Raw genomic sequence first — 461,373 nt, 5'->3', positions numbered from 1 at the left:
ACGAGCAGGCTCGATCGCATCAGGTCCTAGTCGAGGTGAAGGATGCGCTCGGAGCTGTCTATCGGACGTGGCTTACGATCAAAGTCAGCGATGTCGCGTCCGAGAACGTGAGTGGCGGCATGCTCAAAGGCGACTTCGGAAAAGATGCGTTCAAAGGCGGTTCCGGTGACGACAAGCTCTGGGGCGGTTGGGGTAACGACATTCTCGCCGGCGATGCTGGCCGTGACATCTTCGTGTTCGATACAAAGCCGAACACAAAGGCGAACCGGGACAAGATCGTCGACTTCAAGGTCAAGGACGACTCGATCTGGCTCGACAACGCGGTGTTCACCAAGCTCGGGAAGAAGGGCACGGAAGACAAGCCGGCGCAACTCAGCAAGTCGTTCTTCACCATCGGCTCGAAGGCCAAGGACAAGAACGACTACCTCGTCTACGACAACAAGAAGGGCGTGCTCTCTTACGACGCTGACGGCTCCGGCAAAGGCAAGGCCGTGGAGATCGCGTCTCTCTCTAAGAATCTGAAGATGACCGACAAGGACTTCTTCGTGATTTGACCTGGAGCATTCTTGGCGAAGGGATCCCGTTTGAGAGTCAAGGATTCAGCAGCAAAGGACGAGATGATTCTCCGCATGAGGAAGCAGCTCTCGTTCTTGAACCTGAGCAGGAAGACGCCCTGCTTCTTATGCTCAAGCTTGGCCGCAGCCGACGACGCGGGAGATCCGCATCTGCGCCATAGGGAGAGGATCCAGGATAATATTCTTCGGGTAGACTCTCAGATGTCCGCGAATCCGAAAACTTACCTTGCGTCATGGCATGGAAGCTGCTCATCTAGCGGCAGATTCCGGGTCATGGCGAGACCCGACGATTGAGTGAAGATTTCCGAGGTTGCCCCAGCGTGCACTGTTACTTTCATCTTGTGCACACGCACGAACGGATCGTCGACGAGGTTGGGATTGAAGTCTCGGACCTGGAAGCAGCCCATTATCAGGCCGTTAAAGCCATTCAGGAACTGAGGCAGGAAGGCGAGGACGAGGACGTCGAGTGGCGCGGCTGGCAACTGGAAGTCGCCGACGAGGCCGGAAACGTCCTCCTGTCGATCCCGCTGGATATGGCGCAGCATTGAAGGCTTGTCCTGAGACGCACACCCTCGATCCATAGGCCAGGGGGGAGAGCGACCATCCGCATGAATGTGATGTTTGGCTCGATGGCCGAACCGAAGAAACTCAAGGCGAACGCGTTCGCCGAGGGCAAGAAGGCGAGAGATGCCGAGGACTTGATCAAAAGCGCAGATCAAGAGCATCACGATCTCCAACAAGACCACGACGGCCTACAGCGACTTCTTCGTTGTTTAGGGTAGAAGGTGGGCCTGCGAAGGCGGGGGCGATAAGGCCCTTGCCCTCAAACCTGTTGATATGATTGGAGAATCTTTCCCCACAACCTAAGGTCAATCCATTCTTGATATGATATATCGATAACTATAAGCTGCGGTCGGTTGCTATATCGGCCCTGCAAATCCGCCTTGAGCTGCATGAGGACCTGATCGTGACCAAAGCATCAGGGGGATCAGCCATGGCTTTTACAGTATTGCGCGGCAGCGACGAGCAGCAGGTCAACTTCATTACTGCCGGCAATCAATCTCATCCGACGATTGCAGCGGTCCAAGGGGGCTGGGTGGTAACCTGGACCGGACAGGATGCCAATGGCACGGGCATCTATATGCAGCGTTATGACAATGACGGTAACCCGTTGCTCGAGACCGACGGGATAATCAACGACCGACTTGTTAATACCAAAACGGACAACCATCAGATGTTCTCCTCCGTTGTCGGTCTCGACAATGGCGGCTGGGTCGTAAGCTGGATCGAACAGCGGGACGGGGAGACGAGTGCAACCGTTTATCAGCAACGATACGACGCCAATGGGCAGGCTCAGGGCTCACAAAACGCCATCAATGGATCCCAGCCGGTGGAAGGCGCAAAGCATCTCGCGATGACGGCCCTTCCCAATGGCGAATGGCTCGTTACTTGGCAGGCTGGGGACGGTAGCAATTTCGGTGTCTACCAGCAGCGTTTCAATGCGAATGGTATCCCCCAGCTTGGGCCAGACGGTCAGCGCGTCAACGCCCAGTCGGCGGGCTACCAGCGTTATGCCGATGTCGCGGCACTCAAGGACGATCCGGCCAATCCGAATGATGGCGGCTGGGTTGTCGTTTGGGTCGACGGAAGCACATTCGATTCATCGGCGAATATTCATATGCGACGCTACAACGCGATGGGAGTCGCGGTGGGTACCGTGGATGTCCCGGTCGCTGTGATGGCTGGGAAGCAGACCTTGCCGAAGGTCGCCGCTCTTCCCGATGGCGGTTGGGTTGTGGTGTGGTACGGCGTCGGCGCGGATGGGACCGACGACATTTTCCTTCAGCGATACAGTGCTGCAGGAATCGCCCGCCAACCCGTCGTCGTCAATACGGAGGCCGCAAGAACGGAAAGCTCTCCAGATATAGCCGTCCATACGGACGGCAGCTTCGTTGTTACTTGGGAATCGAACTACGATGTTCACCAGCGCTACTTCGGCATAGATGGGAATCCGTTAGGCTCCGAAATCGTGGTGCCAGCCTGGCTCGGAAGTGTGTTCAATGAGAACCCGGAGACGACCTTCCTTCCCGATGGGCGGTGGGTAGTCACCTGGCAGACGCAGAACCAGGATGCTGCCCCAGGAGCCGGCATTGCGCAGCGCATCTTCACGCCGACGTCGGTCCAGATGGCGACCGCTGGCCAAGAGATCGCAACAGGCAGCGGCTTAGGCGAAACCCTTCAGGTTGAAGTGGACGGTCTTTCCGAAGGTGACATCCTAGACGGAGCCGGTGATGTCGACACGCTGGAAATGATCGCAGCGGGGACGATTGACCTCACCCTTCCGACCAAGCTCCTCAATTTCGAGCGACTCATCGGGTCCGATGAGAACGATACCATACTGACTGACCAAGACCGGCTTGCCCAGTTCACCACCCTCGATGGCAGAGATGGCGACGATAAGCTCGTGCTGTTCAATGCCGGGGAATACGACCTGAGCAGCAAGACGATCACCGACATCGAGAAGATCGTGCTCACGGATTTCGTCGAATATTCAATCACCGTCCGTGATGTAGAAACCGCGCGCCTCATCCAAGGTGGTCAAGGCTTTGATACAGTGAGCTTGGTCAATGGGACTTTCTCCCTTGAGGATCGGATCCAGCTGTTCAGCCAAGGCATCGAAAGACTTCACGACGAAAACGGCGACGACACGAACGATCGTCCGGAGATCGCCAACTTCAACGGCGACTATGCCAGGACTCTCATTGGCGGATCCGTCCGGCTCGACGCAGGCGGGGATGCTGTCGTCTCGGAGGATCTAGGGCAATTTGCATCCCTTAAAGTGGTCATCTCGAACCGAGTTGCAGGTGAGGATCGGCTGACGATCGTCACCGGCAACGGGGTGACCCTTTCCGACGGCATGGAGGTTGAAAGCCGAGTCTCTGTGGTGGATTCAGGAGGCACATCGGTCGAGATCGGTACGATCAAGAAGAATGGCCTGACTAAAGATGGCTTGCGGATCGATTTCGATGCAGACGCGACGCCGGCCCTAGTCCAGACGCTCATCCGATCGCTCAGTTATGTCAACACAGCAGGCGATATCGCCGTCCTCAAGCAGCGCGATGTCGTAGTGACCCTCACCGACGCCGCCGGGGCTTCCGATACGTTCAGCGTCGGTGTCGACCTTGCGGTCAATACAGGGGGCGCCGGGAACAAGCCCCCGGTCCTGGGAGGGCTGAGCGCTATACCGATCCGGGTCAACGATACCGGGATTCTTTCTCCCTTCGCCCAGGCCTGGGTCGCTGATACGGACGATGTTGTGGTCTCGGTTACGATCACGCATGATCCGGCAAAAGGCACTCTCGTCCTGCCAGCGAACAACATCGGTCATTACGATCCGAAGACCGGCATTTACACGATCGAAGGCGCTCGACCCGACGATATCACGGCAGCCATTCGCACGCTCCAGTTCAATCCAACGGATCGAACCAGCCCCATAGGATCCGTCGATCCGACCGTGTTCACGATTACGGTAATCGACGGCGCCAATGCCTCTGCCGAGGAAGAACTCACTGTCGAAGTCGTCACAACGGATCGTCCCCCTTCTGTGCCGGTCCTTGACGGCACTGCAAGCATCGCCGAATTGGCGGGGGATGGCACATCCATCGGGCGGATCAGTTCGACGGACCCCAATGGACAGGGTGTGACCTACTCACTGCTCGGTGCCGAGAAAGCTCCCTTCGAAATCGTCGGCAACGAGCTTAAGGTGAAGAGTGGCATCGCGCTCGATTATGAGCAGACGCAAAGCTACACATTTACCATCCGCGCGACGGCGAACGGACTTTCGAATGACCGCCTCGTCACGATCCAGGTGACAGACGTCAGTCCGGAAAGAACTTCGGGCAGCACCGCAAATGACAAGATCGTTGGTGGCGTGGGCAAGGATACGATTTACGGGGGTTCCGGGAACGACACGCTCGCGGGTGGACTTGGCAATGACACGTTGCGGGGGGACGGGGGCAAGGACGTCTTCGTGTTCGATACGAGGTTGAACAAGAGCACGAATGTCGACAAGATCCTGAACTTCTCCACGAAAGATGACAGTGTCTGGCTGGACAATGTGGTCTTCACCAAGCTGGGGAAAGGCACGCCTACTAAACCAGTGAAGTTCAAGTCGGACATGTTCGTCACCGGCACCAAGGCGCAGGATCGGGAGGACCGGATCATTTACGACAAGAAGACTGGCTCACTCTATTATGATGCGGATGGTACCGGCTCTTCGGCACAGGTGAAGATCGCCACGCTATCCAAGAGCCTCCAGATGACTTACGCCGACTTCTTCGTCATCTGAGGCGCACTCCAATCCGCTGGCTTATCTCCGGCGGATTGGCGTTCTTTGATCGAAGATTTCCATTATTTCAGACAAAAGGCCCGGAGTGCATCCGGGCCTTTTCACTTAGAGAATGAAATCTGCCGCCGAAAGCTGTACCTTCAGCACGTTTTCGAGCTTGATGTAATGGCTCGTCCCAGACAGAGTGACGAGGGAATAGCCTGTTCTGTCGGCGATGCTGAGGTTGTCGAAGGAGCCGAAACGCCAGGCGCGCAGATCGATCTGGTCCTCGCCCGGGCGGAAATACTGGATCGTGTCCCTGCCTGACGACAGATCGAAGGCGAAGAGATCGCGCCCGCCGCCACCATCCATCGTGTCGTTTCCGCTGCCGCCGTTCAGATAGTCGGCACCCGTGCCGCCATAAGACGAGTCGCCGATCAGGCGGTCATTGCCTGAGCCGCCGAGCAAAGTGTCGTTGCCGTAGCCTGCATTGGCGCCGGTGATGTGGGCATCACCATAGAGCACGTCGTTGCCAGAGCTTCCATTCAGATAGTCGTGCCCACCGCGACTCTGGTCGTTCAGGGATACGGCATCGCCATAGAGCGTGTCGCTCCCGGTGCTGCCGTAGAGGCTGTCGTTACCGCCGACGGAGGAGGCGATCATAGTGTAGGCATCGCCGTAGAGGGTGTTGTTGCCGCTTTCTCCCGACAAGTAATCCGCTCCGCCGATCGCATTGTCGTAGAGCGTATAGGCGTCGCCGTAGAGCCGGTCGTTGCTCGAGCCGCCGTAAAGTCTGTCGGCTCCGCCCACGGCATAGTAGCGCATCTCGTGGCCATCGCCGTAGAGAATGTCCTCGGAGCCGCCACCTCTGAGAGTGTCGTGTCCCCCGATTGCGGAATGGATCAGGGAGCTTGCATCGCCGTAAAGCGTATCCCGTCCACTGTCGCCATTGAGCGCGTCGGATCCGCCTCGCGCGGCACTCCTCAACGTAAAAGCGTCCCCATAAAGTCGGTCGTCGTCGTTGCCGCCATAGAGGAGATCGGCGCCGCCCACGGCAGAACCTGTCATCGAATGCGCATCTCCGTAGAGAGAGTCGCTGTCGTTGTCGCCATAGAGCCTGTCGGCACCGCCACTCGTCGTTGCCGACATGGTATAGGCATCGCCGAAAAGACTGTCGTTGTCATAGCCGCCATAGATCTTGTCGGATCCACCTCTCGCGGAGCCGGACATGGTGCGGGTATCACCATAGAGTTTGTCGTATCCGGCCTCGCCCCAGATCCTGTCCGAACCGCCAGCCGATGAGGAGCTCATCGTGTAGGAATCGCCATAGACCGTATCGCCGTCGAAACCGGCCCAGATCGTGTCGGATCCGCCACGCGCCGAGAGCCGTAAGTATCTCGCATCGCCATAAAGATAGTCCGCGCCATTGTAGCCGTGGAGCGTGTCGCCCCCGGTCGTGCCTGAACTGCGAGTGGCGCTGCTGTCGCCATAGAGACTGTCGGAGACAGTGGTGCCTTCGAGAAAATTCCTGCCCAGAGAGCCAACTTTGCGTGCCATTCTTCGTGGATCCAATCGAATCTGTAACTTTGGAGCGTGTAGCTTATTTTCCTGTTACAGGATATCCATACGGAACCGCTGCGTCATATGGCCGTAGCTTTGTATTGTGCTGGTCCCGGTCCTCATCATCTCAGGCTTGATGTTTCGGGCGAGGAGTGGTTAGCCAACAGGCACCATCATTCAGAACGAAGACATCATGAGCCGCTCCTCGCCATCCCTCGACACGCTCTTCACCTGGATCCGCACCGAGAGCCCGACCCATGACCGGGCCGGGGTCAACCTGATGATGGATCTCGTCGTCGCGCAGATGCAGGACGCGCCGGTCGCGGTCGAGCGCATTGCGGGCGAACAGGGCCTGGGCGATGTTCTCGTCCTGCGGGCCGGCCCGCAGACGTCCGAGCCTGGCATCCTGGTTATGTCGCATCTCGATACGGTGCATCCCGTCGGCACCATCGAGAAGGACCTGCCATTGCGAATCGAGGGCGATCGTCTCTACGGACCCGGCGTCTACGACATGAAGGGGGGCGCCTATCTGGCGTTGGAGGCATTCAAGGATGTCGCCCGCAGGGGTGCGGCCGCGCGGCCCATCATTTTTCTCGTGACGCCGGACGAGGAGATCGGCTCGCCGATCACGCGGCCGATGATCGAGGATCACACTCGTCGTTCGGCCTACGCGCTCGTGACGGAACCGGCCCGCGATGGTGGCCAGATCGTCACCGCTCGCAAAGGGGTGGGGCGTTTCGACGTGCATGTCGAAGGCCGTCCCGCCCATGCGGGCTCGCGCCACAAGGACGGACGCAACGCCGTCTATGAGGCTGCGCGCCAGATCCTCGCCATCGAGGCTCTCACCGATTATGCGCGTGGCGTCACCACGACGGTCGGCATGGTCTCCGGCGGCACGGCGGTGAACACCATTCCCCAGCACTGCCATTTTCCCGTCGATCTGCGCGTCGAGACGGTGGCGGATGGCGAGGCACTGACGGCCGCCATTCTCGGCCTGAAGCCCTCGAATCCGGATTTCAAGGTCACCGTCACGGGCGGCATGAACCGGCCGCCCTATGAGCGGACTGAAGGCACGTCGAAGCTCTTCGATCATGCCAAGTCGCTTGCGGCCGAAATCGGCTTCGATCTCGTGTCGTCGCCCCGCGTCGGCGGCGGATCGGACGGGAATTTCACGGCGGCTCTCGGCACGCCCACCCTCGACGGTCTCGGCATCGACGGCGACGGAGCGCATACGTTGCAGGAATACGGCCTGATCTCCTCGATCGCGCCGCGTCAGCAACTCATGACGCGCCTGCTGGAGACCTTGCGCTGAGCACAATCGCTATCTCCGATCTGCGCGACCGTCCCGGCTTCGCCGATGCGGTTGCGGATCGGATCTGGCGCGCCTTCTGGAAGAAGGATGGGCATCCGCTGAGCCTTCTCACTGGGCTCGTGCAGGAGAGTTTCGGCGAAGGGCCGATCCCTTCGGCCTTCGTGGCTCACGAGGGCGAACGATTTGTCGGCACCGTATCCGTCATCGCCTGCGATGAAGATTCCAGGCCGCAATACACGCCCTGGGTCGCAGCGCTCTGGGTCGAGCCCGAGCATCGCCGGAAGGGGATAGGAGCCGCGCTGGTCGGCAGGGCTTCCGCATTCGCGTTCAAGGCAGGTGCGGAGCGGATCTATCTGCTCTCAAGGGCGCAGAGGCGACCCTTCTATGAAAATCTTGGATGGGCGGTTCTCGAGGCGAATGCGCCGGAGGAGGGCATGTTCATTCTCGTCCGGGACAGGTCTGCCTGACCGAGATCGTCAGGCTGCCGGCGCCCGAAGCAGCGCCAACACCCCGTCGATGATGAACTGCACGGCAAGACCGGCGAGGATCACGCCGAGGAGGCGGGTCAGCACCACGTTGCCGGTCACGCCGAGCCAGCGGGAGACCCGCTCGGCGGCGGAGAACACAACGAAGCAGCTCACGATACCGAGCGCGATCAGGATCAGCAGCGAGGTGAGATGGACGATGTTGCCGTACGCCCGTCCGGCGAGCAGGATCACTGCCGTGATCGCGCCGGGGCCTGCCATCAGCGGAATGGCGAGCGGGAAGGCGGCCACATTGCGAATGTGATCCTCGGTGATGGCGATATCGGCCGTGTGCTGCTTGCGCTCGTTGCGGCGCTCGAACACCATCTCGAAAGCGATCCAGAACAGCAGCATGCCGCCGGAGATGCGGAAGGCCGGGAGGCCGACGCCGAGCAGCCGCAGAAGCACCTCGCCGCCGAGGCCGAAGAAGGCCAGGATGCCGAAGGCGATCAGACAGGCCCGCATGGACACCCTGCGGCGCTCCGCGGCGTTCATGCCGCGGGTCAGCGAGACGAAGATCGGCGCCAGCGCCACCGGATCGAGTGTCACCAGAAGCGTGACGAGGGCGGCGGAGATAAAGTCGAAGAGCATCGGCTGGACCTTCCCTTAAGCTTTGCGTTATGGCGTCCCCAGGCGGATTTGGCGAGGGGTGGAGTGACAATGTTCACGGTTTTGGATCGGATCAGCTGGCCGGGGCACCCGGACAAGCCCAACGAGGACATCTGCGGCGTTTCCGGCGACTGGGCCTGGGTCATCGATACGTCGATCTTTCCCGGCACCGCGCCCGTCGTCCACGAGACAAGCGACGCCACCTGGCTCGCGAGGTTCGCCGATGGGCGGCTCTCGAACCTCGCTCCTCAGGCCGAAGACGGCGTGACCCTCCTGCGGCGCGTCATGGAGGAGGCCCGCATTGCTTATCGGGCCGTCGCGCCGGCAGAGAGGCATGAGGATTTCATCACTTGGCCGCTTGGAGCCATGACGCTGGTGCGCCGGAGGGGGAATGTGCTCGATGCCTGGACCTTCGGCGATACCACGGCTTACGTCCGGCAGCCGGATGGATCGGTGCAGGTCCTGGGCGATGCGCCCGGCCTGCGTGATTTCGAGTCGGCCAAGGCGGCGGAACTGATGCAGCAGGCAGGCTCCAGGCCCACGGCCATCCTCGGTGAACCCGTCTTTCTCGCGTGGCTCGGCGAGCGCCGCGAACGGCAGCGTAAAAGCGGCATCCCGGCCGCCGTCTTGAGCTTCAATCCGGACGCCGTCGACCGGTTGCGGCACGAGACAGTGCCTTGCAGCGAGGGTACGGCGATCCTCCTCGCCTCGGACGGCTTCTCGGCGCTCGTCGATCTCTACCAGGCGCTGGACGCTCGAGCCCTCATGGAGGCCGCGCTCACTACCGGCCTCGAACCCCTGGTGAAGCTGGCGCGGGAGATCGAGACCGAACGCGACCCGGATGGCAGGCTCTATCCAAGGTTCAAGATCAGCGACGACACGACGGCGCTTTTGCTGCGGGTGTAGCCTGCTCACCATTCGCGAGGGCCGGAGCACATTCTGCCATGCAGACCGGATGTCATCCCCGGCGAGTACAGCGAGGAAAGGGGATTCAGAGCACCGCGTGTGAGCGGTTTCCCTTCCCCTCCACTGACGCTCCGGCCGGGAATGACACCGGATTCCACCCCGCCGTCATCCCCGTCCCCGGACTTGATCCGGGGATCAGGCCCGGGGATCCACGCCTTTGCAGCGCTGCGGTTCCGAAGACGGGATGGCCGGCACGAGGCCGGCCATGACGCGGTGAGGCGAGTGTAATGTTCTATTTTTGTTCTTGACAAGGTTCCTAGCCTTAGCTATATCGTTGCCTCAGATCTGCTCCTGAGAGGGGCGCGCTCGCGAGGCGTCGCAGTGTGGGAGCAGGCACGGTCCCGTGAGGCTGACTCGCAATCGGCTTCGACGGGAGGCCCAGGATGTGGGCGGGTGGTCGGGATCGGTCGCAGGCCGCCGTCGCGCAGACGGTCACCGCCGGCGGCGGTTGACTGAGCCGGCCTCGCCTGTCCGCCTAAAGAAGCCGTGCGCGAAGAGGCAGTTCGGCTCTTCCATCTCCCATCAGACATCGAGCCGGGCTGCCTGTCGCGCCACCCTCGATCACCACTCAGGCTCGCAGCGCAAGCTGCGGGCCCCACGGTGCTGGCTCTCTGACACAGACGCATCGACACCCACGCCCGTCATGGCCGGACGTGATCCGGCCATCCACGCCTTTTGCAGCGTTGTGGCTCCAAAGACGTGGATCCCCGGGCCTGATCCCCGGATCAAGTCCGGGGACGGGGATGACGCCAGGAGAACCCTCATCGAGAAACGTCATCCCGGACGGCATCAGCCGATCCGGGATCGCAAGACCATTCTGGGGCTGTCATCCCGAGGCCGCGCAGGGGAGCCCGGGATCCATAACCACGACGTTCAATCAGTCCGGCATCGCCAGTGGTACTGGATCCCCGCCTGCGCGGAGATGACAGTGGAGGTGCAGGAGCCACATCCTGCCAACGATCCCGGATCGGCTGCGTCGTCCGGGATGACGGGCGTAACAAGTGCGAATTTCCGGGATTGATCGAGAATGGCGCTGAGTGAAGTGCCAAAGTTGAGGTAAATCAGTTATTTAGGTTCGGTTGCTGCATCTGTGTGTTAGCTTCTGCGCTGCGCTGCGAAAGTGCCACAGGAGCGAGCCTGCCCACCGTCCAGCCCAACCCTACAATAAGTTGCTGAAACGTAAACGGATTTCGGCTCTCGCCTTGCCTCTGGAAAACCCGTCAAAAAGCTTGAAAATTCCGGCGTTCTCGCCCATCTAAGAGGCTGATTTCAATTGGATTCGCGGGCCTGCCGGACGGCTTGACGAAGCGGCATCGACAAGCCGCCTCTCGCGAAAGGGCAGACCGTTTTAAGAAAGACCAACCTTGACCGATCCGAACGATAACCGCCCCGGCGGCCCCGGTGGGGACCAGCCGGCGAGCGACATCAAGCTGATTTCCATCGTCGACGAGATGAAGCGCTCCTATCTCGATTACGCCATGAGCGTGATCGTGAGCCGCGCTCTGCCCGATGCGCGCGACGGTCTCAAGCCCGTGCACCGGCGCATCCTCTATTCGATGCACGAGAACGGTTACACGCCGGACAAGAAATACGTGAAGTCCGCCCGCATCGTCGGCGACGTGATGGGTCAGTACCACCCGCACGGCGACAGCGCGATCTACGACGCCTTGGTGCGCATGGCGCAGGATTTCTCGCTGCGTCTCATGCTCGTGGACGGCCAGGGCAATTTCGGCTCCGTGGACGGCGATCCGCCGGCGGCGATGCGCTACACCGAGTCTCGCCTCGCCAAGGCGGCGATGCCGCTTCTCGACGATATCGACAAGGACACGGTCGACTTCACGCCCAACTACGACGAGTCGAAGGACGAGCCGTCGGTTCTCCCGGCACGCTTCCCGAACCTGCTCGTCAACGGCGCCGGCGGCATCGCGGTCGGCATGGCCACCAACATGCCTCCCCACAATCTGGGCGAGGTCATCGACGGCTGCCTGGCGCTCATCGACAATCCCGGCATTTCCGCCGAAGAGCTCATCGAGATCATCCCCGGTCCGGATTTTCCGACCGGCGCGCTGATCCTCGGCCGCGCGGGCGCCAAGTCCGCCTACACGACGGGCCGCGGCTCCATCATCATGCGGGCGAAGTCCGAGGTCGAGGAGGTCCGCAAGGATCGCGAGGCACTGATCTTCACCGAGATTCCGTATCAGGTGAACAAGGCCTCGCTGATCGAGAAGATCGCCGAACTCGTGCGCGAGAAGAAGATCGAGGGCATCGCCGATCTGCGCGATGAATCCGACCGCGACGGCATGCGCATCGTGGTCGAGATCAAGCGCGACGCCATGGCGGACGTGGTGCTCAACCAGCTCTATCGCTACACGCCGCTGCAGACGAGCTTCGGCGCCAACATGGTGGCGCTCAACGGCGGCCGTCCCGAGCTGATGACGCTCAAGGACCTGATCCAGGCCTTCGTCGATTTCCGCGAGGAAGTCGTGTCGCGCCGGACCAAGTTCCTGCTCAACAAGGCCCGCGAACGCGCCCACGTGCTGTGCGGCCTTGCGATCGCCGTCGCCAATATCGACGAAGTGATCCGCCTCATCCGCACCTCGCCCGATCCGAACACGGCCCGAGAGGCGCTCATGGGTCGCGACTGGCCGGCGCACGACATCGCGCCGCTGATCGCGCTCGTGGACGATCCGCGCCACAAGATCAACGACGACGGCACCTATCGTCTCTCCGAGACGCAGGCCCGCGCCATCCTCGACCTGCGCCTGCAGCGCCTCACGGCTCTCGGCCGGGACGAAATCGGCGACGAACTCGCCAAGCTCGCGGCGGAGATCTCCGACTACCTCGAGATCCTGCGCTCGCGCGCTCGCATCATGGGCATCATCAAGGGCGAGCTGACGGAGGTTCGCGAAACCTTCGCCACGCCGCGCCGGACGCAGATCGTCGATTGGGACTCGGACCTGGACGACGAGGATCTGATCGCCCGCGAGGACATGGTCGTCACCGTGTCCCATGCCGGCTACATCAAGCGCGTTCCGCTCTCGACCTACCGGGCGCAGCGCCGCGGCGGCAAGGGCCGCTCCGCCATGGCGACGCGGGACGAGGATTTCGTCACCCGGCTGTTCGTGGCGAACACGCACACGCCCGTCATCTTCTTCTCCTCCGAAGGTCAGGCCTACAAGGAGAAGGTGTGGCGCCTGCCGCTGGCGGCTCCGAATGCCAAGGGCAAGGCTCTGGTGAACATGCTGCCGATCAAGCAGGGCGAGCGCATCACCACCATCATGCCGCTGCCCGAGGACGAGGCGTCCTGGGACAAGCTCGACGTGATGTTCGCGACTTCGCGCGGCACGGTTCGCCGCAACAAGCTGTCCGATTTCGTCCAGGTCAATCGTGGCGGCAAGATCGCCATGAAGCTCGATGAGGGCGATCACATCGTCGACGTGCAGATCTGCTCCGAGCACGACGACGTGCTGCTCACCACGGCGAAGGGCCAGTGCATCCGGTTCCCGGTCACGGATGTGCGCGTATTCAAGGGCCGCGACTCCATGGGCGTGCGCGGCATCAACTTGGCCTCGGGCGACGACATCATCTCGATGGCGATCCTGCGCCACGTGGAAGCGACGGGTGAGGAGCGTGCGGCCTATCTCAAGATGCGCCGCGCCGTCACCGGCGAGCAGATGGGTTCGGATGCCGATGCATCGGAGGATGCCGAGGAGACGGAAGGCGCAAACTTCTCGCTCTCGCAGGAACGCTATGCGGAGATGAGCGCGCAGGAACAGTGCATCCTGACGATCTCCGAGAAGGGCTACGGCAAGCGCACCGTGTCCTACGAGTACCGGATCACCGGACGCGGCGGCAAAGGCATCACGGCCATGGCGGTCAACAGCCGCAACGGCAAGCTGGTGGCCTCCTTCCCGGTCGAGAACTCGGACCAGATCATGCTCGTCACCGATGGCGGCCAGCTGATCCGCGTGCCGGTCGACGGCATCCGCGTCGTCGGCCGCAACTCGCAAGGCGTCACCGTCTTCTCGACCAAGGACAAGGAAAAGGTCGTCTCGGTCGAGCATGTCGAAGGTGAGGAAGACGAGAACGGCGAGAGCGTCGATGACGCTGCGACCGAGGGCGGCGAGGCTGCGGAAGAGTAAGGTTCCTCAACCGTTTGGAATTATGGAACCCGCCGGCTTAGGTCGGCGGGTTTTCTCATAGGCTCTGTCTTCCCACCGTCATTCCGGGGCCGCGGAGCGGAGCCCGGAATCCATAGCCACTAAGCTTTGTCGATAAATACGGTTCGGATTGCGCATCGTCCTATCTTGCATCCTCAGCGGCTATGGATTCCGGGCTCGGCCCTATAGGCCACCGCGGAATGACGGCGGGTGCATCGGCGCGATCTTCGAAACTCAACCCAAACTCGCCAGCGCGGCCGGGCTCAAAACCGCGACGGCGGTGACAAAGACGATGCAAAGACGAAAGATCATATCTCTCTCCTGACCTAAGGTGAGCTATATCTCTCATGACCCTGTCCAGCTTGCCGTGTGCCAGCGCACGGCTTGCTTGGCAGCCCCAATCCGGCTACGCCTTGGCCCCATGACACGCACCGCGCTCTATACCGGCAGCTTCGATCCCGTCACCAACGGGCACCTGGACGTCCTGCGCCAAGCCTGCAATGTGGCGGACAGGATCGTCGTTGCCATCGGTGTCCATTCCTCGAAGGCTCCGATCTTTTCCGCCGAAGAGCGGGCCGAGATGCTGCGCGAGGTCTGCGGGCCGATGCTCAAGGCCAGGGATGTCGAGCTGGAGGTCGTAACCTTCAGCGATCTGGCGGTCGAGGCGGCCCGGCGCCATGGCGCCAGCCTGATCGTGCGTGGCCTTAGGGACGGCTCGGATTTCGACTACGAGATCCAGATGGCCTCCATGAACGCCACCATGGCGCCGGAGGTCCAGACGCTCTTCTTTGCGGCTTCGCCCCCGGTTCGCCCCATCACGGCCACGCTTGTGCGCCAGATCGCCGGGATGGGTGGCGATATCTCGGCCTTCGTGCCCGGTCTTGTCGCCGAGCGTCTGAAGGCCAGATTCAAGCAGCCTTAAAGTTTCATTTCCTCGAAGGGAGACTTCTCACCATGAAGCGTTTGCTCGCAGCCGGAGCGTTCGTGCTCGCTGGCCTCGTTCCTGCCATGGCCCAGCCCGCCAATGACCCGCAGAACACGATCTTCCTCGACACCAAGGACGGTCGCATCACCATCCGCCTGCGTCCGGATCTGGCGCCGAAGCATGTCGAGCAGATCAAGGCTTTGACGAAGCAGGGTTTTTATAACGGCGTCGTCTTCCATCGGGTGATCGACGGCTTCATGGCTCAGACGGGCGATCCGACCGGCACCGGCACTGGCAAATCCAGCCTGCCCAATATCCCGGCCGAGTTCACCAAGACCCAGTACAAGCGTGGCTCGGTCGGCATGGCCCGCTCCCAGAGCCCCGATTCCGCCAACAGCCAGTTCTTCATCTGCTACGACGGCTGCGGCCCGCTCACAGGCCAATACACGCTCTTCGGCGAGGTCGTGTCCGGCATGGACGTGGTCGACAAGATCAAGAAGGGTAACCAAGCCGCCAACGGCATGGTGTCGAGCCCGGACAAGATCGTGAAGATGCAGCTCGCCGCCGACGCGAAGTGATGCGCTCTCTGCGACCATACAGGGCATGGATCGCCGTGGTTCTCCTGAGCCTGGGCCTTGCTGTGCCGGCGCTCGCTCAGGGGAGCCTGTTCGACGACTCGGACGAGCGGCGCGAGCCGGCTCCATCCCTGCCGCAGAGCTTCAACGGCATCATCCGTCCGCCGAGCGGGGAGGAGTTGCCGAAGCAGGTCGATACCCTCAACGACATCGTGCGCGCGATGCAGGCCTGCTGGCGGCCAACGGGCGTGCGCTATTCCGGCCAGTCGGTAACGATCCGGATCAGCTTCAAGCGGAACGGCGAGGTACTCGGCAAGCCGATGATCACGCATTACCGCGAGGGCGAGCCCGACGCGGCGAACCGGGGGGCCTTCACCCAGGCCGTGCGGGAGGCCCTGGTACGTTGCTCGCCCATGCCGTTCACCGAGAAGCTCGGCGCGGCGGTGGCCGGTCGTCCGTTCACCTTCCGCTTCGTCGATTCACCGGCGACGGAAAAATTGCAGTCCCTCTAGCGTCGCATACGCCCACTAAAGCAGGGCATCGGATCGGCCCCCGAAGTGCAAATCACTTTTGGGCCCGCTGCTCTAGTGACTGGCCGCCGAATCCCCTAAATACACGCCATTCCAAGGAGATTTCCCATGGCAGATCCCGAAAACACCATCATCATGGAAACCACGAAGGGCCGCGTCGTCATCGAACTGCGCCCCGATCTCGCTCCCGGTCATGTGGAGCGCATCAAGACGCTGTCCCGCCAGGGTTTCTATGACAACGTGCCGTTCCACCGGGTGATCGACGGCTTCATGGCCCAGACCGGCGATCCGACCGGCACCGGTACCGGCGGTTCCGATCTGCCGGACCTGAAGGCCGAGTTCAACGCCGAACCGCATGTGCGCGGCATCTGCTCCATGGCCCGCACCAACCAGCCGCATTCGGCGAATTCGCAGTTCTTCATCGTCTTTGACGACGCTCGCTTCCTCGACAAGCAATACACCGTCTGGGGCAAGGTGACCGAGGGCATGGAGAACGTGGACAAGATCAAGCGCGGCGAGCCCGTGCGCGATCCCGACCGCATCGTCTCGATGAAGGTCGCGGCAGACGCGGCTTAACACGACTGATGGGCCGTCATCCCGGGGCCGCTCTGCGGAACCCGGGATCGCTCGCAAGAAGTGGCGCTATCTCGTCACGCGATCCCGGATCGCCTAACGGCATCCGGGATGACTGCTAGAAATTCTTATGCGCGTTGATCTCTTCGACTTCGATCTTCCCGAGAGCAGCATCGCACTCCGTCCCATGGAGCCGCGCGATGCTGCGCGTATGCTCGTGGTCCGGCCCGATGCCGCATTCGAGGCCCGCATCGTTCGCGACCTGCCGGAGCTGCTGCAGCCCGGCGACGTGCTGGTGCTCAACGACACCAAGGTCATTCCATCCCGTCTTTATGGCCTGCGCGTTCGCGAGGATACCGCGGCGCATGTCGAGATCATGCTGCACAAGCGCGAAAGTGCGGACCGCTGGCGAGCCTTCGCGCGGCCGGTGAAAAAGCTCAATGTCGGCGATCGCATCCGCTTCGGCGACGATTCCGAGGGCACGGCCTGCGAGCTCGTGCGTCTCGACGCAGAGGTTGAAGAGAAAGGCGAGGGCGGTGATGTAGGCTTACGCTTCTCCTTCTCGGGCGCCTTCCTGGACGAAGCCATCGCCCGTCTCGGCGAGCTACCGTTGCCACCGTATATCGCCGGCAAGCGCCCGACCGACGACAAGGACCGGAGCGATTATCAGACCGTCTATGCCAGGGACGAGGGGGCCGTCGCAGCTCCCACTGCCGGTCTGCATTTCACCGATGACCTTTTCCGCCGCCTCGACGAGCGCGGCATCGCCCGTCATTTCGTGACGCTCCATGTAGGAGCGGGCACGTTCCTGCCAGTGAAGGCCGACGACACCGCCGAGCACCGGATGCATGCGGAATGGGGTTCGGTCTCCGCGGAGACCGCGCAGGCCCTCAATGAGGCGCGGGCCAGGGGAGGGCGGATCGTGGCAGTCGGCACCACTTCCTTGCGGCTTCTGGAGAGTGCAGCGCGCGAGGACGGCTCCATCGCGCCCTTCTCCGGTGACACCGCCATCTTCATCACCCCCGGCTATCGCTTCAAGGCTGTGGATGTGCTCATGACCAATTTCCACCTGCCGCGCTCGACTCTCTTCATGCTGGTTTCCGCTTTCGCCGGGCTGGACTGCATGAAGGCGGCCTATGCCCACGCCATCGAAACCGGCTATCGCTTCTACTCCTATGGCGATGCGAGTCTGCTGTTTCGGCGTTGATGCCCCGTGTCATCCCCGGCGCGCGGAACGCGCGGAAAGGGGATCCATTTACATGTGTTGCGGATCCATGGATCCCCTTCCTCTCCGCTTTGCTCCGGCCGGGGATGACAAGACGAGGTTTGAATGACCACCGAGACCTTCACCTTCACCATCAACAAGACCGACGGAATGGCACGTACCGGCGAGATCCGAATGCCGCGCGGTGTCATCCGCACGCCGGCCTTCATGCCCGTCGGCACGGCGGCCACTGTGAAGGCCATGTATCCCGACCAGGTCAAGGCGCTTGGCGCCGATGTGGTGCTTGGCAACACCTATCATCTCATGCTTCGTCCCGGCGCGGAGCGGGTCGCCAAGCTCGGCGGGCTGCACCAGTTCATGAACTGGCCCTATCCGATCCTCACCGATTCCGGCGGCTTCCAGGTCATGTCGCTCTCGGCTCTGCGCAAGATCGACGAGACCGGCGTCACCTTCCAGTCCCATATCGACGGCTCGACACATGTCCTGACCCCGGAGCGCTCCATCGAAATCCAAGGCCTGCTCGGCTCCGACATCCAGATGCAGCTGGATGAGTGCGTGAAGCTGCCGTGCTCCGACGAGGTGGCCGAGAAGGCCATGCGCCTGTCGCTCCGCTGGGCCGAACGCTGCCGGGTCGCCTTCGGCGAACAGCAGGGCAAAGCCATGTTCGGCATCGTCCAGGGCGGGGCAGTGGAGCGGTTGCGCATCGAGAGTGCGAAGGAGCTCGCTGCCCTCGATCTCAAGGGCTACGCCATCGGCGGCCTGGCCGTGGGTGAGCCGCAGGAAATCATGCTGCGCATGATCGAGACGGTCGAGCCGCATATGCCCAAGGAAAAACCCCGCTATCTCATGGGCGTCGGCACGCCTGACGACATCGTCGAGGCGGTGCGCCGGGGTGTCGACATGTTCGACTGTGTCATGCCCACTCGCGCCGGACGCCACGGCCAGGTCTTCACCCGCCATGGCCGGATGAACCTGCGCAACGCCCGCTTCGCCGAAGATATCAACCCGCTCGACCCGGAATCGAAGTGCACGGCCTCGAACACCTATTCTCGCGCCTATCTCCATCATCTCGTCCGCTCGAACGAGATTCTGGGCATGATGCTGCTCACCTGGAACAATCTGGCCTATTACCAGGAACTCATGGCCGGCCTGCGTAAGGCCATCGCCGAGGGGCGGCTCGAGGACCATATCGGCGAGGTCAAGGAGGGCTGGGCCAAGGGCGAGCGGGACAGCAAGGTGGAAATCGGCCAGCACGCCGACAACATTGCCATGGTGGCGGAAGGATAACTCCGACGCCTAGGGCGGGCTTCTCCTGGCAAATCATAGAGAAATCAGCTTCTTTGCACCCGAAGCTGAGGATTTACCCACCCAGGCGGGGCTTTTCGATTGACCCGGGACCTAAGAGCCCCTATCTCCGGGCTCACCTCTGGGAGCGCGTAGCTCAGCCGGTAGAGCATCTGACTTTTAATCAGAGGGTCCTGGGTTCGAGTCCCAGCGCGCTCACCAAACCTTATCAAGCACTTAGCTGCTGGAGGTTTGGTCCTGCTTCCCAGGAAACCGGAATGGGAAGCAAGCTCAACTGAGTGAGCTATTTCCCCCGCTATGGCAGCAGTTCACCCGCAGATCGACCCTTACTGCCAGAATCAACGAACGTCAGAAATCAGCCAGAGAGCGGACCTTGTTACGGTCACGCTGAATGACTCAGATTGACTGATGCCGTTGAAAAACTCTTCTGGCTGAGTCGCTGGTTGCTTGGCTTTCGCTCTCTTAACGGCTGGGGTGGAGGTGACCGGACCTGGGGGTGCCAGCTCACCCCATTACCCCGCTCAGGCGGCCGCTACCGCCGTCAGTCGAACCACGCGTCGGAGGTTCTGGACCATGGCGGCGAGGTGGAACTCGTCCCTGGCGCCGTCAGTTCTCGCAGGCGCATGCGTTTGAACCGCAAAGTGGTCTTGAGATGAGCAAACGGCATCTCAACCTTCTTCCGCTCGTTGCGCGAGGTCGCGAACCGCGGCGTCCCGGCAAGCTGACGAGCCTGATCGCGAGCCCCTTCGGCTTGAGGCCAAATCGCGCCCGGGTGCGCTCCAGCATGGTTGCGGTGGCTCGACATCGACAATGATAGCATGCTCGTTGTCGATACTGGACACGCTTGTTGGCCTTGGCCGTCCAGGCGGAAGCCGGATCGGAGGGCGAGATGCCCTTTGGAGCCTTGCGTCCGGCCTCTGGCTACTCGGCGCCGTCGAGTGCTTCAAATTACTCGCGCACGGCCCGGCCCGGCCGCTCGACGGCATTCCAGTCGATCTTCTCCGACTGGATGCCATGAGAGTGGCTGGCGTCGGCTTCGATGACGCTTGCATCGACCGCAAAGCCTTCGCCCTTGGTCAATCCGGCGAGCAGGCAGATGCCCACCACGCGCTCGAACATCAGGCGCAGCAGATCGCCGTTGCGGAACCGCCCGCGCCTGTTCTTCGAGAAAGTCGAATGGTCCGGCACCGCATAGTCCAGATCGAGCCGGCAGAACCATCGGTACGCCAGATTGAGCGAGACCTCTTCGCACAGCTTGCGCTCCGATCGGATGCCGTAGCAGTAGCCGACGATCAGCATGCGCGTCATCAGTTCGGAATCAACCGAAGGTCGGCCCGTGTGGCTGTAGAAGGCTGCGATCTCACGATGGATGCCAGCCAGCACCGGGGGTGACAAAGACGTCGATTTTGCGGAGGAGATGGCCGGCGGGAATGCGCTCTTCCAGATGAAAGAATAAAAGAGCAGCGCTTGGTCGTTCCGCTGACGCCCTATCATCAATGCGTCTCCCCGCAAATCCTGAGGAGAGCGGAATCATGCCCATCGTTTCGACACAACCGAGTTCCTCAACAGCATCGACCCGGACCGGTCCTTCGGAATGATTTGGCTTCCGACGGTTCGAATACGCGATCGATTTGGAGCTGCGGGCGACAGAACCGAGTGCAGACTTCGCACTACTCAACCAATCAGTCATGGCAATCCGCTGCTGTCAGAATGACGTCCTACAAAGGGTGTCGACTAAGACCCGTTTGGGCCGCTGACCAGACGCGAGGCTCGGCAGGCGTCCAACTCGTCTAAGTATCTCACAAGGCGGTAAGCCTGCCGATTGTAAACGCTATAACGGAAAATTTCATGGAAGGGTAAGTAGCTGCCGCCGCTATAAATAAACGCTATAGCGGCAGAATGGAGTTGTGTTGGCGGGCCTGCCTTCCTGAACCTACTCTCGTAGATTAACAGGCCAAGAGGAAGATGGCCTGGCTCAAGAAGCGAACCGCATCAACGCGGCAAATAAAACAGCGTGCGATGGCATAGGGCCAAGCTCGTGCGTTCCAGTAAAATGGAGTGGGAACATGACCAAACTGATCAGCCGTAGAGCATTCTGCATCTCGACCGCAGTTCTAACACTTGCCGCCGCAATTCCGAACTTTGCTGGGACAGCCTATGCGGCGGGAGAGACGATCAAACTCGGTCTCGTGGCGCCGATGAGCGGGCCCAATGCGCGTTACGGCTCATTTTCGATGCGTGGCGCACAGCTCGCTGTGAAGGAGATCAACGATGCGGGTGGCGTCGATGGCCGAAAGATCGAGCTTGTCTCGGGAGACAGCCAAGGTACGCCTGTCGAGGGTGTTTCAGCAACCCGCCGCCTGATCGATAGCGACAAGGTCGATTACATTATCGGTGACGTCTCCAGTTCCGTCACCCTCGCCATGCAGCCCGTTGCAGAGGACGCCGGTATCCTTCTCCTCAATGCTGCTTCGTCAAATCCCAAGATCACCTATGGGGCCGGTGTGGGCGGCTACAAGTGGACCTTTCGTAACTACCCGACTGACGAAAACCGTGCCTTGATCGTCGCAAAGTATGCCGCCGAGCAGCGCGGCTTCACTAAGTTCTCCGTTCTTTCAGTTGATAGTGACTATGGTCGTTCCGCCATCGAGTTCACGAAAAAGTATCTGCCCCAATTCAAGGGCCAAATCCTGACAGAGGATTACTACAAAGAGGGTGAAGTCGATTTCCGCAGCGTTCTGGCAAAAATCCGCGATTCCGGTGCCCAAGCCATTATCCTGTACGGCTTGGCTGACACGACCCCAATCATCGCGCGGCAGATGACCGAAGTCGGACTTGCCGGCAAAGTGCCGCTGATTGGAAACGGCGAATTCAACGCTCCGTCGAACATCAAAGCTGCACCGCGTGCTATGGAAGGGGCCGTCGAAGCCGCGGCATGGCTTCCCGCATGGGACTCGCCCAAGAGCAAGACTTTCGTCGACAAGTTCACGGCAGCCAACAAGGAAGGGCCTAACAACCACGCCTACGTCCATTGGGAAACCGTTCATCTCCTGGCGCAGGCTATCAAGGAAGCCGGAAGCCCGGACCGCGAGAAGGTTCGTGAGGCCCTGTCGAAGATCAAGTATGACAGCGCTGTCGGCGAAGTCACGTTCGACAATCACAATCAGGCCCGGCTGCCGATGATCCTGCTTCAGATCGAAGGCGGGAAGCCCAGCATCAAGGGCGCCTACACGGCTGACATTCAGTACCCTGCACCGTAAAAGCGTCGAGAGACGAGGCCATGTTCTCCACTTTTGCAGAACAGATCATCAACGGCATCGTAACAGGCTCTGTCTATGCGATCGTTGCCGTCGGCATGACGATGATCTTCGGTGTTCTACGGGCCATTAACTTCGCTCACGGCGAATATTATATGCTTGGAACGTTTGGGGCATGGTTCGCCATCGACTATTTCGAGCTGTCCTACGAGGCGTCGATCATCGTCGGAGTTCTGGCCACGATCGTCATAGCCTATGTCATTGGTAGGCTCGTGATGCAGCGCATGGTTGGCGCCCCGGCGGAGGCCGGCGTGCTCGCCACTCTCGGCATTGCCCTCATCCTCCAGAACACCGTGATCCTCATTTTTGGTGGCGGTTACAAGTTCTTTTCCGGCGGATACATCGAGCCGGTTTCGGTTCTGGGCTTCACCCTCGCTCAGCAACGCATCCTGATCCTCGTCGTCTGTGCGCTCGTTTTCATCGGACTTGAACTGATGGTGACGTACAGCCGTATGGGAAAGTCTATGCGGGCTGTCTCGCAGAACATCGAATGCTGCGAGGTTGTCGGAATCGATGTGTCCCAGGTCGTTCTGCGAACTTTTGTTCTCGGCGCGGCCCTCGCGGCTCTATCCGGAGTGTTGACTGCGCCGGTCAACGTCAACGTCTATGGCGGAATGGGTGAACTCATCACGTTCAAGACCCTCCCGATCATCATCATGGGCGGGCTCGGGAATGTCCGAGGCACATTCTTTGCAGCCATGCTCCTGGGTATCGCTGAAAGTCTGGTTGCGACCTATATCGGCTTGCAATTTCGCGACACGGTCGGGTTCGCGACCCTGATTCTGACGCTGATGTGGCGCCCCTACGGCCTGTTCTCCACAGAAGCACGATTTTGACGGCATAGCCGAACTTCTCTCGAACCTGAGGACTCACTATGTCTCTCACCCAAACATCGCGCGAGACGTCACTCGCTGAACCGTCCCTCGAGGTCCGACGCCGCGATTTGCGGCTGCCGCTGGGGATCATCGTCGCCAGCACGGCGCTGGCGGCTCCTTTCCTCATCGGCTCGTATGCGCTTCACGCCATTATCATCGCGTTGATCTTCCTGCTTCCGGCCCATGGGCTCAACCTCCTGGTCGGATATACCGGCCTCCTGTCGCTGGCTCAGGCCGCATTCTTCGGCATCGGAGCCTATACCGCCGGTCTTCTGGCTGTTCACTACGGGACGCCTTTCTACGTCAACCTAGTCGCTGCCGGCCTTACGGCAGGCTTGATCGCCCTCCCACTCGGGGTTCCGGCGCTGAGGCTTCGAGCAACTTCCTTCGTCATGTGTACGCTGGGCTTTGTCATCATCGGTCAGGCGATCGCCAAGAACTGGATTAGCGTGACGCGCGGTGACATGGGTCTCTCCAGCATCCCGAAACCCTATTTTGCGCTGGGGCCGGCGTCGTTTACGGTGTCCGGCACTACCGGGTTCTACTATCTCACTCTGGCTGTGGCCGTTCTTGCAACCCTTGCTGTCTGGGCGATCGTCCGCTCCCCGGCGGGGCGCAACATGATCGCCATCCGGGAGAACGAGACGCTGGCGGAGTCCGTCGGTGTGCCGACCTGGCGCTACAAGCTGATCGTTTTCATGATCAGCGCAGTCTTTGCCGGCATCGGTGGCAGCATTTACGCCCATTATCTCACGGTCGTCAGTCCGCTCACCTTCCAGATGTACTATTCGACCACGATGCTGATCATCGTTCTCGGTGGTGGAGCTGGAACGATCTCAGGGGTGGTGTTTGGCAGCCTTCTCTTCGTAGGCTTGTCGGAGGCGCTCCGCGTCGCCCCGGAACTGCGGATGATCGCCTACGGGTTCTGCCTTCTCATCCTGGTCTTCTGGTTCAAGAAGGGCTTCGCCCCTCTTATAAACCGCTTCTGGTCCTTTGTCGGAGGTGTGAAATGAGCACTCTGCCGATCCTCGAAATCTCGAACCTCACGAAGTCGTACGGTGCCGTGAAAGCCGTCAACGATGTGAGCGTTCACATTCATCGCGGTGAGATCTGCGGGCTCATCGGACCGAACGGCTCCGGAAAATCGACCTTCTTTGATTGCAGCACCGGGCTCGGCAAGCCCGACTCGGGCAAGATCGTTCTGGACGGGCAGGATATTACCGGCTGGTCCCTCAACCGCATCGCCCGCGAGGGCAGGATGCTGCGATCGTTTCAGAAGACGGTTGTGTTCAAGGCGCTCGACGTGGAGGAGAATCTGATCATCGCCGGTCAGATGTTCACGTTTCCTAGCCTGTTCTCGACCTTCAGCCTGGGACGAATGTCGCGTCAGCGCATCGCAGCACTGCGAGATAGGGCTCGCGAGCTCATCAGGATGGCTGGGCTGTGGGACGTCCGCCATATGCCGGCGGGCAACCTCTCCGGCGGGCAGCAGAAGCTGATCCAGTTCGCTTCCATGCTGATGCCGGAGCCTAAGATCATCCTGCTTGACGAACCCATGGCTGGCATCAATCCGAAGATCATCGAACGGGTCGTAGATACCATCAAGTATGCCAACAAATCACTCGGCGTGAGCTTCCTTGTGATCGAGCACAACATCGACGTCGTCACCAGTATCTGCGAGCGGGTCGTCGTCCTCGATCAGGGCCGCAAGCTCGCCGAAGGCACGCCTCAGAACATCGTTCAAAACCAGCAGGTGAGGGAGGCCTACCTCGGTGGCTAATTCCAACCTTTCCATCAAGAACCTGCGGGCCGGCTATGGCTCCCTCGATATCCTGAACGGCGTTGATCTCGACATCCCGCAGGGTCAGTTCGTGGCTCTCATGGGTCCGAACGGCGCCGGCAAATCCACCCTCCTCAAGACGCTGTATGGCATGACCACGATCAAAGAGGGTAGCATCGACTGGCAGGGCAAGAATATTGCCGGATACAAGTCGCGGGCGATCCTCGGCGAGGGCATTTCCTTTGTGCCGCAAGGCCGGTGCAATTTTCCGGTCATGACGGTAGAGGAAAATCTGCAGATGGCGGCCTACACCCTGCGCGACAGCCAGGTCAAAGCCGACCGCGATTATGTCTACGACCTCTTCCCGATCCTGAAGACGCGGCGCACGACACTCGCCGGCAACATGTCCGGTGGTGAGCAGCAACTCCTGGAAGTGGCGATGGCCGTCCTCCAAAGGCCGAAGGTCCTGCTGGTCGACGAACCGTCTGTCGGTCTGTCGCCCGCCGCGATCGGCGTCGTCTTCAATGAACTCCTGCGGTTGCACGCGTCGGGACTGACGATCCTGCTCGTTGAGCAGAATACCAAGAAGGCCATGGAAGTGGCCGAGCGGGCCGTCATCCTCCGTCTTGGCAAGGTGATCTGGGACGGTCAGCCGAAGGACATTACCCACGACGAACTCGGTGAGCTGTTCCTGACCGGTAAAATGCGCGGCGAAACGGAAGCCGTCCACTAGATCCTGTTGCACCGCCTCGGTGCTGCGAACCGTAGCGAGATAGAGAATACTTCCATGAGCAACTTCGTGCCCGCTTCCCGCGTGTCGCGCATCAAAGTTTCACCCAGTACGGCGGCGTCGGCGCGTGCAAGAGAGCTGAAGGCTGCCGGACGTGACATCGTCGATCTCACAGTAGGCGAGCCGGATTTTGATACACCAGAGAACATCAAGGCGGCGGCTCATGCTGCAATTGATCGTGGTGAAACAAAGTATACGCCGGTCAACGGAACTCCGGCACTGCGTAAAGCCATCATCAGCGACTACCGCCGCAGGCTGGATCTTTCCTACAAGGACAGCGAAATCTGTGTCGGCGGTGGCGCCAAACAGATCCTCTTCCTGGCACTTATGGCAAGCGTCGAGAATGACGCCGAAGTCATCATTCCGGCTCCCTACTGGGTGTCCTACCCCGACATGGTGATCGCCAACGAAGGCAAGCCGATTATTGTAGAGTGCGCACAAGACAAGGGATTCAAGCTTACGCCGGAGGCCCTTGAGACCGCCATCACGCCGAAGACCCTGTGGCTTATCCTGAACACACCCTCGAACCCGACCGGCGCGGCCTACACCCGGGCTGAGCTCGAGGCCTTGGGCGAGGTATTGCTACGTCATCCTCACGTTTTCGTGCTGTCGGACGACATTTACGACCAAGTCTGGTTCGAGGATGAGCCGACGACGACCTTGGTTGCGGCGGTTCCCGCGTTGAAGGATCGCGTCGTGCTTACGAACGGTGTGTCGAAGTCCTACGCCATGACGGGGTGGCGGATCGGCTACGCCACCGGCCCTGAACCGCTCATTGCGGCGATCAACAAGCTGCAATCCCAGATGTCGTCCTGTCCATCCTCGGTGAGCTAGGCGGCCGCCGCATACGCACTCACCTCGGATCAGACATTTGTGACCGACAGCGTGAAGGTCTACAAGGATCGTCGCGATTATGCCTGCGCTCGTCTCAACGCGATTCCAGGCCTCTCCTGTTTGACGCCAGCCGGTGCCTTCTACCTGTTCCCGAACTGCGCTGGCGTGATTGGGCGAAAGACACCTGAGGGCAAGGTCATCGAGAATGATCTCGACTTCGTGCTCTACCTGCTGGACGGAGTTGGCGTTGCCGCACTGCAGGGCGCCGCTTACGGCCTTTCCCCCTATTTCCGGCTGTCGATTGCAACGTCGATGGAAATGATCAAGGCTGGCTGCGACCGTATCGAGGCCGCCGTCGCGGCGCTCCAATAGCACTCCCGGCCGTGCGGAGAGGGGATTGCGCCCTTCCCGCCCGATGCCCTAGTTTCGGCAAGAAAGAGGCCGGAATGATGAGCGTCGACTTCAGAAAACTGAAAAGCTTCGTCAAGATCGTTGACACGGGCAGCATGTCACGCGCGGCCAGCATCCTGCGTACGGCACAACCTGCGCTCTCGCAGCAGATCGCGTCGCTCGAAGCCCATTTCAACCACAAGCTTTTGATCCGCAGCAACGTCGGCATTGCTCCGACCGAGGCCGGCCTCATTCTTTACCGTCACGCCCAACTGATGCTCAAGCAAATTGAGCAGGCTCAGGTCGATATCAATCAGTCGGCAACATCAATTGCGGGACGCGTTTCCATCGGGCTTGCGACCTACTCGAGTTCCAGTGCCCTGTCCCTGCCGCTGCTGAAGGAGATGAAGGCTCAGCATCCGCGGATCGTCGTGCACATCAACGACAGCTTCGGGCACATCCTGAGCGAGTTGATCATGACCGGCAAGATGGACATGGCGCTCATCTATACGGCGGACCCGATGAAGGGCGTAACCCTTCAGCCGCTCTTTCGTGAGGAGATGTTTCTTGTCTCGCCTCCCGCTCTGGAGCTTCCCGGCGAGGCTGGCGAGCCTCTGCCCCTCTCGGACCTGAGCGGTGTTCCCCTTCTGCTGCCGAGTAAGACCCATCTTCTCCGCCGCCTGATCGACGAGGCCCTGTCGCGGGCACGGGTCACGCCAGAGGTTACCTCGGAGATCGAATCCGTTCCGGCGCTCAGCGCCGCAGTATTGGAAGGCCTGGGATCCACGATTTTGCCGGCTTCGGTGGCGACCGAAACCGCAAGCTTCGCCGGAGCCCAAATCAGACCGCTCGTGCGGCCGGTCATCGAGGCCACCGTGTCCCTGTGTACGTCCGACCACCTTCCACTCTCCGAGCCTGCTCTGGCAGCACGATCCGTCCTACTTACTACGGTCGAAAGGCTAATGCGTGATCACCATCAAGGCATACGTCCGGCCTAAGCGTCAGTTTACATGGACGCTATAAAGAAAGGCTATAGCGGCAGACCGTAGTTGTGTTGGCGGCCGCAAAATCCTTCGCCTAACCTCATCAGCGACATGGAAATTTGGCTTGGCCAAATTCGCTGGAACGACGCCAAGCGTCGCCTGCTCGCTCGAGGGAAACATGGCAAAACTGGCTTTCGACACCGGAGGAACCTTCACGGATTTCGCCCTCCTGGACGACAACGGCGATCTTCATCTTCACAAGGTCTTGAGCACACCGAAGAACCCGGCTGAGGCTGTGGTGCAAGGCGTCACGGAACTACTCGAGCAATTCGGGCAATCGATCTCCCTCGAAAACCTCCAGGTTCTGGGTGCGACTACGGTCGTCACAAACGCGGTTCTGGAACGCAAGGGCGTCGAGACCGGCTTCATCACGACGGACGGCTTCCGCGACATGCTGCGGATCCGGAACGAGGGCCGTTACGATCTCTACGATCTGAATATCAAGTATCCCGATCCGCTCGTCAGCCGGGCAAACAGCTTCGGCGTCGGCGAACGTATTGCCGCCAGTGGCGATGTCATCACGGAACTGAAGGAGGAAACGGTCCGCGAGATCGCCGGCAAGCTCAAGGAGAAGGGAATCCGTTCAGTCGCCGTCTGCCTGCTGCACGCCTACAAGTATCCGCAACACGAGCAGCGCGTTGCAGCTCTCCTGCGTGATGAGGATCCGGACATCTTCGTGTCGCTATCCTCGGAAGTCTGCCCGGAGGTCCGCGAGTTCGACCGCGCCTCGACCACGGTCGTCAATGCCTATACCCGTCCGCAGATGTCCGGCCATGTGGCCCATCTCCAGCGCGAGTTCGCCAAGAGGGGCATCGACCGGCAAGTTCTCTGGATGACGTCCTCAGGCGGACTGGTTCCAAGCCGCCGCGCCGCCGAGCTGCCGGTGCGTCTGATCGAGTCCGGTCCAGCTGCAGGGGCGGTCGCCGCTGCCGAATTCGGCCGGATCGCCGGCGAGGGAAGCGTGCTGTCCTTCGATATGGGCGGCACCACCGCAAAACTTTGCCTGATCCCGCATGGCGAGCCTACGGTCGGCACTGAGCTGGAGGTGGCTCATTACCAGCGCTTCCGCAAGGGATCGGGCTTCCCGTTGAAGATCCAGTCCATCCAGATGATTGAGATCGGTGCCGGCGGCGGTTCCATCGCGGCCAAGAACCCGCTGGGTCTGCTCGATGTCGGCCCACGGTCGGCCGGTGCCCTGCCGGGCCCAGCCGCCTATCAACGCGGTGGCACGGAGCCGACCGTGACCGATGCCGACATCCTGCTCGGCTATATGGGTGTGGAATCGTTCGTTGGTGGCTCATTCAAAGTCTCGAAAGACGCAGCTCGAACCGCAATAGAACGGCTTGCCAACGACCTCGGCGTCAGCGTCGAACGCTGTGCCTGGGGAATCCACGACCTCGTCAACGAATCCATGAGCAAGGCTGCGGCCATGCACGCGACGGATCTCGGCGTCGACCCGCGTTCGCTGCCCATGGTAGCGTTCGGCGGCGCCGGACCGGTCCATGCTTATGGCATCGCCCGCAAGCTTGGCATCAAGCGGATCATCTGCCCGACGGGCGCCGGGGTGACATCGGCCATCGGCCTCCTTATTGCGCCGGTCGCAGTCGATCTGTCGGCCAGCCATCCGATGACGGTCGATGACTGGGACATGGATGTCATGAACCAAGTTCTCGACGATCTTGCGGCTCAAGGTTCCGAGGTGGTCAGCGCTGGAGGCGTCTCTAAGGACACGATCACAAATCGCTATACGGTCGACATGCGTCATATCGGCCAGGGTTATGAGATCACCGTCCAACTCCCAGACCGCAACCTGCCGAAGGATGAGTTCCTAAAACAGTTACTCGATAACTTCTACAAACTCTATCGCGAGCTGTTCGGACGCACCGTCGCCGCTCCGGTCGAAGTGATTACCTGGCGTTTGCGGGCAAGTGGTGAGAAGGATCAGGTCACCCGCCCGCACCTCACCGATATCGCCGATGCCCTCAAGGGACATCGTGAGGTCTATTTCCATGAGCTCGGCTCTTCTGTGGCAACGCCGGTCTATGATCATTACCGCCTGCCGGTGGACAAGCCCATCCAAGGGCCGGCGGTCGTCGAGCAGCGCGAGTCGACCGCTGTGGTTGGGCCGAGCGGCACGGCACATGTCGACGCCAAAGGCAATCTGATCATCAACATCCTGTAAAGGGGGTAGAACCATGTCGAAATCCACGCCCGATTTCAACGACCCGATCAACCTTCAGGTCATGTGGAACCGCCTGATCTTCATCGCCGACCAGGCCGACAAGGCGCTCGGCAGGACTGCCTTCTCGCCGATCGTGCGTGAGAACCACGACTACGTGACAGTGCTGATGGACAGCCGCGGGCGGGCGCTCGCGCAATGCACCTGGTCGATCCCAGTCTTCATCAGCTCGCTTCCGGCCGCGGCACAGCAGTACTTCCTACCGAAATTTCCGGCCGACAAGCTCGAAGAAGGTGACGTTCTCGCCACCAACGATCCCGAGATCGGTACCGGCCATCTTCCCGACGTGACGATGATCACGCCGATCTTCAAGAACGGCAAGGTGGTGGCCTATGCGGGATCAATCGCGCATCTTCCCGATATCGGCGGCCGCCCGCTCCATTCGGAGGCGAGCGACATCTTCGAGGAAGGCATTCGCTTTCCGATCGTCAAGCTCCACAAGGCCGGAGTTCCGAACCAGGACGTCCTCGATATCATTGCCGCCTCCGTGCGGATGCCGACGGAAGTGCTCGGCGACCTCGAGTCGATGGTCGCCGCGAACGGGGTCATGGCGCGCGAACTCCTGAAGTTTCTTGAAGAATATAATTTGGATGATGTGGATGGTCTCGCCGATGCCATCCAGTCCCTCTCTGAGGCACAGACCCGCAAGGCCATCCGCGCCTGGCCGAATGGCACTTACAGCGCGGAGGTCCTGCTCGACGGCTATGGTACCGACGTGAAGCTGAAGGTCTCGGTGATTGTCAAGGACGACTCCATTCATGTCGACTATGCTGGCACGTCGGACCAGATTGCGGACTCATCCATCAACTGCCGCACGAACTATCGCTACGCGCATTCCGTCTATGCGTTGAAATGTCTTCTGGATCCCGACACCCCCAACAATGAAGGCTGCATCACACCCATCACCGACGAGGCACCAAAAGGGTCCATCCTCAACCCGGAATCATGGGCGGCCGGCAACTCGCGCAACGTGATCGGCCATGTCATCCCATCGCTCATCTTCAGAGCACTTGAGGGCGTGGTGCCCGATAAGGTGATCGGCGACAGTGGTGGCGCGCCAATCTGGGCCACGAACTGCGTGGGTCAACACGATGATGGTACCCAGTACTCAGCCGTGCAGAATTATCACGGCGGCCAGGGAGGCCGGGCGGAATTCGACGGCCTTGATACGCTGAGCTTCCCCTCGAACTGCAAGGTCACAGCCATCGAGATGTTCGAGATGGCCGTGCCGGTCCTGACCGAGTGCAAGGAACTCGTGGCGGACTCGGGCGGCGTCGGAAAGTATCGCGGCGGCCTTGGACAACGGGCCATCCTGCGCAACCTCGGCAAGTCACCGATGCGCATCTATCTCGCGTCCGAACGCGTTCGCCACCCATGCTTCGGCGTCGTTGGCGGTGAGTCCGGCATGCCCGGCAAGGTCCTGAAGAACGGCGAGGTTCACTCCCCGAAGGGCAAGGCCGTTCTCGCGACGGGCGACCGCCTTCAGGTCGAAACGCCTGGCGGCGGCGGTTGGGGCAGGGCGGCTAATCGCCCCGTCGAGCTGATTGAACAGGATCTTGCCGAAGGCCTTATCACTCCCGAGGCAGCCAAGAAGCGTTATGGCTATGGTGGGTCAGCCGCCTTGGCTGCGGAGTAGGAGATTTCGATGGGACTTCTTGACGGCAAGGTTGCTCTCGTTACCGGGGCAGGGACCGGGATTGGTCGTGAAGCTGCAATCCTATTGGCGAGGGACGGCGCTCGCGTGATCCTAGCAGGTCGCCGACTCCAGCCCCTTCAGGAGGTGGCCGCGCTCATCGAGGCAGAAGGCGGAACGGCGGTTGCCCGTTCCCTCGATATCGAGTCCCGTGACGATATTTTCGAGACGGTCGCGTGGGTCCGCAACACCGTCGGTCCGATCGACATTCTCGTGAACAATGCCGGAAGCGCGAGTAAAGTCCTGAACGCCCGCTTTCTGAGCGAAGAGGAGTGGAATTCGACCGTCACTGTCAACCTGACGGCCGTTTTCAATCTGACTCAGGCCGTCCTACCCGACATGATTGCGAAACAGGATGGCACCATCATAACGGTATCGTCCCTCGCGGCCCTAAACCCGAACCTGTTGGGTGGTGCAGCCTACGGCGCCGCCAAGGCAGGCGTGAAGAACTTCATGACATTCCTGCACAACACCTATCGCAATCAGGGTATCCGGGCGACGACGATCCTGCCGGGCGAGACTGATACGCCGATCATGAACAACCGCGCACGACCGCCGCTCGAAAGTGAACGCGCGAAGATGCTCGACCCACACGATGTCGCACGCACCATAGCGCTGTGCGCAAGCCTACAGAAGGGGGCCGTGATCCCCGAGCTTCATATCTGCCCAACCTACATGCGTGATACGTCTGCGGATATCGAGACCGCCCGCTGGGTAGGCGCTCCCGCGGAGACACCTGATATGCCGAAAAAAGAAAAGACGGGAGAAGCCTTATGAATGGTGCGAAACTGCGCGCGCGACTGCAGGCCGGCGACAGCATTACCATGTTCAATCCACATCATGTCTCACCAGGCCTCTCCGTTCGACTGGTGGAGCTTGGCGCCGACAGCATCTTCATCGACTGTGAGCACGGAACGTGGAGCTTCGAGGATGTGCGGATCACCGGCCAGGTTGTCCGTGGTGCGGGCGGTGCCGCCATCGTGCGGCCGCACTCCCACGAGCGTCCCATTCTGATCCGCTACCTCAATGCCGGCGCCGACGGTCTCATGGTGCCTATGGTAGACACGGCGGATCAGGCACGAGCGATTGTGGATGCAGTACGCTACGGTTTGCCGTCTGATCATGAGAAAAGGCTTGTGGTCAGCATGGTCGAAACCCCGAAAGCTATCGAGAACCTCGACGAGATGCTCACAATCGATGGCATCGACGTGTTCTTCATCGGCCCTGGCGATTTGTCACAAAACATGGGGTACCCACCTGCACCCCCATTCGGCGAGCCACGTCCGAAGGAGGTTATGGAGAGGGTCGCTTATGCGGTTCACAAGATCCGTGATGCGGGGAAGGTTGCTGGGACATTGGTGACCGCCGACGAGATGCCCTACTGGCTGAAGAGGGGTGTGCAGTACTTCTACGTTCATTCCGATCCCTTCCTGCGCATCGGTATGAACGGCATCAAATCGATACTCAGGCGCTGATCGAAGGCAGAGTAGACATTATGAGCTTTCCACTTTTCTCTCTTGAAGGCCGACGAGCCCTTATCACGGGCTCGTCGCAGGGCATTGGCTTTGCGTTGGCCAGGGGCTTGGCGGAGCACGGCGCGGCGGTGGTTCTCAACGGCCGCGACCCGGGCAAGATCGAGGCCGCGGCCGCCGACCTGGCGGCGGCGGGCCACACGGTCTCGACGGCGATCTTCGACGTGACCTCGGCAGAAGCGGTCCGGGACGGGATCGCGGCCATCGAAGACGAGGGCCCGATCGACATCCTGATCAACAACGCCGGCATGCAGTTCCGCACCCCGCTCGAGGACTTTCCCGTCGAGCGCTGGGAGCAGCTGCTCGCCACCAACATCTCCAGCGTGTTCTATGTCGGCCAGGCGGTCGCCCGGCCCATGATCGCCCGCGGGCGCGGCAAGATCATCAACATCGCCTCGGTGCAGAGCGAGCTCGCCCGGCCCGGGATCGCGCCGTATACGGCGACCAAGGGGGCGGTGAAGAACCTGACCCGCGGCATGTGCGCGGACTGGGCCAGGCACGGCCTGCAGGTCAACGCCATCGCGCCGGGCTACTTCAAGACGCCGCTCAACCGGGCCCTCGTCGACAACCCGGAGTTCTCGCGCTGGCTCGAGCAGCGCACGCCGGCGGCCCGCTGGGGCAACGTGGACGAACTGATCGGTGCAGCGGTGTTCCTCGCCAGCGATGCCGCCTCGTTCGTCAACGGGCACACGCTCTACGTCGATGGCGGCATCACCACCTGCCTGTGACGCGACGACCCGCTCCATGCTTACCGTCATGACGGGCCCAGATCCCCGTCCGATCAACGATCGCGGCTGCGCCTGAAGCACGCCGCAGCCCGCCAAAAAGCCGACCTGGGAGAACGCTCACCATGACCAAGCCCGAGATCCTGCTGATGGGGCCGTATCCGGCCTGGGACCTGGACGGCCTCGAGAACACCTACACGGTGCACAGGCTCTGGGAGGCGGCCGACCGGGCGGCCTTTCTCAAGGATGTCGGCGCCAACGTCAGGGCCATCGCCACCCGCGGCGAGATCGGCGCCTCGGCCGAACTCATGACGGCACTGCCGCGGCTCGAGATCGTCGCCTGCTATGGCGTCGGCACCGATGCCATCGACCTGTCGCACGCCAGGGCGAACGGCATCCGCGTCACCAACACGCCCAACGTCCTGACCGCCGACGTGGCCGATATCGGCGTCGGGCTGCTGCTGGCGGTGGCCCGCCAGATCCCGCAGGCCGACGCTTATGTCCGGGACGGACGCTGGCGCAACGCCAACATGCATCTCGTCACCCGCGTCCACGGCAAGAATGTGGGCATCGTCGGCATGGGCCGCATCGGCGTCGAGGTCGCCAAGCGCCTGACCGCGTTCGATTGTCCGATCGCCTATTGCGACGTCGCCCAGCGATCCGACCTGCCGTATACCTTCGTGCCTGATTTGGTTGTCCTGGCCGAGCAGTCCGAGTTCCTGATCGTCACCCTGGCGGGCGGTGCCAGCACGCAAAAGATCATCACCGCCGATATCCTGCAGGCGTTGGGGCGCGATGGCATCCTGATCAACGTCTCACGCGGCTCGACCGTCGATGAGGCCGCCCTGCTCGATGCGCTCGAGCGCAACGTCATCAAGGGCGCCGGCCTCGATGTGTTCTGGAACGAGCCGGCCATCGACGAGCGCTTCCTGACGCTGGAGAACGTCGTCCTGCAGCCGCATCACGCCTCGGGCACCGTGGAAACACGCCAGGCCATGGGCCAGCTCGTGCGCGACAACCTCGCGGCGCATTTTGCCCGTCAGCCGCTGCTCACGCCCGTCATCTGAAGGATTGCCCCATGAAAGCCGTCGTCATTCATGCCGCCAAGGACCTGCGCATCGAGGAGCGCGCGCCGGAGGCGCCCGGGCCGGGGCAGGTCGAGATCGCCATCGAGGCCGGCGGCATCTGCGGCTCCGACCTGCACTACTACAACCATGGCGGCTTCGGCACGGTGCGCGTGCGCGAGCCGATGATCCTGGGACACGAGGTGGCCGGCACGATCCGCTCCCTCGGTGAGGGCGTCTCGGGTCTTGCCATCGGAGACCGGGTCGCGGTCTCGCCGAGCCGGCCCTGCCAGCACTGCGAGTATTGCCTCAAGGGCCAGCAGAACCAGTGCCTGAACATGCGCTTCTATGGCAGCGCCATGCCGATGCCGCACATCCAGGGCGCCTTCCGGCAGCGTCTGGTGGCCGAGCACTGGCAATGCCACAAGGTGGCCGAGGGGGTCTCGATCAACGAGGCGGCGTTGGCCGAACCGCTGGCGGTGACGCTGCATGCGGTCAACCGGGCCGGCTCGCTCCTGGGCAAGCGGGTTCTGGTCACCGGCTGCGGCCCGATCGGAGCGCTCGCCATCATCGTCGCGCGGGCGCATGGGGCGCGGGAGATCGTCGCCACCGATGTCATGGATGCGGTGCTCGAGAAGGCGCGGGCTGTCGGCGCCGACCGGACGATCAATGTGGCGACCGATCCGGAAGCACTGTCGGCCTATGCCGCCAACAAGGGCACCTTCGACGTCCAGTTCGAGGCCTCGGGCAATGGGAGCGCCGTGCGCTCCGGCCTGGAGGTGCTGAAGCCGCGCGCGGTGCTGGTGCAGCTCGGGCTCGGCGGCGACGTGTCGATCCCGCAGAACCTGGTGGTGGCGAAAGAGATCGAGATGAAGGGGACGTTCCGCTTCCACGACGAGTTCGCGCTCGCGGTCGACCTCATCAACGCGCGGCGCGTCGATTTGAAGCCGTTGATGAGCGGGATCTTTCCGATCGCCGATGCGGTGGCGGCCTTCGAGGCGGCCGGCGATCGCAGCCGGTCGATGAAGATCCAGTTGAGCTTCACCTGATACAGCGCCAGAGCAGGACAGTGACCATGAGGATCGGAACTCTGAGGGAAGTCTTCCCGGGCGAGGCGCGGGTGGCAATGACGCCCGAGTCTGCTCTCCAGCTGCAGAAACTCGGGCATGCGTGCTTTGTCGAGGCCGGGGCAGGGGAGAAGGCGGGCTTCGCGGATGCCGCCTACACGGCTGCCGGGGTGAGCGTCGTGCCGGATGCGGCAGCCCTCTCTGCCGCGACCGACGTGATCACGAAGGTGCGCCCGCCGACGGAGGCCGAGGTGGGCCGCCTGCGCCAGGGCCAGACGCTGATCGCGTTCGTCTGGCCGGCGCAGAACGCCAGCCTTCTGGAGCAGGCCAGAGCCCAGGGTGCCACGGTCATCGCCATGGACATGGTGCCGCGCATCTCGCGGGCCCAGAAGATGGACGCGCTCTCGTCCATGGCCAACATCGCCGGCTACCGTGCCGTGATCGCGGCCGGCAACGCCTTCGGCCGCTTCTTCACCGGCCAGGTCACCGCCGCCGGCAAGGTGCCGCCCGCCAAGGTGCTGGTGGTGGGCGCCGGCGTGGCGGGGCTCGCGGCCATCGGCACGGCGACCGCGCTCGGCGCCGTCACCTATGCCTTCGACGTGCGGCCCGAGGTGGCCGAGCAGATCGAGTCGATGGGGGCCGAGTTCGTCTTCCTCGACTTCGAGCAGACGCAGGACGGCGCCGCCACCGGCGGCTATGCCGCGCCGTCGAGCCCCGAGTTCCGCGACAAGCAGCTGGAAAAATTCCGCGCGCTCGCGCCCGAGATCGACATCGTCATCACCACGGCCCTGATCCCGGGACGGCCGGCGCCGAAGCTGTGGACGGCCGACATGGTGGCCGTGATGAAGCCGGGCTCGGTCATCGTCGATCTCGCGGCCGAGCGCGGCGGCAACTGCGACCTGACCGTGCCGGACGAGACGATCGTCACCGAGAATGGCGTTACGATCATCGGCACCACCGACTTCCCGAGCCGCATGGCCGCCCAGGCCTCGACGCTGTACGCCAACAACATCCGCCACTTCCTCACCGACCTGACCCCGAACAAGGACGGCGTCATCGTCCACAACATGGACGATGACGTGATCCGCGGCGCCACGGTCACGCACCAGGGCGCCATCACCTACCCGCCGCCGCCGCCCAAGGTGCCGGCGATCGCGGCCGCCAAACTGAGCGAGAAGGTGAGGGAGCTGACCCCGGAGGAGAAGCGGGCTAAAGAAGCGGCCGCCTTCCGGAGCCAGACAAAAAACCAGGTCGGGCTCCTCATCCTGGGTGGCCTGCTGATCGCGCTGGTGGGCGCCTATGCGCCGGCCAGCTTCATGGCCCACTTCATCGTCTTTGCGCTGGCGTGCTTCGTCGGCTTCCAGGTGATCTGGAGCGTCAGCCACGCGCTGCACACGCCGCTGATGGCGGTGACCAATGCCATCTCGGGCATCGTGGTGCTCGGCGCCCTGCTGCAGGTCGGCTCGAGCCACTGGCTGGTGGTGGCCCTCGCCGCGCTCTCCTTCCTGATCGCCACCATCAACATCGTCGGCGGCTTCCTGGTCACGCGCCGGATGCTGGCCATGTTCCAGAAGTCTTAGAGGATCCTCCGATGAGCTTTGGACTTGTCTCCGCCGCCTCTGTGGCGGCCGCCATCCTGTTCATCCTGGCGCTCGGCGGCCTGTCGGGCCAGGAGAGCGCCAAGCGCGCCGTCTGGTACGGCATCGCCGGCATGGCGCTCGCCGTCGGCGCGACCGTGTTCGGCCCCGGCGTCGGCAACTATGCCGTCATTGCCGCCATGCTGGTGATCGGCTCGGCCCTCGGCTGGGTTGTGGCCAAGAAGGTCGCGATGACCGCGATGCCGCAGCTGGTGGCGGCGCTACACTCCTTCGTCGGTCTCGCCGCTGTGTTCATCGGCGTCAACGCCGATCTCGAGCTCACCCGCGTGCTGGCGCTCGACGAGGCCGCGCGCCAGGCGCTGACTGGCTTTGCCGGGGTGCTGGCGCACAAGAGCGGCGTGGAGATCGCGATCCTGAAGGTCGAGGTCTTTCTCGGCGTGTTCATCGGCGCGGTGACGTTCACCGGCTCGGTGATCGCGTTCGGCAAGCTCGCCGGCAAGGTCGACGGCAAGGCCAAAAAGCTGCCGGGCGGCCATGGGCTCAATGCCGCGGCTGCCCTGGCTTCGCTCGTCCTGCTGGTGCTGTACGTCAATGGTGCCGGCATCTGGGCGCTGGTGGCGATGACCCTGCTGGCGTTCTTCATCGGCTACCACCTGATCTTAGGCATTGGCGGCGCCGACATGCCGGTGGTGGTGTCGATGCTCAACTCCTACTCGGGCTGGGCCGCCGCGGCGATCGGCTTCACGCTCGGCAACGACCTCTTGATCGTCACCGGGGCGCTCGTCGGCTCGTCCGGTGCGATCCTGAGCTACATCATGTGCACGGCGATGAACCGCTCCTTCATCAGCGTGATCCTCGGCGGCTTCGGGGCTACGACGGGACCCGTCATGGCGATTGCCGGCGAGCAGATCGCCATCGCTGCCGATGGGGTGGCGACCGCCCTGGAGGAGGCCGACAGCGTCGTGATCGTGCCGGGCTACGGCATGGCGGTGGCCCAGGCGCAGCAATCGGTGTCGGAGCTGACCCGCCGCCTGCGCGCCAAGGGCAAGGACGTGCGCTTTGCCATCCACCCCGTCGCCGGGCGCCTGCCGGGGCACATGAACGTGCTCCTGGCCGAGGCCAAGGTGCCCTACGACATCGTGCTCGAGATGGACGAGATCAACGCGGACTTCTCAGAGACGGATGTGGTGATCGTCATTGGCTCGAACGACATCGTCAACCCGGCCGCGCAGGAGGATCCGAACAGCCCGATCGCCGGCATGCCGGTGCTGGAGGTGTGGAAGGCCAAGCAGGTGTTCGTGTCGAAGCGCGGCCAGGGCACCGGCTATTCCGGCATCGAGAACCCGCTGTTCTACAAGCACAACACCCGCATGTTCTACGGCGATGCCAAAGCCAGCATCGATCTGCTGGTGCAGGCCATATAAAAACTCTTGGGAATGGGCGGCGCCAACAGTGAGCCGTAAAGGTCTCCTCCTGGCAGATTGCGTTGACAAAGTCGGTGCTTAGGTCGGCTGAGACGGCAACGATGCTTGCTTTGCTTAAGTTGGGTCTGAGGTGGGGTGTGTCTTTCGGACCTTCTCAGGCCTCTTGGGTCATCTGAGGCCCTGATAACGTGACCAGTTTGGCGAGCTTTCTCAGGTTCTGAGCCGTTGCGGCCAGCAGGAACTCATCCTGGGCCCCGCACGGACCTCTCAGACGCAGACGTCCCATCTTCAGGATCCGCTTGAGATGGGCAAACAACATCTCGATGCGCTTGCGACCCTGACGCGACCTCTCATAGGCCGGCGTGCTGGCCAGCGCTCGGGCGACCTCTCTTGCGTACTCATAGATGCTGCGCGGGATCTTGCGCGCCGGCGTCTTGGGACAGCACTTCTCCTTGAGATGACAAGGACCACAATCGAACGTGCTGCCCAGGTAAATGCGCGTCGTGCCCTCGTTCACAATCCGGCCGCTGGTCGTCAGCGTCTTGCCCTCAGGACAGGTGTAGGTGTCCGTTTCCGGATCATACGTGAAGTCAGATCGTGAGAAGGTGCCGTCCTCACGGGTCGACTTGTCGATGACGGGTACATGCGGCTCGATCTTCTGTTCGTCCACGAGCCAGTGCAGCATCTCGGCCGAGCCATAGGCACTGTCACCCGCCAGCCGCTCGGGCTTGAGGCCAAAGCGCTCAGCCGTGCGCTCCAGCATGGTGCGGGCAGCTCCCACCTCGGCTTGCCGTACAGCACGGCTGGCTTCGACATCCACGATCACGGCTGACTTGAGGTCGATGAGGTAGTTGTCGGCATAGGCAAAGAACGCCGGGCCGCGCAGTGCTCCGGTCCACTGAGCCGCTGGATCAGAAGGCGAGACGAACTTCGGCTCAACCTCTGTCGCCGCACCCCAGGCGGCCTCATCGAGGGTGGCAAGATACTCGCGCACGGCCCGCGGAGCATCCTGCAGGTGGTCCAGCGCGACCCATTCGGCACCGGGCAGAGAGCGCTGTTTGTTGGCATCAGCCTGGATCAGGCTGGCATCGACCGCAAAGCCCTCGCCACTCACCAGCCCCTCGTCCAGGCAGCGCTGCACCACCGCCTCGAACAGGTGACGGAACAGATCGCTCTCGCGAAAGCGCCCGTGCCGGTTCTTGGAGAAGGTGGAGTGATCCGGCACCTTGCCCTCCAGCCCAAGACGGCAGAACCAGCGGTAGGCAAGGTTGAGGTGGACTTCCTCGCACAGGCGTCGCTCGGAGCGGATGCCGAGGCAGTAGCCGATCAGCAGCATGCGGATCATCAGCTCGGGATCAACCGAGGGCCGGCCGGTGGTGCTGTAGAAGCTCGCCAGACGCTGGCGCAGCCCAGAGCAGTCGACAAAGCGGTCGACGCGCCTCAGCAGGTGATCGGACGGGATGTGATCCTCGAGCCGAAACTCATAGAACAGGCTCTCCTGCATCACGAGACGCTCGCCCATCATGGCTCGATCCCCTGCTGAGAATGCTCCAACAGGGAATCATGATCCGCCGCCGATCACGAGGACTTTTTCAACGAAATCGGCACAAGGGGGAAGTAGGGCTTTGGTCTGCTCACGCGGGCGGCAAGCAGACATTCATTTCAAGCAGACTTTCATTCCATGTGCGGTTCGTTACTCTTTGACCCTAGGGAGACCTTGTCAGCGAACTCAGTGATGTTGCTGCTTCAGCAGCGGCCCGGAATAGGCGATGCATTCCGGACCGTGACTTCTAACTAGCGGCGGTAGACATCGGGATCGGAAACTCGTGCGCGATCGCGCGACTCAGGGTGACGAAATCACTTCATTTCAGGTGTCGCTCGAGCAAAACCAGGAGGTCCGCTAAAGCATGAGATATGTTGGTATCTGAACACTTGAGAACGGTTTGACGGTCGCCGTCCTCCACCGTGATCGTGTAGCTCATAGCATCGCGGGCACGCCCAGGGCCATCCTCTTCGGCCGGCGATGCGGCTGTTGCAGCCTCGATCAGTCTGGAAATTTCCTCTGCGGCTGTTGGCGGCAGTGTGCTGGTATCCAGGACCCGAGGAGGACGGCCAAGAAGTATCCCGGCCGCCTGCCCACCATGTTTTGCCAAACTGACCTTCATCTCAAGTCTCGCGCCTATCAGGGGTCTCCGAAGCAGCAGTCAGGAGTTTGCTGAACGAGGGGATCTGGAGTTGCCTGGGCGCGATGACGACAACCCTGGCTCTGTTGGCATCCGCTTCCCCTTCAGAGTGCTGACCTCCTTGGCCAGTGCAGTCACCTGACTGGACACCGCCTCGATCTGTCGGGCGAGGGCGGTCAGCGTGTCTCCTTCATGGCCTGCACCTGCGCTCGCGATGATCGCACGGCCCCGGCCCCGACGGGGTCTCACCGGCAGACCGCTGATCCGGATCCCCACTTCTCGCCATCCAGCCAGCACGGCCTGCTGCTCCATGCTGTCTGTCCCGTATAACTCACCAGCCATGAGATACGTTTTGTCGGCAAATTCCTGGAACTCGGTTGTCGGGCCGGAGGCTTTCAGTGCCTCGTACCAGATCAGAGCAGGCGCCTCCCAGGCATATCCCCCGATCGCCGTGGCCGTAAGGTAGAATGCCTTGTTGGGGATGCCGGAGTTGATATGGACGCCGCCATAATCGCCTTCCTCAGTATCGGGCAAATGGACGAACTTGCTCATGTGGTCCGGCTGCGGATCCTTGCCGAAGGTCTCGTTATCATAGGCGGTGCCCGGCGCCTTCATGGATCGCAGGGCGTCTGCTTCAATGCCGGGAGTGAACACTTCCGCTCCGATGAGCCAGTCGGCCTGTTCCGCCGTTTGCCCGAGCGACCACTGTTTCACCAATGACCCGAATACGTCCGACATCGACTCGTTAAGTGCCCCGGATTGCTTATGGTATTCCAGTCCAGCTACGTGTTCGGTCACCCCATGAGTGAGCTCATGGCCGATCACATCAAGGGAGCTGGTGAAGTCTGTGAACATGACTCCGTCCCCATCTCCGAACACCATCTGCTGCCCGTCCCAGAACGCGTTGTTATAGCCCGCGCCGTAGTGGACATATCCGTCGAGACGCATTCCCTGGTCGTCAATGGAATTGCGGTCGAGCACCTCGCGATAAAATTCCCGGGTGGCTCCCAAACCATCGAATGCGCGATTGACGGAGATGTCGGCAGACTCCTCACCTTGCTCTGTGCGGACCAGGACAGCGCCAGGAAGCCAATTGCTGTTCTGACAATCGAAGATGCTCCGACGGCCATCTGTGGGAGCAGCCGAAAGGCCAATCCCGAAGGTAGCCCGCAGTGACCGTTGGCCTCGTAATCTGGCTGTACCCAGGAGAGTGTTGAGAGCGGCTTGGCGGACCTCTTTGTTGTCGCTCTCGAGAAGTTTACGAAGCAGGTGTGGAGGAATAATGCAGTTGAGGCAGCGGCAGGTCTGGATCATATAAAACCTCCAGCTCGAACCCGATATACAGACTTTTCGTCCGCGACACGCAAATCCTCTTGTTCGCTCAGCAACGACGGCGGGCACGCGGTGTATTTTTGAAGTATATCATTCTTGGCGGGTAAGGATACTCGGACTTCACGACGCCTTAGCCAACCCAGCTTCAGAGCTTTCGCCAGGTCGCAACCCGAAGGTTGATGGGCAGTTTCATTGCTTGACTTGTAAAGCTGCTTCGGAGTGGAAGAGAGATTGGTCGCTGATATGGGTGTACGCTGTTTCAGGATCTTAGAGGCCTCCGCAAAGGATGATTGTCTCGCCGCAAGCGACAAGAGTGACAGGGAATTGGCGCTGGTGCAGTCCTTTGTCCGCCGTAGCCATTTGGCCACGCGGCGACAATCGTCAGGCTAAAGGCCACAAGCATGAGTGAAAGTCCGGTTGTGGCACTCCTGAGACGTAAAAGCTTGGTCCGCTTCGGAGCTTGAGAGCCGACATGGGTCACCTCCGGTTCGGAGGCGCAAATGCGGCCCGCATCCGCGACGCGCGGTAAACGCCACGAGTTTGCGACAGGCCCCTACGACCCGGTCGGAATGCATCCGAGCTGCTGGAAGAGGCCGAGCCGGTCCAGCTCGACCCAGTCCTCTTTCAGCTTGCCGCCGGCGAAGCGGCCGATGATGATGACGGTCCACGTCACGTTGCGGCCGGACGCGGCGATCCCTTGCCATTCGCCCTGCTGGGTCGCCTGCCAGTGGCCACGCCAGACGCCCCGGTCGCCGCCGAAGAATATGTCGTCCAGGGTGTAGACGGCGTCCGGAAAAGCGGCGAAGAAGCTTTCCATCGCTGCGCGCCAGGCAGGCAGACCATGGATCGTCTCCATGCCCAGCCAGTGCGATGTCAGATCGTCATCCCAGTACTTTTCCAGAGCGTCCACACGGTGCCCGTTGAAGACCTCGTCGATGTAGGCGCGGATCAACGCCTCGTGCTGGTCTCCCGCCATGGTCCTTGCTCCTCCGGGTGCTGAAGATCGACTGGCCCGTGCAGTCGTCCAACACGCGCTGGGATGGCCGGCGAGTGCTGTCCGGACGGGAGGTGAGTGGCGCGATGCTCATGGCGCATCTCCTCGAGCAAGTGACGAGTGCCACGTTTTCCGCAGGTCGACTATGCCCGCATGATAGCGCGGAATTTCCCCAAATGCATGGGTCATCACTGGGGCGGAAGGGCCGCAACTGGCATGTTCCGGAAGTACGCTGAATTTCCGCATTGGCGGTAGCGTCGCTTTTCCGCTCGCATTGGTTGAAGTTCCTGACGGGTCCGGTCCCGGTCCTGATGGTGAATCGGGAGGTGGAGCAGCCCTACCGGACGGCCCTGGCCGCCGTCGACATGTCCGACCCGTCCGCGAATGCCATCAGGGTTGGCATGTCCCTGGGATTGCCCGGCGCGACCCGGCTTGCGCTCGTCCATGCCTTCGAGCCGCTGGCGAAAGGAAAGCTGGTCTATGCCGGGCTCAGCCAGGACAGCATTGACGGGTATGTGGCCGACGAGCGTGACCGGGCCAGCAAGGAGCTGACCGCGTTCCTGGACGCGAACGGGCTCGATGCACCCGGGCGGTCGATGCGCATCGAGGAGGGGGCGCCGTTCGCGGTGATCGCCAGGGTTGTGGCGCAACTGAAGTCCGATGTCCTGATCATGGGGACGCACGGCCGCTCGGGCATCGCCAAGGCGCTCCTGGGGAGCGTGGCCGAGGAGGTCCTGGGCCGCCGCCCAGCGAAACGGCCAAACCATACCACTCCGACAGAGGAGCAGAAGTCAAAGCACGCGTTAAGGCGAGCTGGCGTCGACGGCATCGGAGATCGTTGATGAACTTGACTCAACCCAGTTCCGCGGAAGGAAGAACAGCCACGTCACAAGCACGAAAGGCGCGGTGAGAGCCGGGATGGCGAAAGGCATCAAAGCGACGTTCAGGGCAGACTGTGCGATGACTGTAAATACAGTACCCACCGCCGTGTACACAGCGACGCGCCCGCTCGGCCGATAGAAGACGGTTCCGAGTGTAATGGCCGTCAGGACTGGGCTGAAACCCAGGAGGCCGCCGGTAATCAAATCGCTCTCGGCGCCAAAAAGATGGGCTGTGGCAACCGCGATTATTGCACCCGCTAGAGCGAACGCAGCCGCGGCAAGCGAATTCACCGCGAGCCCAATGAGCAAGATCAGCGCAGCCACGCCGCTGGCCTTCAAGAAGACCTGTGAAATGCTCTGGAGAACTCCCCCTGTGAGGTCTATCAGGTGAAGAGGGCTTGCTTGATAGGGCTGGAATGGAGCGACAACGCTGCCAGTCGGAAGCGATGTGGCCGTGAGCCCGGAGAAGCCATAGGTGGCCAATAGGAGGAGCCACGTCACGACAACGAACGGAAAAGTCAGTGCCGAGACGCCCCAGGGCTTCAGAGCAGTGGCGATCCCGCACATTGCAACGACCGAGACAGCTGCCCCCAGCACCACGTATGCCCAGAGAAGTGGTCCAGGTGCAAGAAACGTTGCTAACGCGAGCCCGACAAGGACACCATTGTATCCGTATAGACCAGCGTTGAGAGACGCTTGGTCGAGGTGCAGCCAGTATGCCGTCAAGGTTGCAACAACAACTGCCAACAAACCCGCAAGTGCCACATGGGGAACACCGGCCGTGTACGAGCCCCAGCCGATCGCAACGAGGAAGAGCAAGCCGGTCAGTGGATTGTCCTGCAGCATCACCTGACCGATGCCACGCAAATTGATGTCAGCAAATCGCAAGAGGCCGGAGGACATGCACAGGCTCTCCCAGCTTGCCAGAAGCTTCTGCATTGCTACCTCCACGAAACCGCTGATCCCCAAAGGGGAGATCAGCTGCAAGGCCAATCGCCTCATCGCCACAGGAACGGAGGCGGAAGGTCGGCGCCGGTGACCTCCTTGCGCACGATTCCCCAAAACTCCCGCACCTTTGCCTTTACCTGCGCCGTGTCACGTCCGAGTACCTTGTAGATCAGACCAGCGTCATTCGGCAGCCGGCACGCTCCAAAGGCCATGGCATCTGCCAGTTGAACGTCGGCCTCTGCCCGCTCCAGGATGCGCTCTGCCTTGTCCGCGGGCGTACATAGGATCACATTGCCGAACACGTCGAAAGAACCCATTACACCTGTCTGCCGCATCGCAAATCGCTGAGGCTCGATCATGAGCTTTTCCGTAAACAGAGTGCGGCCCTCAGGACGCACCGCGGCAGTGGAGAATGAGACCACGGTTGCGCCGAAGCATTCGTCGGGATGATGATACTTCCGACCGGGCTGCAGGATCTCCGCCAGAAGCAAAGTGGCCGATGGGGCCACACAGATCTGAGTGTGGCTGATGAAGCGCGCATGGCGATGCGGGATAATCGGATCGGGGAGGAACTCGAGGTATGCTTGCTCGGCAAGAGTGATGGTCTGGATCTGAGCCGCATAATTGGCGTCCATCCCATGGATCTTGGTTGCCGATTGCGATGTAACGTGCGCCTGCGCACCGGGGCCGAGGTCTATGTCAAGCGCAAGCCGGTCTCCCTGAAGAAGACAGCCCGTCGTGGTGATCAGGAAAACGTAGGGTAGGAATGGCATTTCCTGATCACAATACAGAGCGCGCTGCGCCATGTATGGAGCACGGCGCTCGAGGTTCGCCAGAATGGTACGGCTCCCGCGGGTCTCAAAGCCGAGTCGCAGGAATCCGGTCTTGCCGACTGTCCCGCTCCTCATCTGGGGCGGTTCATCCTGATACGCCGCCAGTTCCGGAATGGATGCGCCAAGTGCTTCAGCCACGGCCCACGGAGGCGAGCCCGCCGGCTTCATGCGGATTTCCTCTCTTCTAGCTTGATGTCAAACAGGAACTCCCGCTCGATCAGTTCGACCAGTTCCGGAATGCCTTCGCCGGTCTTGCAGTTGGTGAACAGAAATGGCTTGCTGCCCCGCATCAGCTGCGAATCCTCACGCATGACCTCAAGACTCGCGCCGACATAGGGCGCGAGGTCGATCTTGTTGATGATAAGGATATCGGAGTGTGTGATCCCTGGTCCGTTCTTCCGTGGAATCTTATCACCCGCGGCAACGTCGATGACATAAATGAAATAATCGACGAGCGCCGGCGAAAAGGTGAGCGTCAGATTATCACCGCCACTTTCGATCAACATCACATCGCTGTCCGGGAACCGCTCCTCCATGTCCTCGACGGCCGCGAGATTCATACTTGGATCCTCGCGTACGGCCGTATGGGGGCAGGCGCCGGTCTCTACCCCGAGGATACGTTCCTGCAATAGAACGCCCTTCAGAGAGCGCTGCACGTGCTTGGCATCCTCGGTCGTCACCACATCGTTGGTAATAATTAGAATGCTGATGCCACGATCGAGCAACCGCGGGGTAATCGCTTCCACGATTGCAGTCTTCCCGGATCCGACGGGACCACCGATGCCAATTCGGGTGATTTTCTTTGTCATTCACCACTCCACTCAATTCATGAAAAGACGCACATGCGCCTTGGTGTGAACTGCAGCCAGGATTTCCGTAAGTGGCGCATAGCCGGACATGTCGGACAGGCGTGCTGTGGCGGCTCGCTCGTAGGACGCTTCTATCTGCCCGCTCAGGTCATAAAGAATTTTCTGCGTATCGACGTGGCTGACCTTCATCAGCCGCAATGCAGCGCCGAGAATTGGCGCCGCGGCACCATACTGATGTGCGGCGAAAGCATGTCGCTCAGGCAGATTCTGGACAGCAAAGTTGATTGCCAATGCAACGGGGTAGCATCCCGGGCTGAGGGTCTTTCGGATGCAATCCTGCCATGTGCGAAGCAGCGGAGCTCCGAGGACATGCACACCCATTTCCGTGAACTTCTTGCCCATGCGAACCGACATGGCACGGGTCTCTTCCGAGAGCTTGCGGACGTATACCATCTCATCGATTCGCATGAGCTCGCCGACATCGCTGGCAGTTGCTGCACGGTGGGCGGCAATCAAAGCGATTCCGTCACCACGCGCGGCCTGCTCGACCGCGGTGCGCGTGAATTCATGTAGCGTCGTCGCGTTTGTGACAACCCCCTTCTGGACAGCCGACTCCAAACCCGACGAGAATGAAAAGCCCCCAATGGGAAACATCGAGTCGCCAAACTGCAATAACCGCACGAGGGACTCTGCCCGGCTCTCTGCCTCGACAGCGCTAGTGCCCGTGACGGTGCATTTGGCTGGTATGTGCGGATTGTAGGTGTTCATGGGCGTGGCTGTGAACTGGACCCTCTGCGCCGCCGAAAAGCCGGCGCGACTCGTGCGGTGTAAGATACGTGATGACTTCTGTTCCTGGCGTAAATTCGTAGTTGATATGCTCAAAGGCGTGCGTCTTCATAACGGAGGCCATTACCTTGCGGTCGACGGTCAGCGGCACATAGACGACACTGCCCTTGACGAGGGCCGGCCAATGCTGGTTTCCCATGGCGTGACCGAGTTCGATGCAAGTCCGCATTGCCTCCTCGGGAGAAACACGCATCAGTTCGTCCAAATGCACGATCATGACCTCACGCAACTCAATCCGCGCGATGACCGCCGCAGGCGCTTTGGGATCCCAGAGCAGCACATCCCCGTCGCGGATATTGGTGCCGCGGTTCAGCGAAACCGCCAGCTCGACACCCATCTTGGTGTTCTTCCGGAAACGGCTCTTCTGCGCCTCCCATTGATCGAGATGCAGAACATCAACCTCGACCTCCGCCAGCCGCGCAGCCCAGTCCGGGTCGCTGATGTTGCCTAGAACGGCTTCAATGATGACCATGTGACAATCCCATCAACTGAAGAAGTATTTTTGGTTCAGAGAGATCGTTTTTAGGGGCGGCACCGTCGCATGCTTGCCGTCGACAGTGACGGCGAATGTCTCCGGGTTCACTTCGATGTTCGGGGTGCCGGTATTGCGAAGCATGTCGCGTTTGCCGATCTTGCGCACATTCTTGATCGGATGAACCTGCCGCCGCAGTCCAAGCCGCTCCTTGATCCCGGCGGCATGGGCCGCGCCGGACACGAAGGTGATGCAGGTCTCAGCCAGAGCATTGCCGTAGGCGCCGAACATCGGCCGATAATAGACGGGCTGCGGCGTCGGCAGGGACGCGTTCGGATCGCCCATGACCGACCAGCTGATAAACCCGCCCTTGATGATCATCTTCGGCTTCGCCCCGAAGAATGCAGGCTCCCATAGGACGAGATCCGCGACCTTGCCGACCTCAACGGAGCCGAGCATGTCGGCGATGCCATGGGTAATGGCTGGATTGATCGTGACCTTCGCGACATAGCGCAGGACCCGAAAGTTGTCGTTGCCTGGAGCATCCTCTGGCAGTTTGCCGCGCTGGGTTTTCATCCCATCCGCCGCCTGAATGCACCGCAGCCAGACCTCGCCGATCCGGCCCATTGCCTGGGAATCGCTCGAAAACATCGAGATCACGCCCATGTCCTGCAGCACGTTCTCCGCCGCGATGGTCTCGGCACGGATTCGGCTCTCGGTGAACGCCACGTCGGACGGGATGTCAGGGCTGAGGTGGTGGCACACCATGATCATGTCGTAGAGCTCTGCCTGGGAGTTGATCCCGTAGGGAAGCGTCGGGTTCGTCGAGGACGGCAGAACGTTGGGAAGGCCAGCGATCTTGATGATGTCCGGGGCATGGCCGCCGCCCGATCCTTCGGTATGGAAGGAATGTACGGCGCGGCCCTCGAATGCCGCAATCGAGTCATCGACGAACCCGGATTCATTGAGCGTGTCGGTGTGGATGCAGACCTGGATGTCCATGTCGTCAGCGACGGTGAGGGCGGAACGCAGCACTGCTGGGGTCGTGCCCCAGTCCTCGTGGCACTTGAAGCCGACGGCACCGGCCTCGATCTGTTCGACCAGCGCGGCCTTGCCATGCCCGTGGCCCTTGCCGAGAATGCCGACGTTGATCGGCCAGTTCTCGAAGGCGCGCAGCATCATCGTTATATTCCCCGGTCCAGACGTGACCGTCGTGGCATTTGAGCCGTCCGAGGGGCCCGTGCCGCCACCTATCAATGTTGTGGTTCCGTTCGAGAGCGCCGCGTGCGCCTGCTGTGGGGAAATGAAATGAATGTGCGAGTCGATGCCACCCGCCGTCAGGATCAGATGCGACCCGGAGATTGCGTCGGTAGCGAGACCAATCTCGAGGCCAGGAGTAATCCGGTCCATCGTCTGGGGATTGCCGGACTTGCCGATGGCGCAGATGCGGCCGTCCTTCACGCCCACATCGGCCTTCACCACGCCGAGGACTGCATCAATGATGGTCACGTTAGTGATCACCAGATCGGGAGCCCCGCCGGGCCGCGTCACCTGGTTGTCTATCCCCATGCCTTCACGCATGCTCTTGCCGCCGCCGAAAACGATCTCGTCGCCGTAGCCGCCACGGAGGTCCCGTTCGATTTCGACGAACAGGCCCGTATCGCCCAAGCGGATGCGATCACCGGTTGTGGGGCCGAAAAGGCCGACATACTCTTGTCGCGAGATGGTTGGCATGGGTGCCTCCAGGCAAGCGGATCGACGCGAGATCTTGACCGATAAACTGCTTCAGGACTGTCGCGATGACGAACGGAAGCCCCGTTTCTCCGCAAGTGCCACAGCCTTTGACTTGCGTTTGGCAGAGTCCTTACCGTCCGTCGGTCCGTCGACAAGGTTATTGAACCCATAGACGGCCTGCTTGCCGCCATAAGGGACGAGTTGCACTTCGCGTTCATCACCGGGTTCAAAGCGTGTCGCCGTGGATGATGGAATATTGAGGTGCAAACCGAAGGCCGCAGTTCGGTCGAACTCCAGGGCAGGATTGACCTCGAAAAAGTGGAAATGCGACCCGACCTGGATGGGACGGTCGCCGGTATTGCGTACCTTGAGCGTCGTTACCGACCTGTCGTCATCAAAGGTGATTGGTGCCGGGCCGCAAACGTAGCCGCCGACTGGTACATCGAATGAAGCCGGGTCTACATCGGCGGCGACTGCCGGTCCTATCTTCGGGCCACCCATCCTGCCACCTCCTCGTTGGACGAACTTCCTGTCTTACTGAATTGGCCTGTGCACGGTTACGAGCCGGCTCCCGTCGGTAAAGATGGCTTCGATCTGCACCATCGGGATGAGATCGGCGACGCCGTCCATGACGTCGTCTACGGTCAGCGCCACACTGGCGTCCTTGGTCACATCCTCGATCGTCTTACCGGCTCGGGCACCGTCGAGGGCGACCGCGGATATGACAGCGACGGCTTCGGGATAATTGAGCTTCAGGCCCTTGGCTTTCCGTTTCAACGCTACATCGGCCATCATATAGATGAGTAGCTTGTCGAACTCGCGCGGAGTAAGTTGCATCGCTGCCTCCAGTTCCTGGACTCAAGACAACAATCGAATCGCGGCGACTGCGTCCTGCTGGCCGATGGAGCCTGTCATCGACCCCTAAATCGGGTCAGTTGCGTCAATGCACGGTCGGACTCGGTTGGGTAGCGGAACTCAATGGGCATCAATTGAGCCATAAGAGATCCTCCTCGCGGCGAAAAGCGGGGCATTGCTGCTCATGAGAATATCAAGTGCGAGGCACACGTCTATCGGGACTAACCTTGGATTTATCCCGAGAAAACCCTGAGGCGAGTTGAAAAATCTGCCCTATTGTCGGGAGCTCCAGTGGCCCTGCCCAAGCGAAACGACATGTCGGCAGATCACGGTTCAATGCAGAGCGCCGTTTGCGCTCGCCCGCGTCCGTAGTCCTGCCGTAGAATTTGAGGGTTTACCCCGATAGTCAGAGGCATCGTGAGAGGGGACAATCGCACCGCCAAGGCTTTGCCCATTCACTGTCTTTTGGCCAAGCAGCATTATTGTTGCTCCTGTTCGGTGAAGCAGACGTCTCGGCTTGTTTCATAGTCCCGTGTGGGCTTTGGGCATCTTCTTCGGTTGAATAAGGAGAGGGTCATGAAACGTGCAACCATAGCAATACTAGCCTCGGCAGTCATGTTGGCTCCTACCGCTACGCTTGCGCATACCGGGCACGGTGATGTGGCCGGGTTCACGCATGGCATGGCTCACCCCATCGGTGGGATCGATCATGTCCTGGCCATGGTTGCGGTCGGCATATTGGCCGCGCGGATTGGCGGGAGAGCCCTATGGCTGCTGCCATCGACATTCATTTCCGTCATGGCAGGCGCAGCCGTTCTCGGAATGGTCGGGTTCGACCTCCCGTCCTTCGATGTTTGGATCGCCGGCTCCTTGGTCGCGTTTGGGCTGGCCGTCGCCTATCCTTCCCATCTGTCATCCCTAACGGGTGCGGGCCTCATTGCCGTGTTTGCCATCTTCCACGGTTATGCTCATGGAACCGAAATGCCTGCCGGTGTGTCCGGCCTCGCGTATGCCGCGGGCTTCCTCATGGCGACGACCCTTCTGATCGGCCTCGGTGCCGGCAGTGCACTCCTGGTTGGTATCATGGGAGGTCGGATCGGACATCGCGCCGTCCAAATCGGCGGAGGCGCAGTCGGACTCTATGGCCTGGCGGTTCTGTCGACAATCCTCTGAATCGCAACGGAATGATCACTGTGAGATGCGCCGACAACCCCACGCGATGAGGCGCTTATATGGCGGAAACAGGGGCTATCGGCTCTATGATACCAAACGATGCACATCGTGGTGACAGAATGGCAGGCTCTATTCCGCCCTCTCGTGGGCCCAGCCATCTAGCCCGAGCAATAGCGTGGGCGCCGGCGGTGCAGTGACCGGCCCGCCGGCCTGAGACGGCAGACATGGCGGGGCGCCACAATCCGCCTTCAGGGGGACAGATAGACCATGGGACTCTTCGGCATACTGGTCGCACTCGCGCTGCTCATGTGGTTGGCTTATCGGGGATGGAGCGTCCTTCTGGTAGCCCCGGCAGCGGCGCTTCTGGCTGCCCTTATCTCTGGTGAGCCGCTGCTTGCCCACTGGACGCAGACTTTCATGGCCGGGGCTGCGCGTTTTGTCGCGCAATGGTTTCCAATGTTCCTGCTCGGTGGGTTGTTCGGCAAGCTCATGGACGACAGCGGTTCGATCACTGCGATTGCGCGCTTCCTGACCAAACAGCTGGGAGTAGGTCGAACGATGCTTGCGGTCGTGCTCGCCTCGGCCGTCGTCACCTATGGAGGGGTCAGTGTCTTTGTAGCCTTCTTCGTTCTCGTACCGATGGCGCGCGAGATGTTTAAAGCCGCGAACCTCCCGGCCCGGTTGATGCCGGCGACCATCGGTCTCGGTGCCTTCACGTTCACCATGTCGGTGATGCCGGGAACGCCCTCGGTCAACAACGCCATTCCGATGCCTTACTTCGGCACGACGACCTTCGCAGCGCCAGGGCTGAGTATCATCGCGTCGGCGATCATCTTCGCATTCGGCATGTGGTGGCTCGGCCGCGCTGAGGCGGCCGCGCGCAAGGCTGGCGAAGGTTATGGTGTCGATGCGGAAACCGCTCCCGCCCTTGATGAAATGATTCGCGAACAGGCGGCGCCGGCCGGCGACTTCGACCCGGCCGAGTTGCCGCATGGCAAGCGGGCCGAGAGTGGGCCTCCCTTCTTCCTAGCCGTGCTCCCCCTCGTCGTCGTTATCGTCACGAATTTCTTGATGTCGCTTATCGTTTTCCCGCGCCTCGACTTTTCGTTCCTGTCCGAGCCCCAGTGGGGCGGTACGACGATCGGAGCCGTGAGTGGCGTCTGGTCAGTTATCGTGGCTCTCGCGGCGGCAAACCTGACGGTCATTGTCATCAATTTTCGACGCTTGCCATCTCCTCGCGAAAGTCTGGACGCCGGTGCGAATTCTGCAGCCCTGCCGATGCTGATGATCGCCAGTCTTGTCGGCTTCGGCGCGGTCGTTGCCGCATTGCCGGCGTTTGCGACGGTTCGCGATGCGGTATTCTCGATTCAGGGAGGACCGCTGGTCTCGCTGTCCGTCGCCATGAATGTGTTGGCGGGACTGACCGGTACCGCGTCCGGCGGGATGGCAATCGTCCTCAATGCTTTCGGCGGCGACTTCCTGCGCCTTGCCAGTGAGCACAACATCGATCCCGAATTGATGCACCGGATCACGACGATGAGCGCCGGGACGCTGGACGCTCTTCCCCATAATGGCACCGTGTTATTATTGCTGCAAATTAGTGGTCTGACCCACGGTGAAAGCTATTTGGACATGGTGATGACCGTGATCGTCAGTTGCGTTATCGCACTTGTTGCCGTCCTGATACTCGGTTCAGTTTTCGGGTCGTTTTGACGGCCGAGTTTCGGTAGCACCAGTGCCGAGACTGTCAGCATCAGCAAAGCTGCTATCATTCGTGGCATCCGGCTTTGGAATTTCAGCAAGTCGTGGCGTGCGCTGCTAGGCACCAACGCAACGCCAAGGACCGGATCGGCGGCGACTGAATATAGGAGCCCGGCAACGGCTACAGCCCCGGAATAACCCAAAAGAGCTCATCTCTCGGCGGGCGTGACCGCATGGTACATGCGTGGTTCGTATTCTTCCGCCGCAGATAACCATATTAACGAGACTATAAGCGCAACCCCTTGATAGATGACCGATCACTGAGCGGCATGAGCGACCATAGCATGAGCTTGTTTCCGGGAAACGGAGAGCCACTCACCTCGCTTGCAGGAGGCCGGATGAGACAAGGTCCGACATCTTCGGGCGCGGCTCTAGGGTTTATCCCGTACGCCCTCGGGGATTTGCCCGATTGCCACGCAGCCTAGCGCCGATATCTACAAAGCTTACTGGAAAAGGGCCTCGTTGCTTCCAGTGGAGTATGGTCCATGGCGGAATTGGTGATCGTCGGCTTCTCTGTCCCGAGCCCATCCGCCGAGCCCGAGCGATGGCATCGAGGCCGCGGGCACGATGACCAAACGGCCGACATGATGACCCGTGCCGTTCGGCAAAGGAGATCGATATGCTCACACGACGGATCCTCCTGAATTGGTTGGTCGGAGCGGCGGTGTCTATCCCGCTCGGCACGGTCGTATCGACCGACGCGGACGCTCAGCCCCGTCCCGAACGTCGCCCGCCGCCGCCCCGGCGTCCGGGAGGGCCTCCCCCGCCGCGGCGGCGGGAGCGGCGGCCACGACCCCGTCCCGGCTTCGTCTGGGTGCCGGGCCGCTGGGTCTGGAGCGCCCGCCGCGGCCGCTGGGTCTGGGTGTCCGGCCATTGGGTCCGCCGCAGAGGCAGGTGGTAGGCCGTCCGATGCAGCCGACACCGTCCTACGATTTGGACTGCATCCGCAAAGAGATGCTTTTTGACTGCCTGAACGAAGGTCGCTTTTGGCACTGGTCTGACGTAGGCCAAACTTCTGCAATAGGAGAGTGAAGCGGATTATGGCTCGCCCGGGCTTATGGACTGTGTTTGACCCGCAACGGACCCTGGCGTCTTTGCCCTGGAGGGACATCGCTTCCGGCATGTGCACTCCCGCGGGGACGTCGCCATCGGATCGTCTCGGTGGTATCCTTGACGCGCAGGGTTGCGATGTTGGATAGCCTGACGGTTCCAGGCCGTGCAGATTTCCCACAGCCGTAAACCAGCAGATCTCCTCAGGGAGAGACAGCCATGGCGACAGCTTGGGTGGAGCGGCGGCTGGCCGCGATCCTGGCCGCGGATGTCGTGGGCTACTCCCGCCTCGTCGAGCAGGACGAGGCCGGAACGCTGTCGGCCCTGAAGGCTCTTCGCCACGAGGTGATCGATCCACTGCTGGCCGAGCACCACGGCCGCCTCGTCAAGCTGATGGGTGATGGCGCGATCGCGGAGTTTGGCTCGGTGGTCGATGCCACGACCTGCGCGGTCGCCGTGCAGAAGGGCGTTGCCGAGCACCAGGCTGATGTGCGGCCCGAGCGCCGGATCGTGTTCCGCATCGGCGTCAACCTCGGCGACGTGGTGGTCGATGGCGAGGACTTGCTCGGTGACGGGGTCAACATCGCGGCGCGTCTGGAGCAGATCTGCGACCCGGGCGGGGTGATGATCTCCGGCACCACCTACGACCATCTCCGGGGCAAGCTCGACCTGCCGCTTGAGTTTGCCGGTGAGCAGCACGTCAAGAACATCGACAGACCGATCCGAACCTACCGGGTGCGGCTCGACGGGGCACAAGCGATGCTGCCCTCACGCGGCCGCCACCGGTGGCTTATGCGCGCCGCCGCCGCCCTGCTGATCCTTGGCCTCGGCACGGGCGCCTGGTTATGGCGGGGCGCGGACGTTCCGACTCCAGCCTCGCTGCGGCCCGGCATCGCGGTCCTGCCGTTTACGACGACAGCAGCGGACGAGGCCACGAACCGTCTCGCGAGCGGCCTGACCGACGACATCATCACCGATCTCGCCCGCCAGAACAGCTACGATGTGATCGCCCGGGCCTCGACCGAAGCCTACAGAGGCCGACCCATTGACGTGCGCCAGATCGGGCGTGATCTCGCCGTGCGCTTCGTCCTTGACGGCTCGATCCAGCGCGAAGGGGACCAACTCCGCGCCAGTGCCCGGCTGAGCGACACCACGACCGGGGCTCAGGTCTGGTCCAACCGCTGGGATCGCCCAGCCACGGATCTGTTCGCCATCCAGACGGACATCACCGAGCAGGTCATCAGTCAGTTCGAGATCCTCACCGGCCCGGTCAAGAGCCAGGTTCTGGCCGCCGCCAAGCGCAAGCATCCGAACAGCCTGACCGCCTATGAGCTCACCCTCCTCGCCGTCGAGAAGACCTTGAGCCCGACCCGGGAGGGCAATGCCGAGGCCATGGAGATCCTGAAGAAGGCGCTCGAGGTCGATCCCGACTACGCGAAAGCATGGGTGAATCTTGCCTGGGCGCATACGGAGGCGAGCAGTTTTGGCGCCGATGCCATGACATCGCGCGAGGCTGCCCTGAGCGCCGCACGGCGTGCGGTCCAGTTGGACGCCAGCGATGCCGAGGCGCATTCCGTGCTCGGCCACGTCCTCGGGACGAAAGGGGAATTCGACCAGGCCAAGGCGGCGTTTGAGACCGCCCTGCGGCTCAACCCGAGCTCGTTCTCGATCCTGGTCTACTACGTCGGCTGGGCCAGCACCTTCGGCGAACCCGAGCGCGGGGCTCTGCTGGCGGACCGGGCAATCCGGCTCAATCCCAGCTACAGGCCCTGGGCCAGCGGGTTCCTGCGTTACGCCTACTTCATGGCGGGCCGCTACAAGGATGCCCTTCAGGTGATGGAGCGGCAGATGCCCGACAACTATAGCAGGCTCGCCTGGGTGCAGAGGGCAGCGAGCTTCGCCATGCTGGGGCGGTCGGAGGAAGCACAGGCGACGCTTGGCGAGGCCTTGAAACGTCATCCCGACCTGACGATCGAGGGATTTGTCAGCGACCCGAGTTTCAACGGCACCGAACGCGAGCACATGATCAGGACGATGCGATCCACCGGCTTCCCGGCCTGCGCCACGCCCGAGGCACTTGCGCGCTTGGCGCAGCCGGTGCGCCTACCGGAGTGCGTCAAGTCATAGGGGATGTCGAGGATGGCCGGCGAGTGACGTGCCGCGAGGCTTGTGAATGGCAGGTTCTGGCACGAATCAGACCTTGTCCGAATTTCCGCATTGGCGGTGTGAACTGACCTACACAGGCATGAGGTCAATGGCTCGGGTTGACTCCGAGCGGACCTCGCCCTGGTTGGATCTCTTTCCTGATAACTGACCAATGCCGTTCGGCCGTGCGTTCGATGATTCCCGTCTTTCCCGAATTACGCACTCCAAGGCTGCGCAGGCTGATCCTCGACCTGGGCTCGTTCGAACCAAAGCGAGACGGTCACGGTGATCAGGCGCTCTTTGCTTTCGTTGCAGACCTCAACAATGACAACATGGTTCGAGGGTTCCAGCGGCATGGCCTTGGCGATCTCTCCGGCAAGGCCCACGGCGTGGGCTTTGGCAGAGCCCAGATCCTCGAACTCCTCGCCGGCACGATCAGGACGGAATCCCAGCCCCTCGCGGATGTCGAAAAAGTAGCGCGGCATGGCTGTGCATCCCTGGCGGATGGTAGCCATAACGCTCAGGTGAGCATTGTGTTCGCCGATCCAGATCGGCGCCTACCGGAAAATCATGCCCCTGATCGAGGCTCCGGCTGGGCGCCGTCGGCCTGAGCACGCCGTTCCTCTTCCTCCGCGAGCCCTTCAAGGCGCGCGGCGGTCTCAAGGAGTTGCTCGCGGGCCTCATCGACCGAGAGCTTCTGGACAATGGCCCGGATCTCCTGCGCCTGATGGCGATATTCAGCCGCCTTGTCATGACAGGGATGTTGCACGGCCTACAGCCTCCACCACAGCCCGAGATTATCCCTACAGCCAAGGGGGCGACGCCGGCGCGATAGGGGTTGGAGAGCCTCCCGATCGGCCGGCGTCGGGGCCTCGCGATCAAGGCCGTCCAGCGGACCAGGCCATGAGAGGCCACTGACCTCAGCCTACTCCCGCAAGCCGCCGCTTCGAAGCTCTCCTTTGGTTTAGGCCGCGTGCCCAATCCTCCGCAGATTGGACGGTATGGAGCGAGACCCCTTATCAGCGTGAGCGCCCTCTGTGAACCGATAAGGGTCCGGCGGGAGGCATGGCTTGGAGGCTGGATGGCCTTCTCATGGCACTTCTCGGAAGTAAGCCGACTGTCTGCATTTCTGCGGTGAGCAGACCTTAATTCGGTCCGCTCTATTTACTGGTTTGACCCACTCCGGACATTCCGGGACAGCAGCATAGATAAATCAGGTGGGCGTAGACTGGTTTCACGCCCACTCCACATGTCGCGCGGGATGCCCCAACCAACTCTTGCTCGGCCCCTCATCGATCAAGGGACTTCAGGATACCTCTACACCAATGGGCGCGGCGGCTGGCTGGCGAAGCCCTGATCGGACGGTGCAAGATCAGAATTTCTCCGGACCTGCCTCTCGGGGCTTCACGACTGACCTCGCGCCACTCACTCATCGCGCCGGCCCGGGCGACGGTCGCGTCTGAGGCCAGCAAGGGCACGGCAAACCGCTTGGTCGCCTGTTCGATCCGAGCCGCAACGTTGACCACGTCGCCCAACACCGTGAACTCCAATCGCCCCGATGCTCCCAGCACGCCGCAGAAAGCTATCCCCGTATGTAGGCCGATGCCCACCCGGATAGGCAGGCGGAAGCGCCGCTTCGCGTTCCAGCGCGCAATGAGCCGGACAATCTCCTTGGCACATCCGATGGCACGTTTGGCGTCATCCGGCCCTGGCTCGGGAACCCCGAAGATCAGGAGCGCACCATCTCCGATGAACTTGTCGACGATTCCGCCATATGCCTGCGCGGCTTGCATCACCCGGCGCCGGAAAGCCGAGACAAAGATCGATAACCGTTCCGGATCCATGTGCTCGGCCAGGGCGGTCGAGTCCCGAAGGTCGACGAACAACACGGTGATCTCCTGCCGTCGGCCACTCCGCCAGGCATCGAGAGTGCGCCCCACCATGAGAGGAGCGATCTCGGCCGGCAGAAACCGCGCCAGGCTCGCCCGCTCATCGGCCTCCCTCACCGCACGATGCAGCAGGCGGCGGGCCCGCAGCGTGACCAGCGCAGTGATCGCGCCGGTCAGGGCCAGGATAAGGGTTCGGGTCAGGTTGGCCGGAAGGGAGAGTAGATCGGCGGCGCCGGAGGCCGCGAGCATTGCTTCCTCCGCAGGTCGCAGGAAGGTGCTCGTCTCGAAATCTGCGGCGACCAGCCCGAGTCCGATCACCAGCAGTCCCGTGGCCCACAGTTGAACGCCTGGACGATAGCGGAAGGCCCCAGTGGCGAGGATGAGAGGCGCGGCCCAGATGGCCGGAACGGCGGCGATCCAATTGCCCACGAGGTGGGCGTCACGGAGCGTGACTCCGACCAGCAGGAGGATGATGGCGGCGTCCCCGGACGTGGACGCGAATGCCATCCATGGCGCGTACCAACCGGTGCGCACGAGCACGAGGGATGCCACACCAAGTGCCAGTAACGCGCCCACGGCCAGCCCGGCCAGTCCGAGCCGCCGCAGAATGTCGAGGTCGCCGGCGACCACCGCGATCCGGCTCGAGATCAACAGGCTTCCCACCAACGCCAGGGCGAGCGCGATGCGAACCCAGGCCGTGGTGAGTTCCGCCTCATTCTCCGCATCCCTCAGAAGGGGAGTGATGGCGTCTGCGTGGATGTCGTCCATGTGCATCACCATTCGCGAGGCCGATGAAGGTCTTGCATTGTGTCCGTCAGGGCTCAGCGCGTAAATCGGCTTCTGGCGGGGACTGCTGCTTGAGGCAGTGCGCAAGATCAACGCTCTCCCGGGCACCACGCCATGCGCAATGCTCAACGACAATCCTGGTGACCTGTGGCCCAGGTGCTGTCCTACGGCTTCTCAGGGGTTTACCTGATGGCGTCTCCTCGCGGCCCTGATCGTCTCACGTCGACAACGCGAGGACAGAGCCTCCCTCAAGCCCCATCTGCGGGTGTGAGATTTGAGGTGCGGGAAGCACATCACGCCACTGGGTGGGGCAAGGGTTTTCCATCGGATTGCTGGAGGCTTTCACGTCGGCGGTTGAAGTCACCCGATCTACTCGACGCAAGAACGCGCAGGGAGAGCGGCGACCGCGGCACAAAGATGTTGCGTCGTCAGTTCAACCACGCGCGAGATGGCGATCCCAACCGCATCGCTTCCTGCTCGGACGCCAGGGCTTCTTGCAAGGCGAACCATCGGGCGTCAAGCTCGCGCAGGCGCGCTGCGGCGCGATCATAGGTCGCCGTCGCCACCTGCTCCTCTCGGAGAATGTCGTCCGTCAGGCTGGATCCCAGCTTGTCCCAGACGCGGCTCAAACCAAGAAGCGCTCGACCATATTCAAGCTCCGCGTGACAGAGTTCCTCATCTGCCCTGTCAAGGGCCGGCTGCGACACGAACGGGGTGGAGGAACGGGTGATAATCGGTTGCGGGGCAGGGGCCGGCACTCGGGCCCTTCGGGGATGGGTGCCGACCGAGCCAACTAAAAGCGCGCGGGACTGCTCGATGACACGATGTGAATCCGCGATGACTTTCTCGGCCCTTTTGAGTGACGTTCGTGTTTGCTCAAGACGCAGACGTGCGGCGCGGATCGTGCCGTTTGCGTTGTCCGGCCGGGTGCGGTGATCAATGTCTGCCGTGCTCATTCATGCCGCGCTTTCCCGAAAGGCCTCCCGTCGCCCTTTGTGGGACCAAGAGGTCCGGGGGATCAACCTATAATCGCGCGCGGCCGACAAAAGGAAACAGCCTGGCTGCGCCGCGTGCGGGAAAAAGGGATAGATCATCCCCACACATTGGCCCGGATTGTCTATTCACCTCAAGGGCGTTCAAGGGGCTGAGTTCTCGGACGACATCCGGCGGCCGCTTGCGGCCAGCCCGGTGGAGACGTGCAGAGGCGCAAGCCTCGACCCACCGCCATGCCAGCGGACTATCGCTGAGGCCCCATGAGGGTGAATGCGTGCTCGGCACAGAACATGTGGCTGTGAAGGTTCGCGATCCACTGGCGGCCCGCCGCCGTCACGTTCAGGTAGGCAATCGCTTCACTTAAGTGAGGCGAGACTTGGGTCCAGTAGAAGTCGGGAAATCGCTCGACCAAGTCGGCCGGGGAGGCGTAGCCGAGCTGCCGGTTGAGGCCGATCTCCTCGAATTCATAGAACAGGGCATTGGCCTTTTTCAGGTAAAGAGGGTCGCCGAGCTGCCCGATCAGGTCAGCCGCCTGGACCAGCCGCCCCTCCCGGTCCTCCGGCGCATCGGCGGAGGGCTGGCTCGTGGGGAAGCGGGTGAATTCGACCGCACGCGCCACCCGCTCGGCATCGAGCAACGGCGAGCCTGCCAGCCGCTCCATGACGAAGAGCTTGGAGCGGTCGACGTGATAGGGGGCGAGCGCCGCATCCGATGCCCCGCGCGGCAGCGTCACGGTTGCCCCATTCGCGTCCACCACGCAGCGGTCCTGCCCGTCGCCCTTCAGGATGCCGCGGACATAGCCGATGTCATGCAGCAGGCAGGCGACGATCAGGTGCGAGTAGTCGTCCGGCTCCAGGCGCTCGGTCAGGATCCGGCCGTGGAGGAGGTCCCGCCCGACCAGCGTGACCAGGAAGGTATGCTCGATGTTGTGGTAGAGGGCATCGCTCCGGCCGAGGCATTCCAGGGCCATGCGTGCGGCGCCGTCGAGGCGCTCGGCCTTGTCCTGTTGCGCCGAGCCGAACAGGCGGCGAAAGTCGCTTGCGATATGCCTCCCGAGCTCGTCAGCCATGATTGCCGGCATGGTCATCATGCAAGCCTCCCGGATGTAGGTCGTCCTCGGAAGGAGACTATAACCGAGTTTGCGCGGAAATCCCGCGACGCTTGATCCAAGGACGTCGATTCCTCCGATCACCCTACCGCAAGCCGACAATGTCGATCCCGTCGCTCGCACCGACCTCAGTTCCGACGGCCGCCTTGACATCGTCAAAGTCCCTGAAGAACCGCATCGTGCATCATGGTCATCGAGGCTACCGCCGCAGTCGCGACTTCTGCACCGAGCTCTCGTCGCGCGATGAACGCGACAATGCCCCTTCACCCTCGGGTTAAGCTGACGGTACGATCAGGCTCATGGGTCTGGGCTCAAGCGAGGAGGTCAGCGATGCCCCAGGAAGAGACCGCCATGTACTCGCATCTGAGAACACCACGGGCGGCTGCCGTTGCCGGCATCGTCTTTTCCGTCCTGTTGATCGTCATCTTTTGGATCTTCCGGAGCGCGGTTCCCGCCGATCCATTGGATCCTGGCACCTGGCTGGCCGATGGCTCCGGGCACGTGGCGTTGGCACTGAATCTCATTCCCTTTGCGGGCATCGCCTTCCTGTGGTTCATCGGCGTGCTGCGCGACCGCCTCGGTCCGAAGGAGGATCGCTTTTTCGCGACGGTGTTTCTGGGGAGCGGCCTGTTGTTCCTGGCGACCCTGTTCGTTGCGGCGACAATTGTCGGCGCCTTGCTGCTCATTGCTCCCTCTACCGAGATGACCGGAACGAGTCCCACTCCGACGTTCCGTCTCGGACGCGCGGTCGCCTACGTCCTGTTCAACGTCTATGCGATCAAGATGGCCGGCGTCTTCATGATCTCGACGTCCACGGTCGTGATCTACACCGCGATCGCCCCCCGATGGATGGCGGCGACCGGCTATGCGCTGGCTGCGCTGGTGCTTCTCGGTAGCTTCTATCTCAACTGGAGCATCATGGTCCTGCCCATCTGGGTACTGCTGATCAGCGTGCATATCCTGATCGATAACTTGCGCGGGCGAGACAGCAATCCCCATCCGCCATAGAGCAAGACCCTGGCGCATCATGAGGCGCGAAGAGCCGGGGTGCGTTTCCACGCAGAGCGCGAGGGAGTGCTCAAGCACCCGAGCCCCGAAGAGCGTTTCCCGCGCGGGCTCGATCCTGCTGCGGCAACCGACCGGGCATTGCCACGTTAGCAAGAGACCCCTTCGCGGGCGATCACAGCCCGCGCAGAGGCCGAAGACCAGCATCCAGAAGAGGAGCGGCAGATGTACAAGCTCGCTTTAGCTCTGTGTACCTGCGTAGCGATGGCAGCCTGTTCACCGACGACGACCGGAACCGCGGCGGGGGCCGCCACCGGGGCGGTGGTCGCCGGTCCCGTCGGCGCGGTGGTCGGCGGCGTCGGCGGCGCAGCCGTGGGTACCGCCGCAGGTGCCCGGACCGCCCAAGCTTCTCCGGGTTACTGCTACATGTACGACCCGAACGGCCGCATGATGATGGATGCGTCCGGGCAGCCGCGGCTCCGTCGCTGCTAGCGGATCGTGCGGAACCCGGCCCCTTGCTCTCAGGGCCGGACGTCGATCACTTGGTGGGCCGAAGGCCGTCCTGCTTAACGCTCTTCGGCCCGAATACTAGGATGCCAATGCCGCCACCCGCTTGGCTCGTGACCTGACCTTCGGTCGGCACGGCCCGATCAGGTCGGCGCGCACCGTGAAGGCGTCCGGTTCCGTCCGCTCCGGGGCCGGGGCGTCGTAGATGACAATCAGGCCCCCGGGACCTGCCTCCGGCCAGTGATCGATGCCCTCGGGGTGATCGGCGTGCAACCGATACGGCAGTTCGGCGACCGTCTCGATACGGTCTGGGGCGATGACGCCGGAGACGTCGTCGCGAACCGCATTCCGCCAGCGCAGCACGAAGGCCGGTCCTTCCAGGGACATCGTGGGCCCGACCAGCAGAAGGAGGTCGTCGCCGTCGAACCGCATGTCGCGGATGCCGAGACCGCGCGTGTCGAGCAGGTGCTTGCGGTAGCGCCGCTCACTCTCGATGCGGCGTGCCTTGAGCCGACCCGGTGCCTTCTCGGCGATCTCCAGATCGAGCACCACCGCGTGGCCCCGCAGTACCGGGCCACGCAGGCCGAGCCAGATCCGGTCGCCGCGCACCGCCAGCCCCTCGACGTCGAACCCGTTCTCCTTGGCGGAGATCGAGAGGAAGGGGCCGAGATGCGGATCCTCGGCGAGCCAACGGGTGAGGGCGCTGCTCCTCTTGTCGAACTTGATCCAGGCGGCTTGGCGCTTGCCGTTCGAGCGCGTCGGCATGAACAAGCCTGGCGCCTCCTCGACGAGTGGGATCCGGCCCAGGAAGTGCCGGTTCGGCTCGCGGTTCACCTGTTCCATCCGACGCAGGGCGTCATCGGCGTCGCTCTCGTCGCGCTTCGGCTTGCTGCGCTTGAGCGCATGCGAGCCAACGATCCAGAGAAAGCCGTCAACAACGCACAGACCTTCGATGTCCATTTCACCTTCGGCGCCGGCCGGCAGGTCAATGAGTCCGTCGAGAGCGAAATGCCGATGCTCGCCGAACCGGCCGTCCTTGATGCGCCGCAACCGCTCGACGCTCGCGGTCTCGTCGCAGGCGAGAAAGAGGCTGTTGCCGACACGCGCGACGGCGGACAGATCCTTGTGAAGCGGGTCCTTCAGGTGTTGCAGAGGCCGCCAGTCCGAAAAGGCGAGATCGACCTGTCCGAGAGGTTCGAAATGGCTGGCGTTGGGCATGGTCGTTCCCTCAAGTGGCGCTGACGAGCCTGACGAAAGGCAACCAACAACGGCTCGGCCGCGAGGGGACCGAACCGTCAAATAACCTAGGCCAAAACTGCTTGTGACAAGGGTGCGGTCGAGCCCGCACGGTTCTCCCCGCCGCCGTCGACCAGCCTTGTCGTCAGGTCGCCTCCGAAACATCCCATGCTGCCATCCTCTTGCCTGAGTCACTTCCGAGCAGCTTGCTAACAGCGATCGACGGGCGCAGTGTAGGCGTGAGCTTGATGGGAGAATTTCAGCCCCAGGGCTCGCCTTTGGTGTGCTCTAGGACCAAGCCTATCACTCAACCGGCAAGAGGTTGAGTGCTCATCGGGAGGCGCGAATGGAACAGATTCTAATCAATCTGATCGCAGGCGCAGTGGGAGGTGGAGCGGCGGGGAAAGCATCCCCTAACTTTGACCTGGGCACTGCCGGAAACCTTATCGCAGGCGCTGTCGGTGGCGGAGTTCTTGGACAGATCGTGGCCCTTGCAATGCCGGCCATCGGTGCATCCCTTGCAAGCGGCAATTTCAGTGTCGGGGGAGTCCTCGCCAACCTCGTCAGCGGCGGTGCTGGCGGGGCTATTTTGACCGTCCTTATCGGTGCACTCAAGAACAGGGCCGCTTGAGGAGCGCCCTGCTCAAGCGAGTTAGACTTATGCATTCGCCCGTGCCCTCCGCAAACGGGCTCCTGCACTTGTGCTCCTGCCGATCGGATCACCCGCGGCAGGCAAGGGTGGCGACCAGGTCTTCACGACCTATCCCGATATCTCGGTGGCCTTTGCTACCGAATTCCGAAGCATCCGGTCCACGAAACTCGCTGACCGGAAGGGGCATTCCACGGAAGGCAATCGGAGGTTTTCGATGACCAGTGCCGACGATGTGGGAAAGACGATCCTGCGCAACAAACTCCTCGGCAGGTGGGCCGCCGAGAAACTGGGAATGACGGGCCGCGATGCGGAGGTCTATTCGGATGCCCTCGCCAGGGGCACGGTCGATCCGGAGCGCAGCGACGTGTTCGGCAAAATCCGCAAGGACTTTGACGCCGCGGGCGTGGTCGAGTCAGACGAACGGATCCTGCACGTCATGACCGAGTTCATGCTCAAGGCCGGGAACCTGATGCCGACAGCGCAGGGGGATTCCCTCGATGCCGCGGCGGTGACGCTCGCGCGCAAACTCATGTTGCCATGAAGGTGGCGGTCCGTTTCCCGTAGAGCGATGCCCAGTTCGCGGCTCCCGAAGGTGTCGTTGCAGATCCCGCGTGATTGATTTGCCGAGGAGGAGGCGTCAGTCGGTGGACGCGAGTCCGAACCGGAGCTCGAGACGCAACCTGTCAGTAGAGCACTTGCCATAAGCGCGGTGATAATCGTCTGTGTGGAAACGCGTTGATCGATCGTTGGATACCCGAGCGGCTCACCAGGCAAGGACCATCGTCTATGCGCTAGCGGACATTCCGAAGGTCGCAGGACGGTCGAAAGCGATCAGGACCTTCGGGCCAGAAGACGCACCGTCCCTGTTTTCGGGGCTCGTGCCGTGCAGAGATGCACTATGGATCAGGCCGGGAAGCGGTGAGCTGAAACACCGCTTAGCCGACGCCGAGAACAGGAACGTCCTTCTCCAGACCCTGCCGACTCTACAGCACCCTCTTCAACAATCTGGATGCTGGCGTCGCCAACCTGGAGTCTTGCGTGACGATAAAGGTCGCCTCGTCGACCTTCCAGGGATCGCCACCCGCACCATCGCTCAGACTCCAAGAACGGGCCTGTTGTTTGCGCTGCCCGCACCGGCAGCGCCAAGACGACCAGGGCTGCCGGGGCTGGCGCCGTTGCTAGGCCGGCAGGACGACCACCTTCGTCTTGACCGAGGTTCGGTCGTAAAGGTGCATCATGTCCTGCGTGAGGAGGCCGACGCAGCCGCTGGTGATGCCGTTGCCGATCGATTCGGCGTCGAGGCTGGCATAGATCGTGTAGAGCGTGTAGGCGCCGTTCTGATAGAGATAGAGCGTGCGGGCGCCGAGCGGATTGTCGAGGCCGCCCGGCATGCCGCGGGCCCATTTGGCCGCCTCGGGCTGGCGCTTGATCATCTCCTTGGGCGGGGTCCAGGTCGCCCATTCGCCCTTGCGCCCGACATACGCGTCACCGCTCCACCGGAATCCGTCGCGGCCGACATTGGCGCCATAGCGGGTGGCGTTTCCGTCCTCCTCGATGCGGTAGACGTAGTAATTGCCGGGATCGACGATGATCGTACCGGGCGCCTCTTTGGTGTCGTAGCGAACGGTCCGGCGATAATATTTCGGATCGACCTTGCTGACATCGATCGCCGGGATCGGGAATTTCTCATCGGGCACCGGCCCGTAGACCTTCGCCGCCTCAGCGAGGCTCATGCCGTCGGATGTCACGCAGCCGGCCAGCCCCAGCGCGCCGACACTGGCGGCCGAGCCGGCCAGAAACGACCGGCGGCTGAGAAGCCCCGTCCGAGGCCCGGGCAAGGCTGCCTTGTCCATCTCTCCAGCATCGGCATTCCTACCGTCCATGATCATGATGGCAGTTTCCCTTGTCCTGTTGCCCGACGAGACAATGCTCCGGCATACACCCGCTGAACGTCTTGTTGAGCTTAAGATTGCCGTCACACGGCTCGATTGGCAAGCCCGGGCCTCCGCTGCGCGGGGCTTGCCATACACCAAAGTCGGTAACGTCCACGCGGTCTCACGTCGCGTGGCGCTCGGCGTGGCCCCATCTGATCGCCCCCTAAAGCCGGGCCGATCGCCACCATCCCGATGCACTCAAGGCGCTCGCGTTGAATATCTGACCCGCGGGCCGTCATCGGCCCAATCTATCGATTCCGCGGGACGTGCTGGGTCGGCTCGATTCCGACCAATGCTATGGTCTGCAAATGGCACTTTCCGGACCTGAGTTTTATGGTCAGGGGAGGGGCTTAAGGTGGACGTCTTGGAAGGGCGGGGAATTTCCCTCGCCCTCGACTCCATCAGGATCCTGCAATGTTGTCGATCCACCGGCCAAATAGGTGTGGCCCAAGGACGATCCGTGATGTGAATCCGGTTTGCCGTCAAAAAATGCGGCAAACCAAGGAGAAGAGACGATTCCACGTCAGCGGAAATAGCTCTAGCACGGACGTAATCATCATCAGCCAGTAGAGCAAACTTCTCCTGTCCGCAGGTCTCGGAGAAGATTTTGCTCGCCCGATGCGTTCTAAAAAAAGAACATTTCAGTTGCTTTAACGGACATTTCGGCACGATAATCCATCAGTCATTCAGCTCGAAGCCCAATCGTGCAGGGGATTTATCGTGACACTCGAAACTCGCTTCAGACGCAAAATCGGCCCTGCGGCCTTGGTGGGGGCCACATTCCTCGCAGGCTTCTCGATATGGAGTACCGGCGCAGTGGCCGCCGGATCCGAGGGCGCGCCCGTGAAGGGGGGCACGCTTGTCTACCTTGAGCAGCAGGCCCATACCAATCTCTATCCGCCGGCGGGCGGATTTTATCCCAATGGTGGCATCCTCAACCAGATCACCGACAAGCTGACCTATCAGAATCCGAAGACGCTCGAGATCGAGCCCTGGATCGCTGAGTCATGGACGGTGAATGCGGATGCGACGGAATACACCTTCAAGATCCGAAAGGGCGTGACATTCTCCGACGGCACGCCGCTCGATGCTGCCGCTGTCGCCAAGAACTACGACACGTTCGGGCGCGGCAACAAGGACCTGAAGCTGCCGATTTCGGAGGTGATCAACAACTACGACCGCAGCGAGGTCATCGACCCGCAGACGGTCAAGTTCACCTTCAAGAAGCCGTCCCCCGGCTTCCTGCAGGGCACCTCCGTGATCGGCTCCGGTCTCGTCTCCCTGAAGACGCTTGCGCTGCCCTATGAGACGCTGGGCGATGCCACGAAGATCATCGGCTCGGGTCCCTTCGTCGTTGCCAGCGAGACGCTTGGGCGTGAACTCACGCTGAAAGCGCGTCCCGACTACAATTGGGGACCGGCCAAACTCGAGCACCAGGGCCGCGCCTATCTCGACGAGATCAAATATCTCGTCACCCCCGAAGACAGCGTGCGCATCGGCGCGTTTGTGGCAGGGCAGGCCGATGTCATTCGCCAGATCCAGGCTTATGACGAAAAGCAGGTCGAGGATGAAGGATATCTCATCTACGCGCCCTCGACCCGCGGTGTGAACAACAGCGTCGTCTTCCGTCCCGACAATCCGCTCGTCGCCGATGTCCGCGTTCGCCGCGCGCTGCTGCAGGCCACCAATACGGATGAGATCGTTGCGACACTGTTCTCGACCAATTACCCGAAGGCGACATCGATCATCGCCAAGACGGCGCTCGGCTATATCGACCTCTCGCCGAAGCTTTCCTACGACCTTGCGAAGGCCAAGCAACTGCTTGACGAGGCGGGCTGGAAGGTCGGCGCGAACGGCCGGAGGCAGAAGGATGGCCAGACGCTGGAACTGTCGGCCTACGAATCCCTGCCGCAGCCGCAGAACAAGGAGACGTTGCAGCTGGTCGCGCAGCAATGGGAAAAGGTCGGCGTGAAGCTCAATGTTCTCACCGCCGACTCAGGCAGCGCAACGGTGAACAATCTCGATCCCGCCAAAGCGCCAGTTTCGCCGGCCATGGTCGGTCGCGCCGATCCCGACGTGATCAAGAGCCAGTATTACCCGACGAACCGCAACGTCCTCCTGCAGAAGGGCGGGAACAGCGACAAGGTGCAGTCCTTCGCCGACGAGCGGCTGAATGCACTCCTGGATCAGCTTGCCTCCGAGCCGGACCGCACCAAGCGTCTCGCGGTTGCGGGCGAAGTCCAGAACTACGTGGTCGACCAGGCCTATGCCATCCCGATCTTCGAGGAACCCCAGGCCTTCGCAGCCGCTCCTTACGTGAAGGGCGTGTCCTTCGAAGCCGTCGGTCGTCCCAGCTTCTACAGCACCTGGCTGGCGCCCCGCCGTTAAGGGCCGCGTAGAGCCGGCCGGGCATCGCAGAAACGATATCCGGCCGGCCCTCGTCGAACCTCTCGATGATCAGACAGGGATCTCCCATGCCGCGCTACATGATTGGAAGGATCGGGCAGGCGGCCCTCGTGCTCTGGGCCGCGTTCACCGTGTCATTCATCCTGCTGCAGGCCCTGCCGGGCGATGCCATTCTCATCAAGTTCCTCAATCCCGAACTCGGCTTGGGACCTGAACAGATCGCGGATATCCGCGCGTCCTATGCGGCGGACAGCCCGCTCTGGGTGCAGTATTTTCATACCGTCGCGAATTTCCTCACCGGACATTTCGGCTATTCCATTCATGCGGGCGTCCCCGTCGGCGATCTGATACTGGCCAACCTGCCGCCGACTCTGTGGCTTGCAACACTGGGCTTTCTGCTGTCGGTTATCGTCGCGGTCAGCCTTGCCGCTCTCTCGGCATTGTCGCCCTTCTCGTGGCTGCGCTCGTTCATTCAATCGATTCCGTCACTCTTCATCTCCACACCCGTGTTCTGGCTGGGGATCCTTCTGATCCAGATCTTCTCGTTTCAGCTGAAACTCATTCCAGTGATCAATCCTGGCCCCTGGCAGGCCCTGATCCTTCCCGTTCTGACACTGGCTGTTCCGATCTCGGCGCCGCTCGCCCAGATCCTGATGCGCAACATCGATCATGTGCTGACGGAACCGTTTGTCGCGGTCGCCCGCGCCAAGGGCGCTTCTCGTCGCTGGGTGCTGTGGAAGCATGTGGCGAAGAATGCCGTTCTGCCGACCCTCACCATTGCCGGCATCCTCTTCGGCGAGCTTCTGGCTGGCGCGGTGGTCACGGAAGCGGTGTTCGGTCTCAACGGCCTCGGCGGGCTGACCCAGCGCTCCGTCAACGATCAGGATATCGCGGTGCTTCAGGCGATCGTCGTGTTCTCGGCGGCGGCCTTCGTGCTCATCAATCTCACGGTGGACCTCCTCTACCCCGTCTTCGATCCTCGCCTCAGAGTGAGACAAGGAGCTCTCGCATGACCGGCCTGAACACGATCGGACGCAGCCTGCTGCGCGACGATGCGGATATTCTCAAGAGCTCATCTCCCGGATCGAGGCGCGTTTCCTCGGGTGTGGATTGGCTGAAGGCTATCAGAGGCATTCAGCCTGGCCTGATGTTGTCCTGGTTCGTCATGGCTGTCGTCGTGCTCTGGGCCCTGTTCCCGCAATGGTTCACCAGCTACAGCGCCACCGTCGGGGTTGCGCGCCAGCAGCTTCGTGCGCCGAGTGCCGAGCATTGGCTCGGCACGGATGCGCTCGGACGTGACCTTCTGGCTCGCATCATCTATGGCGCAGGCAATTCGCTCTCGGGAGCCTTCGTTGCGGTCGGCGTCGGCCTCGTGGTCGGCACCACGCTCGGCATCGTTGCGGGGTCGGCGCGCGGCAGGATCGATGGGGCCATCATGCGCGGTGTCGATGTGCTGCTGTCGATCCCTCAGCTTCTCCTGTCGCTCAGCATCGTCATCCTCCTTGGGTTTGGAATCCTCAATGCCGCTATCGCGGTCGGCGTGACCTCGATCGCCAGTTTCGCGCGGCTTGCCCGCTCTGAGGTGGTGAGGGTGCGCGCCAGCGATTATGTGGAAGCGGCCTTCGGCAGCGGTGGGACGTTCGGCCGGGTCCTGCTGCGCCACATTCTGCCGAACTCTCTCACGTCCGTTATCGCGTTCGCAGCCCTGCAGCTCGGTTGGGCCATTCTGACCATCTCCACGCTGGGCTTTCTCGGCTACGGCGCGCCCCCGCCGACGCCGGAATGGGGCCTGCTGATCGCCGAGGGGCGGAATTACATCGCACGGGCGTGGTGGCTGACGACCGTTCCCGGCGTCGTGGTGATCCTCGTCGTCCTGTCGGCGAACCGCATCAGCCAGTCCTTCGGAAGGGCCACAGCATGACCATGGCGATCAACATCAGGCCTGCGCCTGCGGACGTCTCGAATTTGCCCGTTCTCGAGATCAGCAATCTCGCCGTGGGCTATCGCGGCAGCGACGGGTTTCAGCGGGTCGTCCACGAGGTTTCTCTCCTGGTGCGGCCGGGCGAAGTCGTGGCCCTCGTCGGCGAGTCGGGCTCCGGAAAGACCACGACCGCGCAGGCGGTGATCGGCCTTCTGGCAGAGAATGGCCGCTTGGAGACTGGCGCTGTCCGGCTCAACGGTACTGACGTTGCGGGCTGGTCGCAGAGGCAGCTCGACACCATCCGCGGCAGCAAGATCAGCCTGATCCCGCAGGATCCGACGAGTTCGCTCAACCCGGTCAAGACCATCGGCGCCCAGGTCGCCGAAGTGCTCCAGATCCACCGGCAGGGCAGCAGGGCGGAAATCGAAGCCCGCGTGATCGAACTTCTGGCGCGCGTCGGCCTCCCCCAGCCGGAGCTGCGCGCCAAACAATTTCCGCACGAATTGTCGGGCGGCATGCGACAGCGCGTCTTGATCGCTATCGCGATTGCCCTGCGTCCGGCGCTGATCATCGCCGACGAGCCCACCAGCGCGCTCGACGTGACGGTGCAGAAGCGCATCCTCGATCTGATCGACGAGCTGCGCCGCGAATACGGCACGGCCGTTCTGCTGGTGACGCACGACCTGGGTGTCGCGGCCGACCGGGCCAATCACATCGTGGTGCTGAAAGGCGGGCGCATTCAGGAGCAGGGGCCGACCGCCGAGGTTCTGGCCTCCCCACGCAGCGAGTATACGCGCAAGCTCCTGGCTGATGCTCCCTCTCTCGGCAAGGCTCGTGTCGTTCCCGGGAACAGATCCCCGCGCGTCGGCGGGAGCGACGATGCCATTGTTGTCGAGAACCTCGTGCAGGATTTCTCCGTCGGAGGCCGCCGGGAGGCGTTCCGTGCGGTGGATGGCGTTTCCTTCACTGTGCAGAGGGGAACGACACACGCCATCGTCGGCGAATCCGGCTCGGGCAAGACGACGACCGCGCGTAGCATCGTCGGCTTTCAGAAGCCCACATCGGGGCGAATCCTCGTCGACGGCATCGATGTCACCACGCTGCGCGGGGAAAAACTGCGCCAGTTCCGCAAGACGATTCAGCTCGTCTATCAGAACCCCTTCGTCTCGCTCGATCCGCGGCAAACCATTTTCCAGATCGTCGAGGAGCCGCTTCTGAACTTCGATCCTCTGCCGCGAGAGGATCGGGCGAAGAAGGTCTATGCGATTCTGGAGCGCGTCGGTCTCCCTCAATCGGTTCTGGGTCGCAAGCCACGCGCCCTTTCCGGAGGTCAGCGGCAGCGTGTCGCCATCGCCCGCGCGCTGGTGCTCGATCCGCAGGTGCTGGTGCTGGACGAGGCCGTCTCGGCTCTCGACGTCACGGTGCAGGCGCAGATCCTGGCGCTTCTCGACGAACTCCAGCAGGCCTTTGGGCTGACCTATCTCTTCATCTCCCACGACCTCGCGGTGGTTCGCCAGATCTCGGATACGGTCTCGGTCCTCCACAATGGCCGGCAGGTCGACGGCGGTCCTGTCGAGGATGTGTTCCTGCGCCCGGGCAGCCCCTACACGCGCGAACTCATCAGTGCGATCCCCGGACAACGCGGCACCAGCCCGCACTAATTGCAAAGATCAAGCGGAGCAAACCGATGGCAATTTCCTCGCAACCCAAAAGGCTCGGCTTCTTCACCCGTCTGCTGGATGAGGCGAGTGCAGGCGAGCGTTATCGCCTCGCGGCAGAACAGATCATCCACGCGGAGCGACATGGATTCGACTCAGCCTGGGTGGCGCAGCATCACTTCCATGAGGCGGAAGGCGGGCTGCCTTCGCCTCTTGTCTTCCTGTCCCATGTGGCGGCGCGGACCTCGAACATACGCCTCGGCACGGGCATCATCACCCTGCCGCTCGAAAACCCCGTTCGAGTGGCGGAAGATGCGGTCGTGCTGGATCTTTTGTCCGCCGGCCGCCTCGAGGTCGGCGTCGGGACCGGCGGTACACCCTCGTCCTTCACGGCCTTCGGCCTGGACAGCGCCAGCCGCTCCGAAATCTATGAGCGGCATCTCGCTATTCTGCGGAACGCCTGGAGCGGCGGGCGCTTCGAGGGCGGGGATTCTCTTTATCCGGCCGCGCCGGACCTCAATGAACGCGTCTGGCAGGCGACCTTCTCCGTCGGGGGCGGGATCCGCGCCGGCAAGGCCGGCGACGGCCTCATGCTCTCCCGCACGCAGCCGCGACCGAAGGATACGCCGCACGCGTCGCTTCCCGACATTCAGCACCCCATCATCGATGCCTATCTCGAGGCGCTGCCGGAAGGCCGGGAGCCTCGCATCGTCGCGTCGCGTTCGCTGTTCGTCGCCGACAGCAGGGAGGAGGCCCTGCGCCTCGCAGAGAAGGGCTTGCGTCGCGTCGTGGCCGATTTCGCGGCCAAGGGGCACGTGATCCCTGGCGACACCCTGATGGACATCATTGCCGCTCTCGACACGCATGTGGGCACATCCCAGGACGTGATCGAAAGTCTCAACCGGGACACCACACTGCCAAGGGTGACGGATCTCGTGTTCCAGGTCCATTCGGTCGACCCGCCGCACGAATACATCCTGCGGTCGATCGAACTGATCGCGAGTGAGGTCGCTCCGGCTCTCGGCTTGCAGAAGCCTGCAGTCAGAACTGAAAAGCGCGTTGCCCTCGTGCGTTGACCCAACCACACCAACAACCGGAATGTGAGAAGACCATGAGCACAATCATATCGGATGTGATCGATCATCTTGCCGGAATCCAGCCGGGTTCCAGCCTCGACACGTTGCGCGATCAGCGGCCGCAGGCCCGGGAGAACGCGCAGAAGAGCTTTCTGGCGCTGTTCGAGCCGGAGTTCCCCGGCAATGTCACGACTATCGAGCGTTATGCCATCGCCACGTTCGTGGCAGGTCTGCATCGGCAATCCCATGTGACCGAGTTCTATGCGGCGTCCTTGCAAAAGCTCGGACATCCCAGGCTTACCGATGCCATCCGGGCGGAGACTGCCCGAGGTTCCGTGGCAGGCCCTTACGGTCGCTATCCGCAAGGCCCTCTCACGGTCGAGGATGAGGAGGGACCGGATTACCAAGTCTCTGCGGACAACAAGGAGCGTCTCGGATCCCGGCTCGTTGCCGGCCTGCAGCATGCCCATCTGCTCGTCTTCCATCCCCGTGACGCAAGCCCGGCCGCTCTGCAGAGGCTGCTCGATGCCGGCTGGTCGACAACGGATGTGGTGACCCTGTCGCAACTCGTCGCCTTCCTGTCCTTCCAGATTCGCGTCGTCGCAGGGCTGCGCGCCCTGGCGGATGCGTCTGCGGTCGAGAGTGCCGACATCGATCACACGCAGATCTTTACGGGCGTCCTCGCATCTGGCGCCGTTTGAGAGGGAACAATTCCATGACCGAGACAACGCTGTCGTATCCGGAAAACCGGGAACCCGCTGTATTTACGCAGGAGGAATTGGGCTGGCTGCCCTGGCTGGAGCCATTTTCCGCGGAACAGCTGACCGAAAGGCACTGGGCTGGCCTCGTCGACGCGTCGCGCGCCAAGTCGCCATACTTCCTTCTGCTCGCCCGCGATCCGGATGTTCTGCAGGCCAGAACGAAGACCGATAAGGATATCTTCTATAACACGAGCAACGGCCTTCCCCGAGCCGAGCGCGAGCTCGCAGCGACGGCCACCTCGCGCTCCAATGGTTGTATCTTCTGCGCTTCCGTCCATTCCCGGTTCGCCACGCAATATTCGAAGCGGGGTGCCGATGTCCAGCGCCTGCTCGACGAGGGCACTGATGTGGATATCGACCGTCGTTGGAATGCCATCATTGCAGCGTCGGTGGCATTGACCGATACGCCAATCGCGTTTGGTGACAGGCAGATCAATGAGTTGCGCGCGGCTGGACTCAGCAATTTAGAGATTGTCGACGTCATCAATGGCGCAGCATTTTTCAATTGGGCCAACAGACTGATGCTATCTCTCGGCGAACCAACACCGCAGGCCAAGCCGTAGGTGAAGTTGGATCCATAGTGTGACTAGTCTGGTGCCGCGAAGGAATGGCAGCTTTTGGCACGTCCCTGAAACACGTTGAATGTTCATTCACGCAGGGGGCACCAGACATTATTGATCGGCCGCATTTCATATCACGGCTCGTGCAGCCCCGCCTGCCGCCGTCCGAGCCAGTCGGGCCGCAACAAGTCCAAGTTGACGAAGACCGCACCAACCGCAGCCATCAGCGCCAGAGCGCCCCAGGTGAGGGCGTAAACCAGGTGATTGTTGGAGAAAGAAATCACTGTCAGTCCAGCTACGGGCAGGCCGCGTTCCTCAGACTCACGCTCTGCGTCGATGAAGTAGGGCGCGACGTTCTCCAGGCCACGTGACGCGGTGATCGCGGCTATGTCGCGGGAGAACCAGCGGTCGGACGTAGGGTCGTTCGTGCGCAGAAAGGCGCCGCCCGGCTCGGACATGCGCAGCAGGCCCGTCACGGTGACTGGTCCCGTACTCCGAGGCCGCCAGGAGACAGGGTCGCGCTGGGTCGCGGGAACGAAGCCGCGGTTGACGAGGATTGTCGTTCCGTCATCCCGGGCCAGGGGGGTCATGACCCAATATCCGCCGCCCAATTCCGTTACGGCCTGGACGAGCGCCGAGCGATCCTCGAGCCACTTGCCCGTCACAAACACGCGCCGGTACTCCTCCGCAGCGGCCGACACTTGCGCCCAGCTTTCCGGTCTTGGCGCAGGCGTTGCGACCGCGTGGACCCGCGCCTCCACGCGCGCGATCAGGTCGAGCTTATGGGCGCGGCGATGGACCTGCCAGACGGTGAGCGCAGCGAGACAGGCTACAAGCAGAACCGCCACGATGTCGAAGGCGACCAGCGTCGCGATGCCTTTACCCGTCAGGGCCTTTGCAACGCCTCCTGTGGCGACGTCGGCATCATGTTCTGATCCATGTGATACATGACCCATATGGAGCCAACCAGCGTGATGACAACGAGAGTAAGCGTGAACAGCAGCGCGAGGAAGGTCCAGCCGCCTTCAGATTTCGTGTTCATATGCAGAAAGTAGATCATGTGAACCACGATCTGCACCGCCGCCAGCGCCATGATGACAATGCTGGTCAAGAGAGTGTCGTTCAGGACGTTGGCCATCACGAGCCAGAACGGAATCGCCGTGAGGATGACCGACAGGACGAAGCCGATCATGTAGCTTCTGAACGTGCCCTGTGCGTCATGAGAATGATCCCCGTGCGCCTCGCCGTGACCGTGCGGCTTCCCGGCGAACCCGGGCTCGGTGACCTGACTCATCGCATGGCCCCCATCAGGTAAACGAAGGTGAAGACGCCGATCCAGACGACGTCAAGGAAGTGCCAGAACATGGAGAGACACATGAGACGGCGCTGGTTCGCCACGATCAGTCCGCGTTGGCGCACCTGTACCATCAGCGTCACGAGCCAGATGATGCCGAACGTGACATGCAGCCCGTGCGTCCCTACCAGCGCGAAGAAGGAGGACAGGAATGCGCTGCGCTGGGGGGTAGCGCCTTCACGGATCAGATGGGAGAATTCGTAGAGCTCGATCGCGATAAAGGCCGCTCCGAACAAGCCGGTGACCGCCAGCCAGGAAAGGGTCGGCCTGATCCGATCCTTCTGCATCTCCAGCATGGCAAAGCCATAGGTAATCGAGGACAGGAGTAGGAATCCCGTATTGACGGCAACGAGCCGCAGGTCGAACAGATCCGCTCCCGACGGGCCCGCCGCATAGTTGCGGCCGAGCACGCCGAACGTGGCGAACAGGGCCGCGAAGATGAGGCAGTCGCTCATCAGATAGAGCCAGAAGCCGAACAGCGTCCCCCCATCGCCGTGGGTGTTCCCTTCCTCATCGTAGAAGACAGGCGCGGTGGCGCCGGGCGGAGGAGTCTTTTCGTGCATCGTCTCAAGCTCCTCCTGCGAGTTCCACCGTTCTTTGGCTTTCAATCCGGACGACATCCTCGGCCGGGATGTAATAGTCTCGGTCGTAGTTGAACGTATGGATGATGGCGACCGCGAGGAGGCCGACGAACGACAGGGCGGCCAGCCACCAGATGTACCAGACCAGGGCGAAGCCGAGCACGGTGCTGAGCACGGCCAAGATGACGCCCGTGCCTGTGTTCCTGGGCATGTGGATCGGCCTGAAGCCTTCCATCGGACGATCGTGACCGCGCTTCTTCATGTCCCACCACGCGTCGAGATCGTGTACCACCGGCATGAAGGCGAAATTATAGGGTGGAGGCGGCGAAGTGGTCGACCATTCAAGAGTCCGACCGCCCCAGGGATCGCCGGTGAGGTCGCGCAACTGCTCGCGTTTGAAGAAGCTGACGACGAGCTGGATCACGAAGGCCAGGATGCCGGCCATGATGATGAAGGCGCCGATCACAGCGATCATCAGGTAGGGCTGGACAGCCGGGTCCGCGAAATGCTGCGTCCGGCGCGTCACGCCCATGAGGCCGAGAATGTAGATCGGCGTGAACGTGACCCAGAAGCCGACCAGCCAGCACCAGAACGACGCCTTACCCCAGAAAGGATCGAGCTTGTAGCCGAAAGCCTTTGGGAACCAGTACTGAACGCCCGCGAGCAGCCCGAACACAACGCCGCCGATGATGACGTTGTGGAAATGCGCGACCAGGAACAAGCTGTTGTGCAGCACGAAGTCAGCGGGCGGAACCGCGAGCAAAACGCCGGTCAACCCGCCGAGCACGAAGGTGGGGATGAAGCCCATCACCCAGATCATCGGCGTCTCGAACCGGATCTTCCCGCGGTACATGGTGAACAGCCAGTTGAATACCTTCGCGCCCGTCGGGATCGAGATGATCATCGTCGTGATGCCGAAAAAGGCGTTGACGTTGGCGCCAGATCCCATCGTGAAGAAATGGTGAAGCCAAGTCAGCCACGACACGAGGGCGATGACCGCCGTCGCGTAAACCATAGACGTGTAGCCGAACAGCCGTTTGCTACAGAAGGTCGACACGACCTCCGAATAGATGCCGAAGGCGGGCAGGACGAGCACATAAACCTCCGGATGGCCCCAGATCCAGATGAGGTTCATGTACAGCATCGAGTTGCCGCCGAAATCGTTCGTGAAGAATCGCGTTCCCACGTAACGGTCGAGCGCGAGGAGCGCCAAGGTGGCGGTCAGGACCGGGAAGATCGTGACGATGATGGCGTTGCTGGCAAGGGTCGTCCAGGTAAAGACCGGCAGCTTCATCATCGTCATGCCGGGGGCGCGCATCTTCACGATGGTCGCGATCAGGTTGATGCCGGACAAAGTCGTGCCGACGCCCGCGACCTGGAGCCCCCAGATGTAGTAGTCGACCCCGACGCCGGGACTGTAGGCCGCCCCCGACAGCGGAGGATAGGCGAGCCAAGTGGCCCGCGAATACTCCCCCACGAACAGGGACATCATCGTGAGGACGGCGCCTCCCACCGTCATCCAGAAGCTGAAATTGTTCAGGAAGGGGAAGGCCACGTCGCGCGCGCCGATCTGCAACGGCATGATGTAGTTCATGACCCCGGTCACGAAAGGCATGGCCATGAAGAAGATCATGATCGAGCCATGGGCGGTGAAGATCTGGTCGTAGTGGTGCGGCGGCAGGTAGCCCTCCGATGCGCCGACCGCCAGAGCCTTCTGCGTGATCATCATGATCGCGTCGGCGAAGCCGCGCAGCAGCATCACGATGGCGAGGATGATGTACATGATCCCGATCTTCTTGTGATCGACGCTCGTGAACCATTCCCGCCACAGATATCCCCATTGGCCGTACCAGGTGACGGCTGCGAGCAGGGCCAAGCCGACCACGGCCACGACAAGGAATGTCACGACCAGGATGGGCTCATGATAGGGAATGGCTTCGAGCGATAGGCGCCCGAAGAGGATTTGGCTGAGATCTGAGTTCGAGAACATCGGCGCTCGTCCGGATCAGTGTTGGTGGGTGCCGGTGGGCGGATTGTTCAGTTGGGCAGGCGCCGGGCCATCGCCGGTGGCAGGCGGGACGTTGCCCTGCCCTTGGCCGCCCTGCTCCCCGTCGCGCGGGATCAGACCTTCCGGCTCTTCGGGGCTCCTGGGCGGACGACCCGAGGCAGGGAAGGTGGCGCCGGACGGTTCGTCGCCCTCCTGGACCCGGCGGCTGTCGTATTCAAGCCGTTGACGGTTCACCTCGCTGTCCTCGGCTGCGCCGCCCATCCTGTCGATGTGGTGCATTTCGTGCACGCACATCCGGCCCGGTATGACACACAAGCCGAGAATCGCGTCGTAGAGGCCGCTCTCCACAGACCCAAAGAAGCGAACCGGCTCCGCCTCGCTCGGCTTTTCGAGCTGGAGATAGGCTTCGCGGTCGAGGGGCGTTCCGGCAGCCTTCGCTCTCGCCACCCACCCGTCGAAGCCCTGCGGCGTGAGGCTTCGGAAGCCGAAGTTCATGCGGGAGAAGCCCGATCCGCTGTAGTGTCCCGAGATGCCGGTAAAGTCACCCTCTTCGTTCATGACGGCATGGAGCCTGGTCTCCATGCCCGGCATGGCGTAGATCATGCCCGCGAGGGCGGGAACGTAGAACGTATTCCACACGGAGGAGGACGTGATCTGGAAGGTGATCGGAACGTTCTCAGGCGCGGCCATCTCGTTCACGCTCGCGACGCCAAACTCAGGGTAGATAAACAGCCATTTCCAGTCGAGCGCGACGACCTGGACGGTCAGGGGCTTGATGTCGGCAGACACCGGCTTGTTGGGGGCAAGCCGAGAGAGCGGCCTGAAGGGATCGAGCGTGTGCGTGCTGATCCAGGTCATGGCGCCCAGGGCGATGATGATGAGTAGGGGCACGGTCCAGATGACCACTTCGAGCTGGGTCGAATGGTGAAAGTCGGGGTCATAGGTCGCGTCTGTGTTCGACGCGCGGTAGCGCCACGCGAATAGGAACGTGAGCGCGATCACCGGAACGATCACAAGCAGCATGAGCGCGGTGGATGCGATGATGAGGTTGCGCTGCTGGACCGCGACGTCGCCGGAGGGGCTCATGACGACCATGTCGCATCCGGCAAGCAGCACCGAGGCAGCGATCAGCACCAAGCCGCGAAGGGTTTTGCGCTTCAAGGACCCGCCCGGGCGGCGATACGCATTCTGACGGATTGGATGCATCGACTTTCGCATGGATCAAACCTGCCGGATTTCCGAGCGGGACAGGCTGAGCGCCACCAGGGTGGTGACTGCCCCCGACAGCAGATACAGACCTACGCAGGCGAGGCCGTAACGAGCTGACAGGAACAGAACAATCAGTGGAGCGAAGCCAGCGCCGAGCAGCCAGGCGAGGTCGTTGGTGAGGGCTGCACCGGTATAGCGGTAACGTTGATTGAGCTGCGACGTGACCGCGCCGGATGACTGCCCGTAGGACAGACCAAGCAACAAGAAGCCGGCATTGACGTAGATTGTCTGACCGATCGCATTTTCCTCGACGATCAACGGAGCGATGGTACTGCAGATCGCGAAAACAGCGATCAAGCCTGCCGAGATTATGAGAAGCATGCGGCGGCCGATCTGGTCGGCAATCAGGCCCGAGGCCACGACCGCTCCCGCGCAGATGACGGCGCCGGAGCATTGCACCATGAGGAACTCACCCGCCGACCGCTGAGTGAACAAGGTAATCCAGCTGATGGGAAAGACGGTTACGAGATGGAACAACGCGAAACTTGCCAGCGGAATCAGGGCCCCAATCAGGAGAACGCCAGCGTAACTCCGGATCAGCGGGATGATGGGCGAGGGTTCGAGCCGCCGCCGTTCGAGAAGGCGCGAAAACTCCTCGGTGGCGACGAGACGCAACCGCGAGAACAAGGCTACGACGTTAACGGCAAAGGCGCAGAAGAAGGGATATCGCCAGCCCCAGTCCAGAAAATCGGCCTCTGATAAATTGAGCAGGAAGAACGAGAACAGCACGCCGGCCACCATGAAGCCGAGCGGCGCGCCGAGTTGCGGGATGGCGGCGTAGAAACCGCGGCGCTCAATGGGCGCGTTGAGGGCGAGAAGTGAGGCGAGCCCATCCCATGCCCCACCCAGAGCGAGGCCCTGTCCGATCCGCAGGATGCCGAGGAGGTACAGGGACCAGGCGCCGATCTGCGCGTAGCCGGGCAGGAAGGAGATCGCCATGGTGGAGAAGCCAAGCAGGAAAAGCGCGATGGTCAGCTTGACGCCACGGCCGTGCCGACGGTCGATCGCCATGAAGATAATCGATCCGATCGGCCGGGCGATAAAGGCAAGCGAGAACATGGCGAACGAGTAAAGCGTTGCCGTCACGGGTTCCGCAAAGGGAAAGAACACCTTGGGGAAGACCACCACTGACGCGATGGCGAAAACGAAGAAGTCGAAATACTCAGCCGCTCGGCCGATGATGACCCCAATGGCGATCTCACTTGGCGCAACCTTATGATCAGTGGACACCAGACGGGCGTCGCGCTCGAGCGGTGTGGAGGAGGGCTGCGGTCCTTCAACCTGATCCATCGTCATCTGGGCGATCGCCTCCAGTGAGAATAGTTCAGCTCAGTCGGCAGATCGGGTTCAGGCCCATGACGGCCTGTCCTCAGCTACCCGGTCTGAGGTTTTGCTGCCGTAATTCAGGTTCAACTTGACCGCAGGTTTTAGGGTCGATGGTCGGTTCAGCAAGCCGGTGTCCGAGCATTTTGGTGTGCGACAGGTATTTCGGATGTCGGAGCAGGAGCTGATGTGATGGCCGGCGCAGTCGCGGCAGAGCGGCACCACCCTCACGGATTGTGTTTCAAAGATACAGAGCCCGGCTCGAGAACATTTTGGGAGCCACAGACCGGCCACTGTCACCGCCGCTTCAATGATGCCGTGCCATGCCGGATGTCCTCCGGCCCGGTCGTTTCCTGTGCTCGCGTCATTAGACGAGCCTCGTCTGGTACCTTATCAGGCCAAGCCCATAGATGGTGCGGCTGGATATGCAACTATATCCGTGCCGTCGTCCATGCGCCCGGGCTTTCCTTCATAGGCCTACCTTGAGCCGACGGACCGGCCAATCGTCCAATGCTTGCGAACGTCCGGATTTGGCACGCCTGAGACCTATGCTTGAGGATGGCAATTCTGCCTGACCCGGTGCAGGCATTCCAGCTTGGTGACTTGGCCAGAGAAGGCCTCTCTCATCTCGACCAAGGCACGTTGTACAGCAAGAAGGATCTCACCCAAGACTACCGAGTGCCGCGAGTTTGATCGAGTCTGCAACGAACTCATAGCGGTCCGTGAGAATTCCGGTTGCGACCCTGATGTGGTTGGTTGGCCGTACTGAGCATTTCATGCCGGGAAGCACCGCGATCCCGCGGGCCGCCAAGGTGACGAGGGCGTATTGCTCGGATTCCACGGGGACCCAGATGCACAGCCCTTCTCCCGGCGGGATGTCGATGCTGCGCTCGCGCAGCCGATCGGTGAGCGCCATCTGGCGCCCCGCGTAAATGCCGCGCGCGTGAGCGACCATGTGCATGCTCCCGGCGTCTTTCAGGAGCCATGCTGTCGTGGCTTGCAGCAGCCGGCTCGTCCAGCCGGAGCTGAAGCTGCGATAGGACTGGATCTGCTTGGCGACGGTGACTGAACTCGACAGGACTGCGAGGCGAAGGTCCGGGCCGAGCGATTTCGAGAACGACAGGATGTGGACGACCCGCTTCGGAAAACGGTCGCCCATGCTGACCGGGAGCAGCGGAGACACATCGCCCACGCCGTCGTCCTCGATGATGTAGCAGTCGCTTCCCTCCAGGGCTTCGGCGAGTTCCGCCAGCCTCTCCCGTGTTACCGCGCGGCCGGTGACGGAATGGGTGCGCGGCTGATAGATGAAGGCCGTCGGATTCTTCTGCAGCGCTTTCGCGAGCGAGGAGGGAATCGGTCCCTCCGCATCGCATTCGACCGGGATGATCTCGGCCCCGAGATCCTCGATGATGTCGAGGATGCGCATGGCGGTCGGATCCTCGATGGCGATGGATGCGCCTGGCATCACAAGGGCGTGCAGCGTCGAATAGACGGCGTTGTAGCCGCCGTTGGTGGCGAGGAAGGTTTCCGGCCGGTAGGGCCAGCGCGGCTCCACGGCCGCTCGCAGTTCGGGAAGGATCGGCGTGCGCTCGTAGCTGTTGAGGTTCTCCGCCTGCGCGGCATGCATCAGCGCCTGCGTGAGGGGCGGCAGTAGGTCGTGATCGGGTACCGCCATGGTCAGATCGAGCACCCCTTCGCCGAAATGCCCGACGCTTCCCATGCGGGCTGGACGCGGCGTGACCGTGTTGCCGAAGACATAGGTACCGGTGCGGCCGCGCCCGGTGATCATCTTCTGGCGGCGCAGCTCGCTCCAGGCCTCGGAGACGGTCGCGGGACTGACGCCGAGCTTGTAGGCGAGGTCGCGCACCGTCGGCAGGCGCATGCCGATTGGCAGCGCCCCCGAGCGGATGAGGGCGCTCGTCTCCACTGCGATGCCGCGCGCCGTGCGCTCCTTCAGCCGTTCGGCAAGCCAGTCGGTATCGGGCACGTGATCCATGTGGTTCGTCTTTTTATGTTCAGTAACATAATAATTATTGATCAGGCGAATTGAACATTTAATTTTCTTTCCAGGCAAACATTTGTCCGGCGGCGACGTTCTGCTGGCGAACGGCTGGAGAATGCTGTGAAGATCACTGTCTGTCTGGCTCTGCGCGATTGGGACTACATGACGCCGCTGGTGCTGGGCGATGTCCGGTCCGAGCGCCTCGATGTGCGAGTGGATCGGGTCGCTACCCTGCCGGAGGATTTCGCCAACGATCCACGATATGATGCGAGCGAGATCTCCTTCAGTCGCTACACGACCGGGCGTGCTCGCGGCGACACGGCTGTCTTCGGCGTGCCGAACTTCCTCATGCGTGGGTTCCGCCATCGCTGCATCATCACTGCCCGCACCAGCCCGCTGACGCGGTTGGAGGAGCTCAAAGGTGGGCGCATCGGCGTCACCGGTTGGCAGGACTCGGGTAATACCTGGACGCGGGCGGCCCTTGCATATGCTGGCGTCGGAATCGAGGACGTGCGCTGGTATGCGGGCCGCCTCTCGGAGGCGCATCCCATCGTCGACCGGCTCGGCCCCTACGCGCGGCCCGGCAGGATCGAGGCGGTGCCGGGCGAACGGCCCATGCTCGACCTCCTGGAGAGCGGCGAACTCGACGCGGTCTTTACGCCGTTCATGCCGCCTGGTTTCTTCAACCGTGGCTCGAAATTCCGCCACCTTCTGGCGGACCTGCACGGAGCGGAACTCGCATACTTCAATGCCGTTGGTTACATTCCCGGCATCCACATTCTCGGTATCAAGGCTGCGCTCGCGGCAGAGCATCCCTGGCTGCCGCAGGAACTGAGCGACCTCCTCGACGAGTCTCAGCGCGTGTGGCTGGAAAAGCGCCGCAAATACGCAGACACGACACCATGGATCATCGAAGAATTCGGCCGCTGTGGACGTGATCTGCCGACCGACTGGAACGTCAGCGGCCTGGAGGCCAACCGCAAGATGATTGCCGATTTTCTCGCCGAGGTTCGCAGCCAGGGCCTCGCTGATACCGATCTGACGCCGGACGATTTATTTCCGGCCGTTCCTCATCTCGTAGGAGAGCCCGCATGAAAGTCGCCCTTGGTCAGTTCGCCGTCAGCCGCGAATGGCAGGACAATGCCGAGACCTGCCTCCGGCTCATGAAACAGGCGGAGGCCGGCGGGGCCGATCTTCTCGTCCTGCCCGAGGGCATTCTGGCGCGTGACATCGCCGATCCCGACATCGTGCTGAAGACCGCACAACCGCTTGACGGTCCGTTCATGACGCAGGTGCTGGAAGCCAGTCGCGGCTCGAACCTCACGATGATGACCTGCATCCACGTGCCGTCTGGCGCAGGGCGCGTCTTCAATGTGCTCGTCACCGTGCGCAACAGGGAAATCGTTTCTCAGTACCGCAAGCTGCATCTCTACGATGCCTTCTCGGCCAAGGAATCGACCAATGTTCAGCCAGGCGAGGAGATTCCGGAAATCATCGAGATCGCCGGTCTCAAGGTCGGCATGATGACCTGCTACGACCTGCGCTTCCCCGAGTTGTCGCGCCGCCTCGCCGTGGACGGTGCCGACGTGATCGTGCTGCCGGCGGCCTGGGTGCGTGGGCTCGGCAAGGAAGCGCACTGGGAGGTGATGGTGACGGCGCGCGCGCTCGAGAATACCTGTTACGTCGTGGCCGTCGGCGAATGCGGTGAGCGCAACATCGGCGCGAGCATGGTGGTAGATCCGCTCGGCGTGGCAACCGTCCGCGCCGGGGAGACGCCCACGCTTCTCTTCGCTGAGATAGATCCCACACGCATCGCTCATGCGCGCGCCGTGCTGCCGGTTCTTGCCAACCGACGTTTCGCGCGGCCGGAACTCGCCCGCGCCGAGCAGTCTCAAACACAAGCTGCCTGAATCAATAAACTAGAAAGGGAACGAAGACATGAATATTCACAACGTCCTGTGCGCCGCGGCGGTCGCCGTGATGATCTCCGCCCCGGCCTTCGCCCAGAGTGCGCCGACCGGCGCGATTCCCGAGCAGAAGGTCAACGAGGCACTGCGCGCCAAGCTGCCGGAAGAGATCAAGACCGCAAACAAGCTGACCTCGGTCAATAGCGGTTCATTTCCTCCCTACGAGATCGTCACCGACACCCGCTCCATGACGGGCGCCAGCGCTGAAATGACCGATGCCATTGGTCAGCTGCTTGGTGTCAAGATCGAGCATGCTACTGTCAGCGGCCTCTCGGCCCTGCTCAGCGGCATCAAGTCCGGTCGCTATCAATTCGCGATGGGCCCGGTCGGCGATTTCAAGTCCCGCCAAGAGGCGAACGACTTCGTCGATTGGGTGCAGGAATACGTCGTATTCGCCGTTCACAAGGGAAATCCGAAGAAAATCAACTCCCTCGACGACGCCTGCGGCTCCCGCATCGCCGTGCAGGCGGGCGGCTCGGCTGAAAAGGTGATCAAGGCGCAGGCCGAGAAGTGCACGGCGGAAGGCAAGCCAACGCTTGAGGTCCAATCCTACACCGACCAGCCGACCTCGATCCTGGCGGTCCGTTCGAAGCGCGCCGACGCCTTCTTCTCCTCACAAGCGCCGCTGACCTATTTCGTTCAGCAGTCCAACGGCGAGCTCGAACTCGCGGGCGTTGGCAAGTCCAATGGTTTCGATGACCTGTTCCAGGGTGCCGTCGCGCCGAAGGATTCGCCGCTCAGCGAAGTGCTCCTCGGTGCCATCAAGGAACTGATGAAGAACGGCACCTATGCCCAGATCATGAAGAAGTGGGGCCTCGAGAACAACATGATCGCTGAGCCCGGCATCAATCTGGCGAAGAAGTGATGGACATGACCGAGCGCACCATCAATCCTCCTATCGAACTCCGGGATGTCGCCAATGCGCATCGGCCGATTGAATGGGGCCGCTGGCTCCTCTGGCTCGTTGTGCTGATCGTAGCGGCGAACTTCGCCTGGATTGTCGCCCGGAACGAGAACTTCGGCTGGCCCATCGTGGCGGAGTGGTTCACGGCGGATTCGATCCTGAAAGGACTGTCGGTGACGCTCGGTCTCACGGTGGTGGCGATGATCATCGGCACCGCCATCGGCCTGATCCTCGCCATCGCCCGCATGTCCAACGACACGCTGTTCAGCTCGCTGGCGGGTCTGTCGCTCAACGAGGCGGCCTATATGGCCGAGATCATCCGCGGCGGCCTGCTCTCCGTCGACAAGGGACAAGTGGAGGCGACGGATGCCTTCGGCATGACTCGCAGTCGCGCCCTGCGGCGCATCATCATCCCACAGGCGATGCGCTCCATCATTCCGCCGACCGGCAACCAACTCATCAGCATGATCAAGGCGACGTCGCTCGTCAGCGTCATCGCCATGTCGGATCTGCTCTACTCAGTGCAGGCGGTCTACAACCGGACCTTCGAGGTCATCCCGATGCTGATGGTTGCGGTGATCTGGTATTTAGTCATCACGTCCCTCCTCAATGTCGGACAGGGCTTCATAGAGCGCTACTACGCCCGTGGCGAGCGGGGTGCCTCCGACGCCAATGTCCGTACCGCCATCCGAGTGGAGGAGCCGGCATGACCGCCGTTGCCAAGATGATCGTGCCCGCAGCCGGTGAGCCTCTGGTCCGGGCCCGCAATGTCCACAAGTCGTTCGGCGAGAACGAGGTTTTGAAGGGCATCGATCTCGATGTGATGCCGGGGGAGGTCGTGGTGATCCTCGGCCCCTCTGGGTCGGGCAAGTCCACCTTCCTGCGCTGCATCAACCATCTTGAAGCCATCAACCGCGGTTCGATCGAAGTTGATGACGAACAGATCGGCTATGAACTCCGGAAGGAACGGCTGCACAAGCTCTCCGACCGAGCGATTGCGATGCAGCGCCGCAAGATCGGCATGGTGTTCCAGCAGTTCAACCTTTATCCCCACATGACGGCGCTGGAGAACATCATCGAAGCTCCGGTCGGTGTGCACAAGCAGAGCCGCCGGGAGGCTGAGGCCTATGCCATGGAGTTGCTCAGGAGGATTGGTCTCACCGATAAGGCGAACGCTTATCCGCGCCAACTCTCGGGTGGCCAGCAGCAGCGCGTCGCCATCGCCCGCGCCTTGGCGATCCGCCCGAAGCTGATGCTGTTCGACGAGCCGACCTCGGCGCTCGATCCCGAGCTCGTCGGCGAAGTCCTGGCGACGATGCGGGATCTAGCCGAGCAGGGCCTTACCATGATCGTGGTGACGCATGAGATCGGCTTCGCCCGGGAGGCTGCGGACCGCGTCGTGTTCATGGATGGGGGCGTAGTGGTCGAGCAGGGCCCACCGGAGGTGGTGCTGTCGAACCCGTCTCATCCGCGCACGCGCCTCTTCCTCAGCCGTTTTATCCAGAGTCACTGACGTCTGCCCCCTCATCTAAGAGAGAGGCATGACCCCTCGAGGGCTTTGGTGATCGAACCGATATTCCTCGCCGGAATGGTCGCAAGGAGTGCCGGTTTTTGGCACGGCTAAGACGTAAGCGCTCGGTTCGCTTCGGTACTTAAGAGCGAACATTCGTCGAGCAGCTGGAACGTGAAAGTTTGATCCGGTACAGATCTTGTGGTCGAGGTGCCAGAAGAGCCTCAAGAATGACGCGCTGCACATCGTCCGCGTCGATGTTATCGCGCCTCATCACGAGTTATGTGATGGGGGCGGCCAGCATCGGCTGGAAGCTCGTGGACCTCATGATCTGTTCCTCTAACGCCTTAGACATGCGGTAATCCTGGATCGTGGCCGAAGCATTCGAGGAACAGTCGCGGAAGCCAATCCGCGTCCGCCCCCTGGGTGTTTGGCACTTTGACATTATCTCGAGGCGGCGGACTTGGTGCTCGAAGGCACCTGCATCCTGTGACTGGCCAGAAGCTGCATGGTGGCGATCGTCACGATGCAAAGCCCAATCAGGACGTGCGTCCACATCGGCGTCTGCACCGATCCGAAACCAAGAAGGAATGGAGCGATCACCGCCCAGCAGCCCAGGATGAGGTTGGACCATTCGGCCCAATCCCCATAGCGGTAGAGCGCGGCAGCGGAGCAGCACCCGATCAGCGTGCCGACGATCCCGGCATTCCAAGCGGCGGCAGGTAGCTCGGCGAGCACGAATCCTGCGCAGGCCAAACCTATGCCGAGAAGCAGGTTAGTCCACTCCAACCCCTTACTTGGTCCTTCATTTCTCATCTTGATCTCCTTATCCGGTCCGATACCGGACCACCTCTCCCCATCTGGGCCGGGGTGGCGGGTGTGAGAAGAATGGGGCAGTGCGGCGCACCCGCCTATTCTACACAGGCACCTGTTGGGCTATGCGAAGGCCTAGGGTGGCTAGATGCAGTGGTGGAGATGGGTATCCAAGCGCTAGGGGCATACCGTGCTTTGGCATAGGAGAAACCACCTTTTCGGTAGATAGCCGATCGCTGTCCGATATGGATAGATGATTACCGGAACGACGAACCGCATGAGCGGCAGTCACTCCGACGCAATCGGACACTGTGCAAGGAGTTCCAAATGCCCCACAATATTAATGGTGCACCCTAGCTGGCATCGAACAAGGAACGTGCCTGCTTCTAGATATCACGCACTAGCGAACTCAACTCGCTCTTTACCCTCAGCAACACGTTCTACGCCGAGTTGAAGTTCGACAATCGATGACCACGCGATTGGCTTGGGGCATTCCATACGAAATGCCATTGGGAGGACCGGTAGTTGGTTTCCTATGGAGCACGGACGAGGCATGTGACTGGAGCCTGGCCAGCCTCCGCAGTTTGCTGGGTCCTGGTCGTCACGCTCGTCGTTGCGCTCGGCGCGTGTGTCGGACGGCCTGGATCCGAACTCCTGCAGCCGGCAAGAGCGGAGCGTGGGAACAGGAACGTCACCATCTTTGTCGCGACGCTGCGAACGCCAGAGCCCGGATCGGGAACTGCATTCACTAGCGGTCACTCGCAGACACTTCGCTTCGCCCGGTACGTGATCTCGATCCCACCGACACATCGAACCGATGTGATCGAGTGGCCAAGTGACCCGCCTGATCCGGCCACTGATTTCGTCACCGTCGAAGCGGCGCGTCTGTCGGAGGCCGAGTTCCGAGCCGGCATGGCCAGCGCAGAGGGCGACGGACGGTCCATTCGGCTTTTCGTTCACGGATACAATAATAGCTTTCAGGAAACAGTTTATCGGCTCGCCCAGATCACCGCGGATGCCCACGATAACCGGGTCGCAGTGCTGTTCGCTTGGCCGTCCAAGGGAAGGACACTTAGCTATAGTGCGGACAGAGCGGCGGCCGCAGCATCGACCGACGGCCTTGCGAGGACCATCGACATTCTGGCTGCGCGGTCGCGCGCACGGGTCGTGGTGCTTGCTCACAGCATGGGAGGATGGCTCACGATGGAGACGCTGGCCAAAATGAGCCGGGAGCGTCGTCGAGCGGTGTTTGAGAAGTTTTCAAACGTCGTGTTGGCTGCTCCTGATATCGACGTCGTCGACATGGTTCGCCAGCTCGAGATCATCGGTCGACTTCCTCGTCCGCTCACGCTGCTGGTATCGAGCGATGACAGCGCTCTAAACCTGTCTCGCATCATCACCGGAGGCCGGCGTGTCGGCGCCGACGATGTCCACGATCCGTGGGTTCAGGCTGCGGCTAAGCGATACGGCGCCCGCGTTGTCGACATCTCGGAACTGACGACGTCCGACAGCTTCAGGCATGCTCGCTTCACCGCGATGGTAGCGCTCTACTCAAAATTTCAGGCGCAAATCGAAGACCCGTTGGGGAAGCGCTACGCTGGACCCGGCGTATTCGTGTTCAAGGCCGCGACCTCGACGTTAGAGCCGGTCGACCGGTAAGCAGCCAATCCGATCAGCACTCTTAAAGTTGGGTCAGGACAAGATGACGTCGTTGCAAGGAACAGAGAATGCCTGCACTCCGCCCCAGCACCAAGGGTGGACAGGCCGGCTGGCGTGCGCACCGTGCTCTATGTCGCTCTTGCCCTGTGTCTGATCGCGCTGACAGTTGCCGTCCTACTCGCCATGGGCCAAACGGCGATCTGCACCTGCGGCACGGTCGAGCTCTGGCACGGGACGGTCAAGGATTCTGGCAGTTCCCAGCACCTGACTGATTGGTACACCCCGTCCCATATTATCCACGGCTTCCTGTTCTATTGCGGCACATGGCTCGTCGGATTCGTGCGAGGGCGGCCGCTGGCGCTGGGTGTGGCGTTCCTGCTGGCTCTCGGCGTCGAATGCGCGTGGGAGGTCGCTGAGAACACGAACATGGTCATTGACCGCTACCGTGCAACGAATATCGCTCTCAACTATTATGGCGACAGCGTTATCAACTCGGTCATGGATGTCAGCGCCATGATCGCCGGATTCTGGCTTGCCCGGATCTGGCCTGTCTCGCTGACGGTAGTGATCGCTCTGCTCATGGAGCTGATCGTCGGATACTGGATCCGAGACAACCTCATCCTCAACATCATCATGCTGATCTATCCCATTGAGGCCATCAACCGGTGGCAAGCGGGGAGTTAGCGTGACGGGCCCAGTGAGGATTTCTCGCAGCTTTGTTTCGTCTAGCTGGAGATCTTGTGCAGCCAACCGGTTATCAAACTGACCCACACTTCTTCATGCTCTCAAGCGGACAGCCGAGCAGGCCTAATCGCGTTTTCTCAGCTCGGCCAAAGCAGCAATCAAGCCGGATCGGCACTTCTCGCGCATGAGCGCCATAACATTGCTGGCGCTCTTCCCTCCAATTCTGTCGGTCAGGAAGCGGTTTAGACTGCCCTCTCTGGCACGGCATCGATCAAGCGCTTGCTCCGCTAGCCGCTCTTCCGTCTGACGCGTTTGGAGCCGTCCCCTGATAAAGGACGCGGCGCAAGCCTGCCATTGATCGTTCAGAACGCTCGCCTCTTCATAGACGACGAGAGGGTCGAACTCATCAGCCTCGACAGAGGGACCAGCAATCAACAAGATGACCAGGCATCCGGCAGCCAATGCGTTACGCCAGCCATTCATGCGAAAGATCTGACACTTCTTAAGGATGCTCCGAAGATCAGAGGTTCGCCCATCGCCCGCAATAGGGATGTTCCCGAGCATGCTAAATCCCTAACACCTGTCACGTGATTGATGTTGGGCCCCGGCAGCGGCGCCAGGGCCCGGCGGGATGCTCAGGGAGCCTGCGTGGAGGGGGCACAGGGCTGCAAGTTGAGCTTCCCGCAATGGGGCGATCGTTGTTGGTGTCGGCCTATGCCGATTTAGCCGAACGCCTGAATCGGCATCTTCTCCGCCTCTTGTTTGACCGGCAGCCGGGGCTGTAACACAACCGTTTCCGGTGATTGCGCAGCGTGCGATTTCGCGTACCGGTGTAGGCCGATCTTGATGGTCACCAGCACGGGCGCGGCGATGACAAAGAGCAGGGCGACGGCATTGAATGCCGTGTCGAAGGCAATCACGGTGGACTGACCTATGACCGACCTGCCCAGCAGGCTCATGGCTGCACGGCCTGCCGCCGCGGCGTCCATGCCTTTTGCTGCCAGCATGGCCGTCGTCGTCGTCAACCGGTCGCTGATTGCAGGAGCGCCTGCCGTGACGTGGGCGCCGAGCACCGCGAGATTGGCGGCAACGTTATGCTCGATCAGGGTCTGAAGGCCGGCGACCCCCATAAGACCGCCAAGCTGGCGGCCGGTATTGAAGAGGCCGATGCCGGATGCGAGATTGCGGCTGTTGAGATTGCTGAAAGCGATCAGGGTGATCGATAGAAACAGAAAGCCGAGGCCCAAACCGCGCAACAGAATAGCCGCCATCATGTCGTCCGCGCCGCTTTCGCTGGTCGAGCCGGACAGCATCCACATCGCCACCATGATCATCAGAATCCCGAAGGGCACGGTTGCGAACGGAGGAACGCGACGGACCTGGATGAGGAAGGCGGCGATAAGGAGCGCGCCGATGAACAATGCGCCACTTGGCAACAAGAGCTGGCCGGCGTCGGTCGGTGTGAACGCGAGGACAGATACGGCAAACGAGGGAATCAGGAACGCGCTTCCGAACAAGGCGGCGCCGGCAACAAAGCTGACGATAAAGGCGAAAGAAAAGTCGTCCGACCGGAACAAGGTAAAATCAAGCAGTCCCTGTCCTTTGGCCATCACTTGTTGGCCAAGAAATGCCAGCAGAGTCGCTGCGCCGATCATTGTCAGCCACAGAATGCGTGGTTCCTCGAACCAGTCCCATCGGCTGCCCTGGCTGAGCACATAGGTGAAGCAGAAAAGCGTGACGGAGATCAGTGAGAGGCCGATCCAATCAAACGGACGGCGTGCGGTCGTAAGGGGCATCGGGCCGTCGGCGATCAGCAGGAGTCCGGCTGCCGCCAGGGCCACGGGAACAACGCCAAAGAAGATCCATGCCCAGGAGTGGGTGTCAATCAGCCAGCCCTGGAGGGCAGGGGCGATTGTCGCGGGAGCCACGACCGAGCCCATCGCAAACAAGGCCTGCAGGATCGGTTGGTGGGATCGCGGATAGGCGAGAAAGATGATCGCCTGGCCGCCAACAAGGAGGATCCCGCCGGAAAAGCCCTGTATGGTGCGAAGCGCGACCAGCAGGTCCAACTGAGCCGTGATGGCGGCAATACCGCAGGCTGCGCCCATGACGAGGGTTGAGCCGATGATCAGGCTGCGTGGGTTGATCCGGGTCATCAGCCAAGGGGCTGCCATGAACCCGATCAGCTTGAGAGCGGTGTAGCCGACATCCAGCCAGGCGAACTCATCCGGCGTGGCATAGGTGTCGCCGATGATATCGCCGCGCCCGAGGGACAGGACGGTGCTGGCGATCGCCTCCATCAGCGTGGCAAGCACGACGCCTGCGACAAGAAGGGCTCCTGTCGCAGGCTTGGTGCGGCTCGGCAGGGAGACGACAGCCGTGGTCATGAGCCGCTTCCTTCGGTGATCTCGACCCGCGCGGACAGGCCAGGCACGAGGCGGCCTGGCAACGGATTGTTGGCAAACCGGATCTTGACCGGAACGCGTTGGACAACACGAACGAAGTTCCCAGTCGCATTGTCTGTGGGGAGCAAGCTGAAGGCGGACCCGCTCCCGGGCGCGAAGCTATCCACCACGCCTTCAAGCGCCTCATTCGGGTAGCCGTCGATGGTGATCCGGGTGTGCTGACCCGGCCGGATATGTTCGAGCTGGGTTTCCTTGAAGTTTGCCACGACCCACACGTCGGCGACCGGGACGATGTCGAGCAAGCCGGCGCCCGGCGCGACCAGCCGGCCGATCCGGACCTGGCGGTTGCCGATCACGCCGTCGACTGGCGCACGGACCACGGTGTTGTCGAGATCGATCTCTGCGAGATCGCGTGCGGCCTGTGCCTGCGCGACGGCCGCCACAGCCGCTTCGCGCTGCGTGGCAAGGACGGCGAGGCGGCGCTGCTGCGCCTCGACTGTTGCCGATGCCGCCGACACGCCGGCCTCGGCTCGCGATCGCGCTGCATCGCTTTCATCGATCTGGGCCTGGCTGACGGCGTGGCTGCGGATCAGTTCGCGATGGCGGTCGGAGGCCTTGGTCGCGCGGTTCAACTCGGCCACAGCCGATTGCTTTTGGGCTTCCGCCTGCCGGATGAGAGCGTGCTGCAGCTCAGTCTCGGCATCGACATTGGTCAGGCGGGCTTGGGCCGCTTCGATGTTGGCCACCGCTTGTGCAAGCCGAGCACGGTAGTCCCGATCGTCGATCCGGAACAAGACGTCTCCTACTCGTACGGGTTGATTGTCCTCAACCTCAACGGCCGTGACGTAGCCGGCCACCTTCGGGGCGAGGGCAGTCACGTCTCCGCGGATGTACGCGTTGTCAGTCGATGTCTCGCCGCTTGAGCGAGCCCAGGCCCATCCGGCAGCTGGGACCGCCACGGCGCCGAGGCATAGCAGCAGGCCAATCCGCTTCTTCTTGCTGAGATGCGCCATGGCGCCCTCCTGGTAATAGGTGTTACCAATGATACATACGGTAACGCTCGTTACCAGTCAAGAAGACGCTGCGACATATTGCGACCGCAGTCGCGCTCACCGCGGATCTCATGCTCGATCTCCTTGATGCACTCTGTCAGTGCCTTGCCCTCGAAGCATGCCCTTCCAAGGGAGATCGCGCTATTGAGCCGGCGGCTTGGGCGCCCACGCGATAAGTCTACGATGACTAAACTGAGGTCTAGGGCGGACAGGAGACAGCGCTGATCGCTACAGCAGAGGTGTGCCGTGAAGCAAGCTGTTCCACTCTAACCCTTACGTGGTCCCTTCCTCGGCTGTTCGGATTTTGATGTAGAGCCGGGGTGGCTGGAGCGGCGCAAGATGCCCTGCAGAGCTGCGCCACGTGATCTCCGGCAATCAGCGCTATCGTTGACAGGCCCGGTAACGGGCATTACCAGTCTAGAGGACGCATTGAGATACGAGGTTCGAAGCCTGTGGTTACAGCAAAGTCAGGGCGGCTAAGCGGCCGCCGGGAAGCCCTTCTACAAGCGGCCGCCGAGGTTTTCTTCGAACAGGGGTATGTGGCGACAAGCATCGACGCGATTATCGAACGCGCCGGTGGATCGAAGCGCAACATCTACAGTGAATTCGGGAGCAAGGAAGGCCTGTTCTCCGCCATCGTCACAAATAGCGCAGACATGGCGTTGTCGACCTTGGCGACTGAGGAGATCAAAAGACACAGTTTGCGGGAGACGCTGACCGCATTCGGTCAGCAGCTCATGGACATTTACATGTCACCCACTGTGATTGGCGTTTATCGAATTGCCGTAACTGAGGCCAATCGCTTCCCTGCTCTTGTGAAGTCGTTCTATGAGCAAGGACCGGGACGAGCCGCGTCCCAGCTCGCCGACGTGCTTGAATTCGCCAAGGAACGAGGGGAAATTCGGACGGATGATTGCCAGCGCGCAGCCGGGCATTTTGTAGGCATGATCCGCGACAACCTACATCTGCAGGTCCTTCTTGGACTCCGCCCGCCGCCGTCGGACGAAGAAGTGCAGGAGGCGGTTGCTTCCGCCGTAGAGATTTTTTTGAACGGTGTCCGTCCTAGTCCGGACAAGTAGGATCTCCTCATACGCATGATAGTACTATCGCTCAAGGGTTCGGCCGTGTCGCTTATGTTCACAATTCAAGCTGGCATGAGTTGAACCGAGCCATCATGCGAAGGGAGCATTTCGCCGCTCAGGCAGCGTCGGAAACGTTATCACAAAAATTGGACCGATGCCTTCAACTCGCTACCTCAAAGATTTCCACGAGGTACGCCTGACCATGGGACCAGAATTGGGTGTGGGTTCGCCGACTCAAATATTGGGAGCGAGTGTTATACTAATCGCCGACAGTCCCCAGGCCTTCTTTGTCCGGCAGGAGAAGCCGACCATGTCCGTCTGGTATAGTCGCCCTCGATTGTTGCACCTGGGGTTGTTTTTTACTGCCTACGTCTTGGGATGCGGATTCGCTCAGGCGCTCGCAATCGTCCCAGGTATAACCGTTTCCATTTGGCCTCCGGGAGGGGTTTTCGTCGCGACGCTCATCCTTACCTCTCCGTACAGTTGGCCGTGGTGGATGCTGGCCGGCTGTTTAGCTGAGATGTTCGCGCAACTCGTATGGTTCCACAGTCCCCTGGCTGCGGGCTTTCTAATTTATGTCGGCAACGTGCTCTGCGCGGCGACTGGCGCAACGCTCGTGAACTGGACCTGTGGCCGGCCCGTTCGACTGGAAACCTTGCGGGAAGTTCTCGCATTTGTGGTGCTGGGCGCTGGAGTTGCACCCCTCGTAAGCGCGACGGTGGGAAGTGCGGCGCTTTCGTGGTTCGGCGTAGAATCCCAAACCTTCACGGAAGTATGGCCGCTATTTTGGATTGGAGACGCCACCGGAATCTTGCTCGTAGCGCCACTGGTACTGGTCGTGATCCAGTACTGGAGCAGCAAGACCCAGCTCTCTGCCGCGCAGTGGATGGAAGCCGGCGCCTTAGGTGTGATCTTTCTCGGTGTTGCCGCGCTTTCCTTGAGCACCGACTATCTTGCCTCCGCCTATATCATCATGCCACCGCTTCTTTGGGCCGCCGTGCGTTTTGAGTTTAAGGGCGTGGCCGTCGCCTTGACCCTCCTCGCCCTCATCACGATGGCACTCACGATATCCGGTGGCAGCCATTTTGTCGGCGATCCCGAGACCCAGAGGCAAAAGCAGGTCATGCTGCAGCTTTTTCTGGCGATCTCGGCATTTTCGGCACTCATCGTGGCCGCCATTTCCCGACAGAACCAGCAAGCGCTCCTCACATTGCGCGAACGGGAGCGAGAGCTGTCGCAGCTCGTGGATATGGTCCCAGTCCATATCAGGCGTATGACGCCCGAAGGCGAGCCGACCTTCTTCAACAAGCGGTTGTTGGATTTCTTCGGTCTGGGGGACTTGGCCCATTTGGACAAACCGGGCGTGAGCCGGCTGGCGGCGGCCATCCAATCCCTTGTCCACCCTGATGATGCAGACAGTCTGCTGACGACGGCCCGTCATTCCTTCGCCACCGGCGAACCCTTCTCCATGAAATACCGTATGCGTCGTGCGGACGGCGCGTATCGCTGGGTCGATGGCCGCGGGGAGCCACTACGGGATCAGAGCGGAGCGATTGTGCAATGGTACGTGATATCCATCGACATCGACGACGAGATGCGCGCAGAGGAGGCGCTGCGGCGGAGCGAGCGCCAGCTTCAGCAGATGATCGACACTGTGCCAACTCTCATCTGGTGTATGACCCCGGAGGGAATACCGTGCTACCTTAATAAGCAAGTCACGGAAGTCACCGGTATCACTCTGGACGATATGACCGCCCCTGACGGGTCGCGATCGCTGTCGGTTATTCATCCCGATGATCGGCACGCGGTGGATCAGGTGTTCGCACGCGCAATCGCGACGGGTGTGCCCCTCGTCGTCAGATATCGTCAGCGCCGGGCCAACGGCCCTCATCGGTGGGTTGAGAGCCGCGCGGAGCCGTTGCGCGACGACTCTGGCAAGATCATCCAGTGGTATGGAGTGAGTTCCGACATTGACGACCTGTTAACCGCGCAGGAGGCATTGCGCAATCGGGAGCGGGAGCTCTCACAACTCGTTGATATGGTTCCGAGCCTGCTCTGGCGACTGTCTCCTAAAGGCGAACCGACCTTCTTCAGCAAGCGCTTGATCGAGTTCTGCGGCCTGGATGTGGGAGCCCTTCAAAAGGCGGGCACCAACCGACTGGCGGCCGCCATCACGACTCTCTTCCATCCCGACGACATCGCCAGGCTGGAGGAGGCGCTCAACCGATCTCTGGCTACCGGCGAGAGCTTTTCTCTCAACTACCGCATGCGCCGGGTGGACGGGAACTATCGTTGGATGTCGGGCCGCGCCGAGCCGCTGCGGAATGAGAGCGGACGCATCGTCCAGTGGTTTGGCCTCTCACACGACATCGACGGTGAAGTTCGAGCACAGGAAGAGCTGCATCTTGCGCGGGAGAGTCTGGCGCGGGCAAGCCAAGCAGCGAGTCTTGCTGAGCTTTCAGCCGCCATCGCACATGAGGTGAACCAACCATTGGCCGCAATCATCGCCAACTCCAATGCATGCCAACGCTGGCTCTTGGCGACCCCTCCGAATCTCGAGCGCGCGCAGAAAACGGTGGAACGCATTATCCATAACGCAAATTCCGCCGCCGACGTGGTGAGCCACATCCGCGCCTTGTTCAAGCACTCCGTGGAGACGAGGACAAGCACGACACTCGACAGCGTTATCGCCGAGGCGCATAACCTCATGGCCGAAGAGGCGGCACGGCGCCGCATTCGTATAAATGTTCAGGTCGAAGGCGACCTTCCGCCTGTCGCGCTCGACCGCGTCCAGGTTCAGCAGGTTCTCGTCAATCTCATCCGCAACGGCATGGATGCAATGGACTCTACTGCGAGCGACAGAGTTCTCGGAGTGCGCGTGCGCCAAGTGAAGGATGAGGTCCAGATCGAAGTCAGTGACCGCGGCCGGGGCGTCGAGTTTCCGGAGAGGATGTTCGAACCGTTCTTTACGACAAAGGAACACGGCATGGGCATGGGACTGGCGATCTGCCGATCGATTGTCGAGTCTCACGGCGGACGATTGTGGGCTGAGAACAACGAGCCACAGGGGGCGACATTGATCTTCACGCTGCCATTTGAAGCGAAAACGGCACCATGATGCCCGGACAGCGGATCGACCCTCTTTCGCGCCTTGCTGCCCAAACCTCGGAGGCATTCCTGTGATCACACCTGATGCCAAAGAAGACCGCTCACTGGTTCTCATCGTTGACGATGACGAAGAAGTCCGGACCGCGCTTCAGGAGCTCATGCTATCCATAGGCCTCGATGCGATTTGTTTCGCTTCACCTCGCGAATTACTTGAATCCGAGCTTCCCGACCGCCCCGGCTGCTTGGTGCTCGACGTTCGCATGCCCGGCGCAAGCGGCCTCGATCTTCAGCACCAATTGGCAGCAAAGGGCAACCTGAAGCCAATCATCTTCCTCACCGGCCATGGCGACATTCCCATGTCGGTCCAAGCCATGAAGGCTGGAGCCGTCGATTTCCTCACAAAGCCATTCCGCGACCAGACTCTGCTCGACGCAGTAACGATTGCAATCGAGAAGGATGTTGCGCAAATGGCGGTTGCCCGTCGCGCCAGACAGCACTTCGCCCGGTTTTCAACTCTGACGTTGCGCGAGCGGCAGGTCATGCGCGAAGTGGCGCGTGGTCGGCTCAACAAGCAGATCGCCTTCGACCTCGGCATCAAGGAAATCACGGTCAAGCTTCATCGCGGCAATGTCATGCGTAAGATGCAGGCGGCGTCAGTTGGCGAGCTTATCCGTGCGTGGGAGACGCTGCCCGCCGACCTTCGTGATAAGTCGTGAATCCTAAACCTCGGTATGGTTTCCATGTGGCGTGATTGAGCGCAGCCTTGGGAAGTCGGCCTGACGGGCCGCAGCAGCAAAGGCTACCCGCTTGTTCAATCCGCCTGTCATCGCGGTCGTGGATGACGAGGAGGCCATCCGTGATGCCCTCTCCGATCTCCTTCTGGTCATGGGTTACACCTGTCACGTCTTCGACCGGGCCGAAACCTTCTTGGCGGCCGACCCACCCGATCGGTTCGACTGCCTCATCACTGATATTCGGATGCCTGGCATCAGCGGCCTGGAACTGCTGCAGCGGCTCAAGGCCCAGGGCTCGACCATGCCGGTGATCGTTGTGACCTCCGTGACCGATCCTTTGACCCGAGGCCGGGCGCTCGCGGGAGGGGCTCATGCGTATCTGACGAAGCCGGTTACCGACGATGTCCTCCTCCAAAGTATCAAGACCGCGCTGCCGGACAAAGACAACCCGTCCAACAATGATGAAGAGCCAACTGATAACTAGGATCGCCGGGAACCGGCTCGACCCCAAGTAAAACCTAAACTTCGGTATAGTCGTCGTAGACTTACACAGGGGGCATCCAGGCCACGGGAGTAATAGAAAGGCCTCCGTCAAGCATGCATCCTTGAAGGGCACACAACGACAGCGCCCATCAAGGAGAACGAGTGTGGACATCGCAACTTCAGAACAGGCCAAGACGCTTCACGCAACGACTTCCATCCAGCGTCTGAACTATGCGACGCAGTCGCCGGAACTCTTCAAAAAGCTCGCCGACTTCTCGACGGGCATCAGGAAGAGCAGCATTGAGGAGTCGATCATCAATCTGATCGAGATCCGCGCGTCTCAGCTCAATGGCTGCAGCTTTTGCCTCGACATGCATGTGAAGCAGGCAAAGCTCCACGGTGAGCGTGAACTGCGGCTGTACCACGTCGCAACGTGGCACGAGTCCCCTCTGTTCGAGCCGCGGGAGCGCGCAGCTCTCGCCTGGACCGAAGCGCTCACAAGGCTGCCCGAGGGCGGTGTGCCGGACGATCTCTATGAGCGCGTCCGCAGCCAGTTCTCCGAGAAGGAATTATCCGACCTGACCTTTGCGGTGATGGCGATCAACGCCTGGAACCGGGCAGGGGTGGCCTTCAGGTCCGTGCCGGGATCGGCCGACAAGCTCTACGGCCTTGACAGGGCGGGGCTGAACTGAGTCGGGTCGCCTCGGCACACGAGCATCGGCGCCCCAATCCCGCAGAAATGACTCTGCTACAGGAGATCGGTTATGAAGATCGTCATCAACGGTGGAACTGGCCTCATCGGTTCGAAGACAGTCGCACGATTACGCAGCGCTGGGCATGAGGTGGTTGCCGCGTCACCGCAAAGCGGCTTTAACTCGGTAACCGGCGAAGGAGTCGCTGAAACGGTGAAGGGCGCGCAGGTCATCGTCGACCTGTCGAACTCGCCCTCCTGGGAAGATGCCGCCGTTCTCGAGTTCTTTCAAAAGTCGACAGGCAATCTCATCGCCGCAGCGACGGCGAACGATGTCAAGCATTACGTGGCCTTGTCAGTCGTCGGAACGGAGCGTCTGCAGGCGAGCGGCTATTTCGTAGCCAAGCTGGCACAGGAGACACTGATCAAGAGTTCCGGGGTCCCCTATACCATCGTCCATTCGACGCAGTTCTTCGAGTTGCTGGGCTTCTTGGTCAACTCTTGGGGGCTCGGCGATAAAGTGGTTGTGCCCGCCGCGCTGATCCAGCCGATCGCCTCCGATGATGTCGCAGATGCCATGGCGGAAGTGGCGCTCGCCTCGCCCCGCAACGGCACAATCGAAATCGCCGGCCCTGAGCGGTTCCGCATACGCGACCTGATTGCAAAATACTTGGCTGCGACGGGGGATGCCCGGGCGGTCGAAGCCTCGACGGGGGTCCCTTATTCCGGAGCCAAACTCGAAGAGGCCACGCTGGTTTCGGACAACAATCCACGCCTTGGCAAGATCGATTTCGACCAGTGGTTCGCGTCCGGAGCCAAAGCCGCCTGAACGCGCCGGCAGCCACAGCCGATTTAGCGAAGACTATCCCGTTCTGACAGGGGACAACACCATGAGCACAGTCACCACCAACGATGGCGTCGAGATCTTCCACAAGGATTGGGGCCCGAAGGGCGCCCAGCCCATCGTCTTCCACCATGGATGGCCATTGTCGGCTGACGATTGGGACAACCAGATGCTGTTCTTCCTGAACCAGGGATATCGCGTCGTCGCGCACGACCGCCGAGGCCATGGACGGTCCGCGCAGGTGTCGGACGGCCACGACATGGACCACTACGCCGCCGACGCAGCGGCGGTGGTCGAGCATCTCGACCTGCGCAACGCCATCCATATCGGCCATTCGACCGGCGGTGGCGAGGCGACCCGCTATGTCGCCCGCCATGGCCAGCCGCAGGGCCGCGTGGCCAAGCTGATCGTCATCGGCGCCGTGCCGCCGCTCATGGTGAAGACACCGGCCAATCCGGGAGGTCTGCCGATCGACGTGCTCGAGGGCTTACGTGCGCAGCTCGCAGCGAACCGCGCGCAGTTCTATCTCGATTTCGCGAGCGGTCCGTTCTACGGCTACAATCGCCCTGGCGCTACGCCATCGCAGGGGATCATCCAGAACTGGTGGCGCCAAGGCATGGCAGGCAGCACCAAGGCTCACTACGACGGCATCAAGGCCTTCTCCGAAACCGACTTCACCGAGGATCTGAAGATCATCGACGTGCCGACGCTAGTGATGCACGGCGACGACGATCAGATTGTACCAATCGCCGATTCCGCGTTGCTTTCGATAAAGCTGCTGAAGAATGGCACGCTCAAGGTCTATGAGAAGTTTCCGCACGGCATGTGCACCACCCACGCTGAAGCGGTGAACTCGGACCTTCTGGCCTTCATCAGATCCTGAGGGTCGCTCAACGCATATGCACCTCTGGCATCGAGCAATCTGTAACTCAAGCCGAAGGGCGCCTGATGAATATCGACTTGGCAGAGTGGCTTGTACGCGAGCACTGCCCGAAGGGAACAGCGTCGGCCTAAAATGGAGGACATCCAATGAGAATGACGATGAGTGCCGCGGTTGCAGCTTTTTTGCTGACCACGGCTAACGCCGGCGCTCAGGCGCCAGGCTCTTCGGATAGAGGCATAACTCTTCCCGGCTCCAAGAACGCGAAAGTCACACAGGTCTACCAGCACGCTTTGCCGGGAATTCCCGGCAAGAGTCTCAAGGGAGTCGTGGTCGAATACGGACCGGGCGGATACTCGCCGTCCCATAAGCATGCGAAATCAGCGATCATCTACGCGACAGTCATCGAAGGCGCTGTCCGCAGCCAGGTCAACGACGGATCTGAAGTGACTTATCAGACCGGGCAGAACTGGACGGAGATGCCTGGCGATCATCATTGTGTCAGCGCCAACGCGAGCCAGACGCAACCAGCGAAGATCCTCGCCGTATTTGTCGTCGATGACGTCGATGCCGAACTCACGATCCCGGATAAGAGGTGATGGGTCGCACTGGACTTCGGTCTGTGTAGTCGACCGAACTACACCAGACTGAAATTACGACAGCGGATCGTCGGCTTATGCCGGTCCGCGGCGTTCTCTTTCGAACCAGATTGATCTCGCACGGGAAGTGAGCGATGAGAATCGTTGTTGTAGGTGGCACCGGACATATCGGATCCCGGCTGGTCACAGCGCTACAGGACTGCAACCAGGATGTTGTGGTGGCCTCACCGTCCTCGGGCGTCAACACACTTACCGGCAAGGGGTTGGCTAAGGCCTTGGATGGCGCTCAGATCGTGGTGGATGTGTCGAATGCGCCAACGATCCAGGACGACATTGCCCTGGACTTCTTCAGGACGTCGGGACGGAATCTTCTGGCAGCGGAGCACGCGGCCGGCATTCAGCATCACGTCGCCTTGTCCGTCGTCGGCACCGACCGTCTGCCCGAGAGCGGCTACTTCAGGGCGAAGATGGCACAAGAAAATCTGATTCGTGCATCGCGCATACCGTATACGATCCTCAGATCGACGCCGTTCTTCGAGTACCTGACCGGGATCGTCGAAAGCGCCGCCGACGGCAACGTGCTTCGCCTTTCGCCGGCTCCGATCCAACCCATTGCGGCCGATGACGTTGTGGTCGCGTTACGCGACGTGGCGATGGGTCGTCCCCAGAACCGCGAGGTTGAGATCGTCGGTCCGGATAGGTTCTACCTCAACGAGCTCGCTGAACAGATCCTGGCCGCCAACGAGGATACCCGAAGCGTCGTTGCCGATGCTCACGCTTTGTACTTCGGAGCGGTTCTGCGCGACGATACCCTGGTTCCGGGCGATCATCCACGATTTGCGCCAACCCGGTTCGAGGACTGGCTCAGGCGCTATGTCGCCGATGCGTTACCTGTGGCCTTTTAAGAGACGATTGAACAGGATCGGGTAACGAAATGTTCAAGCATAGCAATTACGAGCCGAAAAGCCGGCTCGAGCGGTGGCTTGAGGCGAGACTGCCCATCATCGGCTTTTCCTATGATACGGCCGTGTCGTACCCGGTGCCGCGGAACTTGAACTACCTCTGGACCTTCGGCGGTATCCTGACCCTCATGCTCGCGTCGCAGATCGTGACCGGCATTTTCCTCGCGATGCACTACGTGCCGAATGCCGATCTGGCGTTTCAGTCGATCGAGCGGATCTTGCGTGATGTCAACTATGGGTGGCTCATCCGCTACCTGCACGCGACGGGCGCGTCGATGTTCTTCATCGTGGTCTACATCCACATCTTTCGTGGCCTGTACTATGGATCGTACAAAGCGCCGCGCGAGATCCTCTGGCTCCTGGGTGTCATCAACTTCCTGATCATGATGGCGACCGCGTTCCTGGGCTATGTCCTGCCCTGGGGCCAGATGTCGTTCTGGGGCGCGACCGTCATCACCAATCTGTTCTCCGCCATTCCGCTCGTTGGTGAAACGATTGTCGAGTATTTGTGGGGTGGCTACTCAGTCAGCAATGCAACCCTGAACCGGTTCTTCTCGCTGCACTACCTTTTGCCCTTCATGCTCGTTGGCACCGTCACGCTTCACGTCTGGGCGCTTCACCATGTGGGACAGAACAACCCGACCGGTGTCGAGATCACGGACTTCAAGAAAGATACGGTGCCATTTACCCCAGAAGCCACGGTGAAGGACATCTTCTCGATCGTCACTTTCATGGTCTTCTTCACCTTCTGGGTGTTCTACATGCCGAACTATCTCGGCCACGCAGACAACTACATCCCGGCGAACCCAGCCGTGACACCTGCGCACATCGTTCCGGAATGGTACTTCCTGCCGTTCTACGCGATCCTGCGTGCCATTCCCGACAAGCTCGGCGGTGTTGTTGCGATGGCCTCCTCAGTCCTTGTGCTGGCCTTTCTGCCTTGGCTCGACACCTCCAAGGTACGCTCCATGTCCTACCGCCCGATCGGCCGGTGGATGCTCTGGGCTTTTGTTGCGGCGTTCATAGGCCTTGGGTATCTCGGCAGCAGGCCGGCGGAGGGCGGCTACGTGATTGCCGCTCAAATTCTCACGGCTGTTTACTTTGGCTATTTCGCCGCCCTGCCGGTCGTTGACCTGTTTGAAACGCCGCTACCGCTGCCCGTTTCGATCAACGAGTCCGTGCTCTCCCGTCACAAGGCGCCTGATCCGGTGTCCGACAGGTCCATCATACGCATCCGACAACTTAAGGGTGGTTAGGCCATGCACTTAGGTCGACAGTACAAGACCACCGACTTTCTCGCCTGGACGAGATGGGAGACCGGCTGGATTGTTGCCTGGTCATTGTTTGCCACCTTGTTCCTCCAGCTCTCGGGCTGGAGCTTTTTGACGGTACCGGGGCCGATCCTAACAATTGTAGGATCGGCGCTCGCGATCAGTCTCGCATTCAAGAATCAGCAATGCTATGCGCGCTTCAACGACGGTCTTACATTGTCTGGGCAAGTCAGCACCGCCAGTTTGGTCTTGGCCAACAGGTTGATGGTGACGATAGGCAGTCGAGATGCCGCGTCGGACCAAGGACTGAAAAAGATATTTTACCGCCATTTTGCCTGGCTGACCGCACTGCGCTTTTACTTGCGCGAAAGGAGATCCTGGGAAAATACGTTTGACCCGGGGAACGTTAGTTTCCTTGCCAGGCTCCCGAGTCCTGAAAGTCAATCTGTCCTTGAGGATGAGCTGGCAACCTATTTGTCGGATGCCGAGTTGCAAAAATTCAAGGCGCATCGCGGCGACAAGGAAGCTCTCATTCTTCATTGGCAATATGAAGCTATCAAGGATCTCCATAGCAGAAGCCGCATCAGCGAATTAATCTTTACCGTGTTGGCGACCGCGCTCGATGAACTTCTTCGATTGCAAGGAGGCTTGAAGCGGGTCAAGAACTATCCCTATTCGCGCAACTACTATTCCATCGCCGTTATCGTGGTGAAGATCTTCGTCGCGATCATGCCCTTCGGTCTCTTTCCGTACGCCCGGGAGTTGGGCGAGGCGGCTGGGATCGCGGCTTGGACGGCCTGGTTGAATGTCCCGCTCAGTGCGGTCGTCGGCTGGATATTCGTCTCGATGGAGAAGGTCGGAGATAATTCCTCGAATCCGTTTGAAGGGAATTCCAACGATGTCCCGATCTCATCGATCACGCGGCGAATTGAGATCGAGATGCGGGTTATGCTCGGTGAGCAGACAGAGCTCAAACCGATCGAGACAAGGGACAGTATTCTGTTCTAAGGTAGAGCGCATGGTGCCACTCCGTCAGACCGCTGCCTTGGACGACTGGACACGCAAGGGGAAGCAACTCGCGGCGTGGTTGATCGGGCCGGGGCGCTTGTCTGGCGATGCAGTTGCGTTGACATCCGGGTTTGCAGAGCAGTTGATCGCGACGGGGGTTCCGTTGCACCGGCTGCGCATCGCGATGCGTGTCGATAATCCGCTGCTGACCGCTTGGGGCATCATCTGGGCACCGGAGACGGCGGCCGAGCTCTTCACCATCAGCCAGGCTCTGCGCGAGTCCCCCACCTATTTCGGCAGCCCTTCCCAGCACGTCATGGAGATTGGGACTTCGGTCCGGTGGCGGCTCGACCAGCTCGTGCCCGAGGATCACACTGTTCTCCATGAGTTGGCGAGTGCCGGCTTTACGGACTATGTTGCGGTGCCGGTGACCTTCGGCAACGGGATCATCCAACCGGCAATGTTCGCCACGCGGCACGGCAGCGGGTTTGATGAAAGCCACATCGCTCTGATCAAGAGCCTTTCTGTGCCGCTCTCGGCTGCGCTGGAAGCCATTGCCATGCGCCGTTCGACAGCAAGCCTCCTGGCCACATTCCTGGGCGAGGGGCCGGCTGCACGCGTGCAAGCCGGCGCGATCCATCGCGGTGACATCGTCGAGACCGAAGCGGCCATTCTGCTCACAGATATGCGCGGGTTCACACCGCTTTCTCTCGCGTCATCCCCATCACAACTCCTGGCCACGCTGGGACGCTATTTCGAGGCCGTGGCCGATGCCGTGCGGGCGGAGGAAGGCGACGTTCTCAAGTTTCTGGGGGACGGGGTCTTGTCCATCTTCCGGGTGGGTGAGGGTGGTCGCACGGCGGCGTGTGCAGCGGCCGTGCGTGCCGTATCGGGAGCGATCGCAGTGGCCCGGGCCGAGGGTCTGCCCCCGTTCGTAGCGGCTTTGCACGTGGGATCTGTGATGTATGGCAATATCGGCAGCCTAGACCGGCTGGACTTTACCGTAGTCGGGCCGGCGGTGAACATGGTCAGCCGCCTGGAGGGGATCGCCAAGGCGAGCGGCGAGACGGTAGTCTGCTCCGAGACCTTCGCCTCCGCCTTGCCGATGACGCTCACCCGTCGCATAGGCCGCTTCGAGCTCAAGGGGTTGGACGGAGAGCATGACGTTTTTGCCATCGCAGCCGAACAGGGCCATCGAGCGTGAACACCAGGGCCCTTATGCAAGAAACTACACAGGAGAGGTCTCATGAGCTGGAACCCCGCCGAAGATCCGGAACCTGGTGACAGGTTCGCCTGCGATGCCATCGAAACCGTGATCGTACCTCGCTCCCGTGACCTCGGTAGCTTCGAGGTCCGCCGCGCGCTCCCATCGGCGCAGCGGCAGATGGTCGGCCCGTTCATCTTCTTCGACCAGATGGGCCCATCGGAGTTCCTGCTCGGATCAGGGATGGATGTCAGACCTCATCCTCATATCGGACTCTCGACCGTCACCTACCTCTTCGACGGCGAGATCATGCACCGCGACTCGCTTGGAACCGAACTGCCCATCCGGCCGGGGGAACTCAACTGGATGACCGCCGGGCGCGGCATTGTCCATTCTGAGCGAACCGCACCGGAACTGCGTACAACGGGCTCAAAGCTCTTCGGCATCCAGAGCTGGGTGGCCCTGTCGGCGCAGGACGAGGAGGCAAATCCCGGCTTCGTCCACTACGATGCGGGCGAGATGCCGGTACTCACCGGCGACGGCAAGACTGTACGGCTCATCGCAGGTTCCATTCTCGGCGCGAGCTCGCCCGTGCAGACGTCTAGCCCGATGTTCTATGCCGACGTGGCGTTGCAGGCCGGAGCCTCCGTGCCGCTCGACCCAACCTACGACGAGCGGGCGATCTACACCGTCTCTGGCCAGGTCGAGATCGCCGGCGACGTGTTTCCGCCCGGCGAGCTCCTGGTCTTCCGGCCGGGCGACCGTATTACGATCCGGGCGCGGAACGACGCCAGATTCATGATGCTGGGCGGTGAGCCGATGGACGGTCCACGCTTCATCTGGTGGAACTTCGTCTCGTCGCGGCAAGACCGCATTGAGCAGGCCAAGGCCGATTGGAAGGCGGCCCGGTTCGATACGGTACCCGGCGACGAGGCCGAGTTCATCCCTTTGCCCGAGCTGCCACCGCCGCCCGTGCGCTATCCATAGCCGCAATCCGTCTGTGATAAGGACTGTTTGGAGCAGAGCAGAACCAACCCGAAAGGAACCTTTTGCATCTGTAACCAAGCCTGACCGCGGAGGCGGTTATGGCGATGCTCATCCAACGACGAGATCGTTGACCTCAGGGTGGCGGCTAACCCAGCTCGCCATGAACGAACATCGGACGACCACCTGACGCCCACTCTCACGGATCAGCCGGAACACTCCCTCTGCCAGTTTGGAGCCGATTCCCTGACCCGATAGCTCTTGGGGCACTTCGGTATGAATGAGGACGACCTTGCTATCCTCCAGCCGGTAGTAGGCTGCTGCAATAGCATCCCCGATGGCCATCTCGAAGCGATGAGCGACTGGATTCTCAATGACGCTGTAATCCATAAGTTTGTTCCTGTTAATAGGCGGTGAGCAGACGAAATCCTTGGCGACTCTGCTCAACCACCCTGGCAATCACCAACGCGTCTCAGGGACGCACTGCAGCCATCGGCCGATGCCGTCTTGGACAAACTCGCAAGATAAACTCACGAAAAATCCAAGGTTCCTGCAAGGACTTTCCGCCGGCCCATCGCCATCCTGCGATCACAACAAACGCTGCCAAGTCTGACAATGGACCGTGCGGCATGAAGAGCATCATCGGAGGCTGGGGCTGCCATGGGAATTTATAGTGCAATGCGGACAAGCGTTTCAGGCATGAACGCTCAATCTTCCAAGCTTTCAACGATCTCGGACAATATCGCCAATCAAAACACCACGGGTTACAAGCGGGCATCGACTGAGTTCGCCTCCTTTGTCACCGCAAGCGGCTATGGCTCCTATGACTCTGGATCTGTCACAACAAGCGTCAGATATAGTGTCAGCCAACAGGGCACCAAGCAGTACACGACCTCAGCGTTCGATTTTATGATCGACGGAAACGGTTTCTTCCCTGTGGCTGACGCTGGCGGATCCCTGGCCTACACTCGCGCAGGCTCGTTTGCCCCAATTATTCGGCTGGTTGAGACAGATGCCGGAACGAAGCAAGCGGTTACTCGCCTTGTCAATACAGCTGGCTTTGAATTGCTGGGTCGGAAGCTAAATGCCGATGGAACACCCAGTGGGGCAGGATCCCTCGTGCCGATCGAATTGCCATCGGGTGAGTTGAAGCCAAATGCCTCAAAAAGCGGGGTGTTTAAGGCAAACCTACCGGTCAGCACAAACGTTCGCTCGCCATGGACGCCCCCAGCCGGCACGCTCCCTGCAGAGGGGACCTACGATCTCAAAACAAGTATAGTGACATATGATCCCCTAGGAACAAAAGTGACGCTCGACGTCTATCTCGCGAAGACAGGTGACAACGAGTGGCAAGCTGCCGTCTACGATAGTGGCGGCGCGTCTCGCCCGGCCAGCCTCCGCGGAACAAGTACTATCGCCTTTGATCCGATGACCGGGAAGGGTTCCGGCGGAACCCTTTCGTTCAATATTCCGCATGCGACAGAAACGGGAGCGACCTTCCCATTCACTCTCGACCTGACTGGCATGACGCAGGTATCTGCGCCATACACTGTTTACAAGGCAGAGGCAGATGGAAACGCCGCGAATTCGCTCGATGGCTTTGAAGTGTCAGCTGATGGAATATTATACGAGATCTATTCGGATGGAACACGCAACCCATCGTACCAGATCCAGCTCGCGAGTTTCGAGAGTCCTGACCGCTTAAGCACCGAGCCAGGAAACGTCTATCGAGAAACGCAGGGCTCAGGCGAAGTCAAGTACGGCATAGCTGCAAGTGCCGGCTATGGTACCGTGAATTCGGGAACTCTCGAGGCATCGAACGTCGATTTAGGCACTGAGCTCGCGGAGATGATTCAGTCCCAGAGTGCCTATACGGCCAACTCGAAAGTCTTCCAGACCGGATCAGAGCTCCTGGATATCTTAATCAACCTTAAGCGTTGAAGCTTCTACGAGGTCAGAGGGCACATGATGCAGACTCGTGCAGCTTCACTCATCCTGGCTGGCTTCATTGAAGCAGAAGGAGGCACAGCCACCTTGGTGACAGACAACTCCTCTCTTGTTTCACTCCGCGGTGTTGCAGGCGGCAGGCCGTTCAACATTCACGTGGCGGGCGCCAAGCCGGGTGAGGGAGTATACCGATGGAAGATATCAATTCCAGCCGAAATCCTGGCGGATGATCGAGGTATCACCATCATCGGGGCGATCAAAACCACTCCTATGGTGTGCACGTACATCTTCATGCCAAGAGCATTCCTTCCGTTTTAGGCACAAGGCACGGTAATGATGTCTCGGTGGGGCTGACGGTGAACCCCTTCAAGGGAGGCTTTGTGACTGATAATCGCCCCTGGCCGATCATAGAAGGGACTTCGGCGGGGTTTCCGCTAGAATCTACGCTCCATCCTCACGATAAGGAAACATGCGTTGTTCCGGCCCTCCAATCTTAGTTCAGCGTTGATCTCAATGGAGGTCTGCTGCGGGCAGGCAGGCCTCCGGATGCGAGTGCGAGACGGTCATGTGCCTCCCCCACGGAGCGGACAACAACCTCCTTCCTGTCAGAACGAGATTGCTGCACTCCACTCTGGACACGCCCTATGTTGACAGCGAGAAAGCCGCCTTGCATAGCGAGGCAATCGAATGGGCCACTCCCGCGCGGCAAACCTGGGTTGAAGTATCCACGTCTGGCCGACGCCTGATCAAAGAATATCGTTTCCTCCAAAACTCATATAAGCAGCACATGCCATGAAGTGACAGGAGCGTCATAACTCTTGGTCTTAATGCAAAAAGCCACGATGACAGAGTTCTTCGGAGTGCGTCGGCAACATCCTGGAATTTTGATCGGTCGGATTTAGGAGCGATCCAGCGCAGTTCGTTTTTGGCAGCTACACGCTCGATCCTGACCGGCGCGAGCTCATCAGAGGGTCCGACACGATCGCGCTTGGTCCCCGGGTGTTCGACCTGCTGCTCTATCTGGTACAGCATAGCGAAAGAGTCGTCAGTAAGCAGGAATTGCTGCACGCGATCTGGGGCGGGCGGATCGTCTCTGAATCAACGATGACGAGCCATGTCAACGCGGTGCGCAACGCCATTGGCGATAGCGGGTCCGAGCAGCGCCTGGTGCGTACCGTCGCCCGTAAGGGATTCCGGTTCGTTGCCGAGGTTCGGATCTCAGATCAATTGGATCGAATTGCTACTCCCGGTCAGGGTCTCTCCGGCTCGAATACACAACCTGCACCTGTACTGATCATTCCTGAACGACCGTCCATTGCTGTCCTGCCGTTCCTAAACCTAAGTGCAGATCCGGAGCAGGAGTACTTCGCTGACGGTGTGGTAGAGGACATCACCGCCGCATTATCGCGTATTGGCTGGCTCTTCGTTATCGCTCGCAACTCGAGCTTCACCTACAAGGGCCGTGCGGTTGACGTGAAGCAGGTGGGGCGGGAACTGGGCGTCCGGTATGTGCGGGAGGGCAGTGTACGGAAGGCGGTGGACCGCGTGCGCATCACAGGTCAGCTTGTTGACGCGACCACCGGTCTAAATGTTTGGGCGGAACGCTTTGAAGGCTCGCTCAACGACGTCTTTCAAGTGCAGGACGAGATTGTGGCCAGCGTTGTCGGCGCAATCATTCCTCAACTGGAGCGGGCCGAGATCGAGCGAGCCCAACGCAAACCGACTGAGAGCCTCGACGCCTATGACTATTATCTGCGTGGCATGACGAAGTTCCACCAGGGAACCAGGGAAGCGATCGACCAAGCCCTGCCGCTGTTTCACAAGGCGATCGAGCTCGATCCGGACTATGCGGTCGGTTATGGAATGGTGGCTTGGTGCCATGTCTGGCGCAAGATCAATGGTTGGATGACTGATCGGGCACAGGAGACAGCTCAGGGTGCCAGATTGGCCCGCCGAGCAATCGAACTTGGGAGGAACGACGCGGTAGCTCTCACCCGCGGCGGTCACGCCCTTGGCCATTTTGGAGGCGATCTCGATGGCTGCATTGCAATGCTTGACCGGGCGCTGGTGCTTAATCCCAATCTCCTGGCAGCGTGGTACCTTAGTGGATTCCAAAGAATTGCCCGTGGGGAACCAAACGATGCAATCGAGCGCTTTGCGAAGGGCACGCGACTGAGCCCTTTGGATCCAGAATTGCCTCGTATGCAGACCGGGATGGCACTGGCTCATATGCTGGCCGGAAGCTATGATCTCGCTTCATTATGGGCTGGCAGGGCATTGAGAGAATTACCGAGCTTCGTGCTTGCCGCCGGCATTGTTGCCGCAAGCGAGGCACTTGCTGGCCGAATGAACGAAGCAGAGCGCGCAATTCGTGATTTACGCAAACTCGATCCTTCTCGGCGCATCTCCAATCTCAGTGACTGGGTGCAACTCCGGCGGCCGGAAGATTTGGACCTGTTCGCGGATGGTTTACGGAGATCAGGCCTGCCGGAGTAACGCTGGATATCCCGAGTTATCGGTCGGCTAATAGCGGTCTTCCCCAGGGCGCGACGAGTGTATCCGGACCTCCTTTGCCAACCCATGCATCTACGCTTGACCAGGATTTTGGAGATGCCAATCGCGCTGGATCGGAACGCTCTCTGCCGTATCACTCAGCACTGTAGTCGCTCTTGGTGGAACGATCACTTCCGCATCAGGATCGCGCTTGGCGATGGTGTCGTAGATGCCGGCCCGTGCAGTCCACCAGCAGGGGAACCGGCCCTCTGGAGATTCGACATGGTATTGGCACCTCCGATGTCTCGGCTCAGGGTCGAATGATCCAGGATAGCGAGATCATTGCCCAGGAGCCTCAGGATTGAGCCGAGCAGCCCTCGGTTTGTCGCAGCGCCAGCCTGAACACAGCCCGCAGCGTCAGGGGCGATTTGATGGCCGGAACCGAATAGCGAGATTAACCGCCCAGGGCCGTGCGGGGCTCCGCATCCCAAGCTGGGATTGCCTCTTCGGTAAACTACACCGTAAGGCTCCCGCGCTGGCGCCGGGCAGCATTGTGCTCTGCCAGGTCCGGAACTGGCACATGCCGGAAGTAAGGCTGAATGTCGGCTTAGGACGGGAACAGCAGACGTTCCTGGCGGATAGGGAATTTCTTAGTTTGACTCGATTCGGGCTTCCTACAGAACTGATCGGATCTGGGAGAAGGTAACCAGTCATGTAGAACTTTGAGAGAACTTTCGTGACAGGATCTTGCATCATCGGCCGGCACGGGTCGATCGAGGTCGCCATGCCTGACGCTTTCCGGGCTCGTTGGAGTTGGCCTGCTGGGTTAATGGGCAGGCCGTCTCACAGTCCGCCGTGCAGGCATGTTTTTGAGCAAGGGTCTGATCCATGATGGAACGGATAGTGGTGGCGCATCGGCCACATTGGGGTCCGCAACCAAGGCAGCGATAAACCTGGGCAGGAGTGCGTGGGCAATCCGGCCCGGGGTTCAGGCAGGTGCGCACTTCGCCGTCCGAGAAGACATTACAAGAGCAGACGATCACGAAAGTCTCCAGTTCGTATTGGCGTCGACAAGCGCTAGTTCCCGTCAAGTTCGCCCTTTACTCGTGTTCCGGCTATTCCGGAATTCCCCGGAGGCGCCGTGGCGCGATAGTGTGGCCGAATGACGTAGCTCTCGACGCTCTTTATCAGAGCCGAGTGAGCGTGAGCTTGTGCTCGGTCAAATCCGGATCGCCGCATCGGTGCTACCGAAGCGAGTGATTGCAAGCCCGGAGACATGGAGCATGACTCGCAAGCAACGACGCCTGACCTTCATCGGGAGCGGGCTGGCCATGATTGCCGCCGCGCTCGGACTCGTCTCCTTCGCCATGCGCGATACCATTGTGTTCTTTCATACGCCGAGCGAGGTTCAGGCGAGCCGCGTTGCTCCCGGCATGCGCTTTCGCCTCGGCGGACTCGTGCAGAAGGCATCCGTCCGAAGGAGCGATAACCAGATCATCGCCTTCGGGATCGAGGATGCGAACGGGGCCGTGGATGTTGAGTACCGGGGCCTTCTGCCGGACCTGTTCCGCGAAGGGCACGGCGTCGTAGCCGAAGGCATGCTTGACCTCGCCGGCGTCTTCAAGGCTGACACCGTGCTCGCCAAGCACGATAAAAACTACATGCCGCGTGAAGTGGCTGATACCTTGAAGAGTCAGGGCTACTGGCAGGGAGGTGACTTCACACCGGGCTCACAATAGAGCGGGCCGCATAACCCTCATTCGCCGGTGATACCCAGCCTGAGCTGATGGCCACCAAGGTGAAGCAGGACGTAGATTTGAATAGCCGCACTTGTTGAATTAGTCACGAGACCTCAGCCCATGCACGCCCACCCCCGCCGCCGCCCGGCCTTGTCCTTCGTGGTGATCAGCGTCGCTCTCGACCTTTTGGCTTTCGGGATCATCATTCCTGTCCTGCCGCGATTGGTGCAGGAACTCCTGGGCGGCGAGACTATCAGCGCGGCCCAGGTCTATGGTCTCTTCGGCCTGACCTGGGCCGTCACTCAGTTCTTCGGAGCGCCGGTGCTCGGAGCACTTTCCGATGCTTACGGACGCCGCCCTGTCATCCTGTTATCCAATCTGGCACTGGGTCTCGATTATCTCTTCATGGCCATCGCTCCCGGGGTGGGATGGCTGCTGGTCGGTCGTGCCGTGGGTGGCTTGGCCTCATCAAGCTTCACCACGGCCTTCGCCTACGTGGCTGACGTTACGGATGCAGACCGCCGCGCCGCGGGGTTCGGGGTCATCGGCGCCGCATTCGCCTTTGGTTTCATCGCTGGCCCGGCCCTTGGGGGCGTGCTCGGAGCCTTTGACCTGCGCCTACCGTTCTGGATCGCGGCAGGGCTCTGTCTCGCCAATGCGCTGTATGGGGTCTTCGTCCTTCCGGAGTCCCTGCCACGAGACAAGCGGGCATCGTTCGTTTGGCGGAAGGCGAACCCTTTGGCGGCTCTGCGGCTGATTCGAGTTCATCCTGAAGTGTTTCGGGTTTCTGCGGTCCTGTTTTTCTCAAATCTCGCCCACGAGGTGTTTCCGGCCGTGTTTGTCCTCTATGCCGGCCATCGCTACGGGTGGGACCAGATCACGATTGGTTTGGCTCTGGCCGCCGTCGGTATTGCCTCAGCGGCGGTGCAGGGCGGGCTCGTGCGTCGCGTGGTGCCGCGTATGGGCGAAAGGTCAACGATGATCGCTGGCCTCGCCTTCGGTTGTCTCGGCACCTTGCTGTTCGGCCTTGCCCCGAGCGGGGCATGGATCTGGCTGGCAATTCCCGTGGCAGCCCTGTGGGGCCTGTTCGGTCCCGCCGCCCAGAGCCTGATGACCCAACGGATCGCGGCCTCGGAGCAGGGACGGTTGCAGGGAGCGCTCAACAGTTTGCGGGGCGTGAGTGGACTTATAGGTCCTATCCTGTTCACCGCGAGTTTTGCCGCAGGCGTGTCGCAGCCGGGCCCGTCGATTGCCTGGGGTATGCCATTCTTCGTGGCGGCCGTCCTCCTCCTGATGGCCCTTGTGCCCGTAGCGCGTATCGTCAATGCAGAAGGAAGTCGCGGGCGGAAGGATGCTCCGCGTCGGATATCCGGCTTGGGGCCACGGCCACGATTGGCCCAGAACCGGGCATAAGTTCTACTCATTTGTTATGCCGCAGGCCTTCGTCGGTGTGCCAGGGACAAATTGCGTGTCCAGAGCTCGCTGATGCGATTGACGAGGCTATAGTCCGCTCCAGGACCCGGCAAGTGCAGGAATGTCGAGATCGAGCAGATCGATAACCCTGCGTGCCGTGTGGTCGACGATCTCGGAGACGGATCGAGGCTTGCGATAATAGGCAGGAACGGGAGGAGCGATGATGGCTCCGAGTTCGGTCGCGGCCGCCATCAGGCGGATATGCCCCAGATGGAGCGGCGTTTCTCTGGTGAGCAACACCAGTCGACGCCTCTCTTTCAAGTGGACATCGGCTGCCCGGACAAGAAGATTGTCGGCGGAGCTGTTGGCGATGGCAGACAAGGTTCGCATGGAGCATGGAGCCACGATCATCCCTGCCGTCCGGTAGGAACCGCTTGCGATCGTCGCTCCGATATCGTCGATGGAATGGTGGCAGGCGACTATCGCCTGAATCCGATGGAGCGCATCGTCACCCGCTTCGTGCGCGATCGTCCGCTCCGCGCTACGGGAGACCACGAGATGGGTCTCGCACCCAGCCGCAGCGAGAAGCTCCACCGCTCGAATTCCAAGCAGAGCGCCCGAAGCGCCACTGATCCCGATTATGACGCGGGACGATTGCATCAGGCTGTCCCCTTGAGATGATTCACGTCGAGCCCGAGCCGGCCCCAGATTTCGTCGACGCGAGCCGCAACGGCAGGATCCATGGCGAGGACTTGTCCCCATTCGCGATCCACTTCCGGAGCGATCTTGGTGGTGGCATCGATTCCGAGCTTGCCGCCCAAACCCGACTTCGGAGATGCGAAATCAAGATAATCGATAGGCGTGTCGTTGATGGCGACGAGATCCCGTGAGGGGTCTGAGCGGGTCGCTACGGCCCACATGACGTCGTCCCAGGAGCGCACGTTGATATCCTCATCGACCACGATGAGGAGCTTCGTGTAGGTGAACTGAGGGAGTAGGGACCACAGCCCGAGCATCACCCGGCGGGCTTGCCCTGCATAGCGCTTGGCGATGGAGAGGACCGCGATCCGATAGGAACAGGCCTCCGGCGGCAGCCATACGTCCCTGACCTCTGGAAACTGGCGCCTTAGATGCCGTAATGGGCCTGCCGCTCACGCAGTAGCGGAGCGGGGTGGCTGTCCCTCAGAGTGATGTGTGTTGGAACGGGGTCCGAGCGGATCGGCCCCAAGCATCATGAGGGACAGCCATGGACTACTATGCCGGAATCGACGTGTCTTTGGAACTGAGCAGCGTCTGCATCCTCGATGGCTCCGGACAGATTGTCCGCGAGGCGAAGGTCGCCAGCGAGCCGGAGGCGCTTGCGGCCTTTCTCGCCAGCCTGAGCCTACCGCTCACCCGCGTCGGCCTGGAGGCCGGGCCACTTTCGCAGTGGCTGCATGCCGGCCTTGTGCAGGCTGGGTTCGAAGTCGTGCTGCTGGAGACGCGGCATGTCAAGGCGGCGCTCTCGGCCATGATCGTCAAGACCGACCGGCGCGATGCGCGCGGCATCGCCCAACTGCTGCGCATGGGCTGGTTCCGCCCCGTCCACTGCAAGTCGCCGCCGGCGCAAGAAGTGCGGGCGCTGCTCATGGCCCGCAAGCAGCTGCAGGCCAAGATGCGTGATGTCGAGCTCAGCCTGCGTGGGCTGTTGCGCGGCTTCGGCCTGAAGGTCGGCGAGATCAGCAAGGGCCAGTTTGCCGCCCGGGTGCGCACCCTCACGGCCGGTCATGAAATGCTGGAGAAGATTGCCGAAGCCATGCTGCGCGCCCGGGACGCGCTGCAAATGGAGTTTGCCCGATTGCATCGGGCCATGCTGGCGATCGCCCGGAAGAACGAGGTCTGCCGGCGGCTGATGAGCGTGCCAGGCGTTGGCGCGCTGATCGCGGTCACCTTCACGTCCGCAGTCGATCATCCTGAGCGGTTCTCGCGCTCGCGGGCGGTGGGCGCGCATTTTGGCCTGACCCCGAAGAAGTATCAGTCGGGCGAGACGGATATCACGGGAGCCGTGAGCCGGGTGGGCGATCCGATGGTGCGCACGGCGCTCTATGAAGGAGCCCATATCCTGCTCACCCGCGCGGTGCGCTTCTCTGCGCTCAAGCGCTGGGCGCTGGAGGTGGCCAAGCGGCGCGGCATGCGGCGGGCCAAGGTGGCGCTGGCCCGGAAGCTTGCGGTCATTTTGCATCGCATCTGGATCGACGGCACCACCTTCCGCTGGAACCGGGAGGGCGTTGCCGCATAGGAGAAACAAGCGTTCGGAACGGGGCGGCGATCGTCCCGTTCTCCTGAGGTCCCGTCGCCGGGACGATGGAGGCGGTCAAGCCGTAAGTAGTGCCGTGAGCATCTCATCGAGGTGGAACACGCGCCTTAGATGGGCTGACCGCATCCTCTCTGATGGCATGGTGGGGCGGCCTCGCGTCGACCCCGAACAGAAGCAAGACTTCGGCGACAGGACAGTCACTCAGGGGCTTGACACCCAACGGCCCATTACAGAAGCACTACAGTTGCACCTTGCGTTTGCGATGTGAGGTTTGCGCCATCGCCTGATGCGCGCGTCGCCACGCGGACCAGGCGATCACGAAGGCAGGCTCGATCCGACGCTGCTGGAGGCGGGTGGCCACACGGCGGATTTCCTGGACAGACCATCGCACCAGCGCTGGAGCCGGGCTTCGTCGTTTCTTTTTTGGGGTGACGTGAGAGTGTTGGCGCGCTCGCGCACCACCGCCATCATGGCAAAGGCCAGCATCACCAGCGAGACATGCCGGTGCCAGCCATGCCACGAGCGGGTTTCGTTGTGCGTCAGCCCCAGCTCCGTTTTGGCGGTCTCGAACGCATCTTCGATCGCCCAGCGCTGGCCCTCGACCCGCACCAACTCTTCGATCGACGTGCCGGCCGGGCACCAGGTCGAGAAGAACGCCAGATCCCCATCAGCGATGCTGCGTCGGATCAGCAGGCCGCGCGTCCACAGGCCGGTGAGGTCTTCGTTGTACTCATCCGCCTCGAGATCCGCCAACTCTAGATAAGCCCATTCGTACAGGCGCGCTCCCTTGGTGCCGTCTCCCGCCGACAGGCGTCGCCAAGTCCCGGGAGCAAGAGCCTTTGCGATCTGCTCGGCCATGCCGGCCACCTCAGGTTTGTCGCCCCAGGAGTTGAACTGATCGGTCGCATGAGCGCCGAGCACATAGCCCTTGCCGGCCCGGCGCAACAGCATCTCGATGGAGCCCACGCCGTAGATGGAGTCCGTCGCCGCCCAGTCGAACGGCACGTCAGCCGCGATCGCGCGCTCGATCATCTCGGCGGCGATCTCGGGTTTGGTGACAAAGCGAATGGCATCCGGCACCTGAGCCGCCGTGCGGCGCTCGGGCGTGTTGGTCCAGTCCTTGGGCAGATAGAGCTGGCGATCGATGAAGGCGCAGCCCTTCTCCGACACGTAGGTGGCAAACACGCCGATCTGGCAACTGGTGATCTTGCCCGCCGATCCGGTGTATTGTCGGCCTACCCCGCACGAGCGCTGGCCTTGCTTGAGAAAGCCGGTCTCGTCGATCACCAGCACCGCCCCGGGTGAGGCGAGCGTCTCGAGCGCATAGTCGCGCACCATATCCCGCAGCGCATCGGCGTCCCAGTGGCTGCGGCCGAGCACCGCCTGCTGGCGCCAAGGGCCCGAATCGCCGGCGGCTTCCGCGCGCATCCAGCCGGTCTTGCGCCGCTCCGGCCCCAGCAGCCCGTCGAGGAAGGCGGCGGCCGAGGCGGCGATGCTGGGATGGGCAAACAGCGATTTGAGGTGAGCTTTGACCTGACGCAACTCCACGCACCAGAGTTCGAGCATCTGCTCGACGGCCACACCGGTCATGGCAGCCTCCTGTGTCAGATCAGGAGGTAATTAGCGCAAAACCGACGGGTGCAACTGTAGTGTTAGGTGTCTGGATGCGAGACCTCCTTGGCGTGAGCGACGACCTGGAGGGCTTGAGGCAAAGCGTGTGGATCGGGTGGCTTCGCGCGCCGATTGGCCAGCTTCGGCTCAGCGACCAAGCGGCTTCGCACGACCTCGTCCGGTGATCGCCCCTTGAGCACGCGCTGGCGTCTTCTGTTGTAGGCTTGGTTGAAGCCCTTGAGCAGCGTCTCCAGATCCCCATGGCTGTAGATCGTGATGCCGAGCACTTCACGCTGCACCCGTCCATTGAAGCGCTCGGCGAGACCATTCGTCTGCGGCGTATACGGCTTGGTCCTGCGATGCTCCACCTTCAACTGGTGGCAGGCGTCCTCGAAGCCATCAGCGGTAAAGCACGAGCCACGGTCGGTGAGCACGTGGGTGACCTTGAAGGGAAACGCGCGGATCGCTTCTTTGAGGAAGGCAATCGCGCTTATGGCCAGCTCGTCGTCTTTGACGGCCAGGTGCACCCAGCGCGAGCAGCGGTCGATGGCGACATAGAGGAAGCGTTTGCGGCTCTCGCCATTGGCGGTTCTCAGCTTGGGCAGGTGTTTGATGTCCATGTGCACGAAGCCGAGATCGTAGTCCTTGAAGGTGCCGCTCCGGCGCTGGCGCTGCTGCGCCGGTGGCAGGCGGCCTAAGCCTTCAGCCTTGAGGATGCGGTAGACCGCATCACGGTTGAGATGCGGCAGGAAATGCGTGACCACGAAGGTCAGATCGTCGAGCGGAAAGCCGGTGGCCTGCCTCAGGGCGCAGACGATGGCGCGTTCCTCCTCGGTGGCCCTCCAGGGCAGCTTGTGCGGCCGGCTGCTGTGGTCCTGACAGTCTTTGGGGCCGCGCTTGCGCCATTTGCGGACCGTCTCGGTGCTCACACTGAAGCGCTGGGCCAGCACGCCCGTCGGCTCGGATGAGCGGGCAATCTCCTGGCGGACGGCTGGAGTGGTGCGGGCTTGCGGATGAAGGGAGTGCATCATGTCCTCCTGCGATGAGGAGCTCGGCGCCGCAGGCCGTCAAAGCGCCAAGCATACTCCTCAATCGCGCAACGCACTTGGTCCCAACAACGTTCCGCCACCAGACAGTTAGGATGGGAACGAACAGCTCGTTGAGGGCCTCGCCAATGCGGGAAGGCTCGTCCGGCGCGCGTCCGGTGAAGGTGGACAGGTAGATCGGATCCCGGCGCATCGTGATGGCGATTACCTGCATGACGGGAAATCGTTCGACGGCATTGTAGTAGCCCGTGTGATCCCCGAAGGGTCCCTCGGGTGCGGTCTCGCTGGCGGATACCAACCCCTCGATGACGATCTCCGCGTCTGCCGGCACTTGAAGAGGAATGCTGACGCAGGGCGTGAGCCTGGAGCGCCGCCCTCTCAGAAGACCCGAGAAACGCAACTCCGACAGGTTCTCCGGGAGGGGCAGAACTGCAGCCAGCGTCGTGGCTGGATCCGTCCCGATCACGACAGCGGTCGGCATCGGCTCGCTGGACGCTTGCCACTGTCGATGATGACGGGCTCCACCACGATGCGCGAGCCAGCGCATGATGGTCCGATCTCGACCGAGCACCTGCATCCGGTACACGCCGACATTGTAGTCGTTCACGTGAATGCTGTCCGGCGGGCGCGTGATGACGAGCGGCCAGGTGATGAGCGGCGCGGGCTCGCCGGGCCAGCAGATCTGAACCGGAAGTTGTCCGAGATCGACGGCATCGCCGGTCAGCACGGTTCGGGACAGTCCCGTCACCTCCATGGCGCGCATGGCGAGGGCCGCTCGTGCCAACGGGAGTTTTCGCCAGACATCCGCGATGTCCTGGGGCGGGCGCGGCTCGCGCAGCTCGGCGAGCATCTCGCCAAGGCTGGGGAGTTCGCCCGGGTCGACCCCGAGCCCCCAGGCGATGCGCTCGGTCGTCCCGAAGAGATTGGCGAGGACAGGCATGTCCGCAGGCCGGCCATCCGGCTGGACGGCACGCTCGAATAGGAGGGCAGGTCCGTGCTCCCGGAGCACCCGCCGATGGATCTCGGTGATCTCATGCACCACGGATACCGGCTCCCGGATCCGGACGAGACGACCGCATGCTTCCAGAAACGTCATGAAGTCGCGAAGGTTCTGAAAAACGGGCAGGTCATGATTTCGCATCGCTATCCTCGGCTCAGTGTCTCGTTCGATGGGCCAGTGAGGTGTCTCTGTCCTTGCTCCAGCGCAAATACAAGCTTGGCCGCAGCATGTAGATCGACCTCAAGGATGCTCTCATGACGCCACTGCACACGCCCGTTTCAACTCTTCCTCCTCTCGTCTCGGCTGTATTGCGGCCTCTACCCCTCCCGCCGCTCGAACTGTTTTTGAAGGCAGTGCTGAGAAGGATTGTGCGACAGCATCCGCGCATATTCGGACGTCTCGGGTTGCATGCCGGAAAGCGATATGGTCTCGCTCCTTGCGACGTGCCTTTCGCGTTCATCCTCGACACGACCCCACAGACCCCACAGATTCGAGCAGTACGCCGGCTGACCGCTTCACTCGACGCCAAGATCTCCGGCCCGCTGGCCGCATTGCTCGGCATGGCCGACGGATCATACGACGGCGACGCTCTGTTCTTTTCCCGCACGATCGTGGTGGAGGGCGACATCGAAGCGGTCCTTGCTCTCCGGAACGCGGTCGATGACGCAGGTGTCGACGTCCTCAGGGAAGCGGCTGCCTTGTTCGGACCTCTGGGACAAATCGGGGAGGTTTTATTCCGACACCGACGGGCGGTGGAGGAAAAACGCGAGACCGCAGTGCATCGTCAGGAGCCAAAAGGACAAACGCCATGGAACTGATCTGTCCGGCCGGAACACCGGCCTCTCTGCGCGCGGCCGTGGATGCCGGAGCGGACGCAGTATATTGCGGCTTCCGAAACGAGACGAATGCCCGGAACTTTCCGGGCTTGAACTTCAGCCTCGAAGAGCTCTCGGATGGCGTCGCGTATGCTCACCGGTATGGCGCGAGAGTGCTCGTGGCCATCAACACATTTCCCCGTGCGGGAGCCCAGGGTTTGTGGCGAAAAGCGGTGGATGATGCGGTGACGGCCGGGGCCGATGCGCTCATCCTTTGCGACGTCAGGCTTATGGCTTATGCTACGGAAGCTCATCCCCGAGCGCGCTTGCACGTCTCGGTACAGGCTGCTGCCGCGAATCCTGATGCGATCGATTTCTATGTCGAGCGGTTTAATGCGAAGCGCGTGGTCTTGCCGCGCGTGCTGAGTGTGCCCGAGATCGCAGCCATCACGCGTGCGACGGCCTGTGAGGTCGAGGTGTTCGTCTTTGGGGGGCTTTGTGTGATGGCGGAAGGGCGTTGTTCCCTGTCATCCTACGCAACCGGACTGTCACCCAACATGAACGGTGTGTGCTCGCCTGCGAGCCATGTGACCTATGACGAAGAGTGCGGCGCGGTCATCTCACGGCTGGGCGGCTTCACCATCAATAGGTTCGAGAAAGGCGAAGCGGCGGCTTATCCCACTTTGTGCAAGGGGCGGTTTAAAACCAAGCACTCGACTGGATACATTTTCGAGGATCCTGTCAGCCTCGATGCTGCCACGCTCCTGCCCGGCCTGCGGGATGCGGGCGTCACGGCGCTGAAGATCGAGGGAAGGCAGCGCAGCCGCGCCTATATCGAGAACGTGGTGCGCTCGTTTCGCGAGGCCCTTGCGGCCTTGGATCACGGGCGATCCATTCCCGTCGGCATGCTCCAGCAGATGAGCGAGGGGCAGAGCAACACGCTGGGCGCCTATCGCAAGACATGGCGCTGAGACAGGGAGATACCACCATGAAGCTGACGCTCGGCCCGGTTCTGTATAACTGGGAACCTTCCGTCTGGCGGGACTATCATTTTCGGATTGCGGACGAGGCACCCGTCGATACGGTCTGCATTGGCGAAGTCGTCTGCTCGAAGCGCCTTCCTTTTCTCCAGGACATGATCCCGGAGGTCGTTGAGCGTCTGGCGCAAGCCGGAAAGGAGGTTCTCCTGAGCTCGCTTGCGCTTGTCACTCTGGAAAGGGAGAGAAAGCAGATGGCCTCTCTGACGCGGGAGGCGGATCATCTGGTCGAGGTCAACGACATGTCGGCGCTCGTGCATCTTGCCAGACGCCCCCATGCGATTGGTCCCTACGTGAACGTCTACAATGAAGCGACGTTGAACTGGCTGTCCGACAACGGCGCGCGTCGGGTCTGCCTGCCGCCGGAGCTGCCCACTGCATCCATCCGCATCCTAGCTGAAGCCTGTCCGGACCTGGAGCTTGAGGTCTGGGCCTTCGGGCGGGCTCCGTTGGCGATCTCGGCCCGCTGCTACCATGCCCGGCTTCACAAGCTCACGAAGGACAATTGCCAGTTCGTGTGCGGAAAAGATCCCGACGGCTTGGCGACAGATACCTTGGACGGGCAGCAATTCCTGACGGTGAACGGCGTGCAGACACTGTCATCAACCTACGTCAACCTGATCGAGAGCATTCCCGATTTCAAAGCAATGGGTGTCGCATCTTGCAGGCTCTCGCCGCAGACTTGCGATATGGTGGCAGTCGCGAAAATCTTTCGTGACGTCTCAGACGGTCTCATCGATCCCGAGCAGGGTAGGGTAACTCTCGCCTCGCTATGTGACGGCATCTCCTTTTCCAATGGATTCCTTCATGGTCGCGCCGGCATTCAGTATCAAACTGGCCATGGTGCCGAGGCGTGACGGTGTTCGTGTCGTCAAGCAGCCTGAGCCGGACAGGTTTCAGGATCGGCATCCGAAAAGGAAGCCGCTCGAGTGAGTGTCTCCATCGCAACGCCAAGAGATGAACTTTGGAGCGTGAGAGCAGCAAGGCGGGACTCGAGCTTTGTCGCGGGCAAACGTTTCGGGCCGCATTCGCACTAGCGTGTCTGTCAGCGATCAACGCCATGGCTGTCCTGGGCCACGACGGCTCGCACCCGCGCGACCTTTTGGTGAGCTTCGTACCAATACTTTTGATTGGCTTCCTGTCCGTGGCGCTTCCGCGCTGGACCAGGCACGCCATCGCGCCTCCTGGAGTCCTCGAGGTTCTGCTTGTCTGCCATGCACTGGCATTACTACTGACATGGTGTGCGCCGAGAGCGAGCCTCTTTTTGCAGGTCATTGCCACCATTGCGGCAAGTGCTGTTTTCGTGCGCCACGCGATCGTCGCGAGAGTCCGCGGCACAGCGTACGTGGTTGCTCTTGTCGGTATCCAGGCTATTACAGGATCCCTAGTTCCGTACGCATCCCACTTGGGTCCGGTCTTCACCCGAATCTGTCTCTCCGCGATCATCTTGCTTTGCCTTGAGCTTGGCGGTCGTATTGCATTCGCCCTTGTGAGTGCTGCATTTGAACGCGAGGGCTTGGTGCCACCTGCCCCTGTAAGATCAGGTCTTGTGCTTGCTCATCGCGTTTTTGCTGCCGGGGCACTTGCGTTATGGTCGCTTGACATTCCGTTCTGTATTCTGGCGTTTGTCGCGGGCTTTGTGGGATTTAAGCGGCTGATTCTCCTGCGACCGTGGGGAATCCGCCCAATTGCTGGCATCCTTGCCGGACTTGCGGGTGTTGCCTGGATGAATCTCGGTTTCGTGGGACTGGGCATCGTCCAGGCAGAGATTTATCCCATTCCAGACTTAGCCATCATTCACGTATGGTCGGTCGGAGGCCTCGGAACGATCGCGATAGCCGTCATGACCAGCGTCACGCGCAAACGTGACCAAATGTCGTTCCAGCCCTCATCTCTCACCAACACGTCCTATGCCTTGATTGCCATGACCGCAATTGTAAGGATTTCCGCTGCCATGATCATGGCCAGTCCTGTTTTCCTGTTCGCAGCAAGACTCGGCTGGATAGCCGCCTTCTCCTGTTGCTTGACCTTCATCGTATCCGGCCTGTGGGGCAACAACAGGACAAGAATTTCATGGAGCTGACTGCGACCTCTCTTTTCAGCTGCACCTTTCACGCAAGCGTCGATCCCCACTGGCCGATTGGGTCCCGGTAGAGTTATGCCGCGGGCAGGGTACGGTCGCCGCGAGCACGGCTGTCATTAGCCTGCTGGCTTCCAGGGCGAGGGGGTGAACACAGCAGGCTACTACCCACACATGCCGCGCGACAGTCGTTGCGCTAGCGCAATGAATCGCGGAACCTAGTGTGTCTTCTTATTCCAGGCAAACCAGCAGGAGGCCGGAATGGAAGAACAGTCAACCGACCAAACTCCGTCACATCTCTTAGATCGCGTCCGTGCAGTTCTGGGAACGCTTGAGTTAGACTGCAGATGCCGCGAGAAGCTTGATGACGCCCTGGAGCGCTTTGAGGCGCTCGAAAGCCGACGGCAGCTTCGCGCCCTCATCCTAGATGCGAGGCATCAAGCTGAACGTATTGCAGCGCTCCTGGAGCTTGTCAGCGAGCTCGATACGGTCACGTTCGATGAGGCGGATCTCAGCGTCTTCGATGAAATCGCGCTCCTCTTCGCGGATATCGGTCTCGCAGCTGCATGCGGTGCCGAGGACATGACAAGAGCCAGGGGGCTTGCGTCCTGTCGGGAAGGTCTGACATCCGCGTCGGGAGATTGCGATGGACGATGAAGCACTGTCCATCGGACTGCTCAGCGGGCTCGAGAAAGACGTCGCGAGAGATCTGTTGCGCCAGGCAAAGCGGCGGCTTCTCGCGGCGGACACTGTGTTATTCGCGGCTGGACAACCCGCCCGGGCTGTCCATGTCCTTGTCTCCGGGGTCGCTCAGCTCGTGCAATCCACGCCGCGAGGTTCGCGCGTGGTCGTCAAGTACGTTGGACCGGGTGAAGTTTTCGGCAGTCCGGCGCTGCTCGACAGGTTCTACCCAGTTGATGCTGTCGCGATCACGGAGTGTGAGGAGCTGCAGTGGCCGGCACCCGCGCTCAGGGCAATCGTTGACCGTTATCCTCAGGTGGCCCTCAACGTTATCCGCGATCTTGAGACGCGTCTGCGAGAGATGGAGGACCGGGTGCGGGATCTCTCCGGCGAATCCGTTGAACATCGATTGGTTCGCGCCATCCTCAAGCTCGTCGAGAGGTTTGGCCGACAGGGACCGGAAGGGATCGAGATTCCATTCCCCGTCAGTCGCCAAGATCTCGCCGATCTGATCGGAAGTACCCTGCCAACAGTGAGCCGGACACTCCGCAATTGGGAGGCGCAGCGCCAGATCAGGCGGTATCGGCGTCGATTGGTGATCGCCGACGTGGAATCCGTGGCCGGGATTCTGTACAAAAGCACCTCGCCCCAACCGCAGGTGAGAAGAAGCCATCGACGTGGCGGGCGGGGTTAGAGCATCTTTCGGCGACGTAGATCCGGTTCTCCGTCGAAATGCGGTAACTCAATGACGGGAGATGATTCCATGCACATGGAAACAGCTCTACATCACAAGGTATTGCCTGTGGTCGAGAGGTGCCCCATCAGCCCGTCAGGACACGTAGCTCCCCCTGTGCGGTAACCAGCCTGACCTCTCCGCCCTCCGTTTTTAGGATGCTCCCGATGCTGTCTTCAGACACGAGACTGAACGCCGTCGACAACGCATCGGCCGCCGTCGCCGTCGGCATCAAGACGGAGACGCTCCGATACAGGTGGGCCGAGGTGCCCGTTCGCGGATCGAGCAGATGGTTGAAGCGGCCCTCCGGATCGAAGCGGAAGCCGTACCCTCCGGAAGTGGCAACGGCCTGATCGACAGCCTCCAGCGTGTCGTTGATCCGCTCGGGGCGGCCGGGGTCGGCGATGCCGATACGCCAGGGTTCGCCCGAGGGGCGGGACCCGATGGCTCGGGGCTCTCCCATGTCGACGAGCGTATTGCGGATGCCGCCCGCGCGCAGAATATCCACAACCCGATCAGTCACGTAACCCTGGGCAATGCCGTTCAGGGTCAGTCCCATTCCACGCTGGGCAAGGACGATCCGGTTAGCGTCGAACCTCACTTGGCCGAACCCGACCCGTTCCATGGTTTCACGGAGGGCAAGAGTGGACGGCCCCGAGGGATTCGCATCGGTCTTGGAAAAATGGTCCCGGTATAGAACCCACAATGCCTGCACCGTCGGGTCGAAGGCACCTCCGGTCAACTCCCAGTAACGGCGACATTCGGCCAGGACCGCGATCAGCTCCGCGGGTGGGGCGACCAGGACGCCGTGACGGTTCAGCGCCACCAGGGCAGAATCCCCCCGGTAGAGGCTGAACACCGCCTCCAGGCGGCGGACCTCGGCGAGCGAGCGCTCGACCAGCTGCCCTGCGACGATTCTGTCATGGTGGTGCACCTGCAGCGTCGCCACCGCGCCCATGACTTGGCCGTGCCATGTGACCAGGTGGGCCTCGGCCTTTGCCGGGCGTTCGAACGGCGCGAGGCCAAGTCCTGCCGCGGCGGCGGTGATCCCGATGAAGCGTCGGCGGGAGAGAGGGGGGGGCATGGCTGGTTTCCTAATGGATGTGGCCATCCTTTGGGGCAGGGGCAGTATGGTCCTGATGTTGCCCGCTTGCGTCATGGTCTTGTCCCACCGCGCTGGTAGTCTCACTCGTGCTGCCCAGGACATAATCCTTCGGCACTTCCGCGAAGGCCACAACGCGGCCGCCGTTCTCGGCCGCGAACTTCTCGGCCGCGCCCTTGTCGGAGAACGGCACTGCCTCGTCACCGCCCATGCCGCCTTTCATGCGGCTGCCGATCACGAACGAGGCCTGCTTGGCATCAACCCAATTCGTCGTCCCGGGGGTCTCCCAGTTCGGGGCCTTGGCCATGTCGGAGACGTAGATCGCTCGGATGTCCTTCGGCTCCTCCGGCAGCAGCGTGAACGAGATCGCGTCCCGTGCCGACGAGAACCAGACCGGATCCTTGCGGCTCGCCAGGATGATCTGCCCCTTCGGTCCAGTATGCTCCAGCACGTTCATGCCGCAATAGTGGCCGATGGCCGAGGCTGTCATTTCGTACGGGGGCGGTGGGGCCTCGGCGGTCTTCTGGTCGTTGCAGCCCGCCAGCGCAAGCGCACCGGTGAATATCGCGAGGAAAGCGATCTGTCTCATAGTTCTCTCCTGGAGAAGGCGAACGCCGCGAGCCCGAGCGGCAGAAGTGCCCAGGCGGCAAGCGCGGCGAGGAGGACGGACGGGCTCAGCGTCGTGGTCTGGGCGACCCCGGCCATGCCGGAGAACGCGCTCACATTGCCAGACCCGGTCAGGTTGAACAGGCGGTAGGCATCGGTCGGATTCAGCAGGAGCAGGGCATTCAGCAGCCCGCCCGAGAGAACCTGTCCCTGGTCGACCACGAGCAGCCCGAGCAGGGCCATGTCATAGATCAGCACGAACACGAGCCAGATGCCGATGGCGATGCCGGCGGCGGTGCCGCGCTCGCGCACCAGCGCGCTGACGAGATAGCCGACCGCGATGAACGCAGCCCCGAGCAGGATCGAAGAGCCGATCATCGAGGCGAACGCCGTCCAGCTCTCCCAGTCGATGGCTTCACTGGTTGCGGCCAGTGCGCCCGCGGCGGCCCCATAGCCGAGCAGCGTCGCGAAGGCGAGGATCGACAGGTGGCCCACGAACTTGCCGAGCAGCACCTGCCAGCGCGCCACCGGGTAGCTCAGGAGCAACAGCATCGTGCCCCGTTCCATCTCGCCGACGATGGCGTCGTGCGAGATCAGCAGGGCGATCAGCGGCAGCAGGAAGATGGTGAGGCTGGACAGGCTGACGATCACCACGTCAAGCGCCCGCACCCCGACGGTGCCGGTCGGGGCGCTGCCGAGGAAGGTGAGCGAGAGAGCAAGCGCTGCCAATAACAGCGTCGTCGCCAGGACCCAGCGATTGCGCAGGCCCTCCTGGATCTCCTTGCGCGCGACGATCAGGATGTTTCTCATCGCGCGGCCTCCTGCGAGAGTAGGAAATGGGCGTAGAGTTCGTCGAGAGTCGGCGGGACCACATCGAGATCCTCGACGGGAGCGCCTTCATCGGTCGCACGCCGCAATACTTCGATCTTGCTGTCAGGGCCCGCATCGATCTCGACCATGTGGCCGTTGATCCGGCGCCAGGCATCGACAGGACCGAGCCATTTCGGCACGGTAGCCAAACCCGCATCGGTGACTTTCAGCCGGATGCGGGTCGGCAGGCGCGCGATGCGGCGCAGCTCGTCGAGGGTCCCGTCCGCGACCTTGATCCCGCGGTTCATGATGATTACCCGTCCGGCGCGTTCCTCCAGCTCGGTCAGGGCATGCGAGGACAGCAGGAGCGTTGCGCCGCGCCCGCGCAGCTCCTCGACGATCTCGTAGAAACTGTGGCGCAGGGCCGGGTCGAGGCCCGTGGTCGGCTCGTCGAGCAGGAGGACGCGCGGTTCGCCCAGAAGCGCCTGCGCGAGCCCGAGACGCTGGCGCATGCCCTTCGAGTACGTGCCGACCCGCCGGTTGGCAGCATGGGTGAGTCCGACCCGCTCGAGGAGCGATGTGACCGACTTCGCCGGTTCCCGCTTGAGGCGCGCGTAGAACGCCAGCGTCTCCTGGCCGGTCAGGGCGGCGTTGAACGAGACGTTCTCCGGCAGATAGCCGAGCTTGCGGCGCGCTGCGAACTCTCCCGCGGCCGGATCGTCGCCGAGAACGGTGATGCCGCCTTCGGTTGGCCGAATCAGGCCCAGCATGAGCTTCATCAGGGTGGTCTTGCCGGCGCCGTTGTGGCCGACGAGAGCCACCGTCTCGCCTTCCTTCAGCTCGAAGGAGACATCATGGACAGCTTCGACTTGGCCGAAGCGCTTGACAACATGACGGATGGCAACCGTTGCGCTCATGGTTTGCCTCCTTCGGCGAGCTTCGGGCGCTCGGGCGGCGCCATGAGAGGATGACTGTCGACCAGGCCTCCCGGTAGCAGCGCTGGGAACTGCGCCTGCGCCCAGCGGATCACCTGCACGGCAGGACTGTTCATCAGCACCTTGGCCTGCGGCGCGGTCCAGAGCACCTTGTCGACAAGATCATTCGGACGATAGGCGTTGTCGCCCAGGCCGTCGCCGTTCAGGTCGAAGGCCGGGTTGTCGCTCCAATAGTTGCCGCGTCCGCCTTTCGACCAGTCGAGGTAGCGGGTGCCGACATACTTCACCTGGTTGCGGTTTTTGATGAAGGCGTTGCCGGCGATCTCGTTGCCCTCGGAACCGGCAGTGAAATGGATGCCGATCTCGCAGCCCTCAAACCAGTTGTCGCGGAACCGGTTCTGGTTGGCGTTGTAGATGAATACACATTTCTCGGGGCCGATACGGTCGCCAGCTGCAAGGGCCGGCTCGGCCTCACGCTCTTTTGGCAGTCCGTGTTCGCGCGCTTCGGCGTCATGCAGGCCGGCGGACGTCCAGCGCGAAGCCGGCTGGAGGCGGCCACGCACAGTGTTGCCCGTGATCTGCGAGCCGTTTGCGAAATTGAACAGGAAGCCGCGGTCGCGGTCGCCATCCGAAACATTGCCGCTGACCTTCAGCCGATGCGAGTACATGATCGCATACCCGACCGTATTATTGACGGACACGTTGTTCGTCACCTGTCCGTCGTTGGTATACATGTAGTGGATGGCAAAGCGCAGGTCGCGGAAGCGGTTGCCGCTGAACACATTTTGCCGGCTGGCGACGGAGAAGATGCCATCGCGCCCGAAGCGGAAGCTGTTGTCGAGAACCTTCGCGCCCGGCGCATCCCAGACCGAGACGCCATTGCCGGCGTCGTTCATGCGGCCCGCCTGGATGCCGATGATCTCATTCTCGCGTACGACGGCATCGCGCGCGCCATGGATGTAGATCCCGTAGAGATTGCCCTTGACGTGATTCTTCTCGACGAGGGCGCCGACCGCCGACTTCTCGATGAAGACGCCGGAATCCATCTTCTCAAGGTCTCGGCCAGAGCCTTGGATAGTCAGGCCGCGCACGACAGCTTCCGGGGCGGAGAGGGTGACGACGCTGCCCTTGCCCGGCCCGATGAGGGCCGCGCCCGGTTCGCCCTCGAGCGTCACCTTGCGCGTGAGGCGAACGGGGCCGCGGTGCTCACCCGCCTTGAGGACGATCACGTCTCCCTCTGCGGCGAGGTCGAGGATTTCCTGAGGATTGTCGGCCGAGCCGACCGTGATCCGCTCCGCCCGGGCGGGCAGGACGAGACTGGCGGCGAAGATCGCCGCCAATCCCCAGCGTACCATGGTACGAAGGCTTGCCATAATGTCAGGTCGCCTGTGGCTCGACGAGCATGCGGCCCTGCATCTCCATGTGCATCGCATGGCAGAACCAAGTGCAGTAGTACCAGTACACGCCGGGCTTCGAGGCCGTGAACGTGACAGATGCCGTCGCCTGTGGCGCCACCTCCATGTTGATGCCATAGTTGACGATACAGAACCCGTGGGTCAGGTCCTCGACGTCATCGACGTTGGTGACGTAGACAGTGACTTCGTCGTTCTGTTTCACCTGGAAGCTCTCGAGACCGAACGCCGGTGCGGCCGAGGTCATGTAGACCCGCACCTTGCTGCCATCGCGGATCACCTTGGAATCCACCATGAGATCCACGCCATCCGCCTTGGCCTCCTGCACGGCGTCGGCGAAGAATGGGTCGTCGCGTTTCCACACATGCAGTGGGTTGATCTTCGAGCGATGTACGATGGTGGCATCGTGCGGTTCGGCGAAACTTGGGCCGTCATGCACGATCACCATCTGGTCGCCTGAGATGTCGATGAGCTGATCGTTCTCGGGCTTGAGCGGGCCGACGTTCAGGAACCTGTCTTTCGAGAACTTGTTCAGCGAGATCAGCCATTTGCCGTCCGCCTCCTTGGTCTGCCCCATGGAGGTGTGGTTGTGGCCCGGCTGATAGTGGACGTCGAGCTTCTGAAGAACCGGATTGACCTTCTCTCCCTTGTAGGCGCGCTTCGCCAGGTCGATGTTCCATTTGCACACCTGACTGTCGAGGAACAGCGTCGTGTAGGCATTGCCCTTGCCGTCATAAGCGGTGTGCAACGGTCCGAGGCCGAGCTCCGGCTCGGCGACGACCACGTCGCGCGGCTGAATCTTGTCGTCGAACAGGTCGTCGAGCTTGCGTGCGTCGAAGACTGTGACGGTGGGAGACAGCTTGCCGTTGGCGACGAAGTGGATGCCGTCCGGAGCGGTGTTGATGCCGTGCGGGCTGTTGGCCACCGGGATGTAGCGGGTGTACGGAGAACCCTTTTTGCCGTCGAGGACGGGTACGCCATTGATCATTTCGGCCTTGCCGGCCTTCACCGCCTCTTCGATGCGCTTGAGGTTGAAGATGACGACCCAGTCCTGCTCCTTGGCCATCATCTCGGCCAGCGTGACGCCTTCCTCGGAGTTGTAGCAGGTCGACCAGGCGTACTTGCCCTGGTAGTCGGCATCGACGTTGTCGAGGTTGCCGTCGACCTTGATCTGCCAAGCGATCTTCATGGTCTCGCCGTCGACGGCGGTGAACATCGAGGTGTACTGCTTCGGGTCGTCGAGGATCTTGCCGTCGTTCGGGATCGGCACCCGATCCTCGCCGTTGCAGAACACGTAACCTGTCTTCGGGTACTTCTGCACGCGCAGACCGTGCACGGTGGACTGGTTCGGCAACTGAACGATCTTGTCGCACTTCATCACATCGAGGCGGATGCGGCAGACGCGGGTGTTGGACTTGTCATTGGCGAAGAGGTAGCGCCCGTCGTAGGTGCCCTCGGTGAAGGACGGATGCGGATGGTGGAGATCGCCGTTCATGTAGATGCCGCCGCGGTCCTTCAGGAACTCGCGGTTCTGCGGCGTCAATCCTTCGGTAAGGATCTTGAGGCTTTCATTCGTCTGGCCCCAGCCGGTGGCACTGTCGCGATTGAACACCGGAATGCGCATCAGTTCGCGCATCGATGGGAGACCGACGATGCGGACCTCGCCGGTCTGGCCGCTGGAGAAGAACACGTAGTACTCGTCGAGTTCGCCAGGCTTGACCTCATATTTGGCCGCGGTGGCGGGCCGTGCGGCCGGCGTGGCCGGGCGCGTCTGCGCTTCGGCCGGCGTGATTACGCCTGCATCCTTCAGGGAAACGCCCCCCGCCACACCGGCGGCTCCCGCCGCGGCCGCGGCGGCGGTCGTTCCGAGCATCTGACGGCGACTGAAACCATTCTTCTTTTCTTCCTGTGACACGTGAGCCTCCTTCTTGCTCATGAAGCGGTGGTCGGGACATCGGCCGTGGTCGGCGCATCCGTGGGCGTTCCGACTACCTTGCCCTTATGGGTAATGATGGGTTTAGCGGGGCCTGTGCCGCCATCTTTGCTTTGGCGCATGGACGGGGACGAAAGCGCTTCGCGCTTCTCACGCTTGAGACGCACCTGGATCATGTGCGGGCAGCGATGGTCGTCGTGGTACAGCTCCTGGCAATGCATGCAGTAGATGCACTCGTTGACGTTGATGAAGCCCTCCGGGTGGATCGATTGCACCGGACATTCCTTGGCGCAGCGCTGGCATGGCGAGCCGCATTCAGGCCAGCGCTTGAGCCATTCGAACATCCGGATCTTGCCGGGGATCGCCAGCGCCGCGCCGAGGGGGCAGAGGTAGCGGCAGAAGAAGCGCTCGATGAACAGGCCGATCGAAAGCAGCGTCAGGGCATAGATGACGAAGGGCCAGTCGCGGACGAACTTCAGGATGATGGAAGTCTTGAACGGCTCGACCTCCGCGAAGACCTCGGCGAGCGCGATGTTGTAGAGCGAGAGGCCGAATAGGCCGAGGAAGATGACGTATTTGATCGGCCACAGACGCTCATGCAGCCCCCATGGCACCGTGATCTGAGGCACCTTGAGCCATTGGGCGATGTTGTTGGTCAATTCCTGGAGCGCACCGAACGGGCAGAGCCAGCCGCAGAAAGGGCCCCGTCCCCAGAACAGCAGCGCTGCCGCAACCGCCGCCCACAGGACGAAGATCAGCGGAGCGGCGAGGAAGAATTCCCAGTTGAAGCCCGTGATGAGCGAATTGGTGAAGGTCAGGACGTTCACCACCGAGAGCTGGGCATTGGCGTACCAGCCGAGCCAGATGAGCGTGAAGGTGAGATAGGCGCGGCGCACCCAGACATAGACCTTGGGACGCCGCACCAGGGCGTCCTGGAAGAAGAAGATGCCCGTGAGGACCAGAAGCGCCACGGCAGTGATGCCGATGGAGACGGTGTTGGTCTTCCAGATCTTGAGCCAGAGCGGCTCCTCTACCTCTCCCGCGGCCAGCGCGTTGGCGTCGTTCAGCGATGGTTCGGTCGATGGGGCAGCAGGGGCGGGTGCGCTTGGTTGCCCTTGCACCTGGGCCTGAGCCGGAACTTGAGCAGGAGCCTGCGCGACGGGCGGCAGGGGTTGCTCTATCCGGAGATACTGATCCGGCAGTGTGTATTCGAGGTTGTAGGTCAGGAAGGCCTTGTCGCGCGCGCCGACATTGCGCTGCACGAGCAGTTGCAGTTGCCACGGCTCGGTGAGATCGAGCTTGAAGTCCTCGGGCACGATGAACAACGCGATTTCGCGCAGAGGCGGAGCCCCCTCCGCAGCAAGGTCGCCGAGGCGGGTGTGGTTGCGGTCGCGGAAGCGGGTGCTCTGGCCCTCTTGAAGCAATTCGATGCGGTCGAAGATGCCGCCGCGGACATAGCCTGAGCCCTTGAACGAGTAAGCTCCTTCGCCCGCCACGACGATGGCCTGCTGGTCCGGCTTGAGCCTTGCCTTGAGCTGCTCATAGCCCGTCTCCCCGAGCAGGCTGCGCCCGATGGTGGGAACGCTCACGGGTGCGACATAGAGGTCGATGAAGATGTCGGCCGGATCGGCCGTCTCCGCGTTGGCTGCAGCCTCCTGGTTGCCGGCCTTGGCATAGGCATCGTTGACCTCGCCAACGGTCAGCGACAGGCGGCGGACCGAACCGTCGCCCAGGAGAGTCTGCCAGTCGCGGATTTCGCTCTGCGACAGATCGAGCGTTCTCACGGCCGTCGAGGCAGGGGCGGCCGTTCCTGCGGCAGCACCTCCCGCACCGAGGCGGCCGCTGCGGATGAGGCGCACGGCCGAGCGCACGACACTGTCGCCCATGACAAGGACAGTCACGGTGGCGCCGCTGACAATGTCGACCTGAGGCGGCCGCTCGGCTCCGGTCGCGACGGGCTTCATGTCCTTGCCGACGAGCGTGTTCACCGCGGCGACGATCCGGCGCTCGGGAATGCCGACGAGAACGATGGGCTCCTTATGGTCGACCAGCTTGATTCCGGTGATGACGCCGTTTGGATTGATCCCAACCAGAAGGTTGATCGGCTTGCCGGAATAGCCGGTGGAGCCGGTGAAATCGGTGTTCAGGTAGACATAGCCGAGCAGGCGGTCTCCCTGATGGACAGGAACGAGCGGCGGATCCCCTTGGGGCGCTCCGAAGCGGTCGGCACCGGGGAAGAACTCGGCAGGCTGAGCCTTGGGTAGGAATTCTTCCATTCGCCCTGCAGCGAGAACCGGGCCTGCGCCTGCTAGCAGCAGGAAAAGCATTCCGAGGATCAGCGCACCGCAGATCGAGTGTACGGAGCTCAGGCAAGTGCGCCGTCTAGGTTGCGGGATGCGTTCTCTTTCCAACAGGGGACCGTCCACGGTGGAGCATGTGATTCAACTCGGGAAGATGTCGGTCGCGCCTGAGTTGGAATGTCCAGGCAGTCGCAGCTTGATCTTCCCGGGGTTCTTGAAACGTGGCCAATGAACCCAAGGCACTTTATGGGCCATGCGAGCGGGAAGGTCTTTGATCTGGCGCAAGTCACCCCTATGCGGATGCGTCTAACCTGTCTCGTATGCGCCACAATTTACGTCGGAGATCGCGATGTCGCTGTTGAAAGCTGAACCGTCAGGTGCCGTGAAGTCCTTGGAGGAGCTTTTCGCCATCGCCTCCGCCATGGAGCATGAGGCTGCGACGCGTTATGCGGAGATTGCTGTGCGAATGCGCCTGGAAGGCAATCCATCACTGGCAGAAGTGTTTGAGCGACTGTCGGCAGATGAACAGGGGCATCTCGATAGCGTTGCCGCTTGGTCGCAGAGCGCCAAGGGGCAAAATCCCGATCCGACCGCAATTCGTTGGAAGCTTCCGGAAGCTTTCGACGATGAAGGCGTCGCGACGACCGATCCCAAGCTGCTGAGCGCCTATCGGGCGCTCTCGATGGCGGTGCGCAACGAGGAGCGCGCCTTTGCCTTTTGGAGCTATGTCGCCGCCCATGCGGAGGCACCCGAGATCCAGGATGCGGCGGAGGCCATGGCCCATGAGGAGCTGGGGCATGTGTCGATCCTGCGGCGGGAGCGCCGGAACGCCTTCCATGCCGAGCGCAGGAAATTGAGAGCCGGTCCCGCAGACGGGACAACTGGGAAAGACCTCGCCGCTCTGGAGCGGCACCTCGCCGATCTGCTCGCCCCTCTCGCGACCAGAGTAGCCCCTCAGGACAGCGCGCGCGTTAAGGGCTTCGCCGACGAGGCAAGGCGTCATGCGCAGGAGCTTGATCAATTTCCCATTGCTCTGCCAGGGAACCTGGGCCGAGGGACTCCTCCGGACGATCCTGTGTCCTTGGCCGAGCTTCTCACCGACCTCTACCTCGAAGCCGGCGACGCCCTGCGGAACGAGGAAGCGCTGGCGCGGGTGCAGGCACTGGCTGGACGCGCCATCATTCGCTTAGCTTGGTTGCGGGCCGATCTCCCGGAACTGCGGCGGGGTGAGGGTTGAGTGCTACCGCTTACTACGGCCTAACCACGATCTTTCCCTCGAGGCTTGCCTTTTCGAAGTCGTCTATGAGGATCTCCACCTTGGTTTGCCAAACGCCCGCTGGGGCCAGAACCAAGGCATCGATCTCCCATCCATCGTGCTCTGCCTTGCGGGCCCGACGTTTGATCGGTTCGATCCCGTCATCCGGTTTCATCAAGATCAGGGACACTTCCTTGGGCGCGATTTTTTCGGCGTTTCCGGAAGCAATGACGATCCTCGCCTGCACGGCTCCTGCCCGTCCAGGAGAGAGCGTCACCTGTGCCATGAGGCGCGGTGAATGGAGATGAGTGCTGGCTGATGCGGTTGTCTCTGAGGCGACCGCCACCGCCCGCGGCGGTGGCGTGAACCGCCAAAGGCCGACCAGCGCCAGCACAGCAAATACCAGGACGATTTCGGTCGCGATAGAACGAACGAGCCATGCGCCGCCGGAGTTGCTTGGGACAACCAATGTGGGCGTGAGCCGAAGGCGGTTCAGAGCAGCCAGACCGATGAGCGCTGCAACGATCAGCGTCTTGGCGATCAGAACGCGCCCGTAGGCGGAACTCGTCAGGTTCGCGGGATCGGCCACCTGGATTGCGGCCAGCAGGAGACCGGCCAGCGTCAGGATTGCGACCGCAACGACGGCGCCGATCGAGAACCGACGGACAGCGGCAAGGGCCTGCGCATTCGCCTGTCGGACTGTCCAGAGCAAAGGGATCAAGGCGCCGACCCAATAGGCCACGCCGACCGAATGGAGAAAGACGGCGGAACGTGTCAGCCATTGCGGGGCCGCCGTGCTAGCGTGACCGCTCAATGTCAGGGACAGACCGACTCCGATCATGGCCGCAAGACTGCATGCCCGCCGCCATCTTGTGGATCCGTGCAGGCCAATCCATGCGATGAAGAGGGCTGTCATTCCGGCCGCCACTGTTGACCCGAAAGATGTCTGCCATCCGGCAGCCCACCCGGCATATGCTCTCAGGCCTGCTAGAGGCAGCCCCAATACATCGAGCCCGTGAAGGCCCAACGACGTGATGGCAGCAAGGAGGCCCATGACAAGGAGGCCAGCAAGCACACGCTTCCTTCCGCTTGTCGAGATCGGAGCCAGCCAAGCCTGGAAGAACACACCTCCCGCGCCGACGAACAGTCCCAAATACAAAGCCATCCGCGTCAGCCAAAGGGTGCGGTGCACTCCCACACTGCCTTCCATCTCGGGAGTGAGACCCGATTTGGTTGAGACGCCGATCGAGAACACGATCAATCCGCCGATGGGGTGACCATCGCCTGAAGTCACACGGTAGCTTAGGATTTGACTGCCCTGAGGCAGGTCGGAAGGCATCGCGACCTCAAGCACTTCGTTGTGCGCAGAGGACGCCAGACCGCGGTGCACGTTCCCTTTAGCGTCGGTCAGACTGATGGCCAAAGGCGACACGGGTTCATTGAAGCGCAGCCGAACGCTCGATGGCGCGAGTTCGACAATGGCACCGTCATAGGGATGGGACTCGATCAGGGCTGCATGCGCGAGGGCGGAATTGCAGCCGCAGAATCCCACGAACACCAGGGATATCAAGCTGACGACGACACGAATCATGACTTCAGGGGGGCCGCATCGCGGCCCCCTTTCTCCTTATCTGTCAGTGCGCGCTTGTCTTTGCCGGCAGAAGTTTTAGTCCCGGAGCGGGATACTCGTAGTCATCGGCGCTCTTACCCTCAGTCGGCACTTCAATCCAACGATCGGCCTTGCCGCCTTCGCATTCCTGAACGGTGGGGATGTAGAGCATGGTGTTCGGCTGGAGGCTGTCCGTCAGGTAGGCGCGGAAGACGAACTCGTCGTAGTATTCATCGAGCAGCTTTCCTGTCCAAACGATCTCCCGCACGCCTTCGGACACTGCCGTGCCGTGGTAATCGAAAGTCTTGCCATAGTGCGTCTGAACAGTCTCTATCGTCCAGTCAGCCTTGGGCATCGGCTTGACGTTGATCACGCCATCCGGAATGCGGATGCGCAGTTTCAATGTCGGCGAACCTTCGCAGCCGTGGCCGACGCGCAGCACCGCCTTGTAGGTGGATGCGACAGGGGCTTGCTGGCTTTCAAGGGTCGTATGGGCTTGGGCTCCATAGGCGAGCGAGATCAGTGCGGAAGCGGCGAGCACCCCGCGGGAAAGGATCGTCATCATAGTTTTGTCCTGTCTGCTGGAGATTGATCATGAGTTGAGATCAGGCCAGTATCGGTGGCGCCCGGGCACCGACAGGATAGGGAAGGGAGAACTGGATCAGCGCAGGCGCGGAGCTCTCCTTGAAAGTCAGGATGGCCGAGATCGGATGCGGCAGGAACCAGCCCCCGTCTGGCGGAGGCAATCCCTGAAGGTAGCTCAGGATGCAGCAGACCTGGGGGTGTTTCTCAGTCTTCTTCGGATCGCTTGAATGGGACAGTTTCGCATCATCGGCATGATGCAGATTCTGCGCCGCGGCATTGCGGATGATAGTCGGTCTCGGCGCTGTCCCGAAGGCCATCAGGCCGATGTGGAGGATCAAGGAGAGGGCAGTCACCAACGAGGCCGCGTGGCGAGCCCGAATTGGTACCCGTAAGGACTTCCTCATGGCACGCGACCTACATTCGCATGCGATGGGACCGAAGGCGGTGGTAGAGGCTCGGAGCCGATCGGGGCAAAGGAGCCTTTGTTGCGCCAGCGGGCGAACGCCAAGCTGCCGACAAACGCCATGAGGGCCACGAGCGTGAGGATGGCGCTCCCCATTCTTCCGGCCTCCCAGCCGATGAGACCTCCTCCGACCCGCAGGATCACGGACGCGTGCAGAAGGAGCAGCGGGACGTAAAGGGCAGAGGCATACCTGAGCCGGATACGGACGATTGCAGGCAGGATGATCAGCGCATGCCCGAACACCATCGACAAGACGAAGCCAATCAGGACCGCGTGCAGTACGACGTCGTATGCGAAGCCGTTGGTCGGTGGAATGACGATCAGGACAAGCCCGGCCACGGCCAGCCAGGGATAGCCTGCAAGCATGCAGATGGCCATGAAGCGGACCTGCCCCGTCCTGCGCACGTTCAGGCGCGCGATGTCGTGCCGCAGCAGCCACAACGCAGTCGCAAGAAGGGCAACGCCAAAGAGCACTGCTCCATTTGGGCTCGGCAGTCCGTTGTGTGAGCCGACGGCAAGGAGGCCGATCGAAAACAGGAACAATGCCTCGGATCCGCGTCGCTGCGGCATCAGGCGGCTGAGCTCAAGGCGTTCACCGGCGATGGTCAGGATCAGGAATGCCAGCCACCACCCCGTCACGTCAGGCACCGATTGCCCCATGAGACAGAGGCTGTTGCCTGCGAGCCATGCGAGCGCACCGAACAGCAGAGTACCAGTGAAAAGCGCCGGCTGGTGCACGGTGATCAGCAGCGATGATCCTGCCAATGCGACCGACGCGGCGGTGTATAGACCTGCTCCGAATTCCACCGGAGCGCCGAAGAACAGGGCAAGGGTTCCGCTGCCTGAAAGGATGGGAGCAGCATAGGTCCAGGGGCGACGGAGAGCGACAGCACGCTCTAGGCTGATCAGCGCCCCGAACAATCCGGAAATCATCAGCGGCCCGTGGATCTCGGCCAGTGAGGAGCCATACGGAAGACTCAGCCCGAGCCGCCACCATGCTCCACAAAGACCGGCCCCGAGTGCGATCAGGCCGAGGATCAGAAGGATACCATGGAGCCATGCCTTGGCGCTTGTTCGGCCGGGCCGAAATGAAGGGAAGGAGGACGGCATGGACATCGAGAATCCATCGAGGCGGCGGAGCAGGAGCTGTTCCAAACTGCGTTGAATGTTGCACCACACGGCAAACTATCTCTTTGACGTCGCTCAAACATGACCGCGAAATTCCGAAGCATTGCGCCGCGCCTCACTCCTCCATCAGGACCAGACGATGTCGGTACGAGGGAGGAGACCTGACAACGCGCTCAACGAGGATCTGCAGATTCATTCCCGCATTCTGTGCGACGCTCAGCCGCTCTTTGGACTTGGCTAGGAGTGTCAAGAAACGAATGCGGGGATGATCATCTCTAACGCCTGCAGTGACCGAGCAGGTAATCTTTCGGCGGTCAACGATCAGGCAAGCTTCATGGGCAACGAATCGGTCGGAGCAGTGCCCGAAAGTGAAGATTGTAGGAATAAATCGCTTTATCTGATCTAGCGCATCGTACGGAAAAGTGGCCCCGGTTTTCCGCGCTACCGATGCGCTCACCAGGAATGGGAGCATCGGATGGATCCCAAAAGTGCAAATCCACTTTTGGGTCCGATGCTCTAGCGCGAAGTCGAACGCTTCAGAGCGTATTGCCATTCCATCGGGCCAAATGAGCGGCCCCGGATTTGTGCCCGGGGCCGCTCACATTCAGCATCTTATCATCGGATTAGTGGCCGCCGGTCGACTGGGCCGATTTCTGCGGGTTGTAGTCCTTGAAGATCGCTTCATCCGGCGGACCATCGACCTGGAGGATGCCGGCCAGTCCGCGCTCGACGCGGCTCAAGGCATGGTCGACGAGGATGTAGTTGCCGGGCACCTCGACCTTGAAGTCGACCACGCTCGCGCCGCCGGGAGGAGTGGTGATCGTCTGCACGTCCTTCAACGGCGAGCTCAGCGAGGCCATCGGATAGGCCTTGTCGAAGATCTCGCCGATCACGTGGAAGGACGAGGTGTAGTTCGGGCCACCGACGCCGAAGTAGATCCGCACCGTCTCGCCGACCTTCGCCTTGAGCGGGTTTTTCTTCAGGGCATCGGTGCTGCCGTTGAAGATGAAGTACTCGGGACGCTCACTGAGGAGCTTGTCGATGCTCTCTTCCGCATGGCCCTTCGTGCCGAAGGCCTGCTCGGTGTAGATCTCGCCCTGCATGACGTAGAACTCGTGATCGACCTTCGGAAGCCCTTCCTCCGGCTCGACCAGGATCAGGCCGTACATGCCGTTGGCGATGTGCTGAGCCACCGTCGGGGTGGCGCAGTGATAGACGTAGAGGCCGGGGTTCAGGGCCTTGAACTCGAAGCCACGGGTCTCGCCCGGAGCCGCTTCCGTGGCCTTGGCGCCGCCACCGGGGCCGGTGACCGCATGGAAGTCGACGTTGTGCATCATGACGCTGCCATCGTCATTCTTCAGCTTGACCTCGACCGTGTCGCCTACGCGGACGCGGACGAAAGGACCGGGGACTTTATTGTTGAAGGTCCAGTAGAGATAGGTCGTGCCATCCGCCAACTGGCCGGTCACCTCGGTGGTGTTCAGATCGACCTTGACCCGCTGCGGGCCACGTTTCCCGATGGGGCCGGGCAAGTCGGTGGACAGGCGAACGATGTTCATGGGGGTCGCAACGGTTCCGCTCGCGCCGGAATGGCTGTGCATCTGAGGTGTGGCTGCGGCGAGCTTGTCGCCAGCATTGGCTGCGAGCGGAGAACCGAGCCACGCCGCGGTGGCAAGGGCTAAAACGGCAGCGGTCGCAAGCAGCGGCCGGCGTCCCGAGATCTTCAGAGCATTCATTGTTGCCTCCTTTATGGGACCGCCTGGCGGATCGGAATTGGTCCGTCATCGGATAGCCAAGGTGTACTCCTCAGTCGCGGGGGCTATTTGTTGCAGCGCAAATAGGAGGGCGAAAGCGCGGCCTTTCGCCAAAATCATTCCAAACCGCTCCGACGGATCCAGCGCTTGCTACGGCCGAGAAACGGATTCCGGTCCAATTGAGGAAGGTCAATGAACGCGCTGGCTATTTCCCGTAGACGTCATCGCATGACATCGACGCGAGACACCTAAGGTGGCAGGCGTCCCAACGAGAGCTTTCGCGATGAGAGAGACCCTGAGAGCGCAATACGGGGAGGAGCGGCTTCCTCGTTACACGAGTTATCCCACGTCACCGCAATTCTCAGACGCAATACAGCATGAGACCTATGCGGAGTGGCTCGCCGCCCTGCCGGGTGAAACAACAGCCTCTCTCTACCTCCATGTGCCGTTCTGCCGCTCCATGTGCTGGTATTGCGGCTGTCACACCACGATCACCCAGCGGGACGCCCCGATCGTCGACTACCTGGAGATCTTGCGCCGGGAAATCGGGCTCGTCGCGGACCGCCTGAGCAGTCCTCTGCCGGTGCGCCACGTGCATTTCGGTGGCGGAACGCCGACTATCATGAATCCCGCCGAGTTCCTCGGCCTGATCGGCCTGATGCGGCAAAAGTTTTCATTGGGCGGTGATGCCGAGATTGCGGTCGAGATCGATCCGCGCACGCTCACCCGCGCCATGACGGCGGCGCTCGGAGAGACCGGCGTCTCCCGGGCCAGCCTCGGCGTGCAGAGCTTCGATCCGGTGGTGCAGCGCGCGATCAACCGTATCCAGGTTTCGAGCAGACGGCGAGGGCGACAGAGGGGCTGCGGGTCGCGGGCGTGCGCGGCATCAACTTCGACCTGATCTATGGCCTGCCGCATCAGACGGTGGAATCCTGCGTCGACACGGTGCGCAAAAGCGTCGAGCTGCAGCCCGAGCGCTTCTCGGTCTTCGGCTATGCGCATGTGCCCACATTCAAGAAGCACCAGCGCAAGATCGACGAGACTGCGCTGCCCGACGGCGAGGCGCGCTATGCGCAGGCCGAGGCCATCGCGGAGGCGCTCATCGCGGCCGGCTACCGCCGGATCGGGCTTGATCACTACGCCTTGCCAGATGACTTCATGGTTCAGGCTCAGGTCGACGGCGTTCTGCACCGCAATTTCCAGGGTTACACCACGGATCCAAGCGATGTCCTGATCGGTTTCGGCGCCTCGGCTATCGGACGGCTCGCGCAGGGCTATGTTCAAAACGAGGTCGTGCTGGGCCACTACGCCGAGCGCATCTCAGAGGGAGAATTGGCGACGGCGAAAGGCTATGCCCTGACAGCAGATGACCGTCTCAGGGCCGACCTGATCGAGCGAGTGATGTGTGACTTCCAGGTCGACGTCGCGCAGGTCTGCCGCAGGCACGCAACCGAGCCGGAGTCCCTCCTGGGGTCGATACCGCGGCTCAAAGTGCTCGAGCAGGACGGCGTCATCCGCCTGAACGGGAATGTCCTCTCGGTGAACGATGATACCCGTTTCCTCGTCCGCACCGTGGCATCCGCCTTCGATGCCTATCTCGGGCAAGCGGGCAGAACCCACAGCCGCGCTGTTTAAAGAATATCTTGCAAACCAAATAGGGTCGGCCATCAATGAATGACGGCCGACCCTTTTGCCTATCCCGGATTGTCCTACCTCGCGAGTTGGCGGTAGATCGCCGGTAGTGCCGAGGGAAGTTTCGCCACTTGGCCGACGATGGCATAGCCGCCGCGGCCGAAGAGGTGCGGGAAATATGATTGCGCCTCACGGTCCACCGTCACGCCGAACACGGTGATGCCTGCACGACGAGCTTCGATGACGGCGCGGCGGGTGTCCTCGATGCCGAAGCGGCCTTCGTAATGGTCGATGTCGTTCGGCTTGCCGTCGGTCAGGACCAGCAGAAGCCGCTGCCGGTTCGGACGCTTTGCCAGTCCGGCCGTCGCATGGCGAATCCCTGCACCTATGCGGGTATAGTAGCCAGGCTTCAGGGCCGAGATGCGTCGTTCCACGGTTTGACTCATGGGTTCGTCGAAATCCTTCACGGTTTCCACGCGCACCCAGGAGCGCCGGCGCGAGGTGAAGGTCAGGATGGAATGGGAATCGCCGCAGGCTGCCAATCCGTGCACCAGGACCATCAGAGCCTCCTTCTCGACGTCCAGCACACGCTTGTTGTCGATCCACGCATCCGTCGAGAGCGAGACGTCGACCAGCAGTGTCACGGCCAGATCGTGCGCTTGGCGCTTGCTGGCGAGGTGAACGCGGTCCGTGCCGGATCCACCTGCCACCAAGTCACTGCGGGCGCGGACCAGCGCATCGATGTCGAGTTCCTCACCATCGGGCTGCGCCCGCAGCATTTCATGCTTAGGCCGCAGCGCCTCGAATTGGCGACGCACGCGCCGGATGCGGCGTTGAGCCTCCTCGTCGGCCTCCCAAGTCTCGCCTTTGTCCGAAGCACGCGCGGCTAACACACGGCAGTGGTTCGGCAGGTAGGCTCTGCGGGTATAGTCCCACTCCGGATAGGTCAGGTCCGCCGTCAGGCTCGTCGTATCGACGGCCTCCGGAGGGAGATCGAGGTCGAACTTGAGCTTGGTCGCCGGCTTGCCCATGTGCTTGGCAAGCGGAATCTCCTCCATTTCGTCAAGGGCCTTTTCCGCATTCTCGTCTTCATCATCCGAGGGGCGGTTGACGTTGACCATTTCAGCCATTGCCAGGATCTTCTCGAAGCGATTGAGCACGAATGGATCGCTGCGCCGTGTTTGGTCGGCCTCGCGTCGCGCCGTGAAACGCTTCCGCGTGTCGGAGGCAGCAAGAGCGCTCTGTCCCGCCGGTTCGTCGCTGTTGCGGCCCGATGCTTCTGCCTCGCGCGCCCAGCTTTCACCCCAAAGCGGAACGGGTAGGAAGGGTTGGTATCCCGCCGGCGCTTCAAGCGGCAGACCTGCATCACCGATCATCATGTCCCAAAGGGGAGGTGGTCGGGCGCTCTCATCTCCGAGAAGGGAGAGCACGACTTGTTCGATTCTGTTCTCCATAGCGGGAAGGGGACGCTGCGGTCGCGCCTCGCGCATCGCTGCGCAAAGTTCCTCGTACATTTCGGTCAGGCCGGGGCATGCCTTCAAAACCGTGGCGGTCGTCCGCCGAACCCGCTGAAGAGTAAGGAGATCCCGGCGGAGCGGATCGGCCTCGACAATCGGGGTCGTCGGCACATAGGCAAAGTAGGCTCCAAGCCACAGGTACAATGAGCGATTGAGCATGCTTGATGGAAATAGCTCAATCCTTGGTGGCAGGAAGAGGGTTGCCGTGTCGCGTCCCGGCTGCTCCATCCGCTCCTCGGCGATCCCGATGCGCTGGCGGAAGTTCAGACGGTGGGCCGAGGCACGGGCGGAGATGCCCGCAAGCTGCACACCTGCCTCGCCGCCGAGGCCGCGGAAGAACACCGCCAGTTGTGTGCGAACCTCGTCAAGGGACACGCCGAGCCCGGGATACCTTGGATAGGTGGCCGTACGGCCGACCAGCTTATGCCAAAACTGGCCGACGGTTTCTTCGAGTTCCAGGAAGTCGAGCATGACGGATCTCCAAGTCAGCCGAGCGTCGCGCGAGCGACCTCGATCAGAGCCTTCTTGACGTCAAGGTCGTCGGTGAGGGGCTCGATCATGGAGGCCGTCACGGCTTCTTCCGGCGCGACGCCCGCGGCGATCAGCGAAGCGCAGTAGACCAGCAGCCTCGTCGAGACGCCTTCCTCCAGATCCTGGCCCTTCAGTGCCCGCAGGCGGCGGGCCAGCAGCAGGAGCGGACGGACGCGATCTGCGGGCAGGCCACTCTCGGCAGCGACGACAGCGATCTCGTGCTCGATTGGGAGGAAGTCGAACTCGATGGCAACGAAGCGCTGTCGCGTCGAAGGCTTCAAGGACTTGAGCAGGGTCTGGTAACCCGGGTTATAGGACACGACCAACATGAACGAGTCCGGCGCCTGCAGTTCCTCGCCCGTGCGGTCGAGTGGCAGGATACGCCGGTCGTCGGTGAGCGGGTGCAGCACGACAGTCACGTCCTTGCGCGCTTCCACGATCTCGTCGAGATAGCAGATGCCGCCTTCGCGCACGGCGCGGGTGAGGGGGCCGTCGGCCCACACGGTGTCGCCGCCTTTGAGGAGGTAGCGGCCGGTGAGATCGGCGGCGGTGAGGTCGTCATGACATGAGACGGTATGCAGCGGCAGTCCGAGCCGGGCTGCCATGTGCGCCACAAAGCGGGTCTTGCCACATCCTGTGGGGCCTTTCAGCAGCAGCGGCAGGCGCTTGCGCCAGGCGAGCTCGAATAATGCGCATTCGTTGCCGGCTGGAACATAATAGGGCAGCTCGACCGCAGGTTCGGGAATCGCTTGCAGGAGAGGCTTCATCGGTCAAGTCCTTCGGGATGAAATTGGAAGGGCGGGGTGGCCGCAAACGGTCACCCCGTTGCACTCATTCGGCAGGCTGCAGGCCTTGTGCCAGTTGCGGAGCCTTCTCACGCCCGGGAACGAACACCGCGTAGATGAACATCAGCGCTGAGATCAGCACGAACACGCCGGAGCCAAGACGGATCCAGTAGAACAGCGCAAGCTGGTCCTGGACGTCCATGTACGATTGTCCAAGGACACGCTGCAGATGCACCTGGATGACGCCGGCGAAGGTGAGCGCGAAAGTCATCACCGACATCGCAGTGCACATGATCCAGAAGCTGATGATGCTGAGCATCTGGTTGTACGGAGCTCGGCCGAGGATCTGCGGCATCGCATAGGCCATGACGGCGAGGTTGAGCATCACGTAGGCGCCGAAGAAGGCAAGGTGGCCATGGGCGGCGGTGACCTGTGTGCCATGGGTGTAGTAGTTTACCGATGAGAGGGTATGCAGGAAGCCCCACACGCCCGCACCGAAGAAGGCCATCACCGAGCAGCCGATCGACCACAGGAGCGCCGCACGGTTGGGGTGACGGCGGCCTGCTTTCCAGGTCATCTGGACCGTGAAGATGATCATGGTGAAGAAGGGCGCGACCTCAAGCGTCGAGAACAGCGAGCCGATCCACTGCCAGTAGCCGGGAGCGCCGATCCAGTAGAAGTGGTGACCCGTGCCGAGGATGCCCGAGAACAGCGCCATGCCAACGATGACATAGAGCCACTTTTCCACCACTTCGCGGTCGATGCCGTTGAGCTTGATCATCAGGAAGGCGAGCACGGAGGCCATGATCAGCTCCCACACGCCCTCGACCCATAGGTGCACGACATACCACCAGTACATCTTGTCCACGGCCAGGTTCGACGGGTTGTAGAAGGAGAAAAGGAAGAAAATCGCCACGCCCCACAGGCCGAAGAGCAGAATATTGGTGACGACGGTCTTGCGTCCTCTCAGCGCCGTCGTGGTGATGTTGAACAGGAACATCAGGCACACGACGACGATGCCGACCTTGATGATGAAGGGTTGCTCGAGAAATTCGCGGCCCTCGTGGATCTTGAACATGTACCCGACCACCGCGATGCCGGCGGCGATGAAGAACATCCAGAACTGGAGTTTGGCGAGGAACGGGCTGAAGAGCTCGTTCTCTGTCTCCTCGGGGATCAGGTAGTAGGTCGCACCCATGAAACCGATCAGCAGCCATACGATCAGCGCGTTGGTGTGGATCATCCTGACGACGTTGAACGGCAGCAACTCGGACAGCGTGTTGGGAAGAACATAGATCGTGCCGGCAAGAACGCCGAACAGGACCTGGGCGATGAACAGGCCGAGCGCTCCATAGAAGTAGAGCAGGGCCACCTTTTGCGTCTGGTATTTCATGATGATGTTTCCCCTCTCAGCCGGCCTTGTTCGGCGGCCAGCTTTGGGTCTTGATGCGACTGGTCCATTCCAGGAAGTCGGCAAGATCGTTGAGTTCCTGGTCCGTCAGATTGAACTGGGGCATCTGGCGGCGGCCCTCGATGCCGGTCGGTTGCGCGGCCATCCAGGCCTTTAGCGTCTCGCGGGCTCCGGCTGGGTCCTCCTTCCCGCTATAGCGATCCCAGACATTGCCGAGCTCCGGCGCGAAGTAGGCGCCTTCGCCCAAGATCGAGTGGCAGTTGATGCAGGAGTTCTTCTCCCACACATGCTTGCCGCGGACGACGGAGGATGACAGCGTCGACGTGTCTGTCGATGTGGTGTTCATGTAGTAGTGGCTGTGGGCCGTCAGGCCCACGAAGATGGCGAAGAAGAAGAACGAGCCCCCGTAGAACACGTTTCTCGCCGCCGATTTGGTGAGGACTTCAGCCATCACGCGATCCTTTCTGAGTTGGCAGGCGGGCGCGGCTCATGCCGCGATACAGGTGCTGCCCTGGAGGACTGCGGGATTGGGACGTGCCGACGATGGAGCGGAACATGGATGGTGTCTCGTAGGGAAGTTGCTGGCCGCGAGCAGCGGATGGTCAGCAACCTATAGAAGCGGGTGGAACGCTCTTTGTTCTGGCACAAGCTTCAAGGGGAAGTGGTCAGGTCAGCCATGCAGCAGGGGAATAGCCGCGGCAATCCAGGCCGATACCGCAATCAGGACCAGCCATGAAGACAACAGAGTCCGCCAGCCGGACGGCACATGACGGAGCTTGAGGAAATCCATCAGCATCCACCGCCCCTTGGCGACGGCAGCTGTGAGTACGAGGCCACTTCCGGCGATACTTCCTGCAGCCGAATGCGAGGCAATCATGCTGAGGAGAGTGAGTACGACGAGGACGATCCAGGCGCGCGTGACATGGCGTACTGTAATCCGCATCGTTGCCTCATCCGATCAAGTAGATGAGCGGGTACATCACGACCCAGAGCAAATCGACCGTGTGCCAGAACGAAGTGCCGGTCTTCAGGTTGTCCAGGCTGTCATGCAGCGTAACCGCCGCGATGATGACGATTCCGAGCACGACATGAAGGAGATGGAAGCCAGTCAGGAGAAAGTAGAGAGTGAAGAAGGTATCCGTCTCGAGGCCGATCCCGGCCTTGGCCTTGGCTGCGTATTCTACGATTTTGATGACTGTGAAGACGCATCCTAGGGTTGCTGATCCAATGAGCAGCATGCGCGCTGTTTTCCGGTGTCCGATAGACCGGTGCTCCACGGCCAGCGCGGCCAGCCATCCGCTGGTGATCAGCACGAGTGTGTTCACTCCCCCAAGGATAGGATCGAGCTGTGCCCGGCCTGCCGTGAAGACATCGGGATGAACGGCTCCCGTGACGGCGAAGGTCACGAAGAGCAGGCCGAAAGTCACGACCTCGGTCAGGATGAGCACCCACATCATGGGGTGCCCCGGCAGGTCGGACAGCACGCCCCAGGATCTATCCTCTTGCGCAGCGTTCATTATTCCAGTCATTCCGTCATTGCCGCATCAACCCTTATGTCCGGCATCGGGCGTTCTCCTTGCGCTGTCGCAAACAAGTCCCAGACATTTCGGTTCATAGGTGGACGAAACCTCAGAGCAGGAGAAAGACGTATTATGAGCGATGCACAGGTCGGACTGGTGATGGCGACGCCCCTCATCGTCATATTCGCCGTGATGCTTCACAGGATGGGGGTGCTGCGCCTAAGCGGCACGATCGCTGCCGTGATAATGTCCGTCGCCATCGCAATCGCACTCTTCGTGACGCAATAGTGTCCTTCTGCTTCTGTCGCCTAGCTCATTGAGAGAAGACCCGAGAGCGGGTCGGGGCCGATGAGGAGCGCGTGACCCTGGAGTACGAACCAAGCATAGGCAGCGATCGCGGCCAAGGCGGGCAGGATCAGGGGACGCAACGATCTCGGTCCGGAACGGCCCCGCGCCATTGCCAAGAATGGGATGATTGACGTTCCGGCGCTGCGTGCATTCCACTGCGCGAGGCCCATACGCTTGCGAGCCTTGAAGTCGAGAAGCAGGAACCCGACATTCGAGAACGCGACCATCCCGCCGAAGAGTAGGATCGCCACGAGGGTGCCGTTCGCCGGGATGTGCGACGCGGCCCAGATTAGGAAGCCCCCAGAGCACAGGATGGCGCGTGACGGCGACGATAGAGCCCGGCTTCTCACCGCTCCGCAGCGAGATGGAGAGCGGGTTCGGCCACATCAGGCCCGCGATGACGAGAAATGCGGCGAACGGCATGGCAAGGAAGGGATATGCCACTGCCAGGGGGCAGGATCCCAGAGGAGGATTGTCTCTGCCCGCCGAGCGGCCACGATGAGCCAGCCGAGCAAGCCGAGAGACAGGACCGAATAGACCATAAGGTACATTGTCCTGCCCATCCTTCCGATCAGATGCGACCGAAGGCCGGGACTTGCCGGTATCAGGTGAGCCACGAGGAAGGCGAATAGAGCAAGATAAAACTCGGTCATGGCTGATGTTTCAGACGGTCCATGCAGTTACAAAAAGCTGACTAGGTCATCGAGTTTCACGGATCTGGCAGACTTCAACGGAGAATGACGGGATCGGAAGGCCAGGATCCCGCCAGTTTGATATGGGATTGCTGCACAGGACGCGGACGGACGATGTAACAGCTTGAGCGACGCCCCGAAGGAGTCACTCCCGGAAGGCATCCGTCAGGCAGCTTCGCGGCTGATGCGCACCTGCCAGAGCTCAGGTCCATTGACAATGTAATCCCAGTCGAACTTGCCCGGGTAATGAACACCGAATTGGTACAGGAGTGGCCTCGGGTCGTGGTCATTCACAAGTAGGAAGCTCTCGCCCGGTTGGAGTTGGTCGAATGTGCTGAAGATCAGAGGGTGACGCATCCGCGGCGTGATCTGGCGGACATCGATGACAGTCTCGGAAATGTTGCAGGTGCACATCAGAAATCACTCCTTGGCGAACGGCCGAGCAAACGCCGACCACGATCCGTAATGAGGTCCGGGCTCCAGGGTGGGTCCCAGACGAGGCTGACATCGATGGAGGAAACATCCCTAAACCGGCGCTGGAGGCGCTCCCGCGCGTCCTCGGCGATCATTCCGCCCAACGGGCAGGCGCGTGTCGTCAAGGTCATGGCAACCTGGATCGCGTCGCTGGTGCGGGAGGCGCCGTATACGAGGCCCAGATCCACAACACTGAGGCCGAGTTCGGGATCCAGAACATCCAGAAGACACTCCAGAACATCCGGATCCACGGCAAGAGCCGTCGTGTGAGCGGCCTTCATGGGGGCGTCCCTCCTTCGATGGCTGGAACCATCATCCACCAATGCGGGAGCTTCTTTGCCCCACGTCAAACAGAATGCACCTAGCGCATCGTGCGGAACCGAATGTCCACATCAGCGAAAAGTGGATCCGGTTTTCCGCTTCCTATGATGCTCTACGTGCCGGCATCCTTCGCCTCGTTGATGCCGCGCAAAGAAGGACAGCAGGAAGGTGAGAATATGGGTTCATGTCCAATCGAACCATCAACGCGGAGGCCACGATGCCCGTTGAAGCCACCCAACTCGTCGATGATGTCATGCGGCGCTGGCCCACGACGATCCGAGTGTTCCTGAACCACCGGATGCACTGTGTCGGGTGTCCGATCACCTGTTTCCACACGGTGGCCGATGCCTGCCGTGAACATGGCGTGGATCAGGTGAAATTCCTTTCGGAACTGAGTGCCGTCATCAAGGGACAGGCTGTCACCTCACCTGAGTCTGGACCCAAGGCAATCGTGGCCCGCTGGCCTGCATGAAGAGAACAGGCTCAGTTTGATGGAGCCTCGGCAAGAAGAAACAGCTTGTGGGGGTTCCGGATCGAGATCCTTTGGCGTCCGCTGTCGACGAGCCCCTGATCCTCCCACGCGCTGAGGAGGCGGCTGACCGTGTGAAGCGTAGTCCCGGTCATTTCCGCGACGTCCTGCCGCGAGATTGGAAAGTCGATCTGAATTCCGTCCTCGCCTTTCCGTCCGGCCTGCTGGACGAGGCGCAGGAGTGCATGCGCAACACGTCTCTCGACCTGCTCGGTTGACATCTCGATGACACGGGTATGTGCGTCCTGAAGACGGCTTCCGACCGTCTTCATCGTATTCACAGCAAGAGACGGATGCTTCGTGACCAGACGGGGCCATGCCGCAGCTGGCCAAATGAGAGCGACACTGTCGACCACGGCAAGCGCCGTTGCCGGGTATGTCGTCCGCCCCATGGCCACGGCGATGCCAAAGATCTCACCCGGCGTTACGAAGCGGACAACGACCTGCTGCCCGTCGGGCGTGACTTTCATGACCCGCAGGTGACCGTGAAGCAGGATGAAGAAGGAGTTGGCCTCCTCGTCCTGTTGGAAGACGCTCGAACCCTTCGGATAACGGATCGACTGCGCTTCCCGAAGGATCTCGCTGAGCGCATCCGTCTCTACTCCCGCGAAGATCGAGAGATTGGCCACGAGTGACTTATCCAGGTTCGGCATTCTGCGAGTCCCATCTCCCACACAGGTGTCACGCTGATCACTATCCTCGGCGACGAAGAACGTCGTGCCCTTCCGCTGCGCAAGGTTGCCAGGGATCGACCCCGGGCCATCGTCAGACTTCCTCTCCGGAATCCCCTACACGGACAGCCGGTCGGGCGAATTGATGTATCTCAAATGGCATAAACCTTCTCAGGGCACTGATCCGGGGTGTTCAGTCCTTCCGACAAAGAATGTCTGCGAGTTTGCGGCAGATCAAACAGGGCACAAGCGACGAGGACTATGAGTCCTCCTCAAGAGCCGGTCCGGCTCGCAGGTATCACATCAGGAGAACAATCATGCGGAAGGTTATCGTGCTCGGCGCCCTCGTGGCAGCTCTCGGCTTCGCCGGCGCCGTCAATGCTGCCGAGGTCGAGGTGAAGATGCTCAACAAGGGCACCGAGGGTGTCATGGTGTTCGAGCCGGCCTTCGTGAAGATTAACCCAGGCGACACGGTGAAGTTCGTTGCGGCCGACAAGGGTCACAACGTCGAAAGCATTGAGACGATGCTGCCGGAGGGCGGCAAGGCCTTCGTCGGTAAGATAAACGAGGAACTCGCGATCACCTTCGACAAGGCCGGTGTGTATGGCTACAAGTGCAAGCCGCACTATGGCATGGGCATGGTCGGCATGGTCGTCGTCGGCGAGCCGGCGAATGCAGATCAGGCGAAGGCCGCCACCCACCCCGGTAAGGCCAAGCAGGCCTTCAGCAACCTCTTCGATAAGCTCGCTGCAACGAAGACCGCCGCGAATTAACGGCGTGTCTGGAGAGGCCCTTGCGCTGCCGCGGAATGGTTACTGCGGCGGCGCCAAAATTTTCATTTTCATCGTGCCCGATGGCCACTCTCGATACTAGCTTCAAGCCCGAGCGGGCCCACCTGCATACTCCGAAGCGCGGCACCATCACGGAGCGGGTCGTTCCACAATCCGTCTCCGGCCGCTACCGACGCCTGAAGTGGATCGCGCTGATCGTCTGCTTGGCCGTCTACTATGCCTTGCCGTTCATTCGATGGGCCCATGGCCCCGGTCAGTCTGACCAAGCAGTGCTTCTCGATCTGGAGCGTGGACGCCTCTACATTTTCTTCATCGAGATCTGGCCTCAGGAGGTCTACTACCTCACGGGCCTGCTGGTGTTGGCGACGCTGGCTCTCATCTGGCTCAATGCCGTCGCGGGGCGGATCTGGTGCGGCTACTTCTGCCCACAGACTGTCTGGACCGATCTCTTTCTGCTCGTCGAGCGTTGGGTCGAAGGCGACCGCAGGGAGCGGCTGAAGAAGAAAGGGGCACCGCTCACGTTAAGGCGCACTCTTGAGATAACGCTCAAGCATGCGGTCTGGCTTCTGATTGCCATGCTGACCGGAGGAGCCTTCGTCCTCTATTTCATCGATGCGCCGACGCTCCTGGTCGACCTTGCAACAGGCCGCGCCTCCGCCATCGCCTATGCCTGGGTCGGCATACTGACCTGCACCACCTACACCTTGGCCGGCTTCGCGCGCGAACAAGTCTGCACCTGGATGTGCCCCTGGCCCCGGCTTCAAGGCGCGATCTGGGACCCCGAGGCGCTGACGGTCAACTATCGCGATCACCGGGGCGAGCCCCGGGCCTCCGCTAAGAAGGCTCTCGAGCTGAGGGCGAAGGGTGAGCCGGCCGGAGATTGTGTGGACTGCATGCAGTGCGTGAATGTCTGCCCGATCGGCATCGACATTCGAGAGGGCCCTAACTTCGCCTGCATCAACTGCGGCCTGTGCGTCGATGCCTGCGACGGGGTGATGGTGAAGCTCGATCGCCTGCGCGGTCTTATCGACTACGAGGCCTGGACCAACATCGAGCGGGAGCGCAGGAACGAGCCTATCCGACAGCGTGTGATCCGACTGAAGTCCGTGAGCGTTGGGTTGTCCATCGTGGCACTCGCCGGCGTCATGGGGGTGAGTTTGTCGATGCGGAGCGACGCCAAGATCACTGTAGTCCATGACCGCAACCCGATTGCCGTAAAGCTGTCGGACGGTCGTATCCGGAACGGCTATGCGGTGAGGCTTTACAACAAGGCGGATGTGGAACGCTCGTTTGAGCTGACGGTATCCGGGCTGCGCGATGCATCCGTGGAGGTGGTCGGCGAGGACGGACCGGTGAGTGCGGCCTCCGATGCGACCCGTGAGTTGCGGGTGCCCGTCACGACCGCCGAGGTCGACAGGCAATCCATAATCTTCACGGCAATAGATGTCGAGACAAGACGCGCCGTGACGGCCCAGGACGTATTCATTCCAGCTGAAGGAGGCCGATGATGGCCCCGATCCCACGTCTGCGCGACTATACCGGACCCGCGCTCCTCTCCTACGGCTTTCGGCCGTTTTTTCTCCTCGGCTCCCTCTATGCTGGCATCGCGATCTTGGCATGGCTGCCGATGTTCTATGGAGAGCTGGAGCTGTCGACCACCTTCGCACCACGCGACTGGCACATCCACGAGATGCTCTATGGCTATCTTCCGGCCGTAATCACGGGTTTCCTGCTGACAGCGGTTCCGAATTGGACCGGGCGCATGCCGCTTCAGGGACGGTCACTGCTCATTCTCGTGCTCGTTTGGGTGGCCGGGCGTGTCGCTGTCACCACCTCGGTCTGGATTGGCTGGGAGGCAGCGGCCGTTATCGACAATGCATTCCTGCTGCTTGTCGCGGCCGCAATGGCCCGCGAGATCATCAAGGGAAAAAACTGGCGCAACCTCAAAGTTCTGATCGCATTCAGCATTCTCACGGTCGGCAACATCGCCTTCCACGCCGAGGCTCATCTGCTAGGGGCCGTGGATTACGGTCCCCGTCTCGGAATCGCAGCCACCATGATGCTCATCATGCTGGTCGGGGGGCGCATCATCCCGAGCTTCACGCGCAACTGGCTCTCGCGGGAAAATCCTGGCCGTCTACCAGCGCCATTCGGACGGTTTGATTCGATCTCCATGATTGCAGCCGGCGTAGCTCTCCTAGCGTGGATCATCGTGCCGGAGGGGAGCGTGACCGGAGCGGCGCTGATCGCCGCAGGGCTGCTCCAGGCAGTGCGGATGGCGCGCTGGGCCGGAGAACGGACATGGCGAGACCGGCTCGTTCTCATCCTCCATGTCGCTTACTTATTCGTGCCGCTCGGTTTCCTTCTGACGGGACTGGCTTCCTTAAGGCTTCTCCCGATTGCGGCCGGGATCCATGCCTGGACCGGGGGAGCCATGGGGGTAATGACGTTGGCCGTGATGTCCCGGGCAAGCCTGGGGCACACGGGCCGAGTGCTTGTCGCGTCCGCGCCTATGCAGGTGCTCTATCTCTTGCTCGTCACCAGCGCGCTCGCACGGATCTGCGCTGCCATCCACCCTGGCTGGAGCGATGCGCTGCTGCATGTCGCCGGAGGCGCATGGGCAGCCGCTTTCGTCGGCTTCGGGGTGGTCTACTGGAACATCTTCACCCGCCCGCGCGCGACGTCGTGAAGCGGGTAATGGGCTGGTCCGCGTCGCGCCGGTTTCAGTTGGACTGAGGCTTGTCCTGCTTTGGACGTTGTTTATGTCGGAAGGGATAGAGCATGCAGTATCGTCGTTGTCTTCCACGACATCGGATTTGGATGCGCTGCTACTTCCATCTCGTGAGCGGCCACAATGTGATCGCCGACGACACCGGGATTGATGTGGCCAACCTTCAAACTGCAGAAGCTGAAGCCCGCAAGGCCATCCAAGAGCTTCGCCGGGAGGGCGAAGAAGCTGACGAGATATGGGACGATTGGCAGCTTAACGTCGCCGATGCCGCGGGTCGCGTGTTGTTGTCTCTCCCGCTGAAGGCAGTGCTCTAATCACTCTGGATCGTTACACCCCGTACCCACCACTTCGCTCTTGCCACTCATCTGCACCGCCTCAATGCCGTGTCGGAATGGAGAAACGCGGCAGGGATCATCGTTTGAGCCAGTCGAGCGGTCGAGTTGCCCTCGATGTACCTGATGTCAGTTAATGTGACATCGCCTATGAATCTTCATCAACAACGCTCGCCGGTCATCATTGAACCATGTCAGGTACAGTATCGCATAAGCAAGTCAGCAGTTCAGTAGTTGAGTACTATCCGCCGACTGTACCGCTGCTATTCCTTGGAGCGACTGTTCCCGCGGTGAATGCGATACCGTGAGTGGTTCCGCGGCTCCACACCAAGTGCGCCGAAACTTGTACATCTCGGGTTGAGATTAATAGTTCGAACTCTTGCGGAAGATTGAAAACACCATCAAAAGAAACAGCCGCTCCTGCATCTGAGAGGTCTTTCACAATACAGTCAAGGACCGAAGAGTTGTTGTTGAAGACAAGCTGTCCCTTCAGAAAGGTACGCCGGCGCCTGCTTGAACGACGCTCATGTTCGTCACTCATCAATCCCTCCAAATGTTGATCACAGTTTTGCGGAGGGATTGAATCAATGACAAGTCACGGTTGTGGAGTGTCAACAACTTCCCCGAATACATTCTTCTCAGCATTAATTTAGAAGAAGCTGTGAGCCTGCGGCCGCGACCGCGGCCCGTGATCGAGCCCCGAAGGCGCGGAACAGTGCCGCTATATGGATCTTGATCGTGCCTTCACTAAGCTTCAGAGCCCGTGCGATTTCCTTATTCGATTTGCCATGCATCAAAAGCCCAAGAACCTCTCTCTGGCGTGTCGGGAGACGGATGACCTGGTGCTTTCCCGCCGAGGTCTCGTTTAGCGCTTCCTGCTCATCCGAAGGAGACGGGATCGCCGTGACCGACGATGGGATGTAGATTATCTCGTCCATGATCAGTTTCAGCGCCGCCGTCAGATCCGCGGGGCTGATGGTCTTCAGTACAAAACCGTGAACGCCAGCCTCAAGTGCTGCCAGAATGTCCTGTCTCTTGTCCGACGTCGATATGATTGCCAGCCGGAGAGCTGGGAAACGCTGACGCAATGCGGTTAAACAAGCAGGACTCTTGAGGCCGGGGATGGTGCGTTCAAGTACCGCCATGGATATATTCGGTTCTTCTGAGAGATGTTTGACTGCCTCATCGAGAGAGGTTGCTTGTACGACTTTAGAGAATCCTAGTTGATCTCTGAGAATGCTGTGCATGGCTAGTCGGAAATACTCATCCCCATCAGCAATTATTGCTGCTCTGCTAACCTTACTCATTCGCCACCCCTTGTCAGACCCGCAAAAGGCTGAGCTGTCGGGTAATGAGCCCTTACAAGGCGCATAGAGGATCAATGCTGATGCCGGATGGCTCCTCAAATAAAGCTTCTTGTTAATCTTGGAACCGGCGTAATCAGACCATCCATCGTCCTACCCTTCGGGGTAAATCATAAGATTCAGCGACTAAAATTTGCAACGAAATCTTACACTCTCTTAAGGAGTAGTCCCAGACCGGAGGCCGATGTCGGTTCTTGTTGCAGCACTGAGGATTTTTCGATGGCTTGGATGATTGTATCTCCGTGTGAAGGAGTCGATCAATTGTTCCCACGACCTGAACCCATGTCCGGTCACCGGAATGCGTCCAAGCCAGAGCGAGCGCGGGTCGGGTAGTGTCGACGGTGCCTGAGCAAGTTGCGGTCGCTCATGAAGGCAGACCCCAATCTGGAAAAGCCACTAGGGTTTCTTTGGTAATGCTAAGCAAATGATGCGGTCGCAGGAATACTAACCTAAGGGTACTGCAGATAAGCAGGGCAGCTTAACCATGTAAAAACTAAGTAGATTTACATATAGGCGACAATTTGGTGCTATAGTATAGGAATAAGCGGTTGGGCTGTTTGCCGGGTTTTGCTGTGTTCGATCGGGATCGGTGTGGTATTTTCATATTGAGGTCGATGGGGCACGATCGAGCCAGAATAATGCCAAGAATGGAGTGCAGTTCTTCGGTTAACGGTCGGACGATTTCTTTGTGGGGGCAGAGTTATGAGTTCGTCGGGGCGCGTCGGTCTGGTGGCGGATGATGATGCGTATTTCCGCATGGCAGTTGGGACAATTCTTAACCGCCAGTTCGGATTTGCAGATGTTGTCGAGGCGGCGTCGCTCGATGAGGCGTTGGACTGCTTGAGCGAAAATGCCAGCATTTCGACTGCTCTGTTTGACCTCTCCATGCCAGGAATGCGAACCCCTGCAAATCTGCGGGCGGTTCGAGAGTGTTTTCCTGATACCCGAATCGCCGTAATCTCGGGCTCAAGTTCGCGTAGGGACATCCTTTTGGCTCTCGAAGCGGGCGTCCATGGCTATATGCCCAAGAGTTTGAGCATCAAAGACCTAGCAGGGGCCCTTAAGACCGTTTTTGATGGCGGAATATATGTTCCCGCATCGCTGGCCGATATTTCGTCCATGCCAGTGCAGCCAATGGTCCAAGAGCCCTCCGAGGCTGCGCTCCCTGATGGCTCGAAAACTGCTCCACCGCTGACACCACGTCAGCAGGACGTGCTCGATCTTTTGATCCGAGGCAAGAGCAACAAGGAGATTGCGCTGGCCCTCGGCCTTGGAGAGGGCACTGTCAAGATCCACATGGCAGCCATCTTCCGCTACTTCGGTGTGAATAACCGCGCCGCAGCCGCTGTTGCAGGTGCGCGCCCTTATCCGAACCGCAAGCGCAATTTGCTCGGTGGCTGATAGTCGCAAGCGTTCCTGCCCCCAGAGGATCACCATGCGAGCACGGTTGCGGCTTCGGTGGCTCGATCGGAACAGTCTCCTGTGGCGCTTTCTTCTGATCGGTATCGCCGCCCTCGCGCCTTTGAGCGCGGCCCTGGTCCAATTTGCCAGCAATGAGCGCAGGGTGGCTGTTACCGCGACCCGAGAGCGGACCGAACTTCTGGCGTCATACGCACTGGATCGACAAAATCAGGTCGTTGACGAGGCTCGGGCCGCCTTGCGATTTCTGAGCCATTCACCCGAGGTGCGCTCCTTGGGGGCAGAATGTGAGCAATTCCTGCAGCGCTACATCTCACTGCATCACTGGATGCACTCGTTACGTCTGTCAAATCCGGACGGAAGTGAAGCTTGCAGTGCTCGGAGTACGGCGAGCACCTTCAATCCGGCTGGGCGGGAGTTCTTCGTCAAAGCCCTGCGCGAGCAGCGATTCGTCCTCAGTGACTTGGCTGCTGATCAAGAGACAGGTGCTCTCCAGATGATAGCTGCAGCACCCGCGTTGGACGGCAATCAGACTGTCGGAATCCTGTCTGTTGGAATGACAGTAGACATTCTTGGGAACCACCATCCGGTTCCGCTCGGCTCGGTCCCTGAAACCACGGTGCTTGTTGTAGATCGCAAAGGATATCTGATTGCGCATCAGCCTCCGAACCTGGATCTCGTAGGGACTTATATCGGCGATAAGCCAATGATTCAGAAGGCTCTTGAGTCCTCCCAAGAGGCTGCAGAGGTTCCGGATCTGTCGGGCATTTCGCGATACTTCGTCTTTCGCCCCCTGCCTGAGACCGATGCTGTCTTGGCTGTTGGCCTGAACGAGGCCTCCGTCGTCGGGGCTATTAATGAAACGCTGCGTTACCGAGTTGTCCTGATCACTCTCATCATCGGTGGATCCCTCCTGCTTGCGATGCTCGGGGTTGAATGGCTCATCCTTAAACCATTGCGGATGCTCGTGCGAACGGCCGAGGCTCTTGAGTATGGCGATATTGGCAGCCGCTCCCCCCACAGGGGGGTTGGCGAAGTCCGGCTTCTTGAGCGCGCGCTCAACCGCATGGCAAAAGCTGTCACGGATCGCGAGCGCGACCTGATGGCGGCCAGGGATATCGCAGAAAAAGCTTTGAGCCAAGCCAACAGCGCCAGCATGGCCAAAACGAACTTTCTCGCCTCCATGAGCCATGAGATCCGAACGCCTCTGAATGGCATCATCGGCTATACTGAGCAACTGCTCGGCGAACCGCTGAACCCGAAGCAACGGCGATATACCGACCTCATTCAAGTCTCTGCTTCGGCCCTGCTCACAGTGGCAAATGACATTTTGGATTTCTCGAGCATAGAGGCCGACCAGATCAAGCTGCAGCTTGAGCCGTTCCCACTGGTTGCGCTGGTGGACAATACGGTGTCCATCGTGAGCAGCGGCGCTGGTAAAGAGGGAGTTCCAATCAAAGTTGACCTGGATCCGCGAATTCCCAGGTTGCTCATAGGTGATGAGGCGAGACTTCGGCAGGTCCTGCTCAACTTGCTGAACAACGCCGTCAAGTTCACGCGCGAGGGGCATATTACAGCAGTTGCACGACATCTAGGCAGTACTGATCGCGGAGAGCGAATCCGCATTGCTGTCGTTGATACTGGGATCGGGATTGCACCAGAGCAGCACGAACGCCTTTTCAAGCGGTTTTCTCAAGTGGATCCATCCGTCCGGCGAGAATTTGGAGGAACGGGGCTGGGCTTGGCCATCAGCAAGCGTTTGGTGGAACTAATGGAGGGCGAGATCGGGGTTGAAAGCCAGCTCGGGAAAGGTTCAACCTTCTGGATTGAACTCGTACTGCCAAGCACCACGTCGATACCGTTGGAGCGGTATGAAGGCGAGATGCCTGTCGCTGTGGCTCCCGCTCGCGTACTCGTCGCGGAGGATATCGAGATCAATCAGGATCTCATGAAGATCCTTCTAGAGGGCGCAGGTCACCGGGTGGATCTCGTTTCAAACGGCGATGAGGCAATCGCCGCCGTTCAAGCGAGAGCCTACGATTTGATCCTTATGGACATTCAGATGCCCGGCATGGATGGCATTACGGCAACCAAGATCATCCGCGACCTCGATCACCCCTATAGCCGGACCTTTATCGCCGCTATGACGGCCAATGTCCTGCCGCAGCAGATCAGGAGTTTCCTGGAGGCCGGTTTCGATGATCATATCGGTAAGCCCATCAGGCGGGATCAACTCCTTCGCAAGCTGAGCGAGTGGCTGCCGCAGATAAGGGAAACTGGCTCAACAGCTGCGATGCAGCCCCAGACGGATGCCTTTGACGAAAGGAACTTCAAGGATTTCGTCGATATGATGGGTCAGGACCGCGTCGGGCTTTGGCTCACACGTCTGGAGGAACAGCTGATGAGCAGCTTCCTCAACGACATGGATTGTGAGCCGAATTTTCGACAGATCGCCAACAACGCCCATGCAATCACGTCGCAAGCAGCCCTCCTGGGTTTCTCTCAGCTAGCGGAGCTCTGTACGAAGCTTGAGCAAGCCTGTCTCGCCGGCGAGGACGTGATGCTGCTGCTTGAGGCTGTCCGCTGCGAGGCGAGGCGGGCCTGCGAAAAGATTGAATGGCTCAGCAAGGTCGTAGCCTGATGGCTGGCCTAGGCCATTCAGTTGAATGGAGTGGCGCGGCCAAATCAGACACCATATGGAGAAACCTCGGCAACCCTCCTGACAACCCCTTGCACCGATGATGCTCGAAAAGAAACTTATGAACCGTCTGTGCTCCTGGGCTGGCGACGTGAAGTCGGGCCTCGGTAGGCTGAAAGCCGACGACCGCGGGGCCGCCGCGGTGGTTATGGGACTTGTCTCGCCCATTCTGATCGGCGGGATGGCACTTGGTGCGGAGACAGGCTACTGGTACTATACGCAACGCAAGTTGCAGCACGCAGCCGATGTGGCGGCCCACGCTGCGGGCATACGCAAGCGCGTTGGCGACAGTCAGATGCGTCTTGAGACGGCAGCGCTGCAGGTTGCCACCATATCTGGCTTCGTTCCCGTCAAAGTCGCTGAAGGACAAACGCAAACCGTCACCAATTTCGCAGTCCACAATCCGCCGCAGAGCGGGGCCTATACGAAGCAGTCCACGGCAGTTGAGGTCAATCTCTACGAAACACATCCGCGGATGCTCTCGTCGATTTTCTCTGACGACCCGATCCGCATTGCGGCCCGTGCCGTCGCCAAGCTGGAAGGCGGATCTCCAGCCTGCGTCCTGGCGTTATCCGAGACCAAACAGAAGGCGATTGAAGTCTCCGGCAGTTCCTCGGCAACTCTGAAGGACTGTAGTGTTGCAGCGAACTCTGTCCAGCCCGATGCCTACTACATGCCCAACTCAACGGCTTATCTGTCCGCCGATTGTATCAGCACGGTTGGAGAGGCTGCCATCAAGAACCCCAGTCCGGATCTTCTCGATTTGAAGGTCTGCACCAGCGTCCAGGAGAATGCACCGAAAACGCTGGATCCCTACGCTGACGTCTTGGAGCCGAACTTGAGCACAGCTCCGGCGTGCGAAGCGAAGAACAAGTTCGATGGTCCGGTGACAATTGCTCCGGCGACTGGAAACATCATGCGATTCTGTAACGGTTTGACGCTCAAGGGGGCAATCACATTCAAAGAAGATGTGCTCTACATTATCGATGGAGGGGAACTCAAGATCACCGGGGGGGAGCTCCACGGAGACAGAGTCACGTTCTTCTTTGCCAATGACGCGACAGCCGATCTCGCGGGACGACCTCTCCTTGATCTCTCTGCACCTTCGACAGGTCCCTATGCTGGTCTCCTGTTCTTCAGCTCCCGGTGCGATCTGTCCCCAACCACCTGCGGCGAGGTGTTCAAGATCACAGGGAATGTTGGCTCGACAGTTCAAGGGGCTCTTTATCTGCCGGGCTCGGCGGTCGAGTTTCTTGGAAACTCCGAGTCGACGAACGATTGTCTGCAAGTGATAGCCGACAAGGTGACCTTTACTGGTAACTCGACCATCAAAATGGGTTCAGCATGCAGTGCGGCAGGAACGCGAGATATTGTGATGGGACAAGTTGTCAAGCTGGTCGAGTAACTGCTTGATGCCCTTTTTCTTGGCTTGCGCTTCATTTGGGTGCGGACAAACCACGATCCAATCGCCCCGACCGTGGACCTTCGTTCGTTTCGAACTAGGCGCGAGCAGACAGCGGTAGTTGGGCTTTATTTTACGCCCATGATCTGGATGACGGCAGGCGTGATGATGATAGCGAAGAGGACCGGCAGGAAAAACATGATCATTGGCACGGTCAACTTGGGAGGCAAAGCGGCCGCTTTCTTCTCTGCGTCGCTCATGCGCATATCTCTATTCTCTTGAGCCAGCACACGGAGGGAATGGCTCAAGGGGGTGCCGTACTTCTCAGCCTGGATCAAGCTTGTAACGACACCTTTTACTCCATCTAGGCCGGTCCTCTCCGCCAAATTTTCATAAGCCTTGCGACGGTCCTGCAGATAGGACAGTTCTGCGGTCGTCAGGCTCAGTTCCTCGGCCAGTTCTGGGCATTGTGTGCCAATTTCCTCGGCGACCTTGCGCAGGGCGCTCTCAATGCTCATGCCGCATTCGACGCAGATCAACAGAAGATCGAGCGCATTCGGCCAAGAACGGCGAATAGCTTCCTGGCGTTTGACAATTCTGTTCTTCAGATAAAACCATGGAGCATAATAGCCGATCCATGCGACAGCCACGGTGATACCGAGCTTAATGAAGAGCGGCTGCTGAAGGCGCAGAATCATGAATACGTAGACGGTCGCGAGAAGAAACATCCCCAAAGGCATCAGAGCTCGTGTGGCCAGAAATGTGACGACCGGCCCTTGTCCGCGGTAGCCAGCGAGGCGAAGCTTCCGAACCAATTCTCCATCTTCGAGCTGCTCTTTGAGATTGAATCGGTCGACAATTTCCTTGAAGAACTTCCTTGGCTCTTGTCTCAAGGACAATTGCCGTTTGGCATGGTTGAGTCTTGCCCGCTCGCGCAAGCGGATGCGCTCCCGTTCACTCGCAACCTGCGCCATACGAGCGCTGAGCTGATCTCGGGAGAAATAGGGCCAGGATACTACGAGCACCGAAGCGGCGACGGAGATTCCGGCAGAGACCATCAAGAGCAGGTCATGGTTCATTGAGAGGAGACCAAGATCCATTTCGCGTCTCAGAAGTCGAAGTTGATCATTTTGCGCATGACAAGGATGCCGATCATCATCCAGAAGGCGGATATACCCAGAACGATATTGCCGATGAGGGTTGAGAACAGCAGGCCGATATAGGCGGGCGCGGTAAGATAGATGGCGCCGGCGACGACAAAGGGCAGGGCACCGATGATCCCAGCCGATGTCTTGGCTTCCGAACTAACGGCCTTAATCTTTGCCTTCATCTTCTTCCGCTCTCGCAGAACTTTAGAGAGGTTGCCAAGTGCCTCCGAGAGACTTCCACCGGTGCGGCTTTGGAGGGAAATGACAATGGAAAAGAAGCTGGCCTCCGGCAGCGGCACACGCTGCGGCAGGCGCTGCACAGCCTGTTCCATGGGCAGTCCCATAGTCTGGTCTTCCAGAATGAGCTTGAATTCGCCTCGCACTGGCTCTTGAGCCTCCTGTGAAATGATTCTCAGGCAGTCAGCGAGCGGTAAACCGGCCTTGACGCCACGCACGATAACATCGACTGCATTCGGGAATTCTGACGAGAAGGTCGCGAACCGGCGACTGCGTCGAAAGCTCACGTAGAGGTGGGGCAGTAGGAGGCCGCCGGCGAGCGCAAAGCCCAGGGCAGGTAGGATCCCCAGCCCCGACAGGGCAAGGGTAAGCAAGAGACACAAAGCTCCGGCTCCGACACTCAGGGCACAGTAAGTTCTGCTACTCCAGCTGAGACCGGCTTGGCGTATGCGTCCAAGAAGCGTTGGCTTTGCCGCCTTCTGGGCTTTTTGTGCGTCTTCGATCTCGCGCAGGGTGCTCTCAATGCTCTTCTTGCGTGAGTTGAACGATTGGCCGGAGACCTCTCGTGGGTTCCCGAGGGCTGCAATCGTCGCGAGGCGTTTATGGCTCTCCGAGCGCCGCTCGATGTAAGAGTAGAAGAGGGCAATGACGATCCCGCCGGCGCAGAAGGTCGCCAGCAAAGCGATCACGAGGGGAGTAAATTCCGGGGCCAGCATCCTTCACCACACTTCAGGAGAGAGCCTATTTGTTGGATGCCTCAGCCGCGTCGAGTGCTGTGGCGAGACGCTTCTCTTCTCCATAGTACCGCGCCCGGTCCCAGAACCGGGGCCGCCCGATGCCTGTGGAGCGATGCCGGCCCAGGATGTTGCCCTGTGCATCCTCGCCAAGAATATCGTAGAGAAAGAGATCCTGCGTGATGATCACATCTCCTTCGAGCCCGAGAACCTCGGTGATATGCGTGATGCGCCGTGAGCCGTCACGCAAACGTGCCGCTTGAATAATCACATCGACAGACGACACGATCATTTCCCGAATTGTCCTTGACGGAAGACTGAAGCCGCCCATCGTGATCATCGACTCCACGCGGGAGATGGCTTCCCTCGGTGAGTTTGCGTGCAGGGTTCCCATGGAGCCGTCATGGCCGGTGTTCATGGCCTGCAGCAGGTCAAAGGCCTCAGGGCCACGCACTTCTCCGACGATGATACGCTCGGGACGCATGCGCAGACAGTTCTTGACCAGATCACGCATGGTAATCTGTCCTTCTCCCTCGATGTTCGGTGGGCGTGTCTCCAGCCGCACGACGTGCGGCTGCTGCAACTGAAGTTCGGCAGCGTCCTCGCAGGTCACTACACGTTCCCCAGGTTCGATATAGCGGGTCAGGCAATTCAGAAGCGTCGTTTTTCCGGAGCCCGTACCGCCCGACACAATGACGTTGCAGCGGACGCGGCCAATGATCTCGAGCACCGTAGCGCCCTCAGGCGAGATGGTGCCGAAATTCACGAGTTGGTTGAGCGTAAGTTTGTCCTTCTTGAACTTGCGGATCGTGAGCGTCGGACCATCAATGGCCAGGGGAGGGGCGATGACATTGACACGGGATCCGTCCGAGAGGCGAGCGTCGCAGATCGGACTTGATTCATCCACCCGCCGGCCGACTTGGCTGACGATCCGCTGACAGATGTGCAGGAGTTGAGCATTGTCGCGAAACTGAATGTCCGTCTTCTGAACCTTGCCCGCCACTTCAATATAGACGGTATCCGCTCCGTTAACCATAATGTCGGCAATATCATCTCGGGCCAGCAGAGGTTCGAGCGGGCCATAACCGAGAACATCATTGCAGATGTCCTGGAGGAGGTCATCTTGCTCAACGATGGACAATACGAACTTCTTGGCAGTTACGATGTCCCGGACAACGTCCCCGATCGCCTCCCTGGCTTGGTCGACATCCAATTTGCCGAGCTGAGCAACATCGATAGCCTCGATGAGAGCGGCGAACACTTGAGCCTTGAGGGAGTAGTACTCTTCGGTTTTGCGCGATGCCGATGGGCGAACGCCATATCCTGTTTCTGCGTTGGGAGGGACAATGTTGGATGGAGCCTGCAGGATTCTAGTGTTGGTCTTGTGAGAGGATATCTCAGCCTGGGGAACGACCAGAGGTACAGGTGCCCGTGTCACGTGCTCGTCCTGCAGAACTCTCTTGCCAAACATCACTGAAGTCCTCGCTTGCCCTGTCCTCCGCTCTGCCGGAAGGCGCGGCCGCCCGACACCGCAAGATGCTCATTAAAGCCCGTTGTAACCACCGGTCCATTCGGCCGCATGGCCTAGATGACGGGTGGGTTCTATCGGCTAAATGGTCTAATTGCCTGCTCGCTGGCAGACATGGTTTGAATAGGCTGGTGACTGAACGGGAGTTTCAGATGTTGAGTGCGTCTTGGAGGGCCGTTATCGCGACCGTTCTGGTGGTTGCTGGAGCCGCCTCCACACAGGCGCGCGCCGACGAGCTGGCCGACCGTATCTCGGCTCCACGAAAAGGATCAAGCTCGCTGGTCAGTCCAGATGCCTCTAGCCTGCGTGTCGTGATCGATTTTGCCAAACTGCTGTCGTTTGATCAGCCCGCCCGCACGATCATTCTCGGAAACCCGGCCGTTGTCGACGGGACACTGAACGACGAATATACCCTGATCCTGACGGGAAAATCCGTTGGAACGACGAACATGATCGTCCTCGACGGAGAGGGGCGGGAGATCCTCAACACGACCGTGAGCGTCGTCGGGAACGCGCGTCAGCTGACGACAGTTCATCAGGGAGCTGTGCAGCAGGTTTATTTCTGCGACGGTTCATGCAGGCCGCTTTCGGCACCAGCGGCCCCGACAACCAGCAAATGAACATCTAGCTTGTACCTGACCGAGGCAGATTCCTCAGGTGATCTTCGGAATACGTCGTGTGACGCCGAGGGTGAATTGTTTATCAAGCAGGTCCGGGATCAATGGCTTGAACAACATCCGTGCCGAGAGCACCTTGAAGTCGAGGCCACTCGGAACATCGACAAAGGTAATCTCGACGGTTGGGCGCACGTCACTCAAGGTCCCTGAACCTGACGCTGCTCCGGATGTCACGAACTCAGCGAGAACCTCGTCGGTCAATTGCTGGTCGGTGGCCTCGGGATGAGTTATGCCGATGCGGACTGCGCGATCCACTGCAAAAGACATCCTGTTGTAGAGATAAAGCCCTCTGCCGAATTCGATGATGCCGAGGATGAGGAGGAGCATAGGCAGCGCAATAAGCGCGAACTCGGCAGCGGTCGATCCGCTCTCGCAGTTGGACAAGCGCAGGAATGGACCTGATGTCCTGGTCAACGGACCTCCACCTCGAGAGTTGGACTGAACCTGAGATTCGGAATGAGCATGCCTGTATAGGTGCTGGAGCCGGAAAGAGAGTAGAAGGCCAAGGTGGCCGGAGCCGTTCCCGTGCAAATGGTCGAACAGAGCACCTTGGCGCCCTGGTTGCTCGGACAGACGCAGTAGCGCTCAATCGTGAACGTCAAAGGCGGTTTGCCTCCGCTTGGTGTGGAGCTGCCGATCGCGAACGTATCCCCTGCAACGGTCTCGAGAACCGTCTGAACTGTGCTGGCTCCCGGATCCATCATGGCGCTCTGGGCCCCGGCACGCAGGACGTGGTCGATCGTCATACGCTGGTGGGCGGCAAGGCCGATGTCAGCTGTCATTACGAAGCCGATCACAAAGAGCGGAACGATCAATGCAAACTCAATCGCCGACAGTCCACGCTCGTTCTCCATCAGAGCCGCAAGTCTGGCCCTGGATCGATCGAGTCTGCTGCTTTTCTGCGCGCTCATCATGTGGTCCAAAAGCCTCCGCTGCTTATCGCGCTACATCGTCTTTACCTTGCCGATCAAAGAACCTAGTCCGAGCAATCGCTTCCTTGAGCGATTCAATCCGTGCCGACCGGAGAGAGCGTCAGCAATGTTCGCAAACGCCTTGGCGGCAGCGCTCTTTCCGGAGGTTTCTGCAACCACTTTCCCCTTGTTCGCGGCATTGCCGAACAGGCTCGCGTCGAATGCAATGCAAGCAAGCGGCTCGATCTGCAGGGACTTGGCGAACTCCTTTGGTGAAATTTCCGGCCGCTTCGGCATTCCCACCTGGTTGAGGACGAGCTTCGGCGGTGGGTCGTGAGGGCGCGCTTGTTTTAGAACATGGACCAGGTTCTTGGCATTGCGCAAATTGGCGAGGTCCGGGGACGCTGTGATAACAATGTCATCGGCTGCGACAAGTACGTTCCTGGTCCATGAGGTCCACTGGTGAGGCACATCCAAGACCATGAACGGCACGTTCGCCTGCGCGACCTCGAGCAGAGGCTCCATGACATTCGAAGGCAGATCATAGGGTCTCTCCAGATGAGCGGGAGCGGCCAGCAAGCTCAAGTGATTATCATGCTTCAGCAGCAGACGGTCGAGAAGGACCTCGTCGAGCCGGCCTGTATCTTGAATGGCGTCGGCAATACCCTGATCAACGTCAAGATTGAAGTTGAGAGCCGCCGTCCCGAAGGGCAGATCCATATCCGCCAGAACAACATCGCAGCTGAGTTGATGCGCGATTGTCCAAGCAACGTTATGGGCTATCGTGGATGAGCCGACCCCGCCCTTCGCGCCGATGAAGGCATAGCTTCTTCCGAGCTTGCTCGAACTCTGCTCTTCGAAAATTCTTGAAATCGAGGCAATGAGATCAACAGGGGAAACCGGAGCCAATAGGTAGTCGCTGACCCCTCGCTTGAGGAGTTCGCGGTAAAAGGTGATGTCGTTCGTATAGCCGATCGCCAGAACGCGCGTGCCGGCATCGCAGACCTGCGCGAGTTGATCCAAGTGCGTCAGAAAGGCGTCACCCGCGGAGCCGCTCTCGATGATCACGAGGTTGGGTGTCGGCGTCTGCTGATACTGCCTGATGGCAGCGGTGATACCCCCCATATGGCAGCTGACACGGGCACGATGCATCAGCCGGTCTTTCGCGGCGCTTTCCAGGGCCGCGGCAATATCCGGGGTGTCGCAGAAGGCTTGAACGGCGATTCTCGGAATCCTGAGCGCCGGGCGAGGAGTGCTGGACACATGAGCGCCGTTCTCCGCACGGAACGTATGCTCATCCCGGCTATCGGCGTCCGCAATCTGCCGTGAAGAACCGTTGGCCACGTCGAACGTCAAGTCCGTCATCGACAAGTCTCCGCTCACCAGTCCTTCAGAATTTCACGATTTCGCTCTGTCCGGCGCGTAGGAAGCGCACGGACACATTGCTCGGACGCTGAAGCGTCGGCTCTTCCGAATTGTCGGAGGACGAGCGTAGCGCCAAAGAGAGAATACCCGCAGCCTGCCCCGCTGCGATCGCCTCGGCCTGATCCGGGCTGAGCTCCAGGGTTGCCGTCTTGCCGACCACCGCTTGGCCTTTGGTTTCATCAACCTTCTGGTCGACGGCAAGGACTCGAATGTTGGTGAGAAGGGTGCGGCTCAGGTTCTCGGTTTGCCCCTGACCAGGGCGTGCAACAGTCTGGATCACGTCAACCCTGTCATTGGGAAGGATGAAGCCGCCGGCCGTGCTTTCCACGGAAATCCTGATCGCAACCGCGCGCCTGCCTGGCGACAGCATGGCCGCGAGCAGATTTGATCCACGGGACAGTTTGTCCTCCCGGATCGGTTCGCCGGAGATGAAGTGGCTTCGCACCATCATGCCCGCCATTTTTTTGACTGCCTCGGGCTGCGCGGTTCGAGTTACAAATCCAGAGCTGACGGCGCTGAGGGGCCAGGATTGCCAGCGAACACCCTTTTCGTCCAGGAGCCTCCCTTGCTCCAAGTCGGCGGCTGCGACCAGGACCTCCGTCATCTGTTGAGGAGGAGAGGGTGTCTCGATTGTGGTAACGGCGACGCCGGGCTGCATCGACAGAGCGAGCCAGCCCGCAAGACTACCTGCACCGATGGCAACGATCAGAATGAAGACACGCAGCATGGTTCAAAGCCTCGTCTGTGGTCGGATGCCGATGGCCCGCCATGATCTGCTGAGAGCCGGTCTATGACAGAGCCTTCAGCCAGGGCGTCCCTGGAAAAATCAGCAGCGCCGCTACCGCAATCGCGACGCCGTAGGGCACGCCCGAATTGCGGGCGTGAAGCTGCGTCACCCATGGGATGCGGCGAAACCCTGCCGGCAGCGCTATCGCACGGAACTGAAGCAGCAGAAGCGTCAGCACGCTCCCGGCGACGGCCATGTACAAGGCAAAGGGCAAGGCCCGATCCGCCCCGAGCCACAGCACGACGACAGCGGCCAGCTTGGCATCGCCGCCACCGATCCAGCCGAGGCCGAAGAAGATGAACATCCCGGCCAGGACGGCCAGAGCGGCGGCGGCATTGAGGCCGATCTCAACCGCTCCGAAACCCGCAAGGGGAGCGAAAGCGGCATAGGCGCCGAGAAGAAACAGAACAAGTTCATTCCGGATCTTCATCGTCGTCAGATCCATGGCACCGGCCCAGAGCGTCGCGGACACGAAGCACAGGCTGGCTGCCAGCGAAAACAGGGCGGAAATCGTCATGACGTTATTGCGCGTGGATGGATAATCAGCGCCTGACTTTGGCCAGAGCAGAGGGGGTGCGCCCCTCTGCATCTACCTCGGCCACGATTAGCTAAGGTGTGCCAGTTCCGCCCGTTCCACCAGTTCCACCGGTTCCGGTGCTGTTCTTCACCTCCGTCGCTGTGGAGGAAAGTTTGCCTCCAAGCTCAGTGAACGTCTCCTTGAGCCCATTGCCGAACGTTGATATTGCAGTAATAACCAAGACTGCCATCAGGCCTGCGATGAGGCCATACTCGATGGCAGTGGCGCCGGATTCATTCTTGATGAAGCGGGTCGCAAGGGACTTCATGGTATTCTCTCCTCGACTAGTCCATTGAACAGCTGCATCTCCGATACAGCCCCCCACAAGCCCATACGGGTGTGTCGTCTTGATAAGAGAATGGGACGCAGGAACAGTCCATTCAGCCTGATGGCCTAGAGCCTTGAGCGGCCGTGCTTCAGCCAAATGGTCTATGAGCTTGGAGCAGGCCGGGCGGATGCCAACGTGCTGCCGAGGGGATGCTCCGAGGGGACTACTTTCGAACCTGCAACTCGCAGTTCTACCGGGACTTTCTCAAGCCGTCACGCAGGAGTTCGAGATTATTGTTGACGGTGACGCTTGTCGGATCGATCTCGTGAGCTTTTAGAAAGTTTGCACGGGCTTTGACCGGGTCGCCCCGGAGCAAGAACGAATAGCCGACATTATTGTAATACTCCGCTCGATCGCCAATCAATCGACCAGCCTCCCGATAGGCGCGGTCTGAGAGATCGAACCGACGAACACGATCGTAGGAGGCGGCAAGACCGAGCCAGGCCTCCGGATCATTGGGCGAAATTTCGACAGCGCGCTCGTAGTAGCGGGCCGCGTGGCCATAATTGCCCTCGGAAAACTGCAGCTGAGCGACTTGGAGAACTTCTCCATCAGGGTAGGGATCGACCGAGTCCGGCAGAGCCAATTCGGCTGCACCGTTGCCGAAGGCCGAGAGAGTGCCACCGGTGCTATTGCAGGCTCCAAGCAAGGGAACAGCACAGACAAGCAGACCAATCGCGGCGGTCCGTCCAATCAATCTCATCGCCATCTGCCCCCACGTCATTTTGTTCCGGGTGATCCGGAATCTCGTTGATTCTCCACGAGGCCCATGCTTGCTCGGCCATTTGCAGGCCTTGTATGCCGCTTTCGGCGCCAGCCAGGGCCACGAAGTGCACCAGAACTTGCCTCCAGATGTCCCGCCGCGCATCGTCATCGCGAGGAGATTGGAAAACCTGTTCTACGTAACTTAGTCGAACAGTCCTTTACGTGACGTTAACCATGATGGTCTTTCATATATTGACGTCTAGGTCAGCTGATCGAGGAAGTATTTCCTGGGAGGTGACCTAGAGAACACGAATACCGGCAGGGGCGGGCTTTCCAAGATGCGAGTGAACTATGGCCTTGCGCGCCTTCGTGCTGCGCTGAGCGGGATCGTGTTCACGATGGTTGCTGGATTGCTCGTCCTGCCGACCTTCTCTGCACAGGCGCAAGAAAAGCTGCTGCGATTCAACAAGGGGCGGGCCACCGGCGAGATCAACGTTGCCCAGGGACAGTTCCTGACCGCCACGACTGTGTCCGATGTCGGGCGCGTCGTTGTCGGAAATTCTGATATTGCGACTGCCGTTCCGCTCACCGGACGCTCCTTCTACGTTTTGGGAAAGACGGAAGGGCGTACCAATGTCGCCGTCTATGACGGAAGCGACCAACTGTTGGGCATCGTCAATGTGGAAGTCGGCGCAGATACGCCCGATCTTGCTATGGCGATCCAAGAGGCCATCCCCAAGGCGAATATCAAGGTCGAAACGGTCAATGGCCGACTTCGGCTGAGCGGCACGGTTCCTGACGCCATCATGTTACGCAAGGCGCTTGAGATTGCGGAACAGTATGGATCTGATGGAGTCATCAATGCTTTACGCGTCACAGGCGGCCAGCAGGTCTTGCTAGAGGTACGCTTCATCGAGGCGAACCGGAATGCGGGCCGCGAACTCGGCGTCAGCTGGTCGGCCCGCCGTGCCAATGACAAGAGCGGACGCGGGGTCACGACAGGCGGCTTCCTCCCCACCTCGAACAGCGGAGTCATCAGCTTCAATCCGCTTCTTCCTAGTGGAAGCGTCCCATTTGGGACCGTTCTGGCGCAGGTTCTCGGAGGAGGCATCAGCGCGGATATTCTAGTCCAGGCACTTGAGGACAAGGGTCTCGCCCGCCGCCTGGCGGAGCCCAATCTCATTGCGCTGTCCGGCGAGAAGGCAAGCTTCCTGGCCGGCGGCGAGGTTCCGATCCCGGTTGCCTCTGACGACAACAACATCACTGTGACTTACAAGGAATACGGCGTCCGCCTGAACTTCACCCCGGTGGTGCTCGATAACGGCTTGATCAATCTCAAGCTTGAGCCCGAAGTCAGTCAGGTCGACGAGTCGATCAGGGTGAGCACGGGAGCGATTTCGATTCCTGGCTTCATCACCCGGCGTGCCAGCACATCGATCGAGGTGCGAGACGGACAGAGCTTCGCCATGGCCGGGCTCCTGCAGAGCGTCCACACCAAGAATCGCGAGCAGATCCCCTGGCTCGGTCAGTTGCCAATTATCGGCACGCTTTTCAGTTCCTCCTCCTTTCAGGAGGAAGAGACCGACCTGGTGATCATCGTGACCCCACATCTGGTGAGGCCTGCGAAGCCAGGCCAGCCGATACGCACGCGACTTGATGGCGCCAAGCCTAGCAATGACCCGGAGTTCTTCCTTCTCGGTGCCATGGAGATCGACAGTGACACGCAGAAGCGATTCGCTGACGGTGCCGGAGTGATCGGTCCCTATGGTCACATCGTCGAGCTCAAATCTGGAAAGCGAAATGTCAGCAGAAAAGTCGTCAAACACTAGGCGTTGGATTCAGGCGTCAGCTGGCTTTCTGATGCTGTCGGTGCTTGGAGGATGTGTCGATTATCTGGAGCATCGCGATACGATCACCCTCCGGGCAGGCGATGCGCAGGCGTGGAACAAGACGGTTCATACGGCCGATCCCTGGCCGCCCTACGTCATGAACAATCATATCCCAGGTGATGGGCAGCGCACAGCTGCCGTTATCCAACGCTACAGCACAGGCGATGCCGGTTCTGTCGATGGATATGCAGCCGCCGGCGCGGCAGCGGCGCGCCCTACGAAGTGAGGGCTCAAGAGGGTGCCTGATTCCATACTTGTCAGTGCACCCCAGCGCTATTGTTAGGGAATGCCCAAAAGGCGGTCATCCTGGTCAACGCCGCGGAAGGACAAGGACGAAGCGGCGCCGCTGATATCGACGAGATCGCTTTCGATCTCTCGTTGAAGGTCTCAGCCCACCCAGAGGTCGACAAGTGTGCCGAGGACACTCTAGCCCTGAGAGCCATTGCTCCTGAGATTTTTGAAATGGCGGATTGTGACCACCCTGGAAACTGGCAAGACTTGGGGGCGACGAGCTAAGCCCCGGCAAACTCGCTCGACACCGCAGGTGGCCTCGTCATGAATCCTCGGACCAGAGAGTTGCTGAAACGCATAGTGGAACTATTCGACTCAGGGCGCCCCCGGGTTGTCCGGCTTGCCAGCGGTTCGCCTCCCACTGCACGCTATGCGTTGGTCCTGAAGTGATCTTGCTTGCCGGCTTGCGAGTGAAATCTGCCTCGCAGGCGTCAGGCGGTAGGACACGATCAGGGAGTGTTGGTTCGATGTGAGACCAACCTTGCTCGTCGGCGACCCGCTCATCCCTCTGACGCGTGAACGAAGCGGGGTGGGACGATCCGGCGTGTTCCTGCCAGCGGGCGAAAGTGACGAGTTGCCAGGGGGTCGCCGAATTGCGCAACGGTGTCGAGATGAGGAGCGAAAAGTCCGGGATGCGCCGGCGACGATTCGTGGCTTCGATCAGCTCGCATCGTAATCGCTTCACAGAACTGCTGGCACCACTCGAGAAGTTTTGTTGCCAGAGGCGGGGACGACGGTTGCGCCGGGGCATCGTCTCGGCCGATATCGACCCTGCCTCTGAGGGCCCACGTCGACGGATCGCTCGTCGGCTGCTCCTGAGGCCTCTGTGCGGCCGCCCACCGGGTTTGTGCTTCCTGGTATCGGGTCGGCGAGCGGGTGTCCCGGCGTTCCAGGACCGTGCGAGCGCTGAATTGGATTGCCGGATGGCTGCCGCCGAGAACCGGAACCACTGTCCGATCCTTTGAATTCACGGTCACCTGTATCCCCTTCATCGCTGGGCTAAAGCGAAGAGCGGTGGGGTCGGAAGGTGTGGCAAAACTTATGGTGCAGCGGGGAAAATGGCGCTCGCATGCGGACTGCTCATCAAAGACCGGGACACTGTCCTCGAATTCGGCCTCCGCATTGGCAAAAGCATTACGGCACTCGGCGGGAGAGAGGAGGCCAGCGGCAAGGCACGCGCGGCTTGTGATATAGAAATCAGTTTGTGGTTGGGCCCGAACGGGTGCACCGAGGATAAGCCCTATGAGAGCGAGCACGATACGAGGTGAAAATATCGGGCAGAGGCGCATATGATCGATCTCGCGCGGCGGATTGCGGGCGGCTGAGCACTCACATCGAAGGTGGAAGAGGTCCAAACACCTCGTCGCAGGTTCCTACGTGATTCCTCCCCGCTTGTCCGACAATAGCCCACCGATCCTGCGCGAAGCTGTCGTCCAATGAGGTCATGATCCTTCGTTTGCCAGCGTGGGTAATGACACAAGCCGTTTGCGGCGCATCTGATCAGGCGAACACATCCCAGCTTTCTGGGCGCCAAACGGTTGGGACGACGGCTATGATCCACCAGGCGCTTTTCCATCGGCCTCAAAGCGGCGCCATCACTTGCGCAACCATGGCTCGTGTGATCCTAGGCAACATCGAGATGATCCACACGATGTGGAAACGATAGGAGAAGCATACCTGTAAGCGGCCGCTATCCCTCGCCGAGCACTTTGCTCTGTTAGTCGCACGAGTTCTCTGCAAACACGTTATCCCTTCTCGTCTCCATTCCCGATTTGCGACGGAGTTCAACCGGCGTTTGTTCCATGTCCTGAGAGACCACACGTCTCTCAGGACTTTGGACGAGCACACCCGCAACAGGTCGATTCCCACTTTACAGGATTACCAGGAAGTCTCTTGCGGCGACATTGTTGGGGCTTCCGGCAATCGTTGCAAAATGGGTCTGGCCTGCCCCTCCAACACCATCGGGGTCAAAATACAAGGCACCCGAGACCGTGTCGTAGATAATCCGGTCGCTGCCGTCGGCAGCGGCCGTGCCCACACGGAACGCGCTGCCCCGCAGCACCCCGGCGGCCAAGCCCGTGAACACATCGTTGTCCAGTACAATCGTATCAGAGCCCCGGAGGTCGTTGATCGTGTCGACATTCTCTGGGCTCAGGGCTGTGCTGAAGGTAAACCGGTCGAAGCCTGACCCACCTGTCAGAACGTCCGCACCCAGTCCGCCATCGAGGCGATCATTTCCGCTGTCTCCTCGCAGCCGGTCATCGCCCTCACCACCATTCAGGCGATCATGGCCTGAGCCCCCAAAGAGCCGATCATCGCCTGCGTCACCATCGGCTCGGTCATTGCCTGTCCCGCACCGGATCTCGTCATCGTCTCCCCCGCCGTTGATCCGGTCGTTACCATCGCCGCCGAACAGGCGGTCGTTGGCAAAGCCGCCTGACAGTCGATCATGACCCTCCTGCCCAAAGAGAATATCGGCGAACCTGCCGCCTGTGAGACTGTCGTTGCCGCCCTCACCAAAGAAAATTGCCGGCGCGTCCGCGGCTGTGAAGTTGTTTCGGGCGTCAGTGCCAAAGCGGATGTCATGCAAGGGCAGGGCGTCCCGAAGTAAGTCAACCTGGGCGCTGCCCAGGTTGAATTGCATCTGATCCAGCGAGAAACTGGACACGCCCACCGGAAGAGCGGCTGTGAGGGTAAACGTGAACCCGCTGAACGTAGCTTCCTGGTTCCCGTCGACAAGGTCGGGCAGCATCACGTACTCAAAGGCGTTCGGGTCTGATGAAACAATATTAGGTGCGGCAAAATCAGTGATGGGGTTTGCCGTCATAGTCGGGGGAGGAAGGGCTGCACCCAGCACCCCTGTGAGTGTCATACCTACAGTAAGCTCCGCACCGGCAGGAAGGTTCGGGCCGCCGAAGCTCAATCCGGGCGCGAACTTATGATTGTTTGGGAATACGGCCGGGGGCGGCTCCCCGAGTGTGGTGCCCACAAATGATGAGGGATTGTAGGGCGAACCGACACCCAGGTCCTTCAGCCGCAGGGATTGCTTGACGCCGCTTTCCCGATCAACGAATTCGACATTGATAGTTAGCTGAGTGTCCCCTGCCGCGAAGGTCGCATCCGACAACGCAATCAGGCTTCCGAGGAAATTGTCCTGCTCGGCCGCCCCCGATGCACCGGAGCTTTGACTCCCCCGCTGAACGAGCGTTCCTGAGTCAAGGTCGTACCTGATTGTGATTGGAGCCGGCATTTCAACCTCCCGAGAGACCGTGGGCCCACGGTTGCCCACATAACGCCCCTGATGGAGACATCAGCCACAAGGCCGCCGTTCTTGATCGAGGTGCGGCTCGACGCTACTCACAAGGCTGATACCAACGAGAGGATCACAGGTTCGTGTCTCGAGTGCGGCAGGTGAACGGTTCTGGGGGAGTACCATCAGGCTCATCGGAGGGTGCCGGGTAGGGGCAATGTAGAGGGTGACGTCGCCCCGTCTCCCTCGCAATACCCGCCGGTGCTTCCCGGCTGAAGTGATCTCGCATGCCGTGTGGTTTTACTTCCGCTTCCCCTCGGGGGCACATAAGGATCTACGGACGAGACTCGTCCTGCGCCACTGTCCGCGGAACTCTTCCGCATCATGCCGCAGTACGGAACTGCCAGTATGTAGTGGTGCGCGATGAGATCGCGATCGTCGAGCCAAGGATGAAGAAGATCGTAGAGGTGATCCACAAGTCGGGTGAAGCGCGCAAGTCGGCATCGACCAGCCTAAGCAGCGAGCAGCGCGAGAGGTTCAAGACCTCGATGGAGACCACTGGATCTAAGCGCCAGGCCTCATCCACCAAGATCGAGATCCGCGAAGGCGTGACGCCGCCAGAGGACGTCGAGATCATGGTCGTTCCGCAGACCATCATCACGGAGGCGCCGGAGCTTCGCAGCTATCGGTATGTGGTGATCGGAGATGAAGTTGTGCTGGTTGAGCCTGAAACCCGCTGTGTGATTGAAGTCATCGAACAGGCAACGAACGGCGAAGGGAGACGATCTCCCTCCGCCACGTCTGCTCAAGATGTCTCGTCGGCTTGCCGGACGAAATCTGTCGCCCTTTTTATGCCTTCCGCAGGCAGGACAGGGACCGGTCATGGAAATCCCGTCTAGGATGCCGAATGAAACAGGTAGAAGCCGTTGGCTTCCGCAGAAACATGGGCGGCCTCGGCGTCGAACCCGGACAGGGTGCCGATGTCGAGCGAGCGGGCATATTCCCATAGCTCCTCCGTCACGAAGACCGGGACGGGGACGTTCTCGGGGACAGCACAGTACAGATCCGCTTCATCCTTGCGCCGGAATAGGTTGTAGGTGCGCATCGGTCAACCTCCTTGCGCTCTTCTGATGGGCCGGAGGTCCTAGAGGCTCCATGCGGCAGGAGTGTGGAGCTGTTAAGAGCACGACGCCGCACGGCGGAACGGCACCGCCCGCCATACGTTTCCAGATCGAGTTTTTGCAGGAGAGACAACATGGATCAAGATCGTATCGAAGGAAGCGCCAAGACCTTGAGTGGACGCGTGAAGGAGTTCTTCGGACGGATGTTTGGCGACAGCAAGCTGCGCGCCGAGGGCAAGATGGATCAGGCCGAGGGCCGGATCCAGAATGCGGTCGGCGGGCTGAAGGACAGCCTGCGTGACGAGGACAGGCGCGGGCCGTGATCGCGCGTTCCGGCGTGATCCTTGTCGCCGCCATGCTCATGGCGCAGGTGGCACTGGCGCAGACAGGCGGCACGCCGGTTGAAACCGCACCGGTGCTGCTGCCGCCGGACAAGCAGGCGACCATCAGGCAGCACTTGCAGCGGGAGAAGATGCCGGAGGCACAGGCCGGCGCGCCCATCGCGGTCGGATCCGTCGTTCCGGACGAAGTGGAATTGTGGAGCCTGCCCCAGGATACGGTAACGGAAGTGCCGAGCGTAACGCGGTACAAGTTCTTTCGGGCAGGCAATGCGATCGCGGTCGTCGATCCCGAGAACCGCAAGATTATCCAGGTCATCACGGATTAGGTTTAGAGGCCGTCGGCCTCTATTGGGGGCATAGCGACCGCTGCATAGTCGCGCAAAATAGGAGCAAGCGGCGCGCATAAGGAAGAGCGGTGGCGCTCCTGCGGTCGCCGTGCGAGCTATCGGTACTAACCAACCTTCGCAGTTCGCCGACGGCTTCTTCCGGTTTATCAATCAACGTTGTGCAAGGGGATCAGTCGCGCGTTGATGAGGAAGAACCAAGATGAGACCCGCGTCAGTGGATCGGTGGAGTACTGCCATAGTGGTCGTTCTCGGAGGCGTGCTGGGCATGATGATGGCCACGGCGTACCATCTTCTGCATGATCACACGGGGCTTCCCTCCCGAGACTTGCTCGCGCACTTCATCCCGCAATTGATCTCAGGTTGTGTGGGTGGTGCACTGGTGCTCGGATCGGCCGCCGTGGTCCATAATCGCAAGAGGCAGGCAAGACGGTCGGATCCGCGGCCCTGGAAGCCCGTTTGAGCGGTAAGAGTGAGCCGGAGGGTCTCAGCACAGGACCTGCATCAGGATCGCATAGCTCACGCCGGACAGCGTGAGCGCAAGGACCAGGATAGCGGCAGCGTGATTCTCGAAGCGGTCGATCTCAGCGTTGCTGTCACCGATCCGGGCACGACGTCCAGGGGCAGGAGCGCTTTTTGGTCGCCAACGCGTGAAATCCATAGGTGATACAAACGCCGCAGTAGTCCGTAAGATCCGGCGCGCCATGGTGAGAACGAATCTGGAGAGGGCTGGTCCCTGATGAGCGCTGCGCCGCGTGACGGCACGCCCGTCATCCTCTGGTTGATCGAGGACGAGACACCACCCGAGCGCCCAGAGCCTGTGGGGTTTTGGACCGCCAACTTTAAGGCAGGTGTCGGCCATTGGCGCCTCTTCGAAGATCCGCCACGCTTTTGCTCTGACGCACAGATCCGCGGGTGGCGACCGCTTCTCTGCCCACCCCGCATCGACGCTGAGCTCGATCGAACGGCTCCGCACCCAAAAGTATAGTTGGGCGAGAATGCCTAAGCTTGGCCTTTATTCTGCCTTCGGGGAGACACGATCAGAACTTGCGATACAGGCTCTCTTGAGCTGGGAACAGAACACATGTCGCTGGATGAACCTTTTCCCCTAAGCCAGTTTTCGCCAAGGCTGCAATGTGCAATCCGCAACGAGTTTGAAGGGCGCTGTCCCAACCTGCAAGAGGTGGCTAAGATCACTGATGCTCAATGGCTCTCAACGCCGTCCATCGGCCCAGCCATCCTGAAGAAAATCCGGGCTCTAGGGCAATGTGACGAGTGCTCAATCGGGCAAATGACGGATGCCGAATTGCTTCAGCGCCTCATCGATTTGCAGGAGGAGATCAGGCTGATCCAGCGCATGGTCGGGATGACGATTCCTCGATCCTCTCGAGAAGGTCGACCGCGTTATCGGTCGCTAGCGGCTTCATCGGATCGCATTGCAAGATCGGAGCAATATGTCCGGACCGGGAGATCTGTTGTAGGTCAGGGCATTTTCACGAGTGGCCCCTTGTAGGGCACGACAGATAGCTGTTTCGGAGCGGGCGCGATCGCGGGAGACGCCGCTGGTTGCTCACATAGGCCTGCCATCTGGATGAGGCCAAAGCCAACGTGGGATTCCATCCGGGCAGGCTGACCGGATTGCTCGGCGCGGCGGTGTCTATCCCGCTCGGCACGATCGTATCGACCGACGCGGACGCCCAGCCCCGTCCCGAACGTCGTCCGCCGCGCCCCACCCGTCCGGGAGGGCCTCCCCCGCCGCGGCCGCTGGGTCTGGGTGTCCGGCCATTGGGTCCGCCGCAGAGGCCGGTGGTAGGCCGTCGGACCCGGCACGACCGCGAGAATAGTCCGATCCCTGCCGAGCCGGGCCGTCATGACGTCAGCGATCGCCGTGACCGAGCCGCTGTCGTTCATGAACTTGCTGAAGGAAGCGCGCGGCACTGCCCATGAAGATCTGCGTCCAGCTTGCGAGCAGCAGCACGCTCCAGCCGCGGAACGCGAGCCAGATGAGGAGGCCCACGGGTCACACGCTCTCGGGCAGCCAGTCGATGGCGAGGGGGAAGCGCGTCCAGATGGTCCGTGCGTCCGTAGCCAGGAAATCCTTTGCGGCCTGGCGTGCCTTGTCCCGCAGCATGGTGAGGAACTCCCATTCGGCATTGAGCTTCGAGGAATAACCGAATCCGATCCTCTGGTCGCGGCTCACGCGGTGGATGCGCATGCCCGCCCACAGGACGCTCTTGCCGCCTAGAAGTTGACGCCCGTTGGTGATCGGAGCGTGAGAATTTGCCTCCTGGCTGACATTATGGTGCCTGTATTCGCTCCCTGGTCCGATAAAAGGTCGTCGTGAAGGTGGCACTGAGCTATTGTTCTTCAGGCCCCGAGATTGATGCGCCACACCCATAACCGGCGGTGATATGATGACACCGTCCCAAATAGAACGACGATTGATGGTGATCGTGGCAATCGACGTGGTCGGTTCCTCGCGCCTTGTCGAGGCTGTGAGGCTTCAACCTTGGCCGCCGTGAGGCCACGCTTGGCGCCCCTGCAATGGACATGAACGAAAGGTCGGGCCATCCGACTCACGGGAGATGAACCCATGCATATTCTCGCGGCAACGGACTTCTCGACCCGGTCGCAACGGGCCTTGCGGCGCGCCGGCCTGCTGGCACAGGACAGCGGCGCCGAGCTCACCCTCGTGCACGTCGTGGACGATGACCAGCCGCCGGATCTGGTCGCGCTCGAACGCCGCGAGGCCGAGCGGATTCTGGGCGAGCAGATCGGTGCGATCGCTGAGCTGCGCGGCCTCCCGTCGCGCGCCCTCATCGTGGAGGGTGACCCGTTCGACGGCATCCTGCGCGCCGCCGCATCAGCGCGGGCGGACCTCGTCGTTATGGGAACCCACCGCAAGCAGCTCCTGCGCGATATCTTTGTCGGAACGACCATCGAGCGCGTGATCCGCACGGGTCCGGTCCCGGTCCTGATGGTGAATCGGGAGGTGGAGCAGCCCTACCGGACGGCCCTGGCCGCCGTCGACATGTCCGACCCGTCCGCGAATGCCATCAGGGTTGGCATGTCCCTGGGATTGCCCGGCGCGACCCGGCTTGCGCTCGTCCATGCCTTCGAGCCGCTGGCGAAAGGAAAGCTGGTCTATGCCGGGCTCAGCCAGGACAGCATTGACGGGTATGTGGCCGACGAGCGTGACCGGGCCAGCAAGGAGCTGACCGCGTTCCTGGACGCGAACGGGCTCGATGCACCCGGGCGGTCGATGCGCATCGAGGAGGGGGCGCCGTTCGCGGTGATCGCCAGGGTTGTGGCGCAACTGAAGTCCGATGTCCTGATCATGGGGACGCACGGCCGCTCGGGCATCGCCAAGGCGCTCCTGGGGAGCGTGGCCGAGGAGGTCCTGCGCTCCCTCGACATCGACATCCTCGCCGTCCCGCCCCTCCAGTAACGTTCAAGGATGACGACGCGATGAGCGGGCGTCTTGGTCATCTCCTAAGGCAGTTGCGACGATGGCCAAGCCCGTCAGCGTTCCCGAATGCCCGCAGTCATCGGCCGATTGGAAACCCACTTGCCAACCTCCACGTCCAGCTCCCCGGATGTGTGACGCGACGTGTGGGTATCGCGTAGCCGCTTCAACTATTTCAGTTGGAGAATGACTGGACCTTCCGACACTTTCGGTGCACTCACGCCAATGTCCGACGCATTCTTGCCGATCCATTCCTTGGCTCTTTGCATACTCTCATCCGTGCCCGCCTTGTCCTGACAGACCGTGACGGAGACGCCGCCCTCGCCAGTGCGGATCAGGGAGTAACCGACAAATCCCTTGACCGTCCGTATCAGGCTCTCGACATCGGACTTGCGCGTCTCCAGCAGATCGAAGAGTTCCTTGGCCCCTTCACCCGAATAGGTTCTGATCACGGCGTGCATGGCTCTGTCCTCCGTTAGGCGTCTCCTGTTGAATGATGCAGACGATTGCCCCGGATCGCGCAGCCAAATGTGCGCTTCCGAACAGCCCACGTCCACAACTATCACTCATGAAAGGGGGCGATGATGGCAGCGCGGCATCTGGGGCTGGTCCTAGAATGGCGCTTATGGGCATGGGGCGGAAGCCGACCGAATGTCCGTATAATGCGGGCACACCGGACATTTATGAGAGGTCAGCAATTTCCTTGCACGACCCGGAGCTGACTCGAGCTGTTCCAACATAGGTTGCGTCTACCGGGGTCCTGAATTCCCGTTTCGCGAATTGCAGGACTGCCTTCATGCTCACACGAGCGCCGTCATCGAAGCCTGAACTCGATCCGGTTGGGCCGGGGCCCAGGGCGCCCCGTGGCGTAGAAGCCGGTCTTGGTCAGCAGCCGGATGGAGGCGGCATTGTCGGGTCGACATTCGGCAAAGATTGGACGAGGTGCCAGCGTAGGATTAGCGGCGATCTGCGCCAGCGTCCCCCGAAGCGCTTCAGACGCGTAGCCCTTGCCCTGGTAGTCGATGCCGAACCAGTAGCCGACCTCGATCGTCCCGTCCGCATGATCGATGACTCCCATGGCTCCAATCAACGTTCCGTCAGTAAGCCGAACAGAGAAGAAATACTCCCTCGTCCGATCCTGATCGGCAATCAGGGCTTCGGCCTTTTCCAGCGGGAAGCCGCCTTCCATGAACGCCATCCACTGGCTGACGGCCGGAGTGTCAGTGATGCAGGTGAGTTCCGGAGCATCCTGAATCTGCAACTGATGGATAATTAGCCGCTCAGTTGTGAAAGGCCTCAACATGGGAATAGCCTCGACGTAATCGGCTTTCTACCGCCTCGAACCAGGAAACGTCAGCGCCGGAAGATAAGGCTCAGATTGTTGGCGGGCATCGGAACCCGCTCAACAAGGCCGAGCCCGTGGGCTCTGGCGAGGTCCGCTACCTCACCCACGTCGCGTACACCCCACTCTGGATTTCGGAGTCTGAGGTCCTGGTCAAAGGCTTCATTGCTCGGAGCAGTATGCGCGCCATTCTCCTTGTACGCCCCGTAGAGGTAGAGGACGCCTCCAGAGGGAAGTAACCGACCTGCCCCTGCCATCAGTCCCTGGGTCACACGCCAGGGAGAAACATGGACCATGTTGATGGCCACGAGGGCATCGGCCCGCTCGACAGACCATTCCGGAGCCGCGGCATCGAGCAGGAGGGGAGGAAGAAGATTGGACAAACCCGAGGCGGCATGATGGGCAGCGATACTGCTGAGAGCCTGCTGGTCATAATCGGTCGGCTGCCATTGCAGGTGCGGGAATGCGGCGGCGAAGTGGACGGCATGCTCACCTGTCCCGCTGGCAATCTCGAGAACGGTTCCGATCTTGGGAAGGAACCGACGCAGGAGGGTCAGGATCGGATCGCGGTTCCGCGCTACCGAAGGTGATGTCAGGGTTCCCCTTGCGACCGACCAATCGTAACGGCTTTGAGGCTCGGGATTTGTCGCAGCCGGGCTTTGGTCATCCGGACCTCCAGCTTGTCGTGACATGACGAGCTCCTCCTCATGAGACGGACCAGTTTTCAAACGTCCTCGCGGTCATCCGCAAAGTGGGTCATTTTACTCCTCTAGGGCAAAGCGTGAAGAGACTGGTTCCTAGCGAGCCTTCGGCATAAGCCCTCCGCACGGATGTTACATTGACGACGATCTGACCTGGGGCACGCCGTTGGCCGGGAATGTCGTCAAATGGCACTTCTCGGACATAGCATCTAGGTCAGCTTAGACTGTCTAAGCTGACCTTCCTGATTGTAGCAATTGCGCGGTTTTGACCCGAGATTCCGCTCCTTGCTCCGGAATTAAATGCCAAGCTTGGAACTAACGAATGATCACCACTTCAAGGTATTTGCTGGGAACAACCATAGTGTCGTCGCCTGAGCGATTGAACTCCGCGGTTAAGTGCAGCAGGTCTTTCTCGAGAGCTCCTCGGGCATCAGGTGCAAGCGCCGCAAAGATCTTGAGAACCGGTCCATAATAGTTCCGGAATACATCCAACCAGTGCTCAGGCGACCGGTAGCGGAATACAAAGTGCCTCTCATTGGCTTGGATCGACGCGGCTTGCCGGCCGAACAGCTCATCAAGGCGTTCACGGTTGCCCCAGAGAGAGGGCGGTCGCACTCCCGCCGGAGGGGGCATGTACTTGCCAACCGTCTTGAACAGCTGACCGATGAAGCCGTCCGGTGTCCAGTTCGCGAGCCCGATCCTGCCTCCGCGTTTGCACACTCGGAGCAGTTCCGATGCGGCCTGATCCTGGTCTGGAGTGAACATGACACCGAAGGTGGAAACCACCACATCAAAGCTCTCATCCGCAAACGGAAGAGCTTCTGCATCCGCCTCCTGGAAGGCGATGGGTAGACCCTCGGCTTGAGCCCTCTCCCGTGCCCGATCGAGGAGAGAAGGCACGTAATCCGTAGCAACGACATCACACCACCTGCGCGCGGCCGCAAGCGAGACGTTTCCGTTGCCTGCAGCCACATCGAGCACCTGTTGACCTGCGCGAAGGTCGAGCGCCTCGCAAAGCTCCTCGCCCACGATCTGGAGAGTGGTTCCAACGACAGCATAGTCTCCGGACGACCAGGCACTCTGCTGGCGGGCTTTGAGAGCATTCAGGTCTGGTTGGACGGATTGTGGGTCCTGGTTTATCGTGACAGCGGCATCAGCCATGACCGGCCTCCCTGGGTGTTGACGAGCCGGCCTTTGGTTCTGGCGAGCCGGAAGGCTTAAGGCCCCATGGAAGAGACCGTAGCAGCCGCCCGTGGAGGTGAACGTGGTAGGCAGCGTGGAAACGGCCGTGGAATCGTCCATCTCGGGGGATCTCCGAGGTTCCGCGTCCTACGTGGTGCGGATGCTTGGGCCTTTGACCATATCGCGCAACGATGTCTCAATAGCGCTGCCGGCATCACGTAAGGTGCGGGCCTTGTTCGCCTATTTGGCACTTTCCGCAAATGCCGTGACGCGAAGCCACCTTTGCGAGTTGCTATGGGACGTCCCGAACGATCCCAGAGGGGAACTGCGCTGGTGCCTCAGCAAGATCCGCCGCCTCGTCAATGAGCCCGGAAAGTGCAGGGTGAGGACTGAAGCGGATGCTGTAGCGCTTGATCTGGATGGATGCCAGGTCGACGCCTTGCAGATGCTCCGAGCCGCAGATTTGGGTATCGCCGCCCATTCCTTGGAGCAATTGCGCGGAATCGCTGACGGTTTCGGAGACGAGTTTCTTGAGGGCTTGGAACTGGATCGCAGCCCGAACTTCAACACCTGGCTCGTGGCACAACGTCGTCGCATCCGAAGCTTCCAGATACATGTTCTGGAACATCTTGTTGAGCGCCTCGCTGATGATGAGGCTCTCGATTACTTGAACCGCTGGGCCTTGCTCTCCCCACTGGACGAGCGGGTTCATGTGCGTCTTCTCCAGGTCCTTGCCCGGCAGCAGCGTTTTCAGGAAGGGAAGGATCACCTTGAGGCAATCGTCCGGCTGTTTGAAGCCGAGAGTCTGGATAACGCTCCTCTCCGCCACGCTTGGCAATCTACAAGGACCCAGCCAGCACGCCCGCTCTCAGCTCACGCGACCATCATCTCGGAGCCGGCGGCTAAAGCAGTCGTGCAGATCTCGCCCGCCGCACCCCACCGCGGCTCCATTGCAGTTATGCCATTCACTGACCAATCCAGCGCACCATGTTTTCGGGGCGGAATCTCCGACGCTCTCGTCCATGACGTCATCACTCGACTTGCCAAGTTGCGGAGTCTGTTCGTCATTGCACAGGGGACGACTTTTGCTCTGCATGACAGGAACATCCCACCCCACGAGGCGGGACGCATGCTGAATGTCGAGTATGTCGTCAGCGGATTGCTACGTCGCGATGGCAGTCGCCTGACGGTGCAAGTGGAGCTCTCGGAGGTGCGAAGCGGACGGATTGTCTGGGCTGAAATCTTCAATCACTCTGTTGATGATGCCTTCCTCGTCCTGGACGAAATCGGCGACAGGATCGTGGCCGCGATTGCCAGCGAAGTTGAAGCGGTGGAGCGCAATCGCGCCATTCTCAAGCCGCCAAATTCACTGAATGCCTGGGAGGCCCATCACCGCGGCCTATGGCATATGTACCGGTTCAACAGGATGGACAACGAGCAAGCGCAGCGCTTCTTCGAAATAGCCGTCGGGCTCGATCCAACCTTTGCACGAGCCTATGCTGGGTTGTCCTTCACCCATTTCCAGAAGGCGTTTCAGGGTTGGGCGGAGCGCCAGCCTGAGGTCGACCGCGCCTTTGAGGCAGCCGGACAAAGCCTCATGGTCGATGATCGCGACCCGGCTGCCCATTGGGCGATGGGCAGGGCACTTTGGCTGCGCGGTAGCTATGACCAATCGTTTCGCGAGTTGGAAACGAGTGTCGACCTGAGCCCCAATTTTGCGCAGGGGCATTATACGCTGGCGTTCGTCCATTCTCAGGTTGGCAATCCAGGCACGGCTATCGCGGCATCCGATCAGTCGCGTCGTCTCAGCCCCTTCGACCCGATGCTGTTTGGCATGCTTGGCGCCCGGGCCATGGCTCTCGTCCGTCAGCGCAACTTCGAAGAAGCCGCGCGCTGGAGCGTGGATGCGGCCACTCGACCAAACGCGCATGCTCATATCCTGGCGATTGCGGCATTATCATTAGCCCTGGCCGGGCGGATTGATCAGGCACGTGAGTATCTCACCGCCATTCATAGGACACTCCCTCGTTATGGTGTTCGCGACTTTCTCACTGCAATGCGGTTCGCACGAGAGGACGAGGTTCTGTTCCAAGAGGCAGCTCGGCGCATAGGGATGGACTCGAACTAAGGACAGCCGCACCGCAACTCGACAGGCCCATTTTGCTCAGCAGTAGGTTCTGGCGCCTCTCGGAAGCAGTGCTTCGGTCTGCTCGCCCAGCGTAAGCGGACCTTTGTGAAGGTAGGGAACCTTCAGGGTCTGAACCGACACGGACGCTAACGCCCGAACTGCTCCATCGTTTGGGAAGCAATGTTCTTTGGTGGCAGCCAACCACGGTCGTGCAACGGCCGACATCCTTAAAGCGCCGACCACCTGTCCAGTTCTGTCAAGCGGATGTCCCACGCGATCAAGCAGCCCCCAAGGTTCAGCGTAGAGTTCAGTTTTACGGCTGGTCCGGGGCAGGAGGGGCATCGCCCACGGGCCTTCCCCGCGAGCCTTCCCATTGAGCATGGGAGCGTGGACATGAAAGCGGCAGCCCTCACCCTTTCCCTGATCACCGCCAGCGTCCTGACCATCTCCATCGCCCAGGCCCAGCCGGTGGCCGGCACGCCGGGCTCCCCCGGCGCCACAATGACCATCGAGGGCAGGCAACTGCCGCCGCCGGATCCGGCCTTCGGCGGCGTGATCCGGGAGCAAGCCTCGGAGTCGACGGCGTGGTGGGCACCGCGCGTCGTGCCGCCCCAAGGCGCGCCTAATCAGCGCCCAACAGTCGGCCGGTGATACATTGAATTGAAGAGCAATCCTTGATCCGTGAAAGAGTTCGGACAGGGCTTCACTGAAGGCCCGATGCAAGAATGGCTCCGACACCACCGGAATCCATCCAAATCGCAGCCGTTACCGACTCACCTGACTCGCCGGGACGGCAAGCACCATCATTGGCTTCAAGCCTGCCTTATCGGCAGTCCAGCGCATGAAAACAGATCGCTTCAGGATTGTTGACTTTCTATTTGGGGTGATTTGGCCGACGGAAGGCTCAAAGAACCGGAGCGAGTGTGGGAGCATATCCGATGTGCTGGTTCGCTCGACAATGAGCACAGCCCTCGACGGTTCTAGGAGCGCGAAGATCTTAGGAGGTGCCGTCCGCAGCAAGCCACAATCCATTTCAGCCCTTGTGGGCATCAGGGATTTCAGTCAATTCGTTGAGGAGGATATTTTATGTCCAAGCAATTGCTTTACTTCAACGCGACTACGGAAGAGCACGGAGCAGAGCTCTATTATCTCCCTCAGAGAGGAACACGGGCGACCTTGATCGATCTCGTTCCGGGTCAGGAGGGATCGGATCCTACCGGCTTCACGGCTCTGAAAGGCCAAGTCTATTTTTCGGCCTATGCTCCAGGGCACGGCCATGAGCTTTATCGCCTCTCTCCCGGAAGCTCCAAACCCACATTGATCGACATCGAGCGCGGCCAGGAGAGCTCATATCCGCACAATTTCACCGTCTACAAGGGACAGCTTTACTTCGCCGCCACCACGGCAGCGAACGGCACCGAACTCTATCGTCTCTCTTCTGAGAGCAATGTGCCGACTCTGATCGATATCAATCCCGACCGAAGCGGGCCCGATCCGTATACTTTGGGGTCGGACCCAAAGAACTTCGTGACTTATAAGGGGGGCCTCTACTTCACCGCCTTCACGGAGGCGCGGGGGGAGGAACTCTATCGCCTTTCTGCCGACAGCAGCAAGCCAACCGTGATCGACATCAATCCCGGCGAGAAGAGTTCGATGCCGGGGATCTTCGGAGACTTCACGGAGTACAGGGGGCATCTCTATTTCACCGCAGATACGCCGCAGAGTGGGACTGAGTTGTATCGGCTGTCCCCCGGCAGCACGAAGCCCGTTCTGATCGACATGACCCCTGGTCCGGCAGGATCGTTCTCCAACTACTTTAGCGGCTTCGAGAGGTTTGATGGCAAGCTCTACTTTGCCGGATTCAGTGCAGAGACCGGGACGGAGCTCTCTTATCTCGACGGTGCAAGCAGGACGCCGACCATAATCGATATCAACCAAGGTCAAGCCTATTCCTTTCCGACCAATCTTACCGCCTTTCGGGGAAGCCTGTACTTCACGGCTTCGACGGAAGAGCATGGTACCGAGCTCTATCGCCTTCCCCGCGGCAGCACTGAGCCAATCCTGATCGATATCAACCCAGGACCGGCCGACTCCGCCCCACTCGACCTGACCGTCTTCAAGGGCAGTCTCTACTTCTCGGCCAACTCCAAGGAGCATGGCAACGAACTCTACCGGATCTCTTCCGGCAAGACGAAGCCCACGCTGGTCGACATCAATCCGGGAACGGACGATTCTTCCCCAACGGACTTTGCCACGCTTGACGGCAGACTTTACTTCACGGCCAGCTCGCATGATCAAGGCCGTGAGCTCTATGGGCTTTCTTCAGGCAGTCAGAAGCCGAGCGTGATCGACATCAATCCCGGCCCGGCGGACTCACACCCTCGCGAATACTTTACGCTGTGAGGATCATGGAAGCACTTCAGGTCGGAGCGGTGCTGAGAATGGTGTGATGCGAAGGTCTGGCCCAGTACTGCCTTTGCGTGCGCCTCCAGAGCATCGGATCCAAAGTGGCGTCCACTAATGGGTCCGATGCTCTAGCGCATCGTGCGGAACCGGAGGTCGGCGTCACCGACCCGAAGGGCCACGTTAGCGAAAACCGGATCCACTTTTCCTCACGATGCGCTGGAGCAGCGGACGTTCACACGAATCCATGGCCAGTGGCGTTGAAGTAGTCGCGGCACCACTCCTGCGGCTCGAAGCCGTCATAGATCCCGCACGCCGTCGGTTATGCCGTTGAACGGAGTGTGGTGGGCTGGCATAGTCGCGGTACGAAGACCCGCTTTCACCACACGCCGCTACAGCCGGTCAGAAGCGAGTACCGTGACGACAGCCCGATCCGCCCATTGGCTACCATCAAAATACCTGGCACGAATAGCCGGGTTCTTGAGGTAGCATTCTTCGGCGGCGAGCATGATGGGCAACTCGTCCGGGAGAAGACAACGGGGCGGATGAGGACACCATCCTCCACCTGATTGCGGAGACGGCAGAGATCATGGACTGGTTATACAAGCTGATCGCTAACAGCAGTGATGCGGTCATTCTCGTCGGCGGAGTGGTCTGCACCGCCGGTCTCGCCCTTGTTCTCGCCCTAATCTCGCGGCGGCTTTTCTTTTCACCCCACGACGAGGCGTTCGAGAGCCACAGCAAGCTGGCCGATGTGGTCCATGGAAGCCTTCTGGCATTCTCCGTCTTCGTTCTTGCTCTGGTGCTGACGGAAGTCCGCTCCAATCTCGGGAAGGCTGATGACGCGGAGCTTCGGGAGGCTTCGGTCATCGCGCGGCTTGTTCGAGACCTCCAGACTTTGGGGACCAAGGAGGCGTCAACCGCGAGTGAGCGCGTTAAGGACTATGTCAGGTCGACGGTCTCCGCAGAGTGGGAGTTGCTCGCCCAGCATAATCCGTCGCTTGCGGAGGAAACAGATCGTGCCTTGGCGTTGCTCGTAGCACAGGTTAACACGGTGGCCGCGGGCAACCCCACAGCCGCCAGTGCTTTACGAGGTTACGTGGAGAAGCTGGAAGATCTGCGCCAGAGCCGACTCGAGTTCGCCACAAAGAGTGTGCCTCCGGTGTTCTGGTGGGTGATGGCCGTGTTCATCATCGGCGCAATGATCATGAACGGGCGCCATAAACTGGACGCCTTCGGAATGACGCTGATCGCCTTCCACATGGGGGCAATCGGGTTGGTTATTGCTTTGATCCTGGTGATGGATTCACCGTTCAGAGGAGAAACGAGCGTCTCACCGGTTTCGCTGATGAGGGCCGCGAGGCTGCCTTCACCGTAGTGCAACTGTCCAGGTCGAGCCCGCTTGAGTCTTGGGAGACCTTGAGCTAGCGCATCGTGCGGACCCAGCGGTCCGCGCCAGCGAAAAGTAGACCCACTTTCCGGTCCGATGCTCTAGCCGGCGTGAGCCCGCTCGTCAGAGGATAGGCCGAACACGGGATCTCTTCGTCGTAGCCCTTGAGCGGGCGGGCTCCGAGCGGGATCAGGGTGCGCTTGCCGCTCACGGCTTCGGCGATTTTGATATCCAGCAAGATCTCCCGATCCGTTGCTGACGCGCAGAGCCTCGCGGCGAGGTTCACGACGCTGCCGATGGCCGTGTAGTCGAACCGGCTCCCGTATCCGATCCGCCCGACAATGGCCGGTCTCATGGCGGGCTTGGATTCCAATCCTATACATCATAGCTGCCTATCGCGGATAACAAGCTTCCCAACCACAAGCTCATCGATCTCCATGCGGCTGATCCGCGCCCTTCCGACCACCAGTCGTCCGATCGCGAGCGCACCAATCGCCAATGCGCCAAGTGCCACAGCGCCGAGTGCCACGGCGCCCACTGAGGAAGCTCCTGTCCTGACCATTCCAATGGCGACGCTCTTCGTGGCAACCGAGTTATTGGCCATCCTGCTGCGCTCAACCTCATGACGTCCTATGCGTTCACTCATCATCCCTCGCTCCTCAAGGCTCGGAAAGCTGATTCAGGAACAGACCGCCCGGTGCAGCACGACCCAGCCGAGCGACCATCCAGTGTTGGCGGCGACCGGCAAGGATCTGCGTGATCCCGAGCGTGGCGATGACCATCCTCGGACTCGGCATGGCGGGATCGCTCGCCAGGGACTCGCTCACGGGATTCGACACGAATGGATCTCAGCAGCAGCGCGGGGGTTCTGCAACCTCCTCCGGCCAGCTTAGCGCTCAATCGAGAGCACATCTTGCGATGTTCCCGACGTGGCAGGCCATAACAAAACGGCATAACTGAAAGTATGTCAGGCCGCCTAGTGACACCACGTGGGCCTTGTTAGCTTCTTTGCAACCGAGCCCGAGACGAACGACAGGCTGCGGGAGGATGAAACAATATTAGGCTGCGGGCGCAAGCCTGCCGGATCACCAGCGGGCCAGCGCCTGCCACCAGCTTTTGGCAGCCCCCGCGCATGTCCAGAAGACGAGGGGAGGACGAATGAAAACGCGCAATTGGAAAGTGGCGTTGGCGGGCGAGTGCATGCTGAGCCGACCGTTTGCAATGCATGAAGAACCTGAGTTCCTGAAGGTAGGCGAACTGCTCAAGGATGCCGACGTCACTTACGGCCACCTCGAGATGAATTTCGCCGATTACGACGAACTCACATGGCCAGCGCGTGGCCAGGGCATCGGCAGCTTCATGATGTCGGACCCCGAGATCGCCAAGGATCTGAAGTGGGTCGGTTTCGATATCATGTCGACGGCTCATAACCACAGCTACGACTTTGGCCCAGAGGGACTTCTGGCCACCAAGAAGTACATGAAGGACGCCGGCATCGTCACGGCCGGTACCGGGGCCGATCTCGAATTGGCGAGCGGGCCTGGCTATGTCGAAAAGAAGAACGGCCGCGTTGCGCTCGTCTCCACCAGCTCGGGCAATCAGCATTTCATGTGGGCCAGTCTGCCCAAGGGTGGGCTGCGGGGCCGGCCCGGCGTCAATCCGCAGCGCCTGAACTTCGAGTTCATGGTCGATGGACAGACGGCCGAGAACCTCAAGGACTTCGCGAAGAAGCTCAACATTGCGAAGGCGCCCAAGCACGGACGGCCGGGTTCGTTCGGCATCCAGATTCCTGGGTCACAGCAATGGGGCGACCCCGACTCCTTCTTCGTCGGCGATCGCTGCGAGATCATCAGCCGCTGCCATCAGCGCGATCTCGAGCGCAACCTGCGTTCCGTCGACGAGGCACGTGCGATGGCAGATCTTGTCATCGTCGCACATCACTTCAGCGTCTCCGACGGTCCGCGCGGCGACACTCCCCCGCAGTTCGTCCGGCAATTTGCCCATGCCGTCATCGATGGTGGAGCCGATATCTATGTTGGGCACGGATGGCACCGCACGCTTGGCATCGAGATCCACAATGGCAAGCCGATCTTCTATGGTCTTGGCAATTTCTTCGCCCAGTCCGAATTCATCCAGCGCGTGCCATACGACAGCTACGATGCCTGGGGCCATGATGTAGACCGCCTGCCGATGCTCACGCCGGCTGCACATCCGCTTCACCCGGGGCTCGATACGCCATCCGATACCTGGTGGAGCTCCGCCATCATCCAGCTGGAAATGGACGAGCACAAAGTGAAGCGCATCCTCCTGCATCCGGTCGAGATGGGGCGTGACTCCACTCCTCAGGCCAACCAGACTCGCCGGACGGGCAAGGGCGAGCATCATAACACCGAAGGCCGTCCAATGATGGCGCAAGGTGAGGATGCCGTGCGCATTCTCGATCGGTACCGCCGCCTGTCGGAGCCGTTTGGTACGAAGGTGGAGATCAGAGACGGCGTAGGCGTCATCGACCTGCAGTAAGCAGGCGCATACTCATGCGCCCTGACCGCGGCGGAAGAAACGCGGCAGGGCCACGAATTTAAGGCGATAACCGGCTTGGCCGGGGCAATCGCCAAGGGAGGAAAACGGGTGGATCTGCATTTCGATACCGGACAGCCCCTTGTTGCGCGATCCATCGGAGAGATGTCTGTTGGAGCAGCCGCGAGTTCAAACCCGGATATGCGACGACCGGCCCCATTTCTGGATGTGCGAGGACTGACGATTTCGTTCCCCAACGCAACGGGGCACAGCGAGGTGGTCAGTAATCTCAGCTATGCCATCGCGCCGGGCGAGACGCTGGGAATCGTGGGCGAAAGCGGCAGCGGCAAGACGACGACCGCGCTCGCGCTCCTCGGTCTTGTGCCGGGCGGCGGGCGGATCAGCGGACAGCTCGTGTTCAATGGCCGCGACATCGCCAGGCTGACCCCAGCCGAGTGGCGGCGCCTGCGTGGTCGGGACATCGCCATGATTTTCCAGGAACCGATGACGGCGATGAACCCAGTCATGACCGTGGGTCGCCAGATCGCGGAGACTTTGGTCGCTCATGAGAGCCTGAGCCGGCGCGCGGCAAAGGAACGGGCCGTGGAGCTACTCGCCTCGGTCGGCATCCCGTCCCCAGCGCGTCGGGCCGACGATTATCCGCACCAGCTTTCAGGCGGCATGCGCCAGCGGGCGATGATCGCCATGGCCCTGGCATGCAAGCCGAAGCTCCTGGTTGCCGATGAACCGACCACCGCGCTCGACGTGACGATCCAGGCGCAGATTCTCGACCTGATGGTGGAGTTACAAGACAAAACCGGCATGGCGATCCAGTTCATCAGCCATAACCTGGCTGTTGTGTCCGAGGTCGCTCATCACATCCTCGTCATGTATGCGGGCAAGGGCGTGGAATACGCACCCGCCGAGGAATTGTTTGCGAACCCTCTGCATCCCTACACCCGAGGTTTGATTGCAACGCTGCCGGATCCAGACCACCCCGTGAAGCGGCTCCACGTCATCCAAGGCAGCATCCGATCCGTGCCCAAAACCGGATGCCGCTTCGCTGCCCGCTGCAGCCTTGCGAGCGACGAATGCCGGCAGACCGAACCCCAACTGCGCGAGGTGGTACCGGGCCACAGCGTAGCCTGCTTCAAGGTAGCCCCATGACAGCGCTTCTCGATATCGACCGCGTCAGTGTTCATATTCCGCTCAAAAGCGGCTTTCTGCAGTCACCGTTGTCATTGCGCGCGGTTGAGGACGTATCGCTCAAAGTCGGACGGAGCGAGACGCTCGCCATCGTGGGTGAAAGCGGCAGCGGCAAGAGCACGCTCGGTTATGTCGTAGCGGGATTGCGCAAGCAGACGGCGGGCAACGTTCGCTTCAACAGTTCCCGGGCTGCCGCCCCAGGGGAAAATCCTGCGCAGATCATCTTTCAGGATCCGTTCTCCGCACTCGACCCAAGAATGACGGTCGGTGAGATCGTCGCAGAACCCCTGCGTCTGCGCAGCATTGGGCAGAAGGAGCGCCTGGGCCGAGCCGCCAACGTGTTGGAGCAGGTCGGCATGCCCGCTGATGCCGCCCGACGCTATCCGCATCAGTTTTCAGGTGGGCAGAGGCAGCGCATCGCCATCGCCCGCGCGCTGATTGGCGAGCCGGAGCTGATCGTAGCCGACGAGCCGCTGTCGGCGCTTGACGTGTCCATTCAGTCCAAGATCCTGAACCTGCTCGCCGACATCAAGGATCAACACGGGATCAGTTATTTCTTCATCAGCCACGATCTCGGCGTGGTCCACCACCTGGCGGACCGCGTGGCCGTTCTCTACCTCGGCCGCTTGATGGAGGTGGCCCCACGCGATGAGATCTTCCGGACACCGAGCCACCCTTACACCCAGGCTCTGCTGGATGCTGTGCCGCGCATCGGGCGCGGACGACGCAAGCACCAGGCCCTGAAGGGTGAGATCCCTACACCGCTCGCGCCCCCGCCCGGTTGCGTGTTCAACACCCGCTGCCCGCGGGCGCAGGACATCTGCCGTCGCGAAAGGCCGGCCCTTTTGCCTGCACCCGGCCGTCCAGGTCAGCTCGCCGCGTGCCATTTCAAGGACTGATCCGATGCTGCGCTATACGATTTCCCGTTTGTTGCAGGCTCTGTTCGTCGTCCTGATCATGTCCTTCCTGCTGTTCGTCATGATTGGGCTCATGCCCGGCGATCCCATCGAAAACATGCTGGAGGGCAATCCCTCGCTGACGCCTGAGACGATCGCCCAGATGCGCGAGCTCTATGGCACGAACCAGCCTCTGCTCGTCCGCTACGGCCATTGGCTGACGACCGCGTTGCAGGGGGACTTCGGTTACTCCAACCTCTACTCGCGTCCGGTCATGGATGTACTCCTCCCCGCATTAACTCAGACGAGTAAGCTCCTGATCGCGACACTGATCGTCAGCATTCCGCTGGCCCTTCTGCTGGGCTCCCTGGCCGCACGACGGCCCAATGGAATGGTCGATAGCGTCATCAGCTTTTTCTCTTTCGCCGCGATCTCTTTGCCGAACTTCTGGATCTCGCTTCTCTTGATCATCCTCTTTTCGGTCAACCTCGGCTGGTTGCCTGCAAGCGGGACTCCTCTTTCGAATGACGCACCGCTGTCCGAGCAAATCGCCCGCATGATTCTGCCGACGATGGTGCTGAGCCTGTTCTACGTCGGCCCGCTCCTGCGCTACGTTCGAGCCTCGATGATCGAGACCCTGTCATCCGACTTCGTGCGCACGGCCCGTGCCAAAGGATTGTCGGAGCCAGCCGTGATGATCCGTCATGCCCTGCGCAACGCGCTGATTCCGATGGTGACCGTGCTCGCCCTTAGCTTTGGGTCGCTCTTCTCCGGCGCGCTGGTGGTTGAGACGATTTTTGGCATGCTGGGCATGGGAAAGATCATCTACGACGCCATCGGCAATATCGACTTCAATCTGGCCCTGATCGGATTGTTGCTGGCAACAGTCGTGACGCTCCTTTCCAATCTGCTGGCCGATCTCGCCTATGCGTGGCTCGATCCGAGGATTTCTCTGACATGACAACCGCGAGCCTGAATTCCGTCACTCTTCCCGCTGTTGATACAACCTCCATCTGGCGCATGCGGTACGAGAAATTTCGTACCCATCGCCTGGCAATGGTGTCTCTGTTCTTCATCATCCTGCTGACCATTCTCTGCGCGATGGCCTATCCGTTCAGCCTGATGATGGGGATAGATGCAAATGAGACAAACCTTCTTTACCGGTTCCAGCCGCCATCGGCGGAGCATTGGCTCGGAACGGACGATCTCGGCCGCGACGTTCTTCTGCGGCTTCTTTATGGCGGGCAGGTATCCATCGCGGTCGGCGTGGTCGCCACATTTCTTACCGCGATCATCGGCATTGCGATCGGCGTGACCGCAGGCTTTGTACGGGGGAGGGTGGACGACTTTCTCATGCGCGCCACCGATTGCATGATTGCGCTGCCACTCATTCCGCTCCTCATCGTATTGGGAGCGATCGACCTGACGAAACTTGGCCTCAGCCCGGAGGCTGCGACCTCTCCGTTGTTCGTCTTCCTGCGCATCGTCATCATCATTGCGTTGGTGGACTGGACGACGATGGCGCGGATCGCGCGCGCCGGGGCGATCCAGGTGCGGGAACGCGACTATGTTCGCTCCGCCACTGTCAGCGGTGCCGGAAAGCCTTACAATGTCTTCGTCCATGTTCTGCCCAACATCTCAACGCCTCTGATCGTGGCCGCCACGCTGACGGTTGGTCGCATTATTCTGCTGGAATCGACGCTGAGCTTCCTCGGATTCGGAATCGTTCCCCCGACACCGACCTGGGGCAATATGCTGACCAATGCCCAGCAGCTCATCATTTCGGCTCCGGAGCTGGCCGTCTATCCCGGGCTTCTGATCTTCGCCACGGTGATGGCGGTCAATTTCGTGGGTGACGGGGTCCGCTACGCATTCGATCCACGTTCGGAGAGCGAAGGCCGATCTTCATAACAACAGAAAACATCAAGCCAATGAGGGAGGAACAATAATGAGTTTCAAAAACATAATGATGGGTACGGCGGCTGTGCTCGCGGCCTTCGCGAGCCAACCCAGCCTTGCCCAGACCAAAAAAGACCAGCTGGTGGTCGGTCAGCTGCAGTTCCTGACCAACTTTCATCCGTTGATCCAGGTCAACAACACCAAACGGAATGTGATCACCTACGGCCTGCGCCCCATCACGGCCTTTGATGAGAATGCAGTGAACCAGTGTGTTCTATGCGAGACGCTGCCCACGCTGGAGAACGGCTTGGCACAGATCGTGGACATGCCCGACGGTGCCAAGGGCATGAAGGTGAAGATCACTCTGAAGCCGGGGCTGGCGTGGGGCGACGGCGTCCCGGTCACGTCCAGGGACATTGCATTTACGCTGCAGATGGCCCTGGAGGGAAAGATCGGCTTCTCCAACTACAATCCCTGGGACCGGGCGTCCAAGGCGGAGATCGTCGATGACAGAACGGTGGTTCTGACCCTTCCCCGCGTCCTGCCCAGTTTCAATTCGTGGGATCAGGTTCTGCCCGCCCATTTGGAAGAGCCGATCTACAAAGCCAATTCAACCCTCGATGGCTATGTCAAGCAGACGCTCTACAACACCAATCCTACGAATCCGGGCCTTTGGAACGGCTCCTACAAGCTCACGGACTATCAGATCGGCACCCGCATCACCTTCGAGCCCAATCCGCACTGGCCGGGCAAGAAGCCTGAGTTGAAGCGGATCGTGCTCAGCTATCGCGACAACTCTTCGGCCCTGATGCAAAACCTGTTGGCAGGCGAGATTGATGCCGTGCCGGTAAGCCCAGGCGGTATCAGCTTCTCACAGATGTTGGATCTCCAGAAACGGGCACCCAAGCGCTTTGCCTATCATATCGACGAGGGCACGAACCTTGAACGGATCGCAATGAATCTCGAGAATCCGATCCTGGCCGACGTCCGGGTCAGAAAGGCGCTGCTGCATGCGATCGACCGTCAGGCGATCACCAAGGCGCTCTTCGAGGGACAACAGGCGGTTGCGAACGGGATCCTGTCGAATGCAAATCCGTTCTATAACAAGGACGTGCCCACTTATAACTTCGATCCCAAACGTGCGCGCGCGCTTTTGACGGAAGCCGGGTGGACACAGGGCAGGGACGGCATCTGCGTGGACAAGTCCGGCAAGCGGCTCTCGCTGGAATTGGCGACCACGGCAGGGAACCAGACCCGCGAGCAGATTGCGCTCGTCATCCAGAGCCTGCTCAAGAATGTCTGCGTTGAAATCGTGAACAAATTCGTTCCGCTCAGCGAGTACAACGGCGCTCTCCAGCGGCAACGCAAGTTCACCGGGCTTGCTATGTCCTCGATCGACTTCTCACCATCGACCTCGCCGCGGATCGCGCTCGGCTCCGATGCAATCCCGCAGGCCGACAACAACTACGTCGGCAACAACTTCTCGGGATATTCCAGCAAGGCGATGGATGCGGCGCTGACCGAGCTCGAATCGGCGCTCGACCGCGAGACGTCGAAGAAGAAGTGGGCGGAAGTGCAGCGGATCTATGCCGAGGAACTGCCGATGCTGCCCCTGTACTTCTACGCGCGCGCCTATGTGGCGGTTCCCGACCTGGTCGACTTCCGCCAGGGGACTTTCGACCCGCTTCATATCTGGGCCGAGGAATGGCGCCGTAGTTGAGTGCAGTTTCTGATGATGCGGCGGGCCTTGCGGCCCGCTGCATGCAGAAAGACGAATTCCCATGAATATTGCAGTTCTCGACGATTATCTCGGCGTTTCGCAGCGACTCGCCGATTGGAGCCGGATCCATGCTCGTGCCGACGTCACCGTGTTCGATCGCCCGCTCCGGGTGCCGGACGAAGCCGCCGACGCACTGGCGGAGTTCGACATTCTCTGCACGCTACGCGAAAGGATGCCGATTCCACGTGCGTTGATCGAGTGTCTGCCCCGGTTGAAATACATCGTGGTGACCGGCAAGCGATACGACACAATCGATGTGGCGGCTGCTGCCGAACGCGGCATTCTGGTATCGAATACGCCCGTCACGGGCTCCGGCTCGGGCGCCGTGGTGGAGTTGACCTGGGGCCTGATTCTTGCGCTCGCCCGGCATATCGCGTCGGAGGACCGGCTCATGCGATCCGGTGGCTGGCAGCACCAGGCCGGAATGACTCTCAAAGGAAAGCGGCTGGGGGTGGTGGGACTCGGCGGGTTAGGGCAGGGGGTGGCCCGGATCGGCGCGGCTTTCGGGATGGAAGTCGTGGCCTGGAGCCCGAACATGACCGCCGAGCGTGCCGCTGCTGCTGGAGCCCGGCATGTGACGAAGGAGGAACTCTTCGCGACCAGCGATGTGATCACGCTGCATCTCGCGTTGGCTGAGAGCACTGTCGGGATTGTGTCGGGTCCAGAGTTGGCGTGGATGAAACCCACCGCCTATCTGGTGAATACCGCACGTGGCGCGCTGGTCGATGAGGTCGCACTGATCGAAACATTGCGGGCAGGGCGCATTGCGGGGGCCGGGCTCGATGTTTATGCGGCCGAACCGTTGCCTCAAGACCATCCCTTCCGGAGACTAGCCAACGTGGTGCTCACTCCCCACCTCGGTTATTTCACGCAGGAGATGCTGGCGACCTATTACAGCGATGCGGTTGCCACGATCGAGGCCTATCTCGACGGCACGCCAATCAGGGTTGTGAACCTTCCTCAAGATGCGTGAGGGACCGAGAGCGCAACACTGGCTGCTTGCCGTCCGCCGCAACGACACGGTGCGGCTGCTCACGACGGGGCAGTTCGCTCTCTTCAGCGCCGGAAACGGTCTGTCGCTGATCGGGTCGTGGATGCAGCGCATCGCCTGCGGCTGGCTGGTCTGGGAATGGACGCAGTCAGCCTTCTGGTTGGGGCTGCTTGCCACCGCCGATTTTCTGCCGGTCGTCGTCATCGGGCCGTTCGCGGGCGTCGCCGCCGACGCGCTGGATCGGCTGCGGCTGAATCGAAGCTGCCAGATGATCCTCACGGCCCTTTCAGCCTTGATGGCGATGCTTCTGGCGCTGAATCTGATGACACTGGCCGTACTGCTGATCCTCGTCGCTCTTCAGGGCTGTCTCATTGCGGTGACACAGCCGGCTCGTATGGCGATGGTCCAGCAGATGGTTGCCCGTGAGGATGTTCCAACCGCCGTTGCTCTGAATTCGATGTATGTGAATTTGGCACGTCTGCTCGGGCCTGCCATCGCGGGGTTCATGATCCTGCGTATCGATATTGCCTGGATCTTCGTCGCCAATGCTGCGGTCACGGCCTTCTTCGTCTTCACGCTCGGCTTCGTCAGACTGACACCACGCGCGACTGCCATGAGGATGGGAAGCGTGTGGGCTCAGATGCTGGACGGATTCCGTTATGTCGTCACCACTGAGCCTCTGCGGGTCATTCTGATCCTGATGCTCCTCGGTGGCGCGCTCGTCCGGTCGATTTCTGAGTTGACGCCTGCATTTGCGGCGCAAAGCTTCGATGTGTCCGCTACGGGACTTGCTGTACTGTCGTCAGCCGCCGCTGTCGGAGCCATTGGCGCGGGGCTCAGCATCGGCGCGGCACGCGCCTCACGACTGCTCGTTGCTGTGCCGGTGACATGGACCCTTGGCGCGGCCGCTACCGTTGCACTCGGCTTCAGCACCTCGCCGACGGCCGCGACCCTGTCAGCCGCTACCATGGGATACTTCGTCACTCATAGCGTAATCAGCACCCAAACCTTTGTGCAACTCATCGTGCCTGATCGCATGCGCGGCAGAGCGCTCAGTGTCCATGGTCTCATCTCACGTGGAAGTCCTGCGCTTGGTGCGCTCACGATCGGCTACGTATCTGACCGGACGGAACTGTCCTGGGCTGTGCTTGGAAGCGCAATCATCATGATTATTGTCGCTTTCATCCTGTGGCCGAGTGCTCGGCGGCTCGCTTCGTCGGTGCGTGAGGATGATGAGAGCTAGTTGCCGGTTCAGGCTTGAGCAGGTCCAGGCTGAGATCGCGCAAGATCCGAAAGGCCGCATCGTGGAGACGGTTGTTGAGCCGCCGCGTTCTCAGCACAATCTGTACCTTGATCTCCAGTTCCGGTCCGATAATCGGGCGGATCGCCACCTCGTTCGATGCCCCCATGGTCCGTCGCGCTCTCCTTGTTGCGACCGTATAGCCAACTCCGCTATGCACGAGGTCGAACATCGCTTCCACGGCATCGATTTCGAACAGCACGTTCAGCTTCTGCCCGGTCCGCGCCAGTTCCCCCTCGACAATCTCGCGTACCCTGTTGGGGCGGCTCGCGATGATCACTGGCAAGTTGGCGATTTCTTCAAGCGTTGCCGGTATCCCTGCGGCCGGGTCGCCCGGGCCGGAGAAGAGATACAGCTTTTCGGTTACAAGATCGTGGATCTCCAGCATTGGCGATGAGGGTGCGTCGTACAACACGGCCATATCCAGTCGACCAGCCAGGAGCCATTCCTGCAGCTGGGTGGACCGGCCGTGCAACACATGTACGTTCGCGTCAGGGAGTTCATTGCGGAGCCGCCGGATCAGCGCGGCGCTGATTGCGGCCGATAATGTCCCAGGCATGCCGATTGTCACCGTTCCCGCCTTGCCGGTTCGAGCATTCTCCATGTCTTCGTAGACGCGCCCCACCAGGTCGAGGATCGTCCGAGCATGCTCCAGGAGCCGTTCACCCGCCTCGGTCGTCTTGACGCCCCGGCCGTTGCGGATGAGAAGCCGCTCCTTGAGTTCGACTTCCAGGTTCTGCACCTGACGGCTGAGCGCCGGCTGCGCGACATGCAGGTAGGTCGCAGCTCGGCTGAAACTGCCGAACTCAACCACGCGGACGAAATACCCAAGCTGCCGTATGTCCATAGCCCTGTCTTCCCGTCCTATGCCACGGTGTTATAACTGCTAGCTATGCAGCTCATATAGTAATAGTTTGGCACAGGCCGTACTCTTGCCGCAAGTCAGCTCGAGACAACGGTGGACCTCTCCGTGACACAGGACATTGAAACGCGGCCGGTAGGATTACGGGTCTGGGAATGCGTGCTCTGCGGTTTCCGCTACGACGAAGCCATCGGCGATCCCGACGGTGGTATTCCGCCGGGTACACGGTGGGAGGATATCCCCGAGGATTGGGCCTGCCCTGAATGCGGGGCGCGTAAATCGGAATTCGATATGCAGGTCGTCTCCTGAAATGCGCCGCTTGGGAAGCACGGAGATGGCGGGAGTTCTGGTCGCCGGTGGTTCGCATGCCGCGGTCGCAGCGGTCATGGCTCTGCGGACAGCAGGGTACCCGGGGCCCATCCGCCTGATCTCGGCGGAGGATCTGCCTCCTTACCATCGTCCACCCCTGTCGAAGGAAGCGATCACAGCAGAGCGTCCATCATCCACGACGCCGCTGCGTCCGGCATCGTATTACACGTCCCATGAAATTGAACTGACACTCGGCCGGACGGTCTGTGCCATCGACCGCGTGGGAAAGTCGGTTGAGCTCTCCGACCGGACGCGCCTTCCATATGACCAGCTCATCCTGGCCTTGGGAGCCCGGGCGCGGGAGTTGCCGGCCTCCGTCTGCGACCCTGACACCGTGCCGACGCTACGCACTCATCGTGACTACCTGACGTTCATGGATCGGTTGGCCACGGCACAGTCCCTGATCGTCATTGGTGCCGGGCTGATTGGTCTGGAAATCGCGGCCGGTGCCGTACGGCGCGGTATCGCGACTACGGTGATTGATACCGCCGATCGCGTGATGATACGCACCGCTCTATCGCCTGTATCGGATCATGTGAAGCGGCATCATGAACGGAGCGGCTTGTCGTTTCGATTGAACACTCAGATTCACAGCGTTTCGCGCAAAGACGGATCATACAAAGTCTCACTGGCCAGCGGAGAAATGCTGTGCGCCGATGTCGTGCTCGCGGCTATTGGCAGCAGGCCGGAAGATCACCTGGCTCATAGGGCGGGATTGTCTACCGGCGACGGCGTGCTGGCTTCCGCAACCGGACAGACCGATGATCCGGCGATATTCGCGCTTGGAGATTGCGCCGCGTGGTTTGACCCGGCGCTTGGGCGCCATGTCCGGCGCGAGGCGATCCAGCCCGCTCAAGACCAAGCGCGCGTTGTGGCCTCTATGATCGTAGGATTGCCGCAGCCGACACCCGCCGTGCCGCGCGCCTGGTCGCACCAGAGCGCATTGCGCATTCAGATGGCGGGCGAGCCAAGCGCGGCGGCCCGATCCATCCATCATCCGCGGCCTGACGGCGGCCTGATAGCCCTCGGTCTCTCCGGCGATCAGATCGTTGCGGCACAGGCAGTCAACGTTCCTAACGTGTTCAATGCACTTGCCGATCTTGTCGGCCAACCTGAGGCTGCTGCGGAGGCTGTCCTGTCTTCCGCCGAGCCCCGGGTGCCTGCGTGAGACAGGTGCAGAATCCAAGAAGATCCTTAACTGAAATGGGAGGAGAACGTGGTGGATATCGTGTCATACGCCGAGAAGGAACCTGAGCGTTTCCGCCGAGGTGACTCCTGGAAAATCAACCTGTTCGGTAAGAACTCCGATGTACCGAAGCCCGATCTTCAGGCGTTCCGCATCGATCTGAACGCACACCAGAAACTCGATTCACACTTTCATATCGTGGATCAGTTCCAAGTCTTCATCGCCGGAAGCGGCACCATCGGGCGCGATACGGCGCATATGATCACCGCTCACTATGCCGATCACCATACGGGCTACGGGCCGCTCATCGCGGGGCCACAGGGCCTGTCCTATCTGACCCTCCGACCCAAGACCGATGCCGGGTTGGTGAAACTGTCTACACCCAATGTGCGCGATCAACTGAAGCCGACAAAGCGGCGCCATCGCGTATCCTCACCCGTCGTGACGTCGATAGAACCGGTTCTGCGCAATCGCACCGAGGTATCGATTGAGACCGTCATGGAGGAACAACCCGGCGACGATGGGATGTGTGTCAAGGTCATACGCCTTGGTCCTTCGATGTCGATCGAAGCACCTTCGGCGAACGGCTCGGGCGGGCAATACCTGATCGTAATGAACGGAGCGCTGCTGTACGAAGGACAGAGCTACAGATCCTGGTCGCTCATCTTCGTACGGCCGGACGACCCGGCACCGCTGCTTCAGGCCGGCGAGGACGGGCTTGAGGTAATGATCACCCAATTCCCCGCCGAAGACGAGTGGATGAAGACCATCTGACCCGCCGAGTCGGTCGATAGAGTTCGACTATCATTCGCAGAGGATACTCCTATGAACGATACTGCCGCCATTGTCCGGGAAATCGCGCCGACAGGACGTCTGCGCGTTGCCTTGAACCATGGCAACGTTGTGCTAGTGCGGCGTAACCCGACGAGCGGCGAGGCCGAGGGGATTACAGTCGACTTGGCTCGCGCGCTCGCCGCACGGCTAGGCATCGACCTGACGTTCGTCGAGTTCGAGCGCGCCGGCGATGTCGCGGACAGTGCGGATGCTAACATCTGGGACATCTGCTTTCTGGCCGTCGACCCACTGCGAGCCAAGCAGATCGCCTTTACAGAGCCCTATATCGTCATCGAAGGTTGCTATCTCGTCCCGCAGGCATCAGCTGCGGTGACGGCGGGTGACGTGGACAGATTGGGGCTGCGGATCGGCGTCGTGCAGGGCAGCGCCTACGCCCTTCATCTGAGTCGTGCGGCACAGGGTGCACAGATCATCCCGTTCGCTCACTTCGATGAAGCCGCAAACGCGTTGGCCGAAGGCAAACTCGATGGGTTGGCGGGCGTGCGCCAAGCGATGGATCGGCAGGCGGCGCGAACGCCGGGTCACCGCCTGCTGGAGCCGCCCTTCATGTCCATTCGGCAAGCAATGGGAGTTGTGGCAGGCCGGCCACGCGGGGCCGAATTCGCCCACGCCTTCATCAACGAGATGCGCGTGAACGGCTTCGTGGCCGATGCGGCCAAACGCCATAGGATCGAAGGTGTGACTCTGCCCTAAGCCGCGGAGGCCTTTCGAACTCGTTCGGCGCATTCCTTGAGCGTAACGAAGAACGAGTATCGTTTCCACTTAGCAAGGCAGGATCAAGCAGGAGCGGAAGCACCAATAGCCTTGCCGCGCGCACCTTCACCATAGACTCGAGTTGACTCGGCAAAGAGCATTCCGATGATCATCCACTGTCACGGCCATTACACGACGGCACCGAAGGCGTTGGAAGACTGGCGCGGCCGCCAGATCGTCAGCATCCGCGATGAAGGAGGATCTCATGACCGATGGCGTGCCCCAGCGCGACCTGTACCGAATGAGCGAACCGCTGGCCAAGAGGCTAGGCTGAGATACGTCGACTGAGCTCGGTTGGAGTGTGTTCGATTACCCCGGAGTGAAGAATGACCAAACAGCTCACCGGCATTTCATCCATGGCAACCCGGCAGGTTCTGGCCGATCTCGCGGCCTTGTATGAGCAGCGGACCGGAGCCCGGATCGCGATCAGATCGATGGGCGGGGTGGAGGCGGCCCGCTTGGTTCGTAGCGGTGAGTCCACGGACGTGATCATCCTCGCATCGAACGTGATGGAGAAACTGGAGGCCGAGGGGCACATTGCTCCTGGTTCCCGAACAGGATTTGCGCGCTCAGGTATGGCGGTGGCGGTCCGCTCCGGCGCAGTGCACCCTCGCATCGACGATGAGGAAGGCGTCAAGCAAGCCATCCTGGCAGCGCGCAGGATCTGCTACTCCACGGGGCCAAGCGGTGATCACCTCCTGCAGTTGATCGAGCGCTGGGGCATCGCCGGATCAGTCTCCCGACGCCTCATCCAAGCCCCTCCGGGCGTGCCGGTCGGTACGATGCTGGCGCGTGGGGAGGGGGATCTCGGCTTCCAGCAGCTGAGTGAATTGCTGCACGTTTCCGGCATCGAGATCCTCGGTCCCCTGCCATCGGAGATCCAGGCCGTGACGGTGTTCACGGCGGGAATCGCCAATGCCTCCTCGCAGCATGAGGAAGCGCGTGCCCTCCTTGCCTACCTAATCTCGCCCGAGGCAGAGCCGGCCAAACGTCAGTACGGCATGGAGCCCGCATGATGCCCGATTCTACATCTCACGGCCTGAATTCGCTCCCAGGAGAAAGCGCCATGCACGACGAACCGATCATGGATGTGGCTCATCTCGGTCACCTGGAGGTGCTCACTCCCAAGCCGGATGAAAGCCTGCGCTTTTTCGTCGATGTGCTCGGGATGACGGAGAGCGGGCGTCAGGGCGATTCCGTCTTTCTGCGTGCCTGGGACGACTACGAGCGCTACTCTCTCAAGCTGACCGCCTCGAACACCTCAGGTCTCGGCCATGTCGCCTTCCGTGCCCGCAGCCCGCAGGCGCTGCAGCGGCGGGTGAGGGCGCTGCAAGGCTCCGGATATGAGGTCGGCTGGCACGAGGGAGAATTAGGCCACGGTCCGGCCTATCAGTTCCGCGATCCCGACGGGCATCTCGTCGAGCTGTACTATGAGACGGAGTGGTACGAGGCCCCACCGGATCTGCGTCCGGCGCTGAAAAACCAAGCCCAACGCTTCCCGGCGCGAGGAGTGAATGTCCGCCGACTCGATCACTTCAACTGCCTCGCTGTCGACGTGAAGGCGAACCGGGAATTCTTCGAGCGCTATCTGGGCTTTCGCCTGACCGAGCAGATCGTGCTGAACGACGGCACGGAAGCCGGCATGTGGCTCACCTGCACCAACAAGAGCTATGACTTTGCCTATACCCGCGAAGCTCATGGCGTGAAAGGTCGCTTTCACCACCTCACCTATGCCCTCGATAGCCGTGAAGACATCCTGCGGGCGGCAGATGTCTTCCTGGAGAATGGCATCCATATCGAGACCGGACCGCACAAACACGCAGTCCAGCAGACCTTCTTCCTTTACGTCTACGAGCCTGGGGGCAACCGCGTCGAGGTAGCGAATGCCGGCGCGCGTCTGATTTTGGCACCAGACTGGAGGCCAATCAGGTGGACGGAAGAAGAGCGCAAGAAGGGCCAAGCCTGGGGCCTCAAGACCATCGAGTCCTTCCATACGCACGGTACGCCACCGCTGCCGAAATAGAGATCCTTATCATCGGATGGTACGCTCCATGCGTCGAAGCTCGCGGCAAGAGGCATCGTCATTGCCTCGGTTCAGTACCGAACAAGCCAGCTCGGGTTCCCTGCTCTTCCCGAACTGGCCAAGGAAAGTCCGCTGGGTGTAACGGGGAACTATGGAGTACTCGACCTCATCAAGGCCTCGAAATGGATTAATTGTCCTGAGGCTCAGGCTTTCAAGTGAACGGTCACCAGGACGGTGCATTCGGCACCGGGTGAATAGTCCGCAGCAACGCGCAGCCAATTGCCAAAGTGCTTCACGCGAAGAACGGTCATTCCATCTTTGCGTGAAGGCATCGGTGCTTCGGCCCCTTCGGCCACCCAGCGCATGCCGTCGGGCGAGATCTCGATCCGCGCCATGGGTTGTTCACCCTTGGGCTCCTTCAACGCCCGGACGAAGATGACGGCCTCGCGGGCCCAACCCGCTTCAAAAGGTTCTGTCGCCGCACGGCCCGACCAGCACTCGTTTCGGCCGACCACGAGGGTAATGTTCTCCGGCAGCATCAGAAATCTCCCGAGATGCAGACGGAATCGACGTACAGGAAAGCACGCTTGTCCGAATCGGTTTCAGCGAAAAGGCAGAAATTCAGCATGCACCAGAGATTTTTCATCGCCGGTATGCGGATAGACTCGAAGCCCGACATGTCGAACGTGCGATCGTTACAGCGGAAGGGCAGCGCCTTCATCTCCTCTAGATCGAAGTCGAACGCGAGATAGGTCCAGTTGATCTTGGTCGGAATCTCGTTGTAGCAGAGGCGCTGCGCGCCTCCGGGCAGGTCTTCCCAGTCTTCAGGCGACAGGTGGTAGTGGCTGAGAGTCTTGTCGCTGTCGCCGATCGGCTTCAGTTGGGTGGTCCGGCGCTTGAACTGCCACTTCTGAACGTGCTGACCGTCCAGCGCGTTGAGGAAGCGCAGATGGGGCATCACACGCTGGCCGCCAGCGTCCTGATCGCCCGACTGCAGATCGAACAGAAAGCCGACCGAGCGCACATCGGTTTCGCTGAGCTTGAGTTCCGTCGCCTCCGGCTTGAAAGTGAAGTACACCTCGAACCGAATTTTCCCGCGGTGGCGGAAGGTGTGACGCTTGATGGCGACGTTCTGCGCTCCTTTGCGCGGACGCGTCGCGATCTTGAGGGCATAGGAGGATCCCATGCCGCCATGCGAACCGGAATCCCAATGCGGCAGCGTCGAGAGCATGGCACTCGTGTGCTGAGCGTAGCCCGGCAGCATCGTGTCGAGATCGTTCTCGTAGTTGCCGACAAGCTGCGACCAGCCGCAATGGCCGGTGGAAAAGCTGTCATGGCTGATGATGCGCGGCAGGGGATCAAATCGACTGAGCTTGGGATCGGCACGCAAGAGCGCAAGCCGCATAGCCTCGGTCAGATCGTTCGTCGGCACGTTCGAAGTCATCCTCATCTCCATGCTCCGCTAAAGCATCGAACCCAAAAGTGGACCCGCTTTTGGGGTCCAATCCGATGCTTCCTCTTTTGATGAGAGCATCGTTCTTCGCGGGCCCGAAGGGCCACGCTAGTGAAAACCGACGCCACTTTTCCGCACGATGCTCTAGGCGCGAAGCCGCGCGACGGCATCCCAGTCGATTTCGATGCCAAGCCCAGGGCCGGTCGGTACTGGCAGCATGCCGTTCTTCTGCCGATCGGCGCCGGGAGCAGCTCCTGTCAGCGCGGTCTTGAACGGACTGGAATCGGTCTCGCATTCTATGGCGCGAATATTCGTCATCGCCGCGGCGAGGTGCACGCTCGCCGTTTCACAGACGATGCCGGACATGCCGATATGGGGCGCGTATTGAACATCATGCGCTGCGGCGAACTCGGCCATGCGACGCGTCTCACTGATTCCGCCGGAGCGGGCAACGTCCGGCTGGAGGTAGGAGAGCGTCCGGTTGGAGACGAGGCGCATCGCCTGATCGAGCGTATAGTTGCTCTCGCCTGCCGCGAGTGGCGTGGCGCACCGGCGGTGAAGCTCCTCGTAGCCGGCCTCGTCCTCGGGGCGCAGCGGCTCCTCGAACCAGAAATATGCGTTGTCGGACAAAGCACGGCCCACTTCGACCGCCTCTTCCAGCGTATAGGCCCAATTAGCATCGACACAGAGCTCGATATCATCGCCGGCCCGTTTGCGCAGGCGGGCAATGCGCCGGCATGCATCTCTGACAGGATTCGCGATCTTGATTTTGATCCGCGGGAATCCCTTTTCCAGGTAGCTGTCGAGTTCACGGTCCATGAACTCCTCGCCGCCCCAGTTCACGGAAGCCGCATAGACGGGCACCTCTGTCCGGCCCATGCCGCCGAGCAGGCGGTGAATGGGCAGCCCAGCCACTTTGCCGAGGATGTCCCATAGGGCGATGTCCACCCCGGCGATCGCTTCGAACAGCATGCCACCGGCACGGCCGGAAAGCGCGCGCCGCATCGTGCGCCAGTGTGCTTGGATATCGGTGGGATTGCCGCCGATCAGGCGCGGCTTCAGCGAAGTCTCGATCAACTCCGCATAGGCCTTCGGAGAAAAGCGTGCCAGCGCCTCGCCCACGCCGGTAATGCCGGCGTCGGTGCGCACCTCGACCAGCACGATCGAGACTTCGGTGTAGGTCCCCCACGAGGTCACGGTCGGACGCGGCAGTTTCTGCGTCAGAGGATGGGCGATCACGTCCGTAATGCGGATCTCTGCATTGCTCGTTACGGTTGGCACCCGTTTCCTCCCTGTTTCGCGACTACGGGTCATAGCCCAGAACACAACTGCATAGCAACTAAAAAACATAGTTGCTATGTTTCTTGTTGGTATGTTACAGATTAGAAAAATCGGGAGCCCCATGAGCGTAGGATCGGCCAAAAAGCCCCTCTTTTCCGACAAGCCGGTCGTGCCGGCTCGACTCGCGGACACTGTTTCAGATGCGATCGCGGCAGCCCTGTTTGACGGTCGTATCGTCCCGGGCGAGGCGCTGCCGGCTGAAGGCGAGATCGCCCGCGAGTTCGGTGTTTCCAAGCCCATCGCCCGCGAGGCGCTGCGCCAACTGGCGGCGGCAGGACTGATCTTTACCCAGCAGGGCAAGGTTGCGCGCGCCAAGGCGATCAACGGGGAGCCGATGGAGCGCATCTACGGTTACGCTGCGCGATCGAGCCTCGAGCGCCTGCGCGAGGCGAATGAGATGCGTCGCGTGATCGAGACGGGGATTGCCCGGTTGGCGGCGGAGCGCCGCGATCCGGCGGGGCTGGCTGCCATGGAGCAGGCACTGCGTGATATGGTGAGTTCGATAAAGGAACCGGCGGGCTTCACCGAGGCCGATATCCTCTTTCACCTCGGCATCGCGCTGGCGACGGGCAACACCATGATCCGCGTTCAGATGGAGGGCATGCGCTCCGTCCAGCGCGAGGTTTCAGAGCTTTTCTCACGCCGCGCCAACCGCACCGATGCCGACTGGAACGCGACTGTCGAGCGTCATCGCACCATCTTTGAGGCGATTGCGGCCGGCAAGCCGGATCTCGCCGAGCAGAAGATTATCGCTCATTTCGAGGCGGCGGACATCGCTTCGCTCGAAGTTGCCGAAAAGCTCGGCAAGGGCGGGGAGGTGCAGCGGTGACGGGCGCCTTTTCCCTCCTTGGCCGCCGCGCGATGGTGACCGGTGCCAATTCGGGCATCGGGCGCGCGATCGCGCTGGGATTGGCGAGGCAGGGTGCGGATGTGGCGGTCCATGGTCACGGCGACCGGGACGGCTTGGCGTCGATCCGCGCCGAGATTAGCGCAATCGGCCGCACCGCGATGGATTTCGAAGCAGATTTCCTGGCCCCTTCTGCTCCAGAAGCGCTCGCGCGCCAGGTGACGAACGAATTCGGGCCTGTCGACATCCTGATTGCGAATGCTGCCATCGAGCATCGCACACCCTGGCAGGGCGTGACGGAGGATCATCTCGCGCGCCATTTCACCGCAAATTTCGCGTCCCTCATGGCGCTCTGCCGCGCGCTTGTCCCTGCGATGGTGGAGCGGGGATGGGGGCGCGTTGTGGCCACAGGCAGTGTCATGGCGGCCCGGCCGAGGGCCGAGACTGTCGCCTATGCCGCGTTCAAGTCGGCGCAGCTCACGGCCATTCGCGCCATTGCGCGTGAGGTTGCAACGCGCGGGGTCACCATGAATGTGATCTCTCCGGGCGCCATCGAAACGGAACGCACGGCGGATCGCTATGCCGATCCCTCCTTCCGCCATGCCGTCGCCGCCAAGATTCCCGTCGGGCGTCCCGGCCGGCCGGAGGATTGCGTGGGACCTGCGATCTTTCTGTGTTCGAATGAGGCGGCCTACCTGACCGGCGTGGACATACCGGTCGATGGCGGTTGGACGATCGGCGATGCGCCGGGCTCGCTGCCGGGCGAGTTCGTGCTCAGATAAACCCAGACAAACATAGCAGGGAGGAAAACGATGAAAGTCACAACAAAGATAATGACGACAACGGCTCTGGCGCTCGCAATGATGTCGGGCTCTCTGAGCGCCGCCGAGCTCCGCTTCACCATCTGGACGGGCAACGAAGCGCATCTCAAAATGCTCAACGGGTTCGCGGAGAGCTTCAAGGCGAAGCACCCGGATGTGACCGTCAAGTATGAGACGATTCCGCCGGGCGACTATACCCAGAAGCTGACCTTTCAGCTGGCCGGCGGTAATCCGCCGGATGCCGGGTGGTTGATGGAGGACGCTGCACCGACCTTTGCCGCGGCGGGTGTGCTGGAAAATCTCGCTCCGGCGTTGAACAAGGCCCAAGGTTACGACTTCGCGGACTTTTCCAAGCCCGCGCTCGGCTTGTGGACGGCGGGCGACAAGGTCTACGGAGTGCCGTTCTCGACCTCGCCCTTCGTGATCTTCTACAACAAGGACCTCTTCGACAAAGCTGGTCTGGAAGACCCGAATGCGCTGGCGGCGAAGGGCCAGTGGAACATGGTGAAGTTCCAGGAGGTGGCCAAGAAGCTCAAAGAGGTTACCGGCAAGTGGGGCTTCGAGTTCAAGGACGGCCAGGGCTACGACACGCGCATCATGCACGCACTGATGCCGCCGATCCGCGCCGCTGGAGGAGACGTGTGGGCCAACAAGCAGTGCGGCTTCGACAAACCTGAGGCCGTGGCAGCGGTCAAGCAGCTGCACGACATGGTCTTCAAGGACAAGTCGATCGTGCCGCCCGGCGAACAGGGAGACTATTTCTCCGGCGGCTCCGCCATGACCATCAACCAGATCTCACGTGCTTCGCTCATGCCGAAGGCGGGCTTCAAATGGGGGATCGCTCCACTGCCCACAGGCGCAGGCGGCGAGTCACCGGTCATCGGGCAGGCCGGCATTGTCGTATTCTCCGCCGGCAAGCAGAAGGAGCTCGCAGCCGAGTTCGTGGCTCACATGACGACCAAGGAGAACGTCGCCGCCGCTGCGCAGTTCTTCCCACCGGCGCGTAAGAGCGTGCTCGACAGCGACGCCTTCACCAAATCCAACAACCTTATTCCCCCGGAGCAGATGAAAGTCGTTGCAGACGCCATTGCCAAGGGCAAAGTGTTGCCGGCCCATGAGAAGAGTCCGCAGATCCTCGCTGCCATGAAGCCACGCGTTGATGCCCTGTGGCGCGCCAATGCAGACGTGGAATCTTCATTGAAGGCCGTCTGCACCGCCATCCAGCCGCTGCTCTGAGGATAGGACAGTGGCGGGGGCGTTACCAATTCGGGACACGGCGCGCCGCGAGGATGCGCCGTGGCTCACTTTGAAGATGCGTGAGGCGATGGAGGCATGGCTCTTCATCAGCCCCACGCTGGCCGGCTTCCTCATCTTCTTCGTCGGGCCACTGATCGCGGTGGTCTGGTATTCTTTGACTGAGTGGAACCTGCTCACCCAACAGGCCACCTTCGTCGGTCTCGACAACTATAATGATGCGCTGTTTCGCAATCCGGATTTCTGGCACGTCATCCGCAACTCGGTAATCTTCGCAATCGGGCTGGTGCCCCTCAACATGGCACTGGCTCTCTCGCTGGCGATTGCCCTGTCCGGCCGCTTCGCGGGCGTTGTCATCTTCCGGACAGTTTTCTTCGCGCCGGTGGTTACATCGGCCGTCGCCTGGGCGATCGTCTGGAAATTCCTGCTTCAGGGCGAGGCCGGATTCATCAACCAGATCCTCGCGTTGATCGGCATCGATGGACCCAACTGGCTGCGCGAGCCGAACTGGGCGATGGCAGCCGTGATCGTGACCCGCGTCATCAAGATGGTGGGCCTCAACATGATCCTTTATATCGCCGCGCTGCAGGCGATCCCGCGGGACTACGAGGCGGCCGCCCGGCTGGAAGGGGCATCGGGCTGGCAGATCTTCCGCTGGATCATCTGGCCACTGCTGGGACCCACGACGCTGGTCATCATGGTCATCACCACGATCGGATCGTTCAAGGTGTTCGACCATATCTATCAGATGACCGGCGGCGGGCCGGAGAACGGCACGCTCGTCCTCGCATTCTACATCTATCAGCAAGGATTCCAGTTCTTTGACGTCGGCTACGCGTCGGCGCTCGCCATGATCATGTTTGTCGTCGTGATGATCCTGACACTCTTCCAGCTCGTGCTGCGCCGGAGGGACACGTGACTGCATCACTCACGCGGCGTCGGATCCGCATTATCAATCAGGTTTGCTGGACGGTTGCGCTCTGCGTCGTCGCCATTCCCTTCGTCTTTCCTTTCCTTTGGATGGTCTCATCCGGCTTTAAAAGCGCGGCTGAGATTTTCGGGTCACCCAGCCTCGTCCCGCGCGAATGGCAATGGCAGAACTTCATCGATGTTTTCAACCATCAGCCCTTCGCGCGGCAATACTTCAACTCGCTCTACATTGCCGTCACCGTGACGGCATTGACACTGTTCGTCTCGTCGCTCGCCGGCTATGCGCTGGCGCGCATGCGGTTTGCCGGCGCGGCGCTGATTGCGCTCTTCCTTGTCTCCGCGCTGATGGTTCCCGAGGAAGTGACGATCATCCCTAATTTCTTCATGATGCGTTGGGCCGGTCTCGTGGACACACATTGGCCGCTGATCCTGCTGCCGACCTTCGGACCGCAGGGCATCATGGCAACCTTCCTCATGCGGCAATACTTTCTCGCCTTGCCGAAGGAGCTTGAGGACGCGGGCAAGATGGATGGTCTGTCGCGGTTGGGTGTCTGGTGGAGCATCGCACTGCCCATGTCCCGACCAGCGCTTGCCGCTGTCGCCATCATTACATTTCTCAACTCCTGGAACCTCTTTCTGGAACCGCTGATCTTCGTCTCATCGCTGGAGAAGTTCACTTTGCCGCTGGCGCTGTCGAACTTCACGGATCCCTACGGCATGCCGCTCTGGCATCTGCAATTGGCCGCCACGAGCCTTGCCGTCATCCCGATCCTCGTCGTCTACATCATCGCCCAGCGCCAGATCATCGAGAGCTTCGCGCTCTCCGGCGTGAAGGGCTAGATTGCAATCCCGGCCGCATATCGGATCTTGCCATGACCAGTCTCTCCCTCAGCAACATCAAGAAGCACTTCGGCCGGACCGAAGTCATTCGCGGCGTCGATCTCTCAGTCGACGAGGGTGAGTTCGTCGTCTTTGTCGGGCCCTCCGGCTGCGGGAAATCCACGCTGCTGCGCATGATCTCGGGCCTGGAGGACATCAGCTCAGGCGTGCTCAAGATCGGGAACCGGATCGTCAACGAGACACCGCCGGCCCGTCGCGGGGTTGCGATGGTGTTCCAGTCGTACGCGCTTTATCCGCATCTCAACGTGCGCGACAATATGGGATTTGGCCTCAAGGTTCGGAAGGTCCCAACCGAAGAGCGGGCCCGCCGCGTCGGGGAGGCTGCCCGAACGCTGAAGCTGGAACCTCTCCTCGACCGCTATCCGCGCGAGCTTTCCGGCGGGCAACGGCAGCGCGTCGCCATCGGCCGCGCCATCGTCGGCAATCCCGAGGTGTTTCTGTTCGACGAACCCTTGTCGAACCTCGATGCGGAGCTGCGCGTCCACATGCGCTCCGAGATCGCTTCGCTGCACAAGCGTCTTGGCAGCACCATGATCTATGTGACGCATGATCAGATCGAGGCTATGACGCTGGCCGACAAGATCGTGGTGCTGCGTGACGGACTCGTGAAGCAGGTCGGCACGCCACGTGAGCTCTACGAGCGGCCTGACAATCTGTTCGTGGCGCAGTTCATCGGCAGTCCGAAAATGAACATCCTTCCGATCGGCTCGGTCGCGAAAGCTTTGCCCGCCCACCCAGACGGTTCGAGCCAGGTCGGCATGCGACCTGAGGACCTCAAGCTGACCGACCCCGGTTCGGGACTCGTCAGCGGGAGAGTGCTCCTCAGCGAGTATACCGGCGCGTCCTCGTTGCTGCACGTGGAACTGCCCGGCGGTGAGGTTTTCCTCGTGGCATACGACGGCCAGGCAGTCGATGCAGATACCGCCGTGGGGCTCACCATCGCGCCGGACCGTTTGCACTTTTTCGACAGTGCCGGCCGACGGGCAAATTAGATTTGCAAGATCGCCTATTTCCCTTGCCGGCTTTATGAGGTGATTTGTCTCGGGTTCCGGCTGCGCCACGCATCTTTTCAGATCTCTCAAAGGTCAGGGTCTGGCGAATCTGGCAGAGGCCTTAGCCTGGAGAGAAGGCATTGCATGCATCCGAGGTTGGGATGTTGGGTCTCAAAGCCAGCGTCACTACGGGCCTCGACTATGCGAGGCAGATCGACGGCCGCTTCATCCATATAATGCCCAGCTTCCATGGCGCGTGATGGGGGACGGTCGACCTATCTTAGGAACTTGGGGGGCTGCGCGACTGCCGAGGCAATTGGGGGCGGCGTTGATTGAACCTATCGGGACGGCGGCGCTAGCCGGTTACATGATGGACGATCCGTTCCTTTTGACACCTTTGTTCCAGATTCGCGACACAAGGCTTGTCTTAGCCCGGTTGATTTAGGCGCATATACGAGCATATGCACATATCCGGGAAGGAGTGCTCAAATGGCTACGGTGCGTGAGTTCCGTCCAGAACACTGCAACGGCCTGTCGCTCCGCCAAGTAACGCGGCATGTCACCCGGTGCTATGACCGGCTCCTTGCTCGTGAACTGTCGGCGCCGTTCCAATCTTCCAGTATTGTCGACATTCAGGGTGGGCTCTTCTCCACCCCGGATGCCACCTCCGGAACCTGGCCGTCTACACCGTTGAGGGATACTGACATGTTCAAGCTGTGGCTGCCCACTTTTTTCACTCTTGCTCTCGGTTCCTCGGTTGCTTGGGGATGCAACGACAATCATCCTGCGCAAGCGCAGAAACTGGACATTGACTACCTAGAAATCAACTCTGATATCACGCTCAGAAGAATGGTGGCGCATAACTCAAGCTCGAAAGGGACCGTACTTCTCCTGCACGGGTTTCCTGAGACGCTGTGTGCCTGGAAAGACATTTCCTTGGCACTTTCCGCTGAATACGAAGTCCATGCCATCGACTGGCCGGGTTACGGGTTTTCATCGAGGCCTTCGGCCGACAGGTTTTCTTACTCGCCAAAAGACTACGCGCGTGTGCTGCGAGAGTATATCAGGAAGGCGAACATCGCTACATCGAGGCTCACGATCTACGCAACAGATATCGGAGCTCTCCCGGCACTTCTTTTGGCTCTGGAAGAACCACAAATTGCGAGGACCATCATTGTTGGCGACTTCGCTCCGTTCAACAGGCCCCAATATATGTACGAGAGTTTGCAAAGTCTGAAGTCGGAACCTTCGGCAGCTAAGACACGCGCCTACATGAACCAGACGAGTGGGGAAATTCTCGAAAACGCCTTCAGGAGAGGTTTGTCAAAAGGAGAGCAGTTTGAAATTTCTGCTGAGTTCAAGAATGACATGTCTCGTGGATGGAGCCATGGCGGCATGACATCCGCGGATGCCTTCTATTACTACTACTCCAACTTCACACGAGACGAAGAGTACTTCGAGGCGAACATAAGCAGACTAACGATCCCGGTGAAAGTGGTTTGGGGCGAGAGGGATATCTATATCAAAAAGGAAATGGGCATCGAGTTCGCTGAAAAGATCAAGACGGATATAAAGCTTCTGCCTGACATTGGGCACTACCCCCACCTGCAAAGTCCGGAGCAAGCCATTGAGGAGATACGCGCCTCGTTTCGATGACCATGCGGTTCCAGTCCCGAGCACAGCGAGATCCTGAGCGGACTGTTTCCGGTTTCTTGATGGACAGCCGGTCGAGCAATCGTTGAGAGCTCGACCAATGTACCAAGCAGCGCGCATGAGCTTCGGGGCGGCAGTCTCGCCCCAGCGGGACTGGACTGGCATGGCGGGGCTCGCCCTCACTATCGACAGCTATCGTGGCCGGAGCGGGATTGATTCAAACCCGCTCCACCCTTCGAAGCAGTAGTCAGCCTGCCTTCACCCACTGGTCCTCATATGAGACATCCTTAAAGCGTTTTCATCATTCGAACCTTCCAGCTGCGAGAACAGGTTGCTCTCTATAGAGGTCGGGAAATAAGCGTTTCAGAGCATCAGTCTTTGGCCGCTCCTGGATCAGGATGTAGGACTGGGTTGGATTGCGGTACATGTAGTCCTGATGATACGGCTCTGCCTCATAGAAGGATTGCCCGGGCTCAATCGTCGTTGCAATCTCTGATCTGAACGATTTGGCTTCATTCAGTTGCTTGATGTAATTGGCCGCGACGTTTGCCTGCTGTTCGTTCACAGGAAAGATCGCAGAGCGATATTGCGGGCCAATGTCCGGCCCTTGACGATCGAGCTGCGTTGGATCGTGGGTTGCGGAAAAGAATATTCGGAGCAGCGTCCCATAGCTGATTTTCTGAGGGTCGAACACGACACGAACCGCTTCAGCGTGGCCTGTCAATCCGGTTTCCGTCTGCTCGTAGCTGGCGGTCTCCGCGCTTCCTCCAGCATATCCGGATGTCGCGCTCACGACGCCTTCGACATGCTGAAATACGCCCTGGATGCCCCAAAAGCAGCCGCCGGCAAGAACGGCTGTCTGTAAGCCATCCTCCTTAGGTAGGTTGATCAGTGAAGCGGGTACCGGTCGCAGAGGCTCTGCGACCGACGGGACCTGGGCAGCAGTCGCCAAGCCGAGAAGACCGAGCATCGCGCCAATCACAACCGCTTTGCTCGATCTCGGGCGAGGCCTGACAGGATGCCAATCATCAATAAACATTGGATTTTCCCCTAGCCGAAAGTGAATACGTAGGCTTCGACGCCGGGATCGAGGAACCGAACTTCGAAGGTGCGCTCACGCACATCCCCTTCCTGACGAACCAGCTGGTAGAGCCGGGTTTCCGAGACAGTCCCGTTGCCGGCGGCATCAATGTCCGCTCCATGGTTCATCCCCGGGGCTTTGCCGTCGACGGTTACCTGGAACCGCACCGGTTTGCCGTCCGCGCCGGGACCGAGAACGAGATGCAAGTCCCTTGCGCGGAACTTGTAGGAAATCGCCCCTCCGGACCGATTGAGAACAGCCTGCTCGGCTTCAACCGTCCAGTTCCCGGCCAGGCTCCATTCATTGAGCCGCAACTGCCCGGCGGTATAATTCTGCGCCTGACCGCCAGCAATCTGTTCAGGCGAACCGAAGTTCGCCGCTCTTAAGTAGCCAAGATAGGTCTCACCGGAGCGAACCGTTGCGAAATCGGCGGCGGCCTGAGCACCCTGTCCATCTGGCGTTACAAAGCCGCCGTCGGCTCTCCGGTCATCTGCTGCTTCCGCCAGCAGTTCCTGGATGATCTGCTCTGAACGCTGGTAGTCACCCTCACCGAAGTAATGATGCCTGATTTGGCCCTCCGCATCGATGAAGTAGTGAGCAGGCCAATAGTTGTTCCGGAAGGCGCGCCAGATCTTGAAGTCGTTATCGACCGCGACCGGGTAGGTAATCGCAAAGTTCTGGATCGCGCGTTCCACGTTGTGAATCCGCTTTTCGAACGCGAACTCGGGCGCATGCACGCCGATCACGACAAGACCTTGCTCCTTGTATTTCTCGGCCCAGGCCCGCACGTAAGGGATCGTGCGAATGCAGTTGATGCAGGAGTAGGTCCAGAAGTCGACGAGGACGACCTTGCCACGCAGTCGCTCAGCCGTCAGCGGCTCAGAGGTCACCCACTTCACGGCGCCATCAAGGGAGGGAAACTTGCCCTCGATCGGCAGGCTGCTGCGATAGCCCGGTCGGGCATCGTTTGCAGCCAGCCTCATGCTGGGGCCTAGGGAACTCGTCGAAGCTGTGTCGGCGTTATCATGAACCCGATCCAGTACAGATTGTTCGATCCCGGCAGTGCTCGCATAAGACAGGCGCGTCAGAAGACCGGTGTCGAGGCCGCGAGTGATAGTCGCAACGCCCGCGAGAACGGCGACACCTAAGCCCTGTCGAATGCGATGGCTGAGGCCGAGGGAGCGCTTCATGCCGGCAAATACTTTGCCGCCCGCAACGACCGTCAGAGCCAGGGATGTCGCCGCGCCAGCGGCGTAGGCCACCAACAGCAAAGATGTCTGCGGATTGATACCCCGGAGGGCGGCACCCGTCAGGACCAACCCCAGGATCGGACCAGCGCAGGGCGCCCAAAGAAGGCCAATCGCTGCGCCGAGCAGAAGCGATCCACCAACACTCGGCTTTTCCGTGGCCGGTGTACCAGACAACCGGCTGCCGAGGGCGACCACGGGCCAGGTCAGGAAGGTCGCAGCGCGTGAGGAGATGAGGGTCACGCCGAACACGCCCAGCAGCGCAATGGCGGCAGAACGCCCGATCTCGTTCGCGTGCACCGCCCAGCTTCCGCCCACGGCCGCGAGCGTCGCAACCGCGGCGAAGGTGACCGCCATGCCGCCCAGCATCGGCAGCACGCTGCGGGCAAAAGGCTGGCCTGCTCGCGAAAAGACGAACGGTAGGATCGGGAGAATGCAGGGACTGACGATTGTCAGAACACCCGCTAGATAAGAAGCGACAAACAGGGTCATGGCTGGTCCTCTCAGGCCCGACCCATACAGAACGGGGGGTGGGCCGGGGTTGAACTCGCTTCACAACTGAACAGCGCAAAGTATCCTGAGTGTTTCCTGGAGGGACAGAATTGTAACGAAGTGTAGGGGCAGCGGCCGGGGCAGGGGCGACACGGAAATCAACAAAGGGCAAGGTTTCGTGGTTGCCTCCTTCGGCCTTGGTCATAAAGATTACGATTGAAGATTAATGCCATAGGATGGACGCTGAGTTAGTCCACGCCGAGGCTGCGTTGATAGGTGGATAGCACAGCACAGACGGGAATTTTGTCAGGCTGTGTATCGGTCGTCGGGAATGTTACAGATCGATACAAATCTCCCAAAGGAGGTGGGGTTTCCCCATCGGCCGAACTGTTAAACTGGAGCAGACACAATCCGGGGCGATAGGTATGGAGCATACAGACCACATCCTGATCGTGGATGACGATCGAGAGATCCGGGAACTCGTTTCCAACTACCTGAAGAAGAATGGGCTGCGTGTCACTGTCGCTGCGGACGGGCGGCAAATGCGGTCATTTCTCGAGGCCAACCGGGTCGACCTCATTGTTTTGGATGTGATGATGCCGGGCGACGACGGGCTCGTGCTTTGCCGTGAACTGCGAGCAGGCAAGCACAAATCCACGCCGATCCTGATGCTGACCGCACGAAGCGATGAGACCGATAAGATCATCGGTCTGGAGATGGGTGCCGATGATTACCTTGTAAAGCCTTTTGCTGCCCGCGAGCTGCTTGCCAGGATCAAAGCGGTCCTGCGCCGCACACGCATGATGCCGCCGAATCTTCAGGTGACGGAGGTTGGGCAATTACTCACCTTCGGAGCGTGGCAACTCGATACAACAATGCGGCATCTCCTTGACAAGGATGGAACGGCTGTCGCGTTGAGCGGCGCCGAATACCGCCTGCTCCGTGTCTTCTTGGACCATCCGCAACGGGTCCTCTCGCGGGATCAACTGCTCAATTTAACCCAAGGACGGGAAGCCGAATTGTTCGACCGCTCGATAGACCTGCTCGTCAGCCGGCTGCGACAACGCCTTCGCGACGATGCACGGGAGCCAGCCTATATCAAGACCGTCCGCAGCGAGGGCTATGTCCTCGCGATGTCGGTTGAGATTACCATGGCACGGCAATGAACATAATCGGCTGGTTTCAACGGTTCTTCCCCTTCCCGCGAACCCTGCGGTGGCGGCTCTTTGTCATCCTCTTTGCCGGGCTGGCAGCCGCGCACGCCCTTTCCTTCGGCGTCTTGTTCCTCGAGCGCTACATGACCGCCAAAACCATGATGCTCGGTAACCTGGAGAAAGATGTCGGCACCTCGATTGCCCTGCTTGAGCGCCTCCCCGCAAACGAACGCCAGCAATGGGTCGCCATGCTGGAACGGGGGAACTACCGATATGAACTCGGTCCCGGTCTCCACGGCGTACCCGAACTCAGCCGCCTGGGTGTCGAGATTGCCGAAACCATCCGTGAGGCAGCGGGACATCGCTTTCCGGTCACAGTTGAAGCCATTCCCGGCAGCCCGCAACGTTTGCAGGCCCATGTGACGCTCAGCGACGGTGCACAAGTCACGATCGATCTAAGGCCAAAGGTCATGCCTCTCGCGGTCTGGCTTCCCTATGTTCTGATTGCACAACTTCTGCTTCTCATTCTTTGCACCTGGTTTGCAGTGCGTTTGGCGATCAGGCCGCTTCTTCGGCTCGCCAATGCAGCCGAAGCATTGGATCCGAGCAGGAAGGCGGTTCGTCTGGAGGAGACAGGGCCGACCGAGGTCGCCTATGCTGCGACGGCATTCAACGCCATGCGGGATCGGATCGCATACTATCTGGAGGAGCGCGTGCAGATTCTCGCCGCTATCTCCCACGATCTTCAGACTCCTATCACTCGTATGAAACTTCGTGCCGAGATGGCGGAAGACAGTCCAGATAAGGAAAAGTTGATCAACGATCTCTCTGAAATAGAGAGGCTTGTTCGCGAGGGTGTGACCTATGCCAGAACCGCGTACGGCAATGTCGAGAAGTCGGCGCGTATCGATATCAGCTCTTTCGTCGAGAGCATCGTATTCGACTATCAGGATACCGGAAAGGCGGTGACATCTCCCAGGATAATCGATGCCGTTGTTGTGACACGACCACATGCGCTCAGGCGCATCCTTACAAATCTCATCGATAATGCTCTGAAATTTGCCGGGGAAGCTGAAGTTAATGTCAGGAAAACGCCCGAAGGGCGAATCTGTATCACCGTGCTCGATAACGGGCCAGGCATCCCCGATGGCCAACTTGAGGCTGTTCTGCAGCCATTCTATCGTCTTGAACAGTCCCGCAACCGCAATACAGGTGGAACTGGTCTTGGCCTAGCCATCGCTCACCAGTTGGCACTGGCAATTGGCGGATCGCTTAATCTCAAGAACAGGTCCGAAGGGGGGCTGGCTGCCGAGATAGTCCTTGGGTGACCTTACCCTTGTGTAGCCAGCACGCTCGGCCATGAAAAGAGGCGGTCTAGAAGCCACTCCGAAAGTGGAGTTAGCCGCTCCGGCTCTTGTGCAGAGCTTTCGCAACCTTCAATGTGGGTGAGATCCAGCCTCTGGTACGGTGAATGTCACCGTCTGCCCGGTAAAGACGTGGTGTTCGGGGCTGGCCAACTCAAGTTTCACCTTGTGGTGGCCCGGCGGTAATCCCACCACCACGATTGTATTGGTCCCACTTCCGGTGTCTGCCCAGCGCCAAGGCGCATCGTCAACCGTGACGTGGAGATGCCCGACCCGTGGAGAGACGTTGCTGGCAGCCGCTCCGAACACCGGCAGGATGCGGAAGTTCTCCGTCCGGTACGGGATGAGAACAGCGCCTCGGGCCAGCGGTCCCGGAAGCGGAAGATCTACGATCAGCTTGGGTGCCGGCTCGTCCTTGATGGGGAAGAACGGCGGGGGATTGCTGACCTCCCCGGCGCCCTGGGCGAGGGCGCTCGTGGTGAGAACGATAGCCGCCGCGGCTGCAGCGAGCATCTTGATGAGCATGGTCAATACAGTCTCCTTAAATTTATTAGAGAAATTTTTGTTCTTCATAGTAGTTTCACGCACCTTTGATCATCGATTTGCTATGGTGAGTCTGACGCGCGCTCGTATCTCGAATGTGTTCAGATAGACGCAAACTGTATCACCATGTAGGAGTCAGGCGGCCTCCCCTCATACGGCAAGCGGCACTGAGCAGAGATGCAGCGCCACGTTGGCGGACTGTATGCGCAACCTCCCGCATTTAGTCCGGTTTGCTTACGGTACAGAGTGCTCCAACGCTTGAGAACTACATCGGCTTTCAACTCTGTCGGGTTATGACAGAGAGGGGATGCTTTGGTACGCCCCTGTGTCCCACCGGAGTGCAAACGCATGGGAATACAAATCAGCAATCGTTCGAAACATCATGGATACAAGTGCCATCTTCAATGGATCTGAACGACACAAGGATATTCACATGAAGACGACTCGAATTATTGCAGCAGCGGTGCTGTTCGTCGGAGGCGGGTTGACGCTGCAGTTGGCGCAGGCACAGCAGCCTGGACTTCAGACGGTGCGACCTTCAGGCATCGGGCGCACCGAAGTCATACGGCACGATCTTGGTCAGCCCGGACGCGAGGTTATCCAGGTGCGCGTCGACATCGCCCCGGGAGCGGCGTTCGGCATGCACACGCATCCGGGTGAAGAGGTCGCCTATGTCCTTGAGGGCGCGCTGGAGTATCAGTTCGAGGACAAGCCGCCAATCACGCTTAAGGCTGGCGACTCCCTGTTCATTCCGGCCGGAACGCCCCATGCGGCGAGGAATGTCGGCAGCAGCCATGCAGCAGAGCTCGCTACGTACTTAGTCGAGAAAGAAAAACCGCTCGTGGTCGTCAAGTGAGCGATACGATCCCCATCCGGCCCGAGCCGCGGCTTGTTGAGAAACGACCGGGGCTAATGCCTCTCGTCGTCCACGGATGGTTCCTGACATCGTTGCCAGGCTCTGGCGCAAATCCTGGCCGGGATTGAAGGAATGGAGACGATCGTCGCTTCCCTTCAAGCGGCGAGTAACTCGAACTGCTCCGGAAGCGGCAGGTTCGAATGGAACGCATGCTTCGCCTGTCCTTTATGCAGCATGTGGATCATTTCAACCCCACCTAAGATGGCCGATAGCGTTCCACCGACTTTACCCGAGCATAGGTCAAACTCGGTGCTTGATGGCGCGGTGGTCCTGCTCGATCCGATTGTTTAAATAGTGGCTCTGCTGGATCCGGATCCGCCTCTGCTTATGTCTCGATCTGTCCTGGAGCCGGTCTGCCGTATCCAGGACGGGATCGCTTCGTAACTGGTCCGGCGGCCGTCCGCGTGTCAGGCGCGATCAACATCCACTACCGCCTGAGCGAAGGCCTGCGGTGCTTCTTGCGGCAGGTTGTGGCCAATCCCGCCGGTGATCAGCCGATGTTCGTATTTGCCGGAGAATTTCTTGGCATAAACCGCCGGGTCCGGATGGGGTGCGCCATTGGCATCCCCTTCGAGCGTTATCGTCGGGATGTTGATCACCGGAAATTGAGCGAGCCGCATTTCCAGATGATCATATTGGCGCTCACCGTCGGCCAGCCCGAGCCGCCAGCGGTAATTGTGGATCGCGATCGCGACATGATCCGGATTCTCGAGTGCCGCGGCGCTGCGATTGAACGTGACGTCGTCGAAGTTCCACTTCGGTGAGGCAAGCTCCCAGATCAGCTTGGCGAAGTCGCGCCGGTACTTTTCGTATCCGGCGCGGCCGCGTTCCGTCGCGAAGTAGTACTGATACCACCATTGCAGCTCAGCCTTGGGCGGCAAGGGTATCTTGTTGACTTCGATACTGCCGATCAGATAACCGCTCACCGAGACCATGGCCTTGCACCGGTCCGGCCAGAGAGCCGCCAGGATGTTGGCGGTCCGTGCGCCCCAGTCGCAGCCCGCGATGATGGCTTTCTCGATCCTAAGGGCATCCATCAAGGCGATGATATCGACGGCGAGTGCCGATTGTTGGCCGTTCCTGAGTGTGTCGTCCGACAGAAAGCGCGTGGTGCCGTACCCACGCAAATAGGGAACGATTACCCGATAACCCGCGCTGGCGAGCAGCGGCGCCACATCCACATACGTATGGATGTCGTAAGGCCAGCCGTGCAGAAGGATCACTGGAGCGCCATCGATCGGACCGGCTTCATTGAGCTTGCGCGCCCCCCATAAATCCGAGTTTCGTAGCCGCGATGGTCAATGTTCCCGCACCCACAACGTACCGCCGCAGATGATTGATTTCCTCTGTCATCGATTTCTCTCCCGCTGAGTGAACCTGAGCGACAGAAGCTGACGTCAATGTGTCTCCACTGTGTTCCCCTAGCCGGAGTTTTGAGCAATCATGTACTAACGGTCCGGTTAGATACACCGAGATACAGATATGATCCTTCCGGTTTCGCTTGTCCGAGCATATCGAAGGGCGCCAATTTTCATTGGCGCCATTAGCGATACAGGAGTTTTTGTAAGATTTTGTATCAGGTCCCCTGAAAACGACGCTGTCTTACATTTCCGGTCGATCTGAAAACATGCCGGATACTTGGGCCGGACATTTATCGGCTCCACTGAAGACACGACCATCAGCGTCACAAAGGAGCCTACACCATGACGAAAATTGAGAAGGTGCTCTATACAGGAAAGACCCGTACGTCCGGCGGCCGCGACGGTGCGTCTCGCAGCGACGACGGCCGTCTTGATGTCAAGCTGTCCCATTTCGGGAGTACGGGAAGCGGTACCAATCCGGAGCAGCTCTTTGCTGCCGGGTGGTCGGCCTGCTTTCTCAGCGCGATTGGCATCGCGGCCGGCAAGCGGAAGATCGCTCTTCCCGAGGATCACGCGGTCTATGCAGAGGTCGACGTCGGACACACAGGTGACGCCTATTTTCTCCAAGCTCGTCTCAACGTGAGTCTGCCGGGCATCGATGCTGCAACTGCGCAGGTGCTCGTCGATGAAGCACACCAGACGTGTCCTTATTCCAAGGCCACGCGCGGGAACATCGATGTTGCGATCGCGCTTGTCTAAGTGATTTCACCTCTGGGGGCCGCCAAGAGCTGGCCCCGGAGGTAGTGTCCCGCCGCTGAGTAACATCACTTCACCCTGAATGAATCGGACTGAGTGACGGCGGGCGGCGGCGTTGATACGTGAAAGGTTGGCCCGGCCTTTGGCCACGTTCGAGGCTTGAGCGGAAATCCGCCGAGTTGCCCGTTGTGCCGACCGGAGCGACACCACACATGGTGACGGCACGCCGAGAAAGCCACCGATGCAGGCTGCGCGAGCGCCGCACGCATCGGTGGCTTTCTTATTTTATCTATCAGCAGAGCCGTGAGATGACTGATCCAGTCGTCCGGTCGGTTCTCAGATCAATCAGAAATGGAAAAAGGCGGTTTCCAGCGCATCGAGTACATAATCATGCCAAAACTCCATCAATAGTGAGCAGATTCCAGGGAGCTGCGGTCTGCGTCTTCGGCCACAGCATTGTACCGGCTGGCTGGCTTCGCGCGCGAGAGCTTGCCGGCCATTGCCTGACGGGCCGCGTCGTAGGCGTCCCACTCGGACTTGTCCTCGAGCGAGGGAATGGTGACGGTTTCTCCCTGGTCCAGGCCGGCCAGCGCGGCGTCGACCAAGTCCTGCGCCGACATGACGATCTCCGCAGGGAGATTGTTCACCGGCAGCCCGGCGATGTCCCAGAACTCGGTCGCCGTGGCGCCAGGCAGGACTGCCTGGATCCGTACGCCCTTGTCAGACAGTTCGTGCTGGAGGGACTGGCTGAAGGCCAGCACGAAGGCCTTGGAGGCACCATAGACACCATTCAGCGTTTCCGGCGAGATGGCGACGATTGAGGCGATGTTGATGATCGTGCCGCCACCGCGCGCCACAAAGGCCGGGGCGGCCGCGTAGGTCAGGCGGGTCAGCGCCAGAACGTTCAGCCGGATCATCCGGTCCATCGCGTCAACATCGGAGGCCAGCAGCGGAGCCGCCCCGCCGATGCCGGCATTGTTCACGAGCATCGCAATCGCGCTGTTCGTCCGCAGGACCATCTCGACCCGACTCAGATCGGCGTCGTCATTCAGATCAGCAGGCAGGATCTCGACCGAGCGGCCGGTCTCGTCCCGCAGCCGGGTCGCAAGCGCCTCAAGGCGGCTCTGGTTGCGCGCCACGAGGATCAGATCGTAGCCGCGCCGGGCCAGGCGATCGGCATAGATGGCGCCGATACCTGACGAGGCACCTGTAATGATGGCAACTTTTCTATCGATGCTCATGGTAGAGATCCTTCGTCCTTGCTGAGGGTGGTGCTGCCCGTCGGGCCACACAGCGTCCTTGAATGCAAGATTAGCCTCGTCCGATGCGGGTGCGAATAGACGCTGATCGGGAGACACTCTTTCATTGCGCGATAGAATGCGGGCAGGTGAGGGCGTTTGACTGCGAATTGTTGCTCGCGAATTGTCGACCGATCCTGCCATCAGTCTCTATGGGGGACTTGAGCTTGGCCGCAAATTGATACGCCGTATCCGATGGGGAAGCAGTTGTCGCTGGCCAGCATTTACGGTGTGGCAGGGCTGCACGCGGAAACCCGAATTATCTCAGCGTCAGGTAAGCCGTCGCGCGGCTACCCGGTGAGGCGGCTCGCAAGGGCGAAGTGGCTTCGCAGCCGAGGGAGAGCCAGATCGACGAACGCGCGTACTTTCGGCACCGAGAGACGTCCCTGTGGCACAATCAGATGCAGAGGCAAAGGTGGGTGTTCATGATCCTTGAGGACGACTTCCAATGCTCCTTCATGAATCTGCTGGGCGATATGGTACGAGAAAATACGCGTCACACCACGACCGTTGACAGCAGCGACTATGGCTCCCCGGATACTGTTGACAATGAGCCGGGGTGTGAAATGCACCGTGCGGGTTATAGAAGATCCCTTGAGCGGCGGAAAGCTCCACGAGTCGAGGCCAAAGCCTGTGAAGGCAATGATCTGATGCTTTGCAAGATCTGTCGGCTCCACAATCCGCGGATTCTGCGTGAGATAGCGCGGTGCCGCCGCTACAACACTCCGAATTTCGCCGACCCGCGTCGCAATCAGACTCGAGTCAGCAAGATGCCCGATGCGCAGGGCAACATCGATTCCTTCGTCAATGAGATTCACCGACCGATCCAGCAGGTACAGACGCACCGACACGGCCGGATAGGCATCCATGAAGGCATCGAGGATCGGGCCCAACACGGTCTCACCGATGAAGACCGGCGCGGTCACGGCAAGAGTCCCACGCGGTACCGAGCGCTCACCGGCCGCCATGATGTCGGCTTCATCGAGATCGATGAGCACGCGCCGGCAGGCGGCAGCGTAGCGTTCCCCCGCTTCGCTGAGCTTGATCGATCGCGTCGTCCGGTGCAGGAGTTCCGTGCCGACATGCTCCTCCAGAAAGGCGATGGCCCGGCTCACTGCGGCCGGCGAGCGGTGGAGCTTGCGACTGGCGCCAGCAAGGCTGCCCTCATCAAGCGCCGCCACAAAGACTTTCATGGCGTCGAGGCGGTCCACAGCGTCGCCCCCTTATTCTTCCGACTAGAGGAGTAATAGCCGCCAAATCATAGACATTCTCTCGCATGGCAGCAATTCCTATGCTCCTGTTTGCAGAAGCTCGGCCGTGCGGCAGGACCAGCCTTGAGTTGGATCGCCATGGCTAACTTCAATATGATTAGGTCCCATGCCAGCGATCCTTGCTGTATCCGCAGGGACCGGGCCTGCAAGGTATTCGCGGGTATCGTCATTTGCTTCGTGCCTATTGACGTCTAGTCAGCGACTGTCTCGATGTTGCGGGAGTTGCCGAGCCTTGCGAAAATCGCGGATGGTGATCGTTTCTGATGATCTGCATTGCCGTTTCACGCCCAAAGATTGGTGCTTCGTGAAGAGCTCATTCAGCGGATGCGGGTGTCGACCGCTCATCGCTCCAGCCATACAAAGGGCCCGGATTGCTCCGGGCCCTATTGTTTATTGAGGTCTCCTGGATGGGGCCGACGCTCAATGCTCGCAATGCTAAGCAGCAGAGCTGCGGCGCGGCAGCTTCCAGCCAGGGCGGACGAAGTGGCAGGTGTAGCCGCCCGGATAGCGCTCGAGATAATCCTGATGTTCCGGCTCCGCCTCCCAGAAGTCGCCCGCGGGAGCGACCTCGGTAACGACCTTGCCAGGCCACAGGCCTGAAGCATCTACATCGGCGATCGTGTCCTCGGCCACCTGTCGCTGCTTGTCCGAGGTGTAGAAGATCGCCGAACGGTAGCTCAGACCAAGGTCATTCCCCTGCCGGTTCTTCGTGCTGGGGTCATGAATCTGGAAGAAGAATTCCAGTAGGTCGCGGAAGCTCGTTTTCTCGGGATCGAAGATGATCTCGATAGCCTCGGCATGCGTGCCGTGGTTGCGATAGGTTGCGTTCGGCACGTCTCCACCAGAGTACCCGACGCGGGTGGAGACGACACCGGGGAGGCGGCGGATGAGATCCTGCATGCCCCAGAAGCATCCTCCGGCCAGAATGGCTCGCTCAGTCATACCAGTCATAGGCTTTCTCCTTTCTCTGCAAAAAGCTTGCGAAACTCGCCATAACCCTCGCTCTTTATATCATTGTAATGAATAGACCGCAGCGAAGCTGAGTTGATGCCATCGCGCAGTCTCACTAACCTCAGGCGGGCCATCGGGATATACCTGTCCCGGATTGCTGACGTCTGGGGGCTGTCATGGTATTCGTCAGCCAGAACCCATCCGTCCATCGGGCCCAACAGATTGGCCCGGGTATAGAGCCAGTCGACCAGATGATCCCAGTCACGCAGGAAGTAAAAGGCACTTTCGCCGGTGTCGGCGGTCAGGATGCGCGTACGGCTTCCGTGCAGTAACCGTGGCATGTGGGTCGCTTTAGCTCGCAAGACCGAGAACAGCTCCGTGCTCGATTCAACGATATCGAAAGCGCCAGAGATTAGCGTTGCAGAATTCATTGGATCACCTGCCGCCCTTGGCACCTTGATTACCGGCTCGCCGTTGACGTGACGACGGCCTGGTTGCTCAGCCAGATCCAGGCGTGAGTGCGGTCACCCTCGCTCTTGATGTACACGTAGCCGGTCTGATGCCATGGCAGGACGGCATCTCGCTTGTTGTCGAGGATAAAGTCACCTTGGTCGGTCCGGATAGCCATGACGGCATGGCCTGCGCCCAGCTCATCGAGTACCACAACCATGCGAAGGGCCCGCCGCGGCAATCCCGCCTCGACCAGCCGCCGCCGCTTGAGGATCTGATAGTCCTCACAATCTCCATAGCCATCGTCCGGGTAGTCCCAACGGTCAATCACACCCCAGTGGTTGATGTCTTCTTGCGGCGACACGGCGGTGTTGACTTTCTTGTTGATCGTGATGATCAAGTTCCACACACGTTCATCGAGCTCGATTGTGGCAGGCTCGGAGGGATTGATCATACACTCGCCCGGACTCCGTTCGCAGAACTCTCTCCAAGCATCTGTTGGCTGAGCGCTCCCGTCTGCTGTCGGAATCCAGACCGCATTGAGCTGATGGAGTTCGCCTGCACTGGCACGTGGGACACCGACGAGCGCGAAAAGCAGAAGGAGGCTGATCGCAACCGTCCGCAGGAACCACGCCAAGTTTCCACGGGAGGCGGTGTCAATTTCGGCGACAGGGTAACACGCGCACGTCCGTTTAGTTGTCCAGGGCATATTGGCCCTCCTGGTCGATCCGGGTCAGGCAGGACGCCCTGCCAGTCCAAAAATAGATACAGATCTGTATCTATTGCAGATAAAATATACCGATCTGTATCTAATGGGAAGACGTCACGAAGAGCAGAATTGCCAATCCGCCTTTGCGAAAATGCGGGCCTCGCCTTGGAATCTCTTGCTTCTGAGGTGGTTTTGATTAGATAAAGATACAGATCTGTAACGTATTCTGAGAGTCTGATGCGTCGTTCAGAGATTCGAGATCATCTGCTCGAGACCGCACTCCGGCTGTTCAACCAGCACGGTTACCACGCCACGGGTATCGACCTGATCATCGCAGAGGCGGGGATCGCCAAGACGACGCTGTACCGACACTTCGAAACCAAAGAGGATTTGATCCTGGCCGCTCTGGAGCGTCGTGACGAGCAGGAGCGCGACGCCATGCGGGCCTTTGTCGAGCAGCGTGCGACGGATCCGGTCGAGCGTCTGTTCGCGACATTCGATTTCCTCGAAACCTGGTTCCGTGACGAGCGATTCCGCGGCTGCATTTTCGTGAGCGCCGCAGGGGAGCATAAGGACACCGGCAATCCCGTGTTTCGTGCAGCCGTACTGCACAAACGCCTGGCGCTGGCGTATTTTGAGGAGCTCGCCTATGCGGCGCGGTTTGCCGAGCCGAAGCGAATTGCGGCCGAGATAAATCTGCTGCACGAGGGCGCGACCGCCGTCGCACAGATGACCCGCAGCATCGAGCCTGCCCGGCAGGCCAAACGCATAGCAATCCGGTTGCTTGCGGGGGAGGGGCCGTCCACCGAGCAAGCTGCGCCTGTATCGTCAGGCCGGAGAGGGAATCCCAGTCGGTGAGCACAGATGTCCTGAGGTTCGTCTGTGATCAGATCATGGGATCCGGCACCGGTCTGTCACTGGAGGCAGCCGCTCCGGTTTGAAGGAGGTCAAATTCTCCGCTCGGCCTTGGGTGCGACTTGGTGGCGAATCTCGCCGTTCTCGACATGGCCGCGGATCTGGACTGCACTGGACCGTGCTTTGGCCCGCGGTGCGGCTCCGCACGAGCCTGCGCGAATTCCGGAGCTAACGGGCTGATGCCGGCGCCGTGTATCTGGTTGCGGGCGGCCGAAGCCGATCTTGGGTCTGGCGCAGCGCCTCGAAGGCTTCCTTGTTGGCACGACCTGCCGCAATGGCATGCTCCCAGCGGCCATCCCGCTGCATGGCCTCAACCTCCAGCCGGACACGATCGCGATCCGTGCTGCCACCCATTTCCGCCCGGGCCATGCTCGGGAGAACAAGAAGGGGCAGGATCATAAGGAGCTTTATCGACATGTTTCTCTCCATGGCGCCGGCGCATAGCTGATGCTTGAAGGATGTTGCAATCGGTTCTCGCCGATCGAGACTGAGTCGATCTCGCGGCTTGGGTTCCTCGTCCCCTCCGCGCGTAGCCATCCCGCGAGCGGATTTGCGTGCAGCACCTTCGATACTTCTCGGTCTCGTTCACCGAGCCGAGGATCTATACGGCGGTATCGATTTCGTAGCGGGAGATGCCGATGTCATCCAGTTCGCGATCGGAGAGATGGGACAGCTCTCGAATGGACGCGCGAAACCGCCAGTAGGCACGGATCCTGGAAAGAAGAAAAGCGATGAACAAGAGGAATCCTCGATTTGAAGACGAAGCAATGGCGTCTCGTGACGGCGGCGATCCTGCCACCGGGCTGGGCTACAAAACAGGTCTAAGATTGAGTGAAAGAACTGCACCATTGATCACTCGATCGGATCAGCATACCCGACCCTATTCCCGACCGAAGGATCCTCGCGCCATGGCAGGTTAGGTGTATGAGCGACTTGTTGAAATAGGGGCGTTGTTGGATTCAAATGGAGTTCAAGTCTTGCCTTGAGACCCCGCCCTTAGCGCATCGTGCGGACCGGAAAGGCCACGCTAGTGAAAAGTGGACTCGGTTTTCGCTGACGCGGACCTCCGGTTCCGCGTCCAACGATGCGCTCTTCGAGGAGTGGAGCATCGGACCCAAAAGTGAAATCTACTTTTGGGTCCGATGCTCTAGGGTGCCAAGAGCAGAATATCCATGTAGAGCTCGGACGGATCGGGCTCGGGATCGTGCGTGGCGAACTCGGCCGCCTCGTTGACGATCTCGCGCACCTTGCTGTCGATGGCCTTCAACTCGTCCTCCGACAGCTTCCAGGTCTCCAGCAGACGACGGCGCACCTGCTCGATCGGATCGTACTCTTCGCGCATGCGGGTCACTTCGTCCTTCGTGCGATACTTCGCCGGATCGGACATCGAGTGGCCGCGGTAGCGGTAGGTCTGCATCTCGAGGATATACGGGCCCTTGCCGGAGCGGGCATGCTCGATGGCGCGCCGACCGGCGGCATAGACCGCGCGAACGTCCATGCCGTCCACCTGCTCGCCCGGAATGCCGAAGGACAAACCACGCTTCGAGAAATCGGTCTGCGCGGAAGCGCGCGTGACGGCCGTGCCCATGGCATAGCGGTTGTTCTCGATCACGTAGACAACCGGCAGCTTCCAGAGCGCTGCCATGTTAAAGCTCTCGTAGACCTGGCCCTGGTTGGCCGCGCCGTCACCGAAATAGGTCAGGCAGACATTGCCGTTGTCGCGATAGTGGTTGGCGAACGCGATGCCGGTGCCGAGCGACACCTGCGCGCCGACGATGCCGTGGCCGCCATAGAAATGCTTCTCCTTGGAGAACATGTGCATGGAGCCGCCCTTGCCCTTCGACAGACCGCCGCGGCGTCCCGTCAATTCGGCCATGACACCCTTCGCATCCATGCCGCAGGCGAGCATGTGGCCGTGATCGCGATAACCGGTGATCACCTGGTCGCCGTCTTTCGTCGCCATCTGCATGCCGACGACAATGGCTTCCTGGCCGATGTAGAGGTGGCAGAAGCCGCGGATGAGGCCCATGCCGTACATCTGGCCGGACTTCTCCTCGAAGCGCCGGATCAGAAGCATATCGCGGTACGCGTGTAACTCCTGATCCCTATTCAATTTCGGTGCCATGACGTTCTCCGAACGTTCGGTGTCAATTCAGCATCATTGGATTGAGGCCATCCGACAGGGTGGATGGTCGACTTACTCCGCTGCGAGAATTGATTGATGTTCACGCTGGTGCGATGCAATCCGCTCAAGCATCATTGGACGAAAGTGACGGATGAGCCCTTGCACGGGCCAGGCGGCGGCATCTCCAAACGCGCAAATCGTATGGCCTTCCATCTGCCGCGTGACCTGTTCCAGCAAGTCGATCTCGTTCGGATCGGCTCGGCCTTCGACCATCCGGTACATGACCCTCGTCATCCACCCTGTTCCTTCCCGGCAGGGGGTGCACTGGCCGCAGCTTTCGTGCTTGAAGAACGCGCACAGGCGAGCGATGGCAGCGATCAGGTCCGTCGACTTATCCATGACGATGACAGCGGCGGTGCCCAACCCGCTTTTGACATCGCGGAGGCTGTCGAAGTCCATCAGCAACGTATCGCATATGCTCTTCGGCAGAAGCGGCATCGAACCGCCTCCCGGAATGACCGCGAGAAGGTTGTCCCACCCTCCACGCACTCCCCTCGCATAGGTGTCGATCAGTTCGCGCAACGGGATACTCATGGCTTCCTCGACATTGCACGGCCTGTTCACATGGCCGGAAATCGAAAATATCTTGGTGCCTGCGTTGTTCGGTCGGCCAAATCCCGCAAACCACGCGCCTCCCCGTCGCAAGATCGTCGGCACGACTGCGATGGTCTCGACGTTGTTCACCGTCGTCGGACAGCCGTACAGACCGACCCCCGCTGGAAATGGCGGCTTCATCCGGGGCATCGCCTTTTTCCCTTCGAGGCTCTCGAGCAGGCCCGTCTCTTCCCCGGCGATGTAGGCGCCTGCACCACGATGAAGGTAAAGATCGAAGTCCCACCCAGATCCACAGGCGTTTCGCCCGATCAAACCGGCACGGTAGGCCTCGTCAATGGCGTGCTGCAGATGAGCGGCTTCCTCAATAAACTCGCCTCGAATATAGATGTAACAAGTATGCGCACCTATGGCGAACGATGCGAGCAGGCAGCCCTCTATCAGTTTGTGAGGATCATTGCGCAGGATTTCACGGTCCTTACAGGTTCCAGGTTCGGACTCGTCGGCATTGACGACAAGATAGCTGGGCAGATGATCGGATGATTTCGGCATGAAGGACCATTTCAGTCCTGTTGCAAATCCCGCGCCGCCCCGGCCGCGGAGCCCTGACTCCTTGATCTCATTGACAATCCAGTCCCGTCCCTGCGAAAGCAGAACTGATGTCCCATCCCAGTCTCCGCGCAACCGTGCACTGGCGAGCCGCCAATCGTGAAACCCATAGAGGTTGGTGAAAATCCGATCCCGGTCGCTGAGCATGACCAGTTCTCCTCTTGTCCTCTTGTCGTCCGAAGTCGTTATGAAGACGAAGCAAGCGTACTAGCCCCCCGATCACCCAAGGGGTTACACCGCTATCGGCCCATACTGTGCCGGGTTCCTCGATCAGAACGCGTGCATTCTCTCTACTCGACTGGCTCCGAGACGAGGTGAGTGCCGCCTGCATTAATGCCGGCCACTATTGGGCGTGAGATCCTCCATGGCTGCTACATACCACCCTTGGCGCCATAGCGGCCGGCATACTTGAAACTGGCTTGCGAAAGGTCAGTCTCCAGTCCGCAAACTGGTCTGCTGCCTATTCCCAGCGGATCATGTCGCATGCCGGGTCTCCAGGATCGGGACGACCAAATTCAGCCTGAGAAGCGCCATTTCCAACGTCTGTGAGCTTATCATCAAGCCGCCATCGCCACAAACCGCAGGCATGTGGTGCACCAAGAACGTTGCACCAGTGCCATCATGGCATTGTCCGATCGAGAACCATCGCTTTTCATGTTCTTCTCCTGTGCTGTGCGAAAGCATACTCCCTGCTAAGATTCCCGATTGCGCAGGCGGTCGGACAGCCGAAATCCTTCACTCGATATCCATGCGCTCGGCCGGATTTCACGCCGCTGCGGCGAGCGGCGGCGCGCGGAAGCTGATCGCCAGGCAGTTGTAGGCATTCATCAGGCATGCGGCGATCTTGCCGCCGCCATGGGCTACAAAACAGGGCCAAGAACAAGCGAAACGACTGTACCATCCGTTGTGGTCTTAAAGTCCATGCAAGGGAATGAACGGTCGGGCATCGTTGCCTAACGGATTTTATGCACTCTATGTAGGTTCTCGGCTCAGCCTGATCACGTCCGCCCAACGCCCGCTTTTTGAAGCAAGCCAATCTTCGCCATACATGATAGATTCGGTTGGCCCGGGTTCAATCACCGGGGGATCCCAATGCCATCGTATCGCGATACGACTGCGCGCTGAGACGGCCAAAATTAGGTTCAATGCAGCTTGATAACGACCGCCGGAATGGAAGAGCAGCGGTTCAATCTGTAGCTGTCACTGATGGTGGCCCGGCGGCATCGGTCACAACCTGCCTCAAGAAGCGTCGCAGGTATTCGCTGAGGCCATGGTTGACATCGACCGCGCTTGAGCGGCGTCAGGTCACATCGCTGGTGAGCGTTAAGGCTGACCGAGGAGCCTGATGGGTTCCTGAGGCGCTGTGGTTGAGGGGGCGGGGTTCTGGCCAATGTTCAGGCGGCCACCGACAATGTCAAAGCTTTCCCAGTCCGAGAACTTCTCATTGCCTCTGAGCCACTTCAATTCGCCCTCGATGAGGAAGGGCACGACATTGATGCGCGTTACGGTCTCCTCCTCGGAGCTGATGAAACCGTAACGCGCTTGTCCTTGAACAGCCGCCTGGCGATTGCAGCCCTCTCCTCGAACGCGGTTGCGTCACCGCCGTCGAGTTGGGTGATCGGTGCTCGATCGAACACTTGGACGACTTCAATCATTCTGGCCTCCACTCGTCTGGACACGATCACGCAATTCTTCGACAAGGACCCGTATGTTCTCCGAGTAATCCACCGGCACGGCGACAAGGTGAATGCCTCCGCCAGCAAAGGCGGCCTCCAGCGTCGGGGCGAGATCATCGGGGCCCTCCACCCGGCTGCCCTTGACGCCATAGGCCTTGGCGTAGGCCACGAAGTCGGGATTGCCGAAGGTCAGGCCGAAGTCGGAATACCCGTCCACGGCCTGCTTCCGGCGGATCATCCCATAGGCGTTGTCCTGCAGGACAAGCACCACCAGATTGAGTTTAAGACGCGCCGCCGTTTCCAGCTCCTGGGAGTTCATCATGAACCCGCCATCCCCACAGACCGCGAGAACGCGGCGTTCGGGGTAGAGCAGGGCCGCCGTCATGGCCGAAGGCAGGCCGGCGCCCATGGTGGCGAGCGCATTGTCGAGCAGAAGCGTGTTGGCGACCCGGGTGCGATAGTTGCGGGCGAACCAGATCTTGTACATGCCGTTGTCGAGGCAGACGATGCCGTCCTCCGGCATTGCCTTCCGCACGTCGTGCACGATGCGCTGCGGGGTCGGCGGATAGCGGCTCTCCTCCGCCCGATCGGCGATCCGGGCCAGGATCTCCTCTCGCAGGCCAAGCAGCGCGCCTGCGTTGGGCAGCTGACCTTCGAGACGGTCGGCCAGCAGCCCGAGGCTCGGCCCGACGTCGCCCACTACCTCGGCATGGGGGAAAAAGACCTCCTCGACCGTCGCCGGCAGGTAACCCACATGCAGGACGGTCGGTCCCTTCGGGCCCATCAGGAAGGGCGGTTTTTCGACCGTGTCGTGGCCGATTGCGACGATCAGATCGGCGCGGTCGATCGCCCGGTGCACATGATCGCGCTCCGAAAGGGCGGCGGTGCCCAGGTACAACCCGGACCCACCGGACACCGATCCCTTGCCCATCTGCGTGTTGAAGAACGGGATCTGCAGACGCCTCACGAAGTCCGACAACGCCTCCGCCAGGCGCGGGCGGCTCGCGGCGGCGCCGAGCATCACCAGCGGCCGCTCGGCCTTAAGGATAAGTTCGGCGGCCCGATCCAGGGCCTCCGGCGGAGCAACGGGCAGATCGATCGGGTGAGGCGGCACCGGTGATGAAACCGAGGCTACCGTTTCCGCAGCAATGTCCTCCGGCAGTTCGAGGTGGACTGGTCCTGGACGCTCCTGCTGGGCCACCCGGAAGGCCTCCCGCACAGCCGTGGGGATCGTCGCTGGGCTGACAATCTGGCGCGCCATCTTGGTCAGCGGCGTCATGGTCGCGACCATGTCCACGATCTGGAAGCGCGCCTGTTTCCGGCTCAGGATACTCTTCTGGCCCGTGATCATGACCATCGGCATCGCGCCGAGCAGCGCATAGGCCGCGCCCGTGGTGAGGTTGAGCGCGCCTGGGCCAAGCGTGGACAGGCAGACCCCTGGCTGACCGGTCAGCCGGCCATGCGTCGCCGCCATGAAGGCGGCCGCCTGCTCGTGGCGGGTCAGCACCAGTTCGATGGAGGATTGTCGCAGCGCCTCGACAAGGTCGAGGTTCTCTTCTCCGGGAACTCCGAAGATCCGGTCCACGCCTTCGTTCTCCAAAGCGGATACAAGCAGTTCTGCGCCGTTCATGGATACACTCCTCAAGCTGGCCTCGGACATCAGACGGGACCTGTTGGCCGGGGCGTGACGACCCCAAGTGCGTCGGACCAGGAGAACAATTTTGCGTCCTGGACGTCGAGTCCCTCGTTCTCCACAGGCACTGACTGATATTCAAACTTGCGAAATGGAGCGCTTTCCTCGTCAAGGAAAATCGGGATCCTCGAACCTGGCGCTACGACCCGCCAGCCGCAGCGCTCTTATCGGCGAATGCAGATCTGAAATGTCAATGACGTATCCCTATCAGGCGGCAACGTCCTGAAGACGATGGAGGCATCACGCCTTCAGCACATAAGTGCCGGGTGCATCGCAGAGGGCAGGGTAGCCCAGGGCCGGCGCTCCCAACATCGGCGGGTCCGTGAGTTCGCCGGAATGCGAATCCAGCCAGCGGATCCATTCCGGCCACCATGAGCCCTCGAAACGAGGCGCGATCTTGACCCACGTGTCAGGATCCAGGTAGTGACCGACGGCGGACCGCGTCAGCACCTGGAAGTGTCCACCGGTTCTGTTCGGATCGGCCACGATACCGGCGTTATGCCCGCCGGTGGTGAGAAGGAATGTCACGTCGGTGTCGGCGAGCAGATGGATCTTGAACGTGGAACGCCATGGTGCCACGTGATCCCGCTCGGTGCCGACTGCAAAGATAGGGACGCGAATATCGCTGATGGCGATGGGACGACCGTCGACCTGGAAGCGTCCTTCGGCCAGGTCGTTGTTGAGGAAGAGCTGTCGCAGGTAATCCGCATGCATGCGATAAGGCATACGTGTCGCGTCGGCGTTCCAGGCCATGATATCGTTCAGGGGCGTGCGCTCGCCCATCAAATAATGCCGAATGAGTCGCGACCAGATCAGGTCGTTCGAGCGTAGAAGCTGGAAGGCACCGGCCATCTGCCGGGTGTCGAGATAGCCCTGACTTCGCATCAGGTCTTCGAGGAAGTGAAGTTGGCTCTCGTTGATGAACAGAGTGAGCTCGCCGGCCTCGCGGAAATCGGCCTGCGCCGCCAGGAGCGACAGCGTTGCCAGACGTTTGTCGCCGTCCCGGGCCATGGCGGCTGCGGCGATGGAGAGAAGCGTGCCGCCAAGACAGTATCCGACCGCATGAACTTTTTGATCGGGCACGACGGCATTCACCGTATCGAGCGCCGCCATCACTCCGAGCTTCCGGTAGTCGTCAAGGCCGAGATCGCGATCCTCGGCACTCGGGTTCTTCCAGGAGATGATGAACACCGTGAAGCCCTGGTCGGTGAGATAGCGAACCAATGAGTTTTCGGGCGAAAGATCCAGAATGTAGTATTTCATGATCCAGGCCGGCACGATCAGGATCGGCTCCGGCCGAACCTTTTCGGTCGTCGGATTGTATTGGATCAGTTCGATAAGACTGTTGTGATAAATCACCTTGCCGGGTGTGACGGCCACGTCGCATCCGGGCTGGAAGGTCTCTGCGCCGGCCGGAGGCTTCGAGCGGACGATCCGCTCCCAATCGTCCAGGAAATTGCGAAGACCCTGAACAAGGTTCTGCCCACCCGTTTCCAGAATGCGCCGCTGCACGACGGGATTGGTTGCGATGAAATTCGACGGGGAGGCCATATCGAGGATCTGACGCATGATGAACTCGACGACCGCCTGATGCTGTTTGGTGACGCCATCGATATCGGTCGTGGCGTTGTCCCACCATTGTTGCTGCAGCAGGAAGCTTTGTTGAAAGAGATTGAATGGCCACCGCCGCCATTCCTTTTCCATAAAGCGGCGATCCTGAGGTAGCGGTTCGATGCACGGCTCACCTGTGCCGCCATCGATCGCACACCGGGAGGCGAACTGCATCAGTCGAGCCCATTTGCGAGCGCCTCTCGTGGCGAGTTCGACCTGCTTGCCCGGAGAGATGGCAAGGTGCGCGGTCCAGTCCATGAATGCGTCGACAATGGCCGCCGGCGACAGGCCTGCGGTAAGGCGCGCAAGACCGGCATGGGTGGTGTGGTCGAGGGCATCCCGGAGTTGATGGAGCTCTGCGTCGTCCCAGGATTCGAGCGAAACGGTTGGCGCCGAGATCGAGTCGCTCACTATCGTCGGATTGGCCATCAGGGCCGGCAGCGTCGTCGGTTGAGATTTGCGGCTCCCCTTGGACGTGGAGGACGTACGAGCCGGCATCTCAACCTCCCAGATTTTGGCCCTCATTCGAAGGCTGATAGCTGTCATACAGTGACAGGCGCTTTTGTTTCACACGGTGCTCGATCAAAGGATCGATTCCAATTTGGTCTAGATCATGGTCGACACCGGCAGTGCGAGCTGTCGTGTTTCAACAGGGGCGCAAAGCCCGATCATCGTTCCATCATCACGTCACAGGGCAGAACAAGTCGTGGACCGACAATAATATGTTGCTGCAGTGAATAAGTGGAAGATGCAAAAGGTGGGTAAGTACAAATACTTAATTTGCCGCTTACAGCTTGTTATGCATTTCGCTCCACCATGAAAGAGGAGGCTGTGCGCAATCTTATGGTTATTTTTATCGAGTCTTGCGTTCCGGAGGGAAGGTTATGTTGGGTTTATTGTCTCAATCGCAATTTGAAATCAAGGCTAAACTTGAGGCTCTCAATAGGGTTCAAGCCGTTATTGAGTTTAATCTCGATGGGACGATCATTACGGCCAATGAGAACTTTCTCCGCACGGTCGGCTACTCTCTTCCCGAAATTCAAGGCAAACATCACAGCATGTTCGTCGAGCCAGCGTTTCGCGAGACGGCTGCCTATGCGGAATTCTGGCGAAGGCTGAAGGTAGGAGAGTATCAAGCAGCTCGCTACAAGCGTTTCGGCAAGGGCGGCAAGGAGGTCTGGATCGAAGCCAGCTACAACCCTCTGCTCGGCCGCGACGGCAGGCCTTTCAAGATCGTCAAATTCGCGACAGATATTACGAAGCAGATGGAGGAGCAGGCGGAGCTGAAGGGGCAGGTCGAGGCGATTGGAAAATCGCAGGCTGTGATCTCGTTCGATCTCGATGGACATATTCTCGATGCGAACGCGAATTTTCTCGCGGCTGTCGGGTATATCCTTCCGGAAATTCAGGGCAAGCATCATAGCATGTTCGTGGAGCCAGGGATGCGGACCAGCCCGGAATATCTGGAGTTCTGGCGCCGGTTGAAGAATGGCGAGTTCCAGGCGGCCCAGTACAAACGGATCGGCAAAGGCGGGCGGGAGATCTGGATCGAGGCCAGCTATAATCCGATCCTCGATGCAAGCGGGCGCCCCTACAAAGTCGTGAAATATGCAACCGATGTGACACAGCAGGTCAGCCTGCTGATCAATCTAAGGGGCATGATCGAGACCAACTTTGGTGAAATCGACGCGGCTGTCGGCGCTTCTACTCAGGAGGCGCGTTCCGCGAACCAGGCCGCGGCCGAAACATCCAGCAATGTGCAGATGATGGCGTCCGCCGCCGAGGAATTGGCCGCTTCGGTGCGCGAAATCGCCCAGAGCATGGCGACCTCTCGCACGGCGACTGATGTCGCGTTCGCCGAGGCTAGAAGCGCAAATGAATATACCGACAAACTTTCATCCGCGACAGAGGCGATGGGGGTATCATCAGCCTCATCCAGAGCATCGCCGGGCAGATCAACCTCCTGGCTCTGAATGCGACGATCGAATCCGCCCGGGCGGGCGAGGCCGGCAGAGGATTTGCGGTGGTTGCGAGCGAAGTGAAGAACCTGGCATCCCAGGCTGCGCGGGCGACCGAGCAAATCTCCACGGAAATCGATGCCGTTCGGAGCGTATCGAATGGCGTTGTCGAGGCATTGACGAAAATCCGCGACTCCGTTGAAACCATGCGAAATCACGTGATCGGAGCGGCAACTGCGGTCGAAGAGCAAAGCGCGGTCACGCAGGAAATGTCGTCCAACATGCAGGATGCATCCCAGGCCGTGACGCTCATCGCCAGCAATATCGGAGCCATATCGGCGGCGGTTGGAAGAGTTTCGCAGGCTGTCGGAACAACGAAGGAGGCCGCGCGGGTCCTCGCCCGATAGGACGCTTCGGATGATTGAAGAGGTCGCGCGTCTCGCCCTTTGATCTCTGTGTCAGAGCGGCGGGAACGGCCTGTTTCGAGCTGTTTTGGGATAGATCAATCCGGGCCGCACAGGTGTGATATACAGGGAGGTGATCTTTCTGGTGCAGTCTTCAATTTATGAGGGAGGCTTCCTTGTCGCTCCGCCTTCATTTCTACGGTGCCGCCCGAACCGTCACAGGTTCCTGTTTCCTGCTCGAGACGGAGGCGGCCCGCGTCCTTATCGATTGCGGAATGTTCCAGGGATCCAAATCCGAGCGGGAACTCAATTATCAGCATTTCCCGTTCCGCCCGGCCGGGATCGATGCGCTTTGCCTCACCCATGCCCATATCGACCATAGCGGTCTCGTGCCGAAACTCGTGAAGGCAGGCTTCGACGGGCCGATCTATGCAACAGCCGGAACGAGGGATCTGGCATCCATCATGCTTCCGGATTCCGGATATATCCAGGAGATCGAGGTCAATCAGCTCAACCGGCGCAACAGCCGCCGGGGCATGCCGACGGTTTCGCCCATCTATACGGCGGAGGACGCGCTTGCCTCCCTCGAACAATTTCGCCCCGTGCCTTACGGCCACTGGCAGCCGGTCGCTCCGGGCATTCAGGCACGCTACTGGAATGCGGGCCATCTGCTGGGCTCGGCTTCCATCGAGGTCGAGGTGAAATCCGGTGGGGGCAAGGAAAAGCCGGTCCGTCTTCTGTTTTCAGGCGATATCGGGCCCGATCACAAGCTTCTGCAGCCGGATCCGGACGGGCCGCGCGATCTCGATTATGTGGTTCTCGAATCCACCTACGGCGACACGGATCGGGCCGGAACAACCATTGAGCATCGGCGGCGAATGCTTCGCGACGAGGTCCGCGCGGCCATGCATCCGAGCGGGGCTCTCCTCACCCCGTCCTTCGCGGTGGAGCGAACGCAGGAGCTCCTCGTCGATCTGATGGAGCTGATGGAAGCGGGCGAATTGCCGGATATTCCGATTTTCATCGACTCTCCGTTGGCCTCTAAAGCCAGCGCTATCTTCAAGCAGCATGCCGGTGAGCTCAGGAACGGCTCCGATCTGGTGCAGGCCCTGGATTCGCGGTGGGTCCGCTTTACTGAGAGTGTCGAGCAGAGCAAGGCCATTGACCGCATTCACAGTTTTCACATCATCATCGCGGCAAGTGGCATGTGCGAGGCGGGCCGGATACGCCATCACCTGAAGGCATGGCTCTGGCGGGACGAGGCAACCGTGCTTTTCGTCGGTTTCCAGGCTCAGGGGACCCTCGGACGGATACTGCAGGACGGTGCCTCGAAGGTCAGGATCCACGGCGAGGAGATCAAAGTTCGCGCCCGCATGCGGACCCTGGATCTTTATTCCGGCCATGCGGATGGGCCGGAGCTGAAAGCTTGGTTGTCGGACCGGCTTCCGGTCCGACGAGGGGTCTTCCTTGTCCACGGTGAGGATCCTGCCCTGAAGGCGCTGCAATCATCTCTCGACGATCTCGGCCAGGTCCCTCATGCAACGATCCCTGAGATCGACGATGTCTATGATCTGACAGGGGACAGAGCCGTTCGTGTCGAGCGTCGCGAGCAGCGCCTTGCTGGCACAAGTGCCGGACATCGTGATTGGCACAATGATTATGCGGAGCTGCTTCTCGAGATCGACGGCGCTCTCGAGGCGGCTGCCGACAAAAGGGCAAAGGCCGTCATCATCCGGCGCATCCGGCAGTCCTTGATGGATGAAGCGCGAGAGTAGACGATCCGGCGAAGCATATCGGGTGCGAGGAGTTGGAAATCGACGTTTCCCGCTCCTCACCCAGCGTATTATTGATTAGAATCAAAGCAGCAGAACGATCCAACTCTAAGCTTTGCCACATTGGTCAGGCCTATGAGGGACCCGCTTGGATTCGGGAGGGACAATTGCTCCACCACATCACGCTTCATCTCGCCCGCAGCAAGCAGTTCCCGGAAGGCAGTGCGCGTTATGGCTACGAGCTGACCGCGCCTCTCGATGAGGAGGGGCGGCTGGACCAAGAGGAATGGGCGCGCAAACGAGCTCTCTGCCGGGTTCGCCGCTTCTGGGCCGACGAGGGCGAGCGGCAGGGCGTGCTGGTGCATCGATCGGGCGGAGCCGGCGGAGCGACCTGGATGATCGACTACAACCAGGACCGGGCCGGCGATGAGGAGGCAGGCTATCGGCTCAACCAGCACCGTTTTGTTGAAGGCGAATACGTCACCATCCAGGATGAGGACGACAAGCCCTATACGTTCGAGGTCGTCTCGGTCCGAAATGCTGAACCGTCGCCAGCGGAAGGGCGCCGATTGTGAGGCGTCTGGCGTTCTGCTGCGTTGCCCTCGTCCTTGGATCCTCGACGGTCATGGCCCAGTCCGGGCGCATTCAGCGCGGGTTGGCCTTCGCTCAGACCAACTGCGCCCAATGTCACGCCATTGGCCGCGTAGGGGACAGCCCTGTTCCCGAGGCGCCGCCGTTTCGGACGCTGCATACCCGTTATCCCATCGAAGATCTGGCCGAAGCCTTCGCGGAGGGGATCACGACGGGGCATCCCTCCATGCCCCAGTTCCAGCTCGATCCGGCCCAGATCAACGATCTTATCGCCTATCTGAATTCCATTCAGGGCTAAGCTGCGCTGAGGATGTCCTTTTGCAGGCCAACCTTTCAGTAAGAGAGGAAAAGGGGCACCGGGCTATTTTTGAGCAGCGATTGTGTCGTGCCGCCCAGAAGCAACTCGCGCAGACGCGAATGCACATAGGCGCCCATGACGATCATGTCGGCGCGCGTCAGACGGACATGGTTGCGCAGCGTTTCGGCGACATCGCCATCCAAGGCAGGCAGATTCAGGACGCTTACATTGATGCCGTGTCGCGTGAGATGCGGAGCGATTTCCGGTCCTGGCACCGTATGGGCCAGATCCTTCTCGCCGGTGACGCTGACCAACTCGACCTCTGAGGCGGCTCTAAATAGTGGCAGAGCGTCATTGAGCGCGCGGGCTGCCTTGGCACTGCCATCCCACGCCACGACAATCCTGTTTCCCGCAAAAGCTTCTCGCCCAGGAGGCACGACGACGAGAGGACGGCCGCTCTCGGTGAGTATTGCCTCGATCAGCCCCCGATCGACAGCAAGGGAAATCGGTTCGGAATCAAGAACCGTCAGGTCATGAGTTCTGGCGAGGGAGGTGAAGCTTTTGACCAGATCGGGATAGGCCAATTGGGGCGCCTGGGTCGTACAGGCGACGCCCGATGCGGCGGCTGCGCGCTGGGATGTGTCCGCCACGGCATTCGCAAGAGCATCCAGCCGGCGGTTCTCAGCGGCGACGAGACCTTCCGCGATGCTGCTGATGAAGGCGTGCGTGAGCGTCAGTTTCAGCGATGCGGCCTGGACAGTCACGTGGGCGCTCGCCTCCCGGGCGAGCGAGAGCCCATAGGCCAGAGCGGAGGATCTCTCTTCGGGATCTCCTTCCTCGGTGATGCCGATCAGGATGCTGTGGATGTTCTGGAGCATGGAGTTCTCCTTGTGGCGACACGAGATACGCGCCCTGCAACTCTGTTGTTCGGCTTCGCATCAAGGCACCAGAACGGCTGCGCCCTGCAGATGTCCTGATCGAAGATCCGCCAAAGCCACATTGGCGGCCTCCAGCGGATAGCGCGTCGTTTGCGTTCCGATCTGCGCCCTTGGCGCGATAGACAGGAAGTCGCGGGCATCCTGCCGGGTCAGGTTTGCGACCGACAGGATCTGACGTTCCTCCCAGAGGAGTCGGTAGGGAAACTGCGGAATGTCGCTCATGTGGATTCCACCACAGACGACGCGCCCGCTCTTTCGCACCGCCTGGAGCGCTTGTGGCACAAGGTCGCCGACGGGCGCGAAGATGATCGCCGCATCTAGTCGCTCGGGCGGTTCCTGATCGGAGCCGCCAGCCCAGACAGCGCCGAGCGAGCGTGCGAAGTCCTGCGACGCGACATCGTCCGGGCGCGTGAAAGCGAAGACATGCCGACCTTGCCAGAGGCAAACCTGGGTGACGATATGGGCCGCTGCTCCGAAGCCGAAAATGCCGATCCTTTCACCCGGTCCGGCGGCGACGAGGGAGCGCCAGCCGATCAGCCCGGCGCAGAGCAGGGGGGCGAGGGCAATGGGATCGCCATCGTCCGGCATCTCGAAGGCGTAGGCCGCATCGGCAATTACGTAGGATGCAAACCCGCCGTCACGGGTATAACCGGTGAACAGCGGATGGTCGCAAAGGTTCTCATGGCCTGAGACGCAATAGGAGCAACGTCCGCAGGTGTGGCCTAGCCAGGGGATTCCAACACGCTCGCCGAGGACGCGATTGGTGACACCTGCTCCGAGGGCATCGACCCGTCCCACGATTTCATGGCCGGGAACGATGGGAAGCTTGGGATTGGGCAGATCTCCGTCGACGACGTGGAGGTCGGTGCGGCAAACGGCACAGGCTTCCACCGCAACGCGAATCTCATACGTGGCCGGCGAGGGCAGCGGACGCTCCTCGCAGATCAAGGGCGTGCGCGTCCTATGCAGAGTCATTGCCCGCATGGAGAAATCTTTCCGTGTCGGAGATCCTGGGCGAGCGGAGCGATACCTTTCGCTATCCGTTCAGCTGAAGGTCGCGTCGATCCGCTCCCGCAGTGTCATGAGTTCCTGGATATAGGGTGCTCGCCGTTCCCGATGCTGGTGCCAAAGGCTTGCAATCATGTCGCTTTTGCGCCCTTCGTCGGCCTCGCTGTGCTTGATGGCCTCGAGGTTTTTCTCATAGGCGACATCAATGTCGGCAAGATCAGCCAGAACCGTTTGGAGTAGCGGAAGAATATCAGGTGAATAAAACCTGTCCCTGTTCGACACCTTCTGGAGATGGGAATGCTGGACATTCATGGCCATAGCTTCCTCCGGTGGTATTCTGAAACTTAGAAAGCTTGAGCTTCCTTCGGGTCGTTAACTTAAATTAAGTACATCACTTTGGTGAGGATTAGGCAGCTTGGCTTTCTAAAGGCGGGGCTTTGCCTGTACCCTGAAAAGATGGTCTGATAGCTTGACTGGATCGTCATTGATCCAAATCAAACACGCGTGTGGAATGCCCACCGTAATGTTTGTCCTGGCCCAAGACCAATCTGTCGAAAACGAAGGGCCGGAAGCGGAACCCGTGGAGGCGCTCATGATCAGCTGGATCGTTCGGATATTGATGATTGCAGCCGGTGTCGTGACAAGTTGGTTTGTGGCCAAAGACGCCCCAATCTTCGGAGTGGCTCAGGTGATGGTGGCTCTCCTTCTGCTCACGTTCGTCGTCGCGGTCCTGGCGTTCTGGCCGCATCGCTGGACGATCGCCCTAAACCGCTTCCAGAAAAGTCAGTGACCGAATGGACGCGGCATTCGAGAGTATAGGCCCTGGCTGTTCATTGGATCTGTCTGTTCTATGGAAAAAGCTGGACTATCGCGGTACGCGTGATGCCGTCTTTCAGGGTTTTCCTGCATCATCTTCAGGGAAGGCCCTGATCCGCTTGGAAGGTGGAGCGTGCTAAGCTGTTGTTGCGATGAGCGTCAGGCCAGCAACCGGTGCGTCCCACAGCAGTAACATCGCAGCGCGCCACATCACTCCCTCACATCGCGGCGGGCCCCATTGGCTTCAGCACCGTGATGCGCGGGTACCTTTCAGGAGCGTCCATCCATGTTACCGCTTCTCAATCACTCCAGGAGTCTCCTTGGCTCGGTAGTTCTGGCGAGCCTCGTCGGGATCGGCGGAGCCACCACAAGCGCTTTCGCCATCACCGAGCAGGAGGCCCAGGACATCGCCGTCGAGGCCTATGTGTATTTCTATCCGATCGTCAGCTTGGATGTGACGCGCAAGCAATTCACCAACCTGGAACCCGGCAAGGTCATCGGCCGGGGCCCGATGAACATGTTCAACAATGTTCCGACCTATCCGCCGGGCGACGACAAGGGCGTGGTCCGCTACAACTTCGACACACTCTATTCATCCGCCTTCCTCGATCTCACCAAGGAGCCGATGGTGGTCTCGGTGCCGGATACGGGGGGGCGCTACTACCTGCTGCCGATGCTCGACATGTGGACGGATGTGTTCGCCTCACCGGGCTGGCGCACCACAGGAACCAAGGCCGGCGAGTATCTGATCGCACCGGTCACTTGGCGGCCCGATCTGCGCGAGCGCTTCGACGAGTTCCGCCTGCCCGCCGGCACGCAGCGCATCGATGCCCCGACGCCGATCGTGTGGATCATCGGCCGCACCAAGACAGACGGCCCGGCCGATTACGATGCGGTTCACAAGATCCAGGCAGGCTACAAGATCACGCCCCTGTCCGAATGGGGGAAGACCCCGAAGGCTCCCGAGGTGAAGATCGATCCGAACATCGACATGAAGACGCCGCCAAAGGTGCAGGTCGATACGATGCCGCCGCTGAGGTACTTCGCCTATGCGGCGGACCTCCTGAAGCTCGCCGGCCCCCATCTGACCGATGAGCCGATCATCGCGCGCATGAAGCAGATCGGTATCGAGGCGGGCAAGAGCTTTGACGCCGAGAAGATCGATCCGGTCGTCAGAAAGGCGCTCGAAGCCGCGCCGGAGACCGCTCAGAAGCTCATGGAATGGAAGGTCAGGACGCTCGCCCGTGTCACGAATGGCTGGTCCATGAACACGGACACGATGGGCGTCTACGGCAATTATTATCTCAAGCGGGCCATCGTTTCGCAGCTCGGGCTCGGAGCCAATCTGCCGGAGGACGCAATCTATCCCATGAACCTCGCCGACGACACGGGCCGGCCGCTCGATGGTGCGAACAAGTACACGCTCCACTTCGAGAAGGGCCAGATCCCGCCGGCCGCGGCCTTCTGGTCACTGACGCTCTACGACAGCGAAGGCTTCCAGGTGCCGAACAGCCTCAACCGCTTCGCCCTGAGCAGCTGGATGCCGCTCAAGTACAATGGGGATGGCTCCCTGGACCTGTACTTGCAGAACGAAAGCCCCGGACAGGGCAAGGAGGCCAACTGGCTTCCCGCGCCGAAAGGACCGTTCAACGTAATGCTGCGGCTCTATGCTCCCCGGTCGGACGCCCTGACCGGCAAGTGGAACCCGCCGCCCGTGACGAAGCTCGAAACCACATCGAGTATCACCGCGCAGTGAATGGCCGTTGAGAGCACCGGAGCTTCGGCTCCGGCGCCGCCTTGAGAAGTTTTGGATCGGGGCAACCCAGGAAGTAAAAGGTCGCCGGAAGGTCCGGCTTCAGACCTCTCGGAGACCTTTAGTGCATCGTGCGGAAAAGTGGACCCGGTTTTCCGCACCGAACATGCGCTGCTTAAGGGATTGATCCGATGCTCTAGCGCAATCGGGATCAAGCGGCGCGACTGACCCGCTGTCCCGCCTGCTTCGCCTGGAGCGTCGCAGTCCGCGTCGCTTCGTCGGCCACCTGAATCGTAAGTTCGGCAATGCGCCGGCTGTTGTCGACGGTCTGCTCCAGGTTGTCCCGGATGAGCGAGCTTTGAACCGCAACAAGGTCGTTTACGGATCGGCAGCGGGCGAGGGCATTCCACCCTTCGAGATTCGTTTGCAGGCGCTTCTGACTTAACTCGAACCATTCCCGTGAGACGTCCTGGAAGCCTCGCACCAGGACCGTATTGGATTGAGCCATGGCCTTGAATTTCTCCGATGCCTCTTCGGCGAGTCCGCGAGATTCCCCACCGGAGCGACTGAACATCTGCATCGCTTGACCTGTCGAGCTGCGGGCCAATTCAGAGAACGCTCCGAAGCTGTTCTCTACGACCTGTTGCATCGCCTGGGCGATGCTTTGCGCGTTCTTCGTTCCTGCGCGCACGGTATCGGCAAGGTCGCCGGCCACGCTTTGGACTGTTTCGATCTGCTCACGGGTGCGCTGGGCTTCAGACCGTTTCGTTTCGTCAATCGCTGCCACTGCATTCTCCACTTTCTCGACGACCGCTTCCGCCTCGTCTTCACTCAGAACCTTGAGCACGGCTGGAAGCAGTTCCTTCCTGTCATCCCGAATATGCTGCTGGAACACTGTCCTCAGCTCGGCCACCTTGCTGAGAAACTCGCCGCTGTCCTTGGGCATGCGCTCCAAGTCCGTCAGAAGCGCAGCGGTTTCCTCATTGTCGTCGATAGCCTGCCGCACAAGATCCTCCATCCCGTGCCGGCGAAGGACCGGCAGGAGATGCTGTTCCTGAAGGGTTGCTAAAAGCTTCAACTCCTCCTTCAGGTCGGCGAACAGACGCTCGCGGGTTTTGACGGCGCTGTCGGACGTTGAGAGGAGCTTCTCAAAGAGTTCGCGTGCCCGGTCAGGCGGCGCTTGGGTGATTTTTCGTGTGGTCATCATCCGTTCTCGAGGTTCAGATAGGACATGATTCAGCATTGAACGCAGACGTTCAGGCACTGATAACGGGGAAGAAATCTCGCTTAATGCTGGAGGCCCAAGGGCCAGGGGGCAAAGAGGTTCGGTCGCCTCCACAGGACGAAATGATCCTGTGTGGCGAGATCCAGGTTCGCGTCTTTTTCCAGAAGTACGATTTGAGCTTCGATGGCTTTGAGCTCTCGCTCGAGCTTGGCAGTGCGCCGAGGCTCAGAGGAAGTGGGCTTTCTTTTCCTGCTCTTCATTCAGCACTCCATGGTCCGGCACAGCCCATGACTTTCTATGAAGATATGGGAAGCGCACGGATGGCCATGATTGTGCCCCCTGCGATGTGTTCATTCTGTGTTTGAGGCGAATGATACCGGAGCGCGGCCGTTCGTCTGTCAGAAACCCGACACAAGGAAAGATTTTGTTAACACACGTTAAAGTGCCGCAGTATGCTGACGACAGGTGCTTTCGAGGCCGGAAGCCGAATGCAGCGGAACTCGCGTACAGCCAAGGTGTTCTGCTTCAGGTCGGAGATCTGCTGCCTATGGCTCGCCCTTGGCGTCGACGAAGGTCGGCTCCTTCGATGGGGCAGCCCGCCTCAAAAAATTATGGAGGGCAAGGTGGTCAAACGCATCCTCCTCATCGCCGTCGCCGGTCTGGTTCTCGCGGCAGGCGTCTACTTCTTCCTATTCCGCTCTCAACAGCCGCCTTCGCAACAGGCATCGGGGGCTTCCGCGTTGCCAACGCCCCAGGTTGGAATCATCGTGGTGCAGCCGGCCGAAGTGCCATACCCGGTAGACTATGCAGGCCGGGTCTCCGGCTTTCGCGATATTGAAGTCCGCGCGCGCGTCGGTGGGCTCCTCCTCCAACGCGAATTTGACGAGGGGGCGCGGGTCGCGCAGGACCAGGTGCTCTTCCGGATCGATCCCGCCCCCTATCAGGTGGCGCTGAGCCGGGCGGAGGCCCAGCTGCTGCAGGCTCAGGCGGCTGTCCGCCAAGCGGAGGAGAATTTCAACCGTGTAGACCAGCTCGTTCGCCGCGGCGTGTCCACAGATGCGCAGCTCCAGGATGCCCGCTCCCAGAGGGATCAATCTCGGGCCGGCGTCCAGCTCGCCGAAGCGGAGATCCAGCATGCCAAGCTCAACCTGGGCTACACGACGGTGACCGCGCCCGGAACTGGGATCACGGCACTGGAGTCGCCGCCGGTCGGCGCGCTCATTCAGGCACAGCAGACACTTCTGACCACGATCTCCCAGATCGATCCGGCCTATGTGAACTTCTCCTTCACCGATGAGGAAAACAGGGCGTTCCGCGTCTTGAACGAGAGGCGGGAAAAGCCACTCTCCGAAAAGGATCTGAAGGTCGAGCTGCAATTTGCCACTCAGACGAAATATTCACAGACCGGGAGGATCGATACTGCTGCCCAGCGAGTCGATCTCCAAACCGGGACGATTCAGGCGAGGGCCGTCTTTCCCAATCCGGATAATGTATTGCTGCCGGGTCAGTTTGTCAGGGTGCGACTGATCGGCATAACCTTGCCCGATGCGATCGTCGTCCCGCAACAGGCTGTCAGCCAGGGGCCGCAGGGACCTCTTGTCTATGTTCTGGGCGAGAACGATGTGGCACAGGCGCGCCCGATCCGCTTGGGCCCTGAGCTCGTAGCGGGCTGGGTGGTGCGGGAAGGCCTGAAGGGTGGCGAAAGCGTGATCGTCGATGGTGTGATCCGCGTCCGGCCAGGCCAGCCCGTCAGGCCGGTGCACATGGATCCTCCGGTCGTGCAGACCACAGGCACCCCGAGTGCCCCCACAGCGGGGGCACGGCCATGATTTCGAAACTCTTCATCGACCGCCCGATCTTTGCCTCGGTCATCTCCATCGCGATCGTGCTCATCGGCCTGATCGCCATGCGGGTTCTGCCGGTTGCGCAATATCCTGAGATCGTTCCGCCTCAAGTCGTGGTCTCGGCGACCTATCCGGGGGCGAGCGCCGAGACTATTGCCGAGACCGTCGCTGCTCCGTTGGAGCAGCAGGTCAACGGGGTCGAGGACATGATCTACATGCAATCGACCTCGACTGGCTCGGGGACCATGAGCCTGTCGGTCTACTTCCAGACCGGCACGGATGCCGACCAAGCCACCATCAACGTCAACAATCGCGTTCAACGCGGGATGGCGGTCCTGCCTGAAGAGGTGCGACGGCAGGGCGTGACGGTGACCAAGCGATCATCCTCGATCCTGCAGATCGTGACTTTGTCCTCGCCCGACCGGCGCTTCGATACGATCTACATTTCCAATTACGCGCTTATCAACATCATCGACGAGTTGCGTCGCACTCCCGGTGTCGGCGACGCCTCCCTTTTCGGCGCATCGGATTATTCCATGCGCATCTGGCTTCGTCCCGACAAGGTCGCGCAGTACAATCTGACCCCTGGAGACGTTGCCGCCGCTGTCCGCGAGCAGAACGCGCAATTCGCCGCCGGGCGCTTCGCGGAAGAGCCGACACCGAGCCGGCAGGCTTTCACCTATTCCGTCACGACCCAGGGCCGCTTCGCGGATCCCCGGGAATTCGAGCAGATCGTCCTGCGCTCCGATGAAAACGGCGGTGCGCTGCGGCTGAAGGATGTGGCGCGGGTCGAACTCGGTTCGCTGAATTATTCCACCGTAGCGACCCTGAACGGGTCTCCGACGGTGCCGATCGGGATCTATCTCCAGCCCGGCGCCAATGCGCTCGATGTCTCCGGGGCTGTCGATGCGGCGATGAACCGGCTCGCGCAGCGCTTCCCCGACGGGCTGCGCTACGATGTTCCCTACAACACAACGAAGTTTATCGAGGTCTCCATCGACGAGGTGGTCAAGACCTTCATCGAGGCCATCGTGCTTGTCGTGCTCGTGGTGTTTCTCTTCCTGCAGAACTGGCGCGCGACGCTGATCCCGCTTCTGGCCGTGCCGGTTTCCATCGTCGGCACTTTCGCTGGCATGTATGCGCTCGGCTTCTCGGTCAACCTCCTCACGCTTTTCGGCCTTATCCTTGCCATCGGCATCGTGGTCGACGATGCCATCATCGTGCTGGAGAACGTCGAACGCATCATGTCGACCGAGCATAAGGCGCCACGGGAAGCAGCTATTCAGGCCATGCAGGAGGTGAGCGGGCCGGTGATCGCGGTCGTGCTCGTCCTCTGCGCCGTCTTCATCCCGGTATCCTTCCTCGGAGGCCTCGCAGGCGAGCTCTACCGGCAGTTTGCCGTGACCATCGCGGTATCGGTGGTAATCTCCGGCATCGTGGCGCTCACGTTGACTCCCGCTCTATGCGCGCTTCTCCTCAAGGAGGGGCACAGCGAGCCGTGGCTTCCATTCCGCGTCTTCAACCGGGGCTTCGATTGGGTGACGCGCACCTTCACCTCGGGGACGGCCTTCTTCCTGCGCCACGCCGCAATCGCTCTTCTGCTCATCGGCGGCATGCTTGGCGCCACCTGGTGGCTGTTCGAGCGGGTGCCCGGCGGGCTTGTGCCGGCGGAGGATCTGGGAAATCTCTTCGTCGTGACGGCGTTGCCGCCTGCAGCCTCCCTCGACCGCACCCTCGACATTACCGCGAAGGTGAGCGAGGAGCTGAAGCGGAATCCCGCCGTCGCCGACGTTGTGACGATTGCCGGGTTCGATCTGCTGTCCAATGCGCAGAAGACCAATTCCGGCGTATCCTTCGTGACCCTCACGGATTGGTCGGAGCGGACCGATCCCCGGCTCGATGCGCGCAATCTCGCTCCGGCTTTTGCGGCTCTCAACGTGAATTTCCGTGATGGAATCGTCTTCGGCTTCAACCCGCCGCCGATCACGGGCATGAGCACGACCGGCGGCTTCGAATTCTACCTGCAGGACCGCTCGGGCGGCTCTCTTGAGAGTCTCTCGCAGGCGGCGCAACAGGTGGTTCAGGCCGCCCGGCAGCGGCCGGAACTCTCAGGCGTCTCCACGACCTTCAACACGAACGTGCCGCAGTACCGGATCGATGTCGACCGCGACAAGGCAAAGGCGCTCGGCGTTCCGATCTCGGAAATCTTCGCCACGATGCAGAGTACGTTCGGCAGCTTTTACGTCAACGATTTCACTCTGTTCGGACGTACCTATCGGGTGAGCCTCTCCTCCGAGCCCGAATTCCGAATGACGCCGAACGATCTGCAATACGTGTACGTTCGCTCCGACAGGGGCACCATGGTTCCGCTCAATGTCCTTCTGTCCACCGTTCGCATCGTCGGTCCGGATGTGGTGGACCGGTTCAATGTGTTTCCGGCTGCGAAGATTCAAGGCAATCCGGCGCCGGGATATTCCTCGGGGCAGGCGATCGCCGCAATCGATCAGATCGTGTCGCAGAACCTGTCCTCCGACTATTCCATCGGTTGGGTCGGATCGGCCTATCAGGAACTGCAATCGGCAGGAACCGGATCGCAGGGGTTCCTCTTGGGTCTCGTGATGGTGTTTCTGATCCTGGCGGCGCAATATGAGCGCTGGTCCTTGCCATTTGCCGTCATCACGGCCGTGCCGTTTGCTGTCTTCGGCGCCATCTTGGCCATCTGGCTGCGCGGCATCGAGAACGACATCTATTTCCAGGTCGGGCTTGTCACCCTCATCGGGTTGGCGGCCAAGAATGCGATCCTGATCGTCGAATTCGCGGCCGAGCGCTACAGGGCAGGGGAAACCGTCTACGATGCCGCCATGGATGCGGCGCGCCTGCGCTTCCGTCCCATCGTGATGACGTCGCTCGCCTTCATCCTGGGCGTTGTGCCGCTGGCGATCTCGACGGGTGCCGGTTCGGCAAGTCGGCACTCGGTAGGCACCGGCGTCATCGGCGGCATGCTGGCTGCGACCTTCCTCGCTATTCTCTTCGTGCCGCTGTTCTTCCGTCTGGTGACGCGGGAGCGGAAACAGGCCGACAAGGCAGCCGGCCCGGTGATGCCTGAATCCGCACCAGCGAAAGAGGTTTAGAGCCGAGGGCCGGGCGCTGGTAACAGCGCCCGGATCGTCAGCGCCTGCGCAGCCGCTCGATGGCCTCCTTGTGCGCGGCAGGATCGACATCGTACTCCTCGGCGAGACGCTCGATTTCGCCCTGCCTCTCTTCAGGAGACAGCTTTGGGCTGAGGCTTGCGACCGCAGCCAGGAAGGAAGCGCCTGCAAAAACCGGGTCCCGGCGTCTCGCGGTCTGCTCCCGTTCCTTCTTCAACTCCGCCTGACGCTGCTTGTAGGTTTCGAGAGGTCCGAGCGCTCGCACGGCGCGATTGCGCAGGGCCGGGATCGGAAGACCGTGCTCCTCGGCAATGTCAGGCAGGGCCTGTTCCGGGTCCTCACCGGCCATCAGGGCTTCGGCAAGTTCTTCTAGTGCGGATACGAACGGATCCATAATGGCCCCCTTCAAATGATTTTATCATCAACGGATGGTGATCCGTTCGGTTCTGGGCAAAATGTTGCCCGTGGCTCTGCCTGACCAATAATCCTTACGATCGATTCTCGCCCGCCCGACATCATCAAACCGAACGGAACTCACAGCCATGGCCGAACGGATGCAGGAACGCCCCGATCCCTATCTCTGGCTGGAGGATGTAGAGGGCAAGGAAGCTCTCGCCTGGGTGCGCGCTCAAAACGAGATCACGAAAGCTGCCCTGTGCGATGCGGCGTTCGAGGCGGACAAGCGAACGATTTACGAAATCTCGACCCGCCCGGACAACATTCCCTTCATCACCAGAAGGCGCTGCCGGCTCTACAATTTCTGGCAGGATGTCACCTATGTGCGTGGCCTGTGGCGACGCACCTCGATGGACGAATATCGCAAGGCGGAACCCGCGTGGGAGACGGTGCTCGACATCGATGCACTGGCTCAGCAGGAGGGAAAAGACTGGGTCTGGAAAGGCTGCGGCACGCTCCAGCCAGAGCAGCGCTATGGCTTGGTCAGCCTGTCCCGTGGTGGGGCCGATGCCGTCGAGATCCGCGAATTCGACCTCGTCGAGAAGTGCTTTGTCGAGGATGGCTTCATGCTGCAGGAAGCGAAAGGCGGGGCGACCTGGCTCGACAGGGATCGGCTCCTGGTTTCGACTACGCTTGGGGAGAATTCGGCCACGGCATCCGGTTATCCACGCACCGTACGCCTATGGCATCGGGGTTCTGACTTCATGCAGGCTCCGGTGCTCTTCGAGGGCGAAGCCAGCGACATCTATATCTCGGCCTCCGTCGACCTGGAGCCGGATTACGAACGCACTTTCTACCGCCGCCAGATCACCTTCGAGGAAGGGATCAGCTATCTCGCGCAGGACGATGGCGCGCCACTCCTCATCGACCTCCCGCTCGATGCCCGCTTCGACGTGGAAAAGGATTGGCTGGTCGTGAAGCTCAAGAGCGATTGGGCTTTGCCGGAGGGCACCTATCCGGCCGATGCCCTGCTGGCGATCAGCTTCTCGCGCTTCATGGATGGCGATCGGAATTTCGAGGTGCTGTTCGAGCCCGGCCCGAGGCGGGTTCTCTCCGGGTTCTGGTGGACCAAATCCAGACTGGTTCTGACGGTGCTCGACAATCTAGCCAGCCAGATCTGGCTTGGCATGCCTGGTGCCCCCTGGCACTTGGAGCGGCTGGAGGGGCTGCCGGATACCGCATCTGTCAACGCCATGTCGCTCGATGCGAGCCAGCTCGAACGCACGGACGAATTCCTGCTCTCGATTTCGAGCTTCACCGAACCCACGAAACTGGCCCTCGTGACCGAGGACAAGCGGATCGAGATACTCAAGGAAGCACCTGCCGCCTTCGATCCCTCGGGTCTTGAGGTGACACGACATGAGGCCATGTCCGTGGATGGCGAGCGCATACCCTATTACCAGATCGGACCGAAGGATCAGGATGGCCCGTGCCCGACCGTGCTTTACGGCTATGGTGGCTTCTCGGTCTCCATGACCCCAGGCTATCTCGGCGGCATCGGCAAGACCTGGCTGGAGCGCGGCAATGTCTGGGTCGTCGCCAATATCCGAGGCGGCGGCGAGTTCGGGGCAGCTTGGCACAAAGCTGGCATGCGCGAGGGCAAGCGTCTCTCTCATGACGATTTCGCCGCCATCGCCCAGGATCTCCTGAGACGCGGTGTTACGACGACGAGGCAGCTTGCAGCCTATGGCGGCTCGAATGGAGGCTTGCTCGTCGGCAACATGCTGACCCGCTATCCTGATCTCTTCGGAGCGATCTGGTGCACCGTGCCGCTCCTCGACATGCAGCGCTATACGCAGCTGCTCGCCGGCCCGAGCTGGGTGGCCGAATATGGCGATCCCGATCTGCCCGAGGACTGGGCCTATATGGCGGGTTTTTCCGCCTATCAGAACCTGGAGGAGGGGCGGAGCTATCCGCCGGTACTCCTGGTCACATCGCGACGGGATGATCGCGTCCATCCCGGTCACGCCCGCAAGATGGCGGCCAAGCTCGAAGCCATGAAGCAGCCGGTCTTCTTCTACGAGCCCGACGACGGCGGGCACGGCGCGGCGAACAAGGAGCAGGCGGCCTTCCTTTCGGCCCTCGGATTGTCGTTCCTCAAGAAGACGCTCTCCGGGGAGGCTGGCGCCTGAAACGCGGCAGGGAACAATGCGTTGCGGATGAGGGGTGACTATCGTCAGCCAGGACCTTGATATTGTATTATGCCGTCAACACATAGGGAGAGAAAGATTCGACAGCTCAATGCCTTAGTCTCATCCGGAGACATTGTGGGCCGACCCCGGCTAAAGCGAGCATCGTCACCCGAAAACATTTGCGCCTTTCCAGTGTTGATTCTGGCATGAAGCCGGAACCGTGAGCAGGCGCCTTCGAATAGGGTCGGAGCGGCAACCAATGGCTCCGGCATGTGAAAGTCTGAATGTCCAAGAAGTCGAAAAATCTCGTCAGCCTCAATCATCTGCCAGGACTCCTGCTCGCCAGCGCCGCTGAATGCGAACGCTGGATTGAGGCCGGACTGATCCCGGTGGCTGAGCGGCGAACATTCCAGAAGCGCGGACGCAAATACGAAGCGCCCCTGTTCGATCCGGACGTCGTTGCTCAGCTGGCGGCGGAGGTTCCGGCTTGGCGAGCGCAGACAGGTGGAGGGCCTGAACGTCCTACCCCCGTCCGTCGGAAGGCTTCGGAGGATGACGCTTTACAACCCGTTGACGATGCCAACCATCGACGCCGACAGAGCATTCTCGCCCCCGTTCGAAAGAACACGGGACTCTTTGTTGCCGAGGACATTCGTAAGATCGAACGCGGCCGCTGGAAGCCGGAGCGCGTGTTCGCGGGGTACAAGGCTGTCTTCAGCAAGCCGATAGAGATCCTGCCGAACAGCGCTCCCATCGACATCGCCATCGAATTTGCCTTTGCTGAACCATTGGAAGTCGCTGCTGTCGTGCTTTCGCCGGCTCGCGTGGAGCGCAACGAGCTTGCCGCCGCCTCGGAAGCCCTCGAAGCCAGACTCGTCGATTTGCGGGATGAAACCTTCGAGGCCTGCGAGCGGGAACTTGAAGGCTGGCGCGACGAGCTCGAAACCTATCTGGATGCCTACGAGGATCCGGAGGAACGCCAAGCCATTCTCCGCGGCATTCGTACGGCTCTCGATAAGCTCGATCGTATCCATGCCTCGGACAAGAGTGGTCCGGCAGGAGCGGGACGCAAGCTGCGGCAAAAGCTCGACGACTTCCGCTCCCGGGCAGCTGCGAGACGACTCCGGCATCTGCGCGAGGCGCAGATCCGCGAGGCATCGGGCTACGAGCGCTATGCAGCAATCTTCCCGGTTGCTCGCTCTCTGAACCGTCGGTTCCTGTTCCTCGCGGGCCCGACCAATTCGGGTAAGACCCACGAGGCTCTCAAGCTTGCTGGGGAAGCCGAGACCGCCGAAATCCTCTCGCCCCTGCGACTTCTCGCGCTCGAGCACTATGAACGCTTGAGCGAGGACGGCTTTGCAGCCGGCATGATCACGGGCGAGGAGCGCGTTTTGCCAGAAGGCGCAACGCATATCGCCCGTACCATCGAGACCCTGGACCTGCATTGTGTCGTCGATGTCTGCGTGATCGACGAGATTCAGATGCTGGACGATTCCAGCCGTGGCTGGGCCTGGACACAGGCCATGATCGGTGCGCCTGCGCATCTCGTCGTGCTGACCGGCGCGCCGGAGGCAATCCCCCTCGTCGAGCATCTTGTCGCCATGACCGGCGAGCCGCTGGAGGTGAAGATCCTCAAGCGCAAGGGCAAGCTTCGCGTGGAGGGTGTTCCCGCCAATTTCAACAAGCTCTCGCGCGGTGATGCGGTGGTGGCCTTTACCCGCCGGGACGTGCACGACCTGCGAACACGTCTGGTCGCGGCGGGGCGCACTGTTGCGACGGTCTATGGTGCATTAGGTCCCGAAGTTCGCAGGGCGGAGGCTGCGCGGTTCCGCAACGGCGATGCGGAAATCCTCGTCGCGACGGATGCCATCGGCATGGGGCTGAATATCGGCCCGCTTCGGAGAGTCGTGTTCTCAACCCTGCGCAAGTTCGACGGCGTTCGCGAGCGCCAGCTCACCGCCATGGAGATCAAGCAGATCGCAGGCCGGGCAGGGCGCTTCGGCCACCATGACGAAGGGCTTGTGACCGCGCTGCAGGATGCAGGCGCCTATGCCCAGGTCGAGACCGTCATTCGTAACGCGCTGAATGGCGATGCCGCAAAGCTGCGAGGCAAGGCCTATGTCCGACCGAACCAGGAGACGGTGCTCTCGGCAAGCGAGGTGCTGCAGACCGACCGGCTCGGCCGTGTTCTCCGCCACCTGAATGACACGCTTGTGGCCGGGCACCCGGATCTGCGCATGGCCGATATGGAGGAGATGATCGAGCTGGCGACGCTTCTCGATACGGTCGATATGCCAATCCTTGACCGGCTGTCCTACGCGATGGCACCGGTCGATACGCGGGAGCAACTGGCGGTCGAATTGCTGCTCGACTGGGCCCGTCAGCACGCCCGCGATGGGCGCGTCCAGGCGCCAGACTTCGGTGTGAACACGGATCTTCTCAAGCTGGAAGCCAGGGTGAAAATTGCCACCAGCTGGCTCTGGTTGGCTCAACGCTATCCGGATGTCTTCGAGGATGTAGACATTGTGGTCGATCTGCGCGCGAGCCTCAACGAGAAGATCGAAGAAAAGCTCGTTGCCACTTCCGTCTCCCATCGTCGCAGACCCGATGAGAAATCGCGGCGCGGCAGAGGCGAGAAACCACAGCGGCAGCGAAAGAATCGGCGCGCCCGGGGGGCGGCCGAGACGGCGGAGGTCGAGCAGTATCGGGTCAGAAGACGGTAATCCTCAGACTGCGAGTTCCTGCTCCACGAGAGCAACCCAGAACGCCACGCCGGTCGGAATGGCTTCGTCGTTGAAGTCGTAGGCCGTGTTGTGATGCAGCGCTCCATCGACGGCCGGGCCGTTGCCCAGCCAAACATAGGCTCCAGGCGCGGATTCGCCGAAAAAAGCGAAATCATCGCCCGCCGTCGATGGCTCGAAATCGATCACCACCTTGGCACCACACACAGCCTGCGCCGCCTTGAGGGCGCGGGCCGTTGCGTCCACATGGTTGATGACTGGCGGAATGCGACGGCGGAATTCATAAGAAACCTCAATGCCGAACATCGCCGCGACGCCTCGGGCTAAACGCTCGATTTCCACTTCGAGCTGGTCGCGGACCTCCGCCGAATAGGCCCGAGCCGTTCCCTCGATCTCCACGATATCCGGAATGACATTGAGCGCCCGCGGATCACCGGCTTGGACCGAGCAGGCGCTCACCACAGCGGGCTGTAGTGGGTTGACCATACGTCCGACGATACTCTGCAGGGCGGAGAGGAAATGACCGCTCGCGGTGATCGGGTCCTTGCCGAGATGCGGCTTCGCACCGTGGGTGCCGATGCCCTTGAAGGTGACATGCCAGGTATCGGACGAGGCGAGCTGCGGACCGACTGTTACCGCCATCTCGTCGATGGCGAGCCCCGGCATGTTGTGCAGACCGTACACTGCGTCACAGGGAAACAGGTCGAAGAGCCCGTCCTCCACCATCTTCTTCGCGCCGCCCCGGCCTTCCTCCGCCGGCTGGAAGATGAAATGCACTGTCCCGGAGAAGTTGCGGGTTCTGGCCAGATGGCGTGCGGCCCCGAGCAGTAGGGTCGTATGCCCGTCATGGCCGCAGGCATGCATCTTGCCAGAAAATTTCGACCTGTAGGGACGCTCCGCCTGTTCCGGCATGGCCAGCGCATCCATGTCGGCACGAAGGCCGATGGTTCGCGTGCCGCTGCCGACCTGCAGCGTGCCGATGACGCCTGTCTTGCCCAGACCCCGATGCACGCGAAGGCCCGCCTCTTCCAGCAGGGCGGCGACGATGCCGCTCGTCCGCTCTTCCTCGAAACCGAGCTCCGGATGAGCATGCAGGTCTTGGCGGAGGCTGCGCAGGAATGATAGGTCGGCCTGGATGAGATTCTGTTCGGGCATCGTGCTGTCGTCCTGGGGCAATGGCAGCCCGTTCGATAGCGCGGTGACGACCGGGCCACAATTGCCCTTGTCTTGAGAGCGGAAAGAAACGAGCGATGCAGCCTCATGATTTCTGGCAGGAGATCCATCCGCCCGGGACCTTCGCCAGCGATCCGGCCGAGGGGCATCGCGGTTTCTATCCGGCCGCTTTCGAAGACGGGCGCCAGCTCCGCCTGCCGATCCGCGAACTGGCCGATGGCGAGCATGCGCTCGCCTCTCTCATCATCAACCAGGCCGGTTTCGCCGTCGAGGGCGCGCTCTGCGGGGCGCTTGCCGACAAGGTCCGCCCCTTCGAACCGGAAGTGGTGATTGGGCTTCCCACCCTTGGCCTCACGCTGGCGAGCGGCACGGCGAAGAAGCTCGGTCACGGCCGCTATGTCCCGCTCGGGACCTCGCGCAAGTTCTGGTACCGCGAGGAGCTTTCGGTGCCGATGACCTCGATCACCAGCCCGGAGCAGGTCAAGCGCCTCTATCTCGACCCACGCATGCTGCCCGTGATCGAGAACCGGCGGGTTCTGCTCGTGGACGACGTGATCAGCAGCGGCCGGTCCATCGTTGCGGCCCTGAAGCTCCTGGATTCCTGCGGCGTGCAGCCCGTCGCCATCGGCGCGGCGATGCTGCAGACCGAGGCTTGGCGGGAGCCGCTTGGGGCTTTCGGCGCACAATGGCCCGACCGTGTCGTGGGCGTTCTCCGGACTCCCCGCCTGACGCGGACGGCAGCCGGCGGCTGGGCCGCCGAATAGCCTTCCTCGAATTGCAAGTTTTTTGGGCAAAATGGCGGTAAGGTCGGCAAAGTCTTGGTCGGGCAGGGCTTTCCCAGGGCCGTGGTTGTGTTAATGCGTGGTGCCTGTAGGGCGGTCATAGCCCTTGTGAAGGGTATCGGCACCCATATCCTTGGCTGTGAAACAATGGAACCTAGGAGATCCTGAGATGGTAGGGCGTTGGCGGAAACCGATTGCGGGCATGGCTCTTGTTCTGGGGGCGCTGACTGCCGCTCCGGTCATGGCCCAGAACAAGACTCTCACGATTTCCTGGTGGGGCTTCAACGGCGACAAGCTGGAAGAGATCATCCTCAAGCCGTTCCGCGCCCAGTGCGGCTGCGAGCTCGTCTTCGAGACGGGCAACAATGCCGACCGCCTGAACAAGATCAAGATCCGCGGCGGCAGTGGCGTGGACGTCGTCTATCTCACTGACAGCTACTCGCAGATCGGCATCCAGGAAGGACTGTTCCAGCCGATCGACCGCTCGAAGATCCCGAACATCAACGGCATCTACGATCTCGCCAAGGAGCCGCAGGGCAAGTTTGGCCCGGCCTACACCATCGGCCGCGTCGGCATCATCTACGACAGCGCCAAGGTGTCGGCTCCCATCACCTCCTGGAACGATCTGTGGCGTGACGATCTCAAGCGCCGCGTGTCGCTGCCCGGCATCACCACCACTGCAGGTCCGATGACGGTTCTGGTCGCTGCCAACAAGGCGGGCGTCGATCCGTACAAGGATGAAAGCGCCGCCTTCAAGGCCCTCGAGCAGCTCAAGCCGAATGTGGTCAAGAACTACAATACCGGTTCCGAGCTCGTGAACCTGTTCTCGACCGGCGAGGTTTCCGTCGCCATGGCGCAGGACTTCACCCTGGCCCAGATCCAGGCTGCCGTGCCGACCGTGCGCTGGGCCGAGCTGAAGGAAGGCGACTACGCTACCCTGAATACGGTGAATATCGCCAAGGGCGCGGCCAACCCCGAGCTGGCGCATCAGTTCATCAACTTCATCCTCGATCCGAAGATCCAGCAGACGCTGGCTGAGCGTGGCGTTGATGCTCCGGTCGCGACCGCGGTGCAGCTGACACCTGAACAGGCCTCCCGCTGGACCTACGGCCCGAAGATGATCGCGTCGCTCAAGCGCCTCGACTACGAGAAGCTCAACGCCGCCAAGAACGATTGGCTCGACGCTTGGAGCGAGGTTTTCGGGAAGTAATCCGGCCATCATGACCGCAAGACGTTTCTGGCGCCGTTCCGGCGCAACAGGGTGGGCGCTGACCGCGCCCGCCATACTCGCCGTGATCGGGTTCCTGATCGTGCCCATCGGGGCCGTGATCGCGGGGACCTTCATGGATCCGCGTGGAGCCTTCGCCCCCTACATCTCCTATTTCAACAGCGGCTTCCGCACGACCGTCCTGTTCCGGACGCTGCAGATCTCCGCCTTCACGACGATCATCTCCCTGATCTTTGGCTTCATGACCGCCTATGTGGTCTCACGAGCGCCCGGCAAGCTGAAGAGCCTGCTGATCGTTGCGGCGGTGTTTCCGCTGCTGACCGGCGTCGTGGTCCGCGCCTTTGCTTGGCTCATCATTCTCGGCCGCAACGGCATTCTCAACCAGACCCTGCTGTCGCTCGGCATCGCCAACGAGCCGCTCGAGATGCTCTACACGCAAGGCGCCGTGGTTGTCGGCATGGTCTATCTCTTCGTGCCGCTGATGGTTCTCTCCCTCGTCGGCGTGCTGGAGAACATCCCCAAGGACGTGCTGCAAGCCTCCTCGTCCCTCGGGGCGTCCCCGATGGCGACCTTCTGGCAGGTGCTGCTGCCGCTCGCCGTGCCGGGGCTGATCGTCGGCGCCGTGCTCGTCTTCACCGGCAGCTTCACGGCTTATGCGACGCCGCAACTGCTCGGTGGCGAGCGTCAGACCGTGCTCGCGACCCTGCTCCAGCAACGCGCCATGGTGTCCTTCGACTGGGTCGGCGCCTCGACGATCGCCACCATCATGACGGTGATCACCATCTCCATCGTTCTCGCGATGAGCCATATCGCCCGCCGCATCAACCCCATGGCCACGTGATGTCCGACAGACCTCATTTCCTCCTGATCGTCGTCACGGCGCTGGTCTATCTGTTCCTGATGGTTCCGCTCGTCATCGTCGTCGGCGCGGCGCTCAGCGACACCACTTACCTGACCTTCCCGCCGCAAGGGCTTTCCCTGCGCTGGTTCTCGAATATCTTCGAGATCAGTGCTTTCCGACGGACCATCATAACGAGCCTGCAGATCGCACTTCTCGGAACGCTCATCGCTCTCCTGATCGGCATTCCGGCGGCCTATGCGCTCAACCGATTCCGGATCGAGCTGCCGAAATGGCTGGGAACGCTGTTCGTACTGCCGATCCTCGTGCCCGAGATCGTGTTCGGCTTCGCCCTGCTGAAGTCGCTGACGGTCGGCACCGGCGCGCCAATCTTCCTGTCCCTCCTCATCGGTCACACGCTGATCGTGCTGCCTTACGTGGTGCGGGTGATCAGCGCGAGTCTTGCCTCCTTCGACTTCTCCATCGAGGAGGCGGCGATCAGCTTAGGGAGCGCTCCGGTGAAGACCTTCTTCACTATCGTGCTGCCGAATGTGCGGGCAGGGGTGATCGCGGCCTTCATCCTCGCCTTCATCACCTCGCTCAATGACGTGTCGGTCTCGCTCTTCCTGACCGGGCCGGGAATCAGCACCCTGCCGATCCAGATCCTCGCCCATGTGGAGCAGTTCTTCGACCCAACCGTCGCCTCCGTTTCCGTGCTTCTGATGTTCCTCACCGTGGCCGTGATGGCCATCGTGGAGCGAACCCTCGGCCTCACCTTTCTTGCGAAGTAGCTTTGACGTGACACAGCCTCTCGACATCAACGCCGTCTCCGCCCATTACGGGACGACCAAGGTTCTCGAAGACCTTTCGCTCTCGGTCCAGGCCGGCGAGCTCGTCTCGCTTCTCGGTGCCAGCGGTTGCGGCAAGACCACCACCTTGCGCCTGATCGCCGGGTTTCTCTCGCCGACCAGCGGATCCATCTCGCTCGGCGGGCGCGACCTGACGCGGCTGCCGACCCACAAACGCGATATCGGCCTCGTCTTCCAGAACTACGCCCTGTTCCCGCATCTCTCCGTTCTCGACAATGTCGCCTTCGGCCTCAAGCAGCGCGGCATCGGCGCGGACGAGCGTCGCAAGCGGGCGATGGCGATGCTCGAGCGCGTGGGTCTGGCGCCTCTGGCGGAGAGGGCACCGGGCGCCCTCTCTGGCGGGCAGAAGCAGCGCGTCGCTCTCGCCCGGGCGCTCGTGATCGAGCCGCCGTTGCTGATGTTCGATGAGCCGCTGTCCAACCTCGATGCGAAGCTGCGGGTCGACATGCGCGTCGAGATCCGCCAGCTCCAACGGGCCAACGGCACCACCTCGGTCTATGTCACGCACGACCAGGAGGAGGCCTTCTCGATCTCCGACCGCGTCGCGATCATGAATGCCGGACGGCTGATGCAGTTCGATCGGCCGGAAGTGCTCTACCGGCGCCCTGCCAACACCTTCGTGGCCCGCTTCGTCGGCTTCGAGAACATCATTCCGCTCAAGGTGGTCGCCCGCGACGGCGACGTCGTCACCGCCGAGACTGCGGGAATGCGGCTGCGGCTGTCTCAAAGCCTGTTCGGCAATATCCCGGATACCTTCCTGCTGGCGACACGCCCGGACGGTCTGGTGGTGTCGACAGATCCCGCAGCCGAGGGGCTTCCGGCGCAGCTCGGTCTGCGCACCTATCTCGGTCGCGCCTATCAGTATCAATGCGAGACGCCCGCCGGGCATCTGATTGCCAATGGCAGCCTCACGACGCCGCTCGAGGCCGGCACGAACGTGAAGCTCGTGCCGATGCCGGAGCAATGCACGATTCTTGCCGCCGAGGATGCACGCTGATGACCTCGATCCTCATCAGGAACGCCTACCTGCTTCCCATCGACGAGGCGATGAGCGTCATCGAGAACGGCTGGATCCATATCGAAGGCAGCACGATCCGCGCGCTCGGCGCCGGCGAGCCGCCGCAGGTGGATGGCGCCGAAGTGATCGATGTCGACGGTGATGTGGTCATGCCCGGCATGGTCAATCCCCATGCCCATCTGGCGATGACCTTGTTCCGCGGCCTTGGCGAGGACGTGGACGACCGGCTGTTCCGCTACGTGCTGCCGATGGAGCGCAAGTTCGTGACGCCGGAGATGGTGCGCGTCGGCACGCTCCTTGGCGCGCTCGAATCCATCGAGGCGGGCGTCACCACCATCGCTGACATGTATTACTACGAGACGGAGGTCGGGCGGGCTCTGGACCAGGCCGGCCTGCGCGGTGTGGTCGGCCAGACGCTCGCGACCTTCGATCCGCCGGACCACAAAAATGCCGAGGAGGGCTTCGCCCTTGTCGAGGAACTCGTTGCCGAGTTCTCCGGTCATGATAGGATCGTTCCGTCCATCGCGCCCCACGCGCCGTATTCGACCGATGTCGCAATCATGGCTCGCGTCGCCCGCTGGGCCGAGGCGCATCCCGACGTGCCGGTGCAGCTCCATCTCGCCGAGATGGACAGCGAGATGGAATGGTGCCGTAAGAACCACGGCATGCGTCCCGTAGCGGTCGTGGAGAAGGCAGGACTTCTGCTGCCCGGTCTGATCGCGGCCCATTGCCTTCATATTGACCCGTTCGAGATCGAACGGATGGCGAAGGCCGACGTGCGCGTGGCCCACAATGCCCGCTCGAATGCGAAGGCGGGACGTGGCATCGCGCCTATCGAAGCCATGCGCGCCGCTGGCATCAAGGTCGGCATCGCCACCGACGGGCCGATGAGCGGCAACACGCTCGATCTGTTCAGCCAGTTCGGCCCGGTCTCCATGTTCCAGAAGCTGCTCGGCCACAGCCGCAAGCCGATGCCTGCGGCGCAGGTGATCCGCATGGCGACGCTTGAGGGCGCGCAGGTGCTGGGGCTCGATAGCCGCATCGGTTCGCTGGAACCCGGCAAGCAGGCGGATCTCATCCGCATCGATGTGTCGGCGCCGCGCATGCAGCCGGTCTACGACATCTACGCCACGCTCGTATTCTCCGCCATGCCGGTCGACGTGCAGGACGTGATGGTCGGCGGCCGCTGGATCATGCGCGGGCGTGATGTCGAGAGCCTAGAGCGCAAGAAGATCCTGCGCGATGCGGGCCAGATCGCCGCCGCGTTCAAGGCCGAGATGGCCCGGATCGACGCGGCCGGATGATCGCTACCAGACGACCGGGTGCGTCTGCCCGGTCGCCACATTGACGAAGCCCTGCGGCGCTGCCTCGCAGGGCGCCACCAGAACCCAGCGCCAGGGCGCGCAGGTCAGGGTCGCGAATTGCAGCCGCTCCGGGAAGCCCGGAAACCAGCGCGGCGAAAAGGTCGGCTCGTAGAGCCATTCGATTGTTTCCGCCGCTGCATAAAGCTGCTGCATCTCGGCATCGAGTTCTTCCGCCGGGCGCTGGGTCATCAGGCCGCCGATCTCATAGCGCACCTCCGCCAAAACCTTGCCGCTGCTGACCAGAACCCAGCCGCCGCCGATCTCGGCAACGCGGTTTGCCACCATCGCCATGGCCTCATCCGACGAGCCGACGATCCAGAGATTGTGCTTGTCGTGCGCCACGGTGCAGCCGACCGCCGTATCCGGCGTCTTCGGGCCGCAGCCGAGCCAGAACATGCGGGAAATCTTCGCCCCGCCGGAAAAGCGGTCGACGATGGAAAACTTGGTGACGTTCCGGGCCGGATCGCGCTGGACCTCGCCGTTTTCGACAGGAAGCTCCATGGGAATGAAATCGTCGTGCCAGTGGAACGGGCGCAGCAAAGCGGCGTGCATGGTCTCACGACCGGCCTCGGCGGTGATGGCGAAATCTTTCGGCTCGACCCGGCGCTTGATGTTCACGGTCTTGGAGGCCCAATCGGGCCAGGCGATCGAGGGCAGCGTGCCGGTATAATCGGTGCCCTTCGAGACGGGCCGCCCATCCGCCCAGACCTCGGTGATGGAAAGCTTCTCCACATCGTCGAGCAGCACGATGTCGGCGAAGCGTCCCGGCGCGATGCTGCCGACCCAGGGCGTGAGCCGCATGTGTCGCGCCGGGTTGATCGTGACGCATTGGATCGCGATTTCCGGCGCCAGTCCCGATTGGATCGCAAGGCGTACGTTGTGGTCGGTCGCGCCCATCTTCAGCGTGTCCGATGCGCTGCGGTCGTCGGTGGCAAAAGCCACCTGCGACCAGTCGGTGAGGCCACGCTCGATGAGCCCCGCGATGATCTCCGGCATGGAATGGGGCCTGATCTCGATAAAGATGCCGTGGCGCAGCTTGTCCCATACCTCCTGTGCGGTCCAACCCTCGTGATCGGAGGCGAGACCCGCCGCGGCGAAGGCATTGATGGAGTCGAGATCCCGCAGGCCTGCGCCGTGGCCCTCCACGACGCCACGCTTCTCGAACGTGGCCTGGATCATCCCCCAGAGCCGCTTGTGCGAAGGGTTCTCCGGATTCCAGACGGCCGGCCAGTCCATCACTTCGTCGAGACCCGCGACCATGAGGCTTTCTTTCAGAAAGCCCGCCTGCTCGTCATAGCCGTAATAGCCTCCACCCCATTCAAAGGCGGTCGGCGGAACGGCCGAGCCGGGCAGGGGAAAGATCTTCATCGGCGAGCCGTGGCGCCGCGCGGTGAGCCAGAACTCGAGATTATGGGCGCCGTCCACATTGGAGAATTCGTGGCTCGCCTCGCAGGTCCAGGTGTTGCCGCGCGGCAGGACGAGCGCCGCCTCGTATTCGGGCGTGATGTGCGAACTCTCGATATGCTTGTGCACCTCGCCGAAGCCAGGAACGGCAAAGAGAGGTGAACGATCCTCACGCGCCAGCGCCGTTCCGGGAAATGCTCCCGCCGGTCCCGTCCAGGCGATGCGGCGGCCGCGGATGGCGATCTCCTGATCGTCGAGCCAAGTCCGGGTAGGAACGTCGAGCAGACGGCCGACCCGCAGGAGCATGTCGGCCGGGCGCTTGCCCAGCGCGACCAGAACCAGATCCTGGCGGATTGTCACCTCATCCGCTGCATTCACGAGAAGGTCGTCGGGAAGCGGGGAGGAATGGGTCAAAGGTCACCTGTGGATATGGTCAAACGCCGCCCGCTGTCGGATAAGGGGCGGCCGATTCAAAGGAAGGTTTCTACCCCCATCATGCCTCATGCAAAACCCCGCCTCGTCGTCATCGATACAGATCCGGGAATCGACGATGCCATCGGCATCCTCCTGGCCCTCTCCTCGCCGGAGCTTTCGATTGCCGGCATCACCACCGTGGCCGGCAACATCGGGATCGAGACGACGACGCGCAATGCGGGCCGGCTTCTGGCTTTTGCTGGCCGGGAGGATATTCCCGTCTTCACGGGTGCCGCTGTACCCTTCTCGCGTCCGGGACCGGAGCCCCTGAACCTGCACGGCGAGGACGGCATCGGTGGCGTAAATTTGCCCGCGCCCGCCCGCGATCCCGAAGCTCGGCCGGCTGTCGAATGGCTTGCGGACCTCCTGCTGCGCGAAGAGGCAGGCACCGTCGATGTGCTGGCTCTCGGACCGCTCACCAATCTGGCGCAGCTCGTTCTCGAAAAGCCGGATGCGGCGAAGCGTATCGGCCGGATCGTTGCCATGGGAGGCGCTGTCCACGAGCGCGGCAATGTGGGTCCGCGCTCCGAGTTCAACCTCTGGGCCGATCCGGAAGCGGCGGCGACCGTCGTGGAATCGGGGTTGCCGCTCGTGTTGATCCCGCTCGACGTGACCCGGCGCGTGCGCGCCTCGCGTGATTTCACCGATGCCATGTCGAAAAGCGGAAAGCCTGCGGCCGCGATGGTGGCGAGCCTCATCGAATCCTATTTCGAGGCGGCCACGCATCAGGAGAGCCGCCCGCTGCACGATCCCTGCGTGATGCTGTTTGCCCTCGCGCCCGACCTCTTTCGTCTCGAAGAGCTTCGCCTGAGCGTCGATGTCGGCGCAGCCGAGAACGCGGGAGCGCTCGCAATCGACGAGAATGGATCTCCGGTCCAGGTCACCCTGGGGGTCGATGCACCTGCCGCTCTCGATCTTCTCGCGCGGCAGCTGATCGCTATCTAGAGGATCGGACGAATTCGGGAGCATGGGATGCACAATGACCCGACCAAGCCGCCGGAACCGGACGAGGAAACCATCGCCTTCGCTCAGCGCGTCTTTCAGCATGCGCGGGCAGGGCAGGTGCAGGAGCTCGGAGACTTGCTGCGCATGGGCCTGCCACCGAACCTGCGCAACGAGAAGGGCGACTCGCTCCTGATGCTCGCGAGCTATCACGGCCATGCCGATGCGGTGCAGCTTCTCATGGAGCATGGCGCCGATCCGGAGCTTGCCAACGACCGCGGGCAGACGCCGCTTGCCGGCGCTGCCTTCAAGGGAGACATGGCGACGATCTTGAGCCTTCTGGACGGTGGAGCGGACGTCAACGGCCGCAGCGACGGTGGAAAGACGCCGCTCATGATCGCGGCCATGTTCAACCGCAGCGAAATCGTCGAGGTTCTGCTCGCGCGCGGTGCGGATGTGCAGGCGCGGGATGCAGGCGGCCTGACCGCCGCGCAGCTTGCCGGTGCCATGGGAGCGGCGGAAACGGCGGAGCTGCTCCTGCGGTTCTAGGTTCCGCTCAAGGCCGGCTTGCAGGCTGTGAGAAGACCGTAACGCATCGAGCCTGTGGCATAGGCCAGCCAGATGCGCGGGAGGGTCAAGGCAAAGATCCGGTTCTTGGAGCGCGCATCGAGCAAATAGCGCCGGTAGTGCGAATGGGTCAGAAGCTTCTTCGCGACCCGCCCAGCACAGACAGACCAGGTGCGCCGCACTTTCGCGCTGAGATCCTCGAATCCGTCGATCCTGAAACCGGCCTTCACGGCCAAATCGCAATATTCCGTCTTGGTGCCCATACTCGGCAGCCGACCTTCGCGGCAGATCGGCTCCAGCAGATAACGTTCCTCCCATGGAAGAGCATTGTCACGGGCGAGCCAAGCATAGACGCCAAGCCGTCCGCCTGGACGAAGGGTTCTATACGTTTCGTCGAAAAACCGTTGCTTGTCCGGCATATGCTCAGAGCTTTCGATGGCGATGACATGATCGAAGGCGTCATCCTCGAATGTGTTCGTGAGCCAATCCTGCCGCATGAAATGGAGAAGGGGCGATCCGGCGGCGCGTCGCTCCGCCTGCCGCAGTTGCGCCGAGGACAGAGTGATGCCGGTGACCTGCACGTCATGATGCGTGGCGAGCCATTCCGCGGTCGCGCCGTAGCCGCAGCCGATGTCGCAGATGTGCTGTCCGGGCTCCAACGCCAAGCCGTCCGCCAGATGCGCAATCAGTGCTTCGACCGCCCGATCCGGCGTCTCGTGGCCAGTGATCCAGAGGCCATGATGGACGTGCTCGCCCCAGATCTCGCGATAGAACGGATCGAGTTCGTCATAGTGCTCGGCAACGTCCGCGGAGGTCTGGATCTGCCGTGGAACGATCATCGGGCGACCAATGCCATAGAGGTCTCCTGTACGCGGGTCAGCGATGTCATGTGGCGCATGGCGGCAGGCCAGGCGCGGCAGAGATGAAACACCGCCTGCCGACCCAAACGATAACGCACAGTAGTGTTCAATGCGGAGGCGAGGCGCAGCGAGCGTTGAATGTCCTCCCGAAGCCGGCGGTGGAAGATCGAGCTGGCTTGCCCCTGCGCGAGAAAGGTCGAGGCGGCGAGGCAGCCGCTGTGGAGAGCGATCGACATGCCGTCGCCAGTGAAGGAGGGGATCACGGCGGCTTGGTCGCCGACGCGGAACAGACTCTGCGGCTCTCTGGGAGCCGGGACATGGAGATAACCGTAAGGGATCTGGAAGATCGACAGCGGCCGTTCGAAGAGCGGCTCTGCGCCCTCCATGCGCTCGCCCAGATGAGGGCATTCATGGGCGATGCGGTCGAGCAGCCCGCCCCAGCTCTTGCCGATATCGTCGAAACATTGTCGTGTCACCACAAGGCAGAGATTGGCGATGCCGTCTTCGACGAGCTGCAGTCCGGCGTAGCCGCCAGTGAAAAGGATCACCTCGACACAACCTTCGAGCGCGATCTGTTGTGCTTGGGCCAGCCGATAATGCCCTTTGAAACCGATGAGATCGTTCATCGTGCCTGCTGCCGGTCGCTTGGCGCCTCGTACATCATGCTTGCCCGATGCCAGAAAGAGGGTCTCCGTCTGGATTTCGCTGTGTGTATCCGCATCGAGATGGATGCCTGTGCCCTCGGGCGAGATCGCTTTTACGGTGACGCCGCGAAGGATCTCGGCTCCACGGGACATAGCTTGCTGCAGCAGGGCTTCGTCCAGGATCTTGCGCGACAGCCCGCGGGAGAGGAAAGGCAGATCCGCCTCGGTTGAATGTCGGCCATGGGCGAGGCGAATGCGCGCGATGCGGCTTGCTCTGAGTCTGTCGAGGTCGATGCCGAGATGGGCCAGATAGGTCTGCGCCTCGATGCTCAGAAACTCTCCGCAGACTTTATGCCGTGGCTCGGGATCGCGCTCGATCAGAAGTGCAGAGCGTCCAGCGTCTGCAAGGATGCAGGCAGCCGATGCACCGGCAGGACCGCCGCCGACGATCACGATCTCTTCGTTGCGTTCTCCGCTCATTTCAAACGGCTCACGCAAAGGCGGAAGGAAGGATACCAGCGAATCCGAGCCGTTCCAGGTTCGATGCCTGCGGAAGCCAGGATCTTCTCCCAATCCTTCCGACGGAAGCTGCGGGCTATCGAGATCGGCCCGTCATGCTGGACGAAACGATGCCATCCGGCGGCCCGGGACAGAAGGCGGAAGAAGTGGAATGGGATGGGATGACGGTGGAGATCGGCGATGAACCAGCCGCGCGTGGCAACCTGCTCCATCCATCGGATGAAGTTTGCAAGCTCCGCGTTCGACATGTGATGGGTCGTCTGCGAGCAGATGATGAAGTCGATCGGGTGGTCAGGCTTGAAATCGAAGACATTGCCGGTCCGGTAATCGATGGAAACACCAGAGGGCGTCGCAGCGCGGGCAATCGGCTCGCTCATGGGATTGAGATCGACTCCGATCAGGTCGACGGGCCGGTTCCGACGGCGGCTCCATTCATGGATTCGCCGCAGCAAGTCGCCGTATCCATATCCGACATCGAGAATCGTCACGCGCTCGTCTGACGCGAGGGAGCGGGTCGCCCGGTTGAGCCATTTGAGAATCGGACCATGGGTCATGGTCACGATATTCACGGTGGCGAGGTCCTTCAGGCAGGCACGGTAATCGTCGAGGCTGACGGACTCGGTGTCCATCCACTCGGTCTCGGGGCTGCGTTCCGCGAAGCTCCGGCCCATGATTTTCTTCTATCCGGCAAGAGTGAAGCGGAAAGTCTCGGCCACCAGTCCCGGGCCGAATGCCATTCCGAAGCCGTTCGGTGTGGGCGGGGCGTCCTGCATGATCCGCCCGAGGACGAACATCAGCGTGGCGGAGGACATGTTGCCGAAGTCCCGCAGCACTCCACGCGACCAGCGCAAGGCCTCGGGGCCGAGATCGAGCCCCTGTTCGACCGCATCGAGGATGGTTCTCCCACCAGCATGCACCGCCCAGAGGTCGAAATCGTCCTTCTGCTGCCCGCGCAGGATACCGCCGTCGTCGTTGCGGGTGGCCTCGTGGCGAAGGGCCTTCTCGATCTGCTGGGGCACCTGCCCGGACAGGCTCATCTCGAACCCGGCATCGCCGATGCGCCATGTGATGAGGTCGCGCGTATCCGGAATGGTCGCAACGCGGAAATCCTTAAGCGCGATCCCTTCCGGTTCCGCCGAGACGAGGCTTGCCGCGCATCCGTCGCCGAAGAGCAGAGCGCTGAGGATCACTTCGAGATCGGAGGTCTCCTGAAGGTGGAGAGTGCAGAGTTCCAGATTGACCACCAGAACCTTGGCCGATGGCTCTGACCGGACGATGTGGTGGGCGACCTTGAGCGCATTGACGGCGGCGGCGCAGCCCATGAACCCCACCATGGTGCGCTCGATCGATGGATTGAGGCCCAAACGCTCCAGGATCTGCTGGTCAAGTCCCGGAGCTGTAAATCCGGTGCAGGAAGCGACCACCATGTGGGTGATGGACGTGAGATCCTCATTCAGGTCGAGAGCCTCGATGGCCTGCTGCGCGAGATCGACCGCATGGGTCTCGAAACGCTGCATGCGGGGGCCTGTCCCGGCAAACTGCCCCGGTTGGAAAAAGCCTTCCCGATCGGCAGCCGCTTCAAGGTTCTCGCTGGGAGTGAGGGTCGAGTAGCGATGCTCGATGCCGGACCGCTGGACCATCCGGCGGAAGATCAGCTTGTCCCTCCGGTTGGGTAGAAACCGGTCGACGAAGCCGATGAAGGTCTGGTGGACATCGTGCTGTGGAACGGCTGTGCCGATCCGGTTGATATATGTGCCTGCCAAGGGAACCACCCTGCCAACCTTGGCCCTGACTCCTGTACAAGCACTCAGAGCCTTCGAGATCGAAGATAATAGGGCAGCCCATAGCAGGAGGAAACAAAGGCCGGCGCAGAAGTCGCACCCGTAAGATCGGAGAGCCGTCAGTGCGGTGTCGGTTTGGCCATCGCTCCGGGCCGGGCAAGCTCGGCCGAGGGCGTTGCCTGGGGCTGGCCGCGCTTAAGAGTCTGTTCCCGTGCGAAAATGAACAGCCCCGCCGCAACGACAATGAAGATGCCGACCAGCGCCAGCGCGTCAGGCCATTCGTTGAAGAACAGCGCCCCGATCGCCAGTGCCCAGAGGATCTGGCTGTACTGCGCGGCCCCGAGCCGGTCAGCCGGCGCGTACATGGTTGCGATGATGAACAGAGCCTGAGCCACGAAGGCGGTGGCGGCGAAGGCGAGCAGCAGCACCCATTGATGCATCGTCGGCCAGGCGAAGCCCGGAATCATCAGGATTCCGGCCAGAACGGTGGTCGCGAGAAAGACGGTACCGATCAGGGTGAACCGCTTCTCCGTGTGGCCGATCATCCGGCCCGTGATGACGCCGCCGGCCGCGCACAGGGCGGTGGCGAGGGCGGCCAGATGACCGGGGAGGAATTCCTTGAAACCCGGGCGCACGATGATCAGCACGCCAATGAAGGCCGCACAGACGGCCAGTCCACGGCGCCATCTGACATGCTCCTTCAGCACGAAGATCGAGAGTATCGTGACGAGGCTGGGCATGAGGAACAGAAGGGCGAAGGCCTCTGCGAAGGGTAGGCTGCGGAAGGCCATGACGCTGAGCGGCGTCGTGATGGCGATCAGGAAGACCCGTAGGCCCATGAGCCAGGGTCTGTTCCACCGCACGAGGTCCACGATCCTATCGCCGGGCTTCATGAACACGGGCGACAGGAGAAAGGGGATGAGATATCCGAAGAAGGTCACCTCGAACGGGTCAAGGCCATGCCCGATCTCCTTCACCACCGCATCGCCCCAGGCGAAAACGGCAAAGGCGAGGAAGGCAAGGATGATACCTTTGACCATGTTCGGACAATCCCGTGGGAGGGCGACGGCAGGAGGCGGAAGGAGTAGCGGTTACGACCGGCGCGCCCGGACGGGATGGGAGGATAAGGGAATTATCTCGGCATGACGAGGCGAGGGCGCCTGCGCTCAACCACTACGACCTTAGGCCCTTCGCTCCGCTCGTGCATGGGGAAACGCTCGGGCAGACGCTCGGGACGGCGGATCTGGGATGCCGATCGCAGGACGACGGGCCGCACCTCGTCGTGCGAAAGCCCCATCAGTTGTGCGGCGATCTCGACTTGGCTTTCGATATCATCCGTCAGCCCCTGAGCGGCGACAACCGCCTCCTCAAGGACAGGAGGTTCGACGCGCGTCACGCGCCGGTTTCGGCTCTCGGAGGATTTCTTCTTTGCTAGCATTGGGCTTCTCCTGCGCAGACCCCTTAACCCATTGAACTTCCGATTGCGTAGTGCGCGATTGAGACGGCAGGGCTGCGCTCAGCGCAAGCGAGGCCGAAGCCCTGTCGCTGCTGTTGAACGCGGCCCGGAGAAACTTTGATCCACGGCAAGCCGCTAAAAATGCCAAGGCAGAGCGTTTTTGCCGCGCCCGCGGACAAAAGGCATGTGGGTCCTTGTCCTATGTGAATAAGGCCGATCTTGCCTGTATGAACGAACCGGGACTCGACCCTGCTGCTTCCGCCGGCCATTGAGCATTTGAAAGCGATGCCCTTCCCTGTGGTTGAAAGAATTGAGTTTTTGCGCAATGTCGTCCCGACGCAGCCGCCCGGCCCTGAATGAAAGGCATTCCCGTGTTCACAGCCAAGATTCTCCTTCTCGGATCGGGCGAGCTCGGCAAGGAGTTCGTCATCTCGACCAAGCGATATGGCTGCTACGTGGTGGCCTGCGACAGCTATCCGAACGCTCCCGCCATGCAGGTAGCGGACGAGTCCGAGGTCTTCTCCATGCTCGATGCGGAGGCCCTCCGGAACGCCATCGAGAAACACCAGCCGGACTTCATCGTACCGGAGATCGAGGCGATCCGAACGGAGGTCCTGCAGGATTTCGAGGACAAGGGCTTCACGGTGGTTCCCTCCGCCCGGGCCGCGTCGCTGACCATGAACCGGGATCGCATCCGCGATCTCGCAGCAACCGAACTCGGTCTGCGTACGTCCAAGTATCGCTATGCGGAGAGCCTGGAGGAGGTGAGGGCGGGAGCCGAGCACACCGGCCTGCCCTGCGTGATCAAGCCCGTCATGTCCTCATCCGGCAAGGGGCAGAGCACGGTGCGCACGGCCGATCAGCTGGAACAGGCCTGGAACGACGCCGTGGCGAACATGCGCGGGGACCGGAAGAAGGTGATCGTGGAGGAGTTCATCGCCTTCGAATACGAGATCACGCTGCTCACGATCCGTTCCCGCGAGGGCGTCTCCTTCTGCGAACCTATCGGTCACCGGCAGGAGCGAGGCGATTATCAGGAATCCTGGCAACCGACTCCTATGACCGAGAAACTGTTCAACGACGCCAAGGACATGGCCCGGAAAGTCGTCGACAATCTCGGTGGTTACGGGATCTTTGGGGTCGAGTTCTTCATCACCTGTGACGAGGTGATCTTCTCGGAATTGTCGCCACGCCCACATGACACGGGGCTCGTGACGCTACTTTCCCAAAACCTGTCAGAGTTCGACCTTCATGCTCGCGCCGTGCTGGGCCTGCCGATCCCGCCAGTCCGGTTGCACGGCCCCACCGCCTCGGCCGTGATCCTGGCCGATCGCGAGGCCGAACGATTCACTATTGAAGGATTGGCGGAAGCCCTTGCCTTGGGCTCGGCGGATGCGGACGTGGAGGTGCGCATCTTCGGGAAGCCCACGACTCGTAGGCACCGCCGCATGGGTGTCGCATTGGCCTCCGGGGGGACGGTGGAGCAAGCGCGCGAGCGGGCGCGGCAGGCAGCGGCGAAAGTGCAGATCAAATACGAGACCTGAGCGGACGCTTAGAGCATTTTTCGGCGAACCGGATTCGGTTCGCCGAAAAATGCGGCAAAGCAAAGAGCTGATTCCACGTAAGTGGAAACAGCTCTGATCGACCTCTCACAGGGTATTGCGGTCTTCGAGCGCCGCATAGGCCATAGTTACACGGTGAGTGGTTAGAGTATCGTTCAGAGCGAAAAACCGGGTCCGCTTTTCACTGGTGTGGCCCTTCGGTTCCGCACGATGCGCTAACCTAACGGCGCCACTAGATGATGTAGAAGTGGCTGTATTTCAGCTCAAGACCTGCCTTGATCTTGGCGAACTCCACTGCCTTCTTGGCGCCCGAGCCATCCGCATCATAGGACAGGACACCCGCCTTCTTGTTGTAGATCAGGTGGTCGTTCTTGTCCTTGGCCGAAGTGCCGATTGTGAAGAAGTCCTTCTTCATCTTGACCGGCTTCGATGCCGTTCCTTTGCCGAGATTCTTGAAGATAGCGTTATCGAGATAGAAGCTGTCGTCCCTCACGCTGAAGTCGCTGACGCTGTCGAAGTTTACCTTCCGGTCCGTCGCAGCCGTTCCCAGCTTCGTGTCGAACACGAATTTGTCCTTGCCGGATCCGCCGGAGAGAATGTCGTTGCCGAAGCCGCCGGAGACCATGTCATCGCCCTGGCCGGCCTTGATCGTGTTCTTGCCGGCATTGCCAGCGATCACATTGTTCAAATTGTTGCCAGTGATATCGATGGCCGTATCGCCCGAAGCCGCCACGTTTCTGACATCCCCGGCAAGGGTCAGGCTGCTGGACGTCACCAGCGTCGTCTCGTCCAGGAGCCACCGAAGATCTCCGGCAAAGGCCTGAGGTAGCGTGATCCCCTCAGGGATGTCGTCGCCGAAGATGTAATCGACACCGCCTGTGCCATACAGCCTGTCGGATCCGCTTCCACCGACGATGAGATCGTCGCCGCCATTGCCATAGCTGATATCGTCGCCTGTTCCGCCGAGCATGGCATCGCGGGTGTTGCCGCCGAACAATTGATCGTTGCCGTCCTTGCCGTTGAGGCCGTTGACGCCCTCATTGCCGTAGAGGTTGTCATCGCCTGAGGCGCCGATCAACTTATCCTTGTCGTTGCCTCCATAGCGGCTCAGGTCTTTGCCCAGTTCTCGCCACTCGTAGCTGCGAAGAGCGACCTGCCGGTCGTCGTTGGACTGGGAACCTGCCGGTTTCTTGCCGGCCATGCCCAGAAGCTGAGAGAAGCTGAGGACCGTTCCATCAGACAGCTTGATGGCAGCGGCCGTGCTGGTGTCCAATCCCGAATAGTCGTTGAAGAGGATGGCGCCGCCATCGCTGAAGGTCAGCGCGAGCTTGTTGTGCTTGGGGGTGTCGATCCAATTGGCGATCTTGCCGACCCAGGTCGCCTTGATATCCGCCAGGGAGTAGCCGGTCAGCTCGATGACATCGTCGCCCGGCCTGAAGTCCCAGATCAGGTCGACGCCATCGCCCTTGGCATAGCGATAGGTATCGCGGCCGTCATTGCCATAGAGATTGTCGCCGATGAGAACCTTGTTCAGTTTTCCATTGCCGGGATTCCAGGCGATCTCACCGCGATCGGTCCCGCCATAGATCGTGTCGTCGCCGCCTTCACCCTGCATTTCATCGTTACCGCTGCCGCCATGGATGAAGTCGTTGTCGTCGCCGGCTTCGATCAGGTCGTCATTTCCTGCGACGGGAGGAGTGATGATCACCGGCGGCGTGGTCTCAACCTTATACAGCCCGGCGTCGACAGCTCTGACGTCTTTGTTGGTATCGTCGATTTTGTAGGCAGCCGTGCGCCCGGTTATTGCATCGGCATCGCTGTCCTTGTCGTCAGAGCCGATGTCCTTCGCGGTAAACTTGTACGTGCTGCTGTCGAATTGGACCTCATGGGACCCATAGGACAAGTTGTCGAACAGGTAGTCGCCTGCGTCACCCGTCGTGGTCTTGAGGATGGTGCCGTTCGCATCGATCAGCGTGACCTCGATGCCTTCAAGGCCGATTTCCTGACCGTCGTCGTCCTGCACGCCGTCCTTGTCGAGATCCAGCCAGACCCGACCGCCGAGAGAGCCGGTTGGGGCTGGCGGTGTGACGGACGGTGCCGCGGCGGCCAATCCCCAGAGCTTGAGGCTGTCGCCGCGGTTGGACCCTGCCACGCCCACGCTCGTGAGGCGAGCGCCGAAGCCTTGTTGGGCAAGGTGCTCAAGCGTCAGATCGTCGGTGGCATGATTGAGGAGGAAGGTTACCGACTTAACATCGTCATGCCCGATGCCGGACGTTCCGATGCCAACGCCGACATCGTACGGCGTGAGCGGACGCCCGTTCATATTGTCGCTGTTGCTGCCCTCCGGAACATCCTTGACGCCCTCGGCGTCGAGTGCGATCCCCTGAATGAGAGGCGCGTTGCTGCCCAAGCCTGTGATCGACAGGCCCTTCAGCCAGGTTTCGTCGGCAGAATTATTGTCGATGCCTGCGATGTGAAAGAAGATACCCCTGATGTCAGCAGTATCCACGTCGCTGTCGCCGTCGTTATCAAAGACAGCGGCAGTCACTCTCAACGTTCCATCATCGAGTTGCTCGATGAGAAACTTGATCGCCGGGCTCCCGATCTCGTAGACGGTTCCGCTGTTCCCGATGCGCTCATTCTGATCGATAATGAAATCGATGGAACGCACAACGCTCGACATGTCTCAGCCCCTCAAATCAAGAGCGAGCCGGTGTCAGCGCAATATGAGCCAGGACGAGCTACTCTAGAAGATAATCTACCTATCAACTCTGACTCTGCCCTAAAGTCAACAACAGTCAAAAAGAGAACCGAATTGTCCGCTGGCTTTGGCGTTCAGTATGTTACTTAGTTTCGAAAGGCTCAGTCAGTCCTGTTTTGATGATTCTTCTTGGACAGTCCCGCGCTTAAGCGCGCCTTGATCTCTCCGATAATAACGTTGAGTTCGCGCTGGAGGCGGTTCAGTCGAGACAACAATTCACCGTCTGGCATCCCCGTCGGATTGGGTCGGGACTCACCATTGGGGGCGGTGTGCGTCATGCTGCGCAACTCCTCCAATGTTGTTGGGCCGATATTGGGGACGGTTAGCCATTGGGCATCTGAGATGCTGGCAACTTCGCGGATGGTGGGGCACCGTCCTTGAAATTCCGCCAGGATCGCTCCCCGGACGCGTCCGGAGCATTTCTCGATTGGAAATGGATCGTCCAAACCCATCTCACGCCCTCGCACACCTAACAGTGAGATACCGTCAATCAACGCCCGAACCGCCTTAGAACTTAGCTTTTTAGGACACTCCATGCGTACCGATTATACGCAGAAAAGAGCAGACGACCTTAAGGAGATGACGGCATGCGTAAGGAGTAGCCAAATTGGTGCTGGCTAAGGCTTTGCGATTTTTGCGTTTATCCTGGAACCCTAAGGATTAAGCCGGTCTTCCTGGCGGAACGCCGGGGCGTAGACGGCTCCAAGACTCAGCCTTCCCGACAAGGACATCGTCCATCCGTGGCGTCCGGGGCGATTTTCCGAAGATTAATCCGGTACATGATCATTATTAGCCGGCAACCTTATTGCCGTCGCGCCAAATGGCCGGTAAGCAGGGAGATTGTGCCTTATCTGTCGAATCCAGAGGATTGAATGTCCGCAACCTCCGTCTTGATCCACCTTTTCGGTGAGATTGCCCTGCTTCTATGGGGCATCAACATGGTCAATAGCGGGGTTCAGCGCGCCTTCGGCAGCGATCTGCGCTGGATCCTCGGGATGGCACTGAGGACGCGCCTGCAAGCCTTTCTCGCCGGTGTCGGCGTGACGACGGTTCTGCAAAGCAGTACGGCGACGGCCTTGATGGTGGCCTCCTTCACGGCGGGCGGGGCGGTCGACATCGTGCCGGCCCTGGCGGTGATGCTTGGGGCGAATGTGGGCACGACACTCATCGTGCAGGTACTCTCGTTCGATGTGTCCCTGATTTTCCCAGTTCTGATCTTCGGCGGCTTCGTGGCCTACCGGCGAGGGAGGACGAGTCGGACTAAAGATTTGGGGCGGGTTGCTATTGGCCTCGGGTTGATGCTGCTATCGCTGCATCTCCTTACCGATACGATACGGCACATTGAGTCCTCCGTTATCCTCAAAGAGGTCCTTACGGTTGTCGCTTCGGATCCATTGATCCTGGTGCTACTGTCCGCAATCTTTGCGTGGCTTGCCCATTCCAGCGTCGCTGCGTTGCTGTTCATCATGTCACTCGCGGGCGCCGGCGTTATCGATGCTCATTCGGCCCTGGTGATGGTGCTGGGCGCCAATCTCGGCAGCTCTCTCAATCCTTTGCTTGAGGGCACCGGAGGCGATCCGGTCAAATTGCGTGTGCCGTTCGGCAATTTCGCTATGAGGGTGATCGGCTGCCTCGTGACATTCCCGTTGATCGATCCGATTCTGTCGGCGATGTCTGTCTTCGATCCGCACCCGGCGCGTCTCGCGGCGAATTTCCACACGCTGTTCAATATCGTCGTCGCTGCGATCTTCATCCTGCCTCTGCCCTGGATCGCACAGCTATTGCTTAAGATTTTCCCGGAGAAGCTCCGTGCCTCCGATCCGGGCACGCCGCAATATCTCGACAAGGACGCACTCGATATGCCGTCCGTCGCCCTCTCCAACGCGGCCCGTGAGGTACTGCGCATGGTCGACACGGTGGAAACCATGCTGCGGAGTTCTCAGGATCTCTTTCGCGAGGACGATATCAGCCGGGTCGATCAGGTGAGTCGCACGGACGACGTGCTCGACCGGCTCTTCAGCGCGATTCGCCGCTATCTGAGCTCGATCAACCACGAGGCCTTGAGCGAGGCGGAGGCGAAGCGTCTGTCCGACATTCTCGCCTTCGCCATCAACCTGGAACATGTGGGCGATATCATCGACAAGAACCTGATGGAATTGGCAGCCAAGCGCATCAAGAATCATCTGCGCCTGCCGAAGGACAGCTTGGACGATATCACCAGCATGCATGCGAAGCTCCTGGAGCATCTACAGCTGGCAGCTTCCGTACTGATGTTCCAAGACCACGGTTCCGCGCGCAGGCTCGTTGCCGAGAAGGAACGATTCCGGGATCTTGAGCGGGCGGTCGCACAGAAGCATCTCGAACAGCTTCGGTCCGGCAGGACGGTGGGCGATACGAGCGCGATTCAGCTCGACATCGTGCGAGATCTCAAACGAATCGAGGCGCATATCGCCTCCACCGGGCATTCGCTCCTCGAGCAGAGCGGGGAACTCAAGCCCAGCCGCCTGACGTCCTGACCAATGGGCTGTCTTTCTCGTCCTTCAGGGCGCGCCAATCCATGTAGCGGATCGGCTCCGGGAGGCCGATGTCACGCCTCTCGTGATCGGAGAGACGGCTCAGATCGGCGATGATCGGTCTCTTTCTCGGGTGGTCTGAACGGAACCAGAGCTTCAGGCGCAGCCAAACGCTCTCGACGCCGCGAAGGCGGCGGGCATCTTCGTATCTCATCACAGCCTACCGTGGTTGTCTGTCGGGGCCTCATGGCCCTCGGTGATGGGATTGAAGATGCGCCTGCCGGGGGAGCTTGACAAAGCAAATGCCAATGGGCTGGCATAAGGTAGCCTTATGGATCGTCATGTCTAAACTGCCGTCAAAACTTCCCCCGATGAGCGCCGTCAGAGTCTTCGAGGCGGCTGCTCGCCATCAGAGCTTTACCCGTGCGGCCGAAGAACTCGGCATGACGCAGGCTGCCGTGAGCTACCAAATCAAGATTCTCGAGGATCGCGTCGGGGCGCCGCTGTTCATCCGCTTGCCGCGCCAGGTGACGCTCACGGCGAAGGGCAAGAAGCTCGCTCCGGCCGTGACGGAAGCTTTCGAGGCCCTGCGCAATGCATTCGCAGGCGTCGAGGAGGTGGTCCAGTCGACGCTGTCGATTACCACTCTCTCGACCTTCGCATCGAACTGGCTGGTTCCGCGTCTGGGACGCTTCCGGCAGCTCCATCCCAATATCGCAGTTCAAATCTCCGTCTCGACCGAGATGATCGAGTTCACGCAGAGCGAGTTCGACATCGGAATCCGAAGCGGCACGGGAGACTGGCCGGGTCTTGAGACGCATGTTCTGTTTCCCAACCAGTTCGTACCCGTCTGCAGTCCGGAGTTGCTCCAGGAGGTCGACCTGCGAGAGCCCGTGGATATTCTCAAACTTCCGCTCATCTCACCGAGCGATCCATGGTGGCAGGATTGGTTCGCGGCGGCAGGATTGAAAGATGTCGATCTCTCGCGGCGTCCGGACAATTCGCTTGGGGTGCAGCAGTTCGAGGGGATGGCGGCGATCGCAGGTCAGGGCGTGGCGCTCATCAATCCCTTCTTCTTCCCTGACGATCTGGCGTCGGGCAGGCTCGTGAAACCGTTCGATCTCCTGGCGATGACGGATCGGAGCTATTGGCTGGTCTATCCGAAAGCCCGCAGACGCTCCGCCAAGATCGAGGCTTTCCGCGACTGGGTATTGAGCGAGGTGGCGGGCGACAGCGAGAGAGCCTCTCCCACGGCCCAAATGCAAACCGGGGCTTGAAGCCCCGGTTTCGAGAGAACACTACTCAGCAGCTTGAACCTCTGGAGGCTTGGCCTTCAGATGCATGAGCATGCCGATGAGCGCCCGGTCGTGCAGAACGACCATGCGTTCCTTGTTGTGCAGCCAGCTGACCGCATCGTCGATGGTCTCCGCATCGACCAGTTTGGCCTCGGCCAAGGCCCGCTCCGTTTCGATGACGCCGCGCTTGCGGGGCAGGGCGGGCGGAAGCATCGCCATATGGTTTTCCCTCAAGGTCGCATCCGCATAGATGGCCCGAAGGCTGTCGGCATCGTCGAAGCCGAAGGTGGCATTGCGGGCCTGCAACTCGTTGGCACGCATCGCAATGGCCGGCGGCCGATATTCTTCGGGCGTTCTCAGAAGTCCGAGCCGTTTCAATGCAAGTCCTGCCCCGAGCTGGCCGCTGAGCCACGACAGCGGGATTGCGAGCAGGAGGCCGATGATCGTGGGCGACATCCATAGGAACAGGGATGTGGCGATCATGAAGGCGGAGATGCCGGCCAGCGCGCCGAGAACCGTATGCGCCCGATGGCGACGGACGATATCCTTGAAGGGAATGGAGCCGTCGTCGCGACGCTGCGGCTGCCAGCCCGTGTCGCGTCCGAGCAGGATCTGGAACACCGAGCCCGACTGGATGAGCATCAGGATCGGCGCCAGGAGCGCCGAGAGGATGATCTCGATCGTTGACGAGATGATCAACCGGATGCCGCCGCCCGAGGCCCTACGATCATCACCACGAATGAGCATCAGCAGCAGTCCGAAGACTTTCGGTGCGAGCAGGATGCCCATGGTCAATGCGAAGAGCGCCAAGGCTCGTTCGGGGTCGAACCGGGGCCAGATCGGATAAAGGCGGAAGTCGCGGGCGAAATATTCCGGCCGGATGTAGGTCGTCTGCAGGACGAGCGCGATACCGACGATCAACTGGAATAACCAGAACGGCGAGGCCAGATAGGACATGATGCCGGTGGCGAAATGCTGCCGCGTAGGCAGCTTCAGTCCCTTGGCCCCGATGACCCGCATATGCTGCAGATTACCCTGGCACCAGCGCCGGTCGCGGGCTGACAGATCGATGAGGGATGGGGGACTCTCCTCGTAGGAGCCTTGGAGATCCGCCAGCATGTAGACCGACCAGCCGGCGCGCCGCAGCAGCGCCGCCTCGACGAAGTCGTGGCTCAGGATGTGCCCGCCGAAAGGAGGCTTGCCCTTCAGGTCGGGCAGACCGCCATGATCCGCGAAGGCCTTGGTGCGGATGATCGCGTTATGGCCCCAATAATTGCCGTCGCGTCCCATCCAGACCGCAAGGCCCATGGCGATGACCGGGCCCGTCACTCGCGCCGCGTATTGCTGGACGCGGGCGAAGAGCGTGTTGCGGTTGATGATGAGCGGTAGAGACTGGATGATGCCGGCATCGGGATCGGCTTCCATGGCTGCGGCCAGGCGCACGATGCACTCGCCCGTCATGAGGCTGTCGGCATCGAGCACGAGCATGTGCTCGTAATGGCCACCCCAGCGCGACACGAAGTCGGCGATGTTGCCGGCCTTGCGGTGGTGGTTCTTCTGCCGGTGGCGGTAATAGAACCGCGCTCCGGGCCCCAGACGTTCCCTTAAGGCAAGGAAAGCCCGCTCCTCGGCGACCCAAGCATCCGGATTCGTGGTGTCGGAGAGAATGAAATAGTCGAAATGATTGCCAAGACCCGTCGCCTGAACCGATTCATAAATCGCTTCCAGAGCGGCAAAGGTACGGTCCGTCTGCTCGTTGTAGACGGGCATGACGATGGCGGTGCGCTGCTGCAGCGAGGTGGGCAGCGGTCCCCGATGGCCTGGGCGCCTGAGCAGGGCAAAGAAGCCCAAGAGTGCACTGGTGAACGCGATTGCGATCCAGGAAAAGTTGATCGTGAACAGCGCCACGAGCACCCACTGAAGCGCAGTCGTGCGGCTCACCGACACGACCTGATACATCTCGTAGGTGCCGTAGGCCGTCAGCAGCAAGCCGCCTCCGAAGACGAAGAGACGGGCAAGCCAAGTCCCCATCCGAGGATGCTGCAAAAGTGGCTTACGCTCCTCCGATTCCGACCAGCGCCGAAGCGACTGGGTCGGCATGTCGAGGTGCTTCTCGGGGGGCATAGAGGATGCAGGCCGCTCGAGGGCGGCTACATTCGGGTTTGAGTCGGGACTTACGGTGTCCAACGATAAAGCCATGTCTCGCTAATCGGTTTCCCGCCTGCTTCAAGGATCAGGCGCATCTCACACGCGTTTTCGTTGCCCGGGTCAAGCTCGAACGCAACGCGTACTGTCTTTCGTTCCGGATATGGCAAAAGTTTGAGGTTCTGGAACGTCCCAGGGGCAACGGTTAGGACCGATTTAAGGTCCGCCGGCAAATTGTCACCCAGCATATCTCCGGAAAAGTCGACCGTGAATCGCCGCCGCCGGCCCCCGCTGCCTCGGCCTGAGCGCGTGGCCGATACGGTTGCGAGCGGCGGACGTTCGGGCGAATTCCAGCCCCAATACTGCCGATACGCGACGGCAACCTCTGATCCGGCCGCCATCAGTGCCTTCGGACGCCAATAGGTGAGAATGTTGTCGTTGATCTCAGCGTCGGTGGGAATTTCGAGCAGCTGAACGCTGCCCTGACCCCAATCGCCCAATGGCTCGATCCAGAGGCTCGGGCGGCGTTCGAAGCGCTGGTCATCGTCCTGGAACGATTCATAGGAACGATCCCGCTGCAGAAGGCCAAAACCGCGCGGGGAACTGTCGACGAAGGCCGAGATCTGGAGGGTCTCGGGATTGTGCAGCGGACGCCAAAGCCATTCGCCCGAACCGTTCAACATCTGAAGCCCGGAGGAATCGTAGACCGCAGGACGGATATCGTCCGAGTTCAGGAGATCATTCGGTCCGTAAAGGTAGGTCGACGCAATGCCGCCCAGGCCTACATGCTCGAGGTTGACGCGAGGGAAGAGAGTCATCTCCACATCGACGATGGTCATGTCGCCCGGACGGAACGTCATGCGCACCGCGCCCGTGGTCGATTCCGAATCAAGCACGCCATGCACGGTAATGGTATTGCTGCCCACGGCAGGGCGCTCGAGCCAGAACGCACGAAAGACCGGAAATTCCTCGCCGCGCGCTTCGGCAGGCCGCAAGGTCAGCGCTCTCGCAATCGCGCCGTAAGTCTGGCCGCGAGCGATCGCCCGAAAGAAGGTGCCGCCTTGAACGAAGGCGAAGTCGAATGGCTTGCCGTTTCCGAGTTGCGCGATCAGCTTGAAGCCTGAATAGCCGATATCCGGTATATTGTTCGGTACCGTGATGCGACCGTAATCGAACTGAGTTGGGCTGAAGGCGAGCCGGCGGACGGCTCCATCCTCCACGAGGTAAAGGTCGACGGCATCCCTGAAGACGAAGCCGCGGTGAAGCGGCTCCACGGAGATGCCGCGGGCTTCCGTGCTCCAGATGGCCGGCTGGGTATATCGGATGGCGGAGTACTGCTCCTGATTCAGATTGCCGAAGACATCCGGCAGATCATTCGGGGGCGGCACATAGGGCTTTTTCGAGAGCTGCCGTGCGATGTCGACCACAACCGCCGGATCGAACCGTTGATTCTCGCCCATCCTCGCTGAAATCGTCGCTTGGGGTGTTTGGGCTCGGACGGCTGGCGCGTATGCGAGCCCGGCGACGGAGACGCCGATATAGGCCAGCATGTCGCGCCGGCGAGGATAGAAGGGGGACGGACCCCTTGGCGAAACCGGCACAGCGATACTCTTGTGTGAACGAGGCTCTTCAGCCAGACAGTTGGAATGCCTTATACATATCGTCAATCGTGAGCATGAAGTAAACGAGGCCACAGGCGGAAACCGCCTCATTGCTCATGAAATGATTGCCGAAATACCTCTTCTGATTTAGCTCGACGGCAAAGTGCCACCGGATTGAAACTGTATGACCTCGATTGATGCCTTCAAGACGCCCTCGTCCCGGAGCTGTCTCGCCATCGTGCTGGCCGCCGGTGAGGGCACCCGGATGAAATCCGGAAAGCCCAAGGTCCTGCATCAGGTCGCCAACCGCTCCATGGTCGGGCATGTGCTCGCGACCCTCACGAAAGCCGGCGCCACGAGCGTCGCGGCCGTCATCGGACCGGATCGTGAGGATGTGGCGAAAGAGGTGCAGAAGAATTTTCCTGAGGCTCGGATTTTCGTTCAGAGGGACCGACTTGGCACCGCCCACGCGGTCCTGAGTGCCCGGGAGGCTCTGGAGCAGAGTGCGGACGACGTGATCGTCGCTTTCGGCGATACGCCGCTCGTCCTGGCTGAGACTTTCGCCAAGCTGAGGGCGCCGCTCGCCCAGGGCGCCGGCGTGGTTGCCATGGGGTTCGAGGCCAAGGATCCCACGGGCTATGGTCGCTTCATCACGTCGGGCGATGAGCTGTTGGCCATCCGCGAGCACAAGGACGCCAGCGAGGCCGAGCGAGAGATCACCCTCTGCAATGGTGGCCTGATGGCGATCCGCGGCGACCTGGCACTGACTCTGCTCGACCGGGTCAGAAACGACAACGCCAAGGGTGAATACTATCTGACGGATATCGTCGAGATCGCCCGTGAGCTCGGGCATCGGACGGCCATCGCCGTCGTGCCGGAAGAGGAGGTCCACGGTGTCAATGATCGGGCCCAGCTCGCGGCCGCCGAGCGCATGATCCAGGACCGCCTGCGCCACGAGGCCATGGCTGCCGGCGTGACTCTCGTTGCACCCGAAACGGTCTTCTTCAGCCATGACACCCAGCTCGGCCAGGATGTGATGGTCGAGCCGCATGTGGTCTTTGGTCCCGGCGTGTTCGTGGAGGCGGGGGCTGTCGTTCACAGCTTCAGCCACCTGGAAGGCACGCGGATTGCCTCCGGGGCCGGTGTCGGCCCCTTTGCACGACTCCGTCCCGGCGCTTCCATCGGCCCCAAGGCGAAGGTCGGCAACTTCGTCGAGATCAAGAACACGGAGCTGGGCGCCGGCGCCAAGGTGAGCCACCTGACCTATCTGGGCGACGCTACCATTGGGGCCGAGGCCAATATCGGCGCCGGCACCATCACCTGCAATTACGACGGCTTCGGCAAACACCGGACCCAAATTGGCGAGGGAGCCTTCATCGGCTCGAACTCCGCGCTCGTGGCACCCATCACGATCGGCAAGGGCGCCTTCGTCGGTTCCGGCTCGGTTATTACGGACGACATCCCGGATAACGCCTTGGGTCTCGGGCGCGGACGTCAGATCGTAAAGGAAGGCTGGGCTCTCGAATTCCGGGCAAAAGCCCTGGCGGCCAAGAAGAAATAAGGCCGTTTGTCACAATAGGTTACGCAAGTTGATTCCGCTGTGAGGTTGGGCCTCTGTAAGAGAGGCATCAAGCTTAGCGCTGTCGAATTGGATCAAGGAAGCTTTTGGGAATGTGCGGAATCGTTGGAATCGTCGGGAAAACCCCTGTCGCGCCACAGATCGTGGAGGCTCTCAAGCGGCTTGAGTACCGGGGCTACGATTCCGCCGGCGTCGCAACCTTGGAAGAGGGGCGGCTCGACCGCCGCCGGGCCGAGGGCAAGCTGCGTAACCTGGAGACCAAGTTGTCACAGGCCCCCCTGTCCGGCGTCATCGGCATCGGCCATACCCGTTGGGCGACCCACGGCAAGCCGAACGAGACCAACGCTCATCCCCACGCAACCGACAAGTTGGCGGTGGTTCATAATGGCATCATCGAGAATTTCCGCGAGCTGAAGACGGGGCTTGAGGCCAAGGGCATTCGGTTCGAGACCGAGACGGATACGGAAGTGGTGGCCCAGCTCGTCACTTACGAGATCCGCCAGGGCCGCCTGCCCATCGAGGCGGTTGCCGTGACCCTGCCGCGTCTGCGCGGCGCTTTCGCCCTCGGTTTCCTGTTCTCGGGCGAAGAGGACCTCCTGATCGGCGCCCGCCATGGAGCGCCGCTGGCCATCGGCTACGGCGAGGGCGAGATGTATCTCGGCTCCGACGCGCTGGCGCTCGCGCCATTCACCGACGAGGTCGCCTATCTGGACGACGGCGACTGGGCCATCCTGACTCGCAAGGGTGCCGATATCCGCGACGAGTCGGGCAAGCCTGTGCACCGGACCCGCCACAAGATCCCGGTCGGCTCCTTCCTCGCCGACAAAGGCAATTACCGCCATTTCATGGCCAAGGAGATCCACGAGCAGGCCGAGGTCGTGGGACGCACGCTCGCGCATTACGTCAACTTCGCCTCAGAACGGGTTGAGTTGCCGCTCGAATTGCCGTTCGACTTCAAGGATCTGAAGCGCATCTCGATCTCGGCCTGTGGAACGGCCTATCTGGCCGGTCTGATCTCGAAATACTGGTTCGAGCGCCTCGCCCGCATCCCGGTCGAGATCGATGTGGCGTCCGAATTCCGCTACCGTGAGGCTCCGCTCGAGCCGGGCGGCCTCGCGCTGTTCGTCTCCCAGTCGGGCGAGACCGCGGACACGCTCGCTTCGCTTCGTTACGCCACGACAGAAAAGCAGCATACGCTCTCCGTCGTAAACGTGCCGACCTCCACCATGGCCCGCGAGAGCGACGTCATCGCGCAGACCCTCGCCGGCGTGGAGGTGGGTGTGGCCTCGACCAAGGCCTTCACCTGCCAGCTCACCGTGCTCCTGTCGCTGGCCATTGCGGCCGGACGCGCCCGTGGCACGTTGGGCGCGGAAGATGAGAGGGAACTGGTGAATGCTCTCATCGCCATTCCCGGTCAGATGACCGAGGCGATGAAGCGCGAGCACCAGATCGAAATCCTCTCCCGCGATCTCTCCAAGGCGAAAGACGTGCTCTATCTCGGCCGCGGCACGTCCTATCCGCTCGCCATGGAAGGAGCCCTGAAGCTCAAGGAAATCTCCTACATCCACGCGGAAGGCTATGCCGCGGGCGAACTCAAGCACGGTCCCATCGCGCTCATCGACGAGACGATGCCGGTCATCGTGATCGCGCCGCACGACAACATCTTCGAGAAGACCGTCTCGAACATGCAGGAAGTGGCGGCCCGCGGCGGCCGCATCATTCTCATTACGGACGAGCGCGGCGCCTTGGAAGCCGGTCTCGACACCATGGCGACCATCGTGATGCCGTCCGTGCACCCGATCGTGGCTCCGATCCTCAACGCGATTCCGATCCAACTGCTCGCCTATCACACGGCCGTCTTCATGGGTAAGGACGTGGACCAGCCGCGCAATCTCGCGAAGTCCGTGACGGTGGAGTGAGCGCTTCCGGATCCTTCATTCGTCCTGCGCGGCGAGACGATCTGGAAAAGCTCGGGCCCATTGAGCGTTCCGCTGCGTCCGTGTTTCGCGGCGTCGGTCTGGCGTGGCTGGCCGATGGGGACACTATGGACCCGGCCGTCCTGATGGTGCTCTGCCGGGAGGGAACGCTGTGGGTGGCCGTCGACGGGCGGGATGAGCCGGTGGGCTTCCTCGCGGGGCATGCCTTGGACGAACTGTTCCATATCGCCGAGGTTTCCGTAGCGCGGTCGCATCAGCGGCAGGGCATTGGCGCCCGGTTGGTAGAAGCTGCCATGTTCCATGGCAGGCGCCAGGGATTCGGCGCCGTCACGCTGACGACCTATCGCGACCTGTCGTGGAACGGACCGTCCTATGCCCGTCTGGGCTTCGTCGAAATCGATGTCGATGAGGCAGGTCCCGGCCACCGCGCCAAGTTGGAGGACGAGGCGAAGGCCGGGCACGACCCGGCACGGCGCTGCCTCATGGCGCTGCGCCTCGATCAGCCGGCCCTGAGCAGCCGGATCGCCGAGTCCCGCTCGAACAGGTAAAGCAGCACCCTCAGCGCCTGCCCGCGTTCGCTGACGAGATCTGGGTCGCGGTCTACGATCAGGCGCGCGTCGTCTCTCGCCGCGCCGAGGAGGTCGCCATCCACCTCGAGACGGGCGAGCTTGAAGCCGGGCGTACCGGACTGGCGGGTTCCCAGCACCTCACCTTCGCCGCGCAGACGCAGGTCCTCCTCGGCGATGCGGAAGCCGTCTTCGGTCTGGCGCATCATTTCGAGGCGCGCTTGCGCGACCTGGCCCAACGGACCCTTGTAGACCAGCAGGCAGGTCGAGGATTTCGAGCCCCGGCCGATGCGTCCGCGCAGCTGATGGAGCTGCGCGAGGCCGAAGCGCTCGGCGTGTTCGATGACCATGATCGTGGCGTTCGGCACATCGACACCGACCTCGATCACGGTGGTGGAGACCAGGATCTTGGTCTCGCCGCCGGAGAACCGCTCCATGGCGGCGTCCTTGTCCTTGCCGGCCATCTTGCCGTGAACGAGGCCGACCTGATCGCCGAAGAAGCTTTTGAGCATTTCGAAGCGCTCTTCGGCGGCGGCGAGATCGATGGATTCCGACTCGCCCACGAGCGGGCAGACCCAATAGACCTGATCCCCGTTGGCGATGGCGCGCCCGATGCCGCCGACGACCTCGTCGAGCCGCTCGATGGCAATGAGCTTCGTACCAATGGGTTTGCGCCCGGCCGGTTTCTCGCTCAGCACGGACACGTCCATGTCGCCGAAATAGGTCAGGGCCAGGGTGCGCGGGATCGGGGTGGCGGTCATGACGAGGATGTCGACGGCCTCGCCCTTGGAGCCAAGCGCCAGACGCTGGTGCACGCCGAAGCGATGCTGTTCGTCCACCACAGCGACGCCGAGATCCTGGAACGCGACACCTTCCTGGAACAGGGCATGGGTTCCGACCGCGATCTGGATGCTGCCTTCGGCAAGCCCGGCAAGAATATTCCTGCGTGCCACGCCTTTCTCGCGCCCGGTGAGCAGCGCGATGGTGAGCCCCGCCTGTTCGGCCATCGGCGCAAGGCGCTCGTAATGCTGGCGAGCGAGGATTTCGGTCGGGGCCATCATGGCTGCCTGGCGTCCCGCCTCGATGGCGCTCGCCATGGTGAGCAGGCCGACGACGGTCTTGCCCGAGCCGACATCGCCCTGGAGCAGGCGCAGCATCTTCTTGTCGGAGGTGAGGTCGTTGCGGATATCCTCGATGGCCCGGGCCTGCGAGCCGGTGAGCCCAAAGGGCAGGGCGGTTTTTAGGCGCTCGACCAGATGCCCGTCTCCGGCATTGACCCGGCCGGGCAGCCGGCGCATGCGGCTTCGAACCAGAGCCAGCGCCAGCTGGGAGGCCAGCAACTCGTCATAGGCAAGACGGCGGCGCGGGGCGGATTTGGCGAGCGCCTCCTCGGACAGCTGGGAAGCGGTGTCCGGCCTGTGGAGAGTAAAAAGCGCCTGCCGGAAATCGGGCAGAGCGTTCCGGTCGAGCCAAGCCGGATCCTGCCATTCCGGCAGCTGAGGGACCTTTTCGAGAGCAGTACCGATGTACTTGCCCACCATGCGCGAAGACAGGCCCTCGGTCAGGCCATAGACGGCCTCCACGGCCGGTAGGTTCTCGATGCCTCGGTCGTCCAAAATCCGGTCCGGATGGACCATCTGGCGCCTGCCGTCCCATAGCTCGATCTTGCCGGAGATGTAGCGACGCTCGCCTACGGGCAGGATCTTTTCCAGGCGGGCCTTCTGGCCGTTGAAGAAGATCAGCGTCACGTCCCCGGTCTCATCCTCCACGAGGATCCGGTAGGGTGCGCGGCGGCCGGGCGGTGGGGCGCGGTGAGCGACGACGGTCACGGACAGCGTCACCGGCTCTCCGACGGGAGCGTCCGCCACCGATCCCTTCATCTCGCGCGAGATCCCGCTGGTCGGCACGTGGAACAGCAGATCCATGACGCGCGTAGGCTTGCCCGGCTCGCCGAGGAGGCGGTCGAGCAATGGGGTAATCTTCGGTCCGACGCCGGGCAGGGTGTTGGCCGGAGCAAACAGTGGATCGAGAATGGAAGGACGCAATGACATTCAAATGGGTGGCAACGGTGAGGGAGATGGTTATATAGCGGCTAGAGCATGGGACCCGAAAGTGGAATGCACGTTTGGGATCGATTCCGATGTTCAATCCTTCAAGCGGCGCGCCGTTGAGTGTGGACCCGCAGGGCCGCCCGGAGGCGACGTCATCTTTCACTGATCGGAGCAATGCCATGAGCGGAACCACACGCAGCAGCGCCGGCCTCGACACCCGTCGCAGGCAGATCCTGTATCGCTCCTGGCATCGGGGCATGCGGGAGATGGACCTGATCATGGGCCGCTTCGCGGATGCGGAAATCGGCGAGCTCTCCGAAGAGGATCTGGCCGAATTCGAGCGCCTGATCGAGGTGACCGACCGCGACCTGCTCGGCTGGATCACCGGCGAGATCCAAACGCCCTCCAATTACGACACACCCCTGTTCAATAGGCTGAAGGCGTTCCACACGCATACGTCGCCGATCCATAGCTGAGAGAAAGAGGTGTGAGCCGCTGTTGCTTCTCGTCATGGCCGGGCTTGTCCCGGCCATCCCGATGCGAAGAAGCGAGGCGCCTCACACAATTGGGATCACCGGCACAAGGCCGGTGATGACGTGGAAGGGCGTCTCCCTAAGGGGAGACAAGCCATTTCAACCGGGGATGACACGCGGTCCTGCATCGGACTACACCATCCCTCTTTTCTGTTATCCAACGAACTGGGCCGACCAGCCCGCGTTCTTCCTATCTATGATCTGACAACCTGCCATGAAGCCAGCCCTGACCCGTGCTCTCGATGTCCTGAAGAAGGGCCAAAGCCTGACGCTATCCAGCGTGCCGGACGGCTTCGACGCGCTTGCCGTCGCCGATCTTGCGCGCGGTCTGTCGGGGCAGGTGGAGGGACCAGCGGTTCTGGTCCATGTGGCCCGAGACGGGCAGCGGCAGCAGAATTTCGCTAACAGCCTCGCCTTCATCGCGCCCGAGATCGAGATCCTGACCTTCCCGGCCTGGGACTGCCAGCCCTATGATCGCGTGTCGCCCAATAGCGCCATCACGGCGCAGCGGATGACCACGCTGGCGCGGCTTGCCCGTTCCAAGACCTCCGAGGACAAGCCGCGCATCCTCTCGACCACGGTGAATGCCCTGGTTCAGCGTGTTCCTCCGAAGGCCCGCATCGCCGCGGAGACTTTCTCGGCCGCCCCCGGCAACGTGGTCGACACGACGCAGCTGATCAATTGGCTGGAGAGCAACGGCTTCCTGCGCACCGGTACCGTGCGCGACACGGGCGAGTACGCGGTTCGCGGCGGCATCATCGATCTCTTCCCGGCAGGCCTGCCCAACCCGGTCCGCCTCGACTTCTTCGGCGACGCGCTGGAATCGATCCGCGCCTTCGATCCGGAGACCCAGCGCACGGTCGGCACCCTGCGCTCCCTCGATCTCGTGCCCATGAGCGAGGTGCAGCTCACCACCGAGAGCATCAAGCGCTTCCGGCAGGCCTATGTGGCGGCCTTCGGCGCACCGACCCGCGACGACCGGCTCTACGAGGCGATCAGCGAGGGGCGGCGCTATCCCGGCCTCGAGCACTGGATGCCGCTCTTCCACGACCATCTCGACACGCTGTTCGATTACCTGCCTGGCATTCCGGTGGTGTTCGATGCGCTGGCCGACGATGCGGCCGCCGAGCGCCTCGCCCAGGTGAAGGATTATTACGATGCCCGTCGTGAAACGATGGGGCAGAGCCAGCCCGGCGTTGCGCCCTATCGTCCGCTGCCGTCGGATGCCTTGTACTTCAAGCCCGAGGAATGGTCGGAACGCACCGCGAAACTTCCTCTTGCGCGGCTCACGCCCTTCGCGATCCCGGAATCGCCCGGAAAGCTTGTCATCGATTGCGAGGCGCGCCAAGGTCGCAACTTCATCGCCGAACGTGCGGACGAGAGCGCCAATGTTTTCGAGGCGGTGGTCCGGCACATCCGCGATCTGCAGGGCGCCAAGAAGCGCGTCATGCTCGGTGCCTGGACCGAGGGCTCGCGTGAGCGCCTCTGCCACGTATTGCAGGATCACGACCTGCGCCAGACGAAGCCTATCGTCCGCTTCTCCGACGCGATGGCCTATCCACGCAACGAAATCCCTGTCGGCATCTGGCCGCTGGAATCCGGCTTCGAGACGGCGGATCTCGCTGTCATCAGCGAGCAGGACATCCTCGGCGACCGTCTGGTGCGCCAGAAGCGCAAATCCAAGCGGCCGCAGGATTTCCTGACCGAAGTCGCGGCGCTCACGCCGGGCGATCTCGTGGTGCACGTGGATCACGGCATCGGCCGCTTCGAGGGCCTGAAGACCATCGAGGCCGCGGGTGCTCCGCATGACTGCCTCGAGCTGCATTATGCCGGAGGCGACCGCCTGTTCCTGCCGGTCGAGAACATCGAGCTTCTGACCCGCTATGGGTCCGAAGAAACGGAAGTCCAACTCGACAAACTCGGCGGCGGAGCCTGGCAGGCGCGCAAGGCGCGCATGAAGCAGCGCATCCGCGAGATGGCGGGCGCGCTCATGAAGATCGCGGCCGCCCGCATCCTCAAGGAAGCTCCGCGCCTGACGCCGCCGGAAGGGCTCTACGACGAGTTCGCGGCGCGCTTCCCCTATGACGAGACCGAGGACCAGCTCAACGCCATCGAGGCCGTGCTCGACGACATGGCCTCGGGCCGTCCGATGGACCGCCTCGTCTGCGGTGACGTCGGCTTCGGCAAGACGGAAGTGGCGCTGCGCGCCGCCTTCGTCGCGGCCATGGGCGGCAAGCAGGTGGCGGTGGTGGTACCGACGACGCTGCTCGCCCGCCAGCATTATCGCACCTTCTGCGACCGTTTCCGTGGCCTGCCGCTCAACGTGGCGCAGGCCTCCCGCTTCGTGCCGGCCGCCGAGATGAAGAAGACAAAGGAAGGGCTGGCCGACGGGTCGGTCGACATCGTCATCGGCACCCACGCGCTGCTCGGTAAGACGATCAAGTTCAAGGATCTCGGCCTCATCATCGTCGATGAGGAGCAGCATTTCGGCGTTTCCCACAAGGAGCGTCTGAAGGAACTCCGCGCCGAGGTGCACGTGCTGACCCTGTCGGCAACGCCCATTCCGCGTACCCTGCAACTGGCGCTCACGGGCGTGCGCGAGCTGTCGCTGATCACGACGCCGCCCGTGGACCGCCTGGCGGTGCGCACCTTCATCACGCCCTTCGATCCGCTCCTCGTCCGCGAGGCGTTGCTGCGCGAGCGCTACCGTGGGGGCCAAGCCTTCTACGTAGTGCCGCGTCTCGACGATCTCGGCGACGTAAAGGCCTTCCTCGACAAGGAGGTACCGGAAGCGAAGGTGGCGGTGGCGCACGGCCAGATGGCGGCGGGCCAGTTGGAAGATGTCATGACCGCCTTCTACGAGGGCAAGTACGACATCCTGCTCTCCACCACGATCGTGGAATCGGGCCTCGACATCCCGACCGCCAACACGCTCATTGTCCACCGCGCGGACATGTTCGGCCTGTCTCAGCTCTATCAGCTGCGCGGCCGCGTCGGACGCTCCAAGACCCGCGCCTATGCCCTGTTTTCGGTGCCGGCCAACAAGTCGCTGACGGTTCAGGCCGAGCGGCGCCTGAAGGTGCTGCAGACGCTCGACACGCTCGGCGCCGGCTTCCAGCTCGCCTCGCACGATCTCGACATCCGCGGCGCGGGCAACCTTTTGGGCGAGGAGCAGTCCGGCCACATCAAGGAAGTCGGTTACGAGCTTTACCAGCAGATGCTGGAAGAGGCGGTGGCGCAGCTCAAGGCCGGCATCGAGGAGCCGGCGGAGGATCAATGGTCACCCACGATTGCGGTCGGCGCGCCGGTGATGATCCCGGAGAGCTACATCGCGGATCTGCAATTGCGGCTCGGACTCTATCGCCGCCTCTCGACCTTCGAGACCGACCAGGAGATCGATGCGTTTCGTGCCGAACTTGTGGACCGTTTCGGGCCGGTGCCGTCCGAGGTCGATCAGCTTCTCAAGATCATGGCGATCAAGGTGCTCTGCCGCCGCGCCAATGTGGAAAAGGTCGATGGCGGCCCGAAGGGCATCATCATCTCGTTCCGCGACAATTCCTTCGCCAATCCGACCGGCCTCATCTCCTATGTCACCGAGCAGGCGTCCTTCGCGAAGGTCCGTCCCGACATGAAGATCGTCTTCGTCCGGGATGTCGAAACACCTGACGAACGCCTCAAGGCCTCGACCACGATCCTGCGCAGCCTCGTGCGCATCGCGGAGAAGAAGGCCGCTTGATGATCGAAGCCTGGGCGCTGATCGAGAATGGGCGCGTGGTGAAATCCCATGACGCCCATCGGATCGTGCCCTGGTGGAGTTTCACGAAGACGGTTCTCGCTGCGGCCGCTCTGGTGCTCGTGCGGGACGGACTTGTTACCCTGGACGAACCACTCCGGGACAAGCCCTATAGTTTGCGCCACTTGCTGCAGCACCGGTCCGGTCTGGTGAATTACGGTGGGCTGAGTGCCTATCACGAAGCTGTCGAGCGGAACGACGATCCCTGGCCCGTGCGAGAACTTCTCGAACGGCTCGATGCAGATCGGCTCCGCTATCTCGTAGGCAAGGGATGGGACTATTCCAATATCGGCTATCTGCTTGTCGGGCAGTTGATCGAGACCCTGACCGGGGAAGATCTCGACGCCGCCTTGCAGCGCCGCGTTCTAAAGCCGCTCGGCATCGAAACTGCCCGCATCGCGCGGGAGAGGGCGGATCTTGACCACGTCGCCATGGGCAATGCCCACGACTATCACCCGGGCTGGGTCTATCACGGTTTGCTGGTGGGAAGTGTCGAGGACGCGGCACTGCTGCTCGACCGGCTGATGAGGGGCGATCTGCTGTCGCCTGAGCTACGACGGGACATGCTGATGCCTTTCGTCCTGCCGGGTCCGGTTCCCAGGCGGCCTTGGGCGATCCCTGGCTATGGACTGGGCGTCATGACCGGAGAGACGACAGGCGGTCTGAAGGTCGCCGGGCATACGGGAGGAGGGCCGGGGAGCACGGTTGCCGTCTATCGGGATCTCGATCCGGGCTTGAACCGGACTGCGGCTTTCTTCAGGATGAGCGAAGACCAGACGCCGACCGAAGAAGGGGCCTTCGCGCTTCTGAAGGGTTAGATATCCGGAGCCGCGACGGCGTGCATGCCGAGGTGGTTCTGGAGCATCGTGGCGGCTCCGGCCACGCCACCCGTCACGATGACGGGCGTTCCGCTCTCGGCCAGGTTCTTGCGCAGGCGGTTGGCAAGTTCCATGAAGCGCCGCCTCTCGGCCCAGCCGGCACGGCGAGGCATCTGCAGCACGATGGCAGCCGGGCATGGGATCAGGGCCAGAACGTCGTCCGCGGTCTCGAAGGGGGTGGTTACGCTCGCATATCCCATGCCGGCCAGCTCCGCGGACAGAGCGCTGTCGGGAGCACGGTCGCCGTTGTCGACGACGAGGACCTTCGGCATTGCGTTCATGACGATACCCTGCGGTTGGACGCGACGGATGAGACAGGAGGTGCTCACCTAACGTCGAAGCAGAGCAATAGTTTCACCGTCTACATGAATGGAAGCTCAACAATAGGAGGTATGCGATACCAACGAAGGTCAATGCGGCTGGCGCCACCAGGTATCGATATTGGTTCCCATCAGCGGCGTCTTTTCCGGCCTTCTCAGGTTGTTGCTATAGGCAAGCCATTGATCTTTCAGATAAAATAGTGGGACCACATAGAATCCCGACAGGAGGACTCGGTCGAGCGCGTGAACGGCCGAGACGAAATCTTCGCGGCTCTTGGCTTGGAGCAAGGCATCGATGAGGCGGTCTACCGCAGGCGAGGCGACCCCGGCGTGGTTCTGAGACCCGCCCCTTTGCGCCGCAGCCGAGCCCCAACGGTTGCGCTGCTCGTTGCCCGGTGAGGGTGTCCCGGGCCAGAGCCACTGCACCATATCGAAGTCGAAACGCGCCAGACGGCGCCAGTACTGCACGTCGTCGACGAGGCGCACGCGGGCCTGAATGCCGATCCGGCTCAAAGACTGCGAGAAGTTGAGGGCCAACCGCTCCTGCGAGCGGGAATTGACCAGAATCTCGAAGGCGAAGGGCTCTCCGAAGCCCTTCTTGCGCAGAACGTCATTCTCGAGAACCCAGCCCGCATCAGACAGGAGGGTAAGAGCGCGCCTCGCCATGTCCCGGTCCCGGCCCGATCCGTCGCTAGCGGGAGGCTCCCACCGGCCTTCGAGGATTTCCTCGCGGATGGTGCCGGGGGAGACGGCCAGAAGGGAGCGTTCCCGCTCGTTTGCGGGCTTGCCCGTGGACGCGAGGTCGGAGCCGGAGAAATAGCTGTTGGAGCGGGTGAGCTGGCCGAAATAGAGGTTGCGGTTCACCCAGTCGAAATCGAACAGGTAGCTGAGGGCTTCCCGCACTCTGACATCTGTGAACAGGGCCTTGCGGGTGTTGAAGACGAAACCGTTCATGCCCTTGGGCAATCCGGTCGTCATCGTCTCCCGGACGATGCGGCCCTCACGGACGGCGGGAATGTCGTAACCGGTGGTCCATTGGCCGGGATCGCCCTCGATCCTGAAATCGTAAAGTCCCGCCTTAAAAGCCTCGAACAAGCTGTTGGCATCGCGATAGAAATCGTATCGGATCTCGTCGAAATTATAGAGCCCGCGCGTGATGGGCAGCTCCTTGCCCCAATAGTCCTTGCGGCGGGTCAAGACAACCCGTTCACCCGGCCTCACCTCGGTGAGGGCGTAAGGGCCCGAGCCGATGGGCGGGGTGAGAGACGTCTTGTCGAAGGTCTCCAGGTTCGTGGCATGGGCCGGAAAGATTGGCATTGTCATGCCAATGAGCAATGGCAGTTCCCGGTCGTTGGATCCGGACAGATCGAACCTGATACGGTGCGGGTCCAGGATCTCGACCGCCTTGACCTGGCCGAAGCTCGAGCGGTGGAAGGGCTTTCCGTACTTTTTCAGCGCCTCGAACGAGAAGAGCACATCCTCGGCCGTTAGGGGATGGCCATCGGAAAAGCGGGCGCGGGGGTCGAGGTTGAAGGTGATGAAGCTCCGGTCGTCCGGCATCTCGGCGGAACGGGCAACGAGGCCATAGATCGTGAACGGCTCGTCGGTCGAGCGCATCATTAGGCTCTGGAGCACGTAGCGGGGCACCACGTCTGGAGCGACGCCCAGGACGATCAGCGGGTTGAGACTGTCGAAGGTACCCTGGAGGGCGAGCGTGATTCGGCCGCCCTTCGGGGCCTGCGGATTGGCATAGGGCAGGTGCTCGAAACCCGGCTTGAGCGCAGGCTCCCCGTGCATCGCGATGCCATGCCGCAGAGGCCCCACCTCGGAGGCAGCGGCGAGGCCCGAGCCTGACAAGGCAAAGGCAGCAGCAAGCAGCAGATTCCGTATAAGCCAGCGGCCCATGGTGCTCCCGGTACAAGTCGGCACTCACCCGAGCAATGTTGTACAGAAATTTACCTCAGGTGACTGGAAACCTACCACACGAAAGGTTAAAGGAGCGCCACACGTCTTGTCTTCGCCACATTCGGCAAGGATTTGGACCCCGTCATTGCAGGTTAAGAACACGCCGGATAAACGGCCTATTCGAAAGCCGAACTTTCGACTGAAGAGGAACTAACACATGTCTTTCGCGACACGCTTCGCGAGCCTGGGGGGGACCCGTGGCCTGGCGACTGCCTTGGCTCTTCTGGTGAGCGCACCCGTTCTGGCTCAGACCGCTCCGGCTCAGCGCCCCGCCGCTCAACCGGCCCGTCCCGCCGCGCCCGCCCAGCAGCCGGCTCCAGGCGCCGCTCAAGCGCAGCAGAATGCCGGTCCCACGATCGTGCAGGTCAAGGCCGAGCCGTCCCAGCCGGAATGGACCAAGGTCTGCGGCAAGGACCAGAACACCAACACCGAGATCTGCTACACCACCCGCGACTTCGTCTCGGATCAGGGCCAACCGGTTCTCGCTCTCGCCGTCTATGACGTGAAGGGCCAGCAGCCGCAGAAGGTCGTCCGCTTCGTGATGCCGCTCGGCCTGCTCCTGCAGCCTGGCCTGCGCTTCGCCGTCGATCAGGGTCAGGCCACCGCCGGTCGCTACGTCATGTGCCTGCCCAACGGCTGCTTCGCCGAGGCTCAGGTGAAGGACGACTTCATCGCCGCCATCAAGAAGGGCGCTAACCTGAACGTGAGCGTCCAGAACCAGATGGGTCGCGAGATCACCTTCGCCGTTCCGGCAGCCGGCTTCGGCAAGGCCTTCGACGGTGCTCCGATCGATCCGAAGGTGCTCGAAGAGCAGCAGAAGAAGCTCCAGGAAGAGCTGCAGAAGAAGAGCGAAGAGATGCGCCAGCGCATGCTGAACAGCGGTGCCGGCGCCGCTGCTCCGGGCGCGGCCGCTCCGGGTGCTGCGGCCCCGGCTGCTCCCAAGCCGTAAGGCCGCCGTTCTTCAACAACGACAAACAGAAACGCCGGGCTGCAAAGCCCGGCGTTTTCTTTTGACTCGAAGAGGAAATCTCAGTTGGCCAGGATCGGCTTGGCCTTGTAGCTGCCGTTCTTCTCCCGGGTGAACATCTCGGCGATCATCGGATTGCGCAGAGGCTCACCGGAATGGTCGGGAAGAAGGTTCTGCTCGGAAACGTAGGCAATGTACTCGGTTTCCGCGTTCTCGGCGAAGAGGTGGTAGAAGGGCTGGTCCTTGTGGGGCCGGACCTCTTCAGGGATCGACAGCCACCATTCTTCGGTGTTGTCGAATTCCGGATCGACGTCGAAGATGAGCCCCCTGAAATCGAAGACCCGGTGCCGAACCACTTGGCCGATCGCGAATTTTGCTGAACTCGCTTTCATGGTCTTAACTCCTTGATCTTCATATAGAGATTCTGGCGGAAATCTCCAAATCGGCCCCGCGTCACAATCGAGAGAGCAAGGCCATCTGTTGAGCTGAGCATTGCATTCCAGGACTGCGAGCCTTCCGAAAGGTGGGATTGTCGCAAGGTTGGAACCTTGCCAGAAGAAACTCTCATTTCAGGCTTGCCACCTCTTCCATCCGCCTTCCATCTGGAGCCGCCGATGTCCGACCTGATCGGGCTGTTCAATCTGCTTGCCCCCTTTTTCGGTCTCATCGGGCTCGGCTTCTTCTGCGGCAGGATGGTGAAGCAGCCGGAAGCCGGCCTCGCCTGGATGCAGTTCTTTCTGATCTACGTGGCGCTGCCTTGCCTGTTCTACCGACTCATCGCCGACAAGCCTCTGACCGAGCTGGCCAACTGGCCCTTCATTGCCGCCACCACGTTCTCGACCTTCTGCGCCTTCGTGCTGTCGTTCGTGACCGGCTGGCGCTATACCAAGGACCTCCCACAATCGGTCATGCAGGGCGTGGCCGGGTCCTATTCCAATATCGGCTATATGGGCCCGCCGCTCATCCTCGCGGCGATCGGCGCTTCGGCCAGCGCTCCGGTTGTTCTGATCTTCGTTTTCGATAATCTGTTCCTGTTCTCGGTGGTCCCGCTGCTGATGTCGATGGCGGGGCTCGACAAGCTCAGCCTGCCGGCGACGATCCGCCGGATCGTCTGGCGCGTGGTGACTCACCCCTTCAACGTCGCGACGGCCATCGGCATCGCCGCAAGCTATCTGCATCTTCAGCTGCCGGGCCCCGTCGAACAGATGGTCACCTGGCTCTCGGGAGCGGCCGCTCCCTGTGCCCTGTTCATCCTCGGCGTGACCGTCGCTTTGCGGCCTCTACGCCGGATGCCCGGGGAGGTGCCGGCACTGGTCTTCATCAAGCTGATCCTGCACCCGCTGCTGGTCTGGGTGATGCTCTCGGCCGTCGGCGATTTCGGCCCGGACTGGACCTATGCGGCGATGATCATGGCGGCCCTGCCGCCGGCGCTGAACATCTTCGTCATCTCGACCCAATACAACGTGGGCGTGGAGCGCGCCTCGGCCTGCGTCCTTGTCGGCACGCTGGTGTCGATGGTCACGCTGACGCTGCTTCTCTATCTCACCACCAAGACCGGCGTCCTGCCGTACGATCTCTTCCCGTGAACGCTTGAGCGGCTCTCCCTTCTTCGGCAATAGCCGGCCCGAGAGGCTCTTCCGAAATCTTGAAACAAAAAGCCCCTCCGTTGCCGGAGGGGCTGGGTTCATTGTCACCGGGCGAGGGCTTTAGCCGATCGCGAAATCCGCGTGGGTGATGGCAGCTTTGTTGGCCAGGATGGCGAACTTGATCTGCGCCGCCGAGCCTGTTCCATCCGGATCGTAATAGAGCGAGCCGGTCTTCTTGTCGTAGATAATCCGGTCGTCCTTGTCGTGAGCTTTCCTGCCGGCATAGAACGCCGCCTCTTTCAGCGCGCCATAAGAGCCGGTTTTCTTGAAGACGGAGCGGGACAGGCTGATCGTGTCGTCCTCGGAGGACTTGAAATCCATGATCCTGTCGACATTGGTCTTCGCGTTCAGTTTGGATTCGAAGATGAAGTTGTCGTTGCCCTTGCCGCCATAGAGCCTGTCGTTGCCGGTGCCGCCAGCAAGAGCATCGTAACCGCCGTAGCCGTAGATGATGTCGTTGCCACCCATGCCGTAGAAGCCATCGATGCCGTCGGTGCCTTTCAGCACGTCGGCGCGGGGCGTTCCCATCGGGGGAAGGGCGGCGGTCGCCGAGCCCCACAGCGCATCCTGGTCCTGGCCGATGCTCGGAAATGTCCAGCCGGTCTTCTGAGAATTCTTGCCGCTCATAAGGTCCTCCTGAAATCGATTCTGCTCGTTGTTGGAAGCAGAACGAAATATAGGCACATTACAGTTAATGCAATGCTATCCCATGTCGCAACGTTGCCCGCGGCGAGTTCTGTTAGGGGACTATGAACAGAAGGTCGGGCGGCAGGACGGGAATTTCTTTGTGTTCGCAAAGCGGAGGATGTCCTCTCAAACCCTTGTGCAGATTGACTTTTGAGACGCGGAACGCGCGCCTCCCGACCGCGACGTTCAATCAGCGGCTCACCGACGCGCTGGAAGCCGATCCCTGTCCGCCGCCTCGAGAACAGCATCAAGTTCGAAGCGCCGCCGATGCGGTCAGGGCCATGATGCGGTTGGGATGGGGCGCAAGCTCCCCTCTTCGAGGGAGGGGCAGGAATAAGGGGCACGGAGTCACCCGTGTTAAGCACCCTCCCTCACCCGGACCTGACGATCCGGCCTCTCTCGCCCGTGAGAGGTGAAGTGAGCCATCCTCGTCCGACGGTCCCGGGTTCCGCCCCGCAGTCCCGGGATGACACCCTCGAGGTATTCGAAATGAGCACTTGTGCGGGCCGGATCGAGAGACTGGACTTGCCGTTAAGCCGGCAGCTGCGGCTCGATGACCTTACCGTCCTGCGTGAAGTCATAGATCTTGCCGGTCTCACTCCACGAGGGCAGGGCGAGCTTCACGATGTGAGGGGCGAGGTCATCGGGCGTCTTCAGCGTCAGCGGGTCCTCGCCCGGCATCGCCGCACGGCGCATGGCAGTGCGAAGGGGGCCGGGATTGAGCAGCATCGCCTTGACCGGGGTCGTCACCGTCTCGGCGGCATAGGTGCGCACCAGGGCCTCAAGAGCTGCCTTCGACACCGCATAGACGCCCCAATAGGCCTTGTGCTTGTGAGCGGCGCCGGAGGTGATGAAGATCGCGCGGCCAGCATCCGAGGCGCGCAGCAGCGGATCGAGCGAGCGGATCAGGCGGTAATTGGCTGTCACGTTGACCGCCATCACCTCGTCCCAGACCGGCTGGTCGATATGGGTGATCGGCGCGAGCTCGCCGAGCTGGCCCGCATTGCCGAGCAGGATGTCGAGCTTGCCCCAGCGCTCGTAGATCGCAGCACCCAATCGGTCGAGGGCCTCGAAATCCTTGAGGTTCACCGGCACGAGGGTGGCCGAGGAGCCCTTGGCGCGGATCTCGTCGTCGAGGGATTCGAGCGCTCCTTGCGTGCGGGCGAGCGCGATCACATGCGCGCCAGCTTCGGCAAGGGCGAGCGCCGCCGCGCGGCCGATGCCGCGCGAAGCGCCGGTGACGACCGCGACGCGGTTCTGAAGAGGCTTGTCCATCGAAAGGTCTCAGTCGGCTTCGGCGAGAACGGCGAGACGGCGCGGAGTGGCGACGGCAAGATCCGTCAGCGGCGTCGGGTAGTCGCCCGTGAAGCAATGGTCGGTGAATTGCGGCTGCGCCGCGTTGCGGCCCGTCTCACCCATGGCGCGATACACGCCCTCGATGGACAGGAAGGCGAGCGAGTCCGCGCCGATATACTGGCGCATCTGCTCGAGATCATGGGTCGCGGCGAGCAGCTTCTCCTTCTCCGGCGTGTCGATGCCGTAGAAGTCCGGATGTGTGATCGGCGGGCTGGAGATGCGGAAGTGTACCTCTTTGGCTCCGGCCTCGCGCATCATGCGCACGATCTTCACCGAGGTCGTACCGCGCACGAGGCTGTCGTCCACGAGCACGATGCGCTTGCCGGCAATCGCCGAGCGGTTGGCGGAATGCTTCATGCGCACGCCGAGCTCGCGCACCGACTGGGTCGGCTGAATGAAGGTGCGGCCGACATAGTGGTTGCGGATGATGCCGAGCTCGTAAGGCAGCCCGCAGGTCTGGGCGTAACCGAGCGCCGCCGGCACGCCGGAATCCGGCACCGGAATCACCACATCCGCAACGGCGGGCGATTCCAGCGCGAGCTCGCGGCCCATGCCCTTGCGGACCTCATAGACACTGCGGCCGTTCACGACGGAATCGGGGCGGGCGAAGTAGATGTATTCGAAGATGTCGGGGCGCGGAGCCTGTTCCGGCACGAAGCGGAAGGATTCGATGCCCTCGTCAGAGATCACCACGCATTCGCCATTCTCGATGTCGCGCACGAAGCGGGCGCCGATGATGTCGAGCGCGCAGGTCTCGGAGGCGAGAATGTAGCGGCCGTCGAGCTCGCCCAGCACCAGGGGGCGGATGCCCAGCGGATCGCGGGCGCCGATCAGCTTCTTGTTTGTGAGCGCCACCAGGGCATAGGCGCCCTCGATCTTCTGGATCGCTTCGACGAAGCGATCGATCACCCGATCCTTGCGGCTGCGGGCTACGAGATGGACGATCACCTCGGTATCGGTCGTCGACTGGCAAATGGCGCCGTCGCGAATGAGATTGCGGCGCAGCGTCAGGCCATTGGTCAGGTTGCCGTTATGAGCGACCGCGAAGCCGCCGCCGTCGAGCTCGGCGAAAAGGGGCTGCACGTTGCGCAGGACTGTCTCGCCTGTCGTCGAGTAGCGGGTATGGCCGATGGCGGAGAGGCCTTCGAGGCGCTCGATGGTCGCCCGGTCGGAGAAGTTGTCGCCGACGAGGCCGAGCCGGCGCTCGGAATGGAAGACCGAGCCGTTATAGGAAACGATGCCCGCCGCTTCCTGACCGCGGTGCTGCAGGGCATGGAGGCCGAGCGCCGTAATGGCGGCTGCGTCAGGATGCCCGTAGATGCCGAAGACGCCGCATTCTTCACGCAGGGTATCGCCGTCGAGGTCCAGGTCCACCTGTTTCGGGGTGACCTGCCACGTCTCAGACAAAGCAGACATCGATCAAATCCTTGGGATTCGCGCCCCCACCGGCGCCGCCCTTATGTAGTCGTCCTCGGGCCGAACGCCAATGGCTATGTTGACGCTGGCGGAAACGTGATCCTAGCCGGCTCAGCTACGCCGTTGAGGCGTCTGCGGCGCGGTCGGGGCAGCGGGCGCAGGCGTTGCCGGGCGCTGCGGATCGGGCTCGGCCGGCTCGGCTTCCGTCGGCGCTTCCTTGCGCAGGCGCTGGAGCAGGGCCTCGGCATTCTCCGGCAACATGGCGATGATGTTGTCGCGGGTGTTCTCCATCGCGGGGCGGGTGCGGGAGGAGGCCGCCCATTCAGGCTCCTTGCCCTGAAGCAGCCAGCCGAGGAAAGCCCAGCCGATCACGCAGATGAGGAAGCCGCGCGCGGCGCCGAAGAACAGACCCAGCGTCCGGTCAAGGGCGCCGATGCGGGAATCGAGGATCAGGTCGGAGATCTGCACCGTGATGATCGACACGATGATCAGCGTTACCACGAAGATGCCGCCGATGGCGGCCACGAGCGCCACCGTGTTGCTGCTGATATATTGCTGCGCGATTGGCAGGGCTGTCGGATGCAAGTACCAGGCCGCAGCGGCTGCGACGACCCAGGCCACGATGGCGAGCACTTCGCGGGTGAAGCCGCGCACGGCAGCAAGAAGGGCCGAGATCAGGACGATACCGATAACGACGAGGTCCAGAACGGAAAAGGGCATGGGCCGGGCCTACGCAGAATAACAGGAATGGAGCCGCCTTCGCGGGTTCAGAGCCTTGGCTCTATAGCGTTAAGAAAGGCTTTCGTCACCCTTGGAACGCCGAGTGGTTGTGCGAAGGCCGCCGGAACGCCGGCTCCGATCAGGAAACCTGCACGGTCAGCTTGCCGAAATTCCTAACCTTCCAACACCCAACGAAGGTTCGCGGTGCGCTCTCATGTCTGTCACGATGTCTTCCCGATACTCGCCACGTCCTCGGCAATCCGTTGAGCCGTCTCCTGGTAGAAAGCGAGGCGCTATGAATTCAAAACTATCGGGCGAGGACAACTGACCGGCCGCGAGGCGGACTTGGCGGTTTTGCTCTGTCGCTGTTGGGCTCCCCGGAAGGATGCTCAACCGATCCTAAACGAACCGGGCATTGCGCTTCGTTATCAAGGACACGGCCGGCTTTTCTGCATCAGCTCGGTAACAAAAAGGCCCCGGTGGGACCACACCGGAGCCTGGGAGTTGAAGGGATATGCTGCCTCAGATGAACAGGAAGTCGTCTGCTGTGAGCGTGGTGCCCGGTTTCACCTTGAGGATCTCGATGCCTTTGCTTTTGCCGGAGCCGTCGATGTCCAGGTAAACGATGCCGCTCTTCTTGTTGTAGAAGATGTAATCGTTGGAGCCGTCGGGACTGTCGCTGAGCTTCATGCCGACATTGAAGAACTTCTTCTCGAGCTTCTGATCCTTCTTGAAGATCTTGTCGAAACCGACGGATTTCTTGCTTCCCTTGTCGTCGGGCTTCCCCTTGTCGTCCGAACTCTTCTTGGAAAGCACGTCGCTCGCCTTGGCGCCCTTCACCTTGAAGGCTTTCAGAGCCGCGAGGCTGATCTGGATCGTGTCGTCGGAAGCCTTGAAGTCTTCGATATGGTCGAAGTGCCCCTTCTTCACGGGCGTGTCGAACACGAAGACATCCTGGCCGGCACCGCCATGAAGCTTGTCCTTGCCCGCGCCGCCGTTGAGCGTGTCGTTGCCCGCAAGGCCGAAGAGTCTGTCGTTGCCGGCAAGGCCGTTGATGAAGTCGTCATCGGCGGAGCCGTTGAGCTTATTGTCGTTCCTGTTCGTGCCGGTAATCACTTCCGGAGAATTGGACACAGTGATCGTAACCTGCTCCAGATAGGACAGTTGCCCTGAATCCGTGACTTTGACCCAGAAGGTATGAGGCCCGAGTTGGGGATTATCGAGGCCGGCTTTGACTTTGATTTGATTGCCGACGATCTCGAAGTATGGATTGGCAACGACTGCTCCCTTCGCGTCGGTGATCGCATAGGTAAAGGTATCGTTCTTGTCCGGGTCTTGAGCCGAGAGAGTAGTGACAACCGCACCGACGGATGCATCCTCCGCAATGATGCCACCGGTGAACGTCAGGTCGGTTGGAGCTTCGTTTACGTTCGTCACGTTCAGGGCGATCTTGTTGACGGAATAGCTGCCGTCCTCGTCCATGGCACGCAGCCAAAGCTCATAGGGGCCGATCTGAGCATCGTCGAGATTGGCTTTCAACCGAATGGTTGTGCCGACGACTTCGAAGAGGTCGTGGGTCGCAACTGTGTCTCCATACTCATCTGTGACGAAGTCATAGAAGATCGCCGCACCTTCGCCTCGATCCTCATCAAATGCGGACAGCGTAGCAATCTCCGTTTCAATGGCTGCATTCTCAGCGACGGTATTGCCGGAAAGCTCCAGGTTCGTCGGAGCATCTGGAGCATCGGTTACAGTAAGCGTGAAGTCGGCTTCGACGGGAGGCTCGTTGCCTTTGATGGCGCGAATTTTGATATCAAAAGAATTCAGATTGTCATTCTCAAAATTAAAAGCTTCATTTCCCGTAGTAGTAACGTATAGGTATTGGTATTCAATGGCAAAACGCCCTCCTATGTTATCAACTAATTCAAATCTATAGCCTTCCAATGTCGTGCCGTTTTCATCTTTGGCGCTAATAATACCAATGCTTGTTGAAAACCATCCTATGTCTTCGGGGAAGGTGATGGATGAAAGCTTTATCGTGATCGGCATATCGATAGCCCCTTTAAGGCGTAAACTGGTCGCAGAAAGTGTCGGGTCCCTGCGCCAAAATTTATCGATATAATGTTTACTTGAAACGAAAGCCTGTCAATTCAGCCGTTAGGCTGCACCCTTAAAACTTCCTACGATGCTTTACGTCTTCTAGCCGCGATGCCCGCCACGAGATCAGTGATGTGGCCGATAGAAGAAGTGGCGAGCGGCAGACGCTCGCTCTTGGAGGTCTTCGCCTTGTCCAACCTTGGCTGGGGCGAGACCGCACTTGAGAATCCAAGCTTCGCTGCCTCCTTCAGCCGTGCCTGTTCCTGAGCCACCGGCCGGATGGCGCCGGAGAGGCCCATTTCGCCGAAATAGACCGTGTCGGGCGGGAGCGGATTGCCGGATAGTGACGAGACCAAGGCCGCTGCCGCTGCAAGATCGGCGGCGGGTTCGGTGATGCGCAAACCGCCTGCGACGTTGAGATAGACATCGTGCATGCCGAGCTTCAGCCCACCATGAGCTTCCAGCACGGCGAGTACCATGGAGAGCCGACTCTGGTCCCAGCCGACGACCGCTCGGCGCGGGGTGCCGAGGGAGGTCGGCGCGACGAGAGCCTGAATCTCAACGAGGAGCGGGCGCGTGCCTTCCATTCCGGCGAAGACCGCCGTGCCGGCCGTCGCCATATCGCGTCCGGCGAGGAACAACTCGGAGGGGTTGGGCACCTCCCGCAGGCCCTGATCAGACATCTCGAAGACGCCGATCTCATCGGTAGGGCCGAAGCGGTTCTTTACCGCACGCAGGATTCGGAAGTGGTGGCCCGTATCGCCCTCGAAGGACACTACCGCATCGACCATGTGCTCGACGACGCGCGGACCGGCGATCTGCCCATCCTTGGTTACATGGCCGACGAGGATGACAGCGGTGCCGGTGGTCTTCGCAAAGCGGATCAGCGCCTGGGCGGAGCCGCGCACCTGGGTCACAGTGCCGGGCGCGGATTCCACCGTCTCGGTCCACATGGTCTGAATCGAGTCGATGATGGCAAGCGCCGGCGGACGGCCCTGGCTCAAGGTCGCGATGATGTCCTCGACATTGGTCTCTGACGCCAGTTCGACCGGCGCCTGGCCGAGACCGAGGCGTTCGGCCCGCAGGCGCACCTGTGCCACCGCCTCTTCGCCCGAGATATAGGCGACGCGCTCGCCGCGATTGGCGAGAGCGGCGGAGGCCTGCATCAGAAGCGTGGACTTGCCGATGCCAGGATCGCCGCCGAGCAGGATGATCGAGCCATGCACGAAGCCGCCGCCCGTGACGCGATCGAGCTCGGCGATGCCGGAGGGCGTACGTGGGGCTTCCTTGGTCTCGCCGGAGAGGCCTTCGAGGGGAAAGATCCGACCCTTGGCGCGGGAGGGGCGCGTCGCGGCAGGCCCTGCCATGGGACTTGCGGAGCCGGCCTCCTCAACGATTGTGTTCCAGCCGCCGCAGGCCTCGCACTTGCCTTTCCAGCGATTATAGACCGCGCCGCATTCCTGGCACACGAAGGACGGATAACGCTTGGCCATCAGCCCTGTCCCCCGCGATAGGTGCGGGCATAGCGGGAGCCGAGATTGGTGAGAATCTCATAGCCGATGGTGCCGGCACGGCGGCCAACCTTGTCAACGGTCAGGTCTCCGCCGATCAAGGTGACGGTGTCGCCACGTTGAACCTGGCTCTCCGGCACATCCGTGACGTCGATGGCGATCAGATCCATGGAGACATTGCCGGCGAAGGGGCAGGGGCGGCCAGCCACCAGCGCCATGCCGGCGAGCAGTTCATCGTTGCTCTTGCCGCGGGCGCTCGAAGAGCGCGGATAGCCATCCGCATAGCCGACGGAAAGCGTGGCGATGCGGCGCTTGCTCAAGGCGAGCCAGCGGCCGTTGTAGCCGACCGTGTGATCCGCCTCGACCCAACGCAGCTGCACGATGCGTGCCTCAAGGCCGACGACCGGCTTCATGGGGTTGGCCTGGTCCGGAGTCGGGTTGCCGCCGTAGAGCGCATAGCCTGGACGCACCAAAGCGTATTGAGGCTTGTCGCGCAGGAAAATGCCCGAAGAGTTGGGCAACGACGCCGGAACATCGGGAAGCGTTGAACGGACAGCCTGAAAGGCTTCGATCTGCTGAATGTTGAGCGGATTGTCGCTCTCTTCGGCGCTGACGAAATGACTCATGAGAAGCGCGGTCTCGAAGTCCTTCAGCTCCGCACGATCCTTGAGCGTCAGTCCTTGCGACACCGTGAGGCCGAGCCGGTTCATGCCGGTGTCGACATGGATCGCAGCCTTCCGCTTTTGACCCCGTCCACGACAGAACCCGGCCCATTCCTCGATCTCCTCGAAGGAGCCGAGCACGGGACGCAGATCGAACTCCGCGTAGGTAGGGCAGGTGCCCGTAAACAGGCCGTTCAGCACATAGATCGTCGCATCCGGCGCAACGGCGCGGGCGCGGATCGCTTCGCTCAAGTGAGCCACGAAGAAGGTGCGGCAGCCGGCTTGGCCAAGCGCCGGCACAGCCTTCTCGATGCCGATGCCATAGGCATTCGCCTTGACGACGGCACCAGTCTCCGCGCCACCCGCGTTATCGCGCAGGGTACGCCAGTTCGAGGCGAGGGCATCGAGATCGATATGGAGGACACCGCCGGCGGCGTTCTCGGGGATGCTGCCGGTGGTGGTGATGGGAGAGTCAAGTTTGGTCAATCGCCAATCCGTTCGGGAAGTTTGTCTTCATCCGCAAGGTCGGTGAAGCGGGTGATGTCGGCCTGGAAGGCCAGCTGCACGGTGCCGGTCGGTCCGTGACGCTGCTTGCCGATGATGACCTCGGCCTTGCCGTGAACCTGATCCATCTCCGACTGCCACTTGAAGTATTCCTCGGTGCCGGGTTTCGGCTCCTTGTTCTTCAGATAGTACTCTTCGCGGTAAACGAACATGACCACGTCGGCATCCTGCTCGATCGAACCCGATTCACGAAGGTCGGCGAGCTGCGGCCTCTTGTCGTCACGCGCTTCCACCTGACGGGAGAGCTGGGACAGGGCGATGAGCGGAACCGCGAGTTCCTTGGCAAGGGCCTTGAGGCCGGTGGTGATCTCGGTGAGCTCCTGCACGCGGTTCTCGCCCTTCTTGGCCGAGCCGGAGAGGAGCTGAAGGTAGTCGACGATAAGGATGTCGAGACCGCGCTGGCGCTTCAGGCGCCGTGCGCGGGCGGTGAGCTGCGCAATGGAGATGCCGCCGGTCTGGTCGATGTAGAACGGGATCGACTGCATCTCGCGCGCGGCTTCCGTGATCTTGTAGAAATCGTCCTCGCGCATGTCGCCGCGGCGAATCTTGTAGGACGGCACGCCCGATTGCTCGGCGATGATACGCGTCGCCAGCTGTTCCGCCGACATTTCGAGGGAGAAGAAGCCGACGATGCCGCCATTGACGGTCTTCAAGTTGCCGTCCTGCTGCTTCTCCGCCCGGTAGGCCTTGGCAATGTTGAATGCGATGTTCGTGACCAGCGATGTCTTACCCATGGCCGGACGCCCGGCAAGGATGATCAGGTCAGACGGCTGAAGGCCGCCGAGGGATTTGTCCAGGTCGATGAGGCCTGTCGAGACGCCGGACAATGCTCCTTCGCGCTTGTAGGCGGCGGCGGCCATGTCGATGGCGGCGGTGAGCGCATCGGAAAAGCGCTGGAAGCCGCCGTCGGCGCGGCCCGTTTCTGCAATCGCATAGAGCCGCCGTTCCGCCTCCTCGATCTGCTCTCGCGGTGAATTTTCGACGGGAGCGTCGAAGGCGTTATTGACGATATCCTCGCCGATATTGATGAGGTTGCGGCGGATCGCGAGGTCGTAGATCGTGCGGCCGTAATCCTCGGCGTTGATGACAGTGGTCGCCTCGGCCGCGAGACGGGCGAGGTACTGGGACACCGTGATGCCGCCGAGATCCTGATCGCCCAGGAAGGTCTTCATGGTGATCGGAGTCGCGATCTTGCCGGCCTTGATCAGGCTTGTCGCCACCTCGTAGATGCGCCGGTGCAGGTCTTCGATGAAATGGCCGGCCTCAAGGAAGTCGGAGACGCGGTAATAGGCATCGTTGTTGACCAGGATCGCGCCCAGCAGGGCCTGTTCGGCCTCGATGTTGCTGGGAGGCGTCCGAAACTGCGGCTCGGCGGTTTCGAGGCGGGCGATCAGGGCGTTGGCGGTGGCCATCTGGCGCTCCGGAAACAGGGAAGGGTTAGAGTCTCTTAGACCGCAATTCGTGTCCTAAAGGTTGCTGTACGGACACGAAGCCGGGACTCTTCCCAATCTGTCCTCGCTGTCCTCGATTCTCACACCGTTCATCTTTTCGCGGGCGCCGCAGCTTGACTCTCTCACAAGCCTGAAACCCAAAAGAAAAACGCTCCCCGTCGAATCGACGGAGAGCGCGATTTTAGAACAAATCAGGAACTGGAGCAATCGCTCTAGCTTAGACCTCTTCTTCGCCGCCGGCCTCGGCCAGAGCCGCGCCGACCTCGAGGCCGAGATCGTCGAGGTTGGTCTCTTCACGGGTCGTGACCGACTCGCCGCGAGCCTGACGCTCGGCTTCCTCGGGGCTGCGGGCGACGTTGATGGTCACCTGAACCTCGACCTCCGGATGGAGGGCGACCGGCACATTGTGCAGGCCGATGGTCTTGATCGGCTGGTTGATGGCGATCTGGTTGCGGTCAACCGTGAAGCCGTTCTGGGTCATGATCTCGGCGAGGTCGCGGGTCGAAACCGAGCCGTAGAGCACGCCGGTCTCGCCCGACTGACGCAGGATGATGAAGCTCTGGCCGTTCAGCTTCTCGCCGACGGCTTCCGCTTCCTTGCGGCGCTCGAGGTTACGGGCCTCAAGCTGGGCGCGCTGGGTCTCGAAATGCTTCTTGTTGGCGTCCGTGGCGCGCAGGGCCTTGCCGCGCGGCAGGAGGAAGTTGCGTGCATAGCCGGAGCGGACCTTCACGGTCTCACCCATCTGGCCGAGCTTTGCGACGCGCTCGAGAAGGATCACTTCCATGGTTGTCTCCTTTAGGTTCGTGATCAGGTGGAAAGGGTTGGTGGTTGGTTCGGCCGCGAGCCGAAGCGGCGGCGCAGGTCGAAGATGCTGTCGGCGATGCCGAACAGGGCCAGGGCGACCATCAGGATGCCCTGGGTAACGAAGATGAGGACGTACACGGCCGACAGCAGGAACGAACGCCCCGACTTGCCCCGGGTACGGTCATGAATGGCGGCGAGGCCCTGCAGGGCGAAGGCCATGAGGAAGGAGCCCGATAGAGCCATTCCCAATGCGCCGATGAAGCCATCGAAGGTCACCGCGACAACGAGAGCGCCGACCAGGATCAGGCCTGCCGCGCGTGGCATCACGAGTTCTGGCACCGACGGCCAGGGGCGCGGCAGCCGCTTGGAGGCGTGGACGATGCGGGCTGCTGCCCAGAGGTAGATTGCCAGCACGGTCGCGAAGCCCTGGGCCGACAGGAAAGGCGTGAAGCGGGCGATGATGCTGACCAGTTCCTCGCGGGTCTCAGCATTGAGCGCATCGGGCCCGGACGTGCTGAACTGCGAGTTTACGAAGGCCTCCGAGACGGCACGGGAATTCTGGTCGAACGCACTGAAATCGCCGCCCGTGGAAATCACGCCGGCGGCGATGATGGTGAGTGCGGCTGTCGCCGCGATCCACGCCAGGAGCCGCCCGACCGGATACCATTCCATGGTCCCGTCAGGCCCGGGACGCCCGAGAAGAGCGAGATAGGATAGCCACCAAGCCGGCAGGGCCGTGATGAGGGCAAAGCCGAATCCGCTGAGCGGGGACAGGATCAGTGCGATCGCGATGCCGCCCACGACGGCAGCAACCAGCCCGGAGCGGTGGTCCCAGCCAAGGGAGACGATCAGAACGGGAATGGGGGCGAGGAGATACAACACGGCTGCGAGCGGAGTCGCCTTGACGACAACCGCGGTCAGAAGGGCCGATACGAGGCCCGCGCCTATGCCTGTTGCAATAAAATTCATCGTCTCGCTGTCCCACTGCTCATCGGCAGGGTTAGGGGCTTTTGCCCCAACTGACCCGGCGGGTTCTCACCGCTGGGCGAAGGATAGAGTAAAGACGGGCCGCGCGAGGCGGCCCGCCGAGGTCTTGCCTAGCGGATCACGTAGGGCAGGAGGCCCAGGAAGCGGGCGCGCTTGATCGCCTGGGCGAGTTCACGCTGCTTCTTGGCCGACACGGCCGTGATGCGCGAAGGAACGATCTTGCCACGCTCCGAGATGTAGCGGGACAGGAGCTTCGTGTCCTTGTAGTCGATCTTCGGAGCGTTCGGACCCGAGAAGGGGCAGGTCTTGCGACGACGGAAGAACGGACGGCGGCCGCCGCCGGCAGCGCCACCAGTAGCACCAAATGCCATGATTAAGCCTCCTCGCCTTCGTTGCCGCCTTCGAAGCCGCCATCGCGCTCACGGCGCTCGCGGTCCTTGCGCTCGTCGCGATCGCGCTTCTGCATCATCACAGACGGCTCGGTCTCGAGCTCTTCGACCTTGATGGTCATGAAGCGAAGGATGTCTTCGTTGATGCGCATCTGACGCTCCATCTCGGCCACGGCCGGAGCCGGGGCGTTGAGGTTGAACATCGTGAAATGCGCCTTGCGGTTCTTCTTGATGCGGTAGGCGAGGGACTTCACGCCCCACATCTCGGTCTTGTCGACGCTGCCGCCGTTCTGCTCGATGACGCCCTTGTACTGGTCGACCATAGCCTCGACCTGCTGCGGGGTGACATCCTGGCGAGCCATGAAGATATGCTCATAGAGAGGCATAATGGGCCTTTCTCAGGGTTTGAGGATCAAGCCTCGGCACTGTTTTGACGAGTGTCTTGGCCGTTTCGCGCGTCCGATCGGCGCCAAGCCCTTCGAGCCTGCAAGGCCCGAGCGGTTGTCGAAGGCGGAGACACGGGACGACGGAGCCAAAACCCCTATGCGGCAAACCGCACCGTCCGTTCAGCCCCCGGCCGGAGCGAACGCGAAGCGGGGGCTATAGTCGATTTGAGGTAGGAAGGCAAGGGTGGTCTTTACCATTAAAGCCAGGCCGCTTCTAGCGAATTGCCGTTGATAGTGCGTCTGAACGACTGCGGAACTCTGGTCAAAGGACTGCGCTAGGCTAAAACACCCTTATGACAGCTCCTCCTCTTCGCCTTGGCGTCAATATCGATCACGTCGCGACCGTGCGGAACGCACGGGGCGGCATCCACCCCGACCCGGTCCGGGCCGCGAACATGGCCGTCTTGGCCGGGGCGGACGGAATTACCGCGCATCTGCGGGAAGACCGGCGCCATATCCGCGATGCGGATATGTGGCGGCTCAAGCAGGAACTCTTCGTGCCGCTCAATTTCGAGATGGCGGCGACCCCCGAGATGGTGGAGCTTGCCACGCGCATTCATCCCCACGCTGCCTGCCTCGTGCCCGAGAAGCGTGAGGAGCGCACCACAGAAGGGGGGCTCGACATCATCGGTGCCCATGCCCATCTGCGACCGGTGATTCAGCAATTGAAAGGCGAGGGCATCCGGGTGTCCCTCTTCGTCGAACCTGAAATCGCGGTCATGGACGCGGCCTGCGATCTGCGGGCGCCCGTGGTCGAGCTCCATACGGGGACCTATTGCGAGGCAGTCGTCGATGGCGATCAGGCCAGGATCGCCCATGAGCTGGAGCGCCTGAAGCGCGCGGCCGAGCATGGGGCCAGGATTGGCCTCGAGATCCATGCGGGGCACGGCCTCGCCCTCGACTCGGTCCGTCCCGTCGCGGCGATCCCGCAGATCGTGGAACTCAATATCGGCCATTCCCTGATCGGCGAGGCCATCTTCCACGGGCTCGACGAGGCCGTGCGGGCCATGCGCGCCGCCATGGACGAAGGCCGGGCACAGGTGCCGGCGTGATTCTGGGCATCGGATCCGATCTCTGCGACATTCGGCGCATCGAGAAGTCGATCGAGCGCTTTGGAGACCGCTTCACCCATCGCATCTATACCGAGGGGGAGCGGGCAAGGAGTGACCGACGAGCCGCCCGTGCTCCATCTTATGCCCGCCGCTTCGCCGCCAAGGAGGCCTGCGCGAAGGCTTTGGGGACGGGCCTGAGCCATGGCGTCTTCTGGCGAGACATGGAGGTGGTCAACCTTCCGAGCGGCCGGCCGACCATGCGGCTGACAGGGGGAGCCCTGGAGCGTCTCAAGGCCATGACACCCGCGGGACACAAGGCGGTCGTCCATGTCTCGCTGACCGACGATCCGCCCCTGGCCCAAGCCTTTGTGATCATCGAGGCGCTTCCAGCCTGAGGGGCTGCGTTGCGGCAGGACGCGCCTTAGGTTAGAGCATGGCCGCCGCAGGACGGCTTCCGGGTGCCGGAAGAGACTGCAGAACGAATCCATCGAGAGTGGCTTGCCCTTGGGGCTTAAGTGCAAACCCCTCTCGACTTGCCACAGGGACGAAGGCGGCTCCCGCCGTCGCGGTCCCAGAGCATAGGTCGACAGACGTGAGCGATAAAAGTAGCAAATACGTGAGTAGCAGTGCAAAGAACGAGGAAGGCGGCCTCTGGGAGACCATCAAGGTCATCATCCAGGCTCTGCTCATCGCGGTCGTCGTCCGCACCGTGCTCTTCCAGCCCTTCAACATCCCGTCGGGGTCCCTGATCCCGACCCTGCTGATCGGCGACTACCTGTTTGTCTCCAAGTACTCCTACGGCTATTCGAAGCACTCGATCCCCTTCAGCCCGGGCATCTTTTCCGGCCGCATCTTCGGCTCCGAGCCGAAGCGGGGCGAGATCGCCGTGTTCAAGCTGCCCAAAGACAACTCGACCGACTACATCAAGCGCGTCATCGGCCTGCCCGGAGACAAGATCCAGGTGATCGGCGGCGTGCTACACATCAACGGCCAACCGGTGCAGCGGGAGCGCGTGGAGGACTACAAGACCACCGATCTCTACGGCCGCACGATCTCCGTGCCGCAGTACAAGGAGACGCTGCCCGGCGGCGTGTCCCACTTCGTCATCGAGCGTGACGGCGACCGCGGCTACTGGGACAACACGAATATCTACACGGTCCAACCCGGCCATTTCTTCATGATGGGCGACAACCGCGACAATTCCACCGACTCCCGTGACGAGGCGAGCGTCGGACAGGTGCCGTTCGAGAATCTGGTCGGCCGCGCGGAGATCATCTTCTTCTCCATCGACGAGAGCGCCTCCCTGTGGCGTCCGTGGGAATGGCCGCAGAAGATCCGCTGGAATCGTCTCTTCGAACGGATCCAGTAACCCGTGGCCCGACGCAAGCCGAACCTCGATGAGCTTCTGAAGAAGCTCGACTATCGCTTTGAAAAGCCCGAACTCCTGGATGAGGCGCTGACCCATGTCAGCGCGCCCCAGGCGGCGGGTCAGAGCTATCAGCGGCTGGAATTTTTAGGGGATCGCGTGCTCGGTCTCGCCATCGCCGAGCTGCTCATCAAGACCTTTCCCAACGCACCCGAGGGCGAACTCTCCCGGCGTCTGGCGGAACTTGTGCGGCGGGAAAGTTGCGCCGAGATCGCCATCGCCTGGGACGTCGGGCCCTATCTCAAGCTTGGCGCCGGTGAGGCGCATTCGGGCGAGCGGCGCAATCAGACCATCCTGGCCGATGTCTGCGAGGCGATCATCGGCGCCGTCTTCCTCGATGGCGGTTACGAAGCTGCCCGTGATCTCGTCGAGCGCTCGTTCCAGACTTTGCTGGAGACACCTCGCCGCCCCCTGCGCGATCCCAAGAGCGCCCTGCAGGAATGGGCTCAAGGCCGCGGCCTTCCGCCGCCGACCTATTCCGTAGCAGAGCAGACAGGCCCCGATCACGCGCCGAAGTTCCGGGTCATGGTGAAGGTGAAGGGTGCCGAAAGCGAATTCGGTCTCGGCACTTCGAAGCGCATTGCGGAACAGGCTGCGGCGCGAAGCCTTCTCTTGAGAGAGGGCGTCTGGACGGAGGAAGAGCATGGAGCAGCCTGAGCAGACCAACACCAAGGCCGGTTTCGTCGCTCTCATCGGCGCGCCGAACGCGGGCAAATCGACCCTCCTGAACTCGCTCGTCGGCTCGAAGGTGTCCATCGTCTCGCGCAAAGTGCAGACGACGCGCGCCCTCGTGCGTGGCATCGCCATCGAGGGCGAGGCGCAGATCGTGTTCGTAGACACGCCCGGTATCTTCAAGCCGAAGCGCCGCCTCGACCGCGCCATGGTCACCTCGGCTTGGGGTGGAGCAGGCGACGCGGATGTCATCGCCCTTCTGCTCGATGTGCGTAAAGGCATCGACGAGGAGGCCGAGGCCATCCTCGAGAAGCTGCCGGAGCTGAAGCGCCCGAAGGTGCTGATCCTCAACAAGATCGACCTCATCGAACGCTCGAAGCTCCTGGACCTCGCCGCGAAGCTCAACGAGAAAGTGCCGTTCGCCCACACCTTCATGATCTCGGCGCTGAAGGGCGACGGCATCCAGACTCTGAAGCGTCAGCTGGCCGAGATGATGCCGGAAGGGCCCTGGCTCTATCCGGAGGATCAGATTTCCGATGCGCCGCTGCGCATGCTGGCCGCCGAGATCACCCGCGAGAAGATCTACGAGCGCCTGCACGAGGAATTGCCCTACCAGTCCACCGTCGAGACGGACCAGTGGCAGCAGCGCCCCGACGGTTCGGTGCGCATCGAGCAGACCGTGTTCGTGGAGCGCGACAGTCAGCGCAAGATCGTGCTCGGCAAGGGCGGCCAGACCATCAAGGCCATCGGCCAGGCGGCCCGCAAGGAGATCGCCGAGATCGCAGAAAGCCCCGTGCACCTCTTCATCTTCGTGAAGGTGCGCGAGAACTGGAGCGACGATCCCGAGCGCTATCGCGAGATGGGCCTGGAGTTCCCGCGGGGTTAAGCCCTATAGGCCGTGCGCAACCCACCCCAGTGACGTCCGAGGATACGGATCGGGGCATCGACCTCCTGCATCATCACGATCTTGCCGCCGCCCATATCGCGCGCATAGGCCTGCACGATGAACGGGCGTGTGGAGCGGGCGGCCGTGATGCCGGCGCGATCGTCGAAGATACGCTTGTTCCGGGCATTGGCTGCATTCCACGCCGGGTCGCCGGCGCGCTGGGGCTGCGAATAGATCCTGTTGTGAACCGGGATATAGCCGTTGCGGTCGATGGCGAGGCAGAAGGCCATCACCGGGTCGGAGGCTAGAACCTGCTCCAGGATCGAGGGCAGAAGCCTTTCGAAGGTCGAAAGATAGACCGTGCTGTATTGAACGGGGTCGGTGCCGGGAAGCTGCTTGTAATCCGTGTCGAAGACCGCCTCGCGCGAGACCGTGCCCTCGGATAACGCCCGCTCGATCATTGTCTCCACCTGACGGGCTGTTTCCTGTGCGAGCAGGATGCGTGGCTTATAGGCCGCTTCGACCTGAGCGATGAAGCCGTCGATACGGCCTCGCGTTTCGGCGTCGAGCCTGTCGAAGGCGCAATGGATACCCATCGTGCTCGTTGCCACGACGCGCAATCTGACGCGGCCGACATTCTGAATCTCGATCTCAGCTGTCGCACTGGCCTCGATCCGAATTTCGGCGACCGACGCGAGCAGAATGCCGCCGTGGCTAATGTCGACCAGCCGCGTGGCGGCGTTCCGTCCACCGATCCAAATAGTGGCTGGGCGATCGACAGGCAGGCGGTCGGATTGTCGCCGGTCGCCGAGTTCGCTCTGGCGCATGACGGTAACGAACCGTTGCCCCAAAGCCTTCGCCAATCCATCCGCCGTCTTCGTCGCCTGATCGGCCTGATGGGCTCTGTGGTTGGCGTTGAGGGAGATAGTGTCTACTTCGCCCGCGGACTGACTCACCTTGTCGACGCTGCCGGAGGTCACGCTCGCCAAGCGGGATACTTCGCCGATGGCGGAATTCTGCTCGCCGACGGCATTGCGCACCGTGTCGAAGACGGGCCGGACGCCTTGAACTACGTCGACCACCTCCGTCACGGCGCTCGTGGACGCCTGCGCGGTCTCGCGCAGATGGTCGATGCGTAGGCGGATGTCATCGGCCGCCCGGGCGGTCTGTGTGGAAAGAGCCTTCACCTCGGACGCCACGACCGCAAAGCCCTTTCCGGCTTCGCCGGCTCGCGCTGCTTCGATCGTGGCATTGAGGGCCAGAAGGTTGGTCTGTCGCGCCACCGTCGAGATCGTGTCGACGATGCCGACGATTTCCGCCGTGGCGGCCGAGAGTTGCGTGATGAGGGCGCTGGCCTTCTGGGCTGCCTGAACCGCGTTGTCGATCCGCTCGTTCGCATGATCCATTGCTCGGCCGATCTCGGCCGATGTGGTAGCCAGTTCCTCCGTGGAGGACGCGAGCGAGAGGGTCTCCTGCGATGCGGTCCGGCCGGCCGAGGCCAGTTCCCCGGCATGGCTGCGGATATCCGCCAGATCCTTCTCGACAGCCGCCACATCCGCGGCCGCCACCGCGATCGCCTGGGTGACACCCTGGATCGCCTTCAGGACATCAGCCTCCAACGCGTCTACGACCTCGGTATTGAGGCGGTTTTCGCGCGGGATTGACGGGATCGTTTCCTCCGTGACGATCTGAACGGTATTGTCCAAAGCATCGATGTGTTGAGCGCGCCGCAGAATGCCGAACATCGTCGGGCCCCTCATTTTATTTTCTTAACCTAACGTCACGTTAAAAGGTTAACGAAGGCAGAATACTTGAGGGATGTTCTCCTAAGGTAGTAGAGCGTCAGTACAGCGCTCTAGGCCCTTCAGATTGCTCTCGCCACTTCGGGAACGCCGACAGACATGCAGCAGTGCATGAGATTACATGGAAATCGTTGATTTGCCCCGGTTCGACGCAACTTTTGAACGCAACCAGATCAGACTTAAGGGTTTATCCTGAAAGGATTGTAGAAAAGTACGGGAAGGCAATCTGTTCCCGGCAAAGCTTTCCTGAAGTAGCCCATCAGTGCCGACGTCGACGTCCTGGAGAGGCCATGAGCAGCTCTTCTGAACAGACGGCGCAAAGACGTCTCGCTGCTGTCCTCGCCGCTGACGTGGTGGGCTACTCAGACCTCATGTCCAAAGATGAGGAGGGGACTCTCGCCCGTCTCAGGGAGCTGCGGCGCCAGATCATCGAGCCGAGGATCCGTGCCCATCATGGTCGTTTGGTAAAAACTATCGGGGACGGATTTCTCTGCGAATTCTCAAGCCCCGTCGAAGCCGTTCGCTGCGCCGTAGCTCTTCAGGAGGCAGTTTCCCAAGCATCTGGCGGAGAGCGTGCCAAACCCCTCCAGTTGAGGATTGGGATCAACCTTGGCGACATCATCATCGAGGAGGACGGAGATATTTTCGGTGACGGCGTGAACATCGCCTCACGCCTACAGAAGATGGCATTGCCGGGGGGGCATCTGTCTGTCGGGAAAAGTCCACGAGGAGGTGAGGGACAAGCTCTCCTACGAGTTCGAGGATCGGGGGGAATATCGGTTCAAGAACATCGGCAGGCCCATCAAGGTTTATTGCCTCCTGGAAGGGCTGAATCCATCGGCGCTGTCGGCTGAGCCTCGATCCGTCTCTTCCTATGCGGACAGACCATCCATCGCAGTCCTGCCCTTCGTCAATCTGAGCAAGGATCCCGAGCAGGAATATTTTGCAGACGGCATCGTTGAGGACATCATCGCCGCCCTGTCACGCTTCAAATCCTTCTTCGTCATCGCTCGGAACTCAGCCTATGCCTATAAAGGCCGAAACGTAAGCGTTTCACAGATCGGGCGTGAGCTGGGCGTGCGGTATGTGCTCGAAGGTAGTGTCAGGCGGTCCGACAAGAAAATCCGCATCACCGCGCAGCTGGTTGATGCCGTCAGCGGGATGCATCTTTGGGCCGAGCATTACGATGGCGTGATAGCGGATGTATTCGATCTTCAAGATCAGATTACAGCCAGTGTCGTCGGATCAATCCAGCCCTCCATCCGGGCTGCCGAAATTGAACGGGCAAGGCGCAAACGGCCCGAGAACCTCGACGCCTACGATCTTGTCATGCGATCCCTGCCTTACGTCTGGGCGCTGGAGTGCGAGGCCAACAAGGAGGCAACGCGGCTTCTCGATAAGGCTCTCCTTCTCGATCCTGGTTATCCGCTTGCGCTCTCTCTCGCTGCGTGGTGCCGGGGGCAGCAGATTGTCTACAACTGGTCCAAGAATGTGCAGGAAGATAAGCGTGAGACTTTGCGTCAGGCGCAAGCTGCTGCGGCGATTGCCCATGACGATCCGTTCATCCTGACTGTGCTCGGTGCCGCGTTGACGATCACGCGGGAACATCAGCGCGCCGCATCCATGCTGGATCGTGCACTTTCTCTCGACCCGAACTCAGCCTGGGCTTGGAACCGGAGTGGGTGGCTGCACAACTACCGGGACAATCCGGAGGTCGCGATCGAGCATTTCGAGCGCTCGCTTCGCTTGAGTCCCTTTGATCCGATGGCATTCAATTGCGAGATGGGGATCGGCTGTGCCCATTTCATTGCAAGGCGCTACGACCAGGCTGCGCAATGGCAGGAGAAGGCACTGAACGCGAAGCCGAGCGCAACCTGGATCTGCCGGACGCTGGCCCCGTCCCATGCATGGGCCGGCGATCTCGACAAGGCGAGAGAACGTGTGGGCGATCTGGTCAGGAGCTACCCGGGCATCCGGATCGCGGACATCTGCGAGTCTCTGGCCTTCAGCAAGGAGGTTCTGGGCCGTTTCGCGGAAGGCCTACAGCGGGCCGGTCTTTCGGAGTGACTGCCCCAGAATGGGCCGGGAGGATGAAATCCTCCCGGCCCTGCGATTTACTGCTGGTTCTGGCCCTGCAGCAGCGGGGTGATCCGGCGCAGCGTTGCGCGGCGGTTCTCGCGCTCCGGCGACTGCGTACTCACCTTCAGATACTGCTCACCGTAGCCTTGCGTGGTCAGGTTTTCGGCCGGGATCTGGTAGCGCTGCGTCAGAATCGTCGCGATGGTCTCCGCACGGCGGTCGGACAGGGTCAGGTTGTCCTCGTCCGAACCGACCGCGTCCGTGTGACCCTCCACGAGGAAGATCTCGTTCGGATTGCGGGAGATGGCCTCCTGCAGGCCGCGGGCGATGCCGGACATGGAGCCGATCTGATCGTCCGGAAGCTCCCATGAACCGAACTCGAAGGTGATCGTGTCGAGGTCCACACGTCGCATGCGTTCGCGCAGGGGCTGGCTTCGACGCACCTCGTCGAGGGTATAGGCCCGTTCGATGCGCTCCACCGGCGGAGCCGTGAAGGCCTCAACGATGTCCGCCTCGGACGCGCGTTCCGTCTCGACGATGTATCTTTCACGCGGGATACGGACCACCGGAGGCGGCAGCCGGATCACCTCCTCCTCCACGTAGCCGTATCCGGGACGCCGGTCGATGCCGCGGCGTTGGTTCTCGATGAGAACGACTTCGCGGCCGGCGGGCTCGCGCCTCACGCGGCGCACGAGATTGCCATCCGAGTCACGAACGGTGACGATCTCGGAACCGTCGGGACGGCGCACGATGGTGACCTCTTCATCGGCACCGCGCCGCTCGGTGCGGATGTCCGCATCGCGATAGGTGCGGCGGAAACGCTCGTTCTCGTCGCTGCGGATGATGACCTGATTGCCCTCGCGGATGATGGTGCGGTTGCCGGGCTCCTCGATGATGACCCGGTTGCCTTCGCGCCGCTCACGGCGCTGGCTGCGCAGATCGTCGATGCGGACCGGCGACGGATCGAGCGGCTCGGCTCGGCCGGGAGCTGCCTGCTGAGATGGTCTCTGCGCGGGGAACTGCTGGGCAGGGGCCGAAGGAGGAGGTGTTGGCTGGGCGCGGGTCGCAGGTGGGGCTGCGGGAGCAGGCGCTGAAGGGGCAGGCTGCGCAGCAGCAGGAGGCGTTGCCGGTGGAATCGGCCTACCGGGCTGCTCCTGTGTCGGCCGCTGGCCGCGCAGGCGGTCGGGGCTCTCGGCATTGTCGGAGCGTCCGGGCCTCTCACGTTCGGCCGGTCGCTGCTGCGCCGGAGTCGGGGGAGTAGCTGGCTGGGCGGCCGGTGGGGGTGTGGCCGGACGGCTCTGGCCGGTGGGAGCCTGCGGTTGCGGGCGCTCGGCTGGCCGTTGATCGCGCTCTTGGGCGGCAGGGCGCTGCGGCCGTGCCGGGGCGGCATCAGAGGGCGATGTCGGGCGCTCCGACGGTGGGCCGGGCTCGCGGCGGGGGCGTGGTGCGCCTTCATCGGCTCCCTGGCCGCCGGGGCCGGCTCCGCGCGGCGGACGCTGGCCGCGCTCCTCGGACGGGCCGGGGCCGCCCTGATCCTGTCCGCCCTGCCGGCGCTCCTGACCTGGGCGCGCGCCGCGTTCCCCACGTTCGCCGTCCTGTCCCGGTCGTCTCGGGCGGACACCGGGCGGCAATTCCTCATCGGTTCCAGGACCGGCCTGGGCCACGACGAGAGATGTTGCGGGTGTTGGCTGGAAGGCCGAGACTTGGACCGGCAGCAGCATCAGGGGAAGGGCGGTACTCGCAAGAAACAGACCGGAGAGCTTCATGATCCTCAATTCATCACTTGGCAGATTAAAGTCATCGACAATGACGATGGGCGGGGTTTGTTCCGCAAAAGGGCGGGATTCTGCGTTTGAAACAGAATTTTAGAAGTTCGCGGATATCATTGAAAGATATGGATGAATGCCGCCTGAATGCTTACATCAGAGGTTCAGGAAGCACTCTCGCCGAAGGCAACCGAGACGGATGCAATGGACTGATGAAGGCGTCGTTCTCGGCGTCCGCAAACATGGGGAAACGAGCATCATCCTCGAGCTGATGACCCGCGGGCACGGGCGCCATCTTGGGCTCGTCCATGGCGGCCGCTCGAAGACCCTGCAGCCCGTCCTCCAGCCGGGAAATACCGTCCACGTGACCTGGCGGGCGAGGCTCGACGAGCATCTCGGGACCTATCAGGTCGAGGGTCTGAATCTGCGGGCCGCACGCCTCATGGGCTCCTCCATGGCTCTCTATGGCCTCGCAACCCTGGCGCACCTGCTGCGCTATTTCCCGGAACGCGATCCGCATTTTGCTCTCTACGAGACCTTGATCGTGCTGGTCGACCACCTGGACGATCAAGGTCTCGCGCCGGCGCTCTTTGTGCGGTTCGAGCTTGCCATGCTGACCGAACTCGGCTTCGGCCTGGATCTCACAAGCTGCGCCGCCACAGGCAGCGAGCGGGATCTCACCTATGTCTCGCCGAAGAGCGGGCGGGCGGTTTCCGCCACGGCGGGAGAACCCTATAAGGACCGTCTGCTCAAGCTTCCGGGCTTCCTGATCGGTCAGAGCCGGTCCAACCGGCCAGGCGAAGAGGAAATCCGGGCCGGATTTGCGCTCACGGACTTCTTCCTGCATCAGAACGTCTTCGTCCCGCACGGGCAGAGGGCGCCGGAGGAACGGGCGCGTTTCGTCGCACTGGCTACGGCTGGGGACGAATAAGGTTTGTTTCTGTTATGTTCTCGTTTCAGATGATAAGAAGCGATTCGCTATTGAGGATTTCGAGTTATGGGTAAACCGGTCAATCCACCGGCAGGCGGCGAGATCGAGAACATCAATCTCAAGGATGCCCTGGAGGAGCGCTATCTCGCTTATGCGCTCTCCACCATCATGCACCGGGCGCTGCCGGACGCGCGCGACGGGTTGAAGCCCGTTCACCGCCGCATCCTGCACGCCATGCGCCTCCTGCGGCTCGACCCGAAATCGGCGCCGAAGAAATGCGCCCGCATCGTCGGCGACGTGATGGGTCAGTTCCATCCGCACGGCGACCAGTCGATCTACGATGCCCTGGTGCGCATGGCGCAGGATTTCGCCCAGCGCTACCCGCTGGCGGACGGGCAGGGCAATTTCGGCAATATCGATGGCGATAACGCCGCGGCCATGCGCTACACCGAGGCGAAGCTGACGGAAGTGGCGCGGCTGCTGCTGGAGGGCATCGACGAGGACGCGGTCGATTTCCGTGAAACCTACGACCAGACTAACGAGGAGCCGGTGGTGCTCCCGGCGGCCTTCCCGAACCTGCTCGCCAACGGTTCGCAGGGCATCGCGGTCGGCATGGCGACTTCGATCCCGCCGCACAACGCCGCCGAACTCTGCGACGCTGCTCTGCATCTGATCTCGAAGCCGAATGCGACCTCCGAGCAACTGATGCAGTATGTGCCGGGCCCGGACCTGCCGACCGGCGGCATCATCGTCGACACGCCGGCCGCCATGGCCGAGACCTATCGCACCGGCCGCGGTTCGTTCCGCGTGCGTGCGCGCTGGGCGAAGGAGGATCTCGGTCGCGGCAACTGGCAGATCGTTGTCACCGAGATCCCGTATTCGGTGCCGAAGTCCCGCCTGATCGAGAAGATTGCGGAACTGCTGCAGGAGAAGAAGCTGCCGCTCCTCGCCGACGTGCGCGATGAATCGGCAGAGGATATCCGCGTGGTGCTTGAACCGCGCGCAAAGACGGTCGATCCGATCATCCTGATGGAATCGCTCTTCAAGCTCACCGAGCTCGAGAGCCGCATTCCGATGAACGTGAACGTGCTCGCCGGCGGCAAGGTGCCGAAGGTGTTGAGCCTCGCGGAATGCCTGCGGGAATGGCTCGATCATCGCCGCGAGGTGCTGATCCGCCGCTCCGGCTTCCGGTTGGCTGCCATCGACAGGCGCTTGGAGATCTTGGGCGGTCTGCTCATCGTCTATCTCGACCTCGACCGAGTGATCAAAATCATCCGCGAGGAGGACGAGCCGAAGCAGGAGCTGATGCGCGTCTTCCAGCTCACCGAGATCCAGGCCAACGCCATCCTCGACACGCGCCTGCGCTCGTTGCGCAAGCTCGAGGAGATGGAGCTCAAGCGCGAGCAAAAGAATCTGCAGGACGAGAAGGCCAAGATCGAAGAGCTTTTGGGCTCCGAGAAGGTACAGTGGAAGACCATCGCGGGTGAGATCAAGGAGGTCCGCAAGACCTTCGGGCCGGATACGGCGCTCGGCAAGCGCCGCACCTCTTTCGCCGAGGCTCCGGATACCTCCGACATCGATTTCGCGGAGGCGATGATCGAGCGCGAGCCGATCACGGTCATCGTGTCCGAGAAGGGCTGGATCCGCGCCATGAAGGGCCACCAGGCCGATCTGTCCGGCGTGCAGTTCAAGGGCGACGATGCGCTGAAAACCGCCTTCTTCGCCGAAACCACGTCGAAGATCGTCGTGGTGGCGGATAACGGACGCTTCTTCACCCTCGATGCCTCCAAGCTCCCCGGCGGGCGTGGCTTCGGCGATCCGATCCGCCTCATGGTCGATCTGGAGGAGGGTGCCGATTTCATCGCGGCCTTCCCGTACAAGATGGGCTCGAAGCTGCTGGTAGTCGCCACCGATGGTCGCGGCTTCGTGGTGCCGACCGACGACATCACGGCCAATACCCGGAAAGGCAAGCAGATCCTCAACCTCGACGCGCCCGCCAAGATGGTGGTGTGCACCGAGGCCGAGGGCGATCATGTGGCGATCATCGGCGAGAACCGCAAGCTGCTGATCTTCCCTGCGAAGCAGGTGCCGGAAATGACGCGCGGCAAGGGCGTGCGCCTCCAGCGCTACAAGGACGGCGGCGTCTCCGACGCCAAGGTCTTCAAGCTGAAGGAAGGACTGACCTGGAAGGACACCTCGGGTCGTACCTGGACGGTCGCCAAGGAAGATTTGCGCGACTGGATGGGCGATCGCACCGAAGCCGGCCGCCTGCCGCCGAAGGGCTTCCCCAAGTCGAACAGGTTCGGGGAGTAAGTTTCACAAGCGGTCATCCCGGACGGCGTGAGCCGATCCGGGATCGCCATCAGAATAAAACACTGTCATTCCGGGGCCGCAAAGCGAAGCCTGGAATCCATAAACACGGCCGTCGACCAGTTCGGCACCGTCGGCGGTTATGGATTCCCGCCTACGCGGGAACGACAGCGCGGAGTTTCAAGCGTCACACTCGCCAGACGATCCCGGATCGGCCGATGCCGTCCGGGATGACGCGGTTGACGATTGACCCGCCGTGCGCGTTCAATCCACCCGCACCCATCCATGCGCCATCAACCGCTCCTGTGGCTTGAAGCGGGCCTTGTAGCCCATCTTCTTCGAGCCATCGACCCAGTAGCCGAGATAGAGGTAGGGCAAACCCATCGCCTTCGCGCGGCGGATATGGTCGAGGATCATGAAGGTGCCGAGACTGCGGTCGTGCATCTCCGGCTCATAGAACGAGTAGACCATGGAGAGTCCGTCGCTCATCTCGTCGGTGAGGCCAACGGCGATCAGGTCGCCCGATCCCTTGCCGGTGATGCCGCTATCGATTCCGCGCCGGCGATACTCGATCACCTTCGTGTCCACGTGGCTATCCTCGACCATCATGGAATAGTCGAGCACCGTCATGTCAGCCATGCCCCCATCGGCATGGCGCGCATCGACGTAGCGTCGAAAAAGCGAGTATTGCTCCGATGTCGGGCGGTTGGGCAGGGCGGCGCCGATGAGATCGGCGTTGTCCTTCAAAACCCGCTTCAAGTTGCCTGACGGCTCGAACTCGTCCACGAGCACGCGAACCGAGACGCAGGCACGGCATGCGTCGCAGGCTGGTCGGTAGGCGATGGTCTGCGACCGGCGGAATCCTCCCTGTGTGAGGATCTCGTTCAGCTCACGGCCGCGGCGCCCCACGATATGCGTGAAGACTTTGCGTTCCTCCTTACCCGGCAGATAGGGGCATGCGGAGGGAGAGGTGAGGTAGAATTGCGGTGCGTCGCGTGGCTGGCTCGTCAAGCGGGATTGCCCTGTGGAGAAACCTTGAGCGCTTCATCAACGCTCAAGGATAACATTGGTGTCCGCAACGTCCAGGAAAAGAAGGGGGAATGTCACAGGGCTTTGTTTCCGAAAAGACTCGAGCCCCCGCTTCGCTCCGGCCGGGAACGACACCGTAGCGCTTCTCTCACCAGGGTCATCGGCACAAGGCCGGCGGCGACGGTGGAGTCCGATGGCTTACGCCCGCACGACCATCATGCCAGTCAGCAGGTCGCGGATGAAGCGCCGGTCATCCCGGACGAAGCCGACGAGCACGTCGCAGGCCCAGAGCAGAAAGGTCGAGATCGCCACATAGAAGAACAGCGCATGCACGGCTGCAGCGAGCGGCGAGACGCCTCTGCCAGTCTGCGGGTTGATCACGCGCAGGCCCATGGTGCGCATTCCGACCGTTGCCTGGGACGCTCCGCCGATGGTGAAGGCGTTGTAGAAGATGAAGATCAGGGCCGTGAGCGGCAGGGCGAAGAACAGCCCCCAGGCGAGACCAAGCGTGATGATTCCCAGAAAGAAGATGGCGATGGAAATCAGCACGACCCAGAGTCCGATCACGACCAGATCGATCAGATAGGCCCAGAAGCGCCGGGAGATGACGCCTTCCGTCAAACGGGTGTCCAACTCGTAGGACGGGTAGTTCAGCGTCGGCGGGTACGGTCGGTTGACCATCGGTCTCTCCTCAAAAGGCGGTCTCGGGCAGGCTGCGGGATTCGATCCGCTGCGGTGCGAGCCCCTCCGCCGCAAGGGCCTCGAACACCTCCAATGTATGTTGTCTGTCCCGTGTTTCGATAGTGATGTCGATGGAAACGCCCTTGGCCGGCACGTCCAGGAAGAGGCGCCCGTGTGAGACCTCAAGAATATTGGCGCCCAGATTGCCGAGAAGGCTCGCCACGCGCCCCAGGAAACCGGGCCTGTCATGGGAGGTGATGCGGAAGGAAGTGATCCGGTCGTCCCGCTCCAGCTCACGTACCATAACAGAGGCCAGGATCCGCGCATCGATGTTGCCGCCGCAGAGCACGAGACCGACCCGCTTGCCCTGGAACCGCTCAGGCTCTGCCAGCATGGCGGCGAGGCCCGCAGCGCCCGCGCCCTCCGCCATCGTCCTCTGCAGGGTGGCATAGGCATTGACCGCGCGCTCGATCAGCGCCTCCTCGACCGGGAGGATCTCGGACACGAGATCGCGCACGATGGGCAGGGGCAACTGGCCTACGGTTTTCACCGCGATGCCCTCCGCCAGGGTCGCGCCGCCGATGGGACGGTTCTCGCCGAGAATGGCATTGCGGAAGGACGGGTAGAGGGCGGCCTCCACGCCGACGATCTCGATGGACGGTTTCAGCGCCTTCGCGGCGATCGTGATGCCGGAGATCAGCCCGCCGCCGCCGATGGGAACCACGATCTGGTCGAGATCAGGCGCGTCGGCCAGCATTTCCAGAGCGATGGTGCCCTGGCCCGCCATGACCTTCGGGTCGTCATAGGGATGGACGAAGATGAGCCCTTCCGCATCGGCAATTGCGCGGGCGCGGGCGGCGGATTCGTAGAGTGTCTCGCCCTCCAGGATGACCCGGGCGCCATAGGAGCGGGTGTTCTCTGCCTTCACCAGGGGTGTGCCTTCCGGCATCACGATGGTGGCGGGAATGCCGAGGCGGCGTGCGTGGTAGGCGACCGCCTGGGCATGGTTGCCCGCCGACATGGCGATGACACCGTGCTTGCGCTCAGCCTCGGAGAGACTCTCCAGCTTCGTGGCGGCGCCGCGCTCCTTAAAGGAACCGGTCGGCTGCATGTTCTCGTGCTTCACGAACACCGTCGCGCCGGTCAACTGCGACAGGCGAGGGGCCGGCACGAGGGGCGTCCGTAGGACCTTGCCCTCGATCGTCTCTGCTGCGCGCTTCACATCCTCGATGGTGATGGCGTAATCGGCCACATTGTCCTCCGAAATCTTACTATACGCCCTTAAACGGGTCTTGGTGTCGGATCCTTGAAGCCCAGCAATCCGCCGGGCCGGAAGATCAGGAATACGACGAGGGCCGCATAAAGCGCCATGTCGCGCACTTCGATGGGGAGATATGCCGACCACAGGGTCTCGAACAATCCCACCGCGAAACCTCCTAACATCGCGCCGGGGATCGAGCCAATACCGCCGATGATGGCGGCAATCAGCGCCTTAAGACCGTATTGGAAGCCGCCGGCGAAGCCCAAGCCCCCATACTGCGCAACAATCAGCATCCCCGAGAGACCCGCCATGGCTCCTGCAAGCGCCAATGTTTGGATCAGAAGGCGAGGGCCGTTGACGCCCATGAGGGCTGCTGCAAGGGCATCGTCCGCATAAGCACGCCAGGCTCGTCCGAAGCTCGTTGCCTGGACGAGCCAAAGGAGGCTTACGGCCGCGATCAGACCGATGCCGGCTGTGATTACCGTGATCGGTGTCAGACTGACGAGAAAATTCTGGGCGCGGAAGAGAGGCCAGGCCTCGGACCAGATGGGCGGCAGCCAGACTGTCACGGGGCTCTGCACGAGGCGCAGGTATTCCATCAGGAACAGGGAGAGGCCCACCGTCGCGATCAGGCTCGGCTGCGGGCTGGTGCTGACGATGCGGCCGATGGTGAAGTAGCCGCCGACCGCGCTGTGGATCGCGCCTGCAAAGAGAGAGGCGGCAAGACCCGCCGCAAGGCCGAGAACGGGCGAACTCGCGCCGAAGCCCAGCATGATCGAGGCCCCGGCAATCGTCGCCGCCGAGCCGATCGCCGCCAGTTCTCCGAAGGCCAGATTGATCCGTCCGCTCAGCCCGAACACGAGGGCGAAGGCGACTGACAGCAGGGCATAGATCGCCGTCCGCGGCAGGCTCACCAGGATCTGTTGCAACCAATATGCGACATCCATCGGGATCTCGATCACGTCGGCGGCCGGCTGGCTTCCCGGATCGCCGGCAGCTCCCTCCGGTGTGTCGAGATAGTAGCGCTTCAGGAGATAGAGACTGGCGCCGGAGAGCGGTCCTTCCTCGGTCGCGAGGCCCACCAGCTCAGTCTTGTTGGGAGAAAGTCCCTCTGCCACGAAATGGCAGATCGCGAAGCGTTCCAGGATCGGGCGGTCCGGATAATGGGCCAGGTAATCGACCCGCAGGCTTCTCGGCACGGGGCCGGTCTGCACCCGTTCAACGGTGATCGCCGCGTCGGGATTGAGAGCGGGCAGGGCGGAGCGGCACACTCGCGCCTGCTCCGCATCGATGGAGATCCCGCAAGCCGCCAAAAGACTCAGGCTCGATAGGACAGCGGTGAAGCACCAGATCCTGATGAGCCGTGAGCCTGTCACGAAACGGGGTCTTCGCTATTGGCGTCGGCTTTCAGCCCTGATTTTTCAGCTTTTCCGCAACCTGGGGGGCGAAATAGGTAAGGATGCCGTCCGCGCCAGCACGCTTGAAGGCCAGAAGGCTTTCCATCATCGCCCGTTCTCCGTCGATCCAGCCGTTGGCGGCTGCGGCCTGGATCATGGCATACTCGCCGGAGACTTGGTAGGCGAAGGTCGGAACGGCGAAGGTGTCCTTTGCGCGGCGCACGATGTCGAGATAGGGCAGGCCGGGCTTGACCATGATCATATCCGCGCCTTCCTCGAGATCGAGGGCGATCTCGCGCATGGCCTCGTCGGAATTCGCCGGATCCATCTGGTAGGTGCGCTTGTCGCCGACGAGCGTCGCGCTGGTGCCGATGGCGTCCCGGAACGGCCCGTAGAACGCGGAGGCGTATTTCGCCGCATAGGCCATGATCTGCACGTCCTGGAAGCCGGCCTCGTCGAGACCTTCGCGGATGGCGGCCACGCGCCCGTCCATCATGTCGGATGGGGCGATGATGTCGGCTCCCGCCTCCGCCTGGAGCACAGCCTGACGCACCAGGAGAGAGACCGTCTCGTCGTTGAGGATGCGATCGCCGTCCATCACGCCGTCATGGCCGTGACTCGTATAAGGATCGAGCGCGACGTCGCAGATGATGCCGATATTCGGCACGGCCTTCTTGATCTCGCGCACCGCGCGGCAGACCAGATTGCGGCTGTTGAGCGACTCGGACCCAGTCGGATCGCGCAAGGAAGGATCGGTGTAGGGAAAGAGCGCGATGGCGGGAATGTTGAGAGACGCTGCCCGCTCGGCCTCGCGCACCGCCTCGCCGATGGTGAGGCGCTCGACGCCGGGCATGGACGTCACAGGCTGGCGCCCGCTGGCGCCCTCGACGATGAAGATCGGCCAGATCAGGTCGTTCGCGGTCAGCACGTTCTCGCGCACCAGCCGCCGCGACCACTCGGCCTTGCGGTTGCGTCGCAGGCGGTGGGACAGGTTCAGGGAGGAAGAGGGAGCTTCATCCGAGGTGCGGCGGGGGAACGGCGACAGTTTCGACATCATCCTCATCCAATGCCAGCTTCGATGCGCCGGCGGAGGCCAAGAGGGTTAGCACATTTAAAACGCTCTAAAAAAGGGCTCGAGGTCGCAGTTCGGCCCAATCCATGTGAAATTGCCCTCAAACCAGCCATACATTGACGGCTGACGTGGGGTGTCACCCTTGGGCGAGCCGAAGGCGAGGGAAGAGGATCATAGCGCCGAGCGCGTGGGTGCGGTCCCTTCCTCTCAGCTCCGCGTCCTTCCGCGAATGACACTGTGTCCATTGACGGCTAGCCTGCGCCTTGTTTTAAGCCGCAGCGAGATGAAGGAGTGTTCCATGGACGAGAGCGTTGAAGTTCTCTGCGCGAAGCAGGGCGAGGCGGGTCTCATCACGCTCAACCGTCCGAAGGCGCTCAACGCTCTGACCCTGAACATGGTGCGCGAGATCCGCCGGGCGCTCGATGCCTGGGCGCAGGACCCCTCCGTCACGCGGATCGTCGTCCAGGGCGCGGGCGAGAAGGCCTTCTGCGCCGGTGGCGACATCCGGCAGCTCACCGAGGACCTCAAGGCCGGAAGGCGCGAGGAGGCGCTCGCCTTCTGGCGCGAGGAATATCAGCTCAACATTGCCATCAAGCGCTATCCAAAGCCGTATGTCTCCCTCATCGACGGGATCGTCATGGGCGGCGGTGTCGGCGTGTCGCTGCATGGCGCCTATCGGATCGCAGGCGACCGCTATCTCTTCGCCATGCCCGAGGTCGGCATAGGGTTTTTCCCTGATGTCGGCGCGACCTATGCGCTCCCGCGTCTGCCGGGGCAGACTGGCATGTATCTTGCCCTCACAGGCGAGCGGGTCAAACGCGCCGATGCGATGATGCTGGGGCTTGCGACCCATGCGGTTCCGAGCGGAAATATCGAGGGATTGCGCGAGGCGCTGATCGCCGGAGATCCCGTCGAGGTGGCCCTGTCCCGGGTCGCGACCGATCCCGATCAGGCTCCGCTGGAGACTGAGAGGGAGATCATCGATTCCTGCTTCTCCGCCGATAGCGTCGTCGAGATCCTGGCCCGCCTCGACCAGGCTGCGGCAAACGGGTCAGAGTTCGCCGCCAAGACCGCCGCAGGCATGCGGGCGAAATCGCCGACCAGTATGAATCTCGCCTTCGAGCAGGTCCGCCGCGGAACGTCCATGGATTTCGAGGAGGCCATGAAGACCGAGTTCCGTATCGTGTCCCGGATCGGCGATGGCCATGACTTCTATGAGGGTGTGCGGGCAGTCCTGATAGACAAGGACAACCAGCCGCGCTGGCAGCCCGCTTCCCTGGATAAGGTGGACAGGGCCATCATCAACCGTCACTTCGCCAGCCTCGGCGACCGGGACCTGGAGATCGCCTGATGGCACGCAACGGCAGCCAAAGCTCATCCACTGCGGCGCGGGAGTATCTGTCCGATCGCATCGAGGAGCGTCCCGTCGCGCCCACCATCATGCGCTGGAGCTTCGTGCTCACCTGGTTCATGCGGGTCCTGGCGATCCTCTGGATCATGAAGGGCCTGAGCGCCTGGGCCGTAATCCTGGGCATCTGGACCCCCATCGGCCAGTTCGAGGCACGCTCGACGGGCTATCAGGCCACCATCATCTACTTCGCCCTGATCGACCTGATCGCGGCGGTCGGCCTTTGGATGGCGAGCACTTGGGGCGGCATCATGTGGCTGCTCGCCATCATGAGCCACCTGATTCTCGCGGCATTTTTCCCAGGGATCGTCTCCGGCGGCGTCATGACAGTGGCATTCTTCCTGACGCTGATGACCGTCTATCTCGGCATGTCATGGCTGGCGGCTCAGGAGAACCACTGAGGCGGCTGCGGAACGGCCAAGCTCCTCACGCAGAAGTGTATCCTCAAGAGCACAGTTCAAAGTTACATAGGCGCCGAAGGCGGTTCCGAGGCTCGAGAAACTCCGGACAGGCCCGTTTGCCATAAAACGGCCCCGATGTTCCTCGTTTTCGATACCGTTCTTTAATCCTATCCCGGCACTTATCGCTGGGAGAGGGGGCAGATGCGGATATTCGTCCGCCGCTTCCACAGTCGACAACATCTAACCGGGAAGAGCCTGCGCTCATGTTCTCTCGCCGTACCCTCCTGACCGGATCGCTCGCCCTGATCTTCACGCCGGCTACCGGAGCCTTGGCCCAGCAATTCGCGCAGAGCCAGGCCGAGTGGTCGCAGAACTACGAGGCAGTCTCCCGCACCCGCGTGCAGCGGACCTCGACCCCGATGGTCTCGGCCGAGTCGCTCGCTGCCACCGAGCAGATGATCGAGTATTACCGCAACATCGCCGCCCGCGGCGGCTGGCAGCCTGTCCAGGGCGTCCAGGGCCTGCGCATCGGCTCGAAGAGCCCGGCCGTCATCGCGCTGCGCCAGCGCCTGATCGTTACCGGCGATCTCGACCAGACAGCCGGCGAATCGCCGATCTTCGATTCCTACGTCGAGGCCGGCGTACGCCGCTTCCAGGCCCGCCACGGCATCAGCTCCACCGGCACCATGACTGGCCCGACCGTCGTTGCCATGAACGTGCCGGTCGAGATGCGCATCCGCCAGCTTGAGATCAACGTGGCTCGCCTGCGCAGCCTCGCCTCCGGACTGACGAACAAATACATCGTCGCCAACATCCCCGCCGCTCTCGTCGAGACGGTGGAGGGCGGCGTCGTCCACACCCGCCACGCCGCCGGCGTCGGCAAGATCGACCGTCAGTCGCCGCTGCTCAATTCCAAGGTCGTCGAGATCAACTTCAACCCGTTCTGGACGGCTCCTGCCTCGGTGGTCAAAAAGGACCTCATTCCGAAGATGCAGAAGGAGCCGAACTACCTCACCGAGAACAGGATCCGCATCTTCAATGCGGCCGGGCAGGAGGTTCCCTCCAGCCAGATCAACTGGTTCTCGGACGAGGCGACCCGCTATCGCTTCCGCCAGGATCCGGGCGGCGACCTGAACTCCATGGGCTTCGTGCGCATCAACATCCCGAACCAGCACGGCGTCTACATGCACGATACGCCCTCCAAGGGTATCTTCGGTGACGATTTCCGCTTCGTCTCCTCGGGCTGCATCCGCATCCAGAACGTGCGCGACTACATCGAGTGGCTCCTGAAGGACACCCCGGGCTGGACCCGCGAGCAGATCGACGCGACCTTCAAGTCCGGTGAGCGCATCGACGCCCGTCTGGCGCAGGCGGTTCCGATCCACTGGGTCTATGTCACCGCCTGGGCGACCCCGGACGGCCTCGTGCAGTTCCGCGACGACATCTACAACAAGGACGGCCTCGGCAACGCCATCCCGGTCGCGAGCCGCACCCCGACCGAGCCGGACGCCGAGATGTTCCTGCAGAACTGAGATTCTGAGACAACGCTCCCGACAGCCCGCCCCTGGCGGGCTGTTGCATTTCAAAAGCTTAGTAGACATGTCTCAAGCGTGGGTTGGCTCCCTTGAGCCAGCCATGATAAAGGCCTGGGCAAATTCAGTCCGAGCGGCCGGTTCGAGCCGGGCTCACAGGAAGGCGAGGGTTAACCCATGAGCGCGAGTGAAGCGGCACGCAGCCATCTGTCCAATAGCTTTTTCTCGGCGAGCCTCGCCGACAGCGATCCCGAGATCGCCCGGGCCATCGGGCTCGAACTCGGCCGCCAGCGCGACGAGATCGAGTTGATCGCCTCCGAGAACATCGTCTCCCGGGCCGTCCTGGAGGCCCAGGGCTCGGTGATGACCAACAAATACGCGGAAGGCTATCCGGGCCGCCGCTATTACGGCGGCTGCCAGTTCGTCGACATGGCCGAGGAGCTTGCTATCGAGCGCGCCAAGCGCCTGTTCGACTGCAAGTTCGCCAACGTCCAGGCCAATTCCGGCTCCCAGGCCAATCAGGCCGTGTTCATGGCGCTGATGAAGCCCGGCGACACCTTCATGGGCCTCGATCTCGCCTGCGGCGGCCACCTGACCCACGGCTCTCCGGTCAACATGTCCGGCAAGTGGTTCAACGTGGTCAGCTACAAGGTGCGCGAGAGCGACCAGATCATCGACATGGACGAGGTCGCGCGCCTCGCCCGCGAGCACAAGCCGAAGGTGATCGTGGCTGGCGGCTCGGCCTATTCCCGTTTCTGGGATTTCGCCCGCTTCCGTGAGATCGCTGACGAGGTCGGTGCCTTCTTCATGGTGGACATCGCGCATTTCGCGGGCCTCGTGGCCGGCGGCGCGCACCCATCGCCGTTCCCCCATGCCCATGTGGTCACCACTACAACCCACAAGACCCTGCGCGGCCCGCGCGGCGGCATGATCCTCACCAATGAGGAGGACATTGCCAAGAAGGTCAATTCCGCGATCTTCCCCGGCCTCCAGGGTGGTCCGCTCATGCACGTGATCGCGGCGAAAGCCGTCGCATTCGGTGAGGCCCTGCGTCCAGAGTTCAAGCTCTATGCCCGCTCAGTGGTCGACAACGCCAAGGTGCTGGCCGACGCCATGCTGGAGGGCGGCTATGCCATCGTGGCCGGCGGCACGGACAACCACCTGATGCTGGTCGACCTGCGTCCGAAGAAGCTCACCGGCAAAGCGGCGGAAGCAGCCCTTGGCCGCGCCCATATCACCTGCAACAAGAACGGCGTGCCTTTCGACCCCGAAAAGCCGATGGTGACCTCCGGCATCCGTCTCGGCACCCCCGCTGCCACCTCGCGCGGCTTCGGCGTCGCCGAGTTCAGGAAGGTGGGTGAGCTGATCGTCGAGACCCTCGATGGCCTCGCCAAACACGGCGACGAGGCCAACGCGGCAATTGAGGAATCGGTCAAGCAGCGCGTTCACGAGCTGACCCGCCGGTTCCCGATTTACACCTGAGGTTTGGGCTGATCTATGCGTTGCCCCTATTGCGGGAGCCTGGACACCCAGGTGAAGGATTCCCGCCCCACGGACGATTCCTCGTCCATCCGTCGCCGCCGCATCTGCCCGGATTGCGGCGGTCGCTTCACGACCTTCGAGCGCGTGCAACTGCGCGAGCTGACGGTCCTGAAGCGCTCCGGCCGGCGGGTGCCGTTCGACCGGGATAAGCTCCAACAATCGGTGGAAGTTGCCCTGCGCAAGCGTCCGGTCGATCCCGAGCGGGTCGAGCGGATGATCAACGGCATCGTGCGCCAGCTCGAAAGCATGAGCGATGGCGAGGTGCCGAGCGAGACGGTGGGTGAACTCGTCATGGAAGGGCTGAAGGGCCTCGATGACGTGGCCTATGTCCGCTTTGCTTCCGTCTACAAGAATTTCCGTGAGGCCAAGGACTTCGAGGAGATTCTTGGCAAGCTGGCTGAGGGCGAGTCAGAGGACGATCTGCCGCCTCCGCCGAAGAAAAAGCGCGCCCCGAGCGAGCAATGAATTCTCCGGGGGCGACAGGGCAGCAATCCGAACGGGCCAGTCAGGATGAGCGCTTCATGCGCTTGGCGATTGCCCTGGGCGAGCGCCACCTCGGCCTGACCTGGCCGAATCCGTCGGTCGGCGCGGTCGTCGTGGATGAGAGCGGCGACGCGTCGGTCATCGTCGCTCAAGGCGCGACGCAGCCCGGAGGTAGGCCGCATGCGGAGCGGGTGGCGCTGGGGGCTGCCGGCGAGCGGGCCAGGGGCGCGACGCTTTACGTAACCTTGGAGCCCTGCGCGGCCCGCAGCAGCAGCAATCACGGTGCATCCTGCACCGATCTCATCGTTGCCGCGGGGATCGAGCGGCTGGTGGTCAGCGTATCCGATCCGAGCCCCTTTGCCGGTGGGCAGGGACGGGATCGTTTCGCGCAGGCGGGCATTGCTATGTCGTCCGGATGCCTTGCCCGCGAAGGTCAAAGGCTTCACCGTGGTCACATCACCCGCGTCACCAAGGGGCGGCCCGCGGTGACGGTGAAGCTTGCCCGCAGCACCGAGGGCTTTGCCGGATCGCGCCACGGTCCGCGCCTGATGCTCACCGGTGAAATTGCCAATGCAAAAGTCCATCTGATGCGCGCCCATGCCGATGCGATCATGGTCGGGGTCGGCACCGTTCTTGCAGACGATCCGCTGCTCAATGTGCGCCTGCCGGGTCTTGAGGCCCGCTCGCCTATCCGCATCATTGTCGATTCCAGTCTGCGGACGCCTCCAACCGCTCGCGTGGTCTCTGGGGCACACGACATCCCGACCTGGATCGTGACGACGGTCGAGGCGCCGGTCGAGGCGGAAAAAGTGCTCACCGCTCAGGGCGTCGAAGTCCTGCGGGTCTCGGCGGGTGCGGATGGCCGCGTCTTGCTGGAGGAGGCGTTGCAGTTTCTCGGCACACGCGGCCTGACACAGATTTTCTGCGAGGGCGGCCCCGAACTGGCGGATGCGCTCGCCGGGGCCGATCTTATCGATGAGCTGGTCCTGATCACCGGCCGCTCAGCCCGAGGGCAGGGCGATGCGCCGGCCCTCGGCCCGTCGCTCCAGGACCGCATGGACCTTCTCGATGGCTGGGCCGAGGAGCAGATCGGCCCCGATCTTTTCATGTTCTGGGAGAGACCCTGATGTTTACGGGTATCGTCACCGATGTCGGTGAGATTGCAACCGCCGAGGGGGCTCAAGGAACCCTGAAGCGCCTGCGCATCCATGCATCCTTCGACCCCGCCACCATTGCGCTCGGCGCCTCCATCGCCTGTGGCGGGCCATGCCTCACTGTGGTCGCTGTCGGCCCACGCGAGGGCGGTTGCTGGTTCGATGTGGATGCCGCCGCCGAAACCCTGGATCGCACCACCGTGGGCGATTGGCAGTCCGGTACCAAGGTCAATCTGGAGCGTTCGCTGAAGATCGGCGACGAGCTCGGCGGCCATATCGTCACTGGACACGTGGACGGCATCGCCACCATCGTGGCCAAGGAAGCGATCACCGCCGGCGACGATCCATGGGGACCGACCGCCCGCTTCACCATCAAGGCGCCGCCGGCGCTGGCCCCGTTCATCGCTGAAAAGGGTTCCGTCTGCCTCGACGGCACGTCGCTGACGGTGAATTCCGTCAACGACGACATGTTCTCCGTGCTCATCATCCCGCACACCCTCGCCGTCACCACCTGGGGCGAGCGGCAGGTGGGCGACAAGCTCAATCTCGAAGTCGATCTCATGGCGCGCTATGCCGCGCGGCTTGCGGATGCGCGCCGGGCGGAGTAGGGACGTTTAACTTTCCTTGACATAGCCCTCAGCTTGAGGGTCCGGCCGATAAGGATGCAGCGCGGGTTTCCCTCCCCCTTGTGGGGAGGGCCAGGGTGGGGGTGTGAGCGCCAATCGTTCAGAATGTGACGCTGACACCCCCACCTCCAACTCCTCCCCACAAGGGGGAGGAGGGCTGCCAACGCTTTATCGGCTGGGCACTCCGATTGAGAGACGACACTGATAAAGGTTTTTGAGCCACATGGTCGCGCCTTCCGATAAGCCGAAAAACCCCCGTCTGCCGGTCCCCGGCGCCCGCATCCTGATCGTCGAAGCCCGCTTCTACGATGACCTCGCCGATGAGCTTCTGCGCGGCGCGAAAGGCGCGGTCGAGGCGGCACAGGCGAGCATGGATGTGCTGACGCTCGACGGTGCGCTCGAAATCCCGGCCACCATCGCGATCGCCCTCGATGCCGCCGAGAAGGCCGGCAGGCCCTACGACGCCGTCGTGGCTCTCGGCTGCGTCATCCGCGGCGAGACCGGGCATTACGACATCGTCGCCGGCGAGAGCGCTCGCGCCCTGATGGACCTGTCGGTCGAGCGCCGCATTCCTCTCGCCAACGGCATCCTCACCGTGGAGAATGAGGAGCAGGCTTGGACCCGCGCGAAGGTGAATGAATTGAATAAGGGCGGAGGAGCGGTGGACGCGGCTCTGGCTGTCCTGCGCATCAAGCGCCAACTCGTGGAGGGCTGATCATGACGAAGCCAGCAGAGCGCTCGGCCGCTCGCCTCGCTGCCGTCCAGGCCCTTTATCAGATGGACGTGTCGGGCAAAACCGTACTCGACGCGCTCGCCGAGTTCGAGACCTTCTGGATCGGCCGTGAGGTCGAGGGCATCGAGTTCCAGCCGTCGGACAACGCTTTCTTCCGCGACATTCTCTCGGGCGTGGTCAAGAACCAGCGCGAGATCGACGTGAAGATCGACAATGCCCTTGCCACCGACTGGCCGCTGAAGCGCGTCGAAGCGGTGCTGCGGGCCATCCTGCGCGCGGGCGGCTATGAGCTGATGTTCCGCAAGGACGTGCCCGCGCGCGTCGTCATCACCGAATATGTGGACGTCACACACGGCTTCTACGGTGAGGACGAGCCCGGCCTCGTAAATGCGGTGCTCGACAAGGTCACCCGCGATGTCCGCCCCGGTGAGCTGGAAAAGAAGGCCGCCGGGCAGGGCAAGCGGTAAGACGATGCGGGCGGGGATTGTCAGCCGATGAGTTCGAAGGAACGCCCCGGCGAGGACAGTCTGATCGCCCGCTTCTTCGCCCCCATCGCCGGTGAAGGCGGCCTTGGCCTCAAGGACGACGCTGCCCGCCTCACCCCGAAGCCCGGCCACGATCTCGTCCTCACCGTCGATGCGCTAGTCGAGCACGTCCACTTTCTGCCCGAGGATGCTCCCGGCTCCATTGCCCGGAAAGCGCTAGGGGTGAATGTCTCGGATCTCGCCGCCAAGGGCGCCGACCCTGCCGGCTTCCTGCTCAGCCTTGCCCTGCCCGGTGACTGGACGGAGAACTGGCTTGCCGATTTTGCTGCTGGGTTGGGAGAGGCGTCCCGGGATTTCTCCTGCCCGCTCCTCGGTGGCGATACCGTGAAGGCGAGGGGACCCCTGACCCTCTCCGTGACCGCTGTCGGAGAAGTGCCGGCGGGTCGGATGGTCCGGCGCACTACGGCGCAAGTCGGGGATATCATCTGCGTCACCGGCACCATCGGCGATGCGGCGCTCGGGCTGACGCTCCGCTCCGCCCCGGCCTGGGCCGAGGGTCTCTCGCCTGAAGACAAGGCGCATCTGGCCGACCGTTATCTCCATCCCCGGCCGCGCCATCGTCTCGCTGCAGCTCTGCGCAACCACGCCAGCGCCGCCATGGACGTCTCCGACGGTCTCGCCGGCGATCTCGCCAAGATGATGCGGGCGAGTGGCGTCAGCGCTCTCATCGAAGCGGATCAGGTCCCGCTGTCGGCCGCCGCGGTGAGGGCTGTCCAGGCTTCGCCCGACCTGCTCGATCTCGCCCTGACCGGCGGGGACGATTACGAGATTCTCTGCAGCGTTCCGGAAAAGAATCTCGACAGTTTCCGGAAAGAGGCCGATAGCGTCGGGATCACCCTGTCCGTCATCGGCCGAGTCGTCTCAGGACAAGATCTGCCGGTCTTTCGGATGAACGATCTCGAAAGACGCTACGATGTCGGCTCCTACCAGCATTTCTGACACTTCCTTCCAGGCATTTTCCAGCGACGCCATCGCCAAGCACAATGCCGTGGTTCTCGCGGCCGCCATGGCTCTCGGCGGCTCGAGCCCGGCCATCGTGGTGTCGCTTGGCGGCCTCGTCGGCCAAGCCCTTGCGTCGAACAAGGAATTGGCGACGCTCCCGGTCAGCCTGCTCAATCTCGGTCTGGCTCTCGGCACCATTCCGGCCGCGATGCTGATGCGCAAGGCAGGGCGGCGCATCGGCTACATCATCGGGGCCGGAATCGGCCTTGCGGGCGGTTGCCTTGCCGCCTTTGGCATCGCCTCGTTCAGTTTCGTCCTGTTCTGCCTCGGCACCTTCATCATCGGCAGCTACGGCTCGTTCAACCAGAGCTATCGCTTCGCCGCCACCGACGCGGCCTCCGAGGCCTTCAAGCCCAGGGCAATCTCCTGGGTCATGACAGGCGGCCTGGTGGCAGGCGTGATCGGGCCTCAGACTGTGATCTGGACCCGGGACGCGGTCGAAGCCGCTCCCTTCGCCGGTGCCTTCCTGGGGCAGGCAACCCTGGCTCTGCTCTCAATGATCGTCGTTTCGTTCCTGCGGCCAGCCCCCATCAGCGTTGCCGCCACGAAGGCCGGTGGCCGGCCCCTGATCGAGATCGTGCGCCAGCCCCGTTTCATCGTGGCGGCGGTCTCTGGCCTCGTTTCCTATAGCCTTATGACCTTCATGATGACGGCGGCGCCACTGGCGATGATCGGCTGCGGTCATCCGGTCGGCGCGGCGGCGCTCGGCATCCAGTGGCATATCCTGGCCATGTTCGGGCCGAGCTTCTTCACCGGTCGCCTGATCGCCCGATTCGGCAAGAAACGGGTGACGGCCACCGGCCTCGTGCTGATCGCTCTTTCGGCCATCATCGGCCTGTCCGGCATCAGCATCGCGCATTTCTGGATAACACTCGTCCTTCTTGGGCTCGGCTGGAACTTCGGCTTTATCGGGGCCACCGTCCTGGTGATCGAATGCTACCGGCCAGAGGAACGCGCCAAAGTCCAGGCCGCCAACGACTTTCTCATCTTCGGCTCGGTCGCCATCGCCTCGTTCTCGTCGGGGAAGCTGCTGAGTGCCGGAGGCTGGGAAAGCGTGAACTGGCTGGTCTTCCCGCCCGTCATCGTCGCTCTAATTCTGCTAGCTTGGCGGCAGAGGACGAAGGGCATCGCACCCGCTTAAAGTATTAAGGCCTTCCTGTGAGTTGCGTCGGTAGGATTGTTGCGAACGGCCTAGTTTTTTGCCACCAAATATGACGTTCGCTGGGGGTAGGGGCCGGTCGAGGTCAGGAAACAGGCCTTGATGAGCGGCTTTCTGCTTTCCCATAACAAGGATGGCATGATGGCACTCACCCTAATTATCTTGGGCGGCCTTCTTTCGATTGCCTATGGCTTTTGGGCCATTAGCGATGTGATGAAGCGGGACGCCGGTTCTCAGCGCATGCAGGAAATCGCCGGTGCGATTGCCGAAGGCGCGAAAGCCTATCTCCGCAGGCAATACGCAACTATTGCCGTTGTGGGCGTCGTTCTATTCGCCATCATCGCCTACTTCCTCGGCATTCGGGTCGCCATCGGCTTTGCCATCGGCGCCATTCTTTCCGGAGCGGCAGGCTTCATCGGCATGAACGTGTCGGTTCGGGCCAATGTCCGCACCGCCCAAGCCGCAACCCAATCGCTCGGCGGCGGTCTTGACGTCGCCTTCAAGGCGGGCGCCGTCACCGGCATGCTGGTGGCCGGTCTCGCCCTTCTCGGGGTCGCTCTCTATTATGGCTACCTGACCCGCGTCTCCGGCCTGAACCCCTCCGACCGCGTGGTCATCGACAGCCTTGTGGCCCTGGGCTTCGGTGCTTCGCTGATCTCGATCTTCGCCCGTCTCGGCGGCGGTATCTTCACCAAGGGTGCCGACGTGGGCGGCGATCTCGTGGGCAAGGTCGAGGCCGGCATTCCGGAGGACGACCCGCGCAATCCAGCCACCATCGCCGACAACGTGGGCGACAATGTCGGCGACTGCGCCGGCATGGCGGCCGACCTGTTCGAGACCTACGCGGTGACCGTGGTCGCCACTATGGTTCTCGCGGCGATCTTCTTCGCCGGCCAGGCGACCCTCGACACCATGCTGATGTATCCGCTCGCCATCGGCGCGGCCTGCATCGTCACCTCGATCATCGGCAGCTTCTTCGTGAAGCTCGGGCAGAACGAGTCCATCATGGGCGCGCTCTACAAGGGCCTCATCGTGACCGGCATCCTGTCCGCGGCGGCAATTGCCGTGGTCACGTGGCAGATGATAGGTTTTGGGGCAGTTCCTGGTGCCGACTTCACGGGTCAGGCTCTGTTCTGGTGCGCGATCATCGGTCTCGCCGTGACGGCGCTGATCGTGGTCATCACGGAGTTCTATACCGGCGTCGGCTTCCGCCCCGTGCGCTCCATTGCACAAGCATCCGTGACGGGCCATGGCACGAACGTGATCCAGGGCCTCGCGGTCTCGCTGGAAGCGACCGCGCTGCCGACCATCGTCATCATCGCGGGCATCATCGTGGCCTTCAAGCTCGCCGGTCTGTTCGGCATCGCGATCGCCGTGACGGCCATGCTGGCACTCGCCGGCATGATCGTGGCCCTCGATGCCTTCGGGCCGGTGACCGACAATGCCGGCGGCATTGCTGAAATGGCCGGGCTGCCGAAGGAGGTCCGCAAGTCGACGGACGCTCTCGACGCGGTCGGCAACACCACGAAGGCGGTGACCAAGGGCTATGCCATCGGTTCTGCCGGTCTTGGCGCCCTGGTGCTGTTCGCGGCCTATACGTCGGACCTGAACTACTTCACCCAGAACGCGGCACAATACCCATACTTCCAGGGCGTGGCGCCGAACTTCTCCCTGACGAACCCTTACGTGGTGGTCGGTCTCCTGTTCGGCGGCCTCATCCCGTTCCTGTTCGGCGGCATCGCCATGACGGCGGTTGGCCGGGCAGCGGGCTCGGTGGTGGAGGAAGTGCGTCGTCAGTTCCGCGAGAGGCCGGGCATCATGGCCGGTACCGACCGTCCCGATTACGGTCGCGCCGTCGACATGCTCACCCGCGCCGCGATCAAGGAAATGATCGTGCCCTCGCTCCTGCCGGTGCTGGCGCCGATCGTGACCTACTTCATCGTCTATTGGGTGGCAGGCAAGTCCGAGGCCTTCTCGGCCGTGGGCGCCATGCTTCTCGGCGTGATCGTCACGGGCCTGTTCGTCGCCATCTCGATGACCTCGGGCGGCGGTGCCTGGGACAACGCCAAGAAGTCCTTCGAGGACGGCTTCACGGATGCCTCCGGCACAACCCACCATAAGGGCTCTGACGCCCACAAGGCTTCCGTCACGGGCGACACCGTCGGCGACCCCTACAAGGACACGGCAGGCCCTGCCGTGAACCCGGCGATCAAGATCACCAACATCATCGCCTTGCTGCTCCTCGCGATCCTCGCACATTCGTAAGAGCAGCGCGGTCAAACAGCATCAAGCCCGCGGCGAGAGCCGTGGGCTTCTTCTTTGGCTGGCGGACGCAAAGAAAATGGCCGGGACGAAAGCCCGGCCATCCCGAATTCTCGTGCTGCTGTCGGATCAGCCGAACGGGTTGAAGCTGGTCATGCCCTTGAAGATCTGACCGAGGAAGCTGGATTCCTCGCCGCCAGCCGGGGTGGTGCGGCTGATGAAGTCGAAGACCTTGCCGTCCTGCAGGCCGTAAAGGGCAACGCGCTCGACCCGTAGACCCTGGTCGAAATAGACGGCCGTGACTTGCTGATCGACCACCTGCTCGCCCATGAACTGCAGCGTGCGACGGGATTTCTGGCTGATATAGTACCAGTTGCGGTTGCCGACGGTGGACACGGTCGAAGGAGTTCCGAGGGTCTGGAGGACCTGATCGGCGCTCATACCCTTCTTCACCGAAGCGACGGCGCGCTCATCCACGACGTAGCCGCGTTGGAACTCGTCGCCCATCGTGCAGGCGGCTACGGACGAGGCGAGAACGGTTGCAGTAGCCAGGCGCACCAAAAGAGTATGATATCGACGCATCGTACGGTTCTTCCAGAAATGCGGCGCGGATAAGCTTGCGCCTACGGATGGTGATGGCGTAACCCGAGGCTACGATTTTGACAAGCTTGGAAGGGCAGAGCCGTGATCTTCAGTCTCTTCCGCAAGGACCCCCGGCGAACCACCATCGCGACTCTCTACAAGAGAATTGCGACGGCATCGCGCAACCCTGGGCTCTATGCGGCACTTGGCATCCCGGACACCCTGGAGGGGCGGTTCGAGGCCCTCTCGCTGCATATGGTATTGGCCCTGCGTGCCCTGCGCGAGCTCTCGCATCCGGCCGCTGAGGTCGCCAAGGACCTGACCGACGCCTTCTTCCGCGACATGGATGCTTCCTTAAGGGAAATGGGCGTCGGTGACACCGTCGTGCCGAAGCGGATGAAGAAAGTCGCCGAATCCTTCTACGGGCGAGCCCATGCCTATGATGCCCCTCTCAATGACGCCGACGAGGAAGGTTTGGCGCTGGCCCTCGGCCGCAACGTCTATGGCAGCGAGGCACCGGCCACGCCTCTGGCGCGTTATGCCCTCGCAGCCGACCAGGGATTCAAGGCAGTGGATCTGGATACGCTTCTGGAGACAGGGCCCGTTTTTCCCGTGCCCGAGACCTTTGCTTAAGGAGGCAACCCGATGACACCCGAAACCGTGGGGCCTTTGTCGCGGCTTATCGACGTCATGAAGATCCCGCCTCGCGGGCAGGAGGTCCATGTGGAGGCGACGGCCGAGGAATGTGCCGCGCTGGCCCGGGATTTCGGCCTGCCGGGGATCCAGGCGCTCTCCGGGGACTACCAGCTGAAAGCTTCCGCCAAGGGCATCCATGTGATGGGCGTGGTCAAGGCCTCGATCACCCAGGTCTGCGTGATGACTCTCGACCCATTCGATTCCATGATTGAGGAAGAGGTCGAGGTCGATTTCGCGGAGCCTTCAGGGATGCCGGCGGAACCTCCGACCGATATCAACGAATATGAGCCGCCGGATGAGATCGTGAATAGCCAGATTGACCTCGGCGCGCTCACGGCGGAGTTCCTGGCCCTCGGCCTCGATCCCTATCCGCGCAAGCCCGGCGTCGACTTCAGCTATACCGATCCTTCCGACGAGAAGGATACGCCGTTCGCCGCCTTGAACAAGCTAAAGGAAGGCAAGTAAGGGGCTGGTAGCAGTCATCCTCAACCCATATCTCCAGCACGTCGGGGCTGATCGCAGGACTACAGAATTCAGTTGCGGAGCGAAAGCAAACCGCTATTTTCCGCCCCCTGTTGAATGACTTAAAAAAGAAAGAACAATCGTTTATGCCGAAGCCGGTGCGTATTTCGCTTGATGCGATGGGGGGCGATCACGGTCCGTCCGTCGTGATCCCGGGCGCAGCCTTGGCCTTGGAGCGCCATCCCGATCTCCGTTTCCTGATGTTCGGCAATGAAACGATTGTTGCACCTCTCCTGAACGCTCATCCCAAGCTGAAGGAAGCGACCGAGCTGCGCCATACGGACATCGCCATCGCCATGGACGAAAAGCCCAGTCAGGCCATCCGGATGGGGCGGGGCAAGTCTTCCATGTGGCGGGCTGTCCAGGCCGTCCGGGATGGGGAGGCCGATGCCGCCGTCTCGGCCGGTAACACCGGGGCCCTGATGGCGACCGCCAAGGTCTGCCTCAAGACCATGGCGCATATCGAACGCCCGGCGATTGCCTGCATGTGGCCGACCTTAAGGGACGAGAGCATCGTGCTCGATGTCGGTGCGACCATCGGCGCCGATGCGGGCCATCTGGTGGATATGGCAATCATGGGCGCTGCCATGGCGCGCATCGTGTTCGACCTGGATCGCCCGACCGTGGGTCTCCTCAACGTCGGCACGGAAGAGATCAAGGGGATCGAGGCGGTCAAGGAAGCCAGCCGGATTCTGAAGGAATCGACCTTCCCGCACCTGGATTATCGCGGCTTCGTCGAGGGCGACGATATTGGCAAAGGCACAGTCGACGTGGTCGTGACCGAGGGATTCACGGGCAATATTGCCCTGAAGACTGCCGAGGGAACGGCTAAGCAGATCGCCCAGTATCTGCGTTCGGCCATGAGCCGCACCCTGATGGCGAAGATCGGGTACCTGTTCGCGAAACAGGCCTTTAACGCTCTCCGGGACAAGATGGACCCGCGCAAGGTCAATGGCGGCGTCTTCCTGGGGCTCGAAGGAGTGGTCGTCAAAAGCCATGGTGGCACGGACGATCTCGGCTTCGCGAGCGCCATCGACGTCGCTTACGACATGGCGCATTTTGAATTGATGAACACGATCCGGAGCATGTTGGACCATGATCCGGTTGGCCAAACGGCCTGAGGAAGGCGCATCTTGAAACGCACCCGTTCCGTCGTACGCGGCATCGGCTCCTATCTGCCGAGACGCAAGCTGACAAATCAGGACCTTGAGAAGCTGGTCGAGACCTCGCACGAGTGGATCGTGCAGAGGACCGGCATCGAAGAGCGCCACATTGCGGATGATGACGAAACCACATCCGTTCTCGGCATCAAGGCGGCGGAAGCCGCCCTGGCCGATGCCGGGCTCACGGCGGCCGACATCGATCTCGTCATCTGCGCCACCTCGACGCCGGACTACACCTTCCCGTCAACGGCAACGATGATCCAGACCGGCATCGGCATGACCCATGGAGCGGCTTTCGATCTCCAGGCCGTCTGCACGGGCTTCGTCTATGCCGTGGCAACGGCGGACAAGTTTCTGCAGTCGGGTTCGCACAAGCGCGCCCTTGTCGTCGGTGCCGAGACATTCTCCCGTATCCTCGATTGGAATGACCGCACAACCTGCGTGCTGTTCGGCGACGGAGCAGGGGCCATCGTGCTCGAAGCCCAGGAGGGCGAAGGCACTTCGGCCGACCGGGGCGTCCTGACATCCCATCTTCGGTCTGATGGGCGTTACCGGGACAAGCTTTATGTCGATGGCGGTCCAGGCTCGACGAAAACGACCGGCGTCCTGAAGATGGAGGGCCGCGAGGTCTTCAAGTTTGCCGTCGGCATGGTGGCGGACGTGGTGCAGGACGCTTTCACAGCGACCGGCACAAGCGCCGACGACCTGAAGTGGTTCGTGCCGCATCAGGCCAACAAGCGCATCATCACGGCGAGCGCCGACAAGCTCGGCATCGCGCAGGAGAAGGTGGTCATCACCGTCAACAGGCATGGCAATACCTCGGCCGCCTCGATCCCTCTGGCCCTGGATGTCGCCCGCAAGGATGGGCGCATCAAGGACGGCGATCTCGTCATGATCGAGGCCATCGGCGGCGGTTTTACCTGGGGGAGCGCCCTGATCCGGTGGTGAGGCGGAACGGATTCGACTCTGGTGGTATCCGCTAATTCTACCTTGGCGGTTGACCGTAGGGAGCCATCTGCATAGCGTCGTCACGGACGACAAGACCAAAGAACTCATTCGCGCTGGGGAGCTCAATGGCTGGCAAGACGATAACGAGAGCGGATCTGAGCGAGGCTGTGTACCAGAAGGTCGGTCTCTCGCGGACCGAATCGGCTGAACTGGTGGAGCGGGTTCTGGGTGAAATCTGCGACAGCCTGGCCGCTGGCGAGACCGTGAAGCTGTCGTCCTTCGGCTCCTTCATCGTGCGCAGCAAGGGCGAGCGCGTCGGTCGCAATCCCAAGACGGGTGTCGAGGTTCCTATCGATCCTCGCCGGGTGATGGTTTTCAAGCCTTCGAACGTCTTGAAGGCGCATATCAACGGTGAGACCTTCGAAGGCGAGGATTGATCCGGTTATGGCGAGCGGCGTCATGGACAAGAGCCCCGACGCATTCCGCACGATCAGCGAGGTTGCCGAAGACCTCGATATTCCTCAGCATGTGCTGCGCTTCTGGGAAACCCGCTTCAACCATATCAAACCGCTCAAGCGCGGTGGCGGACGGCGCTATTACCGTCCGGACGATGTCGATCTGCTCAAGGGCATCCGCCATCTCCTTTATGGGGAAGGCTATACGATCAAGGGCGTTCAGCGGATCCTGAAAGAGGAAGGGGTCCGCTTCGTTCAGGGCGTGGGGCGCGGAGAGCAGAGTGTCACGACCCTTCTTCCCGAGCCCGGGTCGACGCGCGCCGAGGGGGCTGAGGTCTCCACTGAAGTGCAGCTTGACGATGAAGAAAGCGCCGCCTGTCTCCCTCGTCAGCAGGGACTGGCTCCGGAGGCCCTCCGTGGGCTGCAGATGGCCCTCGAAGAGCTCTATGAATGCGACCGGGTGCTCACCTCGCTGAAGAGTCTGGGGGATGTTCCGGCAGGGGAGTGAAACCTAAGAAATTCAAGGCCGAGGCGTGGGACATGCCCATTTCTCGCTCAGAAAATACGGGTTTCTTATACGCTTTCGAAAATGAGTGCATTCGACCCTTGACAGGGGTTAGGGTGGCCCTTAAACCGCACCCACACCGCTTCGGCGGTCCATGCGCGGGCGTAGCTCAGTCGGTTAGAGTGCCGGCCTGTCACGCCGGAGGTCGCGGGTTCGAGCCCCGTCGCCCGCGCCACTTTCCCTCCCGGATATTCAGCTTCGATACTGCTTGGACGTTCAGATCGCGGCCGAGAAACGTCGTGGTCGATGCGTTGCAGCCCTCCAAGGCGCTCTCCCACACCTTTGGACGGTCTTCGTGCTCCAGCCTGCAGGCCAGTCATACGGCAGAGGCAGCTTGAAGGGATGCTGCCAGATCGGCGGAGGCCTGATTTCTTGGGTTTTGCAGTCGACGGGCCGTAAGTCTTTGCAATATAAAAGAATTTACGCCGGTATTTTCCTTAAGGTCATGACCGAGCGCTGCCTGACCCAACTTGCCCCTGAGAGGTGGTCAGTATTTCGATGTAACATTTCTTCTGCATCAGAAACATGGCCTGCCTGCTCTTTGAGCACATGTCGCTAGAAAAGCTTGGAAAACGGCCCGCCCGCCGAGCCAAACTTAGTTTGGAATCGTTCTTTTTGCGGCAGTGCAAACACTTGTCACGGAAGGGGAACTCCGCTAAGCCTCCCGCGCAATCAGCGTGTTGTCGCAGGGTCCTTTCTTAGGCCTTTCTGGGGCTTAAATGCGTTAGTGATTGCCGGCTTTAGGCCGAATTCCGTTCCTTCTAGGTGTCGTATGACGAATCTCCTCGCCGACTACCTGCCTCTTGTCATCTTCATCGGCGTCTCGCTCCTGATCGGGGTGGCGCTGCTCGTGGCGCCTTTCATCGTCGCCTATAGCCGCCCGGATTCGGAGAAACTGTCTGCTTACGAGTGCGGCTTCAATGCCTTTGACGACGCCCGAATGAAGTTCGACGTGCGGTTCTACCTCGTCGCCATTCTTTTTATCATCTTCGACCTGGAAGTGGCGTTCCTGTTTCCCTGGGCCATTACGTTCGGGAATTTGGGCTGGTTCGGCTTCATCTCCATGATGATCTTCCTCGGCGTCCTAACGATCGGATTCATTTACGAGTGGAAGAAGGGAGCCCTTGAATGGGATTGATCTCCGAAAACCAGTCGACCCTGGTTGCTCCCGCGCCGCGCGGCATCATCGATCCGAATACCGGCAAGCCGGTCGGGTCGACGGATCCCTATTTCGTCTCCATCAACGAGGAGTTGTCCGATAAGGGCTTCCTCGTCACCTCGACCGAAGACCTGATCACCTGGGCGCGCACCGGCTCGCTCATGTGGATGACCTTCGGTCTGGCGTGCTGCGCCGTGGAGATGATGCAGCTGTCCATGCCTCGCTATGATGTCGAGCGCTTCGGCTTCGCCCCGCGCGCATCGCCGCGCCAGTCCGACGTCATGATCGTGGCCGGCACGCTGACCAACAAGATGGCTCCCGCCCTCCGCAAGGTCTATGACCAGATGCCGGAGCCGCGCTACGTCATCTCCATGGGCTCCTGTGCCAATGGCGGCGGCTATTATCATTATTCCTATGCCGTGGTTCGTGGCTGCGACCGTGTCGTGCCAGTCGATATCTACGTGCCGGGCTGCCCGCCGACGGCTGAGGCGCTCCTATATGGGGTGCTGCTTCTGCAGAAGAAGATCCGCCGCACCGGCACCATCGAGCGCTGAGCAAAGGTCATTGCATGAGTGCTGATCTCCAAGCCCTGAGCGATTACATCGTCTCGTCCCTTGGCGAAGCGATCGAGAGCCGGGCCATTGCCTTCGACGAGCTGACAATTGTCGTTCGCCGTGAGGACATCGTGCGGGTGGCGACCTTCCTGCGGGACGATCCGCAGTGCCGGTTCGTCTGCTTCATCGACATCTGCGGGGCAGACTATCCTGCCCGCGAGAACCGTTTCGACGTGGTCTATCACCTTCTTGCGCCGCATCATAACCAGCGCATTCGTGTGAAGGTTGAGACCGACGAGGTGACTCCGGTTCCTTCGCTCGTCGGCATTTGGCCTGCTGCGAATTGGTTCGAGCGTGAGGCCTATGACCTCTACGGCATCCTGTTCTCTGGCCATCCGGACCTGCGCCGGATGCTCACTGATTACGGGTTCGAGGGCCATCCGCTCCGCAAGGACTTCCCGCTCACCGGCTATGTCGAGGTCCGTTACGACGACGGTCAGGGCCGTGTGGTCTATGAGCCGGTGAAGCTCAATCAGGAGTTCCGCAACTTCGATTTCCTCTCGCCCTGGGAGGGCACGGATTACGTGCTGCCCGGCGATGAGAAGGCCAAGGCTTAAGGAGCGGAAGGGCGACCCATGGGCGAGCATAATATCCGCAACTTCACGATCAATTTCGGCCCGCAGCATCCGGCGGCGCACGGCGTTCTGCGCCTTGTGCTGGAGTTGGACGGCGAGGTGGTCGAGCGCGTCGATCCGCATATCGGCCTGCTGCACCGCGGCACCGAGAAGCTGATCGAGTACAAGACCTACGTTCAGGCCAATCCCTATTTCGACCGGCTCGACTATGTCGCGCCGATGAACCAGGAACATGCCTTCTGCATGGCGGTCGAGAAGCTGCTGGGCATCGAGGTGCCCCGCCGCGCCGAGCTGATCCGCGTGCTTTATTCCGAGATCGGGCGCCTTCTCTCGCACCTCCTCAACGTGACCACGCAGGCCATGGACGTCGGCGCGCTCACGCCGCCCCTCTGGGGCTTCGAGGAGCGCGAGAAGCTCATGATCTTCTACGAGCGCGCCTCGGGCGCCCGCATGCACGCCAACTACATCCGTCCCGGCGGCGTGAGCATGGACCTGCCGCCGGAGCTGATCGACGATATCGAGGCCTTCTGCGATCCATTCCTGCAGGTGCTCGACGATCTCGACACCCTCGTGATCGGCAACCGCATCTTCAAGCAGCGCAACGTCGATATCGGCGTTCTCACGCTGGACGATTGCTGGAAGTGGGGCTTCTCGGGGGCTATCGTCCGTAGCTGCGGCGTGGCCTGGGATCTGCGCAAATCGCAGCCGTACTCGCTCTACGAGGAGATGGATTTCGACATCCCCGTGGGCCTGAACGGTGACAACTACGACCGTCAGGTCATCCGCATGGAGGAGATGCGCCAGAGCGTGCGCATCATGCGTCAGTGCCTGGACAAGCTGCGGGCGCCGGACGGGCAGGGGCCTGTGAGCACGCTCGACGGCAAGGTCGCGCCGCCGTCCCGCAGGGATATGAAGCGCTCCATGGAAGCGCTGATCCACCACTTCAAGCTTTACACGGAAGGCTTCCACGTTCCGGCCGGTGAGGTTTACGTCCCGGTTGAGGCTCCGAAGGGTGAGTTCGGCGTGTATCTCGTGTCGGACGGCACCAACAAGCCATATCGCTGCAAGATCCGCGCTCCGGGATTCGCTCATCTTCAGGGCATGGATTTCATGTGCCGCGGCCACATGTTGGCCGACGTCGCAGGCATTCTGGGTTCCATCGACATCGTCTTCGGCGAGGTCGACCGCTAACGCAAAAGCCGCCCCGGGTCCGGGGCGGATGATCCACGCACTTTGAGGCGTGTCGGAAAAGTTCAAGTCGCGAGTGGCCGGGCCTCATGCCCGGCCTTGGCGATGAGGAGAAGAGTGTATGGCCGTTCGTAAGCTCGCGCCTGAAAACATGCAGCCCGAGAGCTTCGTTCTCTCCCAGGAGACCGAGGCTTTCGCGGACAAGGAAATCGCCAAGTATCCGCCAGGCCGCCAGGCGTCGGCTGTGATCGCGCTCCTGACCAAGGCTCAGGAGCAGGCCGGTGGCTGGTTGCCCCGCAAGGCCATCGAGGCCGTCGCGGCGAAGCTCGACATGCCGATCATCCGCGTGATGGAGGTGGCGACCTTCTACACGATGTTCAACCTCGAGCCGGTCGGAAAATATTTCATCCAGTTCTGCGGTACCACGCCCTGCGTTCTGCGCGGTGCTGGCGACATCAAGAAGGTTCTGGAGCACCGCATCGGTGACCAGAACCACGTGACGGCGGACGGCAACTTCTCCTGGCTCGAAGTCGAGTGCCTGGGTGCCTGCTCCAATGCGCCGATGGTGCAGATCAACGATGATTACTATGAGGATCTGACGACGGAGAACTTCGAGAAGCTTCTCGACGATCTCGCCGCTGGCCGCCCGGTGAAGGTGGGTTCTCAGATTGGCCGCAACAGCTCCGAGCCTTTTGAGGCCGTCAACACGCTGAAGGATCCGGCCCTCTACGACGGCTCGATCGTCGGTGCCTGGCGCAAGCGCTTCGAGGAGCAGGCGAAAGCCGCCGAGACTGGCGAGGCGGCAGCGGCGGTCGCCAGCGTTCCGCAGGAAGCAAAGGCTGCCAAGCCGCCATCAGGCCGAGCCACCGAAAGCGATGCTGCCGACACCCCGGCCAAGCGCGCTAAGGAAGGCGAGAAGCTGATCCATCCGGCCGACCAGAAGGATGCCGCTGATCCGTCGAAGGCGACCAAGGTCGAGCCGAAGGAAAAGGGTGCACAGCCCGCTCCCCAAAGCGGCAAGTCCTACGTGGCCACGCCGACGAAGGAAGGCCAGGCGGTGCCCGCCAGCCCGACGACGCCAGAGGCTGGCACTTCGCCTTCACAGGCTGAGGCCCGCCGCGACGGCAGCGAGAGCAAGCCGGGCGTGACCGTCGACAAAGACAACAAGTCGTCCTGATGGAGTGATCGGGAATGCTTCAGGACAAAGATCGTATCTTCACCAACCTCTACGGCTTCCATTCCCCGGACCTCAAGGCCGCGAAGATGCGCGGCGCCTGGGACGGAACGAAGTTCCTCCTCGAGCAGGGCCGCGACTGGATCGTCAACGAGATGAAGGGGTCGGGCCTGCGCGGCCGCGGCGGCGCGGGCTTCCCCACGGGCCTGAAATGGTCCTTCATGCCCAAGCAGTCGGACGGCCGTCCGCACTACCTGGTCGTGAACGCGGACGAGTCGGAGCCGGGCACCTGTAAGGACCGTGAGATCATGCGGAACGATCCGCATCTTCTCGTCGAAGGATGCCTCATCGCCTCCTTCGCCATGGGCGCACACGCGGCCTACATCTATATCCGCGGCGAGTACGTGGCCGAGCGTCATGCGCTTCAGCGGGCGGTGGACGAGGCCTACGAGGCCAAGCTCATCGGCAAGGACAACATCCACGGCTATCCCTTCGACCTCTACGTCCACCACGGTGCAGGTGCCTATATCTGCGGCGAGGAGACGGCGCTCATTGAGAGCATGGAAGGCAAGAAGGGCATGCCGCGCCTGAAGCCGCCGTTCCCGGCCAATATGGGCCTCTACGGCTGCCCGACCACGGTCAACAACGTCGAGTCCATCGCCGTTGCCGGTACGATCCTGCGCCGCGGTGCCGCCTGGTTCTCCAGCATCGGCCGCCCGAACAACGTGGGCACCAAGCTCTTCTGCGTGTCGGGCCACGTCAACAAGCCCTGCAACGTGGAAGAGGCCATGGGCCTCACCTTCCGCGAGCTGATCGACCGCCACTGCGGCGGCATCCGCGGCGGCTGGGACAACCTGCTCGGCGTCATCCCCGGCGGATCCTCGGTGCCGATCGTTCCGGCCGAGCAGATCGCCGACGCCTACATGGATTTCGACACGCTGCGGAACCTGAAGTCCGGCCTTGGCACCGCCGCCGTGATCGTGATGGACAAGTCCACGGACATCGTCCGCGCCATCGCCCGCATCTCCTACTTCTACAAGCACGAGAGCTGCGGCCAGTGCACGCCGTGCCGCGAGGGCACGGGCTGGATGTGGCGCGTGCTCACCCGCATGGCCGAAGGCCGCGCCCAGAAGCGCGAGATCGACATGCTGCTCGAAGTTTCGACTCAGATCGAAGGCCATACCATCTGCGCGCTCGGCGATGCGGCGGCTTGGCCGGTTCAGGGTCTGATCCGCCACTTCCGTCATGAGATCGAGAAGCGGATCGACGATTACGCGGCAAACCCGCATTCCGAATCCGTCCTCATTGCGGCGGAGTGAGATTGAAGATGGCGAAAATCATCGTTGATGGCGTCGAGGTCGACGTTCCCGTGGAATTCACGCTGCTTCAGGCCGCTGAGGCCGCTGGCGCTGAAATTCCGCGTTTCTGCTACCACGAGCGGCTCTCGATCGCCGGCAACTGCCGTATGTGCCTCGTCGAGGTGAAGGGCGCGCCGAAGCCGGTCGCATCCTGCGCCTGGGGCGTGCGCGACTGCCGTCCGGGCCCAAATGGCGAGCCGCCGGAAATCTCGACCAAGTCGCCGACGGTGAAGAAGGCGCGCGAAGGGGTGATGGAGTTCCTCCTCATCAACCACCCGCTCGATTGTCCGATCTGCGACCAGGGCGGCCAGTGCGACCTGCAGGACCAGGCCATGGCCTACGGCGTCGATACGAGCCGCTATCACGAGAACAAGCGCGCGGTGACCGACAAGTATCTCGGCCCGTTGGTCCGCACCTCCATGAACCGGTGCATCCACTGCACCCGCTGCGTGCGGTTTTCTGCCGAAGTGGCGGGCGTGCCGGATCTCGGCGCCATCTGGCGCGGCGAGGACATGGAGATCACCAGCTATCTCGAGCGGGCTCTCGGCTCCGAGCTGCAGGCCAACGTGGCGGATCTCTGCCCGGTCGGCGCGCTCACCCACAAGCCGGAATCCTTCCATTTTCGCCCATGGGAGCTCACCAAGACCGATTCCGTCGACGTGATGGATGCGGTCGGCTCCGCGATCCGCGTCGATTCCCGTGGCCGTGAAGTGATGCGCATCCTGCCGCGTGTGAACGAGGCGGTGAACGAGGAGTGGATCACCGACAAGACCCGTCAGATCGTCGACGGACTGCGCCTGCAGCGCCTCGACCGTCCCTTCGTGCGCGAGAACGGCCGCCTGCGTCCGGCCTCCTGGCAGGAGGCTTTCGCCACCGTCGCCAACCGCGTGAAAGGCACAGATCCGAAGCGCATCGGCGCCATCGTTGGCGATCTCGCCGCCGTCGAAGAGATGTACGCCCTGAAGCTTCTCATGCAGAGCCTCGGCGTCACCAATGTCGATGCACGCCAGGACGGCTCGCTGCTGTCGCCGGTCTATGGCCGCGGCTCGTACATCTTCAACACCACCATCGCCGGCATCGAGGATGCAGACGCGATCCTCATCGTGGGCTCGAACCCGCGCATCGAGGCCTCACTCGTCAACGTGCGTATCCGCAAGCGCTGGCGCATGGCTCCGCCGCCGATTGCGATGATCGGCGAGCACGCCGACCTGACCTATCCCTACGAGTATCTCGGCGCCGGTCCCGAAACGCTGACCGAGCTCGCTGCCGGCCGCCACAGCTTCATCGACAAGCTGAGGGCTGCCGAGCGTCCGCTGATCATCGTGGGGCAGGGCGCTCTTTCCCGCCCGGACGGTCTCGCCATTCTCTCGGCGGTCGCACAGCTCGCCCGCGATGTCGGCGCGGTGAAGGACGGCTGGAACGGCTTCTCGGTGCTCCATACGGCAGCCTCCCGCGTCGGCGCGCTCGATCTCGGCCTTGTGCCGGGCGAGTGGGGTCTCAATGCGCAGACCATGGCACAGGGCGAGGTGGATGTGCTGTTCAATCTCGGCGCCGACGAGATCGACATCGCGCCTGGCGCCTTCGTGATCTACCAGGGCACCCATGGCGACCGTGGCGCGCACCGCGCTGACGTGATTCTGCCGGCTGCGACCTATACGGAGAAGTCTGGCACCTACGTGAACACGGAAGGCCGGGTGCAGGTCGCAAACCGCGCCGCCTTCGCTCCCGGCGAAGCCCGCGAGGACTGGGCCATCCTGCGTGCCCTGTCCGACGTGCTGGGCCACCGTCTGCCGTTCGACTCGCTGAATGCGCTGCGTGCGAAGCTCTATGCGCATTACCCGCACTTTGCGGCCATCGACACGGTCCAGCCGGCCGATGGCTTTGCGGCCGTTCAGGCGCTGTCGAATATCGGCGGCACCCCTGGCCGCGAGCCGTTCGTGAGCCCCGTGAAGGACTTCTATCTGACGAACCCGATTGCCCGCGCCTCCGGCGTCATGGCCGAGTGCTCTGCGCTCGCTCGTGAGCTGAAGCTCGAGGCGGCTGAGTAAGAGGAACGGATCATGGAATTTGGAGATATCCTCCTCGCAGTCGCGATCATGCTGGGCAAGAGCCTCCTCCTGCTCGTCGCGCTTCTCGTCTTCATCGCCTATGCGCTTTACGCCGACCGCAAGGTCTGGGCAGCGGTGCAGTTGCGCCGCGGCCCGAACGTGGTCGGCCCCTGGGGCCTGTTCCAGTCCTTCGCCGACCTGCTGAAGTTCGTGCTGAAGGAGCCGGTCATCCCGGCACCGGCCAACAAGGGCATGTTCCTGCTCGCACCGCTGGTGATGTGCACCCTGTCGCTCGCGGCCTGGGCGGTCATTCCGCTCAACGCGGGCTGGGCGATTGCCGATATCAATGTCGGCATCCTCTACATCTTCGCGATTTCGTCGCTCGGCGTCTACGGCGTCATCATGGGCGGCTGGGCCTCGAACTCGAAGTACCCGTTCCTCGGCGCGCTCCGCTCCGCGGCGCAGATGGTCTCCTACGAGGTCTCCATCGGCTTCGTCATCGTGACCGTGCTCATGTGCGCGGGAACCCTGAACCTGTCGGACATCGTGGAATCGCAGAACACCCGCCTCGGTATCCTCGGCTGGTACTGGCTGCCGCTCTTCCCGATGTTCGTGGTGTTCTTCATCTCGGCCATGGCCGAGACGAACCGTCCGCCCTTCGACCTCCCTGAGGCAGAATCGGAGCTCGTGGCCGGCTATATGGTGGAATATTCCTCCACGCCATACCTGCTCTTCATGCTCGGCGAATACGTGGCCATCATGACCATGTGCGCGCTCGGCACGATCCTGTTCCTCGGCGGCTGGCTGTCGCCGATCCCGTTCGCGCCCTTCACCTGGGTGCCGGGCGTAATCTGGTTCGTGTTGAAGGCGAGCTTCCTCTTCTTCCTCATCGCCATGGTGAAAGCCCTGGTGCCACGCTACCGCTACGATCAGCTCATGCGTCTCGGCTGGAAGGTCTTCCTGCCGCTGTCGCTCGCCATGGTCATCGTCGTGGCGGCTGTTCTGATGGTCACCGGCAATGCGCCGGGCGTCCGCTAAAGGAGATCGGCCATGCAGCTCGACCGCATTGCCCAATCCCTCCTGCTGAAGGAGTTCATCTCGGGTTTTATCCTGACGGTGAAATACTTCTTCAAGCCGAAGGCGACCCTGAACTATCCCTTCGAGATGGGCCATCGCGGCCCGCGTTTCCGCGGCGAGCACGCCCTGCGCCGCTATCCTAACGGGGAAGAGCGCTGCATCGCGTGCAAGCTCTGCGAGGCCATCTGCCCGGCCCAGGCCATCACCATTGAGGCCGGACCACGCCGCAACGACGGCACTCGCCGCACGACGCGCTACGACATCGACATGGTGAAGTGCATCTATTGCGGCATGTGCCAGGAGGCCTGCCCGGTCGATGCCATCGTGGAAGGGCCGAACCTCGAGTTCTCCGTGGAGACCCGCGAGGAACTTTATTACGACAAGGCCAAGCTTCTCGATAACGGGGAGCGCTGGGAGCGCGAGATCGCGAGGAACCTCGCGAAGACCGCCCCCTACCGGTAAGAGCGTCCTGCCCGGTAAGGGCAGGGGGCAAGCATGTCCGGCGGGTTGTGCCCCCCGGATTCGGATTTTATAGACAGGCCGCCGGATTCTCGGCGCCACGTCGGAAGGGGCCGCTCTCCAGCGGCTGAGCTCAAGCATGACGGTTACCGCCGCCTTCTTCTATCTGTTCGCGACGATCACGATCGCCTCCGGCTTCATGGTGATTGCCTCCCGCAACCCCGTGCAGTCGGTGCTCTTCCTCATCCTGGCCTTCGTCAATGCGGCAGGGCTGTTCCTGATGATGGGAGCCGAGTTCCTGGCGATGATCCTGGTCATCGTCTATGTGGGCGCGGTCGCGGTGCTTTTCCTCTTCGTCGTCATGATGCTCGACGTGGACTTTGCGGCGCTTCGCCAGGGCTTCCTGCAATATCTGCCCATCGGCGGGCTGATCGGTGTGATCTTTCTGCTCGAGCTGATCCTGGTGATCGGTGCCTATGCCGTCGATCCGGGCCTCGTTCGCTCGCCCGCGGTTCCGATCCCGGCGCCCGACGTCATGACCAACACCGAGGCGCTCGGCCAGGTTCTCTACACCCGGTACTTCTATTTCTTCCAGGCAGCCGGCCTGATCCTGCTGGTCGCTATGATCGGCGCCATCGTGCTGACCCTGCGTGAGCGTGTCGGCATCCGGCGCCAGGACATTTCCAAGCAGAATGCCCGGACGCAAGAGACAGCCGTCGAGGTGCGGAAGGTTCCCTTCCGCCAGGGCATCTAAGGAGGCACGCAATGGTTATCGGACTGGGCCATTATCTCACCGTTGCCGCCGTGCTCTTCACGCTCGGGGTCTTCGGCATCTTCATCAATCGGAAGAACGTGATCGTCATCCTGATGTCCATCGAGCTGATCCTGCTCGCCGTGAACATCAACATGGTTGCCTTCTCGACCCACCTGAACGACATCGTCGGACAGGTCTTCGCCATGCTGATCCTCACGGTCGCGGCGGCAGAGGCGGCCATCGGCCTTGCGATTCTCGTGGTTTTCTTCCGCAACCGCGGCTCCATCGCAGTCGAAGACGTCAACAGGTTGAGGGGCTAAGCCCGAACGGCGAAGTAAACGACAATGTATCACGCAATCGTCTTCCTGCCGCTCGTCGGCTTCCTCATCGCAGGCATCTTCGGTCGGCTCCTCGGCGCCCGGCCGAGCGAGATCATAACGACCGCGCTGCTCTTCGTGGCGGCCGTCCTGTCCTGGGTGTCCTTCATCCAGGTCGGCTTCGGTGACGGGGCCACCCGGATCCAGGTCGCCCAGTGGATGTCGGTTGGAGATCTTCAGGTCGATTGGGCGTTCCGGATCGACACGCTGACCGCCATGATGCTGGTCGTGGTCAACACGGTCTCGGCGCTCGTGCACCTCTATTCCATCGGCTACATGCACGAGGATCCGCACCGTCCGCGTTTCTTCGCCTATCTGTCGCTCTTCACCTTCACCATGCTCATGCTGGTGACGGCCGACAATCTGGTCCAGATGTTCTTCGGCTGGGAAGGCGTGGGCCTCGCGAGCTACCTGCTCATCGGCTTCTGGTACCAGAAGGATTCCGCCAACGCAGCGGCCATGAAGGCCTTCATTGTCAACCGCGTCGGCGATTTCGGCTTCCTGCTCGGCATCTTCACGGTCTTCGTGCTGTTCAATGGCGTCACGTTCGACGCGATCTTCCCGCGCGTTTCCGAGTTCGCGAATGCGCGCTTCATGTTCCTCGGCATCGAGTGGCATGCCCTGACCATCGCCTGCCTGCTTCTCTTCATGGGCGCCATGGGCAAGTCGGCCCAGTTCCTGCTGCACACCTGGCTGCCGGACGCGATGGAAGGCCCGACCCCGGTTTCCGCACTCATCCATGCCGCCACCATGGTGACCGCCGGCGTGTTCATGGTCGCGCGCCTGTCGCCGATCTTCGAATACGCCCCGGCCGCGCTCGCAGTCGTCACCGTCATCGGCGGAATCACTGCCTTCTTCGCCGCGACCGTCGGTCTGGTTCAGAACGACATCAAGCGCGTCATCGCCTATTCGACTTGCTCGCAGCTCGGCTACATGTTCGTGGGCCTCGGCGTCGGTGCCTATAGCGCCGGTGTGTTCCATCTGTTCACGCACGCCTTCTTCAAGGCGCTGCTGTTCTTGGGTGCCGGCTCGGTCATCCATGCGATGCACCATGAGCAGGATATTCGCCACATGGGTGCCCTGCGCCGCTACATCCCGTTCACCACGGCAATGATGGCCATCGGCACCCTGGCGCTAACCGGCTTCCCGTTCACGGCAGGCTACTACTCGAAGGATGCGATCATCGAGGCGGCCTATGCGGCCCATTCTTCGGCAGGCTCCTTCGCCTTCCTGGCGACCGTCGTCGCCGCCTTCATGACCTCGTTCTACTCCTGGCGTCTGTTCTTCCTCACCTTCGAGGGCACTGCGCGCTGGGGCCACGGACACCATGCTCCGAGCGCCCATGAGGGCGTGGAGCATGATGAAACCGGTCACGATGTCGAGCCGGCCTCTCATGCTCAGCACACGCACGGTCATGACGACCATGGACATCACGGATCGCACACGCCCCACGAGAGCCCGCTCGTGATGCTCCTGCCGCTGCTCGTTCTCGCCATCGGGGCGGTTCTGGCCGGTATCGTCTTCCACGGCGCCTTCATCGGTGAAGGCTATCAGGAGTTCTGGAAGGATGCTCTGTACACCCGTCCCGACAACCACATCCTGGAAGAGATGCACCATCTCCCGGGCTGGGTGCCGCTACTCCCGACGATCATGATGATCCTGGGCTTCCTGCTGGCCGTCTACATGTACATCATTGACAACAAGCAGCCGGCGAAGCTCGCAGCCGATCACCCGATCCTGTACCGCTTCCTACTGAACAAATGGTACTTCGACGAGCTGTACGACGCCATCTTCGTGCGGCCGGCCATGGCCATTGGCCGCTTCTTCTGGCGCACGGGCGACCAGCGCATCATCGACGGGCTCGGACCTGACGGCATTTCCTCCCGTGTCCTCGACGTGACGCGCGGCGTGGTGCGGATCCAGACGGGCTACGTCTACCATTATGCCTTTGCCATGCTGATCGGCGTTGCCGCTCTCGTGACCTTCTATCTCTTCAGGGGAGCCCACTAATGCTCGGCTTCGGCATCCTCTCCGGCCTTCTTATTCTCCCACTCGTCGGAGCGGCCTTCATCCTGACCCTGCGCGGCGATAGCGAGGCTACTCGCTCCAACGCTCGCTGGGCCGCGCTTGCTACGACGATTGCGACCTTCCTTCTGTCGCTTGTCGCCTGGGCGCGGTTCGACATCGCTTCGGCGTCGTTCCAGCTCGTGGAAAGCCATGCCTGGCTGACCGAGACCATCCGGTTCAAGCTCGGCGTCGACGGCTTCTCGATGCCGCTCATTCTGCTGACGACATTCCTGATGCCATTCTGCATCCTGGCCTCGTGGGAATCGATCGAGAACCGGGTGAAGGAATATTTCGTCGCCTTCCTCGTGCTCGAGACCACGATGATCGGCGTGTTCGTCGCGCTCGACCTCGTGCTGTTCTATCTGTTCTTCGAGGCGGGCCTCATTCCGATGTTCCTCATCATCGGGATCTGGGGTGGCAAGCGACGCATCTATGCAAGCTTCAAGTTTTTCCTCTACACGCTCCTCGGCTCTGTCCTGATGCTTCTGGCCATCATGGCCATGTACTGGACGGCAGGCACGACCGACATCCCGACGCTGCTGACCTATAAGTTCGCGCCGAATCTCCAGATCTGGCTCTGGCTCGCCTTCTTTGCTTCTTTTGCGGTGAAGATGCCGATGTGGCCGGTCCACACCTGGCTGCCGGATGCGCACGTGGAAGCACCGACGGCCGGTTCCGTGATCCTGGCGGGCGTTCTCCTGAAGATGGGTGGTTACGGCTTCATCCGAATGTCGCTGCCCATGTTCCCGGATGCGTCGCTCTATTTCGCGCCGCTGGTCTATGCGCTCTCCATCATCGCGATCATCTACACCTCGCTCGTCGCCCTGATGCAGGAGGACATCAAGAAGCTCATCGCCTATTCCTCGGTGGCGCATATGGGCTTTGTCACCATGGGCCTGTTCAGCATGAACGAGCAGGGTATCCAGGGGGCGATGTTCACCATGATCTCCCACGGCCTTGTCTCGGGCGCGCTCTTCCTCAGCGTGGGCGTGATCTATGACCGGATGCACACCCGCGAGATCAAGGCCTATGGCGGTCTGGTGAACCGGATGCCGCTCTATGCGGTGGTCTTCCTCATCCTGACCATGGCCAATGTGGCGCTGCCCGGCACTTCAGGCTTCATCGGCGAGTTCCTGACCCTGTTGGGCGCCTTCCGCTCCAACACCTGGGTTGCGTTCTTCGCCGCGACTGGCGTGATCCTCTCGGCCGCCTATGCCCTCTGGCTCTACCGGCGCGTGGTCTATGGAGAGCTCGACAAGCCGGCCCTCCAGGGTATCACGGACTTGAACCGCCGCGAGATCATCACCTTCGCGCCGCTCGTCCTGCTCATCATTTACTACGGCGTGCAGCCCGGTCCGATCCTCGACGCCTTCGCGGCGCCGACGGATGCGCTCATGAATAGCGTACAGGCTGCGCTCGCTACCGTGAAAACGGCCGCTGTCATCGCACACTGAGGTCACGATGAATCCCGCCCTCACCATTCCTGCTTTCGGTCCGATGCTGCCAGAGATCCTTATGGCAGCAGGGGCTCTCATCCTGGTCCTCTACGGCGCGTTCCGTGGCGAGCGGTCGGGCTATGGCATGAACGTCATCGCACTGGCGTTGATCGCCGTCACGTTCGTGGCCGTCCTGACGCTCCCGTCCGAGCGGGTCGAGACCATGGCCGGTTCCTTCGTCGTCGACGGCTTCGCCAAGTTCATGAAGGCGCTGACGCTTTTGGGGTCGGCCGGCGGCATCATCCTCTCTATGGACTATATGCGCCGTGAGGGGATCTATCGCTTCGAGTATCCGATCCTGATCGTGCTCTCGACCATCGGCATGATGATGGTGATTTCGGCAAACGACCTGATCGCCCTCTATCTCGGCCTCGAACTGCTCAGCCTGTCGTCCTACGTGATCGCGGCCTTCGACCGCGACAATGTCCGCTCGACCGAAGCTGGCCTGAAGTACTTCGTGCTTGGTGCGCTTTCCTCCGGCATGCTCCTTTATGGTGCGTCGCTAGTTTATGGCTTCACGGGCAGCGTGTCCTTCCCGACCATTGCGATGGTTCTGCAAGGAACCGTCGGCATTGGTGCCATCGTTGGCCTCGTCTTCATTGCCGCCGGCATCGCCTTCAAGATCTCGGCTGTGCCGTTCCACATGTGGACGCCAGACGTGTACGAAGGTTCGCCGACCCCTGTGACGGCCTTCTTCGCCGCCGCTCCCAAGATGGCCGGCATGGCGATGGCGACCCGCGTCTTCATCGATGCCTTCCCGGGCATCCTGGTTCAATGGCAGCAGATCATCGTCTTCATCTCGATCGCCTCGATGGCGCTTGGCTCCTTTGCTGCTATCGGCCAGCGCAACCTGAAGCGCCTGATGGCCTATTCCTCAATCGGTAATGTGGGCTATGCGCTGATCGGTCTTGCCGCCGGCACGCCTGAGGGCGTTCAGGGCGTCGCCATCTATATGGCGATCTACCTCGCTATGACGCTCGGTTCCTTCGCGATCATCCTCGCGATGCGTCGCGGCAATGTGATGTTCGAGTCGATCGACGACCTTTCCGGCCTCTCTCGCACCCACCCCGCCTTGGCTTTCTGCCTGGCCATGATGATGTTCTCACTGGCCGGCATTCCGCCGCTCGCGGGCTTCTTCGCCAAGTTCTACGTCTTTGCTGCAGCGATCCAGGCTAACCTCGTGACCCTGGCGGTGATCGGCGTCGTGACAAGCGTGATCGGCGCCTATTACTATCTGCGCATCGTCAAGGTGATGTACTTTGATGCGCCGGTCGAGCGGTTCGAGCCCATGTCGCCGGGCGTGAGCTTCGTGCTTGTCGTGTCGAGCGCCGTGGTGCTGCTATTCTGGCTGGTGCCGACACCCATCGTCAACGCTGCGGGCGCCGCTGCGCGCTCGCTGTTCTGATCGTGAATCTGTCGCCCGAGACCGAGGCCGCCGGTTATCGGCTTCTCTCGCTAGAGGCGACAAACTCGACGAACGACGACGCACTCCAGGCCGCCCGGTCCGGCGATCCAGGACAACTCTGGATCACGGCGGCCGAGCAGCTTGCGGGAAGGGGGCGACACGGCCGGCAATGGTCGTCGCCCCCCGGAAATCTCTACGCCAGCCTTCTCCTGATCGATCCATGCGACACGGCCGTGGCGCCCCAACTCGGCTTCGTGGCCGGGCTGGCGCTGCATGAAGCCGTCGAGGAGGTCATAGGCATCGGCGCGCCGCGCCTGTCCCTCAAATGGCCGAACGATCTTCTTCTCGACGGCGCGAAGCTGTCGGGGCTGCTGCTTGAAGGTCATCGCCTTCAGCCGAATGGACCGTTGGCCATCGTCATCGGATTTGGCGTGAACGTCGCTTTCGCGCCAGCGGGCACACCTTATCCTGCCGCTGCTTTGCAGATGGTCAGGCCTGGGCTGAACAGGGACGAGGTCCTCCGCGCTCTGTCTTCGGCATTCGCCCGAACCTTCTCCGCCTGGCGTGCCGGATCGCGGATGAATGCATCGGATCCATTCGGAGCGATCCGGCGACTCTGGCTTGAGCGGGCGGCGGGAGTCGGGCAGGAGGTGACGCTTCGCCTGCCTTCCGGGGACAAGAAGGGCGTTTTCGAGGGGCTCGACCGTTTTGGACGTCTGCAGCTGAAAACCCGCGATGGCATGGAACTCATCGATGCAGGCGACCTTTATTTTCCCAATTTACTGCACGATATAGCCAAGCCTGACACTGGCTCGATAAGGTCTTAAACTTAATGGCTTCCCACCAGGACGAATTGGTCTTTCTTCCCCTCGGAGGACTCGGCGAAATCGGAATGAATGCTGCGCTCTACGGCTTCGGGCCGGAGGAGGATCGGCGATGGATTCTGGTCGATTGCGGCATGGGCTTCGGCGGTGAGGAGCATCTGCCTGGAATAGAGGTCGTCTATCCCGATCTGCGCTTCATCGAGGAAGAACGTCACAACCTTCTAGGCATCTTCATCACCCACGCTCACGAAGACCATATCGGTGCGCTGGTCGAAATGTGGCCGCGCCTCAACGCTCCGGTCTACGCTACGAAGTTCGCCATTGGCCTGCTCGAAACGCGTCGCCTGTCAGAGGCCAATGCGCCGAAGGTCGATCTTCGCGAGATCGTGCCCGGTCAGCGTCTGAAGCTCGGTCCCTTTGACATCGAGTATGTCCCGGTCGCGCACTCGATTCCGGAATCGAATGCACTCGCCATCCGCACGCCGCACGGGCTCGTGGTGCATACAGGCGACTGGAAACTAGACGATACGCCCTATCTCGGCAGCCTGACATCGGAAGAAGCCTTCCGTGCCTTGGGCAACGAAGGGGTGCTGGCTCTCGTGTGTGATTCCACCAATGTGGTCCGCGAAGGCACGAGCCCGAGCGAATCCGATGTCTCCAGGAATCTGGCGCAGCTGATCAAGGATGCCCCACACCGCGTTGCGATCACAACGTTCGCCTCGAATGTCGCCCGCATCCGCTCGGTGGCAGAAGCGGCCCGTGAGTGCGGGCGGGAGGTGGTCGTTGTGGGCCGTGCCATGGATCGTGTGGTCGATGTGGCGAAGGAATGCGGCTACCTCGACGGCCTGCCCGAATTCCGCTCGACGGAAAATTTCGGTTACATGCCCCGCGACAAGGTCGTTGCCATCCTGACAGGCTCGCAGGGCGAGCCTCGGGCAGCGCTTGCCCGTGTCGCCCAGGACGAGCACCCGGACATTGCGCTCTCCGCCGGTGACCGTGTGATCTTCTCGTCGCGTGCCATTCCCGGAAACGAGAAGGATGTAGGCTCGATCATCAACAGCCTGATCGAACAGGGCATCGAGGTTATCACCGACCGGACGGAACTGGTTCACGTCTCCGGCCATCCCCGCCGTGGTGAGCTGGCGCAAATGTACCAATGGACCCGGCCGCGCATCGCCATTCCTGCCCACGGCGAGCCGTTGCACCTGAGCGAGCACGCCAAGTTCGCGCGAGCCCAGGGGGTGCAGGAGGTCGTTCGAGCCAAGAACGGGACCCTCGTACGTCTCTCGCCCGGTCCCGCTGAGATTGTCGATACTGTTCCGACCGGGCGTCTTTATCGCGACGGTAACATCGTCATCGGAGCTGGCGAGCGGGCTCTGCCGGAGCGCCGCAAGCTCGCTTTTGCGGGCATCGTCACCGTGGCGATTGCCATTGATGATCGAGGCGAACTCGTCGGCGATCCCGTGATCGATGCCATGGGCCTGCCGGATAAGAACCGGCAGGGGCGGGATCTGACCGACATCATTGCCGACACCGTGGCCGATTTGCTCGATGGTCTGCCAAAGGCCAAGCGCCGGGATCCCGACGCCGTCGAGAATGCGGTTCACCGGGCCGTCCGCGCGGCTGTCAATCAGGAATGGGGCAAGAAGCCCGCCTGCCATGTGCTCGTTATCGAGGCTTGAGGTCTAAACGGGAGAGGGACGATGATCGGACGTCTCAACCATGTCGCCATCGCCGTGCGCGATATCGCAGCTGCCTCGGAGGTCTATCGTAAGACACTGGGAGCCGAGGTCTCGGCGCCTGAGGCTCTGGAGGAGCATGGTGTCACGGTCGTGTTCATCACCCTGCCCAATACCAAGATAGAGCTTTTGGAGCCCTTGGGTGGGGAATCACCCGTTGCCCGGTTCCTGGAGAAGAACCCCGACGGCGGTATGCACCATATCTGCTATGAGGTGGACGATATCGTCGCGGCGCGGGACCAACTTGTGAATTCCGGGGCAAGGGTGCTCGGCTCCGGCGAGCCGAAGATCGGAGCCCATGGAAAGCCCGTGCTTTTTCTGCATCCGAAGGATTTCAACGGCACGCTCATCGAGCTTGAGCAAGCCTGAGGACAAGCTGTTGATAAGCTTTGTAAAAACCCTGGCAGGATCGCTCTGCTCCACGATTGCGGTCGTCGCGGTCGTGTCCGCCATCGCCGTCACCATCGCCGTCACCGGATTTGGCCTGCGGGTGAGCGGGGGCTTGGCTCTCTATTTCGTGATCTGGTGGATCCTGCTCTTTGCCGTCCTCCCCTTCGGCGTTCGCAGCCAGGTCGAAAGCGGGGAGGTCGTTCAAGGAAGCGAGCCTGGGGCCCCGGCGCTTCCTGCCTTAAGGGAAAAGGCGATCTGGACGACGCTTGTCGCGTCCATCGTCCTTATTGTGGTCGCCGCGGTGTTCCCCCTGGCCGGGCTCTGATCGAAACCGCAACGGGAGTCAAAAAAAGAAAAGCAAGGCTTTCGCCTTGCCTAAACTGCCTTTTGGCAATTTTTGATCCCTGGCTTTCTTAGACCAACGCCTCGTGGCGCTTGGGGATCTTGTTCCTCCCGAAACTCGGACCGTAGCCTCTGACCTTTGAAGGTCTAAGACGTTAGGGTTTCGTTTATAGAGACCTTACCTAGCGGTGTCACCTTTTGTAGGCACGTCCTGATGCATTTTTTGGCATTTCTTGTATTGATCTTTGGTCTAATCCATCTCGCCGCAGGGGTGTTCGGGCGATGACAGCTTGTCTTTTGCCTGGGGCCTGTGTTGTGTGCTGGAAGCGAGTCGCTACCTTTTCCCGTTCTGATCGAGACCCAAAAGGCGTCCCATGCGTTTGAGCCGCTACTTCCTCCCCATTCTCCGTGAGACGCCGAAAGAGGCGGAGATCGTCTCCCATCGTCTGATGCTGCGCGCTGGCATGATCCGCCAGGAAGCAGCGGGGATCTATGCTTGGCTGCCGCTCGGCTTGAAGGTGCTAAACAAGGTCAATGCCATTGTCCGCGAGGAGCAGAACCGCTCCGGCGCCGTTGAGCTTCTGATGCCGACGATCCAGTCGGCGGACCTCTGGCGGGAATCCGGGCGCTACGATGCCTACGGCAAGGAGATGCTGCGCATCCAGGACCGGCACGAGCGCGAGATGCTCTTCGGCCCGACCAACGAGGAGATGATCACGGAGATCTTCCGAGGCTATGTGCGCTCCTACAAGGATCTGCCGCTGAACCTTTATCACATTCAGTGGAAGTTCCGCGACGAGGTGCGCCCGCGCTTCGGCGTCATGCGCTCGCGCGAGTTCCTGATGAAGGATGCTTATTCCTTCGATCTCGATCAGGCCGGCGCCGTCCATTCCTATAACAAGATGTTCGTGGCCTATCTTCGCACCTTCGCCCGGATGGGCCTGAAGGCGATCCCGATGAGAGCCGATACTGGCCCCATCGGCGGCAACCTCAGCCACGAATTCATCATCCTGGCCTCGACGGGCGAGAGCGAGGTTTTCTGCCATGCGGATTACCTGAACTTCGATATTCCGCCGACCGATACGAACTTCGACGATATCCCCGGCCTCCAGAGCACCGTCGACAAATGGACGTCACTCTACGCCGCCACCTCCGAGATGCACGATGAGGCGGCCTTCAATGCGGTGTCGGAGGACAAGAAAATGTCCGCCCGCGGCATCGAGGTCGGTCACATCTTCTATTTCGGTACCAAGTATTCCGAACCCATGGGCGCAAAGGTCATGGGCCCCGACGGGCAGGAGCGGGAGGTCCATATGGGCTCCTACGGCATCGGCCCGAGTCGCCTGATCGCCGCGATCATCGAGGCGAGCCACGACGAGAACGGCATCATCTGGCCAGAAGCCGTTGCTCCATTCGATGTGGCGATCCTGAATCTGAAGGCAGGCGACTCCGCCACGGATGCAGCCAGCGAGCGGCTCTATCGCGAACTCGGCGCAGCGGGTCGCGACGTACTTTATGACGACCGCGACGAGCGCCCGGGCGGCAAGTTTGCCACTGCCGATCTCATCGGCGTGCCCTGGCAGATTCTGGTTGGGCCGAAGGGGCTCGCCGAGGGCAAGGTGGAACTTAAACACCGCGCCACCGGCGAGCGCGAGACACTTCCTCTCGAGGATGTGGTCGCCCGTCTCACAGCTCATCAATAAGCTGTCATGGCCAAGAACAGAGAAGCCAAGACGGCACCGGCTGGAACGAAACCCTTCTCGCTCTTCGAGTGGATGCTCGCCGGGCGGTACCTGCGCACGCGGCGGCGGGAAGGTTTCGTCTCGGTTATTGCTGGCTTCTCGTTCCTCGGCATCATGCTCGGCGTCGCCACATTGATCGTGGTGCTCTCGGTCATGAATGGCTTCCGCAAGGAGCTGCTCGACAAGATCGTGGGCATCAACGGCCATATCTTCGTAGCGCCGCTGGAAAGCCCGCTCACCGATTACCCAGAGGTCGCGGCGCGCATCGCGGCGGTACCGGGTGTCAAGCGCGCCATTCCGCTCGTGGAGGGACAGGCGTTCGGCTCCTCGCAATACAACGGCAGCGGTGTCCTCGTCCGTGGCATCCGCCCGGAGGATCTGCGCAAGATCGATCACATTGCCGGCAACCTGCGTCAGGGTAGCCTGGACGATTTCGATAGCGGCGAGGGGGTCGCCATCGGGCGCCGCCTGGCCGATGCGCTCTCGCTGCAGGCCGGCGACACCTTCACGCTCATCACGCCGCGCGGCGCGTCCACTCCCTTCGGTACGGCTCCGCGGGTCAAAGGCTATCCGGTCAAGGCGATCTTCGAGATCGGCATGTCGGAGTTCGATTCCACGTTCGTCTTCATGCCGCTGACGGAAGCGCAGAACTATTTCAACCGCCAGAACGATGTGCAGCTTATCGAAGTCTATCTCGACAACGCTGACCGGGTGGATCAGGCGCGCGCGGCCATCGAGGAGGCGGCAGGTCGCCCGATCCTGATGACCGACTGGCGCCAGCGTAATCGCACCTTCTTCGGGGCGCTCGAAGTCGAGCGGAACGTGATGTTCCTCATCCTCACGCTGATCGTGCTGGTGGCGGCACTCAACATCATCTCCGGCCTCATCATGCTCGTGAAGGACAAGTCTGAGGACATTGCGATCCTGCGCACCATGGGCGCGACGCGCGGCGCTGTCATGCGCGTCTTCCTGATCACGGGTGCGTCGATCGGCATTGTCGGCACGATCGCGGGCTTCGGCCTCGGGCTGCTGCTCGCGCTCAATGTCGAGACCATCCGTGATGTCATCTCGCGGCTCACGAACACCAATCTCTTCCCGGCGGAACTCTACTTCCTGAGCCGCCTGCCGGCCAAGGTGAATCCGACCGAGGTGGCGACCATCCTCATCATGGCGATGGTGCTGTCGCTGCTGGCGACCCTCTATCCCTCCTGGCGGGCCGCGAAGCTCGATCCGGTCGAAGCGTTGCGTTACGGATAAGTATGTCGGCAACCCAGTCCCAACCCGCCCTGAATCTCTCCAAAGTCGAGCGCCGTTATCCGCAAGGAGACAGCTTTCTGGAAGTGCTGCGCGGCGCCGATCTGGCGATCTGGCCTGGCGAGATCGTGGCGTTGATCGCGCCCTCCGGCACAGGCAAGTCGACGCTGCTTCATCTGGCGGGTCTGCTCGAAAAGCCCGATGGCGGCGAGGTCTTCGTCGGGTCGAAACCGACGGCCGCGATGAACGACCACGAGCGCACCCGCATCCGGCGCGAGGAGCTCGGCTTCGTCTACCAATTCCATCATCTGCTGCCAGAGTTTTCGGCGCTTGAGAACGTGGTGATCCCGCAGCTCATCCGCGGCCTGTCCAAGACGGAAGCCCAGGATCGTGGGACGCAGCTTCTGACGTTCCTAGGTCTCGGCAAGCGCCTCGATCACCGCCCTGGCGAACTGTCCGGCGGCGAGCAGCAGCGGGTCGCCATCGCCCGCGCCGTCGCCAACGCCCCACGCCTGCTTCTGGCGGATGAACCGACCGGCAACCTCGATCCCAATACGGCAGACCGCGTCTTCCAGACGCTCGTCGCCATCGTTCGCGCATCGAAGCTTGCAGCCCTCATCGCCACGCATAATCTGGATCTCGCCGCCCGCATGGACCGGCGCGTCACGATCCGCGATGGCTTGATCGTCCAGCTGCCTTAAGACTTCCCAAAACGAAATAGAAAGGGCGCCTCAGGCGCCAACGAAGATGCGTATCCTCGCATCTTAACGAATTGTTGACTCCGTCCGAAGCCCAGGCTCTGCACATGCTTTACACAGAACATCCAATGAACAAAGATGAACATATTGGGAACACGGAGATCAAACCATGCTTCGCTTCATCCTTGAGACCACCGCCGAAATCGCTTCTCTCGCCATGTTCGGCTCGGCCGTGGCAATCTGGGCTCTGGTACTTTCTCCCATCGCTTGATACCGGGATCCACAATTACCCACCGCGATTCACAGGAACATAATCCTTGAGGCCGGAGGTTAGGCTTCGTTAGAAAAGAATCGTGGCACTATGCGCGCCATTCGATGAGTAGAGTTTTATGGCGCGCATTCTTCAGGATATCGGTTTCGTCCATCTGCATGTCCATTCCTCGTACTCGTTGCTCGAGGGGGCATTGAAGGTCGCGCAGCTGGCTAAACTCGCCGCCGCCGATAAGCAGCCAGCGCTTGCGCTCACCGACACCAACAATCTCTTCGGCGCCCTCGAATTCTCCGAGAAGCTCGCGGGCTCGGGCATCCAGCCCATTGCAGGCGTCCAGCTTTCCGTCTGCTTCGAGGAACCGGATCCGGTCGCCCGCGTGATGCCGCAGCCGTCCAATATCGTGCTGCTCGCGCAGAATGAGGAGGGCTACCGCAACCTCATGCGCCTCGTGAGCCACGCCTATTTCGGCGTGCCGTTGGGTGAGGACCCGCGCGTCATGGCGCCTGCGCTGGCAGCCCATAGCGAGGGCTTGATCGCCCTGACCGGCGGCTTCTCGGGCCCGCTCGATAGCGCCCTGCGCAACGGCGCACGTCAGGATCTGGCGCAGGCGCGGCTCGACATTTTGAAAAACGCCTTCGGCCATCAACTCTATGTAGAGCTCCAGCGTCATGGGCTGGAAGACGAGCGTCTGATCGAGAACGACCTGCTAGCATTGGCCGACCGCAACGGCCTGCCCATCGTCGCAGCAAACGAGCCGTTCTTCTCGGCAGGGAAGGATTACGAGGCGCACGACGCTCTGCTCGCCATCGCGGAAGGACAGATCGTCTCGAACCCGGATCGGCGTCGCCTCTCGCCGGAGCACCATTTCAAGACGCGTCGGCAGATGATGGAGCTGTTCGCGGATCTGCCGGACGCGCTGCAGGCGAGCGTCGAGATCGCCATGCGCTGCGCTACGCGCGTCAGGACCCGCAAGCCCATCCTGCCGAGTTTCGGCACCGGCCCCGATGCCGCCTCTCTGGATGAGGGCGAGGAGCTGAAACGGCAGGCGGAGGAGGGGCTTGAGAAGCGTCTCGCGGCGCACGGACCCGCGCCGGGCCTGACCGAGCAGGATTACCGCGACCGTCTCGCCTTCGAGGTCGGCATTATCCGCAAGATGAAATTTCCTGGCTACTTCCTGATCGTGGCCGACTTCATCAAATGGGCGAAGGATCACAATATCCCGGTCGGACCGGGCCGTGGCTCAGGTGCAGGCTCGCTCGTGGCCTATGCGCTTACCATCACCGATCTCGATCCGCTGCGGTTCGCTTTGCTCTTCGAGCGCTTCCTCAATCCGGAACGTGTCTCGATGCCGGACTTCGATATCGACTTCTGCGTCGAGGGGCGCGAGCGAGTCATCGATTACGTGCAGCAGCGCTACGGCGAGGAGCAGGTCGCGCAGATCATCACCTTCGGTACGCTGCTCGCCCGCGGCGTGATGCGCGACGTCGGCCGTGTGCTCGAAATGCCGTATGGTCAGGTGGACAAGCTGACCAAGCTCGTGCCGCAGAACCCGGCCAATCCGGTGACTCTCGCGCAGGCCATCGAAGGCGAGCCGAAATTGCAGGCGGCCATCGATGAGGAGCCGGTCGTCAAGCGCATGCTCGATATTGCGCAGAAGCTGGAAGGCCTCCACCGGCATGCCTCGACCCATGCCGCCGGCGTGGTGATCGGCGACCGACCGCTGCAGGAACTGGTCCCGCTCTATCGAGACCCGAAGACCGGCATGCGCGTGACCCAGTTCAACATGAAATGGGTCGAGCAGGCGGGTCTCGTGAAGTTCGACTTCCTTGGCCTCAAGACGCTCACGGTCCTGCGCACCGCGGTCGATCTCATCCGGCGCAAAGGCATCGAGGTCGATCTCTCGGCGCTGCCGCTCGATGATCGCAAGACCTACGAAATGCTCCGGCGTGGCGAGACGGTGGGTGTGTTCCAGGTGGAATCAGCGGGCATGCGCAAGGCGCTCGTCGAGATGGAGACCGACCGTTTCGAGGATATCATCGCTCTCGTGGCGCTCTATCGCCCGGGCCCGATGGCGAATATCCCGGTCTATTGCGCGCGCAAGCTCGGCAAGGACGAGCACAACAAGAAGGATTGGTATCCCCACGACAAGCTGGAGCCGATCCTGCGCGAGACCTTCGGCATCATCGTCTACCAGGAGCAGGTGATGGAGGTGGCGAAGGTCCTCTCCGGCTACTCGCTCGGTGACGCCGACCTTCTGCGTCGTGCCATGGGTAAGAAGATCAAGGCCGAGATGGATGCGCAGCGTGAGCGCTTCGTCTCCGGTGCGAAAGAGGGCGGCCTCGACAAGGCGAAGGCGAACGAGATCTTCGACCTGCTCGCCAAGTTCGCCGATTACGGCTTCAACAAGAGCCACGCGGCAGCCTATGCGCTGGTGGCGTTCCAGACGGCCTATTGCAAGGCCAATTACCCGGTCGAGTTCCTGGCAGCGTCCATGACGCTCGATCTCGACAACACCGACAAACTCGCCGAATTCCGCCGAGAGGCGCAGCGCCTTGGTTTCAAGGTCATCCCGCCGTCGATCAACCGCTCGGGCGTGGTCTTCGACGTGCAGTACGACGCGGAAGGCAAGGGCCAGATTCTCTACGCGCTTGCTGCCGTCAAAGGTGTCGGGCGTCAGGCAGTCGAGAGCGTGGTCGAAGCACGAGGCGAGGAACCGTTCAAGGATCTTGCCGACTTCGCCCGACGCATCAATCCGCGCATGCTCAACAAGCGCACGCTGGAGAACCTGATCGCGGCCGGTGCCTTCGATGAGCTGGAGCCGGATCGGGCTAAGGCCTGCGCGTCCATCGACGCCATGATGAGTCTGGCACAGCAGTCCCATGAAGCCGCCAATGGTGGCATGATGGATATGTTCGGCGGGGTCGCGTCAGCCGATGTGCAGCTGCGCATCGGGCCTTACGAGCCTTGGCCGGCCGCTGAGAGGCTGCAGCGGGAATACGATGCGGTCGGTTTCTTCCTCTCCGGACATCCGCTCGATGAATACGGCGACCTTCTGAAAAAGCTGCGGGTGCAGACGTGGATGGAGTTCTGCCGTTCGGTGAAGGCCGGCAATTCTGTGGGACGGGTCGCGGCTACGATTCTCGACCGGCAGGAGCGCCGCACCAAGACCGGCAACAAGATGGGTATCCTGACCCTGTCGGATCAGACCGGGCAGTTCGAAGCGATCATCTTCTCCGAAGGCCTCGTACGCCTGCGCGACGTGTTGGAGCCCGGCACGGCTGTCGTCCTCATGCTGCAAGCCGGTCTCGAAGGCGAGGAGGTAAGGGCGCGCATCGGCTTGGCGGAGCCGTTGGATGAGGCGCTCGCCAAGCACCAGAAGAGCATGCGCATCTTCCTGCGCGACGAGCGTCCGATCTCCAGCGTCTACGAGCGGCTGAAAACGCGAGGTGAGGGGGAGGTGTCCCTCGTTCTCATCCTCGACGACGGAGACCGGGAGGTCGAGATCAAGCTGCGTGACAAGTATATGACGACGCCCCAGATTGCCGGAGCGCTCCGCGCCGTGCCGGGTGTGGTGGATGTTCACATGAACTGAGCCGGTCAGAACGGTTTATGCTGGCAATGTGAATCGGTCGCTCGTCAGGGAATTCATGGACGACAGGCTTTCTCATATCCGCATCGCGGTCGAGTCCGACCCTGATGCTTTTTCGGAGGAGATCGAGATGCGCCTTCTCGCCTCCCTGAAGCAGAACGTCCCGGCAAGCGACTATGCGCCTTGCGGGATTCTGGCGCGGGATCAGAAAGGCGCGATTCTCGGCGGGCTCATCGGCGGAACGTCTTATGGATGGCTGCTGATCAAGATTCTCTGGGTTGCGGAAGAGCTCCGCAGCCAGGGGCTCGGTGCCAGAATCATGCGATTGGCCGAGGAGGAGGCTATAAGCCGCGACTGTCATGGAGCCTGGCTCGACACCTCCAGCCAGCGCGCCAGGAGCTTCTATGAGAAGCTTGGCTATGAAACCTTCGGGATGCTGGAGAACAAGCAAGGGGAGAAACCTCAGGGCCATGCCCGGTTCTTTCTCTGCAAGCGGTTTCCGCGGCCAGATAGGGCGATTGAGGCCTCTTCCCGGGGCTGACATCCTTCAGCTTGCATTTCGGCGGCTTTACCCCTATATGCGCGCCTATCCCACACGCGGAATCCACCTCATAAGCCCATGAGGTATCCCGGTGGCCGGCTTAACCCGGTCCACTGTTCCGCGGAGGCTTAACCGGAGAATAAACTATGGCGCTTCCCGATTTTTCGATGCGCAGCCTGCTTGAGGCTGGCGCTCACTTTGGCCACCAGGCTCACCGTTGGAACCCGAAGATGGGTCAGTACATCTTCGGCACCCGTAACAACATCCACATCATCGATCTCGCCCAGACGGTTCCGATGCTGCACCGCGCCCTTCAGGCCGTCAGCGATACGGTTGCCAAGGGCGGCCGCGTGCTCTTCGTCGGCACCAAGCGTCAGGCTTCCGATGCCGTTGCCGATGCGGCCAAGCGTTCGGCTCAGTACTATGTGAACTCCCGCTGGCTCGGCGGCATGCTGACTAACTGGAAGACGATCTCCGGCTCCATCGCGCGCCTGCGCAAGGTCGACGAGATTCTCGCCGGCGGCGGCCAGGGCCTCACGAAGAAAGAGCGTCTCATGCTTGCCCGTGAGAAGGAGAAGCTCGAGCGCGCTCTTGGCGGCATCAAGGATATGGGCGGTACGCCCGACCTGATCTTCATCATCGACACCAACAAGGAGCAGCTGGCGATTCAGGAGGCCAAGCGCCTCGGTATCCCGGTGGCTGCCATCGTCGACACGAACTGCGATCCGGACGGCATTACCTTCCCGGTTCCGGCCAATGACGACGCCGGCCGCGCGATCTCGCTCTACTGCGATCTGGTTGCCCGTGCTGCCCTCGACGGCATCTCCCGTGGTGCCGGCGACATGGGTATCGATATCGGCGCGTCCGAGAACCCGATGGCCGAAGAGCTCCCGGCCGCTGAGACGGCAACCGCAGCCTATGAAGGCGAGCAGTTCGAGCGTCTGGCTGCTCCCCGCGGCGCCCCGGACGATCTGACCAAGCTGAACGGCGTTGGCCCGCAGCTCGAGAAGAAGCTCAACGAGGCTGGCATCTTCCACTACTGGCAGCTTGCCGCCATGCAGCCGGGCGATACCGCCCAGCTCGACAAGGATCTGAAGCTGAACGGCCGTCTCGAGCGTGATGGCTGGATCAACCAGGCCCGCTCGATGATCGAAGCCGCTGCTGCGTAAGCCTTACGGCGCCGCAACATGCAGCGCCGCTTGAACGAATGATCGAGCCCGGCGTTCCACGAGCGCCGGGCTCCCTCTATGCGTGAACCTTTGAAAGGAAAAGCCATGGCGAACATTACCGCTGCGATGGTGAAAGAGCTGCGCGAGACGACCAGCGCTGGCATGATGGACTGCAAGGCCGCTCTCGCCGAGACCAACGGCGACATGGAGGCCGCGATCGACTGGCTGCGCAAGAAGGGCCTGTCGAAGGCTGCCAAGAAGGCTGGCCGTGTGGCGGCCGAGGGCCTCGTGGCCGTCGAGTCCTCCGGTCACACTGCCACGATCCTCGAGGTCAATTCCGAGACGGACTTCGTCGCCCGTAACGACCAGTTCCAGGCTTTCGTGCGCGAAGCCGCCAAGATCGGCCTGATGGGCAACGGCACCGTCGAGTCGCTCGAAGCCGCTCACTTCCCCGGTTCGCAGACGACCGTGAAGGACCGCCTGCAGGAGCTGATCGCCACTATCGGCGAGAACATGACCCTGCGCCGCATCGCCAAGCTGGAAGTGTCCAAGGGCGTGATTGCTTCTTACGTCCACAACGCGGTCACCGAAGGCCTTGGCAAGATCGGCGTCCTGGTGGCGCTTGAGTCCGAGGGCGACGTGACCGTTCTCGGCACGCTCGGCCGCCAGATCGCCATGCATGTGGCCGCGACCAGCCCGGTTGCGCTTGACGCCTCCGGCGTCGACGCTGCCACGATCGAGCGCGAGAGCGCCATCCTGCGCGACAAGAATGCCGGCAAGCCGGATCATGTCATGCAGAAGATCATCGAGAGCGGTCTGAAGAGCTACTTCAAGGAGGTCACCCTCCTGGAGCAGCCTTTCGTGCACGACCCTTCGAAGACCGTGACCCAGGTTCTCAAGGAGGCCGAGTCCAAGGCCGGCAAGCCGGTCACCCTCAAGGCCTTCGTCCGCTATGCTCTCGGTGAGGGCATCGAGAAGGAAGAGGCTCCGGACTTCGCGGCCGAAGTGGCCGCCCAGGCCGGTCTCAAGGCCTAAATCGAACCCAAGCAAACGGCGGCTCTTCAGCCGCCGTTTTCATGAGAGGTCTCGAAAAGAAAGGTCTGATGATGGCAACGTTCCGGCGCATCCTGGTGAAGCTCTCGGGTGAGGCCTTGATGGCTCCCGACGGCTACTGGCTCGATACTCAGATCCTATCCTCCCTGGCCGAGGATCTGGCCCAGGCTACCCGCGCCGGATTCGAGATTGCCGTCGTCATCGGTGGCGGCAACATCATCCGTGGCGCCCGCATGAGCGCCGCCGGATGGATCGACCGTCCCACGGCCGATTCCATGGGCATGCTCGGCACAGTGATGAATTCGCTCGCCATCGAGACGGCTCTGAATGCCGCCGGCGTCCCGGCCCGCACCATGTCGGCGGTCTCCATGCCGACGATCTGCGAAACCTATGCCCGTCAGCCGGCCCTGCACCACCTCGACAAGGGGCAGGTGGTGGTTCTGGCCGGTGGCACCGGCAATCCCTTCTTCACGACCGATACCGCTGCCGTCCTTCGCGCCGCCGAGCTGCGGTGCGACGCGGTCTTGAAGGCGACCCAGGTCGACGGCGTCTACTCGGCGGACCCGAAGAAAGACCCGAATGCGATCCGATTCGACCGCCTGACCCATGACGAGGCCATCGCCAAAGATCTGAAGGTCATGGATACCGCGGCCTTCGCCCTGGCCCGCGAGAGCAAGCTCTCGATCATCGTGGGCTCGGTGCATGCCCCCAGCTCCGTTACCGCTCTTCTCCAGGGGAAAGTGCCCTCCACGGTCGTCGCCCCTTGATCCTAGGGCCTTGATGCTGGACCCTTGGAAGCGTAAGCCCGTTTAAATAGTTCGCGTAAGGACAGAAACTGATGGCCACGACCTTTGATCTCGCCGATGTGAAGCGCCGCATGCAGGGCGCCATCAACGCTTTCAAGAACGACCTGGCTAGCCTGCGCACCGGACGCGCCTCGCCGAATCTGCTCGATCCGATCCAGATCGACGCCTATGGTGCCATGATGCCGATCGCGCAGGTTGCCACTGTGAACGTGCCGGAGCCGCGCCTCCTCAGCGTTCAGGTCTGGGACCGGGGTATGGTGGCCGCCGTGGAGAAGGCGATCCGGGAATCGGATCTCGGCCTCAATCCGCAGACCGAGGGGCAGGTGATCCGTCTGCGGATCCCCGAAATGAACGAGCAGCGCCGCAAGGAAATGGTGAAGGTCGCGCACAAATACGCCGAAGAGGCGAAGGTCGCGGTCCGCCACGTGCGCCGCGACGGTCTTGACCTGCTCAAGAAGCTTGAGAAGGACAGCGCCATCAGCGAGGATGACGGAAAGCGCCACGCCGACCAGGTGCAGAAGGCGACGGATCAGTTCGTAGCTGAGGTCGACGCCCTTCTGGCGGCGAAGGAAAAGGAAATCATGCACGTCTGATCGTCAGGCGTGCATCGGGACGGAAATATGAGCGGCGAAGCCAAGCGGTCGGCCCCCATCCTAGCCCATCAAGAGGCAGGCGAGGGGACGCCGACCCATGTTGCCATCATCATGGATGGAAACGGACGCTGGGCCGCTCAAAGAGGGCTGCCCCGGTTCGAGGGGCATCGGAAGGGGATCGAGGCGATACGCCGTGCGGTGAAAACCGCGACCAATCTCGGTATCCGTTACCTTACCGTCTACAGCTTCTCAGCGGAAAATTGGCGCAGACCTGCTGATGAGGTGTCCTATCTTATGGGGCTCCTCAAGCGTTTCGTGCGCCACGACTTGGCCGAGCTTCACGCCAACAACATCCGCGTTCGGATCATCGGCGAGCGTGAAGGATTGACCTCCGACATCCGTCTGTTGCTCGATGAAGCGGAACAGCTCACCCGGTCCAACACTGGCCTGACCCTGGTCATCGCGTTCAACTATGGCGGACGCCAGGAGATCGTGAGCGCCATGCGGGCTCTTGCGCGCCGGGTCAAGGAAGGTTCGCTCGATCCGGCCGATATCGATATGGATACGGTCGGAGCCGCCCTCGATACTCACGACATCCCCGATCCGGATCTCGTTATCCGGACCTCAGGTGAGCAGCGGGTGTCGAACTTTCTCACATGGCAGACGGCTTACTCCGAGTTTGTCTTCCTGCCCTGCTTCTGGCCGGACTTCGACGAGGCCGCCTTCAAGGCAGCCATTGACGAATACTGCAGGCGCGAGCGCCGGTTCGGCGGCCTGAGCGCCCGGGCGGTCTGACGATGGTCTCAGACCAAGGCTCCTCCCTGCCATCCAGCCCGAAACCAGCCCCGTCCAAGGAACTGACGACACGGATTTTGTCCGCCGTCGTCATGATCGCACTCGCCCTCCTGACCGCCTATTGGGGCGGATGGCCGTTTGCCCTGTTCTGGCTGGCAGCCGGTGTCGCCATCATGGTGGAATGGACGGACATGACCGGGGTCGAGCCGCGCCGGTTGGTGCAGGCGATCCTGGGTTCCGGCCTTGGCGTCCTGACGCTGCTCTTTCTGACCGATGCCAGCTTTGGCCTGTTCGTGGCAGCATGTCTTGTATTTCTGGCTGCGAGTATTGTCCTTACCAAGGGCGCGCAGAAGAGATGGGCCGCTTCGAGCTTCCTCTATGCGTCTCTGATCGTTCTCGTGCCGCCGATCGTGCGCGACCATCTCGAACTCGGCATTCTGGGGCTACTGTGGATGTTCGCCGTCGTCTGGGCGACCGACATCGCCGCCTATTTCACGGGACGGACCTTTGGTGGGCCTAAGCTTTATCCCGCCATCAGCCCGAAGAAGACCTGGTCCGGGTTCATCGGAGGCGTCGTCGCTGCAGCCCTGGGCGGGGTGCTGGTTGCATGGGGCGGGGAGAAATATGGGCTGAGCCTGCCATTCGGTCTTCTCGGCACAGCTGTTATCTCTATCGTTGCCTCCATCGCGAGCCAGATCGGAGATCTCGGCGAGTCTGCTCTCAAGCGCCATTGCAACGTCAAGGATTCGAGCCATCTCATCCCAGGGCATGGCGGCGTGATGGATCGCCTCGACGGCTTCTGGGCCGTATGCTTCATCGTTGCTGCCGTTCTTTTGACTGTTCATTTCACGACATAGGCATTGATGACCCGTTCCCTTACGATTCTTGGAGCAACCGGTTCAATCGGCCGCTCGACGACCGATGTCGTCCTGGCCCATCGGGATGAGTTTCGTGTCGAAGCGGTCGTGGGCGGGCGCAATGCGGCCGCCCTGGCGGATGCCGCTCGGCGGCTTGGAGCCAAATTCGCCGCCCTTGCCGATGAGCGCGGAGGGGAGGCGTTAAAGCAGGCCTTGTCAGGAACCGGAATTAGGAATGGTGCGGGCCCGTCCGCGGTTCTGGAGGCTGCGGAGCGTGATGCCGACGTCGTGGTGGCCGCCATCAGCGGAACGGCCGGTTTGGCCCCGACCCACGCGGCTTTGAAGCCGGGCCGGCGAATTGCCCTTGCCAACAAGGAAAGTCTTGTCTGCGCTGGCGCCGCCTTCATGGCCGATGCCCGCCGTCTCGGTGTGGAGATCATGCCGGTGGATTCCGAGCATAACGCCCTGGATCATGCTCTTACGGCGGGTGCAAACCGGGATGTGGAAAAGGCGGTGATAACCGCCTCCGGTGGCCCCTTCCGCACCTGGCCCAGAGAGCGCATCGCAAAGGCTAGCGCCAAGGTGGCGTCGGCCCATCCGGTCTGGTCCATGGGATCGAAGATCAACATCGACTCGGCCACCCTGATGAATAAGGGGCTCGAGCTGATCGAGGCGCATCACCTGTTCGACATCGAAGAGGAGCGTCTCGATGTCCTGGTTCATCCGGAGGCGATTGTGCACGGCCTCGTTCAGTGGAGCGATGGTGCCGTGACGGCCGGCCTCGCCCTACCCGACATGAAGGTCCCGATCGCCAATGCGCTACGCAACCAGGGGCGTCTGACGATGGATCTGCCCCGTCTCGATCTCGCCGCGATTGGTCGATTAAGCTTCGAGCGGCCTGACGAACAACGGTTCCCATGCCTATCTCTGGCGAAAGCTGCGCTGAAGGCCGGAGGCGCGATGCCTACGATCCTGAATGCCGCCAACGAGATTGCAGTCGAGGCCTATATGGCGGATCGGATCGGATTTTACGATATTTCAGAGTTAGTTGAGAGCATTTGCTCGACCTTCTCGGGAAGACAAATTCCTGCGCCGGAAACTGTGGCGGATGCGCTAGGCATCGATCAGGAGGCCCGGCAGGCGGCGCGGCAGCTCATTCCGGCTTATGCCGAAGCGACGCAGCTCTAAAGAGCGCGAAAGGGACGATGATGGATTTTCTCTCGATGATCAGCGGCGCGACAGGTTCCCTGTTCCTGACCCTGATCTCCTTCCTTGTAGTTCTCACGGTCGTCGTGTTCGTCCACGAGTTCGGTCATTTCTGGGTCGGACGCCTCTGCGGGGTCGGCGTCACGGCCTTTTCCATCGGCTTTGGGCGCGAGTTGATCGGCTGGACTGACAAGAAGGGCACCCGCTGGAAGATCTCTGCGATTCCCCTCGGCGGCTACGTCAAATTCGTCGGCGACCTCAATGCGGCCAGCGTTCCTGACCAGGATCAGCTCGATCGAATGCCCCTGGAGCAGCGGGCGATCAGTTTTCCCCACCAGAATGTGGCCAAGCGTGCGGCCATCGTGGCGGCAGGCCCCATAGCCAACTTCATCCTGGCCATCGCCATCTTCGCCGGCTTCAACTACTTCAACGGCCGGCAGGTCCTGGAGCCACGCATCGAGGCCGTCCAGCCTGGAAGCGCGGCCGAAAAGGCGGGCTTCCAGCCCAAGGATCTGATTCTGACTGTCGACGGCCGACAGATCCAAACCTTCGCCGATATGCAGCTCATTGTGAGTTCCAGCGCGGGGGAGCCCCTTGATTTCACGGTTGAGCGCAGCGGCCAGGTAGTTGCCCTTACGGCAACGCCTAACTTCGTCGAGCGGACCAGTCCCTTCGGCAAGCAGCGCATCGGACTGCTCGGTGTCGAGGCTTCCCGCGATCCTTCTGCAATCAAGCGTCTGACCTATACGCCGTGGGGGGCAGTCAAGGCCGCCGTGGTCGAAACCTGGAACCTTGTCGAGCGGACCATCAACTTCATCCGCCGCCTGGTTATGGGCTGGGAATCGACCGACCAGCTCTCCGGCCCTATTGGAATCGCCCGGGCCTCGGGCACCGCTTTCGACGTCGGAGGGGTCTATAGCCTGGTCAGTTTGATCGGATTCATGTCCGTCTCTATCGGTCTCATTAACCTTTTTCCCATTCCGTTGCTGGATGGCGGCCATCTTCTGTTCTATGCCATTGAGGCGGTTCGCGGGCGTCCTTTGAGCGAAAAAGCCCAGGAAATCGGCTTCAGAATTGGGTTTGCCCTGGTGGCGATGCTCATGCTTTTCGCCACTTGGAATGATCTTGTTCACCTTGGCACCAGTTTTCTGACCCAGGGATCGTGACAAGGACGCCACGCTATTTAAAAATTGGTACTCTGTTGTGGATGTGCCGTTTGCAATAACGGCGAAAGTTTGTACAAGCGGTCCACACAGATAAGGTTGGGGGCACTCGTCTCCAACCTGCGGGGCCTTCCTCGCTAGGGACAGAATATAAAGAACGGGCCAGTTGATGATGTCGACGACCACGCCTCGCCGGAAAAAGCCGGCTACCACCGCCATTGTCGCGATCAGTGCGCTGATGGTCGGGATTACTGCCGCGGAGAGCGCCTTCGCGCAGCAGGTGGCCCCGGGGAATCGCCGCGCCTCGGCTGCTCAGGGTCCCATCGTCAACCGGGTGGTGATCGAAGGTAACAAGAGGGTCGAGAAGGCCCTGATCGAGGATCAGTTGCAGGCCCGTGCCCGCGCTCCTTATAACCAGGCGACCGTCGACGCCGACGTTCAGAGAATTCTTGAGGTCTATCGCCGTTCTGGCCGTGGTCTGGCCGCGGTCACGCCTCGCCTGGTCGATCTGCCCAACGGCACGGTCGACGTGGTCTACACCATCAACGAGGGTGACAAGACTGGCGTGGAGGAGATCCGCTTCGTCGGAAACAATCAGGTCTCGTCCAGCCGCCTGCGCGGCGTCATGCAGACCACCGAGACGAATCTCCTGAGCTTTCTCAAGAGCACCGATGTCTATGATCCGAACCGGCTCTCGAACGATCTGGATCTTATTCGCCGCTACTACCTGAAGAATGGCTACGCCGATTACCGGCTCGTCTCCAGCGATGTGACGTTCGACGCCAATGCCGGCGGCTACATCATCACCATCACCGTGGAGGAGGGTGAGCAGTACCGGTTCGGCAGCATTAGCGTCGATCCTCGGCTTGCCGGGGTCGAAGCCGAGGGGCTGCGCAGGGGAATCGCGACCTCCGAAGGTTCGATTTACAATGCCGATGCCGTCGAGAAGTCGGTTCAGGCGCTGACCACCAATGTCGGTCGCCAAGGAAATCCGTTCGCTCAGGTGCGCCCGGTCGGCACCCGCGATCCTGCGACCCGCACGGTCAACCTTGCTTACGTGGTCGAGGAAGGTCCGCGAATCTACATCGAGCGCATCAACGTGCGCGGCAACAGCCGTACCCGTGACTACGTGATCCGTCGTGAGTTCGAGCTTGGTGAGGGCGATGCTTATAACCAGGTGCTCGTCGATCGCGCCGAGCGTCGTCTGAATAACCTCGGCTACTTCAAGCAGGTTCGCATTTCGAACGAGCCCGGCTCTTCGGCCGACCGTGTGGTCGTGAACGTCGATGTCGAGGATCAGTCCACCGGTTCGTTCGCCATCTCGGGCGGCTACTCCACGGCTGACGGCTTCATCGGTGAAGTCTCGGTCACCGAGACCAACTTCCTTGGCCGCGGTCAGTTCGTCCGTCTCGCCGGCCAACTCGGTCAGCGCGCTCACGGCGTCGACTTCTCGTTCACGGAGCCGTACTTCCTCGGCTACCGGATGTCGGCTGGTATCGATCTGTTCTCGAAGTTCAGCGACCAGACCCGGTATTCCCGTTACGAGAACCGGATGACTGGCGGTACGCTGCGCCTCGGCCTTCCGATGACGGAAGAGTTCACGGTCACTGCGCGCTACTCGCTCTATCAGCAGTCGCTGGATATCCCGAACGACCTCGATCAGCCGTATAACGACTGCTCGGCTCCGATCCCGGGTTATACGCAGCTGAACGCGAACGGGACGCCGAACCGTCAGTTCTGCGAAGGCAACGGTGAAGCCTCTCTGGCTATCAAGGAATCGCAGGGCGACACCATTACTTCGCTCGCGGGCTTGACATTCAACTACAATACGCTCGACAGCATCCGTGAGCCGCGTAACGGCTTCTACGCCGAAGTGAAGACGGACTTCGCCGGTCTTGGCGGCGACTCCCGCTACTTCCGTGTGACCGGCGATGCACGCTACTACCGCGAACTGTTTGAAGACGTGGTCGGTATCGCTCGTATCCAGGGTGGTCACATCATGGGCTTCAACAGCGGCGACGATGATGGCGATAACGGCGATCTCCGCATCGTCGACCACTTCTTCATGGGTCCGTCGCTGGTCCGCGGCTTCGCACCGAACGGCATCGGACCGCGTGATATCTCGAGCCTCGACAGCCGTGCGAACGCCATCGGCGGCACCACTTATTTCGGCGGTACGCTCGAAGTGCAGTTCCCGATCTGGGGTCTGCCGCGCGAGCTCGGCCTGAAGGGTGCCGTCTTCGCCGATGCCGGTACGCTCTTCGGCTATGAAGGTCCGACTGTCTTTAACGTGAATGGCGGCAGCATCCTCGATCCCGCCGACGCGGTTTGCACGCAGGATCCCAACGTGCCGCAGAACTGCATCGAGGTTCTCGACAGCGACATGATCCGCTCCTCTGTCGGCGCCTCCATCCTGTGGAACTCGCCGCTCGGTCCGATCCGCTTCGACTACGCATATGCGCTCTCGAAGGAAGAGGGTGTTTTCAGAGATGGTGTTCGGGTCGGAGCCGACCGCACTCAGGCCTTCCGGTTCTCGGGCGGTACGCGCTTCTAAATCGGGGAGGGCGCGGAGAGGTGCCCTCACTTATTCTTCATGACAGAATCCAATTTCTTTCCGCAAAACCAGACGTTGAATCTGCGTCAGGTGGCGGAGTTGGCGAATGCAACGCTCCCCGACGGCATCGACGGGGAGTTTTTGCTTAAAGGCGTTGCGCCTCTGGAAAGTGCCGGTCCCGGCGATCTCGCCTATATGGACAACCCGGCCTATGTTGGCGCTTTGGCGGCAACGCGCGCGGTGGCATGCCTCGTGACGCCGCGCTACGCCGCGAAGGTGCCGTCCCAGACCATCGCCATCGTCACCCCGCAGGCTTATCGCGTTTTTGCCCAGGTGCTCGGGCTCATGTTCCCATCCGCCATGCGGCCGGAATCATCCTTCGTCTCGACTGGGATTTCGCCGGGCTCCTTCGTGCATCCATCCGCCAGGTTGGAGCATGGGGTCCGGGTCGATCCCGGGGCCGTTATCGGCCCTCATGCGGAGATCGGCGCTGGAACCTTGATCGGGGCCCATTCCGTGATCGGGCCAAAGGTGAAGATCGGGCGGGACTGCACCGTCGCTGCTAACGTGACAGTATCCCACGCCTTCGTCGGCAACCGGGTCATTCTCCACCCGGGCGTGCGCATCGGACAGGATGGCTTCGGCTTTGCCATGGGACCGCAGGGACACCTCAAGGTGCCGCAGGTTGGCCGGGTCATCATCCAGGACGACGTGGAGATCGGTGCCAACACGACCGTGGACCGGGGTGCCAGCCGAGATACGGTGATCGGCGAGGGCACGAAAATCGATAATCTTGTCCAGATCGCCCACAATGTGGTGATCGGCCGCCATTGCGTGATCGTTGCTCAGGTCGGCATCGCCGGCTCGACGACGATCGAGGATTATGTGGCTATCGGTGGTCAGGTCGCCGTCAAAGGCCATGTGCGGATCGGCATGGGTGCGCAGATCGCGGCCACCAGCGGCGTCAACGGCGATGTCCCGGCCGGCGCCCGCTGGGGCGGTATCCCGGCCAGGCCGATGCGCGAGTGGTTCCGCGAGATCACGGCGCTGAAAAAGCTTGCATCCCAGGGCGATTCCGCCAAAGACGACGATGCGTCTTCATAACGTTCGTTGAAGGCATCCATTACTGCCTGGAGTTCCCGTCATGTCCGAAGCGGCTACCACGCTTCAATCCGCCGATATCATGGAGATCCTGGAGCTTCTGCCGCACCGGTATCCCTTCCTCCTGGTCGATAAGATCATTGAGATCGACGGCGACAATTCGTGCATCGGCATCAAGAACGTCACCTTCAATGAGCCACAATTCACGGGCCATTTCCCGTCCCGCCCGATCTTTCCAGGAGTTTTCCTGATCGAGGCCATGGCTCAGACGGCAGGCGCCATCTGCGTCAAGGCGAAGATTGCGCAGCAGGCTAAGCCGAAGCAGGTATTTTTTATGACGATTGATAAGGTGAAATTCCGCAAACCGGTGGAGCCGGGCGATCGGGTCGAGTTCCACATGCGTAAGCTGAACAACCGCCGCAACATGTGGTGGTACAAAGGCGAGGCCAAGGTGGACGGCACGCTCGTCTGCGAAGCCGAGGTCAGTGCCATGCTGGTGCTCGAATAATGGAAACCGTGATTCATCCGACCGCCATCATCGAGGATGGCGCGAAGATCGGCCCGGGCGCGAAGATCGGCCCGTTCTGCACGGTCGGTCCCGAGGTTGAGCTGGGCGAGGGCTGCCAGCTCATGAGCCATGTGGCCCTGGCCGGACGCACGAAGATCGGCCCGCGGACACGCATCTTCCCCTTCGCCTCCATCGGCCATATCCCGCAGGACCTGAAGTACAAAGGCGAGGCCTCGACGCTTGAGATCGGCGCCGATTGCATGATCCGCGAAGGTGTGACCATGAACCCCGGCACCGAGGGCGGTGGCCTGCGCACGGTCATCGGCGACCGCTGCGCTTTCCTGGCCAATTCCCATGTGGGCCATGACACCAAGGTCGGCAACGACTGCATTCTCTCCAACAACGTGATGCTGGCGGGCCATGTCACGGTGGGCGATTTCGTGATCTTCGGCGGCGGCTCCGCCGTGATCCAGTTCGCCCGCGTCGGCTCCCATGCCTTCGTCGGCGGCATGTCAGGGCTCGAGAACGATCTCATTCCTTATGGCATGGCCATGGGTAACCGGGCGCATCTGGCCGGTCTGAACATCATCGGTCTGCGCCGCCGCGGCTTCACCCGCGAGCAGATCCACGACATCCGTCGGGCCTATCGCCTGCTATTCGCCGATGAGGGCACCTTGTCGGAGCGGGTCGAGGACGTGGCCGGCGAGTTCGACGATCATCCCTTCGTGCACGAGATCCTCGACTTCATTCGTGAAGGCAAGGATCGCGCGATCTGCACGCCGCGGGACCCCGTCAGTTCGGTGGGCTGATGTCTGCAGGCCCGATTGCGATTCTCGCCGGGGCCGGGCAGCTTCCCATCCAACTCGTGAATCATCTCGAGCGGACAGGACAGGAGGTGCGTGTGCTGGCGTTCCGCGGCTTCGCGGAAGCCGAACTCCAGCGTCGCGCCCATGCCACCGTCGACCTTCTCGATCTCAAGACCATCATGAGCACGCTGGAAGGGTGGCGGCCGCGGGCCGTCTCCCTTGTCGGTGCCGTACGCCGTCCCGGCTTTTCCGCGCTCCTCAGTGCCTATTCGCTGCTGCGAAATATGCATGAGGTGAAGGAGGTCATCACGCGCGGCGACGATCAGGTGCTGCGCGGAGCCGTGATGCTGCTTGAGGAGCGGGGCCATCGAGTGGTCGGCGCCCATGAGCTCGCGCCCGATCTCGTTGCCGCGCGGTCATTGAGCGGAAAACTTTCACCCAAGGCGGATGACCGTGAGACTATTGCCCTTGGTCTCGATCTCCTCAGATCCTTGTCAGCCTTCGATATTGGTCAGGGCGCCGTTATCGCTCGCCGGCACGTGCTGGCGATCGAAGGACCCGAGGGCACCGACCGGATGATGCGGCGGGTCATGAAGATGCGCCAATCGTGGTTTGGACTTCGCCGCCGCGAGGAGGGCGGGGTGCTGATCAAGGCCGCCAAGCGCGGTCAGGACCTGAGGGTCGACATGCCGACCATCGGACCCCGCACAGTCGTCGAAGCGGCAAAGGCAGGGCTTTCCGGCATTGCCGTCGGCGCGGGCTCCACTTTTGTGCTGGAGCAGGAGAAGACCCTGCACATGGCTGACCGGCTCGGCCTGTTTCTCGTCGCCGTCGACCTGCCCTGGATGGAGAATTCCTTTGGCTGAGGAAAAGCCGCTGACGATCTGGATCGTGTCCGGCGAGGAATCGGGCGATCAGCTCGGCGCGAAGCTGATGCGATCCCTGAAGGTCCGGCTCGGCAGCGAACGCGTGCGCTTCGGCGGTGTGGGCGGGCACGCCATGGAGAAGGAAGGCCTGAAGAGCCTGTTTCCTCTTGAAGAGATTGCCGTCATGGGGTTTTCCGCCGTCATCGCGCGGCTGCCCTCCATTCTAAAGCGCATTCGATTCACAGCTGATGCTGCTGTCGCGGCGAATCCCGACATGCTCGTCATCATCGATAGTCCGGATTTCACGCATCGGGTCGCTAAGGCCGTCCGACAGCGTGCCCCTCAGATTCCCATTATCGACTATGTCAGCCCATCCGTCTGGGCCTGGAGACCCGGCCGCGCGCCGAAGATGCGGGCCTATGTGGATCACCTTCTCGCCCTGCTGCCCTTCGAGCCAGAGGCCCACAAGCGTCTAGGCGGCCCGCCGACAACGTATGTCGGTCATCCACTGATCGAGCGTCTCGGCGAGATCAGGCCTGCGCCCGGTGAACGCGGAAGTGTGGAGAGCAAACCTCTCAAGCTCCTTGTCCTGCCGGGGAGCCGCCGCTCGGAGGTGAGCCGACTCATGGAGCCCTTCGGTGAGGCGTTGACGCTCCTGGCGGAGCGTTCGCCACATCCCTTCGAGGTCACGATCCCGGCGGTTTCGCACGTCGCGCAGGAGATCCGGGCACGGGCGCAATCCTGGAGCGTGAAGCCACGGATCGTGGAAGGCGAGGCCGCCAAGTGGGCAGCCTTCAGGCAGGCCGACGTCGCGCTCGCCGCTTCCGGCACAGTGACTCTCGAACTCGGACTCTCCGGCGTGCCGATGGTCGTCGCTTACCGGGTCTCAAAAATCGAGGAAGTGCTGAAATACCTCATCAAGGCACCGTCCATCGTGCTGACGAACCTGGTGCTCGGCGAGAACGTCATCCCCGAGCTGATCCAGTGGGATTGCACGCCCGAGAAGCTCGCCGATGCGCTTCTGCCGCTCCTGAGCGAGACTCCTGAGCGGCAGCGACAGCTCGCAGCGTTCAGCAAGCTCGATGAATTGATGAAAATCGGCAACGAGGTACCGAGCGAGCGTGCGGCGAGGATTGTGGACGAGGTGTTGACCGGCCCGGCGAAAGCATAGGCGCTTTTCGCGAATATCATCTCCGGCGCACGAAGCGCGGGAAGGGGATCCACTCACACGCTCTGTCGCTATGGATTCCCTTCCCCACCGCTCCGGTCGGGAATGACACTAAGCCAGTAAACAGCAGCAATGAAAAAGGGGCCTTTCGGCCCCTTTTCAATGTCAGCGTTTCCGCTTGTCTCACCCGCGCTGGGCGACCGTGACGTAATCGCGCTCCTTCTCGCCCGTATAGAGCTGGCGCGGGCGGCCGATGCGCTGGGACGGGTCTTCGATCATCTCGCTCCACTGGGCGATCCAACCGACCGTGCGGGCGAGCGCGAACAGCACCGTGAACATGGAGGTGGGGAAGCCCATCGCCTTCAGCGTGATGCCCGAATAGAAGTCGATGTTCGGGTAGAGCTTCTTCTCGATGAAGTAATCGTCCTTCAGGGCGATCTGCTCGAGTTCCACGGCCACATCGAGGAGCGGATCGTCCTTGATACCGAGCTCGTTCAGCACCTCATGGGTGGTCTTCTGCATGATGCGGGCGCGCGGATCGTAGTTCTTGTAGACCCGGTGGCCGAAGCCCATGAGACGGAACGGGTCGTTCTTGTCCTTCGCCTTGGCGATGTATTCCGGAATGCGATCCGGCGTGCCGATTTCCTCCAGCATCTTCAGCGCCGCTTCGTTGGCGCCGCCGTGAGCCGGTCCCCACAGGCAGGCGATGCCGGCCGCAATGCAGGCAAACGGGTTGGCACCCGAGGAGCCAGCCAGACGCACGGTCGAGGTCGAGGCGTTCTGCTCGTGATCGGCGTGCAGAATGAAGATCCGGTCGAGAGCGCGCGAGAGCACCGGGTTGACCTTGTACTCTTCCGCCGGAACCGCGAAGCACATGCGCAGGAAGTTGGACGAGTAGTCCAGATCGTTCTGCGGATACACGAAGGGCTGGCCGATGGAGTACTTGTAGGCCATGGCGGCGAGCGTCGGCATCTTGGCGATCATGCGCATGGACGCGATCATGCGCTGGTGCGGATCCGAGATGTCGGTCGAGTCGTGATAGAAGGCCGAGAGTGCGCCGACGCAGGCGACCATGATCGCCATCGGGTGCGCATCGCGGCGGAAGCCGGTGAAGAACCGGTTCATCTGGTCGTGCACCATGGTGTGGCGCGTGACGCGGTAGTCGAAATCGGCCTTCTGGGCTGCGGTCGGCAGCTCTCCGTAGAGCAGCAGATAGCAGGTCTCGAGGAAGTCACCGTGCTCGGCGAGCTGGTCGATCGGGTAGCCGCGATAGAGCAGGATGCCCTTGTCGCCGTCGATATAGGTGATCTTCGACTCGGTCGCCGCCGTCGAGGTGAAGCCGGGATCGTAAGTGAACATCCCGGTCTGGCCGTAGAGTTTCGAGATGTCGATGACGCTCGGGCCAATGGTGCCTTCTTTGACCGGCAGTTCCACGGACTTGTTGTCGACTGTGAGTGTGCTGGTGTTGGAACTCATGCGTCATGGCCCTTTCAAAAAGGAGGCCGGGCAGAACCTAGAGCAACCTGTGGAACGGAGAAGGTCTCCGCGGCTGCCGAACCGAGGTCTGCCGGTCGGTCGGTAGGATAATGGCGCCTTCGGTAGCTTATCCGTAGGAACGGAGCAAGCACGTCTAAAGGCGAGATTCGCCCGCTATGCAGCGGGCGCATCCTTAGTTTGGTCCCTCAAGCGCAACAGGGTTTCGTCCCTGCCGAGGACCGCCATCACGTCGAAGAGGCCAGGCGAGGTGGCTCGCCCCGTCAAGGCGGCTCTGAGAGGCTGTGCGACTTGACCGAGCTTGGCACCGATCGCCTCCGCATGCTCGCGCACAACGGCCTCGACGCTGTGTGCCGACCAGTCGGAGATGGCCTCGAGCTTCTCGGCGATACCGACGAGGCGCGAACGGCCATCCGCCAGCAGGCTCGCCGCCTTCTCGTCGAGATGCAGCGGCCGCTGGGCGTAGAGATAATAGGCGCTGTCGAGCAGCTCCACGAGCGTCTTGGCGCGCTCCTTCAGACCCGGCATGGCGGCGATCAGCTTCTGGCGCAGGCCGGGCTTGAACGTCCGGCCGAGATGGTGCTCGTCCTTATCGAGCTCCGGCAGCAGATCCTCAAGCGCCTGCACCAGCCGCTCGTCGTCGGACTGACGCATGTAATGCCCGTTGAGGTTCTCGAGCTTGGCAAAATCGAAGCGCGCCGGCGAGCGACCGATACTGCCGAGATCGAAGGCATCGATCATCTCCTGCGTGGAGAAAATCTCCTGGTCGCCATGGCTCCAGCCGAGGCGTACGAGATAGTTCCGCAAAGCCTCCGGCAGATAGCCCATGCTGCGATACGCCTCGACGCCGAGAGCGCCATGACGCTTGGAGAGCTTGGCGCCGTCCGGGCCATGGATAAGGGGGATATGAGCCATCTTCGGCACATCCCAGCCGAGGGCCTGATAGATCTGGGTCTGGCGCGCCGCGTTGGTCAGATGATCGTCGCCGCGGATGACGTGCGTCACATCCATGTCGTGATCGTCCACCACCACGGCGAGCATGTAGGTCGGCGTGCCGTCCGAGCGCAGGAGCACGAGATCGTCGAGATCCTTGTTCTGCCAGACGACGCGGCCCTGCACCTCATCCTCGACCACCGTCTCGCCCTCGGTCGGCGCCTTCAGGCGGATGACCGGCTTGACGCCCTCGGGAGCCTCGGACGGGTCGCGATCGCGCCAGCGGCCGTCATAACGAAGGGGACGGCCCTCCTTGCGGGCCGTCTCGCGCATCTCCTCCAGCTCCTGCTGGCTCGCATAGCAGTAATAGGCGCGGCCCTGCGCCAGCAGGCTCTCGGCGACTTCCTTGTGGCGGGCGGCGCGGGAGAACTGGTAGACCACATCGCCATCCCAATCGAGGCCGAGCCATTTCAAGCCGTCGAGGATCGCCGCGATGGCGGCGTCTGTCGAGCGTTCCCGGTCCGTGTCTTCGATGCGCAGCAGCATCTTGCCCCCATGCCGCTTGGCATAGAGCCAGTTGAACAGGGCCGTGCGTCCCCCTCCGATATGCAGGAAGCCGGTGGGAGAGGGGGCGAAGCGGGTGACGACGGTCATCGCAGGAAACCTTGACTTGAAAAACTTTCGGGCACGCGGCTTTACCATCCGCAGCGTCATCCGACTCAATCCACAGGGCGGTTTGGGCCGGACCGTGCGGTCGTCTAGCATGCGTCGAGACCCGCGTTAAGACGAAGCCGCGATGGAAGACAACCGAGAAAAGCCCCGCAGGATCCCGCGCACCACCGCGCGGGTCGCAGTGCTGCCTCGGCCCTGGAGCGCTCCCCTGGACTGGGCGCTTCCGGATGGCCATGGCTGGCTGTCTCGCAACATTGCCCTGGAGATCGAACAGCGCCGGCTCTTTCCCTGGATCGCAGTCTTCTTCGGGATCGGTATCGTCCTGTTCTTCCAGGCCGAGGGACATCCTGCCTTGTGGGCGCCACTCGGAGCCTTTGCGCTCTTCAGTGCCGGCGCGATTGCCCTTCGCCGGAATTTGGTGGCTTTTTCCGCCTTGATCGCGCTCGCAGCGCTCTTCGCAGGCTTCTCTGCCGGTGTGATCCGCGCCAGGAGCGTGGCGGCGCCCGCTCTCACCCACACGGTCATCACGCCGGTCACAGGCTTCATCGAGGTCATCGAGGACCGTGAGGAGGGAAAGCGGCTGCTTCTGCGCGTGACGGAGATGAAGGACATCGCGGAAACCGAACGGCCCAAGCGCGTGCGGGTCTCGGTGCGCAAGGGCGAGGGGCTCTCACCCGGACAAATGATCGCCGGGACGGCACGCCTGCTTCCATCTCCGCAGGCCGCATGGCCCGGCGGCTACGACTTTGCGCGCGACGCCCATTTCAAAGGGATCGGCGCAGTGGGCTCCATGGTTGGTCAGGTGCGCCAGATCGATCCATTGATGAAGCCGGATTGGTCCCTATGGCTGGCGGCGCGTGTCGACGAGGCACGCAATGCGCTGACCGAGCGCATCGCCTCCGCCATCGGAGGTGCGGCCGGCGGCGTCGGCGCCGCTCTGGTAACGGGTAAGCGAGGACTTATTCCGGAACCCACGAACGACGTCCTTCGCGGGGCCGGCATTTATCACATCGTGTCGATCTCTGGGCTCCACATGGTGCTGGCCGCCGGCACCTTCTTCTGGCTCGTGCGCGCGCTGCTGGCCCTTGCGCCCCACCTCGCACTGCTTTGGCCGGTGAAAAAGATCGCGGCTATCGCGGCGATGATCGGCGCGACGATCTATTGCATCTTCTCTGGCTCCGATGTCGCCACCGAGCGCTCGCTCATCATGACGCTTGTGATGTTCGGTGCGGTTCTGGTGGATCGTCCGGCCTTGAGCATGCGCAACCTGTCGATTGCTGCACTCATCGTGCTGGCGCGAGAGCCCGAAGCGCTGCTGGGGCCGAGTTTCCAGATGTCGTTTGGTGCCGTTGCCGCGATGATGGCGCTCGTGCCGTTGATGCATTGGCGGCGTAGAGAAGGGGCTCCTGCCACCCTGTTCGATCGAGGTCTTGCCTGGAGCGGTCAGGCGATGTTGGGGCTCCTTACGACGACGCTCGTGGCCAGCATCGCAACCGCGCCTTTCGCTGCCTATCACTTCCAGAGCCTGAACCCCTACGGTCTCATCGGCAATGCGCTCGCCCTGCCACTTGTGTCGCTTGTCGTGATGCCATCCGCCGTTCTTGGCGTGCTGGCCTATCCCTTCGGTCTCGATCGTCCGATCTGGCAACTCATGGGAGCGGCTGTCTCGCTGGTGCTCGACGTCTCGGCCTGGGTTGGCGGTTTCAGCGGTTCGACCATCGTCGTTCCGGCATTGGGTATTGCTGCTCTTGTCTTCCTGAGCATTGGCCTGATCATTCTGACCATCCCGGTCTCGTCCCTGCGATGGCTCGCTCTCGTACCGGCGGGAGTGGGGCTGGCCTTTGCCGCCACGCCTCATCGCTACGACATTTTCATCGACCGGGATGGGGCAGGGGCTGCCATTCGTGGCGCGAGCGGACAATTGTCACTTGCGGGGCGCCCATCCGATTTCGTCGCCGAGCAGTGGCTGCGCGCCGATGGAGATGCAAGAAGCGTCGATGATGCAAGCCTTAGGCGGGAGGCAAGATGCGATGCGGCAGGTTGTGTCGTTGCCGCTGGAGATCAACGCTGGATCGCATTCGTCCAGGATTTTTCGGCCTTCGATGAGGATTGCCGCCGCGCGACCGCAATCGTCTCAAGACTTGAGGCGCCGCCAACGTGCAAGGCCCGCTTTGTTCTGGATGGTAAACGACTGAAGGAGCGTGGCGCGACGACGATCCGCTTCGGCTCGGACACCATCGAAATACGCTCGGTCAAAAGAGGGCGTGAGATCTTGCCCTGGCCAGGCGCAGAAACGCTTCGGGCCGAAACGCCACCCGCCCGGGAAAGACCGCGCCGCGTGCAGCCTATCCCCGAGCAGGACTTGCCTGAAGAAGACGTTAGTACCGGCGAACCAGACTGACGAGCTTGCCCTGGATCTTGACCCGGTCGGGGCCGAGCACACGGGTCTCGTAGGCCTGGTTGGCGGCTTCGAGCGCAATGGAGGAACCGCGGCGGCGGAAGCGCTTCAGGGTCGCCTCCTCGTCGTCGATCAGGGCCACGATGATGTCGCCCGTATTGGCCGTGTCCTGACGACGGATCACCACGAGATCGCCGTCGAGAATGCCGGCCTCCACCATCGAGTCGCCACGCACCTCGAGGGCGAAATGGTCGCCCTGGGAGAGGAAATCGCCCGACAGGGTGATCGAGTGGCTGCGAGTCTGGATCGCCGAGATCGGTACACCGGCGGCGATCCGGCCCATGACCGGGATCGACATCTCCCGATCGCGCGGGTCGGAAGCCGGTTGGGGCGCAGTCTTGGCCTTGCCGGCCAGACCGCCCTCGACCACGCTCGGGGTGAAGCGCCGCTGACTGCCGGCACCGCTGGTGCTCTCCGGCAGCCGGATCACTTCGAGCGCTCTGGCCCGGTTCGGCAGGCGGCGGATGAAGCCGCGCTCCTCGAGCGCCGTGATGAGGCGGTGGATGCCGGACTTGGACTTGAGATCGAGCGCATCCTTCATCTCGTCGAAGGAAGGCGGAACCCCGGTTTCGCGTAGCCGCTCATGAATGAAGCGGAGCAATTCGTGCTGTTTGCGCGTCAGCATGGCTGGCCCTTACTGCTCCCAAGCGGAGCGATTCTGAAACAAATCGGGAACAAGGTAGCCGTTCTTGCTGTGTTCCGCAAGTCTCCTGCCAAGGTATTGCAGAGGCCAGAGCGCTCCTGGATAGCCTCAGGACAACCACAGGCGGCGTCCAGCCTGTTCAGACCCTCTGTGAGCAGATGGTTATTGAAACGCATTGCCTTTCCAGGCTCGAGTTTGATACGTACTAACGTATCGTGATCTGGCTGGAGAGTAAAATGGCGGCTGAACCGCGTATCGTGAATGTCATCGGTCATACAGGGGACATCGCAAAATTGCCTGAGTTTTCCCCGGCCTTGCTAGCTCCGGGGGAGAACTGGACTGGAACAGCCGGCGGCGAAGCCCGTACCGGAACCGCCAACGACGATACTTTGAACGGGGCCGGCGGGGACGACCAGCTTTTCGGCGGTGAAGGAAACGACACCCTTTATGGGGGCGATGACAAGGATACCCTCGCGGGCGGTCTGGGCAGGGACTTGCTGGAAGGAGGGGGAGGATTCGACTTCGCTTCTTATGCGCAGGCAGAAACGGGCCTGACGATTTCTCTCGCCAATCCGATTCTGAACACCGGCGAGGCTGCAGGCGATCGTTACGATAGCATCCAGGGTGTGATCGGCTCGACCTTCAACGATTGGATCATGGGCAGCCTTGATCATGATCACCTGATTGGCGGAAACGGCAGCGATACCCTGGAAGGTGGCGCTGGGATCGACACGCTCGAGGGAGGAGCGGGAGACGATGTCTATATCGATCCCTTCGGTGATATCATCCTCGACAGCGGAGGAAACGATACGATCCGCACGAGCAAAAGTTACACTCTGACTGAAGGCTTTGTGATCGAGAACCTCATGGCTTTGGACCCCACCGGCAGCATCGCGCTGACGTTAACGGGGAACAGCCTGAACAACACTCTGGTTGGCAATCGGGGGGCCAATTTCCTGGATGGAAAAGGCGGTGCCGACATTCTCATGGGCGGCCTGGGGGACGATGTCTACAAGGTCGACCAATTGGGTGACCAGATCAGAGACGCCAACAGCGGCGGGTTCGACACCGTTCTCGCATCGTCATCTTATTCTCTCGTCCGAGATGCGGAAATCGAAGTGTTGAAGCTCGAGGATCTCGCAAGTTCGGCATCATATCATCTTGATGGTTCCGACACGTCCAATGCCATCACTGGCAACGAAGGCGCCAATCTTCTCAGAGGATATGGCGGGCAGGACTTGATCCAGGCTGGATCGGGCAACGACACGATTTACGGTGGCACGGACAACGATACGCTTTATGGCAGTTCCGGGATGGACAGGCTCTATGGAGAGGCAGGCCGCGATATCTTTGTCTTCGACACGGCGGCACGCAAGTCGAACGTCGATCGGATCTACAAATACAATGTGAAGGACGATACGATCTGGCTCGACAATGCCGTGTTCACGAAACTCGGCAAGGGCAGCCCGTCCAAGCCGCTGAAGTTGAAATCCGGCATGTTTGCGATGAGCGACAAGGCCAAGGATTCCTCGGACCGGATCCTTTACGACAAGAAGACCGGCGCGCTCTATTACGACAGAGACGGCACGGGCTCGGCGGCGAAAGTGAAGGTCGCAACTTTGGATAAGAAACTCAAACTGTCCTACCACGACTTCTTCGTGATCTGACGAAGCCTTCCGATTTGGATCAGGGCAGCTAGTCTGCGGCTCGTGCGGAAAGGCAGGCGCGGTTTTTCCCTCAAGCGGATCCTGGGTTCGCGCCGGACGACGCGCTCATGAGAAGGAGAGTATCGGATCGACCGATGCCCCGGTGCCGGGTGCAAGATGTCCGGAGCGCCTCTCATCTGGATCGGATGTGCTCGGGAGACCTTCAAGATCAGCACAGCATATTCTCCCGAAGAGAGTTGTTCTGAAATAATTCCTATTTTGCTTCTGGGAATCTAAGCCCACAATCTACATTTGATGAAAATGGTTGGCTGATGCAGCCTTCGAGATGGCGCGTCGTTACTTCTGAGCCTCTTATGATTGGGCTCAGTTCTTCTTCGCGGCATAACATTGGAATCCCTCTCTCACGTGTTTTGTCGGATTCCAGTAAAAGTGATGACAGTAAGGAGGATGTGTATTGGATATAGTGTTCAATAATTACAATGAATTAGATATAATTATTGAATAATAGGTTTGTTTTAATGGGAATAAACTAAAGGATATTTGGTAAAATCCAAATACCTATGTCAACGGATAGGATCTTTCTCCCTTAATAACTTTCGGCGGGAGGATCATATACATAGCCGGTATCCCGATGGGCGAATTCGATTAGCCAGACTTGCCCTGTAAACCATAATCTCAGAGGGGCAGAAGGGGAGTTTACTCATGGAAAGAAACCTTGTATCAATGAACTAATATAACGTTAAATTACCTGCGATTAGGTGCACCATGACCACCCGCTTCGATGGCGAACTCACTCTTGCGTCGACCTCGACACAGCATACGAATCCCAAGGTGAAGGCTCTGCCGACTGGTGGCTTCGTCACGGTTTACCAATATCCTGTCGACGGCGGCGAGATCTTCATGGAGATACGCGACGCCCTTGGTCGGGTAACGCTGCAAAATCGAACGGTTAATACGGATTTTACCGGAAACCAAACCAATCCGGATGTCGCCGTCCTTTCGAACGGGGATATCGTTGTCGTCTGGGAGGGTGAAACCACAAGTTCCGGCAAAGACGTCTTTGCTCGTCGCTATGGCGCCGATGGCACACCGAAATCGGAGCCGTGGCGCGCAACTCCGGAAGATAATCCTCCTCATGACCAATTGAATCCGTCAATCATCGGATTAAGCGGCGGTGGCTTTGCCATTTCTTATGAGATGAAATTCTCAAACGGGATCACTAGGGGGCACTTTGGTATTTATGACCAAAATGCGAATCTTGTTGCCCACAAAACGCCGTTTTTCTCACTTGGGAACGTATACGCTCCGAAGTTGGTGCAGTTAAGTGATGGCACGATTGTTGCTGCATATGGTGTGACTAGTGGCCAAACTGACTATGACGTTTGGTTCAACAAATACACGGCATCCGGAGTAGAAGGCTCCCGCGAGGAGGTCTTGGTTACTGGGCCCGGTCGTCAGCTTCCAGGCGAAATGACGGCCCTGTCGAACGGCTCACTTGCAGCGACTTGGACTCATTCCTCAGGTAGCACTCAGGGAAAGGTACAAGGGAGAATAATCGGTCCCTCCGCCAACTTCACTTTCGAGATGGCGGTCGCCGGGCAGCAATTGGAACCGACCATTCAGTCATTGAATGACGGGCGTTTCGTACTTGCTATCGCCCAGCGCAATACCTCAACCGACAAGTGGGTGATCCGTGCGCAGGTCTTTGAGGCCAATGGATCGCGCGCCGCGGACGAACCGGAGATCGTGGTCAATACGGGCACGACGGGGGATAGCGTCGCTCCCGATGTCACCGTTCTCCGGGACGGGCGCTTCATCATATCCTGGTCGGAGGTCAATACCAATGGCACGATGTCGGCCAAGGCGCAGATCTTCGATCCACGTCGGCAGGCCGTGTCGGTCGACGGGACATCCGGAAATGACATGTATGTCGCGTCTGATTTCGATGGCGATAGCATGCGTGGACATGACGGGGACGATGTTTTCGTCGTCACGAACCTAAGTGACGCAAATGACGTGTTCGATGGTGGGAATGGATCCGACGCGGTAAGTTACATTCGTGCGAAGAGCGGGGTCACCGTAAACCTGAATAGTTATCTCCATCTAAGCATTGAGAATCTGTTCGGCTCGACCTTCGGCGACGATCTACGAGGCGATAAAGGTATCAATACCCTTAGCGGCGAGCAGGGGAACGACACGCTCTATGGCGGAGCGGATCAGGAACGTGACTATCTCTTCGGTGGTGAAGGCAAGGATACCGTCACGTATCAACACTCCGCTTCCGGCCGTGGGGTTTACATCGATCTCTTTACTCTCGAGAACAATAGCGGCGATGCTCTCGACGACGTTTATGACAGCATCGAAGTTTTTATCGGCACCAATTCGGCCGATCAGATGTATGGCGATCTTGATTCCATCGAATTTCAAGGTGGGTTTGGAAACGACACGCTTAAAGGTGGCATAGGCAACGATAAGCTGCTCGGCGAAGCCGACAGCGACGCCTTGGATGGCGGCAAGGGTAATGACACACTTGATGGCAGTGCTGGTTTTGATCTTCTGATCGGCGGCGATGGAGACGATGTCCTTGACGGTGGTGCCGACAGGGACGTGCTACGTGGTGGTTCCGGGAATGATCGTCTCGTCGGCGGCGGCGATGAGGACGTTTTGACGGGCGGATTGGGCGCGGATCAACTGATCGGCGGTGATGGCCTGTTCGACATGGCGCTCTATGAGGGCGACGATGGCCAGGGAGTGACCGCCAACCTCACTGACTCGACGAAGAACAAGGGAGAGGCCGAAGGCGATACCTATGAGGGTATCGAGAACATGGCCGGCACCCGGTTCGCCGACATCCTGACCGGACGCGAGACAAACAATACGCTCTATGGTCGCGAGGGGAACGACAAGCTCGAAGGCATGGGCGGCGATGACGACCTGCGAGGCGGGGCCGGTGCAGACATCCTCGATGGCGGATCGGGCAACGACTGGGCGACTTATGACGAGGCCAAGGCCGATGCGGGAAATCTCTGGGGTGTCCGCGTCAACCTGACGGACAATTCGCAGAATGCTGGTGATCAGGCGCTGGGCGATGTTCTGAATTCGGTCGAGAATATACGCGGTTCGAATTACCAGGATGTCCTGATCGGTAACGAATCCGCCAATATCCTTGAAGGCGGCGGAGGAAGCGACTGGCTCTATGGCGGTGGCGGCACGGCGGGAGATGCCCTCGTCGGCGGTGACACTGACGAGGTGACCGTCTGGGATTACGCGACTTATGAATACTCTACTGCGACCGATGGCATTACGCTCGATCTGAGCAATCGGAACAACGATGCCGGTGAAGCCCGTGGTGATGTGTTCGTCGGGATCGATGCCTACGGCGGAACCCATAACGCCGACCGGATGGTTGGCGTTAACGCCTATAACGAGTTCAACGGCAATGGGGGGAACGATACACTCGTCGGCGGTAGTGCGAACGATTACCTGAACGGCGGCGACGGCGATGACGTCCTTGAAGGCGGTGGCAACGGGCCGACGGGGTCGTTGGTAGACATACTGGTCGGCGGCGATGGAAACGATGCCGCTTCCTATGAGAATGCCACAGCCATGGTCGACGTCCATCTTGCGGACGCGACGAAGAATGGGGGCGATGCCAAAGGCGATCAGTACCTCTCGATCGAGAACGTGATCGGCTCCAAGCACGGGGATTGGATCCATGGAGACGACCGGGGCAATGTTCTGGAGGGGCGGGGAGGCGCAGACTCCCTTTGGGGAGAAGGGGGCGATGATAGGCTTGTCGGCGGCGACGGCAGTGACTGGATGGAAGGCGGTGCTGGCGCCGACACCATGGTGGGCGGCAACGGCGGGGACACCTATTGGATTCGCGATGCCAGCGACGTCGTCGTCGAAGAAGTTGAGAATACCGGCACCGACCGCGCCGTCATCTTCACCGACTACTTCAAGCTCGAAGACGCGGTCGGGCTTGAGATCTTGGAAGTGCATGGGTCGGTCACATCCTCGGTTCATCTGATCGGCAACAAGTATGACAACGAATTGATCGGCTCCTACACTCACGTCGATAAGTTGGAAGGCGGCGAGGGGAACGACAGGTACTTTATCACCGAAGGTGATGTTGTCATCGATACGGGCGGTGAGCACGACAGCGCCTATGCGGTCTCTTCCGGGAAATTTACCGCTGCGGACGGCATCGAGACATTGAGCGGTGGCGAAGATATCGAAGGCCTCTGGCTGATCGCGGGAGATCACGGCACGACCGTCATCGGCACCGACATGACAAACACGCTGCAGGGCGGGGCTGGGGTCGACACTTTGCAGGGAGGTTGGGGCAGCGATGTCTACTACGCCGATGCCGATGACGTCATTCAGGATGACGCTGGCACCGCCGATACCTTGATGGTGACCGCTGCCGGCAAGCACTCGCTTGAAGGTCGTGGCGATATCGAGATCCTGCAGGCCGAACTCGGCGTGGCGGATGTCTGGCTCATTGCACGACCGGCCGATGATGGCATACCGAGCATTCTGATCGGAAATGATCTCGCGAACACGCTCGAGAGCAGTGGAGCCGACGATTACCTCGAGGGCCGCGAGGGCAACGACACCTATATTGTCACGGCGCCCACCGTCACCGTCGATGATAACGGCGATGATACCGACATCGACACCATCATCCTGCGCGGCAATTTCGGTTCTGAGAGCGGTCCGACCGTCTATTTTCTGGCGTCCGGCATCGAGATCCTGGATGCCAGGGATGCGACGGGTGCACTCGCGCTGATTGGTAACCATCTCGCCAACACGATCTATGGCAACGGCTCCGGAAGCGAACTCGTCGGCGGCGCAGGGAATGACACCTACTATGTCGGTGTCGGCGACACAGTCTTCGAAGGCCCTGGAGAAGGAACAGCCGACAAGGCGATCATCACAGGCGGAACCTTTACCCTGGGTGACGATGTTGAGGTTGAGGTGCTGCAGGCGGCCGAAGGCACCTTCCCGATCCACCTGATCGGCAATAACATCAGTAATCACCTGATAGGCAATGCAGGCAGAAACTACCTGCACGGTGGCGCGGGAGAGGCTGATCGTTTCGAGGGTGGGGACGGCAACGACACCTATGTCTTCGCCAATAAAGGTGACGATCTGTCGAAAAACGACACCGGCGGCGACATGGATGTTGCCTATATCTGGGACAGTAATTTCGTAGGAGGGGCGGCTGAGGCTGCGATATTCGCGGACTATCTCAAGTCCATGGGCATTGACTATGTTTATCGGAACATAACTCCGCCTCCGCCTCCGACAGGTGGCCAGGGTCCGGAGTCCGACCCGACCGATATCGCGCTGACCTCCTATAAGATCGATGAGAACTCGCAAGGTCTCTCCATCATCGGCGAGCTGAGCGCCGTCGACGATGTTCAGGGTCCTTTCAAATACAGAATTGTCGGCGATGCGGACGAGAAGTTCCTGATCGAACGACTGCCGGATGGCCGCTGGGTGCTCAGGCTTCGGGAAAATGCCACCCTGGATTTCGAGGCCGACCCATTCCACAAGGTCAGCGTCGAAGTGACCGATATCGATGGAGGCAAGTACACGGAAGAGCTCACGATCGAAGTGAACGACGTGGCTGAAGGTCCGGGTAATGGAGCGCCAACAAACATCGCCTTCTCGGATTCCTTCGTCCGTGAGCATCTTGGTTCAGGTAACAATGTCGGTGCGCTGTCGGCAGTGGATCCTGATGGCGATTCATTGACGTGGACGCTGACAAATGACGCGAACGGCATCGTTTATCTCGAAGGTAACGAGATCAAGGTTAAGGATCATACGAAACTAGACTTCGAACAGCTGGATACACGCGACTTCACATTCACAATCCGAGTTTCGGATGGTCAAGGAAATGCTGTCGAGCAATCCTTCACTGTTGCCGTCGAGAACATCATCACGGAACGGGTCACCGGCACTGATAAGGACAACCTAATTAAAGGTGGTGGCGGTAAAGACCGTCTCAATGGGGGAGACGGCAACGATACTCTGTCAGGTGGATCAGAAGCGGATACTTTGATTGGCGGTGCCGGAGATGATGTATTCTTGTTCGACTCACGGTTCTCGACATCGAATGTCGATAGCATCAGCAACTTCGAAATTGCCGCAGACAAAATCCACCTTGAGCGCGATATCTTCACCGCTTTTGCTGAAAGCGATGTTGGGCAAAACCTGCCAGGCTCCGCTTTTGTCGTCGGACTGGTGCCCCAGGACGCAGATGATCGCATTATCTACGATCAAACGTCAGGAAAGCTGTACTACGACAGCGATGGTACTGGAGCGACAGCCGCCCGTCACTTCGCGACGCTCGCCGCTAACCTCATGTTGACCAGTGACCACTTCAAGATCGTCTAACTCACGCTGAAGGGGGAATAGCCGCCCCCTTGGCTTGACCTTAAGAAGACACAAGATAACGTAACAAGGAATTCTTCTATGCCTCAGAATCTAACCATCCAAGCTGTATCAACTGATGGCGGGCGGCAAATTAATCAGTTCGTCGTTGGAATTAACGAAAACATCGTAACTGGCACAAAAATTGGTAAACTAGTCGGCATCGATTTTCCGGCAACGAATTTCAATATTGTTGCGGAGAATGATTATGGTGGCCGCTTTGGAATCATTAAGGAAGGAACTGAGTACTTCCTGATCGCATTGAGTGGCGGCAGTACGAATTTTGACTTTGAAGATCCTACCTATGAAGGATACTTCGATCAAATCACATTCAAAATGTACAACGGTACGACTCTTGCGCACCAAGTCGTGGTTGATGTGGAGTTGAACGACATTGCCGTCGAAGGGCCTGTCAACACGCCGCCGGACATTGTGGTGACGGGCAACGGCACGACGACTGCGACCGACACCGGTGCGGCGGTCACTCCGTTCCTCAACAAGCTGGCCATCACGGACGCCCAGGCCGCCGACATGCTCACGGTCACGGTGTCGTTCAACAACGCCGACGGCGTGCTCGGCGGGACTGCCGTGCAGGGCGTGGTCAACGGCAGCACCATCACCTACACCTTCAGCGGCACGACGGCGCAGATCAAGGCGATCCTGGACGGGCTGACCTTCAACCCGACGGACCGGGCGGTGGCCGGCAACCCGATCACGACCGTGTTCACGGTCACGGCCAAGGACGCCACCCATACCGAGGTCAGCAACACCGAGATCGAGGTGGTGACCACCGTCGTCGGCACCAACACGGCTCCGAACATCACGGGAGTGACTCCCGGCACTCAGAATGTTGAAGACACGGGTTCGCTTCAGCCCTTCTCAACTATAACGATCTCCGACAGCGGAGATCTTACCGTCGTTATCGAGATGAGTTCCGCCGCACATGGTGCATTCGAGAACTTGAGCGGAGGAATCTACAATCCCCAGGCAGGTACCTTTACCGTCACAGGGAATGCCAACCATGTGACAAACGTTCTGCGAGCCTTGCAATTCAACCCGGCAGATCGTCCCAACGATGCAACGGGCGCAGGGCAGCAGACGACTTTCACCATCAAGGTTAGAGACACTGGAGGGCTGGAGACAACTAACTCAAGTACCACAGTCAACGCCACGGCCGCCAATCGTGCCCCGACGGATGTTTCCATTTCGTCTGCGTCCGTTCGAGAGAATCTCATTGTCGGCAGTGATGTCGGCACGCTGAGTGCAAGCGATACCAACGCCAACGAAGTTTTTAACTATGAACTCGTGGACAACGCAGGCGGGCGTTTCACTCTGAGCAAAGCCAATGGCGTCACAAAGATCGTGACGGCCTTGAGCCTGGACTATGAGAGTAACGATCTGCTTCTCAAGACCGACGCTTCGGGTCGATACTATGAAGTCAAGGTTCAGGTGACCGATGGTCGTGGGGCTCCGATGCCGCAACCGAAGACCATCAAGATCTATATCACTAACGATACCAGCGATGATGGCGGTATGCCTGCACCCCCATCTATCGAAGGCTTTTCCGGAACCACTACCGTCTTCGACAATGCTTTGGCGACTCCCTTCTCCAATGTTAGCATTACCGATTCTGGTCAGCTCACAGCCAAGATTCACCTCGATACGCCAAGTAAAGGCGTTTTCGAGAACCTCGGTATTGGAGGTTATAACCCTGAGACGGGGGTCTACACAGTCGTCGGTACGGCAGCTGAGATTACAGCGGCCATTAAGGCGCTCCGGTATAATCCGCGCAACCGCGATACGGACGCCGTAAATACGGAAGAGACCACCAACTTCACAATCACCGTAACTGACAGTGGTGGACTGACCGCTGGCGGTGGCATGAATGTCTTCGTCGTGTCTCAAGCGGCTAACCGTGCTCCGACTGACGTTTCCATCGCGGGCAATTCTGTTCGTGAGAACCTCATCGCTGGTACGGAAGTCGGCACTCTGAATGCAAGCGACACCAATGCCGGCGAGTCCTTCACGTATGAACTCACCAATAATGCAGGCGGTCGCTTCACTCTGAGTAAGGAAGACGGCATCACTAAGATCGTGACCACGCGCGCTCTTGACTATGATACCGAGCCGGCACTCAGCGATGAGTTCGGTAAGTATTTCGAGGTCAGAGTTCAGGTTACGGATCGTCATGGGGGCACAATGCCTCAGGCGAAAACAATAAAGATCTATGTCACCAACGATACTAGCGATGATGGCGACAATGTTCCCCCGGACACTCTGACCTTTGCGAACGGAGAAACCGAAGCTTCTATAAACGAGAATGTGGCAGGCGCGACGTTCGGCGTTCTCTTAGGGCATGATAATAATCCCTTAGACAGCCTGACATACATGATTAGCCCGAACGGAGATCCAAGCGGTAAGTTTGAGGTTGTATCGACTACAAATGGTTGGGTCTTGAAGCTTAAAGAGAATCAGAGCCTTGATTATGAGAACTCTGGTCCCGGTCACACCCATACCGTAAAAGTCCGTGTATTGGACGGCAAAGGCGGATTCCTGGACCAGGATTTCACCATTGTTGTCAACGATGTTGCCGAGAACGTTCCCAACCGCATTCCGAGCGTGCCTACGCTCAGCAATGCAACCATTCAGGAACTCGCTCTTAACAACACCCCCGTCGGCACTCTTTCTGCTGTCGATCCGGATGGCAACGCGCTCACTTATAAGATCGTGTCCGCGAGTGGAGCCTTGGTGGATAACGATGGCCGCTTCAAGATCGTCAACAATCAGCTGATGGTCGAAAATGGTGTCTTGTTGGATTATGAACAGGCGACGCAGCATGCTGTCACCATCGAGGTCAGTGACGGTAGTGGCGGAGCGGCAAGGCAGACATTCGGCATCAATGTCGGAGACCTGGGACCTGAGCTAATGGCTCCTGCTTCAGCCAGCCCGTTGAATGATGTCATCAAAGGCAGCAAGACCGGCAACTTCAAGGACGTGTTCTACGGCGGTGCCGGCGATGACAAGCTCTGGGGCGGATATGGCAACGACACTCTGTGGGGTGGTGTTGGTAAGGACGTCTTCGTCTTCGACGGACGGCTCGGCACGTCTTCGAGCGATCGTCGGGTCAACTTCGACACGATCAAGGACTACAGCGTCAAGGACGATTCGATCTGGCTCGAGAACACTTTGTTCAAGAGCAACAAGACGCTCTATAACTCGATCAAGAAGGGCACTGAGATCAAGGCTGTAAAGCTGGCGAGCAAGTTCTTCACGGTCGGATCCAAGGCGAAGGATAAGGACGACTACTTCGTGTATGACGACAAGAAGCGCGTCCTATCCTACGACTCCGACGGTTCCGGTTCGAAGGCTGCGATTGAGCTTGCGACCTTCACCAAGAACTCGGCCTTGAAGAACTTCAAGTTTGGCGAGCTTCTCTTTATCTAATTAACGATACGTTATATTGGATGAAAACATGTGCCGGCCTCCTAAAAGGGGGCCGGTTTTCTTATGTTTGTGCCTTCAATGGTGCCTCAGCGGGATGCAGGACATACCTCGCCAATTCATCACTCCGCTCAATCCTCCAAAGGCCGGGATACGGTAAGTCTTGAATCGTTCTGCCAACGGCATGAGGGATAAAACCCAGCGGTCCAATAACCAGATATGCCGACCCCTAGACGTTGGTTTACATCGCTTGCTCGCGCCAAACGACAGGCAACGAAAAACCCGCTTCGGCTAGGCCGAAGCGGGTCGTAGCAGCGAGATGTGATCTAGCGCATCGTGCGGACCCGGAGGGCCGCGTCAGCGACCGAAGGGCCACGCCAGTGAAAAGTGGACCCGGCTTTCCGCATCAACGATGCGCCTTTAAGAAAGGAGCATCGGACCCAAAAGTGGAGACCACTTTTGGGTCCGATGCTCTAAGTTCAGACCACGATGAAGTCCGAAGCCGAGAGCTTCAGGTTCTTGTCGAGCGTCGCGAACTTGATGGCCGCGGCAGCGGTGCCCGAACCGTCTGCGTCGTAATAGAGAGCGCCATTCGACTTGTTGTAGACGATCAGATCGCCGGCATCCTTGGCTTTCGAACCGATGGTGAAGGCGGACGAGGCGAGCCTGGTTCCGGTAAGAGCCGTGAAGATGTCCCGGTCCAGGGCGATCCGGTCGTCCCTCGTCGAGAAGCTGAGGATCCGGTCGACATTCGACCCGCCGAGAACGGCGTCGAAGTAAAAGGTATCCCGCCCGAGACCGCCCGTGAGCTTGTCGCTGCCGAGACCGCCATAGAGCTGATCGTTGCCGGCGCCGCCATCCAGCTGGTCGTTGCCGTCGCGTCCCTGAAGGATGTCGTTGCCGTTCATGCCTTTCAGGGAATTCTTGCCGGCATGGCCGACGAGGAGGTTGGCCTTGGTGTTGCCTGTCAGGTTGATCGACTTGCCTCCAGCGGTTTCATCTGCGGCAAGACCTTCCAGGATGGCCTTGGATGACATCGTGGTGGTCTTGGACACCATTTGGCAGTCGAGACCGCCAGAGTCGATGACGATATCGACCTTCTCGTTGAACTTGTAGACGTCGTTGCCGTTGCCGCCCTTGAGGATGTTTGGGCCGCTCTCGAGGCCGGCGGGCAGCCTGTCGTTGCCGCCGCCGGCGATCAGCGTGTCGTTGCCGTCACCACCGTCGAGCACGTCGATGCCATTGCCGCCATCGAGATGATCGTCGCCGGCATTGCCGTAGAGCAGGTCGCGGCCGTTGCCGGCGGTCACGCGTTCGCCAGCGGCGCTGCCGACGAAACGATCGTCATTGATCTTTTCGGCGTTGGTGTTCAGATCAACCAAGATCTGTTGATTGGGTCGACCCCAATTTACGAAAACCGTGCCTGAAATGTTGAGGTCGACAGGTTCTGAAGCGCTGCTGAAATGAATGATGTCGGTGCCTGCGGCTGATCCCACGACTTGCGAGACACCGAATAAACTGTTGGCGTTGTACGTGACGGTTGTTACCGGATTCGGAGACGCAAATGTCAGAACGTCGATGGCGTGAAGGGAATTGAAATGCGCAGAGCCCAGAAGCTGGATGACGTCCCATTGCGTATCGGCAAGATCGCCCGTGCTATTGGAGCCTGAGAGATCGGTGTTGAACACACCGTCGTTCACGATGAAGATGTCGTTTCCACCCATTCCGTAGAATATGTTTTCTTCACCAGGAACACCTGGAGAGACGATGAACTGTTCGTTGGTATCGTTGCCGACTGTAATGGCCATTAGAACCCCGCGTACGCCTTCAAAGGCATTAGTTAACGGTATATAGTTTCATATTGTGCCTGAAGGGGCAATGATGAGCAATGGCCGCACGTCCATAGGCTCATAGTTTCAGCAGAATTCTTTAGCGGGCCTGAAGGCGCGGAAGGGGCTTTCGCGATGGTCTGGATAGCTTAGTGCTGGTGCCCGCAAGCGAGTGTCCGAAACGCTTCCTCGTACCGTGCCTTCAACAAAACCTCTCCAACCGGATGATCCGGCAAGGTTCTCCGGCCGTTGTGGCCGGAGCGTGAGGTGGGCGGACGAGGAGGGCATCGGAGCGTTCCAGGATGCTGAGCATCGACGAGTCCTGGAGCAGGTGCGGGGTCGCGACGGGGAGCATCAGGCGCTCGGGGCCGTGAGCGAGACTCACAGGGATATCCTGGAGCGAGAGGGACGCGCGCATGTAGTCCTGACGCTCCCGATTGGGCGGGAGATCGGCGCCTAGGATCGCATCCTCCGTCGGGTCTTCTGCTGCTTTCTGATCGCCCAGAAGGGCGCGGATCGCGGGAATCAGGAACAGGACGGTGCAGACGAGGGACGAGACCGGATTGCCGGGGAGTCCGAGGAGCAGGGTAGATCCGAGACGCCCATGCATGAGTGGTTTGCCGGGGCGTAAGGCCACACGCCAGAAACCGAGGTCCATGCCCTGACGGCTCAGGGCCTTCTGCACCAGATCGTGCTCGCCCACCGATGCGCCGCCCAGGGTCACAAGAATGTCGGAACCGGCGTCGCGGGCGGCCTGAATGCGCTCGTCGAGGGATTCGAGCGTATCGCGGGCGATGCCGAGATCGATGGCTTCGGCCCCGGCTTTCTCCACCATCAGCATCGTCGCCGGCAGGCTGGAGGCGGTGATCTGGTCGGGGCCGACAGGCTCGCCCGCGCGCACCAGTTCGTCACCCGTGGCGAGAATGGCAACCCGCGGCTTCCTGTGAACGGCGAGCGCGCCATGCCCCATGGCGGCCGCCAGGGCGATGTGACGAGAATCCAGACGCAAACCGGCCTGCAGCAGCACATCGCCGGCACGGAAATCGAGACCGGCGGCGCGGATATGGCGGTTGGGCCGGGCTGCATCCTTGACAACCACCTGATCGTCGGACCGCTCCGTATCCTCTTGCAGCACCACCGCGTCGGCGCCATCAGGAACGGGCGCGCCGGTGAAGATGCGCACGGCCTCCATCGCTCCAACCGTGCCGGAAAAGCGATTGCCGGCTGCACTGGTGCCGATCACCCGGAGCGTTGCGGGCACCTGCGCGCAGTCGGCGCTTCTCACCGCGTAGCCGTCCATGGCGGAGGCCGGGAAGGGGGGCTGATCGCGCCGGGCGCTGACATCCTCGGCAAGCGTGCGTCCAGCGCAGGCGGCGAGGGGCACATGCTCGATCCCGACCGGCTTTTCGACACTTGCCAGAACGCGGGAGAGAGCATCCTCGACCGATATCAGGCTCATGGCGCCTCGAAATCCCCCGAACGGCCGCCGCTCTTCCGGCGTAGGCGAACATTCTCGATCCGCATCGCCTTATCGGCCGCCTTCACCATGTCGTAGATCGTCAGGCAGGCGATGGAAACGGCGGTCAGCGCCTCCATCTCGACACCGGTCTGGCCCGACACTTTCACCTCGGCGCTCACGCGCACGCCGGGCAGGCTGTCGTCGAGGGCGCAGTCCACCTTGACCTTCGAGATGAGGAGAGGGTGGCAGAGCGGAATAAGCTCGTGCGTCCGCTTGGAGGCCATGATCCCGGCGAGGCGCGCGGTGCCTAGCACATCGCCTTTCTTGGCCTCGCCATGGCGGATCAGGTCCAGGGTTTCCGCTTGCATGATCACGCATCCCTCGGCGATCGCGGTGCGGCTGGTGACGCTCTTGTCCGAGACGTCGACCATGCTGGCCTGACCCGATGCATCGAGATGCGTGAGCTTCGTCATGCCGCCTCGCCGAACAGAAGTTTTCGCGTGGCTGCCGCCACGTCGGCTTGCCGCATCAGGCTCTCGCCGACGAGGAAGGTGCGGATATCAACCTTCGACAAACGCTCGATGTCGGCGAGCGTGAAGATGCCGCTCTCGCCGACGACGATGCGGTCGGACGTGATCAGGGGAGCCAGTTCCTCGCTGACCCCGAGCGAGACTTCGAAGGTGCGCAGATTGCGGTTGTTGATGCCGACGAGCTTCGTGCCCAGCGGCAGGGCGCGCTCCAGCTCCGCCCGGTCATGCACCTCAACCAGCACATCCATGCCGAGATCGTGCGCCGTATCGATCAACGCGCGGGCCTCATCGTCGGAGACGCTTGCCATGATCACGAGAATGCAGTCGGCGCCCCAGGCACGGGCCTCGTAGACTTGGTAGGGCTCGAACAGAAAGTCCTTGCGCAGGGCCGGCAGCCCCGAGGCCTCACGGGCCTGCGTGAGATATTCGGGCTTGCCCTGGAAGGAGGGCTCGTCGGTGAGCACTGACAGGCAAGTCGCGCCGCCTTCGGCGTAAGCCCTCGCCAGGCTCGGCGGATCGAAATCGGCGCGGATCAGACCCTTGGACGGGCTTGCCTTCTTCACCTCTGCGATGAGGGCGGGCCGCCCCTCGATGAGATGGCGCTCGATGGCCTCGGCAAAGCCGCGGGGCGGGGAGGCCGCGCGGGCACGGCGCTCGATCTCGGCTTGCGGAATGGCCGCCTTTGCCGCTTCGATCTCCTGACGCTTATAGGCTTCGATCTTGCTGAGAACATCGGCCATGTGACTTGCACTCAGCTGTTCGAGGCTTTGACGAGACGTTCGAGGGTCGCCTTCGATGCGCCGCTGTCGAGAGCCCGCGAGGCACGGTCGAGACCGTCGCGCAGGTTCGCGGCTTCATCCGCGATCACGAGGGAGGCCGCCGCGTTGAGCAAGGAGACGTCGCGATAAGGCGTGCGGGCGCCATCGAGAACTGCGCGCAGCTGGGCCGCGTTGTGCTCCGGGTCACCACCGCGCAGGTCGTCCAGAGATACCGTCGGGAGGCCGACCTCCTCCGGGGTCACGGTGAAGCGGCGGATTGCGCCGTTCTCCAAGGCCGCCACGAAGGTCGGACCGGTGGTCGTCATCTCGTCGAGCCCGTCGGAACCATGCACGGTCCAGACCTTCTGCGAGCCGAGCTCTTTCAGAACCTGTGTGAGCGGCTCGAGCCAAGCTTCTGAAAACACACCGAGAAGCTGACGCTTGGCGCCGGCCGGATTGGCCAGAGGTCCGAGCAGATTGAAGATCGTCCGCGTCCCGAGCTCCACACGCACGGGCGCCACATGGCGCATGGCGGCATGGTGGGTCTGGGCAAACATGAAGCAGAGCTTGGTCTCGGCAAGGCAGCGCTCCAGGCCCTCCGGGTCAAGCCCGAGTTTCACGCCGAGCGCCGAGAGGACATCCGCCGTACCCGATTTCGAAGAAGCGGCCCGGTTCCCATGTTTGGCGACGGGAACACCGCAGGAAGCGACAATGATCGAAGCGAGCGTCGAGATGTTGTAGCTGCCCTTGTGGTCGCCGCCCGTACCGACGATGTCGATCGCCTTCTCGGGAGCATTGACCCGCAGCATGCGCCCGCGCATGGCCGTGACGGCGCCGACTATCTCCTCGAGGGCCTCACCACGAACCCGCAGAGCCATGAGGAAGGCGCCGCCCTGGGCAGGCGTCACTTCACCGGAGAGCAAATCGTCGAAGGCGTCCCGCGCCTCGTCGCGCGTCAGCGATGCACCCGTGGCGACCTTGGCAAGATAGGATTTGAACGATTCCATCGGTTTTACTGTCCTGCTGGAGCGGCTGCACCGCTGACGGCGCGATGCTTGGCGTTCCAATCCGCCGCGAGTTCGAAGAAATTGCGCATGATCGTCACCCCATGCTCCGACAGGATGCTCTCGGGATGGAACTGGACGCCATGAATCGGCAGCGAACGATGGGACAGGCCCATCACGAGGCCGTCGGCCGTCTCGGCTGTCACGAGGAGATCGCTCGGGCAGGTCTCTCGGTCCACGATCAGTGAGTGGTAACGGGTCGCCTTGAAGACGCCATTGATACCGCGGAACACAGCCTGACCGCCATGCTCCACCTCCGACACCTTGCCGTGCATGGGCAGAGGCGCACGGGAAACTGTGCCGCCGAAGGCCTGACCGATGGTCTGCAGCCCGAGGCAAACACCGAAGGTCGGGATCTCGGGCGAGGCGCGCTTCACGAGATCGAGGCAGATCCCGGCCTCGTTGGGCGAGCAGGGTCCGGGCGAGAGCACGATGGCATCCGGCGCGGAAGCAATCACCTCGTCGGTGGTGATGGCGTCATTGCGCACCACATCCACCGAGGTGGCGAGGGGACCGAGCAGATGCACCAGGTTCCAGGTGAAGCTGTCGTAATTGTCGATGACGAGAACGCGGGTCATAGCGCGCCGACGTTCGCGTAAGCGACGGCCCTGGTCAAGCGAAGCATTGGTGGTGAAATCACTGCCCGACCCTCGCCTGGCTTGCGAAGCGCACGGCTTCTTCGGCCGCCCGGAACAGCGCCTTCGACTTGTTGATGCATTCCTGCTGCTCGGAAGCCGGATCGGAATCGTAGACGATGCCTGCGCCGGCCTGGACCGCCATGCGCCCGTCCTTCACCAAAGCGGTGCGCAGCACGATGCAGGTATCCATCTCGCCATTGGCGCCGAAATAGCCGATGCAGCCGGCATAAGGCCCGCGCTTGTCCTTCTCTAGCTCGTCGATGATCTGCATGGCGCGCACCTTCGGCGCGCCGGAGACCGTGCCGGCCGGGAAGCCTGCGACGAGCGCATCGAGCGCATCGAAGGAGGGATCGAGTCTGCCCTCCACGTTCGAGACGATGTGCATCACCTGGCTGTAATATTCGAGGAAGAAGGAATCCGTGACTTCCACGGAGCCCATCTCCGCCACGCGGCCCACATCGTTGCGTCCGAGATCGAGCAGCATCAGATGCTCGGCCCGTTCCTTCTGGTCGGCGAGCAGGCTCTCCGCATGGGCGCGATCCTCGGCGGCCGTCGCACCGCGTGGCCGCGTTCCGGCGATGGGACGGATCGTGACCCTGCCGTCGCGGACCCGCACCAGGATCTCCGGAGAGGAGCAGACGATCTGGAAATCCTCGAAATCGAGATAGCAGAGGAATGGCGCCGGATTGACCCGGCGCAGAGAGCGATAGAGCGCGAAGGCAGGCAGGGGAAAGGCCGACTCGAACCGCTGCGACAGCACTACCTGGAAGATATCACCGGCGCGAATGTATTCCTTCGCATTGGCGACCATCGCTTCGAATTCCTGCGGCGTCGTATTCGACACCGGCGGCTCGAAATGGATTGTGGTCGGGTCGCTGCGGTCGTCGATCGGAAGCGGGCGCTCGAGCGCGGCCGTTACTTCGTCGAGACGCGACAAAGCCGACTCATAGGCTACCTTGGCCGAGGTTCCGGATTGCGGGCGCACGGGGGTGATGAGCGAGATCTCGTCCTTCACCGCATCGAAGACCACCATCACGGTCGGCCGGATCAGGATCGCGTCCGGCACTTTCAACACATCCGGGTTGGGCTCGGGCAGGCGCTCCATCAGCCGGACCATGTCGTAGCCCAGATAGCCGAAGAGGCCTGCCGCCATGGGCGGCAAGTCGTCGGAAAGGGGCAGGGCGCTTTCCTTGATCAGCGCGCGCAGGCTCTCCAGGGGTGGAAGTTCCTCGACCCTGAATTCCTGCATACGGCTTTGCGCCTGACGGTCGATGGAGGCCTCGCCATCCTGGCAGCGCCAGACGAGATCAGGATCAAGCCCGATCATCGAGAAGCGGCCGCGAGTCGCTCCGCCTTCGACGGATTCCAGCAGGAAGGCCGAGCCCTTCCGGTCATGCCGCAGCTTCAGGAAAGCCGCGACAGGGGTTAAAAGATCACCCACCAATGTGGCCCGCAGAACGCCGGCCTCGCCAGCCTCATAGGCCTGAGCGAAGGTATCGAAATCGGGCGTGATCGTCATGGGTTACAATTCGCCGCCCGTTGCCTGACGCAGCGCCTGCTGGTTGATGGTCACACCGAGATCCTGGCGGACCTGGGCGATGTATTGGCTGATCAGGTCGTCGCCGAAGCCGGCGCGAAGCTGGTTCTCGGCGTTCTGCGCCGCCTGCGTCGTGGTGACGAGCGGCGGCACGGTGGCGGAAGTGACCTTGAACACGGCACGGGCATCCGTTCCGTTGGCGGCATGGCCGGTCTTGCCGACCGGAACGGCGAAGATGCGGTTCACCGCCTCGGTGGCCAGATCGTCCTTCGCCGTGTTGCGGGCGAGATCGGTCGCGTTCTTGACCTCCGCTCCCGCCGCCTGGGCCACGGCCTCGATGGCCTCGCCCTTCTCAAGACGTCCAGTGAGCTCGTTCGCCTTCTCGGAGAGGCGCTGGGCCACCTGATCCTCGCGCCAAAGGGTCGCGACCTGATCGCGGACCTCGTCGAGATTCTTCTCTCTCGAGGCTTCGATGCCGGTCACGTCGTACCAGACATAGCCGGTGGCGGTGCGCAGGGCTTCGTTGTCGACGCCGATGTCGGACGCGAAGGCCGCTTTCACGACGGCGTCCTTCTCAGGGACGTTGACCGGATTGCCGGCCTTGTCGAGACCGCCTGCTTCGACCGCCGGAATCAGGACCAGGGCCAAGCCCTTTTCCTTGGCGATGTCTGCCAGCGGCTTGGCACCGGCGCGCAGGTCCTCGATCTCGTCGTGGATCCGCTCGATCTGGCCCTGGGCGCGCTCCTGAGCGACCTCCTGACGGAGCTCGGCGGCAACCTCCTCGAAGGGGCGGACAGCTTCGGGCTGGATCTGCGTGACGCGCACGATCACGGGGCCGAAGCGTCCGGCGATGGGAGCGCTGACAGCGTTCTGCTCCAGGGCAAAGACCGCTTCTGCCACGGCCTGATCGAGCATTTCGGCCTTGGCGAAGGTGCCGAGCTCCAGGCTCTGCGGGGACACATTGCGCTCGGTGGCGAGGGCCTCGAAGGTCGTGCCTTCCTTGATCTTGGCGGCCGCGGCCTCGGCTTCGGCCTGGGACGGGAAGGTGATCTGCTGGATCGTTCGGCGCTCCGGCGTGCCGTACTTGGCCTTCTGCTGCTCGTAACGCTGGCGAGCGTCGGCCTCGGACACGGTATCCGGCTTGGCGAGGGCGGCGGCATCGAGCACCATGACAGTCACGGCCCGGTATTCGGGAGCCCGGAAAGAGCTCCTGCGCTCGTTGAAGAAGCTCTGAAGCTGCTCGGCCGTGGGGGCGGGGATGTCGCCCGCCATGGCAGCGGTCAGAAGGATGTAGGCGGCGGCGCGACGCTCGCTGGCATAGCGATGCAGGGCTTCCTTGGCGGCGACCGGGACGGTGATGTCCCCGGCGATGGCCTCGGCGAGATGGAGACGCGCCATGGCGGAGCGCTGCTCCTGCACGAAGCCCGCCTCGGAGAGGCCGACATTGCGCAGGGCCTGATCGAAGAGGGCGCGATTGAACTGGCCGTCGGCTCCCTTGAAGGTCGGGTTGTTCATGATCGAGGCGGCGACAAGCTGGTCGGAGACGGAGAGACCCATCTGCTTGGCCTGCTCGGCCATCACGGCCTCGGTCACGAGATTGGAGACGACCTGCTGGTCGAGGCCGAAGGCGCGGGCCTGCTCGGGGCTGATCACGGTACGGAACTGGCGCCCGAGCCGCTGAAGCTCGTTGGTATAGGCGTTGCGGACCTGATCCACCGTGATGGTGGTGCTGCCGACCTCGGCCACCGCGGAAGCGGGTGTCGCACGGAAGATGTCGCCGATGCCCCAGATGGCGAAGCTGACGATGAGGGCGCCGAAAAAGATGGTGGCGATGACTTTGCCGACCAGCGTCTGCCCAGCCTTGCGCATGTTCCGAAGCATCGTGAACCCGTTTTCCAAAAACTCGTTAAACCTGCCGATAAACGATCAGGGGCTCTACGAAAAGGGCAAGTCTGGTTGAAAGAGGGCTCAAGCCTCTGCTAGTGCCAAATTATCAAGCGTGACAGGAGTGCCTGAAATGAGCGTCGATAGGCCGCGCCCGCTGGTGGCGGGAAACTGGAAGATGAACGGACTGAGGTCCTCGACCAAGATTCTGGAGGAAGTCCACGCCGGCTACACTCCGGGTCTCAAGGCCAAGGTCGAGCTGGCCGTCTGCCCGCCTGCGACTCTCGTGAGCCTCTTCGCTCAGCGTTCCGTCGGCTCGCGCGTCGCCATCGGCGGCCAGGATTGCCACGCCAAGGAATCGGGCGCCTTCACAGGCGACCTTTCGGCTGAAATGCTGGCCGATGCAGGCGCTTCCTATGTGATCGTCGGCCATTCCGAGCGCCGCCAGTATCACAAGGAGAAGGACGTCGATGTCTGCGCCAAGGCGGTTGCGGCTCACCGGGCCGGCCTCACGGCTATCGTCTGTGTTGGCGAAACCCGTGAGGAGCGCGAGGCCGGCAAAACCCTCGCCGTCGTCCGCAAGCAGCTGCGCGGCTCGATCCCGGTCGATTCGAACAGCCATAATCTCGTGGTCGCCTATGAGCCGGTCTGGGCCATCGGTACTGGCCTGACGCCAACCGTCGCCGATGTGGCGGAGGTGCATGCCCTGATCCGGGACGAGCTGCGCCGCCTCGTCGGCAAGGCCGATTCCGCACGGGTCCGCATTCTCTATGGCGGCTCCGTGAAGCCCTCGAATGCTGCCGAACTGATGGCAGTGGAGAACGTCAACGGCGCGCTGGTGGGTGGCGCGAGCCTCGTCGCGGCCGATTTCCTGGCCATCGCCGGGGCGTATCTCGGGTAACTGAGAAAAGGCGGCTTGCAGGTCTTTGATCCTGCGCCCACCTATGCTACAGGCCGCCGCAACGAACGGATTGCGAGCGGCTGACGCCCTGTGCGCAGCCGCTTGAGGTTTTTGAAAACGATGCAAACAGTTCTCATCATTGTCCACCTGATCATCGTCCTCGCTTTGATCGGCGTGGTTCTCCTGCAGCGTTCCGAGGGCGGCGGCATGGGCCTCGGCGGCGGTGGCGGCGGTGTTTCCGGCTTCATGACCGGGCGCGGCCAGGCCAATGCGCTCACCCGCGCGACCGCGATTCTGGCAGGCCTTTTCTTCGTCACCAGCATCGCGCTTACCGTCATGGCGACCTCGACCCGGGCTCCGCGCTCGATCCTGGATGGCGGCGCTGCGCCGACGGCACCGGCTCCGGGCCAGCAGGCTCCGGCGGCTCCGCAGGGCGGTAATGTGCTCGAGCAGCTGCAGCGCCTTCAGGGCGACCAGCCGGCGGCTCCGGCCCCCAGCGCTCCGGCGCCGGCGCCCGCAGCGCCTCAGCAGTAAGTGAAAACCAGGGCCGGGCTTCCGGCCCTCTCTTTTTGTGGATTGGCTTCGGGTAACGCTGTTCGCGATTGCGAATCGGCGTCCGATCTTTATGGATAGGGGTCCATGACGCGGTACGTATTCATCACCGGCGGCGTGGTGTCTTCGCTCGGCAAGGGATTGGCTTCGGCGGCCCTGGGAGCGCTTCTCCAAGCACGCGGTTACAAGGTCCGGCTTCGCAAGCTCGACCCATATCTCAACGTCGATCCGGGGACGATGAGTCCCTATCAGCACGGCGAGGTCTTCGTGACCGACGACGGCGCTGAGACCGATCTGGATCTCGGACATTACGAGCGCTTCACCGGCGTGCCGGCCACCAAGGCCGACAACATCACCACCGGGCGCATCTATCTCGACATCATCACCAAGGAGCGGCGCGGCGACTATCTCGGCGCCACGATCCAGGTGATTCCGCATGTCACCAACGCCATCAAGGACTTCGTGCTCACCGGCAACGAGGGCTTCGACTTCGTTCTCGTCGAGATCGGCGGCACGGTCGGCGACATCGAGGGTCTGCCGTTCTTCGAGGCCATCCGCCAGCTCGGCAACGATCTGGAGCGGGGGCAGGCGATCTATGTCCACCTGACGCTCCTGCCGTTCATCCCCTCGGCCGGCGAGCTGAAGACGAAGCCGACGCAGCACTCGGTGGCGGAACTGCGCTCCATCGGTATCCAGCCCGACATCCTTCTCTGCCGCACGGACCGTGAGATCCCGAAGGACGAGCGCCGCAAGCTCGCCCTGTTCTGCAACGTGCGCGAGACCGCGGTGATCGAGGCGCGCGACGCCCGCTCGATCTACGACGTGCCGCTGGCCTATCACGAGGCCGGCCTCGACAGCGAGGTTCTGGCGGCCTTCGGCCTCGACAGTGCCAAGGCTCCCGATCTCTCCCGCTGGACCAACATTTCCGGGCGCGTCCACAATCCGGAGGGCGAGGTCACCATTGCCGTCGTCGGCAAATATACGGGCCTCAAGGATGCCTATAAGTCCCTGATCGAGGCCCTTCACCACGGCGGCATCGCCAATCAGGTGAAGGTGAACCTCGAATGGATCGAGAGCGAGATCTTCGAGCATGAGGATCCGGCTCCGTTCCTCGAGGGCATCCACGGCATCATGGTTCCCGGCGGCTTCGGCCAGCGCGGCGCCGAGGGCAAGATCCGGGCGGCCCGCTTCGCCCGCGAGCGCAAGGTGCCGTATTTCGGTATCTGCTTCGGCATGCAGATGGCGGTGATCGAGGCGGCCCGGTCGCTGGCCGGTATCCAGAATGCCAGCTCGACCGAGTTCGGCCCGACCGCGGAGCCGGTCGTCGGCCTGATGACCGAGTGGCTGCGCGGCAACGAGCTCGAGAAGCGTTCTTCCAGCGGCGATCTCGGCGGCACCATGCGTCTTGGCGCCTATCAGGCCTCGCTCAAGCCCGGCAGCAAGGTAGCGGACATCTATGGCGGCACGGAAATCTCCGAGCGCCACCGGCACCGCTACGAGGTCAACATGACCTATCGCGACCAGCTGGAGGAAAAGGGCCTGCGCTTCTCCGGCGTCTCGCCCGACGGCGTGCTGCCCGAGATCGTGGAATACGAGAACCATCCCTGGTTCATCGGCGTCCAGTACCATCCGGAGCTGAAGTCGCGCCCCTTCGAGCCGCATCCGCTCTTCAAGAGCTTCATTCATGCGGCCGTGGAGCAAAGCCGGCTGGTTTGATGTTAACCTGCCCCGTCGTGCCTGGACGTGATTCAGGCGCGACGTACAGGAAAGAACCCGATGACCCGCCGGATCGACCATCTCGTTGTTGCCGTCCACGATCTCGATCAGGCCGGAAGCTTTTATGAGCGTCTCGGTTTCCAGGTCGGCGCCCGCAATCGCCACCCCTGGGGCACCGAGAACCGGCTCGTCCAGCTGCCCCGTTCCTTCATCGAATTGATCGCGGTGGGCGAGGGGGCTGCGATTGCTCCCCATCAGGCGAGCGCCTTCAGCTTCGGCGCTTTCGTCCAGGATTACCTCAGGGACCGCGAAGGCCTCGCCATGCTGGTTCTCGACAGCCAGGATGCCAAGGCTGACGCGGCATTGTTCTCGGAAAAGGGCATCGGGTCGTTCGAGCCGTTCCATTTCGAGCGCAGCGGACGCCGCCCGGATGGGAGCGAGACCAAGGTCGCCTTCACCCTGGCCTTCGCCTCAGTCGAGAATTCTCCCAAGGCGGGCTTCTTCGTCTGCCAGCAGCACTTCCCGGAAAACTTCTGGAACCCGGAATTCCAGCGCCACGACAACAAGGCGACGCAAATCTCATCGGTGACCCTGGCTGCGCCGGATCCGGAGCGGCTTCGCGCTTTCCTGACGGCCTTCACCGGCGTGCAGCCGGCCAGTCCGGACGGGGACGATCTGTCGTTCCGCCTGGGTGAGAGCCACATCGATGTGCTCACGCCCGATGACGCTGCCGAGATCTATGGCTCAGTGGAGGCAGAGCTCGATCAGCCGTCCTTCGTGGCTTTCGCGGTTCGCGTCGAGGATATCCAGCGGCAGGCGAAGTGGCTGGACGCCGCAGAGATTCCCTATCAGCACATCGGTAGCAGGCTCATCGTCCCTGCCAGCACTGCCTTCGGCATCGCGATCACGTTCGAGCCAACGTAATATTAACCATGATCCTCTAGACGATGGGAAAACATCGTATGGAGGACTGACCGTGGCTTCATCTCTGGCGGGCTTGCCTGACTTCCTGATCTTCTTCGTGCTCGCGGTCGCCCTGGTCGGCCTCTACCTCGCGATCTACACGCTCGCGACCATGCACAACGAGTTCGCTCTGATCCGTGAGAACGTGATCTCGGCGGCGACCACCCTCGGCTTCAGCCTCGTCGGTTTCGCGCTGCCGCTGGCGAGCGCCATCGTCCATGCCCAGACCATCGTCGATTGCCTCGTCTGGGGCTTGGTAGCCCTCGCAGTCCAGATCGTCGTCTACTGGCTGGTGCGGATCGTGATGCCGAACCTGTCGCAGCGCATCGCTGGCGGTGAAATGGCGGCTGCCCTGTTCCTCGGCGCTGCCTCGCTCGCCGCCGGAATCATCAACGCGGCGGCGATGACATTCTGAGAACGGGTTCAAGCCCCGGGGAAATCGTCCGGGGCTTCTGGTTTTTAAATACTCGCCTCGACCATTCTGGCGAATTGAAGGGCCTCCGCGCGCATGGCCGGTGGCACGAGCATCGGGTTCTTGTGCCGAACGGCATAGAGCATGGCGATCCGCTCAATGGCCCGGAGATAGAGGTCCGGGATCTCGTTCTCGCCCCATTCGAAGGATTGGTAGTCCCGCAGGTTCAACTCGATTTCATGCGCCATCCTGCTTTGCGTAAAGCCGAGTGCCGTTCTGAGAGCGACAAGCTCCTGCATCTTGCTATGTTCGGACATCAGAGCGCCCCCCACGCGCCGCGAAGTGAATTGTCGATCCGCTTCAGGAATGTTTGCAGGTAAAATTTCTTATTCTTTCCATGTAGATAGCATCTTGTTTTAAAGATGACCTAAAGTAAATCGACAATTCGTCGGAGGAAATATCCTCTGTCGCCCTTGGTTAAGAGCTGACAAGCCGACTGCCTTCACCGCGACGTCCAGTGACGAGGTGGCATGCACGGAGTCGCTTTGCTTGCCGTCTGAGAAAGGCTAGAGACGGCGCATGACCGATACCAAACGAACTCCAACCGTCGTCGAGGCCGGCTCCGTCCGCTTCGGCAATCACCTGCCGCTCAGCATCATCGCCGGGCCCTGCGCCATGGAAAGCCGCGACCACGCGCTTGAAATGGCTGCCGCGCTCAAGGAGATCGCCGGGAAGCTCGGCCTGGGTCTCGTCTACAAGTCCTCCTTCGACAAGGCGAACCGGACGTCCATCTCCAGTGCCCGCGGCCTCGGGCTGGACAAGGCCCTTACGATCTTCGCCGAGGTGAAGGAGAAGTACGGGCTGCCAGTCATCACCGATGTGCACGAGAACGACCAATGCGCGCCTGTCGGCGAGGTGGTCGATATCCTTCAGATCCCGGCCTTCCTCTGCCGCCAGACGGACCTGCTCGTAGCGGCTGCCAAGACGGGCCGGGTGGTCAATGTGAAGAAGGGCCAGTTCCTCGCACCCTGGGATATGGCGAATGTCGCCGCCAAGGTGACGGCTGCGGGCAATCCCAATGTGATGCTGACCGAGCGCGGCGCCTCCTTCGGCTACAACACGCTCGTTTCCGACATGCGCTCCCTGCCGATCATGGCCGAGACCGGCGCTCCGGTGATTTTCGATGCCACTCATTCCGTGCAGCAGCCCGGCGGCAAAGGCACCACTTCGGGCGGCCAGCGGGAATACGTGCCGGTGCTGGCCCGCGCCGCCGTCGCGGTCGGCGTGGCCGGCGTCTTCATCGAGACGCACCAGGACCCGGACAAGGCTCCTTCCGACGGCCCCAACATGGTTCCGTTGAAGGAGCTTGAGGGATTGCTGGCGCAGCTGAAGGCTTTCGATGCGCTGGCCAAGGGCAGGGTGGTCTAATTCCGTTTCCCATGCCTTTTGAGGAGGTCAGGTCTGCGTTCCTGTTCCTCGTATTGAGATGAGGCCGTGATAAGGAGCCTGAGCTCCCTTCACGGCCTCATTCGTTAGGATGCCATGTCCTCCCGCAACCTGATCCTGATCCTCGCCACCAGCGGCTTCGCGAGCACCTTCTCCGGCCGCGCGGTCGAACCGATGGTCGGGGTCATTGCCCGGGACTTAAGCTCCACGCCGCAGACCATCGCGCTTCTCTCGGCTGCTTTCGCGCTGCCCTATGCCTTCATCCAGCCGGTGCTGGGACCTATCGGCGACGCGCTCGGAAAGGAGCGCGTCATGAAGGTGGCGCTGGCGCTGCTCTTTCTGGCTCTGGCCGGCTCCATCTTCGCGCCGAACGTGGAAACGCTGTTCACCCTCCGCATCGTCGCCGGCGCGGCCGCAGGCGGCGCGGTGCCGCTCTCGATCGCACTGATCGGCGACCGGGTCGAGATGGCCCGACGCCAAATCGCGCTGAGCCGCTATCTCGTTGCTGTCATCATCGGCCAGCTCGCCGGATCGTCTTTCGCCGGGCTTCTGGCGGAGCTGATCGGCTGGCGAGGGGTGTTCGGGCTTTCCTCCTTCATGATGGCATTGGCGCTTGCCGCGACAGTCATCGGCTTCAGAGGCGCGTTGCCAGGCGGCCAATTCGATCCGCGCACGGCCATCCTGCGCTACCGGGATATTCTCTCCAACCCGCGCGCCTTGTTCCTCTTCGGCTCCGTCTTCGTCGAAGCCATCGCGATCTTCGGTATCTTTCCCTATATCGCGCCACTGCTTGAGGAGCGCGGTGGGGGCGGGGCTGCGGAGGCCGGCTTCGCCATCGGCGGCTTTGCCATCGGTGGCCTGATCTATTCGGCCCTCGTCACCTGGATGCTGGGGCGCCTCGGCATCGGCAAAATCCTCATGGGCGGCGGCTTCTTTGCCGGGGCTGCGCTCGTCGTTCTGGGTCTCGGCGGCGACTGGAAGCTCGATGCATTCGCCCTTCTGCTGATGGGGCTGGGCTTCTACATGCTCCACAACACCTTCCAGGCCCAGGTTACGGAAGTGGCGCCCAACGCGCGCGCCTCGGCGGTCGCGCTCCATGCCTTCTCGTTCTTCTGCGGTCAGGCGCTCGGCGTCGTCCTCATGGGTTTCGGCCTGCGCAACATCGGGCTGACCGGAGCGACGGGAATCGCCGCCCTGATCATCGTTGGCGTCGGTCTGACCGCTTCGTACGTCCTGACCAAGCCTGCGGCTCAACGGGCGCGGTAGGGCGCTACGCCCTGGTCGGGCAGCCACAGGTTCTTCGGCAGCTCGCCCGTCTGCCAGAACACGTCGATGGGGATGCCGCCCCGCGGGTACCAGTAGCCGCCGATCCGCAGGTAGCGCGGCTCGAGCAGATCTGCGAGCCGCTTGCCGATGGCGACCGTGCAATCCTCGTGGAAGGCGCCGTGGTTGCGGAAGCTGTGCATATAGAGCTTGAGCGATTTCGACTCGACGAGCCAGGGACCTGGTACGTAATCGATTACCAGAATCGCGAAATCCGGCTGGCCCGTGACCGGGCAGAGGGACGTGAATTCCGGCACCGTGAAGCGGGCGAGGTAGTCCGTATCCTGATGCGGGTTCGGCACCCGGTCGAGCTGCGCTTCCTCGGGGGATTGGGGCTGGGCACTGACGTGGCCGAGCTGGAGGGTGGTTTCCGTCATCTGGAATTGACCTTGGATTGATAAAGGGAAAGCTCTTGCCGTCCTTGCTCACATGGGCATTTCGGTCAATAAGCCAATTCATGACTTGAGGCCGCACCCGTCGCACGGGCGGAAATAGCGGCACTTCAGCCAGCAGGAGCCCGCTCAATGACAGCGATTATCGACGTTTTCGCCCGCCAGATCCTCGACAGCCGGGGCAATCCCACCGTCGAGGTGGATGTGACCCTCGAAGACGGCTCCATGGGCCGCGCGGCCGTGCCCTCCGGTGCCTCCACCGGCGCCCACGAGGCGGTCGAACTGCGCGACGGCGACAAGTCGGTCTATCTCGGCAAGGGCGTGCTCAAGGCCGTGGACGCGGTCAACAACGAGATTCTCGACGCCATCGGCGGCATGGACGCGGAAGAGCAGGTTGCCATCGACGAGACCATGATCGAGCTCGACGGCACCCCGAACAAGGCGCGCCTCGGCGCCAATGCTATTCTCGGCGTCTCGCTGGCGGTCGCCAAGGCTGCGGCCGAGGCCTCGACCCTGCCGCTCTACCGCTATGTGGGCGGCACGCAGGCCCGCGTTCTGCCTGTGCCGATGATGAACATCATCAACGGCGGCGCCCACGCGGACAATCCGATCGACTTCCAGGAATTCATGATCCTGCCGGTCGGCGCGCCGTCGCTGGCCGAAGCCGTGCGCATGGGCGCCGAGGTGTTCCACACGCTCAAGAAGGCCCTCAAGGACGCCGGCCACAACACCAATGTGGGTGACGAAGGCGGCTTCGCCCCGAACCTGCCTTCCGCCGAGGCCGCCCTCGACTTCATCATGAAGTCCATCGAGGAGGCCGGTTACAAGCCGGGCCAGGACATCGTGCTCGGCCTCGACTGCGCGGCCACCGAGTTCTTCAAGAACGGCGCTTATGTCTATGAGGGTACGGGCCAGAAATTCAACCCGCAGCAACAGGCCGAATACCTGGCGAAGCTCGTCTCCGCCTATCCCATCGCCACCATCGAGGACGGCATGTCCGAGGACGACTGGGAGGGCTGGAAGGCCGTGACGGACCTCATCGGCAACAAGTGCCAGCTCGTGGGCGACGATCTCTTCGTCACCAACGTGGATCGTCTGTCGGAGGGCATCAAGAAGGGCGTCGCGAACTCGCTCCTCGTGAAGGTGAACCAGATCGGTTCCCTCACCGAGACGCTCGCCGCCGTCGAGATGGCCCACCGTGCCGGCTACACCGCCGTCATGTCGCACCGCTCGGGCGAGACGGAGGATTCCACCATTGCGGATCTCGCCGTTGCAACCAATTGCGGGCAGATCAAGACCGGCTCGCTCGCCCGTTCGGACCGGACGGCCAAGTACAACCAGCTCATCCGCATCGAGGAAGAACTCGGCGATCAGGCCCGTTATGCCGGCCGCGCGGCGTTGAAGGCGCTGGGTTGAATTCGAGTTATATCGATGTACCGAGAAAGCCGCCGCGAGGCGGCTTTTTCTTTTCTGCTCATCGTCATGGCCGCACTCGTTGCGGCCATCCACGTCTTCGGAACCGCAACGTTGCTTTGGGCGTGGATCCCCGGAACAAGTCCGGGGATGACGTTGAGGGTTTCAGAGGGGCACGCAACTTCTAACGGCTCCTTAACCATGTCGCTGTAAGACTCAGTCCCATGGTAATCCGCAGACGCGCACGACGATTTCTGATTCCGCTGGTGCTCTACAGCATCTCCGCGGCTGTCGCTGCATACTTCGTGCATCATGCACACAGCGGAGCGCGCGGTATCGAGGCCCAACAAAAGTATGAAGCGCAGGTCGCCGAACTTTCCGCGGAGCTCGACGGTTTAAAGACACAGCGCTCCGATTGGGAGCGTCGCATCGCGCTGCTTCGGAGCGATCAGATCGACCGCGATCTGCTCGAAGAAAGAGCGCGTGTAATGTTAGGACGTGTGCACCGGAACGACCTCGTGATCATCACGGGACCATAATTAACAATAACTTAAAAGTTCTGCTTAACTGAATTTCAGTTGATCGAAAATAACGAAGATTTTTCATTGGCTTGCGCGTTTTGTTGTGCAGCGCAAAACACCTTTTGGGGCTCTCGATTTCCGATTCCGACTGCGCTACAACTTTCGTCGAGGAAACCCTTCGGAGGACCCGATGGCTGTTGCTGCCCGCAAGGCGGGCCGTGCCGGTGTAGGCACGGCTAACAAGACTACTTCCAGCAAAGGCTCCAACCGCGGAGCTGCCCCCAACACCCCACAATTCGACAAGAACCAGGACCAGTCGGCCTATTACGACATGCTTCTGATCCGGCGCTTCGAGGAGAAGTCCGGCCAGATGTACGGCATGGGCCTGATCGGCGGTTTCTGTCACCTCTATATCGGCCAGGAGGCTGTCGTCGTCGGCATGCAGATGGCGACGAAAGACGGCGACCAGGTGATCACCGGTTATCGCGATCACGGCCACATGCTCGCCTGCGGCATGGATGCGAAGGGTGTCATGGCCGAATTGACGGGACGCCGCGGCGGTCTGTCGAAGGGCAAGGGCGGCTCCATGCACATGTTCTCCAAGGAGAAGCATTTCTATGGCGGCCACGGCATCGTCGGCGCGCAGGTGTCGCTCGGCACCGGCATCGCCTTCGCGAACCACTATCGCGACAACGGCAATGTCTGCCTGACCTATTTCGGTGACGGCGCGGCCAACCAGGGCCAGGTCTACGAGAGCTTTAACATGGCAGCGCTCTGGAAGCTGCCGGTTGTCTACGTGATCGAGAACAACCGCTATGCCATGGGCACGGCCGTCACGCGCGCTTCCGCGCAGACCGATTTCTCGAAGCGTGGTTTGTCCTTCGGCATTCCGGGCGAGCAGGTGGACGGCATGGACGTTCGCGCGGTCTATGCCGCCGGTCGGCGCGCCATCGAGCATGCCCGCTCCGGCAAGGGCCCGTATATCCTCGAGATGCAGACCTACCGCTACCGCGGCCACTCGATGTCCGATCCGGCGAAGTATCGCACGAAGGACGAAGTGACCCGCATGCGCGAAGAGTACGATCCGATCGAGCAGGTGCGCCGTCGTCTGCTGGAGACCTGGAAGCTGTCGGAGGACGAGCTGAAGGCCATCGACAGCAAGGTGCGCGAGATCGTCAACGAGGCGGCCGAGTTCGCCACGCACGATCCCGAGCCCGATCCGTCCGAGCTCTACACAGATATCCTTCTGTAAGCGGCGCGTTAGCGTCGCTTTCCCCCGAATCTCGCCGCTGCGACAATCGAAACGAGTCTTTTAATGGCGATCGATATTCTCATGCCTGCCCTTTCTCCCACCATGGAGCAGGGCAAACTGGCCAAGTGGCTGAAAAAAGAAGGCGATCAGGTCAAGCCCGGTGACGTGCTGGCCGAAATCGAGACCGATAAGGCGACCATGGAGGTCGAGGCGATCGACGAAGGCGTCCTCGCCAAGATCCTGGTTTCCGACGGCACCGACAATGTCGCTGTGAACACTCCCATCGCAATTCTTGCGGGCGAAGGTGAGGATGTCTCCGCCGCCGCTGCGTCGGCGAAGGCACCTGCTGCTCCGGCGCAGGAGGCTCAAGCCGCCCCGACGCCCGACATGCAGCGCGAAGGCATGGCCGACCGACCATCGCCCGACTCGATTCCGGGCACGGACGCAAAGCCGGTGGCGGAGCCAGCTGCTCCTTACGTGATCCAGACCCGCACCGCGCACGACGCCATGGCGGAGATCCCGGAAGGCACCGAGATGGTCTCCATGACCGTCCGCGAAGCTCTTCGCGATGCCATGGCCGAGGAAATGCGCAAGGATGACAAGGTCTTTGTGATGGGTGAGGAAGTCGCCGAATACCAGGGCGCCTATAAGGTCACCCAGGGCCTGCTGCAGGAATTCGGCCCGAAGCGCGTGATCGACACGCCGATCACCGAGCACGGTTTCGCCGGCGTCGGCGTCGGTGCGGCGTTCACGGGTCTGCGTCCGGTCGTCGAGTTCATGACCTTCAACTTCGCCATGCAGGCGATCGACCAGATCATCAACTCGGCCGCCAAGACCCTGTATATGTCCGGCGGCCAGCTCGGTGCGCCGATCGTGTTCCGCGGCCCGAACGGCGCGGCCGCCCGCGTGGGCGCGCAGCACAGCCAGGATTTCGCAGCTTGGTACTCGCAGATCCCGGGCCTCAAGGTCGTGTCGCCTTACACGGCTTCCGACGCCAAGGGACTCCTCAAGAGCGCCATCCGCGATTCGAACCCGGTCGTCTTCCTGGAGAACGAGATCCTTTACGGCCAATCGTTCCCGGTGCCGAAGCTCGATGACTTCACGGTGCCGATCGGCAAGGCGCGCATCCATCGCCAGGGCAAGGATGTCACCATCGTGTCTTTCTCCATCGGCATGACCTATGCGCTCAAGGCCGCGGAGGAACTGGCGAAGGAAGGCATCGAAGCCGAGGTCATCGACCTGCGCACGATCCGTCCGATGGACACCGACACCATCGTCGCCTCGGTCATGAAGACCGGCCGCTGCGTCACGGTGGAGGAAGGCTATCCGCAATCGGGCGTCGGCTCCGAGATCGCCATGCGCATCATGGAGAACGCGTTCGATTATCTCGACGCTCCCGTGATCCGCGTCACCGGCAAGGACGTGCCCATGCCGTATGCGGCAAACCTCGAGAAACTCGCGCTTCCGTCGGTGGCCGAAGTGGTGCAGGCGGCGAAGGCCGTTTGCTACAGGTGACATCATGGCTGAACGGAAATTCGAAGCCCTCAATGTTCCACCCGACGCCCTCGAAAAGGGCGGCGTCGAGATCCTGAGGGCTTCGGTGGTCGATGGAGCGGTAAGCATCGCGCTTCGCCGCGCCTTCGACGATCCGTTCACCTGGGGCGTGCTCCTCGTGGATCTCGCCCGTCACGCCGCGCGCGTCTATGCCATGGAAACGGAGTTCTCCGAGGAGGAGGCTCTCGCCGAGATCACCGCCGGCATTCAGGCCGAGCTGGATAATCCGAGCGATCCAGGCTCGACGCAGGCCATAAACTAATCCTTTCCAGATCAGGATCTATCAACGCCATGCCCATCAATATCCTGATGCCCGCCCTGTCTCCCACCATGGAAAAGGGCAACCTTGCCAAGTGGCTGAAGAAGGAAGGCGACACGGTGAAATCCGGCGATGTGATCGCCGAGATCGAAACCGACAAGGCCACCATGGAAGTGGAAGCCGTCGATGAAGGCATCCTCGCCAGGATCGTCGTTCCCGAGGGCACGGCCGATGTGCCCGTCAACCAGCTCATCGCGCTGATCGCAGGCGAGGGCGAGGACCCGAAGAGCATCACGGCTCCTGCCGCAGGCGGTGCCGCTCCGGCCGCAGCGCCGAAGGCTGAAGCCGCACCGGCTCCCGCTGCTGCGCCTCAGCCGCAGGCTGCGCCAGCTCCGAGTGCTCCCGCTCCCGCCGCCGCAAAGCCAAACGGGGCGGGGCAGGCTGCCGGTAACCGCGTCTTCGCCTCGCCGCTCGCCAAGCGGATCGCGAAGGAAGCGGGCGTCGACATCGCATCGATCCGGGGCTCCGGTCCGCAAGGCCGTATCGTCGAGAAGGACGTGCGCGCTGCGCTCCAGAGTGGTGGCGCAAAGCCTGCTCCCGCTGCAGCGGCGGCTCCTGCGCCGGCTGCGAAGCCCGCGGCTCCGCAACTCGCACCGAGCATGGGCGCCGATCAGGTCAAGGCCATGTTCGAGGCCGGCACCTACGAGGAAGTGCCTCTCGACGGCATGCGCAAGACCATCGCCAAGCGCCTCGTCGAGTCGAAGCAGACGGTGCCGCATTTCTACCTGTCGCTGGATTGCGAGCTCGACGCGCTCATGGCGCTGCGCGAGCAGATCAACAACGCGGCGGCTAAGGACAAGGACGGAAAGCCCGCCTACAAGCTCTCGGTCAATGACTTCGTCATCAAGGCGCTCGCCATCGCGCTCCAGCGCGTGCCGGCCGCCAATGCGGTCTGGGCCGAGGATCGCATCCTGAAGATGAAGCATTCGGATGTGGGCGTGGCGGTCGCCATCGAGGGTGGCCTGTTCACCCCGGTCGTCCGCAAGGCCGAGACCAAGACGCTCACAGCGATCTCGGCGGAGGTGAAGGATATGGCAGGCCGCGCCCGCACGCGTCGCCTCAAGCCCGAGGAATACCAGGGCGGCTCCACGGCAGTGTCAAATCTCGGCATGTTCGGCATCAAGAATTTCCAGGCCGTCATCAACCCGCCTCAGGGTACGATCCTCGCGGTCGGTGCCGGCGAGCAGCGGGTCGTGGTGAAGAACGGCGCTCCTGCCGTCGTCCAGGCCATGACCGTGACGCTCTCCTGCGATCACCGCGTGGTCGACGGCGCGCTCGGTGCCGAACTCCTGGCCGCCTTCAAGCAGCTCATCGAGAACCCGATGGGGATGCTGGTTTAGTACCAACACGTCATCCCGGGGCTGCGCAGCAGAACCCGGGATCGTATGACAAGAATAGCGCCTTATCCTGATAGCGATCCCGGCTCTCGCTCTGCTCTGCCGGGATGACGAGTAGGAACACCATGGCAAACCAATACGACATCATCGTCATCGGCGGCGGGCCGGGGGGCTATGTGGCCGCGATCCGTGCGGCGCAGCTCGGGTTCAAGACCGCGGTCGTGGAGCGCGAGCATCTCGGCGGCATCTGCCTCAACTGGGGCTGCATTCCGACCAAGGCGCTGCTGCGCTCGGCCGAGATCTACCACTACATGGAGCACGCCAAGGATTACGGCCTGTCGGCGCAGGGCATCGGCTTCGATGCTGCCGCCATCGTCAACCGCTCCCGCGGCGTGTCGGGCCGTCTCAACGGCGGCGTCGGCATGCTGCTCAAGAAGAACAAGGTCGATGTGATCTGGGGCGAGGCGAGCATCTCCAAGCCCGGCGAGGTTGTCGTCACGGCGCCGAAGAAGGCCGCCATGCAGCCGCAGAACCCGGTGCCGAAGGGCGTGCTGGAGCCCGGCACCTACCAGGCCAAGAACATCATCATCGCCACCGGCGCGCGTCCGCGCGTGCTGCCCGGCATCGAGCCGGACGGCAAGCTGATCTGGACCTATTTCGAGGCCATGGTGCCGCCTTCCATGCCGAAGTCGCTCATCGTCATGGGCTCCGGCGCCATCGGCATCGAGTTCGCCTCCTTCTACCGCACCATGGGTGCGGAGGTGACCGTGGTCGAGGTGCTGCCGCAGATTCTCCCCGTCGAGGATGCGGAGATTGCCGCTCATGCCCGCAAGCGCTTCGAGAAGCAGGGCATGAAGATTCTTTCGGGCGCCAAGGTCACGAAGGTAGAGAAGGGTGCGAACTCCGTCACCGCCACCATCGATGACGGCAAGGGCGGCACGCAGACGATCACCGCCGAGCGCATGATCTCGGCGGTCGGCGTCGTCGGCAACATCGAGAATCTCGGCCTCGAGAAGCTCGGGGTGAAGATCGACCGCGGCACCATCGTGACAGATGGCGTCGGCCGCACCAACGTGCCGGGCATCTATGCCATCGGCGACGTGGCCGGCCCACCCATGCTGGCGCACAAGGCCGAGCACGAGGGCGTGATCTGCGTCGAGACCATCAAGGGCCTGCACACGCACGCCATGGACAAGGCGAAGATCCCGGGCTGCACCTATTGCAATCCCCAGGTCGCCTCCGTCGGACTCACCGAGGCCAAGGCGAAGGAGCAGGGCTACGACATCCGCATCGGCCGCTTCCCCTTCATCGGCAACGGCAAGGCCATTGCGCTCGGCGAGCCCGAGGGTCTCGTGAAGACGATCTTCGACAAGAAGACCGGCCAGTTGCTGGGTGCCCACATGGTCGGGGCGGAAGTGACCGAGCTGATCCAGGGCTTCGTGATCGCCATGAATCTGGAGACCACGGAAGAAGAGCTGATCCACGCCGTCTTCCCGCATCCGACGCTGTCCGAGACCATGCACGAGAGCGTGCTGGATGCCTATGACCGCGTGATCCATATCTGAGCGGGCACCGCCCGCCGGGATTTTTGACTGTCGCATGGCCGGGTTCGTCCCGGCCATTTGCTTTTTCGTGCAAGTCGATGCGGCTTATCGCGATGCGATTGCAAGTCCAGCCTTGGCTTCAGGCGGTTTTGCGAAGCGCTTCGCACCGGCCACACAGCCAATCACCGCGAGGGTGACGGCGATCATCGGCCAGCCGACAGCCTCGTTCAGAAGCAGAGCCGACAGGACGAAACCGAAGAAGGGCTGGAGCAGCTGCAATTGGCCCACGCCCGCGATGCCGCCCAGCGCCAGGCCGCGATACCAGAACACGAAGCCGATCAGCATGGAGAACAGCGAGACGTAAGCCAGCCCGAGCCAGGCGGGGAGGCCGATTCCGCTCCAGGAGGCGGGCAGCGTGAAAAGCGTGAGCCCGACAGTGACGGGTAGCGACAACACCAGCGCCCAGGAGATGACCTGCCATCCCCCTAGGCGCCGCGCGAGGCTCGCGCCCTCCGCATAGCCGAGGCCGCACAGCACGATGGCGCCCAGCATCAGCAGGTCGCCGATGGAAGAGGCCGAGCCGCTCTGGACCAGGGCGAAGCCGGCCACCAGCGCGCCGCCGATGCCTGAGAAGATCCAGAAGGCCGGCCTCGGCCGCTCGCTGCCCCGGATGACGCCGAAGATCGCTGTCGACAGAGGAAGCAGGCCGACGAAGACGATGGAATGCGCGGTGGTGATATGCTGAAGCGCGAGCGCGGTGAGCAGCGGAAAGCCGATCACCACGCCGGCTGAGACGATGGCAAGCGACAAGAGATCGCGGCGTTCGGGCCGCCTCTCACGCAGGCTGAACAGAAGCGCCGCCCCCAACAAACCTGCGACGGTCGCCCGCGCGACGGTCAGAAACAGCGGGTCGAAATCGAAAACTGCAACGCGCGTCGCCGGCAGGGAGCCGCTGAAGATCAGCACCCCAAGAAAGCCGCTGACCCAACCCTCTGTCGTCTTGTCCATGCTCGCCTCCATGCTCCGATTTCATCGGAAAGGCATCGCTTTTCCAGAGACAGTGCAGTACAGTCTTACCGAACTGTCATGGAACAAGGGGCGGTACAGTGGACGATCTCTCGACGCTCAAGCCCGATGGAACGCTGGTCGAGCGCGTCATGCTCTCGATCCGCGGCCAGATCTCAAGCCGCTCGCTCACGCCCGGCGCGAAGCTTCCCTCCATCCGCAATGTTGCCCGCACCATGCAGGTGTCGAAATCCACCGTGGTGGAGGCTTATGACCGGCTGGCGGCGGAAGGCGTCATCCGCTCCCGGCCCGGTGCCGGCTTCTACAGCGCCGCGCCGCTCGCGCCCCTGTCGCTGACGGAGCTCGCGCCGCGTCTCGACCGTGCCATCGATCCGTTCTGGGTCTCGCGGCAATCGCTGGAGGCGAAGGACGAAGTGCTCAAGCCGGGCTGCGGCTGGCTTCCCAGCGCCTGGATGCCGGAGGAGGAGATCCGCCGCGCCCTGCGCAGCCTCGCCCGCACGAAGGACATCGCCGGCCTCACGGATTACGGCACGCCGCTGGGCCTCAGCACCCTGCGCCAGTTCCTGTCGCGGCGCATGGCCGAGCAGGGATTCCAGGCACTGCCTGATCAGATCCTGCTGACGGATGCGGGCACGCAGGCGATCGATCTCGTGTGCCGGCTGCTGATCCAGCCCGGGGACGTCGTGCTGGTCGACGACCCGTGCTACTTCAACTTCCTCGCGCTATTGCGCGCCCAGCAGGCCGTCGTGGTCGGCATTCCCTATACGCCGACGGGGCCGAACCTGGAGCTGTTCGAGCAGGCGCTCGTCCGGCATCGTCCGCGCCTCTACATCACCAATTCCGGCCTGCACAACCCGACGGGCGCCACGCTTTCCGCCGGCACGGCGCACAAGCTCCTCAAGCTCGCCGAGGACCACGATCTGATCGTCATCGAGGACGACATTTTTGCCGATTTCGAAACGGAGCCCGCGGCGCGTCTTGCGGCACTCGACGGGCTCGAGCGCGTCGTGCGGATCGGCAGCTTCTCCAAAACCCTCTCGGCGTCCTTCCGCTGCGGCTACATCGCCGCAAAGCCGGACTGGATCGAGAAGCTCACCGATCTGCGCATCGCCACCGGCTTTGCCAGCAGCCGCCTGTCGGAGGAGCTCGTGCTGAGCGTGCTCGGCAGCAGCGGTTACCGCAAATACATGGAGGCCCTGCGCACGCGGCTCTCAAGAGCCATGGCGCTGACCATCGCGCGCCTGCGCTCCCTTGGCATCGAGCCCTGGGTCGTGCCGAAGGCCGGCATGCTCGTCTGGTGCCGGATGCCGGACGGAATCGATGCGGCCGACGTGGCGCGCCATGCGCTGAACGAGGGCATCGTGCTCGCGCCCGGCAACGTTTTCAGCGCGTTGCAGACGGCGAAAAATTTCATGCGCTTCAACGTGGCGCAATGCACGGATGAAAGAATTTTCACCGTGCTCGCGAAAGCGATGCGGCAGGCCGCGTGAGACGACGAAGACCAAACGAAAGGACGACGCGATGGCGGATCAGGACGGAACACGGAACGGCGAATGTCGGTGCGGTCAGGTGCGGTTTCGCGTGCATGGCGCGCCCATCGTCACCATGGCCTGCCACTGCACGGGCTGCCAGCGCATGACCGCCAGCGCCTTCTCGTTGAGCGTTCTCTATCCGAGCCAGGCCTTCGAGGTGGTGCAGGGCGAACCCGTGATCGGCGGCCTTCACGGCGCCACGCGCCACTTCTTCTGCCCGCATTGCATGAGCTGGCTCTTCACCCGGCCCGAAGGCCTGGACGAATTCGTCAACGTGCGCACCGCCATGCTGGAGGATGCAGGAGAGTTTCCGCCCTATGTCGAAATGTACACGGGCGAGAAGCTGCCCTGGGCGACGACATCAGCCGTTCACAGCTTCGAAACCGATCCTTCGGACGAGCGGTTCATGGAACTGGTGGCGGAGTTCGCGGAGTGGAATGGTTCGGAGCGGGGAAGGGGTGTTTCGTCGGCGGGGTGAGGATGGATTGGGATGGCATCTACTGCTGATCTATGCGCCTTTGAATGCGCAATGATTACCTTGCGGCAACCTTAGTTCTCTGTGGATAATATTCCGCAAGCTTTGCTTTGCGCAAAATTTCATGGCAATTTTCGGCTTGTGCGCAACTGTAAGGGAATGCCGAATGATGCCTGTGAAACGCCTCTTAGCCATCGCTCTCACCAAAGATCTGTTGCTCAGTCTAGAGGACGGCCTTCGCGCTGAAGCTCTAAAGGCTCATGAGATCGTCCGGGATCATACAGGTCTTCGGGATAAGCGTCGGGCACGAGGCAGTGAGGGCCAGCTCCGGTTTCGGATGATGGAGGAGCGCTTTGAGGAAATTTGTCAGGTTCATGGTGGTCGTTTGCTCGATGGAGGGGTAATTCCAACAACCGACCTGAAAGTCTTTCAGCCATTCGTGCGGTTTGAGGTGCAAAGCCAAGGAATTATCTTTGGAATGGCCGCAATGCCTGAACCGAAAGCACTCCCCTCAAAGAATAGGTCCCGCGCCTCTGGTGTGAGTTTGAACTATAACCTCACGCCACGGTTGGGCTTTGACGAGACAGGTCCGAAAATGGGTGACATTTTTGTAGTCCTCCTTGTATCGCGTCATCGAGAGCGGGCTGGTCAGATTGAAGAAATTGCCATAGGCATCATCGACTCAAACTACCACAGCTTCCTGTTCTACGAACCGCTTGATAAATTCATGAGTGGTCACGCAGATCTGCCGCTAGAACCGACGTCGCCGACTCCGTCGGCTCCAAGTGTGAAGCTGAAGAAAGGGGTAACGCCTTTTGTTCCGCCGGAAACGCCCGCTGAAGAAAAGAAAGGAACAGGAACATAACAACCCGCTTGCCGCTCGGTGAGAGGGCTACCGTTAGGCAGTAAGGACAAGAAGATGCGTGTAGGAACGCCTGGATTCGTGCCGGCCCGACTTTCAGAAGTTCGGGCCGCTCGTCGTATAAAAACCCAAAAACAATTGGCAGAAGCTCTTGGTGTTGTTTCGAGCACTGTAAGTCGATGGGAGAAGGGAGAGATCGCGCCAGATGCTGAGGCGTTGTCAGCTCTTTCTGGTAGCCTTGGCGTTCGACGTGAGTTTTTCTTGCGTCCGCTTTTTGAATCTGCTCGACCGATGTTTCATCGGCAACTTTCAAACACGTTGGCCGGAGATATTCGTTATCAACATTCACAGATGAAATGGCTACAGGAGGTTAGCTCAATCCTGCAGCACTATGTGGATTTCCCACCCGTTGACATTCCTGACGTGCTTAAAGGGGCTTCATGGAAGCAGCTGCGCGAGGATGATATCGAGCGGATAGCATTGGAGCTTCGGCATCATTGGAACATGGGGGAGGGCCCATGCGGAGATATTGTCGGTCTACTCGAGCGTATTGGCATTATCGTTGGTACTATCGAGATGGGTACATCTCGCTTGGATGGTTTATGTGGCTGGTCTGTTGAGGAAGAGCGTCCACATATTCTTCTTGCAACTGATAAGATGTCATTCCCTCGGCGACAAATGGATGGGGCGCACGAACTTGCGCATGCGGTTCTTCATAAGAATGTCACACCAGAAGAATTTGAAACAAACATCAAAGAAATTGAGGCTCAAGCATTCAGGTTGGCAAGTGCATTCCTCATGCCATCGACAACATACCCGCACGAGGTAGCGCGACCATCGCTTTCGTCGTTTCTTTCTCTGAAAGAGCGGTGGCGAGTTTCAATCAAGGCCCAAATTCATCGTCTCGCGGATCTTGAGATCATCCCTGCGGGATATGTAACAGATCTTTACAAACTGCACTCAGCAAAGGGATGGACGAAAGAAGAGCCTCTTGATCGTCAATGGCCGTTGTCGGAGCCTCGCGTTCTGCGTGAAGCACTCAATTTGGTTGTAACTTCCGGTATCCGAACGAAGAGAGATCTCCTTGCCGTTGAATTTACGATGTCTCCCAAGGATATAGAACGCTTAGTGAGCCTACCCGAAGGTTGGTTCCTAGAGAAAGAAGGGGAACTCGTTCAACTTAAAACTCGTGAGACTTCGCACTCCAAACGAGTCGAGAGTCTTGGAACGGTCGTCCCATTTCGACGTCAAAAATGAATGGAAAAAGCCCCGGGTCGCCGGGGCTTTTTGAATTGGTGTGGGGGACGGACTTGCACCGTCCCACGCGGTCTTTCAGCTAAAACTCTGAATTCAACAATCTTATTGTTGATGGCGTGGTTGCTCGCCCAACTAGGCCCACAGAACCGCGAGAGCTTCCATACCAGTTTTGAACGTAGCTTTCATGAATGCCTCCGTATGCAAATCGAGGTTGAGAAACCAATCAATGCAGGTCCAGAGGGCAAACAACCACGCCCCAACATCTCCAAAAGTGATACCCAGAGTTGTCAGCGCTGAACTCAATTCGGATGATGTATCTTCTCGCCTGTTGGGTGCCGAAAATCAAGGCGGAATCCATACGTCTGATGCCAATCACATCCTTCCAAGTGAACGCACACGTCTAAAGATATGGTCAGTGTTCCTATTTTGTTCTTGACAATGATCCTAACCTCGGCTATATCGTTGCCTTAGATCTGCTCCTGGCGAGGGGCGCGCTCGCGAGGCGTCGCAGTGTGGGAGCAGGCACGGTCCCGTGGGTGAGGTGACGCAGCCTCATCCGACGGGAGGCCCAGGATGTGGGTTGGTCGTCGGGATCGGTCGCAGGCCGCCGTCGCGCAGACGGTCACCGCCTGCGGCGGTTGACTGAGCCGGCCTCTCCTGTCCGCCTAAAGAAGCCGTGCGCGAAGGGCATATCCGGCTCTTCCAAACAAATTGCCATCGAGCCGGGCTGCCTGTCGCGCCACCCTCGATTGCCTCAGAAGGCTCGGAGCCGAAAAGGCTCGCGGGCCCGCAGGCGCACGCCTTTTCTTCCCAAAAGTCTTTTCCAATCCTTCATTGCTTCGAGGTTTTGTCATGAGCCGTGTTCAGCACATCCTGTCCCGCATGCCCGATGTCGACGATGCCCTGCGTCGTCTCGCCGACGTCATCCACATGCCGGGCGAGTGTCGCAAGCGCTCCTGCCGCAACGAGCGTCGCTGCCAGGGCGGTCTTGGCCCGCCGTGCTTTTTCGAGAATCGCAAGCGCTTCGCCGATGCCGTGCTGGAGGAGATGCATGAGCATCGCACGTTCTGGATCGACCAGCGCGCCAGCTTCGAGGCGGCGCTGCGGCAGCGGTGAGGCCTTAACGCCTGAGGGTCATGCCAGCCCCCAGGGGTCATCCCGGACGGCACGAGCCGATCCGGGATCGCGGGACAAACAGAGCACTGTCATCCCGGGGCCGCGCAGCGGAGCCCGGGATCCATAACCGCTGACGCAGCTTCATTCTGCCATGAGGGCGTTTATGGATCCCCGCCTGCGCGGGGATGACAGTGTTGAGGTTCGCGCGCCACATCCTGCCAACGATCCCGGATCGGCTTCGCCGTCCGGGATGACGGGGAGGGGTGGCGGGCGGGCTTCGAGGTCCCCGCAGCGACGGTAACCACAGCTGCATGAAACGCAGCCCTGCTATCTGAGCATTTGCGAATGTGCGCCGAAAGTCTTAAATCAGCGGCACATCAGGAAGGGCGGGGTCCCTTCGCCTCAAGGGTTTTAGCTTCCTCAAGGGTTTTAGCTTCATGGCCGTCGTTCTCGACCTGCTGAACAAGGATCAGCGTCCTCGCCACCCGGAAAAGGCGCATCGGCCGGACCAGCCCGTTCAGCAGCGCAAGCCCGACTGGATCCGCGTGAAGGCGCCGGGCTCGCCCAAATGGGCCGAGACCAACCGGATCGTGCGCGAGAACAAGCTCGTGACGGTCTGCGAGGAGGCCGGCTGCCCGAATATCGGTGAGTGCTGGGAAAAGAAGCACGCCACCTTCATGATCATGGGCGACACCTGCACCCGGGCCTGCGCCTTCTGCAACGTGAAGACTGGCCTGCCGCAGGCGCTCGATCGACAAGAGCCCGAGAGCGTGGCGAAGGCGGTCGAGAAGCTCGGCCTGCAGCACGTGGTCATCACCTCGGTCGACCGCGATGATCTGGCCGACGGCGGCGCGCAGCATTTCGCCGACGTGATCCACGCGATCCGGGCCCGCTCGCCGAAGACCACCATCGAGATCCTGACGCCGGATTTTCTCCGGAAGCCGGGCGCGCTCGAAATCGTGGTCGCGGCCAAGCCCGACGTGTTCAACCACAATCTCGAGACGGTGCCGTCGAAATACCTGAAGGTCCGGCCCGGCGCGCGCTATTTCCACTCCATCCGCCTGTTGCAGCAGGTGAAAGAGCTCGATCCGACCATCTTCACCAAGTCCGGCATCATGGTCGGCCTCGGCGAGGAGCGGAACGAGGTGCTCCAGCTCATGGACGACCTGCGCTCGGCGGATGTGGATTTCATGACCATCGGCCAGTACCTCCAGCCGACGAAGAAGCACCACCCGGTGATCCGCTTCGTGACGCCAGACGAATTCAAGGCCTTTGAAACCACTGCCTACGCCAAGGGTTTTCTCCTCGTCTCCTCGACCCCGCTGACGCGCTCCTCGCATCACGCCGGAGAGGATTTTGCCAAGCTGAAGGCGGCTCGTCTGACGAAGCTCGGCTAAACTGACGAGCACGATTCGGGCGAGGCATGCAGCGCATACTGGTCATCGGCAGCCCGGGCGCGGGCAAGAGCACCCTGGCGAGCCGCCTCGCCGGGCGCCTCGACCTGCCGCTGATCCACCTCGACAAGGAATACTTCGGGCCTGGCTGGTCCATGCCCGCCAAGGCCGAATGGCGCGAGCGGGTGAAGGCGCTCACGGCCAGGCCGGCCTGGGTCATGGACGGCAATTACGCCAGCACCTTCGACATCCGTGTGCCCCGCGCGACAGTCATCGTCTGGCTCGACCTGCCGCGCTGGCAATGTGCTTTAAGCGTGCTCTGGCGAGTGGCGAAGAACTATGGCCAGTCGCGGCCGGATCTCGGTACCGCCGGCCCGGAGCGGTTCGACTGGTCCTTCATGCGCTGGATCTGGTCCTACCCGGACAAGATGCGGCCCAAGACCATGCGCATGCTGGAGCGCCTGCGTCCCGATCAGCGCGTTTACGTGCTGCATTCCCGCTCCGACATCCCGGCCCTCGAGGCCGCTCTCACAACCCGCAAAGAGGCCGCCTGAGCATGCCGACCTTTCGCACCACGCGTTCCGTCAAGCATAGTCCGGCTCAGATGTTCGCCCTCGTGGCCGATGTGGAGCGCTATCCGGAATTCGTGCCGCTCTGCGAGGATCTGCACGTCATGCGCCGGGTCCAGAGCGGGGAGGGCATCGAATCGCTCGTCGCCACCATGTCGGTCGGCTACAAGGCCATCAAGGAAACCTTCACCACCCGCGTGACCCTGGACGATCCGCGCCTGAAGATCACGGTCGAATACGTGGATGGACCGTTCAAGTATCTCGAGAATCGCTGGACCTTCCGCGAGGCGCCGGGTGGGGGCTGCGAGGTCGAGTTCTACATCAATTACGAGTTCAAGAGCTTCGCCCTCGGCCTTGTCATGGGTAGCGTCTTCGACAAGGCCTTCCGCAAGTTCACGGAAGCCTTCGAGGAGCGGGCGGATGAGATTTACGGACTGCCCTCGACAACGCAGGCCGGAGCGAGGATGGCCTGATCAGCGAACCGCCTGCTCCAGCAGCGCCAGCGCATCCTCAACTGCCCGGCGGCGCACATTCTCCCGGCTTAAGCTCCCGTAGCGCCGCTCCAGATGCACTGTGGCGGCGTCTTTCCGGGCCAAGCCGAAATGGACGAGTCCTACCGGCTTCGCCGCTGTACCCCCTGTCGGCCCAGCCACACCGGTGATGCCGACCGCCACATCGGCCCGGGAATGGGCCAGCGCCCCCTCGGCCATGGCCCGGGCCACTGGCTCACTCACGGCTCCATGGGCGGCGATCAGATCGGCCGGAACCCCGATCAGTTCCGTCTTGGCTTCGTTGGAATAGGTCACGAATCCGCGCTCCACCACGGCCGAGGAGCCGGAGATCTCCGTCAGCAGGGCCGCCACGAGGCCGCCAGTGCAGGATTCGGCGGTCGCGATCTTCAGGCCCTTGCCCTTGTAGGCGTCCAGGAGCGCCGCAGCGCGGTTCGTCATCGCGGGCGTCATGCGCTCACCTCCGGCAAGCGGATCGTCGCGGCGGCCTGAGCGGCAATGCCCTCACTGCGGCCGGTAAATCCAAGCTTCTCCGTCGTCGTCGCCTTGAGCGAGACCTGATCGAGCCGAAGCCCGGCGATCTCGGCAATCCGCTGGCGCATCGCCTCCCGGTGCGGTCCGAGCCGCGGCTTCTCGCAAAGAAGCGTCGTGTCGAGATGATCGAGGATGCCGCCACGCTTTTGGACGAGGCCTACCGCATGGGCCAGGAACCGGTCGGAGGACGCACCGCGCCATTGCGGATCGGTCGGAGGAAAATGAGTGCCGATATCGCCATCGGCGAGTGCACCGAGGATGGCATCCGTCAGGGCATGCAGGATCACGTCCCCGTCAGAGTGGGCCACGATGCCCCGGTCATGGGGAACCTTCATCCCGCCGAGCCAGACATGATCGCCTTCGCCGAAAGCATGGACATCGAAGCCGGTACCGAGTCGGGTCACATAGGTCATCGCTTCGCCTTTCATGCGTCGCTCGGCCTCCGCGAAATCCGCCGGATGGGTGAGCTTGATATTGCCGGGATCGCCCGCGAAGACATGAACCGACAGACCGGCCCATTCCGCCAAGGCGCTGTCATCCGTGAAAGAATGCAGGTTTGCGGCGGCTGCCCTGCGGTGCGCGTCGAGAATGAGCGAAAATTTGAAGGATTGCGGGGTCTGTACGGCTCTGAGGGTCGAACGATCAGGGGTAGAGATCACTTCGGACCGATCTCCAATCACCTTGATCGTATCAGTCACCGGCGTTCCTGGCACGGCGGCGCCCCAATGCCGTGCGGCCTCGATGGCACGGTCGATGAGATCGGGACCGGCAAAGGGCCGGGCTGCATCGTGAACGAGAACAATCTCGGGATTCAGCTCCGTCAGCGCCTCAAGTCCATTCCTTACCGAGACCTGCCTCGTCTCACCGCCATGGACGCATGGCAGAATTGTCGGTGGCAGGGATGGTAAGGCTCCGATCGATCCTTCATAGAATTCGTGATCGTCAGGGTGAATCACCACGAGGGTGTGACTGACGCTAGGGTGAGAGAGAAAAGCCGAAAGCGTTCTCGCCAGAACCGGCTGCCCCTGGAGCAGCCGATATTGCTTCGGGATCCCATCACCCGCTCTTAATCCACGTCCTGCGGCAACGATGAGGGCGGCAACTGTCATTCAGGGAACTCTCTGTAACAGACGCTCTCCTAAGCGTGAGGTGGGCAGAAGGCAAATCCCTGTGGGAGGGGCTTGCACCTGTCACTGAAATGGCTATTGATTAGGCACAATGAGTTTTGATCAAAAATTAGGCGAAGGCGGTTTCAGTATCGGTCCTGTGAAGGTCGACGTTCCGGCCGTTCTCGCGCCTTTGTCCGGAGTGACAGATGTTGCCTTCCGGCGCATTGCCAAGCGCTTGGGAGCCGGTCTCGTCGTGTCCGAAATGGTGGCATCAGATGAGCTGGTCCAGGGCTCGGAGGAGGCGCAGCTCAGGGCCGAGGGTGCCGGAATCGAGCCTCATGTGGTCCAGCTGGCCGGATGCGAGCCGCACTGGATGGCGGAAGCCGCGCGGGTGGCTGAGGGGGCAGGGGCTCGCATCATCGATATCAATATGGGCTGTCCCGCCAAGAGGGTGATCGGCGGCTATGCCGGCTCGGCCCTCATGCGCGACCTCGATCATGCCGCCCGGCTCATCGAGGCGACCGTGCAGGCGGCCAGCGTCCCCGTGACCGTCAAGATGCGCCTTGGATGGGACCATGAGAGTCTCAATGCGCCGGAACTCGCCCGCCGGGCCGAGAGCCTCGGCGTACAGGCCGTGACAGTGCATGGCCGGACACGGCAGCAGTTTTACAAGGGACAAGCCGACTGGGGCGCCATCGCTGCCGTCGTCCAAAGCGTAAACATCCCGGTCATCGCCAACGGCGATATCGGCTCGCTCGAAGATGCGAAGAACTGCCTGTCCGCCTCAGGAGCCGCGGCTGTGATGATCGGCCGCTCGGCGGTTGGAAGGCCCTGGCTCGTTGGCCAGATCGGCGCGGCGCTGCAAGGCATGACGATTCCCGACCCATCGCCTGAAGAAATGACCGAGATCGCCGTCGAACATTATGAGGGACTCTTGTCTCTCTATGGCGAGAGGACTGGCATCCGCCATGCCCGCAAGCACCTTGCCGCCTGTGCCGATGTGGCTCTCGCTTCCGGCTTCCACATCGCACCGAGTGTTAGGACAGCGCTCGTAACATCCGAGGAATCCCGGACCGTGATCACCCTACTGCGCTCCCTCTACAGCCGGCAGGATAGGGAGGCGGCATGACGATGGCGGCCATCAACGACGTCATCATGAACGCGCTGCCGATCCCGGTTCTGACCGTCGGACCGGAGCTTCGGATCGTGCATGCCAATACGGCGGCCGAATCCTTTTTTGAGATGAGCCTGCGCATGATGCTGCGCCAGAAGCTCAGCGACTTCCTGCCCTTCGGCTCGCCGGTGATGGCGTTGGTGGAGGATGTTCGTCAGCGGGGTTCCAGCGTCAGCGAGCATCGGGTCGATATCGGCAGCCCACGGCTTGGCGCAGAACGCATCGTCGACGTTTCGGCCAGCCCGCTGGGTGATGACAGCGACAGCGTGATCGTTATGCTCCAGGAGCGGACGATTGCCGACAAGATGAACCGCCAGCTGACCCATCGCGGGGCAGCCCGCTCCATTACGGCGCTGGGCGCGCTTCTGGCGCACGAAATCAAGAACCCGCTCTCTGGCATCCGCGGCGCGGCGCAGCTCCTTGAGCAATCGGCCAGCGAAGACGATCGGCTGCTGACGCGTCTCATCTGCGACGAGACCGACCGCATCGTGAAGCTGGTAGAGCGCATGGAGCTGTTCGGAGAGGAACGGCCGGTCGAGCGGGGCGCCGTGAACATCCACGGCGTGCTCGATCACGTGAAGCGCCTCGCGCAATCGGGCTTCGCCCGGCATATCCGTTTCGTCGAGAACTACGATCCTTCGCTACCCCCGGTGCTCGGCAACCGGGATCAGCTGATCCAGGTTATTCTAAACCTGGTCAAGAACGCGGCCGAGGCCATCGGCATCGACGCGCCGGATGGCGAGATCATCCTGTCGACGGCTTTCCGGACCGGCGTCCGGCTTCAGGTCCCCGGCTCGCAGGAGAGGGTGAGCCTGCCGATCGAGCTGAGTGTCATCGATAACGGCCCCGGAATTCCTCCCGAGCTCATGACCGATCTTTTCGATCCCTTCGTGACGACGAAGGTTCAGGGCAGCGGCCTCGGCCTTGCCCTCGTCGCAAAGATCGTCGGCGATCACGGCGGCATCGTCGAATGCGAGCCGGCGCCCCGACGGACCACCTTCCGAATTCTCCTGCCCATGCACCGCGCCGATGACGGGCGCGGGGCCGATTTGTGAGACTGACAGATGCCTAGCGGACAGATTCTTCTTGCCGATGACGATGCCGCCATTCGAACCGTCCTGAACCAGGCCCTGTCACGGGCCGGGTACGAGGTTCGCTCGACCAGCAATGCCGCAACCCTCTGGCGCTGGGTGGCTCAAGGGGATGGCGATCTGGTCATCACCGACGTGATGATGCCGGACGAGAATGCCTTCGATCTCCTGCCCCGCATCAAGAAGATGCGCCCGGAGCTGCCCATCATCGTCATGAGCGCCCAGAACACGTTCATGACCGCCATCAAGGCCTCCGAGCGCGGGGCCTACGAATATCTGCCGAAGCCCTTCGATCTGAAAGAACTCGTCGCCGTCGTAGGGCGAGCCCTGTCCCGGCCGCGGAGCGTTCCCACCGGAGCCAACCCGTCGCCGGAGAACGAGGATATTCCGCTCGTGGGTCGCTCCCACGCCATGCAGGAGATCTACCGGGCGCTGGCCCGTCTGATGCCGACCGACCTGACGGTGATGATCACGGGTGAGTCCGGCACTGGCAAGGAACTGGTCGCCAAGGCGCTCCACGACTACGGAAAGCGCCGGCAGGGCCCGTTCGTGGCCGTGAACATGGCGGCGATTCCGCGCGAACTGATCGAATCTGAGCTCTTCGGTCACGAGAAGGGCGCCTTCACCGGGGCGACCGCCCGCAATACGGGCCGTTTCGAACAGGCCGAAGGTGGCACGCTGTTCCTCGATGAGATCGGCGACATGCCCATGGAGGCCCAGACCCGGCTTCTGCGCGTTCTCCAGCAGGGCGAATACACGACCGTCGGCGGCCGCGTTCCGATCAAGACCAATGTCCGTATCGTTGCCGCGACGAACAAAGACCTGCGCGTCCTGATCCAGCAAGGCCTTTTCCGCGAGGACCTCTATTTCCGCCTCAACGTGGTGCCCCTGCGCCTTCCGCCACTGCGTGAGCGTGTCGAGGACATCCCGGATCTCGCCCGCCACTTCTTCATGTTGGTGGAGAAGGAGGGCCTCGCCCGCAAGCAGCTCGATGTGGAAGCCATGGATCGGCTCAAGCGGTACCGCTGGCCGGGCAATGTCCGCGAGCTGGAAAACCTCGTGCGACGTCTGGCGGCTCTCTACCCCCAGGATACGATCACCGGGGCCATCATCGATGCCGAGCTCGATTCTCAGCCCTTGCTAATGCCTCAACCCTCTGGAAAGGCTTCGCAATCGCCTCAGCAAAACTCCGAAGGGCTGTCCGACGCCGTCGAACGGCATCTGAACGAGTATTTCTCGGGTTTCCGGGACACGCTTCCGCCTCCTGGGCTCTATCACCGCATCCTGCGCGAGATCGAAGGCCCCCTGATCGGCGCAGCCCTTGCGGCGACGAGGGGCAACCAGATCCGGGCAGCCGAGCTTCTCGGGGTCAACCGCAATACCCTTCGCAAAAAGGTACGGGACCTTGAGCTCATGGTGGTCCGGTCCAACCGGACCTGAGCCGCCGGCTGCTGTAATAATTTGACCACAGTGTTGTGTTGGTGCATCACCCCATGACGGGGTGCAGAACCGAAGCACCCGATTGGCGGGGCTTCAGTCTTGATCGAGCAGGACAGTATTGCACAACGGCAGGCGGCCGAACCGTCCCAGAGCGGCCTCGGCTGGCTGGGCTACGGAGCCGTGCTATCGGCGCTGGCCTCGGCCCTCGCCACGTTCCTCATTCTCGCCGGCGCGACTCCGCTGCTGCCGACCCACAACGTCGTCGTCTGGGTCTTCCTGCTCAACGGCGTGCTGATCGCCCTGCTTCTCGGAATCGTCGCCTGGCAGACCCGCAAGTTGGTGCGCGAACGCAGGGCAGGGGCGGCGGCGGCCGGTCTCCATGTGAGGATCGTCGGGCTGTTCAGCCTCGTAGCGGTCCTGCCGGCCATCCTGGTCGCGGCCGTCGCGACGGTCACACTGGAACGCGGCCTCGATCCCTGGTTCACCGGTGCTCTCAAAGATCTCATAACCAATACGGTCTCCATCGCCCGGTCCTATCGGGAGGTGCAGTGCCGGACGCTCGCTCGCGAAACCCAGCTGATGGCGGCCGATCTCAACCGCGCCAAAGTGCTTTTTGACGCGGACCGCAACCTCTTCCGGGAGTTCATGAATTCCCGCGCCGTCTTCCTCGGCTTTCCTCTCGCCATGATCGTGGATACGGATGGCTCGGTGGTCGAGCGTATAGAGGCCAAGAAGGTCGAAAACGTTCCTCAGCCGACACCGACGGATCTGCAGGAAGCCAGCAATCGAGAGGCCCTCTGCCTGTTCCCGAAATCCGGCCACATCTTCCGCTCCGCTCTGAAGCTGGATGCCCATGGCGGACGAATCCTTTATGTCGCTAGGGAGGTTGATCCGCGTGCACTCGAGTTCCCTCAGGTCGCGGAAGCAGGTGTGGCTTTCTATGAGGCCCTCGACCAGAAGAAGGCGGGTATCCAGATCGCCTTCGCCTCCATGTTCACGCTGATTGCGCTGATCGTGTTGCTCTCGGCCGTCTGGTTCGGACTGAATTTCGCCAATCGTCTCGTCACCCCCATCCGACGCCTCATCCATGCGACGGACCAAGTGGCGACCGGAAACTTCTATGTCCAGGTCCCGGTGCGCCGGGGTGAGGGCGATCTCGGACATCTGGGCGAGACCTTCAACAAGATGACTTCGGAACTACGCCGCCAGCACGATGGACTAACGGCCGCCAGCGATCTCATGGATCGTCGGCGCCGGTTCACTGAAGCGGTTCTGGCGGGCGTTTCGGCTGGCGTCATCGGCGTCAATGCCCGAGGACAGATCACTATCGTCAATCCGTCGACCGAGGCTCTGCTCGGCACCTCCCATAAGGAACTGCTCGGTCAACCGATTACCATGGTTCTGCCGGAGGTGTCGGCGCTCGTCGAGGAGATGAGTCTTGGCCGCCAGCGTCTGATGCAGCAGCAGATCCACATTTCCCGAAAGGGTAAGGAGCGGACCATCAACGTTCGCGTGACGAGCGAGCAGGCGCGCGGCGGCCAAAGGGATCTTGTGATCACTCTCGACGACATCACGGACCTCGTGCTGGCACAGCGCACATCCGCCTGGGCCGATGTGGCTCGGCGCATCGCTCACGAGATCAAGAATCCCCTGACACCGATCCAGCTCTCCGCAGAGCGCATTCGCCGGAAATATGGCAAGGTAATCACCACGGACCGGGAGGTGTTCGACCAATGCACGGACACCATCGTGCGTCAGGTCGACGACATCAAGCGGATGGTCGACGAGTTTTCGTCCTTCGCCCGCATGCCGAAGCCGACCATCGGCAACGAGGATCTCGCCGAGACTATCCGCCAGGTGATCTTCATGATGAAGATCGCCCATCCCGAGATCGAATTCGTCGATCAGGTTCCGGCAGGCTCACTCGTTGCGCCCTTCGATCGCCGGCTCATCTCGCAAGCCGTCACGAATATCGTGAAGAACGCGACCGAAGCCATTGCGGCGGCGCCGGAGGAAGAGAGAGATCATGCGCGGATTGAGGTGTTGCTCGACGACACCCACCCGGACTACCTGATCCTGGCCGTGACCGATAACGGTAAGGGTTTCCCGGTCGAGGGCCGCCAGCGCCTTCTGGAGCCCTATATGACGACGCGCGAGGGTGGAACCGGACTGGGTCTGCCGATCGTTGCAAAGATTCTGGAAGACCATGGAGGTGGCATGGAACTGGCCGACAATCCCTCTGGCAGGGGCGGGCAAGTTCGCATGTGGATCCCAAAGACGAAACACGTTGCATCGGAAGAGACATCGGCCGCTTCCAGCCGAAACGACTCTCGCAGGGCAAGCCTATGAGCGCTGATATTCTCGTCGTCGATGACGAAGTCGACATTCGTGAGCTGGTAGCCGGCATTCTTGAGGATGAAGGGAACCGAACCCGCACGGCGGGCACGTCGGATGAGGCTCTGGCCGCCATTGAGACACGGCGACCGCACCTTGTTTTCCTGGACATCTGGCTGCAGGGAAGCCGGCTCGACGGCCTCCAGGTCCTGGAGATCATCAAGTCCCAGCATCCTGATCTGCCGGTTGTGATGATTTCAGGCCACGGCAACATCGAAACGGCAGTCTCGGCCATCAAGACGGGCGCCTACGACTTCATCGAGAAGCCCTTCAAGGCCGACCGGCTCGTTCTTGTCGCCGAGCGTGCCCTTGAGGCATCACGCCTGAAACGAGAGGTTCGCGACCTGCGCTCCCGTTCTGTGCAGGCGAGCCGCATCGCTGGTCGGTCGATCGTCATCAACCAGCTACGGCAAGCCGTGGAGCGGGCGGCGCCGACCAATGCCCGCATCCTGATCACTGGAGCACCCGGTTCCGGCAAGGAGCTGACGGCTCGAACCGTTCACAGCCTCTCCACGCGCGCCAATGGTCCGTTCATCGTTCTCTCGGCCGCTACGATCACGCCGGACACCATGGAAGCGGAGCTTTTCGGTACCGAAGGCGGCGAGGGCGGGGGCCGTCGTGTAGGCGCGCTCGAAGAAGCTCATGGCGGCACTCTTTATATCGACGAGATCGCCGATATGCCGCGGGAGACGCAGAACCGCATCCTGCGCGTCTTGGTCGATCAGAACTTCCAGCGTGTTGGCGGAACGACGCGAGTTCATGTGGACGTGCGCATCGTCTCGTCCTCCAGCCGTGACCTGCCGGCGGCGATTGCGGCAGGCCAATTCCGGGAGGACCTGTTCCACAGGCTCGGAGTGATTCCGATCCGTGTGCCTTCGCTCGCCGAGCGACGCGAGGACGTGCCGGAGCTGATCGAGTTCTTCATGGAGCAGATTTCCTCCACGACGGGCCTCCCGAAGCGGCGGATTGCGGAGGATGCCATGGCGGTCCTGCAGTCCCACGACTGGCCCGGCAATGTGCGGCAGCTTCGAAACAACGTCGAACGGCTGATGATTCTGACCTCTGGCGATCCCGATGCGGAGATTACGGCGGACATGCTCCCATCGGAGATCGGTGCACTCGTTCCAAGCACCCCAGGCGGGGCGGGGGGCGAGAAACTCATGAGCCTGCCTCTTCGCGAGGCGCGCGAGATCTTTGAGCGCGAGTATCTCCTGGCACAGATTGCTCGTTTTAGCGGCAATATCTCCAGGACTGCGGAGTTCATCGGCATGGAGCGGTCAGCTCTGCACCGAAAGCTGAAATCCCTCGGGATCGGCGGTTGAGGGGCTTCACCGTTACAGCACGGATTGATCTCTCCGAACTGAAAAGAACTAAAACCTACAATCCACGGGAAAATATGCTCCGAGGAGGTAGAACCGTTTAGCCCCCCTTGCCGAACGCCGCGGTTCGCCCTGTAATAGAAGTGCCGGTCACCGACCGCACGAAAGCGGACAATCATATTCAGGCGGCCCCATAGCCAAGACCGGCGGCGATGGGCTGGCGAGGCAACTTCAATGGCGGGCGATCGCGCGCAGAATCTTCAGGACACCTTTCTGAACTATGTCCGGAAGCAGAAAATCCCCCTGACGATCTTTCTCGTGAACGGGGTGAAGCTTCAGGGCGTCGTTACCTGGTTCGACAACTTCTGCGTCCTTCTGCGCAGGGATGGTCATTCTCAGCT

At 61.3% G+C, this 461,373-nt stretch carries 405 protein-coding genes, 2 tRNA genes and 13 pseudogenes (2 of these 420 only partly in view); 254 read left to right on the top strand and 166 right to left on the bottom strand.

Annotated elements, in window-relative coordinates:
- The 4 genes from JO965_RS16110 to JO965_RS16095 form a co-directional block, all read left to right on the top strand.
- Positions 1-554 carry the final stretch of a M10 family metallopeptidase C-terminal domain-containing protein gene (locus JO965_RS16110; protein ID WP_203439871.1) on the top strand. Its footprint begins 1,369 nt before the window's first position, so only the last 554 of its 1,923 coding nucleotides appear in the window; its start codon lies beyond the left edge, outside the window; its stop codon occupies positions 552-554.
- Between the two features lie 341 nt (positions 555-895).
- Positions 896-1,123, top strand: a complete 228-nt coding sequence (locus JO965_RS16105) for a hypothetical protein (protein WP_203439870.1) — start codon at positions 896-898, stop codon at positions 1,121-1,123.
- Positions 1,124-1,183: 60 nt separating this feature from the next.
- Entirely contained in the window at positions 1,184-1,357 is a 174-nt protein-coding gene (locus JO965_RS16100; RefSeq protein WP_203439869.1) for a hypothetical protein, read from the top strand.
- A 212-nt stretch (positions 1,358-1,569) separates the two neighbouring features.
- Positions 1,570-4,923: a cadherin domain-containing protein gene (locus tag JO965_RS16095; protein WP_203439868.1), complete on the top strand. Its 3,354-nt coding sequence runs from the start codon at positions 1,570-1,572 to the stop codon at positions 4,921-4,923.
- 105 nt (positions 4,924-5,028) lie between these two features.
- Here JO965_RS16095 and JO965_RS16090 read toward each other — a convergent pair whose 3' ends face one another.
- A complete protein-coding gene (locus JO965_RS16090) occupies positions 5,029-6,459 on the bottom strand; it encodes a calcium-binding protein (protein ID WP_203439867.1) in 1,431 nt (476 codons plus the stop codon).
- Positions 6,460-6,655: 196 nt separating this feature from the next.
- Here JO965_RS16090 and JO965_RS16085 point away from each other — a divergent pair, with 196 nt between their 5' ends.
- Positions 6,656-7,774 (top strand): M20 family metallopeptidase, encoded by a 1,119-nt coding sequence (locus JO965_RS16085; RefSeq protein WP_203439866.1) that lies wholly within the window; start codon positions 6,656-6,658, stop codon positions 7,772-7,774.
- Positions 7,775-7,893: 119 nt separating this feature from the next.
- Entirely contained in the window at positions 7,894-8,241 is a 348-nt protein-coding gene (locus JO965_RS16080) for a GNAT family N-acetyltransferase (RefSeq protein ID WP_246776585.1), read from the top strand.
- A gap of 9 nt (positions 8,242-8,250) precedes the next feature.
- On the opposite strand, the gene JO965_RS16075 is transcribed toward JO965_RS16080, so the two are convergent.
- Positions 8,251-8,889 carry a MarC family protein gene (locus tag JO965_RS16075; protein ID WP_203439865.1) on the bottom strand — a complete coding sequence of 213 codons (639 nt, stop codon included), beginning with the start codon at positions 8,887-8,889 and terminating at the stop codon, positions 8,251-8,253.
- A gap of 69 nt (positions 8,890-8,958) precedes the next feature.
- On the opposite strand from JO965_RS16075, the gene JO965_RS16070 reads away from it, so the two are divergent.
- From JO965_RS16070 to JO965_RS16030, 9 genes are all read left to right on the top strand, one after another.
- Positions 8,959-9,813, top strand: a complete 855-nt coding sequence (locus JO965_RS16070) for a protein phosphatase 2C domain-containing protein (RefSeq protein ID WP_203439864.1) — start codon at positions 8,959-8,961, stop codon at positions 9,811-9,813.
- A 1,511-nt stretch (positions 9,814-11,324) separates the two neighbouring features.
- Entirely contained in the window at positions 11,325-14,015 is a 2,691-nt protein-coding gene (gene gyrA / locus JO965_RS16065; RefSeq protein ID WP_246776889.1) for a DNA gyrase subunit A, read from the top strand.
- A gap of 439 nt (positions 14,016-14,454) precedes the next feature.
- Positions 14,455-14,955, top strand: a complete 501-nt coding sequence (gene coaD, locus JO965_RS16060) for a pantetheine-phosphate adenylyltransferase (RefSeq protein WP_203439862.1) — start codon at positions 14,455-14,457, stop codon at positions 14,953-14,955.
- A gap of 32 nt (positions 14,956-14,987) precedes the next feature.
- Positions 14,988-15,536, top strand: a complete 549-nt coding sequence (locus JO965_RS16055) for a peptidylprolyl isomerase (RefSeq protein ID WP_203439861.1) — start codon at positions 14,988-14,990, stop codon at positions 15,534-15,536.
- Positions 15,536-16,045, top strand: coding sequence for a hypothetical protein (locus JO965_RS16050; protein ID WP_203439860.1), 510 nt, complete (start codon positions 15,536-15,538; stop codon positions 16,043-16,045). The genes JO965_RS16055 and JO965_RS16050 overlap by 1 nt, the downstream gene beginning before the upstream one ends.
- A 126-nt stretch (positions 16,046-16,171) precedes the next feature.
- Complete coding sequence (locus JO965_RS16045) at positions 16,172-16,639, top strand: peptidylprolyl isomerase (RefSeq protein ID WP_203439859.1); 468 nt, start codon at positions 16,172-16,174, stop codon at positions 16,637-16,639.
- Between the two features lie 127 nt (positions 16,640-16,766).
- Positions 16,767-17,843, top strand: coding sequence for a tRNA preQ1(34) S-adenosylmethionine ribosyltransferase-isomerase QueA (gene queA / locus JO965_RS16040; RefSeq protein WP_203439858.1), 1,077 nt, complete (start codon positions 16,767-16,769; stop codon positions 17,841-17,843).
- Between the two features lie 123 nt (positions 17,844-17,966).
- Entirely contained in the window at positions 17,967-19,148 is a 1,182-nt protein-coding gene (gene tgt, locus JO965_RS16035; RefSeq protein ID WP_203439857.1) for a tRNA guanosine(34) transglycosylase Tgt, read from the top strand.
- A 143-nt stretch (positions 19,149-19,291) separates the two neighbouring features.
- Positions 19,292-19,367, top strand: a tRNA-Lys gene (locus JO965_RS16030).
- A 320-nt stretch (positions 19,368-19,687) separates the two neighbouring features.
- Here the strand turns inward: JO965_RS16030 and JO965_RS49385 are convergent.
- Positions 19,688-20,660: pseudogene (locus JO965_RS49385) on the bottom strand (transposase).
- 572 nt (positions 20,661-21,232) lie between these two features.
- Here JO965_RS49385 and JO965_RS16020 point away from each other — a divergent pair.
- The 16 genes and pseudogenes from JO965_RS16020 (at position 21,233) to JO965_RS15945 (ending at position 39,537) form a co-directional block, all read left to right on the top strand.
- Complete coding sequence (locus JO965_RS16020) at positions 21,233-22,426, top strand: ABC transporter substrate-binding protein (RefSeq protein WP_203439856.1); 1,194 nt, start codon at positions 21,233-21,235, stop codon at positions 22,424-22,426.
- 20 nt (positions 22,427-22,446) lie between these two features.
- Complete coding sequence (locus JO965_RS16015) at positions 22,447-23,319, top strand: branched-chain amino acid ABC transporter permease (protein ID WP_203439855.1); 873 nt, start codon at positions 22,447-22,449, stop codon at positions 23,317-23,319.
- Between the two features lie 38 nt (positions 23,320-23,357).
- On the top strand, positions 23,358-24,371 hold the full coding sequence (locus JO965_RS16010) for a branched-chain amino acid ABC transporter permease (protein ID WP_203439854.1): 1,014 nt from the start codon (positions 23,358-23,360) through the stop codon (positions 24,369-24,371).
- On the top strand, positions 24,368-25,138 hold the full coding sequence (locus JO965_RS16005) for an ABC transporter ATP-binding protein (RefSeq protein WP_203439853.1): 771 nt from the start codon (positions 24,368-24,370) through the stop codon (positions 25,136-25,138). Before JO965_RS16010 ends, JO965_RS16005 begins: the two co-directional genes overlap by 4 nt.
- The gene (locus JO965_RS16000) at positions 25,131-25,871 is read left to right on the top strand and encodes an ABC transporter ATP-binding protein (protein ID WP_203439852.1); all 741 of its coding nucleotides are present in this window, start codon (positions 25,131-25,133) and stop codon (positions 25,869-25,871) included. The genes JO965_RS16005 and JO965_RS16000 overlap by 8 nt, the downstream gene beginning before the upstream one ends.
- A 54-nt stretch (positions 25,872-25,925) precedes the next feature.
- A pseudogene (locus JO965_RS15995) lies at positions 25,926-27,134 on the top strand (aspartate transaminase).
- A 77-nt stretch (positions 27,135-27,211) separates the two neighbouring features.
- Positions 27,212-28,150 (top strand): nitrogen assimilation transcriptional regulator NAC, encoded by a 939-nt coding sequence (gene nac / locus JO965_RS15990; RefSeq protein ID WP_203444218.1) that lies wholly within the window; start codon positions 27,212-27,214, stop codon positions 28,148-28,150.
- Positions 28,151-28,313: 163 nt separating this feature from the next.
- The gene (locus JO965_RS15985) at positions 28,314-30,377 is read left to right on the top strand and encodes a hydantoinase/oxoprolinase family protein (protein ID WP_203439851.1); all 2,064 of its coding nucleotides are present in this window, start codon (positions 28,314-28,316) and stop codon (positions 30,375-30,377) included.
- A 13-nt stretch (positions 30,378-30,390) separates the two neighbouring features.
- Positions 30,391-32,070: a hydantoinase B/oxoprolinase family protein gene (locus JO965_RS15980; protein ID WP_203439850.1), complete on the top strand. Its 1,680-nt coding sequence runs from the start codon at positions 30,391-30,393 to the stop codon at positions 32,068-32,070.
- Positions 32,071-32,079: 9 nt separating this feature from the next.
- Positions 32,080-32,904, top strand: a complete 825-nt coding sequence (locus JO965_RS15975; protein ID WP_203439849.1) for an SDR family oxidoreductase — start codon at positions 32,080-32,082, stop codon at positions 32,902-32,904.
- The gene (locus JO965_RS15970) at positions 32,901-33,602 is read left to right on the top strand and encodes an HpcH/HpaI aldolase/citrate lyase family protein (protein WP_203439848.1); all 702 of its coding nucleotides are present in this window, start codon (positions 32,901-32,903) and stop codon (positions 33,600-33,602) included. Before JO965_RS15975 ends, JO965_RS15970 begins: the two co-directional genes overlap by 4 nt.
- Positions 33,603-33,622: 20 nt before the next feature.
- Positions 33,623-34,387 (top strand): SDR family oxidoreductase, encoded by a 765-nt coding sequence (locus JO965_RS15965; protein WP_203439847.1) that lies wholly within the window; start codon positions 33,623-33,625, stop codon positions 34,385-34,387.
- Between the two features lie 122 nt (positions 34,388-34,509).
- Positions 34,510-35,451: a 2-hydroxyacid dehydrogenase gene (locus tag JO965_RS15960; RefSeq protein WP_203439846.1), complete on the top strand. Its 942-nt coding sequence runs from the start codon at positions 34,510-34,512 to the stop codon at positions 35,449-35,451.
- A gap of 11 nt (positions 35,452-35,462) precedes the next feature.
- On the top strand, positions 35,463-36,497 hold the full coding sequence (locus JO965_RS15955; RefSeq protein WP_203439845.1) for an L-idonate 5-dehydrogenase: 1,035 nt from the start codon (positions 35,463-35,465) through the stop codon (positions 36,495-36,497).
- 26 nt (positions 36,498-36,523) lie between these two features.
- On the top strand, positions 36,524-38,095 hold the full coding sequence (locus JO965_RS15950) for a Re/Si-specific NAD(P)(+) transhydrogenase subunit alpha (protein ID WP_203439844.1): 1,572 nt from the start codon (positions 36,524-36,526) through the stop codon (positions 38,093-38,095).
- A gap of 11 nt (positions 38,096-38,106) precedes the next feature.
- Positions 38,107-39,537: an NAD(P)(+) transhydrogenase (Re/Si-specific) subunit beta gene (locus JO965_RS15945; RefSeq protein ID WP_203439843.1), complete on the top strand. Its 1,431-nt coding sequence runs from the start codon at positions 38,107-38,109 to the stop codon at positions 39,535-39,537.
- 154 nt (positions 39,538-39,691) lie between these two features.
- On the opposite strand, the gene JO965_RS15940 is transcribed toward JO965_RS15945, so the two are convergent.
- The 4 genes from JO965_RS15940 to JO965_RS15925 form a co-directional block, all read right to left on the bottom strand.
- Positions 39,692-41,062 carry an IS1182 family transposase gene (locus tag JO965_RS15940; RefSeq protein ID WP_203439842.1) on the bottom strand — a complete coding sequence of 457 codons (1,371 nt, stop codon included), beginning with the start codon at positions 41,060-41,062 and terminating at the stop codon, positions 39,692-39,694.
- Between the two features lie 337 nt (positions 41,063-41,399).
- Positions 41,400-41,702, bottom strand: a complete 303-nt coding sequence (locus JO965_RS15935; RefSeq protein ID WP_203439841.1) for a protealysin inhibitor emfourin — start codon at positions 41,700-41,702, stop codon at positions 41,400-41,402.
- A 39-nt stretch (positions 41,703-41,741) separates the two neighbouring features.
- On the bottom strand, positions 41,742-43,034 hold the full coding sequence (locus tag JO965_RS15930; RefSeq protein ID WP_203439840.1) for a M4 family metallopeptidase: 1,293 nt from the start codon (positions 43,032-43,034) through the stop codon (positions 41,742-41,744).
- A 571-nt stretch (positions 43,035-43,605) separates the two neighbouring features.
- Positions 43,606-44,028 carry an ester cyclase gene (locus JO965_RS15925; RefSeq protein ID WP_203439839.1) on the bottom strand — a complete coding sequence of 141 codons (423 nt, stop codon included), beginning with the start codon at positions 44,026-44,028 and terminating at the stop codon, positions 43,606-43,608.
- A gap of 263 nt (positions 44,029-44,291) precedes the next feature.
- Here JO965_RS15925 and JO965_RS15920 point away from each other — a divergent pair, with 263 nt between their 5' ends.
- Positions 44,292-44,888, top strand: a complete 597-nt coding sequence (locus tag JO965_RS15920; RefSeq protein ID WP_246776582.1) for a universal stress protein — start codon at positions 44,292-44,294, stop codon at positions 44,886-44,888.
- On the opposite strand, the gene yut is transcribed toward JO965_RS15920, so the two are convergent.
- From yut to JO965_RS15880, 8 genes are read right to left on the bottom strand one after another with little or no spacing between them, the layout of a single operon-like run.
- A complete protein-coding gene (gene yut / locus JO965_RS15915) occupies positions 44,850-45,866 on the bottom strand; it encodes an urea transporter (RefSeq protein ID WP_203439838.1) in 1,017 nt (338 codons plus the stop codon). The two genes, JO965_RS15920 and yut, sit on opposite strands and share 39 nt — an antisense overlap.
- A gap of 59 nt (positions 45,867-45,925) precedes the next feature.
- The gene (locus JO965_RS15910) at positions 45,926-46,876 is read right to left on the bottom strand and encodes an urease accessory protein UreD (RefSeq protein ID WP_203439837.1); all 951 of its coding nucleotides are present in this window, start codon (positions 46,874-46,876) and stop codon (positions 45,926-45,928) included.
- Positions 46,873-47,517 (bottom strand): urease accessory protein UreG, encoded by a 645-nt coding sequence (gene ureG, locus JO965_RS15905; protein ID WP_203439836.1) that lies wholly within the window; start codon positions 47,515-47,517, stop codon positions 46,873-46,875. Before ureG ends, JO965_RS15910 begins: the two co-directional genes overlap by 4 nt.
- Before the next feature lie 12 nt (positions 47,518-47,529).
- A complete protein-coding gene (locus JO965_RS15900) occupies positions 47,530-48,285 on the bottom strand; it encodes an urease accessory protein UreF (protein ID WP_246776581.1) in 756 nt (251 codons plus the stop codon).
- Positions 48,233-48,835 carry an urease accessory protein UreE gene (gene ureE, locus JO965_RS15895; RefSeq protein WP_203439835.1) on the bottom strand — a complete coding sequence of 201 codons (603 nt, stop codon included), beginning with the start codon at positions 48,833-48,835 and terminating at the stop codon, positions 48,233-48,235. Before ureE ends, JO965_RS15900 begins: the two co-directional genes overlap by 53 nt.
- A 12-nt stretch (positions 48,836-48,847) precedes the next feature.
- On the bottom strand, positions 48,848-50,569 hold the full coding sequence (locus tag JO965_RS15890) for an urease subunit alpha (RefSeq protein WP_203439834.1): 1,722 nt from the start codon (positions 50,567-50,569) through the stop codon (positions 48,848-48,850).
- 51 nt (positions 50,570-50,620) lie between these two features.
- On the bottom strand, positions 50,621-51,070 hold the full coding sequence (locus tag JO965_RS15885; protein ID WP_203439833.1) for an urease subunit beta: 450 nt from the start codon (positions 51,068-51,070) through the stop codon (positions 50,621-50,623).
- 33 nt (positions 51,071-51,103) lie between these two features.
- Positions 51,104-51,406: an urease subunit gamma gene (locus JO965_RS15880; protein ID WP_203439832.1), complete on the bottom strand. Its 303-nt coding sequence runs from the start codon at positions 51,404-51,406 to the stop codon at positions 51,104-51,106.
- 594 nt (positions 51,407-52,000) lie between these two features.
- Between JO965_RS15880 and JO965_RS15875 the strand changes: the two genes are divergently transcribed.
- The 4 genes from JO965_RS15875 (at position 52,001) to JO965_RS15860 (ending at position 57,535) form a co-directional block, all read left to right on the top strand.
- Positions 52,001-52,597: a HupE/UreJ family protein gene (locus JO965_RS15875; RefSeq protein WP_203439831.1), complete on the top strand. Its 597-nt coding sequence runs from the start codon at positions 52,001-52,003 to the stop codon at positions 52,595-52,597.
- Between the two features lie 267 nt (positions 52,598-52,864).
- Entirely contained in the window at positions 52,865-54,310 is a 1,446-nt protein-coding gene (locus tag JO965_RS15870; RefSeq protein ID WP_203439830.1) for a GntP family permease, read from the top strand.
- Between the two features lie 667 nt (positions 54,311-54,977).
- Complete coding sequence (locus tag JO965_RS15865) at positions 54,978-55,259, top strand: YXWGXW repeat-containing protein (protein WP_203439829.1); 282 nt, start codon at positions 54,978-54,980, stop codon at positions 55,257-55,259.
- 368 nt (positions 55,260-55,627) lie between these two features.
- Complete coding sequence (locus tag JO965_RS15860; RefSeq protein ID WP_203439828.1) at positions 55,628-57,535, top strand: adenylate/guanylate cyclase domain-containing protein; 1,908 nt, start codon at positions 55,628-55,630, stop codon at positions 57,533-57,535.
- A 233-nt stretch (positions 57,536-57,768) separates the two neighbouring features.
- On the opposite strand, the gene JO965_RS15855 is transcribed toward JO965_RS15860, so the two are convergent.
- From JO965_RS15855 to JO965_RS15835, 5 genes are all read right to left on the bottom strand, one after another.
- On the bottom strand, positions 57,769-58,038 hold the full coding sequence (locus JO965_RS15855; protein ID WP_203439827.1) for a hypothetical protein: 270 nt from the start codon (positions 58,036-58,038) through the stop codon (positions 57,769-57,771).
- Between the two features lie 83 nt (positions 58,039-58,121).
- The gene (locus tag JO965_RS15850; protein ID WP_203439826.1) at positions 58,122-58,322 is read right to left on the bottom strand and encodes a hypothetical protein; all 201 of its coding nucleotides are present in this window, start codon (positions 58,320-58,322) and stop codon (positions 58,122-58,124) included.
- Positions 58,323-58,842: 520 nt separating this feature from the next.
- Complete coding sequence (locus JO965_RS15845; protein ID WP_246776580.1) at positions 58,843-60,210, bottom strand: adenylate/guanylate cyclase domain-containing protein; 1,368 nt, start codon at positions 60,208-60,210, stop codon at positions 58,843-58,845.
- 446 nt (positions 60,211-60,656) lie between these two features.
- Complete coding sequence (locus JO965_RS15840; protein WP_203439825.1) at positions 60,657-61,184, bottom strand: hypothetical protein; 528 nt, start codon at positions 61,182-61,184, stop codon at positions 60,657-60,659.
- 281 nt (positions 61,185-61,465) lie between these two features.
- Entirely contained in the window at positions 61,466-62,311 is an 846-nt protein-coding gene (locus JO965_RS15835; protein ID WP_203439824.1) for an HD domain-containing protein, read from the bottom strand.
- Positions 62,312-62,659: 348 nt separating this feature from the next.
- Between JO965_RS15835 and JO965_RS15830 the strand changes: the two genes are divergently transcribed.
- Positions 62,660-63,337 carry a hypothetical protein gene (locus tag JO965_RS15830; RefSeq protein WP_203439823.1) on the top strand — a complete coding sequence of 226 codons (678 nt, stop codon included), beginning with the start codon at positions 62,660-62,662 and terminating at the stop codon, positions 63,335-63,337.
- A gap of 585 nt (positions 63,338-63,922) precedes the next feature.
- Here the strand turns inward: JO965_RS15830 and JO965_RS15825 are convergent.
- On the bottom strand, positions 63,923-65,059 hold the full coding sequence (locus JO965_RS15825) for a DUF3616 domain-containing protein (protein WP_203439822.1): 1,137 nt from the start codon (positions 65,057-65,059) through the stop codon (positions 63,923-63,925).
- A gap of 364 nt (positions 65,060-65,423) precedes the next feature.
- Here JO965_RS15825 and JO965_RS15820 point away from each other — a divergent pair, with 364 nt between their 5' ends.
- The gene (locus tag JO965_RS15820) at positions 65,424-65,708 is read left to right on the top strand and encodes a hypothetical protein (protein WP_203439821.1); all 285 of its coding nucleotides are present in this window, start codon (positions 65,424-65,426) and stop codon (positions 65,706-65,708) included.
- A 235-nt stretch (positions 65,709-65,943) separates the two neighbouring features.
- Entirely contained in the window at positions 65,944-66,270 is a 327-nt protein-coding gene (locus JO965_RS15815; protein ID WP_203439820.1) for an ATPase inhibitor subunit zeta, read from the top strand.
- A gap of 637 nt (positions 66,271-66,907) precedes the next feature.
- On the opposite strand, the gene JO965_RS15810 is transcribed toward JO965_RS15815, so the two are convergent.
- Positions 66,908-67,618: a L,D-transpeptidase gene (locus JO965_RS15810; protein WP_203439819.1), complete on the bottom strand. Its 711-nt coding sequence runs from the start codon at positions 67,616-67,618 to the stop codon at positions 66,908-66,910.
- Positions 67,619-68,383: 765 nt separating this feature from the next.
- Here JO965_RS15810 and JO965_RS15805 point away from each other — a divergent pair.
- The 7 genes from JO965_RS15805 to JO965_RS15775 all read left to right on the top strand — a co-directional run bounded on the left by JO965_RS15805 (position 68,384) and on the right by JO965_RS15775 (position 76,048).
- The gene (locus JO965_RS15805; RefSeq protein WP_203439818.1) at positions 68,384-70,051 is read left to right on the top strand and encodes a TIGR04028 family ABC transporter substrate-binding protein; all 1,668 of its coding nucleotides are present in this window, start codon (positions 68,384-68,386) and stop codon (positions 70,049-70,051) included.
- 86 nt (positions 70,052-70,137) lie between these two features.
- Positions 70,138-71,082 (top strand): ABC transporter permease, encoded by a 945-nt coding sequence (locus JO965_RS15800; RefSeq protein WP_203439817.1) that lies wholly within the window; start codon positions 70,138-70,140, stop codon positions 71,080-71,082.
- Entirely contained in the window at positions 71,079-71,990 is a 912-nt protein-coding gene (locus JO965_RS15795; protein ID WP_203439816.1) for an ABC transporter permease, read from the top strand. The genes JO965_RS15800 and JO965_RS15795 overlap by 4 nt, the downstream gene beginning before the upstream one ends.
- Positions 71,987-73,651, top strand: coding sequence for an ABC transporter ATP-binding protein (locus JO965_RS15790; RefSeq protein WP_203439815.1), 1,665 nt, complete (start codon positions 71,987-71,989; stop codon positions 73,649-73,651). The genes JO965_RS15795 and JO965_RS15790 overlap by 4 nt, the downstream gene beginning before the upstream one ends.
- A gap of 26 nt (positions 73,652-73,677) precedes the next feature.
- On the top strand, positions 73,678-74,724 hold the full coding sequence (locus JO965_RS15785; protein WP_203439814.1) for a putative FMN-dependent luciferase-like monooxygenase: 1,047 nt from the start codon (positions 73,678-73,680) through the stop codon (positions 74,722-74,724).
- A 35-nt stretch (positions 74,725-74,759) separates the two neighbouring features.
- Complete coding sequence (locus JO965_RS15780; RefSeq protein ID WP_203439813.1) at positions 74,760-75,425, top strand: CMD domain protein; 666 nt, start codon at positions 74,760-74,762, stop codon at positions 75,423-75,425.
- Positions 75,426-75,439: 14 nt separating this feature from the next.
- Positions 75,440-76,048 carry an alkylhydroperoxidase domain protein gene (locus JO965_RS15775; protein WP_203439812.1) on the top strand — a complete coding sequence of 203 codons (609 nt, stop codon included), beginning with the start codon at positions 75,440-75,442 and terminating at the stop codon, positions 76,046-76,048.
- Between the two features lie 131 nt (positions 76,049-76,179).
- Here the strand turns inward: JO965_RS15775 and JO965_RS15770 are convergent, their stop codons facing one another.
- The 7 genes from JO965_RS15770 to JO965_RS15740 all read right to left on the bottom strand — a co-directional run bounded on the left by JO965_RS15770 (position 76,180) and on the right by JO965_RS15740 (position 84,576).
- Positions 76,180-77,001, bottom strand: coding sequence for an SURF1 family protein (locus tag JO965_RS15770; protein ID WP_203439811.1), 822 nt, complete (start codon positions 76,999-77,001; stop codon positions 76,180-76,182).
- A complete protein-coding gene (gene cyoD / locus JO965_RS15765) occupies positions 76,932-77,339 on the bottom strand; it encodes a cytochrome o ubiquinol oxidase subunit IV (protein ID WP_203439810.1) in 408 nt (135 codons plus the stop codon). Before cyoD ends, JO965_RS15770 begins: the two co-directional genes overlap by 70 nt.
- Positions 77,336-77,962 (bottom strand): cytochrome o ubiquinol oxidase subunit III, encoded by a 627-nt coding sequence (gene cyoC / locus JO965_RS15760; protein ID WP_203439809.1) that lies wholly within the window; start codon positions 77,960-77,962, stop codon positions 77,336-77,338. The genes cyoD and cyoC overlap by 4 nt, the downstream gene beginning before the upstream one ends.
- Positions 77,963-77,966: 4 nt before the next feature.
- Complete coding sequence (gene cyoB, locus JO965_RS15755; RefSeq protein WP_203439808.1) at positions 77,967-79,970, bottom strand: cytochrome o ubiquinol oxidase subunit I; 2,004 nt, start codon at positions 79,968-79,970, stop codon at positions 77,967-77,969.
- 15 nt (positions 79,971-79,985) lie between these two features.
- The gene (gene cyoA, locus JO965_RS15750; protein ID WP_203439807.1) at positions 79,986-81,206 is read right to left on the bottom strand and encodes a ubiquinol oxidase subunit II; all 1,221 of its coding nucleotides are present in this window, start codon (positions 81,204-81,206) and stop codon (positions 79,986-79,988) included.
- Between the two features lie 3 nt (positions 81,207-81,209).
- The gene (locus JO965_RS15745; RefSeq protein ID WP_203439806.1) at positions 81,210-82,553 is read right to left on the bottom strand and encodes an MFS transporter; all 1,344 of its coding nucleotides are present in this window, start codon (positions 82,551-82,553) and stop codon (positions 81,210-81,212) included.
- Between the two features lie 688 nt (positions 82,554-83,241).
- Positions 83,242-84,576 (bottom strand): PLP-dependent aminotransferase family protein, encoded by a 1,335-nt coding sequence (locus JO965_RS15740; RefSeq protein ID WP_203439805.1) that lies wholly within the window; start codon positions 84,574-84,576, stop codon positions 83,242-83,244.
- Between the two features lie 126 nt (positions 84,577-84,702).
- Between JO965_RS15740 and JO965_RS15735 the strand changes: the two genes are divergently transcribed.
- From JO965_RS15735 to JO965_RS15715, 5 genes are read left to right on the top strand one after another with little or no spacing between them, the layout of a single operon-like run.
- The gene (locus JO965_RS15735; RefSeq protein WP_203439804.1) at positions 84,703-85,677 is read left to right on the top strand and encodes a nitrate ABC transporter substrate-binding protein; all 975 of its coding nucleotides are present in this window, start codon (positions 84,703-84,705) and stop codon (positions 85,675-85,677) included.
- Positions 85,674-86,492, top strand: a complete 819-nt coding sequence (locus tag JO965_RS15730; RefSeq protein ID WP_203439803.1) for a deaminated glutathione amidase — start codon at positions 85,674-85,676, stop codon at positions 86,490-86,492. The genes JO965_RS15735 and JO965_RS15730 overlap by 4 nt, the downstream gene beginning before the upstream one ends.
- Positions 86,493-86,520: 28 nt before the next feature.
- Positions 86,521-87,414 carry an ABC transporter substrate-binding protein gene (locus JO965_RS15725; RefSeq protein ID WP_203439802.1) on the top strand — a complete coding sequence of 298 codons (894 nt, stop codon included), beginning with the start codon at positions 86,521-86,523 and terminating at the stop codon, positions 87,412-87,414.
- Positions 87,414-88,163 carry an amino acid ABC transporter permease gene (locus JO965_RS15720; RefSeq protein ID WP_203439801.1) on the top strand — a complete coding sequence of 250 codons (750 nt, stop codon included), beginning with the start codon at positions 87,414-87,416 and terminating at the stop codon, positions 88,161-88,163. The genes JO965_RS15725 and JO965_RS15720 overlap by 1 nt, the downstream gene beginning before the upstream one ends.
- 14 nt (positions 88,164-88,177) lie before the next feature.
- Positions 88,178-88,966 carry an amino acid ABC transporter ATP-binding protein gene (locus tag JO965_RS15715; RefSeq protein WP_203444214.1) on the top strand — a complete coding sequence of 263 codons (789 nt, stop codon included), beginning with the start codon at positions 88,178-88,180 and terminating at the stop codon, positions 88,964-88,966.
- 441 nt (positions 88,967-89,407) lie between these two features.
- Here the strand turns inward: JO965_RS15715 and JO965_RS15710 are convergent, their stop codons facing one another.
- A complete protein-coding gene (locus JO965_RS15710) occupies positions 89,408-89,779 on the bottom strand; it encodes an SPW repeat protein (protein WP_203439800.1) in 372 nt (123 codons plus the stop codon).
- Positions 89,780-90,331: 552 nt separating this feature from the next.
- Between JO965_RS15710 and JO965_RS15705 the strand changes: the two genes are divergently transcribed.
- Complete coding sequence (locus JO965_RS15705) at positions 90,332-91,435, top strand: alpha/beta hydrolase (protein WP_246776577.1); 1,104 nt, start codon at positions 90,332-90,334, stop codon at positions 91,433-91,435.
- 72 nt (positions 91,436-91,507) lie between these two features.
- Positions 91,508-92,119 (top strand): DUF2585 family protein, encoded by a 612-nt coding sequence (locus JO965_RS15700; protein WP_371826885.1) that lies wholly within the window; start codon positions 91,508-91,510, stop codon positions 92,117-92,119.
- Positions 92,120-92,841: 722 nt separating this feature from the next.
- Here the strand turns inward: JO965_RS15700 and JO965_RS15695 are convergent.
- Together JO965_RS15695 and JO965_RS15690 are read right to left on the bottom strand one after the other, a co-directional pair.
- Entirely contained in the window at positions 92,842-94,506 is a 1,665-nt protein-coding gene (locus tag JO965_RS15695; protein ID WP_203439798.1) for a DHA2 family efflux MFS transporter permease subunit, read from the bottom strand.
- Complete coding sequence (locus JO965_RS15690) at positions 94,503-95,537, bottom strand: HlyD family secretion protein (RefSeq protein ID WP_203439797.1); 1,035 nt, start codon at positions 95,535-95,537, stop codon at positions 94,503-94,505. The genes JO965_RS15695 and JO965_RS15690 overlap by 4 nt, the downstream gene beginning before the upstream one ends.
- Before the next feature lie 491 nt (positions 95,538-96,028).
- Here JO965_RS15690 and JO965_RS15685 point away from each other — a divergent pair, with 491 nt between their 5' ends.
- From JO965_RS15685 to JO965_RS15625, 13 genes are all read left to right on the top strand, one after another.
- Positions 96,029-96,655: a TetR/AcrR family transcriptional regulator gene (locus tag JO965_RS15685; RefSeq protein WP_203439796.1), complete on the top strand. Its 627-nt coding sequence runs from the start codon at positions 96,029-96,031 to the stop codon at positions 96,653-96,655.
- A gap of 313 nt (positions 96,656-96,968) precedes the next feature.
- Complete coding sequence (locus tag JO965_RS15680) at positions 96,969-99,776, top strand: MASE1 domain-containing protein (protein WP_203439795.1); 2,808 nt, start codon at positions 96,969-96,971, stop codon at positions 99,774-99,776.
- A 61-nt stretch (positions 99,777-99,837) separates the two neighbouring features.
- Positions 99,838-100,482: a response regulator transcription factor gene (locus JO965_RS15675; RefSeq protein WP_203439794.1), complete on the top strand. Its 645-nt coding sequence runs from the start codon at positions 99,838-99,840 to the stop codon at positions 100,480-100,482.
- Between the two features lie 91 nt (positions 100,483-100,573).
- Positions 100,574-100,984, top strand: a complete 411-nt coding sequence (locus tag JO965_RS15670) for a response regulator transcription factor (RefSeq protein ID WP_203439793.1) — start codon at positions 100,574-100,576, stop codon at positions 100,982-100,984.
- 214 nt (positions 100,985-101,198) lie between these two features.
- Positions 101,199-101,675: a carboxymuconolactone decarboxylase family protein gene (locus JO965_RS15665; protein WP_246776887.1), complete on the top strand. Its 477-nt coding sequence runs from the start codon at positions 101,199-101,201 to the stop codon at positions 101,673-101,675.
- Positions 101,676-101,747: 72 nt separating this feature from the next.
- Positions 101,748-102,503: an SDR family oxidoreductase gene (locus JO965_RS15660; protein ID WP_203439791.1), complete on the top strand. Its 756-nt coding sequence runs from the start codon at positions 101,748-101,750 to the stop codon at positions 102,501-102,503.
- Between the two features lie 61 nt (positions 102,504-102,564).
- Complete coding sequence (locus JO965_RS15655) at positions 102,565-103,401, top strand: alpha/beta fold hydrolase (protein WP_203439790.1); 837 nt, start codon at positions 102,565-102,567, stop codon at positions 103,399-103,401.
- Between the two features lie 152 nt (positions 103,402-103,553).
- A complete protein-coding gene (locus JO965_RS15650) occupies positions 103,554-103,997 on the top strand; it encodes a cupin domain-containing protein (RefSeq protein WP_246776886.1) in 444 nt (147 codons plus the stop codon).
- Between the two features lie 134 nt (positions 103,998-104,131).
- Positions 104,132-104,902 carry an SDR family oxidoreductase gene (locus tag JO965_RS15645; protein WP_203439788.1) on the top strand — a complete coding sequence of 257 codons (771 nt, stop codon included), beginning with the start codon at positions 104,132-104,134 and terminating at the stop codon, positions 104,900-104,902.
- A gap of 29 nt (positions 104,903-104,931) precedes the next feature.
- Complete coding sequence (locus JO965_RS15640; RefSeq protein ID WP_203439787.1) at positions 104,932-106,215, top strand: cytochrome b N-terminal domain-containing protein; 1,284 nt, start codon at positions 104,932-104,934, stop codon at positions 106,213-106,215.
- A 3-nt stretch (positions 106,216-106,218) separates the two neighbouring features.
- Positions 106,219-107,238 (top strand): bestrophin family ion channel, encoded by a 1,020-nt coding sequence (locus tag JO965_RS15635; protein WP_203439786.1) that lies wholly within the window; start codon positions 106,219-106,221, stop codon positions 107,236-107,238.
- A gap of 10 nt (positions 107,239-107,248) precedes the next feature.
- On the top strand, positions 107,249-108,442 hold the full coding sequence (locus JO965_RS15630; RefSeq protein ID WP_203439785.1) for an adenylate/guanylate cyclase domain-containing protein: 1,194 nt from the start codon (positions 107,249-107,251) through the stop codon (positions 108,440-108,442).
- A 42-nt stretch (positions 108,443-108,484) separates the two neighbouring features.
- Positions 108,485-109,429: a pirin family protein gene (locus tag JO965_RS15625; protein ID WP_203439784.1), complete on the top strand. Its 945-nt coding sequence runs from the start codon at positions 108,485-108,487 to the stop codon at positions 109,427-109,429.
- A 108-nt stretch (positions 109,430-109,537) separates the two neighbouring features.
- On the opposite strand, the gene JO965_RS15620 is transcribed toward JO965_RS15625, so the two are convergent.
- Positions 109,538-109,816 carry a GNAT family N-acetyltransferase gene (locus JO965_RS15620; RefSeq protein ID WP_203439783.1) on the bottom strand — a complete coding sequence of 93 codons (279 nt, stop codon included), beginning with the start codon at positions 109,814-109,816 and terminating at the stop codon, positions 109,538-109,540.
- Between the two features lie 309 nt (positions 109,817-110,125).
- On the opposite strand from JO965_RS15620, the gene JO965_RS15615 reads away from it, so the two are divergent.
- From JO965_RS15615 to JO965_RS15605, 3 genes are all read left to right on the top strand, one after another.
- A complete protein-coding gene (locus tag JO965_RS15615) occupies positions 110,126-111,367 on the top strand; it encodes a flagellar hook protein FlgE (RefSeq protein ID WP_246776575.1) in 1,242 nt (413 codons plus the stop codon).
- Between the two features lie 24 nt (positions 111,368-111,391).
- Entirely contained in the window at positions 111,392-111,691 is a 300-nt protein-coding gene (locus JO965_RS15610; protein WP_203439781.1) for a hypothetical protein, read from the top strand.
- A 645-nt stretch (positions 111,692-112,336) separates the two neighbouring features.
- Positions 112,337-113,869 (top strand): winged helix-turn-helix domain-containing protein, encoded by a 1,533-nt coding sequence (locus JO965_RS15605; protein ID WP_203444212.1) that lies wholly within the window; start codon positions 112,337-112,339, stop codon positions 113,867-113,869.
- Between the two features lie 749 nt (positions 113,870-114,618).
- On the opposite strand, the gene JO965_RS15600 is transcribed toward JO965_RS15605, so the two are convergent.
- Positions 114,619-114,909, bottom strand: coding sequence for a bacterioferritin-associated ferredoxin (locus JO965_RS15600; RefSeq protein WP_203439780.1), 291 nt, complete (start codon positions 114,907-114,909; stop codon positions 114,619-114,621).
- 240 nt (positions 114,910-115,149) lie between these two features.
- Between JO965_RS15600 and ccmE the strand changes: the two genes are divergently transcribed.
- Together ccmE and JO965_RS15590 are read left to right on the top strand one after the other, a co-directional pair.
- Positions 115,150-115,605: a cytochrome c maturation protein CcmE gene (gene ccmE, locus JO965_RS15595; protein ID WP_203439779.1), complete on the top strand. Its 456-nt coding sequence runs from the start codon at positions 115,150-115,152 to the stop codon at positions 115,603-115,605.
- Between the two features lie 120 nt (positions 115,606-115,725).
- On the top strand, positions 115,726-117,018 hold the full coding sequence (locus JO965_RS15590; protein WP_203439778.1) for a TCR/Tet family MFS transporter: 1,293 nt from the start codon (positions 115,726-115,728) through the stop codon (positions 117,016-117,018).
- 87 nt (positions 117,019-117,105) lie between these two features.
- Here JO965_RS15590 and JO965_RS15585 read toward each other — a convergent pair whose 3' ends face one another.
- Together JO965_RS15585 and JO965_RS15580 are read right to left on the bottom strand one after the other, a co-directional pair.
- The gene (locus JO965_RS15585; protein WP_203439777.1) at positions 117,106-117,678 is read right to left on the bottom strand and encodes a UbiX family flavin prenyltransferase; all 573 of its coding nucleotides are present in this window, start codon (positions 117,676-117,678) and stop codon (positions 117,106-117,108) included.
- Positions 117,678-118,145: pseudogene (locus JO965_RS15580) on the bottom strand (UbiD family decarboxylase); the annotation flags it as partial. The gene JO965_RS15585 and the pseudogene JO965_RS15580, both read right to left, overlap by 1 nt.
- 119 nt (positions 118,146-118,264) lie before the next feature.
- Here JO965_RS15580 and JO965_RS15575 point away from each other — a divergent pair.
- Entirely contained in the window at positions 118,265-119,296 is a 1,032-nt protein-coding gene (locus JO965_RS15575) for an IS110 family transposase (protein WP_203439776.1), read from the top strand.
- A gap of 441 nt (positions 119,297-119,737) precedes the next feature.
- Here the strand turns inward: JO965_RS15575 and JO965_RS15570 are convergent.
- From JO965_RS15570 to JO965_RS15560, 3 genes and pseudogenes are all read right to left on the bottom strand, one after another.
- Positions 119,738-120,904, bottom strand: a pseudogene (locus JO965_RS15570) (IS701 family transposase); the annotation flags it as partial.
- A gap of 62 nt (positions 120,905-120,966) precedes the next feature.
- Entirely contained in the window at positions 120,967-121,953 is a 987-nt protein-coding gene (locus JO965_RS15565) for an IS481 family transposase (protein ID WP_203444173.1), read from the bottom strand.
- 112 nt (positions 121,954-122,065) lie between these two features.
- Positions 122,066-123,112: pseudogene (locus tag JO965_RS15560) on the bottom strand (UbiD family decarboxylase); the annotation flags it as partial.
- A 227-nt stretch (positions 123,113-123,339) separates the two neighbouring features.
- Here JO965_RS15560 and JO965_RS15555 point away from each other — a divergent pair.
- From JO965_RS15555 to JO965_RS15530, 6 genes are all read left to right on the top strand, one after another.
- Positions 123,340-123,789 (top strand): SCP2 domain-containing protein, encoded by a 450-nt coding sequence (locus JO965_RS15555; protein WP_246776573.1) that lies wholly within the window; start codon positions 123,340-123,342, stop codon positions 123,787-123,789.
- Complete coding sequence (locus tag JO965_RS15550) at positions 123,780-124,757, top strand: peptidase U32 family protein (RefSeq protein WP_203439774.1); 978 nt, start codon at positions 123,780-123,782, stop codon at positions 124,755-124,757. Before JO965_RS15555 ends, JO965_RS15550 begins: the two co-directional genes overlap by 10 nt.
- A gap of 17 nt (positions 124,758-124,774) precedes the next feature.
- Positions 124,775-125,680, top strand: coding sequence for a U32 family peptidase (locus JO965_RS15545; protein ID WP_203439773.1), 906 nt, complete (start codon positions 124,775-124,777; stop codon positions 125,678-125,680).
- Between the two features lie 203 nt (positions 125,681-125,883).
- Positions 125,884-126,906, top strand: a complete 1,023-nt coding sequence (locus JO965_RS15540; RefSeq protein WP_246776572.1) for an NnrS family protein — start codon at positions 125,884-125,886, stop codon at positions 126,904-126,906.
- A gap of 258 nt (positions 126,907-127,164) precedes the next feature.
- Positions 127,165-127,560, top strand: coding sequence for a hypothetical protein (locus JO965_RS15535; protein ID WP_203439771.1), 396 nt, complete (start codon positions 127,165-127,167; stop codon positions 127,558-127,560).
- Positions 127,550-128,278, top strand: a complete 729-nt coding sequence (locus tag JO965_RS15530) for a Crp/Fnr family transcriptional regulator (protein ID WP_203439770.1) — start codon at positions 127,550-127,552, stop codon at positions 128,276-128,278. The genes JO965_RS15535 and JO965_RS15530 overlap by 11 nt, the downstream gene beginning before the upstream one ends.
- 127 nt (positions 128,279-128,405) lie before the next feature.
- On the opposite strand, the gene JO965_RS15525 is transcribed toward JO965_RS15530, so the two are convergent.
- Genes JO965_RS15525 through JO965_RS15495 form a run of 7 tightly spaced genes read right to left on the bottom strand, consistent with a single transcriptional unit; the run spans position 128,406 to position 137,442 of the window.
- Complete coding sequence (locus JO965_RS15525; RefSeq protein WP_203439769.1) at positions 128,406-129,401, bottom strand: FAD:protein FMN transferase; 996 nt, start codon at positions 129,399-129,401, stop codon at positions 128,406-128,408.
- A 10-nt stretch (positions 129,402-129,411) separates the two neighbouring features.
- Entirely contained in the window at positions 129,412-130,008 is a 597-nt protein-coding gene (locus JO965_RS15520; RefSeq protein WP_203439768.1) for a nitrous oxide reductase accessory protein NosL, read from the bottom strand.
- Complete coding sequence (locus tag JO965_RS15515; protein ID WP_203439767.1) at positions 130,005-130,835, bottom strand: ABC transporter permease; 831 nt, start codon at positions 130,833-130,835, stop codon at positions 130,005-130,007. Before JO965_RS15515 ends, JO965_RS15520 begins: the two co-directional genes overlap by 4 nt.
- Positions 130,832-131,752 carry an ABC transporter ATP-binding protein gene (locus JO965_RS15510; protein ID WP_203439766.1) on the bottom strand — a complete coding sequence of 307 codons (921 nt, stop codon included), beginning with the start codon at positions 131,750-131,752 and terminating at the stop codon, positions 130,832-130,834. The genes JO965_RS15515 and JO965_RS15510 overlap by 4 nt, the downstream gene beginning before the upstream one ends.
- The gene (locus tag JO965_RS15505; RefSeq protein ID WP_203439765.1) at positions 131,749-133,143 is read right to left on the bottom strand and encodes a nitrous oxide reductase family maturation protein NosD; all 1,395 of its coding nucleotides are present in this window, start codon (positions 133,141-133,143) and stop codon (positions 131,749-131,751) included. Before JO965_RS15505 ends, JO965_RS15510 begins: the two co-directional genes overlap by 4 nt.
- Positions 133,144-133,147: 4 nt before the next feature.
- Positions 133,148-135,097: a TAT-dependent nitrous-oxide reductase gene (nosZ, locus tag JO965_RS15500; protein ID WP_203439764.1), complete on the bottom strand. Its 1,950-nt coding sequence runs from the start codon at positions 135,095-135,097 to the stop codon at positions 133,148-133,150.
- Between the two features lie 17 nt (positions 135,098-135,114).
- Positions 135,115-137,442 (bottom strand): NosR/NirI family protein, encoded by a 2,328-nt coding sequence (locus JO965_RS15495; RefSeq protein WP_203439763.1) that lies wholly within the window; start codon positions 137,440-137,442, stop codon positions 135,115-135,117.
- Between the two features lie 322 nt (positions 137,443-137,764).
- Between JO965_RS15495 and JO965_RS15490 the strand changes: the two genes are divergently transcribed.
- Positions 137,765-138,652, top strand: coding sequence for a ferritin family protein (locus JO965_RS15490; RefSeq protein WP_203439762.1), 888 nt, complete (start codon positions 137,765-137,767; stop codon positions 138,650-138,652).
- A 13-nt stretch (positions 138,653-138,665) separates the two neighbouring features.
- Here JO965_RS15490 and JO965_RS15485 read toward each other — a convergent pair whose 3' ends face one another.
- From JO965_RS15485 to nirK, 5 genes are all read right to left on the bottom strand, one after another.
- Complete coding sequence (locus tag JO965_RS15485) at positions 138,666-140,261, bottom strand: CopD family protein (RefSeq protein ID WP_203439761.1); 1,596 nt, start codon at positions 140,259-140,261, stop codon at positions 138,666-138,668.
- Between the two features lie 43 nt (positions 140,262-140,304).
- Positions 140,305-140,844 carry a YcnI family protein gene (locus tag JO965_RS15480; RefSeq protein ID WP_371826794.1) on the bottom strand — a complete coding sequence of 180 codons (540 nt, stop codon included), beginning with the start codon at positions 140,842-140,844 and terminating at the stop codon, positions 140,305-140,307.
- 40 nt (positions 140,845-140,884) lie between these two features.
- A complete protein-coding gene (locus tag JO965_RS15475) occupies positions 140,885-141,268 on the bottom strand; it encodes a hypothetical protein (RefSeq protein WP_203439760.1) in 384 nt (127 codons plus the stop codon).
- Positions 141,265-142,437, bottom strand: a complete 1,173-nt coding sequence (locus tag JO965_RS15470) for a hypothetical protein (RefSeq protein ID WP_203439759.1) — start codon at positions 142,435-142,437, stop codon at positions 141,265-141,267. The genes JO965_RS15475 and JO965_RS15470 overlap by 4 nt, the downstream gene beginning before the upstream one ends.
- A gap of 641 nt (positions 142,438-143,078) precedes the next feature.
- Complete coding sequence (gene nirK / locus JO965_RS15465) at positions 143,079-144,191, bottom strand: copper-containing nitrite reductase (protein ID WP_203439758.1); 1,113 nt, start codon at positions 144,189-144,191, stop codon at positions 143,079-143,081.
- 301 nt (positions 144,192-144,492) lie between these two features.
- Between nirK and hemN the strand changes: the two are divergent.
- Positions 144,493-145,844, top strand: a pseudogene (gene hemN / locus JO965_RS15460) (oxygen-independent coproporphyrinogen III oxidase).
- Positions 145,845-145,918: 74 nt separating this feature from the next.
- On the opposite strand, the gene JO965_RS15455 reads toward hemN, so the two are convergent.
- From JO965_RS15455 to JO965_RS15430, 6 genes are all read right to left on the bottom strand, one after another.
- A complete protein-coding gene (locus tag JO965_RS15455) occupies positions 145,919-147,829 on the bottom strand; it encodes a nitric oxide reductase activation protein NorD (protein ID WP_203439757.1) in 1,911 nt (636 codons plus the stop codon).
- Between the two features lie 14 nt (positions 147,830-147,843).
- Positions 147,844-148,656 carry a CbbQ/NirQ/NorQ/GpvN family protein gene (locus JO965_RS15450; RefSeq protein WP_203439756.1) on the bottom strand — a complete coding sequence of 271 codons (813 nt, stop codon included), beginning with the start codon at positions 148,654-148,656 and terminating at the stop codon, positions 147,844-147,846.
- 64 nt (positions 148,657-148,720) lie between these two features.
- Positions 148,721-150,067, bottom strand: a complete 1,347-nt coding sequence (locus JO965_RS15445) for a cbb3-type cytochrome c oxidase subunit I (RefSeq protein ID WP_203439755.1) — start codon at positions 150,065-150,067, stop codon at positions 148,721-148,723.
- A 16-nt stretch (positions 150,068-150,083) separates the two neighbouring features.
- Positions 150,084-150,536 (bottom strand): cytochrome c, encoded by a 453-nt coding sequence (locus JO965_RS15440; RefSeq protein ID WP_203439754.1) that lies wholly within the window; start codon positions 150,534-150,536, stop codon positions 150,084-150,086.
- A gap of 219 nt (positions 150,537-150,755) precedes the next feature.
- A complete protein-coding gene (locus JO965_RS15435) occupies positions 150,756-151,028 on the bottom strand; it encodes a cytochrome C oxidase subunit IV family protein (protein ID WP_203439753.1) in 273 nt (90 codons plus the stop codon).
- A 7-nt stretch (positions 151,029-151,035) separates the two neighbouring features.
- Positions 151,036-151,602: a cytochrome c oxidase subunit 3 family protein gene (locus tag JO965_RS15430; RefSeq protein WP_203439752.1), complete on the bottom strand. Its 567-nt coding sequence runs from the start codon at positions 151,600-151,602 to the stop codon at positions 151,036-151,038.
- Positions 151,603-151,737: 135 nt separating this feature from the next.
- Between JO965_RS15430 and JO965_RS15425 the strand changes: the two genes are divergently transcribed.
- Complete coding sequence (locus JO965_RS15425; RefSeq protein ID WP_203439751.1) at positions 151,738-151,893, top strand: hypothetical protein; 156 nt, start codon at positions 151,738-151,740, stop codon at positions 151,891-151,893.
- Positions 151,894-151,913: 20 nt separating this feature from the next.
- On the opposite strand, the pseudogene JO965_RS49380 reads toward JO965_RS15425, so the two are convergent.
- The 3 genes and pseudogenes from JO965_RS49380 to JO965_RS15410 form a co-directional block, all read right to left on the bottom strand.
- A pseudogene (locus tag JO965_RS49380) lies at positions 151,914-152,606 on the bottom strand (NnrU family protein).
- A 204-nt stretch (positions 152,607-152,810) separates the two neighbouring features.
- The gene (locus JO965_RS15415; protein WP_203439750.1) at positions 152,811-153,059 is read right to left on the bottom strand and encodes a DUF2249 domain-containing protein; all 249 of its coding nucleotides are present in this window, start codon (positions 153,057-153,059) and stop codon (positions 152,811-152,813) included.
- Entirely contained in the window at positions 153,059-153,400 is a 342-nt protein-coding gene (locus JO965_RS15410) for a metal-sulfur cluster assembly factor (RefSeq protein WP_203439749.1), read from the bottom strand. The genes JO965_RS15415 and JO965_RS15410 overlap by 1 nt, the downstream gene beginning before the upstream one ends.
- Positions 153,401-153,657: 257 nt before the next feature.
- Between JO965_RS15410 and JO965_RS15405 the strand changes: the two genes are divergently transcribed.
- Complete coding sequence (locus JO965_RS15405; RefSeq protein ID WP_203444209.1) at positions 153,658-153,912, top strand: DUF1858 domain-containing protein; 255 nt, start codon at positions 153,658-153,660, stop codon at positions 153,910-153,912.
- A gap of 11 nt (positions 153,913-153,923) precedes the next feature.
- Here JO965_RS15405 and JO965_RS15400 read toward each other — a convergent pair whose 3' ends face one another.
- Positions 153,924-154,622, bottom strand: coding sequence for a Crp/Fnr family transcriptional regulator (locus tag JO965_RS15400; RefSeq protein WP_203439748.1), 699 nt, complete (start codon positions 154,620-154,622; stop codon positions 153,924-153,926).
- A gap of 335 nt (positions 154,623-154,957) precedes the next feature.
- Between JO965_RS15400 and JO965_RS15395 the strand changes: the two genes are divergently transcribed.
- The 4 genes from JO965_RS15395 to JO965_RS15380 all read left to right on the top strand — a co-directional run bounded on the left by JO965_RS15395 (position 154,958) and on the right by JO965_RS15380 (position 158,476).
- Positions 154,958-155,413 carry a pseudoazurin gene (locus JO965_RS15395; RefSeq protein WP_203439747.1) on the top strand — a complete coding sequence of 152 codons (456 nt, stop codon included), beginning with the start codon at positions 154,958-154,960 and terminating at the stop codon, positions 155,411-155,413.
- An 80-nt stretch (positions 155,414-155,493) separates the two neighbouring features.
- Positions 155,494-156,939 carry a cytochrome c oxidase accessory protein CcoG gene (ccoG, locus tag JO965_RS15390; RefSeq protein WP_203439746.1) on the top strand — a complete coding sequence of 482 codons (1,446 nt, stop codon included), beginning with the start codon at positions 155,494-155,496 and terminating at the stop codon, positions 156,937-156,939.
- Positions 156,939-158,120 (top strand): NnrS family protein, encoded by a 1,182-nt coding sequence (locus tag JO965_RS15385; protein WP_203444208.1) that lies wholly within the window; start codon positions 156,939-156,941, stop codon positions 158,118-158,120. Before ccoG ends, JO965_RS15385 begins: the two co-directional genes overlap by 1 nt.
- A 92-nt stretch (positions 158,121-158,212) precedes the next feature.
- Positions 158,213-158,476 (top strand): hypothetical protein, encoded by a 264-nt coding sequence (locus JO965_RS15380; RefSeq protein WP_246776570.1) that lies wholly within the window; start codon positions 158,213-158,215, stop codon positions 158,474-158,476.
- A gap of 259 nt (positions 158,477-158,735) precedes the next feature.
- On the opposite strand, the gene JO965_RS49375 is transcribed toward JO965_RS15380, so the two are convergent.
- Together JO965_RS49375 and JO965_RS15370 are read right to left on the bottom strand one after the other, a co-directional pair.
- On the bottom strand, positions 158,736-159,035 hold the full coding sequence (locus tag JO965_RS49375; RefSeq protein ID WP_203439745.1) for a PilZ domain-containing protein: 300 nt from the start codon (positions 159,033-159,035) through the stop codon (positions 158,736-158,738).
- A gap of 103 nt (positions 159,036-159,138) precedes the next feature.
- Positions 159,139-159,801, bottom strand: coding sequence for a response regulator transcription factor (locus tag JO965_RS15370; RefSeq protein WP_203439744.1), 663 nt, complete (start codon positions 159,799-159,801; stop codon positions 159,139-159,141).
- A gap of 759 nt (positions 159,802-160,560) precedes the next feature.
- Between JO965_RS15370 and JO965_RS15365 the strand changes: the two genes are divergently transcribed.
- The 3 genes from JO965_RS15365 to JO965_RS15355 all read left to right on the top strand — a co-directional run bounded on the left by JO965_RS15365 (position 160,561) and on the right by JO965_RS15355 (position 165,380).
- Positions 160,561-161,259, top strand: a complete 699-nt coding sequence (locus JO965_RS15365) for a response regulator transcription factor (protein ID WP_203439743.1) — start codon at positions 160,561-160,563, stop codon at positions 161,257-161,259.
- Between the two features lie 34 nt (positions 161,260-161,293).
- On the top strand, positions 161,294-163,918 hold the full coding sequence (locus JO965_RS15360) for an ATP-binding protein (RefSeq protein ID WP_203439742.1): 2,625 nt from the start codon (positions 161,294-161,296) through the stop codon (positions 163,916-163,918).
- Positions 163,919-164,015: 97 nt separating this feature from the next.
- Entirely contained in the window at positions 164,016-165,380 is a 1,365-nt protein-coding gene (locus JO965_RS15355) for a pilus assembly protein TadG-related protein (RefSeq protein ID WP_203439741.1), read from the top strand.
- Positions 165,381-165,505: 125 nt separating this feature from the next.
- On the opposite strand, the gene JO965_RS15350 is transcribed toward JO965_RS15355, so the two are convergent.
- Genes JO965_RS15350 through JO965_RS15340 form a run of 3 tightly spaced genes read right to left on the bottom strand, consistent with a single transcriptional unit; the run spans position 165,506 to position 168,967 of the window.
- Positions 165,506-166,477 carry a type II secretion system F family protein gene (locus JO965_RS15350; RefSeq protein WP_203439740.1) on the bottom strand — a complete coding sequence of 324 codons (972 nt, stop codon included), beginning with the start codon at positions 166,475-166,477 and terminating at the stop codon, positions 165,506-165,508.
- A gap of 8 nt (positions 166,478-166,485) precedes the next feature.
- Positions 166,486-167,478: a type II secretion system F family protein gene (locus JO965_RS15345; RefSeq protein ID WP_203439739.1), complete on the bottom strand. Its 993-nt coding sequence runs from the start codon at positions 167,476-167,478 to the stop codon at positions 166,486-166,488.
- Positions 167,479-167,503: 25 nt separating this feature from the next.
- On the bottom strand, positions 167,504-168,967 hold the full coding sequence (locus JO965_RS15340; protein ID WP_203439738.1) for a CpaF family protein: 1,464 nt from the start codon (positions 168,965-168,967) through the stop codon (positions 167,504-167,506).
- 209 nt (positions 168,968-169,176) lie between these two features.
- On the opposite strand from JO965_RS15340, the gene JO965_RS15335 reads away from it, so the two are divergent.
- Complete coding sequence (locus tag JO965_RS15335) at positions 169,177-169,644, top strand: pilus assembly protein N-terminal domain-containing protein (protein WP_203439737.1); 468 nt, start codon at positions 169,177-169,179, stop codon at positions 169,642-169,644.
- Positions 169,645-169,677: 33 nt separating this feature from the next.
- On the opposite strand, the gene JO965_RS15330 is transcribed toward JO965_RS15335, so the two are convergent.
- The 7 genes from JO965_RS15330 to JO965_RS15300 form a co-directional block, all read right to left on the bottom strand.
- Positions 169,678-170,115 carry a TadE/TadG family type IV pilus assembly protein gene (locus JO965_RS15330; protein WP_203439736.1) on the bottom strand — a complete coding sequence of 146 codons (438 nt, stop codon included), beginning with the start codon at positions 170,113-170,115 and terminating at the stop codon, positions 169,678-169,680.
- Positions 170,112-170,555 carry a TadE/TadG family type IV pilus assembly protein gene (locus tag JO965_RS15325; protein WP_203439735.1) on the bottom strand — a complete coding sequence of 148 codons (444 nt, stop codon included), beginning with the start codon at positions 170,553-170,555 and terminating at the stop codon, positions 170,112-170,114. The genes JO965_RS15330 and JO965_RS15325 overlap by 4 nt, the downstream gene beginning before the upstream one ends.
- 90 nt (positions 170,556-170,645) lie before the next feature.
- Positions 170,646-171,977 carry an AAA family ATPase gene (locus JO965_RS15320; RefSeq protein WP_203439734.1) on the bottom strand — a complete coding sequence of 444 codons (1,332 nt, stop codon included), beginning with the start codon at positions 171,975-171,977 and terminating at the stop codon, positions 170,646-170,648.
- Between the two features lie 25 nt (positions 171,978-172,002).
- A complete protein-coding gene (cpaB, locus tag JO965_RS15315) occupies positions 172,003-172,764 on the bottom strand; it encodes a Flp pilus assembly protein CpaB (RefSeq protein ID WP_203439733.1) in 762 nt (253 codons plus the stop codon).
- Between the two features lie 61 nt (positions 172,765-172,825).
- Entirely contained in the window at positions 172,826-173,341 is a 516-nt protein-coding gene (locus JO965_RS15310; RefSeq protein WP_203439732.1) for a prepilin peptidase, read from the bottom strand.
- A gap of 91 nt (positions 173,342-173,432) precedes the next feature.
- Entirely contained in the window at positions 173,433-173,669 is a 237-nt protein-coding gene (locus tag JO965_RS15305; protein ID WP_203439731.1) for a Flp family type IVb pilin, read from the bottom strand.
- 250 nt (positions 173,670-173,919) lie between these two features.
- Positions 173,920-174,432 carry a lipopolysaccharide assembly protein LapB gene (locus JO965_RS15300; protein ID WP_203439730.1) on the bottom strand — a complete coding sequence of 171 codons (513 nt, stop codon included), beginning with the start codon at positions 174,430-174,432 and terminating at the stop codon, positions 173,920-173,922.
- A gap of 340 nt (positions 174,433-174,772) precedes the next feature.
- Between JO965_RS15300 and JO965_RS15295 the strand changes: the two genes are divergently transcribed.
- Entirely contained in the window at positions 174,773-176,263 is a 1,491-nt protein-coding gene (locus JO965_RS15295) for a type II and III secretion system protein family protein (RefSeq protein ID WP_203439729.1), read from the top strand.
- A gap of 31 nt (positions 176,264-176,294) precedes the next feature.
- Entirely contained in the window at positions 176,295-176,549 is a 255-nt protein-coding gene (locus tag JO965_RS15290) for a hypothetical protein (protein WP_203439728.1), read from the top strand.
- A 565-nt stretch (positions 176,550-177,114) separates the two neighbouring features.
- On the opposite strand, the gene JO965_RS49370 is transcribed toward JO965_RS15290, so the two are convergent.
- Both JO965_RS49370 and JO965_RS15280 read right to left on the bottom strand, forming a co-directional pair.
- On the bottom strand, positions 177,115-177,903 hold the full coding sequence (locus JO965_RS49370; RefSeq protein WP_203439727.1) for a DUF1190 domain-containing protein: 789 nt from the start codon (positions 177,901-177,903) through the stop codon (positions 177,115-177,117).
- 581 nt (positions 177,904-178,484) lie between these two features.
- Positions 178,485-179,864, bottom strand: a complete 1,380-nt coding sequence (locus JO965_RS15280; RefSeq protein ID WP_203439726.1) for a calcium-binding protein — start codon at positions 179,862-179,864, stop codon at positions 178,485-178,487.
- A 449-nt stretch (positions 179,865-180,313) separates the two neighbouring features.
- Here JO965_RS15280 and JO965_RS15275 point away from each other — a divergent pair, with 449 nt between their 5' ends.
- Complete coding sequence (locus JO965_RS15275; protein WP_203439725.1) at positions 180,314-180,763, top strand: DUF1236 domain-containing protein; 450 nt, start codon at positions 180,314-180,316, stop codon at positions 180,761-180,763.
- Here JO965_RS15275 and JO965_RS15270 read toward each other — a convergent pair.
- Positions 180,760-180,969 carry a hypothetical protein gene (locus JO965_RS15270; protein WP_203439724.1) on the bottom strand — a complete coding sequence of 70 codons (210 nt, stop codon included), beginning with the start codon at positions 180,967-180,969 and terminating at the stop codon, positions 180,760-180,762. The genes JO965_RS15275 and JO965_RS15270 overlap by 4 nt on opposite strands.
- Before the next feature lie 150 nt (positions 180,970-181,119).
- Between JO965_RS15270 and JO965_RS15265 the strand changes: the two genes are divergently transcribed.
- Positions 181,120-181,308 (top strand): CsbD family protein, encoded by a 189-nt coding sequence (locus tag JO965_RS15265; protein WP_203439723.1) that lies wholly within the window; start codon positions 181,120-181,122, stop codon positions 181,306-181,308.
- Positions 181,305-181,652 (top strand): DUF1236 domain-containing protein, encoded by a 348-nt coding sequence (locus tag JO965_RS15260; RefSeq protein WP_203439722.1) that lies wholly within the window; start codon positions 181,305-181,307, stop codon positions 181,650-181,652. Before JO965_RS15265 ends, JO965_RS15260 begins: the two co-directional genes overlap by 4 nt.
- Before the next feature lie 505 nt (positions 181,653-182,157).
- Here JO965_RS15260 and JO965_RS15255 read toward each other — a convergent pair.
- Positions 182,158-182,532: a hypothetical protein gene (locus JO965_RS15255; protein ID WP_203439721.1), complete on the bottom strand. Its 375-nt coding sequence runs from the start codon at positions 182,530-182,532 to the stop codon at positions 182,158-182,160.
- A gap of 222 nt (positions 182,533-182,754) precedes the next feature.
- Between JO965_RS15255 and JO965_RS15250 the strand changes: the two genes are divergently transcribed.
- Positions 182,755-183,183, top strand: coding sequence for a hypothetical protein (locus JO965_RS15250; RefSeq protein ID WP_203444354.1), 429 nt, complete (start codon positions 182,755-182,757; stop codon positions 183,181-183,183).
- Between the two features lie 314 nt (positions 183,184-183,497).
- Here JO965_RS15250 and JO965_RS15245 read toward each other — a convergent pair.
- Together JO965_RS15245 and JO965_RS15240 are read right to left on the bottom strand one after the other, a co-directional pair.
- A pseudogene (locus JO965_RS15245) lies at positions 183,498-183,687 on the bottom strand (GntP family permease); the annotation flags it as partial.
- A 3-nt stretch (positions 183,688-183,690) separates the two neighbouring features.
- Entirely contained in the window at positions 183,691-183,885 is a 195-nt protein-coding gene (locus JO965_RS15240) for a hypothetical protein (RefSeq protein ID WP_203439720.1), read from the bottom strand.
- A 378-nt stretch (positions 183,886-184,263) separates the two neighbouring features.
- Here JO965_RS15240 and JO965_RS15235 point away from each other — a divergent pair, with 378 nt between their 5' ends.
- Positions 184,264-185,118 carry a universal stress protein gene (locus JO965_RS15235; RefSeq protein ID WP_203439719.1) on the top strand — a complete coding sequence of 285 codons (855 nt, stop codon included), beginning with the start codon at positions 184,264-184,266 and terminating at the stop codon, positions 185,116-185,118.
- 188 nt (positions 185,119-185,306) lie between these two features.
- Here JO965_RS15235 and JO965_RS15230 read toward each other — a convergent pair whose 3' ends face one another.
- From JO965_RS15230 to JO965_RS49365, 5 genes are all read right to left on the bottom strand, one after another.
- Positions 185,307-185,597 (bottom strand): hypothetical protein, encoded by a 291-nt coding sequence (locus JO965_RS15230; RefSeq protein WP_203439718.1) that lies wholly within the window; start codon positions 185,595-185,597, stop codon positions 185,307-185,309.
- Positions 185,598-185,950: 353 nt separating this feature from the next.
- The gene (locus JO965_RS15225; RefSeq protein ID WP_203439717.1) at positions 185,951-186,439 is read right to left on the bottom strand and encodes a GNAT family N-acetyltransferase; all 489 of its coding nucleotides are present in this window, start codon (positions 186,437-186,439) and stop codon (positions 185,951-185,953) included.
- A 50-nt stretch (positions 186,440-186,489) separates the two neighbouring features.
- Positions 186,490-187,170 (bottom strand): DUF938 domain-containing protein, encoded by a 681-nt coding sequence (locus tag JO965_RS15220; protein ID WP_203439716.1) that lies wholly within the window; start codon positions 187,168-187,170, stop codon positions 186,490-186,492.
- 324 nt (positions 187,171-187,494) lie between these two features.
- Entirely contained in the window at positions 187,495-188,340 is an 846-nt protein-coding gene (locus JO965_RS15215; protein WP_203439715.1) for a class I SAM-dependent methyltransferase, read from the bottom strand.
- A gap of 313 nt (positions 188,341-188,653) precedes the next feature.
- The gene (locus JO965_RS49365) at positions 188,654-189,190 is read right to left on the bottom strand and encodes a hypothetical protein (protein ID WP_371826793.1); all 537 of its coding nucleotides are present in this window, start codon (positions 189,188-189,190) and stop codon (positions 188,654-188,656) included.
- 300 nt (positions 189,191-189,490) lie between these two features.
- Here JO965_RS49365 and JO965_RS49360 point away from each other — a divergent pair, with 300 nt between their 5' ends.
- The 4 genes and pseudogenes from JO965_RS49360 (at position 189,491) to JO965_RS15195 (ending at position 194,270) form a co-directional block, all read left to right on the top strand.
- Entirely contained in the window at positions 189,491-190,489 is a 999-nt protein-coding gene (locus JO965_RS49360; RefSeq protein WP_371826792.1) for a hypothetical protein, read from the top strand.
- 393 nt (positions 190,490-190,882) lie between these two features.
- A pseudogene (locus JO965_RS15205) lies at positions 190,883-191,116 on the top strand (hypothetical protein); the annotation flags it as partial.
- Positions 191,117-191,575: 459 nt separating this feature from the next.
- Positions 191,576-192,892 (top strand): hypothetical protein, encoded by a 1,317-nt coding sequence (locus JO965_RS15200; RefSeq protein ID WP_203439714.1) that lies wholly within the window; start codon positions 191,576-191,578, stop codon positions 192,890-192,892.
- Positions 192,893-193,481: 589 nt separating this feature from the next.
- On the top strand, positions 193,482-194,270 hold the full coding sequence (locus tag JO965_RS15195; RefSeq protein ID WP_203439713.1) for a DUF4239 domain-containing protein: 789 nt from the start codon (positions 193,482-193,484) through the stop codon (positions 194,268-194,270).
- Between the two features lie 46 nt (positions 194,271-194,316).
- On the opposite strand, the gene JO965_RS47920 is transcribed toward JO965_RS15195, so the two are convergent.
- From JO965_RS47920 to JO965_RS15180, 3 genes are read right to left on the bottom strand one after another with little or no spacing between them, the layout of a single operon-like run.
- Positions 194,317-194,637, bottom strand: coding sequence for a hypothetical protein (locus tag JO965_RS47920; protein ID WP_371826791.1), 321 nt, complete (start codon positions 194,635-194,637; stop codon positions 194,317-194,319).
- A 27-nt stretch (positions 194,638-194,664) separates the two neighbouring features.
- On the bottom strand, positions 194,665-194,931 hold the full coding sequence (locus JO965_RS15185) for a hypothetical protein (protein WP_246776569.1): 267 nt from the start codon (positions 194,929-194,931) through the stop codon (positions 194,665-194,667).
- Positions 194,932-194,941: 10 nt separating this feature from the next.
- Complete coding sequence (locus JO965_RS15180; RefSeq protein WP_203439712.1) at positions 194,942-195,121, bottom strand: hypothetical protein; 180 nt, start codon at positions 195,119-195,121, stop codon at positions 194,942-194,944.
- 319 nt (positions 195,122-195,440) lie between these two features.
- Here JO965_RS15180 and JO965_RS15175 point away from each other — a divergent pair, with 319 nt between their 5' ends.
- From JO965_RS15175 to JO965_RS15140, 8 genes are all read left to right on the top strand, one after another.
- Complete coding sequence (locus JO965_RS15175; protein WP_203439711.1) at positions 195,441-196,802, top strand: CapA family protein; 1,362 nt, start codon at positions 195,441-195,443, stop codon at positions 196,800-196,802.
- A 198-nt stretch (positions 196,803-197,000) separates the two neighbouring features.
- A complete protein-coding gene (locus JO965_RS15170; RefSeq protein WP_203444204.1) occupies positions 197,001-197,966 on the top strand; it encodes an ABC transporter ATP-binding protein in 966 nt (321 codons plus the stop codon).
- Positions 197,963-198,904: an ABC transporter ATP-binding protein gene (locus JO965_RS15165; RefSeq protein ID WP_203439710.1), complete on the top strand. Its 942-nt coding sequence runs from the start codon at positions 197,963-197,965 to the stop codon at positions 198,902-198,904. The genes JO965_RS15170 and JO965_RS15165 overlap by 4 nt, the downstream gene beginning before the upstream one ends.
- Positions 198,905-198,908: 4 nt before the next feature.
- The gene (locus JO965_RS15160; protein WP_203439709.1) at positions 198,909-199,862 is read left to right on the top strand and encodes an ABC transporter permease; all 954 of its coding nucleotides are present in this window, start codon (positions 198,909-198,911) and stop codon (positions 199,860-199,862) included.
- Complete coding sequence (locus JO965_RS15155; RefSeq protein ID WP_203439708.1) at positions 199,859-200,812, top strand: ABC transporter permease; 954 nt, start codon at positions 199,859-199,861, stop codon at positions 200,810-200,812. Before JO965_RS15160 ends, JO965_RS15155 begins: the two co-directional genes overlap by 4 nt.
- A gap of 37 nt (positions 200,813-200,849) precedes the next feature.
- Complete coding sequence (locus tag JO965_RS15150; RefSeq protein ID WP_203439707.1) at positions 200,850-202,520, top strand: peptide ABC transporter substrate-binding protein; 1,671 nt, start codon at positions 200,850-200,852, stop codon at positions 202,518-202,520.
- A gap of 55 nt (positions 202,521-202,575) precedes the next feature.
- Positions 202,576-203,553, top strand: a complete 978-nt coding sequence (locus tag JO965_RS15145) for a D-2-hydroxyacid dehydrogenase family protein (RefSeq protein WP_203444203.1) — start codon at positions 202,576-202,578, stop codon at positions 203,551-203,553.
- Positions 203,546-204,814, top strand: a complete 1,269-nt coding sequence (locus JO965_RS15140; protein ID WP_203439706.1) for an MFS transporter — start codon at positions 203,546-203,548, stop codon at positions 204,812-204,814. The genes JO965_RS15145 and JO965_RS15140 overlap by 8 nt, the downstream gene beginning before the upstream one ends.
- On the opposite strand, the gene JO965_RS15135 is transcribed toward JO965_RS15140, so the two are convergent.
- Positions 204,753-205,718: a LysR family transcriptional regulator gene (locus JO965_RS15135; protein ID WP_203439705.1), complete on the bottom strand. Its 966-nt coding sequence runs from the start codon at positions 205,716-205,718 to the stop codon at positions 204,753-204,755. The genes JO965_RS15140 and JO965_RS15135 overlap by 62 nt on opposite strands.
- A 123-nt stretch (positions 205,719-205,841) precedes the next feature.
- Between JO965_RS15135 and JO965_RS15130 the strand changes: the two genes are divergently transcribed.
- The 7 genes from JO965_RS15130 to JO965_RS49355 all read left to right on the top strand — a co-directional run bounded on the left by JO965_RS15130 (position 205,842) and on the right by JO965_RS49355 (position 211,138).
- Positions 205,842-206,042 (top strand): rubredoxin, encoded by a 201-nt coding sequence (locus JO965_RS15130; protein WP_246776567.1) that lies wholly within the window; start codon positions 205,842-205,844, stop codon positions 206,040-206,042.
- Between the two features lie 25 nt (positions 206,043-206,067).
- A complete protein-coding gene (locus tag JO965_RS15125; RefSeq protein WP_203439704.1) occupies positions 206,068-207,270 on the top strand; it encodes an NAD(P)/FAD-dependent oxidoreductase in 1,203 nt (400 codons plus the stop codon).
- Positions 207,271-207,321: 51 nt separating this feature from the next.
- Positions 207,322-208,062 carry a hypothetical protein gene (locus JO965_RS15120; RefSeq protein WP_203439703.1) on the top strand — a complete coding sequence of 247 codons (741 nt, stop codon included), beginning with the start codon at positions 207,322-207,324 and terminating at the stop codon, positions 208,060-208,062.
- Positions 208,063-208,113: 51 nt separating this feature from the next.
- On the top strand, positions 208,114-208,836 hold the full coding sequence (locus JO965_RS15115) for a transporter substrate-binding domain-containing protein (RefSeq protein WP_203439702.1): 723 nt from the start codon (positions 208,114-208,116) through the stop codon (positions 208,834-208,836).
- 386 nt (positions 208,837-209,222) lie between these two features.
- Complete coding sequence (locus tag JO965_RS15110; RefSeq protein ID WP_203439701.1) at positions 209,223-209,912, top strand: substrate-binding domain-containing protein; 690 nt, start codon at positions 209,223-209,225, stop codon at positions 209,910-209,912.
- Positions 209,913-209,962: 50 nt separating this feature from the next.
- On the top strand, positions 209,963-210,919 hold the full coding sequence (locus JO965_RS15105) for a catechol 2,3-dioxygenase (RefSeq protein ID WP_203439700.1): 957 nt from the start codon (positions 209,963-209,965) through the stop codon (positions 210,917-210,919).
- A 54-nt stretch (positions 210,920-210,973) separates the two neighbouring features.
- The gene (locus JO965_RS49355; RefSeq protein ID WP_203444201.1) at positions 210,974-211,138 is read left to right on the top strand and encodes a carboxylesterase family protein; all 165 of its coding nucleotides are present in this window, start codon (positions 210,974-210,976) and stop codon (positions 211,136-211,138) included.
- Here JO965_RS49355 and JO965_RS15095 read toward each other — a convergent pair.
- The 3 genes from JO965_RS15095 to JO965_RS15085 all read right to left on the bottom strand — a co-directional run bounded on the left by JO965_RS15095 (position 211,123) and on the right by JO965_RS15085 (position 213,653).
- Positions 211,123-211,458 (bottom strand): hypothetical protein, encoded by a 336-nt coding sequence (locus tag JO965_RS15095; RefSeq protein WP_203439699.1) that lies wholly within the window; start codon positions 211,456-211,458, stop codon positions 211,123-211,125. The genes JO965_RS49355 and JO965_RS15095 overlap by 16 nt on opposite strands.
- The gene (locus JO965_RS15090; RefSeq protein WP_203444200.1) at positions 211,458-212,324 is read right to left on the bottom strand and encodes a DUF6772 family protein; all 867 of its coding nucleotides are present in this window, start codon (positions 212,322-212,324) and stop codon (positions 211,458-211,460) included. Before JO965_RS15090 ends, JO965_RS15095 begins: the two co-directional genes overlap by 1 nt.
- 192 nt (positions 212,325-212,516) lie before the next feature.
- Positions 212,517-213,653, bottom strand: a complete 1,137-nt coding sequence (locus JO965_RS15085) for a mandelate racemase/muconate lactonizing enzyme family protein (RefSeq protein ID WP_203439698.1) — start codon at positions 213,651-213,653, stop codon at positions 212,517-212,519.
- Between the two features lie 121 nt (positions 213,654-213,774).
- Here JO965_RS15085 and JO965_RS15080 point away from each other — a divergent pair, with 121 nt between their 5' ends.
- From JO965_RS15080 to JO965_RS15050, 7 genes are all read left to right on the top strand, one after another.
- The gene (locus JO965_RS15080; RefSeq protein ID WP_203439697.1) at positions 213,775-214,542 is read left to right on the top strand and encodes a FadR/GntR family transcriptional regulator; all 768 of its coding nucleotides are present in this window, start codon (positions 213,775-213,777) and stop codon (positions 214,540-214,542) included.
- The gene (locus JO965_RS15075; protein WP_246776566.1) at positions 214,539-215,342 is read left to right on the top strand and encodes an SDR family NAD(P)-dependent oxidoreductase; all 804 of its coding nucleotides are present in this window, start codon (positions 214,539-214,541) and stop codon (positions 215,340-215,342) included. The genes JO965_RS15080 and JO965_RS15075 overlap by 4 nt, the downstream gene beginning before the upstream one ends.
- A gap of 51 nt (positions 215,343-215,393) precedes the next feature.
- Positions 215,394-216,617 (top strand): sugar ABC transporter substrate-binding protein, encoded by a 1,224-nt coding sequence (locus tag JO965_RS15070; RefSeq protein ID WP_371826884.1) that lies wholly within the window; start codon positions 215,394-215,396, stop codon positions 216,615-216,617.
- 76 nt (positions 216,618-216,693) lie between these two features.
- Complete coding sequence (locus JO965_RS15065; protein ID WP_203444198.1) at positions 216,694-217,554, top strand: carbohydrate ABC transporter permease; 861 nt, start codon at positions 216,694-216,696, stop codon at positions 217,552-217,554.
- The gene (locus JO965_RS15060) at positions 217,551-218,405 is read left to right on the top strand and encodes a carbohydrate ABC transporter permease (RefSeq protein ID WP_203439695.1); all 855 of its coding nucleotides are present in this window, start codon (positions 217,551-217,553) and stop codon (positions 218,403-218,405) included. The genes JO965_RS15065 and JO965_RS15060 overlap by 4 nt, the downstream gene beginning before the upstream one ends.
- A gap of 32 nt (positions 218,406-218,437) precedes the next feature.
- Positions 218,438-219,457: an ABC transporter ATP-binding protein gene (locus tag JO965_RS15055; protein ID WP_203439694.1), complete on the top strand. Its 1,020-nt coding sequence runs from the start codon at positions 218,438-218,440 to the stop codon at positions 219,455-219,457.
- Positions 219,458-220,162: 705 nt separating this feature from the next.
- Positions 220,163-221,113, top strand: a complete 951-nt coding sequence (locus JO965_RS15050) for an alpha/beta fold hydrolase (protein WP_203444197.1) — start codon at positions 220,163-220,165, stop codon at positions 221,111-221,113.
- Between the two features lie 298 nt (positions 221,114-221,411).
- On the opposite strand, the gene msrA (JO965_RS15045) is transcribed toward JO965_RS15050, so the two are convergent.
- Together msrA (JO965_RS15045) and JO965_RS15040 are read right to left on the bottom strand one after the other, a co-directional pair.
- Positions 221,412-222,149: a peptide-methionine (S)-S-oxide reductase MsrA gene (gene msrA / locus JO965_RS15045; protein ID WP_203439693.1), complete on the bottom strand. Its 738-nt coding sequence runs from the start codon at positions 222,147-222,149 to the stop codon at positions 221,412-221,414.
- A gap of 11 nt (positions 222,150-222,160) precedes the next feature.
- Positions 222,161-223,930, bottom strand: a complete 1,770-nt coding sequence (locus JO965_RS15040) for a cytochrome c biogenesis protein DipZ (protein WP_203439692.1) — start codon at positions 223,928-223,930, stop codon at positions 222,161-222,163.
- A 425-nt stretch (positions 223,931-224,355) separates the two neighbouring features.
- Here JO965_RS15040 and JO965_RS15035 point away from each other — a divergent pair, with 425 nt between their 5' ends.
- Together JO965_RS15035 and JO965_RS15030 are read left to right on the top strand one after the other, a co-directional pair.
- On the top strand, positions 224,356-225,096 hold the full coding sequence (locus JO965_RS15035) for a response regulator (protein ID WP_203439691.1): 741 nt from the start codon (positions 224,356-224,358) through the stop codon (positions 225,094-225,096).
- Positions 225,093-226,412, top strand: a complete 1,320-nt coding sequence (locus tag JO965_RS15030; RefSeq protein WP_203439690.1) for a HAMP domain-containing sensor histidine kinase — start codon at positions 225,093-225,095, stop codon at positions 226,410-226,412. The genes JO965_RS15035 and JO965_RS15030 overlap by 4 nt, the downstream gene beginning before the upstream one ends.
- 108 nt (positions 226,413-226,520) lie before the next feature.
- On the opposite strand, the gene JO965_RS15025 is transcribed toward JO965_RS15030, so the two are convergent.
- The gene (locus JO965_RS15025; protein WP_371826883.1) at positions 226,521-226,973 is read right to left on the bottom strand and encodes a DUF6130 family protein; all 453 of its coding nucleotides are present in this window, start codon (positions 226,971-226,973) and stop codon (positions 226,521-226,523) included.
- Positions 226,974-227,424: 451 nt separating this feature from the next.
- On the opposite strand from JO965_RS15025, the gene JO965_RS15020 reads away from it, so the two are divergent.
- The gene (locus tag JO965_RS15020) at positions 227,425-227,847 is read left to right on the top strand and encodes a cupin domain-containing protein (protein ID WP_203439688.1); all 423 of its coding nucleotides are present in this window, start codon (positions 227,425-227,427) and stop codon (positions 227,845-227,847) included.
- Between the two features lie 155 nt (positions 227,848-228,002).
- Here JO965_RS15020 and JO965_RS47915 read toward each other — a convergent pair.
- Both JO965_RS47915 and JO965_RS15015 read right to left on the bottom strand, forming a co-directional pair.
- Positions 228,003-228,308 (bottom strand): annotated as a pseudogene (locus JO965_RS47915) (DDE-type integrase/transposase/recombinase); the annotation flags it as partial.
- 6 nt (positions 228,309-228,314) lie between these two features.
- Positions 228,315-229,260: pseudogene (locus tag JO965_RS15015) on the bottom strand (alpha/beta fold hydrolase).
- A gap of 350 nt (positions 229,261-229,610) precedes the next feature.
- Here JO965_RS15015 and JO965_RS15010 point away from each other — a divergent pair.
- Entirely contained in the window at positions 229,611-230,027 is a 417-nt protein-coding gene (locus JO965_RS15010) for an organic hydroperoxide resistance protein (RefSeq protein ID WP_203439687.1), read from the top strand.
- A 401-nt stretch (positions 230,028-230,428) separates the two neighbouring features.
- Here the strand turns inward: JO965_RS15010 and JO965_RS15005 are convergent, their stop codons facing one another.
- From JO965_RS15005 to JO965_RS47910, 5 genes are all read right to left on the bottom strand, one after another.
- The gene (locus tag JO965_RS15005; protein WP_203439686.1) at positions 230,429-231,265 is read right to left on the bottom strand and encodes an SDR family oxidoreductase; all 837 of its coding nucleotides are present in this window, start codon (positions 231,263-231,265) and stop codon (positions 230,429-230,431) included.
- A gap of 347 nt (positions 231,266-231,612) precedes the next feature.
- A complete protein-coding gene (locus JO965_RS15000; protein ID WP_203439685.1) occupies positions 231,613-232,533 on the bottom strand; it encodes a LysR family transcriptional regulator in 921 nt (306 codons plus the stop codon).
- Between the two features lie 495 nt (positions 232,534-233,028).
- Entirely contained in the window at positions 233,029-233,544 is a 516-nt protein-coding gene (msrA, locus tag JO965_RS14995; RefSeq protein ID WP_203439684.1) for a peptide-methionine (S)-S-oxide reductase MsrA, read from the bottom strand.
- Positions 233,541-233,975 carry a hypothetical protein gene (locus JO965_RS14990; protein ID WP_203439683.1) on the bottom strand — a complete coding sequence of 145 codons (435 nt, stop codon included), beginning with the start codon at positions 233,973-233,975 and terminating at the stop codon, positions 233,541-233,543. Before JO965_RS14990 ends, msrA (JO965_RS14995) begins: the two co-directional genes overlap by 4 nt.
- 29 nt (positions 233,976-234,004) lie before the next feature.
- Complete coding sequence (locus JO965_RS47910; protein ID WP_246776564.1) at positions 234,005-234,448, bottom strand: transglutaminase-like cysteine peptidase; 444 nt, start codon at positions 234,446-234,448, stop codon at positions 234,005-234,007.
- Positions 234,449-234,940: 492 nt separating this feature from the next.
- Between JO965_RS47910 and JO965_RS14980 the strand changes: the two genes are divergently transcribed.
- On the top strand, positions 234,941-235,561 hold the full coding sequence (locus tag JO965_RS14980; protein ID WP_203439681.1) for a TetR/AcrR family transcriptional regulator: 621 nt from the start codon (positions 234,941-234,943) through the stop codon (positions 235,559-235,561).
- A 225-nt stretch (positions 235,562-235,786) separates the two neighbouring features.
- Here JO965_RS14980 and JO965_RS14975 read toward each other — a convergent pair whose 3' ends face one another.
- From JO965_RS14975 to JO965_RS14945, 7 genes are all read right to left on the bottom strand, one after another.
- Positions 235,787-236,035, bottom strand: a complete 249-nt coding sequence (locus JO965_RS14975) for a hypothetical protein (RefSeq protein ID WP_203439680.1) — start codon at positions 236,033-236,035, stop codon at positions 235,787-235,789.
- Positions 236,036-236,219: 184 nt separating this feature from the next.
- On the bottom strand, positions 236,220-236,417 hold the full coding sequence (locus tag JO965_RS14970) for a DUF1127 domain-containing protein (protein WP_371826790.1): 198 nt from the start codon (positions 236,415-236,417) through the stop codon (positions 236,220-236,222).
- Positions 236,418-236,765: 348 nt separating this feature from the next.
- Complete coding sequence (gene pdhA / locus JO965_RS14965) at positions 236,766-237,743, bottom strand: pyruvate dehydrogenase (acetyl-transferring) E1 component subunit alpha (protein WP_203439678.1); 978 nt, start codon at positions 237,741-237,743, stop codon at positions 236,766-236,768.
- A gap of 72 nt (positions 237,744-237,815) precedes the next feature.
- Positions 237,816-239,111, bottom strand: a complete 1,296-nt coding sequence (gene nuoF / locus JO965_RS14960) for an NADH-quinone oxidoreductase subunit NuoF (protein WP_203439677.1) — start codon at positions 239,109-239,111, stop codon at positions 237,816-237,818.
- Positions 239,112-240,466: 1,355 nt separating this feature from the next.
- Positions 240,467-240,619: a hypothetical protein gene (locus JO965_RS14955; RefSeq protein WP_203439676.1), complete on the bottom strand. Its 153-nt coding sequence runs from the start codon at positions 240,617-240,619 to the stop codon at positions 240,467-240,469.
- Positions 240,612-242,270, bottom strand: coding sequence for an acetolactate synthase large subunit (locus JO965_RS14950; RefSeq protein ID WP_203439675.1), 1,659 nt, complete (start codon positions 242,268-242,270; stop codon positions 240,612-240,614). Before JO965_RS14950 ends, JO965_RS14955 begins: the two co-directional genes overlap by 8 nt.
- 303 nt (positions 242,271-242,573) lie before the next feature.
- Complete coding sequence (locus JO965_RS14945) at positions 242,574-244,442, bottom strand: alpha/beta hydrolase (RefSeq protein WP_203439674.1); 1,869 nt, start codon at positions 244,440-244,442, stop codon at positions 242,574-242,576.
- A gap of 386 nt (positions 244,443-244,828) precedes the next feature.
- Here JO965_RS14945 and JO965_RS14940 point away from each other — a divergent pair.
- From JO965_RS14940 to JO965_RS14920, 4 genes and pseudogenes are all read left to right on the top strand, one after another.
- A pseudogene (locus JO965_RS14940) lies at positions 244,829-246,309 on the top strand (PAS domain S-box protein).
- A gap of 158 nt (positions 246,310-246,467) precedes the next feature.
- Positions 246,468-248,081, top strand: a complete 1,614-nt coding sequence (locus JO965_RS14930) for an MBL fold metallo-hydrolase (RefSeq protein WP_203439672.1) — start codon at positions 246,468-246,470, stop codon at positions 248,079-248,081.
- A 164-nt stretch (positions 248,082-248,245) separates the two neighbouring features.
- A complete protein-coding gene (locus tag JO965_RS14925) occupies positions 248,246-248,653 on the top strand; it encodes a hypothetical protein (protein WP_203439671.1) in 408 nt (135 codons plus the stop codon).
- A gap of 50 nt (positions 248,654-248,703) precedes the next feature.
- Positions 248,704-248,967 carry a cytochrome c gene (locus JO965_RS14920; RefSeq protein ID WP_203439670.1) on the top strand — a complete coding sequence of 88 codons (264 nt, stop codon included), beginning with the start codon at positions 248,704-248,706 and terminating at the stop codon, positions 248,965-248,967.
- Positions 248,968-249,002: 35 nt separating this feature from the next.
- On the opposite strand, the gene JO965_RS14915 is transcribed toward JO965_RS14920, so the two are convergent.
- Genes JO965_RS14915 through JO965_RS14905 form a run of 3 tightly spaced genes read right to left on the bottom strand, consistent with a single transcriptional unit; the run spans position 249,003 to position 251,231 of the window.
- Positions 249,003-249,845 carry a universal stress protein gene (locus tag JO965_RS14915; RefSeq protein WP_203439669.1) on the bottom strand — a complete coding sequence of 281 codons (843 nt, stop codon included), beginning with the start codon at positions 249,843-249,845 and terminating at the stop codon, positions 249,003-249,005.
- A 60-nt stretch (positions 249,846-249,905) separates the two neighbouring features.
- Entirely contained in the window at positions 249,906-250,889 is a 984-nt protein-coding gene (locus JO965_RS14910; RefSeq protein ID WP_203439668.1) for a zinc-dependent alcohol dehydrogenase family protein, read from the bottom strand.
- A 60-nt stretch (positions 250,890-250,949) separates the two neighbouring features.
- Positions 250,950-251,231: a hypothetical protein gene (locus JO965_RS14905; protein WP_203439667.1), complete on the bottom strand. Its 282-nt coding sequence runs from the start codon at positions 251,229-251,231 to the stop codon at positions 250,950-250,952.
- 274 nt (positions 251,232-251,505) lie between these two features.
- Between JO965_RS14905 and JO965_RS14900 the strand changes: the two genes are divergently transcribed.
- Positions 251,506-251,703, top strand: a complete 198-nt coding sequence (locus JO965_RS14900; protein ID WP_203439666.1) for a hypothetical protein — start codon at positions 251,506-251,508, stop codon at positions 251,701-251,703.
- Between the two features lie 312 nt (positions 251,704-252,015).
- On the top strand, positions 252,016-253,485 hold the full coding sequence (locus JO965_RS14895) for a DUF1254 domain-containing protein (protein WP_203439665.1): 1,470 nt from the start codon (positions 252,016-252,018) through the stop codon (positions 253,483-253,485).
- A 208-nt stretch (positions 253,486-253,693) separates the two neighbouring features.
- Here the strand turns inward: JO965_RS14895 and JO965_RS14890 are convergent, their stop codons facing one another.
- Positions 253,694-254,689 carry a phasin family protein gene (locus JO965_RS14890; RefSeq protein WP_203439664.1) on the bottom strand — a complete coding sequence of 332 codons (996 nt, stop codon included), beginning with the start codon at positions 254,687-254,689 and terminating at the stop codon, positions 253,694-253,696.
- A gap of 641 nt (positions 254,690-255,330) precedes the next feature.
- Between JO965_RS14890 and JO965_RS14885 the strand changes: the two genes are divergently transcribed.
- Both JO965_RS14885 and JO965_RS14880 read left to right on the top strand, forming a co-directional pair.
- Positions 255,331-256,536: an efflux RND transporter periplasmic adaptor subunit gene (locus tag JO965_RS14885; RefSeq protein ID WP_203439663.1), complete on the top strand. Its 1,206-nt coding sequence runs from the start codon at positions 255,331-255,333 to the stop codon at positions 256,534-256,536.
- Complete coding sequence (locus JO965_RS14880; RefSeq protein WP_203444195.1) at positions 256,536-259,682, top strand: efflux RND transporter permease subunit; 3,147 nt, start codon at positions 256,536-256,538, stop codon at positions 259,680-259,682. Before JO965_RS14885 ends, JO965_RS14880 begins: the two co-directional genes overlap by 1 nt.
- Positions 259,683-259,719: 37 nt before the next feature.
- On the opposite strand, the gene JO965_RS14875 is transcribed toward JO965_RS14880, so the two are convergent.
- Positions 259,720-260,094 carry a hypothetical protein gene (locus tag JO965_RS14875; RefSeq protein ID WP_203439662.1) on the bottom strand — a complete coding sequence of 125 codons (375 nt, stop codon included), beginning with the start codon at positions 260,092-260,094 and terminating at the stop codon, positions 259,720-259,722.
- Between the two features lie 148 nt (positions 260,095-260,242).
- Between JO965_RS14875 and JO965_RS14870 the strand changes: the two genes are divergently transcribed.
- A complete protein-coding gene (locus tag JO965_RS14870) occupies positions 260,243-262,288 on the top strand; it encodes a prolyl oligopeptidase family protein (protein ID WP_203439661.1) in 2,046 nt (681 codons plus the stop codon).
- A 284-nt stretch (positions 262,289-262,572) separates the two neighbouring features.
- Positions 262,573-265,011 (top strand): helicase-related protein, encoded by a 2,439-nt coding sequence (locus tag JO965_RS14865; protein ID WP_203439660.1) that lies wholly within the window; start codon positions 262,573-262,575, stop codon positions 265,009-265,011.
- A 3-nt stretch (positions 265,012-265,014) separates the two neighbouring features.
- On the opposite strand, the gene JO965_RS14860 is transcribed toward JO965_RS14865, so the two are convergent.
- Complete coding sequence (locus JO965_RS14860; protein ID WP_203439659.1) at positions 265,015-266,184, bottom strand: M20 aminoacylase family protein; 1,170 nt, start codon at positions 266,182-266,184, stop codon at positions 265,015-265,017.
- 95 nt (positions 266,185-266,279) lie between these two features.
- On the opposite strand from JO965_RS14860, the gene JO965_RS14855 reads away from it, so the two are divergent.
- The 6 genes from JO965_RS14855 to JO965_RS14830 all read left to right on the top strand — a co-directional run bounded on the left by JO965_RS14855 (position 266,280) and on the right by JO965_RS14830 (position 272,241).
- On the top strand, positions 266,280-266,966 hold the full coding sequence (locus tag JO965_RS14855; protein ID WP_203439658.1) for a phosphoribosyltransferase: 687 nt from the start codon (positions 266,280-266,282) through the stop codon (positions 266,964-266,966).
- Positions 266,967-267,153: 187 nt separating this feature from the next.
- Positions 267,154-268,194, top strand: a complete 1,041-nt coding sequence (locus tag JO965_RS14850) for a PotD/PotF family extracellular solute-binding protein (RefSeq protein ID WP_203439657.1) — start codon at positions 267,154-267,156, stop codon at positions 268,192-268,194.
- 10 nt (positions 268,195-268,204) lie between these two features.
- On the top strand, positions 268,205-269,053 hold the full coding sequence (locus JO965_RS14845; RefSeq protein WP_203439656.1) for an ABC transporter permease: 849 nt from the start codon (positions 268,205-268,207) through the stop codon (positions 269,051-269,053).
- Complete coding sequence (locus JO965_RS14840; RefSeq protein WP_203439655.1) at positions 269,053-269,841, top strand: ABC transporter permease; 789 nt, start codon at positions 269,053-269,055, stop codon at positions 269,839-269,841. Before JO965_RS14845 ends, JO965_RS14840 begins: the two co-directional genes overlap by 1 nt.
- A gap of 7 nt (positions 269,842-269,848) precedes the next feature.
- A complete protein-coding gene (locus tag JO965_RS14835; RefSeq protein ID WP_203439654.1) occupies positions 269,849-270,916 on the top strand; it encodes an ABC transporter ATP-binding protein in 1,068 nt (355 codons plus the stop codon).
- Complete coding sequence (locus JO965_RS14830; protein WP_203439653.1) at positions 270,916-272,241, top strand: amidohydrolase family protein; 1,326 nt, start codon at positions 270,916-270,918, stop codon at positions 272,239-272,241. The genes JO965_RS14835 and JO965_RS14830 overlap by 1 nt, the downstream gene beginning before the upstream one ends.
- Positions 272,242-272,244: 3 nt before the next feature.
- Here JO965_RS14830 and JO965_RS14825 read toward each other — a convergent pair whose 3' ends face one another.
- Positions 272,245-274,119 (bottom strand): adenine deaminase, encoded by a 1,875-nt coding sequence (locus JO965_RS14825; protein ID WP_203439652.1) that lies wholly within the window; start codon positions 274,117-274,119, stop codon positions 272,245-272,247.
- Between the two features lie 81 nt (positions 274,120-274,200).
- Here JO965_RS14825 and JO965_RS14820 point away from each other — a divergent pair, with 81 nt between their 5' ends.
- Positions 274,201-275,124 (top strand): nucleoside hydrolase, encoded by a 924-nt coding sequence (locus JO965_RS14820; RefSeq protein ID WP_203439651.1) that lies wholly within the window; start codon positions 274,201-274,203, stop codon positions 275,122-275,124.
- A gap of 27 nt (positions 275,125-275,151) precedes the next feature.
- The gene (locus JO965_RS14815; RefSeq protein ID WP_203439650.1) at positions 275,152-275,670 is read left to right on the top strand and encodes an ankyrin repeat domain-containing protein; all 519 of its coding nucleotides are present in this window, start codon (positions 275,152-275,154) and stop codon (positions 275,668-275,670) included.
- On the opposite strand, the gene JO965_RS14810 is transcribed toward JO965_RS14815, so the two are convergent.
- The 6 genes from JO965_RS14810 to JO965_RS14785 form a co-directional block, all read right to left on the bottom strand.
- Positions 275,667-276,527, bottom strand: coding sequence for a class I SAM-dependent methyltransferase (locus tag JO965_RS14810; RefSeq protein ID WP_203439649.1), 861 nt, complete (start codon positions 276,525-276,527; stop codon positions 275,667-275,669). The two genes, JO965_RS14815 and JO965_RS14810, sit on opposite strands and share 4 nt — an antisense overlap.
- A complete protein-coding gene (locus tag JO965_RS14805) occupies positions 276,524-277,672 on the bottom strand; it encodes an NAD(P)/FAD-dependent oxidoreductase (protein ID WP_203439648.1) in 1,149 nt (382 codons plus the stop codon). The genes JO965_RS14810 and JO965_RS14805 overlap by 4 nt, the downstream gene beginning before the upstream one ends.
- Positions 277,669-278,382, bottom strand: a complete 714-nt coding sequence (locus tag JO965_RS14800; protein ID WP_203439647.1) for a methyltransferase domain-containing protein — start codon at positions 278,380-278,382, stop codon at positions 277,669-277,671. Before JO965_RS14800 ends, JO965_RS14805 begins: the two co-directional genes overlap by 4 nt.
- A 9-nt stretch (positions 278,383-278,391) precedes the next feature.
- Positions 278,392-279,483, bottom strand: coding sequence for a type III polyketide synthase (locus JO965_RS14795; RefSeq protein ID WP_203439646.1), 1,092 nt, complete (start codon positions 279,481-279,483; stop codon positions 278,392-278,394).
- Positions 279,484-279,611: 128 nt separating this feature from the next.
- Positions 279,612-280,532: a DMT family transporter gene (locus JO965_RS14790; protein ID WP_246776563.1), complete on the bottom strand. Its 921-nt coding sequence runs from the start codon at positions 280,530-280,532 to the stop codon at positions 279,612-279,614.
- Positions 280,533-280,624: 92 nt separating this feature from the next.
- Positions 280,625-280,930 carry a hypothetical protein gene (locus JO965_RS14785; RefSeq protein ID WP_203439645.1) on the bottom strand — a complete coding sequence of 102 codons (306 nt, stop codon included), beginning with the start codon at positions 280,928-280,930 and terminating at the stop codon, positions 280,625-280,627.
- Between the two features lie 389 nt (positions 280,931-281,319).
- Between JO965_RS14785 and purT the strand changes: the two genes are divergently transcribed.
- Positions 281,320-282,492: a formate-dependent phosphoribosylglycinamide formyltransferase gene (gene purT / locus JO965_RS14780; RefSeq protein ID WP_256451888.1), complete on the top strand. Its 1,173-nt coding sequence runs from the start codon at positions 281,320-281,322 to the stop codon at positions 282,490-282,492.
- Positions 282,493-282,742: 250 nt separating this feature from the next.
- Here purT and JO965_RS14775 read toward each other — a convergent pair whose 3' ends face one another.
- A complete protein-coding gene (locus tag JO965_RS14775; RefSeq protein WP_203439643.1) occupies positions 282,743-285,193 on the bottom strand; it encodes an SdrD B-like domain-containing protein in 2,451 nt (816 codons plus the stop codon).
- 179 nt (positions 285,194-285,372) lie between these two features.
- Positions 285,373-285,723, bottom strand: coding sequence for a hypothetical protein (locus JO965_RS14770; protein ID WP_203439642.1), 351 nt, complete (start codon positions 285,721-285,723; stop codon positions 285,373-285,375).
- A gap of 420 nt (positions 285,724-286,143) precedes the next feature.
- Here JO965_RS14770 and JO965_RS14765 point away from each other — a divergent pair, with 420 nt between their 5' ends.
- On the top strand, positions 286,144-287,787 hold the full coding sequence (locus JO965_RS14765) for a Na/Pi cotransporter family protein (protein WP_203439641.1): 1,644 nt from the start codon (positions 286,144-286,146) through the stop codon (positions 287,785-287,787).
- Here the strand turns inward: JO965_RS14765 and JO965_RS14760 are convergent.
- Positions 287,762-287,998, bottom strand: coding sequence for a hypothetical protein (locus JO965_RS14760; protein WP_203439640.1), 237 nt, complete (start codon positions 287,996-287,998; stop codon positions 287,762-287,764). The genes JO965_RS14765 and JO965_RS14760 overlap by 26 nt on opposite strands.
- A gap of 157 nt (positions 287,999-288,155) precedes the next feature.
- On the opposite strand from JO965_RS14760, the gene gcvA reads away from it, so the two are divergent.
- Positions 288,156-289,061, top strand: coding sequence for a transcriptional regulator GcvA (gene gcvA, locus JO965_RS14755; protein WP_246776562.1), 906 nt, complete (start codon positions 288,156-288,158; stop codon positions 289,059-289,061).
- A 21-nt stretch (positions 289,062-289,082) separates the two neighbouring features.
- Here the strand turns inward: gcvA and mdoH are convergent, their stop codons facing one another.
- Positions 289,083-291,278: a glucans biosynthesis glucosyltransferase MdoH gene (mdoH, locus tag JO965_RS14750; protein ID WP_203439638.1), complete on the bottom strand. Its 2,196-nt coding sequence runs from the start codon at positions 291,276-291,278 to the stop codon at positions 289,083-289,085.
- Positions 291,254-292,825 (bottom strand): glucan biosynthesis protein, encoded by a 1,572-nt coding sequence (locus JO965_RS14745; protein ID WP_246776560.1) that lies wholly within the window; start codon positions 292,823-292,825, stop codon positions 291,254-291,256. The genes mdoH and JO965_RS14745 overlap by 25 nt, the downstream gene beginning before the upstream one ends.
- 184 nt (positions 292,826-293,009) lie before the next feature.
- On the opposite strand from JO965_RS14745, the gene glmU reads away from it, so the two are divergent.
- The 3 genes from glmU to JO965_RS14730 all read left to right on the top strand — a co-directional run bounded on the left by glmU (position 293,010) and on the right by JO965_RS14730 (position 296,889).
- Complete coding sequence (gene glmU / locus JO965_RS14740) at positions 293,010-294,386, top strand: bifunctional UDP-N-acetylglucosamine diphosphorylase/glucosamine-1-phosphate N-acetyltransferase GlmU (protein ID WP_203439637.1); 1,377 nt, start codon at positions 293,010-293,012, stop codon at positions 294,384-294,386.
- 110 nt (positions 294,387-294,496) lie between these two features.
- Positions 294,497-296,323 carry a glutamine--fructose-6-phosphate transaminase (isomerizing) gene (gene glmS, locus JO965_RS14735; RefSeq protein WP_203439636.1) on the top strand — a complete coding sequence of 609 codons (1,827 nt, stop codon included), beginning with the start codon at positions 294,497-294,499 and terminating at the stop codon, positions 296,321-296,323.
- Entirely contained in the window at positions 296,320-296,889 is a 570-nt protein-coding gene (locus JO965_RS14730) for a GNAT family N-acetyltransferase (RefSeq protein WP_203439635.1), read from the top strand. Before glmS ends, JO965_RS14730 begins: the two co-directional genes overlap by 4 nt.
- Here JO965_RS14730 and recG read toward each other — a convergent pair.
- The gene (gene recG / locus JO965_RS14725) at positions 296,841-298,958 is read right to left on the bottom strand and encodes an ATP-dependent DNA helicase RecG (protein ID WP_203439634.1); all 2,118 of its coding nucleotides are present in this window, start codon (positions 298,956-298,958) and stop codon (positions 296,841-296,843) included. The genes JO965_RS14730 and recG overlap by 49 nt on opposite strands.
- Before the next feature lie 179 nt (positions 298,959-299,137).
- Here recG and JO965_RS14720 point away from each other — a divergent pair, with 179 nt between their 5' ends.
- From JO965_RS14720 to JO965_RS14710, 3 genes are all read left to right on the top strand, one after another.
- Entirely contained in the window at positions 299,138-299,434 is a 297-nt protein-coding gene (locus tag JO965_RS14720; RefSeq protein WP_203439633.1) for a succinate dehydrogenase assembly factor 2, read from the top strand.
- A gap of 271 nt (positions 299,435-299,705) precedes the next feature.
- Positions 299,706-303,227, top strand: a complete 3,522-nt coding sequence (gene mfd / locus JO965_RS14715) for a transcription-repair coupling factor (RefSeq protein ID WP_203439632.1) — start codon at positions 299,706-299,708, stop codon at positions 303,225-303,227.
- Positions 303,227-304,102 (top strand): serine hydrolase, encoded by an 876-nt coding sequence (locus JO965_RS14710; protein ID WP_203439631.1) that lies wholly within the window; start codon positions 303,227-303,229, stop codon positions 304,100-304,102. The genes mfd and JO965_RS14710 overlap by 1 nt, the downstream gene beginning before the upstream one ends.
- On the opposite strand, the gene JO965_RS14705 is transcribed toward JO965_RS14710, so the two are convergent.
- Together JO965_RS14705 and JO965_RS14700 are read right to left on the bottom strand one after the other, a co-directional pair.
- A complete protein-coding gene (locus JO965_RS14705) occupies positions 304,099-304,443 on the bottom strand; it encodes a hypothetical protein (protein WP_203439630.1) in 345 nt (114 codons plus the stop codon). The genes JO965_RS14710 and JO965_RS14705 overlap by 4 nt on opposite strands.
- Before the next feature lie 129 nt (positions 304,444-304,572).
- Positions 304,573-306,387: an extracellular solute-binding protein gene (locus JO965_RS14700; protein ID WP_203439629.1), complete on the bottom strand. Its 1,815-nt coding sequence runs from the start codon at positions 306,385-306,387 to the stop codon at positions 304,573-304,575.
- Positions 306,388-306,604: 217 nt separating this feature from the next.
- Here JO965_RS14700 and JO965_RS14695 point away from each other — a divergent pair, with 217 nt between their 5' ends.
- The gene (locus tag JO965_RS14695) at positions 306,605-307,396 is read left to right on the top strand and encodes an invasion associated locus B family protein (protein WP_203439628.1); all 792 of its coding nucleotides are present in this window, start codon (positions 306,605-306,607) and stop codon (positions 307,394-307,396) included.
- Between the two features lie 80 nt (positions 307,397-307,476).
- Here JO965_RS14695 and hspQ read toward each other — a convergent pair whose 3' ends face one another.
- A complete protein-coding gene (gene hspQ, locus JO965_RS14690; RefSeq protein ID WP_203439627.1) occupies positions 307,477-307,806 on the bottom strand; it encodes a heat shock protein HspQ in 330 nt (109 codons plus the stop codon).
- Positions 307,807-308,028: 222 nt separating this feature from the next.
- Here hspQ and JO965_RS14685 point away from each other — a divergent pair, with 222 nt between their 5' ends.
- Positions 308,029-309,000, top strand: coding sequence for an AEC family transporter (locus JO965_RS14685; RefSeq protein WP_203439626.1), 972 nt, complete (start codon positions 308,029-308,031; stop codon positions 308,998-309,000).
- Positions 309,001-309,120: 120 nt separating this feature from the next.
- Here JO965_RS14685 and JO965_RS14680 read toward each other — a convergent pair whose 3' ends face one another.
- The 12 genes from JO965_RS14680 to rpsF form a co-directional block, all read right to left on the bottom strand.
- Positions 309,121-309,687 carry a M10 family metallopeptidase C-terminal domain-containing protein gene (locus JO965_RS14680; protein ID WP_203439625.1) on the bottom strand — a complete coding sequence of 189 codons (567 nt, stop codon included), beginning with the start codon at positions 309,685-309,687 and terminating at the stop codon, positions 309,121-309,123.
- Positions 309,688-310,278: 591 nt separating this feature from the next.
- Complete coding sequence (locus JO965_RS14675; RefSeq protein WP_203439624.1) at positions 310,279-311,022, bottom strand: SDR family NAD(P)-dependent oxidoreductase; 744 nt, start codon at positions 311,020-311,022, stop codon at positions 310,279-310,281.
- A 9-nt stretch (positions 311,023-311,031) separates the two neighbouring features.
- On the bottom strand, positions 311,032-312,519 hold the full coding sequence (purF, locus tag JO965_RS14670) for an amidophosphoribosyltransferase (RefSeq protein ID WP_203439623.1): 1,488 nt from the start codon (positions 312,517-312,519) through the stop codon (positions 311,032-311,034).
- Between the two features lie 111 nt (positions 312,520-312,630).
- Complete coding sequence (locus JO965_RS14665; protein WP_203439622.1) at positions 312,631-313,239, bottom strand: CvpA family protein; 609 nt, start codon at positions 313,237-313,239, stop codon at positions 312,631-312,633.
- A gap of 522 nt (positions 313,240-313,761) precedes the next feature.
- Positions 313,762-315,288, bottom strand: coding sequence for a cadherin domain-containing protein (locus JO965_RS49190; RefSeq protein ID WP_203439621.1), 1,527 nt, complete (start codon positions 315,286-315,288; stop codon positions 313,762-313,764).
- A gap of 131 nt (positions 315,289-315,419) precedes the next feature.
- The gene (radA, locus tag JO965_RS14655) at positions 315,420-316,829 is read right to left on the bottom strand and encodes a DNA repair protein RadA (RefSeq protein ID WP_203439620.1); all 1,410 of its coding nucleotides are present in this window, start codon (positions 316,827-316,829) and stop codon (positions 315,420-315,422) included.
- Entirely contained in the window at positions 316,829-317,995 is a 1,167-nt protein-coding gene (gene alr, locus JO965_RS14650; RefSeq protein WP_371826789.1) for an alanine racemase, read from the bottom strand. Before alr ends, radA begins: the two co-directional genes overlap by 1 nt.
- Entirely contained in the window at positions 317,992-319,485 is a 1,494-nt protein-coding gene (locus tag JO965_RS14645) for a replicative DNA helicase (RefSeq protein WP_203439619.1), read from the bottom strand. Before JO965_RS14645 ends, alr begins: the two co-directional genes overlap by 4 nt.
- Positions 319,486-319,741: 256 nt before the next feature.
- Positions 319,742-320,308 carry a 50S ribosomal protein L9 gene (gene rplI, locus JO965_RS14640; protein WP_203439618.1) on the bottom strand — a complete coding sequence of 189 codons (567 nt, stop codon included), beginning with the start codon at positions 320,306-320,308 and terminating at the stop codon, positions 319,742-319,744.
- A gap of 23 nt (positions 320,309-320,331) precedes the next feature.
- Positions 320,332-321,297, bottom strand: coding sequence for a DUF2232 domain-containing protein (locus JO965_RS14635; RefSeq protein WP_203439617.1), 966 nt, complete (start codon positions 321,295-321,297; stop codon positions 320,332-320,334).
- A 128-nt stretch (positions 321,298-321,425) separates the two neighbouring features.
- Positions 321,426-321,686, bottom strand: coding sequence for a 30S ribosomal protein S18 (rpsR, locus tag JO965_RS14630; protein WP_036353512.1), 261 nt, complete (start codon positions 321,684-321,686; stop codon positions 321,426-321,428).
- 2 nt (positions 321,687-321,688) lie between these two features.
- Positions 321,689-322,090 carry a 30S ribosomal protein S6 gene (gene rpsF / locus JO965_RS14625; protein ID WP_203439616.1) on the bottom strand — a complete coding sequence of 134 codons (402 nt, stop codon included), beginning with the start codon at positions 322,088-322,090 and terminating at the stop codon, positions 321,689-321,691.
- A 353-nt stretch (positions 322,091-322,443) separates the two neighbouring features.
- Here rpsF and JO965_RS14620 point away from each other — a divergent pair, with 353 nt between their 5' ends.
- The 5 genes from JO965_RS14620 to era all read left to right on the top strand — a co-directional run bounded on the left by JO965_RS14620 (position 322,444) and on the right by era (position 326,186).
- On the top strand, positions 322,444-323,202 hold the full coding sequence (locus JO965_RS14620) for a pyridoxine 5'-phosphate synthase (protein ID WP_203439615.1): 759 nt from the start codon (positions 322,444-322,446) through the stop codon (positions 323,200-323,202).
- On the top strand, positions 323,199-323,597 hold the full coding sequence (gene acpS / locus JO965_RS14615) for a holo-ACP synthase (protein WP_203439614.1): 399 nt from the start codon (positions 323,199-323,201) through the stop codon (positions 323,595-323,597). The genes JO965_RS14620 and acpS overlap by 4 nt, the downstream gene beginning before the upstream one ends.
- A 221-nt stretch (positions 323,598-323,818) precedes the next feature.
- Positions 323,819-324,571: a signal peptidase I gene (gene lepB / locus JO965_RS14610; protein WP_246776559.1), complete on the top strand. Its 753-nt coding sequence runs from the start codon at positions 323,819-323,821 to the stop codon at positions 324,569-324,571.
- Between the two features lie 3 nt (positions 324,572-324,574).
- The gene (gene rnc / locus JO965_RS14605; RefSeq protein ID WP_203439612.1) at positions 324,575-325,285 is read left to right on the top strand and encodes a ribonuclease III; all 711 of its coding nucleotides are present in this window, start codon (positions 324,575-324,577) and stop codon (positions 325,283-325,285) included.
- Positions 325,272-326,186, top strand: a complete 915-nt coding sequence (era, locus tag JO965_RS14600) for a GTPase Era (RefSeq protein WP_203439611.1) — start codon at positions 325,272-325,274, stop codon at positions 326,184-326,186. Before rnc ends, era begins: the two co-directional genes overlap by 14 nt.
- On the opposite strand, the gene JO965_RS14595 is transcribed toward era, so the two are convergent.
- Positions 326,183-327,946, bottom strand: a complete 1,764-nt coding sequence (locus JO965_RS14595; protein ID WP_203439610.1) for a methyl-accepting chemotaxis protein — start codon at positions 327,944-327,946, stop codon at positions 326,183-326,185. The two genes, era and JO965_RS14595, sit on opposite strands and share 4 nt — an antisense overlap.
- Positions 327,947-328,278: 332 nt before the next feature.
- Between JO965_RS14595 and JO965_RS47895 the strand changes: the two are divergent.
- Together JO965_RS47895 and JO965_RS47890 are read left to right on the top strand one after the other, a co-directional pair.
- Positions 328,279-328,626: pseudogene (locus JO965_RS47895) on the top strand (adenylate/guanylate cyclase domain-containing protein); the annotation flags it as partial.
- A 94-nt stretch (positions 328,627-328,720) separates the two neighbouring features.
- Positions 328,721-330,055 (top strand): tetratricopeptide repeat protein, encoded by a 1,335-nt coding sequence (locus tag JO965_RS47890; protein WP_246776558.1) that lies wholly within the window; start codon positions 328,721-328,723, stop codon positions 330,053-330,055.
- Between the two features lie 47 nt (positions 330,056-330,102).
- Here the strand turns inward: JO965_RS47890 and JO965_RS47885 are convergent, their stop codons facing one another.
- On the bottom strand, positions 330,103-331,833 hold the full coding sequence (locus tag JO965_RS47885; RefSeq protein WP_246776557.1) for an OmpA family protein: 1,731 nt from the start codon (positions 331,831-331,833) through the stop codon (positions 330,103-330,105).
- Between the two features lie 199 nt (positions 331,834-332,032).
- Between JO965_RS47885 and recO the strand changes: the two genes are divergently transcribed.
- Complete coding sequence (gene recO, locus JO965_RS14580; protein WP_203439608.1) at positions 332,033-332,764, top strand: DNA repair protein RecO; 732 nt, start codon at positions 332,033-332,035, stop codon at positions 332,762-332,764.
- Positions 332,765-332,830: 66 nt separating this feature from the next.
- On the top strand, positions 332,831-335,077 hold the full coding sequence (parC, locus tag JO965_RS14575; RefSeq protein ID WP_203439607.1) for a DNA topoisomerase IV subunit A: 2,247 nt from the start codon (positions 332,831-332,833) through the stop codon (positions 335,075-335,077).
- A gap of 261 nt (positions 335,078-335,338) precedes the next feature.
- On the opposite strand, the gene JO965_RS14570 is transcribed toward parC, so the two are convergent.
- The 5 genes from JO965_RS14570 to hemB form a co-directional block, all read right to left on the bottom strand.
- Positions 335,339-336,085, bottom strand: coding sequence for an arginyltransferase (locus JO965_RS14570; RefSeq protein WP_203439606.1), 747 nt, complete (start codon positions 336,083-336,085; stop codon positions 335,339-335,341).
- Between the two features lie 216 nt (positions 336,086-336,301).
- On the bottom strand, positions 336,302-336,784 hold the full coding sequence (locus JO965_RS14565; RefSeq protein WP_203439605.1) for an RDD family protein: 483 nt from the start codon (positions 336,782-336,784) through the stop codon (positions 336,302-336,304).
- A 10-nt stretch (positions 336,785-336,794) separates the two neighbouring features.
- The gene (locus JO965_RS14560; protein WP_203439604.1) at positions 336,795-338,036 is read right to left on the bottom strand and encodes a threonine ammonia-lyase; all 1,242 of its coding nucleotides are present in this window, start codon (positions 338,034-338,036) and stop codon (positions 336,795-336,797) included.
- Positions 338,037-338,065: 29 nt separating this feature from the next.
- Complete coding sequence (locus JO965_RS14555) at positions 338,066-339,421, bottom strand: branched-chain amino acid ABC transporter permease (protein ID WP_203439603.1); 1,356 nt, start codon at positions 339,419-339,421, stop codon at positions 338,066-338,068.
- Positions 339,422-339,452: 31 nt separating this feature from the next.
- On the bottom strand, positions 339,453-340,496 hold the full coding sequence (gene hemB / locus JO965_RS14550; RefSeq protein WP_203444191.1) for a porphobilinogen synthase: 1,044 nt from the start codon (positions 340,494-340,496) through the stop codon (positions 339,453-339,455).
- A 316-nt stretch (positions 340,497-340,812) separates the two neighbouring features.
- Here hemB and JO965_RS14545 point away from each other — a divergent pair, with 316 nt between their 5' ends.
- From JO965_RS14545 to JO965_RS14490, 12 genes are all read left to right on the top strand, one after another.
- A complete protein-coding gene (locus JO965_RS14545; protein ID WP_203439602.1) occupies positions 340,813-341,865 on the top strand; it encodes an enoyl-CoA hydratase/isomerase family protein in 1,053 nt (350 codons plus the stop codon).
- A complete protein-coding gene (locus tag JO965_RS14540; protein WP_203439601.1) occupies positions 341,865-342,323 on the top strand; it encodes a DUF6163 family protein in 459 nt (152 codons plus the stop codon). Before JO965_RS14545 ends, JO965_RS14540 begins: the two co-directional genes overlap by 1 nt.
- Positions 342,324-342,586: 263 nt before the next feature.
- Positions 342,587-343,855, top strand: coding sequence for a murein L,D-transpeptidase (locus JO965_RS14535; RefSeq protein ID WP_203439600.1), 1,269 nt, complete (start codon positions 342,587-342,589; stop codon positions 343,853-343,855).
- A gap of 177 nt (positions 343,856-344,032) precedes the next feature.
- Positions 344,033-345,337 carry a serine hydroxymethyltransferase gene (gene glyA / locus JO965_RS14530; protein WP_203439599.1) on the top strand — a complete coding sequence of 435 codons (1,305 nt, stop codon included), beginning with the start codon at positions 344,033-344,035 and terminating at the stop codon, positions 345,335-345,337.
- Between the two features lie 15 nt (positions 345,338-345,352).
- Positions 345,353-345,862 carry a transcriptional regulator NrdR gene (gene nrdR / locus JO965_RS14525; protein ID WP_203439598.1) on the top strand — a complete coding sequence of 170 codons (510 nt, stop codon included), beginning with the start codon at positions 345,353-345,355 and terminating at the stop codon, positions 345,860-345,862.
- Positions 345,859-347,007 carry a bifunctional diaminohydroxyphosphoribosylaminopyrimidine deaminase/5-amino-6-(5-phosphoribosylamino)uracil reductase RibD gene (gene ribD, locus JO965_RS14520; RefSeq protein ID WP_203439597.1) on the top strand — a complete coding sequence of 383 codons (1,149 nt, stop codon included), beginning with the start codon at positions 345,859-345,861 and terminating at the stop codon, positions 347,005-347,007. The genes nrdR and ribD overlap by 4 nt, the downstream gene beginning before the upstream one ends.
- Entirely contained in the window at positions 347,007-347,642 is a 636-nt protein-coding gene (locus JO965_RS14515) for a riboflavin synthase (RefSeq protein WP_203439596.1), read from the top strand. The genes ribD and JO965_RS14515 overlap by 1 nt, the downstream gene beginning before the upstream one ends.
- A gap of 241 nt (positions 347,643-347,883) precedes the next feature.
- The gene (gene ribH, locus JO965_RS14510) at positions 347,884-348,375 is read left to right on the top strand and encodes a 6,7-dimethyl-8-ribityllumazine synthase (protein WP_203439595.1); all 492 of its coding nucleotides are present in this window, start codon (positions 347,884-347,886) and stop codon (positions 348,373-348,375) included.
- A gap of 2 nt (positions 348,376-348,377) precedes the next feature.
- Positions 348,378-348,860, top strand: a complete 483-nt coding sequence (gene nusB, locus JO965_RS14505; protein ID WP_203439594.1) for a transcription antitermination factor NusB — start codon at positions 348,378-348,380, stop codon at positions 348,858-348,860.
- A 27-nt stretch (positions 348,861-348,887) separates the two neighbouring features.
- Positions 348,888-349,877 (top strand): thiamine-phosphate kinase, encoded by a 990-nt coding sequence (gene thiL / locus JO965_RS14500; protein WP_203439593.1) that lies wholly within the window; start codon positions 348,888-348,890, stop codon positions 349,875-349,877.
- A complete protein-coding gene (locus JO965_RS14495) occupies positions 349,852-351,081 on the top strand; it encodes an MFS transporter (RefSeq protein WP_203439592.1) in 1,230 nt (409 codons plus the stop codon). The genes thiL and JO965_RS14495 overlap by 26 nt, the downstream gene beginning before the upstream one ends.
- Before the next feature lie 156 nt (positions 351,082-351,237).
- The gene (locus tag JO965_RS14490) at positions 351,238-353,364 is read left to right on the top strand and encodes a sodium-translocating pyrophosphatase (protein WP_203444190.1); all 2,127 of its coding nucleotides are present in this window, start codon (positions 351,238-351,240) and stop codon (positions 353,362-353,364) included.
- Between the two features lie 126 nt (positions 353,365-353,490).
- Here the strand turns inward: JO965_RS14490 and JO965_RS14485 are convergent, their stop codons facing one another.
- Complete coding sequence (locus tag JO965_RS14485) at positions 353,491-353,943, bottom strand: outer membrane protein assembly factor BamE (protein WP_203439591.1); 453 nt, start codon at positions 353,941-353,943, stop codon at positions 353,491-353,493.
- A 102-nt stretch (positions 353,944-354,045) separates the two neighbouring features.
- On the opposite strand from JO965_RS14485, the gene JO965_RS14480 reads away from it, so the two are divergent.
- The 44 genes from JO965_RS14480 (at position 354,046) to lpxB (ending at position 400,081) form a co-directional block, all read left to right on the top strand.
- A complete protein-coding gene (locus JO965_RS14480) occupies positions 354,046-354,576 on the top strand; it encodes a ubiquinol-cytochrome C chaperone family protein (protein ID WP_203439590.1) in 531 nt (176 codons plus the stop codon).
- Positions 354,577-354,588: 12 nt separating this feature from the next.
- Positions 354,589-355,104, top strand: coding sequence for a DUF177 domain-containing protein (locus JO965_RS14475; protein WP_203439589.1), 516 nt, complete (start codon positions 354,589-354,591; stop codon positions 355,102-355,104).
- 143 nt (positions 355,105-355,247) lie between these two features.
- Positions 355,248-356,282 (top strand): phosphate acyltransferase PlsX, encoded by a 1,035-nt coding sequence (plsX, locus tag JO965_RS14470; RefSeq protein WP_203439588.1) that lies wholly within the window; start codon positions 355,248-355,250, stop codon positions 356,280-356,282.
- A gap of 12 nt (positions 356,283-356,294) precedes the next feature.
- Entirely contained in the window at positions 356,295-357,272 is a 978-nt protein-coding gene (locus JO965_RS14465) for a beta-ketoacyl-ACP synthase III (protein ID WP_203439587.1), read from the top strand.
- 125 nt (positions 357,273-357,397) lie between these two features.
- Positions 357,398-357,709, top strand: a complete 312-nt coding sequence (locus JO965_RS14460) for an integration host factor subunit alpha (RefSeq protein WP_152709275.1) — start codon at positions 357,398-357,400, stop codon at positions 357,707-357,709.
- Between the two features lie 22 nt (positions 357,710-357,731).
- A complete protein-coding gene (locus JO965_RS14455) occupies positions 357,732-358,235 on the top strand; it encodes a MerR family transcriptional regulator (RefSeq protein ID WP_203439586.1) in 504 nt (167 codons plus the stop codon).
- A gap of 155 nt (positions 358,236-358,390) precedes the next feature.
- Positions 358,391-358,467 (top strand) — tRNA-Asp (locus JO965_RS14450).
- Between the two features lie 597 nt (positions 358,468-359,064).
- Positions 359,065-359,430, top strand: coding sequence for an NADH-quinone oxidoreductase subunit A (locus JO965_RS14445; protein WP_203439585.1), 366 nt, complete (start codon positions 359,065-359,067; stop codon positions 359,428-359,430).
- Positions 359,421-360,005 (top strand): NADH-quinone oxidoreductase subunit B family protein, encoded by a 585-nt coding sequence (locus JO965_RS14440; RefSeq protein ID WP_203439584.1) that lies wholly within the window; start codon positions 359,421-359,423, stop codon positions 360,003-360,005. Before JO965_RS14445 ends, JO965_RS14440 begins: the two co-directional genes overlap by 10 nt.
- Positions 360,006-360,019: 14 nt before the next feature.
- Positions 360,020-360,622 (top strand): NADH-quinone oxidoreductase subunit C, encoded by a 603-nt coding sequence (locus JO965_RS14435; protein ID WP_203439583.1) that lies wholly within the window; start codon positions 360,020-360,022, stop codon positions 360,620-360,622.
- An 18-nt stretch (positions 360,623-360,640) separates the two neighbouring features.
- Positions 360,641-361,831, top strand: a complete 1,191-nt coding sequence (locus JO965_RS14430) for an NADH-quinone oxidoreductase subunit D (protein ID WP_203439582.1) — start codon at positions 360,641-360,643, stop codon at positions 361,829-361,831.
- A 118-nt stretch (positions 361,832-361,949) separates the two neighbouring features.
- Positions 361,950-363,005, top strand: a complete 1,056-nt coding sequence (gene nuoE, locus JO965_RS14425; RefSeq protein WP_203439581.1) for an NADH-quinone oxidoreductase subunit NuoE — start codon at positions 361,950-361,952, stop codon at positions 363,003-363,005.
- 14 nt (positions 363,006-363,019) lie between these two features.
- The gene (gene nuoF, locus JO965_RS14420; protein WP_203439580.1) at positions 363,020-364,321 is read left to right on the top strand and encodes an NADH-quinone oxidoreductase subunit NuoF; all 1,302 of its coding nucleotides are present in this window, start codon (positions 363,020-363,022) and stop codon (positions 364,319-364,321) included.
- A gap of 8 nt (positions 364,322-364,329) precedes the next feature.
- Entirely contained in the window at positions 364,330-366,408 is a 2,079-nt protein-coding gene (nuoG, locus tag JO965_RS14415; RefSeq protein ID WP_203439579.1) for an NADH-quinone oxidoreductase subunit NuoG, read from the top strand.
- A 12-nt stretch (positions 366,409-366,420) separates the two neighbouring features.
- A complete protein-coding gene (nuoH, locus tag JO965_RS14410; RefSeq protein ID WP_203439578.1) occupies positions 366,421-367,446 on the top strand; it encodes an NADH-quinone oxidoreductase subunit NuoH in 1,026 nt (341 codons plus the stop codon).
- Between the two features lie 12 nt (positions 367,447-367,458).
- Positions 367,459-367,947: an NADH-quinone oxidoreductase subunit NuoI gene (gene nuoI / locus JO965_RS14405; protein ID WP_036351473.1), complete on the top strand. Its 489-nt coding sequence runs from the start codon at positions 367,459-367,461 to the stop codon at positions 367,945-367,947.
- Positions 367,948-368,083: 136 nt separating this feature from the next.
- Positions 368,084-368,698: an NADH-quinone oxidoreductase subunit J gene (locus JO965_RS14400; protein WP_203439577.1), complete on the top strand. Its 615-nt coding sequence runs from the start codon at positions 368,084-368,086 to the stop codon at positions 368,696-368,698.
- An 11-nt stretch (positions 368,699-368,709) separates the two neighbouring features.
- The gene (gene nuoK / locus JO965_RS14395) at positions 368,710-369,018 is read left to right on the top strand and encodes an NADH-quinone oxidoreductase subunit NuoK (RefSeq protein ID WP_036351479.1); all 309 of its coding nucleotides are present in this window, start codon (positions 368,710-368,712) and stop codon (positions 369,016-369,018) included.
- 24 nt (positions 369,019-369,042) lie between these two features.
- A complete protein-coding gene (nuoL, locus tag JO965_RS14390) occupies positions 369,043-371,085 on the top strand; it encodes an NADH-quinone oxidoreductase subunit L (RefSeq protein WP_203439576.1) in 2,043 nt (680 codons plus the stop codon).
- Complete coding sequence (locus JO965_RS14385) at positions 371,085-372,596, top strand: NADH-quinone oxidoreductase subunit M (RefSeq protein ID WP_203439575.1); 1,512 nt, start codon at positions 371,085-371,087, stop codon at positions 372,594-372,596. The genes nuoL and JO965_RS14385 overlap by 1 nt, the downstream gene beginning before the upstream one ends.
- Before the next feature lie 7 nt (positions 372,597-372,603).
- Positions 372,604-374,043, top strand: a complete 1,440-nt coding sequence (gene nuoN / locus JO965_RS14380; RefSeq protein ID WP_203439574.1) for an NADH-quinone oxidoreductase subunit NuoN — start codon at positions 372,604-372,606, stop codon at positions 374,041-374,043.
- Positions 374,044-374,045: 2 nt separating this feature from the next.
- Positions 374,046-374,870, top strand: a complete 825-nt coding sequence (locus JO965_RS14375; RefSeq protein ID WP_246776556.1) for a biotin--[acetyl-CoA-carboxylase] ligase — start codon at positions 374,046-374,048, stop codon at positions 374,868-374,870.
- A 5-nt stretch (positions 374,871-374,875) separates the two neighbouring features.
- Complete coding sequence (locus JO965_RS14370; protein WP_203439573.1) at positions 374,876-376,549, top strand: ribonuclease J; 1,674 nt, start codon at positions 374,876-374,878, stop codon at positions 376,547-376,549.
- 21 nt (positions 376,550-376,570) lie between these two features.
- Positions 376,571-376,975, top strand: coding sequence for a methylmalonyl-CoA epimerase (mce, locus tag JO965_RS14365; RefSeq protein ID WP_203439572.1), 405 nt, complete (start codon positions 376,571-376,573; stop codon positions 376,973-376,975).
- Positions 376,976-376,985: 10 nt separating this feature from the next.
- Complete coding sequence (locus tag JO965_RS14360; protein WP_371826788.1) at positions 376,986-377,321, top strand: DUF1467 family protein; 336 nt, start codon at positions 376,986-376,988, stop codon at positions 377,319-377,321.
- Between the two features lie 391 nt (positions 377,322-377,712).
- Entirely contained in the window at positions 377,713-379,041 is a 1,329-nt protein-coding gene (gene proS, locus JO965_RS14355) for a proline--tRNA ligase (RefSeq protein WP_203439570.1), read from the top strand.
- Positions 379,042-379,047: 6 nt separating this feature from the next.
- Positions 379,048-380,337, top strand: a complete 1,290-nt coding sequence (locus JO965_RS14350; protein WP_203439569.1) for a lipoprotein-releasing ABC transporter permease subunit — start codon at positions 379,048-379,050, stop codon at positions 380,335-380,337.
- Between the two features lie 2 nt (positions 380,338-380,339).
- Complete coding sequence (locus JO965_RS14345) at positions 380,340-381,035, top strand: ABC transporter ATP-binding protein (protein WP_203439568.1); 696 nt, start codon at positions 380,340-380,342, stop codon at positions 381,033-381,035.
- A gap of 386 nt (positions 381,036-381,421) precedes the next feature.
- Entirely contained in the window at positions 381,422-384,895 is a 3,474-nt protein-coding gene (gene dnaE, locus JO965_RS14340) for a DNA polymerase III subunit alpha (RefSeq protein ID WP_203439567.1), read from the top strand.
- Between the two features lie 55 nt (positions 384,896-384,950).
- The gene (locus JO965_RS14335; protein ID WP_203439566.1) at positions 384,951-385,433 is read left to right on the top strand and encodes a GNAT family N-acetyltransferase; all 483 of its coding nucleotides are present in this window, start codon (positions 384,951-384,953) and stop codon (positions 385,431-385,433) included.
- 146 nt (positions 385,434-385,579) lie between these two features.
- Positions 385,580-386,602, top strand: coding sequence for a 30S ribosomal protein S2 (locus tag JO965_RS14330; protein WP_203439565.1), 1,023 nt, complete (start codon positions 385,580-385,582; stop codon positions 386,600-386,602).
- Positions 386,603-386,707: 105 nt separating this feature from the next.
- The gene (gene tsf, locus JO965_RS14325) at positions 386,708-387,637 is read left to right on the top strand and encodes a translation elongation factor Ts (protein WP_203439564.1); all 930 of its coding nucleotides are present in this window, start codon (positions 386,708-386,710) and stop codon (positions 387,635-387,637) included.
- A 71-nt stretch (positions 387,638-387,708) separates the two neighbouring features.
- On the top strand, positions 387,709-388,422 hold the full coding sequence (pyrH, locus tag JO965_RS14320) for a UMP kinase (protein ID WP_371826882.1): 714 nt from the start codon (positions 387,709-387,711) through the stop codon (positions 388,420-388,422).
- A gap of 71 nt (positions 388,423-388,493) precedes the next feature.
- Positions 388,494-389,054: a ribosome recycling factor gene (gene frr / locus JO965_RS14315; protein WP_203439562.1), complete on the top strand. Its 561-nt coding sequence runs from the start codon at positions 388,494-388,496 to the stop codon at positions 389,052-389,054.
- A 27-nt stretch (positions 389,055-389,081) separates the two neighbouring features.
- Positions 389,082-389,849, top strand: coding sequence for an isoprenyl transferase (locus tag JO965_RS14310; RefSeq protein ID WP_246776555.1), 768 nt, complete (start codon positions 389,082-389,084; stop codon positions 389,847-389,849).
- A 2-nt stretch (positions 389,850-389,851) separates the two neighbouring features.
- Positions 389,852-390,706, top strand: a complete 855-nt coding sequence (locus tag JO965_RS14305; RefSeq protein ID WP_203439561.1) for a phosphatidate cytidylyltransferase — start codon at positions 389,852-389,854, stop codon at positions 390,704-390,706.
- Between the two features lie 6 nt (positions 390,707-390,712).
- Positions 390,713-391,894: a 1-deoxy-D-xylulose-5-phosphate reductoisomerase gene (gene dxr / locus JO965_RS14300; protein ID WP_203439560.1), complete on the top strand. Its 1,182-nt coding sequence runs from the start codon at positions 390,713-390,715 to the stop codon at positions 391,892-391,894.
- A 20-nt stretch (positions 391,895-391,914) separates the two neighbouring features.
- Positions 391,915-393,078, top strand: coding sequence for an RIP metalloprotease RseP (rseP, locus tag JO965_RS14295; RefSeq protein ID WP_203444187.1), 1,164 nt, complete (start codon positions 391,915-391,917; stop codon positions 393,076-393,078).
- Positions 393,079-393,244: 166 nt separating this feature from the next.
- Positions 393,245-395,629, top strand: coding sequence for an outer membrane protein assembly factor BamA (bamA, locus tag JO965_RS14290; RefSeq protein ID WP_203439559.1), 2,385 nt, complete (start codon positions 393,245-393,247; stop codon positions 395,627-395,629).
- 39 nt (positions 395,630-395,668) lie between these two features.
- Positions 395,669-396,733 carry a UDP-3-O-(3-hydroxymyristoyl)glucosamine N-acyltransferase gene (gene lpxD / locus JO965_RS14285; RefSeq protein ID WP_203439558.1) on the top strand — a complete coding sequence of 355 codons (1,065 nt, stop codon included), beginning with the start codon at positions 395,669-395,671 and terminating at the stop codon, positions 396,731-396,733.
- 40 nt (positions 396,734-396,773) lie between these two features.
- Entirely contained in the window at positions 396,774-397,238 is a 465-nt protein-coding gene (gene fabZ / locus JO965_RS14280; protein WP_203439557.1) for a 3-hydroxyacyl-ACP dehydratase FabZ, read from the top strand.
- Positions 397,238-398,047: an acyl-ACP--UDP-N-acetylglucosamine O-acyltransferase gene (lpxA, locus tag JO965_RS14275; protein ID WP_203439556.1), complete on the top strand. Its 810-nt coding sequence runs from the start codon at positions 397,238-397,240 to the stop codon at positions 398,045-398,047. Before fabZ ends, lpxA begins: the two co-directional genes overlap by 1 nt.
- A complete protein-coding gene (locus tag JO965_RS14270; protein WP_203439555.1) occupies positions 398,047-398,910 on the top strand; it encodes an LpxI family protein in 864 nt (287 codons plus the stop codon). The genes lpxA and JO965_RS14270 overlap by 1 nt, the downstream gene beginning before the upstream one ends.
- Positions 398,903-400,081: a lipid-A-disaccharide synthase gene (gene lpxB / locus JO965_RS14265; protein ID WP_203439554.1), complete on the top strand. Its 1,179-nt coding sequence runs from the start codon at positions 398,903-398,905 to the stop codon at positions 400,079-400,081. The genes JO965_RS14270 and lpxB overlap by 8 nt, the downstream gene beginning before the upstream one ends.
- A gap of 180 nt (positions 400,082-400,261) precedes the next feature.
- Here the strand turns inward: lpxB and gltA are convergent, their stop codons facing one another.
- Together gltA and gltX are read right to left on the bottom strand one after the other, a co-directional pair.
- A complete protein-coding gene (gene gltA, locus JO965_RS14260) occupies positions 400,262-401,554 on the bottom strand; it encodes a citrate synthase (RefSeq protein WP_203439553.1) in 1,293 nt (430 codons plus the stop codon).
- Between the two features lie 174 nt (positions 401,555-401,728).
- Complete coding sequence (gene gltX, locus JO965_RS14255) at positions 401,729-403,159, bottom strand: glutamate--tRNA ligase (RefSeq protein WP_203439552.1); 1,431 nt, start codon at positions 403,157-403,159, stop codon at positions 401,729-401,731.
- Positions 403,160-403,301: 142 nt separating this feature from the next.
- On the opposite strand from gltX, the gene JO965_RS14250 reads away from it, so the two are divergent.
- Complete coding sequence (locus JO965_RS14250) at positions 403,302-405,578, top strand: ComEC/Rec2 family competence protein (protein ID WP_203439551.1); 2,277 nt, start codon at positions 403,302-403,304, stop codon at positions 405,576-405,578.
- On the opposite strand, the gene lexA is transcribed toward JO965_RS14250, so the two are convergent.
- Positions 405,556-406,260 (bottom strand): transcriptional repressor LexA, encoded by a 705-nt coding sequence (gene lexA, locus JO965_RS14245; RefSeq protein WP_203439550.1) that lies wholly within the window; start codon positions 406,258-406,260, stop codon positions 405,556-405,558. The two genes, JO965_RS14250 and lexA, sit on opposite strands and share 23 nt — an antisense overlap.
- 254 nt (positions 406,261-406,514) lie before the next feature.
- Here lexA and JO965_RS14240 point away from each other — a divergent pair, with 254 nt between their 5' ends.
- The 3 genes from JO965_RS14240 (at position 406,515) to JO965_RS14230 (ending at position 417,830) form a co-directional block, all read left to right on the top strand.
- On the top strand, positions 406,515-407,945 hold the full coding sequence (locus JO965_RS14240; protein WP_203439549.1) for a calcium-binding protein: 1,431 nt from the start codon (positions 406,515-406,517) through the stop codon (positions 407,943-407,945).
- Positions 407,946-408,710: 765 nt separating this feature from the next.
- Entirely contained in the window at positions 408,711-414,350 is a 5,640-nt protein-coding gene (locus JO965_RS47880) for a hypothetical protein (RefSeq protein WP_203439548.1), read from the top strand.
- A gap of 78 nt (positions 414,351-414,428) precedes the next feature.
- Positions 414,429-417,830 (top strand): cadherin domain-containing protein, encoded by a 3,402-nt coding sequence (locus tag JO965_RS14230; RefSeq protein ID WP_203439547.1) that lies wholly within the window; start codon positions 414,429-414,431, stop codon positions 417,828-417,830.
- 476 nt (positions 417,831-418,306) lie between these two features.
- Here the strand turns inward: JO965_RS14230 and JO965_RS14225 are convergent, their stop codons facing one another.
- The 8 genes from JO965_RS14225 to JO965_RS14190 form a co-directional block, all read right to left on the bottom strand.
- On the bottom strand, positions 418,307-419,635 hold the full coding sequence (locus JO965_RS14225; protein WP_203439546.1) for a calcium-binding protein: 1,329 nt from the start codon (positions 419,633-419,635) through the stop codon (positions 418,307-418,309).
- A gap of 223 nt (positions 419,636-419,858) precedes the next feature.
- The gene (gene glp, locus JO965_RS14220; RefSeq protein WP_203439545.1) at positions 419,859-421,115 is read right to left on the bottom strand and encodes a gephyrin-like molybdotransferase Glp; all 1,257 of its coding nucleotides are present in this window, start codon (positions 421,113-421,115) and stop codon (positions 419,859-419,861) included.
- Positions 421,112-421,588 carry a cyclic pyranopterin monophosphate synthase MoaC gene (moaC, locus tag JO965_RS14215; RefSeq protein WP_203439544.1) on the bottom strand — a complete coding sequence of 159 codons (477 nt, stop codon included), beginning with the start codon at positions 421,586-421,588 and terminating at the stop codon, positions 421,112-421,114. Before moaC ends, glp begins: the two co-directional genes overlap by 4 nt.
- Positions 421,585-422,385 (bottom strand): indole-3-glycerol phosphate synthase TrpC, encoded by an 801-nt coding sequence (gene trpC, locus JO965_RS14210; RefSeq protein ID WP_203439543.1) that lies wholly within the window; start codon positions 422,383-422,385, stop codon positions 421,585-421,587. The genes moaC and trpC overlap by 4 nt, the downstream gene beginning before the upstream one ends.
- A gap of 11 nt (positions 422,386-422,396) precedes the next feature.
- Complete coding sequence (trpD, locus tag JO965_RS14205; protein ID WP_203439542.1) at positions 422,397-423,410, bottom strand: anthranilate phosphoribosyltransferase; 1,014 nt, start codon at positions 423,408-423,410, stop codon at positions 422,397-422,399.
- Between the two features lie 5 nt (positions 423,411-423,415).
- Positions 423,416-424,045 carry an aminodeoxychorismate/anthranilate synthase component II gene (locus JO965_RS14200; protein WP_203439541.1) on the bottom strand — a complete coding sequence of 210 codons (630 nt, stop codon included), beginning with the start codon at positions 424,043-424,045 and terminating at the stop codon, positions 423,416-423,418.
- Between the two features lie 58 nt (positions 424,046-424,103).
- A complete protein-coding gene (gene trpE / locus JO965_RS14195) occupies positions 424,104-425,624 on the bottom strand; it encodes an anthranilate synthase component I (RefSeq protein ID WP_203439540.1) in 1,521 nt (506 codons plus the stop codon).
- Positions 425,625-425,627: 3 nt separating this feature from the next.
- The gene (locus JO965_RS14190) at positions 425,628-427,523 is read right to left on the bottom strand and encodes a SurA N-terminal domain-containing protein (RefSeq protein WP_203439539.1); all 1,896 of its coding nucleotides are present in this window, start codon (positions 427,521-427,523) and stop codon (positions 425,628-425,630) included.
- 136 nt (positions 427,524-427,659) lie between these two features.
- Between JO965_RS14190 and tpiA the strand changes: the two genes are divergently transcribed.
- The 5 genes from tpiA (at position 427,660) to JO965_RS14165 (ending at position 432,073) form a co-directional block, all read left to right on the top strand.
- Positions 427,660-428,427, top strand: coding sequence for a triose-phosphate isomerase (gene tpiA, locus JO965_RS14185; RefSeq protein ID WP_203439538.1), 768 nt, complete (start codon positions 427,660-427,662; stop codon positions 428,425-428,427).
- 120 nt (positions 428,428-428,547) lie between these two features.
- Entirely contained in the window at positions 428,548-428,961 is a 414-nt protein-coding gene (secG, locus tag JO965_RS14180; RefSeq protein WP_203439537.1) for a preprotein translocase subunit SecG, read from the top strand.
- Positions 428,962-429,066: 105 nt separating this feature from the next.
- Positions 429,067-430,695, top strand: coding sequence for a CTP synthase (locus JO965_RS14175; RefSeq protein ID WP_203439536.1), 1,629 nt, complete (start codon positions 429,067-429,069; stop codon positions 430,693-430,695).
- Positions 430,696-430,755: 60 nt separating this feature from the next.
- Positions 430,756-431,619 carry a VOC family protein gene (locus JO965_RS14170; protein WP_203439535.1) on the top strand — a complete coding sequence of 288 codons (864 nt, stop codon included), beginning with the start codon at positions 430,756-430,758 and terminating at the stop codon, positions 431,617-431,619.
- Between the two features lie 52 nt (positions 431,620-431,671).
- Positions 431,672-432,073 carry a DUF350 domain-containing protein gene (locus tag JO965_RS14165; protein ID WP_203439534.1) on the top strand — a complete coding sequence of 134 codons (402 nt, stop codon included), beginning with the start codon at positions 431,672-431,674 and terminating at the stop codon, positions 432,071-432,073.
- 44 nt (positions 432,074-432,117) lie between these two features.
- On the opposite strand, the gene JO965_RS14160 is transcribed toward JO965_RS14165, so the two are convergent.
- Positions 432,118-432,387 (bottom strand): transcriptional regulator, encoded by a 270-nt coding sequence (locus JO965_RS14160; RefSeq protein WP_203439533.1) that lies wholly within the window; start codon positions 432,385-432,387, stop codon positions 432,118-432,120.
- A 262-nt stretch (positions 432,388-432,649) separates the two neighbouring features.
- Between JO965_RS14160 and kdsA the strand changes: the two genes are divergently transcribed.
- Both kdsA and JO965_RS14150 read left to right on the top strand, forming a co-directional pair.
- The gene (gene kdsA, locus JO965_RS14155) at positions 432,650-433,498 is read left to right on the top strand and encodes a 3-deoxy-8-phosphooctulonate synthase (protein ID WP_203439532.1); all 849 of its coding nucleotides are present in this window, start codon (positions 432,650-432,652) and stop codon (positions 433,496-433,498) included.
- A 114-nt stretch (positions 433,499-433,612) separates the two neighbouring features.
- The gene (locus JO965_RS14150; RefSeq protein WP_203439531.1) at positions 433,613-434,782 is read left to right on the top strand and encodes an MFS transporter; all 1,170 of its coding nucleotides are present in this window, start codon (positions 433,613-433,615) and stop codon (positions 434,780-434,782) included.
- Here the strand turns inward: JO965_RS14150 and queF are convergent.
- The gene (queF, locus tag JO965_RS14145; RefSeq protein ID WP_203439530.1) at positions 434,767-435,216 is read right to left on the bottom strand and encodes a preQ(1) synthase; all 450 of its coding nucleotides are present in this window, start codon (positions 435,214-435,216) and stop codon (positions 434,767-434,769) included. The genes JO965_RS14150 and queF overlap by 16 nt on opposite strands.
- A 147-nt stretch (positions 435,217-435,363) precedes the next feature.
- Between queF and eno the strand changes: the two genes are divergently transcribed.
- The 7 genes from eno to lpdA all read left to right on the top strand — a co-directional run bounded on the left by eno (position 435,364) and on the right by lpdA (position 443,192).
- The gene (gene eno, locus JO965_RS14140) at positions 435,364-436,647 is read left to right on the top strand and encodes a phosphopyruvate hydratase (protein ID WP_203439529.1); all 1,284 of its coding nucleotides are present in this window, start codon (positions 435,364-435,366) and stop codon (positions 436,645-436,647) included.
- A 221-nt stretch (positions 436,648-436,868) separates the two neighbouring features.
- A complete protein-coding gene (locus JO965_RS14135; protein WP_203439528.1) occupies positions 436,869-437,183 on the top strand; it encodes a septum formation initiator family protein in 315 nt (104 codons plus the stop codon).
- Positions 437,184-437,355: 172 nt separating this feature from the next.
- On the top strand, positions 437,356-438,417 hold the full coding sequence (gene pdhA, locus JO965_RS14130) for a pyruvate dehydrogenase (acetyl-transferring) E1 component subunit alpha (protein WP_203439527.1): 1,062 nt from the start codon (positions 437,356-437,358) through the stop codon (positions 438,415-438,417).
- A gap of 63 nt (positions 438,418-438,480) precedes the next feature.
- A complete protein-coding gene (locus tag JO965_RS14125; RefSeq protein WP_203439526.1) occupies positions 438,481-439,932 on the top strand; it encodes a pyruvate dehydrogenase complex E1 component subunit beta in 1,452 nt (483 codons plus the stop codon).
- A gap of 4 nt (positions 439,933-439,936) precedes the next feature.
- The gene (locus JO965_RS14120) at positions 439,937-440,233 is read left to right on the top strand and encodes a DUF5076 domain-containing protein (RefSeq protein ID WP_203439525.1); all 297 of its coding nucleotides are present in this window, start codon (positions 439,937-439,939) and stop codon (positions 440,231-440,233) included.
- Positions 440,234-440,262: 29 nt separating this feature from the next.
- Complete coding sequence (locus JO965_RS14115; RefSeq protein ID WP_203439524.1) at positions 440,263-441,630, top strand: pyruvate dehydrogenase complex dihydrolipoamide acetyltransferase; 1,368 nt, start codon at positions 440,263-440,265, stop codon at positions 441,628-441,630.
- A gap of 122 nt (positions 441,631-441,752) precedes the next feature.
- Positions 441,753-443,192, top strand: coding sequence for a dihydrolipoyl dehydrogenase (gene lpdA, locus JO965_RS14110; protein ID WP_203439523.1), 1,440 nt, complete (start codon positions 441,753-441,755; stop codon positions 443,190-443,192).
- 84 nt (positions 443,193-443,276) lie between these two features.
- Here the strand turns inward: lpdA and JO965_RS14105 are convergent, their stop codons facing one another.
- Positions 443,277-444,179 (bottom strand): DMT family transporter, encoded by a 903-nt coding sequence (locus JO965_RS14105; RefSeq protein ID WP_203439522.1) that lies wholly within the window; start codon positions 444,177-444,179, stop codon positions 443,277-443,279.
- A 98-nt stretch (positions 444,180-444,277) separates the two neighbouring features.
- Between JO965_RS14105 and JO965_RS14100 the strand changes: the two genes are divergently transcribed.
- From JO965_RS14100 to JO965_RS14065, 8 genes are all read left to right on the top strand, one after another.
- Complete coding sequence (locus tag JO965_RS14100; RefSeq protein ID WP_371826787.1) at positions 444,278-445,687, top strand: PLP-dependent aminotransferase family protein; 1,410 nt, start codon at positions 444,278-444,280, stop codon at positions 445,685-445,687.
- Positions 445,688-445,718: 31 nt separating this feature from the next.
- The gene (locus JO965_RS14095) at positions 445,719-446,207 is read left to right on the top strand and encodes a GFA family protein (protein WP_203439521.1); all 489 of its coding nucleotides are present in this window, start codon (positions 445,719-445,721) and stop codon (positions 446,205-446,207) included.
- Between the two features lie 163 nt (positions 446,208-446,370).
- Positions 446,371-447,069, top strand: a complete 699-nt coding sequence (locus JO965_RS14090; protein ID WP_203439520.1) for a hypothetical protein — start codon at positions 446,371-446,373, stop codon at positions 447,067-447,069.
- A 54-nt stretch (positions 447,070-447,123) separates the two neighbouring features.
- Positions 447,124-448,323, top strand: coding sequence for an ImmA/IrrE family metallo-endopeptidase (locus JO965_RS14085; RefSeq protein ID WP_203439519.1), 1,200 nt, complete (start codon positions 447,124-447,126; stop codon positions 448,321-448,323).
- 852 nt (positions 448,324-449,175) lie between these two features.
- Entirely contained in the window at positions 449,176-449,439 is a 264-nt protein-coding gene (locus JO965_RS14080) for a hypothetical protein (RefSeq protein WP_203439518.1), read from the top strand.
- Between the two features lie 437 nt (positions 449,440-449,876).
- Positions 449,877-450,836, top strand: coding sequence for a lipoyl synthase (gene lipA, locus JO965_RS14075; protein ID WP_203439517.1), 960 nt, complete (start codon positions 449,877-449,879; stop codon positions 450,834-450,836).
- A gap of 26 nt (positions 450,837-450,862) precedes the next feature.
- Positions 450,863-451,387: an adenylate kinase gene (locus JO965_RS14070; protein ID WP_203439516.1), complete on the top strand. Its 525-nt coding sequence runs from the start codon at positions 450,863-450,865 to the stop codon at positions 451,385-451,387.
- Between the two features lie 2 nt (positions 451,388-451,389).
- Positions 451,390-451,875, top strand: coding sequence for a type II toxin-antitoxin system RatA family toxin (locus tag JO965_RS14065; protein WP_203439515.1), 486 nt, complete (start codon positions 451,390-451,392; stop codon positions 451,873-451,875).
- Here JO965_RS14065 and JO965_RS14060 read toward each other — a convergent pair whose 3' ends face one another.
- Positions 451,876-452,364, bottom strand: a complete 489-nt coding sequence (locus JO965_RS14060; RefSeq protein WP_203439514.1) for a CinA family protein — start codon at positions 452,362-452,364, stop codon at positions 451,876-451,878.
- On the bottom strand, positions 452,361-453,554 hold the full coding sequence (locus tag JO965_RS14055) for a bifunctional 2-C-methyl-D-erythritol 4-phosphate cytidylyltransferase/2-C-methyl-D-erythritol 2,4-cyclodiphosphate synthase (RefSeq protein ID WP_203439513.1): 1,194 nt from the start codon (positions 453,552-453,554) through the stop codon (positions 452,361-452,363). The genes JO965_RS14060 and JO965_RS14055 overlap by 4 nt, the downstream gene beginning before the upstream one ends.
- 109 nt (positions 453,555-453,663) lie before the next feature.
- Between JO965_RS14055 and dusB the strand changes: the two genes are divergently transcribed.
- The 6 genes from dusB to hfq form a co-directional block, all read left to right on the top strand.
- On the top strand, positions 453,664-454,683 hold the full coding sequence (gene dusB, locus JO965_RS14050; RefSeq protein WP_203439512.1) for a tRNA dihydrouridine synthase DusB: 1,020 nt from the start codon (positions 453,664-453,666) through the stop codon (positions 454,681-454,683).
- 2 nt (positions 454,684-454,685) lie between these two features.
- Positions 454,686-455,783, top strand: coding sequence for a nitrogen regulation protein NR(II) (locus JO965_RS14045; protein WP_203444185.1), 1,098 nt, complete (start codon positions 454,686-454,688; stop codon positions 455,781-455,783).
- A gap of 9 nt (positions 455,784-455,792) precedes the next feature.
- Complete coding sequence (gene ntrC / locus JO965_RS14040; RefSeq protein WP_203439511.1) at positions 455,793-457,259, top strand: nitrogen regulation protein NR(I); 1,467 nt, start codon at positions 455,793-455,795, stop codon at positions 457,257-457,259.
- A 99-nt stretch (positions 457,260-457,358) separates the two neighbouring features.
- Positions 457,359-459,608, top strand: coding sequence for a PAS domain-containing sensor histidine kinase (locus JO965_RS14035; RefSeq protein WP_203439510.1), 2,250 nt, complete (start codon positions 457,359-457,361; stop codon positions 459,606-459,608).
- Positions 459,605-460,975 (top strand): sigma-54 dependent transcriptional regulator, encoded by a 1,371-nt coding sequence (locus tag JO965_RS14030; RefSeq protein ID WP_203439509.1) that lies wholly within the window; start codon positions 459,605-459,607, stop codon positions 460,973-460,975. Before JO965_RS14035 ends, JO965_RS14030 begins: the two co-directional genes overlap by 4 nt.
- A 231-nt stretch (positions 460,976-461,206) precedes the next feature.
- A protein-coding gene (hfq, locus tag JO965_RS14025) for an RNA chaperone Hfq (RefSeq protein WP_009491222.1) crosses the window boundary here: on the top strand, positions 461,207-461,373 show its 5' portion. It continues 88 nt past the right edge of the window; the window shows 167 of its 255 coding nt (coding positions 1-167); the start codon lies at positions 461,207-461,209; the stop codon falls past the right edge of the window.

It is taken from the genome of Microvirga sp. VF16, assembly GCF_016864375.1.
GTDB lineage: Bacteria > Pseudomonadota > Alphaproteobacteria > Rhizobiales > Beijerinckiaceae > Microvirga.
The sequence above is the reverse complement of the archived record's forward strand: the minus strand, read 5'-3'. Positions and strand labels throughout refer to the sequence as shown.

Coding starts and splice junctions, on each gene's coding strand:
- JO965_RS16100 (WP_203439869.1), top strand. CDS start 1,184: ATGAATGTGATGTTTGGCTCGATGGCCGAACCGAAGAAACTCAAGGCG.
- JO965_RS16095 (WP_203439868.1), top strand. CDS start 1,570: ATGGCTTTTACAGTATTGCGCGGCAGCGACGAGCAGCAGGTCAACTTC.
- JO965_RS16090 (WP_203439867.1), bottom strand. CDS start 6,459: ATGGCACGCAAAGTTGGCTCTCTGGGCAGGAATTTTCTCGAAGGCACC.
- JO965_RS16085 (WP_203439866.1), top strand. CDS start 6,656: ATGAGCCGCTCCTCGCCATCCCTCGACACGCTCTTCACCTGGATCCGC.
- JO965_RS16075 (WP_203439865.1), bottom strand. CDS start 8,889: ATGCTCTTCGACTTTATCTCCGCCGCCCTCGTCACGCTTCTGGTGACA.
- JO965_RS16070 (WP_203439864.1), top strand. CDS start 8,959: ATGTTCACGGTTTTGGATCGGATCAGCTGGCCGGGGCACCCGGACAAG.
- gyrA (WP_246776889.1), top strand. CDS start 11,325: ATGAAGCGCTCCTATCTCGATTACGCCATGAGCGTGATCGTGAGCCGC.
- coaD (WP_203439862.1), top strand. CDS start 14,455: ATGACACGCACCGCGCTCTATACCGGCAGCTTCGATCCCGTCACCAAC.
- JO965_RS16055 (WP_203439861.1), top strand. CDS start 14,988: ATGAAGCGTTTGCTCGCAGCCGGAGCGTTCGTGCTCGCTGGCCTCGTT.
- JO965_RS16050 (WP_203439860.1), top strand. CDS start 15,536: ATGCGCTCTCTGCGACCATACAGGGCATGGATCGCCGTGGTTCTCCTG.
- JO965_RS16045 (WP_203439859.1), top strand. CDS start 16,172: ATGGCAGATCCCGAAAACACCATCATCATGGAAACCACGAAGGGCCGC.
- queA (WP_203439858.1), top strand. CDS start 16,767: ATGCGCGTTGATCTCTTCGACTTCGATCTTCCCGAGAGCAGCATCGCA.
- tgt (WP_203439857.1), top strand. CDS start 17,967: ATGACCACCGAGACCTTCACCTTCACCATCAACAAGACCGACGGAATG.
- JO965_RS16020 (WP_203439856.1), top strand. CDS start 21,233: ATGACCAAACTGATCAGCCGTAGAGCATTCTGCATCTCGACCGCAGTT.
- JO965_RS16015 (WP_203439855.1), top strand. CDS start 22,447: ATGTTCTCCACTTTTGCAGAACAGATCATCAACGGCATCGTAACAGGC.
- JO965_RS16010 (WP_203439854.1), top strand. CDS start 23,358: ATGTCTCTCACCCAAACATCGCGCGAGACGTCACTCGCTGAACCGTCC.
- JO965_RS16005 (WP_203439853.1), top strand. CDS start 24,368: ATGAGCACTCTGCCGATCCTCGAAATCTCGAACCTCACGAAGTCGTAC.
- nac (WP_203444218.1), top strand. CDS start 27,212: ATGAGCGTCGACTTCAGAAAACTGAAAAGCTTCGTCAAGATCGTTGAC.
- JO965_RS15985 (WP_203439851.1), top strand. CDS start 28,314: ATGGCAAAACTGGCTTTCGACACCGGAGGAACCTTCACGGATTTCGCC.
- JO965_RS15980 (WP_203439850.1), top strand. CDS start 30,391: ATGTCGAAATCCACGCCCGATTTCAACGACCCGATCAACCTTCAGGTC.
- JO965_RS15975 (WP_203439849.1), top strand. CDS start 32,080: ATGGGACTTCTTGACGGCAAGGTTGCTCTCGTTACCGGGGCAGGGACC.
- JO965_RS15970 (WP_203439848.1), top strand. CDS start 32,901: ATGAATGGTGCGAAACTGCGCGCGCGACTGCAGGCCGGCGACAGCATT.
- JO965_RS15965 (WP_203439847.1), top strand. CDS start 33,623: ATGAGCTTTCCACTTTTCTCTCTTGAAGGCCGACGAGCCCTTATCACG.
- JO965_RS15960 (WP_203439846.1), top strand. CDS start 34,510: ATGACCAAGCCCGAGATCCTGCTGATGGGGCCGTATCCGGCCTGGGAC.
- JO965_RS15955 (WP_203439845.1), top strand. CDS start 35,463: ATGAAAGCCGTCGTCATTCATGCCGCCAAGGACCTGCGCATCGAGGAG.
- JO965_RS15950 (WP_203439844.1), top strand. CDS start 36,524: ATGAGGATCGGAACTCTGAGGGAAGTCTTCCCGGGCGAGGCGCGGGTG.
- JO965_RS15945 (WP_203439843.1), top strand. CDS start 38,107: ATGAGCTTTGGACTTGTCTCCGCCGCCTCTGTGGCGGCCGCCATCCTG.
- JO965_RS15940 (WP_203439842.1), bottom strand. CDS start 41,062: ATGATGGGCGAGCGTCTCGTGATGCAGGAGAGCCTGTTCTATGAGTTT.
- JO965_RS15935 (WP_203439841.1), bottom strand. CDS start 41,702: ATGAAGGTCAGTTTGGCAAAACATGGTGGGCAGGCGGCCGGGATACTT.
- JO965_RS15930 (WP_203439840.1), bottom strand. CDS start 43,034: ATGATCCAGACCTGCCGCTGCCTCAACTGCATTATTCCTCCACACCTG.
- JO965_RS15925 (WP_203439839.1), bottom strand. CDS start 44,028: ATGGCGGGAGACCAGCACGAGGCGTTGATCCGCGCCTACATCGACGAG.
- yut (WP_203439838.1), bottom strand. CDS start 45,866: ATGCAGAAGCTTCTGGCAAGCTGGGAGAGCCTGTGCATGTCCTCCGGC.
- JO965_RS15910 (WP_203439837.1), bottom strand. CDS start 46,876: ATGAAGCCGGCGGGCTCGCCTCCGTGGGCCGTGGCTGAAGCACTTGGC.
- ureG (WP_203439836.1), bottom strand. CDS start 47,517: ATGACAAAGAAAATCACCCGAATTGGCATCGGTGGTCCCGTCGGATCC.
- JO965_RS15900 (WP_246776581.1), bottom strand. CDS start 48,285: ATGAACACCTACAATCCGCACATACCAGCCAAATGCACCGTCACGGGC.
- ureE (WP_203439835.1), bottom strand. CDS start 48,835: ATGGTCATCATTGAAGCCGTTCTAGGCAACATCAGCGACCCGGACTGG.
- JO965_RS15890 (WP_203439834.1), bottom strand. CDS start 50,569: ATGCCAACCATCTCGCGACAAGAGTATGTCGGCCTTTTCGGCCCCACA.
- JO965_RS15885 (WP_203439833.1), bottom strand. CDS start 51,070: ATGGGTGGCCCGAAGATAGGACCGGCAGTCGCCGCCGATGTAGACCCG.
- JO965_RS15880 (WP_203439832.1), bottom strand. CDS start 51,406: ATGCAACTTACTCCGCGCGAGTTCGACAAGCTACTCATCTATATGATG.
- JO965_RS15875 (WP_203439831.1), top strand. CDS start 52,001: ATGAAACGTGCAACCATAGCAATACTAGCCTCGGCAGTCATGTTGGCT.
- JO965_RS15870 (WP_203439830.1), top strand. CDS start 52,865: ATGGGACTCTTCGGCATACTGGTCGCACTCGCGCTGCTCATGTGGTTG.
- JO965_RS15865 (WP_203439829.1), top strand. CDS start 54,978: ATGCTCACACGACGGATCCTCCTGAATTGGTTGGTCGGAGCGGCGGTG.
- JO965_RS15860 (WP_203439828.1), top strand. CDS start 55,628: ATGGCGACAGCTTGGGTGGAGCGGCGGCTGGCCGCGATCCTGGCCGCG.
- JO965_RS15855 (WP_203439827.1), bottom strand. CDS start 58,038: ATGCCGCGCTACTTTTTCGACATCCGCGAGGGGCTGGGATTCCGTCCT.
- JO965_RS15845 (WP_246776580.1), bottom strand. CDS start 60,210: ATGGACGACATCCACGCAGACGCCATCACTCCCCTTCTGAGGGATGCG.
- JO965_RS15840 (WP_203439825.1), bottom strand. CDS start 61,184: ATGAGCACGGCAGACATTGATCACCGCACCCGGCCGGACAACGCAAAC.
- JO965_RS15835 (WP_203439824.1), bottom strand. CDS start 62,311: ATGATGACCATGCCGGCAATCATGGCTGACGAGCTCGGGAGGCATATC.
- JO965_RS15830 (WP_203439823.1), top strand. CDS start 62,660: ATGCCCCAGGAAGAGACCGCCATGTACTCGCATCTGAGAACACCACGG.
- JO965_RS15825 (WP_203439822.1), bottom strand. CDS start 65,059: ATGCCCAACGCCAGCCATTTCGAACCTCTCGGACAGGTCGATCTCGCC.
- JO965_RS15820 (WP_203439821.1), top strand. CDS start 65,424: ATGGAACAGATTCTAATCAATCTGATCGCAGGCGCAGTGGGAGGTGGA.
- JO965_RS15815 (WP_203439820.1), top strand. CDS start 65,944: ATGACCAGTGCCGACGATGTGGGAAAGACGATCCTGCGCAACAAACTC.
- JO965_RS15810 (WP_203439819.1), bottom strand. CDS start 67,618: ATGATCATGGACGGTAGGAATGCCGATGCTGGAGAGATGGACAAGGCA.
- JO965_RS15800 (WP_203439817.1), top strand. CDS start 70,138: ATGCCGCGCTACATGATTGGAAGGATCGGGCAGGCGGCCCTCGTGCTC.
- JO965_RS15795 (WP_203439816.1), top strand. CDS start 71,079: ATGACCGGCCTGAACACGATCGGACGCAGCCTGCTGCGCGACGATGCG.
- JO965_RS15790 (WP_203439815.1), top strand. CDS start 71,987: ATGACCATGGCGATCAACATCAGGCCTGCGCCTGCGGACGTCTCGAAT.
- JO965_RS15785 (WP_203439814.1), top strand. CDS start 73,678: ATGGCAATTTCCTCGCAACCCAAAAGGCTCGGCTTCTTCACCCGTCTG.
- JO965_RS15780 (WP_203439813.1), top strand. CDS start 74,760: ATGAGCACAATCATATCGGATGTGATCGATCATCTTGCCGGAATCCAG.
- JO965_RS15775 (WP_203439812.1), top strand. CDS start 75,440: ATGACCGAGACAACGCTGTCGTATCCGGAAAACCGGGAACCCGCTGTA.
- JO965_RS15770 (WP_203439811.1), bottom strand. CDS start 77,001: ATGGGTCATGTATCACATGGATCAGAACATGATGCCGACGTCGCCACA.
- cyoD (WP_203439810.1), bottom strand. CDS start 77,339: ATGAGTCAGGTCACCGAGCCCGGGTTCGCCGGGAAGCCGCACGGTCAC.
- cyoC (WP_203439809.1), bottom strand. CDS start 77,962: ATGCACGAAAAGACTCCTCCGCCCGGCGCCACCGCGCCTGTCTTCTAC.
- cyoB (WP_203439808.1), bottom strand. CDS start 79,970: ATGTTCTCGAACTCAGATCTCAGCCAAATCCTCTTCGGGCGCCTATCG.
- cyoA (WP_203439807.1), bottom strand. CDS start 81,206: ATGCGAAAGTCGATGCATCCAATCCGTCAGAATGCGTATCGCCGCCCG.
- JO965_RS15745 (WP_203439806.1), bottom strand. CDS start 82,553: ATGACGATGGATCAGGTTGAAGGACCGCAGCCCTCCTCCACACCGCTC.
- JO965_RS15740 (WP_203439805.1), bottom strand. CDS start 84,576: ATGGATCACGTGCCCGATACCGACTGGCTTGCCGAACGGCTGAAGGAG.
- JO965_RS15730 (WP_203439803.1), top strand. CDS start 85,674: ATGAAAGTCGCCCTTGGTCAGTTCGCCGTCAGCCGCGAATGGCAGGAC.
- JO965_RS15725 (WP_203439802.1), top strand. CDS start 86,521: ATGAATATTCACAACGTCCTGTGCGCCGCGGCGGTCGCCGTGATGATC.
- JO965_RS15720 (WP_203439801.1), top strand. CDS start 87,414: ATGGACATGACCGAGCGCACCATCAATCCTCCTATCGAACTCCGGGAT.
- JO965_RS15715 (WP_203444214.1), top strand. CDS start 88,178: ATGATCGTGCCCGCAGCCGGTGAGCCTCTGGTCCGGGCCCGCAATGTC.
- JO965_RS15710 (WP_203439800.1), bottom strand. CDS start 89,779: ATGAGAAATGAAGGACCAAGTAAGGGGTTGGAGTGGACTAACCTGCTT.
- JO965_RS15695 (WP_203439798.1), bottom strand. CDS start 94,506: ATGACCACGGCTGTCGTCTCCCTGCCGAGCCGCACCAAGCCTGCGACA.
- JO965_RS15690 (WP_203439797.1), bottom strand. CDS start 95,537: ATGGCGCATCTCAGCAAGAAGAAGCGGATTGGCCTGCTGCTATGCCTC.
- JO965_RS15680 (WP_203439795.1), top strand. CDS start 96,969: ATGTCCGTCTGGTATAGTCGCCCTCGATTGTTGCACCTGGGGTTGTTT.
- JO965_RS15660 (WP_203439791.1), top strand. CDS start 101,748: ATGAAGATCGTCATCAACGGTGGAACTGGCCTCATCGGTTCGAAGACA.
- JO965_RS15655 (WP_203439790.1), top strand. CDS start 102,565: ATGAGCACAGTCACCACCAACGATGGCGTCGAGATCTTCCACAAGGAT.
- JO965_RS15650 (WP_246776886.1), top strand. CDS start 103,554: ATGACGATGAGTGCCGCGGTTGCAGCTTTTTTGCTGACCACGGCTAAC.
- JO965_RS15645 (WP_203439788.1), top strand. CDS start 104,132: ATGAGAATCGTTGTTGTAGGTGGCACCGGACATATCGGATCCCGGCTG.
- JO965_RS15640 (WP_203439787.1), top strand. CDS start 104,932: ATGTTCAAGCATAGCAATTACGAGCCGAAAAGCCGGCTCGAGCGGTGG.
- JO965_RS15635 (WP_203439786.1), top strand. CDS start 106,219: ATGCACTTAGGTCGACAGTACAAGACCACCGACTTTCTCGCCTGGACG.
- JO965_RS15630 (WP_203439785.1), top strand. CDS start 107,249: ATGGTGCCACTCCGTCAGACCGCTGCCTTGGACGACTGGACACGCAAG.
- JO965_RS15625 (WP_203439784.1), top strand. CDS start 108,485: ATGAGCTGGAACCCCGCCGAAGATCCGGAACCTGGTGACAGGTTCGCC.
- JO965_RS15620 (WP_203439783.1), bottom strand. CDS start 109,816: ATGGATTACAGCGTCATTGAGAATCCAGTCGCTCATCGCTTCGAGATG.
- JO965_RS15615 (WP_246776575.1), top strand. CDS start 110,126: ATGAACGCTCAATCTTCCAAGCTTTCAACGATCTCGGACAATATCGCC.
- JO965_RS15610 (WP_203439781.1), top strand. CDS start 111,392: ATGATGCAGACTCGTGCAGCTTCACTCATCCTGGCTGGCTTCATTGAA.
- ccmE (WP_203439779.1), top strand. CDS start 115,150: ATGACTCGCAAGCAACGACGCCTGACCTTCATCGGGAGCGGGCTGGCC.
- JO965_RS15590 (WP_203439778.1), top strand. CDS start 115,726: ATGCACGCCCACCCCCGCCGCCGCCCGGCCTTGTCCTTCGTGGTGATC.
- JO965_RS15585 (WP_203439777.1), bottom strand. CDS start 117,678: ATGCAATCGTCCCGCGTCATAATCGGGATCAGTGGCGCTTCGGGCGCT.
- JO965_RS15575 (WP_203439776.1), top strand. CDS start 118,265: ATGGACTACTATGCCGGAATCGACGTGTCTTTGGAACTGAGCAGCGTC.
- JO965_RS15565 (WP_203444173.1), bottom strand. CDS start 121,953: ATGCACTCCCTTCATCCGCAAGCCCGCACCACTCCAGCCGTCCGCCAG.
- JO965_RS15550 (WP_203439774.1), top strand. CDS start 123,780: ATGGAACTGATCTGTCCGGCCGGAACACCGGCCTCTCTGCGCGCGGCC.
- JO965_RS15545 (WP_203439773.1), top strand. CDS start 124,775: ATGAAGCTGACGCTCGGCCCGGTTCTGTATAACTGGGAACCTTCCGTC.
- JO965_RS15540 (WP_246776572.1), top strand. CDS start 125,884: ATGGCTGTCCTGGGCCACGACGGCTCGCACCCGCGCGACCTTTTGGTG.
- JO965_RS15535 (WP_203439771.1), top strand. CDS start 127,165: ATGGAAGAACAGTCAACCGACCAAACTCCGTCACATCTCTTAGATCGC.
- JO965_RS15530 (WP_203439770.1), top strand. CDS start 127,550: ATGGACGATGAAGCACTGTCCATCGGACTGCTCAGCGGGCTCGAGAAA.
- JO965_RS15525 (WP_203439769.1), bottom strand. CDS start 129,401: ATGCCCCCCCCTCTCTCCCGCCGACGCTTCATCGGGATCACCGCCGCC.
- JO965_RS15520 (WP_203439768.1), bottom strand. CDS start 130,008: ATGAGACAGATCGCTTTCCTCGCGATATTCACCGGTGCGCTTGCGCTG.
- JO965_RS15515 (WP_203439767.1), bottom strand. CDS start 130,835: ATGAGAAACATCCTGATCGTCGCGCGCAAGGAGATCCAGGAGGGCCTG.
- JO965_RS15510 (WP_203439766.1), bottom strand. CDS start 131,752: ATGAGCGCAACGGTTGCCATCCGTCATGTTGTCAAGCGCTTCGGCCAA.
- JO965_RS15505 (WP_203439765.1), bottom strand. CDS start 133,143: ATGGCAAGCCTTCGTACCATGGTACGCTGGGGATTGGCGGCGATCTTC.
- JO965_RS15495 (WP_203439763.1), bottom strand. CDS start 137,442: ATGCTTTTCCTGCTGCTAGCAGGCGCAGGCCCGGTTCTCGCTGCAGGG.
- JO965_RS15490 (WP_203439762.1), top strand. CDS start 137,765: ATGTCGCTGTTGAAAGCTGAACCGTCAGGTGCCGTGAAGTCCTTGGAG.
- JO965_RS15485 (WP_203439761.1), bottom strand. CDS start 140,261: ATGATTCGTGTCGTCGTCAGCTTGATATCCCTGGTGTTCGTGGGATTC.
- JO965_RS15480 (WP_371826794.1), bottom strand. CDS start 140,844: ATGATGACGATCCTTTCCCGCGGGGTGCTCGCCGCTTCCGCACTGATC.
- JO965_RS15475 (WP_203439760.1), bottom strand. CDS start 141,268: ATGAGGAAGTCCTTACGGGTACCAATTCGGGCTCGCCACGCGGCCTCG.
- JO965_RS15470 (WP_203439759.1), bottom strand. CDS start 142,437: ATGCCGTCCTCCTTCCCTTCATTTCGGCCCGGCCGAACAAGCGCCAAG.
- nirK (WP_203439758.1), bottom strand. CDS start 144,191: ATGAATGCTCTGAAGATCTCGGGACGCCGGCCGCTGCTTGCGACCGCT.
- JO965_RS15455 (WP_203439757.1), bottom strand. CDS start 147,829: ATGCTCGACTTCCTGGAACTCGAAGAAACCGTCGGCCAGTTTTGGCAT.
- JO965_RS15450 (WP_203439756.1), bottom strand. CDS start 148,656: ATGAAGCCTCTCCTGCAAGCGATTCCCGAACCTGCGGTCGAGCTGCCC.
- JO965_RS15445 (WP_203439755.1), bottom strand. CDS start 150,067: ATGAAATACCAGACGCAAAAGGTGGCCCTGCTCTACTTCTATGGAGCG.
- JO965_RS15440 (WP_203439754.1), bottom strand. CDS start 150,536: ATGGCTGAAGTCCTCACCAAATCGGCGGCGAGAAACGTGTTCTACGGG.
- JO965_RS15435 (WP_203439753.1), bottom strand. CDS start 151,028: ATGCGGATTACAGTACGCCATGTCACGCGCGCCTGGATCGTCCTCGTC.
- JO965_RS15430 (WP_203439752.1), bottom strand. CDS start 151,602: ATGAACGCTGCGCAAGAGGATAGATCCTGGGGCGTGCTGTCCGACCTG.
- JO965_RS15425 (WP_203439751.1), top strand. CDS start 151,738: ATGAGCGATGCACAGGTCGGACTGGTGATGGCGACGCCCCTCATCGTC.
- JO965_RS15415 (WP_203439750.1), bottom strand. CDS start 153,059: ATGTGCACCTGCAACATTTCCGAGACTGTCATCGATGTCCGCCAGATC.
- JO965_RS15410 (WP_203439749.1), bottom strand. CDS start 153,400: ATGAAGGCCGCTCACACGACGGCTCTTGCCGTGGATCCGGATGTTCTG.
- JO965_RS15405 (WP_203444209.1), top strand. CDS start 153,658: ATGCCCGTTGAAGCCACCCAACTCGTCGATGATGTCATGCGGCGCTGG.
- JO965_RS15400 (WP_203439748.1), bottom strand. CDS start 154,622: ATGCCGAACCTGGATAAGTCACTCGTGGCCAATCTCTCGATCTTCGCG.
- JO965_RS15395 (WP_203439747.1), top strand. CDS start 154,958: ATGCGGAAGGTTATCGTGCTCGGCGCCCTCGTGGCAGCTCTCGGCTTC.
- ccoG (WP_203439746.1), top strand. CDS start 155,494: ATGGCCACTCTCGATACTAGCTTCAAGCCCGAGCGGGCCCACCTGCAT.
- JO965_RS15385 (WP_203444208.1), top strand. CDS start 156,939: ATGGCCCCGATCCCACGTCTGCGCGACTATACCGGACCCGCGCTCCTC.
- JO965_RS15380 (WP_246776570.1), top strand. CDS start 158,213: ATGCAGTATCGTCGTTGTCTTCCACGACATCGGATTTGGATGCGCTGC.
- JO965_RS49375 (WP_203439745.1), bottom strand. CDS start 159,035: ATGAGTGACGAACATGAGCGTCGTTCAAGCAGGCGCCGGCGTACCTTT.
- JO965_RS15370 (WP_203439744.1), bottom strand. CDS start 159,801: ATGAGTAAGGTTAGCAGAGCAGCAATAATTGCTGATGGGGATGAGTAT.
- JO965_RS15365 (WP_203439743.1), top strand. CDS start 160,561: ATGAGTTCGTCGGGGCGCGTCGGTCTGGTGGCGGATGATGATGCGTAT.
- JO965_RS15360 (WP_203439742.1), top strand. CDS start 161,294: ATGCGAGCACGGTTGCGGCTTCGGTGGCTCGATCGGAACAGTCTCCTG.
- JO965_RS15355 (WP_203439741.1), top strand. CDS start 164,016: ATGATGCTCGAAAAGAAACTTATGAACCGTCTGTGCTCCTGGGCTGGC.
- JO965_RS15350 (WP_203439740.1), bottom strand. CDS start 166,477: ATGGATCTTGGTCTCCTCTCAATGAACCATGACCTGCTCTTGATGGTC.
- JO965_RS15345 (WP_203439739.1), bottom strand. CDS start 167,478: ATGCTGGCCCCGGAATTTACTCCCCTCGTGATCGCTTTGCTGGCGACC.
- JO965_RS15340 (WP_203439738.1), bottom strand. CDS start 168,967: ATGTTTGGCAAGAGAGTTCTGCAGGACGAGCACGTGACACGGGCACCT.
- JO965_RS15335 (WP_203439737.1), top strand. CDS start 169,177: ATGTTGAGTGCGTCTTGGAGGGCCGTTATCGCGACCGTTCTGGTGGTT.
- JO965_RS15325 (WP_203439735.1), bottom strand. CDS start 170,555: ATGGAGAACGAGCGTGGACTGTCGGCGATTGAGTTTGCATTGATCGTT.
- JO965_RS15320 (WP_203439734.1), bottom strand. CDS start 171,977: ATGACGGACTTGACGTTCGACGTGGCCAACGGTTCTTCACGGCAGATT.
- cpaB (WP_203439733.1), bottom strand. CDS start 172,764: ATGCTGCGTGTCTTCATTCTGATCGTTGCCATCGGTGCAGGTAGTCTT.
- JO965_RS15310 (WP_203439732.1), bottom strand. CDS start 173,341: ATGACGATTTCCGCCCTGTTTTCGCTGGCAGCCAGCCTGTGCTTCGTG.
- JO965_RS15305 (WP_203439731.1), bottom strand. CDS start 173,669: ATGAAGTCCCTTGCGACCCGCTTCATCAAGAATGAATCCGGCGCCACT.
- JO965_RS15300 (WP_203439730.1), bottom strand. CDS start 174,432: ATGAGATTGATTGGACGGACCGCCGCGATTGGTCTGCTTGTCTGTGCT.
- JO965_RS15295 (WP_203439729.1), top strand. CDS start 174,773: ATGCGAGTGAACTATGGCCTTGCGCGCCTTCGTGCTGCGCTGAGCGGG.
- JO965_RS15290 (WP_203439728.1), top strand. CDS start 176,295: ATGCTGTCGGTGCTTGGAGGATGTGTCGATTATCTGGAGCATCGCGAT.
- JO965_RS49370 (WP_203439727.1), bottom strand. CDS start 177,903: ATGCGCCTCTGCCCGATATTTTCACCTCGTATCGTGCTCGCTCTCATA.
- JO965_RS15280 (WP_203439726.1), bottom strand. CDS start 179,864: ATGCCGGCTCCAATCACAATCAGGTACGACCTTGACTCAGGAACGCTC.
- JO965_RS15275 (WP_203439725.1), top strand. CDS start 180,314: ATGAAGAAGATCGTAGAGGTGATCCACAAGTCGGGTGAAGCGCGCAAG.
- JO965_RS15270 (WP_203439724.1), bottom strand. CDS start 180,969: ATGCGCACCTACAACCTATTCCGGCGCAAGGATGAAGCGGATCTGTAC.
- JO965_RS15265 (WP_203439723.1), top strand. CDS start 181,120: ATGGATCAAGATCGTATCGAAGGAAGCGCCAAGACCTTGAGTGGACGC.
- JO965_RS15255 (WP_203439721.1), bottom strand. CDS start 182,532: ATGGCCGACACCTGCCTTAAAGTTGGCGGTCCAAAACCCCACAGGCTC.
- JO965_RS15250 (WP_203444354.1), top strand. CDS start 182,755: ATGTCGCTGGATGAACCTTTTCCCCTAAGCCAGTTTTCGCCAAGGCTG.
- JO965_RS15240 (WP_203439720.1), bottom strand. CDS start 183,885: ATGCGCATCCACCGCGTGAGCCGCGACCAGAGGATCGGATTCGGTTAT.
- JO965_RS15235 (WP_203439719.1), top strand. CDS start 184,264: ATGCATATTCTCGCGGCAACGGACTTCTCGACCCGGTCGCAACGGGCC.
- JO965_RS15230 (WP_203439718.1), bottom strand. CDS start 185,597: ATGCACGCCGTGATCAGAACCTATTCGGGTGAAGGGGCCAAGGAACTC.
- JO965_RS15225 (WP_203439717.1), bottom strand. CDS start 186,439: ATGTTGAGGCCTTTCACAACTGAGCGGCTAATTATCCATCAGTTGCAG.
- JO965_RS15220 (WP_203439716.1), bottom strand. CDS start 187,170: ATGTCACGACAAGCTGGAGGTCCGGATGACCAAAGCCCGGCTGCGACA.
- JO965_RS15215 (WP_203439715.1), bottom strand. CDS start 188,340: ATGGCTGATGCCGCTGTCACGATAAACCAGGACCCACAATCCGTCCAA.
- JO965_RS49360 (WP_371826792.1), top strand. CDS start 189,491: ATGCTGAATGTCGAGTATGTCGTCAGCGGATTGCTACGTCGCGATGGC.
- JO965_RS15200 (WP_203439714.1), top strand. CDS start 191,576: ATGTCCAAGCAATTGCTTTACTTCAACGCGACTACGGAAGAGCACGGA.
- JO965_RS15195 (WP_203439713.1), top strand. CDS start 193,482: ATGGACTGGTTATACAAGCTGATCGCTAACAGCAGTGATGCGGTCATT.
- JO965_RS47920 (WP_371826791.1), bottom strand. CDS start 194,637: ATGAGACCGGCCATTGTCGGGCGGATCGGATACGGGAGCCGGTTCGAC.
- JO965_RS15185 (WP_246776569.1), bottom strand. CDS start 194,931: ATGATGAGTGAACGCATAGGACGTCATGAGGTTGAGCGCAGCAGGATG.
- JO965_RS15175 (WP_203439711.1), top strand. CDS start 195,441: ATGAAAACGCGCAATTGGAAAGTGGCGTTGGCGGGCGAGTGCATGCTG.
- JO965_RS15170 (WP_203444204.1), top strand. CDS start 197,001: ATGCGACGACCGGCCCCATTTCTGGATGTGCGAGGACTGACGATTTCG.
- JO965_RS15165 (WP_203439710.1), top strand. CDS start 197,963: ATGACAGCGCTTCTCGATATCGACCGCGTCAGTGTTCATATTCCGCTC.
- JO965_RS15160 (WP_203439709.1), top strand. CDS start 198,909: ATGCTGCGCTATACGATTTCCCGTTTGTTGCAGGCTCTGTTCGTCGTC.
- JO965_RS15155 (WP_203439708.1), top strand. CDS start 199,859: ATGACAACCGCGAGCCTGAATTCCGTCACTCTTCCCGCTGTTGATACA.
- JO965_RS15150 (WP_203439707.1), top strand. CDS start 200,850: ATGAGTTTCAAAAACATAATGATGGGTACGGCGGCTGTGCTCGCGGCC.
- JO965_RS15140 (WP_203439706.1), top strand. CDS start 203,546: ATGCGTGAGGGACCGAGAGCGCAACACTGGCTGCTTGCCGTCCGCCGC.
- JO965_RS15135 (WP_203439705.1), bottom strand. CDS start 205,718: ATGGACATACGGCAGCTTGGGTATTTCGTCCGCGTGGTTGAGTTCGGC.
- JO965_RS15125 (WP_203439704.1), top strand. CDS start 206,068: ATGGCGGGAGTTCTGGTCGCCGGTGGTTCGCATGCCGCGGTCGCAGCG.
- JO965_RS15115 (WP_203439702.1), top strand. CDS start 208,114: ATGAACGATACTGCCGCCATTGTCCGGGAAATCGCGCCGACAGGACGT.
- JO965_RS15110 (WP_203439701.1), top strand. CDS start 209,223: ATGACCAAACAGCTCACCGGCATTTCATCCATGGCAACCCGGCAGGTT.
- JO965_RS15105 (WP_203439700.1), top strand. CDS start 209,963: ATGCACGACGAACCGATCATGGATGTGGCTCATCTCGGTCACCTGGAG.
- JO965_RS15095 (WP_203439699.1), bottom strand. CDS start 211,458: ATGCTGCCGGAGAACATTACCCTCGTGGTCGGCCGAAACGAGTGCTGG.
- JO965_RS15090 (WP_203444200.1), bottom strand. CDS start 212,324: ATGCGGCTTGCGCTCTTGCGTGCCGATCCCAAGCTCAGTCGATTTGAT.
- JO965_RS15080 (WP_203439697.1), top strand. CDS start 213,775: ATGAGCGTAGGATCGGCCAAAAAGCCCCTCTTTTCCGACAAGCCGGTC.
- JO965_RS15070 (WP_371826884.1), top strand. CDS start 215,394: ATGACGACAACGGCTCTGGCGCTCGCAATGATGTCGGGCTCTCTGAGC.
- JO965_RS15065 (WP_203444198.1), top strand. CDS start 216,694: ATGCGTGAGGCGATGGAGGCATGGCTCTTCATCAGCCCCACGCTGGCC.
- JO965_RS15055 (WP_203439694.1), top strand. CDS start 218,438: ATGACCAGTCTCTCCCTCAGCAACATCAAGAAGCACTTCGGCCGGACC.
- JO965_RS15050 (WP_203444197.1), top strand. CDS start 220,163: ATGTTCAAGCTGTGGCTGCCCACTTTTTTCACTCTTGCTCTCGGTTCC.
- msrA (WP_203439693.1), bottom strand. CDS start 222,149: ATGTTTATTGATGATTGGCATCCTGTCAGGCCTCGCCCGAGATCGAGC.
- JO965_RS15040 (WP_203439692.1), bottom strand. CDS start 223,930: ATGACCCTGTTTGTCGCTTCTTATCTAGCGGGTGTTCTGACAATCGTC.
- JO965_RS15035 (WP_203439691.1), top strand. CDS start 224,356: ATGGAGCATACAGACCACATCCTGATCGTGGATGACGATCGAGAGATC.
- JO965_RS15030 (WP_203439690.1), top strand. CDS start 225,093: ATGAACATAATCGGCTGGTTTCAACGGTTCTTCCCCTTCCCGCGAACC.
- JO965_RS15025 (WP_371826883.1), bottom strand. CDS start 226,973: ATGCTCATCAAGATGCTCGCTGCAGCCGCGGCGGCTATCGTTCTCACC.
- JO965_RS15020 (WP_203439688.1), top strand. CDS start 227,425: ATGAAGACGACTCGAATTATTGCAGCAGCGGTGCTGTTCGTCGGAGGC.
- JO965_RS15010 (WP_203439687.1), top strand. CDS start 229,611: ATGACGAAAATTGAGAAGGTGCTCTATACAGGAAAGACCCGTACGTCC.
- JO965_RS15005 (WP_203439686.1), bottom strand. CDS start 231,265: ATGAGCATCGATAGAAAAGTTGCCATCATTACAGGTGCCTCGTCAGGT.
- msrA (WP_203439684.1), bottom strand. CDS start 233,544: ATGACTGGTATGACTGAGCGAGCCATTCTGGCCGGAGGATGCTTCTGG.
- JO965_RS14990 (WP_203439683.1), bottom strand. CDS start 233,975: ATGAATTCTGCAACGCTAATCTCTGGCGCTTTCGATATCGTTGAATCG.
- JO965_RS47910 (WP_246776564.1), bottom strand. CDS start 234,448: ATGATCAATCCCTCCGAGCCTGCCACAATCGAGCTCGATGAACGTGTG.
- JO965_RS14980 (WP_203439681.1), top strand. CDS start 234,941: ATGCGTCGTTCAGAGATTCGAGATCATCTGCTCGAGACCGCACTCCGG.
- JO965_RS14975 (WP_203439680.1), bottom strand. CDS start 236,035: ATGTCGATAAAGCTCCTTATGATCCTGCCCCTTCTTGTTCTCCCGAGC.
- pdhA (WP_203439678.1), bottom strand. CDS start 237,743: ATGGCACCGAAATTGAATAGGGATCAGGAGTTACACGCGTACCGCGAT.
- nuoF (WP_203439677.1), bottom strand. CDS start 239,111: ATGCTCAGCGACCGGGATCGGATTTTCACCAACCTCTATGGGTTTCAC.
- JO965_RS14955 (WP_203439676.1), bottom strand. CDS start 240,619: ATGATTGAAGTCGTCCAAGTGTTCGATCGAGCACCGATCACCCAACTC.
- JO965_RS14950 (WP_203439675.1), bottom strand. CDS start 242,270: ATGAACGGCGCAGAACTGCTTGTATCCGCTTTGGAGAACGAAGGCGTG.
- JO965_RS14945 (WP_203439674.1), bottom strand. CDS start 244,442: ATGCCGGCTCGTACGTCCTCCACGTCCAAGGGGAGCCGCAAATCTCAA.
- JO965_RS14930 (WP_203439672.1), top strand. CDS start 246,468: ATGAGGGAGGCTTCCTTGTCGCTCCGCCTTCATTTCTACGGTGCCGCC.
- JO965_RS14920 (WP_203439670.1), top strand. CDS start 248,704: ATGGCCCAGTCCGGGCGCATTCAGCGCGGGTTGGCCTTCGCTCAGACC.
- JO965_RS14915 (WP_203439669.1), bottom strand. CDS start 249,845: ATGCTCCAGAACATCCACAGCATCCTGATCGGCATCACCGAGGAAGGA.
- JO965_RS14910 (WP_203439668.1), bottom strand. CDS start 250,889: ATGCGGGCAATGACTCTGCATAGGACGCGCACGCCCTTGATCTGCGAG.
- JO965_RS14905 (WP_203439667.1), bottom strand. CDS start 251,231: ATGGCCATGAATGTCCAGCATTCCCATCTCCAGAAGGTGTCGAACAGG.
- JO965_RS14900 (WP_203439666.1), top strand. CDS start 251,506: ATGATCAGCTGGATCGTTCGGATATTGATGATTGCAGCCGGTGTCGTG.
- JO965_RS14895 (WP_203439665.1), top strand. CDS start 252,016: ATGTTACCGCTTCTCAATCACTCCAGGAGTCTCCTTGGCTCGGTAGTT.
- JO965_RS14890 (WP_203439664.1), bottom strand. CDS start 254,689: ATGATGACCACACGAAAAATCACCCAAGCGCCGCCTGACCGGGCACGC.
- JO965_RS14875 (WP_203439662.1), bottom strand. CDS start 260,094: ATGGATCCGTTCGTATCCGCACTAGAAGAACTTGCCGAAGCCCTGATG.
- JO965_RS14870 (WP_203439661.1), top strand. CDS start 260,243: ATGGCCGAACGGATGCAGGAACGCCCCGATCCCTATCTCTGGCTGGAG.
- JO965_RS14865 (WP_203439660.1), top strand. CDS start 262,573: ATGTCCAAGAAGTCGAAAAATCTCGTCAGCCTCAATCATCTGCCAGGA.
- JO965_RS14860 (WP_203439659.1), bottom strand. CDS start 266,184: ATGCCCGAACAGAATCTCATCCAGGCCGACCTATCATTCCTGCGCAGC.
- JO965_RS14855 (WP_203439658.1), top strand. CDS start 266,280: ATGCAGCCTCATGATTTCTGGCAGGAGATCCATCCGCCCGGGACCTTC.
- JO965_RS14850 (WP_203439657.1), top strand. CDS start 267,154: ATGGTAGGGCGTTGGCGGAAACCGATTGCGGGCATGGCTCTTGTTCTG.
- JO965_RS14845 (WP_203439656.1), top strand. CDS start 268,205: ATGACCGCAAGACGTTTCTGGCGCCGTTCCGGCGCAACAGGGTGGGCG.
- JO965_RS14840 (WP_203439655.1), top strand. CDS start 269,053: ATGTCCGACAGACCTCATTTCCTCCTGATCGTCGTCACGGCGCTGGTC.
- JO965_RS14830 (WP_203439653.1), top strand. CDS start 270,916: ATGACCTCGATCCTCATCAGGAACGCCTACCTGCTTCCCATCGACGAG.
- JO965_RS14820 (WP_203439651.1), top strand. CDS start 274,201: ATGCCTCATGCAAAACCCCGCCTCGTCGTCATCGATACAGATCCGGGA.
- JO965_RS14815 (WP_203439650.1), top strand. CDS start 275,152: ATGCACAATGACCCGACCAAGCCGCCGGAACCGGACGAGGAAACCATC.
- JO965_RS14810 (WP_203439649.1), bottom strand. CDS start 276,527: ATGATCGTTCCACGGCAGATCCAGACCTCCGCGGACGTTGCCGAGCAC.
- JO965_RS14805 (WP_203439648.1), bottom strand. CDS start 277,672: ATGAGCGGAGAACGCAACGAAGAGATCGTGATCGTCGGCGGCGGTCCT.
- JO965_RS14800 (WP_203439647.1), bottom strand. CDS start 278,382: ATGGGCCGGAGCTTCGCGGAACGCAGCCCCGAGACCGAGTGGATGGAC.
- JO965_RS14790 (WP_246776563.1), bottom strand. CDS start 280,532: ATGGTCAAAGGTATCATCCTTGCCTTCCTCGCCTTTGCCGTTTTCGCC.
- JO965_RS14785 (WP_203439645.1), bottom strand. CDS start 280,930: ATGCTAGCAAAGAAGAAATCCTCCGAGAGCCGAAACCGGCGCGTGACG.
- JO965_RS14775 (WP_203439643.1), bottom strand. CDS start 285,193: ATGTCGAGCGTTGTGCGTTCCATCGATTTCATTATCGATCAGAATGAG.
- JO965_RS14770 (WP_203439642.1), bottom strand. CDS start 285,723: ATGGGTTTGGACGATCCATTTCCAATCGAGAAATGCTCCGGACGCGTC.
- JO965_RS14765 (WP_203439641.1), top strand. CDS start 286,144: ATGTCCGCAACCTCCGTCTTGATCCACCTTTTCGGTGAGATTGCCCTG.
- JO965_RS14760 (WP_203439640.1), bottom strand. CDS start 287,998: ATGAGATACGAAGATGCCCGCCGCCTTCGCGGCGTCGAGAGCGTTTGG.
- gcvA (WP_246776562.1), top strand. CDS start 288,156: ATGAGCGCCGTCAGAGTCTTCGAGGCGGCTGCTCGCCATCAGAGCTTT.
- mdoH (WP_203439638.1), bottom strand. CDS start 291,278: ATGGCTTTATCGTTGGACACCGTAAGTCCCGACTCAAACCCGAATGTA.
- glmU (WP_203439637.1), top strand. CDS start 293,010: ATGACCTCGATTGATGCCTTCAAGACGCCCTCGTCCCGGAGCTGTCTC.
- glmS (WP_203439636.1), top strand. CDS start 294,497: ATGTGCGGAATCGTTGGAATCGTCGGGAAAACCCCTGTCGCGCCACAG.
- recG (WP_203439634.1), bottom strand. CDS start 298,958: ATGTCATTGCGTCCTTCCATTCTCGATCCACTGTTTGCTCCGGCCAAC.
- JO965_RS14720 (WP_203439633.1), top strand. CDS start 299,138: ATGAGCGGAACCACACGCAGCAGCGCCGGCCTCGACACCCGTCGCAGG.
- mfd (WP_203439632.1), top strand. CDS start 299,706: ATGAAGCCAGCCCTGACCCGTGCTCTCGATGTCCTGAAGAAGGGCCAA.
- JO965_RS14710 (WP_203439631.1), top strand. CDS start 303,227: ATGATCGAAGCCTGGGCGCTGATCGAGAATGGGCGCGTGGTGAAATCC.
- JO965_RS14705 (WP_203439630.1), bottom strand. CDS start 304,443: ATGAACGCAATGCCGAAGGTCCTCGTCGTCGACAACGGCGACCGTGCT.
- JO965_RS14700 (WP_203439629.1), bottom strand. CDS start 306,387: ATGGGCCGCTGGCTTATACGGAATCTGCTGCTTGCTGCTGCCTTTGCC.
- JO965_RS14695 (WP_203439628.1), top strand. CDS start 306,605: ATGTCTTTCGCGACACGCTTCGCGAGCCTGGGGGGGACCCGTGGCCTG.
- hspQ (WP_203439627.1), bottom strand. CDS start 307,806: ATGAAAGCGAGTTCAGCAAAATTCGCGATCGGCCAAGTGGTTCGGCAC.
- JO965_RS14685 (WP_203439626.1), top strand. CDS start 308,029: ATGTCCGACCTGATCGGGCTGTTCAATCTGCTTGCCCCCTTTTTCGGT.
- JO965_RS14680 (WP_203439625.1), bottom strand. CDS start 309,687: ATGAGCGGCAAGAATTCTCAGAAGACCGGCTGGACATTTCCGAGCATC.
- JO965_RS14675 (WP_203439624.1), bottom strand. CDS start 311,022: ATGGACAAGCCTCTTCAGAACCGCGTCGCGGTCGTCACCGGCGCTTCG.
- purF (WP_203439623.1), bottom strand. CDS start 312,519: ATGTCTGCTTTGTCTGAGACGTGGCAGGTCACCCCGAAACAGGTGGAC.
- JO965_RS14665 (WP_203439622.1), bottom strand. CDS start 313,239: ATGCCCTTTTCCGTTCTGGACCTCGTCGTTATCGGTATCGTCCTGATC.
- JO965_RS49190 (WP_203439621.1), bottom strand. CDS start 315,288: ATGCCGATCACGATAAAGCTTTCATCCATCACCTTCCCCGAAGACATA.
- radA (WP_203439620.1), bottom strand. CDS start 316,829: ATGGCCAAGCGTTATCCGTCCTTCGTGTGCCAGGAATGCGGCGCGGTC.
- JO965_RS14645 (WP_203439619.1), bottom strand. CDS start 319,485: ATGGCCACCGCCAACGCCCTGATCGCCCGCCTCGAAACCGCCGAGCCG.
- rplI (WP_203439618.1), bottom strand. CDS start 320,308: ATGGAAGTGATCCTTCTCGAGCGCGTCGCAAAGCTCGGCCAGATGGGT.
- JO965_RS14635 (WP_203439617.1), bottom strand. CDS start 321,297: ATGAATTTTATTGCAACAGGCATAGGCGCGGGCCTCGTATCGGCCCTT.
- rpsR (WP_036353512.1), bottom strand. CDS start 321,686: ATGGCATTTGGTGCTACTGGTGGCGCTGCCGGCGGCGGCCGCCGTCCG.
- rpsF (WP_203439616.1), bottom strand. CDS start 322,090: ATGCCTCTCTATGAGCATATCTTCATGGCTCGCCAGGATGTCACCCCG.
- JO965_RS14620 (WP_203439615.1), top strand. CDS start 322,444: ATGACAGCTCCTCCTCTTCGCCTTGGCGTCAATATCGATCACGTCGCG.
- era (WP_203439611.1), top strand. CDS start 325,272: ATGGAGCAGCCTGAGCAGACCAACACCAAGGCCGGTTTCGTCGCTCTC.
- JO965_RS14595 (WP_203439610.1), bottom strand. CDS start 327,946: ATGAGGGGCCCGACGATGTTCGGCATTCTGCGGCGCGCTCAACACATC.
- JO965_RS47885 (WP_246776557.1), bottom strand. CDS start 331,833: ATGAAGCTCTCCGGTCTGTTTCTTGCGAGTACCGCCCTTCCCCTGATG.
- recO (WP_203439608.1), top strand. CDS start 332,033: ATGCAATGGACTGATGAAGGCGTCGTTCTCGGCGTCCGCAAACATGGG.
- parC (WP_203439607.1), top strand. CDS start 332,831: ATGGGTAAACCGGTCAATCCACCGGCAGGCGGCGAGATCGAGAACATC.
- JO965_RS14565 (WP_203439605.1), bottom strand. CDS start 336,784: ATGGTCAACCGACCGTACCCGCCGACGCTGAACTACCCGTCCTACGAG.
- hemB (WP_203444191.1), bottom strand. CDS start 340,496: ATGTCGAAACTGTCGCCGTTCCCCCGCCGCACCTCGGATGAAGCTCCC.
- JO965_RS14545 (WP_203439602.1), top strand. CDS start 340,813: ATGGACGAGAGCGTTGAAGTTCTCTGCGCGAAGCAGGGCGAGGCGGGT.
- JO965_RS14540 (WP_203439601.1), top strand. CDS start 341,865: ATGGCACGCAACGGCAGCCAAAGCTCATCCACTGCGGCGCGGGAGTAT.
- JO965_RS14535 (WP_203439600.1), top strand. CDS start 342,587: ATGTTCTCTCGCCGTACCCTCCTGACCGGATCGCTCGCCCTGATCTTC.
- glyA (WP_203439599.1), top strand. CDS start 344,033: ATGAGCGCGAGTGAAGCGGCACGCAGCCATCTGTCCAATAGCTTTTTC.
- nrdR (WP_203439598.1), top strand. CDS start 345,353: ATGCGTTGCCCCTATTGCGGGAGCCTGGACACCCAGGTGAAGGATTCC.
- ribD (WP_203439597.1), top strand. CDS start 345,859: ATGAATTCTCCGGGGGCGACAGGGCAGCAATCCGAACGGGCCAGTCAG.
- JO965_RS14515 (WP_203439596.1), top strand. CDS start 347,007: ATGTTTACGGGTATCGTCACCGATGTCGGTGAGATTGCAACCGCCGAG.
- ribH (WP_203439595.1), top strand. CDS start 347,884: ATGGTCGCGCCTTCCGATAAGCCGAAAAACCCCCGTCTGCCGGTCCCC.
- nusB (WP_203439594.1), top strand. CDS start 348,378: ATGACGAAGCCAGCAGAGCGCTCGGCCGCTCGCCTCGCTGCCGTCCAG.
- thiL (WP_203439593.1), top strand. CDS start 348,888: ATGAGTTCGAAGGAACGCCCCGGCGAGGACAGTCTGATCGCCCGCTTC.
- JO965_RS14495 (WP_203439592.1), top strand. CDS start 349,852: ATGTCGGCTCCTACCAGCATTTCTGACACTTCCTTCCAGGCATTTTCC.
- JO965_RS14490 (WP_203444190.1), top strand. CDS start 351,238: ATGATGGCACTCACCCTAATTATCTTGGGCGGCCTTCTTTCGATTGCC.
- JO965_RS14485 (WP_203439591.1), bottom strand. CDS start 353,943: ATGCGTCGATATCATACTCTTTTGGTGCGCCTGGCTACTGCAACCGTT.
- JO965_RS14475 (WP_203439589.1), top strand. CDS start 354,589: ATGACACCCGAAACCGTGGGGCCTTTGTCGCGGCTTATCGACGTCATG.
- plsX (WP_203439588.1), top strand. CDS start 355,248: ATGCCGAAGCCGGTGCGTATTTCGCTTGATGCGATGGGGGGCGATCAC.
- JO965_RS14460 (WP_152709275.1), top strand. CDS start 357,398: ATGGCTGGCAAGACGATAACGAGAGCGGATCTGAGCGAGGCTGTGTAC.
- JO965_RS14455 (WP_203439586.1), top strand. CDS start 357,732: ATGGACAAGAGCCCCGACGCATTCCGCACGATCAGCGAGGTTGCCGAA.
- JO965_RS14445 (WP_203439585.1), top strand. CDS start 359,065: ATGACGAATCTCCTCGCCGACTACCTGCCTCTTGTCATCTTCATCGGC.
- JO965_RS14440 (WP_203439584.1), top strand. CDS start 359,421: ATGGGATTGATCTCCGAAAACCAGTCGACCCTGGTTGCTCCCGCGCCG.
- JO965_RS14435 (WP_203439583.1), top strand. CDS start 360,020: ATGAGTGCTGATCTCCAAGCCCTGAGCGATTACATCGTCTCGTCCCTT.
- JO965_RS14430 (WP_203439582.1), top strand. CDS start 360,641: ATGGGCGAGCATAATATCCGCAACTTCACGATCAATTTCGGCCCGCAG.
- nuoE (WP_203439581.1), top strand. CDS start 361,950: ATGGCCGTTCGTAAGCTCGCGCCTGAAAACATGCAGCCCGAGAGCTTC.
- nuoF (WP_203439580.1), top strand. CDS start 363,020: ATGCTTCAGGACAAAGATCGTATCTTCACCAACCTCTACGGCTTCCAT.
- nuoG (WP_203439579.1), top strand. CDS start 364,330: ATGGCGAAAATCATCGTTGATGGCGTCGAGGTCGACGTTCCCGTGGAA.
- nuoH (WP_203439578.1), top strand. CDS start 366,421: ATGGAATTTGGAGATATCCTCCTCGCAGTCGCGATCATGCTGGGCAAG.
- nuoI (WP_036351473.1), top strand. CDS start 367,459: ATGCAGCTCGACCGCATTGCCCAATCCCTCCTGCTGAAGGAGTTCATC.
- JO965_RS14400 (WP_203439577.1), top strand. CDS start 368,084: ATGACGGTTACCGCCGCCTTCTTCTATCTGTTCGCGACGATCACGATC.
- nuoK (WP_036351479.1), top strand. CDS start 368,710: ATGGTTATCGGACTGGGCCATTATCTCACCGTTGCCGCCGTGCTCTTC.
- nuoL (WP_203439576.1), top strand. CDS start 369,043: ATGTATCACGCAATCGTCTTCCTGCCGCTCGTCGGCTTCCTCATCGCA.
- JO965_RS14385 (WP_203439575.1), top strand. CDS start 371,085: ATGCTCGGCTTCGGCATCCTCTCCGGCCTTCTTATTCTCCCACTCGTC.
- nuoN (WP_203439574.1), top strand. CDS start 372,604: ATGAATCCCGCCCTCACCATTCCTGCTTTCGGTCCGATGCTGCCAGAG.
- JO965_RS14370 (WP_203439573.1), top strand. CDS start 374,876: ATGGCTTCCCACCAGGACGAATTGGTCTTTCTTCCCCTCGGAGGACTC.
- mce (WP_203439572.1), top strand. CDS start 376,571: ATGATCGGACGTCTCAACCATGTCGCCATCGCCGTGCGCGATATCGCA.
- proS (WP_203439570.1), top strand. CDS start 377,713: ATGCGTTTGAGCCGCTACTTCCTCCCCATTCTCCGTGAGACGCCGAAA.
- JO965_RS14350 (WP_203439569.1), top strand. CDS start 379,048: ATGGCCAAGAACAGAGAAGCCAAGACGGCACCGGCTGGAACGAAACCC.
- JO965_RS14345 (WP_203439568.1), top strand. CDS start 380,340: ATGTCGGCAACCCAGTCCCAACCCGCCCTGAATCTCTCCAAAGTCGAG.
- dnaE (WP_203439567.1), top strand. CDS start 381,422: ATGGCGCGCATTCTTCAGGATATCGGTTTCGTCCATCTGCATGTCCAT.
- JO965_RS14335 (WP_203439566.1), top strand. CDS start 384,951: ATGGACGACAGGCTTTCTCATATCCGCATCGCGGTCGAGTCCGACCCT.
- JO965_RS14330 (WP_203439565.1), top strand. CDS start 385,580: ATGGCGCTTCCCGATTTTTCGATGCGCAGCCTGCTTGAGGCTGGCGCT.
- tsf (WP_203439564.1), top strand. CDS start 386,708: ATGGCGAACATTACCGCTGCGATGGTGAAAGAGCTGCGCGAGACGACC.
- pyrH (WP_371826882.1), top strand. CDS start 387,709: ATGGCAACGTTCCGGCGCATCCTGGTGAAGCTCTCGGGTGAGGCCTTG.
- frr (WP_203439562.1), top strand. CDS start 388,494: ATGGCCACGACCTTTGATCTCGCCGATGTGAAGCGCCGCATGCAGGGC.
- JO965_RS14310 (WP_246776555.1), top strand. CDS start 389,082: ATGAGCGGCGAAGCCAAGCGGTCGGCCCCCATCCTAGCCCATCAAGAG.
- JO965_RS14305 (WP_203439561.1), top strand. CDS start 389,852: ATGGTCTCAGACCAAGGCTCCTCCCTGCCATCCAGCCCGAAACCAGCC.
- dxr (WP_203439560.1), top strand. CDS start 390,713: ATGACCCGTTCCCTTACGATTCTTGGAGCAACCGGTTCAATCGGCCGC.
- rseP (WP_203444187.1), top strand. CDS start 391,915: ATGGATTTTCTCTCGATGATCAGCGGCGCGACAGGTTCCCTGTTCCTG.
- bamA (WP_203439559.1), top strand. CDS start 393,245: ATGATGTCGACGACCACGCCTCGCCGGAAAAAGCCGGCTACCACCGCC.
- lpxD (WP_203439558.1), top strand. CDS start 395,669: ATGACAGAATCCAATTTCTTTCCGCAAAACCAGACGTTGAATCTGCGT.
- fabZ (WP_203439557.1), top strand. CDS start 396,774: ATGTCCGAAGCGGCTACCACGCTTCAATCCGCCGATATCATGGAGATC.
- lpxA (WP_203439556.1), top strand. CDS start 397,238: ATGGAAACCGTGATTCATCCGACCGCCATCATCGAGGATGGCGCGAAG.
- JO965_RS14270 (WP_203439555.1), top strand. CDS start 398,047: ATGTCTGCAGGCCCGATTGCGATTCTCGCCGGGGCCGGGCAGCTTCCC.
- gltA (WP_203439553.1), bottom strand. CDS start 401,554: ATGAGTTCCAACACCAGCACACTCACAGTCGACAACAAGTCCGTGGAA.
- gltX (WP_203439552.1), bottom strand. CDS start 403,159: ATGACCGTCGTCACCCGCTTCGCCCCCTCTCCCACCGGCTTCCTGCAT.
- JO965_RS14250 (WP_203439551.1), top strand. CDS start 403,302: ATGGAAGACAACCGAGAAAAGCCCCGCAGGATCCCGCGCACCACCGCG.
- lexA (WP_203439550.1), bottom strand. CDS start 406,260: ATGCTGACGCGCAAACAGCACGAATTGCTCCGCTTCATTCATGAGCGG.
- JO965_RS14240 (WP_203439549.1), top strand. CDS start 406,515: ATGGCGGCTGAACCGCGTATCGTGAATGTCATCGGTCATACAGGGGAC.
- JO965_RS47880 (WP_203439548.1), top strand. CDS start 408,711: ATGACCACCCGCTTCGATGGCGAACTCACTCTTGCGTCGACCTCGACA.
- JO965_RS14230 (WP_203439547.1), top strand. CDS start 414,429: ATGCCTCAGAATCTAACCATCCAAGCTGTATCAACTGATGGCGGGCGG.
- JO965_RS14225 (WP_203439546.1), bottom strand. CDS start 419,635: ATGGCCATTACAGTCGGCAACGATACCAACGAACAGTTCATCGTCTCT.
- glp (WP_203439545.1), bottom strand. CDS start 421,115: ATGAGCCTGATATCGGTCGAGGATGCTCTCTCCCGCGTTCTGGCAAGT.
- moaC (WP_203439544.1), bottom strand. CDS start 421,588: ATGACGAAGCTCACGCATCTCGATGCATCGGGTCAGGCCAGCATGGTC.
- trpC (WP_203439543.1), bottom strand. CDS start 422,385: ATGGCCGATGTTCTCAGCAAGATCGAAGCCTATAAGCGTCAGGAGATC.
- trpD (WP_203439542.1), bottom strand. CDS start 423,410: ATGGAATCGTTCAAATCCTATCTTGCCAAGGTCGCCACGGGTGCATCG.
- JO965_RS14200 (WP_203439541.1), bottom strand. CDS start 424,045: ATGACCCGCGTTCTCGTCATCGACAATTACGACAGCTTCACCTGGAAC.
- trpE (WP_203439540.1), bottom strand. CDS start 425,624: ATGACGATCACGCCCGATTTCGATACCTTCGCTCAGGCCTATGAGGCT.
- JO965_RS14190 (WP_203439539.1), bottom strand. CDS start 427,523: ATGCTTCGGAACATGCGCAAGGCTGGGCAGACGCTGGTCGGCAAAGTC.
- tpiA (WP_203439538.1), top strand. CDS start 427,660: ATGAGCGTCGATAGGCCGCGCCCGCTGGTGGCGGGAAACTGGAAGATG.
- secG (WP_203439537.1), top strand. CDS start 428,548: ATGCAAACAGTTCTCATCATTGTCCACCTGATCATCGTCCTCGCTTTG.
- JO965_RS14175 (WP_203439536.1), top strand. CDS start 429,067: ATGACGCGGTACGTATTCATCACCGGCGGCGTGGTGTCTTCGCTCGGC.
- JO965_RS14170 (WP_203439535.1), top strand. CDS start 430,756: ATGACCCGCCGGATCGACCATCTCGTTGTTGCCGTCCACGATCTCGAT.
- JO965_RS14160 (WP_203439533.1), bottom strand. CDS start 432,387: ATGTCCGAACATAGCAAGATGCAGGAGCTTGTCGCTCTCAGAACGGCA.
- kdsA (WP_203439532.1), top strand. CDS start 432,650: ATGACCGATACCAAACGAACTCCAACCGTCGTCGAGGCCGGCTCCGTC.
- JO965_RS14150 (WP_203439531.1), top strand. CDS start 433,613: ATGTCCTCCCGCAACCTGATCCTGATCCTCGCCACCAGCGGCTTCGCG.
- queF (WP_203439530.1), bottom strand. CDS start 435,216: ATGACGGAAACCACCCTCCAGCTCGGCCACGTCAGTGCCCAGCCCCAA.
- eno (WP_203439529.1), top strand. CDS start 435,364: ATGACAGCGATTATCGACGTTTTCGCCCGCCAGATCCTCGACAGCCGG.
- JO965_RS14135 (WP_203439528.1), top strand. CDS start 436,869: ATGGTAATCCGCAGACGCGCACGACGATTTCTGATTCCGCTGGTGCTC.
- pdhA (WP_203439527.1), top strand. CDS start 437,356: ATGGCTGTTGCTGCCCGCAAGGCGGGCCGTGCCGGTGTAGGCACGGCT.
- JO965_RS14125 (WP_203439526.1), top strand. CDS start 438,481: ATGGCGATCGATATTCTCATGCCTGCCCTTTCTCCCACCATGGAGCAG.
- JO965_RS14120 (WP_203439525.1), top strand. CDS start 439,937: ATGGCTGAACGGAAATTCGAAGCCCTCAATGTTCCACCCGACGCCCTC.
- JO965_RS14115 (WP_203439524.1), top strand. CDS start 440,263: ATGCCCATCAATATCCTGATGCCCGCCCTGTCTCCCACCATGGAAAAG.
- lpdA (WP_203439523.1), top strand. CDS start 441,753: ATGGCAAACCAATACGACATCATCGTCATCGGCGGCGGGCCGGGGGGC.
- JO965_RS14105 (WP_203439522.1), bottom strand. CDS start 444,179: ATGGACAAGACGACAGAGGGTTGGGTCAGCGGCTTTCTTGGGGTGCTG.
- JO965_RS14095 (WP_203439521.1), top strand. CDS start 445,719: ATGGCGGATCAGGACGGAACACGGAACGGCGAATGTCGGTGCGGTCAG.
- JO965_RS14090 (WP_203439520.1), top strand. CDS start 446,371: ATGATGCCTGTGAAACGCCTCTTAGCCATCGCTCTCACCAAAGATCTG.
- JO965_RS14085 (WP_203439519.1), top strand. CDS start 447,124: ATGCGTGTAGGAACGCCTGGATTCGTGCCGGCCCGACTTTCAGAAGTT.
- JO965_RS14080 (WP_203439518.1), top strand. CDS start 449,176: ATGAGCCGTGTTCAGCACATCCTGTCCCGCATGCCCGATGTCGACGAT.
- lipA (WP_203439517.1), top strand. CDS start 449,877: ATGGCCGTCGTTCTCGACCTGCTGAACAAGGATCAGCGTCCTCGCCAC.
- JO965_RS14070 (WP_203439516.1), top strand. CDS start 450,863: ATGCAGCGCATACTGGTCATCGGCAGCCCGGGCGCGGGCAAGAGCACC.
- JO965_RS14065 (WP_203439515.1), top strand. CDS start 451,390: ATGCCGACCTTTCGCACCACGCGTTCCGTCAAGCATAGTCCGGCTCAG.
- JO965_RS14060 (WP_203439514.1), bottom strand. CDS start 452,364: ATGACGCCCGCGATGACGAACCGCGCTGCGGCGCTCCTGGACGCCTAC.
- JO965_RS14055 (WP_203439513.1), bottom strand. CDS start 453,554: ATGACAGTTGCCGCCCTCATCGTTGCCGCAGGACGTGGATTAAGAGCG.
- dusB (WP_203439512.1), top strand. CDS start 453,664: ATGAGTTTTGATCAAAAATTAGGCGAAGGCGGTTTCAGTATCGGTCCT.
- JO965_RS14045 (WP_203444185.1), top strand. CDS start 454,686: ATGGCGGCCATCAACGACGTCATCATGAACGCGCTGCCGATCCCGGTT.
- ntrC (WP_203439511.1), top strand. CDS start 455,793: ATGCCTAGCGGACAGATTCTTCTTGCCGATGACGATGCCGCCATTCGA.
- JO965_RS14030 (WP_203439509.1), top strand. CDS start 459,605: ATGAGCGCTGATATTCTCGTCGTCGATGACGAAGTCGACATTCGTGAG.